This is a genomic window from Variovorax sp. UC74_104 (genome assembly GCF_044055375.1).
Classification (GTDB): domain Bacteria; phylum Pseudomonadota; class Gammaproteobacteria; order Burkholderiales; family Burkholderiaceae_C; genus Variovorax.
In genome coordinates, this window is the sequence record NZ_CP171978.1 from 4,373,191 (window position 1) to 4,823,426 (window position 450,236).

At 67.9% G+C, this 450,236-nt stretch carries 398 protein-coding genes, 1 tRNA gene, 17 pseudogenes and 3 riboswitches (2 of these 419 only partly in view); of the genes and pseudogenes, 192 read left to right on the forward strand and 224 right to left on the reverse strand.

The window, feature by feature from the left end:
- The 5 genes from ACHMXA_RS20540 to cysS form a co-directional block, all read right to left on the reverse strand.
- Positions 1 to 231: the start of an aspartate kinase gene (locus ACHMXA_RS20540; RefSeq protein ID WP_176666689.1), read on the reverse strand. It extends 1,038 nt beyond the left edge of the window; only the first 231 of its 1,269 coding nucleotides appear in the window; its start codon is at positions 229 to 231; its stop codon lies off the left edge, out of view.
- A gap of 55 nt (positions 232 to 286) precedes the next feature.
- Complete coding sequence (gene tilS / locus ACHMXA_RS20545; protein WP_176666690.1) at positions 287 to 1,264, reverse strand: tRNA lysidine(34) synthetase TilS; 978 nt, start codon at positions 1,262 to 1,264, stop codon at positions 287 to 289.
- 14 nt (positions 1,265 to 1,278) lie between these two features.
- Positions 1,279 to 2,262, reverse strand: coding sequence for an acetyl-CoA carboxylase carboxyltransferase subunit alpha (locus tag ACHMXA_RS20550; protein ID WP_176666691.1), 984 nt, complete (start codon positions 2,260 to 2,262; stop codon positions 1,279 to 1,281).
- 155 nt (positions 2,263 to 2,417) lie between these two features.
- Positions 2,418 to 3,068: a DNA-3-methyladenine glycosylase gene (locus tag ACHMXA_RS20555; protein WP_176666692.1), complete on the reverse strand. Its 651-nt coding sequence runs from the start codon at positions 3,066 to 3,068 to the stop codon at positions 2,418 to 2,420.
- A gap of 17 nt (positions 3,069 to 3,085) precedes the next feature.
- Positions 3,086 to 4,462, reverse strand: a complete 1,377-nt coding sequence (gene cysS, locus ACHMXA_RS20560) for a cysteine--tRNA ligase (RefSeq protein ID WP_176666693.1) — start codon at positions 4,460 to 4,462, stop codon at positions 3,086 to 3,088.
- 218 nt (positions 4,463 to 4,680) lie between these two features.
- Between cysS and ACHMXA_RS20565 the strand changes: the two genes are divergently transcribed.
- The 6 genes and pseudogenes from ACHMXA_RS20565 to ACHMXA_RS20590 all read left to right on the forward strand — a co-directional run bounded on the left by ACHMXA_RS20565 (position 4,681) and on the right by ACHMXA_RS20590 (position 8,809).
- On the forward strand, positions 4,681 to 5,271 hold the full coding sequence (locus ACHMXA_RS20565) for a tetratricopeptide repeat protein (RefSeq protein WP_176666694.1): 591 nt from the start codon (positions 4,681 to 4,683) through the stop codon (positions 5,269 to 5,271).
- 90 nt (positions 5,272 to 5,361) lie between these two features.
- Entirely contained in the window at positions 5,362 to 5,955 is a 594-nt protein-coding gene (locus tag ACHMXA_RS20570; protein WP_176666695.1) for a peptidylprolyl isomerase, read from the forward strand.
- Between the two features lie 24 nt (positions 5,956 to 5,979).
- Positions 5,980 to 6,492, forward strand: coding sequence for a peptidylprolyl isomerase (locus ACHMXA_RS20575; protein ID WP_176666696.1), 513 nt, complete (start codon positions 5,980 to 5,982; stop codon positions 6,490 to 6,492).
- A 40-nt stretch (positions 6,493 to 6,532) separates the two neighbouring features.
- A complete protein-coding gene (locus tag ACHMXA_RS20580) occupies positions 6,533 to 7,309 on the forward strand; it encodes a UDP-2,3-diacylglucosamine diphosphatase (RefSeq protein ID WP_176666697.1) in 777 nt (258 codons plus the stop codon).
- Between the two features lie 17 nt (positions 7,310 to 7,326).
- A pseudogene (locus ACHMXA_RS20585) lies at positions 7,327 to 8,119 on the forward strand (zinc-dependent peptidase).
- Positions 8,120 to 8,212: 93 nt separating this feature from the next.
- Complete coding sequence (locus tag ACHMXA_RS20590; protein WP_176666699.1) at positions 8,213 to 8,809, forward strand: hypothetical protein; 597 nt, start codon at positions 8,213 to 8,215, stop codon at positions 8,807 to 8,809.
- 83 nt (positions 8,810 to 8,892) lie between these two features.
- On the opposite strand, the gene ACHMXA_RS20595 is transcribed toward ACHMXA_RS20590, so the two are convergent.
- Entirely contained in the window at positions 8,893 to 11,742 is a 2,850-nt protein-coding gene (locus tag ACHMXA_RS20595) for a DUF349 domain-containing protein (RefSeq protein ID WP_176666700.1), read from the reverse strand.
- A gap of 221 nt (positions 11,743 to 11,963) precedes the next feature.
- Positions 11,964 to 15,785: a DUF748 domain-containing protein gene (locus ACHMXA_RS20600; protein ID WP_176666701.1), complete on the reverse strand. Its 3,822-nt coding sequence runs from the start codon at positions 15,783 to 15,785 to the stop codon at positions 11,964 to 11,966.
- A gap of 670 nt (positions 15,786 to 16,455) precedes the next feature.
- Here ACHMXA_RS20600 and ACHMXA_RS20605 point away from each other — a divergent pair.
- From ACHMXA_RS20605 to nrdR, 3 genes are all read left to right on the forward strand, one after another.
- Positions 16,456 to 17,295: a lytic transglycosylase domain-containing protein gene (locus ACHMXA_RS20605; RefSeq protein WP_176666702.1), complete on the forward strand. Its 840-nt coding sequence runs from the start codon at positions 16,456 to 16,458 to the stop codon at positions 17,293 to 17,295.
- 43 nt (positions 17,296 to 17,338) lie between these two features.
- Positions 17,339 to 17,463, forward strand: a riboswitch (ZMP/ZTP riboswitch).
- A 41-nt stretch (positions 17,464 to 17,504) separates the two neighbouring features.
- A complete protein-coding gene (gene glyA, locus ACHMXA_RS20610; RefSeq protein ID WP_176666703.1) occupies positions 17,505 to 18,749 on the forward strand; it encodes a serine hydroxymethyltransferase in 1,245 nt (414 codons plus the stop codon).
- A gap of 30 nt (positions 18,750 to 18,779) precedes the next feature.
- Entirely contained in the window at positions 18,780 to 19,223 is a 444-nt protein-coding gene (gene nrdR / locus ACHMXA_RS20615) for a transcriptional regulator NrdR (protein WP_007836918.1), read from the forward strand.
- Between the two features lie 28 nt (positions 19,224 to 19,251).
- On the opposite strand, the gene ACHMXA_RS20620 is transcribed toward nrdR, so the two are convergent.
- The 6 genes from ACHMXA_RS20620 to ACHMXA_RS20645 all read right to left on the reverse strand — a co-directional run bounded on the left by ACHMXA_RS20620 (position 19,252) and on the right by ACHMXA_RS20645 (position 24,481).
- Positions 19,252 to 19,713, reverse strand: coding sequence for a type IV pilin protein (locus tag ACHMXA_RS20620; protein WP_176666704.1), 462 nt, complete (start codon positions 19,711 to 19,713; stop codon positions 19,252 to 19,254).
- Between the two features lie 10 nt (positions 19,714 to 19,723).
- On the reverse strand, positions 19,724 to 21,913 hold the full coding sequence (locus tag ACHMXA_RS20625; RefSeq protein WP_395316285.1) for a pilus assembly protein: 2,190 nt from the start codon (positions 21,911 to 21,913) through the stop codon (positions 19,724 to 19,726).
- Between the two features lie 18 nt (positions 21,914 to 21,931).
- Positions 21,932 to 22,549, reverse strand: a complete 618-nt coding sequence (locus tag ACHMXA_RS20630) for a PilX N-terminal domain-containing pilus assembly protein (protein WP_395316286.1) — start codon at positions 22,547 to 22,549, stop codon at positions 21,932 to 21,934.
- Between the two features lie 68 nt (positions 22,550 to 22,617).
- A complete protein-coding gene (locus ACHMXA_RS20635) occupies positions 22,618 to 23,442 on the reverse strand; it encodes a PilW family protein (RefSeq protein ID WP_176666707.1) in 825 nt (274 codons plus the stop codon).
- On the reverse strand, positions 23,439 to 23,987 hold the full coding sequence (gene pilV, locus ACHMXA_RS20640) for a type IV pilus modification protein PilV (RefSeq protein ID WP_176666708.1): 549 nt from the start codon (positions 23,985 to 23,987) through the stop codon (positions 23,439 to 23,441). Before pilV ends, ACHMXA_RS20635 begins: the two co-directional genes overlap by 4 nt.
- The gene (locus tag ACHMXA_RS20645) at positions 23,981 to 24,481 is read right to left on the reverse strand and encodes a GspH/FimT family pseudopilin (RefSeq protein ID WP_176666709.1); all 501 of its coding nucleotides are present in this window, start codon (positions 24,479 to 24,481) and stop codon (positions 23,981 to 23,983) included. The genes pilV and ACHMXA_RS20645 overlap by 7 nt, the downstream gene beginning before the upstream one ends.
- A 205-nt stretch (positions 24,482 to 24,686) precedes the next feature.
- Here ACHMXA_RS20645 and ribD point away from each other — a divergent pair, with 205 nt between their 5' ends.
- From ribD to ACHMXA_RS20700, 11 genes and pseudogenes are all read left to right on the forward strand, one after another.
- Positions 24,687 to 25,808: a bifunctional diaminohydroxyphosphoribosylaminopyrimidine deaminase/5-amino-6-(5-phosphoribosylamino)uracil reductase RibD gene (gene ribD, locus ACHMXA_RS20650; RefSeq protein ID WP_176666710.1), complete on the forward strand. Its 1,122-nt coding sequence runs from the start codon at positions 24,687 to 24,689 to the stop codon at positions 25,806 to 25,808.
- 44 nt (positions 25,809 to 25,852) lie between these two features.
- On the forward strand, positions 25,853 to 26,509 hold the full coding sequence (locus tag ACHMXA_RS20655; protein ID WP_176666711.1) for a riboflavin synthase: 657 nt from the start codon (positions 25,853 to 25,855) through the stop codon (positions 26,507 to 26,509).
- Positions 26,506 to 27,663, forward strand: coding sequence for a bifunctional 3,4-dihydroxy-2-butanone-4-phosphate synthase/GTP cyclohydrolase II (gene ribBA, locus ACHMXA_RS20660; RefSeq protein WP_176666712.1), 1,158 nt, complete (start codon positions 26,506 to 26,508; stop codon positions 27,661 to 27,663). The genes ACHMXA_RS20655 and ribBA overlap by 4 nt, the downstream gene beginning before the upstream one ends.
- A gap of 5 nt (positions 27,664 to 27,668) precedes the next feature.
- On the forward strand, positions 27,669 to 28,136 hold the full coding sequence (ribH, locus tag ACHMXA_RS20665; RefSeq protein ID WP_176666713.1) for a 6,7-dimethyl-8-ribityllumazine synthase: 468 nt from the start codon (positions 27,669 to 27,671) through the stop codon (positions 28,134 to 28,136).
- Positions 28,133 to 28,687 (forward strand): transcription antitermination factor NusB, encoded by a 555-nt coding sequence (gene nusB / locus ACHMXA_RS20670; protein WP_093202799.1) that lies wholly within the window; start codon positions 28,133 to 28,135, stop codon positions 28,685 to 28,687. The genes ribH and nusB overlap by 4 nt, the downstream gene beginning before the upstream one ends.
- Before the next feature lie 52 nt (positions 28,688 to 28,739).
- A complete protein-coding gene (locus tag ACHMXA_RS20675; protein WP_176666714.1) occupies positions 28,740 to 29,936 on the forward strand; it encodes a pyridoxal phosphate-dependent aminotransferase in 1,197 nt (398 codons plus the stop codon).
- Complete coding sequence (locus tag ACHMXA_RS20680; protein WP_176666715.1) at positions 29,933 to 30,391, forward strand: YbgC/FadM family acyl-CoA thioesterase; 459 nt, start codon at positions 29,933 to 29,935, stop codon at positions 30,389 to 30,391. The genes ACHMXA_RS20675 and ACHMXA_RS20680 overlap by 4 nt, the downstream gene beginning before the upstream one ends.
- Complete coding sequence (gene tolQ / locus ACHMXA_RS20685) at positions 30,388 to 31,113, forward strand: protein TolQ (RefSeq protein ID WP_176666716.1); 726 nt, start codon at positions 30,388 to 30,390, stop codon at positions 31,111 to 31,113. The genes ACHMXA_RS20680 and tolQ overlap by 4 nt, the downstream gene beginning before the upstream one ends.
- Positions 31,114 to 31,128: 15 nt before the next feature.
- Positions 31,129 to 31,567, forward strand: a pseudogene (locus tag ACHMXA_RS20690) (ExbD/TolR family protein).
- 3 nt (positions 31,568 to 31,570) lie between these two features.
- Positions 31,571 to 32,488 (forward strand): cell envelope integrity protein TolA, encoded by a 918-nt coding sequence (locus ACHMXA_RS20695; protein ID WP_176666717.1) that lies wholly within the window; start codon positions 31,571 to 31,573, stop codon positions 32,486 to 32,488.
- A gap of 90 nt (positions 32,489 to 32,578) precedes the next feature.
- On the forward strand, positions 32,579 to 34,309 hold the full coding sequence (locus ACHMXA_RS20700; RefSeq protein WP_176666718.1) for a penicillin-binding protein 2: 1,731 nt from the start codon (positions 32,579 to 32,581) through the stop codon (positions 34,307 to 34,309).
- A gap of 22 nt (positions 34,310 to 34,331) precedes the next feature.
- Here the strand turns inward: ACHMXA_RS20700 and ACHMXA_RS20705 are convergent, their stop codons facing one another.
- Positions 34,332 to 34,751, reverse strand: a complete 420-nt coding sequence (locus tag ACHMXA_RS20705) for a YgiW/YdeI family stress tolerance OB fold protein (RefSeq protein ID WP_395316287.1) — start codon at positions 34,749 to 34,751, stop codon at positions 34,332 to 34,334.
- A 104-nt stretch (positions 34,752 to 34,855) separates the two neighbouring features.
- Positions 34,856 to 38,374 carry a DNA polymerase III subunit alpha gene (gene dnaE / locus ACHMXA_RS20710; RefSeq protein ID WP_176666720.1) on the reverse strand — a complete coding sequence of 1,173 codons (3,519 nt, stop codon included), beginning with the start codon at positions 38,372 to 38,374 and terminating at the stop codon, positions 34,856 to 34,858.
- Positions 38,375 to 38,487: 113 nt separating this feature from the next.
- On the opposite strand from dnaE, the gene ACHMXA_RS20715 reads away from it, so the two are divergent.
- From ACHMXA_RS20715 to ACHMXA_RS20735, 5 genes are all read left to right on the forward strand, one after another.
- Positions 38,488 to 39,273 carry a sulfurtransferase gene (locus ACHMXA_RS20715; RefSeq protein ID WP_176666721.1) on the forward strand — a complete coding sequence of 262 codons (786 nt, stop codon included), beginning with the start codon at positions 38,488 to 38,490 and terminating at the stop codon, positions 39,271 to 39,273.
- A 35-nt stretch (positions 39,274 to 39,308) separates the two neighbouring features.
- Positions 39,309 to 40,025, forward strand: coding sequence for a response regulator (locus ACHMXA_RS20720; protein ID WP_176666722.1), 717 nt, complete (start codon positions 39,309 to 39,311; stop codon positions 40,023 to 40,025).
- Entirely contained in the window at positions 39,976 to 41,541 is a 1,566-nt protein-coding gene (locus ACHMXA_RS20725; protein ID WP_176666723.1) for a sensor histidine kinase, read from the forward strand. Before ACHMXA_RS20720 ends, ACHMXA_RS20725 begins: the two co-directional genes overlap by 50 nt.
- Positions 41,542 to 41,709: 168 nt before the next feature.
- Positions 41,710 to 42,240 (forward strand): tripartite tricarboxylate transporter TctB family protein, encoded by a 531-nt coding sequence (locus ACHMXA_RS20730; RefSeq protein WP_176666724.1) that lies wholly within the window; start codon positions 41,710 to 41,712, stop codon positions 42,238 to 42,240.
- Between the two features lie 4 nt (positions 42,241 to 42,244).
- Positions 42,245 to 43,813: a tripartite tricarboxylate transporter permease gene (locus tag ACHMXA_RS20735; protein WP_176666725.1), complete on the forward strand. Its 1,569-nt coding sequence runs from the start codon at positions 42,245 to 42,247 to the stop codon at positions 43,811 to 43,813.
- 29 nt (positions 43,814 to 43,842) lie between these two features.
- Here ACHMXA_RS20735 and ACHMXA_RS20740 read toward each other — a convergent pair whose 3' ends face one another.
- From ACHMXA_RS20740 to ACHMXA_RS20755, 4 genes are all read right to left on the reverse strand, one after another.
- On the reverse strand, positions 43,843 to 44,766 hold the full coding sequence (locus ACHMXA_RS20740) for a pirin family protein (RefSeq protein ID WP_395316288.1): 924 nt from the start codon (positions 44,764 to 44,766) through the stop codon (positions 43,843 to 43,845).
- 135 nt (positions 44,767 to 44,901) lie between these two features.
- Positions 44,902 to 45,453 (reverse strand): flavodoxin family protein, encoded by a 552-nt coding sequence (locus ACHMXA_RS20745; RefSeq protein WP_176666727.1) that lies wholly within the window; start codon positions 45,451 to 45,453, stop codon positions 44,902 to 44,904.
- 52 nt (positions 45,454 to 45,505) lie between these two features.
- Positions 45,506 to 45,925, reverse strand: coding sequence for a DoxX family protein (locus ACHMXA_RS20750; RefSeq protein WP_176666728.1), 420 nt, complete (start codon positions 45,923 to 45,925; stop codon positions 45,506 to 45,508).
- A gap of 85 nt (positions 45,926 to 46,010) precedes the next feature.
- The gene (locus ACHMXA_RS20755) at positions 46,011 to 46,712 is read right to left on the reverse strand and encodes a pirin family protein (protein WP_176666729.1); all 702 of its coding nucleotides are present in this window, start codon (positions 46,710 to 46,712) and stop codon (positions 46,011 to 46,013) included.
- A gap of 160 nt (positions 46,713 to 46,872) precedes the next feature.
- Here ACHMXA_RS20755 and ACHMXA_RS20760 point away from each other — a divergent pair, with 160 nt between their 5' ends.
- From ACHMXA_RS20760 to ACHMXA_RS20795, 8 genes are all read left to right on the forward strand, one after another.
- Positions 46,873 to 47,826 (forward strand): LysR substrate-binding domain-containing protein, encoded by a 954-nt coding sequence (locus tag ACHMXA_RS20760; RefSeq protein ID WP_176666730.1) that lies wholly within the window; start codon positions 46,873 to 46,875, stop codon positions 47,824 to 47,826.
- Positions 47,827 to 47,966: 140 nt separating this feature from the next.
- On the forward strand, positions 47,967 to 49,082 hold the full coding sequence (locus ACHMXA_RS20765) for an NAD(P)/FAD-dependent oxidoreductase (protein ID WP_176666731.1): 1,116 nt from the start codon (positions 47,967 to 47,969) through the stop codon (positions 49,080 to 49,082).
- A gap of 17 nt (positions 49,083 to 49,099) precedes the next feature.
- A complete protein-coding gene (gluQRS, locus tag ACHMXA_RS20770) occupies positions 49,100 to 50,062 on the forward strand; it encodes a tRNA glutamyl-Q(34) synthetase GluQRS (RefSeq protein WP_176666732.1) in 963 nt (320 codons plus the stop codon).
- Complete coding sequence (gene trmB, locus ACHMXA_RS20775) at positions 50,062 to 50,817, forward strand: tRNA (guanosine(46)-N7)-methyltransferase TrmB (RefSeq protein ID WP_176666733.1); 756 nt, start codon at positions 50,062 to 50,064, stop codon at positions 50,815 to 50,817. The genes gluQRS and trmB overlap by 1 nt, the downstream gene beginning before the upstream one ends.
- 70 nt (positions 50,818 to 50,887) lie before the next feature.
- Entirely contained in the window at positions 50,888 to 51,343 is a 456-nt protein-coding gene (locus tag ACHMXA_RS20780) for a helix-turn-helix transcriptional regulator (protein WP_176666734.1), read from the forward strand.
- Between the two features lie 35 nt (positions 51,344 to 51,378).
- A complete protein-coding gene (locus ACHMXA_RS20785; protein ID WP_176666735.1) occupies positions 51,379 to 51,789 on the forward strand; it encodes a VOC family protein in 411 nt (136 codons plus the stop codon).
- 17 nt (positions 51,790 to 51,806) lie between these two features.
- Positions 51,807 to 54,224: an excinuclease ABC subunit UvrA gene (locus ACHMXA_RS20790; protein WP_176666736.1), complete on the forward strand. Its 2,418-nt coding sequence runs from the start codon at positions 51,807 to 51,809 to the stop codon at positions 54,222 to 54,224.
- A gap of 86 nt (positions 54,225 to 54,310) precedes the next feature.
- Positions 54,311 to 55,483: an ABC transporter substrate-binding protein gene (locus tag ACHMXA_RS20795; protein ID WP_395316289.1), complete on the forward strand. Its 1,173-nt coding sequence runs from the start codon at positions 54,311 to 54,313 to the stop codon at positions 55,481 to 55,483.
- A 15-nt stretch (positions 55,484 to 55,498) separates the two neighbouring features.
- Here the strand turns inward: ACHMXA_RS20795 and ACHMXA_RS20800 are convergent, their stop codons facing one another.
- Positions 55,499 to 56,221 carry a Crp/Fnr family transcriptional regulator gene (locus ACHMXA_RS20800; RefSeq protein ID WP_176666738.1) on the reverse strand — a complete coding sequence of 241 codons (723 nt, stop codon included), beginning with the start codon at positions 56,219 to 56,221 and terminating at the stop codon, positions 55,499 to 55,501.
- Positions 56,222 to 56,367: 146 nt separating this feature from the next.
- Here ACHMXA_RS20800 and ACHMXA_RS20805 point away from each other — a divergent pair, with 146 nt between their 5' ends.
- From ACHMXA_RS20805 to bglX, 6 genes and pseudogenes are all read left to right on the forward strand, one after another.
- Positions 56,368 to 56,958 (forward strand): HD domain-containing protein, encoded by a 591-nt coding sequence (locus tag ACHMXA_RS20805; protein ID WP_125952939.1) that lies wholly within the window; start codon positions 56,368 to 56,370, stop codon positions 56,956 to 56,958.
- A gap of 20 nt (positions 56,959 to 56,978) precedes the next feature.
- Positions 56,979 to 57,746, forward strand: coding sequence for a class II aldolase/adducin family protein (locus ACHMXA_RS20810; RefSeq protein ID WP_176666739.1), 768 nt, complete (start codon positions 56,979 to 56,981; stop codon positions 57,744 to 57,746).
- 131 nt (positions 57,747 to 57,877) lie between these two features.
- Positions 57,878 to 58,803, forward strand: a pseudogene (locus ACHMXA_RS20815) (LysR substrate-binding domain-containing protein).
- A gap of 82 nt (positions 58,804 to 58,885) precedes the next feature.
- Positions 58,886 to 60,313, forward strand: a complete 1,428-nt coding sequence (gene tcuA, locus ACHMXA_RS20820) for an FAD-dependent tricarballylate dehydrogenase TcuA (RefSeq protein WP_176666939.1) — start codon at positions 58,886 to 58,888, stop codon at positions 60,311 to 60,313.
- Entirely contained in the window at positions 60,297 to 61,523 is a 1,227-nt protein-coding gene (tcuB, locus tag ACHMXA_RS20825) for a tricarballylate utilization 4Fe-4S protein TcuB (RefSeq protein ID WP_176666741.1), read from the forward strand. Before tcuA ends, tcuB begins: the two co-directional genes overlap by 17 nt.
- A 300-nt stretch (positions 61,524 to 61,823) precedes the next feature.
- Positions 61,824 to 63,962, forward strand: coding sequence for a beta-glucosidase BglX (gene bglX / locus ACHMXA_RS20830; RefSeq protein ID WP_395316290.1), 2,139 nt, complete (start codon positions 61,824 to 61,826; stop codon positions 63,960 to 63,962).
- Between the two features lie 45 nt (positions 63,963 to 64,007).
- Here bglX and ACHMXA_RS20835 read toward each other — a convergent pair whose 3' ends face one another.
- Complete coding sequence (locus tag ACHMXA_RS20835; protein WP_176666743.1) at positions 64,008 to 64,367, reverse strand: hypothetical protein; 360 nt, start codon at positions 64,365 to 64,367, stop codon at positions 64,008 to 64,010.
- A gap of 194 nt (positions 64,368 to 64,561) precedes the next feature.
- On the opposite strand from ACHMXA_RS20835, the gene ACHMXA_RS20840 reads away from it, so the two are divergent.
- Entirely contained in the window at positions 64,562 to 64,855 is a 294-nt protein-coding gene (locus tag ACHMXA_RS20840; RefSeq protein WP_176666744.1) for a hypothetical protein, read from the forward strand.
- Positions 64,852 to 65,202: a VOC family protein gene (locus ACHMXA_RS20845; protein WP_176666745.1), complete on the forward strand. Its 351-nt coding sequence runs from the start codon at positions 64,852 to 64,854 to the stop codon at positions 65,200 to 65,202. The genes ACHMXA_RS20840 and ACHMXA_RS20845 overlap by 4 nt, the downstream gene beginning before the upstream one ends.
- A 21-nt stretch (positions 65,203 to 65,223) precedes the next feature.
- Here ACHMXA_RS20845 and ACHMXA_RS20850 read toward each other — a convergent pair whose 3' ends face one another.
- The gene (locus ACHMXA_RS20850) at positions 65,224 to 66,519 is read right to left on the reverse strand and encodes an aspartate carbamoyltransferase (protein WP_176666746.1); all 1,296 of its coding nucleotides are present in this window, start codon (positions 66,517 to 66,519) and stop codon (positions 65,224 to 65,226) included.
- Positions 66,520 to 66,733: 214 nt separating this feature from the next.
- Here ACHMXA_RS20850 and ACHMXA_RS20855 point away from each other — a divergent pair, with 214 nt between their 5' ends.
- The 4 genes from ACHMXA_RS20855 (at position 66,734) to ACHMXA_RS20870 (ending at position 69,264) form a co-directional block, all read left to right on the forward strand.
- Positions 66,734 to 67,237, forward strand: coding sequence for a MarR family winged helix-turn-helix transcriptional regulator (locus tag ACHMXA_RS20855; RefSeq protein ID WP_176666747.1), 504 nt, complete (start codon positions 66,734 to 66,736; stop codon positions 67,235 to 67,237).
- A gap of 62 nt (positions 67,238 to 67,299) precedes the next feature.
- Positions 67,300 to 67,542: a hypothetical protein gene (locus ACHMXA_RS20860; protein ID WP_395316291.1), complete on the forward strand. Its 243-nt coding sequence runs from the start codon at positions 67,300 to 67,302 to the stop codon at positions 67,540 to 67,542.
- Positions 67,542 to 68,504, forward strand: a complete 963-nt coding sequence (locus ACHMXA_RS20865; protein ID WP_395316292.1) for an MFS transporter — start codon at positions 67,542 to 67,544, stop codon at positions 68,502 to 68,504. The genes ACHMXA_RS20860 and ACHMXA_RS20865 overlap by 1 nt, the downstream gene beginning before the upstream one ends.
- A gap of 58 nt (positions 68,505 to 68,562) precedes the next feature.
- Complete coding sequence (locus ACHMXA_RS20870) at positions 68,563 to 69,264, forward strand: hypothetical protein (RefSeq protein ID WP_218088364.1); 702 nt, start codon at positions 68,563 to 68,565, stop codon at positions 69,262 to 69,264.
- 175 nt (positions 69,265 to 69,439) lie between these two features.
- On the opposite strand, the gene ACHMXA_RS20875 is transcribed toward ACHMXA_RS20870, so the two are convergent.
- The 8 genes from ACHMXA_RS20875 to urtA all read right to left on the reverse strand — a co-directional run bounded on the left by ACHMXA_RS20875 (position 69,440) and on the right by urtA (position 76,827).
- The gene (locus tag ACHMXA_RS20875) at positions 69,440 to 69,790 is read right to left on the reverse strand and encodes an alpha/beta hydrolase (protein WP_176666749.1); all 351 of its coding nucleotides are present in this window, start codon (positions 69,788 to 69,790) and stop codon (positions 69,440 to 69,442) included.
- Between the two features lie 159 nt (positions 69,791 to 69,949).
- Positions 69,950 to 70,291: a zinc ribbon domain-containing protein gene (locus ACHMXA_RS20880; RefSeq protein WP_132751317.1), complete on the reverse strand. Its 342-nt coding sequence runs from the start codon at positions 70,289 to 70,291 to the stop codon at positions 69,950 to 69,952.
- Between the two features lie 14 nt (positions 70,292 to 70,305).
- Complete coding sequence (gene fmdA / locus ACHMXA_RS20885; protein ID WP_176666750.1) at positions 70,306 to 71,538, reverse strand: formamidase; 1,233 nt, start codon at positions 71,536 to 71,538, stop codon at positions 70,306 to 70,308.
- A gap of 39 nt (positions 71,539 to 71,577) precedes the next feature.
- A complete protein-coding gene (gene urtE, locus ACHMXA_RS20890) occupies positions 71,578 to 72,267 on the reverse strand; it encodes an urea ABC transporter ATP-binding subunit UrtE (protein ID WP_093075114.1) in 690 nt (229 codons plus the stop codon).
- 308 nt (positions 72,268 to 72,575) lie between these two features.
- Entirely contained in the window at positions 72,576 to 73,319 is a 744-nt protein-coding gene (gene urtD / locus ACHMXA_RS20895) for an urea ABC transporter ATP-binding protein UrtD (RefSeq protein WP_176666751.1), read from the reverse strand.
- 19 nt (positions 73,320 to 73,338) lie between these two features.
- Entirely contained in the window at positions 73,339 to 74,541 is a 1,203-nt protein-coding gene (gene urtC, locus ACHMXA_RS20900) for an urea ABC transporter permease subunit UrtC (protein ID WP_395316293.1), read from the reverse strand.
- Positions 74,542 to 74,569: 28 nt separating this feature from the next.
- The gene (gene urtB / locus ACHMXA_RS20905; protein ID WP_176666753.1) at positions 74,570 to 75,484 is read right to left on the reverse strand and encodes an urea ABC transporter permease subunit UrtB; all 915 of its coding nucleotides are present in this window, start codon (positions 75,482 to 75,484) and stop codon (positions 74,570 to 74,572) included.
- A gap of 77 nt (positions 75,485 to 75,561) precedes the next feature.
- On the reverse strand, positions 75,562 to 76,827 hold the full coding sequence (gene urtA, locus ACHMXA_RS20910; RefSeq protein ID WP_176666754.1) for an urea ABC transporter substrate-binding protein: 1,266 nt from the start codon (positions 76,825 to 76,827) through the stop codon (positions 75,562 to 75,564).
- A 252-nt stretch (positions 76,828 to 77,079) separates the two neighbouring features.
- On the opposite strand from urtA, the gene ACHMXA_RS20915 reads away from it, so the two are divergent.
- The 3 genes from ACHMXA_RS20915 to ACHMXA_RS20925 all read left to right on the forward strand — a co-directional run bounded on the left by ACHMXA_RS20915 (position 77,080) and on the right by ACHMXA_RS20925 (position 82,216).
- Entirely contained in the window at positions 77,080 to 80,481 is a 3,402-nt protein-coding gene (locus ACHMXA_RS20915) for an ATP-binding protein (protein WP_256099118.1), read from the forward strand.
- Complete coding sequence (locus ACHMXA_RS20920; protein WP_395316294.1) at positions 80,459 to 81,355, forward strand: response regulator; 897 nt, start codon at positions 80,459 to 80,461, stop codon at positions 81,353 to 81,355. Before ACHMXA_RS20915 ends, ACHMXA_RS20920 begins: the two co-directional genes overlap by 23 nt.
- Positions 81,356 to 81,445: 90 nt before the next feature.
- Positions 81,446 to 82,216 carry a TIGR04325 family methyltransferase gene (locus tag ACHMXA_RS20925; protein ID WP_176666757.1) on the forward strand — a complete coding sequence of 257 codons (771 nt, stop codon included), beginning with the start codon at positions 81,446 to 81,448 and terminating at the stop codon, positions 82,214 to 82,216.
- A gap of 13 nt (positions 82,217 to 82,229) precedes the next feature.
- Here the strand turns inward: ACHMXA_RS20925 and ACHMXA_RS20930 are convergent, their stop codons facing one another.
- Positions 82,230 to 82,355 carry a hypothetical protein gene (locus tag ACHMXA_RS20930; protein WP_256099119.1) on the reverse strand — a complete coding sequence of 42 codons (126 nt, stop codon included), beginning with the start codon at positions 82,353 to 82,355 and terminating at the stop codon, positions 82,230 to 82,232.
- 172 nt (positions 82,356 to 82,527) lie between these two features.
- Between ACHMXA_RS20930 and ACHMXA_RS20935 the strand changes: the two genes are divergently transcribed.
- The 4 genes from ACHMXA_RS20935 to ACHMXA_RS20950 all read left to right on the forward strand — a co-directional run bounded on the left by ACHMXA_RS20935 (position 82,528) and on the right by ACHMXA_RS20950 (position 85,485).
- Positions 82,528 to 83,427 carry an SPFH domain-containing protein gene (locus ACHMXA_RS20935; RefSeq protein ID WP_176666758.1) on the forward strand — a complete coding sequence of 300 codons (900 nt, stop codon included), beginning with the start codon at positions 82,528 to 82,530 and terminating at the stop codon, positions 83,425 to 83,427.
- 39 nt (positions 83,428 to 83,466) lie between these two features.
- Positions 83,467 to 83,670, forward strand: a complete 204-nt coding sequence (locus ACHMXA_RS20940; RefSeq protein ID WP_176666759.1) for a hypothetical protein — start codon at positions 83,467 to 83,469, stop codon at positions 83,668 to 83,670.
- A gap of 99 nt (positions 83,671 to 83,769) precedes the next feature.
- Positions 83,770 to 84,621 carry a substrate-binding domain-containing protein gene (locus ACHMXA_RS20945; protein ID WP_395316295.1) on the forward strand — a complete coding sequence of 284 codons (852 nt, stop codon included), beginning with the start codon at positions 83,770 to 83,772 and terminating at the stop codon, positions 84,619 to 84,621.
- Positions 84,622 to 84,738: 117 nt separating this feature from the next.
- Entirely contained in the window at positions 84,739 to 85,485 is a 747-nt protein-coding gene (locus ACHMXA_RS20950; protein WP_395316296.1) for a transporter substrate-binding domain-containing protein, read from the forward strand.
- Positions 85,486 to 85,495: 10 nt separating this feature from the next.
- Here ACHMXA_RS20950 and ACHMXA_RS20955 read toward each other — a convergent pair whose 3' ends face one another.
- The 22 genes and pseudogenes from ACHMXA_RS20955 to alaS form a co-directional block, all read right to left on the reverse strand.
- On the reverse strand, positions 85,496 to 85,909 hold the full coding sequence (locus tag ACHMXA_RS20955) for a hypothetical protein (RefSeq protein WP_176666762.1): 414 nt from the start codon (positions 85,907 to 85,909) through the stop codon (positions 85,496 to 85,498).
- A 73-nt stretch (positions 85,910 to 85,982) separates the two neighbouring features.
- A pseudogene (locus tag ACHMXA_RS20960) lies at positions 85,983 to 88,222 on the reverse strand (M1 family metallopeptidase).
- A gap of 657 nt (positions 88,223 to 88,879) precedes the next feature.
- Positions 88,880 to 90,220: an MFS transporter gene (locus tag ACHMXA_RS20965; RefSeq protein ID WP_176666764.1), complete on the reverse strand. Its 1,341-nt coding sequence runs from the start codon at positions 90,218 to 90,220 to the stop codon at positions 88,880 to 88,882.
- Between the two features lie 36 nt (positions 90,221 to 90,256).
- On the reverse strand, positions 90,257 to 91,363 hold the full coding sequence (locus ACHMXA_RS20970; protein ID WP_176666765.1) for a porin: 1,107 nt from the start codon (positions 91,361 to 91,363) through the stop codon (positions 90,257 to 90,259).
- 44 nt (positions 91,364 to 91,407) lie between these two features.
- Entirely contained in the window at positions 91,408 to 92,376 is a 969-nt protein-coding gene (locus tag ACHMXA_RS20975; RefSeq protein WP_176666766.1) for a PDR/VanB family oxidoreductase, read from the reverse strand.
- Positions 92,377 to 92,392: 16 nt separating this feature from the next.
- Positions 92,393 to 93,440, reverse strand: a pseudogene (locus tag ACHMXA_RS20980) (Rieske 2Fe-2S domain-containing protein).
- A gap of 14 nt (positions 93,441 to 93,454) precedes the next feature.
- A complete protein-coding gene (locus ACHMXA_RS20985) occupies positions 93,455 to 93,679 on the reverse strand; it encodes a recombinase-like helix-turn-helix domain-containing protein (RefSeq protein WP_176666768.1) in 225 nt (74 codons plus the stop codon).
- A gap of 34 nt (positions 93,680 to 93,713) precedes the next feature.
- The gene (locus tag ACHMXA_RS20990; RefSeq protein WP_176666769.1) at positions 93,714 to 94,877 is read right to left on the reverse strand and encodes an FAD-dependent monooxygenase; all 1,164 of its coding nucleotides are present in this window, start codon (positions 94,875 to 94,877) and stop codon (positions 93,714 to 93,716) included.
- 28 nt (positions 94,878 to 94,905) lie between these two features.
- On the reverse strand, positions 94,906 to 95,901 hold the full coding sequence (locus ACHMXA_RS20995; protein WP_395321338.1) for a Bug family tripartite tricarboxylate transporter substrate binding protein: 996 nt from the start codon (positions 95,899 to 95,901) through the stop codon (positions 94,906 to 94,908).
- Between the two features lie 14 nt (positions 95,902 to 95,915).
- Positions 95,916 to 96,887: a VOC family protein gene (locus ACHMXA_RS21000; protein ID WP_176666771.1), complete on the reverse strand. Its 972-nt coding sequence runs from the start codon at positions 96,885 to 96,887 to the stop codon at positions 95,916 to 95,918.
- A 13-nt stretch (positions 96,888 to 96,900) separates the two neighbouring features.
- Positions 96,901 to 98,376 carry an aldehyde dehydrogenase gene (locus tag ACHMXA_RS21005; protein ID WP_176666772.1) on the reverse strand — a complete coding sequence of 492 codons (1,476 nt, stop codon included), beginning with the start codon at positions 98,374 to 98,376 and terminating at the stop codon, positions 96,901 to 96,903.
- Positions 98,377 to 98,390: 14 nt separating this feature from the next.
- Positions 98,391 to 99,188, reverse strand: a complete 798-nt coding sequence (locus ACHMXA_RS21010) for an aspartate dehydrogenase (RefSeq protein ID WP_176666773.1) — start codon at positions 99,186 to 99,188, stop codon at positions 98,391 to 98,393.
- A gap of 14 nt (positions 99,189 to 99,202) precedes the next feature.
- The gene (locus tag ACHMXA_RS21015) at positions 99,203 to 100,903 is read right to left on the reverse strand and encodes a thiamine pyrophosphate-binding protein (RefSeq protein ID WP_126182128.1); all 1,701 of its coding nucleotides are present in this window, start codon (positions 100,901 to 100,903) and stop codon (positions 99,203 to 99,205) included.
- On the reverse strand, positions 100,896 to 101,732 hold the full coding sequence (locus tag ACHMXA_RS21020) for an SDR family oxidoreductase (RefSeq protein ID WP_176666774.1): 837 nt from the start codon (positions 101,730 to 101,732) through the stop codon (positions 100,896 to 100,898). Before ACHMXA_RS21020 ends, ACHMXA_RS21015 begins: the two co-directional genes overlap by 8 nt.
- Before the next feature lie 10 nt (positions 101,733 to 101,742).
- Positions 101,743 to 102,586: pseudogene (locus ACHMXA_RS21025) on the reverse strand (IclR family transcriptional regulator).
- A gap of 40 nt (positions 102,587 to 102,626) precedes the next feature.
- Complete coding sequence (locus ACHMXA_RS21030) at positions 102,627 to 103,484, reverse strand: alpha/beta fold hydrolase (RefSeq protein ID WP_176666776.1); 858 nt, start codon at positions 103,482 to 103,484, stop codon at positions 102,627 to 102,629.
- 112 nt (positions 103,485 to 103,596) lie between these two features.
- Positions 103,597 to 104,145, reverse strand: coding sequence for a cupin domain-containing protein (locus ACHMXA_RS21035; protein WP_019652117.1), 549 nt, complete (start codon positions 104,143 to 104,145; stop codon positions 103,597 to 103,599).
- A 45-nt stretch (positions 104,146 to 104,190) separates the two neighbouring features.
- A complete protein-coding gene (locus tag ACHMXA_RS21040) occupies positions 104,191 to 105,006 on the reverse strand; it encodes an SDR family oxidoreductase (RefSeq protein WP_176666777.1) in 816 nt (271 codons plus the stop codon).
- A 25-nt stretch (positions 105,007 to 105,031) separates the two neighbouring features.
- The gene (locus tag ACHMXA_RS21045; protein ID WP_176666778.1) at positions 105,032 to 106,015 is read right to left on the reverse strand and encodes a tripartite tricarboxylate transporter substrate binding protein; all 984 of its coding nucleotides are present in this window, start codon (positions 106,013 to 106,015) and stop codon (positions 105,032 to 105,034) included.
- 187 nt (positions 106,016 to 106,202) lie between these two features.
- Positions 106,203 to 107,462 (reverse strand): D-amino acid dehydrogenase, encoded by a 1,260-nt coding sequence (locus ACHMXA_RS21050; RefSeq protein WP_176666779.1) that lies wholly within the window; start codon positions 107,460 to 107,462, stop codon positions 106,203 to 106,205.
- Between the two features lie 66 nt (positions 107,463 to 107,528).
- Complete coding sequence (locus tag ACHMXA_RS21055; protein ID WP_176666780.1) at positions 107,529 to 108,545, reverse strand: 2-dehydropantoate 2-reductase; 1,017 nt, start codon at positions 108,543 to 108,545, stop codon at positions 107,529 to 107,531.
- A 35-nt stretch (positions 108,546 to 108,580) separates the two neighbouring features.
- Positions 108,581 to 111,205 carry an alanine--tRNA ligase gene (gene alaS / locus ACHMXA_RS21060; RefSeq protein WP_395316297.1) on the reverse strand — a complete coding sequence of 875 codons (2,625 nt, stop codon included), beginning with the start codon at positions 111,203 to 111,205 and terminating at the stop codon, positions 108,581 to 108,583.
- Between the two features lie 264 nt (positions 111,206 to 111,469).
- On the opposite strand from alaS, the gene ACHMXA_RS21065 reads away from it, so the two are divergent.
- Positions 111,470 to 112,294, forward strand: coding sequence for a ferritin-like domain-containing protein (locus ACHMXA_RS21065; protein ID WP_176666782.1), 825 nt, complete (start codon positions 111,470 to 111,472; stop codon positions 112,292 to 112,294).
- 211 nt (positions 112,295 to 112,505) lie between these two features.
- Positions 112,506 to 112,820: a hypothetical protein gene (locus ACHMXA_RS21070; RefSeq protein WP_395316298.1), complete on the forward strand. Its 315-nt coding sequence runs from the start codon at positions 112,506 to 112,508 to the stop codon at positions 112,818 to 112,820.
- 458 nt (positions 112,821 to 113,278) lie between these two features.
- Here ACHMXA_RS21070 and ACHMXA_RS21075 read toward each other — a convergent pair whose 3' ends face one another.
- A complete protein-coding gene (locus ACHMXA_RS21075; protein ID WP_176666784.1) occupies positions 113,279 to 113,569 on the reverse strand; it encodes a hypothetical protein in 291 nt (96 codons plus the stop codon).
- A gap of 280 nt (positions 113,570 to 113,849) precedes the next feature.
- Positions 113,850 to 114,290, reverse strand: coding sequence for a hypothetical protein (locus ACHMXA_RS21080; RefSeq protein WP_176666785.1), 441 nt, complete (start codon positions 114,288 to 114,290; stop codon positions 113,850 to 113,852).
- A 119-nt stretch (positions 114,291 to 114,409) separates the two neighbouring features.
- Here ACHMXA_RS21080 and ACHMXA_RS21085 point away from each other — a divergent pair, with 119 nt between their 5' ends.
- Positions 114,410 to 114,688 (forward strand): hypothetical protein, encoded by a 279-nt coding sequence (locus ACHMXA_RS21085; protein ID WP_176666786.1) that lies wholly within the window; start codon positions 114,410 to 114,412, stop codon positions 114,686 to 114,688.
- A gap of 33 nt (positions 114,689 to 114,721) precedes the next feature.
- Here the strand turns inward: ACHMXA_RS21085 and ACHMXA_RS21090 are convergent, their stop codons facing one another.
- Complete coding sequence (locus ACHMXA_RS21090; RefSeq protein WP_176666787.1) at positions 114,722 to 114,973, reverse strand: hypothetical protein; 252 nt, start codon at positions 114,971 to 114,973, stop codon at positions 114,722 to 114,724.
- Positions 114,974 to 115,579: 606 nt separating this feature from the next.
- On the opposite strand from ACHMXA_RS21090, the gene ACHMXA_RS21095 reads away from it, so the two are divergent.
- From ACHMXA_RS21095 to ACHMXA_RS21105, 3 genes are all read left to right on the forward strand, one after another.
- Positions 115,580 to 116,197: a hypothetical protein gene (locus ACHMXA_RS21095; protein WP_176666788.1), complete on the forward strand. Its 618-nt coding sequence runs from the start codon at positions 115,580 to 115,582 to the stop codon at positions 116,195 to 116,197.
- A gap of 53 nt (positions 116,198 to 116,250) precedes the next feature.
- Positions 116,251 to 116,324 (forward strand) — tRNA-Gly (locus ACHMXA_RS21100).
- 83 nt (positions 116,325 to 116,407) lie between these two features.
- Positions 116,408 to 116,581, forward strand: coding sequence for a hypothetical protein (locus tag ACHMXA_RS21105; RefSeq protein WP_395316299.1), 174 nt, complete (start codon positions 116,408 to 116,410; stop codon positions 116,579 to 116,581).
- An 11-nt stretch (positions 116,582 to 116,592) separates the two neighbouring features.
- Here the strand turns inward: ACHMXA_RS21105 and ACHMXA_RS21110 are convergent, their stop codons facing one another.
- The 7 genes from ACHMXA_RS21110 to glgB are packed head-to-tail and all read right to left on the reverse strand — an operon-like array spanning position 116,593 to position 133,896.
- Positions 116,593 to 121,770 (reverse strand): malto-oligosyltrehalose synthase, encoded by a 5,178-nt coding sequence (locus ACHMXA_RS21110; RefSeq protein ID WP_395316300.1) that lies wholly within the window; start codon positions 121,768 to 121,770, stop codon positions 116,593 to 116,595.
- Positions 121,760 to 123,640 (reverse strand): malto-oligosyltrehalose trehalohydrolase, encoded by a 1,881-nt coding sequence (gene treZ, locus ACHMXA_RS21115; RefSeq protein WP_218088366.1) that lies wholly within the window; start codon positions 123,638 to 123,640, stop codon positions 121,760 to 121,762. The genes ACHMXA_RS21110 and treZ overlap by 11 nt, the downstream gene beginning before the upstream one ends.
- Positions 123,637 to 125,799, reverse strand: coding sequence for a glycogen debranching protein GlgX (glgX, locus tag ACHMXA_RS21120; protein WP_176666805.1), 2,163 nt, complete (start codon positions 125,797 to 125,799; stop codon positions 123,637 to 123,639). Before glgX ends, treZ begins: the two co-directional genes overlap by 4 nt.
- A gap of 10 nt (positions 125,800 to 125,809) precedes the next feature.
- On the reverse strand, positions 125,810 to 126,559 hold the full coding sequence (locus ACHMXA_RS21125; RefSeq protein WP_176666806.1) for a hypothetical protein: 750 nt from the start codon (positions 126,557 to 126,559) through the stop codon (positions 125,810 to 125,812).
- A 36-nt stretch (positions 126,560 to 126,595) separates the two neighbouring features.
- Positions 126,596 to 129,931 (reverse strand): maltose alpha-D-glucosyltransferase, encoded by a 3,336-nt coding sequence (gene treS / locus ACHMXA_RS21130; protein ID WP_176666807.1) that lies wholly within the window; start codon positions 129,929 to 129,931, stop codon positions 126,596 to 126,598.
- Positions 129,932 to 129,943: 12 nt separating this feature from the next.
- Positions 129,944 to 132,007: an alpha-1,4-glucan--maltose-1-phosphate maltosyltransferase gene (locus tag ACHMXA_RS21135; RefSeq protein WP_176666808.1), complete on the reverse strand. Its 2,064-nt coding sequence runs from the start codon at positions 132,005 to 132,007 to the stop codon at positions 129,944 to 129,946.
- A complete protein-coding gene (gene glgB, locus ACHMXA_RS21140) occupies positions 132,007 to 133,896 on the reverse strand; it encodes a 1,4-alpha-glucan branching protein GlgB (protein WP_176666809.1) in 1,890 nt (629 codons plus the stop codon). Before glgB ends, ACHMXA_RS21135 begins: the two co-directional genes overlap by 1 nt.
- A 239-nt stretch (positions 133,897 to 134,135) precedes the next feature.
- Here glgB and ACHMXA_RS21145 point away from each other — a divergent pair, with 239 nt between their 5' ends.
- From ACHMXA_RS21145 to ACHMXA_RS21155, 3 genes are all read left to right on the forward strand, one after another.
- A complete protein-coding gene (locus tag ACHMXA_RS21145) occupies positions 134,136 to 135,326 on the forward strand; it encodes an amylo-alpha-1,6-glucosidase (RefSeq protein WP_176666810.1) in 1,191 nt (396 codons plus the stop codon).
- Between the two features lie 244 nt (positions 135,327 to 135,570).
- Positions 135,571 to 135,816, forward strand: coding sequence for a hypothetical protein (locus ACHMXA_RS21150; protein WP_176666811.1), 246 nt, complete (start codon positions 135,571 to 135,573; stop codon positions 135,814 to 135,816).
- A 220-nt stretch (positions 135,817 to 136,036) separates the two neighbouring features.
- Positions 136,037 to 136,663 (forward strand): hypothetical protein, encoded by a 627-nt coding sequence (locus ACHMXA_RS21155; protein WP_176666812.1) that lies wholly within the window; start codon positions 136,037 to 136,039, stop codon positions 136,661 to 136,663.
- A 58-nt stretch (positions 136,664 to 136,721) separates the two neighbouring features.
- Here the strand turns inward: ACHMXA_RS21155 and ACHMXA_RS21160 are convergent, their stop codons facing one another.
- Positions 136,722 to 137,630 (reverse strand): LysR family transcriptional regulator, encoded by a 909-nt coding sequence (locus ACHMXA_RS21160; RefSeq protein WP_176666813.1) that lies wholly within the window; start codon positions 137,628 to 137,630, stop codon positions 136,722 to 136,724.
- A gap of 112 nt (positions 137,631 to 137,742) precedes the next feature.
- On the opposite strand from ACHMXA_RS21160, the gene ACHMXA_RS21165 reads away from it, so the two are divergent.
- The 4 genes from ACHMXA_RS21165 to ACHMXA_RS21180 all read left to right on the forward strand — a co-directional run bounded on the left by ACHMXA_RS21165 (position 137,743) and on the right by ACHMXA_RS21180 (position 140,940).
- Positions 137,743 to 139,020 carry an SGNH/GDSL hydrolase family protein gene (locus tag ACHMXA_RS21165; protein WP_176666814.1) on the forward strand — a complete coding sequence of 426 codons (1,278 nt, stop codon included), beginning with the start codon at positions 137,743 to 137,745 and terminating at the stop codon, positions 139,018 to 139,020.
- Positions 139,021 to 139,123: 103 nt separating this feature from the next.
- Positions 139,124 to 139,351: a hypothetical protein gene (locus ACHMXA_RS21170; protein WP_176666815.1), complete on the forward strand. Its 228-nt coding sequence runs from the start codon at positions 139,124 to 139,126 to the stop codon at positions 139,349 to 139,351.
- 21 nt (positions 139,352 to 139,372) lie between these two features.
- On the forward strand, positions 139,373 to 139,894 hold the full coding sequence (locus ACHMXA_RS21175) for a 2'-5' RNA ligase family protein (protein ID WP_176666816.1): 522 nt from the start codon (positions 139,373 to 139,375) through the stop codon (positions 139,892 to 139,894).
- Positions 139,895 to 139,926: 32 nt separating this feature from the next.
- Positions 139,927 to 140,940, forward strand: a complete 1,014-nt coding sequence (locus ACHMXA_RS21180; RefSeq protein ID WP_176666817.1) for a phosphotransferase enzyme family protein — start codon at positions 139,927 to 139,929, stop codon at positions 140,938 to 140,940.
- Positions 140,941 to 140,970: 30 nt separating this feature from the next.
- Here the strand turns inward: ACHMXA_RS21180 and ACHMXA_RS21185 are convergent, their stop codons facing one another.
- From ACHMXA_RS21185 to imuA, 4 genes are all read right to left on the reverse strand, one after another.
- Positions 140,971 to 141,891: a hypothetical protein gene (locus tag ACHMXA_RS21185; RefSeq protein ID WP_176666818.1), complete on the reverse strand. Its 921-nt coding sequence runs from the start codon at positions 141,889 to 141,891 to the stop codon at positions 140,971 to 140,973.
- A gap of 78 nt (positions 141,892 to 141,969) precedes the next feature.
- Positions 141,970 to 145,326: an error-prone DNA polymerase gene (locus ACHMXA_RS21190; RefSeq protein ID WP_176666819.1), complete on the reverse strand. Its 3,357-nt coding sequence runs from the start codon at positions 145,324 to 145,326 to the stop codon at positions 141,970 to 141,972.
- The gene (locus ACHMXA_RS21195) at positions 145,319 to 146,692 is read right to left on the reverse strand and encodes a DNA polymerase Y family protein (protein WP_176666820.1); all 1,374 of its coding nucleotides are present in this window, start codon (positions 146,690 to 146,692) and stop codon (positions 145,319 to 145,321) included. The genes ACHMXA_RS21190 and ACHMXA_RS21195 overlap by 8 nt, the downstream gene beginning before the upstream one ends.
- A complete protein-coding gene (imuA, locus tag ACHMXA_RS21200; RefSeq protein WP_176666821.1) occupies positions 146,661 to 147,467 on the reverse strand; it encodes a translesion DNA synthesis-associated protein ImuA in 807 nt (268 codons plus the stop codon). Before imuA ends, ACHMXA_RS21195 begins: the two co-directional genes overlap by 32 nt.
- A gap of 183 nt (positions 147,468 to 147,650) precedes the next feature.
- Between imuA and ACHMXA_RS21205 the strand changes: the two genes are divergently transcribed.
- Both ACHMXA_RS21205 and ACHMXA_RS21210 read left to right on the forward strand, forming a co-directional pair.
- Positions 147,651 to 148,487 (forward strand): CmcJ/NvfI family oxidoreductase, encoded by an 837-nt coding sequence (locus ACHMXA_RS21205; protein WP_176666822.1) that lies wholly within the window; start codon positions 147,651 to 147,653, stop codon positions 148,485 to 148,487.
- Complete coding sequence (locus ACHMXA_RS21210) at positions 148,484 to 149,092, forward strand: 2-hydroxychromene-2-carboxylate isomerase (RefSeq protein ID WP_395316301.1); 609 nt, start codon at positions 148,484 to 148,486, stop codon at positions 149,090 to 149,092. Before ACHMXA_RS21205 ends, ACHMXA_RS21210 begins: the two co-directional genes overlap by 4 nt.
- On the opposite strand, the gene ACHMXA_RS21215 is transcribed toward ACHMXA_RS21210, so the two are convergent.
- Positions 149,081 to 149,995: a LysR substrate-binding domain-containing protein gene (locus ACHMXA_RS21215; RefSeq protein WP_395316302.1), complete on the reverse strand. Its 915-nt coding sequence runs from the start codon at positions 149,993 to 149,995 to the stop codon at positions 149,081 to 149,083. The two genes, ACHMXA_RS21210 and ACHMXA_RS21215, sit on opposite strands and share 12 nt — an antisense overlap.
- Before the next feature lie 91 nt (positions 149,996 to 150,086).
- Between ACHMXA_RS21215 and ACHMXA_RS21220 the strand changes: the two genes are divergently transcribed.
- Entirely contained in the window at positions 150,087 to 151,025 is a 939-nt protein-coding gene (locus ACHMXA_RS21220; protein WP_395316303.1) for an aldo/keto reductase, read from the forward strand.
- Here the strand turns inward: ACHMXA_RS21220 and ACHMXA_RS21225 are convergent.
- The 8 genes and pseudogenes from ACHMXA_RS21225 to ACHMXA_RS21260 all read right to left on the reverse strand — a co-directional run bounded on the left by ACHMXA_RS21225 (position 151,012) and on the right by ACHMXA_RS21260 (position 159,177).
- A complete protein-coding gene (locus ACHMXA_RS21225) occupies positions 151,012 to 151,974 on the reverse strand; it encodes a Bug family tripartite tricarboxylate transporter substrate binding protein (protein ID WP_395321340.1) in 963 nt (320 codons plus the stop codon). The genes ACHMXA_RS21220 and ACHMXA_RS21225 overlap by 14 nt on opposite strands.
- Before the next feature lie 14 nt (positions 151,975 to 151,988).
- Positions 151,989 to 152,333, reverse strand: coding sequence for a porin (locus ACHMXA_RS21230; RefSeq protein WP_395321342.1), 345 nt, complete (start codon positions 152,331 to 152,333; stop codon positions 151,989 to 151,991).
- 133 nt (positions 152,334 to 152,466) lie between these two features.
- Positions 152,467 to 153,123: pseudogene (locus tag ACHMXA_RS21235) on the reverse strand (porin); the annotation flags it as partial.
- Positions 153,124 to 153,252: 129 nt separating this feature from the next.
- Positions 153,253 to 154,953, reverse strand: coding sequence for a dihydroxy-acid dehydratase (locus ACHMXA_RS21240; RefSeq protein WP_176666826.1), 1,701 nt, complete (start codon positions 154,951 to 154,953; stop codon positions 153,253 to 153,255).
- Positions 154,950 to 155,408, reverse strand: a complete 459-nt coding sequence (locus ACHMXA_RS21245) for an aconitase X swivel domain-containing protein (protein WP_395316304.1) — start codon at positions 155,406 to 155,408, stop codon at positions 154,950 to 154,952. The genes ACHMXA_RS21240 and ACHMXA_RS21245 overlap by 4 nt, the downstream gene beginning before the upstream one ends.
- On the reverse strand, positions 155,405 to 156,700 hold the full coding sequence (locus ACHMXA_RS21250; protein ID WP_395316305.1) for an aconitase X: 1,296 nt from the start codon (positions 156,698 to 156,700) through the stop codon (positions 155,405 to 155,407). The genes ACHMXA_RS21245 and ACHMXA_RS21250 overlap by 4 nt, the downstream gene beginning before the upstream one ends.
- Before the next feature lie 53 nt (positions 156,701 to 156,753).
- Entirely contained in the window at positions 156,754 to 157,611 is an 858-nt protein-coding gene (locus ACHMXA_RS21255; protein ID WP_395316306.1) for an IclR family transcriptional regulator, read from the reverse strand.
- Between the two features lie 105 nt (positions 157,612 to 157,716).
- Complete coding sequence (locus tag ACHMXA_RS21260) at positions 157,717 to 159,177, reverse strand: FAD-dependent oxidoreductase (RefSeq protein WP_395316307.1); 1,461 nt, start codon at positions 159,175 to 159,177, stop codon at positions 157,717 to 157,719.
- 155 nt (positions 159,178 to 159,332) lie between these two features.
- On the opposite strand from ACHMXA_RS21260, the gene ACHMXA_RS21265 reads away from it, so the two are divergent.
- Positions 159,333 to 160,328, forward strand: a complete 996-nt coding sequence (locus ACHMXA_RS21265) for a Bug family tripartite tricarboxylate transporter substrate binding protein (RefSeq protein ID WP_395316308.1) — start codon at positions 159,333 to 159,335, stop codon at positions 160,326 to 160,328.
- Positions 160,329 to 160,333: 5 nt separating this feature from the next.
- Complete coding sequence (locus ACHMXA_RS21270) at positions 160,334 to 161,347, forward strand: Bug family tripartite tricarboxylate transporter substrate binding protein (RefSeq protein WP_395316309.1); 1,014 nt, start codon at positions 160,334 to 160,336, stop codon at positions 161,345 to 161,347.
- 27 nt (positions 161,348 to 161,374) lie between these two features.
- Here ACHMXA_RS21270 and ACHMXA_RS21275 read toward each other — a convergent pair whose 3' ends face one another.
- Entirely contained in the window at positions 161,375 to 162,220 is an 846-nt protein-coding gene (locus tag ACHMXA_RS21275) for an alpha/beta fold hydrolase (protein WP_395316310.1), read from the reverse strand.
- Positions 162,211 to 162,771 carry a cytochrome b gene (locus ACHMXA_RS21280; protein WP_395316311.1) on the reverse strand — a complete coding sequence of 187 codons (561 nt, stop codon included), beginning with the start codon at positions 162,769 to 162,771 and terminating at the stop codon, positions 162,211 to 162,213. The genes ACHMXA_RS21275 and ACHMXA_RS21280 overlap by 10 nt, the downstream gene beginning before the upstream one ends.
- A gap of 146 nt (positions 162,772 to 162,917) precedes the next feature.
- Between ACHMXA_RS21280 and ACHMXA_RS21285 the strand changes: the two genes are divergently transcribed.
- Complete coding sequence (locus ACHMXA_RS21285) at positions 162,918 to 164,375, forward strand: glycosyltransferase (protein WP_395316312.1); 1,458 nt, start codon at positions 162,918 to 162,920, stop codon at positions 164,373 to 164,375.
- A gap of 4 nt (positions 164,376 to 164,379) precedes the next feature.
- Here the strand turns inward: ACHMXA_RS21285 and ACHMXA_RS21290 are convergent.
- Positions 164,380 to 165,206 (reverse strand): annotated as a pseudogene (locus ACHMXA_RS21290) (DODA-type extradiol aromatic ring-opening family dioxygenase).
- A gap of 116 nt (positions 165,207 to 165,322) precedes the next feature.
- Between ACHMXA_RS21290 and ACHMXA_RS21295 the strand changes: the two are divergent.
- Positions 165,323 to 166,282: a LysR family transcriptional regulator gene (locus tag ACHMXA_RS21295; RefSeq protein ID WP_395316313.1), complete on the forward strand. Its 960-nt coding sequence runs from the start codon at positions 165,323 to 165,325 to the stop codon at positions 166,280 to 166,282.
- Positions 166,283 to 166,303: 21 nt separating this feature from the next.
- Positions 166,304 to 168,160, forward strand: coding sequence for an ABC transporter ATP-binding protein (locus tag ACHMXA_RS21300; RefSeq protein ID WP_176666837.1), 1,857 nt, complete (start codon positions 166,304 to 166,306; stop codon positions 168,158 to 168,160).
- 7 nt (positions 168,161 to 168,167) lie between these two features.
- Here the strand turns inward: ACHMXA_RS21300 and ACHMXA_RS21305 are convergent, their stop codons facing one another.
- The gene (locus ACHMXA_RS21305) at positions 168,168 to 168,596 is read right to left on the reverse strand and encodes a VOC family protein (protein ID WP_395316314.1); all 429 of its coding nucleotides are present in this window, start codon (positions 168,594 to 168,596) and stop codon (positions 168,168 to 168,170) included.
- A 69-nt stretch (positions 168,597 to 168,665) separates the two neighbouring features.
- Here ACHMXA_RS21305 and ACHMXA_RS21310 point away from each other — a divergent pair, with 69 nt between their 5' ends.
- The 3 genes from ACHMXA_RS21310 to ACHMXA_RS21320 all read left to right on the forward strand — a co-directional run bounded on the left by ACHMXA_RS21310 (position 168,666) and on the right by ACHMXA_RS21320 (position 172,465).
- On the forward strand, positions 168,666 to 169,271 hold the full coding sequence (locus ACHMXA_RS21310) for a TetR/AcrR family transcriptional regulator (RefSeq protein ID WP_395316315.1): 606 nt from the start codon (positions 168,666 to 168,668) through the stop codon (positions 169,269 to 169,271).
- A gap of 387 nt (positions 169,272 to 169,658) precedes the next feature.
- A complete protein-coding gene (locus tag ACHMXA_RS21315; protein ID WP_395316316.1) occupies positions 169,659 to 171,044 on the forward strand; it encodes a DUF2868 domain-containing protein in 1,386 nt (461 codons plus the stop codon).
- Positions 171,041 to 172,465, forward strand: coding sequence for a GTPase/DUF3482 domain-containing protein (locus tag ACHMXA_RS21320; protein WP_395316317.1), 1,425 nt, complete (start codon positions 171,041 to 171,043; stop codon positions 172,463 to 172,465). The genes ACHMXA_RS21315 and ACHMXA_RS21320 overlap by 4 nt, the downstream gene beginning before the upstream one ends.
- Here ACHMXA_RS21320 and ACHMXA_RS21325 read toward each other — a convergent pair.
- On the reverse strand, positions 172,462 to 173,448 hold the full coding sequence (locus ACHMXA_RS21325) for a sialic acid TRAP transporter substrate-binding protein SiaP (protein ID WP_395316318.1): 987 nt from the start codon (positions 173,446 to 173,448) through the stop codon (positions 172,462 to 172,464). The two genes, ACHMXA_RS21320 and ACHMXA_RS21325, sit on opposite strands and share 4 nt — an antisense overlap.
- Before the next feature lie 166 nt (positions 173,449 to 173,614).
- Between ACHMXA_RS21325 and ACHMXA_RS21330 the strand changes: the two genes are divergently transcribed.
- Genes ACHMXA_RS21330 through ACHMXA_RS21340 form a run of 3 tightly spaced genes read left to right on the forward strand, consistent with a single transcriptional unit; the run spans position 173,615 to position 176,714 of the window.
- Complete coding sequence (locus ACHMXA_RS21330; protein WP_395316319.1) at positions 173,615 to 174,130, forward strand: O-acetyl-ADP-ribose deacetylase; 516 nt, start codon at positions 173,615 to 173,617, stop codon at positions 174,128 to 174,130.
- A gap of 40 nt (positions 174,131 to 174,170) precedes the next feature.
- A complete protein-coding gene (locus ACHMXA_RS21335; RefSeq protein WP_395316320.1) occupies positions 174,171 to 175,925 on the forward strand; it encodes an IlvD/Edd family dehydratase in 1,755 nt (584 codons plus the stop codon).
- Between the two features lie 18 nt (positions 175,926 to 175,943).
- Positions 175,944 to 176,714: a class I SAM-dependent methyltransferase gene (locus ACHMXA_RS21340; protein WP_395316321.1), complete on the forward strand. Its 771-nt coding sequence runs from the start codon at positions 175,944 to 175,946 to the stop codon at positions 176,712 to 176,714.
- A 16-nt stretch (positions 176,715 to 176,730) separates the two neighbouring features.
- Here the strand turns inward: ACHMXA_RS21340 and ACHMXA_RS21345 are convergent, their stop codons facing one another.
- Complete coding sequence (locus ACHMXA_RS21345; protein ID WP_395316322.1) at positions 176,731 to 177,549, reverse strand: SDR family oxidoreductase; 819 nt, start codon at positions 177,547 to 177,549, stop codon at positions 176,731 to 176,733.
- A gap of 75 nt (positions 177,550 to 177,624) precedes the next feature.
- On the opposite strand from ACHMXA_RS21345, the gene ACHMXA_RS21350 reads away from it, so the two are divergent.
- From ACHMXA_RS21350 to ACHMXA_RS21375, 6 genes are all read left to right on the forward strand, one after another.
- Positions 177,625 to 178,575: an AraC family transcriptional regulator gene (locus tag ACHMXA_RS21350; RefSeq protein WP_395316323.1), complete on the forward strand. Its 951-nt coding sequence runs from the start codon at positions 177,625 to 177,627 to the stop codon at positions 178,573 to 178,575.
- A 106-nt stretch (positions 178,576 to 178,681) separates the two neighbouring features.
- Positions 178,682 to 180,124: a glycerophosphodiester phosphodiesterase family protein gene (locus ACHMXA_RS21355; RefSeq protein ID WP_395316324.1), complete on the forward strand. Its 1,443-nt coding sequence runs from the start codon at positions 178,682 to 178,684 to the stop codon at positions 180,122 to 180,124.
- Positions 180,125 to 180,150: 26 nt separating this feature from the next.
- Positions 180,151 to 180,774, forward strand: coding sequence for a hemolysin III family protein (locus ACHMXA_RS21360; protein ID WP_395316325.1), 624 nt, complete (start codon positions 180,151 to 180,153; stop codon positions 180,772 to 180,774).
- Positions 180,775 to 180,810: 36 nt separating this feature from the next.
- Entirely contained in the window at positions 180,811 to 181,728 is a 918-nt protein-coding gene (locus tag ACHMXA_RS21365; RefSeq protein WP_395316326.1) for a bestrophin family protein, read from the forward strand.
- A gap of 33 nt (positions 181,729 to 181,761) precedes the next feature.
- Positions 181,762 to 182,202, forward strand: coding sequence for a hypothetical protein (locus ACHMXA_RS21370; RefSeq protein WP_395316327.1), 441 nt, complete (start codon positions 181,762 to 181,764; stop codon positions 182,200 to 182,202).
- Between the two features lie 58 nt (positions 182,203 to 182,260).
- Positions 182,261 to 183,148: an amidohydrolase family protein gene (locus ACHMXA_RS21375; RefSeq protein WP_176666850.1), complete on the forward strand. Its 888-nt coding sequence runs from the start codon at positions 182,261 to 182,263 to the stop codon at positions 183,146 to 183,148.
- A 15-nt stretch (positions 183,149 to 183,163) separates the two neighbouring features.
- Here ACHMXA_RS21375 and ACHMXA_RS21380 read toward each other — a convergent pair whose 3' ends face one another.
- Positions 183,164 to 183,679, reverse strand: a complete 516-nt coding sequence (locus tag ACHMXA_RS21380) for a serine hydrolase (RefSeq protein ID WP_395321343.1) — start codon at positions 183,677 to 183,679, stop codon at positions 183,164 to 183,166.
- Positions 183,597 to 184,052: pseudogene (locus ACHMXA_RS21385) on the reverse strand (serine hydrolase); the annotation flags it as partial. The gene ACHMXA_RS21380 and the pseudogene ACHMXA_RS21385, both read right to left, overlap by 83 nt.
- A 174-nt stretch (positions 184,053 to 184,226) precedes the next feature.
- Here ACHMXA_RS21385 and ACHMXA_RS21390 point away from each other — a divergent pair.
- From ACHMXA_RS21390 to ACHMXA_RS21420, 7 genes are all read left to right on the forward strand, one after another.
- Entirely contained in the window at positions 184,227 to 184,574 is a 348-nt protein-coding gene (locus ACHMXA_RS21390) for a helix-turn-helix transcriptional regulator (RefSeq protein ID WP_176666852.1), read from the forward strand.
- Positions 184,575 to 184,611: 37 nt separating this feature from the next.
- Positions 184,612 to 185,148 (forward strand): SRPBCC family protein, encoded by a 537-nt coding sequence (locus tag ACHMXA_RS21395; protein ID WP_176666853.1) that lies wholly within the window; start codon positions 184,612 to 184,614, stop codon positions 185,146 to 185,148.
- 252 nt (positions 185,149 to 185,400) lie between these two features.
- Positions 185,401 to 187,491 (forward strand): LamG domain-containing protein, encoded by a 2,091-nt coding sequence (locus ACHMXA_RS21400; protein ID WP_256099122.1) that lies wholly within the window; start codon positions 185,401 to 185,403, stop codon positions 187,489 to 187,491.
- A 73-nt stretch (positions 187,492 to 187,564) separates the two neighbouring features.
- On the forward strand, positions 187,565 to 187,756 hold the full coding sequence (locus ACHMXA_RS21405; RefSeq protein ID WP_176666854.1) for a hypothetical protein: 192 nt from the start codon (positions 187,565 to 187,567) through the stop codon (positions 187,754 to 187,756).
- Between the two features lie 15 nt (positions 187,757 to 187,771).
- The gene (locus ACHMXA_RS21410; RefSeq protein ID WP_371132238.1) at positions 187,772 to 190,003 is read left to right on the forward strand and encodes a phosphocholine-specific phospholipase C; all 2,232 of its coding nucleotides are present in this window, start codon (positions 187,772 to 187,774) and stop codon (positions 190,001 to 190,003) included.
- 157 nt (positions 190,004 to 190,160) lie between these two features.
- Entirely contained in the window at positions 190,161 to 190,937 is a 777-nt protein-coding gene (locus ACHMXA_RS21415) for a DeoR/GlpR family DNA-binding transcription regulator (protein WP_176666855.1), read from the forward strand.
- Between the two features lie 20 nt (positions 190,938 to 190,957).
- Positions 190,958 to 191,983 carry a DUF2272 domain-containing protein gene (locus tag ACHMXA_RS21420; protein ID WP_256099123.1) on the forward strand — a complete coding sequence of 342 codons (1,026 nt, stop codon included), beginning with the start codon at positions 190,958 to 190,960 and terminating at the stop codon, positions 191,981 to 191,983.
- Between the two features lie 13 nt (positions 191,984 to 191,996).
- Here ACHMXA_RS21420 and ACHMXA_RS21425 read toward each other — a convergent pair whose 3' ends face one another.
- Genes ACHMXA_RS21425 through ACHMXA_RS21435 form a run of 3 tightly spaced genes read right to left on the reverse strand, consistent with a single transcriptional unit; the run spans position 191,997 to position 193,241 of the window.
- Positions 191,997 to 192,245: a DUF3297 family protein gene (locus ACHMXA_RS21425; protein ID WP_126021985.1), complete on the reverse strand. Its 249-nt coding sequence runs from the start codon at positions 192,243 to 192,245 to the stop codon at positions 191,997 to 191,999.
- A gap of 44 nt (positions 192,246 to 192,289) precedes the next feature.
- Entirely contained in the window at positions 192,290 to 192,766 is a 477-nt protein-coding gene (locus tag ACHMXA_RS21430; RefSeq protein WP_395316328.1) for a ribonuclease HI family protein, read from the reverse strand.
- A 7-nt stretch (positions 192,767 to 192,773) separates the two neighbouring features.
- Positions 192,774 to 193,241, reverse strand: coding sequence for a hypothetical protein (locus tag ACHMXA_RS21435; protein ID WP_395316329.1), 468 nt, complete (start codon positions 193,239 to 193,241; stop codon positions 192,774 to 192,776).
- Between the two features lie 108 nt (positions 193,242 to 193,349).
- Between ACHMXA_RS21435 and ACHMXA_RS21440 the strand changes: the two genes are divergently transcribed.
- The 8 genes from ACHMXA_RS21440 to ACHMXA_RS21475 all read left to right on the forward strand — a co-directional run bounded on the left by ACHMXA_RS21440 (position 193,350) and on the right by ACHMXA_RS21475 (position 198,420).
- Positions 193,350 to 194,105: a glutamine amidotransferase gene (locus tag ACHMXA_RS21440; RefSeq protein WP_395316330.1), complete on the forward strand. Its 756-nt coding sequence runs from the start codon at positions 193,350 to 193,352 to the stop codon at positions 194,103 to 194,105.
- A 124-nt stretch (positions 194,106 to 194,229) separates the two neighbouring features.
- On the forward strand, positions 194,230 to 194,868 hold the full coding sequence (locus tag ACHMXA_RS21445; protein WP_176666859.1) for a phosphatidylcholine/phosphatidylserine synthase: 639 nt from the start codon (positions 194,230 to 194,232) through the stop codon (positions 194,866 to 194,868).
- Between the two features lie 48 nt (positions 194,869 to 194,916).
- Entirely contained in the window at positions 194,917 to 195,498 is a 582-nt protein-coding gene (locus ACHMXA_RS21450) for a glutathione S-transferase family protein (RefSeq protein WP_176666860.1), read from the forward strand.
- 94 nt (positions 195,499 to 195,592) lie between these two features.
- Positions 195,593 to 195,775, forward strand: a complete 183-nt coding sequence (locus ACHMXA_RS21455; protein ID WP_176666861.1) for a hypothetical protein — start codon at positions 195,593 to 195,595, stop codon at positions 195,773 to 195,775.
- Between the two features lie 27 nt (positions 195,776 to 195,802).
- Positions 195,803 to 196,450 carry a histidine phosphatase family protein gene (locus ACHMXA_RS21460; protein ID WP_176666862.1) on the forward strand — a complete coding sequence of 216 codons (648 nt, stop codon included), beginning with the start codon at positions 195,803 to 195,805 and terminating at the stop codon, positions 196,448 to 196,450.
- A gap of 55 nt (positions 196,451 to 196,505) precedes the next feature.
- Complete coding sequence (locus ACHMXA_RS21465; RefSeq protein ID WP_176666863.1) at positions 196,506 to 197,468, forward strand: DnaJ C-terminal domain-containing protein; 963 nt, start codon at positions 196,506 to 196,508, stop codon at positions 197,466 to 197,468.
- Between the two features lie 2 nt (positions 197,469 to 197,470).
- Positions 197,471 to 197,788 carry a chaperone modulator CbpM gene (locus ACHMXA_RS21470; RefSeq protein ID WP_395316331.1) on the forward strand — a complete coding sequence of 106 codons (318 nt, stop codon included), beginning with the start codon at positions 197,471 to 197,473 and terminating at the stop codon, positions 197,786 to 197,788.
- A 101-nt stretch (positions 197,789 to 197,889) separates the two neighbouring features.
- On the forward strand, positions 197,890 to 198,420 hold the full coding sequence (locus ACHMXA_RS21475) for a MerR family DNA-binding protein (RefSeq protein ID WP_395316332.1): 531 nt from the start codon (positions 197,890 to 197,892) through the stop codon (positions 198,418 to 198,420).
- Here ACHMXA_RS21475 and ACHMXA_RS21480 read toward each other — a convergent pair.
- The gene (locus tag ACHMXA_RS21480) at positions 198,374 to 200,113 is read right to left on the reverse strand and encodes a dipeptidase (protein WP_395316333.1); all 1,740 of its coding nucleotides are present in this window, start codon (positions 200,111 to 200,113) and stop codon (positions 198,374 to 198,376) included. The two genes, ACHMXA_RS21475 and ACHMXA_RS21480, sit on opposite strands and share 47 nt — an antisense overlap.
- 139 nt (positions 200,114 to 200,252) lie before the next feature.
- A complete protein-coding gene (locus ACHMXA_RS21485; protein ID WP_395316334.1) occupies positions 200,253 to 201,992 on the reverse strand; it encodes a dipeptidase in 1,740 nt (579 codons plus the stop codon).
- A 64-nt stretch (positions 201,993 to 202,056) separates the two neighbouring features.
- Between ACHMXA_RS21485 and ACHMXA_RS21490 the strand changes: the two genes are divergently transcribed.
- Positions 202,057 to 202,641, forward strand: a complete 585-nt coding sequence (locus tag ACHMXA_RS21490) for a DNA-3-methyladenine glycosylase I (protein WP_145758728.1) — start codon at positions 202,057 to 202,059, stop codon at positions 202,639 to 202,641.
- 83 nt (positions 202,642 to 202,724) lie between these two features.
- Here the strand turns inward: ACHMXA_RS21490 and ACHMXA_RS21495 are convergent, their stop codons facing one another.
- From ACHMXA_RS21495 to metE, 4 genes are all read right to left on the reverse strand, one after another.
- Positions 202,725 to 203,078, reverse strand: a complete 354-nt coding sequence (locus ACHMXA_RS21495; protein ID WP_126182217.1) for an alpha/beta hydrolase — start codon at positions 203,076 to 203,078, stop codon at positions 202,725 to 202,727.
- Positions 203,079 to 203,369: 291 nt separating this feature from the next.
- The gene (locus ACHMXA_RS21500; RefSeq protein ID WP_395316335.1) at positions 203,370 to 204,338 is read right to left on the reverse strand and encodes a Bug family tripartite tricarboxylate transporter substrate binding protein; all 969 of its coding nucleotides are present in this window, start codon (positions 204,336 to 204,338) and stop codon (positions 203,370 to 203,372) included.
- A gap of 103 nt (positions 204,339 to 204,441) precedes the next feature.
- Positions 204,442 to 205,227 (reverse strand): hypothetical protein, encoded by a 786-nt coding sequence (locus tag ACHMXA_RS21505; RefSeq protein WP_256099125.1) that lies wholly within the window; start codon positions 205,225 to 205,227, stop codon positions 204,442 to 204,444.
- 136 nt (positions 205,228 to 205,363) lie between these two features.
- Positions 205,364 to 207,709, reverse strand: coding sequence for a 5-methyltetrahydropteroyltriglutamate--homocysteine S-methyltransferase (gene metE, locus ACHMXA_RS21510; RefSeq protein ID WP_176666870.1), 2,346 nt, complete (start codon positions 207,707 to 207,709; stop codon positions 205,364 to 205,366).
- A gap of 110 nt (positions 207,710 to 207,819) precedes the next feature.
- On the opposite strand from metE, the gene ACHMXA_RS21515 reads away from it, so the two are divergent.
- The 3 genes from ACHMXA_RS21515 to ACHMXA_RS21525 all read left to right on the forward strand — a co-directional run bounded on the left by ACHMXA_RS21515 (position 207,820) and on the right by ACHMXA_RS21525 (position 209,561).
- Positions 207,820 to 208,746, forward strand: coding sequence for a LysR family transcriptional regulator (locus tag ACHMXA_RS21515; RefSeq protein ID WP_395316336.1), 927 nt, complete (start codon positions 207,820 to 207,822; stop codon positions 208,744 to 208,746).
- Between the two features lie 52 nt (positions 208,747 to 208,798).
- The gene (locus ACHMXA_RS21520) at positions 208,799 to 209,239 is read left to right on the forward strand and encodes a hypothetical protein (RefSeq protein ID WP_176666872.1); all 441 of its coding nucleotides are present in this window, start codon (positions 208,799 to 208,801) and stop codon (positions 209,237 to 209,239) included.
- 157 nt (positions 209,240 to 209,396) lie between these two features.
- Positions 209,397 to 209,561, forward strand: a complete 165-nt coding sequence (locus ACHMXA_RS21525; protein ID WP_176666873.1) for a hypothetical protein — start codon at positions 209,397 to 209,399, stop codon at positions 209,559 to 209,561.
- 24 nt (positions 209,562 to 209,585) lie between these two features.
- Here the strand turns inward: ACHMXA_RS21525 and mmsB are convergent.
- The 4 genes and pseudogenes from mmsB to ACHMXA_RS21545 form a co-directional block, all read right to left on the reverse strand.
- A pseudogene (gene mmsB / locus ACHMXA_RS21530) lies at positions 209,586 to 210,483 on the reverse strand (3-hydroxyisobutyrate dehydrogenase).
- A 39-nt stretch (positions 210,484 to 210,522) separates the two neighbouring features.
- Entirely contained in the window at positions 210,523 to 211,638 is a 1,116-nt protein-coding gene (locus tag ACHMXA_RS21535; RefSeq protein ID WP_395316337.1) for an enoyl-CoA hydratase/isomerase family protein, read from the reverse strand.
- Between the two features lie 28 nt (positions 211,639 to 211,666).
- The gene (locus ACHMXA_RS21540; protein WP_395316338.1) at positions 211,667 to 212,821 is read right to left on the reverse strand and encodes an acyl-CoA dehydrogenase family protein; all 1,155 of its coding nucleotides are present in this window, start codon (positions 212,819 to 212,821) and stop codon (positions 211,667 to 211,669) included.
- 103 nt (positions 212,822 to 212,924) lie between these two features.
- Entirely contained in the window at positions 212,925 to 214,448 is a 1,524-nt protein-coding gene (locus ACHMXA_RS21545) for a CoA-acylating methylmalonate-semialdehyde dehydrogenase (RefSeq protein ID WP_395316339.1), read from the reverse strand.
- A gap of 161 nt (positions 214,449 to 214,609) precedes the next feature.
- Here ACHMXA_RS21545 and ACHMXA_RS21550 point away from each other — a divergent pair, with 161 nt between their 5' ends.
- Together ACHMXA_RS21550 and ACHMXA_RS21555 are read left to right on the forward strand one after the other, a co-directional pair.
- Positions 214,610 to 215,569, forward strand: a complete 960-nt coding sequence (locus ACHMXA_RS21550; RefSeq protein ID WP_395316340.1) for a LysR family transcriptional regulator — start codon at positions 214,610 to 214,612, stop codon at positions 215,567 to 215,569.
- 43 nt (positions 215,570 to 215,612) lie between these two features.
- A complete protein-coding gene (locus tag ACHMXA_RS21555) occupies positions 215,613 to 216,782 on the forward strand; it encodes a pyridoxal phosphate-dependent aminotransferase (RefSeq protein WP_395316341.1) in 1,170 nt (389 codons plus the stop codon).
- Positions 216,783 to 216,785: 3 nt separating this feature from the next.
- Here the strand turns inward: ACHMXA_RS21555 and ACHMXA_RS21560 are convergent, their stop codons facing one another.
- The 3 genes from ACHMXA_RS21560 to ACHMXA_RS21570 form a co-directional block, all read right to left on the reverse strand.
- Complete coding sequence (locus ACHMXA_RS21560; RefSeq protein WP_395316342.1) at positions 216,786 to 217,859, reverse strand: DUF4241 domain-containing protein; 1,074 nt, start codon at positions 217,857 to 217,859, stop codon at positions 216,786 to 216,788.
- Positions 217,860 to 217,933: 74 nt separating this feature from the next.
- Positions 217,934 to 218,572, reverse strand: coding sequence for a 3-oxoacid CoA-transferase subunit B (locus ACHMXA_RS21565; protein ID WP_395316343.1), 639 nt, complete (start codon positions 218,570 to 218,572; stop codon positions 217,934 to 217,936).
- Position 218,573: 1 nt separating this feature from the next.
- Complete coding sequence (locus tag ACHMXA_RS21570) at positions 218,574 to 219,377, reverse strand: CoA transferase subunit A (RefSeq protein ID WP_176666881.1); 804 nt, start codon at positions 219,375 to 219,377, stop codon at positions 218,574 to 218,576.
- 104 nt (positions 219,378 to 219,481) lie between these two features.
- Between ACHMXA_RS21570 and ACHMXA_RS21575 the strand changes: the two genes are divergently transcribed.
- On the forward strand, positions 219,482 to 220,048 hold the full coding sequence (locus ACHMXA_RS21575) for a LuxR C-terminal-related transcriptional regulator (protein ID WP_395316344.1): 567 nt from the start codon (positions 219,482 to 219,484) through the stop codon (positions 220,046 to 220,048).
- Positions 220,049 to 220,218: 170 nt separating this feature from the next.
- Complete coding sequence (locus tag ACHMXA_RS21580; RefSeq protein ID WP_176666883.1) at positions 220,219 to 220,365, forward strand: hypothetical protein; 147 nt, start codon at positions 220,219 to 220,221, stop codon at positions 220,363 to 220,365.
- Between the two features lie 16 nt (positions 220,366 to 220,381).
- On the opposite strand, the gene ACHMXA_RS21585 is transcribed toward ACHMXA_RS21580, so the two are convergent.
- Genes ACHMXA_RS21585 through ACHMXA_RS21600 form a run of 4 tightly spaced genes read right to left on the reverse strand, consistent with a single transcriptional unit; the run spans position 220,382 to position 223,940 of the window.
- Complete coding sequence (locus ACHMXA_RS21585) at positions 220,382 to 221,350, reverse strand: Bug family tripartite tricarboxylate transporter substrate binding protein (RefSeq protein WP_395316345.1); 969 nt, start codon at positions 221,348 to 221,350, stop codon at positions 220,382 to 220,384.
- Between the two features lie 51 nt (positions 221,351 to 221,401).
- A complete protein-coding gene (locus ACHMXA_RS21590) occupies positions 221,402 to 221,782 on the reverse strand; it encodes a VOC family protein (protein WP_395316346.1) in 381 nt (126 codons plus the stop codon).
- Positions 221,779 to 222,768 carry a hydroxymethylglutaryl-CoA lyase gene (locus ACHMXA_RS21595; RefSeq protein ID WP_176666886.1) on the reverse strand — a complete coding sequence of 330 codons (990 nt, stop codon included), beginning with the start codon at positions 222,766 to 222,768 and terminating at the stop codon, positions 221,779 to 221,781. Before ACHMXA_RS21595 ends, ACHMXA_RS21590 begins: the two co-directional genes overlap by 4 nt.
- Positions 222,765 to 223,940 carry a CaiB/BaiF CoA-transferase family protein gene (locus ACHMXA_RS21600; RefSeq protein ID WP_176666887.1) on the reverse strand — a complete coding sequence of 392 codons (1,176 nt, stop codon included), beginning with the start codon at positions 223,938 to 223,940 and terminating at the stop codon, positions 222,765 to 222,767. The genes ACHMXA_RS21595 and ACHMXA_RS21600 overlap by 4 nt, the downstream gene beginning before the upstream one ends.
- Before the next feature lie 131 nt (positions 223,941 to 224,071).
- Here ACHMXA_RS21600 and ACHMXA_RS21605 point away from each other — a divergent pair, with 131 nt between their 5' ends.
- Entirely contained in the window at positions 224,072 to 224,992 is a 921-nt protein-coding gene (locus ACHMXA_RS21605; protein ID WP_176666888.1) for a LysR family transcriptional regulator, read from the forward strand.
- A 12-nt stretch (positions 224,993 to 225,004) separates the two neighbouring features.
- Here the strand turns inward: ACHMXA_RS21605 and ACHMXA_RS21610 are convergent, their stop codons facing one another.
- Together ACHMXA_RS21610 and adh are read right to left on the reverse strand one after the other, a co-directional pair.
- Complete coding sequence (locus ACHMXA_RS21610) at positions 225,005 to 225,403, reverse strand: DUF779 domain-containing protein (RefSeq protein ID WP_395316347.1); 399 nt, start codon at positions 225,401 to 225,403, stop codon at positions 225,005 to 225,007.
- The gene (gene adh, locus ACHMXA_RS21615) at positions 225,403 to 226,923 is read right to left on the reverse strand and encodes an aldehyde dehydrogenase (protein ID WP_176666890.1); all 1,521 of its coding nucleotides are present in this window, start codon (positions 226,921 to 226,923) and stop codon (positions 225,403 to 225,405) included. Before adh ends, ACHMXA_RS21610 begins: the two co-directional genes overlap by 1 nt.
- A 215-nt stretch (positions 226,924 to 227,138) precedes the next feature.
- Here adh and ACHMXA_RS21620 point away from each other — a divergent pair, with 215 nt between their 5' ends.
- The 4 genes from ACHMXA_RS21620 to ACHMXA_RS21635 all read left to right on the forward strand — a co-directional run bounded on the left by ACHMXA_RS21620 (position 227,139) and on the right by ACHMXA_RS21635 (position 232,811).
- On the forward strand, positions 227,139 to 229,028 hold the full coding sequence (locus tag ACHMXA_RS21620) for a sigma-54-dependent Fis family transcriptional regulator (protein ID WP_176666891.1): 1,890 nt from the start codon (positions 227,139 to 227,141) through the stop codon (positions 229,026 to 229,028).
- 123 nt (positions 229,029 to 229,151) lie between these two features.
- Entirely contained in the window at positions 229,152 to 229,997 is an 846-nt protein-coding gene (locus ACHMXA_RS21625; RefSeq protein ID WP_176666892.1) for a class I SAM-dependent methyltransferase, read from the forward strand.
- A 242-nt stretch (positions 229,998 to 230,239) separates the two neighbouring features.
- Positions 230,240 to 231,838: a glucan biosynthesis protein gene (locus ACHMXA_RS21630; protein ID WP_176666893.1), complete on the forward strand. Its 1,599-nt coding sequence runs from the start codon at positions 230,240 to 230,242 to the stop codon at positions 231,836 to 231,838.
- 220 nt (positions 231,839 to 232,058) lie between these two features.
- Complete coding sequence (locus ACHMXA_RS21635; protein ID WP_176666894.1) at positions 232,059 to 232,811, forward strand: SDR family NAD(P)-dependent oxidoreductase; 753 nt, start codon at positions 232,059 to 232,061, stop codon at positions 232,809 to 232,811.
- 3 nt (positions 232,812 to 232,814) lie between these two features.
- Here ACHMXA_RS21635 and ACHMXA_RS21640 read toward each other — a convergent pair whose 3' ends face one another.
- Positions 232,815 to 233,183 (reverse strand): FKBP-type peptidyl-prolyl cis-trans isomerase, encoded by a 369-nt coding sequence (locus tag ACHMXA_RS21640; RefSeq protein ID WP_176666895.1) that lies wholly within the window; start codon positions 233,181 to 233,183, stop codon positions 232,815 to 232,817.
- Between the two features lie 178 nt (positions 233,184 to 233,361).
- On the opposite strand from ACHMXA_RS21640, the gene eat reads away from it, so the two are divergent.
- From eat to ACHMXA_RS21665, 5 genes are all read left to right on the forward strand, one after another.
- Positions 233,362 to 234,789: an ethanolamine permease gene (gene eat / locus ACHMXA_RS21645; protein WP_176666896.1), complete on the forward strand. Its 1,428-nt coding sequence runs from the start codon at positions 233,362 to 233,364 to the stop codon at positions 234,787 to 234,789.
- A 19-nt stretch (positions 234,790 to 234,808) separates the two neighbouring features.
- The gene (locus ACHMXA_RS21650; protein WP_176666897.1) at positions 234,809 to 236,212 is read left to right on the forward strand and encodes an ethanolamine ammonia-lyase subunit EutB; all 1,404 of its coding nucleotides are present in this window, start codon (positions 234,809 to 234,811) and stop codon (positions 236,210 to 236,212) included.
- On the forward strand, positions 236,209 to 237,000 hold the full coding sequence (gene eutC, locus ACHMXA_RS21655; protein WP_176666898.1) for an ethanolamine ammonia-lyase subunit EutC: 792 nt from the start codon (positions 236,209 to 236,211) through the stop codon (positions 236,998 to 237,000). The genes ACHMXA_RS21650 and eutC overlap by 4 nt, the downstream gene beginning before the upstream one ends.
- 115 nt (positions 237,001 to 237,115) lie before the next feature.
- On the forward strand, positions 237,116 to 238,384 hold the full coding sequence (locus tag ACHMXA_RS21660; protein WP_176666899.1) for an HAD family hydrolase: 1,269 nt from the start codon (positions 237,116 to 237,118) through the stop codon (positions 238,382 to 238,384).
- 82 nt (positions 238,385 to 238,466) lie between these two features.
- Positions 238,467 to 239,048: a peroxidase-related enzyme gene (locus ACHMXA_RS21665; protein WP_176666900.1), complete on the forward strand. Its 582-nt coding sequence runs from the start codon at positions 238,467 to 238,469 to the stop codon at positions 239,046 to 239,048.
- Positions 239,049 to 239,060: 12 nt separating this feature from the next.
- On the opposite strand, the gene ACHMXA_RS21670 is transcribed toward ACHMXA_RS21665, so the two are convergent.
- The 3 genes from ACHMXA_RS21670 to ACHMXA_RS21680 are packed head-to-tail and all read right to left on the reverse strand — an operon-like array spanning position 239,061 to position 242,150.
- The gene (locus ACHMXA_RS21670; RefSeq protein WP_395321345.1) at positions 239,061 to 240,809 is read right to left on the reverse strand and encodes a phosphoethanolamine transferase; all 1,749 of its coding nucleotides are present in this window, start codon (positions 240,807 to 240,809) and stop codon (positions 239,061 to 239,063) included.
- Between the two features lie 50 nt (positions 240,810 to 240,859).
- Positions 240,860 to 241,459, reverse strand: a complete 600-nt coding sequence (locus ACHMXA_RS21675; RefSeq protein ID WP_176666902.1) for a phosphatase PAP2 family protein — start codon at positions 241,457 to 241,459, stop codon at positions 240,860 to 240,862.
- A complete protein-coding gene (locus tag ACHMXA_RS21680; protein WP_176666903.1) occupies positions 241,446 to 242,150 on the reverse strand; it encodes a phosphatase PAP2 family protein in 705 nt (234 codons plus the stop codon). The genes ACHMXA_RS21675 and ACHMXA_RS21680 overlap by 14 nt, the downstream gene beginning before the upstream one ends.
- A gap of 142 nt (positions 242,151 to 242,292) precedes the next feature.
- On the opposite strand from ACHMXA_RS21680, the gene ACHMXA_RS21685 reads away from it, so the two are divergent.
- Together ACHMXA_RS21685 and ACHMXA_RS21690 are read left to right on the forward strand one after the other, a co-directional pair.
- Entirely contained in the window at positions 242,293 to 242,967 is a 675-nt protein-coding gene (locus tag ACHMXA_RS21685) for a response regulator transcription factor (RefSeq protein ID WP_176666904.1), read from the forward strand.
- Between the two features lie 58 nt (positions 242,968 to 243,025).
- Entirely contained in the window at positions 243,026 to 244,381 is a 1,356-nt protein-coding gene (locus ACHMXA_RS21690; protein ID WP_176666905.1) for a HAMP domain-containing sensor histidine kinase, read from the forward strand.
- 19 nt (positions 244,382 to 244,400) lie between these two features.
- Here ACHMXA_RS21690 and ACHMXA_RS21695 read toward each other — a convergent pair whose 3' ends face one another.
- Genes ACHMXA_RS21695 through ACHMXA_RS21710 form a run of 4 tightly spaced genes read right to left on the reverse strand, consistent with a single transcriptional unit; the run spans position 244,401 to position 247,217 of the window.
- Positions 244,401 to 245,105: a M949_RS01915 family surface polysaccharide biosynthesis protein gene (locus ACHMXA_RS21695; RefSeq protein WP_176666906.1), complete on the reverse strand. Its 705-nt coding sequence runs from the start codon at positions 245,103 to 245,105 to the stop codon at positions 244,401 to 244,403.
- Entirely contained in the window at positions 245,102 to 245,527 is a 426-nt protein-coding gene (locus tag ACHMXA_RS21700; protein WP_176666907.1) for a thioesterase family protein, read from the reverse strand. The genes ACHMXA_RS21695 and ACHMXA_RS21700 overlap by 4 nt, the downstream gene beginning before the upstream one ends.
- Positions 245,524 to 246,375 carry a DMT family transporter gene (locus ACHMXA_RS21705; protein ID WP_395316348.1) on the reverse strand — a complete coding sequence of 284 codons (852 nt, stop codon included), beginning with the start codon at positions 246,373 to 246,375 and terminating at the stop codon, positions 245,524 to 245,526. The genes ACHMXA_RS21700 and ACHMXA_RS21705 overlap by 4 nt, the downstream gene beginning before the upstream one ends.
- A 59-nt stretch (positions 246,376 to 246,434) precedes the next feature.
- Positions 246,435 to 247,217, reverse strand: a complete 783-nt coding sequence (locus ACHMXA_RS21710; RefSeq protein ID WP_176666908.1) for an SDR family oxidoreductase — start codon at positions 247,215 to 247,217, stop codon at positions 246,435 to 246,437.
- A 143-nt stretch (positions 247,218 to 247,360) separates the two neighbouring features.
- Here ACHMXA_RS21710 and ACHMXA_RS21715 point away from each other — a divergent pair, with 143 nt between their 5' ends.
- Entirely contained in the window at positions 247,361 to 249,058 is a 1,698-nt protein-coding gene (locus ACHMXA_RS21715) for an electron transfer flavoprotein-ubiquinone oxidoreductase (protein ID WP_176666909.1), read from the forward strand.
- Positions 249,059 to 249,121: 63 nt separating this feature from the next.
- Here the strand turns inward: ACHMXA_RS21715 and ACHMXA_RS21720 are convergent, their stop codons facing one another.
- Together ACHMXA_RS21720 and ACHMXA_RS21725 are read right to left on the reverse strand one after the other, a co-directional pair.
- Positions 249,122 to 249,712, reverse strand: a complete 591-nt coding sequence (locus ACHMXA_RS21720) for a hypothetical protein (protein WP_395316349.1) — start codon at positions 249,710 to 249,712, stop codon at positions 249,122 to 249,124.
- Positions 249,712 to 250,191, reverse strand: coding sequence for a hypothetical protein (locus tag ACHMXA_RS21725; protein WP_395316350.1), 480 nt, complete (start codon positions 250,189 to 250,191; stop codon positions 249,712 to 249,714). Before ACHMXA_RS21725 ends, ACHMXA_RS21720 begins: the two co-directional genes overlap by 1 nt.
- Before the next feature lie 131 nt (positions 250,192 to 250,322).
- On the opposite strand from ACHMXA_RS21725, the gene denD reads away from it, so the two are divergent.
- The 4 genes from denD to ACHMXA_RS21745 all read left to right on the forward strand — a co-directional run bounded on the left by denD (position 250,323) and on the right by ACHMXA_RS21745 (position 254,288).
- Entirely contained in the window at positions 250,323 to 251,342 is a 1,020-nt protein-coding gene (gene denD / locus ACHMXA_RS21730; RefSeq protein WP_176666911.1) for a D-erythronate dehydrogenase, read from the forward strand.
- A gap of 44 nt (positions 251,343 to 251,386) precedes the next feature.
- Positions 251,387 to 252,370: a TRAP transporter substrate-binding protein gene (locus ACHMXA_RS21735; RefSeq protein WP_176666912.1), complete on the forward strand. Its 984-nt coding sequence runs from the start codon at positions 251,387 to 251,389 to the stop codon at positions 252,368 to 252,370.
- A 100-nt stretch (positions 252,371 to 252,470) separates the two neighbouring features.
- Positions 252,471 to 252,983, forward strand: coding sequence for a TRAP transporter small permease (locus ACHMXA_RS21740; RefSeq protein ID WP_176666913.1), 513 nt, complete (start codon positions 252,471 to 252,473; stop codon positions 252,981 to 252,983).
- A 12-nt stretch (positions 252,984 to 252,995) separates the two neighbouring features.
- Positions 252,996 to 254,288 carry a TRAP transporter large permease gene (locus ACHMXA_RS21745; protein WP_176666914.1) on the forward strand — a complete coding sequence of 431 codons (1,293 nt, stop codon included), beginning with the start codon at positions 252,996 to 252,998 and terminating at the stop codon, positions 254,286 to 254,288.
- 9 nt (positions 254,289 to 254,297) lie between these two features.
- Here the strand turns inward: ACHMXA_RS21745 and ACHMXA_RS21750 are convergent, their stop codons facing one another.
- Positions 254,298 to 255,080: a helix-turn-helix domain-containing protein gene (locus tag ACHMXA_RS21750; protein WP_176666915.1), complete on the reverse strand. Its 783-nt coding sequence runs from the start codon at positions 255,078 to 255,080 to the stop codon at positions 254,298 to 254,300.
- Positions 255,081 to 255,178: 98 nt separating this feature from the next.
- On the opposite strand from ACHMXA_RS21750, the gene ACHMXA_RS21755 reads away from it, so the two are divergent.
- The 7 genes and pseudogenes from ACHMXA_RS21755 to gcvP all read left to right on the forward strand — a co-directional run bounded on the left by ACHMXA_RS21755 (position 255,179) and on the right by gcvP (position 262,970).
- Positions 255,179 to 256,369 (forward strand): MFS transporter, encoded by a 1,191-nt coding sequence (locus ACHMXA_RS21755; protein ID WP_176666916.1) that lies wholly within the window; start codon positions 255,179 to 255,181, stop codon positions 256,367 to 256,369.
- A gap of 84 nt (positions 256,370 to 256,453) precedes the next feature.
- The gene (locus ACHMXA_RS21760; RefSeq protein WP_176666917.1) at positions 256,454 to 256,933 is read left to right on the forward strand and encodes a DUF4440 domain-containing protein; all 480 of its coding nucleotides are present in this window, start codon (positions 256,454 to 256,456) and stop codon (positions 256,931 to 256,933) included.
- A gap of 100 nt (positions 256,934 to 257,033) precedes the next feature.
- Positions 257,034 to 257,582 carry a hypothetical protein gene (locus tag ACHMXA_RS21765; protein WP_176666918.1) on the forward strand — a complete coding sequence of 183 codons (549 nt, stop codon included), beginning with the start codon at positions 257,034 to 257,036 and terminating at the stop codon, positions 257,580 to 257,582.
- Between the two features lie 49 nt (positions 257,583 to 257,631).
- Positions 257,632 to 258,042 (forward strand): YkvA family protein, encoded by a 411-nt coding sequence (locus ACHMXA_RS21770; RefSeq protein ID WP_395316351.1) that lies wholly within the window; start codon positions 257,632 to 257,634, stop codon positions 258,040 to 258,042.
- Between the two features lie 46 nt (positions 258,043 to 258,088).
- Positions 258,089 to 258,185: riboswitch (glycine riboswitch) on the forward strand.
- A gap of 12 nt (positions 258,186 to 258,197) precedes the next feature.
- Positions 258,198 to 258,309: riboswitch (glycine riboswitch) on the forward strand.
- A gap of 45 nt (positions 258,310 to 258,354) precedes the next feature.
- Entirely contained in the window at positions 258,355 to 259,527 is a 1,173-nt protein-coding gene (gene gcvT / locus ACHMXA_RS21775; RefSeq protein ID WP_176666920.1) for a glycine cleavage system aminomethyltransferase GcvT, read from the forward strand.
- A 53-nt stretch (positions 259,528 to 259,580) separates the two neighbouring features.
- Positions 259,581 to 259,952 (forward strand): glycine cleavage system protein GcvH, encoded by a 372-nt coding sequence (gene gcvH / locus ACHMXA_RS21780; RefSeq protein ID WP_093201071.1) that lies wholly within the window; start codon positions 259,581 to 259,583, stop codon positions 259,950 to 259,952.
- 104 nt (positions 259,953 to 260,056) lie between these two features.
- Positions 260,057 to 262,970: pseudogene (gcvP, locus tag ACHMXA_RS21785) on the forward strand (aminomethyl-transferring glycine dehydrogenase).
- 30 nt (positions 262,971 to 263,000) lie between these two features.
- Here gcvP and ACHMXA_RS21790 read toward each other — a convergent pair.
- The 5 genes from ACHMXA_RS21790 to argC all read right to left on the reverse strand — a co-directional run bounded on the left by ACHMXA_RS21790 (position 263,001) and on the right by argC (position 267,290).
- Positions 263,001 to 263,255, reverse strand: a complete 255-nt coding sequence (locus ACHMXA_RS21790; protein WP_176666922.1) for a hypothetical protein — start codon at positions 263,253 to 263,255, stop codon at positions 263,001 to 263,003.
- A 134-nt stretch (positions 263,256 to 263,389) separates the two neighbouring features.
- Complete coding sequence (locus ACHMXA_RS21795) at positions 263,390 to 264,295, reverse strand: DUF3014 domain-containing protein (RefSeq protein WP_176666923.1); 906 nt, start codon at positions 264,293 to 264,295, stop codon at positions 263,390 to 263,392.
- 132 nt (positions 264,296 to 264,427) lie between these two features.
- A complete protein-coding gene (locus ACHMXA_RS21800) occupies positions 264,428 to 265,099 on the reverse strand; it encodes an alpha/beta hydrolase (protein WP_176666924.1) in 672 nt (223 codons plus the stop codon).
- Positions 265,100 to 265,139: 40 nt separating this feature from the next.
- Complete coding sequence (locus tag ACHMXA_RS21805; protein ID WP_176666925.1) at positions 265,140 to 266,183, reverse strand: nitronate monooxygenase family protein; 1,044 nt, start codon at positions 266,181 to 266,183, stop codon at positions 265,140 to 265,142.
- Positions 266,184 to 266,363: 180 nt separating this feature from the next.
- The gene (gene argC / locus ACHMXA_RS21810; RefSeq protein ID WP_176666926.1) at positions 266,364 to 267,290 is read right to left on the reverse strand and encodes an N-acetyl-gamma-glutamyl-phosphate reductase; all 927 of its coding nucleotides are present in this window, start codon (positions 267,288 to 267,290) and stop codon (positions 266,364 to 266,366) included.
- A gap of 82 nt (positions 267,291 to 267,372) precedes the next feature.
- Between argC and ACHMXA_RS21815 the strand changes: the two genes are divergently transcribed.
- Positions 267,373 to 268,266 carry a LysR family transcriptional regulator gene (locus ACHMXA_RS21815; RefSeq protein ID WP_176666927.1) on the forward strand — a complete coding sequence of 298 codons (894 nt, stop codon included), beginning with the start codon at positions 267,373 to 267,375 and terminating at the stop codon, positions 268,264 to 268,266.
- Positions 268,267 to 268,388: 122 nt separating this feature from the next.
- Here the strand turns inward: ACHMXA_RS21815 and ACHMXA_RS21820 are convergent, their stop codons facing one another.
- A complete protein-coding gene (locus ACHMXA_RS21820) occupies positions 268,389 to 269,690 on the reverse strand; it encodes a UDP-N-acetylglucosamine 1-carboxyvinyltransferase (protein WP_176666928.1) in 1,302 nt (433 codons plus the stop codon).
- 296 nt (positions 269,691 to 269,986) lie between these two features.
- Between ACHMXA_RS21820 and ACHMXA_RS21825 the strand changes: the two genes are divergently transcribed.
- From ACHMXA_RS21825 to ACHMXA_RS21835, 3 genes are all read left to right on the forward strand, one after another.
- Complete coding sequence (locus ACHMXA_RS21825; RefSeq protein ID WP_093306684.1) at positions 269,987 to 270,400, forward strand: GFA family protein; 414 nt, start codon at positions 269,987 to 269,989, stop codon at positions 270,398 to 270,400.
- A gap of 104 nt (positions 270,401 to 270,504) precedes the next feature.
- On the forward strand, positions 270,505 to 271,161 hold the full coding sequence (locus ACHMXA_RS21830) for a hypothetical protein (RefSeq protein WP_176666929.1): 657 nt from the start codon (positions 270,505 to 270,507) through the stop codon (positions 271,159 to 271,161).
- A gap of 26 nt (positions 271,162 to 271,187) precedes the next feature.
- Positions 271,188 to 271,616: a hypothetical protein gene (locus ACHMXA_RS21835; protein WP_176666930.1), complete on the forward strand. Its 429-nt coding sequence runs from the start codon at positions 271,188 to 271,190 to the stop codon at positions 271,614 to 271,616.
- A 53-nt stretch (positions 271,617 to 271,669) separates the two neighbouring features.
- Here the strand turns inward: ACHMXA_RS21835 and ACHMXA_RS21840 are convergent, their stop codons facing one another.
- Positions 271,670 to 272,815: a hypothetical protein gene (locus ACHMXA_RS21840; protein ID WP_176666931.1), complete on the reverse strand. Its 1,146-nt coding sequence runs from the start codon at positions 272,813 to 272,815 to the stop codon at positions 271,670 to 271,672.
- 244 nt (positions 272,816 to 273,059) lie between these two features.
- On the opposite strand from ACHMXA_RS21840, the gene ACHMXA_RS21845 reads away from it, so the two are divergent.
- A complete protein-coding gene (locus ACHMXA_RS21845) occupies positions 273,060 to 273,638 on the forward strand; it encodes a dihydrofolate reductase family protein (RefSeq protein ID WP_176666932.1) in 579 nt (192 codons plus the stop codon).
- Here the strand turns inward: ACHMXA_RS21845 and ACHMXA_RS21850 are convergent.
- Together ACHMXA_RS21850 and ACHMXA_RS21855 are read right to left on the reverse strand one after the other, a co-directional pair.
- Entirely contained in the window at positions 273,635 to 273,988 is a 354-nt protein-coding gene (locus tag ACHMXA_RS21850) for a hypothetical protein (protein ID WP_176666933.1), read from the reverse strand. The genes ACHMXA_RS21845 and ACHMXA_RS21850 overlap by 4 nt on opposite strands.
- A 216-nt stretch (positions 273,989 to 274,204) precedes the next feature.
- A protein-coding gene (locus ACHMXA_RS21855) for an IS3 family transposase (protein WP_371132323.1) occupies positions 274,205 to 275,571 on the reverse strand; the annotation gives its coding sequence in 2 pieces (ribosomal slippage) (positions 274,205 to 275,091 and positions 275,091 to 275,571; 1,368 coding nt in all).
- A gap of 454 nt (positions 275,572 to 276,025) precedes the next feature.
- Between ACHMXA_RS21855 and ACHMXA_RS21860 the strand changes: the two are divergent.
- From ACHMXA_RS21860 to map, 3 genes and pseudogenes are all read left to right on the forward strand, one after another.
- Positions 276,026 to 277,240 (forward strand): annotated as a pseudogene (locus ACHMXA_RS21860) (MFS transporter); the annotation flags it as partial.
- Positions 277,241 to 277,324: 84 nt separating this feature from the next.
- A complete protein-coding gene (locus ACHMXA_RS21865) occupies positions 277,325 to 277,582 on the forward strand; it encodes a ParD-like family protein (protein ID WP_176668334.1) in 258 nt (85 codons plus the stop codon).
- Positions 277,582 to 278,373 (forward strand): type I methionyl aminopeptidase, encoded by a 792-nt coding sequence (gene map, locus ACHMXA_RS21870; RefSeq protein ID WP_395316352.1) that lies wholly within the window; start codon positions 277,582 to 277,584, stop codon positions 278,371 to 278,373. Before ACHMXA_RS21865 ends, map begins: the two co-directional genes overlap by 1 nt.
- Here map and ACHMXA_RS21875 read toward each other — a convergent pair.
- Complete coding sequence (locus tag ACHMXA_RS21875; protein ID WP_395316353.1) at positions 278,358 to 278,798, reverse strand: GFA family protein; 441 nt, start codon at positions 278,796 to 278,798, stop codon at positions 278,358 to 278,360. The two genes, map and ACHMXA_RS21875, sit on opposite strands and share 16 nt — an antisense overlap.
- A gap of 109 nt (positions 278,799 to 278,907) precedes the next feature.
- On the opposite strand from ACHMXA_RS21875, the gene ACHMXA_RS21880 reads away from it, so the two are divergent.
- Positions 278,908 to 279,198, forward strand: a complete 291-nt coding sequence (locus tag ACHMXA_RS21880; RefSeq protein WP_176668331.1) for a DUF1330 domain-containing protein — start codon at positions 278,908 to 278,910, stop codon at positions 279,196 to 279,198.
- A 66-nt stretch (positions 279,199 to 279,264) separates the two neighbouring features.
- Here ACHMXA_RS21880 and ACHMXA_RS21885 read toward each other — a convergent pair whose 3' ends face one another.
- The gene (locus ACHMXA_RS21885) at positions 279,265 to 279,921 is read right to left on the reverse strand and encodes a dihydrofolate reductase family protein (protein WP_395316354.1); all 657 of its coding nucleotides are present in this window, start codon (positions 279,919 to 279,921) and stop codon (positions 279,265 to 279,267) included.
- A gap of 222 nt (positions 279,922 to 280,143) precedes the next feature.
- On the opposite strand from ACHMXA_RS21885, the gene ACHMXA_RS21890 reads away from it, so the two are divergent.
- Both ACHMXA_RS21890 and ACHMXA_RS21895 read left to right on the forward strand, forming a co-directional pair.
- On the forward strand, positions 280,144 to 280,545 hold the full coding sequence (locus ACHMXA_RS21890) for a RidA family protein (RefSeq protein ID WP_176668329.1): 402 nt from the start codon (positions 280,144 to 280,146) through the stop codon (positions 280,543 to 280,545).
- 38 nt (positions 280,546 to 280,583) lie between these two features.
- Entirely contained in the window at positions 280,584 to 280,934 is a 351-nt protein-coding gene (locus ACHMXA_RS21895) for a nuclear transport factor 2 family protein (RefSeq protein ID WP_395316355.1), read from the forward strand.
- Positions 280,935 to 280,977: 43 nt separating this feature from the next.
- Here ACHMXA_RS21895 and ACHMXA_RS21900 read toward each other — a convergent pair whose 3' ends face one another.
- Both ACHMXA_RS21900 and ACHMXA_RS21905 read right to left on the reverse strand, forming a co-directional pair.
- Positions 280,978 to 282,102, reverse strand: coding sequence for a 3-deoxy-7-phosphoheptulonate synthase (locus ACHMXA_RS21900; protein ID WP_395316356.1), 1,125 nt, complete (start codon positions 282,100 to 282,102; stop codon positions 280,978 to 280,980).
- Between the two features lie 97 nt (positions 282,103 to 282,199).
- Positions 282,200 to 282,622 (reverse strand): hypothetical protein, encoded by a 423-nt coding sequence (locus tag ACHMXA_RS21905; protein WP_176668327.1) that lies wholly within the window; start codon positions 282,620 to 282,622, stop codon positions 282,200 to 282,202.
- Positions 282,623 to 282,931: 309 nt separating this feature from the next.
- On the opposite strand from ACHMXA_RS21905, the gene ACHMXA_RS21910 reads away from it, so the two are divergent.
- A complete protein-coding gene (locus tag ACHMXA_RS21910) occupies positions 282,932 to 283,759 on the forward strand; it encodes an HDOD domain-containing protein (RefSeq protein ID WP_176668326.1) in 828 nt (275 codons plus the stop codon).
- Positions 283,760 to 283,783: 24 nt separating this feature from the next.
- On the opposite strand, the gene ACHMXA_RS21915 is transcribed toward ACHMXA_RS21910, so the two are convergent.
- From ACHMXA_RS21915 to ACHMXA_RS21985, 15 genes are all read right to left on the reverse strand, one after another.
- Positions 283,784 to 284,518, reverse strand: a complete 735-nt coding sequence (locus ACHMXA_RS21915) for a tRNA-uridine aminocarboxypropyltransferase (RefSeq protein WP_176668325.1) — start codon at positions 284,516 to 284,518, stop codon at positions 283,784 to 283,786.
- Between the two features lie 46 nt (positions 284,519 to 284,564).
- Complete coding sequence (locus tag ACHMXA_RS21920; protein WP_176668324.1) at positions 284,565 to 285,071, reverse strand: hypothetical protein; 507 nt, start codon at positions 285,069 to 285,071, stop codon at positions 284,565 to 284,567.
- Positions 285,072 to 285,149: 78 nt separating this feature from the next.
- Positions 285,150 to 286,361 (reverse strand): hypothetical protein, encoded by a 1,212-nt coding sequence (locus tag ACHMXA_RS21925; protein ID WP_176668323.1) that lies wholly within the window; start codon positions 286,359 to 286,361, stop codon positions 285,150 to 285,152.
- A gap of 150 nt (positions 286,362 to 286,511) precedes the next feature.
- On the reverse strand, positions 286,512 to 287,723 hold the full coding sequence (locus tag ACHMXA_RS21930; RefSeq protein WP_395316357.1) for a DUF1501 domain-containing protein: 1,212 nt from the start codon (positions 287,721 to 287,723) through the stop codon (positions 286,512 to 286,514).
- Positions 287,724 to 287,887: 164 nt separating this feature from the next.
- Positions 287,888 to 289,438, reverse strand: coding sequence for a DUF1800 domain-containing protein (locus ACHMXA_RS21935; RefSeq protein WP_395321347.1), 1,551 nt, complete (start codon positions 289,436 to 289,438; stop codon positions 287,888 to 287,890).
- Between the two features lie 50 nt (positions 289,439 to 289,488).
- The gene (locus ACHMXA_RS21940; RefSeq protein ID WP_395316358.1) at positions 289,489 to 289,959 is read right to left on the reverse strand and encodes a hypothetical protein; all 471 of its coding nucleotides are present in this window, start codon (positions 289,957 to 289,959) and stop codon (positions 289,489 to 289,491) included.
- Between the two features lie 121 nt (positions 289,960 to 290,080).
- Complete coding sequence (locus ACHMXA_RS21945; protein ID WP_395316359.1) at positions 290,081 to 290,770, reverse strand: DsbA family oxidoreductase; 690 nt, start codon at positions 290,768 to 290,770, stop codon at positions 290,081 to 290,083.
- A 64-nt stretch (positions 290,771 to 290,834) separates the two neighbouring features.
- Positions 290,835 to 292,244 (reverse strand): MFS transporter, encoded by a 1,410-nt coding sequence (locus tag ACHMXA_RS21950; protein ID WP_176668319.1) that lies wholly within the window; start codon positions 292,242 to 292,244, stop codon positions 290,835 to 290,837.
- 82 nt (positions 292,245 to 292,326) lie between these two features.
- Positions 292,327 to 294,204 carry a bifunctional sugar phosphate isomerase/epimerase/4-hydroxyphenylpyruvate dioxygenase family protein gene (locus tag ACHMXA_RS21955; RefSeq protein WP_395316360.1) on the reverse strand — a complete coding sequence of 626 codons (1,878 nt, stop codon included), beginning with the start codon at positions 294,202 to 294,204 and terminating at the stop codon, positions 292,327 to 292,329.
- Between the two features lie 134 nt (positions 294,205 to 294,338).
- Positions 294,339 to 295,103: an alpha/beta fold hydrolase gene (locus ACHMXA_RS21960; protein WP_395316361.1), complete on the reverse strand. Its 765-nt coding sequence runs from the start codon at positions 295,101 to 295,103 to the stop codon at positions 294,339 to 294,341.
- Positions 295,100 to 296,335, reverse strand: a complete 1,236-nt coding sequence (locus tag ACHMXA_RS21965; protein ID WP_395316362.1) for an MFS transporter — start codon at positions 296,333 to 296,335, stop codon at positions 295,100 to 295,102. The genes ACHMXA_RS21960 and ACHMXA_RS21965 overlap by 4 nt, the downstream gene beginning before the upstream one ends.
- On the reverse strand, positions 296,332 to 296,763 hold the full coding sequence (locus ACHMXA_RS21970; protein ID WP_126021869.1) for a carboxymuconolactone decarboxylase family protein: 432 nt from the start codon (positions 296,761 to 296,763) through the stop codon (positions 296,332 to 296,334). Before ACHMXA_RS21970 ends, ACHMXA_RS21965 begins: the two co-directional genes overlap by 4 nt.
- Positions 296,760 to 297,974 (reverse strand): 3-carboxy-cis,cis-muconate cycloisomerase, encoded by a 1,215-nt coding sequence (gene pcaB / locus ACHMXA_RS21975; protein WP_176668315.1) that lies wholly within the window; start codon positions 297,972 to 297,974, stop codon positions 296,760 to 296,762. The genes ACHMXA_RS21970 and pcaB overlap by 4 nt, the downstream gene beginning before the upstream one ends.
- A gap of 22 nt (positions 297,975 to 297,996) precedes the next feature.
- Positions 297,997 to 298,830: a shikimate dehydrogenase gene (locus ACHMXA_RS21980; protein WP_176668314.1), complete on the reverse strand. Its 834-nt coding sequence runs from the start codon at positions 298,828 to 298,830 to the stop codon at positions 297,997 to 297,999.
- A gap of 145 nt (positions 298,831 to 298,975) precedes the next feature.
- Positions 298,976 to 299,899, reverse strand: a complete 924-nt coding sequence (locus ACHMXA_RS21985; protein WP_176668313.1) for a shikimate dehydrogenase — start codon at positions 299,897 to 299,899, stop codon at positions 298,976 to 298,978.
- 199 nt (positions 299,900 to 300,098) lie between these two features.
- Between ACHMXA_RS21985 and ACHMXA_RS21990 the strand changes: the two genes are divergently transcribed.
- The 7 genes from ACHMXA_RS21990 (at position 300,099) to ACHMXA_RS22020 (ending at position 306,232) form a co-directional block, all read left to right on the forward strand.
- Positions 300,099 to 300,893, forward strand: coding sequence for an IclR family transcriptional regulator C-terminal domain-containing protein (locus ACHMXA_RS21990; RefSeq protein ID WP_176668312.1), 795 nt, complete (start codon positions 300,099 to 300,101; stop codon positions 300,891 to 300,893).
- Between the two features lie 7 nt (positions 300,894 to 300,900).
- Positions 300,901 to 301,569 carry a hypothetical protein gene (locus tag ACHMXA_RS21995; protein ID WP_176668311.1) on the forward strand — a complete coding sequence of 223 codons (669 nt, stop codon included), beginning with the start codon at positions 300,901 to 300,903 and terminating at the stop codon, positions 301,567 to 301,569.
- A 75-nt stretch (positions 301,570 to 301,644) separates the two neighbouring features.
- Positions 301,645 to 302,655 (forward strand): tripartite tricarboxylate transporter substrate binding protein, encoded by a 1,011-nt coding sequence (locus ACHMXA_RS22000; protein WP_176668310.1) that lies wholly within the window; start codon positions 301,645 to 301,647, stop codon positions 302,653 to 302,655.
- Between the two features lie 25 nt (positions 302,656 to 302,680).
- Positions 302,681 to 303,346, forward strand: coding sequence for a response regulator (locus ACHMXA_RS22005; RefSeq protein ID WP_176668309.1), 666 nt, complete (start codon positions 302,681 to 302,683; stop codon positions 303,344 to 303,346).
- Positions 303,347 to 304,774 carry a sensor histidine kinase gene (locus ACHMXA_RS22010; protein ID WP_176668308.1) on the forward strand — a complete coding sequence of 476 codons (1,428 nt, stop codon included), beginning with the start codon at positions 303,347 to 303,349 and terminating at the stop codon, positions 304,772 to 304,774.
- 13 nt (positions 304,775 to 304,787) lie between these two features.
- On the forward strand, positions 304,788 to 305,810 hold the full coding sequence (locus tag ACHMXA_RS22015; protein ID WP_176668307.1) for a tripartite tricarboxylate transporter substrate binding protein: 1,023 nt from the start codon (positions 304,788 to 304,790) through the stop codon (positions 305,808 to 305,810).
- Between the two features lie 23 nt (positions 305,811 to 305,833).
- A complete protein-coding gene (locus tag ACHMXA_RS22020; protein ID WP_395316363.1) occupies positions 305,834 to 306,232 on the forward strand; it encodes a DUF6194 family protein in 399 nt (132 codons plus the stop codon).
- Here the strand turns inward: ACHMXA_RS22020 and ACHMXA_RS22025 are convergent.
- From ACHMXA_RS22025 to ACHMXA_RS22100, 16 genes are all read right to left on the reverse strand, one after another.
- Positions 306,229 to 307,455, reverse strand: a complete 1,227-nt coding sequence (locus ACHMXA_RS22025; protein ID WP_176668305.1) for an ROK family transcriptional regulator — start codon at positions 307,453 to 307,455, stop codon at positions 306,229 to 306,231. The two genes, ACHMXA_RS22020 and ACHMXA_RS22025, sit on opposite strands and share 4 nt — an antisense overlap.
- Positions 307,448 to 308,248 (reverse strand): ATP-binding cassette domain-containing protein, encoded by an 801-nt coding sequence (locus ACHMXA_RS22030; RefSeq protein WP_176668304.1) that lies wholly within the window; start codon positions 308,246 to 308,248, stop codon positions 307,448 to 307,450. The genes ACHMXA_RS22025 and ACHMXA_RS22030 overlap by 8 nt, the downstream gene beginning before the upstream one ends.
- The gene (locus ACHMXA_RS22035) at positions 308,248 to 309,207 is read right to left on the reverse strand and encodes an ABC transporter permease (RefSeq protein WP_176668303.1); all 960 of its coding nucleotides are present in this window, start codon (positions 309,205 to 309,207) and stop codon (positions 308,248 to 308,250) included. Before ACHMXA_RS22035 ends, ACHMXA_RS22030 begins: the two co-directional genes overlap by 1 nt.
- A gap of 33 nt (positions 309,208 to 309,240) precedes the next feature.
- On the reverse strand, positions 309,241 to 310,257 hold the full coding sequence (locus ACHMXA_RS22040) for a sugar ABC transporter substrate-binding protein (RefSeq protein ID WP_176668302.1): 1,017 nt from the start codon (positions 310,255 to 310,257) through the stop codon (positions 309,241 to 309,243).
- A gap of 292 nt (positions 310,258 to 310,549) precedes the next feature.
- Complete coding sequence (locus tag ACHMXA_RS22045; RefSeq protein ID WP_395316364.1) at positions 310,550 to 310,933, reverse strand: hypothetical protein; 384 nt, start codon at positions 310,931 to 310,933, stop codon at positions 310,550 to 310,552.
- A gap of 76 nt (positions 310,934 to 311,009) precedes the next feature.
- The gene (locus ACHMXA_RS22050; protein WP_218088478.1) at positions 311,010 to 311,342 is read right to left on the reverse strand and encodes a hypothetical protein; all 333 of its coding nucleotides are present in this window, start codon (positions 311,340 to 311,342) and stop codon (positions 311,010 to 311,012) included.
- Between the two features lie 163 nt (positions 311,343 to 311,505).
- Positions 311,506 to 311,691 carry a hypothetical protein gene (locus tag ACHMXA_RS22055; RefSeq protein WP_176668300.1) on the reverse strand — a complete coding sequence of 62 codons (186 nt, stop codon included), beginning with the start codon at positions 311,689 to 311,691 and terminating at the stop codon, positions 311,506 to 311,508.
- Between the two features lie 176 nt (positions 311,692 to 311,867).
- Positions 311,868 to 312,218 (reverse strand): hypothetical protein, encoded by a 351-nt coding sequence (locus ACHMXA_RS22060; RefSeq protein WP_176668299.1) that lies wholly within the window; start codon positions 312,216 to 312,218, stop codon positions 311,868 to 311,870.
- Positions 312,215 to 316,927 carry an RHS repeat-associated core domain-containing protein gene (locus tag ACHMXA_RS22065; protein ID WP_176668298.1) on the reverse strand — a complete coding sequence of 1,571 codons (4,713 nt, stop codon included), beginning with the start codon at positions 316,925 to 316,927 and terminating at the stop codon, positions 312,215 to 312,217. The genes ACHMXA_RS22060 and ACHMXA_RS22065 overlap by 4 nt, the downstream gene beginning before the upstream one ends.
- A 53-nt stretch (positions 316,928 to 316,980) precedes the next feature.
- A complete protein-coding gene (locus ACHMXA_RS22070; protein WP_176668297.1) occupies positions 316,981 to 317,301 on the reverse strand; it encodes a hypothetical protein in 321 nt (106 codons plus the stop codon).
- Between the two features lie 114 nt (positions 317,302 to 317,415).
- Positions 317,416 to 317,910, reverse strand: a complete 495-nt coding sequence (locus ACHMXA_RS22075; RefSeq protein WP_176668296.1) for a pentapeptide repeat-containing protein — start codon at positions 317,908 to 317,910, stop codon at positions 317,416 to 317,418.
- 26 nt (positions 317,911 to 317,936) lie between these two features.
- Positions 317,937 to 318,191, reverse strand: coding sequence for a hypothetical protein (locus ACHMXA_RS22080; protein ID WP_395316365.1), 255 nt, complete (start codon positions 318,189 to 318,191; stop codon positions 317,937 to 317,939).
- An 80-nt stretch (positions 318,192 to 318,271) separates the two neighbouring features.
- Positions 318,272 to 318,610: a hypothetical protein gene (locus ACHMXA_RS22085; RefSeq protein WP_395316366.1), complete on the reverse strand. Its 339-nt coding sequence runs from the start codon at positions 318,608 to 318,610 to the stop codon at positions 318,272 to 318,274.
- A complete protein-coding gene (locus ACHMXA_RS22090) occupies positions 318,607 to 319,086 on the reverse strand; it encodes a hypothetical protein (RefSeq protein ID WP_395316367.1) in 480 nt (159 codons plus the stop codon). Before ACHMXA_RS22090 ends, ACHMXA_RS22085 begins: the two co-directional genes overlap by 4 nt.
- Positions 319,083 to 323,858 (reverse strand): RHS repeat-associated core domain-containing protein, encoded by a 4,776-nt coding sequence (locus tag ACHMXA_RS22095; RefSeq protein WP_395316368.1) that lies wholly within the window; start codon positions 323,856 to 323,858, stop codon positions 319,083 to 319,085. Before ACHMXA_RS22095 ends, ACHMXA_RS22090 begins: the two co-directional genes overlap by 4 nt.
- Before the next feature lie 67 nt (positions 323,859 to 323,925).
- The gene (locus ACHMXA_RS22100; RefSeq protein WP_395316369.1) at positions 323,926 to 326,940 is read right to left on the reverse strand and encodes a type VI secretion system Vgr family protein; all 3,015 of its coding nucleotides are present in this window, start codon (positions 326,938 to 326,940) and stop codon (positions 323,926 to 323,928) included.
- Between the two features lie 365 nt (positions 326,941 to 327,305).
- On the opposite strand from ACHMXA_RS22100, the pseudogene ACHMXA_RS22105 reads away from it, so the two are divergent.
- Positions 327,306 to 327,722, forward strand: a pseudogene (locus tag ACHMXA_RS22105) (aspartate-alanine antiporter); the annotation flags it as partial.
- Positions 327,723 to 327,745: 23 nt separating this feature from the next.
- On the opposite strand, the gene ACHMXA_RS22110 reads toward ACHMXA_RS22105, so the two are convergent.
- Positions 327,746 to 327,922, reverse strand: a complete 177-nt coding sequence (locus ACHMXA_RS22110) for a hypothetical protein (protein WP_395321424.1) — start codon at positions 327,920 to 327,922, stop codon at positions 327,746 to 327,748.
- A 20-nt stretch (positions 327,923 to 327,942) separates the two neighbouring features.
- Here ACHMXA_RS22110 and ACHMXA_RS22115 point away from each other — a divergent pair, with 20 nt between their 5' ends.
- From ACHMXA_RS22115 to ACHMXA_RS22125, 3 genes are read left to right on the forward strand one after another with little or no spacing between them, the layout of a single operon-like run.
- Positions 327,943 to 328,941: a hypothetical protein gene (locus ACHMXA_RS22115; RefSeq protein ID WP_395321349.1), complete on the forward strand. Its 999-nt coding sequence runs from the start codon at positions 327,943 to 327,945 to the stop codon at positions 328,939 to 328,941.
- Between the two features lie 38 nt (positions 328,942 to 328,979).
- Entirely contained in the window at positions 328,980 to 330,668 is a 1,689-nt protein-coding gene (gene aspT / locus ACHMXA_RS22120; protein ID WP_176668289.1) for an aspartate-alanine antiporter, read from the forward strand.
- 53 nt (positions 330,669 to 330,721) lie between these two features.
- Complete coding sequence (locus tag ACHMXA_RS22125) at positions 330,722 to 332,356, forward strand: bifunctional aspartate transaminase/aspartate 4-decarboxylase (RefSeq protein ID WP_176668288.1); 1,635 nt, start codon at positions 330,722 to 330,724, stop codon at positions 332,354 to 332,356.
- Between the two features lie 44 nt (positions 332,357 to 332,400).
- Here the strand turns inward: ACHMXA_RS22125 and ACHMXA_RS22130 are convergent, their stop codons facing one another.
- The 7 genes from ACHMXA_RS22130 to ACHMXA_RS22160 all read right to left on the reverse strand — a co-directional run bounded on the left by ACHMXA_RS22130 (position 332,401) and on the right by ACHMXA_RS22160 (position 339,706).
- On the reverse strand, positions 332,401 to 334,281 hold the full coding sequence (locus ACHMXA_RS22130; RefSeq protein ID WP_395316370.1) for a LamG-like jellyroll fold domain-containing protein: 1,881 nt from the start codon (positions 334,279 to 334,281) through the stop codon (positions 332,401 to 332,403).
- 416 nt (positions 334,282 to 334,697) lie between these two features.
- Positions 334,698 to 335,876, reverse strand: a complete 1,179-nt coding sequence (locus tag ACHMXA_RS22135) for an MFS transporter (RefSeq protein WP_395316371.1) — start codon at positions 335,874 to 335,876, stop codon at positions 334,698 to 334,700.
- 17 nt (positions 335,877 to 335,893) lie between these two features.
- The gene (gene aroC / locus ACHMXA_RS22140; RefSeq protein WP_176668285.1) at positions 335,894 to 337,012 is read right to left on the reverse strand and encodes a chorismate synthase; all 1,119 of its coding nucleotides are present in this window, start codon (positions 337,010 to 337,012) and stop codon (positions 335,894 to 335,896) included.
- 32 nt (positions 337,013 to 337,044) lie between these two features.
- Positions 337,045 to 337,230: a hypothetical protein gene (locus ACHMXA_RS22145; protein ID WP_176668284.1), complete on the reverse strand. Its 186-nt coding sequence runs from the start codon at positions 337,228 to 337,230 to the stop codon at positions 337,045 to 337,047.
- Between the two features lie 47 nt (positions 337,231 to 337,277).
- Positions 337,278 to 338,852: an MFS transporter gene (locus ACHMXA_RS22150; protein ID WP_176668283.1), complete on the reverse strand. Its 1,575-nt coding sequence runs from the start codon at positions 338,850 to 338,852 to the stop codon at positions 337,278 to 337,280.
- Between the two features lie 33 nt (positions 338,853 to 338,885).
- Positions 338,886 to 339,347, reverse strand: a complete 462-nt coding sequence (locus ACHMXA_RS22155; RefSeq protein WP_176668282.1) for an SRPBCC domain-containing protein — start codon at positions 339,345 to 339,347, stop codon at positions 338,886 to 338,888.
- Entirely contained in the window at positions 339,236 to 339,706 is a 471-nt protein-coding gene (locus tag ACHMXA_RS22160; protein WP_176668281.1) for a helix-turn-helix transcriptional regulator, read from the reverse strand. Before ACHMXA_RS22160 ends, ACHMXA_RS22155 begins: the two co-directional genes overlap by 112 nt.
- A 98-nt stretch (positions 339,707 to 339,804) precedes the next feature.
- On the opposite strand from ACHMXA_RS22160, the gene pip reads away from it, so the two are divergent.
- Positions 339,805 to 340,758 carry a prolyl aminopeptidase gene (gene pip, locus ACHMXA_RS22165; RefSeq protein ID WP_176668280.1) on the forward strand — a complete coding sequence of 318 codons (954 nt, stop codon included), beginning with the start codon at positions 339,805 to 339,807 and terminating at the stop codon, positions 340,756 to 340,758.
- A gap of 79 nt (positions 340,759 to 340,837) precedes the next feature.
- Positions 340,838 to 341,260 carry a cupin domain-containing protein gene (locus tag ACHMXA_RS22170; protein ID WP_093201273.1) on the forward strand — a complete coding sequence of 141 codons (423 nt, stop codon included), beginning with the start codon at positions 340,838 to 340,840 and terminating at the stop codon, positions 341,258 to 341,260.
- Between the two features lies 1 nt (position 341,261).
- Here ACHMXA_RS22170 and ACHMXA_RS22175 read toward each other — a convergent pair whose 3' ends face one another.
- Genes ACHMXA_RS22175 through ACHMXA_RS22195 form a run of 5 tightly spaced genes read right to left on the reverse strand, consistent with a single transcriptional unit; the run spans position 341,262 to position 347,642 of the window.
- Entirely contained in the window at positions 341,262 to 343,151 is a 1,890-nt protein-coding gene (locus tag ACHMXA_RS22175) for a hypothetical protein (RefSeq protein ID WP_395316372.1), read from the reverse strand.
- A complete protein-coding gene (locus ACHMXA_RS22180) occupies positions 343,078 to 344,226 on the reverse strand; it encodes a bpX6 domain-containing protein (protein ID WP_395316373.1) in 1,149 nt (382 codons plus the stop codon). The genes ACHMXA_RS22175 and ACHMXA_RS22180 overlap by 74 nt, the downstream gene beginning before the upstream one ends.
- Complete coding sequence (locus tag ACHMXA_RS22185) at positions 344,210 to 346,072, reverse strand: hypothetical protein (RefSeq protein ID WP_176668278.1); 1,863 nt, start codon at positions 346,070 to 346,072, stop codon at positions 344,210 to 344,212. Before ACHMXA_RS22185 ends, ACHMXA_RS22180 begins: the two co-directional genes overlap by 17 nt.
- Positions 346,069 to 346,515 carry a hypothetical protein gene (locus tag ACHMXA_RS22190; RefSeq protein WP_176668277.1) on the reverse strand — a complete coding sequence of 149 codons (447 nt, stop codon included), beginning with the start codon at positions 346,513 to 346,515 and terminating at the stop codon, positions 346,069 to 346,071. The genes ACHMXA_RS22185 and ACHMXA_RS22190 overlap by 4 nt, the downstream gene beginning before the upstream one ends.
- The gene (locus ACHMXA_RS22195; protein WP_176668276.1) at positions 346,512 to 347,642 is read right to left on the reverse strand and encodes an AAA family ATPase; all 1,131 of its coding nucleotides are present in this window, start codon (positions 347,640 to 347,642) and stop codon (positions 346,512 to 346,514) included. The genes ACHMXA_RS22190 and ACHMXA_RS22195 overlap by 4 nt, the downstream gene beginning before the upstream one ends.
- A 290-nt stretch (positions 347,643 to 347,932) precedes the next feature.
- Here ACHMXA_RS22195 and ACHMXA_RS22200 point away from each other — a divergent pair, with 290 nt between their 5' ends.
- Genes ACHMXA_RS22200 through ACHMXA_RS22210 form a run of 3 tightly spaced genes read left to right on the forward strand, consistent with a single transcriptional unit; the run spans position 347,933 to position 351,931 of the window.
- Positions 347,933 to 350,233, forward strand: a complete 2,301-nt coding sequence (locus tag ACHMXA_RS22200; protein WP_395316374.1) for a TonB-dependent receptor — start codon at positions 347,933 to 347,935, stop codon at positions 350,231 to 350,233.
- 25 nt (positions 350,234 to 350,258) lie between these two features.
- Positions 350,259 to 350,945, forward strand: a complete 687-nt coding sequence (locus ACHMXA_RS22205) for a Fe2+-dependent dioxygenase (protein WP_176668274.1) — start codon at positions 350,259 to 350,261, stop codon at positions 350,943 to 350,945.
- Between the two features lie 53 nt (positions 350,946 to 350,998).
- Positions 350,999 to 351,931 (forward strand): DUF2167 domain-containing protein, encoded by a 933-nt coding sequence (locus ACHMXA_RS22210; protein ID WP_176668273.1) that lies wholly within the window; start codon positions 350,999 to 351,001, stop codon positions 351,929 to 351,931.
- Between the two features lie 12 nt (positions 351,932 to 351,943).
- Here ACHMXA_RS22210 and ACHMXA_RS22215 read toward each other — a convergent pair whose 3' ends face one another.
- Genes ACHMXA_RS22215 through ACHMXA_RS22240 form a run of 6 tightly spaced genes read right to left on the reverse strand, consistent with a single transcriptional unit; the run spans position 351,944 to position 357,277 of the window.
- A complete protein-coding gene (locus tag ACHMXA_RS22215) occupies positions 351,944 to 352,732 on the reverse strand; it encodes an enoyl-CoA hydratase/isomerase family protein (protein WP_176668272.1) in 789 nt (262 codons plus the stop codon).
- 2 nt (positions 352,733 to 352,734) lie between these two features.
- The gene (locus tag ACHMXA_RS22220; protein WP_176668271.1) at positions 352,735 to 353,565 is read right to left on the reverse strand and encodes an SDR family NAD(P)-dependent oxidoreductase; all 831 of its coding nucleotides are present in this window, start codon (positions 353,563 to 353,565) and stop codon (positions 352,735 to 352,737) included.
- 31 nt (positions 353,566 to 353,596) lie between these two features.
- Positions 353,597 to 354,016, reverse strand: coding sequence for a MaoC family dehydratase (locus tag ACHMXA_RS22225; RefSeq protein WP_176668270.1), 420 nt, complete (start codon positions 354,014 to 354,016; stop codon positions 353,597 to 353,599).
- A gap of 14 nt (positions 354,017 to 354,030) precedes the next feature.
- Positions 354,031 to 354,471, reverse strand: a complete 441-nt coding sequence (locus ACHMXA_RS22230) for a MaoC family dehydratase N-terminal domain-containing protein (protein WP_176668269.1) — start codon at positions 354,469 to 354,471, stop codon at positions 354,031 to 354,033.
- Between the two features lie 16 nt (positions 354,472 to 354,487).
- The gene (locus ACHMXA_RS22235) at positions 354,488 to 355,672 is read right to left on the reverse strand and encodes a lipid-transfer protein (RefSeq protein WP_176668268.1); all 1,185 of its coding nucleotides are present in this window, start codon (positions 355,670 to 355,672) and stop codon (positions 354,488 to 354,490) included.
- A gap of 45 nt (positions 355,673 to 355,717) precedes the next feature.
- Positions 355,718 to 357,277, reverse strand: coding sequence for a long-chain-fatty-acid--CoA ligase (locus ACHMXA_RS22240; protein ID WP_176668267.1), 1,560 nt, complete (start codon positions 357,275 to 357,277; stop codon positions 355,718 to 355,720).
- A gap of 110 nt (positions 357,278 to 357,387) precedes the next feature.
- Between ACHMXA_RS22240 and ACHMXA_RS22245 the strand changes: the two genes are divergently transcribed.
- A complete protein-coding gene (locus ACHMXA_RS22245; RefSeq protein WP_176668266.1) occupies positions 357,388 to 358,413 on the forward strand; it encodes an AraC family transcriptional regulator in 1,026 nt (341 codons plus the stop codon).
- A gap of 49 nt (positions 358,414 to 358,462) precedes the next feature.
- The gene (locus tag ACHMXA_RS22250) at positions 358,463 to 359,044 is read left to right on the forward strand and encodes a GbsR/MarR family transcriptional regulator (protein WP_176668265.1); all 582 of its coding nucleotides are present in this window, start codon (positions 358,463 to 358,465) and stop codon (positions 359,042 to 359,044) included.
- A gap of 22 nt (positions 359,045 to 359,066) precedes the next feature.
- Here the strand turns inward: ACHMXA_RS22250 and cydX are convergent, their stop codons facing one another.
- The 10 genes and pseudogenes from cydX to ACHMXA_RS22300 all read right to left on the reverse strand — a co-directional run bounded on the left by cydX (position 359,067) and on the right by ACHMXA_RS22300 (position 371,397).
- Positions 359,067 to 359,216, reverse strand: coding sequence for a cytochrome bd-I oxidase subunit CydX (gene cydX, locus ACHMXA_RS22255; protein ID WP_093201312.1), 150 nt, complete (start codon positions 359,214 to 359,216; stop codon positions 359,067 to 359,069).
- A gap of 15 nt (positions 359,217 to 359,231) precedes the next feature.
- The gene (gene cydB, locus ACHMXA_RS22260; protein WP_176668264.1) at positions 359,232 to 360,386 is read right to left on the reverse strand and encodes a cytochrome d ubiquinol oxidase subunit II; all 1,155 of its coding nucleotides are present in this window, start codon (positions 360,384 to 360,386) and stop codon (positions 359,232 to 359,234) included.
- Positions 360,383 to 362,001, reverse strand: a pseudogene (locus tag ACHMXA_RS22265) (cytochrome ubiquinol oxidase subunit I). Before ACHMXA_RS22265 ends, cydB begins: the two are co-directional and overlap by 4 nt.
- A 51-nt stretch (positions 362,002 to 362,052) precedes the next feature.
- Positions 362,053 to 363,774: a thiol reductant ABC exporter subunit CydC gene (gene cydC / locus ACHMXA_RS22270; protein ID WP_395316375.1), complete on the reverse strand. Its 1,722-nt coding sequence runs from the start codon at positions 363,772 to 363,774 to the stop codon at positions 362,053 to 362,055.
- Complete coding sequence (cydD, locus tag ACHMXA_RS22275; RefSeq protein WP_176668261.1) at positions 363,771 to 365,462, reverse strand: thiol reductant ABC exporter subunit CydD; 1,692 nt, start codon at positions 365,460 to 365,462, stop codon at positions 363,771 to 363,773. Before cydD ends, cydC begins: the two co-directional genes overlap by 4 nt.
- 156 nt (positions 365,463 to 365,618) lie before the next feature.
- The gene (locus ACHMXA_RS22280; protein ID WP_176668348.1) at positions 365,619 to 366,731 is read right to left on the reverse strand and encodes an acyltransferase; all 1,113 of its coding nucleotides are present in this window, start codon (positions 366,729 to 366,731) and stop codon (positions 365,619 to 365,621) included.
- Positions 366,732 to 366,793: 62 nt separating this feature from the next.
- Positions 366,794 to 367,756: a nitronate monooxygenase family protein gene (locus tag ACHMXA_RS22285; protein WP_176668260.1), complete on the reverse strand. Its 963-nt coding sequence runs from the start codon at positions 367,754 to 367,756 to the stop codon at positions 366,794 to 366,796.
- A 79-nt stretch (positions 367,757 to 367,835) separates the two neighbouring features.
- Positions 367,836 to 369,626 carry an acyl-CoA dehydrogenase gene (locus tag ACHMXA_RS22290; RefSeq protein WP_176668259.1) on the reverse strand — a complete coding sequence of 597 codons (1,791 nt, stop codon included), beginning with the start codon at positions 369,624 to 369,626 and terminating at the stop codon, positions 367,836 to 367,838.
- Positions 369,627 to 369,700: 74 nt separating this feature from the next.
- Positions 369,701 to 370,633: an electron transfer flavoprotein subunit alpha/FixB family protein gene (locus tag ACHMXA_RS22295; RefSeq protein WP_176668258.1), complete on the reverse strand. Its 933-nt coding sequence runs from the start codon at positions 370,631 to 370,633 to the stop codon at positions 369,701 to 369,703.
- A 14-nt stretch (positions 370,634 to 370,647) separates the two neighbouring features.
- On the reverse strand, positions 370,648 to 371,397 hold the full coding sequence (locus ACHMXA_RS22300; RefSeq protein WP_145761708.1) for an electron transfer flavoprotein subunit beta/FixA family protein: 750 nt from the start codon (positions 371,395 to 371,397) through the stop codon (positions 370,648 to 370,650).
- A 443-nt stretch (positions 371,398 to 371,840) separates the two neighbouring features.
- Here ACHMXA_RS22300 and ACHMXA_RS22305 point away from each other — a divergent pair, with 443 nt between their 5' ends.
- The 15 genes and pseudogenes from ACHMXA_RS22305 (at position 371,841) to ACHMXA_RS22375 (ending at position 386,966) form a co-directional block, all read left to right on the forward strand.
- Positions 371,841 to 372,599: a class II aldolase/adducin family protein gene (locus tag ACHMXA_RS22305; protein WP_176668257.1), complete on the forward strand. Its 759-nt coding sequence runs from the start codon at positions 371,841 to 371,843 to the stop codon at positions 372,597 to 372,599.
- Between the two features lie 48 nt (positions 372,600 to 372,647).
- Positions 372,648 to 374,210 (forward strand): ABC transporter substrate-binding protein, encoded by a 1,563-nt coding sequence (locus ACHMXA_RS22310; protein ID WP_176668256.1) that lies wholly within the window; start codon positions 372,648 to 372,650, stop codon positions 374,208 to 374,210.
- A 77-nt stretch (positions 374,211 to 374,287) separates the two neighbouring features.
- On the forward strand, positions 374,288 to 375,262 hold the full coding sequence (locus ACHMXA_RS22315) for an ABC transporter permease (RefSeq protein ID WP_019656077.1): 975 nt from the start codon (positions 374,288 to 374,290) through the stop codon (positions 375,260 to 375,262).
- A 15-nt stretch (positions 375,263 to 375,277) separates the two neighbouring features.
- Positions 375,278 to 376,120, forward strand: a complete 843-nt coding sequence (locus tag ACHMXA_RS22320; protein WP_019656076.1) for an ABC transporter permease — start codon at positions 375,278 to 375,280, stop codon at positions 376,118 to 376,120.
- Between the two features lie 2 nt (positions 376,121 to 376,122).
- Positions 376,123 to 377,760: an ABC transporter ATP-binding protein gene (locus ACHMXA_RS22325; protein ID WP_176668347.1), complete on the forward strand. Its 1,638-nt coding sequence runs from the start codon at positions 376,123 to 376,125 to the stop codon at positions 377,758 to 377,760.
- Complete coding sequence (locus ACHMXA_RS22330) at positions 377,757 to 378,659, forward strand: glyoxylate/hydroxypyruvate reductase A (protein ID WP_176668255.1); 903 nt, start codon at positions 377,757 to 377,759, stop codon at positions 378,657 to 378,659. Before ACHMXA_RS22325 ends, ACHMXA_RS22330 begins: the two co-directional genes overlap by 4 nt.
- A gap of 39 nt (positions 378,660 to 378,698) precedes the next feature.
- On the forward strand, positions 378,699 to 380,078 hold the full coding sequence (locus ACHMXA_RS22335) for an aminotransferase (RefSeq protein WP_395316376.1): 1,380 nt from the start codon (positions 378,699 to 378,701) through the stop codon (positions 380,076 to 380,078).
- Positions 380,079 to 380,083: 5 nt separating this feature from the next.
- Positions 380,084 to 381,121, forward strand: coding sequence for a histone deacetylase family protein (locus tag ACHMXA_RS22340; RefSeq protein WP_395321351.1), 1,038 nt, complete (start codon positions 380,084 to 380,086; stop codon positions 381,119 to 381,121).
- 64 nt (positions 381,122 to 381,185) lie between these two features.
- The gene (locus ACHMXA_RS22345; RefSeq protein WP_395316377.1) at positions 381,186 to 382,121 is read left to right on the forward strand and encodes a DMT family transporter; all 936 of its coding nucleotides are present in this window, start codon (positions 381,186 to 381,188) and stop codon (positions 382,119 to 382,121) included.
- Between the two features lie 31 nt (positions 382,122 to 382,152).
- Positions 382,153 to 382,311 (forward strand): annotated as a pseudogene (locus ACHMXA_RS22350) (GntR family transcriptional regulator); the annotation flags it as partial.
- Between the two features lie 91 nt (positions 382,312 to 382,402).
- Positions 382,403 to 382,846: a GntR family transcriptional regulator gene (locus ACHMXA_RS22355; RefSeq protein WP_395316378.1), complete on the forward strand. Its 444-nt coding sequence runs from the start codon at positions 382,403 to 382,405 to the stop codon at positions 382,844 to 382,846.
- Position 382,847: 1 nt separating this feature from the next.
- The gene (locus tag ACHMXA_RS22360; protein ID WP_395316379.1) at positions 382,848 to 383,552 is read left to right on the forward strand and encodes an SDR family NAD(P)-dependent oxidoreductase; all 705 of its coding nucleotides are present in this window, start codon (positions 382,848 to 382,850) and stop codon (positions 383,550 to 383,552) included.
- 9 nt (positions 383,553 to 383,561) lie between these two features.
- A complete protein-coding gene (locus tag ACHMXA_RS22365; protein ID WP_395316380.1) occupies positions 383,562 to 384,590 on the forward strand; it encodes a histone deacetylase family protein in 1,029 nt (342 codons plus the stop codon).
- On the forward strand, positions 384,590 to 385,678 hold the full coding sequence (locus ACHMXA_RS22370; RefSeq protein WP_395316381.1) for a phosphotransferase: 1,089 nt from the start codon (positions 384,590 to 384,592) through the stop codon (positions 385,676 to 385,678). Before ACHMXA_RS22365 ends, ACHMXA_RS22370 begins: the two co-directional genes overlap by 1 nt.
- A gap of 16 nt (positions 385,679 to 385,694) precedes the next feature.
- Positions 385,695 to 386,966, forward strand: coding sequence for an aspartate aminotransferase family protein (locus ACHMXA_RS22375; RefSeq protein WP_395316382.1), 1,272 nt, complete (start codon positions 385,695 to 385,697; stop codon positions 386,964 to 386,966).
- A gap of 15 nt (positions 386,967 to 386,981) precedes the next feature.
- On the opposite strand, the gene ACHMXA_RS22380 is transcribed toward ACHMXA_RS22375, so the two are convergent.
- Both ACHMXA_RS22380 and ACHMXA_RS22385 read right to left on the reverse strand, forming a co-directional pair.
- Positions 386,982 to 388,265, reverse strand: coding sequence for a mechanosensitive ion channel family protein (locus ACHMXA_RS22380; protein WP_395316383.1), 1,284 nt, complete (start codon positions 388,263 to 388,265; stop codon positions 386,982 to 386,984).
- A 45-nt stretch (positions 388,266 to 388,310) separates the two neighbouring features.
- A complete protein-coding gene (locus ACHMXA_RS22385; RefSeq protein WP_395316384.1) occupies positions 388,311 to 389,264 on the reverse strand; it encodes a histone deacetylase family protein in 954 nt (317 codons plus the stop codon).
- A gap of 80 nt (positions 389,265 to 389,344) precedes the next feature.
- Here ACHMXA_RS22385 and ACHMXA_RS22390 point away from each other — a divergent pair, with 80 nt between their 5' ends.
- The 5 genes from ACHMXA_RS22390 to ACHMXA_RS22410 are packed head-to-tail and all read left to right on the forward strand — an operon-like array spanning position 389,345 to position 395,072.
- Positions 389,345 to 390,265, forward strand: coding sequence for a MoxR family ATPase (locus tag ACHMXA_RS22390; RefSeq protein ID WP_176668245.1), 921 nt, complete (start codon positions 389,345 to 389,347; stop codon positions 390,263 to 390,265).
- Positions 390,262 to 391,239: a DUF58 domain-containing protein gene (locus ACHMXA_RS22395; RefSeq protein ID WP_176668244.1), complete on the forward strand. Its 978-nt coding sequence runs from the start codon at positions 390,262 to 390,264 to the stop codon at positions 391,237 to 391,239. The genes ACHMXA_RS22390 and ACHMXA_RS22395 overlap by 4 nt, the downstream gene beginning before the upstream one ends.
- Before the next feature lie 13 nt (positions 391,240 to 391,252).
- Positions 391,253 to 393,277 (forward strand): DUF3488 and transglutaminase-like domain-containing protein, encoded by a 2,025-nt coding sequence (locus ACHMXA_RS22400; protein ID WP_176668243.1) that lies wholly within the window; start codon positions 391,253 to 391,255, stop codon positions 393,275 to 393,277.
- A 53-nt stretch (positions 393,278 to 393,330) separates the two neighbouring features.
- Positions 393,331 to 394,455, forward strand: coding sequence for a lytic murein transglycosylase B (mltB, locus tag ACHMXA_RS22405; RefSeq protein WP_176668242.1), 1,125 nt, complete (start codon positions 393,331 to 393,333; stop codon positions 394,453 to 394,455).
- A complete protein-coding gene (locus tag ACHMXA_RS22410) occupies positions 394,452 to 395,072 on the forward strand; it encodes an N-methyl-D-aspartate receptor NMDAR2C subunit (RefSeq protein WP_176668241.1) in 621 nt (206 codons plus the stop codon). Before mltB ends, ACHMXA_RS22410 begins: the two co-directional genes overlap by 4 nt.
- A gap of 4 nt (positions 395,073 to 395,076) precedes the next feature.
- Here ACHMXA_RS22410 and ACHMXA_RS22415 read toward each other — a convergent pair whose 3' ends face one another.
- The 16 genes and pseudogenes from ACHMXA_RS22415 to glpD form a co-directional block, all read right to left on the reverse strand.
- The gene (locus tag ACHMXA_RS22415; RefSeq protein ID WP_176668240.1) at positions 395,077 to 395,565 is read right to left on the reverse strand and encodes a hypothetical protein; all 489 of its coding nucleotides are present in this window, start codon (positions 395,563 to 395,565) and stop codon (positions 395,077 to 395,079) included.
- Positions 395,562 to 396,632 carry a beta-ketoacyl synthase N-terminal-like domain-containing protein gene (locus tag ACHMXA_RS22420; RefSeq protein ID WP_176668239.1) on the reverse strand — a complete coding sequence of 357 codons (1,071 nt, stop codon included), beginning with the start codon at positions 396,630 to 396,632 and terminating at the stop codon, positions 395,562 to 395,564. The genes ACHMXA_RS22415 and ACHMXA_RS22420 overlap by 4 nt, the downstream gene beginning before the upstream one ends.
- Positions 396,629 to 396,922, reverse strand: a complete 294-nt coding sequence (locus ACHMXA_RS22425) for an acyl carrier protein (protein ID WP_371132288.1) — start codon at positions 396,920 to 396,922, stop codon at positions 396,629 to 396,631. The genes ACHMXA_RS22420 and ACHMXA_RS22425 overlap by 4 nt, the downstream gene beginning before the upstream one ends.
- A complete protein-coding gene (locus tag ACHMXA_RS22430; RefSeq protein WP_176668238.1) occupies positions 396,919 to 398,076 on the reverse strand; it encodes an ABC transporter permease in 1,158 nt (385 codons plus the stop codon). Before ACHMXA_RS22430 ends, ACHMXA_RS22425 begins: the two co-directional genes overlap by 4 nt.
- Before the next feature lie 10 nt (positions 398,077 to 398,086).
- Positions 398,087 to 398,995: an ABC transporter ATP-binding protein gene (locus ACHMXA_RS22435; protein ID WP_176668237.1), complete on the reverse strand. Its 909-nt coding sequence runs from the start codon at positions 398,993 to 398,995 to the stop codon at positions 398,087 to 398,089.
- Complete coding sequence (locus ACHMXA_RS22440; RefSeq protein ID WP_176668236.1) at positions 398,995 to 399,975, reverse strand: BtrH N-terminal domain-containing protein; 981 nt, start codon at positions 399,973 to 399,975, stop codon at positions 398,995 to 398,997. Before ACHMXA_RS22440 ends, ACHMXA_RS22435 begins: the two co-directional genes overlap by 1 nt.
- Positions 399,972 to 400,367 (reverse strand): hypothetical protein, encoded by a 396-nt coding sequence (locus ACHMXA_RS22445; protein ID WP_176668235.1) that lies wholly within the window; start codon positions 400,365 to 400,367, stop codon positions 399,972 to 399,974. The genes ACHMXA_RS22440 and ACHMXA_RS22445 overlap by 4 nt, the downstream gene beginning before the upstream one ends.
- A 2-nt stretch (positions 400,368 to 400,369) precedes the next feature.
- Positions 400,370 to 401,503, reverse strand: coding sequence for a beta-ketoacyl-ACP synthase III (locus ACHMXA_RS22450; RefSeq protein ID WP_176668234.1), 1,134 nt, complete (start codon positions 401,501 to 401,503; stop codon positions 400,370 to 400,372).
- Positions 401,493 to 402,482: a dialkylrecorsinol condensing enzyme gene (locus ACHMXA_RS22455; RefSeq protein ID WP_176668233.1), complete on the reverse strand. Its 990-nt coding sequence runs from the start codon at positions 402,480 to 402,482 to the stop codon at positions 401,493 to 401,495. Before ACHMXA_RS22455 ends, ACHMXA_RS22450 begins: the two co-directional genes overlap by 11 nt.
- Before the next feature lie 213 nt (positions 402,483 to 402,695).
- Positions 402,696 to 404,429 (reverse strand): ABC transporter substrate-binding protein, encoded by a 1,734-nt coding sequence (locus ACHMXA_RS22460; RefSeq protein ID WP_395316385.1) that lies wholly within the window; start codon positions 404,427 to 404,429, stop codon positions 402,696 to 402,698.
- 110 nt (positions 404,430 to 404,539) lie between these two features.
- Positions 404,540 to 404,848 (reverse strand): DUF2160 domain-containing protein, encoded by a 309-nt coding sequence (locus ACHMXA_RS22465; RefSeq protein ID WP_176668231.1) that lies wholly within the window; start codon positions 404,846 to 404,848, stop codon positions 404,540 to 404,542.
- A gap of 12 nt (positions 404,849 to 404,860) precedes the next feature.
- Positions 404,861 to 405,673, reverse strand: coding sequence for a carbohydrate ABC transporter permease (locus ACHMXA_RS22470; protein WP_019656045.1), 813 nt, complete (start codon positions 405,671 to 405,673; stop codon positions 404,861 to 404,863).
- Positions 405,670 to 406,560 (reverse strand): carbohydrate ABC transporter permease, encoded by an 891-nt coding sequence (locus tag ACHMXA_RS22475; protein ID WP_176668230.1) that lies wholly within the window; start codon positions 406,558 to 406,560, stop codon positions 405,670 to 405,672. The genes ACHMXA_RS22470 and ACHMXA_RS22475 overlap by 4 nt, the downstream gene beginning before the upstream one ends.
- A gap of 61 nt (positions 406,561 to 406,621) precedes the next feature.
- Positions 406,622 to 407,691, reverse strand: a pseudogene (locus ACHMXA_RS22480) (ABC transporter ATP-binding protein).
- 2 nt (positions 407,692 to 407,693) lie between these two features.
- Positions 407,694 to 408,767, reverse strand: coding sequence for an ABC transporter ATP-binding protein (locus ACHMXA_RS22485; RefSeq protein WP_176668228.1), 1,074 nt, complete (start codon positions 408,765 to 408,767; stop codon positions 407,694 to 407,696).
- A 37-nt stretch (positions 408,768 to 408,804) separates the two neighbouring features.
- Positions 408,805 to 410,469: a glycerol-3-phosphate dehydrogenase gene (gene glpD / locus ACHMXA_RS22490; RefSeq protein ID WP_395316386.1), complete on the reverse strand. Its 1,665-nt coding sequence runs from the start codon at positions 410,467 to 410,469 to the stop codon at positions 408,805 to 408,807.
- A gap of 122 nt (positions 410,470 to 410,591) precedes the next feature.
- Here glpD and ACHMXA_RS22495 point away from each other — a divergent pair, with 122 nt between their 5' ends.
- The 3 genes from ACHMXA_RS22495 (at position 410,592) to ACHMXA_RS22505 (ending at position 414,617) form a co-directional block, all read left to right on the forward strand.
- A complete protein-coding gene (locus ACHMXA_RS22495) occupies positions 410,592 to 411,362 on the forward strand; it encodes a DeoR/GlpR family DNA-binding transcription regulator (RefSeq protein ID WP_176668226.1) in 771 nt (256 codons plus the stop codon).
- Positions 411,363 to 411,387: 25 nt separating this feature from the next.
- Positions 411,388 to 412,887 carry a glycerol kinase GlpK gene (glpK, locus tag ACHMXA_RS22500; protein WP_395316387.1) on the forward strand — a complete coding sequence of 500 codons (1,500 nt, stop codon included), beginning with the start codon at positions 411,388 to 411,390 and terminating at the stop codon, positions 412,885 to 412,887.
- 92 nt (positions 412,888 to 412,979) lie between these two features.
- Complete coding sequence (locus tag ACHMXA_RS22505) at positions 412,980 to 414,617, forward strand: phosphoethanolamine transferase (RefSeq protein ID WP_176668224.1); 1,638 nt, start codon at positions 412,980 to 412,982, stop codon at positions 414,615 to 414,617.
- 86 nt (positions 414,618 to 414,703) lie between these two features.
- On the opposite strand, the gene ACHMXA_RS22510 is transcribed toward ACHMXA_RS22505, so the two are convergent.
- The 8 genes and pseudogenes from ACHMXA_RS22510 to ACHMXA_RS22545 all read right to left on the reverse strand — a co-directional run bounded on the left by ACHMXA_RS22510 (position 414,704) and on the right by ACHMXA_RS22545 (position 432,924).
- Complete coding sequence (locus ACHMXA_RS22510) at positions 414,704 to 415,336, reverse strand: CC0125/CC1285 family lipoprotein (protein ID WP_395316388.1); 633 nt, start codon at positions 415,334 to 415,336, stop codon at positions 414,704 to 414,706.
- 46 nt (positions 415,337 to 415,382) lie between these two features.
- Entirely contained in the window at positions 415,383 to 417,098 is a 1,716-nt protein-coding gene (locus tag ACHMXA_RS22515; RefSeq protein ID WP_176668222.1) for a ShlB/FhaC/HecB family hemolysin secretion/activation protein, read from the reverse strand.
- A 73-nt stretch (positions 417,099 to 417,171) separates the two neighbouring features.
- A complete protein-coding gene (locus ACHMXA_RS22520) occupies positions 417,172 to 417,735 on the reverse strand; it encodes a hypothetical protein (RefSeq protein ID WP_176668221.1) in 564 nt (187 codons plus the stop codon).
- Positions 417,732 to 426,605, reverse strand: a complete 8,874-nt coding sequence (locus tag ACHMXA_RS22525) for a filamentous hemagglutinin N-terminal domain-containing protein (protein ID WP_395321353.1) — start codon at positions 426,603 to 426,605, stop codon at positions 417,732 to 417,734. The genes ACHMXA_RS22520 and ACHMXA_RS22525 overlap by 4 nt, the downstream gene beginning before the upstream one ends.
- Positions 426,606 to 426,889: 284 nt before the next feature.
- Positions 426,890 to 427,846, reverse strand: a complete 957-nt coding sequence (locus ACHMXA_RS22530; RefSeq protein WP_019656032.1) for an alpha-E domain-containing protein — start codon at positions 427,844 to 427,846, stop codon at positions 426,890 to 426,892.
- Between the two features lie 13 nt (positions 427,847 to 427,859).
- Positions 427,860 to 429,357: pseudogene (locus ACHMXA_RS22535) on the reverse strand (circularly permuted type 2 ATP-grasp protein).
- A gap of 98 nt (positions 429,358 to 429,455) precedes the next feature.
- Complete coding sequence (locus tag ACHMXA_RS22540) at positions 429,456 to 430,316, reverse strand: oxepin-CoA hydrolase, alternative type (protein ID WP_176668218.1); 861 nt, start codon at positions 430,314 to 430,316, stop codon at positions 429,456 to 429,458.
- Positions 430,317 to 430,476: 160 nt separating this feature from the next.
- The gene (locus tag ACHMXA_RS22545) at positions 430,477 to 432,924 is read right to left on the reverse strand and encodes a DNA internalization-related competence protein ComEC/Rec2 (protein WP_176668217.1); all 2,448 of its coding nucleotides are present in this window, start codon (positions 432,922 to 432,924) and stop codon (positions 430,477 to 430,479) included.
- Positions 432,925 to 433,065: 141 nt separating this feature from the next.
- Between ACHMXA_RS22545 and ACHMXA_RS22550 the strand changes: the two genes are divergently transcribed.
- The 6 genes from ACHMXA_RS22550 to ACHMXA_RS22575 all read left to right on the forward strand — a co-directional run bounded on the left by ACHMXA_RS22550 (position 433,066) and on the right by ACHMXA_RS22575 (position 442,427).
- Positions 433,066 to 436,596: a DUF2126 domain-containing protein gene (locus ACHMXA_RS22550; protein WP_176668216.1), complete on the forward strand. Its 3,531-nt coding sequence runs from the start codon at positions 433,066 to 433,068 to the stop codon at positions 436,594 to 436,596.
- 63 nt (positions 436,597 to 436,659) lie between these two features.
- Positions 436,660 to 439,428, forward strand: a complete 2,769-nt coding sequence (locus ACHMXA_RS22555; protein WP_176668215.1) for a circularly permuted type 2 ATP-grasp protein — start codon at positions 436,660 to 436,662, stop codon at positions 439,426 to 439,428.
- Between the two features lie 127 nt (positions 439,429 to 439,555).
- Complete coding sequence (locus tag ACHMXA_RS22560) at positions 439,556 to 440,383, forward strand: basic amino acid ABC transporter substrate-binding protein (RefSeq protein WP_176668214.1); 828 nt, start codon at positions 439,556 to 439,558, stop codon at positions 440,381 to 440,383.
- A gap of 33 nt (positions 440,384 to 440,416) precedes the next feature.
- On the forward strand, positions 440,417 to 441,385 hold the full coding sequence (locus ACHMXA_RS22565) for a transglutaminase family protein (RefSeq protein ID WP_176668213.1): 969 nt from the start codon (positions 440,417 to 440,419) through the stop codon (positions 441,383 to 441,385).
- On the forward strand, positions 441,382 to 441,840 hold the full coding sequence (locus ACHMXA_RS22570) for a RidA family protein (protein ID WP_176668212.1): 459 nt from the start codon (positions 441,382 to 441,384) through the stop codon (positions 441,838 to 441,840). Before ACHMXA_RS22565 ends, ACHMXA_RS22570 begins: the two co-directional genes overlap by 4 nt.
- A gap of 5 nt (positions 441,841 to 441,845) precedes the next feature.
- Entirely contained in the window at positions 441,846 to 442,427 is a 582-nt protein-coding gene (locus ACHMXA_RS22575; protein ID WP_256099221.1) for a nucleotidyltransferase family protein, read from the forward strand.
- Here the strand turns inward: ACHMXA_RS22575 and ACHMXA_RS22580 are convergent.
- Both ACHMXA_RS22580 and ACHMXA_RS22585 read right to left on the reverse strand, forming a co-directional pair.
- Positions 442,399 to 443,397: a hypothetical protein gene (locus ACHMXA_RS22580; RefSeq protein WP_176668211.1), complete on the reverse strand. Its 999-nt coding sequence runs from the start codon at positions 443,395 to 443,397 to the stop codon at positions 442,399 to 442,401. The genes ACHMXA_RS22575 and ACHMXA_RS22580 overlap by 29 nt on opposite strands.
- A complete protein-coding gene (locus tag ACHMXA_RS22585) occupies positions 443,394 to 444,173 on the reverse strand; it encodes a hypothetical protein (RefSeq protein ID WP_371132287.1) in 780 nt (259 codons plus the stop codon). The genes ACHMXA_RS22580 and ACHMXA_RS22585 overlap by 4 nt, the downstream gene beginning before the upstream one ends.
- A 378-nt stretch (positions 444,174 to 444,551) precedes the next feature.
- On the opposite strand from ACHMXA_RS22585, the gene ACHMXA_RS22590 reads away from it, so the two are divergent.
- Complete coding sequence (locus ACHMXA_RS22590; protein WP_395316389.1) at positions 444,552 to 446,288, forward strand: GMC family oxidoreductase; 1,737 nt, start codon at positions 444,552 to 444,554, stop codon at positions 446,286 to 446,288.
- On the opposite strand, the gene ACHMXA_RS22595 is transcribed toward ACHMXA_RS22590, so the two are convergent.
- From ACHMXA_RS22595 to ACHMXA_RS22615, 5 genes are all read right to left on the reverse strand, one after another.
- On the reverse strand, positions 446,188 to 447,213 hold the full coding sequence (locus tag ACHMXA_RS22595) for a LacI family DNA-binding transcriptional regulator (protein ID WP_176668209.1): 1,026 nt from the start codon (positions 447,211 to 447,213) through the stop codon (positions 446,188 to 446,190). The two genes, ACHMXA_RS22590 and ACHMXA_RS22595, sit on opposite strands and share 101 nt — an antisense overlap.
- Positions 447,214 to 447,337: 124 nt before the next feature.
- Positions 447,338 to 448,318 (reverse strand): D-glycerate dehydrogenase, encoded by a 981-nt coding sequence (locus tag ACHMXA_RS22600; RefSeq protein ID WP_176668208.1) that lies wholly within the window; start codon positions 448,316 to 448,318, stop codon positions 447,338 to 447,340.
- A gap of 5 nt (positions 448,319 to 448,323) precedes the next feature.
- Positions 448,324 to 449,277, reverse strand: a complete 954-nt coding sequence (locus ACHMXA_RS22605; protein WP_176668207.1) for a sugar kinase — start codon at positions 449,275 to 449,277, stop codon at positions 448,324 to 448,326.
- 14 nt (positions 449,278 to 449,291) lie between these two features.
- A complete protein-coding gene (locus ACHMXA_RS22610; protein WP_176668206.1) occupies positions 449,292 to 450,035 on the reverse strand; it encodes a sugar phosphate isomerase/epimerase in 744 nt (247 codons plus the stop codon).
- Between the two features lie 11 nt (positions 450,036 to 450,046).
- A protein-coding gene (locus tag ACHMXA_RS22615) for an amino acid ABC transporter ATP-binding protein (protein ID WP_176668205.1) crosses the window boundary here: on the reverse strand, positions 450,047 to 450,236 show its 3' end. Its footprint extends 566 nt past the window's final position; only the last 190 of its 756 coding nucleotides appear in the window; the start codon falls outside the window, past its right edge — the gene reads right to left on this strand; its stop codon occupies positions 450,047 to 450,049.

The following is a 450,236-nucleotide window of genomic DNA, read 5'->3' on the forward strand; positions in this document are numbered from 1 at the left end:
GCCGGTGGAAGCCAGCATGTCGAGCTCGCGGTTGTGGGCCACGCCGGGTTTGCTGGGCGCCAGCTCCTTGGCCAGGCCGAGCAGGCGGTTGGTCTCGCCGCTCATGGCACTCGGAACCACGATCATCTGGTGGCCTGCGCGCGCCCACTTGGCGACACGCTTGGCGACATTCTTGATGCGCTCGGTCGAGCCCATCGACGTACCGCCGTATTTGTGAACGATCAATGCCATGGGTGAAATCAGAGAAAAGAAAAGGGCCGCTGGATAGGCGGCGCCCTGCAAGCGGTCAGAGCGAAGTCTTCGGCGAGGGCGGGGCATTGTACCAATGCAGCAAATCGCCCTTCCGCTCGACGAAACCGGTAGCCACCTTGAGGTGGATGCGATGGCCGCGCGTGGTGCAGGCGCGGACCTGGTCGAGCAGCTGTTCGAGCTGCGCTGCGCTCGGCGCGCAGCCGTGCGATTGCGCCAGCCAATGGCGCAGCACATTGGCCTGCCGGGCACGCGACAGCGCCTGAAGTATGGCGATGCGCGGTGGGCTGCCGACGCCTTCCAGGTCCTGCGCCGCGAGTTCGCTCAGCAGTTGCTGCGCCTGCGCGGCATGGCCCACGCTGCGCGCAAAAGTGGCGCGGAACTGCGGAAAGGCCTGCTCCAGCGCGGGCAGCAGCACGGAGCGGATGCGGTTGCGGGTGTAGCGCGCGTCGTCGTTGGTCGGGTCCTCGATCCAGGGCAGATCGCGCCCGGCCAGCCATTCGCGGATCTCGCCCCCTGGCACCGCGAGCAGCGGCCGGTAGATGTCGAGCCCGTTGCGCTGCGCCAGCGCCGGCATGGCGGCCAGCCCCGGCAGCCCCGCGCCGCGCGACAAGGCGAGAAGCAGCGTCTCGACCTGGTCATCGGCATGGTGCCCCAGCGCCACCGACCGGATCGCCGCCCTCGCCCCGTCGGCACGCGCCATTTCGGCGAATGCCGCGTAACGGGCTCGGCGAGCCGCGTCTTCAGGGCTTTCACCGGACGCATGCCGCGCATCGACGCGATGGACGACCAACGGCACACCCAGGCGCTCGCAGATCGCATGGCAATGCTGCTCGAAGCCATCGGCCGCCGCCTGCAGCCCGTGATGTACATGGAAGGCGACCACCTGCCCTGGCCAGCGCAACACGCAGGCAGCCAGCAAGGCGGTCGAATCGGCGCCGCCGCTGAACCCCACCGCCAGCGGCCAATGCGCCGGCTCGAACGCGGCAATGGCGCGTTCGAAAGTGGAGTTCATGGCGCGCCTGCGGGTTACCTGCCGTTGCTGTCGGCCTTGGTGTCGTTGAAGCGGCCGTAGCTCTGCAGGCGCTCGTAGCGGCGCTCCAGCAGTTCCTTCGGCTTCAGGTCGCTGACCTGGCGGAAGGCGTCGTTGAGGGCGCGCTTGAGGAACGCGGCCATCTGGCGATGGTCGCGGTGCGCGCCGCCCACGGGCTCGTTCACGATCTTGTCGACCAGGCCCAGCGCCTTCAGGCGGTGCGCGGTGATGCCCAGCGCATCGGCCGCTTCCTGCGCCTTCTCGCCGGTCTTCCAGAGGATGGAAGCGCAGCCTTCGGGGCTGATCACCGAATAGATCGAGTACTGCAGCATCAGCAGTTGGTCGCCGACCGAGATGGCCAGCGCGCCGCCGGAGCCGCCCTCGCCGATGATGGTGACGATGATCGGCACCTCGAGCTGCGCCATCTCGAAGATGTTGCGGCCGATGGCTTCCGACTGGCCGCGCTCCTCGGCGTCGATGCCGGGGTATGCGCCGGGGGTATCGACGAAGGTGAAGACCGGCAGCTTGAACTTCTCGGCCGTCTTCATCAGGCGCAGCGCCTTGCGGTAGCCCTCGGGCTTGCTCATGCCGAAGTTGCGCGCGGTGCGCTCTTTCGTGTCGCGGCCCTTCTGGTGGCCGATGACCATGCAAGGCACGCCGTTGAAGCGGGCCAGGCCGCCCACGATCGACAGGTCGTCCGAGAAATGGCGGTCGCCGTGCAGTTCGACGAAATCGGTGAAGATTTCGTTGACGTAGTCCAGCGTGTAGGGGCGCTCCGGATGCCGTGCGATCTTGGTGATCTGCCAGGGCGTCAGGTCGCTGTAGATGTCCTTGGTGAGCTGCTGGCTCTTCTTGCCGAGCTGATCGATTTCTTCAGAGATGTCGACCGCGGATTCGGTCTGCACATAGCGCAATTCTTCGATCTTTGTTTCGAGCTCGGCAATCGGCTGCTCGAAGTCGAGGAAGGTTCGTTTCGCCAACGTCTTCTCCTGTTTTATTTCAATTTGCCAAACACCCGCCTGCCTGCCGCATCCCTTCCAGGAACACCAAGGAACCGGCTTTGCCGGGCCTTAGGTGTTACCCCCTTGAGGGGGTTGGCGAAGCGACACGAAGTGCGCGAAGCCTGGGGGTGTTGCTAATACGTAACTGGAGCGGGATCCAGCGATCGCCAAATATACCAAGTCGCCACGCTGCAATAAGGCGCCCAGGCCACGGCGACGTCGCGGGCATCGCTGCGGCTGACCGGGTCGCCCGAGAAGTAGTTGACGCTGATGCCGTTGAGCAGCCCCAGGTCGTCCACGGGCAGCACGTTCGGGCGCATCAGGTGGAAGATGAGGAACATCTCGGCCGTCCAGCGGCCGATGCCGCGGATGGCCACCAGCTCCTCGATGATCTGCTCGTCGTCCATGTCCTTCCATGCATCGACGTGCACCAGGCCCGAGTCGAAATGCAGGGCCAGGTCGACGAGGTACTCGATCTTGCGTGCCGAAAGCCCAGCCCCGCGCATGTCGTCGACCTTGAGCTTGAGCACGTTGGCCGGCGTCAGCTTGCGCGGCAGCGCGGCGAACTTGTCCCAGACCGACTGCGCGGCCTTCACCGAGATCTGCTGGCCCACGACGCTGCGCGCGAGCGTGGTGAACGCATCGCCGCGCGACTCCAGGCAGGCGTCGCCGAACTTCGGGATCAGCCGCTTCATCACGCGGTCCTTGCGCGAGAGGTGCTTGCACGCCTCCTCCCAGTAGTCCGGCGTGTAGATCTTGACGCTGGGCTTCCTGGGGGCAGGCATGGGGTTCGTGGTTCCGTTCACTGCGCGGCCGCCCAGGTCGTGCCCGTGGGCGAATCCTTGAGCACGATGCCCTGCTCGAGGAGTTCCTGGCGAATGCGGTCGGCTTCGGCGAAGTTCTTCGCGACCTTGGCGGCGGCGCGCGCGTCGATCTTTGCCTGGATGGTGGCTTCGTCGAGCGTGCTGCCGGCCTGCAGGAAGGCCCGCGGGTCGCCCTGCAGGATGCCCAGCGAAGCAGCCAGCGCCTTCAGCAGCCCGGCGGTTTCGGCGGACTTGGTGCGGTTGACCTCGCCGGCCAGCTCGAACAGGACGGCGATGGCTTCGGGCGTGCCGAAGTCCTCGTCCATGGCGGCCTTGAAACGCGCGGCATGGGGCTGGGTCCAGTCGATGGCCACGTCGGCCGGCGCGACCAGGTCGAGCGCGGTGTACAGGCGCTTGAGCGAATTGCGTGCGTCGTCGAGATGCGCGTCGCTGTAGTTGAGCGCGCTGCGGTAATGCGTGCGCACCAGGAAGAAGCGCAGGCTCTCGGCGTCGTACTTCTGCAGCACCTCGCGGATGGTGAAGAAGTTGCCCAGGCTCTTGGACATCTTCTCGTTGTCCACGCGCACGAAGCCGTTGTGCACCCAGAAGCGCGACAGCGGCTTGCCGTTGGCGCCCTCGCTCTGCGCAATCTCGTTCTCGTGGTGCGGGAACTGCAGGTCGGCGCCGCCGCCGTGGATGTCGAAGGTTTCGCCGAGGGTGGCGCAGCTCATGGCCGAGCACTCGATGTGCCAGCCCGGACGGCCGGCGCCATAGGCGCTTTCCCATTTGGCATCGGCGGGCTCGGTCGGCTTTGCGGCCTTCCACAGCACGAAGTCGAGCGGGTCCTGCTTGCCGTCGAGCACCGCGACGCGTTCGCCCGCGTGCAGCTCGTCGAGCGACTTGCCAGAGAGCTTGCCGTAGCCCGGGAACTTGCGCACCGCGTAGTTCACGTCGCCGTTCTCGGAGCGGTAGGCCAGGCCCTTCTGCTCCAGCTTCTCGATGATGCCGAGCATCTGCGGCACGTATTCGGTGGCGCGCGGCTCGATGGTGGGCGGCTCGATGCCGAGCGCGCCGATGTCCTCGTGCATGGCTGCGATCACTTCGTCGGTCAGCTGGCGGATGGTGATGCCGCGCTGCACCGAGCGGGCGATGATCTTGTCGTCGATGTCGGTGATGTTGCGCACGTAGGTCACGTCGTAGTCGCTGGCGCGCAGCCAGCGCTGCACCACGTCGAACGCCATCATCATGCGGGCGTGGCCGATGTGGCAGAAGTCGTAGACCGTCATGCCGCAGACGTACATGCGCACCTTTCCCGGTTGCAATGGGGAGAATTCCTCCAATTCACGCGACAGCGTGTTGTAGATGCGCAGACTCATGAGATTCGGAAAACGTCATTTCGCGCGCGTGCGGCACGGGCGAAAGACGGTGTTTTTCAGGGGTGACTGGGACTGTGTTCGCGAGGGGTTCGACATGGCCCCTCGGTTACAATCGGCTCAAGTATAAACGGCTGCCATCGGGTAGCGTCGGGGTGTTCCCCAAGCCCGCTGCACCGAGTTCGCTTCCCGCATCTCCCCCCAAATTCCGTCGAGGCTTCATGAAGCGCTCCGCCTTCTCCAGATTCTCCATTGCCTTCGCGCTGCTGTTCGGCCTCTGGGGCTCCGCAGTCCATGCGAACGAATACGACGACGTGAACGCGCTGCTGCGCCAGGGCAAGTCGAACGAGGCGCTCGCCAAGGCCGACACCTACATCGCCGGCAAGCCGCGCGATCCGCAGATGCGCTTCCTGCGCGGCGTGATCCTCACCGAGCAGAACAAGCAGGCCGAGGCCATCATCGCCTTCACGCAGCTCACGCAGGACTTCCCCGAGCTTTCCGAGCCCTACAACAACCTGGCCGCGCTGTATGCGTCGCAGAGCAAGTTCGACCAGGCGCGCGCCGCCTTGGAGCAGGCGCTCAAGCTCAACCCGAACTACGCCACGGCGCACGAGAACCTCGGCGACGTGTATGCGCGTCTCGCGGCACAGGAATACGTGCGTGCCCAGCAGTTCGCCAGCACCAACGCCAGCGTCGCGCCCAAGCTCGCGCTGATCCGCCAGATCTTCACGCCGAAGACCGAAGCCGAGGCGGCCGCCCTGCCCGCTGCGCCGGCGGTCATCCGCAAGCCGGTCGGCCGCACCAGCAAGTAAGCAAGTAAGCAGCCGGTCGCCGCCGTACCGGGGCGCCGCGATGGCGCCCACCACGCGACCCCGTTCCCTCATCCGCAAACGGAGCCTCATTTGACGATCAACTCCTTCTCCCGTTTCAGCCGCCGCGGCGCCCTCGTGCTGGCAGCCGCATTCGCGTTCGCCGCCAGCGGCCACGCGCAGTCGGCAACGCCGCGCGTCAAGCTCGCCACCTCGGCGGGCGACATCGTGGTCGAGCTCGACGAGGCCAAGGCGCCCAAGACGGTCGAGAACTTCCTGCAGTACGTCAAGGACAAGCACTACGACGGCACGGTCTTCCACCGCGTGATCGACGGCTTCATGATCCAGGGCGGCGGCTTCACGGCCGACCTGCAGCAAAAGCCCACGCGCGCGCCCATTCCGCTGGAAGCGGGCAACGGCCTGAAGAACGACAAGTACACGATCGCCATGGCCCGCACCGGCGACCCCAATTCGGCGACCTCGCAGTTCTTCATCAACGTGAAGAACAACGACTCGCTCAACGCACCCAACCCCGACGGCTACGGCTACACCGTGTTCGGCAAGGTCGTTGCCGGCACCGACGTGGTCGACAAGATCCGCGCGGTGGCCACCGGCAACAAGGGCGGCATGCAGAACGTGCCGCTCGAGGCCGTCACCATCAAGTCCGCCACCGTGGTGGCGAAGTAATCCCTTTCAAGTAGGAGTCCTCTCATGAGCAACCCCCAAGTCGAACTGCACATCAAGAACCTCGGCGTGATCACGCTCGAACTCGACGCCGCCAAAGCGCCGAAGTCGGTCGAGAACTTCGTCGCGTACGTGAAGAAGGGCCACTACGACAACACGGTGTTCCACCGCGTGATCCCCGGCTTCATGGTGCAAGGCGGCGGCTTCGAGCCCGGCATGAAGCAAAAGCCCACCGACGCCGAGATCCAGAACGAAGCCAACAACGGCCTGAAGAACGACAACTACACCGTGGCCATGGCCCGCACCAGCGCGCCCCACTCGGCCACCGCCCAGTTCTTCATCAACGTGGCCGACAACGGCTTCCTGAACCACACCGCCCCCACGGCTCAAGGCTGGGGCTATGCCGTGTTCGGCAAGGTCACCAAGGGCACCGAGGTGGTCGACAAGATCAAGGCCGTGAAGACCGGCCGCAAGGGCTTCCATGACGACGTGCCCCTCGAGGACGTCGTGATCGAAAAGGCCGTCGTCATCGCTGAATGACCGGCACCCGGCTCGGCTCGGTGGCAGCTGCAACGACGGCATGACTGCGGTGGCGAACCCGGCTTTTGCGGAGCTGGTGGCGCCGCCCGCGTGGCGCACGGTCGACCTCATCTCCGACCTGCACCTGCAGGCCGGCGAGCCCGCCACCTTCGAGGCCTGGCAGGGCTACCTGCAGACCACGCCGGCGGACGCCCTCGTCATCCTCGGCGACCTGTTCGAGGTGTGGGTGGGCGACGATTCGGCCACCCAGCCCGGCTTCGAGGCGCAATGCGCCGAACTCCTGCGCCAGACCGCGCAGCGGCTGCCCGTGTTCTTCATGCACGGCAACCGCGACTTTCTCGTCGGCCCCGCCTTCGCCGCGCAATGCGGCCTCACGCTGCTCGACGACCCGACGGTGCTGGTGCTGCACGGCCGGCGCTGGCTGCTGAGCCACGGCGACATCCTCTGCCTGGAAGACACCGAGTACCTCAAGTTCCGCGCGCAGGTGCGCACGCCCGGATGGCAGGCCGCGTTCCTCGCCCGGCCGCTGGAAGAGCGCCGCGCACTCGCGCGCTCCATGCGCGTGCAGAGCGAAGACCGCAAGCGCAATCCGTCGATGGTCTGGGCCGATGTCGATACGGCCGCGGCACGCGACTGGCTGCATCGTGCCAACGCCCAGGCACTGGTGCACGGCCACACGCATCGTCCGGCCGACCATGACCTTGGCGAGGGCCTGCGCCGCATCGTGCTGAGCGACTGGGATGCCGACGCGCATCCGCCGCGCGCGCAGCTGCTGTGCCTGTCCGCCGCCGGCGCGCAGCGCGTCGACCTGCGCTAGCCGCGCCGCCGCCAGCAATGTTCAAGTGGCTGCGCCGCCTGCGCGCCCTGCCCCCGATCCCCGAAGCCGCCTGGCAGGCCACGCTCAGGCGCTATGCCTTCCTGGGCACACTGCCGGAGGCCGACCGCCAGCGGCTGCGGACGCTCACCGCTGAATTCCTGCGCGACAAGGAGTTCCACGGCGCCAAGGGCTTCACCATCACCAACGAAGTGGCGCTGGCCATCGCGGCGCAGGCCGTGCTGCCGGTGCTGCATCTCAAGGGCGGGCTGAACTGGTACGACGATTTCGTCGGCATCGTCGTGCACCGCTCCGAGGTGGTAGCGCGGCGCAAGGTGATCGACGAAGCCCAGGTGGTGCACGAATACGGCGAGATCGTCGCCGGCGAGGCCATGGACCGACGGCCCCGTCATGCTGAGTTGGGACGACGTGCTGGCCAGCAGCGTCACCAGCGAGCGCGGCTACAACGTCGTCATCCACGAGTTCGCCCACAAGATCGACATGCGCAGCGGCGATGCCAACGGCTGTCCGCCGCTGCCGCCCGGCTTCGCGGGCCAGCGCAGTTCGCGCGCGGCCCGCGCGGCCTGGATGGCCGTGCTGCAGCCCGCCTACGACGACTTCCGCGAGCAGACCATCAAGGCCGAGCGCTTCGGCACCGAGGCGCCGTGGCTCGATGCCTATGGCGCCACCTCGATCAGCGAGTTCTTCGCGGTGGCCTGCGAGGCCTATTTCGTGAACCGACCGAACTTCGCCCGCGACTTCCCCGGCGTGCTCGCGATCTTCGATGAATTCTTTCTGCCTAAACGGCCCTGAGCCCTCGCCAATCCTTGCCCTTCAGCTACCGATTCGATAGCGCCACAACCCTTACCATTGATGGGTTATCAACTCACCAAAAAGGTAAACAACATGAGGGATTGGTTCTATCAGCTGACGGGCAAGGCGTGGATCGCGCTGGTGTTCGGCATCGGCATCCTGGGCTGGGCGGGATATGCGCAGTTCAAGGCGAGCTCGGACACGCACGGCGCGGCCGTCGAGGATCTCGTCGCGAAGAGCGGCACGATCGTCAGCGGCAGCGAGGTCACGGAGACCACCAAGCGCCGCCGCGGTGGCAGCAGCACGCGCCGCTACTTCGTGCTCGACGCCAAGCTGGCCGACGGCAACACGGAGAAATGGCGCGTCGACTACGCGGTGGGCCGCAGCAAGCTCGAGCCGCTGATCGACGAGGCCGTCGAAGTGCGCGTCGATCCTTCGGACAACAACCTGGTCTACGAGGTGAAGCTCAAGGGCAAGCCCGTGGTGTCGCTGGCCGACGTGCAGCAGATCATGGAAGTGAAGGACAAGGCCGCGGCATCGAGCGCCACCGACAAGGGCACGCTGATCGTCGGCGCCATTGCGCTGCTGCTGGGCATCGGCGGGCTCTTCGCCCGACGCAAGATCCGCGACAGCTACCTGGCCGAGCAAGGTGCCGCCGTGCAGACACCGGCCGTCGGCGAAAAGGCCTGAAGGGCTTCGGCATCTGCGCCGACGCGCCAATGAAAAAGGCGCCCTGCGGGGCGCCTTTTTCGTGGCCGAAGCCTTCTCTTCCCTTACTTGCGCAGCAGCGCCTTCAGCGCGTTCTGCAGGCGACGTGCGCTGGCAGCGTCGTGCGCAGCGGCCAGCACCTTGCCGGCGTCCTGGCCCCAGGTCTGGGCAGGCGCCGGGTCGCCGCGCTTCGTCAGCAGCTTGAGCTGCAGGGCGCGGCGTGCTTCGAGCTGTTCGGCGGGCGTCGGCACTTCGGCGGCCATTTCGAGGCGCAGCAGCGCTTCGGCGGCGTCGTTCGCGGCAGCCGAGGGCGCGGAGCCGATGGCTTGCGACCAGCCGCTGCGCACTGCCGGCGTAACCGCGCGGCCCAGTTCCTGGATGCTCGGCAGACGGCTGGCGTCGCGCTGCTCCCAGGCGCCCAGCACCTGGGTCAGGGCTTCGCCATGAGCCTGCGCAGCGAGCTTGCGCAGCGCCAGGTCGGCGCGCTCGAGCGCTTCGCGCTGTGCACGGAAGGCAGCATCGCCCAGGCGCGGGCCACGGTCTTCACGCGGGGGGCGGTCGCCGAAACGGCCGCCGGGCGCGCCACGGTCGCCACCACGAGGGGCTCCACGGTCACCGCGATCGCCGCGATCACCGCCAGGACGACCCGGGCCACCGGCACCGGGACGGCCGCCATCGCGGCGGTCGCCGAAGCGGCCACCGGCACCGCCGCGCGCGGCAGGTGCCGCCTCGGCCTTCTTGCTGCTCGGACGGTCGTCGCCACGCATCGCCACGACGGGCTTGGGCGCGGCCTTCGGCGCTGCCGCCGGTGCTTCGACGGCTGCGACTTCGCCGGCGTCATGCGCTTCGCCATCGGTACGCGCCGAAGCGTCGGCACCGTCGGCCGGCGCCACGAGGTCCGCGGGTGCCGCGCCTGCTTCGTGGGATGTGCCGGGCGAGGCTTCCGCATCACCCGGGCTCGGCGCCTGTTCGGCACTTTCACTGAATTCGGCGGCTGCCTGCCCCGGCGCCACGACTTCGGTCGCGCCGACCGACGGACCATCGGCCTTCGGTGCGGGCGGCGGCACCTCGCCGCGCAGCGCGGCCTCGAGATTGGCAATGGCCGCACGGATCTTCTGCGCATCGCCGCCGGCGTTGGCCGCGTCGAGCGCCTTGGACGCCTCGAGCACATGGCGGTCGTGCGCATTCATCGCAGCCGACGCCTTCTCGCGCTCGGCGGTCTTGCGGTTGAAAGCCTCGTCGATGGGCGCGCGGAATGCGTCCCACAGCTTCTGTTCATGGCGGCGGTCGAGCGGCACGCTCTGCGCCTCGGCCTGCCAGCGCTGCTGCAGCGCCTTGACGGCGTCGATGCGCAGCACCGGCTGGGCGCCGAGCTCGGTCGCCTCGGCGATCATGGCCTGGCGACGTTCGACGCTTGCCTTCTGCGCCGTCTCGAACGGTGCGCGCGCGGCGCCGAAGGCTTCGTTCCACAACGGCTGCAGCTCGGCGAACACCTTCTCGCCCACGTGGCCGGCATCGCGCCAGCGGTCGGCGAACTGGTGCAGCGCGCGGTTGTGCGCCTTCAGGTCGGTGGCACCGGCATGCTCGGCGGCCCAGGCCTTGACCTCCTCGATCAGTGCAACGCGCAGCGCGCGGTGCTCTGCCGCATCGGCGCGGACCTTCTCGAGCCAGGCCTCGACAACCTTGTGGGCTTCGTTGCAGGCTTCATCGAAACGCTTCCAGAGCGCATGGTTGGGCACGCCGCCCTGGTCGGCCTGCTTCCACTGGTCGCGCAGGGCGCGCAGCGTTTCCTGCATCTTGCGCCCGCCGAGGGCCTGGCCTTCGGGGCGCTTGAGCAGGCCTTCGGCCTTGGCGACGAGGTCTTCGCGCACCTTGTCGGCGCTCCAGCGCTGCCAGCCTTCGAGTTCGCCGGCAGCCACCAGCGCGGCATGCACGCGGGCTTCGAGCGGCGCATCGACCAGCTTGCCGTGTTCCTTGAGCACGGCGCGCAGCGCGGCAGCCGCGCCGGCGCTGGCCTTGCCGTGGCCTTCGGCGGTTTCCTGCTCGAGCTTGGCGAGCGCGGCCTGGACGGCGTCCTGAGCGGCGGCGCGCACGGCCGGATCGACCTTGGGCGCGGCCGGGCGGGCGGGAGCAACGGGCTTGGGCGCCACGACCTCGCCGCGCGCGGCGCGCAGTTCGTCGGCCCACACGGGCACGGGCGGCAGCGGTGCCGCTGCATCGGCGGCGGCGGCGACGGCCTGGGCCAGCGCGCTATGGAACGCGTCGGACACCACCAGCAATTGCGACTTCGACGATTCGAGCTGCGGCGCGAACTTGGCGTCGAGGCTGCTCCAGTTGGCATCGCCGACGATCTCGGCGGCCTGCTGCTGCCAGTGCGCCACGTCGGCGCGCAGCGACTCTTCGGCGACCTGGGCGTCCTGCCAGCCCTTGGTGGACAGCACCTCGAAGCGCTGCGCCAGCAGCACGGCGGCTTCGCGGTGCACCTGCGCGCGGTGCTGCAGGTCTTCGATGCCCTTGACGCGCTCCGACAGCTTGAGCTTCAGGCCCGCCAGCGGCTCGCGCGACAGCGGCGCACCGGCCTTGGCGGCGTCGCGCTGCCAGGCGAGCGCATCGGCAATGTTGAGCTTGGACTGGGCGAGCAGCGCTTCCGCCTTCTGCGCCCATTCGGCGGCGATCGCCTCCTGGCCCTTGGCGCGCTTGAGTTCGTCGAGCTTTTCGCGCAGCAGGCGTGCGGCGCCCTTGTCACGACCGCTCAGTTCCTTGAAGACTTCCTGCATCTGCTCGGGCGCCGGGTTGCCCGCGAGCCAGTCGCGGATGCGCGCGGCGCGCTCGCCGGAAGTCGGCGCGGTGAAGGCGCCGCCGGTGAGCGTATCGAGGGCCTGAATGTCGTGTGGCTTGGAAGAAGTAGAGGTCACTGCGCGAAATCGTTGTCTTGGTAGAGAAAGCGAAGGCGCCGGCAAAGGCCGGCGCACATCGACATTTTCACCCACTTGCGGCCGGCCGCAGAAATCCATGCCGAAACGGCGCTGCGCGCGAAGGTAGTGGGTGGTGGAGCCGACGGACTACATATATAGCGAGCCGGAGGAAAAAACCAAGTGGGCGGGTGCGATCGCGCCCCACCCCATTTGGCGTCGGGTTACTTCATGGTCAGGCTGAGTTCGGCGCCCGGCTTCCAGTCGCTGCCGCTGGCACTGGTGCGCACCGCCCCCAGGAAGAGCCGCTCGCTCGGCAGCTTCTTCGAGAGCAGGTAGTCGCGCACCGCCGCGCCGCGCTCGACGGCAAGCTGGCGCATCGACTCCTCGTCGACCGGCACGCTGGCGAACAGCAGCTTTTCCATGTCCTGCAGCGGCAGGTCCTTGGCGAGGCCGACCATGTTGCGCGGCTTGGTGATGTCGGCGCGCTTGTACACGGCGGTCAGCAGCTCGGGGTATTCGGCATCGGTGACGGGCGCAACGTCGGTGCCCGTCTGGCCGCCGCGCACCGCAACGCGGCGCTTCTCGGCATAGGCGAGCTGGCGCACGCGCTGGCGCTGGTAGGCGTCGCGCTCCTTCTCGAGGCTGGAGGTGCCGACCACCGTCATCTGCAGCGTGGGCCGGTCGGTCAGCGCCTTGGCGACCTTGTCCAGGCTTTCCTTGGCGGAAGCGCTGAGCTCCGAACTGCCGGCCTCGAAGGTGATGGCGCTCGATTCGCCGCTGCCGCCACCCAGGCCGCCAGTGAGCAGGCTGAACGGCGCCGTCACGGCCTTCACGACCAGATTGACCACCGCCTTCCAGATCAGCGGGCCGACGCTGAACTGCGGGTCGTTCAGCGAGCCGCTGAGAGGCAGGTCGACATCGATCACGCCGTTGCGGTCGGCCAGCAGCGCCACGGCCAGCTTTACCGGCAGGCTGTTGGTGGAGCCCGCCACCTCGTCGCCGAACTGCAGCTGGTTGAGCACCAGCTTGTTGGTGGCGGTGAGCTGGCCGTCGGGCGCGACCTTGTAGTTGACGTCCATGCTCATCTTGCCGCGCTCGATGCCGTGGCCGGCGTAGCGCACCGAGTACGGCGACAGCGGCGCCAGGTCGAGGTCTCGCATCTTGGCGGTGATGTCGAGCTCGAGCGGCTTGGCCAGCGGATTGAGCTTGCCCGTTATTTCCAGCGCCGCGGTCTGCTGCGCCTTGCCGCGCAACTCGAGGTCGGCCAGCGCGGGCCGGCCGCTCTCGCCCTTCGGCGGATTGGACGAGAAGGAACTGAGCTTGCCGGTCAGCTCGCTCAGGTCGGCCGAATAGTTGGGCTTGACGAACAGGTCGGTGAAATCGATCTTGCCGTTGACCAGGCTCATCGGGCCGAAGTTGATGACCGGCGCCGGGCCCGCATCGGCCGCCGCGGGCGCGGGCGCCGCCGCGGCAACGGCCGCCGGCTTGGACGGTTCGCGCGCTCCGCCGACCATTTCCTCCGCCGACACCGCACGGCCGGCGGACCGCTGCGCCGGCGCCGCCGCCGTGGTGGTGGTCGTTCCGCCCGGCCCCTTGCGGGTGCTGGCCTCGCCGGCTGCCGCGGCGGCCGCATTCGCTTCGGCCTCGCCCTTCTTGGTCAGGCTCAGCAGGTTGAGCCTGCCGGTGGGGTCGACGATCACGCGGGCGAAGAAATCGGTCAGCGTGGTTTCGCGCACGTCCACGTTCGGCGGCGCGTTGGGCGCCATGGTCACCTGCAGGCCGCGCAGGCTCAGGGTCTTCCAGCTCAGCAGCTGGTTGTTGCTGCGGTCGAAGCCCGGCGACTGGGTCAGCGAGACACTGTTGGCGCGGAAGTCGTCGAGCGCGGTGTCCCCGGCCAGCTTGACGCTCATGCCCACCGGCGAAGTGGCGTAGCGCACCGTGCCGCGATAGCTCGCGAAGGCGCGGCGGATGTCGACGTTGAGCGCGTCGGCGTAATAGGCCTTGAAAGCGTGCGCCGGGAAGGACGCGATCTCCACCCTGCCCTCGGCCGCCAGCGGCTTGAGCACGATGTTGCCCTTGTAGTCGAAGCGGCCCGGATCGGAGCGTCCGGAACCGATGCGGCCCGAAACCTCCAGCGGCGAAGTCGTGCTGGTTTCGGGCGCGAGCTTCTGGGCGTGCAGCTTGAAGGCAGTTACTTCCACCGTTACCGGCGTTGCGCCGGCCTTGTCTGAATAAGAGAGCGCGCCGTTGTCGACCGCCAGCGTGCCGACGGTCAGCGCCCAGGGCTTGGTATTGGCGCCAGGCTGCGGCGTTTCGGCGGCGGCGGGCTTGGGCGCTGCGACCTTGGCCTCGGCCTCCTTCGTGCCGCCGCCGGCCGGCGTCTTGAGCCAGCGCTCGAACATCCAGCGCTTCTCGCTGTCGCGCTCCACGCGGATCTTCGGGTTGGTCGCGGTGAACGAGGCTACGTTCAGCGTGTGCTTCGTCATGTCGGCCTCGGCGTCGACCAGCTCGAAGCGTCCGACGCTTGCCAGCGCCGTCTTGCCCTGGGTCAGCGCCAGCCCGTCGGCGGACACCCGGCGCGCCTTGAACTTCAAGTCGGGCTGGGCCCAGGCGATGTCGATCTGGCCGCTGAGCTTGCCGTCGAGCGTGGGCTCCAGGCTCTGCGCCAGATAAGGAGCGGCCAGCGACAGCGGGAGCGCGGCGACCTCGGTCTGCACGTCGGCCACCTTGTCGGTTGCGTTGCCCTTGAACTTGAGCGAGGCGCCGGCAACGGCGGTGCTGCCGCTGAATTCGGCCGGCTTTTCCATCGGCCAGGTGACGCCCGAGACGTCGATGCCGAGGTCGGTCAGGTCGACTGCCGCCGCGGGATTGACGGTTTCGTCGCGCCAGCCGATGCGCCCGCCGTTCAGGGCCACCTTGTCCACCTGCACCTTCAGCGCCGGCTTCGGCGCGGGCTTGCCTGCCGCTGGCGCGCTCGCTGCCGCGGCGGGCGGCGGGGCCACCTTCTCTGCCGCACCAGTCGCCGGGTCGGTCGCGAGCAGGTTGAGCTTGCCGGCCGCGTCGCGAGCCACGGCAAGCTGCGGGTTGGCCAGCGCCACCTCGCTCAGATGGAATACCGACTCCAGCGGACGCACGTCGGCCAGCCCCAGCTTGAGCGACTCGAAGGCCAGCAGGTCGCGACCGCGCGCGTCGGCCACCTTGGTGGTGTGGGCCTCGACCGTGCCGGTGATCTTCAGGCCGGTGGTGGCAGCCTGCTCGAAGCCGATCTTCAAATCGGCGTCGAGGCTGCCCGCCTGCAGCTTCACCGGCAGGCCGCCGGGGATGTAGCCGAGGTACGGCACGAGGTCGAGCCCCTTGAACTGCACGTGGGCGTCGGTTTTGCGGTTGTCGGCGAAAGGCGTGGTGAAGGCAGCCGAGTCGAACTTGCTGCCGTTGAGGGCGAAGGCGAGCTTGGGCTCCGTATTGATGTCGCGCTTGGAATCGAGGTTGCTCAGGAAAGGCACCTTGAGCACGAAGTCGCGCAGCTCGTGCTTGCGCTTGACGGTCTGGTCGTCGAAGTCGACCGAGCCACCATTGATGGCGATGTTGTAGATGGCGAAACGCGCGGGCTTGGCGTTCGGATCGGGCGGCGGGCCGGCCGCGAGCCTGGCCAGGATGTCGTCGATGTCGTACTTGCCGTCCGCCAGGTGCGTGAGCAGGATGGCCGGGCCGTCGAGGGTGACCGCGTCGATCACCGGAGCGAGGCGGAAGATCGACTGCAGTTCGGCGTCGGCATAGATGCGGTTGATGGCCACCTGCGGCTTGCTGCCGTCGGCGGTGGCGATGCGCAGGTCGTTCAGCGCGAGTTCGAGCGTCCAGGGCTTGAAGTCGATCTTGCCGACCGTCACCTGCCGGCCGAGCTTTTCACTGGCGATCTTCTGGATCTGGCTCTTGGCGATCGGCGGTACTGCCAGCCAGGCGATGACCCAGAAGGCCAACAGCGCCAGCAACGCGACGATCCCACGTCGCACCCATTTGTTCTGTTTGATCGAAGCTACGTCCATCGCTGGAGTGTGCCGCAAACATGCGTCGGCGCTAGGTACGCAGAAAGGACGCAGGCCCCGTCCCGGAAGAATTACCGAAGAAAGGTCTTCATCGGGATCTCTCAGATGAAGAAAGCCCGGTGAGTCGACGGAATGTCTCGTCACCGGGCTTGATGGCGGGCACAAAACCCATGCCATCGATTCGCGCGACCGGAAGTCAATGGTTCCCGCCGTGCTGGCAGCAAGAGATTGCCACCGTTGCTCCTCGACCGCTGAACCCTCGGACTTGCACCTCGGGTTTCCCGGGCCTCGGAAGAACGCCTGAAAAGCCAGGCCCGTCCAGATTAGGCGTCGCCCCCTCCGATTGCAAACGTGTTTTACAAAGGGATTTCCCGTAAGCCGAAACACCTCTGTGGGAGCCAACTTTTAAACAATTATTAGCATAATAAAACAAGTTCTTATGCTTGACCGTGTATTTAGCCACGCTAGAATCCGCGCTGCCCTGACCGCCCGACGCGGAGGGGCCACCTGAATCCGCTGCCGAACTCCCCCGGCTTGATCAGGCCGCTGCGCTCCCACCAACCCTTCACTCCATGCGCGGAGCCTGATTCGTACCAATCCAAGCGCCGCTGCCCTCACCCATCGCCTTCCGTGGCGTTGCGACCCGGGTGCCGCACAGAAAGGAAGAGCGATGAACAAGGCGTTTGATGCCACGGCCCGAGGGCTGAGGACCTTCGTGTCCGATGTGGCAGACGGCTTTTTTGAAATCACCCACAACGGGTTCGCACTGGTTGGCCTGGCCATCGTGTTCGCGGCACTCGCCCTGGTGGCGCGGCCCGACCTGCGCAAGACCGGCGAAGAGGAACTGATGGGCTGGCTGCAGTCGCGCAAGCCCGCGCCCGAGGCCACCGACCTCGAGCCGACCGCCATCGAGCGCACCACGGCCGCGAGCCCCGCCGACCTGCCCAAGCAGCAGGCCGCCGTGGCCTACTGGCTGAGCAAGAAGTACCGCGTGGCCGCCGAGCCGCTGAGCGTGCTGGTGGCCGAGGCCTACGGCATCGGCAAGCGCACGAAGATCGACCCCACCCTGATCCTCGCGATCATGGCCGTCGAATCCAGCTTCAACCCCTTCGCCCAGAGCCAGGTCGGCGCGCAGGGCCTGATGCAGGTCATGACCCGCGTGCACGGCGACAAGTATGAAAGCGCGGGCGGCACGCTCACCGCGTTCGACCCGGTCACCAACATGCGCGTCGGCGTCAAGGTGCTGCAGGAATGCATCGCCCGCGCCGGCTCCCTCGAAGGCGGCCTGCGCTACTACGTGGGCGCCGCCAACCTCGAGGACGACGGCGGCTACGCCGCCAAGGTGATGGCCGAACACGAGCGCCTGCTGCAGGTGGCCAACGGCCGCGCGCCCTCGACGGTCACGCCGCCGACCGTGCGTCCGCAACCCATCCCCGTGGCGGTGCCCCCGGCCAAGCGCGAGGAAGGCTCCGAGCCGGCCAAGGTGGCCCTGCTTTCCTCCGTTTCCTGAAGAAGGAACATTGCGGTCCGGGTGGGGGCTACTGAGCTACACTCGGCCGGTACGCGACTGGCGATAGGCGCAGCACCCGCACAAGGTGCCACGCGCTGACGTGGAATACCACTGGGAAGCGTACCGCCTGGTCACGCAGGCGTTCAGCCGTTCGCCTGGGCAGCCCTTGTTTGGTTGAAGAACAAGGACCTCGTCTTCAAAGGACTGCCATGTACCAACGCAATATCCTGGTCGAACAGACCGATCCCGAAATCTGGGCTGCGATTCAAGCCGAAAACGCGCGCCAGGAACACCACATCGAGCTGATCGCCAGCGAGAACTACGCCTCGCCGGCCGTCATGGCCGCCCAGGGCTCGCAGCTCACCAACAAGTACGCCGAAGGCTATCCGGGCAAGCGCTACTACGGCGGTTGCGAACACGTCGACGTGGCCGAGCAGTTGGCCATCGACCGCATCAAGCAGATCTTCGGCGCCGACGCCGCCAACGTGCAGCCGCATTGCGGCGCCTCGGCCAACGAGGCCGTGATGCTCGCCTTCCTCAAGCCCGGCGACACCATCATGGGCATGAGCCTGGCCGAAGGCGGCCACCTGACCCACGGCATGCCGCTGAACATGAGCGGCAAGTGGTTCAACGTGGTGAGCTACGGCCTGGACGCCAACGAAGCCATCGACTACGACGCGATGGAGCGCAAGGCGCATGAGCACATGCCCAAGCTGATCATCGCGGGAGCATCGGCCTACTCGCTGCGCATCGACTTCGAGCGCTTCGCCAAGGTGGCCAAGGACGTCGGCGCGATCTTCATGGTCGACATCGCCCACTACGCCGGCCTCGTGGCCGCGGGCGTGTACCCCAACCCCGTTCCGCACGCCGACGTGGTCACCTCCACCACCCACAAGAGCCTGCGCGGCCCGCGCGGCGGCATCATCCTGATGAAGTCGCAGCACGAGAAGGCCATCAACAGCGCGATCTTCCCGGGCCTGCAAGGCGGCCCGCTGATGCACGTGATCGCCGCCAAGGCCGTCGCATTCAAGGAAGCCATGTCGCCCGAGTTCAAGACCTACCAGCAGCAGGTGGTCAAGAACGCCCAGATCGTGGCCGAGACCCTCACGCAGCGCGGCCTGCGCATCGTGAGCGGACGCACCGAAAGCCACGTGATGCTGGTCGACCTGCGCGCCAAGGGCATCACCGGCAAGGAAGCCGAAGCCGTGCTGGGCAGCGCCCACATGACGATCAACAAGAACGCGATCCCCAACGACCCGGAAAAGCCGATGGTCACCAGCGGCGTGCGCATCGGCACCCCCGCCATGACCACCCGCGGTTTCAAGGACGAAGAGGCCCGCATCACCGCGAACCTGGTAGCCGACGTGCTCGAGAACCCGCGCGATGCGGCGAACATCGATGCCGTGCGCGCCAAGGTTCACGCCCTGACGAGCCGCTTCCCTGTCTACCGCTGATTTCTTCCGGGTCGCAGAAGACGTGGCCGCATGAAATGCCCCTTTTGCGGCCATCTTGAAACGCAGGTCGTCGAGACCCGCGTTTCGGAAGACGCCGACTTCGTCCGCAGGCGCCGCCAGTGCAGCGCCTGCGACAAGCGCTTCACCACCTACGAACGGCCCGACGTCAATTTTCCCGTGGTCGTGAAGAAGGACGGCAGCCGCGCCGACTTCGACTCGACCAAGGTACGCGCCTCCATGATGCTGGCGCTGCGCAAGCGCCCCGTGAGCATCGAACAGATCGACAACGCCCTGCTGCGCATCGAGCAGAAGCTGCTGGCCAGCGGCCTGCGCGAAATCGACTCGACCAAGGTCGGCGAGCTCGTCATGCGCGAACTCAAGAAGCTCGACAAGGTCGCCTACGTGCGCTTCGCCTCGGTGTACCGCAGCTTCGAGGACGTGGACGAGTTCAGGCAGCTGCTGCGCGACATCTGAGCCGCGCCGCCGTCGCCCTTTTCAGCCTTCAGCGGTCCCAGCAAAGCTGCACCAGCGCATCCGAGGCGCTGCCGCGGCCGGCGGCCAGCCTGGCACCCTGCTGGTTCACGGTGAGCGTTCCGCATTCATCGCGCCTCGACGCGCCCTGCGGCACGGCATGCAGGGTGAATGTGTTCGCGGTCCTCGTGCCGTAGCGGATGACATAGCTGGCCGGCCCGGACGGCGGCGACTGGCTCAGCCCCGCCGGCAGCACGACGCCTTCCGGCGGATACCTGCCGTTCGCGGTCAGGTAGCGCTCGGACCACTGCGCCGCCTGCAGCAGTTGCTGCTTGGCATCGGCTCGCTTGGCCCACAGCACATAGCGCGTATAGCTCGGGTAGACGATGGAGGCCAGGATGCCGATCACCGCGATCGCGATCATGACCTCGATCAGCGTGAAGCCACGCGGGCGCGCCCGTTCGCCAGCCCTTGGCCTGGAGTGCCTTTTCATGGTCCGTGCCTCAGTGGGTGGAAATCAAGTTGCGCCAGCCGAAGCGGCGCCCGATGACCGGCCGCTTCGTCGAACTGCAGTCGCCGGCGGCATTGCAGATCACGTCGCTGCCCCTCTCCCCGCTCTGCGGCTCGAAGAAGATGTCATCCCTGCCTGAGCTGTTCCGGAAGCCGGCATAGGCCCCCAGCGCATCGGACGTGCCATACGCGATGCCTTCGGGAGCGGAGCCGCTGAAGAGGTCGATCACCATCGACCACCCGCCGTCTCCCCTGCCGGACGCACAGGCGCCCGGCTTGCCGCCGGCATCTCGAATGGTGGTCGAGAACAAACCCACGCCGCTTCCCAGCACGTCGCCGGGATAGACGATGCGCTCCCCCGCCGTCGGCAGCTTCAGATGCCAGCCACGCCTGGCATCGGAGCCGGAGAAGCTCACGCCGTGGCGCGAGACGGTGCGCAGCCCAATTTCGCCTTCCCGGGTGGAAGCGGCGCCGGCGGTCTGGGCCACGAGGTCGGCCGGTGTCGCGGTGTCCGCGCCGCCGTCGGCCGGGTCCCAGACGCCGTAGAGGTATTGCTCGGCGGTCGAGCCTTCGTCGCCGGAGGCAGGCGGCCTACCCGTGCCGAACACCACCATGTAGCCGCCGCGCGGATGCCCGACGACCACCGGCGCCGCCGTGATCGGCTGGCTGGCGCCGGCCGCGAAGAGCGGCTTGTCGTCGAGGCTGGATGCCATCGCCGCCCGAGCGTTCGGACCGACGGGCCCCAGGGCGGCCTTCCACCTGCTGCTGTCGCTGCCGCCCAGGTCGAACCTCCAGAGGTTGCCGTGCAGGTCTCCCGCATAGACGAGGTCGACATTGCCGTCGCCGTCGCGGTCCACCGGCCGCGGCGCGGACAAGCCGTTGCCGCTGCCGCTCGCCTGCGCGGCGGGCGCGGGAATCCTGAGGACCGACTTGTCGCCGTCCAGATACTGGATCCACAGCAGCGCCTTCTCGCTCCTGCTGCCGTAGCCGTTGCCCAGGATCACGGCCCTGCGCCCGTTGTTCAGCGTCGCCACTTGCAACGCGCGCTTCGAGTAGGCATCGAGCGCCGGCTGCTGGAACTGATGGCCCAGGTCATCGTCGTCGAGCGCGGTCGTGTCGATCAGCACCACGCCGGCTGCGCTGCTCTCGCCGATGCTTTCGGGCCTGGTCACGTCGAGCACGAAGTAGCCTTTGCCGCCCGCCCCCAGCGTCCCTACCAGCAGCGACTTCCAATAGGCCGCCTTCTGAACTTCGGTCATGCCGGCCGACTCCGCCGGTCCCATGTAGATGTCTGCCACGAATGCGCTGCCGTCGACGTAATACCTGTGGACGTAGCCGCCTTCGCTGAGCCGTTGAAGACCTGGCGCTGCCGCCGTACCGTAGAGGCCTTCGGGCACGTAGGCGAACTCCTCCTTGCCGGTTGTCGCGTTGAAAGCGTGCAGCATGCCGTCGTTGGCCCCTACATAGACCATCGGCGTGCGGATGGCGGAGGCGAAGGTCGCATAGCCTCCACGGGTGAAACTGCCGCGGGGCTGGCCGGCAAACCAGACGCTGGAGCCCTCGATGTCGCCGAGCACGTGGGCGCGCCTGCGCAACCCCGGTCCGGCGCCCTCGTTGCTGCGGTCACCACGCAGGAAGTCGAGCACCGCCTGGCCGCGCGCGGTGCTGCCGGCATCGGTGGCGGTGCTTGCCTTGAGAGCCGCCTTCTGCGCTTCGCTCAGATGGTTCCATCTGAACGGCACGCCCAAGCCGGCGGCCGCCGCGCGGGTGGCCGTGGCCGCCGCGGTGCCCGAGAAGCTCAGCACCTTGCGATCGCCGTCGTGCGCGCCGGCCTTTGCCATGCGGGCATCGAGCAGTTCGCTCGCAGACCACTCGGGCGCGCTCGCCAGCTTGCCGCCGGCGCCGAATTTCGTGGCGGTGAGCGTGCCCGACCCGCTCGACGGGTCGTAGCCCGCCTGGTAGACGAGCGTGCCGGTCGACAGCCTGGAGGTGCTTGCCGCGATCGAGGTCCGCCGAGGGCTGGTGTCCGCCAGGCTCCCCGCAAGGATCATCTTCGGCGACGCCGCCCCCGCCGCGGCGTTGCGCGGCATCCGCGCCTGCTGGCATTGCCCCGCATGCGCCGCGACCTGCGCCAATGACAGGCCGCACGCGACGGCGCCTCCCAGGAACTGCTTGATGTTCATATCCCCCTCTCGCGATGCTCAATTGATCTTGTTGACCGGGTCCGGATCGAAGGAAACCTGCAGTTCGACCTTCGTGCCACCCGCCCCACCCGTGCTGCCGCGCGCTCCCGTGGCGACCGCGGTGATCCGGTACAGCGGGTATCGGCTGTTCTCGCGGTCGATGACCTCGATCCAGTACTTCGCGCCAGCCAGCGCCGGATTGCCCGCGTCCGGCGCGCCGGTGAATTGCCCGAAGGATGCGTGCTTGTTCTTGTATGCATCGCGCCCCCAGAACCGGAAGGCCTCGCTGCCGGATGCGGCAGCCACCGAATCGCGCCCGGAGAAATAACAGATGCCCTGCGCGCAACTGTTGGCGCCGTCGTTCAGGTAGGCGCCCACCCAGCCGGTGTCCCGATTGGGGAAGACGCGGTCGTATTCGGCCCTGCGGCAGGGGTGCTCTGCGAGCGCCGAACATGCGACATAGGCCTGGCTCGCAGGATCGAACGCCAGTTGCCGGATGTCACGCTCAGCGTCCAGCAGAGCGGCTTCGGCGGCCTCGAAGGCGCGCTGGTGCTCGCGCTGGTTGCCCGCCACGGATTCGAGCAGCAGCGCCGTGTGCGCGCCTGCGACAACGAGCAGCGCCGAGAGCAGCAGCATGGTCATCACGATGAAGAGCGAAAAGCCCTGCTGCGCCGGGCGTGCGCCAGGAAGCCCACGTGGAAACCTCATGGCGCCCCCAGGTCGTTGCGCAGCGAGAACACCGCGGTATAGACGCGGCGCAGCCTGCCGTCGCTGCTGGCTCGCGGTTTCCCGTCGCAGTCGACATGGCTGCCGCCCGGGTTGTTCCTGGAGGTGCCCGCGAGCTGCAGGCAGACGCGCACCGTGCGCACGCTGGCGAACTCCGCCACCTGGTCGGCCCTCACGTAGCGCACCACCTGCCGGCTCCCGACCCCGGCGCTGACGCCGTACATGACGTCGAAGCGCTCCACACCGTCGATGACCGGCTGCGGCTTCGTGTTGCCACTGCCCTGACACCGGAGCGCACCGTCCGCGACCGAGAACTCGCTGGTGATCAGCCGGGCACTGCCAGGCGCCGCGGGATCGGCTGCATCGTATTTGCCGCCCGAGTTCCGCCCGGGTTCCTGCCCCAGGCAGTCCTTGAAGTGATCGGGATTCGGCGCGTAGCCGATTTTCAGCCGGTCGTTCGCCGAACCGCCCGGCGACTCCACGCCCTTGATCGCGAAGAACGCCGGCTCGCCCGTGAGATTGGTGCTCCTGCCAGGGTCTACATCGAAGTGGTACAGCGGCCCGGTGGCATCGATGGGGGTATAGCCGGCCTGGCGGATCTGCTGTCCCAGCAGCCTGAACGCCAGCGCCGACGACTGGTTGAGCGCGTTGACGTCGTCGCCCGCCATGGCGACGCTGCGCACGCCGAGCATGGTTGCGACGGACGCCAGCACGACCAGCATGCCGATGACCAGCGCGACCAGGAACTCGACCAGCGTGAGGCCGGCCTGCCGCAGCCCTTGAGTGATCACCTGGCGGGTCATGGCTGCAGCACCGCGACGGCGAGTTCCATGCATGCCTTGCCCGCGGGGCAGTTCCAGGCAGGGTCCGGCGTGATCGCGTTGACGGCCGACGGTTCGCTCCATGCAATGTGAATGAACAGCAGCGCGCCCGCCGTCGGCCTGCCCTGCACGTCGGCGACTCCGCCGGGGAGCGCGTCCGCCACCGCGCGCTTCCAGTGCCGCAGATCGTGCGCGGCAAGCTCGGCCGCGCCGCAGTTGGCAGCGGCGCCCACGCATGACGGACCGGATTCGCCCTCGTCCGCCGGCGACCAGTCCGCCACATAGGGGCTGGCCGTTGCCGCGCCCGCCGCAGGATTGGCGCGGATGCGGTCGGCCATGTCGCCAGCCAGGCGCGCGGCGACGTTCTGGTTGCTCGCGCCGACGCTGGCGGCCAGCACGCGGATCTGCACGCCTGCGAGCGCCAGCAGTCCCAGCGAGAGCACCAGGAGCGCCACCAGCGCTTCGATCATCGAAACGCCTGCCTCGCGAACGTGCAGGCCGCGAACGGGCGGGGCTGGCATCAGCATGCGTCGCCTCCCTTCGCCAGACGAACGCGCCCGCCGAGTGCCAGGCACACGGCAACGGCGTTGGACGGGCCGCTGCTGCCCGACGGACGCAGGCGGAAGCTGGCCACGCCCATCGAATGCCCCATGGCGTCGAACGACACGGCGCCGTTCGCGCTCTTTTCGACCACAACCCGGCCGTCCGGGTCTTGCCGCTTCAGGATTTCAGCGGCGTTTCCGCTACCGGCAAGCGTGTCCCAGCCGCAACTCCAGTTCCGCCCCTCGCACCCCTCGCGCTGCCGGATGGTCACGGTTTTTCCGCGCCGGACTGCCTCGGCGCGTGCATGGCTCACGCTGGCCATCAGCACCTTGGCCATGCCTTCGACCCGATACCGTTCGGCGAGCCCGTTGAAAGCGGGCAGCGCCAATCCCAGCATCACGGCCATCAGTACGATGACGGCCATCATTTCGACGAGCGTGAAGCCCCGCTCGAACGCGCAGAATCCGTGTTGGTTCATGCCATGCCGCTCGTCGCCTTGCACACCGTGCCGGACAAGCGTTTCCCCCTGATCTCAATAGGCGCGAATCTTATTTTTCTGGTTCTGTACCAATCGGAATATTCCCGGAATAGCGCGACAAACGGTCAAGACAAATAGATCGGCGGAGAATTGTTTTCGACTGATTTCGAATTGACATTTGCAACGCATTTGAATTGACAAAAGAATGACAAAAGAAAATCCGAATTTCATGATCCAGGCGCTGAATCTGGCGCGCCAGGCCGGCGCGGAAACCGATCCGAATCCTCGAGTGGGCTGCGTGCTGGTGGCACCCGACGGCACGGTGATCGGCCAGGGCCACACCCAGCAGGTCGGCGGGCCGCACGCCGAGGTCATGGCGCTGCGCGATGCAGCGGCGCGGGGCAATTCGGTTGCCGGGGCAACTGCCTGGGTCACGCTGGAGCCCTGCTCCCACCACGGCCGCACCGGCCCGTGCTGCGATGCGCTGGTGGCGGCCGGCGTGGGCCGGGTGGTGGCGGCCATGGCCGACCCCAATCCGCTGGTCGCCGGCCAGGGCTTCGAGCGGCTGCGCGCCGCCGGGGTCGAAGTCGAGGTCGGGCCCGGCGCGGATGAAGCGCGGGAGCTCAACCTCGGCTTCTTCAGTCGCATGATCCGCAAGACGCCGTGGGTGCGGCTCAAGGTCGCGGCCTCGCTCGACGGCAAGACCGGCCTGCGCAACGGCGTGAGCCAGTGGATCACGTCCGAGCTCGCACGCGCGGACGGCCACGCCTGGCGGGCGCGCGCGAGCGCGGTGCTGACCGGCGTGGGCACCGTGATGGAGGACGACCCCAGGCTCGACGTTCGCCTCGTGCAGACCACACGGCAGCCGCGCGTGGTGGTGGTCGACAGCCAGCTCCAGACCCCCCCGGGCGCGAAGCTCTTCATGCCCGGCCGCGCAGTCTGGATCTACGCGGCGGTGCAGGATGAACGGAAAGCCGCCGCCCTCGAGGCGCGCGGCGCCACGGTCACCTGCCTGCCCAATGCGCAGGGCAAGGTCGACCTGGCGGCGATGCTGAAGGATCTTGCCCGCCGCGAGGTCAATGAATTGCACGTCGAGTCCGGCCACAAGCTCAATGGCTCGCTGCTTCGCGAAGGCCTGGTCGATGAATTGCTGGTCTATCTGGCGCCGAAATTGATCGGCGACGGGCTCGATATCGCCTCCGGTATTCACGCCAGCGGCCCGCTGACCGAATTGGCGGGCGCCCTGCCCCTCGAATTCCGAGGTCTCGAGCAGATCGGCCCCGACCTGCGCATCGTCGCCAGGATTGCCGGAAGGGATGCCTTCTAGCCCGCCCGCCGCGTAGCCCCTTCGTTCTCTGCGAAAATGCCGGGATGTTCACCGGAATCATCACCGGCGTGGGGCGCATCGCCGCCATCCACGACCTCGGCACCACCTCCTCCTACGGCAAAAGACTCAGCATCGAGGTGCCTGACGGCTATCTCGACGACGTCGGTCTCGGCGACAGCATCGCGCTCAACGGCGCGTGCATGACAGTCACCACGCTCGCTCCCGAGCGCCAGCAGTTCACCATCGACATCTCGGCCGAATCGCTCGACAAGACCGCGGGCCTGACCGACGAAGGCAGCCGCATCAACCTCGAGAAGGCCCTGCGCGCGAGCGACCGCCTCGGCGGCCACATCGTCTCGGGCCACGTCGACGGCATCGGCAGCGTCAGCAAGTTCGAGCCGGTCGGCGAAAGCTGGGAACTGCGCGTAGTCGCTCCGCCCGAGCTGGCCCGCTTCCTCGCCTACAAGGGTTCGATCACCGTCAACGGCGTGAGCCTCACGGTCAACAGCGTCGAGGACATCGTCGGCGGCGCGGAGATCAGCATCAACCTGATCCCGCACACCGTCGAGAACACTTCGCTGGGCGGCCTGAAGGCCGGCTCGAAGGTCAACCTCGAAATCGACACCGTGGCGCGCTACGTGGAGCGCATGCTCCAGGCGGGCGTGCTCGCACCGACTCCATCCAAGGACATCTCCAAATGAACGCCTCCGTCACGCCGATCGGCGCCGCTTCCCGCGCCGCGCGCGCACCAGCCCCGATCTCCTCGGTCGAAGAGATCGTGGCCGAGCTCGCAGCCGGCCGCATGGTGATCCTGGTCGACGAGGAAGACCGCGAGAACGAAGGCGACATCGTCATCGCGGCCGACCACATCACGCCCGAGGCGATCAACTTCATGGCCCGCCATGCGCGCGGCCTGATCTGCCTGACGCTCTCGCGCGAGATGTGCGAGCGGCTGCAACTGCCGCCGATGGTCCAGCGCAACGGCGCCAAGCACTCCACCGCCTTTACCGTGTCCATCGAGGCGGCCGAGGGCGTGACCACCGGCATCTCCGCTGCCGACCGCGCGCGCACGGTGCAGGCTGCCGTGGCGCCCAACGCCGTGGCCGCCGACCTGGTGCAGCCCGGCCACATCTTCCCGCTGCAGGCGGTGGACGGCGGCGTGCTGATGCGCGCCGGCCATACCGAAGCCGGCTGCGACCTTGCCGCCATGGCCGGCTGCTCGCCCGCCTCGGTGATCTGCGAGGTGATGAACGAAGACGGCACCATGGCCCGCCTGCCCGACCTGCAGGTCTTCGCGGCCGAGCACGGCCTGAAGATCGGCACCATCGCCGCGCTCATCGAGCACCGCAGCCGCGTCGAATCGCTGGTCGAGAAGGTCGGCTGCCGCGAGATCCAGACCGCCTGGGGCAGCTTCACCGCCCACGCCTTCCTCGACAAGCCCAGCCACGGTGTGCACCTCGCGCTGGTGCGCGGCAAGTGGGCGCCCGAAGAGACGGTGTCGGTGCGCGTGCACGAGCCGCTGTCGGTGCTCGACGCGCTCGAGATCAACCGCTCGCTGCACTCCTGGAGCCTGGACGCCAGCCTCTCGCACATCGCGAACGAGGGCAAGGGCGTGGCCGTGCTGCTGAACTGCGGCGAGACCGCCGGCGAGCTGCTCGCGCAGTTCGACGGCACCGCCCGCCCCGCGCAGGCACCCGAGCGCGGCCGCATGGACCTGCGCAGCTACGGCATCGGCGCGCAGATCCTGCGCGAATGCGGCGTGCACAAGATGAACCTGCTGGGCACGCCGCGGCGCATGCCCAGCATGGCAGCGGGCTACGGCCTCGAGATCGCCGGCTACCTCACGAAAGACTGAAGACCATGCAAGGTGCAAACAAGGGAGCGGACGCGAAGCCGCTGAACGGAAAGGGCCTGCGCATCGGCATCGTGCAGGCGCGCTTCAACGCCGATATCACCGACGCGCTGGCCTCGGCCTGCCTCTCGGAGCTAGAGGCGCTGGGCGTGGCCGCCAGCGACATCCACCACCTGCAGGTGCCTGGCGCGCTCGAAGTGCCCGTGGCGCTGCAGGCGCTCGCCGAGCGCGGCGGCTATCACGCGCTGGTGGCGCTGGGCTGCATCATCCGCGGCGAGACCTACCACTTCGAGCTCGTGGCCAACGAGTCGGGCTCCAGCGTGAGCCGCGTTGCCCTCGACTACCGCCTGCCCATCGCCAACGCGATCCTCACCACCGAAAACCTCGAACAGGCCGTCGCCCGCCAGACCGACAAGGGCCGCGACGCTGCCCGCGTGGCTGTCGAAATGGCGCAACTGCTGGCCACCCTTTCATGACCGAAGACCGCTCCAAGTCCCTCAAGGCCCTGAAGGCCGCCGGCGAAAAGCCCAAGCAGTCCCGCGTGGGCCTCACCAGCACCGGCGTGCGCAAGGCCGCGGCCAAGTCGAACCGCACCCGTGCGCGCGAATTCGCGCTGCAGGCGCTCTACCAGCACCTGGTGGGCCGCAACGACCCGACCGACATCGACCACTTCACGCGCGACCTCGCCGGCTTCCACAAGGCCGACGCGCTGCATTACGACGCGCTACTGCACGGCTCCATCGAAGGTGCCGAGCAGCTCGACGCACTGATCCGCCCGCTGCTCGACCGCAAGTTCGAGGAAATCTCGCCCATCGAGCACGCCGTGATGTGGATCGGCGTCTACGAATTCCAGAACTGCCCCGACGTGCCCTGGCGCGTGGTGCTCAACGAGTGCATCGAGCTCGCCAAGGAATTCGGCGGCACCGACGGCCACAAGTACGTGAATGCCGTGCTCAACGGCCTGGCGCCGCAGCTTCGCCCGCTCGAAGTGGAAGCCGACCGGGCTTCCGGAAAAGCAAGGGCATGAGCGGCACCGCTCGGCCGACCGAGGGCGCACGGCGCCGCAGCCTGGGGGTGCGATGAGAATTTCCACGCGCGCGCAGCGCATCGAGCCCTTCTACGTGATGGAAGTGGCCAAGGCGGCCGGCGTGCTCGCCCGCGAGGTCGCCCACACCGACCGGCCGATGATCTTCCTGAACATCGGCGAGCCCGACTTCACCGCCCCGCCGCTGGTCCAGGAAGCCGCCGCCCGCGCGGTGCGTGCCGGCGCCACGCAGTACACGCAGGCCACCGGCCTCGACCATCTTCGCGAACGCATCAGCGCCTGGTACCGCCAGCGCTTCAACGTGGACGTGCCGGCGCGCCGCATCGTCGTCACGGCCGGTGCCTCGGCCGCGCTGCAACTGGCCTGCCTGGCGCTGATCGAATCGGGTGACGAGATCCTGATGCCCGACCCGAGCTATCCGTGCAACCGCCACTTCGTGAGCGCTGCCGAAGGCAAGGCAGTGCTGCTGCCGACCACAGCCGAGGAGCGTTTCCAGCTCACGGCCGCCAAGGTCGAGGCCGCCTGGACCGACAAGACGCGCGGCGTGCTGCTCGCGTCGCCCTCGAATCCGACCGGCACTTCGATCGCGCCCGACGAGCTTCGCCGCATCCACGAGGTGGTGTCGAAGCGCGGCGGCATCACGCTGATCGACGAGATCTACCTGGGCCTCTCCTACGACGATGCCTTCGGGCAGACGGCGCTGGCCATCGACGAGAACGTCATCAGCATCAACAGCTTCAGCAAGTACTTCAACATGACCGGCTGGCGCCTGGGCTGGCTGGTGGTGCCCGAAGTGCTGGTGCCGGTGGTCGAGCGGCTGGCGCAGAACCTGTTCATCTGCGCGAGCACCGTGTCGCAGTACGCGGCGCTCGCCTGCTTCGAGGACGAGAGCATCGCCGAGTACGAACGCCGCCGCGCCGAGTTCAAGGCGCGCCGCGACTGGTTCATTCCGCAGCTCAATGCGCTGGGCCTGAACGTGCCCGTGGTGCCCGACGGCGCCTTCTACGCCTGGGCCGACTGCACCGCCTTCGCCGGGAAGCTCGGCATCTCGGGCAGCTGGGACTTCGCCTTCGAGACCATGAAGCGCGCGCACGTCGCCGTCACGCCGGGGCGCGACTTCGGCACTGCCGAGACGGCGAAGTTCGTCCGCTTCTCCACCGCCAGCTCGATGGCGCACCTGCAGGAGTCCATCGAGCGCCTGCGGGCGATGGCAGAGAACCGGGACCGATGAGCTACGCGTTTCCGATCCGCGTCTACTGGGAAGACACCGACGCCGGCGGCATCGTGTTCTACGCCAACTACCTGAAATTCATGGAACGCGGCCGCACCGAATGGCTGCGCTCGCTGGGCGTGGAACAGCGCAAGCTGCGCGACGAAACCGGCGGCCAGTTCGTGGTGAGCGAGACGCAGCTCAAATACCATCGGCCCTCGCGGCTGGACGACGAGCTGCTCGTGACTGCCGATCTCAAACAATTGGGCACCGCGTCATTGATAATCGGACAGCGCGTGCTATCGAAAACAGAGCAGGAACGAACGGGGGCCTCCGAACCAGTCTTGCTGTGCGAAGGCACGATCCGCATCGGATGGGTGGACGCGGCCACGTTGCGGCCCGCACGCATTCCGAAACAGGTGACGGGAACCCTAGAGCGCTACAGCGGCTCCATGACTCAAACTTTCAAGCCATGAACCAAGACCTTTCCATCATCAATCTCCTGCTCCATGCGAGCTTCGTGGTTCAACTGGTGGTGGCACTGCTGGTGATCGTCTCGATCGCAAGCTGGGCCGCGATCATCCGCAAGTACTTCGCGCTTCGGCGCATGCGCGCCCTCAACGAGGACTTCGAGCGCGAGTTCTGGTCGGGCACCAGCCTCAACGAACTGTTCGCCTCGGCCGCGCAGAACGCCAAGTTCGCCGGCCCCATGGAGCGCATCTTCGCCTCGGGCATGCGCGAGTACCAGAAGCTGCGCGAGCGCCACGTCACCGACGCCGGCACGTTGCTCGACGGCGCCCGCCGCGCAATGCGCGCGAGCTTCCAGCGCGAGCTGGATGCGGCCGAGCAGAACCTCTCGTTCCTGGCGACCGTCGGCTCCGTCTCTCCGTACGTCGGCCTGTTCGGCACGGTCTGGGGCATCATGCACGCCTTCACCGGCCTGGCCGCGCTGGCGCAGGTGACGCTGGCCACCGTGGCCCCCGGCATCGCCGAGGCGCTGGTGGCCACGGCCATCGGCCTCTTCGCCGCCATTCCGGCGGTCGTGGGCTACAACCGCTTCGCCCGCGAGATCGACAAGATCGCCATCGCCCTCGAGACCTACATCGAGGAGTTCTCCAACATCCTGCAGCGCAACCTGTCGGCCAACCCGGCCGCGGGCGGCGGCGCGGGCTCCTCGGTGGCTCCGGCCAACCGCTGAACGGAGGCGCAGCGCATGCCCGCCGTTTCATCCCGGGGCCGTCGGCCGCCGGACGATCAACGAGATCAACATGGTCCCGTTCATCGACGTGATGCTGGTGCTGCTGATCATCTTCATGGTCACCGCGCCGCTCATCACGCCGAGCGTGATCAACCTGCCCTCGGTCGACCGCGCCAGCAAGCAGCCCGACAAGCCGATCGAGATCGTCATCAAGAGCGAAGACGAAGTGCAGATCAAGAAGGACCCGTCCACCGGCACGGGCGGCACCTCGATCCCCATGGCCCAGATCGGCTCGGCCGCCAAGCAGGCCCAGGGCGGCGACGACCAGCGACCGGTGGTCATCAGCGCCGACAAGGCCGTGAAGTACGAGACCGTCGTGAAGGCGATGAACCAGCTCAAGCGCAGCGGCATCGAGCGCGTGGGCCTGTCGGTCACGACCACGGGCGGCAAGTAAGGCATGTCGCTCGCACTGGATCGCCCCGAGTTCGCACCGCCGCCGCAGCGCGGCACCGGGCGTGCACTGGTACTGGCGCTCATTGCCCACGGCCTGCTGATCGCGGCGCTGACCTGGGGCGTGCGCTGGCGCAGCGACGCCGACGAGGGCGCCGTGGACGCGGAGCTGTGGTCGTCCACGGTGCAGCAGGCAGCGCCTCGCCTGCAGGCGCCGCCGGCACCCACCCCGGTTCCCGCGCCGCCGCCGCCCGCTCCTGCGCCGCCGCCTCCTCCGGCTGCGAAGGCGCCCGAGCCCGCCCCTGCGCCCAAGGCCCCCGACATCGCCCTCGAGCGTGAGAAGAAGCTCAAGGAGCAGAAGGAACAGCAGGAGCGCGAGCTCGAACGCCAGCAACAGCAGAAGAAGAAAGAGCTGGAAGCCAGGCAGCGCGCAGAGGACGAGGCCGAGCGCAAAAAGGAACAGCAGAAGAAGCTGGCCGAGCAGAAGAAGCAGCAGGAAGCCGAAGCCAAGCAAGCCGAGCAGAAGAAGGCCGAGGCTGCTGCGAAGCAGGCGGCCGCGGACCGCGCCGCCGCGCTCAAGCGGATGCAGGGTCTCGCGGGCGCCAGCGGCGCCGACGATTCGAAGGGCACGGCGCTGCGCTCCTCGGGCCCGTCGAGCGGTTATGCCGGCCGCATCGCCGCAGCGGTGCGGCCGAACATCACCTTCCCCGATGCCGACACAGTGAACGGCAATCCGGCCGCCGAGTTCGAGGTGAGCCTTGCGCCCGACGGCACCATCGTCGGCGTGAAGCTCAGCAAGTCGAGCGGCCTGCCGGGTTGGGACGACGCTGCCGAACGCGGCCTGCGCAAGACCGACAAGCTGCCGCGCGACACCGACGGGCGCATCTTCCCGTCGCTGATCGTCACGCTGCGGCCCAAGCGCTGATTTCCTTCCTCGCGCGCCTAACGCGCAGCTAAGAAAACGGGGCCCTTCCGGGTGACTTTCACGTCACCCGGAACTCGATAATCAGGGCTCATGACCCCCAACGGCCGCATCCGCTATGGCAGCAGTCCCCTGCTCGCCAGCCCCACTCCCGTGTGGCGCAGCAAGTTCATCGTGGCCAGCGTCGCCTTCGGCTTCCTGCTGCTGGCCGGACGCGCCGCCTACGTCCAGATCTTCGCCAACGACTTCTTCCAGCACCAGGGCGAGGTCCGCTACCAGCGTACGCTGGAGCTGCCGGCCAACCGCGGCCGCATCCTCGACCGCAACGGGCTGATCCTGGCATCTGACATTCCGGCTCCCAGCATCTGGGCCATTCCGGAAGACATCGAGCGCGACGATCCGGCCACGCAGGAAAAGCTCAGGCAGGCCGCGAAGCTTCTCGGCATGCCGCAGAAGGACTTCGACAAGAAGCTGGAGGACGAGGACAAGAGCTTCGTCTGGATCAAGCGCCAGGTCGACGAGCCCATCGCCAGGCAGGTTGCCGCGTTGAACATCAAGGGCGTCTACCTGCGCCGCGACTACCGCCGCCAGTACCCCGAGGGCGAAGCGGCGGCGCATCTGGCGGGCTTCACCAACGTGGAAGACGTGGGCCAGGAAGGCATCGAGCTGGCCTTCGACCACGACCTGGCCGGCAAGGCCGGCTCGCGCCACGTGCTGAAGGACCGGCTGGGCCACATCATCGAGGACACGGAAGACCAGGTGCCGCCCACGCCGGGACACGACATCCAGCTGAGCATCGACGACCAGGTGCAGTTCGTGGCCTACGAGAAGATCCGCGATGCCGTGGTCGCCAACAAGGCGCGCGCCGGCAGCGTGGTGGTGGTCGACGCGCAGACCGGCGAACTGCTGGCCATGGCCAACTATCCGAGCTACGACCCGAACGACCGCCGCAGCCTCACCGGCGAGCAGTTGCGCAACCGCGCCATGACCGACGTGTTCGAGCCCGGCTCGACGATGAAGCCCATCACCGTCGCCACCGCGCTGCAGCTGGGCCGCGTCACGCCCAAGACCATCATCGACACCAACCCCGGGCGCATCACCGTCTCGGGCGCGACCATCCACGACGACGAGAACTTCGGCGTGCTCACAGTCGAGGGCGTGATCCAGAAGTCGAGCAATGTCGGAGCCACCAAGATCTCGCAGCGCATGTCGGCGCAGGAGATGTGGAACTCGCTCACCGCCGTGGGCCTCGGCCAGAAGCCGCAGACGCCCTTCCCCGGCGCGGTCACCGGCAGGCTGCGGCCGTGGAAGTCGTGGCGGCCCATCGAGCAGGCGACCATGTCGTACGGATACGGGCTGTCGGCCTCGCTCTTCCAGATCGCGCACGCGTACACGGCCTTCGCGCACGACGGAGAGGTGATCCCCATCAGCCTGCTGAAGAACCGAGGGGAGGAGCCCGCCGGCGTGCAGGTGTTCTCGCCGCTGGTAGCCAGCGAGGTACGCCAGATGATGCACATGGCCGCCGCGCCCGGCGGCACCGCGCCGCTGGCCCAGACGGTGGGCTACTCGGTGGGCGGCAAGACCGGCACTGCGCACAAGCAGGTGGGCAAGGGCTACGCGAGCAACAAGTACCGCGCCTGGTACACGGGCATGTCGCCCATCGACAAGCCGCGCATCATCGTCGCGGTGATGGTCGACGAGCCCAGCGCCGGCAAGTACTTCGGTGGCCTCGTGGCCGCGCCGGTGTTCAGCCAGGTGGTGCAGCAGACGCTGCGCATCATGAACGTGGTGCCCGACCTCGCCGTGGCGTCGATGGCGCACTGAGGCCGCCAGGCCGGCCCGGGGCTCAGCGCAGCACGGCGAGGCGCTTCACGTCGAGCTCGACCTTGCTGCCGATCAGGTCCTTGTCGAACTCGCCCGTGAGCTCGACGCGCACCTTGTCGTCGATCTTCACGCCCGGCGGGAAATGCTTGGCGTCGATCTCCACCTTGATGCGGCCGGTTTCGTCGGCGAAGGTGTAGTGCTCTCCGCCGTCGTGCGACACGATGAAGCCGCGCAGCGTGGCGTACTGGTCGTCCTTGCCGGTGTCGATCAGCTGCTTGACGCTCATCGCCGGCACGGTGCTCGGGCCGGCGTACGGCGTGCCCGACGCGCCGGCTCCGGCGGCCGGCTGGGTGCTCGGGCCGGTGTACTGGGCCGATGCGGCAAGCGGCAATGCCAGGGGCAACGCCAGTGCCAATGCGATGACGAGAGACTGTTTCTTCATGACGGGATCCTCCTTGTGCCTCTCGACTGAAAGGCTGGAGGCATCGTAGCGAGGGCCTCAAAGAGCCCACGCCCGCCGGGCACTTGTCACCGCGCCGGCAGAAATCAGTCGTAGACGATCAGCGCCTTGCCCGCCTCGGCCTGCGCGGTCCAGCTGGCCAGCGCCGCGTCGGTCGGGAAGAACTTCGCGCGGTCGCCCAGCTGCAGCTCGACCTGCGCACCCGAGCGCGCCATCGAAAGCCGCACCGGCAGCCCCTGGATCAGGTCGCCCACCTCGGTCTGCTCGGTGCGCGGCGGAAAGTCTTTCAAGAGGCGCGCGATGTCGGGCGCCTTGCCGTTGACCGCCACGCGCAGGAACTTGCCGAAGCGGCAGCGCGCCGAGGCCAGGTCCCACACCTGCTGCACCTGGAAGCGCGCCTCGAAGCCGCCGCGCGCGGGCTGCAGCCGGCCGCTGACGATGACGAGCTCGTCGTCCTTCAGCGTGTTGCGGTTGGCGTTGATCAGCGCCTCGTCGGCCGTGGCCTCGATGGAATCGGACTTGTCGTCGAGCTTGAAGATCGCCAGCCGGCCGCGCTGGCCGTTGATGACGCGGAAGTCGCTCACGATGCCGGCAATGACCTGCTGGTCGCGGCTGTCGAGCAGGTCGGCGATCTCGCGCTTGCAGAAGCGCCGCACCTCGTGCGAAACCTCGTCGAACAGGTGGCCCGAGAGATAGAAGCCGATGGCCGTCTTCTCCAGCGTCAGGCGCTCCTTCACGCCCCAGGGCGTGGCGTCGACCAGGTCGGGCTCGGCAGTGGCGGAACCGTGCTCGGAGTCGCCGAAGATGTCGACCTGCGAGGCGTTGGCCGCCGTGGCGTTGGCGAATTCGAAGGCGCGGTCGAGCGAGGCGACCAGCGCCGCGCGGTTCTGCTGGATGGCGTCGAAGGCGCCGGCCTTGATCAGCGCTTCCACCGTGCGCTTGTTGATGCGCTGGCGGTCGATGCGCACGCAGAAGTCGTACAGGCTCTTGAACGGCCCGCCCTCCTCCCGTGCGCGCACCACGGCCTCGACCGCGAGCTGGCCGGTGCCCTTGACGGCGCCCAGGCCGTAGCGGATCACCTTGTTGGTGACCGGCTCGAAGCGGTAGTTGCCGCGGTTCACGTCCGGCGGCTCGAAGGTGATGCCGAAGTTCTTCTGGGCGTCCTCGAACAGCAGCTTGAGCTTGTCCGTGTCGTCCATTTCCACGGTCATGTTGGCGCAGAAGAACTCGGCCGTGTAGTGAACCTTGAGCCAGCCCGTGTGGTACGCCAGCAGCGAGTAGGCGGCGGCGTGCGACTTGTTGAAGCCGTAGCCCGCGAACTTCTCCATCAAGTCGAAGATCTCGTCGGCCTTGTCCTGCTCGATGCCGTGCGTCTTGAGGGCGCCCGCGCGGAATTTCTCGCGGTGCTCGGCCATCTCCTCGAGCTTCTTCTTGCCCATCGCGCGGCGCAGCAGGTCGGCGCCGCCGAGCGAGTAGCCGCCCAGAATCTGCGCCGTCTGCATCACCTGCTCCTGGTAGACCATGATCCCGTAGGTCTCGGAGAGCATCTCGGCCACCGCCGGGTGCGGGTACTCCACCTCTTCGCGGCCGTGCTTTCGCGCCACGAAGCTGGGAATCAGGTCCATCGGGCCCGGGCGGTACAGCGCGTTCAGCGCGATCAGGTCTTCCAGGCGCGTGGGACGCGCGTCCTTCAGCATGCCCTGCATGCCGCGGCTTTCAAACTGGAACACGGCCTCGGTCTTGCCGTCGGAGAAGAGCCGGTAGGTGGCCGCGTCGTTCAGCGGGATGTTCTCGAACGCGAAGTTCTCCTGGCCCTTGTGGCGCTTCATGATGAACTCGCGCGCGATCTCCAGGATTGTGAGCGTCGCCAGGCCCAGGAAGTCGAACTTCACGAGGCCGATGGCCTCCACGTCGTCCTTGTCGTACTGGCTCACGGCCGATTCGCTGCCGGGCTGCTGGTAGAGCGGGCAGAAGTCGGTGAGCTTGCCCGGCGCGATGAGCACGCCGCCGGCGTGCATGCCGATGTTGCGGGTCATGCCTTCGAGCTTCTGCGCGAGCTCGACCAGCATCCTGACTTCTTCTTCCTTCTCGATGCGCTCCGCGAGCTGCGGCTCCATCTCGATGGCGTAGTTGTTCTTGTCGCCCTCGATCTTCTTCTCCGGCGGGTACTGCAGCGTGACCGACATGCCGGGCTTGTTCGGGATCAGCTTGCTGATGCCGTCGCAGAACATGTAGCTCATGTCGAGCACGCGGCCCACGTCGCGGATGGCCGCGCGCGCGGCCATGGTGCCGAAGGTGGCGATCTGGCTCACGGCGTTGCGGCCGTACTTGTCCTTCACGTAGTCGATGACGCGGTCGCGGTTGCCCTGGCAGAAGTCGATGTCGAAGTCGGGCATCGAGACGCGCTCGGGGTTCAGAAAGCGTTCGAACAGCAGCTTGTATTCGAGCGGGTCGAGGTCGGTGATCTTCAGCGCGTAGGCCACGAGCGAGCCGGCGCCCGAGCCCCGGCCCGGGCCCACCGGGCAGCCGTTGTTCTTGGCCCACTGGATGAAGTCGCCCACGATCAGGAAGTAGCCGGGGAACCCCATGTTCAGGATCGTCTTGATCTCGAACTCGAGCCGCTCGACGTATCGCGGGCGCTCGGCGTCGCGCCTGGCTTCGTCGGGGTAGAGGTGCTTCAGGCGCAGCTCCAGGCCCTCGAACGATTCCTGGCGGAAGAAGTCGTCGATGGGCATGCGCACGCCTTCGGCGATGAAGGGCGTCGGGAAGTCCGGCAGCTGCGGCTTGCCCAGCACCAGCGTGAGGTTGCAGCGCTTGGCGATCTCGACCGTGTTGGCCAGCGCGCTGGGCACGTCGGCGAAGAGCGCCTCCATCTCGGCGGTCGACTTGAAATACTGCTCCTCGGTGAAGCGGCGCACCCGACGCGGATTGCCGAGGATCTCGCCTTCGGAGATGCACACGCGCGCCTCGTGCGCCTCGTAGTCCTCGCGGGCGGCGAACTGCACCGGGTGCGTGGCGACCACCGGCAGGTGCAGCCGGGCCGCGAGTTGCACGGCGGCAACCACGTGCGGCTCGTCCTCGGGACGGCCCGCGCGCTGCAGCTCGATGTAGAAGCGGTGCGGGAAGATGCCCGCCAGCTGCAGCGCCAGCTCGGCCGCCCGTTCGCCCTGCCCCTGCAGCAGCGGCTGCCCCAGCGGGCCCGCCTGCGCGCCCGACAGCGCGATCAGCCCGCCCGAAAGCTCCTGCAGCCATTCGAGCTTGCAGGCCGCCTGCGACTGGCCGCGGCCCACGTTCTGCGTCCATGCCCGCGCCAGCAGCTCGGACAGGTTGAGGTAGCCCTCCATGTTCTGCACCAGCAGCACGATGCGGGTGAGCGCGCCGGGCTCCTTGCCCAGTCCGTCCACGAAGGCCTCGGCGCCGATGACGGGCTTGACGCCCTTGCCCCGGCCCTGCTTGTAGAACTTGACGGCCCCGAACAGGTTGTTCAGGTCGGTGATGGCCAGTGCGGGCTGCTTGTCGGCAGCGGCGGCCTTGACGACATCGTCGATTCGATTGGTGCCGTCGACGACGGAAAACTCGGTGTGCAGGCGCAGGTGAACAAACATGCTTCCATTGTAGAAAGCAGCCCCTCCACGATGTGGGTTGGCAATCCCTGAAATTGCCCCGGCAGAGGCCCCGCACCCGGGCGATATTCCGCCGGCACCTAAAATCCCGCCCCGTGCAAGAGATTTTGAATATCGCGGCCTACAAGTTCGTGGCCATCGACGACAGCCCCGCGCTGCGTGAAGACCTGCGTGCCAGCACCCAGGCCCTGGGGCTCATGGGCACCATCCTGGTGGCACCCGAAGGTATCAACATGTTCCTGGCCGGAGCGGCCGACAACGTGCGGGCCTTCCTGGCCCACCTGCGCGCCGACGCCCGCTTCGCCGACCTGGAGGCCAAGGAAAGCTGGTCCGCCACGCAGCCCTTCCGCCGCATGCTGGTGAAGCTCAAGCGCGAGATCATCCGCATGGACCACCCCGCCATCCGCCCCGCCGCCGGCCGCGCGCCCGGCGTGGACGCCGCCACGCTCAAGCGTTGGCTCGACCAGGGCCATGACGACGGGGGCCGCGAGATCGCCCTGCTGGACACCCGCAACGCCTTCGAGGTCGACTACGGCAGCTTCGAGGGCGCCATCGACTGGCGCATCGGCAAGTTCACCGAATTCCCGCCCGCCCTGCGCGCGCACCGCGACGAGTTCAAGGGCAAGACGGTGGTGAGCTTCTGCACCGGCGGCATCCGCTGCGAGAAGGCGGCCATCCTGATGCACGAGGAAGGCGTCGAGAACGTGCTGCAGCTCGAAGGCGGCATCCTCAAGTACTTCGAGGAAGTCGGCGGCGCACACTACAAGGGCGACTGCTTCGTCTTCGACGGCCGCGAGGCCCTGGCGCCCGACCTGAGCGCGCGCTCGGCACGCGCCAGCGCCCGCGCGTCCGAAGACCCCGACCTCGCCATCAAGCAGTAAAGCCTGCAACAACAACGCAGCACGCGACAGGCCCCATGCGCATCCTCCTGGTGGAAGACGAACTGGACATGGCCTCGTGGCTGGTCCGGGCGCTCACGCAGAGCGGCTTCGTGCCCGACCACGCGCCCGACGCGCGCACGGCCGAGGCCTTTATGGCCGGCACCGAATACGACGCCATCGTTCTCGACCTGCGCCTGCCAGACAAGCACGGCCTGAGCGTGCTGGCCGACATGCGGGCCGCCGACGACCGCACGCCGGTGCTGATCCTCACCGCGCAGGGCGCGCTGCAGGACCGGGTGCGCGGCCTGAACCTCGGAGCCGACGACTTCCTCACCAAGCCCTTCGAGCTGGAAGAGCTCGAGGCACGGCTCGCGGCGCTGGTGCGGCGCAGCCGCGGCAAGCAGCACCCGCGCCTGCAGTGCGCCTCTCTCTCCTACGACAGCCAGAGCCGCGCCTTCACGCTGCGCGGCACGCTGCTGTCGCTCACCCCGCGCGAGCAGGCCGCGCTCACCGCCCTGCTGCTGCGCAGCGGCTCGCCGGTGGGCAAGTCGCAGCTCTTCGCCAAGGTGTTCACCAACGACAGCACCGCCGGCCCCGACGCCATCGAGGTGGTGCTGCACCGGCTGCGGCGCAAGCTCGCCGACAGCGACGTGCGCATCGTCACCGTGCGCGGCCTGGGCTACATGCTGGAGAGCATCGCCGATGGATCCACAGCCCCGGCCAGCACCCCACTCCCCGGCGAAGGCGACTGAGGCACAGCAGCCGCGGCGCTTCGGCATCCGCGCGCGCCTGCTCGCGCTGCTGCTGCCCGGCATCGTCGCGCTGCTCGCACTCGACAGCTGGAACGATTACCGCGCGCTGACGGACTCGCTCGTAGTCGCCTACGACCAGAGCCTGCTGGAGCCGGTGCAGGCGCTGGCCAACGGCATCGTGGTGGCCAGCGACGGCAGCGTGCGCGTGCAGGAGCCCTTCTCGATCCAGGCGATGTTCGAGTCCACGCGGCTGCGCTACAAGTACCTGCACGTCGGCGTGCAGCGCATTCCCAAGGGCGAGACGCTCGACGTGAACTCGCCCGAGACCACCCTCATGGGCGTGCCCGCCCTGCCGCGCCCGGCGCAGCGCCCGCCCGACGGCACGCCGGTGTTCTACGACGCGCAGCACGAGGGCCATCCGGTACGCGTGGCCGCGCTGCGGCAGACGGTGTACGACAACGCCCATCCCGGCATCGCCTACAGCGTGCTGATCCAGGCGGCCGAGGGCACCGGCCCGCGCGCCCGGGCACAGGCCGAGACGCTGCGCCAGGAGGTGCTGCGCGACACGCGCATGGTGCTGGTGACCGCGCTGCTGGTGTGGCTGGGCGTGGCGTGGACGCTGCGCCCGCTGGAGCGCCTGCGCCGCTCGCTGCGCGAGCGCCAGCGCGACGACCTCACGCCACTGGACGCCAGCGGCGTGCCGCGCGAGGTGGCGCCGCTGGTGGACGCGGTCAACCACCACATCTCGGGCCACCGGCGCATGGTGGCCGAGCAGTCGCAGTTCCTCGCCGACGCCTCGCACCAGCTGCGCACGCCACTGAGCATCCTGTCGATCCAGGCCGGCTACGCGGTGCGCGAGACCGACCCGGCGCGCATGCGCGAATCGCTGCACGCCATCGTCGCCCAACTCGCGCGCACGCGCCGCCTGAGCGAGCAGTTGCTGGCGCTGGCCCATGCCACCGCCGGAGACGAAGCCGCGCCGGCCGGCGCCGCGGTGGCAGACCTCAACGCCGTCGCGCGCGACGTGGTGCTGCAGTACCTGCCGCTCGCGCGCGAGAACGACCAGGACCTCGGCTGGGTCGATGCGCGCGGCGACATCGGCACGGACGAATCGGCCGACGACGAAGGCGACCCGCCCGTGCTGCCCGTGGCAGCCGACGCGGCCGAGCTGCACGAGGTGCTTTCCAACCTCGTGCACAACGCCATCAAGTACACGCCGCGCGGGGGCAACATCACCGTGACCGTGCGGCGCGACGCCACGCATGCGCTGGCCGAGGTGTGCGACAGCGGACCCGGCATCGCGCCCGAGCGGCGCGAGAGCGTGTTCGAGCGCTTCCATCGCGACAGCTCCACCACCACCGGTCCGGCGCAAGGCGCGGGCCTGGGCCTCGCCATCGCGCGCGGCTACGCGCGGCGCAACGGCGGCGAGATCGAACTCTCGAATGCCGACACGCCCGAGCGTCCCAACGGTGGCGGATTGCGCGCGACGCTGAGGTTGCCGCTGCACGCTTCCTGAACATCGCGCGAGCCCCGCATCGGGATCCGCTTTTTGCAAGGGTTTCACCGGATGGGCCGGTACGTGATTACACGTATTTTGAGGCGCGCAGGGCTGCAAGAGCCTCTCCCGAAAGGGGACTGAAAGCCCCGATTCCTAGACTGCCCTCCTTCAAGACGAAGGAGATTTATGCAGCACCAGCTCGGTGAAGATCCGGCCTCGCACGCGCCCCGGCCCGCTTCGAAATTCAAGAAAGACTACTACGGCGGCGCACTGCTGATCGTCGTCGGGCTGGCAGCCGTGTATGCCGGCGTCGGCTACCGCGTGGGCGAGCTCGCGCACATGGGGCCGGGCTTCTTCCCCGTCGCGCTCGGCGCGCTGCTGGCACTCACCGGCCTGCTCATCGCGGTCTCCGCGCGCGGCGACAAATCCACCGAAGTCGCAAGCGAGGAAGCGGCCTCGCACGGCCACCCGGGCGGCATGCCCGACCTGCGCGGCGGCGTCTGCATCATCCTCGGCATCCTCGCCTTCCTGCTCTTCGGCGAATACGGCGGGCTGCTGCCCGCGACCTTCGCGATCGTGTTCATCTCGGCGCTGGGCGACCGCGACAACACGCTGACCGAGGCGCTGCTGCTCTCGCTCGCGATGTGCTTCATCGCGGTAGTGGTCTTCTGGTGGGCGCTGAAGCTGCAGCTGCCCCTGTTCCAGTGGGGAGGCTGAAGCCATGATCGGTCAATCGCTCCACGACCTCTGGTACGGCTTCGGCGTGGCCTTCCAGGGCTCGAACCTGATGTGGTCCTTCTTCGGCGTGCTGGTGGGCAACCTGATCGGCGTGCTGCCGGGCATGGGCGCGCTGCAGGCCATCTCGATCCTGCTGCCGCTCACCTACGTGATGCATCCGGTGCCTGCCATCCTGATGCTGGCCGGCATCTTCTACGGCTCGCAGTACGGCGGCGCCATCGGCGCCATCCTGATGAACATGCCCTCGCACCCGCCGCATGCGGTGACCTGTCTCGACGGGTACCCGATGACCAAGCAGGGCAAGGGCGGGGTCGCGCTCGGGGTGACGATGATCGCCTCGTTCCTCGCGGCCTCGGTCGGCATCATCGTGATGATCTTCGCCTCGCCGCTCTTGGTGCAGATCGCGTTCAAGTTCGGCCCGACCGAGATCTTCTCGATCATGCTGCTGGGCCTGCTGGCCGGCTCCACCATGTCGCGCGGCTCGCCGCTCAAGGGCGTGGCGATGACGCTCTTCGGCCTGCTGTGCGGCGTGGTCGGCACCGACGTGAACAGTGGCAGCTTCCGCTTCGCCTTCGGGCTGCCCGAGCTGAGCGACGGCCTCGAACTCGTGGCGATCTCGATGGGCCTGTTCGGCGTGGCCGACTTCCTGCTCAACGTGAACCGCATGAAAGCCATCGGCGACACCGGCACCCTCAAGCTCAGCGACATGCGCCCGAGCAAGGAAGAGCTCAAGCGCGCCTTCCCCGCGATGATCCGCGGCACCATCGTCGGCACGGTGTTCGGTGCTATGCCCGGCACGGGCCCGACCATCACCACGTTCATCGCCTACGCGCTGGAGCGAAAGGTGTCGAAGACGCCCAACAGGTTCGGCACCGGCATGATCGAAGGCGTGGCCGGCCCCGAGGCTTCGGCTCACTCGAAGACGCAGGTCGACTTCATTCCGACGATGAGCCTGGGCATTCCCGGCGACGCAGTCATGGCGCTGATCCTCGGTGCGCTGCTGATCCAGGGCATCCAGCCCGGTCCGCAGCTCATCACCGAGCACCCGGACATCTTCTGGGGCCTGATCGCCTCGTTCTGGATCGGCAACGTGATCCTCGTGATCCTGAACGTCCCGATGATCGGCGTGTGGGTGAAGCTCCTGAAGGTGCCCTACAAGTATCTGTTCCCGGCCGCGATGTTCTTCATTGCGACCGGCGTGTACAGCACGCAGAACAGCCTGTTCCAGATCTGGGAGGTGCTGGTGTTCGGCATCGTCGGCGCAGTGCTGATGACGCTGGAGTTCTCGGTCGCGCCGATCCTGCTGGGCTTCGTGCTCGGGCCGATGGTGGAGGAGAACTTCCGCCGCGCCCTGCTGCTGTCGCGCGGCGACATGTCGGTGTTCGTGACGCGGCCGATCAGCGCCACCTTCATCGGCCTGTGCGCGCTGCTGCTGCTGGGCGTTAGCTACTCCGCATGGCGCGGCCGCGGCAGCCGCAAGGCCATGCTCGACCTGCCGAAGGCGCCCGAGGGCGCACCGCCTGCCGAGAGCGTGTCGATCGGCGGCAAGTAACCGGCGCGCCGCCGGGCGGCACAGACGGCTCAGACCGGCGTGGTGCCCGTATCGGGCTCGCGCACGCCGAAGGGCTTGCCGGGCAGCGGGATGAACTCGGTCTCGCCCGGCACATGGCCCATGCGTTGTGCTGCCCAGTCGGCGCCGGCTTCGAGGATGCGCTCGCGGCTGCTGGAGACGAAGTTCCAGGTGATGTAGCGCGGGCCGTCCAGCGGCTCGCCGCCGATCACCACGAGGCGCACGGCGGCGTCGGCCGTAATGGTGCCACCCTGCCCGAGCGGCAGCACGGCCATGGTGTGGACCTCGACCGGCTCGCCGTTCGCCGCGAGGTCGGCATCGACCGCGTAGACGGCCAGCTCGGGCGCCAGCGCGGGCAGCTCGAAGCGCCCGCCTGCCGGCAGCGCGATGTCGAGGTACACGGTCTGCGAAAGCGTCTTCACCGGCGAGCGGGCGCCGAAGGCCTCGCCCACCAGAACGCGCACCGCAGCGCCCTGCTCCGTCAGTTCGGGAATCGCGTCAGCAGGGGTGTGCTCGAAGCTGGGCTCGACCTCTTCGTGCGCCTGCGGCAGCGCGGCCCACAGCTGCAGGCCGTGGTTCACGTAGGTGTCGGCCTTCAGGCGCTCGGGCTTGCGTTCGGAGTGCACGATGCCGCGGCCGGCGGTCATCCAGTTGATGGCGCCGGGCAGGATCTCCTGCACGCTGCCGAGGCTGTCGCGATGCATCATCGCGCCCTTGAAGAGATAGGTGACGGTCGAAAGCCCGATGTGCGGATGCGGGCGCACGTCGTGCTCGGTGCCCGGCTGCTCGGTGGCCGGGCCGAAATGGTCGAAGAACACGAAGGGGCCGACCGAGCGCTGCTGCGCCGCGGGCAGCAGGCGCCTGACCTTGAAGCCGCCTCCGAGGTCCTTGTCGTGCGGCTTGAGCAGTCGGGTTTCGGGGGTGGCGTCGGTCATCGTGTTTCTCCGTGGGTTATGGATCGGCTTCGCTCATGACGGCCCGTTCGCGGGACACCGCAGGACCGGCGGGGTCGGGCCGCAGGTGTCGCCCCCGGCGAAGGGGGCGGGCTGCGCGAAGCCTGGGGGCGAGCTCTAGCCCCGCGATCTTGCCACCGTGGCGATGCGCTCGCCGAAGGCGCGGGCGGTGTCGAAATCGCCCTTGAACATCTCCGCCGGGCTGGCGTCCGAAGGCGACTGCGTCAGCAGGCCGCCGTAGCCGCCCACGTAGTTCAGCGCATCGCGCGTGGCTGCCTTGTTGTTGCTCGGCAGGATGCCCATGCTGACCCAGATGCCGCTGTGCTGCATCGCCAGCGTCCAGAGGTAGTTCAGCGTCGTGACCTTGTCGCCGTTCATGGTGGCGCTGTTGGTGAAGCCGGCGAAGAGCTTGTCCTTCCAGCCCTGCGTGAACCAGACCTTCGACGAGGCGTCGGCGAACTTCTTGAACTGCCAGCTCACGCCGCCCATGTAGGTCGGCGAACCGAAGACGATCGCGTCGGCCGCGGCCAGCAGCTCCCAGCCGCCTTCGGGCAGGTTGCCGTCCGCGTCGATGGCGAGCAGCTGCGCACCCGCGCCATCGGCGACGGCCTGCGCCACGCGTTGGGTGTGGCCGTAGCCGGAATGGAAGACGACGACGATGTTTGCCATTTTTTCTATGCTCCTGAGCAGGTTGATGATGTGTGACAGAAAGGGTGCCGGATCAGCGCTTGTCGATGCTGAAGCGGCCGGGGCCGAAGGCGGCGAGTGCGAGCAGACCGCCGGCGATCGCGATGTTCTTGTTGAAGTTGATCTGCTGCATCATCTTCATCGCATCGGGGGCCGACCAGTACTTGTGGAAGAACAGCGCGGCAGCGACGGTGAAGATCGCCATCGCGATCGCCGTCCAGCGGGTCTTGAAGCCCAGCAGCAGCGCGATGCCCAGGCCCAGTTCCACGACGATCGCGATGACCGCGCCCACTTCGGGCAGCGGCAGGCCGACGGACGTGATGTAGCCGACGGTGCCGCCGAAGCCCATCAGCTTGCCGATGCCGGCCGGGATGAACAGGTAGGCGATCAGGATGCGGCCGATGAGGGCCAGGGTGTCCTGTGCGGGGTTCGGTGCGGTGTTTGCGGTTGCCATGGTTGAAAACTCCTCGGTTGTTGCTTGGATTGAAAAGACACGGGTGAAAAAAGCCGGGCGGCAAGCGCCCGGCAAGGGGAAAAGATCAGGCGGCCAGGTCGAACACCAGCACTTCGGCGTCCTTGCCGCCGGCCAGCGTCACCTGCGATTCGCCTTCGAGCATCGCGGCGTCGCCGCCCACGAGCTTCTGGCCGTTCACTTCGAGCTCGCCGCGCACCAGGTGCACGTAGCTCTTGCGCTTCGGGTCGAGCGAGAGGCTGGCCTTCTCGTCGCCGTCGAAGAGGCCGGCGTACAGGCTTGCGTCGGCATTCACCTGCACCGAGCCTTCGCTGCCTTCGGGCGAGGCCACCAGGCGCAGCTTGCCGCGCTTCTCGTCGTCGCTGAACTTCTTCTGCTCGTAGCCGGGCTCGATGCCTCGCACCTTCGGCAGGATCCAGATCTGCAGGAAGTGCGTGGTCTGGTCGGCCTTGTGGTTGAACTCGCTGTGCATCACGCCGCGGCCCGCGCTCATGCGCTGGACGTCGCCCGGAGGAATGCTCTCCACGTTGCCCATGCTGTCCTTGTGCGCCAGTTCGCCCGAGAGCACGTAGCTGATGATCTCCATGTCCTTGTGGCCGTGGGTGCCGAAGCCGGCGCCCGCCGCCACGCGGTCTTCGTTGATCACGCGCAGGTTGCCGAAGCCCATGTGGGCCGGGTCGTAATAGTTGGCGAAGGAAAAGCTGTGGAAGGAGCGCAGCCAGCCATGGTCGGCATAACCGCGTTCCTGTGATTTACGGACTTGCAACATCGTCTGACTCCTTCTGCCCTGCCCCTGTGGGGTGTGCGGGCCTTCTTCGTATGCCGCGCCGGATGCGCAGCGGATGTGAAGAATTTTGGGACGCGGCCCCCGTCCGAAAGACGCCGCGGTTTGATGGCACCATTCAAATATTTTGATCAATGGAGCCGCCATGCCCAGCCCCAGAGACGTGCTGACCCCCGACGCCCTCGCCATGCTCCAGGCGGTGGCCGCCACCGGCAGCTTCGCCGCCGCCGCCCGCGCCCTGAACCTGGTGCCCAGCGCGCTGAGCTACCGGGTGCGCCAGATCGAGGACGCGCTCGACGTGCTGCTGTTCGACCGCAGCACCCGCCAGGCCCGCATGACCGAGGCCGGCGCCGAGCTGCTGCGCGAAGCCGAGCGGCTGCTGGGCGAGATAGACGCGGTGGCCAACCGCGTGAAGCGCGTGGCCACCGGCTGGGAGGCGATGCTGACCATCTCGGTCGACAGCGTGATCGCGCGCGACCCGCTTCTCGACCTGGCCACCGCCTTCTTCGCGCTGGAACCGCCCACGCGGCTGAAGCTGCGCGACGAAACCCTGCTGGGCACCATCGAGGCACTGACCACCGGCGAGGCCGACCTCGCCATCGGCGCGGTGCTCGATGCCGCGAGCCTGGCCTTCAGCGCCACCGGCATCCGCAGCCGGCTGATCGGCGAGCTGTGCTTCGTCTACGCTGTGGCGCCGCACCACCCGCTGGCGCGCGAAACCCAGCCGTTGACCGACGCCGTGATGCGCCGGTACCGCGCGGTGGCGGCGGCCGATTCGGCGCGCCACGGGCCGAGCATGACGGTGAACCTCGTCGGTGGGCAGGACGTGCTCACCGTGCCGAGCATGCAGGCCAAGATCGCCGCGCAGCTGCACGGCCTGGGAGGCGGCTTCCTGCCGGAGCCGATGGCGCGGCCGTACATCGAGGCCGGGCACCTGGTCGAGCTGCAGACGGAGCGCAAGCCGCCGATGGGATCGATGCACTGCGCCTGGCGCGTGCCAAGCGCCGGCAAGCCGGGACGCGCGCTCGAATGGTGGCTCGCGCAGTTCGAGCACGAAGGCACGCGGCGCGCGCTGCTCGAACGGCATCGAGGCCGCTAGAAAACCGGCGTGGGGCCGACGAGTATTGCCGAGGATCGCGCCGCGCCGCTAAGGGTGTGCCCTCAGGCGGAGCGGCTGCCGGACCGATGTAGAGTGCAGACACATCCATCCGCATTCCATCCAGAAGAAAAGAGCCGTTCATGAGCACTCGCGCAACTGCAAAGAAGCCGGCCAAGGCCGCCGCCGACCGCCACCGAACCCCAGCCGGCCCTGGCCAGCCGCGCCCCTCCCGCCACTTCGCCGTCGTCGGCGCCGGCATCGCCGGGGTGGCCTGTGCGCGAACGCTGGTCCAGGCCGGCCACAAGGTCACGCTGTTCGAGCGCAACGACGCCGCCGGCGGACGCATGGCGAGCGTGGACACCGCCTTCGGCCGCTTCGACAGCGGCGCCCAATATTTCACCGTGCGTGATCCGCGCTTTGCCCTGGCGCTGGAGAACGCCCCTGGCGTGTGCAAGCGCTGGAGCGCCAACCTCGTGCGCGTGCTCGATGCGCACGGCCGCGTGGCCGAGGCTGCGCTGCCTTCCCTCGAGCCGCACTGGGTGGCCCAGCCGGGCATGGATTCGCTGGTAGCCCGCTGGGCGGCGCCGCTGGGCAACAGCCTGGTCACCGGCACGCGCGTCACGAATATCGAGCCCGATGCGCTCGACGCGAAGCGCTGGCAGCTGCGCACCGCCGGTGCCGACGATTCGCAGCATGTGTATTCGGGCTTCGACGCCGTGCTGCTCGCGGTGCCGCCGGCCGGCGCCCGTGCGCTGCTGGGCGAGGGCAAGCTCTCGGCCACACTGGCCCGCAAGATCGAACCCGTGCGCATCGCGCCCTGCTGGACGCTGATGATCGCCTTCCCCCAGGCCAACCAGCCCAATATGTCGCACCTCGGCCCGCAGTGGAACGCGGCGCGCAGCACGCACCATCGCGTGGCCTGGCTGGCGCGCGAGTCGTCCAAGCCCGGGCGCGAGCCCGTCGAGCGCTGGACGCTGCAGGCCAGCGCCACCTGGTCGCAAGAGCATCTGCGCGACGCGCCCTCGCGCGTGGAAGCCAAGCTGCTGCGCGCCTTCGCCGAGATCACCGGCATCCACGCCACGCCGGCCCACGCCCAGGCCATCTGCTGGAACGAAGCCCAGACCCAGGTGCCCGTGGGCACCACCCATCTGTGGGACGCCAAGGCCCGCATCGGCATTGCGGGCGATTGGTGCACCGGCCATCGCGTGGAAGACGCCTTCCTCTCGGGCCTGTCGCTCGCGCTCGACGTGATCTGAGGCAGTCCATCCGGGAGATGAGAGAGACCGGCCGCTTCGCGCCCTCGCCCACCGGCCCGCTTCACGCGGGCTCGCTGGTGGCCGCGCTTGCGAGCTGGCTCGACGTGCGCGCGCGCGGCCCGCAGGCGCGCTGGCTGGTGCGCATCGAGGACGCCGACACCGAGCGCTGCCTGCCCGGCATGGGCGAGCACATCCTCCGGCAGCTGGCCGACTGCGCCCTGCTGCCCGACGAGCCCCCCGTATGGCAGACCCGCCGCACCGACCGCTACGAGGCCGCGCTGGATCGGCTCAAGGCGCGCGGCCTGGCCTACCCCTGCGGCTGCTCGCGCAAGGACATCAACGAAGCGCTCGCGCGGCTCGGCCATCGGCACGAGCGCCACGGCGAACGCGTCTACCCCGGCACCTGCCGCGACGGGCTGCACGGCAAGCCCGCGCGCGCCTGGCGCTTTGCCACCGAGAAATTCGAGACCGACCTGCCACCCACGCCCGGCGTGCCGTGGGAGGAAGACGCCGGCGATGCGGCCGCCAGCGGCGAGCTCTGCTTCATCGACCGCCGCCTCGGCCGCCAGTGCCAGAACGTGAGCCGCGAGGTCGGCGACTTCGTGCTGCGCCGTGCCGACGGCCCCTGGGCCTACCAGCTCGCGGTGGTGGTCGACGATGCGGAACAGGGCGTGACCGACGTGGTGCGCGGCGAGGACCTCACCGACAACACCGCGCGCCAGATCCTGCTGCAGCGCGCGCTGGGCTTTCCCACGCCCAGCTACCTGCACACGCCGCTGGTGCGCGGCGCCGACGGCGACAAGCTCTCGAAGCAGAACGGCGCGACCTCCATCGATACCGGCTCCCCGGCCGCCGCCCTGGCGGCGCTCGACGCGGCCGCGCGGGCGCTGGGCCTGCAGCCCGCCACGGCCCCGGACTGCCCCGCGGCGCTGGCCGGCTGGGTGCCTCAATGGCGCGCTCTCTACAATTCGCGCCCGTGATGAATCTTTCCGATACCGTGTCCAACGACCTCCCACCGGGCCATGACGAGGGTGCCGACGAAGGCGCCGACAAGCCCCATCCGCTGCACCGCCGCCTCAAGAGCTTCGTCAAGCGCGGCGGCCGCACCACCGAGGGCCAGGCGCGCGCCTTCTCCGAACTGGGGCCGCTGTACCTCGTGCCCTACAAGCCCGAGCCGATCGACCTGACCGCCACCTTCGGCGGCCGCGCCGGGCCGACGGTGCTGGAAATCGGCTTCGGCATGGGCGAGGCCACCGCACACATCGCGACGGTGCTGCCCGACACCAACTTCTTCTGCTGCGAAGTGCACGAGCCCGGCGTGGGCGCGCTGCTCAAGCGCATCGGCGAGCAGCAGCTGTCGAACATCCGCATCTGCGCGCACGACGCGGTCGACGTGCTCGACCACATGCTGCAGCCCGGCACGCTGGCCGGCGTGCATGTGTTCTTTCCCGACCCGTGGCACAAGAAGCGCCACAACAAGCGCCGCCTGATCCAGCCCGGGTTCGTGACCAAGCTCGCGCAGCACCTGCGCCCCGGCGGCTACATCCACTGCGCCACCGACTGGCAGCCCTACGCCGAGCAGATGCTCGAGGTGCTTTCAGGCGAGCCGCTGCTGCGCAACACCGCCGAAGGCTACGCGCCCAAGCCCGACTACCGGCCGCTGACCAAGTTCGAGAACCGCGGCATCAAGCTGGGCCACGGCGTGTGGGACCTGGTGTTCGAGCGCAAGGCCTGACGCTTTCGCATCGGCCCACGCGGGCCATGCCGGGTTGAGCCTGCCGCCGCGACATGGCACGATCCCGCGGATGACCAGCAACAAGACCGACGCAGAGCAGCTCCATCTGCGCGACCTCGCCCGGCTGCGCCGGGTTCGCGACCGCATCGACCGCGAATACGCACAGCCCCTGGACGTCGAGGCCCTCGCCTTCGGCGTGCACATGTCGGCCGGCCACCTGAGCCGCCAGTTCAAGCTCGCGTACGGCGAAGCGCCCTATTCCTACCTGATGACCCGGCGCATCGAGCGCGCGATGGCGCTCCTGCGCCGGGGCGACCTGAGCGTCACCGAGGTCTGCTTCGAGGTCGGGTGCTCCTCGCTGGGCACCTTCAGCACGCGCTTCACCGAGCTGGTGGGCATGTCGCCCAGCGCCTACCGGCGCGAGGCCGCGCAGCAGACCGAGGGAATGCCCTCGTGCGTGGCGAAGCAGGTCACGCGACCGATCAGGAATCGAGAAGCGCCGGTGGGGGAGCCGCATCTAGACTGAGCGCTCCTCTACAACAACAGACCGGAGCGATCACGATGAACATCAGCATCCACGCGAGTTTTCTTCCGCACAACGACCCCGAGGCCTCGCTCGCCTTCTACCGCGACCTGCTCGGCTTCGAGGTCCGCAAGGACGTGGGATACGGCGGCATGCGCTGGATCACCGTCGGGCCCAAGGGCCAGCCCGATGTTTCCATCGTGCTCTCGCCGCCGGCCGCCTACCCCGGCATCACCGACGACGAGCGCCGCACCATTGCCGAGATGATGGCCAAGGGCACCTATGCCGCCATCCTGCTGGCCACGCCCGACCTCGAAGGCACCTTCGCGAAGCTGCAGGCCAGCGACACCGAGATCGTCCAGGAGCCGACCGACCAGCCCTACGGCGTTCGCGACTGCGCGGTGCGCGACCCCGCGGGCAGCCTGATCCGCATCCAGCAGCTGGGCTGAGGCGCAGAGGCGAACCGATGAGCACGAAGGCCGCGAAGAAAACCTCCCCCCGAGCAACCGCCAAGGCAGCGCCTTCCGCGCAGCACGCCGCCGACAGCCACGACATGATCCGCGTGCACGGCGCGCGCGAGAACAACCTGAAGGACATCAGCATCGATATCCCGAAGCGCAGGCTGACGGTGTTCACCGGCGTCTCGGGCTCGGGCAAGAGCTCGCTGGTGTTCGGCACCATCGCGGCCGAGTCGCAGCGGCTCATCAACGAGACCTACAGCGCCTTCGTGCAGGGCTTCATGCCCACGCTGGCGCGGCCGGACGTCGACGTGCTCGACGGCCTGACCACCGCGATCATCGTCGACCAGCAGCGCCTGGGCGCCGACCCGCGCTCGACCGTGGGCACGGTCACCGACGCCAACGCGATGCTGCGCATTCTCTTCAGCCGCCTGGGCAAGCCGCACATCGGGCCGCCGGGCGCCTTCGCCTTCAACGTGCCCTCGGTCAGCGCGGCGGGTGCGATCACCGTGGAACGCGGCGCGAAGACGAAGACGGTGAAGGAGAGCTTCAACCGCATCGGCGGCATGTGCCCGCGCTGCGAGGGGCGCGGCGCGGTGACCGACTTCGACCTTGCCGAGCTCTACGACGACGGCAAGTCGCTCAACGAGGGCGCGCTCAAGATTCCCGGCTACAGCATGGAAGGCTGGTACGGGCGCATCTTCCGCGGCTGCGGCTTCTTCGACGCGGACAAGCCGATCCGCAAGTTCACGAAGAACGAGCTGCACGACCTGCTCTACAAGGAGCCGACGAAGATCAAGGTGGACGGCGTCAACCTCACCTTCGCGGGGCTGATACCGACGATCCAGAAGTCATTCCTGTCGAAGGACGTGGAGGCGATGCAGCCGCACGTGCGCGCCTTCGTGGAGCGCGTGGTGACGTTTTCCACCTGCCCCGAATGCGAGGGCACGCGGCTCGCGGCGCCGGCGCGCTCGTCGAAGATCAAGGGCGTCAACATCGCCGACGCCTGCGCGATGCAGATCAGCGACCTCGCCGAGTGGGTGCGCGGCCTGAAGGAGCCCTCGGTGGCGCCTCTGCTGAAGGCGCTGGCGGCGAGCCTCGATTCATTCGTGGAGATCGGGCTGGGCTACCTCTCGCTCGACCGGCCTTCGGGCACGCTGTCGGGCGGCGAGGCGCAGCGCACGAAGATGATCCGCCATCTCGGCTCCTCCCTCACCGACGTGACCTACGTGTTCGACGAGCCCACCACCGGCCTGCATCCGCACGACATCCAGCGCATGAACGAGCTGCTGCTGCGGCTGCGCGACAAGGGCAACACGGTGCTTGTGGTCGAGCACAAGCCGGAGGTCATCGCCATCGCAGACCACGTCGTCGACCTGGGGCCGGGCGCGGGCTCGGCCGGCGGCAGCGTGTGCTTCGAGGGCAGCGTCGAGGGGCTGCGCGGCAGCGGCACGGTCACCGGCCGGCATCTCGACGACCGGGCGACGCTGAAGAAGAAGGTTCGCAAGCCGACCGGCAAGCTTGAGATACGCGGCGCGGCCACGCACAACCTGCGCAAGGTGGACGTCGACATTCCGCTGGGCGTGCTCGCGGTGGTTACCGGCGTGGCGGGCTCGGGCAAGAGCTCGCTGGTGCACGGCTCAATTCCGCCCGGCGCGGGCGTGGTGAGCATCGACCAGGGCGCGATCCGCGGCTCGCGGCGCAGCAACCCGGCCACCTACACCGGGCTGCTAGACCCGATCCGCAACGCCTTCGCCAAGGCCAACGGCGTGAAGCCGGCGCTCTTCAGCGCCAACTCCGAAGGCGCCTGCCCAACCTGCAACGGCGCGGGCGTGATCTACACCGACCTCGCGATGATGGCCGGCGTGGCCACCCCCTGCGAGGAATGCGGCGGCAAGCGCTTCCAGGCCTCGGTGCTGGAGTACCGCTTCGGCGGGCGCGACATCGCCGAGGTGCTGGGGATGCCGGTGGACGAGGCCCTCGCCTTCTTCGGCGAGGGCAAGGCGCGCACGCCGGCCGCGCACGCCATCCTGCAGCGGCTGGCCGACGTGGGGCTGGGCTACCTGCGGCTCGGGCAGCCGCTCACCACGCTCTCGGGCGGCGAGCGGCAGCGGCTCAAGCTGGCCACGCAGATGGCCGAGAAGGGCGACATCTACGTGCTCGACGAGCCCACCGCCGGCCTGCACCTGGCCGACGTGGCGCAGCTGCTGGGCCTGCTCGACCGGCTGGTGGATGCGGGCAAGTCGGTCATCGTGGTCGAGCACCACCAGGCGGTGATGGCGCATGCCGACTGGATCATCGACCTCGGCCCCGGTGCGGGGCACGAGGGCGGGCGGGTCGTCTTCGAGGGCACGCCGGCGGAGCTCGTCGCCAAGCGCCCGACGCTCACAGGCAAGCACCTCGCAGGCTACGTGAAGGGAGACTGATCGAAGCCCCTTCACCTGGTAAGCCCGCCTTTCACCCTGGCCCCGATATTGCTACACTTTTTTACTAATGTGAAAGAAGGTGTCCAATGAACACGTCACGCAGGGAATGGTTGGGCAAGGCAGGCGCCCTGGTGCTCGGAAGCGGCATCGGCATGGCCCACCCCGTCATGGCGCAGACCGCGCGGACGGCGGCCGCGGCCGGCGGGGCGCGCGTCGTGCTGCTGGGGCAATCGGTGCCGCTGACCGGCGGCGCCTCCGAGATCGGCACCGCCTTCGCGGCCGGCAGCCGACTCGCGGTGACCGCGTTCAACGAACGCAATGCGGCCAGCGGCCTGCAGCTGAAGCTGCTGCAGCTCGACGACGGCTATGACGCGGCCCGCGCCACCGCCAATGCGCGCACCCTGCTCACCACCGACAAGGCCGACATGCTCTTCGGCTTCGTCGGCACGGCCAGCAGCGAGGCCGGCGCGAACGTCGCCACGCAGCAGGGCAGCCTGCTGTTCGCGCCCTTCGCGGCCTCCGACACGCTGCGCGGCGCCGAGCATCCCAATGTGTTCCACGTGCGCCCCGGCATGATCGACGAGGCCCTGAAGATCGTGAGGCAGTGCGCCACGGTGGGCCAGACGCGCGTGGCGCTGGTGGGCGACGACGACGCCATGGGCCGCGCCGGGCTCGCGGCCGTGGAGCAGGCCATCACCGAGATCAGGCTCACGCCGCTGGTCGCGACCGCGCTGGTGCCGGCCAACGGCGACAAGCTCGACGCGGCGCTGAAGGAAGTGCAGAAGCAGTCCCCCCAGGCCATCGTGCTGGTGTCGCTCTCGGGCACAACGGCCAACGCCATCCGCAAGCTGCGCAAGAGCGGCTACGCGGGCAGCTTCATGGCCTTCTCCATCGTGGGCATCGACCCGCTGTACGCCACGCTCGGCAAGGACATCGGCGGCATCGTGATCTCGCAGGTGGTGCCTTCGCCGCGCCCCTCGGCCATTCCGATCGTCAAGGAGTACCTCGCGGCCGTCGACAACTCCGACCAGACCGCGTCGTACGAAGGCCTCGAAGGCTTCATCGCGGCCAAGGCCGCCGGCGAGGCGGTGCGCCGCGCGGGCCGCGGCTTCAACACGGCGAGCCTGCTGCGCGTGATGTCGGGCATGACCGACTACGACGTGGGCGGCTTCCGCATCAACCTGCGCCCGGGCCTGCGCGACAGCGTGCGCAACATCGACCTGATCAGCATCTCGGCCGACGGGCGCGTGCTGCGATAGTTCTCGGCGCGCCACCTAACCGGTGCTCACCAGCGCCCGCAGCGCATCGAGCGAGCGCAGCTCGATGCGCCCGTAGCCCAGCGAAAGCACGCCCTCCGCCGCCAGCGCATTGAGCTCCTTCGACAGCGTCTGGCGCGTCACGCCGAGCATCATCGCCAGCGCCTCCTGCGGCAGCTGCAGTTCGTGCCGCAGTTGCACCGACTGCGTGGCGTCGCCGCGCGCCAGCACCAGCAGACGGTGCGCCACGCGCGCGCGCAGGCTGCGCAGGGTGGCGTCCTCCGCGAGGCCGTAGAGCATGCGCACGCGCGACGCCAGCATCGCGGCGATGGCGTTGGAGAACACCACGTCGCGCATCAGCTGCACGAAAGCCGCGGGCGGCACCACCAGCAGGTCGAGCGCCTCCAGCGCGGTGGCGTCGTGCGTGCGCGGCGAGCCGTCGATCAGGGTGATCTCTCCGAACCAGTTGCCCGGCTCCAGCACGGCGAGGATGGCCTCGCGCCCGTCCTGGCGCAGCGACGAGACCTTGATGGTGCCCGCCACCAGCCCGTAGAAGCCGCCGTCCGTAGCGTGGATGGGGTCGCCCTGGCGGAACACCATCGCGCCGCGGCGCACGTGATGCAGCTCGGCCGCGCCCACCAGCGCCTCGCGCTGCGCACGCGGCATGCTCATGAACCACGGGTTGCCTTCCAGCGCGGCGCGGTGCGCGGCGGAAAGGCGCGGCTTCGAAGAGGCGGCCATCAAGAAAGAGGAAATGACAGGGGAATGACGAGGGAACGGGGGTTTACCAGAACCCCGCATTGTCAAATTCTTGACAGTTCATGGTCAAGCGCAGGCATACAGTGGCCAGCTCCCCCACAGGACACAAAAGAACGGAGACTCCGGCGATGAACGCACGCGCAAGTTTCAAGAGCATGCAGGAAAGCACGCGCGAAGACTGGCAGCTGATCGGTGGCGAGTTCATGCAGTTCGCGGGCGGCCTGCCCGCCCGCGTGATCAAGCACCTGCAGATCCTCGAAGGCGACTACGGCGGCTTCCCGGTCGACCGCTACACCCACTCGCTGCAGACCGCCACCCGCGCGCTGCGCGACGGCCGCGACGAGGAATACGTGGTGTGCGCCCTGCTGCACGACATCGGCGACACCCTTGGCAGCTTCAACCACCCCGACATCGCCGCGGCCATCCTCAAGCCCTTCGTGAGCGAAGCCAACCACTGGATGGTGCAGAACCACGGCATCTTCCAGGGCCACTACTTCTTCCACCACATCGGGCTGGACCGCGACATGCGCGACAACTTCAAGGGCCATCCGCATTACGAGCGCACGGCCGAGTTCTGCGCGCTCTACGACAACCCCGCCTTCGACCCCAAGGCCGAGACCCTGCCCATCAGCGAGTTCGAACCCATGCTGCGCCGCGTGATGGCACAGCCGAAGCAGAGCATCTACAAGGCCGCGCTGACCGAGCCCGCGGCCGCCTGAACCAGCCTTAGGAAACACCCATGAACGCCTTCGCACAACCCGAAATCCAGAAGCTCGTCTCCGCCGAGGAGTGGCAGCTGCGCGTCGACCTCGCCGCGTGCTACCGCCTGGTAGCGCTGCACGGCTGGAGCGACCTGGTCTTCACGCACATCAGTGCGCGGATTCCGGGCCCCGAGCATCACTTCCTGATCAACCCCTACGGCCTGATGTTCGACGAGATCACCGCGTCGAGCCTGGTGAAGGTCGACCAGCAGTGCAACAAGGTCATCGACTCGCCCTACCCCGTGAACCCCGCTGGCTTCGTGATTCACAGCGCGGTGCATGCGGCGCGGGAAGACATCCAGTGCGTGCTGCACACCCACACCCGCGCCGGCATTGCCGTGAGCGCGCAGAAGAACGGCGTGCTGCCCATCAGCCAGCAGTCGACCTTCGTGCTGGCCTCGCTGGCGTACCACGACTACGAGGGCGTGGCCTTCCGCGACGACGAGAAGCCGCGCCTGCAGGCCGACATGGGCAACGCCAACTTCCTCATGCTGCGCAACCACGGCCTGCTGACCTGCGGCAAGACCATTGCGGACGCCTTCCTCTCGATGTACACCTTCGAGGCCACCTGCCAGATCCAGATCGCGGCGCAGTCGGGCGGAAGTGAACTCACGCACGTGAATCCGCGCATCGTGGAGGGCGTGGGCCAGGCCATGAAGGTGCAGACCGGCGGCCTGGGCGGGCAGTTCGTCTGGCCGTCGCTCATCCGCAAGCTCGACCGCATCGACGACAGCTACAAGCAGTAAGACCGACCTTCGCCGGTCACGGTTTCCACGGCTGCCAGCGCCTGCGCGACGGGTGTTGGCGGCCATTTTTTTGCCTGGCCGCTGCTGTGAGTGCCGAGTGCGGCACTCCTTGCCGGTGCGATGATCGCCCGATGGAACTCAGGCAACTGCGCTACTTCGTCAAGGTCTGCGAGCTTCGCAGCATGGGCCGCGCCGCGGTCGAACTGGGTGTCGTCACCTCGGCGCTGAGCCAGCAGATCAGCCGGCTCGAAGGCGAGCTCTCCACCCGGCTGCTCAAGCGCAGCGCCAGCGGCGTGGTGCCCACTGATGCCGGCGTGGCCTTCCTGCACCAGGCCCAGCTCGTTCTGCGCCATGCCGACGACGCGGTGCTCGCGGCGCAGCAGGCGCGGCTCTCTGGCCACGTGAGCGTGGGCCTCGCGCCCACCACCGCCACGGTGCTCGGCGTGCCGCTGATGCGCGCCATGCGCGAGCGCTACCCCGATGTGCGGCTGCACCTGGTCGAGGCGCTCTCGGGCCATCTCACGACCATGCTGCAGGCGCGGCAGCTCGACCTGGCCGTGCTGTTCCATACCGACACGCCGCGGCGCTGGAGCGTGACGCCACTGTTGGCCGAGAAGCTCTTCGTGATCGCATCCCCCACGCTGGCCCATCGCCCCACCGGTGCGCGCGTGCGGCTCGCGCAACTGGCCGAGCTGCCTCTCATCCTGCCCACCGGCAGCCACGGCCTGCGCGCCACGCTGACGGCCGCCTTCACGCGGGCACGCATCTCGCCACGCATCGTGGCCGAGGTCGACGGCCTCGCACTGCTGATGGACGCGGTGCGCGCCGGCCATGGCGCGACCATCCAGCCCGGCGCCGCCACCGCGCGGCACGAGCGCGACGATCTGCAGCTCACCCAGATCGCCGACGCGCACGTGGGCCGGCGCAACCTGCTCGTGAGCCTGTCGGACGACGAGCTCTCCCCGCCGCGCTGGCCACCCGCGTGGTGGTGGCCGACACGGCGCGCACCCTGGTGCGCGAGGGCCGCTGGGCAGGCGCCAGTCTTCTCGAAACGTGAACACCCGTTGCCCGAACCGGCCTTTCGCCTGAAGGCCTGCCTGCCTACAGTCTCCTCATCCCAAGGAGACCCACGAGTGAGAGTGATGGACGTACTGGTGGTCGGAGGCGGCAATGCCGCCCTCTGCGCCGCCCTGATGGCGCGCGAGGCAGGCGCCTCGGTGCTGCTGCTCGAAGCCTCGCCCAGAGCATGGCGCGGCGGCAACTCGCAGCACACGCGCAACCTGCGCTGCATGCACGACGCGCCGCAGGACGTGCTGGTCGATGCCTACCCCGAAGAGGAGTACTGGCAGGACCTTCTGAAGGTGACCGGCGGCCTCACCGACGAGCGACTCGCGCGCCTTGTGATCCGCGCCTCGTCGAGCTGCCGCGACTGGATGCGCAGCCACGGCGTGCACTTCCAGCCGCCGCTGTCGGGCGCATTGCACGTCGCGCGCACCAACGCCTTCTTCATGGGCGGCGGCAAGGCGCTGGTGAACGCCTATTTCCGCAGCGCCGAAAGGCTCGGCGTGCAGATCCGCTACGACACGCCCGTGGCCTCGGTCGAGCTCGACGGCGAGCGCTTCGTGGCCGTGCGCACCGAAGCCGGCGAGCGCATCGAAGCGAAGAGCTGCGTGCTGGCCGCCGGCGGCTTCGAGTCGAACCGCGAATGGCTGCGCGAGGCATGGGGACGGAACGAGCGCGGCGAATGGCCTGCCGACAACTTCCTGATCCGCGGCACGCGTTTCAACCAGGGCGTGCTCCTGAAGCACATGATCGAGTCGGGCGCCGACAGCATCGGCGATCCGTCGCAGGGTCACATGGTGGCCATCGACGCGCGCGCGCCGCTGTACGACGGCGGCATCTGCACGCGCATCGACTGCGTGTCGCTGGGCGTGGTGGTCAACCGCGAGGCGAAGCGCTTCTACGACGAGGGCGAGGACTTCTGGCCCAAGCGCTACGCCATCTGGGGCCGGCTGGTGGCACAGCAGCCGGGGCAGATCGCATGGTCGGTCATCGACCAGAAGGCGGTCGGGCGCTTCATGCCGCCGGTGTTTCCCGGCACGCAGGCCGACACGCTCGGCGAGCTCGCGCGCAAGATCGGCCTGGACGAAGCCACCTTCGTGCGCACCGTGGAGGACTACAACGCCGCATGCCGCGTCGGCCGCTTCGACCACACCGCGCTGGACGACTGCCACACCGAGGGCCTCGCGCCCGCCAAGACGCACTGGGCGCGCCCCATCGATACAGCGCCCTTCCATGCCTATCCGCTGCGGCCCGGCATCACCTTCACCTACCTGGGCCTGAAGGTGGACGAGACGGCGGCCGTGCGATTCAGCGGCCGCCCCAGCCCCAACCTGTTCGTGGCCGGCGAAATGATGGCCGGCAACGTGCTCGGCAAGGGCTACACGGCGGGCGTGGGCATGAGCATCGGCACGGCCTTCGGCCGCATCGCAGGCACGCAGGCGGCAAAAGCCGCGCGGGCCTCCACGAAGAACGACAAGGAGGCCGCGCTTGCAGCAGCTCACTGATCTCGTCGCGCGCGCACGGGCGGATGCCGAGGGCACGCCCGCGCAGCGCGTGATTCCCATCGCCCCCGCGCTGCCCCTGACCGCCGGTGAAGGCGAAGTCGCGCGCATCCTGCAGATCTGCAACGCCTGCCGCTACTGCGAGGGCTTCTGCGCCGTGTTCCCGGCCATGACGCGCCGGCTCGACTTCGGCAACAAGGCCGACACGCACTACCTCGCCAACCTCTGCCACAACTGCGGCGCCTGCCTGCACGCCTGCCAGTACGCGCCGCCGCACGAGTTCGCGGTGAATGTGCCGCAGGCCATGGCCCGGGTTCGCATGCAGACCTATCACGACTACGCCTGGCCGCCCGCCATGGGCGCGCTCTACCGCAGAGCCGGCCTCACGGTCGCACTGGCCCTGGCGGGCGGACTCGCCCTCTTCCTGGTGCTGGCCGTGGCGATGTCGGGCTCGCTGCTGCACGGGCCGATGGCGGGCAACTTCTATGCGATCTTTCCGCACAACCTGCTCGCGCTGGTTTTCGGCGCGGTGTTCCTCTTCGTGATGCTCGCGCTCGCGATGGGCGTGCGCCGCTTCTGGCGCGAGGTTTCGCCGGCGAACGATCCTCAGAACGCGCCCGACCTGCCGGGCGTGCGCGGCCCCGCCGGCGCCGAGGCGGCACGCGATGCGCTGCGCCTGAAGTACCTCGACGGCGGTCACGGCGAAGGCTGCAACAACGAGGACGACCGCTTCACCCTGTGGCGCAGGCGCTTCCATCACTTCACCTTCTACGGCTTCATGCTGTGCTTCGCATCGACCTGCGTGGCGACGCTCTATCACTACCTGCTCGGCCTGCACGCCCCCTATGCGTTGACCAGCCTGCCGGTGCTGCTGGGCACCGCCGGCGGCATCGGGCTGCTGATTGGCCCCGCAGGCCTGCTGTGGCTGAACCTGCGGCGCGACCCGGCTCATGGCGACACCGCACAGCGCCCGATGGACCGGGGCTTCATCGCACTGCTGCTGCTCACCAGCCTCACCGGCCTCGCGCTGCTGGCGTGGCGCGACACCCGCTTCATGGCGCTGCTGCTGGCGGTGCACCTGGGCGTGGTGATGGCGCTCTTTCTCACGCTGCCCTATGGCAAGTTCGCGCACGGCATCTTCCGTTCGGCGGCGCTTCTGAAGTTCGCGATCGAGAAGAGGCTGCCGAGCCGATTGCAGCTGGGCGCCGACTGAACGGCGCAGCGAAGGCCGCGGCGCCGATGCGCGCTCGCCTTCGCCGAGCGTCACATCCGGCAACAACCTGCGCGAAGGCCTATCGAAAGGTGCGGCTCCCGATGTCTGCAGAATAGGAGCCCATGCACGTCCGACTCCCGCGCCTTCCGGCGCGCTCTCTCGCCCCCCGCCTGCGCCCTCCTCTCCCTCGCGCTCCTCCTGCCCTCCGCATCGGCCGCCGCCGATGCAACGACCGCTGCACCCCAGCAGCAGCCGCAGCAACAGGACGCCGAGGCCCGCATCGAAGCCCTGATCTCCCGCATGACGGTGCAGGAGAAAGCCGGCCAGCTCAGCCTGTACGGCCCTGCCGACATCGACACGCCCAACAACCCGCAGGCCGGCTGGCGCAACGCCCAGCAGGAGACGGCCGACGTTCGCGCCGGCCGGCTCACGGGCCTTTTCAACAACGCAGGCCTCGAAGGCAAGCGCAGGCTGCAGCAGATTGCGATCAAGGAATCGCGCCTGGGCATTCCGCTGATCTTCGGCGCCGACGTGATCCATGGCTTTCGCACGATGTTCCCGATGCCGCTGGCCGAGGCTTCGAGCTGGGAACCCGCGCTGGCCGAGCGCACCGCACGCGCCGCAGCAGTGGAGGCCACGGCCGACGGTTTCCGCTGGACCTTCGCGCCGATGGTCGACATCGCACGCGACGCGCGCTGGGGCCGGGGCCTCGAAGGCGTGGGCGAAGACGTCTTCCTCGCGAAGCAGTTCGCGGCCGCGCGCGTTCGCGGTTTCCAGGGCGCCGACCTGTCGCGGCCCGACTCGATGCTGGCCACGCCCAAGCACTTCGCGGCCTATGGTGCTGCCGAGGGCGGCCTCGACTACAACGTGAGCGACATCTCCGAGCGCACGCTGCGCGAGGTGTACCTGCCGCCCTTCCGCGCGGCGCTGGACGCGGGCGCGCTGTCGGTGATGAGCGCCTTCAACGAGATCGGCGGCGTGCCCTCCACCGCCAACCCCGCGCTGCTGACAGGCGTGCTGCGCGACGAATGGAAGTTCCGCGGCTTCGTGGTCTCCGATTACACGGCCGACGAGGAACTCGTGGAGCACGGCTACGCCGCCAACCCTCGCGAGGCGGCCAAGCAGGCCTTCATGGCGGGCACCGACGTGAGCATGCAGAGCGGCCTGTACATGCGCTACCTGCCCGATCTCGTCGCCTCGGGCGAGGTGCCGATGTCTCGGCTCGACGAGGCCGTGCGCCGCGTGCTGCGCGTAAAGCAGAAGCTGGGCCTGTTCGACGACCCCATGCGCGGCCTCGACGGCCTGCCTGCCGCCCAGCGCGCCGAGAACCCCGAATTCATCTCACTGGCGCGCGAAAGCGCGCGCCGCTCCATCGTGATGCTGAAGAACGACCGCATGCTGCTGCCACTGCCCAAGGCAGGCACGAAGATCGCGCTGATCGGCCCCTTCGCCGAGGGCACCATCGACCTGATGGGCGCCTGGAGCCTGTTCCCGGGGCAGTCGGCGCCGGTGGGCATCGACCAGGGCCTGCGCAACGCGCTGGGGCCCAACTCGTCGGTGAACGTGGTGCGCGGATCCGGCATCGAATCGGCGCTGCCCGGCGGCATCGACGCCGCGGTGGCCGCCGCGCGCGATGCCGACGTGGTGCTGCTGGCCATCGGCGAAAGCCAGAAGATGTCGGGCGAAGCACGCTCGCGCAGCGACATCGGCCTGCCGCAGGCGCAGCAGGACCTGGCCGAGGCGGTGGCCGCCACCGGCAAGCCCGTGGTCATGCTGCTGAGCAACGGCCGCGCGATGGCGCTCAAGGGCGCGGTGCGCAATGCGCGCGCCATCCTCGTGACCTGGTTCCTCGGCGTGCAGACCGGCAACGCGATCGCCGACGTGGTGTTCGGCGACTTCAATCCCTCGGGCCGGCTGCCCGTGAGCTTTCCGCAGACGGCCGGTCAGGTGCCCTACTACTACGGCCACAAGCGCACCGGGCGCCCCTCGCCGGAGAACGCGCCCGACATGGCCTTCAAGACCCGCTATGTCGACGCGACGAACGAGGCGCTCTATCCCTTCGGCTTCGGCCTCGGCTATGCGCCCGTGCGCTACGACAACGTGGAACTGAGCAGCGAGCGCATGCCGCTGTCGGGCACGCTGCGCGTGCGCGCCACCGTCACCAACACCGGCACGCGCGAGGCGGAGGAAGTGGTGCAGCTCTACGTCGCCGAGCGCGCCGCGAGCGTGACGAGGCCGGTGCGCGAGCTCAAGGGATTCCGCAAGCTGTCCATTGCGCCGGGCGCATCGGAAATCGTCGAGTTCACGCTCACGGCCGATGACCTGTCATTCATCGGCCGCGACATGAAGCCCACCGTGGAGCCCGGCGAGTTCGACCTGTGGGTGGCGCCCTCGGCCGCGAGCGGCATCCGCAAGCGCTTCGTGCTCACGCGGGATTGAGGCCCGCCGGCACCGAGCCCCCTATTCGTTCATCTGTTCGTCCGTCTATTCGCCCATCGCGTGCGCGACCGGCGAACCCGACGGATTCGCCGACGCCACGGGCGGCGCCACCTGCGACTCCATCACCTCGGTCGGATGGATGCCGTTGTTCGCGCGAATCGCTTCGGCCTGCACCTGCGCGCGATCGGCCCCCGACACGCTCGGCGCCGGCTGCGACTCGGCGACCTCGGTCGCATGGACGCCGTTGTTCGCGCGCATGGCCTCGTCAGCCACCGCATCGCGCGACTGCGTCGAGTGCGAGATCTGCGGATAGTCCGGCTCCGCACGTCCGCCCGCGTGCGCAAGCGATGCCAGCACCAGCGTGGGCGCGGCGACGATGCACAGGGCAATGGTTCGAACTCTCATGGCTGTCTCCTTGTGAGTGATGACTATGGATTCACTCTAGGACGCGGTACTTATCGGCCGCTGAGGGACTGCTTAGGTTGGGGTGAGGGTTCGCTTAGGTGTAGATGAGCACGCCTGCCAGCACGATTCGGCGCGATGATCCGAACGCCCGGCCATCCTGCGCATAGAGACAAGAAAGACGTCTTCCAAAGCCCATGTCCAACCACCGCCTGCCCATCGGCCACCAACTGAACCTCGTATCCGACACCCTCGTCGGCAGCTACAGCTTCCACCCCGCCGGCCACGTGAGCGCAACCATCGGCGCGAAGAACGGCCCGCTGGCTGCGCCGGTGTTCAGCTACCGCGTGACCTCCGAAGACTCGGTAGAGATCATTGACTCGAACGGCCGCATCGAGCGATGGGACGGCATCCGCGTCGAAGACGATCTGCTGCATGTCGAGTGCAACGGCCAGCCCCAGACATTCATCATCGGGAAACCCACGCCATGAAAGTCAAACGCCTAGTCGCCAACTTCGCCACGCCCGATCCCACGCGCGCCGCCATCTTCTACAAGGACATCCTCGGCCTCGACCTGCTCATGGACCACGGCTGGATCCAGACCTACGGCTCGCAGGCCGGCATGACGGTGCAGCTGAGCTTCGCATCCGAAGGCGGCTCCGGTACGCCGGTGCCCGAGCTCTCCGTCGAGGTGGACGACGTGAACGAAGCTTTCGAACGCATGAAGGCCGCGGGCTTCGCCATCGAATACGGCCCGGTCGACGAGCCCTGGGGCGTGCGGCGCTTCTACGTGCGCGATCCGTTCGGCAAGCTGGTCAACATCCTCGCCCACAGCTGACGCCACTGAAGGTCCTGGGCGTCAGTCGAGCCCGTGGAAGATGCTGTCGTCCGGCCCGATGTGCGAAGGCGGCGTCCAGGCAGCGTCGCGCATCGAGCGGCTCACCAGCTTGTCCACGCCCAGCAGCGTGGCGAAGATGGCCATGCGCACCGGGATGCCGTTGTCGGTCTGGCGGAAGATGGCCAGGCGGGGATCGTTGTTCAGGTCGACGCTCAGGTCGTGCGAGCCGGAGCGGCTGTCGCGCGGCAGCGGGTGCATCACCACCACGTCTGGCTTGCAGGCCGATTCGACGAGCGCGCGGTTGATCTCGAAGGCGTTGTCGAAGCCTTCCAGCACTTCGTCGTGCGCGAAGCGCTCCTTCTGGATGCGCGTGGCGTAGATGATGTCGGCGCCGGCCAGGCCCTGCGCGGGCGTGGCAGCCGTCTCGACCACGTGGCCGTTGCGGCTGACCGCATCGACGATCTCCGGCGGCATGGCCAGCGAAGGCGGAGAGATCAGCGTGAACTTCAGGCCCTTGTACAGCGCCAGCAGCTTGATGAGCGAATGCACGGTGCGGCCGTACTTCAGGTCGCCGACCATCGCGATGTGCGCGCCGTCGACCAGCTTGCCCAGCCGCGAGAACTCGCGCTGGATGGTGTAGAGGTCGAGCAGCGCCTGGCTCGGGTGCTCGCCCGGGCCATCGCCGCCGTTGATGACGGGCACGTTGGTGGCGCGCGCGAATTCCGCCACCGAGCCCTGCTCGGGGTGCCGCACGACGATGGCGTCGACGTAGCCGCTGATCACGCGGCTGGTGTCGTAGATCGACTCGCCCTTGGCCATCGACGAAAAAGTGAAGCCGGTGGTGTCGCACACCGAGCCGCCCAGCCGGCAGAACGCGGCACCGAAGCTCACGCGGGTGCGCGTGCTGGCCTCGAAGAACAGGTTGGCGAGCACCGCCCCCTCGAGCACGCGGCTCACCTTGCGGCGGCGCGCGATGGGCTGCATCACGTCGGCCAGCTGGAACAGCTCGTCGATGGCGTCGCGGTTGAACTGGCTGACCGACAGCAGGTGATGCGAGCCCCCGACCGCCATCGACTGGCGCAACGCACCGCCATGTGCGCTTTGCGTATATTCATCACGCCGACCGTCGGACGCGAGGATCTCACTCACGAAGCGCCGCGCGACCTCGGGCATGGCCCTGAATTCATTGGACTCGTCGGGCAGCAGCCAGGCGTCGAGTGCCCTTCTTCGGCTGCCGATGCGCTCGGCGAAGGCGTCGCGCGTCATGTTGAGTTGACGCATTGCGTCGCGTAGGAGCACCTGTTGGGGCGTGTTCATGGGCCTCGAATATATACTCAATGCGTATATTTTCAAAGCAAGCGCGACAATAACGAGCCCTAGCCATTCCAACCGGCGAGCGGTGCCGCTTCGCAATGGGAACAATGAACCTTGCTGCTCGTTAATTCGACAGTGCCCACAGGCTTGCTATCCAATCTTTTAATCCTTGCCGATATTTATACAGCCGGCTACATTTCAGCTAAGGATCAATCTAATGTTTGAACTCAAGGACCTGCCCAGTTACGAAACGCTTTCCGCCTTCGGGGAGGCCTATGGCAACCCGGACGTGGGCGGCCTGTACACATGGCTGGTCTGGGCCTCCGCCACCAATGAGATGCTCTCCGAATTTGAAGGCAATCTGGCCCGGCACGGCGGCCTGTCGCAGTCGCAGTTCTTCGTTCTGCTGCTACTCAAACGCAATCCCAGCGGCTTGAGCGTGGGGGCTCTGGCGCAAGGAGTGGCCGTAACCTCCCAAACGATGACTCGCATCATCGACCGCATGGAGGGCGCGGGACTGTGCCAGCGGGCCCCCGATCCGCAAGACCGCCGGGCTTGGCTGATCCGCCTTTCGCCACCGGGCGATAAGTTGCTGGATCAGGCCCTACCCGCGCACTACGCTTGGGTAGCAAATCTAATGCGTCACTTTGATGCTGAGGAACGCCAGATGCTCAACCAACTCATGCACAAGCTCCACGCCGCGGGCCTCGCATCCAAGTAAACAGGCCATCTTCGGTGCATGGCCTTTTTCCTAATCTATATGTAGTTAGCTTCATTTCAGCTATGAACCAAAATAAATTTACTCGCCACGAGCCTTCGACCGGATTGCGGCTGATGTTGACCCTGTGTGCGCTGGCCGTGGTGTCCCAACTCTATGTCCCCTTGCCCATCCTGAGGCAACTGGCCCAGACGCTTCACATGACGCCCGGAATGGCGGCAGCGGTAATGAGCGCGTTCGGCTTCGCCTATGCCGTGGGCTCATCGTGTTCGGCCCACTGTCGGACCGCCTTGGTCGACGCCATGTGATGGCGTGGGGACTTTTTGCACTAGCCCTGGTTTCCGCAGTGATCGGCTGGTCAGACTCCGCATCTCTGCTGGTTGCCGGGCGCGCACTGCAAGGCTTTGCCGCAGCTGCCTTCCCCCCGGTCGTCATCGCATACTTAGCCGAGCGCGGTACGCCGCGCCAGCGTACCTGGGGCGTGGCCTGGATCAGCACAGCTTTTTTGTCCGCTGGCCTGCTGGGGCAGATCTATGGCGGCACAGTGGCGGGCCGCTGGGGTTTTGGCGCCGCCATGCTGCCGCTGGCGCTGGTGTATGCCTGCACTGCAGGAGCCTTGCTCCTGACGGACGCTGATGCAGGCCAAGCCCCCAGCCACCCGTCCTTGCTGGCCGCTTACCGCCCGGTGGGTCGCCTGCTAGCCGATGCGAGCTTGCGGCGTGTCTATGGTCCGGCCTCACTGCTGCTCATGTGCTTCGTGACGTTCTACCTGACACTGGATGCTCATGCCGGCGCCGCGCTGCTCAACCAAGGCATCACCCCCTTGCTATTGCGAGCAGTGGCGCTGCCAGCCTTCCTCGCGCCACTGGCTATCGCCGCGGTAATACCTCGCGTCGGCGCACAGCGCATGGTCATCGCCGGCCTAGGCATGGCCGCGGCGGGGCTGGCCCTGTGCGCTTGGGCCGGCTCTACACATTTGCATGGCCTGCTAGCGGCGAGTGTGCTGTTTGTCGCTGGCGTCGGCATCAGCGTGCCCAGCCTGATTGCGCGTGTGGCCGGGCTGGCTGATCCACCCCTGCGCGGCCTAGCGGTAGCGCTTTACACCTTCGTGCTGTTTGTAGGTGCAAGCCTTGGCCCATGGCTCGCGCAAAGCATCTCGCACTGGCCTTTGGCACGCACGTTGTCGCTGTTGGCGGTACTGCTCACCGTGGCGGCTCTGTACGTCTTCACCGGCCGCAACGCCAGTACACCCTCCATGAGGGCTACGTAACGGGCAACGGCGCCGTACTCCTATTGGAGTTCTCAACCACCTCAACGAGAGATTCCGCATGAAAAGTACTCGTCAATCAGCCACGACACTGATTCTTGCTGCGTGCGTCGCAGGGGCATTGATCGCCAATGCACAAACCCAGCATTCGCCCACACCCTCAGCCGCTTTCCAGAAAGGAACGTCCATGCTCCCGCAGAATGCAGCCTTGTTGTCCGCATTGATTCCCGCCTCCCATCAACTAGCCGGGCACCGTAGCGTAGTCGTAGACGGGGAATCAGCGAGGTTGACACGCTACGAACGCAAGGATGGCCGTAACGCCGGCCTGCAAGGGGAGCACTTCAGCACAGTGGTTGCAGCAGACGGAACGCTCAAGGGTTTCGTCAACATATCAGCGGACCTGGCTGACGGGCCGCTGCCGTCGCGGGAACGAACCGAAGCCATTGCACGGGCCTTTTTGCAAAACCACGCACCGGAGTTGCTGTCGCACATGCAAATCAGTTGGATCGAGCCGCACGACGAAGCCCTACGCGTTCAGCGCAATGACCGCAGTGACACCGTGAAGGTGACGGGCATGAAGGTCAAAGCGGTCAATCTTGCCGATGGCCGCTGGTTCTGGGTCATTGTGGGTCGCGACGAACGTCCGATGGTCTTCGAGCGGGACGTAGTGTGGGTTACCTTCCCCGGACATCGGAAGACGGAGAAATGGCTACACGACAACTGGATCAAGGAGCAGTCGGCAAAGACGGTCAAGCAGCCGTGAGCGAAGCAGCGCGAGACAAGCCCATGCGAAACCCCATCGACTGGGGCATTCATAGAAATATGCCCTTCAGACAAAGCCTGAAGGGCATATTTCAAGCGCTCAATGCAGCCTGTTTACACAGACAGCGGAAGGCCCGTCCTTTTCTGCAACACCCAAACGTGTCGCGTCCGGTTCCTTACAGGCCAGCCTGGCGCGTGAACGACACGCTGGGCTTCTTGTACGCGGCCGGCACTTCGTCGCGGTAGAACGCGCGGCGGTCGAGGCTGGCGAGCGGGTCATGGGCCTTGGCGACGGCTTCGGCCTGGACGGTGGCGCGGTTGGCGGTCGACGTGAAGGTCTGTGCGCCGGCGGCGGAGGCTTCGCTGTATTCGTTGCCGGCGCGAGCGGCGGCAGCGGCTTGCGGGGCGACTTCTGCGCGGCTCACCGAGGAATTCACGACGTGCACGCCGTCATAGGTTTCTGCTTGAGCGCCGGCAGCAGCCAGGAGCGAGAGGGCAGCAGCGGCGAGGATCTTCGAGGCATTCATTTCAATCTCCTTCAGGGCAAACGGTTGGTTGGTGAGGAGAAGTTTGATCCTGAATGACCTCGAAAAACGCTCGCAAAACGAACCGCGGCGTTCACGGGATTGAAACAATCAGGGCCTTGAAAAGATGCCCGCCAATGGGGGCAGCCCCAGCAGGCAGCCTCAGTGGCTGATCATCCAGGGGCGCCTCGACGGGGCAGCCTTCGCGCCGTTGGGCGCGGTCACCGTCGCCCCGCGCTTGCCCGAGCCGCAGCACCCGCAGCCCGCCGGATGCCGCAGCCGCGCGTAGTCGCGAGAACTCACTGGCTCGTGCCGCGCGCGCTCGTTGGTCTCGATGGCGCGGCGCGTGCCCGAGGCCATCAGCGCAAGACGCGGCGCGGCAGACAGCACGCGCGGCGATGCGCTGCCGCAGTCGGGGCATGCGGCCGGCTCGTCGCGCAGGCCCGAAGGCCGCAGCGCCTCGAAGCCGCCGCAATGCCCGCAGGCGTAGTCGTAGGTGGGCATGGGCGGGCCTTTCCTCAACGCAGGTCGGGCGACAGCGGCATGCTCACGCTGCCGTCGATGAACTTCACAGGGCCCGATGCATTCGGGTTGATGTCGAAGTCGAAGATGCCCGTGGGCAGCCACAGCGTGGCGCACGAGTTCGGCACGTCGACCACGCCGCTGATGTGGCCCTGCACCGGAGCCGTGCCCAGGATCGAATAGGCCTGCGCGCCCGAGTAGCCGAACTTCTTCAGGTACTCGATCGCGTTCAGGCAGGCCTGGCGGTAGGCCACGTTCACGTCGAGGTAGTGCTGCTTGCCGCTCTCGTCGACCGAAATGCCTTCGAAGATCAGGTAGTCGTTGTACTGCGGCGTGATGGGGCTGGGCTTGAAGATCGGGTTCTTGATGCCGTACTTGGCCATGCCGCCCTTGATGAGCGTGACCTTCATGTGCACCCAGCCGGCCATCTCGATGGCGCCGCAGAAGGTGATCTCGCCGTCGCCCTGGCTGAAGTGCAGGTCGCCCACGCTCAGGCCCGCGCCGTCGACGTACACCGGGAAGAACACCTTCGAGCCGCGCGACAGGTCCTTGATGTCGCAGTTGCCGCCGTGCTCGCGCGGCGGCACGGTGCGTGCGCCTTCCGCAGCGGCCTTCGCCCTCGCCTCGCCGGTCATCTTGCCCATGTGGGCGGTGCCGGCGAAGGGCGGATTGGCCAGGCCAGGCACGCGCTCAGGGTCGGTGGCGATGAGCGCCTTCTCGCGCTCGTTCCACATGTCGAGCATGGGTTTGTCGGGCAGGCAGCCGATGAGGCCGGGGTGGATCAGGCCCGCGAAGTTCACGCCCGGCACGTGCCGCGAGCTGGTGAACATGCCCTTGAAGTCCCAGATCGATTTCTGCGCCTCGGGGAAATGGTCAGTGAGGAAGCCGCCGCCGTTCTTCTTCGAGAAGAAGCCGTTGAAGCCCCAGAGGCTGTCCTGCTTGGCGCCGATGTCCAGCAGGTCGACCACCAGCAGGTCGCCGGGCTCGGCGCCCTTCACGCCCACGGGGCCGGAGAGGTAGTGCACCGTGCTCAGGTCGATGTCGCGCACGTCGTCCGCGCTGTCGTTGTTCTTGATGAAGCCGCCGGTCCAGTCGAAGGTCTCCAGGATGAAGTCGTCGCCCGGGTTGACCCAGCAGGCCATCGGGATGTCCGGATGCCAGCGGTTGTGGATCATCTCGTTCTCGGTGGGCGGCTTGGTCAGGTCGACCTTGATCAGCGTGTCCGTCATTTGCAGTGGCTCCTGGTTGGGTTGTGTTGAACGGAAGAATCAAACGGAGAGATAGGCCTTGATGTGGTCCACGTCGGTCTTGTCGCGCGCCGTCTCGTGCACGAGGCGCCCGCCCTCGATCACGAAGAGCCGGTCGGCCACGTCCATCGCGAAGCTCAGCACCTGCTCTGACACGACGATGGTGATGCCGCGCAGCTTGCGGATCTCGTTGAGCGCCTTGGCGATGTCCTTGATGATCGAAGGCTGGATACCCTCGGTGGGCTCGTCGAGCAGCAGTACCTTGGGGTCGGTGACGAGGGCTCGCGCAATGGCGAGCTGCTGTTGCTGGCCGCCCGAGAGGTTGCCGCCCTTGCGGCTCTTCATGTCCCACAGCACGGGGAACAGCGCATAGATTTCTTCGGGGATGCGGCGGGTCTTAGAGTTCTCCAGGCCCGTCTGGATGTTCTCTTCCACCGTCAGCGTCGGAAAGATCATCCGGCCCTGCGGTACGTAAGCGATGCCCTTGGCGACACGGCGGAAGCTCTCGTCGCGCGACACGTCCTGGCCTGCCACCTCGATGCGCCCGCTCTTCAGCGGCAGCACGCCCATGAGGCTCTTGAACAGCGTGGTCTTGCCCATGCCGTTGCGGCCCATGATGGCGATGGTTTCGTTGGCATGGCCCTCGAAGGAGATGCCGTGCAGGGCCTCGCTCTGGCCGTAGGCTACGTGCAGGTCTTCGACCTTCAGCATGATGTTGCTCATCTCGTTGGACTCTCTTGGGTTGTGTTCGGGGTGCTTGCACAGGCCATCGGGTACTCCCCTCCGCGAATGTCCCCCGGGCTTTGCCCTCCTCCTTTATTTCGCTGCGGGGAGCACCCGACGCCCTGTGCAAGAGGACACGCCGCTGGTGCACGACTGATCAATGACTGCCCCGTCCAACGCTCACGCCGATGGGGTGCCTTGCGCAGCGAAATAAAGGAGGAGGCCGAAGGCCGGGGGACATTCGCGGAGCAAGGTACCCCGTCGGCGTGAGCTCGCCCTGAAAAACGGCAAGCCATCTAGTGCCCCAGATAAACGTCGATGACCTTGGGATCGGCCTGCACCTTCTCCATCGGCCCTTCGGCGAGGATCTTTCCCTGGTGCATCACCGTGACCTTGTGCGCGATCTGCTTCACGAAGGCCATGTCGTGCTCGATGACGATCACCGCACGGTTCTGGCAGATGCGCTTGAGCAGTTCGGCCGTGAGCTCGCGTTCGCGCGCACTCATGCCGGCGATGGGCTCGTCGAGCATCAGGAGCTCGGGCTCCTGCATCAGCAACATGCCGATTTCCAGCCACTGCTTCTGGCCATGGCTCAGCAGGCCGGCCTCGGTGTCGAGGCGGTCGGCAAGGCCGATCTCCTCGGCGACCGACTGCACCCTGGACTTGACCTCGTCGTCGCACTTGAAGGCCAGCGCGCCGAACACCGAGCGCCCTTTCGGGAACGAAACCTCCAGGTTCTGGAAGACGGAAAGGTTCTCGTAGATCGAGGGCGTCTGGAACTTGCGGCCGATGCCCAGTCGCACGCGCTTGTGCTCGGCCATCTTGGTGAGTTCGGTGTTCCTGAACTTGATGCTGCCGGCGCTGGCGCGCGTCTTGCCGCAGATCAGGTCGAGCAGCGTGGTCTTGCCCGCGCCGTTGGGGCCGATGATCACGCGCAGCTCGTTGCGGTCGATGTACAGCGTCAGGTCGTCGATGGCCTTGAAACCGTCGAAGGAGACGGTGAGGTCTTCCACGGCGAGCGCGAAGTCTGTGTTGCTCATGAGGTGGCTCCGCGTGTGTTCAGGCGCGCTGGCTGCCGATGCCTTCGGGCAGCGTGGGCTCGGTCTCTGCTGCGATTGGCGCTGCAGCAGGGGCGGACGCGGCGGGGGCAACCGGCGGCTTCGCCGCCGCGTCGCGTAGCGCCTGGCGGCGCGACTTCCACCACGGGCGGATCTTTTCTTCCCACACGCCGGCGAGCCCCATCGGGAAGGCCATGGTCACGCCGACGAACAGGCCCGCCATCAGGAACAGCCACAGGTCCGGGAAGCTCTCCGAGAACAGCGTCTTGCCTGCATTCACCAGCAGCGCACCGTATACAGCGCCCACCAGGCTCATGCGGCCGCCCACGGCGCAGAAGATCACCATCTCGATGGAGGGCACGATGCCCACGAAGCTCGGCGACATGAAGCCCACCTGCAGCGCGAACATCGCCCCGCCGATGCCCGAGAGCCCCGCGGCCAGGCAGAAGATGAAGACCTTGAAGTTCGACACGTCGTAGCCGGAGAAGCGCACGCGGTCTTCCTTGTCGCGCATCGCCAGCAGCAGCGTGCCGAGCTTGCTGGTCTGGATCCAGCGGCACAGCACGATGCTGCCCACCAGCAGGCCCACGCAGACGTAGTAGAGGATGTACTTGGCGCTGTCGGTGCGGGTGTCCCAGCCCAGCAGGGTCTTCAGGTCGGTCATGCCGTTCACGCCGCCGGTATAGCCCTGCTGGCCGATGATGAGCACGGTGCAGATCAGCGCCACCGCCTGCGTGATGATCGCGAAGTACACGCCGCCCACTCGCCGCTTGAACATCGCGAAGCTCACGAGCCAGGCCAGCGCCATCGGCGCGAGCACCACCAGCGCAAGGCTCAGCGGCAGGCTCTTGAACGGCAGCCACAGCGTGGGCAGCTCGGTGATCTGGTTCCAGTCCATGAAGTCCGGGATGCCGGGCGTGGTCTGGATCTTGGTCGACACCGGGTCGGAAGCCTCGAGCTTGAGGAACATCGCCATCGCATACCCGCCGATGCCGAAGAAAACGCCCTGCCCCAGGCTCAGCACGCCGCCGTAGCCCCACACCATGACGAGGCCCACGGCCACGAAGGCGTAGGTGAGGTACTTGCCCACGAGATTGAGGCGGAAGATGTCGAGCGACAGCGGCAGCACCACCGCGAGCAGCAGCACCAGCAGCAGCAGGCTGCCGAGCTGGTAGCGCTGGATCGAGGCCTTGATGAAATTCATCGGAACGTTCTCCAGGAAGGAATCGGATTCAGCGGCGCACCTTGACTGCAAAGAGGCCTTGCGGGCGCAGCATCAGGATGAAGACGATCAGCGACAGCGTCAGCACCTTGGCCATCGAGCCGGTCATGAAGAACTCCGAGACCGACTGCGTCTGCGCAATGCCGAAGGCCGAGACCACCGTGCCGAACAGGCTGGCCGCGCCGCCGAAGGTGACGACCAGGAAGGCGTCGACGATGTAGAGCGAGCCCGAGGTCGGCCCGGTCGAGCCGATGGTGGTGAAGGCCGCGCCCGCCACGCCTGCAATGCCGCAACCGATGGCGAAGGTGAGGCGGTCGGTCTTCTTGGTGTCGATGCCGGTAGCGTTGGCCATGGTGCGGTTGGCGACGGTGGCGCGCACCCTCAGGCCCCAGCGGCTCTTGTGCAGCGCAATCAGCACGCCGCCCGTGACCAGCGCGGTGAGCGCCAGCACGAACATGCCGTTGATCGGGATGTCCAGCCCCTCGTGCGGCGTCCAAGAGCCCATGAGCCATTCGGGCAGCGTCGGGCTCACCTCCTTCGGGCCGATGAAGGTGCGGAAGATCTGCTGCAGGCCCAGGCTCACGCCCCAGGTGGCCAGCAGCGTGTCGAGCGGGCGCTTGTAGAGGTGGCGTATCAGCACCCACTCCACGATCCAGCCGACGATGAAGGCGAAGACGAAAGCCAGCGCGATGGCGATCGGGAAGTAGTACGGCATGAACTCGGGCGCGAGGCTCTCGGTGACGCGCGCGGCCAGGTAGATCGAGTAGGCGCCGATGGTCATGAACTCGCCATGCGCCATATTGATCACGCCCATCTGGCCGAAGATGATCGCCAGGCCCAGCCCCATCAGCAGCAGCACCGCGAAGAGGCTCAGCCCCGCGAAGCCCTGCATGAGGCCGATGTTCAGCATGTCCGACAGAGTCATGGCGGGAAGTCCGGAAAGTTGGAGTTACCCCCTCTCCCGCTTGCGGGAGAGGGTTGGGGTGAGGGCCGGCGGCCTGCTTACTGGTAGCCCTTCGGGAACGGATCCGGCTTGATCAGCTCGGCCGACTCCGCCACCACCTTGAAGGTGCCGTCCGCCTGCCCCTGCCCGATGCGCGCCTTGCTCCACAGGTGGTGGTTGGCGTCGAGCTTCACGTAGCCTTCGGGCGCGGTCTTCAGCTCGATACCCGGCGAGCCGGCCACGACCTTGTCGACGTCGAAGCTGCCGGCCTTCTCCACCGCGGCCTTCCACAGCCAGGGGCCGAGATAGCCGGCCTGGGTCACGTCGCCGATGACCGCGTCCTTGCCGTACTTGGCCTTGAAGGCTTCCACGAACTTCTTGTTGTTCGCGTTGTCCAGCGTCTGGAAGTACTTCATCGACGAGTAGAAGCCCGCGAAGTTCTCGCCGCCCACGCCGGTCATCTCGTCCTCGGTGACGGCCAGCGTCAGCAGGAACTGCTTGTCGCCGGTGATGCCCGCGGCCTTCAGCTGCTTGTAGAAGGCCACGTTCGAGCCGCCCACCACGGCCGCGAAGATGCAGTCGGGCTTGGCCACCTTGATCTTGTTGATCAGCGAGTTGAAGTTGGTGTGGCCCAGCGGGTAGTACTCCTCGCCCTTGACCGAGCCCTTCTGGAAGTTCTCGATGTGCTTGCGCGCGATCTTCATCGAGGTGCGCGGCCAGATGTAGTCGGAGCCCACCAGGAAGAAGGTCTTGGCCTTCTTCTCCTTCGCGCCCCAGTCCAGGCCCCAGATGATCTGCTGCGTGGCCTCCTGGCCGGTGTAGATCACGTTCTTGCTCTGCTCCAGGCCTTCGTAGAACGTCGGGTAGTACAGCAGGCCGTTCTCCTTCTCGAACACCGGCAGCACAGCCTTGCGCGAGGCGCTGGTCCAGCAGCCGAAGACGGCCGCGACCTTGTCGTTGACCAGCAGCTTCTTCGACTTCTCTGCGAAGGTGGGCCAGTCGGAGGCGCCGTCTTCCTTGATGACCTTGATCTTGCGGCCCAGGATGCCGCCCATGGCGTTGATCTGGTCGATGGCGAGCTGCTCGGCCTGGATGGAGCCGGTCTCCGAGATGGCCATGGTGCCGGTGGACGAATGCAGCTGGCCCACTGTCACCTCGGTGTCGGTCACGGCGAGCTTCGTCGTGTTGACCTTGGCCGTGGGGAACTGGCCCTGGCCGAAGCTCAGGCCGCTGAGGCCCATCACGGGCAGCGCGGCGGCGCCCTGCAGCAGACGGCGGCGGCGCAATGCCATGGCATCGAGGGAAAGATCGGAATCACGCGACATCAGGAAACTCCAGGCAGGTTGTTGGAAAGGAAGGCCGCGCACCATCGCAGTGCATCGGACGGTGCCCCGAGCACCATGGCTGGAACTTTAGAAATCAGTGGCGTATGCGCGAATACGTCATTCAACGTAGCGGCCAGAGCACGCCGTGCCTGCAGACTCGCGAGCCAGAAACCAGTGCAAGCGCGGCGCAAGCACGCAGGGAGCGCTTCTTGCTGTACCCGCGCCATGCCACCGCCGCCGCGAGAACCCCTCATGCAATCCGTCTCCGGACAGAAGATCTTCCGCATCCGCCGCGACTACAACGCCTGGGTCGCGAACGAGACGCTGGAGGACTACGCGCTGCGCTACACGCCGCGCAGCTTCCGCAAGTGGTCGGAGTTCCGCGTCGCCAACGCGGCCTTCGGGGCCACGTCGTTCCTGGCGCTGGAGGCCATCGGCGGGGCCATCGCACTGAGCTACGGCTTCTCGAACGCACTGTGGGCCATCCTGGTGGTCGGGCTCATCACCTTCCTCACGGGCCTGCCGATCTCGTACTACGCGGCGCGCCACGGTGTGGACATGGACCTGCTCACGCGCGGCGCGGGCTTCGGCTACCTGGGCTCCACGCTCACCTCGCTGATCTACGCGAGCTTCACCTTCATCTTCTTCGCGCTGGAGGCGGCCATCCTCGCGCTGGCGCTGCAGATGTACCTCGACTGGCCGCTGTGGCTGCTGTACATGGTGTCGTCGATCGTCATCATCCCGCTGGTGGCGCGGGGCATCACGCTCATTTCGGGGCTGCAGCTGTGGACGCAGCCGATCTGGATCGTGCTGTTCATCTGCCCCTTCGTCGCGGTGCTGGTGAAGAAGCCCGAGCTCTATGCAGACTTCACCGGCCTCGTGGGCCGCACCTCCGACAGCAGCGGCTTCGACCCGCTGATGTTCGGCGCCGCCGCCACAGTCGCCTTCTCGCTGGTGGTGCAGATCGGCGAGCAGGTCGACTACCTGCGCTTCCTGCCCGAGAAAACCGCTGCCAACCGCGTGCGCTGGTGGACGGCGGTGCTGGTCGCCGGGCCGGGCTGGATCGTTCCGGGCATGCTGAAGATGATGGGCGGCGCATTCCTCGCCTTCCTCGCGCTGCAGCACGAGATACCGGCCAACCACGCGGTCGAGCCCACGCAGATGTACCTCACGGGCTTCTCCTACGTGCTGCGCGATCCGGCCTGGGTGCTGGGCATCACGGTGCTGTTCGTGCTGGTGTCGCAGATGAAGATCAACCTGACGAACGCCTATGCGGGCTCGCTGGCATGGTCGAACTTCTTCGCGCGGCTCACGCACAGCCACCCAGGGCGCGTGGTGTGGCTGGTGTTCAACGTGGCCATCGCGATCCTGCTGATGGCGCTGGGCGTGTTCGCCGCGCTGGAGCACGTGCTGGGCTTCTACAGCAACATCGCCATCGCCTGGGTGGGTGCGCTGGTGGCCGACCTGGTCATCAACAAGCCGCTGGGCTGGAGCCCGCGCACCATCGAGTTCAAGCGCGCGCACCTGTACGACATCAACCCGGTGGGGCTGGTGTCGATGCTGGTGGCGGCGGCGCTGGCCATGCTGGCCTACTCCGGCACGCTGGGGCAATGGGCGAAGGCCTTCTCGCCCTTCATCGCGCTGGCCACCGCCATGGCGCTGTCGCCGCTGCTGGCCTGGCGCACGCGCGGGCGCTACTACCTCGCGCGCAACGACATCGAGCGCTGGACGCCGGGCCAGGGCGTGAAGTGCTCGGTGTGCGACAACAGCTTCGAGTCGGAGGACATGGCGCACTGCCCGGCCTACAGCGCGCCGATCTGCTCGCTGTGCTGCACGCTCGAGTCGCGCTGCCACGACCGCTGCAAGACCGATTCGCGCGCGGCCGAGCAGATGAGCGGCTGGCTGCAGGCGCTGCTGCCGCCTGCCCTGTCGGCACGCCTGAACTTCCGCGTGGCGCACTACCTGCTGGTGGCCACGTCGCTCGTCGCGCTGCTGGCCACCGTGGTGGGCGTGGTGTACGCGCAGGAGGCGCTGGCGGGCACCAGCGACCCGGTCATGGCCACGGCCTTCCTGAAGGTGTTCGCGCTGCTTTCCGTGGTGGCCGCGGTGGCCGCCTGGTGGGTGGTGTTGGGCAGCGAGAGCCGGCAGATGGCGCAGGAGGAATCGAACCGCCACAACAACCTGCTGGCGCTGGAGATCGAGGCGCACCGCCGCACCGACGCCGCGCTGCAGACCGCCAAGGAGGCCGCCGAGGCCGCCAACCAGGCCAAGACCCGCTATGTGGCCGGCATGACGCACGAGCTGCGCACGCCGCTCAACAGCATCCTCGGCTACTCGCAGATCCTGCTGAAGGGCGACTCGGTGAAGCCGCCGCGCGAGGCGGTGCAGACCATCCACCGCAGCGGCGAGCACATGCTGGGCCTGATCGACGGCCTGCTCGACCTCGCGCGCATCGAGGCCGGCCGGCTGCAGTTGGAGCCCGCGCCGCTGGCGCTGCCGGCCTTTCTCGACCAGCTCGTGCACATGGTGCGCCCGCAGGCCGAGAACAAGGGCCTGGCCTTCGTCTACACGCACGCGGGCCGGCTGCCGCCATGGGTGCATGCGGATGCGAAGTGGCTGCGGCAGATCCTCATCAACCTGCTGACGAACGCGGTGCGCTTCACCGACAGCGGCACCGTCACGCTGCACGTGGACGCGCGCCGCGAGGTGCTGCGCTTCGACGTGGCCGACACCGGCATCGGCGTGGCGCCGCAGGACCACCAGCGCATCTTCCTGCCCTTCGAGCGCGGCGCGGCCGGCCGCCGGCGCGGCGAGCCGGGCACGGGGCTGGGCCTGACCATCACCGGCCTGCTCACCTCGCTGATGGGCGGCGAGCTCAAGCTTGCATCGACCTCCTCGCAGGGCAGCACCTTCAGCGTGCGCGTGTACCTGCGCGAGGTGGCCGACCCGGGCCCGCAGGCCGGCAAGGCGGGCGCGCTGCGGCAGCCCGTGTCGGGCTACATCGGCGCGCGCCGCACGCTGCTGGTGGTGGACGACCAGCCGGTTCAGCGCCAGATGCTCGCGGGCATGCTCGCGCCGCTGGGCTTCGAGGTACGCGAGGCCGCGAGCGGCACCGAGTGCCTCGACAGCCTGCGCGAGGAGCTGCCATCGGCCATCCTGCTCGACCTGACGATGGACGACATGGACGGCTGGCAGACCGCCGCCTCGGTGCGCGCCTCGGGCTTCGGCGAGATCCCGATCATCATCGTCTCGGCCAACATGTTCGAGAACCAGGCCGAGCGGCTGCGCGCGGCGGGCTGCCAGGCCTTCGTGGGCAAGCCGGTGATCGAGTCGGAGCTCATCGCCACGCTGGAGCGGCACCTGGGCCTCGAATGGCTCACGGCCGGGGACGCCATGGGCCCAGCCGCGACCGACGAGCCGGAAGCGCAGCCGCGCCCGCGCCAGCTCGCCCTTTCCGAAGACGAACGCGCCGAACTCATGCGCCTGGCGCAGATGGGCCACGTGCGCGGCCTGCACACCACGCTCGACCGGCTGGTGGCCGCATCGCCCGCGGCGGCCTCGACCTGCACCTGGCTGCGCGGCATGGTCACGCGCTTCGAACTCGACAAACTCCGCAACGCACTGTCAGAAGATGCAGACACCCTCGCTCCCTGATTCGCCTTCGGCCGAGCGCCCCGTGGTGCTGGTGGTGGACGACGCCCCCAGCAGCCTGGGCATGCTGTGCGACACGCTCGAGGCCAGCGGCTACACCGTGCTGGTCGCGGCCGACGGCGAGGCCGCGCTGCAGCGGCTCGAACTGGTGGTGCCCGACGCGATCCTGCTCGACGGCCTGATGCCCGGGCTCTCCGGCTTCGAGACCTGCAGGCGCATCAAGGCCGATCCCGCGTGGGCACACATTCCGGTGCTCTTCATGACAGGGCTCTCGGAAACCACGCACGTGGTCGAGGGCTTCGAGTGCGGCGGCGTCGACTACGTGGTGAAGCCCATCCGCGCGCAGGAGGTGCTCGCGCGGCTGCACACGCACGCGCGCAACGCGCGCATCACACGCATGGCCCGCGACGCGGTGGACGTGGCGGGCATGGGCGTGGTCTTCGTCGACACGCGCGGGCGCATCGCGTGGCGCTCGCCGCAGGCCGCGCTGTGGCTGCATGCGCTGGAAGAGCCGGTGGCGCCGGGCCTGCTGCCGGCCTCGCTCGAAGCGGCGCTGGTGCCGGGCGCGGCCATTGCCGTCGGAACGGCCACGGGCATGCGGTTGTCGGTGCGCAACCTGGGCGCGGCTGCGCTGGGGGAGACGATGCTGCTCTTCGCCATCCAGCGCGACGGCCCAGCCGCCCGGCTGGCCGACGCGGCCCTCACGCCGCGCGAGACCGAGGTGCTCTCATGGCTCGCCAAGGGCAAGACGAACCGCGACATCGGCGAGATCCTGGGCACCAGCCCGCGCACGGTGAACAAGCACCTGGAGCACATCTTCGAGAAGCTGGGCGTGGAGACGCGGGCAGCGGCGGCGGCGCTGGCCAGCGGTATGTAACCCGCTTGGGGTAACTGCCCCAACGGCACTGGGCTATAGCGCCCGAAAGCGCCGGTTGCGCCCAGAATGGGCCGGCCACCGGAGAAAGAAATGCTGTCCAGCCTTCTGCAGTTTCCGCCGCGCGAAAGTGCCTACAAGCGCAAGTTCCTGAACAACACCGACGAGAACCTCTTCATGGGCTCGTTCGAGAGCTTCGCCGCGGCCGAGGCCGGAGCGCCTTCCAGCAAGGCCGTGGGCTATGCCAACGCCGACGCGGGCGAGCTCTACAGCCCGCAGATCTACTTCTACGACTACCCCGGCCTCTTCTGGCTGGGCCGCTCGATCGACGCGGGCATGACGCGCGTGTTCGACCTGGGCGGGCACGTCGGCATCAAGTACTACGCCTTCCGCCGCGTGCTGAGCTATCCCTCCACACTGCGGTGGACCGTGTGCGACGTGCCCGGCGTGGTCGAGAGCGGCCGCGCGATGGCCGTGAAGCGCGAGGCGACCGAGCAGTTGAGCTTCACCACGGACTACCGCGACGCGAGCGGCTGCGACGTGCTGTACGTGTCCGGCAGCCTGCAGTACCTGCCGGTGCGCATGGACACGATCCTTTCCGAACTTGCGGTGAAGCCCCGGCGCATCGTGATGAACACCACCGCCGTGCACCCCGAGCGCACGATCTACACGCTCAACAGCATCGGCATCGCGGTGTGCCCCTACCGCATCCAGCACCACGACGAGCTGCTGGCCGATCTCTCGCGCTCGGGCTACCGAAAGCGCGACGTGTGGCGCAACGAGGGCAAGCCCATCGAGGTGCCTTTCGTCGAAGGCGGCGACAAGCCCTACTACGCGGGCTGCTGCTTCGACCTGATCGACTGACCGATCCGGTGGATCAGGGAACGACGGCCGGCAGGTTCCGGTCGGCCGTATGGCGCTGCCCTGGCGTCATCGAGTCGTAGAGCTTCGACAGCGCATCGCTCGCCGCCTGCATGCGGCGCGCACGGTCTTGCGCCTGCATCGCGCGCTGCTGGGCGGGCGGCCGGCGAGGTCCCCACACCGCGTGCCGCGCCGTCTCTACCTTGGCGCCTGCACCCAGCGGCGGAAATCCGGCGCATTCGCCAGGACATCGAAAACCTCTTGACTGGCCTCAAAAAGATATTAGAGTGATATCACTTTCAACGGAGGCAGCGATGCAAGAGAAGACCCCCAACATCAACTCGCGACCGGTCCGCAAGGAGCGCCCTTACCGGTCGATCAACGGCTACGGCGTGTCCGCCGTGGCGCTGCTGCTGATCGCCATCGGCGTCTGGGCGATGGTGCAGCGCCTAATGCCGCTGCCCATGAGCATCCTGCTGATCGTGGTCGGCCTCGTGCTGATCCCTGGCCTCTATATGCTGCAGCCCAACGAGGGCATCATCCTCACGCTCTTCGGCCAGTACCAGGGCACCGACCGCTCCGAGGGCCTGCGCTGGACCAACCCGCTGCAAAGCGGCCAGAAGATCTCGCTGCGCGCGCGCAACCTCAACACGCCGCCGCTGAAGGTGAACGACAAGCGCGGCAACCCGGTGGAGATCGGCGCGGCGGTGATCTGGCGGGTCTACGACACGGCGCAGGCCGTCTTCGAGATCGACGACTACAACAAGTTCGTCGCCATCCAGTCCGAGGCCGCCATCCGCCATCTCGCCACCCTCTACGCCTACGACAGCGGCGACGACCTGCCCAGCGACGAAACCACGCTGCGCGCCGGCCTCGACACCGTGGCCGATGCCCTCCGGGACGACCTGAACCGCCGCTTCGCCAGCGCGGGCGTCGAGGTGCTCGACGCCAAGCTCACGCACCTGGCGTACGCCCCCGAGATCGCACAGGTGATGCTGCGCCGCCAGCAGGCGGTGGCCATCGTGAGCGCGCGGCACCAGATCGTGTCGGGTGCGGTCGGCATGGTCGAGGCGGCGCTCAAGGGCCTGTCGGAGCGCAACCTCGTCGTGCTCGACGACGAGCGCAAGGCCTCGATGGTGTCGAACCTGCTGGTGGTGCTGTGCTCCGACCGCGAGACGCAGCCCGTGGTGAACACCGGTACGCTCTACACCTGAGGCGCGAACCGTACCCGCCCTCCGATCCGTACCCACCCGATGGCCAGTCCCGGCAAGAAAGCCTACCCCCTGCGCATCGATCCGGCCCTGTGGGCCGAGATCGAGCGCCTTGCCGCGCAGGAGCTTCGCAGTGCGAACGCGCAGGTCGAGTTCCTGCTGCGCGAGGGGCTGGCCCGGCGCGGGCGGCTGCCGGCCGCGGATGCAGGCAAGAGCACGCCCGACGAGCCACCGGCGTCTCAGTGATAACCCCGACTTCGCTGAAGGCCGAATGACAGCCCCGGCTTCTACGATGACAGCGGCAAACGGCAACCGCGCCGCAACCTTCTTCCTCCTGGAGACATCGTGACGAAGCCCTTCGAGACCCGCTCTTCCTTCCCCACTTCCATCGGCGCCCTCACCCGCCGCGCCGCGCTTCCGCTGGTCGCGGCCCTCGCGCTCGCAGGCTGCGGCAGCCTCGGCACCAGCAGCAGCAAGCCCGCGGGCGGCGCCGACATCCACGTCATGACCTCCGGCGGCTTCACCGCCGCCTACAACGACCTGCGCCCCGAGTTCGAGCGCAGCACCGGCCGCAGCGTGAAGACAGCCTACGGCGCCTCGATGGGCAACGCCGAAGACTCCATTCCCAGCCGCCTCGCCCGCAACGAGCCCGCCGACGTGGTGATCCTCGCGCGCCCCGCGCTCGACGCGCTGGTGGCCGAGGGCAAGGTGGTGCCGGGCAGCCAGGTCGACCTGGTGCGCTCCGCCATCGGCTTCGCGGTGCGCAAGGGCGCGCCCAAGCCCGACATCAGCACCGTCGACGCGCTCAAGCGCACGCTGATCGCCGCGCCGTCGATCGCCTACTCGGCCAGCGCGAGCGGCACCTACTACGAGACCGAGCTGCTCAAGAAGCTGGGCATCGAGGATCAGGTCAAGCCCAAGAGCAAGCGCATCCTGAGCGAGCGCGTCGGCACGGTGGTGGCGCGCGGCGACGCGGCGCTGGGCCTGCAGCAGGTCAGCGAACTGCTGCCCATCGCCGGCATCGACTACATCGGGCCGCTGCCTGCCGAGGTGCAGCGCGTGACGGTGTTCTCCGCCGGCATCGCCACCGCCTCGAAGCAGCCCGACGCGGCGCGGCAGCTGATCCGCTACCTCAACTCGCCCGCTGCAGCGCCCACCATCGCCAAGACCGGGCTGGAACCGCTGACGGCGCGCTGAGGGCGCAACGTCAGAACCGCTTGGGCCGCTGGGTTGGCTCGGGATCGTGACGCCGGCCTGGTCCCGAGGGGCGCCCCGTAAACTGGCGGCCATCTCCATCCATCGATGCCGAACGCCATGACACAGCAGCCGACGATCACGCCCGCCCTCGTTTCCGCCTTCGCGCCCGGCGGCACGCTGCGCGCCTCGATCAACCTGGGCAACCCGATCCTGGCCAACAGGGACGCGGCCACCGGCGAGCCGGTGGGCGTGTCCATCGACCTGGCCCGCGAGTTCGCGCGGCGCCTGGGCGTGGGCATCGAGCTGGTGGTGTTCGAGAAGGCCGCCGCATCGGTGGACGCGGTGAAGAACGAGAAGGCCGACATCGGCTTCTTCGCCATCGACCCGGCGCGCAGCGAGGGGCTGCTCTTCACCGCGCCCTACGTGCTGATCGAGGGCAGCTACCTCGTGCCCGAAGCCTCTGCTCTCACCGACAACGCACAGGTCGATGCAAAGGACAACCGCATCTCGGTGGGCTCCGGCAGCGCCTACGACCTGTTCCTCACGCGCGAGATCAAGTCAGCCGAAATCGTGCGCCTGCAGGGCGCGGGGCCCGCACTGGCTGCATTGCGCTCCGGCGAGGTCGAGGTGGCGGCCGGCATCCGCCAGCTGCTCGAAGGCGAGGCGCAGCGCGCACCCGGCGTGCGCGTGCTGCCGGGGCGCTTCATGGTGATCCAGCAGGCCATGGGCACGCCCGCGAGCCGCGGCGCCGAGGCGCAGGCGCTGCTCGCGGCCTTCGTCGAGGAGATGAAGGCCAGCGGCTTCGTGGCCGATGCACTGAAGCGCCACCGCATCGAGGGCGCGAGCGTGGCGCCCGCGGCCTGAGCCTTCAGGCTCAGAGCTTGTAAGCCTCCACCGGCCCGCGCGAATAGAACAGGAAGTAGCCGGTCGAGGTCTGGAAGCCGTTCTTCTGCCAACCCGCCGGCACCTTGAAGATGCCGAGCTGCTCGCTCGCCACGCCGACGAAGGCGGTGTTCTCCTTGTCGGTGGTGATGCGGCTCCAGTGCTCGCGCGTCACGGGCTTCAGTGTCATCTTCGGCTCGCTCCATTCGGCCGTGCGAACCTTGTCGCGCATCACGTAGGCGTCGCCCTGCTTCTCGATCTTGATGAGCTCCTTGAGCGCGCCGTTCTGCTTCACGGCGTAGGTGCCGACCAGTTCGGCCTCGGGTGCGCCGCCGCTGTTCGCGCCGCAGGCGGCGAGCAGCAATGCCGACGCGCCTGCGGCCAGCCATTTCAGTGCTGTGTTCATGGTGATCCTTTGTCGAAGTGGCGCGCGCCGCCTTTTTCCCGAAGGCGGCGCGCGCCGGTTCAGGCGATGCCGCTCAGCGCTTCTCGTTGTCGCGCAGCTTCAGGCTGCCCTGGAAGCGCAGCGCGTGCGGGTACGACTCCTTCTCCTCGCCGGTGGCCACCGCCACCATCTTCTGCTCGCTCACCTGCGTCTTCGCGAGCAGCGGCGCCGGCAGGTTCAGCACGCCCTTGATCTGGTCGTACTGCGCCTGCGTGATGCGGCCCACGCCCAGCAGCCGGAACGCATCGCGCTCGATGTTCAGCAAGAGCGGCTTGTTGCCCGCGAAATTCTGCGCCTTGGCCAGCAGCGCGCTCCAGGACTGGGCGCTGTAGTTGCTCACGTAGTAGTCCTGCCCGGTCGGCCCGGCCAGCACCGCGGTGCAACCGGGCAGCTCCACTTGCGTGCTGTTGCCCGACATCACGAAGGTCTTGCGCTGCTCCATCGAGTCGCCGTAGGCCAGCGTCACGGGAATGGTCCACGTCGATGCCGGGTACAGGTTCTGGTTGGGGAAGGCCTCCTGCGTGATGTTCACGTAGGTGCTGTTGCCCGCGCACTGCGCGTCCACCGTGAGCAGCGGAATGCCGGTCTGGCGGATCAGGCTGTCGCCGATCTCGCTCACCTTCTTGCCGTTGCTCGCCTTCTCCAGCGAGCTCCACAGGCGCGAAGGCGTGACGTTGCCGAAGGCGTAGTCCTTCAGGTAGATGCGCAGGCCCTTCTGCATCGCCTCCTCGCCGATGTAGTTCTGGATGGTCTCCAGCACGTGGCTGCCCTTGTTGTAGACGAAGATCGACGGGCTGATGAAGCCGAACGAGCCCGCGTCGTTGAGGTTGCGCTGCACCGGCACGGCCGTGTTCTTCAGGTCGGCGACGATCACGTTGTGCTTGTCGAGCACGTAGTCGGAGAAGCTGTAGTACTCGGGGTGGAACTTGATCGTGGTGCGCCTTTCGAACCAGCGCGCGAACGACTCGTTGAGCCACACGTTGTCCCACCAGTCGAGCGTGACCAGGTCACCGAACCACTGGTGCGCCACCTCGTGCGTCACCACCGTCACCGAGTACAGCGTGGGCGTGTCGCCCGGCTTGGTGAGCACCGAGTCCGCGAACTCGAAGATCGAGCCCCAGTTCTCCATGCCGCCGAAACCGGTGTTGGGCTTGTTGTCGTAGCTGTCGTTGGCCGCGACGGTGTCGAACTTCTTGAACGGCAGCGGAATGCCCGTGTAGTTGTAGTAATAGTCCATCGACACCTTGGTCCACTCCATCGCGAACTTCGCCCAGTCGGAGCGGCCCGGCGGCGTGAACCAGCGCAGCGGCATCTCGCTGCCGTCCAGCGGGTTCTTGAACTTGTCGGCCAGGATGTCGAACTTGCCGCCGCCGAAGAAGGTCAGGTACATCGGCATGGAGGGCGTCTTCTCGAAGGCCACGCGCTGGTAGCCGTCGGGCAGTTTGGTCGCTTCGGTCTGCGCGCCGTTGGACACCGTCTTCCAGTCGCCCGGCACCTCGGCGGAAATTTCGAAGGTATGGCGGAAGGCCGGCTCGTCCCATCCCGGGAACCACTGCCGCGCGTAGTTGGTTTCGCCCTGCGTCACGATGGCATCGCTGCTCACGCCTTCAGGCGTGGAGAGGCCCACCTTGAAGATGCCGGTGGCGGCCGAGCAGAACGGGTTGCGCGCCACCTCGGCGGGCGGGCAGTACTCGGCATCGGAGAACTGGATCTTGCCGTCCACTCCATGTGCAGCAGGTACTTGCCCTTGGCGATCTGGCCGTCGTTCAGGCGCAGCTGCACGAAGTCGCCCAGCGTCTGCGGCGTGGGAATCAGCGGGATCGCCTCCGAGGGATTCGACACCTTGCGCAGCGTGGTGCGGCCCTTCGCGAAATTCAGGTTGTGTGCGGCGACGACGATGGCATCGACCGGCTTGAGCACTTCGATCTCCACATCGCCGCGGCCCACGAAGGTCTTGAGCGCGGCATCGGGTCGGAACCACAGCTTGTAGTTGCTGGGCCAGACGGTGTCGGGCAGCTCCATCGGCTTTGCAGAGCGGTCGACGGCGGCGACCGCATTGTTCGCCGAGTTGGGTACTCCATCGTCCGGCGCCTTGGCGGAGGGATCGGACACGGGAGCGGAAACGACCTGGTCCGAAGGTGCGTTGAGGCCAACGCCTCCACCGCCCAACGAAGAACCACCACTGTCTCCGCCGCCGCCACAAGCCGTGAGAACGGCAAGGGTCACTGCGGTGATGGCAAGATGATTGACCACGGGTGTATTGAATCTTTTCATGATCGCCTCTGAGTACTCTTGGTAAGAAGAAACATGCGCCGGCTTCGCAGCCGCCGGCGGATAGCCGGCGATGCACAAGACGCGCGCGGTGATGAGTGAGATGAACAACGGGGGAATCGGGAAGAAACGGGCAACACAAGGCCCTCCCGGCGAACTCATTCGTTCGTCAGGACCACACAGTCATGCAGGGACACACCGCGCACGAAGCGGCGGTCCCAGGATGCGAGGCGTAAGAGGTTCCATTCCCGGCAATCGCGGGGTGATGGGATGCGGAGGCGGGGCTTGTAGCGCGAAGGCCTTCGTCAGTGCATGCGCATCGTCGGCGCAGCATGCTCCCGCGAAGCGGGAACGGTGCGAACCGTGTTGGCGATGGCAAGACTTGCTGCGGCTCTTGTCGTTGATTTCACGCGCATTCCCTCGTCCATTGATGTCACACAGTTGTAGCTGATGGGCGCTGCGTGCTCAACGAATCGCGGAACTTTTCCTTCTCAAAATGTTCGCGCGCGATAGGCCGAATGGCGTCATGGCACGCGATGCATGCCATGCAATACGAAGATGGTTCAGCCGCCGAAACACCTGCTCACGCAGATGACGGAAATCGGGCCACCGCACTGTGACCCGACCACGACAGTACGAAGGTACAAGCCTTCGAAAAGCCTATGAAAGCTGTGAACCAGAGACTGTGTGCGCACTGCGCGAGCGGTCGCGCAGCCACAGCATGAAGCCGCAGACGAACACGACGACCTGCGTGCCGATCAGCAGCGCGAAGCCCGCGAAGAAGCCCGAGGCCGACGAAGCCGCTGCCGCAGGGCCGGCACCGGCCCCATGCGACATCGCACCGATCACGCCGCCCATCAGCGCGGGCATGAAGCCCGCCACCAGGCTGCCCACGCCGTTGGTCACGCCGAATGCACTGGCCGTGTGCTCAGCGCGCGAGCAGTACTGCACCGTGCTCGGAATGGCCGGGCTCTGCAGGCCCCAGAAGAAGTTGGCCGCCACCAGGCAGCATGCGGCCGCGTAGGGGTCGCGCGCGTTGATGGCCATCAGCACCGACAGCGCCACGCCCACGCTCGCGCCCATGAAGATGAAGGGCACGCGCTCGCGGCCCACCTTGTCGATGAGCACGCCGCCCACGAACACCGCGAGCACGGTGGCGTACTGCGACAGCGAGGCCAGCCAGCCCATCTCGCGCATCGAGAAGCCGCGCGCCTCGCGCAGGTAGGTCGGCAGCCAATTGCTGCTGCCCCAGAGGTAAGCCAGCGCGGCGGAGGTCAGCAGCGTGATGAGGAACAGGTGCCGCGTCTGCAGCGCGCCCTTCACGATGCCGCCCACGCGCGACATCGCCTCGCCGAAGGAAGATGGCTTCACGCCGTCGGCGTGCCCCGGCGGCATGCGCACGAAGGCCAGCACCAGGGGAATGCCCAGCACGATGTTCATGACGCCGAGCACGTGGAAGGAGCTGTCCCACGCGAACTGCGTGAGCAGCCAGCCGACGAGCGGATAGCCGATGGCCAGCCCCAGGCCCGTGCCCATGTTGACGAAGGCATTGGGCTTGCCGTTCTCGTCGCTGCGGAAGTGCGCCTTGATGTACGCGGACGCCAGCGAGAAGAGCGGCCCTTCCGACACGCCCAGCAGCACGCGGGAGGCCAGCAGCAGGCCGTAGCTGTGGAACATCGGCGAGGCCCACGTCACCACGCCCCAGAGGATCAGCCCGTAGACCAGGCTGCGCCGCACGCCGAAGAGCGCCGAGCAGAACGGCGTGAGCACGAAGGCCGACACGCCGTAGCCCAGCATGAAGGCCGTCGCCAGGAAGCCCTGGCTCACGCGGTCGGTCGCCGCGAGGCCCACATGGTTCAGGAACGCCGCGTCCGTGATGAGCACGGCGATGTTGATGCGGTCCACGTAGGAGATCGCGACGATCACGAACAGCGTGATGACGCCGTACCAACGAAAGCTCTTGCTGCTACTGCTGTTGTTGTCGCTGTTGCTGTTCTGCATGACCTGTCCTGCCGGTATGGGGGTGTTGGCGCGCGCCTAGAACATGTGGCGCATGCCGAACTCGGTGCCGCTGGAGGCACGGTTCGGCGCGGTGATCGCGCCCGAGAGGGCCTGCGATGCACCGTTGCTGTTGCTGATGCGCGCGATGGTGGCGTAGAGCGCCGTGCGCTTCGAGAGGTTGTGCACGTAGCCGATGGCGAGCTTCGACGAAGTGGGCTTCAGCAGCGCACCGGCCGGCTCCAGCCGGTAGCGCGCATATGAGGCCTTGATCTCGCCGGGCCCGATGGGCAATTGGAAGCCGACCAGCACGCCCCTGGCATCGGTGCTGCCCTTCGACTCCTTGTACAGCTCGCTCGTGAGCTTGAGGTTCATGAGCGAGGCGTCGAAGGTGTAGGAGGCGCCGAGGTTGGTCACGCGCAGGTCGCCGCTCGCATAGCGCGTGCGGCCGGTGGCCAGCGCGATGTTGAGCCCGCCGCCCTGGTAGCCGAAGCGCGCGCCGGTGTGGTCGCCGTCGTGCCTGTTCGATACCTTCGTGCCCGGCAGCACCGCGTTCGAGTCGTTCTCGCCCATGGCGTACATCACCTGGCCGTAGAAGCCGCCGAGGTCGGCCGGCAGCAGGTAGCCGATGCTGTTCGACGCGCGCGTTCCGGTGGGCGCGACCAGGCCGCCCAGGCCCGAGAAGTAGATCTGGTTGGCGCCGATGCCGCCGCCCGTGCCGAAGGGATCGAAGATGGCGGTGTTCCAGAAGGCCGGCACGTAGTCGCGGCCGAGCCGCACCTCGCCGAAGGGACCCGCGAGGCTCACGGTGGAGCGGCGGTTGAAGCTCAACACTCCTGCTGTTCCGTTGCCGCTGGCCTGGTTGTTCGAGTTCGACGGAAAGCCCTGCGCGCTGTCGTTCTGCAGGCCCATCTCCATCCAGAAGTTGGCCGAGTAGCCGCCACCAAGGTCTTCCGTGCCCCGAAAGCCCAGGCGGCTGAACATGTTGCCGCTGTTGGTCAGCTGCGTCTTGCTGGCCGAACCCGGGCCGCTGCCCTTGGTGTAGGTGACGGCTGCATCGACCACGCCGAAGAGCGTGAGGGAAGATTGGGCCAGCGCTCCGCCAGCCCCGCTGGCCGCAGCCAGCGCGATCAGGTACTTTTTCATTGAGTTGTCTCGGGTAGTTTTCTTCTGTCGGCCGGTGGCCCCGTTCAGATGTCGAGCACCAGCCGCGCGCCCTTGCAGCGCGAGACGCAGATCATCATGGTCTTGTTCGACGCACGTTCGATCTTGGTGAGGATGCCGTCGTGGTGGTCGATCTCGCCTTCGAGCACCGCCGTCTCGCAGGCGCCGCACACGCCTTCCTTGCAGCTGTGGTCGGGGTTGAGGCCGGCGTCGATCAGGCTGTCGAGGATCGACTTGCCCGCCGGCACCTCCACGCTCCTGCCGCTCTTGGCGCACTCCACCACGCAGGCCTGCGAGGCGGCGCCCGCCTCTACCTGCACGGCGGCAAAGCGCTCGATGTGCGCGTTGGCATAGCCCAGCTGCTCGCAGCTCTTCTCGAAGGCATCGAGCATCGGCGTGGGGCCGCAGCAGTAGTAGTGGCTGGAGGCGCCCTTGCCCGCCAGCAGCCCGACCAGATTGGGCGGCGCGCCCTTCTCGTCGTCGAAGTGCCAGGTCAGCTGCACCGACTTCTCTTTCGCGAGCGCCTCTATGGCGTCGCAGAAGGCGGCCTCCTTGCGGGTGCGCGCGCAATAGACGATCTCCACCGGCTTGCCGATGGCCACCAGCCGCTGCAGCATGCACCAGATGGGCGTGACGCCGATGCCGCCTGCCACGAGCACCGAGCGCTCAGCGCCCTCTTCCAGCCTGAAGTTGTTGCGCGGGGCCGAGATGGGCAGCGTCATGCCCACGCGCAGCTGCTGGTGCACGTAGCGCGAGCCGCCGCGGCTCTTGCGGTCGTTGAGCACGCCCACCACGTAGCGCTGGCGGTCGCTCGACGGGTTGCACAGCGAGTAGCTGCGCACCAGCCCGTTGGGCAGGTGCAGGTCGATGTGGGAGCCGGCCTCGAAGGCGGGGAAGTCCACCGCGGGCGTGGCCGGCCGGAACTCGACGCTCACGATGCCGTCGGCCTCGTAGCGCATGGTGTGCACGAGGGCGTTGAGCGTGGGAGAAGACATGGCGATCGCTTCCCCGTCAGGCCGTGGCGGCTTCGCCTGCCTCGGCCAGCTGCGCAACGGCCAGGGTGCGCATGTGGCGGCGCAGGCGGACGATGCCCAGGTCGTGCTGGTACAGGTTCTCGTGCTGGTTGGCGTCGGGCTCCATCTCTTCGAGCATCACGCGGTCCTGCTCCAGCACGTGCCAGTGGCGCGCCTCGAGGCGGTTCTTGTACAGGAAGCGCCAGGTGTCGCGCTGCCAGCCCGGCTGCAGCTTGCGCACGCGCCAGAAGAAGGTGGCCGTCATGCCCTTCACGATGGGCGAGAAGGCGCCGATGATGATGAAGTTGCCGCCGGGGCCGCCGGTCTTCGGATACGGAATTTCGAGGCGCATCCAGTGGATGCCGGTGTCGGCCCACTCGGTCCAGTCGAAGTTGACGTTGCGCTGGCCTTCCTTCTCGAAGACGAAGCCGATGTCGGTCTGGCGGATGCCGAACTTGGCGCTCGAATCGCCCTCGGCCATCGAGTGCGACTGCTTGTGCAGGTAGGTGCCGTGCATCGGGTCCATCACGTTGTCGAGCACGTAGCGGTAGTCGCCCTTCCACTCGGTGTAGCAGAGGAAGCTGCTGTACTCGGCGTCGTCGGTGAGCTGCTCGGGCAGCACCAGCGGCGGCGGCACGTCGACCGGCTCCTTCGAGTTGTAGAGGAACACCGCGCCGGCGCGCTCCTGCACGTGGAAGTGCATCGTGGCCTTCGAGCCCTCGAGCTTGCAGCCGGGGCTGCCGGGCACGCGCGTGACGACGCCATCGTGGCGCACTTCGACGCCGTGGTACGGGCAAGAGAGCCGGTCGCCCAGCACCACGCCCTGAGACAGCGGCGCGCCGCGGTGCGGGCAGCGGTCTTCCAGCGCGTGCAGCACGCCCTCGCCGTCGCGCCACAGCGCGAGCTTGCGGCCGAGGCGGCGCAGGGAGATGGGGTTCTCCTTGATGAAGTGCGAGGGGCAGATGGGGTACCAGAGGTCCTTCAGGCCGATCTTCGAGCAGGTGGTCGACCGGATCAACGGGAACGGGTTGGATGGCGATGGTCATGATGTTCGTTCCTCTCAGGCCGCCAGCGCAGCCATCTCCTTGCGATACAGCTCCTCGGTCCACTGCTGGCCGCCCGGCGTGGCGAGGCCGCTGTCGTTCAGGCGCTGCACCAGGCCCGGTAGGTCGTGGATGCCGTCGGCGAAGGCGCGCTCGATCACGTCGCCCAGCAGGTCTTCGTAGGTGGTCGCGGGGCGCCGGCGCGCCTGGTGCGGTTGCAGGTAGCGGTCTTGGTTTTGCATCGTGAGCCTCCGTGGGGCGGAATGAATTGAAGAATCAGGCGGCGGCCACCATGGCCGGGGTTGCGAGCGGCGCGGCCCAGGCGTCGTAGCCGTAGACCCAGTCGGCGTTGCCGCCTTCGCGCAGCCAGTTGTTGCCGCGCGAGCCGAGCTGAACCTGGCTGGCGCGCTCGATGCGCGCGGTTTCGAAGCCCTGCAGCGCGGCAGGCACGTCGGCCATCGCCACGCCTTCGAGGTGGCGCGACAGCACCACCGCGTCCTCGATGGCCATGCCCGCGCCCTGCGCCATAAAGGGCAGCATCGGGTGCGCGGCATCGCCCAACAGCGCCATGCGGCCCTTGGTCCAGGCGGGCATCGGGTCGCGCTCGTACAGCGCGGTCTTGAGCACCGTGTCGCAGGCGTCGAGCAAGGCGCGCGCCTCGGGGTGGTAGGCCACGTACTGCTCGCGCAGTTCTTCGACGCTGCCGGGCGCGGTCCACGATTCGAGGTGCCAGCTGTCCTGCGGCGTGGTCGCGAAGATGAAGACGTCCTTGCCCCGGTTCAGCGGGAAGGTGACGATCTGGCTCTGCGGATTCGGGCCCCACCACTTGGTGAAGGCGCCGAGGTTGGGCACGCCGGCCACGCGCTCGGCGGGCACCACGGCGCGGTAGGCCACGATGCCGGTGAAGCGCGGGCTTTCGGCACCGAACATCGCGGTGCGCACGCACGAGTGGATGCCGTCGGCGCCGATCAGCACGCCGACACGCGCATCGCTGCCATCCGCGAACGAGAGGCTCACGCCCTTTTCGTCGGCGGCTATCTTCTCGGCCCGCTTGCCGAGCGCGACGCGCTCGATCGGGAACATGTCGGCCAGCGCAGCCAGCAGGTCGGCGCGGTGGATGGTGAGCTGCGGCGCGCCGTAGAGCTGCTCGGCAGTGTCGGCCATCTCCAGGCGCGAAGTCTCCTCGCCGGTGTCGTAGGTGCGGCTGATGCGGTGCGACGGGCGCGCCGCCGTCACGCGGGCCGCCTCGCCCACGCCGAGGCCGTCGAGCGCGCGCACGGCGTTGGGCGTGAGGTTGATGTCGGCGCCGACGCGGGCGAACTGCTTCGCCTGCTCGAACACGATCACGTCGTGCCCCGCGCGCCGCAGCGCGATGGCCGCGACGAGCCCGCCGATGCCCGCGCCGACGATGCCGATGGTGGATTCGCTGGTGGTCTTCATGAGACTGTGCTTTCGTTCCTGCGCCGGCTCACTCGGCAACGATGTTGCGGGCCTTGATGATCTTGGCCCACACGGCCGTCTCGTCGCGGATGTAGGCGGCGAACTCGGCCGGCTTCATGGCCGCGTCGGTCATGCCCTGCGCCTTCAGGCGCTCGCGCACGTCGGGTGTCGAGAGCATCTCGGCCGCGTCCTTGGCGAGCTGCTCGACCACGGCGGGCGGCGTGCCCTTGGGCGCCATCAGGCCGTACCAGGAGGTCACGGTCACGCCCTGGATGCCCTGCTCCGCCAGCGTCGGGATTTCGGGTGCCGCGGCGCTGCGCTTCGCCTCGGTCACGCCCAGCGCGACCAGCTTGCCGTTCTTCAGGAAGGGCAGCGTCGCCGGCAGGTTGCTGAACATCAGCGGCACGGTGCCGCCGAGCACGTCGTTGAGCGCGGGCGCCGTGCCCTTGTAGGGCACGTGCAGCATGTCGATGCCAGCCTGCTGCTTGAAGAGCTCGCCCGCCAGGTGCAGGCCGCTGCCCACGCCGGGCGAGGCATACGACAGCGTGCCGGGCTTGGCCTTGGCCTGCGCCACCAGTTGCTTCGCGTCCTTGATGCCGGAGGCCGGAGATGCCACCAGCACGTTGGGCGCCTTCGCGAGCATGGTGACCGGCACGAAGTCCTTCGCCATGTCGAAGGGGAAGTTGGGCATCAGCGTCGGGTTGATGGTGACGTTGCCCGCCGGGATCACCAGCAGCGTGTGGCCATCGCCCTTGGCGCGCTTGACCTTGTCCATGCCGATGTTGCCGGCCGCGCCCACCTGGTTGTCGACCACGGCCGCCTGGCCGTAGCGCTTGGCCAGGCCGTCGGAGAGCACGCGGGCGAGCGTGTCGACCGGGCCGCCTGGCGGGAACGGCGAGATGATGGTGAAGCGCTCGCTGGAGAGCTGCTTCTGCGCCTCGCTCTGCTGCGCGTGCACGGGCGCGGCGAGCGTGAAGGCAGTGAGTGCGGCGAACAGGACGGAGAAGGAAAGACGTCTTTGCATGAGAGTCGAGGAGTTCATTTCTTTTCGGTCAGGAAGGCGCCCTTGGGGCCTTCCGCGTTCTTCTGGCGGCGCGTGTTGCCATCGAGGCCGCCGTCCACCGCCCATTCGGCAAAGACCGTGGGGCCCGGCTCGAACTCGCGCGGCTGCCAATCGGCGGTGAGCTGGTCTTCGTCGGCGTAGTACTCGATGAGGCCGCCCGCCGGATTCTTGAAGTACCAGAAGTACGCGGACGACACCGGGTGGCGCCCCGGGCCGAGCTGGGTTTCCCAGCCGCATCGCGAGAAGTGCAGCCCGCCGCCGAACACCTCATGGATGTCGCGCACGGTAAAGGCCACGTGGTTCAGCCCACGCTTGCCCGAGGGAATCTGCAGCAGGAACAGGTCGTGGTGGCCGCCTTCGGCCGCACAGCGCATGAAGGCGCCGCGGTTGGGGTAGCTGTCGGAGGCCACGAAGCCGAAGCGATCGGCGTAGAAGGCGCTGGTGGCCTTCACGTCGCTCACGAAGAACACGACGTGGCCGACCTCGATGGGCGTGGCGCGTTCGTAGATGGGCGCCGGCTGATTGACGCGCGGCTTCGCGTTCCAGGTGTTCATGGCGCCGCAATCGACCTGCACCGCGTGCTTGCGGCTGACCTGCAGGCGCACGGCCAGGCCGTTGGGGTCGATGCAGCCGATGCGGCGCGCGCCGTCCACCGTGGCGTCGAAGAAGGCCGGGTCCTGCGCGATGGCTGCGGCGTAGCGGTCGAGGTCGGCATCGCTTTCCACGCCCCACACCACTTCGCGCAGCGTCGGGCCCTCTTCCATCGCGGGCGGCAGGCCCGGCTTGTCCAGCGCGGCGACCACCACCTTGCAGCCGTTCAGGCACTCGAAGACGAGTTCGTCGGCGGCCTCCGACTTCAGGGAAAGGCCCCAGTCCTGGAAGAACCGGCGGCAGGCGGGCAGGTCGTCCGCGCCGTAGGTGATCTGGTCGATGCCAAGTACGCTCATCGTGCGCTCCTCTTCAGTTCGCCCAGGGGAGCGGTTGTTCATTGGTACCCCAGTACATGCTCTTCTGCTCCATGTACTGGAAGATGCCTTCGCGGCCCTTCTCGCGGCCCAGGCCGCTGTCGCGCCAGCCGCCGAAGGGCGTGGACACCGAGAACTGCTTGTAGGTGTTGACCCAGACCGTGCCGGCCTGCACCGCGCGGCCCAGCTTCCAGGCGCGCTTGAAGTCGCGGCTCCACACGCCGGCCGCCAGCGCGTAGACGCTGTCGTTGGCCTGCGCGATCAGCTCTTCCTCGCTGTCGAAGGGCATGGCGACCAGCACCGGGCCGAAGATCTCTTCCTGGCTGATGCGCGCGCCGTTCGTCAGGCCTTCGATGATGGTCGGCTTGTAGAAGTAGCCCCGGTCATAGCCATCGCCGTGCGGGCGTACGCCGCCCGTGCGAATCCTGCCGCCTTCGGAAACGCCAAGATCGACGTAGCGCTCGATGCCCTCTCGGTGCTTCGCGGTGATGAGCGGACCCATCTGCGTGCGCTCCGAGGCCGGGTCGCCCACGCGCAGCGCGTTGGCGCCTTCGGCCAGCCGCGTGAGGAACTCGTCGTAGATGCCGCGCGCCACGAACAGGCGCGACCCCGCGATGCACGACTCGCCCGACGAGCTGAAGATGCCGTAGAGCACGCCGTTCACCGCGTGGTCGATGTCCGCATCGTCCAGCACCATGGTCGGCGACTTGCCGCCGAGCTCCAGCGACACCGGCATCATCTTGTCGGCCGCGATGTGGGCGATGTGCTTGCCGGTGGTGGTGCCGCCGGTGAACGACACGCGCTTGACCAGCGGATGCTTGGTGATCGCGTCGCCGATCACCGAGCCCCTGCCCGGCAGCACGCTGACGATGCCCTTGGGCACGCCGGCCTTCTCGCAGATGCGCGCCAGCTCCAGCGCCATCAGCGGCGTGACCTCGGCGGGCTTCACGACCACCGCGTTGCCGGCGGCCAGCGCGGGCGCCAGCTTCTGCGCCTCGCTGGCAATGGGCGAGTTCCACGGGGTGATGGCCGCGACCACGCCCATGGGCTCGTGCACGCTCATGGTCACGAAGGCGCCGCGCGAGGGCGTGATGGTTTCCTCCAGCGTCTCCAGCGCGGCGGCGAAGAACTGGAAGGTGCCGGCGGCGCTGGCCACGAGGTTGCGGGTCTCGTTGATCGGCTTGCCGTTGTCCAGGCGCTGCTTCTGCGCGAGCGATTCGGCCTCTTCGCGGATCAGCTGCGCCACGCGGTGCAGCACGGCCGCGCGCTCGTGCGGCAGGCGCTGCGCCCAGCCGCTGGTGCGAAAGGCGCGGTCTGCGCCCGCAATGGCTTCCTCGACGTCGGCCAGGCTCGCGGCCCGCAGGCGCGCGATGGGCTCGCCGGTGGCCGGGTACAGGCTTTCGTAGACGTCGCCGCCGCCCAGGCGCCATTCGCCGGCGATGCAGATCGGAAGGAGTTCGGAAGAGATCATGGGAAACGGCGGGTTCAGATGGCGAGCGCGGCCACGCGATTGCGCAGCGCACGCACGGCGCTGTAGACGGTCAGCGCGGATGTCTTGGGGTTGGCCGCCAGCGGCTTGTTGCGCATGGTCAGCTCGAAGCTGCCGAATGCGCCCTCGGCTTCGACCGTGTGCACGTTCTCGGTGGTGGCCGGGTCGGCGATGAGCCGCACCATGGTGCGGTCGAGCCCCAGCCCCGCGAGCGAGACGGTGGCCGCGACGTTGGCGTTCTTCGGATAGAGCAAGGCCGCTTCGCGCGCGCTGCCTTCGAAGATCACGGTTTCATGCGCCAGCGCGCCGAGGTCGCGGCCCTGCTCGGCCGGCGTGCCCTTCCAGGCCTGAGGCGGCTTGCGGCCGGTGTAGCGCACGCTGTCGAGACCGCCGATGCGCGCGGCAGCGAGCGCGTCGATGGCGCCGATGGCGCCGGGAATCAACTGCACCTGAGTGCGGCCGGCAATGGCGGCGGCTTCGAGCTTCTCGGCCAGGCCGGTAGCCGACAGCGCGCCGACCGAGGCGACCACGCAGGGCGTGCCGCGTGCCAGCGCGGGCAGCACGTGCTGCTCGATGGCGGCATGGCCTGCGGTCTCGACCACGAGGTCGATACCGTCGGCGGGCAAGGCGCTGCCCACCTGCGCGTCGGGTGCAGCCTTCTGCGCGGCGGCGATGGCGTCGGCGGGCACGACGACAGCCACCACCTTCAGGGCGGGATCGCCGTGGAGCAGTTCGAGCACCGAGGTGCCGATGGCTCCGCAGCCGACGAGTGCGATCCGCGTGGGCGTTGGCATGGAACGGCCTTCCCTCACTTGCCCACCGTGCCGAGCGCCGGGATCTGCGTGACCGTGTTGGTCGGCGGGCCGGCGAAGGTGGTCTTGAAGCTGCCGATCGAGAGCATGTCGATCTCAAGCAGGAACGGGCCCTCGGCCGCCAGCGCCTCGCCGATGCGGGCGGGCAGCTCGGCCAGGTCCTGCACGCGGGCATGCGGCAGCGCGATCGACTTGCACAGCAGGTCGTAGTCGGGCGTGTGCAGCTCGGCGTAGCACTGGCGGCCGCCGTACTGCGCGTCCTGGATGTTCTTGATGACGCCATAGCTCTTGTCGTTCATGAGCACGATCACCATCGGCGCCTTCTCCTGCACCATGCAGGCCAGCTCGCCCAGGTTCAGAATGAAGCCGCCGTCGCCGGCCAGGCAGAAGGTCTTGCGGCCCGATCCCGTCACTGCCGCGCCGATGGCCGCGCCGATGGCCATCGGCATGCCCTGGCCGATGCCGCCGCCCGTGGCGTGCACGCCGGCGCTCGGTTCGAAGACGCGCAGCTCGCGATTGCCCCAGGTGCTGTTGGAGACGGTAACGTCGCGCACCCAGTTGAAGTTGCGCCCGGCCGCCGACTGGAGCTGGCGCACGAGTTCGGCGTACGGGCCGAGGCCGTCGCGCAGCCCCGCAACCGCCTGGTCGTGCGCGGCGCGCAGGTCGACCAGCAGCTGCGGGTCGGCCTTGTACCTGGCGGCTTCGAGGCGGTCGGCCAGGCCTTCGAGGGCCAGCGCGGAATCGCCGCAGACGAAGGCTTCGGACGCGTAGCAGCGGCCTTCGGCGGCGGCGTCGACGTCGATGCGGTAAAGCGGGCGGGGCAGCTTCAGCTCGTACTTGAGCGTCTCGTTGCCGCGCAGGCGCGAACCGACCACGAGCATCGCGTCGCAGGTCTGGTAGAGGGCCTCGACCGGCTTCTGGATGTTGTAGGCGCCGAGCGAGCCGGCGTCGTCCTCGGGCACCGTGCCGCGGCCCTGAGTCGTCGTGACGACACCGAAGCCGAGTTTCTGCAGGCGCTGGATGGCGGCGCGGGCATGGCGGGCACCGCCGCCGACCCACAGCATCGGGCGCCTTGCAACGGCGAGGCGCGCGGCCAGCGCGTCGAGTGCGGCGGCCGACGGCACGGCGCGCTCGACGGGCAGCGGCGACAGGTCGGCCGGCATCGTGGTCAGCGCCGACTGGATGTCGATCGGGATCTCGACGCTGACCGGGCCGGTCGGCGCCGTCAGCGCGAGCTGCACCGCGCGCTTGAGCGTGCCGAGCACCGTCTCGACGCTGCGCACGCGCAGCGCGGCCTTCGACACGGCCTTGAGCATCGTGAGCTGGTCGGGCGCCTCGTGGATGTACGACATGCCCTTGTCGAGGTACGGCGTCTCGATCTGCCCAGTGATGTGCAGCAGCGGCGCGCCGGCCGTCAGGGCCTCGACCATGCTGCCCGCGATGTTGCCCGCGGCAGGCCCGGTGCTGGTGATGCACACGCCCAGGCTGGCGGTGGATCGCGCGTAGGCGTCGGCCATGTTGCCCGCGCCGGCTTCTCCGCGCGCCGAGATGAAACGCACCGTGCCGCGCTGCGCGAAGGCATCGAGGATCGGCATGTTGTGGATCGAGATCACGCCGAAGGCCGCCTTGACGCCGCACTGTTCGAGAAAGGCGGCGACGACGGCGCCGACGGTGACGGTGTTGTTGGGGTTATGCATGGCGTGACAGGCCTCCGGAAATGTCGATGTGGCTGCCCGTCGTGTACGACGCGAGGGGCGAAGCGAGGAAAAGGATCGCGCGCGCGGCTTCGGTCGGAAGCCCCAGGCGACCCAGCGGGATGTGCTTGTTCTTCGCGAGCTGGCCGCTCCAGGCGGTCCAGTCGAGCGACTTGTCTTCGCGCGCCTCGAAGCGGCGGCGCCACTGGCCCGACTCCACCAGGCCGATCAGGATGCCGTTGACGCGCACGCCCTGCGGCGCGAATTCGGTCGCCATGGAGCGCACGAGGTTCAGCAGGCCGGCGCGCGCGGCCGAGGTGGCGACCATGTGCGGCTCGGGCTGGCGCGCCAGCAGCGAGTTGGCGCAGACGATGGCGGCATCGCCCAGCACCGCACGCTGTGCAGCGAGCTGCGGCAGGAAGGCGCGCGTGGGATTGATGACGGAGAAGAATTTCAGGTTCAGCTCTTCGGTCCAGGCCTCGTCGTCGGTGTTCGCGAAAGTCGAGACCCTGCCCTGCCCCGCGTTGTTGACCAGCATCGAGGCCGGGCCGAGCGCGGCTTCGCTGGCGGCGGCGAAAGCGCGCACCGAGGAGGCTTCGAGCACGTCGCAAGGCTGGGCGAAGAGCTTCGCGTCCGGGAACTGACTGCGCAGGCCGGCCACGGCGCCGTCGAGCCGCTCGGCATTGCGGCCGCACAGCGCGACGGCGGCGCCGCAGCCCAGCAGCAGCTCGACGGTGGCCAGGCCGATGCCCGACGAGCCGCCCGTGACCACGGCCACGCGGCCGGCCAGCGCATCGGCGGCGAAGAAGGAAGGAAGAGCCTGGTCTGTCATGGTTTCAGGGTCATGCGGAGCGCAGCGGCACCACCTTGGCGGTGCGCGCGGGCGAGTAATTGAGCAGGCCGGAGATCTCGTCGGCCGTGCCGCGCACGCGCTGCACCATCTCGTCGATGCGGCTTTCCTCGATGTGGCTGGCGGTGACGGTGGCGCCCAGGGCGGCGACGATGTGGCCGCTGTGGTCGCGCACCGGCGCGGCGATGCTGGAGATGTTCGATTCGAAGAAGCCCTCGCCCAGCACGTAGCCGCGCTGGCGGTCGGCCTGCACCATGTCGAAGAGTTCGTTCACGGTCTTGGGCGTGCTCGGCGAGAAGGTCTTCGAGCTTGTCTTCGGGGTAGAGCGCGCGCAGCTGCGGCAGCGTGAGGTCTTCGAGCAGGATGCGGCCCAGCACCGTGGCATGGGCCGGCAGCCGCGTGCCCACGGTGACCGAGCTAGCGAAGGGCGTGGGCGGCGCGACCTTGGCGACATAGACGATGGAGCGGCCGTCGCGCACCACCAGGTTGCAGGGTGTGCGCAGCTCGTCGCACAGGCGGTTGAGCAGCGGCGTGCCCAGCTGGGTGAGCTCCAGCGAGGCGAGGTATTCGAAGCCCAGGCGCAGCACGGCAAGGCCCAGGCGGTAGTCGCGACCGCCCTCGGTGCGCTCGAGAAAACCCATGTTCTCCAGCGTGGTGAGCAGGCGGAAGACGGTCGAGCGCGGCAGGTCGAAGCGGCGCGCCAGTTCAGGCGCCGAGAGCGTGCGGCTTTCGCGGCTGAACTCGCACAGCACGCGCAGTCCGCGCTCCAGCGCGGGCACGTTGTAGCGGTCGGCGCCCTCTTCCATCGCTTCGTTGCCGTCGTTGTTGTTGGCCATGCCAGTGGTTCCTTCCTCGGATGTCTCTGTGTGGTTGCGGTCAGCCGGCGAGCGATTCGCGCAGCAGCTTGGCGACGGCCTGTGGTTGCTCCACATAGCCGGCGTGGCCCGCATCCTCCACCAATTCGAGCGGCACTCCGCACTGGCGCGCGACTTCTTCGCAGGCCGACGGCGGCGTGACCACGTCGAGCGCGCCGCAGGCCACGCGCACCGGCATGGGCGGCGGCAGGTCGGCCAGAAGGTCGGCGTTGCACAGCAGCTCGACCGCCTGACGGTAGCCGCGGTCGTTCAGCCGGGCCATGTTCCAGCGCACCCACTGGCGGGCGTGCTCGGAGGCCTTGTCGGAAACCAGCCGGGCCGAACGCTTCGCGGCCATGCCTGCGATGCCGAGTTCGTCGAGCGTGGCGAGGCGTTCGGCGCGGACCCTGGCGCGGGCTTCCGCACGAGACGCCGCGCCGTAGCCGATGGCCGGGCTGACCAGCACCAGCCGGTGGACGCGCGCATCGCTGCGCGCGGCCGAGGCGGCGGTGATGGCACCGAGCGAATGGCCGACCAGCACGCACGAATCGATCTCCAGCGCATCGAGCAAGGCGCCCAGGCGCGCCGCGTAATCGGCGGCGGTCGGCGCACGGGCCTCGAGCGGCGTGGAGCTTCCGTAACCGGGCGCATCCCAGGCAATCACGCGGGCCTGCGATGCGAGCAGCGCGGCGGTGTCGATCCACGATGCTGCGCCCGAGCCGATGCCGTGCAGGCACACGATGGCCGCGCCCCGCCCGCACTCGCGCACCGACACCACCGCGCCGCCGCCGACCGCGACATCGCGCGCCGGAAAGCGGGCGTCGAGCCGTGCCAGCTCGGAGGCCGGCAGGAGCGCATCAGGATGGGCAGCGTGGTTCATGGGCTGAGGGTCTTTTTTCGGGAATACCGCGGAACCGGCCTTGCCGGGCCGCAGGTACCGCCCCTGCAAGGGGGCGGCGGCCGCACGGAGTGGGCGGGCCTGGGGGGCGGCCTTATCGCTTGATCTTGGCGAGGGGGTGATCGGCCGGGTACGTCGGCGTCACCGGCTTCTTCGCGCCGAGCATCACGCACATCAGCGCGTCCTCGTCGCCGATGTTGATCTCCTCACGGTACACGCCGGGCGGCACCGAGATCAGGTCGCGGTCGGTCATGATGGTCTCGAAGCGCTCGCCGTCCTTCTCGATCACCACCTTGAGCTTGCCGCGGATCAGGAAGAACACTTCCTCCACGTCGGTGTGCAGGTGCGGCGGGCCTTCGTGGCCGGCGGGGATCACCATGGTCGAGAAGGTGAAGTGCTCGGCAGGCACGGTGTTGACGTCGGCCGCGACGCCGGTGCCGCCGGTGCCCACGTAGCGCATCTGGGCGCGGCGGTACTTGGGGTCGAAGTCGGCCTGGAACTTCAGCGCGTCCCAGTCGTACTTGCGGGTTTCGTAGCGCGCGATGCGGGTGTTCATCCACTCCGCGAGGCTGCTGCCTTCGGGCTGGGCCAGGGTGCTGGTAGCCGCGGGGTTGATCTTCTGCTGTTCGGACAGGTCGCTCATCGGGTTGACTCCTTGGTCGGAAAAATCGGGTGCGTGGGTTGGTTCTCAGTGCATCGCAAAGCCGCCGTTGACGGCCAGCAGCTGGCCAGTCACGAAGCGCGCGAGCCCCGAAAGAAGGAAGACGGTGGCGCCGCACACGTCGGCGGCCTGCTGCTCGCGCGGAATGGCGCGGCCTTCGAGGTACTTCTGGTGGCGCGCCATCGGCACGTATTCGGTGGCTTCCACCAGCGTGAGGCCGGGCGCCACGGCGTTGACGGTGATGTTGTCGCCGCCCCACTCGCGCGCCAGCGAGCGCGTCATGGAAATGACTGCGCCCTTGCTCGACGCATAGGCCAGCAGGTTGGGCGCGCCCCACAGCGCGGTGTCGGAGGCGAGGTTGACGATCGCGCCGCGGCCGCTTTCGGCCAGCGCGGCGCGGCAGGCGCGGCCCATGAGCCAGCTGCCGCGCACGTTGACGTTCATCACGCGATCCCACATGTCGATCTCGAGCTGGTGCGCGTCGCGGCCGCCGGAGTTGGTGATGGCGGCGTTGTTGACGAGCCCGTCGAGGCCGCCGAGCAGGCGGATGGCTTCGTCGGCGCAAGCCACGATGGAACCCGGGTTGGCCAGATCGACGGGCAGCGCGTGGGCGTCGCGGCCCGCTTCGCGCAGCGCCTTCGCCTCGGTCTCGGCCAGCTCACCGAGGATGTCGGCCAGCACCACGCTCGCGCCCGCGGCGGCAATGCACTGCGCGAAGGCGAGGCCCAGCCCGCGCGCGCCGCCGGTCACGAGCACACGGCGGCCGGCCAGCAGGTTGGCGGGCATCTCGGCGAGCAGCGCCTGCAGGCTCGATGGATCGGCGATGGCTTTGAGTTCGGTCATGGAATGAAGCTGGTGGAAACGAAGGTCAGTCGGCCTGGATGCCGAGCTCCTTGATGACCTTGCCGAAGCGCGCGTAGTCGGCGGCATTGGTCTTGCCGAGCACGTCGGCGTCGCCACCCACGGGCGTGGTGCCGAGCACGGCCATGCGCGAGACGATCTCGGGCATCTTCAGGATCTCGTTGAAGTGGGCGTTGAGCGTCTTGACGATCTCGGGCGGCAGGTTGCGCGGGCCCCAGAGGCCGTTCCAGGCGGTCACCTCGACGTCCTTGTAGCCCTGCTCGGCCATCGTCGGCACGCTGGGCGCGAGCGGCGAGCGCTGGGCCGAGGCCACGGCCAGCGGGCGCAGCTTGCCGCCGGCGAGGTACGGCGCCACCGGCCCCAGCGTGACGAAGGTGACCGGCACGTGGCCGCCCAGCACGTCGTTGATGGCGGGCGCCACGCCCTTGTAGGGCACGTGCGCGAGGGTGGCGCCCGAGGCGCGGGCGAACATCTCGCCCAGGATGTGCATCGGCGAGCCGCTGCCCGGGCTGGCGTAGCTCAGCGTCTTGCCGCCCTTGGCCGCGGCCACCGCATCCTTCACCGAGGAGAGGCCGCTGTTGCCGCCGGCCACCAGGAACAGCGGCTGACTGCCCGTCTGCACGATCGGCGTGAAGCCGTTCAGCACGTCGTAGCCCGAGCCGTTGGTCTTGAGCACCAGCTGCGCGATCGAGAAGGTGCTGGGCGCGAGCAGCAGCGTGTAGCCGTCGGGCACGGCCTTCGACACATAGGCGCTGCCGATGATGCCGCTGGCGCCGGGGCGGTTGTCGACCAGCACGGTCTGGCCGACGCGCGCCGACAGCTTCTCCGCGAAGAGGCGCGCCAGCGCGTCCGTGTCGCCGCCGGCCGGATAGGCGACGACCAGCGTGATCTGCTTGGCCGGATAGCTGTCGGCTGCCCAGGCGAGTCCGGAGGCGCAAGCGGCGGCCATGGAAATGGCGGCGGCGATGGCATGGCGGCGAGTGGGTTTCATCGTGTCCGTTCTATCTAGGTTTGTTTCACTAAAGAAACAACGATTTATTAATGGAACGCCACGAAGAATATCGAAGAAGACAACTTCATGACTAAGGGAAAACCCGTATTCGTATCGCAACAAAAACAGGGCGGCCTTTTCGGGCCGCCCTGGCTGGCGTGAGAGAGAACGAGGAGAGAACGAGGCGTCAGCCGCCGTAGCGCGCCACGGTGAGGCCTTCCATGTCGATCTCGGGCGACCTGCCCTCGATCAGGTCGGCCATCACGCGGCCGGTGCCCGCGGCCATGGTCCAGCCGAGCGTGCCGTGGCCGGTGCTCAGCATCAGGTTGGGAACGCGGGTGGCGCCGATCACCGGCGTGCCGTCGGGCGTCATGGGACGCAGGCCGGTCCAGAAGGAAGCCTCGCGCACGTTGCCGCCTCGCGGGAAGAGGTCGGTCACGACGTGTTCGAGCGTGTCACGCCGGCGTTCGTTGAGTCGCAGGTCGAAGCCCGAGAGTTGCGCGGTGCCGCCCACGCGGATGCGGTCACCCAGGCGCGTGACCGCCACCTTGAAGGTCTCGTCCATCACGGTGGATTCGGGCGCGCCGCCCGCATCGGTGATGGGCACGGTGATCGAGAAGCCCTTGACCGGATACACCGGTAGCCGGATGCCCAGCGGCCTGACCAGCGCCGGCGAGTAGCTGCCGAGCGCGACCACATAGCGCTCGGCGGTGAAGCTGCCCGCGTCGGTGTGCACCGCCGTCACGCCCTTGGCCGCGTCGTGCTCGAGTGCCTGGATGTTCACGCCGAACCGGAACTTCACGCCCTCGGCCTCGGCCAGCTTCGCCAGCGCCTGCGTGAACTTGAAGCAGTCGCCGGTCTCGTCGCCCGGCAGCCGCAGGCCGCCGACGAACTTGCCCTTCACCGCCGCGAGCGCCGGCTCGTACTGCACGCAGCCTTCGCGGTCGAGCAATTGGTAGGGCACGCCGGAAGCCTGCAGCACCTCGACGTCCTTCGAGGTGCCGTCGAGCTGCTGCTGCGTGCGAAAGAGCTGCAGCGTGCCCTGCATGCGCTCGTCGTAGGCGATGCCGGTGTCGGCGCGCAGTTCCTTCAGGCAATCGCGGCTGTACTCGGCGAGCCGCACCATGCGGCTCTTGTTGACCTCGTAGCGCGCCTGCGTGCAGTTGCGCAGCATCGAGAGGCCCCAGCGCCACATCGCCGGATCGAGCATCGGCTTGATGACCAGCGGGCTGTGCTGCATCAGCATCCACTTGATCGCCTTGACCGGCACGCCGGGCCCGGCCCAGGGCGCCGAGTAGCCGGGCGACACCTCGCCCGCATTGGCGAAGCTGGTTTCGAGCGCCGGCGCCGGCTGGCGCTCCAGCACCGTCACCTCGTGTCCGGCGCGCGCAAGGTAATACGCGATGGAGGTGCCGATGACACCGCTGCCGAGAATCAGGACCCGCATGAGAACTCCCCCTGTCTCTTGAAAGCCGAATGCTGCAACGGCCCGAGAGTACAGGTTCGGCAGGCGCTACAGACCCAGCGAGTCCTGCAATTGCCGTGCCGTCCAGCGCTTGGGCTGTTGCGGCCAGGCCTCGAGCAGCGCGACCATGCGGGCGTTCCGTGGTGCGCTCAGTCCATGCTCCTGCGCGAGGCGCACCACCTCGCCGCTGAGCGCGTCGATCTCGGTGCGGCGGCCCAGCGCAAGGTCGTCGGCCATGCTGGAGCGCGCCTTGGCGTCGATGCGCAGCATGCGCGCGGCGACGATGCGGAAGATCCAGTCGGGCAGCCGCAACAGGCTGACCAGCCGGTGCGCGGGCACCGCCGCCACCTGCGCCGGCACGATGCCGGCCACGTTGAGGATGCCCAGCGCCTCGTCGATCAGCGACGCGAAGCAGCGGCGGTAGCCGCGCAGCATCAGCTCCTCGCGCAGGGGCAGGCCCGAAAGCGCGTTGACGGGGTTGTTGAGGTTGAGCATCAGCTTGCCCCACTGCACTGGCAGCAGGTCGGCATGCAGGTCGAGCGGCACGCCGGCGCGCTCGAAGACGGGAAGCCAGGGACGCAACGCCGCATCGTCCTCGGCGGCCAGCCGGCCGGGGGTGCCGCGATGGAAGGCCCCCGGGCCGATCTCGGCCACGTTGTAAGGCACCATGCCCGCCAGCACGTTGAGCGACGGGCCGGTCTGGGCGGCCGCGGCGCGGTTGGAAATGCCGTTCTGCAGAGAGATCACCGCGGTACCGGCCGGCAGCGAGAAGGCCAGCTCGCCCGCCGCCTCGGCGGTGGCACCGCTCTTCACGCAAAGCAGCACCAGCGAAGGCTTGGCGCCCGCAGGAACCTGCTCGGCGAGCCGCAGCTTGCCTGCGGGCAGGCTGCGCTTGGCGCCGTCGATGTCGGTGAGCGTCAGGCCATGCTTCGCGAGCTTCTCGAGCACGCGCGGACGGCCGACGAAGGTGACGGGCACGCCCGCGGCCGCGAGGCTGCCGCCGATGAAGCACCCGATGGTGCCCGCCCCCATCACAAGCACTTCACCGGGGGTTGCTTCTGGCATGGGTGGAGTGCTTGTTCCGGGTGTGTGGCTGTCGGTCAGGCGCGTTCGGCGACCCAGGCCTGCACCGACTGCAGCGCGCCCGGAAGGCCTGCCGCGTTGGTGCCGCCGGCCATGGCCATGTCGGCCTTGCCGCCGCCCTTGCCGCCGACCTGCTGGGCCACGAAGTTGACCAGTTCGCCGGCCTTGACCTTGCCCGTGCTGTCGGCGGTGACGCCGGCCGCGATCTGCACTTTCTCGCCGTCGACGGCGGCCAGCACGATGGCGGCGGTCTTGAGCTTGTCCTTGAGCTTGTCCATGGTCTCGCGCAGCGTCTTGGCATCGGCGCCGTCGAGCTTGGCGGCCAGCACCTTGATGCCCTTGACGTCCACCGCCTGCGACACCAGCTCGTCGCCCTGCGACGACGCGAGCTTGCCCTTGAGCGCGCCCACTTCGCGCTCGAGTGCCCTCACCTGATCTAGCACCTGCGAGAGCCGGCCCTGCAGCTCGGCGGCCGGCGACTCGAGCGTGGCGGCCACGCTATGCACGGTCGATTCGAGATCCTGCAGGTAAGACAGCGCATTCGCGCCGGTGACGGCCTCGATGCGGCGCACGCCGGCGGCCACGCCGCCTTCGCTGACGATCTTGAAGAGGCCGATGTCGCCCGTGCGGCCCACGTGGGTGCCGCCGCAGAGTTCACGGCTGGTGCCGATGTCGAGCACGCGCACGGTCTCGCCGTACTTCTCGCCGAACAGCATCATCGCGCCGGTCTTCTGGGCCGATTCCATGTCCATCACGCGGGCGTGCGTCTCGGTGTTGGCGAGGATCTCGGCGTTCACGCGCTTCTCGATCTCCAGGATCTGCTCGTGCGTAACGGGCGCGTTGTGCGCGAAGTCGAAGCGCGTCTTGTCGGCATCGACCAGCGAGCCCTTCTGCTGCACGTGGCCGCCGAGCACTTCGCGCAGGGCCTTGTGCATCAGGTGGGTGACCGAGTGGTTGCGCATGGTGGCGGCGCGGCGCGCGGTGTCGACCGCGGCCTTGACCGTGTCGCCGACCTTCAGCGTGCCCTGGGTCTGGGTGCCGTGGTGGCCGAACACGTCGGCCTTGATCTTCTGCGTGTCTTCGACGCCGAACTGCACGCCTTCGGCCACGAGCACGCCCTGGTCGCCGACCTGGCCGCCGCTTTCCGAATAGAAGGGCGTGGTGTCGAGCACGACGATGCCGCTCTGGCCTTCCTTGAGCTCGTTGACGGCGGAGCCCTCGAAGTACAGCGCTACGACCTTGGCGCTTTCTTCCAGCTTCTCGTAGCCGGTGAAGGTGTTGCCCGCGCCGGCGTATTCGACGTTGCGGTCCATCTTGAACTTGCCTGCAGCGCGGCCCGCGGCCTTCTGCTTTTCCATGGCGGCATTGAAGCCGGCCTCGTCGACGCTCACGCCGCGCTCGCGGCACACGTCGGCCGAGAGGTCGAGCGGGAAGCCGTAGGTGTCGTGCAGTTTGAAGGCCACGTCGCCCGGCAGCACCTTGGCGTCACCGGCCAGCGCCGCGTCGAGGATCTCCATGCCGTTGGCCAGCGTCTCGAAGAAGCGTTCTTCTTCCGCCTTCAGCGTGTCGGTGATGCGCTTCTCGTCGGCCACGAGCTTCGGGTAGGCCTCGCCCATGAGCCTCGCAAGCTCGGGCACCAGCTTGTGGAAGAAGGGCTTCTTCTGGCCCAGCTTGTAGCCATGGCGGATGGCGCGGCGGATGATGCGGCGCTGCACGTAGCCGCGGCCTTCGTTCGACGGGATCACGCCGTCGGCCACCAGGAACGAGGTGGCGCGGATGTGGTCGGCAATCACCTTGAGCGAGTTGTTCGACAGGTCCTGCGTGCCGGTGGCCTGCCCTGCCGCCTTGATGAGCGCCTCGAAGATGTCGATCTCGTAGTTGCTGTGCACGTGCTGCAGGATCGCGGCCAGGCGCTCCAGGCCCATGCCGGTGTCGACGCAGGGTGCGGGCAGCTTGACCACGCTGCCGTCTTCCTGCATGTCGAACTGCATGAACACGTGGTTCCAGATCTCGATGAAGCGGTCGCCGTCTTCCTCGGGGCTGCCCGGGGGGCCGCCGGGGATGTGCGGGCCGTGGTCGTAGAAGATCTCGGAGCACGGGCCGCAGGGGCCGGTGTCGGCCATCATCCAGAAGTTGTCGGACTTGTACTTGCCGCCCTTGTTGTCGCCGATGCGGATCACGCGCTCGGGCGGCAGGCCGATTTCCTTGGTCCAGATGTCGTAGGCCTCGTCGTCCTCGTGGTAGACGGTGGCCAAAAGCTTGTCGGCCGGCAGCTTGTAGACCTGCGTGAGCAGCTCCCAGCCCCAGGTGAGCGATTCGCGCTTGAAGTAGTCGCCGAAGCTCCAGTTGCCCAGCATCTCGAAGAAGGTGTGGTGGCGGGCGGTGTAGCCCACGTTCTCGAGGTCGTTGTGCTTGCCGCCGGCGCGCAGGCAGGCCTGGACGGAGGCCGCGCGGTTGTAGGGGCGCTTGTCGGTGCCGAGGAACACGTCCTTGAACTGCACCATGCCCGAATTGGTGAACATCAGCGTCGGGTCGTTGCCCGGCACGAGCGGGCTCGACGCCACCGCCGTGTGGCCCTTGGAAGCGAAGAAATCGATAAAGGTCTTGCGGATGTCCGCGACCGTGAATGTGGGCTGGCTCATCTTTGGATTCGTCTTCTGCCGTCGAGGGCGGCGCGGCGATGGCGACCCTCATGTCGAACCCACTGCGGCGAACCGGCCTAACTGCTTGATTTGCTTGAACAAACGATTATAGGTTTGGCCATGCGGCCCGCGCCGGCCAAGGGCTGCCGGACGACACCACGATCCGTACTCCACGGCTAATATGTGTCCTGGCGCAAAAAACGAGAACCAACGAGGGGCTGCGCCATCCGTACTTGTACGGACAAAAAAGATCAAGGAGTTCGCATGGCAAGCCAAGATGCCGAAAGGCACTGGACGATCGAAGACCTGGATTTCTCGCGCATCGCGCTCGACAAGGTACGCCCGGACGAGAACCTCTTCTACCTGGTGACCTCCGCCTCCTTCATCGAGAGCGGCTCGGACCTCTACACGCACAACCTGGTCGACTTCTTCCAGGGCGACGACGAGGTCACGGAATGGCTCTCGCAGCATTGGGAACTCGAAGAACTCCAGCACGGCAGGGCCCTGCGTGCCTACGTTCGCCACGTCTGGCCGGAGTTCGACTGGGACACCGCCTACCGGAGCTTCCTGGCGGAATATGCGACCTACTGCAAGGTCGAATTGCTCGCCCCCACCCGCGGCCTCGAGATGACTGCCCGCTGCGTGGTCGAGACCGGCACCGCCACCTATTACCGCGCCATGGCCCGCAGCACCAGCGAGCCCGTGCTGCAGGACCTGGCGACGCGCATCGCGACCGACGAGGTCAACCACTACAAGCACTTCTACCGCTATTACCGCCGCTACCGCGAGCAGGAGAAGCTCAGCCGCCTGCGCGTGATGGGCACCATCGGCCGGCGCACCCTCGAACTCAAGAGCGAGGACGCCGACTGCGCGATCCGCCACGTGGTGCAGACCCGCTCGCCCGAGCGCGCCAGCGACACGGCCTACGTGCAGAAACTGAGCGCCGACATGAACAGCACAATCCGCACCAACCTGAGCCCCGGCACCACCTTGAAGATGCTGATGCGGCCTCTCGAATTGCCGGCGAAGGTGCAGACAGTGATCCAGTACCCGATCAGGCAGTTCATGCAGCACGTGTTCCTGCGCTGACCATTCACCCCTCTTTCGGACGCCAAGCGCCGGGGGCCCGTAGGCGCAAAGCGACAAACCGGAACGCTGATTCCATTTCGCACAACAGGCGCTTGGCTAATATTTGCGGTTACACATTCTTTCTATACAGAGAGACAAGGCCTGAGACCTTCGGACAAGCGCCTTCGCGCTCCTGGCAAGTCGGCTCGCAGCCTTGTTGCACGCGCGCCCGATGTTCGATCACAAAGCAAACCGCGAGCAGCCCTACACGATCCGGCTGGAGGGCGCCAGCCTTTCGATACGGGACCTGATGGAAGTGCGCTTCACCTTCCTGCGGCTGCTCGAGGATCGCATCGGCACCCCGGCGAGACTGCTGAAGTGCCACCGGGCGTGGATGAACCAGCTCGAATCCGGCATCGAATCGATGAGCGACACGCAGATCGCCAACGCCAGGCTCTGGCGCGAAGCCTGGGAACACGCCAGCGGAATCGCGACGCCCCTCCTGAGCCAGCCGCACAGCACCACCTTCCGCTTCGAGCTTTTCTGAGCTCTTGCACCAAGGGCGCCCGGGAGCGACGCAAAAAAAACCCAGCGCAAGGCTGGGTTGAACCTCTTGAGTGCTGTCACGCACAGAGAACTCGCACTTCAAAGCGAGCCCACAAAATCTAGGGCTTCATGCGCCGCCGCCTTGTCGGACGGGACCGACACTTCGAATCGATCTGGCTCGGTGCCACCCCGTGAACGCCGCGGCGACCCATCAAAACTGCCAAATAGTTCACGTTTTAATGAGTGTCCTACGGCGACTGCCTGTTTCCGGCTGACACCGGCTCTCCAGGCGACCACCGACGATAGCGACGCTGTCACGCAACAGGGCCGCATAAAAGAAGAGCTCTCCGTCAGTGCTTGAGCCTGCCCGCCAGGGCAACTCGAAACCCGCTTCGGCGGGTATTTTTTTGGCGAGCCGTCACGCCGGCGACCCGCATTTGCGCCCCGGCACTGCCGCGCTCAGCTTGCCGAACTCAGGCCCGGCTTGCGGCTTCCGTCCAGCGAATACAGCTGGGGCCGATCGTCCGCGGCGCCTTCCGCCACCACACCGTGCGCCGCCGCGCCCTGCGGCTGGCGATAGAGCTCGTTCTCAAGACGCCTGACGCGTTCGGCGTACATGCGGGCGAGCGCGCTGTGATGCTCTGCTGCCGCCTGGTGCTCGATGCGCGCCATCTGCGCCTCCTCGAGGAGGGCCGCCGCGCGCCGGAGATACGCTGTGTGATTCGGGCGAAACAGGAAGTCGAACGTCATTTCACGCTCCTTTCCGCAACGAGCTGCGGTGCGGACCATGTTCCTCCGCGCGCGCCGCCAAGTCTGTCGGAACACGCCTACCCTCGGGCTACCTTTTTCGGTTGATCCGCCCTACCACAAAGCCGTGACAGGTTTTCCCGTTCCGATGGGGACAACGCTGTGGAAAACCGTGTGCCCATCGCCCGGAAGCCTTGCCTGGCGTGGCCTGCAACGCGATGCCCGCGAAAGAGGCAGCACCGGAAAATTTTCTTTCCTCGGACCCCATCGAGGCGCCGCGGCGCTATCCCAGGTCCGAACGCCTGCAGTCGAAGGCGATGCCCGGCTCGATCCCTCGCAGCACCGGCACCTTGCCCATGAAGGCCACCCCCGCGCTGGCCAGGCGCCACTCGCCGGCCTTGAACAGCCTGAAGAGGTTCGTGACTTCGCTGCCCGCCGTCGGAATGGCATTGAACACGTAGACCGGCTCGCCGCCCTGGGTCTCGTCCATGCTCAGCAGCTCGGCCCGCATCTTGCCCATGGTGTCGGCTTCCTTCGTCCTGTGGCGGACGACGTCCATGTTGACGGTGCGAGCGTGTTCGTCGATGGCGATGCGGCGGATCCAGGGAGCGGGCCCCGCATTGCCCGGTGCGGGAACGCAGGAGATCGTTCCGGCGATGGCCGAGCCGGTTGCCGCGGCAGCAAGGAAGGCGGGAAGGATGAATCGGATGGACTTGGCTTTCATGCTCGGCACGGTATGAGGTCGGTCGGCTTTGCGGGGCGGTTCGACTGATGCCGAAACCTGCGCCTCGCCGCCGGCCTATTCTGACGGCACACCGGCCCGGCAGTAAGTAGCATGCCGCCATGTGGAAGCCCGCCCAGCCCATCGTCCTCGCCGGCCTTGCCCTGACAGATCAGGAAGCCTGGTGGTACGAATTCAAGGATGCGTTCCACGAACTTTTCCCCGGCGAACTCGACGAGGAATGGCTCGACGGCCTGACAACGACGCTCTACCAGGTCCACATGGACCGCGACCCGCGCGACGCGGCCGCGGTGGCCTACGCGACGCTCAACTACGAAGTGCCTGGCAACAGGCCCGACGAGCCCTCGACGCCTGCGCCGCGACGCCCGGGACGGCCTTGAACCGTCTTTCTCCGGGCGACGGCACCGTCACCGTCATCGCATCGAGGCCATTTCGCTACCAGAACCATCCATGGGACCGTCCATCGACCCGCTGTTGGCGAACCAGCGAAAAATATGGGAACGGTAGTCGCTGGTCGTCCTCATGTACAGGAACCCGGAAGCCGCGACGCCACGGTCGTCGACAGGAATGCCGGCGTCCCGAAGAGCTGTCAGCTCCGCGTCGGAGGGAATGTCGAGCGGCAGCTTCAAAGTCACCGTGGCTTTGCGATGAGTGGCCTTGGCCATGTATGTTCCTCTGGGCAATCTGAGTCGCCAGTAAATCCCTGCGCCTCGCTGCGCGCAATCCTGCTTTTGTGGGAGGCCGCTGCGCCGGGGAACACATCCGAAGGGGTATCACTTCTGGCTGCGCAGCGATGCGCAGGGCCGGAATCCCGTGTTGTGAGCTTTATCTCCACCCGAACCGACACGCCTGTCCTACATGCCCGACCGAATTCCAGAAGGGGGTTCTGACCACATGTCCGGCAAGAATCTGCCGACCATTCGCACCCGCGAGCAGGACGACCGATGACCATCAGGGAAATTTGCGCACGGCATGGACTCCAGCTCGAAAGAGGAAGCCGGGTGCTATGCGAGGGACGACCCGGCACGATCGTCAGGGCAAGCGGTCCGTTGCTCCGGGTGAAGTTCGATGGGAAGCAGATCAGCAGCCGCTGCGATCCGCTCGATGTGCAGGTGCTCGGGGCGGGTGTCCCGGATATATCGGGTGGTGCGGCTCGGGGTTCTGCGGCTTCGGCGTAGCGAATGAGGCCGCCGGTTCGCGTCAGCGTACAGTGCCGCGAAACCTGAGCATTCGCTCGACGATCACTTCTCAAGCAACCTGCGCGACCGCCGATGGCAATGGACTACCTCGCCGAACTAAGACGTCAAGGCTTCCGCCAGGCGGACGACCAACCGGATCCCGAGGGTCGCGTGCAGTTCGACAGCGACCTGTACCGCGGAACACCGGACGAGATCACGGTGCAGGTGTATGCCGTCGATCAGCAGGCACTGCAACGAGAGATCATCCCGACGCTGGAAGCGGTCCTGCCGCTGATCGACGAGATGGTCGAAGGGCTCGGAGAGATCGATGCCGATCTTGCGCAGATCATCCTGTTCCGCGGCCGACTCGGCCTCCACTACCAGCCGGATCCCGAGGGGCGCGTGCAGTTCGACAGCGACCTGTACCGCGGAACACCGGACGAGATCACGGTGCAGGTGTATGCCGTCGATCAGCAGGCACTGCAACGAGAGATCATCCCGACGCTGGAAGCGGTCCTGCCGTTGATCGACGAGATGGTCGAAGGGCTCGGAGAGATCGATGCCGATCTTGCGCAGATCATCCTGTTCCGCGGCCGACTCGGCCTCCACTTCTGGTCGCGTCGCATCAACAACGAGTTCACGGCTGTATACGCGCGCAGCGACGATCGCTGGGCTTTCCAAGGATTCGGCGAAATCTTTGTCGATGACTAGACGCGCCGGCGGGTCAGCCTGATCGGGAGATCACGCTAGAATCCGCGCCTGCTGCGGGTGTAGTTCAATGGCAGAACGGCAGCTTCCCAAGCTTCATACGAGGGTTCGATTCCCTTCACCCGCTCCAATTCACCGCCGGTGACGCCCCCTGCGGCAACGAGTTACCGCCCCCGCCCTCCTTCTGCATCGACTCGGACGCACAAGCGTCAGATGCCTCGACTGGCGAACCTGCCTGTCCGATCAACGTCGCCGTTCCTCGACGACCTGCCCGATGCCGAACTCTACTTTCTAGACGGCAGGCATTGGCTGCTGGAGACCCACCTCGATGAAGTCGTGGCGTTGATGCGGGACTTCCTCGGACGCAGGCATGCGCGGCCGGGCTGACGACGGACCGTTCACGATTTCGGCTCGCCTGTCTCCCGGGCAGCGGTGGTTTCACAGACCAGTGCGGCCCACGGCATCCGTCGCAACGCGTCGACCAGGCGAACACGCCCCTCCTCCACCGCCAGCGGCTCGCCGGTCAGCAGGTTCTTGAACGCGGCCGCGCCAACGTCCGCGGGAAGCCGCACCGCCGTGCCATTCCACTTCCCGGCAGCGGGCAGAGCCGGCACGACACCATCGTCGTGCGCATCGGAGCGCGCGAGGTCCACGAACAACCGTCCCGCCACGATCACCAGCATCCGGCCTTCACGCCTGCGCGCAAAAGCCACGATGTGCCTCGACAGCGGCCCGTCGACCACCAGCGGCTCGTAGCTGCCTTCGCGAAACAGCTCGGGATGCGCCCGCCGCAGCGACAGCAGCCGCCAGATGAACCAGAGCTTGGCGCGGCCGTCGTGCGGTGCCTCGGCCATCGAGCGCACCTGCTGCGCCAGGCCGTCCTGCCCGGCCATCGCCTTCAACCCGGCCAGGCATTGCTGCCGCAGCGCGTAGTCCACCGGGCGCCGGTTGTCCGGATCGACCAGGCTCAGCTCGATGAATTCGCTGCCCTGGTAGAGATCGGGCACGCCGGGCGAGCCGTACTTCAGTAGCGTGAGGGTGAGGCTGTTCCAGGCGCCGAACCAGGCCAGCCTGTCCGCCAGCTGCTGGATGTCCGCCAGGCATGCACTCTCCTTTGGTTCGGCCAGCAGATCGCGAACGAAGCGCTCGAGCGCGGCCTCGTATTCAGCGTCGGGCCGTGACCACCGCGTGCGCAGCTTGGCTTCCCGGGCGGCCTTCTGCATGTACTGCCAGATGCGATCGCCATAGCCGGGTGCAGTGCCGGCGTCGAGCCCGCCCAGGGGCAAGGTGCCGAGCAGGGTCTGGTACAGCAGGTATTCATCGGTGCGCGATGGCGCCTCGCCGCCCGCCAGCCTCTGGCGCGTGCTGCGGCAAAGGCCATGCCAGCGCGTGAGCGCCAGGGTCCACTCGTTGGGCATTTCCGAGAGCACGTCGATGCGGTTGCGCACGTCCTCCGAGCGCTTGTTGTCGTGCGTGGAGGTCGCCAGCATGGTGTGAGGCCAGCGCCGGGCGCGGTCGGCGCTCGCCGCGTGGAAGGCCTCGACCTCGATGCCGAACAGGTCCGGTTCGCCGCCCACCTCGTTGAGCGAGCTGAGCGGAAAGTAACGGTAGAAGGCCGTGTCCTCCACGCCCTTCGCCGCCACGGGCGCGCTGAACTGCTGGAAGCGCTGCGCGAAGCGGCGCACACGCTCGCGCAGCGCCGGCGGCGCGGAAGCCACGGCCTCTCCGCGCAGCGCGCTTCGCACGAAATCGAAGATCGACCGGTCGGCGTCGCCGCTCTGCCTGGCGGCCTCGTCGACGGCCGTATCGATGAAGCGCCCATCCTGTTGCGATGGCCCTTCGACGATGTAGGTCCGGTACACCGGCATGCACGCGGCGACGTCGGCCAGCGCGTGGCGCAGCGCATTGAGCGTGTAGTCGCGCGTGCCGCGGTCAGCGCCCGCGATGCGCCGCAGCTCGGTCGCCAGCACGTTCAGCTCCGACGCGAGTGCGTTGCGCATCACCTCGCGCCGGCCTGCGCGCGACACCGAGGCGAAGTCCGCGGCATCGCCGGTGAAGCGCTGCCAGGTGTGCACCACGCTCGCCTCGGCCGCGGTGTCGACCAGCACGCCGTTGGCCACGTTCGCGAATCGATAGCCGGTGGTGCCGTGCACATGCCAGCGCTCGGGCACTTCCTCGTGCGCCCCAGCGATCTTCTCCGCCACCACGTACAGGGGCCGTGCGGGCCGCCCCTGCGCGTCGTGCGCGGGCAGTACCAGTCCGGCGCGCCGCGCATAGCCCTCCTGCAGCTTGCGGAAGTAGTCGGCCGGGTCGTAGAGCCCGTCAGGGTGGTCGATGCGCAGGCCGTCCACCACGCCGGACGCGGCGAGATCCAGCGCGAGCGACTGCGTGGCCTCGAACACCTCGTCGCGCTCCATGCGCACGGCCGCGAGATCGTTGATGTCGAAGAAGCGCCGGTAGTTGATCTCGTCCGCCGCCACCCGCCAGTGCGCAAGCCGGTAGGCCTGCAGTTCGATCAGCCGGTGCAGCGCGTCGCGGGCTTCCGGCACGGCCAGGTTCAGCTCCGCCACCGACGACGCGAGCGCCCGCGCCACCGGGGCATGGTGCCCGGCGAGCCGGGCCAGCCGGAGCTTGAGCAGTTCCTTGTCGCGCACGCGTTCGGCCTGCCCCTGCGCGGAAACCGCATCGCGCCGCGGCAGATGGCCGAAAGCCGTAGCCAGGCTCGCCAGCTCCCCCGATGCGGCTGCATCGCCGATCCGCGCGAGCGCCCGTTCGAGCACCACGGGATAGCTCTCGGGCGCCAGCGGAAACCGGTGGTCGTAGTAGCCGATGGCGAAGCTGCCTGTCGCCTCCTCGAAGCGCAGCACCAGCTCGCCGTTCTCCAGCGCCTCGCCGTAGTGCGCGCCGAGCACGGGCAACAGCACCTTGCCGGTCAGCTCGGCGTTGAGCGGCTGCCAGTCGATGTCGAAGTGCTGTGCGAACAGCGACGCGGGCCCGTTCTCCAGCACGTCCATCCACCAGGCGTTGTCGGCGCCGAACACGCCCATATGGTTGGGCACCATGTCCAGCAGCTGGCCGAGGCCGTTGGCCTTCAGCGCAGCGGTGAAGCGCGCGAAGCCTTCCTCGCCGCCAAGCTCGGGGTTGATCTCCCCGTGCGCGACCACGTCGTAGCCGTGCATGCTGCCGGCGCGCGCACGCTGGATGGGCGAGCAGTACACATGGCTCACGCCGAGTTCCGCCAGATACGGCAGCACGCGGATCGCGTCGTCGAAGCCGAAGTCCTTGTGGAACTGCAACCGGTAGGTGGCGCGAGGCACGCGGGTCCGCAGGCCCGGCGACGAGCCCTGCCCCTTCGACTCGGCCCGGCGCGGCCGCTCGGCGCGCAAGGCATCGCCCAATCCGCGCATGAGTTCGCCGCCAGCCAGCGCCGCCACCGGTTCGGGCAGCTTGCGCCGCCAGTTCGGATGCTCGTCCACCGTGCCCGGCATGTTGGCCTGGGCCACGAGGCCCGCCACGTCCTCGAGCTGCACCATCATCAGCGCCGATGGCGCCGCGGCCAGGAAGGCATGCGCCGCCTCGACGATGCGCGCGGACGGCACCGCGAGCCCGGCCGCCTGCGCCACCTCCTCGCGCGACAGCAGGCCCGCCTGCCGCAGGGCCTGCATCAAGGCGATTCGCTCGCGCGCGCGGTCCATCAGCTGCCTGTCGAAGATCGCCGGGTCGGGAAACAGGCCGAGCGCGAGCCGCTCCCGCAGGTCGGAGGCCGTCCACCAGCCCGCGAAGGTCGCGAGGTCGTGCGTGCTGAGCGCAACGAGGGCGGCCGGCGGATAGGCGTCGGGCTGCGTGAAGCCGCCGTCGCCCTGCCTCTCGAAATACAGCAGTCGGTAGGACAGCACGTCGGCCTGCGCCAGCGCGTCGCGCATCGCTTCTTCGACCGTGCCGAGATCCTCGCCCACGACCATGCAACGCTGCCGCTGGCTCTCTATCGCCACGATGGCCAGCATCTCGTCCAGCGCATAGCGGACGTAAGCCCCCTCGCGCGCGCTCCGGCCCTGCGGAATCCAGAACAGCCGCATCAGGCCCATCACGTGATCGATGCGCAACGCGCCCGCGCCATGCATGCAGGCCCGCAGCGTGTCGATGAAGAAACGGTAGCCGTCTGCGCGCAGGCGGTCGGGGCGCAGCGGCGGAAGGCCCCAGCCCTGCCCGGCCGGGTTGAACTCGTCCGGCGGCGCGCCGACGCTGGCACCCTGGGCAAACATCTGCTGCGCGCCCCAGGCATCGGAGCCGGCGCGATCGACCGACACCGCAAGGTCCACGTACAGGCCGACGCCCATGCCGAGCGCATCGCAGCGCGCGGACACACGCGCGAACTGCCGGCTGGCGATCCACTGGAGGTATTGATGGAACTGCACGCGCCGCGCATGGGTGACCGCAAAGGCCGTGACCTCGGCCGAATCCGGATCGCGCCAGGCGGCCGGCCATGCATGCCAGTCCCGTGCGCCGTCTCCAGCGGCAAGAAAGCGCGCCTGCAGCGTCTCGAAGATGGCGTGCTGCCGCAGCGACTCGCCGCGCTCCGCGACGAAGGCCAGGAACTCCCTGCCCGACTCGTCGGGCGCGCCCTCCGGCGGCAGGTGGCGCGCGCAGAAGTCGTCGTAAAGCAATTCGAGCACTTCGAGCTTTGCCGCGGCCACGCCCGCGTAGTCCACCAGCGGCGCGGCGCGCAGCGCGGCAAGGCGCGCCTGGAAGCCGGGCGAACGCACCCTGTCGCGAGCCGGCTCGCAGCCTGCGAAGCCGTCCACCGCTTCCACGTCGATGTAGAGCACGTTGAGGTGCTGGCGCGACGAGGGGCTGTACGGACTCGCATCCGTCGGCGTGCTCGTGAACAGCGCATGCAAGGGGTTCAGGCCGATGATGTCGGCGCCCTGCTCCGACATGCGCACAGCCAGGTCCTCCAGATCGCTGAAATCGCCGATGCCCCAGTTCCGCGGCGAGCTCAAACCGTAGAGCTGCGCCGTCACTCCCCAGACGCGGCCGCCGTCGCGTACGACAGGTGGCCGATAGCAGCGGCCGGGCGAGGCAAGCACCAGGGTCTCGCCGCGCAGGCCCTCGATGCGCAGCCGGTGGTAGCCCATCTCCAGGCCGACCGGCATCTGCAGCACGCGCTCGCACAGGCAGGCACCGTCGATGTCGATGCGGCCGGTCTCGGGCAATGCCTGGGCATCGGCTTCACCCTCCAGTTGCCTGCCGTGTTCGTCGTCGAGCTGCCAGCGGATCCGGCGCATGGACGCCGGCAGGCGCAGCGTCACCGGCCAGGCGGGCTGGCCGGCCAGCACTGCCCGCACCGGCGGCAACGCCTGCGCCCAGCGCGCGCGGCGCGCGGCCTCGAGCGCCTTGCCCGCCGGCACCGTGCCGTCGAGCTGCACGCCGAATTCGCCCAGCAGCGCGACCAGGCTCTCGGCGGACGCCTCGCAATGCTTGCCGAACGCATCGGAGTAGCCGGTCGAAATGCCGAAGTGCGCGCACAGCCTCCCCAGATCGTCCGCGGCGGGGCCGTGGCGTGCTTCATCCGTCATTCAACGCTTCCAGTGTCACGTGCACCGCGCCGCGCGCGAGGCGCAGGGCGCCATCGCTGTGGGTCGCGCCGTCGCTGTAGACCACTTCGCCGGGCGGCGCCACCACATCCTCCACAGGCCGTGCTCCGAAGTGGGCCAGCATATGCAGGCGTGTCGAGCCATCGCCGGCGTTCACCGGCTTCAGCTCCCACTGCACTTGCAGCGTGTCGTTCTCGCACCGGTAACTGCTCGCGCCCTTCGCGCCGCCGAGCCGGGGCACAAGCAGGTGATGGCGCAGATCCAGCAGCTGCTGCACCTCGCTGAGCCGCGAGAAATGCGGACGAGCCCCACGCTCGCGCCAGCGCAGCTTCGAAGCCAGGAAAGTCTCTTCGGCGTTCGGGTCCGGAATGCGCGCGCGGGCAGCCTCGTCGGCGAAGGCCGCGAAGCCGCCGAACTCCGCGCGTCGGCCTTCGGACACCGCCGTCGCCAGTTCGGGCCCGAAGTCGCAGAAATAAAGGAACGGCGAGGAAGCCGCGAACTCGTCGCCCATGAAGAGCATCGGCACATGCGGCGACAGCAGCAGGCAGGCCAGCGCCGCACGCACCAGCACCGGGTCGCCCAGCGCGTGGATGCGCTCGCCGAAGGCCCGGTTGCCGACCTGGTCATGCGTCTGCAGGAAGGAGACGAAGGCCTGCGACGGCAGCCGCGCGCTCGGCTCGCCGCGGCGCTGCCCCTGCCGGAACACCGACGGCTGCCCCTGGTAGATGAAGCCCTCGGCCAGCGCGCAGGCGAAGCGGCGCACCGGGTCGTCGGCATAGTCGGCGTAGTAGCCGTCGCGCTCGCCGGTGGCCAGCACGTGCACCGCGTGGTGCAGGTCGTCGTTCCACTGCGCGGTGCCGATCGAGGGCGAGCCCCGGTCGTCGCGCACCAGCATCGAGGCCCGGTTGTCCTCGTTCTCCAGCACCAGGTGCACATGGCGCCCGCGCGCCGGCCCGGCATCGAGCGCCTCGCGGATCTCGCGCACGATGTGCAGCCGGCTCTGGTCGTGGATGGCATGCACCGCATCCAGGCGCAGGCCGTCGAAGCGGAACTCCTCCACCCAGTAGAGCGCGTTGTGGATGAAGAAGTCGCGCACCGTGCGCGACTCCGGCCCGTCGAAGTTGATCGCCGCGCCCCACGGCGTCTGCCGCCCGGCATTGAAGAACTCGGGGCAGTACGCATGCAGGTAGTTGCCTTCCGGCCCGAAGTGGTTGTAGACCACGTCGAGCAGCACCATCAGCCCGAGCGAATGCGCCGTGTCTATCAGCGCCTTGAGTTCGTCGGGCGTGCCATACGAGGCATCGGGCGCGAACGGCAGCACGCCGTCGTAGCCCCAGTTGCGCCGCCCCGGAAAGTCCGCGAGCGGCATGAGCTCGATGGCGGTGATGCCCAGTTCGGCCAGCTCGGCCAGCCGCTCGCGCGCCGCGCGAAAGCTTCCTTCTTCGGTGAAGGTGCCCACGTGCAGCTCGTAGACCACCGCCTCTTCCCAGGGGCGGCCGCGCCAGGCCCCGTCCGTCCACTGGAAGCGCCGAGGGTCCACGACCTCGCTCGGGCCATGCACGTCCTCGGGGTTGAAGCGCGAAGCGGGATCGGGCACGCGCGTGCCGTCGGGCAGGCGGTAGCGGTAGCGGTCTCCGTGCCCCGCGCCGGGCACGCTCAGGCGATGCCAGCCGCGCCCGTCGCGCGACATCGGCTTCGAGGAGGTTTCGCCGCCGCCGGGCGCATGGTGCGGATGATGTTCGAGCACCACGGTCTCCGCGGAAGGTGCCCAGAGCGCGAAGTCGGTGCCGTCGGCGAGCACCGTCGCGCCGAACGGCATGCGATGCACGTGGGTGTCCGTGTGAGCCGTCATGGCCGCACGTCCGGCCGGCTCAGCACCACGAGCGAGCGGCATTGCAGGGGATATTGGGGCTCCGACCAGACGGGCGCCAGCGTGGCCGCGTCTTCCGTGGTGGCGGGCGGCGAGCTGTTGGCGGTGTCGACCAGCAGCCGCCAGGCGCCGTGCCGCATCGGCGGCAGCGTGAAGGCGATCTCGTCGTGATGGGCGTTGAGCAGCACCAGGAAGTCGTCGTCGTGCTGAACTTCGCCGCGCAGCCCGCGGTCGACGATGCCGCTGCCGGGGATGTACATCGCGATGCAGCGCGCGCTGGGGTCGTTCCAGTCTTCCGGCCGCATCTCTCCACCGTCGGGCTTGAGCCAGTGGACGTCGGTGACGGTCTCGCCTTCGGAAGGCTGTCCCGCGAAGAAGCTGCGGCGCCGGAACGACGGGTGCGCGCGGCGCAGCGCCACCATGCGCTCGACGAAGGCCGTGAGCGCGAGCCGCTCGGGCGTGGAAGTCCAGTCGATCCAGCCGAGTTCGTTGTCCTGGCAGTAGACGTTGTTGTTGCCCTGCTGCGTATGGCCGCGCTCGTCGCCGGCCAGCAGCATGGGCACGCCCTGCGACAGCAGCAGCATCGCCAGCAGGTTGCGCTTCTGGCGCTCGCGCAGCGCCACCACCTCGGGGTCGTCGGTGGGCCCTTCGATGCCGCAGTTCCACGAGATGTTGTGGCTGTTGCCGTCCCGGTTGTCCTCGCCGTTGGCCTCGTTGTGCTTGTCGTTGTAGGAAACCAGGTCGTGCAGCGTGAAGCCGTCGTGCGCGGTGACGAAGTTGATGCTCGCGGTGGGGCGCTTGCCGGACCAGCCATAGAGATCCTCGGAGCCGCTGATGCGCCTGGCCACCTCACCCAGGAGCCCGCCGTCGCCCTTCCAGAAGCCGCGCAGGCCGTCGCGGTACTGGTCGTTCCATTCGGCCCAGCCGAGCGGGAAGTTGCCGACCTGGTAGCCGCCGTGGCCCAGGTCCCAGGGTTCGGCGATCAGCTTCACCCGGTTGAGCGTGGGGTCCTGGCGGATCGCATCGAAGAAGCCGCCGAGGTTTTCCACCTTGCCCGACTCGCGCGCCAGCGCCGAGGCCAGGTCGAAGCGGAAGCCGTCCACGTGCATCTCCTCGGCCCAGTAGCGCAGCGAGTCCATCACCAGCTGCAGCGCATGCGGGTGCTCGAGGTTGACGGTGTTGCCGCAGCCCGTGAAGTCGTCGTAGTAGCGGCGGTTGTCGCCGTTGACGATGTAGTACGAGGCGTTGTCCACCCCGCGCAGCGAGAGCGTGGGGCCGAGCTGGTTGCCCTCGCAGGTGTGGTTGTAGACCACGTCGAGGATCACCTCGATGCCCGCCGAGTGCAGCGTCTTCACCATGGTCTTGAATTCCTTGACCTTGCCCGAGGCGCTGTAGCGCATCTCGGGCGCGAAGAAGGCCAGTGTGTTGTAGCCCCAGTAGTTGCGCAGGCCGCGCTCGGCCAGGTGGCGGTCGTTGAGGAAGCTGTGTACCGGCAGCAGCTCGACCGTGGTCACGCCCAGCCGCTTGAGGTAGTCGACCACCGGGGCGCAGCCGAGTCCGGCGTAGGTGCCGCGCAGCCCGGGCGGCACGTCGGGGTGCGTCATGGTGAAGCCGCGCACGTGCATCTCGTAGATCACCATGTCCTGCCACGGCACCGAGGGACGGCGGTCGTCCCCCCAGGTGAAGGCGGTTTCGAGCACGCGTCCCTTGGGCATCAGCGGCGCGCTGTCCCGGCGGTCGAAGGAAAGGTCTTCGCGCTTGCTTCCGACGGTGTAGCCGTAGAGCGCGTCGCCCCAGCGCAGTTCGCCCACCAGGTCCTTGGCGTAGGGATCGATGAGCAGCTTGTGCGCGTTGAAGCGATGCCCCTCCTCCGGCTTGTAGGGCCCATGCACGCGATAGCCATAGGCCTGCCCGGGGCGCGCCTCGGGCAGGTAGCAGTGCCACACGCCGTCCGTGCGCTCGAGCACCGGGATGCGCTGCAGCTCATGGCGGCCCTGCTCGTCGAAGAGGCAAAGCTCGACCTTGTCGGCGTGCTGCGAGAACAGGGCGAAGTTGACGCCCTCCCCATCCCAGGTGGCGCCGCGCGGATAGGGTCGCCCGGGCCAGACGGCGCTGATCGCCAGGTTGGTCTTTCGAATCATGCGTTGTGTTTCAGTGTGGAGGACGGTCGTTGTCGAAGTGCGGGGGGCGGCTGCCGCCGACGGTGGTCACGCTCGGCGGCGGCTTGGCGCTTCCCGTCTGCCGGGGCCACCAGCGCTCGATCTGGGCCTTCGCCCAGTCCTTGCCGGCCAGGCCGAAGGCCAGGGCCAGGGCGAACACCACGCCCGCCAGGATCACCAGGAAGCTCTCGCGCACGATGTCGCCGCCGACCTTGATCTGGTCCAGCGCGATCAGGATCACGAAGGCCATCACCGCGTACTGCGCGACCTTGCCGAAGAGCACGGCGTCCTGCATCTTCACGCTGCGGAAATAGCTGCTCACCGCCTCGCCCACGAAGCGCGCGAAGTAGGAGCCGAAGGCCAGCACCAGCAGCGCCACAAACACGTTGGGCACGAACCAGACGATGCGCCCCAGCAGGTCGGCGATGTAGCTCAGCCCCATGCCGTTGAAGGCGATGAGCAGCGAGGCCAATATCACCAGCCAGTAGGTCAGGATGCCGAACAGGCTGCTGGTGTCGCCCGCCAGTCCGCCCTGGCGCAGGAAGTTGTCCAGCCCCGCACGCTCGGTCAGCACGTTGAAGTTGATCGCGCGCAGCGCCTTGGTCACCGTGAAGCGGGCCGCCTTGGCGACCAGCCAGCCGACCAGGACCACCACCAGCGCGATCAGCAGGCGCGGAATGAAGGCGCCGACCTGATACAGGATCGCGCGCAGCGGCTCCAGGTGAATGCCGAAGTTTTCCATGATCTGTCTTCCGTTGAAGGTGGCCTCGGCGGTGGGTCAGGCACGGGGCTGCTGGATCAGCGCGAGCACGCCATGCAGCGGAACCTGCGCCCATTCGATGCGGTTCTCGAGCTCGTAGCGCAGCTCGTAGAGGGCCTTGTCGATCTCGAACAGCGCGAGCAGCTCGGCATCGAGCGGCGCGCCGTCCGGCCCTGCCAGCGCGGCGCCGTAGCCGCCCAGGAAGGCTTCGCGCGTTTCCCGCTCCCAGGCGATGGCTGGCGCGGCAAGCCGCTCGGCCTCGTCGGGGCTCTGGGCCACCCGGCGGAGCGCCGACCAGCGGGCGTAGTTGAACGAACGCAGCATGCCCGCCACGTCGCGCAGGGGCGAACTCTTGGTGCGGCGCTCCTCGAAGCTGCGAGCCGGCTCGCCCTCGAAGTCGATGATGACGAAGTCGTTGTCCTTCACCAGCACCTGGCCCAGATGGAAGTCGCCGTGGTAGCGGCTCTTGATGCCGCCGCCCTCCACCGGATGGCGGGCCTCGATGCTGGTGCGCAGCGCATCCTCCGCATCGAGCAGGCTGCGCGCGTCGGCCTGCGCGGCGGCCGGCAGTTGCTCGATACGCTCGCGCAGCAGCGCAAGCGTGGCGGCGGCGTCGTTCGCCGCGTGCGACTTGAAGCCGGCGAAGTCGGCGGGGGCCAGCGGCTCGGGGTCGAAGGCGGGCGATCCGGTGCGCGTGGCGAGCGCGCGGTGCAGTTCCGCGGTGCGCCGGCCCAGCGTGGCCATGAGCGCGAGGAAGCCGCCGTGCACGCTGGACGCATCGGGCACGCCGGGCGCGGTGCCGTCGGTGGTGAGCACGTCGCGCAGGAAGCGCTCCAGGTAGCCGAGCGTGTAGTCCCAGCCATCGCCCTGGTTGGCCACGTAGCCCTGCACCATGGCGAGCGTCATCGTGCGCCCGTCGCTGGTCATGTACTCGAGCGCGCCGAGCACCGGCACGCAATGCGGGTAGCGCGCCACCTCGGTCAGGAAGCGCCCCATCTCCAGTTCGGGGTTGATGCCCTCGCGCACATGGCGGTAGCCCTTGAGGAACAGGGTCTCGTCCAGCGTGAGCGCGGTGTTGCTGCTCGCGCCGCTGGGCCGGCCGACGGGCAGCGCATCGATGTCGACGGCGATCTCCGCGAAGGCGGCGGTCGGCCGGAAGACCAGCTTGCCGCCCAGGGTGGGCAGCTCGGCGCCCGCGGCGATGGTGCGCACCAGTGCGCGGCAGAAGGCCTCGTCGTAGAAGGCGTCGCCCATCAGGCCGACCTGCGCCTGCTGCCGCACCTTGGCCAGCGCGGCCTGCCCCACGCCGGCCATGCGTTCTTCATCGCGTTCTTCCCAGGCCAGCGCGAGCGGCATGAAGTAGGTGGCGCCTCCGGGCGGTCCTTCGAGGTCGAGCAGGGACAGCATCCAGCTCTGGCCGTCCACCTCCCAGACGGCGTGGTCGGCCAGCCGCGCGCGCTGGATGGCCGTTCCCTTGGAGGCGTACCAGCGCTGGATCTCGATGTGCCGCGGCAGCGTCTCCAGCTCGAACTGGTTGCGCATGCGCTCGGCCATGCCGATGCGCCACGGCATCACCCGGTCGCGGAAGAAGCTGGTCCAGCCGTCGAAGAGCACCAGCGTGGGCCGCTCCTGCAAAGCCACGCCCTCCTGGTGCCAGCTGGGCGCGTTGGCCTCGGCGGTGAGCCTGAACCAGTAGAAGCCATAGGAGGCCAACGTGAGCAGGTACGGCAGCTCGCCGATGGGCGGGAACGGCGCGCGGCCGAGCATCTCGATCGGCACGAAGCCCTTGAACTCGGAGAGATCGAGTTCCACCGGCTGCGCGGCGCGCGAGAGGTTGAACACCGCCAGGATGACGTCGCCGTCGTACTCGCTCAGGTAGGCCAGGATCTTGCGGTTGCCCGGCTTCAGGAAGCGGCGCCTGCCGCGGCCGAAGGCATGGCTGGTCTTGCGCACGGCGAGCATGCGCTTGGTCCAGTTCAGCAGCGAGCTCGCGTCGCGCGCCTGCGTCTCGACGTTGAGCGCCTCGTAGCCGAACAGCGGGTCCATGATCGGCTGCAGGTACAGGCGCTGCGGGTCGGCGCGCGAGAAGCCGGCGTTGCGGTCCGGGCTCCACTGCATGGGCGTGCGCACGCCGTTGCGGTCGCCCACGAACACGTTGTCGCCCATGCCGATCTCGTCGCCGTAGTAGATGATGGGCGAGCCCGGCATCGACAGCAGCATGCCGTTCATGAGCTTCACGCGGTCCATGTCGTTCTCCATCAGCGGCGCCAGCCGCCGGCGGATGCCCAGGTTGATGCGCGCGCGCATGTCGGCCGCGTACATGGTGTACATGTAGTCGCGCTCCTTGCTGGTGACCATCTCCAGCGTGAGCTCGTCGTGGTTGCGCAGGAAGATGGCCCACTGGCAGCCCTCGGGAATGTCGGGCGTCTGCGCCATGATCTCGACGATGGGGTGGCGGTCTTCCTGGGCGATGGCCATGTACATGCGCGGCATCAGCGGGAAGTGGTAGGCCATGTGGCACTCGTCGCCGTCGCCGAAGTATTCGCGCACGTCCTCGGGCCACATGTTGGCTTCGGCCAGCAGGAAGCGGTTCTTGTACTCCGCGTCGATGGCCGCGCGCAGCTGCTTGATCACCGCATGCGTCTCGGGAAGGTTCTCGTTGCTGGTGCCGTCGCGCTCCACCAGGTAGGGAATGGCATCGAGCCGGAAGCCGTCCACGCCCATGTCGAGCCAGAAGCGCATCGTCTTGAAGATGGCCTGCAGCACAGCCGGGTTGTCGAAATTCAGGTCGGGCTGGTGGCTGAAGAAGCGGTGCCAGAAGTACTGCTTGGCGACCGGGTCCCAGGTCCAGTTGGAGGCCTCGGTGTCGGTGAAGATGATCCGCGTGCCCTGGTAGATCTGGTCGGTGTCGCTCCACACGTAGAAGTTGCGCTCCGGCGAGCCCGGCGGCGCGAGCCGCGCGGCCTTGAACCACGGGTGTTCGCTGGAGGTGTGATTGATGACCAGCTCCGTGATCACCCGCAGGCCGCGCTTGTGCGCCTCGGCCAGCATCTCGCGGAAGTCGTCCAGCGTGCCGTACTGCGGATGCACGTCCTCGTACTCGGAGATGTCGTAGCCGTCGTCGCGCAGCGGCGAGGGATAGAACGGCATCAGCCAGATGGTGTTGACGCCCAGCTCCTTCACGTAGTCGAGCTTGGCGGTGACGCCCTTGAAGTCGCCCATGCCGTCGTTGTTGGAGTCGAAGAAGGCCTTGACGTTGAGCTGGTAGATCACCGCGTCGCGGTACCACAGCGGATCGTCGCTGTTGTCGATCTCGACGGTTTCGAGCGCGATGTGGGAGACAGGTGCGTTCATGGGCGAGCGACCTCAGAGGAAGTAGTCGAAGTCTCGTTCGTCGCCGTGGCGGCGGCGGACCACGAAGATGTGCGCGGGCACGCTGTGGGGATCGAGCCGGACGTAGTGCCAGTCGCCCTGCCAGATGAATCGCTGGCCGCTGAGCAGGTCGTGCATCTGGAAGCTGGCGCCGGCCGCGACGCCCACGCTGGCGGGCTCCAGCCCGAGCCAGCCCGACTGCGTGTTGTGCGGATCGAGGTTGACCACGGTGACGATCACATTGGAGCCGTCGGGCGACTCCTTGGCATAGGCCAGCAGCTGGTCGTTGTCGATGTGCAGGAAGCGCAGGCTCCTGTCCCAGTGCAGCGCGGGGTTCTCGCGGCGGATGCGGTTCACCCGCGCGATGAAGGGAGCGAGGCTGGCGGGGTCGTCGTGGTTCCAGTGGCGCAGCTGGTATTTCTCGGAATCGAGGTATTCCTCGCTGCCGGGTCCGCGCGGCAGGTGTTCGCACAGTTCGTAGGCCGGCCCATAGATGCCGTAGTTGGCCGCGAGCGTGGCAGCCAGCACAAGCCGCGACATGAACACGGCCGGCTCGCCGGCATGGAACTGCTCATGAAGGATGTCGGGCGTGTTGGGCCAGACGTTGGGGCGGAAATAGTCGATGCCGGGGCCGCTGGAAAGCTCGGTGAAGTACTCCTGCAGCTCCTTCTTCGTGTTGCGCCAGGTGAAGTAGGTGTACGACTGCGAGAAGCCGAGCTTGGCGAGCCGGTGCATCACCTTCGGCCGCGTGAAGGCTTCGGCCAGGAAGATCACGTCGGGATGCGCGCGCTTCACCTCGCCGATGGCCCACTCCCAGAACGGGAAGGCCTTGGTGTGCGGGTTGTCCACCCGGAAGATGCGCACGCCCTCGCCGATCCAGTGGTCGAGCACGCTCTTGAGCTCGGCCCACAGGCCCCGCCAGTCTTCGCACTCGAAGTTGAAGGGATAGATGTCCTGGTACTTCTTGGGCGGGTTCTCGGCGTACTGCACGCTGCCGTCGGGGCGCCAGCGGAACCAGTCGGGATGCGCCTTCACGTAGGGATGGTCTGGCGCGCACTGGAAGGCGATGTCCAGCGCGATCTCCAGGCCATGCGCCGCGGCGCGGTCGAGCAGGCGCCTGAAGTCTTCCGCGCTGCCCAGGGCCGGCAGGATCGACTTGTGCCCGCCCTCCGCCGCGCCGATGGCCCAGGGGCTGCCCACATCGCCGGGGCCTGCTTCCAGCGCGTTGTTGGGGCCCTTGCGCTGTTCGCGCCCGATGGGATGGATGGGCGGAAAGTACAGCACGTCGAAGCCCATGGCGGCGATGGCCGGCAGGCGCGCCTCCACGTCCCTGAAGGTGCCGTGCGCGCCGGGCACGGGGCTGGCCGAACGCGGGAACAGCTCATACCAGGTGCTGAAGCGCGCGCGCTCGCGGTCGGCCACCAGCGGCAGCTCGACCGGATGGCGCACCGCGTGCCGGCGGTCGGGATGGCGCCGCGCGAGCTCGGCGTATTCCTCGTCGAGCGCCAGGGCCTTGAGCGAGACGACGTCGGATGCCGGGCTGGCCGCCACGGCGTCGAGCTCGGTGGCCCACCGCTGCAGGGCGACGCGGTCGGCGCCCTCGGCGCGAGCGGCGGCGGCCGCGATCTCCAGCGCGCCGACCTGCGCGGCGATGCGCACGTCGTCGGGATCGACGCGCCGCGTCATCTCGCTGCGCCACGACTCGAACGGATCCACCCAGGCGACGGCGGTGTAGACGTAGCGCCCCATCGAAGGCGGCGAGAACCTGGCCTCCCACACGTCGTTGCCCAGCGGCTTCATCGGCACTTCGCGAAAGCCGGCCTGGTCGTGCGCGCGCCAGCACAGCTGCACGCGCAGCACGTCGTGCCCGTCGGTGAAGCAATGGGCGCGTACCCGCACCGGCTCACCCACCACGCGCTTCACCGGGAAGCGGCCGCCGTCCACGCAGGGCAACACGGCGTCGATGACCGCGCGGACGGTGCCTGACGCCCCGTTCGCGAACTCCATGTCCGCTCCCGCCGGCGGGGAGGCAGTCTTTGCAGAGAAGATGTTCTTCATCAGGGACAGTGCTCCAGGATCAGCGTGGACAGCGGCGGCAAGGTGATGCACACCGATTGCCTGCGGCCATGGGAACGCACGGGCGCCGCCTCGACGCCGCCGAAGTTGCCCCAGCCCGCTCCACCGAATTCCGACGCATCGGTGTTGATCAGCTCCCGCCAGCGGCCACCGAGCGGCACGCCGAGCAGGTAGTTGGTGCGGGGCACCGGGGTCATGTTGCTCACCGCCAGCAGGGGCGGACTGCCGTCCTCCGCCTTGCGCAGGAAGGCGAACACGCTGGTGTCGGCGTCGTCGGCCGCCACCCACTCGAAGCCCGCGGAAGAGAAATCGACCTGGTGCAGCGCGGGCGCGTCCCTGTAGACCCGGTTGAGCTGCGACACCAGGCGCTGAAGCCCCTGGTGCCCCTCCAGTTCGCAGACCCACCATTCGAGTTCGCCGTCGTGCGTCCATTCGCGCCGCTGGCCGAACTCGCCGCCCATGAAGAGCAGCTTCTTGCCCGGGTGCGCCCACATGAATCCGTAGAGCGCCCGCAGGTTGGCGAACTGCTGCCAGCTGTCGCCGGGCATCTTGTTGAGCAGCGAGCCCTTGCCGTGCACCACCTCGTCGTGCGAAAGCGGCAGCACGAAGTTCTCGTGGAAGGCATACACCAGCGAGAAGGTCAGCTTGTGATGGTGATAGCGGCGATGGACCGGGTCCTCCTTCATGTAGGCCAGCACGTCATGCATCCAGCCCATGTTCCACTTCTCGCCGAAGCCCAGGCCGTCCATGTCGGTGGGCCGAGACACGCGCGGCCACGCGGTCGATTCCTCGGCCACCGTGACCGTGTCGGGGTGCTCGCGGTAGACGGCGCGGTTGAGCGTCCGCAGGAAGTCGATGGCTTCCAGGTTCTCGCGCCCGCCGTGGCGGTTCGGAATCCATTCGCCGTGCCGGCGCGCGTAGTCGAGGTAGAGCATCGACGCGACGGCGTCCACGCGCAGCCCGTCGAGGTGGTACACGTCGAGCCAGAAGAGCCCAGACGACACCAGGAAGCTGCGCACCTCGGAGCGCCCGTAGTTGAAGATGCTGGAGTTCCACTCCGGGTGGAAGCCCTGGCGCGGATCGGCGTGTTCGTAGAGGTGCGTGCCGTCGAAGTACGAGAGCCCGTGCTCGTCGGTCGGGAAGTGCGAAGGCACCCAGTCGAGCAGCACGCCGATGCCCTGCTGGTGCAGGTGGTCGACGAGGTACATGAAGTCCTGCGGCGAGCCGAAGCGTGCGGTGGGCGCGAAGTAGCCGGTGGTCTGGTAGCCCCATGAGCCGTAGAAGGGATGCTCGGTCACGGGCATGAGCTCCACGTGCGTGAACCCCATTTCCTTCACGTAGGCAGCCAGCTGGTGGGCTATTTCGCGGTAGCCGAGAAACCGGCCGTCCTGGCGCCGCCATGAGCCCAGGTGCACCTCGTAGACCGACATGGGAGCGCCGAGCGCGTTGCGCGGGCCGCGCGTGGCCATCCACTCGGCATCGTTCCATTCGTAGGAAAGTTCGCAGACCCGCGAAGCGGTGGCCGGCGGCAGTTCCGCGCTGAAGGCGACCGGATCGGCCTTGTCGACGGTGTAGCCGCCGTGGCGTGAACGGATGCGGTACTTGTAGGCCTGCCCGACCGCGGCGTTGGGAACGTGTCCATGCCATATGCCGGTGCCGTCGGCACTCGGCGCCAGCGCATCGGCGTCGCCGGACCAGTAGTTCCAGTCGCCGATCACCGAGACGGACTCGGCGTTCGGCGCCCACACCGCGAAGTGCGCACCGCCCTCTTTCGCGGGGTGGCATCCCAGCACGTCGTAGAGCCGGGAGTGGGTGCCCTCGCGGAAAAGATAGGCGTCTCGCTCACCATGGAGTGGATGATTCGGCGGCACGGTGCTCCCGTTGAGAAAGAGTTCTCGGAGTCCTCTCTTCAGAGTCCTCTCGTCTGGTGCTCCTCAATTTGCTGGCGTGCGGGGCACCGTGGTTAAGGCCGGCGCCGATTCACCATGTCGGAGAGAAGCCCGTGCGTCCGCCCGAACCGGACGGGAGCGGCGGGCGGGGCCGCGTCGAAATGCCCCACTGTCGAGCGGGCGGTTGATAAAAAGAGAGCGCCACGCCACGATACGAACGCATGACTGACCTGGATGCCCCCACGCTCGACCTGATCGAAACCTGCTCGCAGGCCTCCCTCGCTCTTCTGGAACGCAACCTGACGCCGCACGGCATCCTCGCGGCCTCGCGCACCGAAGCCGCCGAGGCGCGGCGCTACACGCGCATCTTCGGACGCGACGCCGCGATATGCGTGATGGCGATGTGCGGCAGCGGCGTTCCAGCGCTGGAGCAAGGCGCAGTGGCGAGCATCGACTCGCTCGCGGCGCGGCAGGCCGCCAACGGACAGATCCCGAAGTACGTCGACCCCGAAGGCCGCGATGCCGACTTCTGGTACCTGGGCTGCATCGACGCCACCCTGTGGTGGCTGATTGCCGTGGACCATGTGCGCCGTCACGGGCAGGTCGGCTCCTCGCGCTGGAGCGCGGAGGCCGGCCGCGCACTGGACTGGCTGCTGGCACAGGAGCACCAGCACTTCCGGCTGCTGCAGCAGAACGAAGCCAGCGACTGGGCCGACATCATGCCGCGCTCGGGCTACGTGCTCTACACCAATGCGCTCTGGTACGAGGTCAAGCGCCGATACGCGCTGGACCATGCGGAGGCAACGCAGCACCATTTCAACCACCTGTTCAACCCCTTCCAGCGGGACCTGCCCGAATACCACCGCGCGCGGCTGCTGCAGCACTACGCGCGCCGCGGCCGGCGCGACCCCGGGCTGTATCTCAGCTTCGTCAACCTGGCCGTGGTCGGCGACGAGGGAGACGTATTCGGCAACGTGCTGGCCATGCAGAGCGGGCTGGCCGACACGGCCATGGCGCAGCGCATCGTCGACACCATCACGCAGGCGCGAGCCAGCGATCCCTACCCCGTGCGCGTGGTGCTGCACCCGCTGTCGCGCCAGCACCCGCTGTGGCGGGCCTACATGGGCCGCCACCAGCAGAACATCGTGCACCAGTATCACAACGGGGGCATCTGGCCCTTCGTCGGCGGCTTCTGGGTGATGGCGCTGGCCAGGCTGGGCGCACTCGAGATGGCCCGCGCCGAACTCGCGCGGCTGGCGCAGGTCAACGCGCTCGACGACTGGCGCTTCACCGAGTGGTTCCACGGCCGGACGCTGTCGCCCATGGGCATGGCCGGGCAGAGCTGGAATGCCGCGACCTTCCTGCTCGCGCGGCGCGCCCTGCTGGACTGCGAGGCCGCCCGTGGATCCTGATCGGTCCTGATCAGGGCGAGCGTCGGACGCCTGCAGTCGCCGGTGCTCGGCACGTCCGCTCGTAACGAGCCGCACTGCGCCCTCTTCCAATGGGAACTAGGCCATAGGTACCCATCCCCTGTAGGAATACAGCCCGTCTTTCCCCCGCCTAGGGGCTTCGCTCTTGTCGATGGAAACCTTCGACTTCGATACTGTGTGCCGGACCTGCAGTCCGATCGCGGATCATTCGGAAGGAGCGACGGCAATGCCGATGAATTTCCTGAGGCGCATCGAGGACGCCTCGTTTCCCCTGGCCATCCACACCGACGCGGACATCCAGTGCGCCGCGGTCCTGGCGGCTGCCCAACTGGTGGAGGCAAGCCTGCCCGAGCCAGGTACGGGGGCCGGCCAGGGCGGCGTCATCCTGCGCATCACTCCGCTGGGCAGGGCGGAACTGAAAAGGATGCACGCCAAGGACCGGAACAGCGACTGCGAGGCCTGTTCCGATTGAGGGGGTTGCAGAGCCAGCCTTGAAAGCGCAGTGGCAATGCCATGCCCGCGAGGGCAGGCCTGGCCCGCGCGTCTGCCTGCGCCGCCGGCCCGACAGACCGAGGTCGCGAGCCGCCGCGCGGAACGGCCTTCATCCGGCCTCGCTCATCACGTAGCATCCGGCTCCAGTTGCATCGCCAGATGGGTCGCCTGACCTCTCTTCCTTCATCCGGAGCCGGTCCATGAAGCTGCTGTTCGCCCTGTTTCTCTCCGCGCTGCTCTGCGCCTGCGCAAGCACGCCCGGCACCGCGCCGGGCAACACGGGAGGAGCACCGTCGGGCGTCGAGCAGGCGACCGAGCCGGCACCAGCCCCGCCCACTGGCATCCAGTGGCGCTACATCGATTCCAAGTCGTACGAAGCGGTGAGCCCCGGCCTGGGCATCAGCCATCGTTTCGAGAGCAGCGCCGGGTGGGTCGACGTCTACGTCTACGACATGAAGCGCAGCTGGCAGGCAGGCGTCGGCGATCCGCAGTTCGACGAACACTTCAGGAGCACCATTGCCGAGGTGCAGCGCGCCGTCGCGCAGGGCATGTACGCAAGCGCCAGGGTCGGACCCACGCGGGACGTGCGCATCGAAGGACTGACCTTCCGCTCGGTCTCGTTCCGCCTCGTGCGCGCGCGTGACGGCACTCCCTACGACTCGTTCACCTACCTCGCTGTACGCAACGGCAAGCTGCTGAAGTACCGCATCTCCTTCAACACACCCACGCCGGCGAACACGGAGGCGATCGCGCGCGAGTTCATCGAACGCAACCTGCGCACCGGCCCCGAGGTGCCGGCCGGCACGCGCCAGCTGCGCAGCGCCTGACGCCCGGGCCTTGAACCCGCTCCCGCTTCGCCGGAGCGCGCGCTGCCCCTCGACGTTATCAGGCTGCCCGACGCGGCGACGCGCCCGGCAGCTTCGCCACCCTTTCGGCGAGAAAGTCCACCAGCACGCGCACACGCTGCGGCTGGTGGCGGCGCGGCGCATACAGCAGGTGCATCTCCTGCGCGGGACCGGTGTGGCGGCCGAGCACGCGCACCAGCCGGCCCTGTGCGAGCAGGTCGGCCACCATCCAGGTGGGCTGCAGCGAGATGCCGGCGCCGCCGAGCACGGCATCGAGCATCGCCACCGCGTTGTTCACCCGGTAGCGGCTGCGCACGGGCACCGCGACGGGGCCTTCGGGGCCCTGCAGCAGCACGCCGTCATCGCCGGCCCCATAGCGCAGGTAGTCGTGCCCGAGCAGGTCCTGCGGCTTGCGCGGCTTGCCGCGTGCGGCGACGTAGTCCGGCGAGGCGACGAGTACGCGCGGCCACGAGCCCAGGTGGCGGGCGACAAGGTCGGGCGGCAGGGTTCCGCCCACGCGCAGCGAGACGTCGATGCGACCTTCCAGCGGATCGATGAAGCGGTCGTCCAGCACCAGCTCGAGTTCGATGTCGGGATGAAGGCCCAGGAACTCCAGCGCCATCGCGTTGAGGTGGCGCTGCCCCAGCGTCACCGGCGCGCTCATGCGCAGCAGGCCGCGCGGCTGCTGCACGCCTTCGCGCGCGTCGGACACCGCGTCGCCGTATTCCTCCAGCACCCGGCGGGCACGCTCGTGGAAGCGCTGGCCTTCCTCGGTGAGGCTCAGGCCGGCGGCGGTGCGGCGCAGCAGGCGCACGCCAAGGGAACGCTCCAGTCCGGCCACCAGCTTGCTGACGGTCGGCTGCGTGGTGCCGAGCGCGCGGGCCGCGCCAGAGAGGCTGCCCAGCTCCACGCTGTTCACGAAGGCTTCGAGGGCGCGCAGGGTGTCCATGGAGTATTCGAATGTGGAATGGCGTGGATGCCATTCTGCCGTCTACCCATCTTGATGGGCATGAATGAAAGTCGCGGCATCGCTTCGACTTTCATCACCAGGATCCATCCCAATGACCGCATCCACATTCGCCTCGGTACTGCGCCACGGCGCCCTCGCACTCACCCTGGCCGCCACGGCCGCCAGTTCGACGGCCGGCCCTGCCGCCACCTACTGGAGCCCGAGCTGGATGGCCAGCACGCAGCCCATCTGGGGCGGCGATTTCGTGCTGCCCTCGGGCCTGCCCTTCCAGTTCAACAGCCAGACCGTGCGGCAGGTCGCGCGCCTGAGCATCGGCGGCTCGCGGCTGCGCGTGGTGATCAGCAACGAAGGCGGCACGGCACCGCTGTATGTCGGCGCGGCGCGCGTGGCCCGGCATGCGGAAGGCTCCGGCGTCGTCGAGGGCAGCGACCGCGCGCTGCGCTTCGGCGGACAGGCCGATGCCACCGTCCCGCCCGGGGCGCGCCTCGTCAGCGACCCGGTCGACCTTGCCGTACCGGCACTGGGCGAAATTGCGGTGTCGATCTACCTGCCGCGGCCCAGCCAGCCCGCGGGCTTTCACTTCGACGCGCGCCAGACCGCCTACGTCGCCGACGGCGACCTGACCGGCGCGGCCCGCCTGCCCGCGTCGGCCACGCAATGGAGCACCCGCATATTCCTCAGCGGCCTGATCGTCGAGACGCAGCAGCCGCCAACCACCGTCGTCGCCCTCGGCGACTCGATCACCGACGGCAACGGCTCCACGCCCGGCGCCAACACCCGCTGGCCCGATGCGTTGGCCGAGCGGCTGGCCGGCCGGAACGTGGCGGTGCTCAACGCCGGCATCTCCGGCGCCCGCCTGCTGAAGGACGGCATGGGCCGCGCGGGCCTGGAGCGCGCGGGCCGTGACGTGTTCGCCCAGCCGGGCGTGCGCGCCATGATCGTGCTGCTGGGCACCAACGACATCGGCTGGCCCGGCGGCCCCTTCGCGCCCGATGAACCCGCCATGCGCGCCGAGACCGTCATCCAGGGCCTGAAGCAGCTCGCGGAAATGGCCCATGCCCACAACGTGCGCATCGTGGCCGGCACCATTCCGCCGAACGAGCGGGCGCTGGAAGGCACGCCGCTCGAAGGCCACCACTCGCCCGCCAAGGACAAGGTGCGCCAGGCCGTGAACCGGTGGATCCGCGAAGGCGGCGCCTTCGACGCGGTGGCCGACTTCGACGCCCTGCTGCGCGACCCCGCACAGCCCTCGCGGCTGAAGGCTTCGATGGACTCCGGCGACCACCTGCACCCGGGCGATGCCGGTTACAGGGCGATGGCCGCGTCCATCGATCTGGACGCCCTGCTCGGCACTCCCTCGCAGCCCTGAGGAACCTTTTTCTCAAGGGTTTGAGACCTCCTCAAATACTGTACATGCATACAGTATTTCTCTAGAATTCGTCGTCTCCAAGAACAACATCGAGGCGACGCCCATGACCACCGCCAGTCCGCCTGCGCCCACCGCGCAGGTTCTTTTCTTCTCCAGGCTGCACCGGTTGCAGCCATCCCGCACCCGCACAGGCCGAGTCTCGACTTGGCCCTTCAAGGTGGCCCGCGACAAGGACCACGACGACGACGGGTCTGCCCGGGACGATATCCGCGCACACGCTGCGCGCGTCATCCGGACCACGGCCGAGAGCTGGTGGCCGCCGGAATCCTGAAACCACCCCAAGGAGCCCACCATGACCGAGCGCAATCGACTTCTCGTCGGACTCTTCCCCACCACGCAGGTGCAGGCTGAAATCGAAGCGCACCGCAAGGACTGGTTGTGGCCGAAGGGCTGTTCCTTTCCACCCGTGGAACGCATGCATCTGACGCTGCAGTACCTCGATGACCAGCAGGGCCATGCCGAGCAGTGCCTGCGCACGGCGCTCGCCGCGGTGTCGATGCGGCCGCTGCAGCTCACGCTCGACAGCTCCTGCACATGGTCCAACGATGTCTCGGTGGTCCAGCCTTCGGAGCACGAAGGCCTGCGGCGCCTTCAGCACGACATCAGCCGCGCACTGGTGCAAGCCGGCTTTGCTCTGCGGATCGGCGAGCGGGGCTGGACGCCGCACATCACCATCGCGCGGAATTCCATGCACGCCGCGGCTCCCGGCTCGCTCAAACCCATCCGCTGGACCGCGACGGAATTCCGCCTGGTCCGCTCGCACTTCACCTACCCGTTCCGCCACGAGCCGCTGGGCTCCTATCCACTGCACTGAGGCCCGCGCGCATCCGGCGCTACAGTCTGCGGATGCTGACGCCTCCCGACCTGCCGCACGACGCCATCGCACAGCACCTGGCCAGTGCCTACGAACTGCACGGCATCCGCGCCGAGTTCCTGCCTCTCGGCGCCGATGTGAACTCCGCGGTCTTTCGCATCCACGCGAACGACGGCACCACCTACTTCCTCAAGCTGCGCCGTGGTGGCTTCGACCAGGGCGTGGTCGCCGTGCCGGCCTTCCTGCGGCACGAGCGAGGCATCGAAGCGGTGATGGCGCCCTTGCCGACGACCAGTCACCAGTTGAGCGTGCAGGGCCATGGATTCGACTGGGCGCTCTACCCCTTCTTCGACGGAAGCAGCGGCTTCGAACGCACACTGACCGACCGGCAGTGGATCGCGCTCGGCACCGCGCTGGGAGCCATCCATCGCACAGAGCTGTCCGAATCGCTATCGGCCGCCCTTCTCCGCGAACGCTACGACCATCACTCGCGCGAGGGCGTGCGCCGCTACCAGCGGCGCTTCGTCAACGGTGTGAAGGGCGACGGCATCGTCGAACGCTTTCTCGCCTTCTGGGAAGAGCGCGCGGAAGAGATCGACACCGTCGTCTACCGCAGCGAGCAGCTCGCTTCCATCCTGCTCGAACGCCCGCCGCAGCTGATGCCGTGCCACTCCGACCTGCACGCAGGCAACGTGCTGCTCGGTGACAACGACCGCCTTGCCATCGTCGACTGGGACACGCTCATCCTCGCCCCGAAGGAGCGCGACCTGATGTTCATCGGCGGCGGTGTGGGCCACGCCTGGAACCAAGCCCGGGAAGAGGCACTGTTCTACGAGGGCTACGGCCAGCGGGATCTCGACCTGGTCGCCCTCGCCTACTACCGCTACGAGCGCATCGTGAAAGACCTGCTCGAGTATTGCGACCAGATGCTCGACCCCGCGGCCAGCACGCAAGACCGCGAAGAAGGCCTGCGCCAGATGCAGGAACAGTTCCTGCCCGATGACGTCGTCGCCATCGCGCACCGCAGCTACGACGACATCACCTGATCGGGTCCGTGCCGGCGGGGCCAGGCTCCGTCAGATCAGCATGTCCTGCGCCTCGTCCTCGAAGCCCTCGACCGGCCGGGCCTTGGCCAGCGCCAGCCACACCGCGAACGGAATGCGCTCGAAGGCGCGGTGCACGGCCGCGCGCGCCACCACGAGGCGCTCGCCATCCAGCACCATCACGCCGCACTCGGCCGGCACCTCCTCCGGCTTGGCGATGCAGCGCCCCTTAGCATCGTTGCCCAGCACGTACCAGCACTCGCCGCCCAGGTCGAGGTACGCAGCGCGCTTGTCGGGCTTGCGCAGGTCACCCAGCAGGTCGGCGCGGCTCACCTTCACCTCGTGCACGATGGGGTGCGCATAGGCTTCCACGGTGGTATTGCGGATCGAGAACACGTCGGGCCGCGCCATGCACCAGCGCGGCTTGCCGCCCTCTTCCAGCGGCGGCAGGCGGGCCCGCAGGCCCAGGCCGCGCCATGCGATGCGGCCGCCGCGCGTCATCTCGCGCGCCACGCGCTCCACCAGCGCCTCGTGCGGCGACAGCGCCGCGCGGTTGACGGTGAGCGTGGTGGCGATGCGCGCGATGCCGGCGTCGGTCACGCGCAGCGTCTCATGTCCGTGCGCCGTGCGCACGCGCTCCAGGTAGCCGCCCGCGAGCAGTTCGACTTCGATGGTGTCGCAGCACGGCCAGCCGGCCGAGCGGTAGATCTCGCGCAGGCGCCGCGCATGCAGCTTGCCGAAGGGCACGGCCGTCTGCATCGGCGGTGGCGGGTCCACCACGGGCGGCGGAAAGCCGGGGTCGGTCACCGGCGGCTCGCCCGGCGGCGGATCGCCCTCCGGCGGCGGCATGGGCGGCTGCAATGGCGGAGGCAGGGGCACCGGCACGTCGGGCGCGGGTGGCGGTGGGCCGATGGGCATGGCAACGACAGGATCGAGAACGGCTGATTCGGACATGGCAAAAGCAGGTTAGCGAAAAGCGGCGGAAGGCGCGAGGCATGGAACGTTCGGTTGCATCCGGTCTCTTCCCTCGCTTCAGTGAAAGTCCCGGCTCGTGTTGCTCTGCGCGAGCCGGCCCATGAGTGGCGTCAGGTCCTTGAAGCCGGTGGCGATCAGATGCTGCACCTTGCCGCCGCTGTCGTCGTCGCGTTGCCAGGTGCCCTGCACCGCGAGCAGGTGCGACTTGAGCAGCGGCTCGCGCCAGGCCTCGATGACGTGGCTCCAGACGATCACGTTGACGTTGCCGGTCTCGTCCTCCAGCGTGACGAAGATGGTGCCGTTGGCCGTCTGCGGGCGCTGCCGCCCCTTGACGATGCCGCAGGCGCGCGCTGTCTGCCCGCTGGGCAGCGAACGCAGCTCGGCCGCGCTCATGAGCTTCATGCGCGCAAGTCGCGGGCGCAGCAGCGCGAGCGGATGACGCCGCAGCGTGAGCCGCAGCGACGCGTAATCGCCCACGATCTCCTCGCCCTCGGACGCGGCCGGCAGCAGCAGCGCCTGCTCGTTGATCGGCACGCCCCGCAGCAGGGCCGGCGCGCGGCGCTGCGCGGTGGCGTCCCACACCTGCTGGCGCCGGTGGCCCGAGAGCGACATCAGCGCATCGGCCGCGGCCAGCGCGGCCATGTCCTTGCCGTCGAGTTCGGCGCGCAGGGCGAGGTCTTCGGTGCTCGTGAAAGGTGCCTGCGCGCGTGCTTCAAGCAGGCGCTTGACACCGCCTTCACTAAGGCTCGCGATGCGGTTCAGGCCCAGCCGCACCGCGGGCTGGTCCTCCCTGCCCAGGCGCTCGGCATAGCGCTCGTCGGTGCCGGCCGGCATGCGTGGAACATTGGGGTCGCGGGCTTCGAGCGTGGTGTCGAAATCGCTGCGCGTGACGTCGACCGGGCGCACCTCCACGCCATGGCGGCGGGCGTCCTGCACCAGCTGCGAGGGGCTGTAGAAGCCCATCGGCTGCGAATCGAGCAGCGCGGCCAGGAAGCAGGCCGGCTCGTAGTTCTTGAGCCAGCTGCTCACCGTCACCAGCAGCGCGAAGCTGGCGGCGTGGCTTTCGGGAAAGCCGTAATCGCCGAAGCCCATGACCTGCTTGAAGATGGCTTCGGCGAAGGCTTCCTTGTAGCCGTTGTCGACCATGCCGCGCACCAGCTTGTCATGAAATTTTCCGAGGCCGCCCTTGCGCTTCCATGCGGCCATGGCTCTGCGCAGCTGATCTGCTTCGTCGGCTGTGAACCTGGCCGCGATCATGGCGATCTGCATCACCTGCTCCTGGAAGATCGGGATGCCCAGCGTGCGTTCCAGCGCCTCGCGCAGTTCCTCTTTTTCGTAGTGAATCGGCAAGCCCTTGCGCACCCGCTCCCGCTGCTTGAGATACGGATGCACCATGCCGCCCTGTATGGGCCCCGGCCGCACGATGGCGACCTCGATCACCAGGTCTTCGTAGGTGAGCGGCTTCAGGCGCGGCAGCATCGACATCTGAGCGCGGCTCTCGATCTGGAACACGCCGATGGTGTCGGCGTCACAGATCATTTCGAACACCTTCGGATCGTCGCTGGGTATCTGATGCATCTCCAGCGCCGAGTTGCGCCAGCGGTTCATGTGCTCCAGTCCGCGGCGGATCGCGCTGAGCATGCCGAGCGCGAGCACGTCGACCTTGAGCATGCCCATGGCTTCGAGGTCGTCCTTCTCCCACTGGATGACGGAGCGATCCTTCATCGACGCCTTCTCCACCGGCACCAGCCGCGTGAGCTTGGTGTGCGTGAGCACGAAGCCGCCCACATGCTGGCTCAGATGGCGCGGAAAGCCCTTGAGCCGCTGCGTCATCTCGATCCAGTGCATCAGCTTGAGTTCGTCCTCTTCGACACCGACACGAGCAGCAGCCTGCCGCAGCTGCTCGCCGAGCACGGTGTCGTCGAACCAGTAGTGGTCCTTCGCGAATTCGTCGATCAACCGCTCGTCGATGCCGATGGCCTTGCCCACGTCGCGCAATGCGCTGCGGGAGCGGTAGCAGATGACGACGGCGGCGATGGCTGCGCGATGGCGGCCGTACTTCTCGTAGATGTACTGGATGACCTTCTCGCGCTCCTGATGCTCGAAATCGACGTCGATGTCGGGTGGTTCACGGCGCTCGCGGCTGAGGAAGCGCTCGAACAGCAGGTGCCCCTTGGCCGGATCGATCGCCGTGATGCCAAGGCAAAAGCAGACCGCCGAGTTGGCCGACGAGCCACGCCCCTGGCAAAGAATGTTCTTCGAGCGGGCGAAGCGCACGATGTCTTCCACGGTGAGGAAGAACATCTCGTATTTGAGCTCGATGATGATGTCGAGCTCTTTCTGTACCTGTGCCTGTACCTTCTCGGGAATACCGCCTGGATAGCGATTCCGCGCGCCTTCCCACGTCTTTCGCACCAGCGTCTGCGCTGGCGTCTCGTCGTTGCCCAGGTTTTCCAGCGGGTACTTGTAGTTCTCCCGGATCACCTCCGGATCGAACCTGCACCGTTCCATCACCACCAGCGTGTTGTCCAGCATCTGCGAGAGATACAGCTCGGCCAGCCGCACGCGCTGCCGCAGGTGCCGCTCGGCGTTCGACTGCAGTGCAAAGCCGCACTCGGCGACCGTCTTGCCCTCCCGCACGGCTGTCAGAACGTCGTGCAGCGGCTTGCACGAGCGCGCATGCATGTGCACGTCGCCGGCAGCCACCAGCGGCACGCCCGCGTCCTCGCCCGCTTGCATCAGCGTCACGAGCCAGAGGTCGTCGTCGAGTTCGTTGAACAGTTCAACCGCCAGCCAGAGGTTCTCGCCGTACAGCGCCTTGGCAGCCAGCAGGTCTTCGTGCAGCGTGGCCGTATCCATCGCGCCGCCGGGGTTGCGATTCGGTACAAGGAGAACCTGGCAATGCTGCAGCGACGCCACGTCGCTTTCTTCCCAGCTCACGCGGTACTCGCCCTTGGGCAGCTCGGTGTTGCGAGCGGCGGTGATGAACTCGCAGAGGTTGCCCCAGCCCTCGGTGTCGTTCGCGATCACCACGAGCCTGAAGCGCTCGAAGCGGAACTCGCTGCCGAACAGCAGGCGGAAATCGGCGTTGCGCGGGATTGGCAGCTCGTCAGGACAGCTCCTCGCGTAGTCGTCGATCTTTTTCTCCATGTCGCGCAGGCACACATGCGCCCGCACGATGCCGGCCACGGAGCATTCGTCGGTGATGGCCAGCGCCTTGTAGCCGAGCTGGTAGGCCCGGTCCACGATGTCCTCCGGCGTCGAGGCACCGCGCTGGAAGCTGAAGTTGGTCAGGCAGTGCAGCTCCGCGTAGTCGGGCAAGTCGAACGAAGGCGGCTTGCGCAGCGGCACCGGCAGCGCATGCACCTTGGCGGGCTGCCGCCTGCTTTCCTGCTTGCCGCTCAGCTCAGGCATAGAAGCCTTGCAGGTACCAGCGGACCTCGCCGGAAGAAAAACGCGCTGCGGGCCGCTCGCGGAAGATCCACACCAGCCCGGCCTCGGGGCTTTCCGCGACGTAGTAGTCGCGCATCGCGGGCTGGCCGCCTTCTTCCTTGTCGCCCCACCAGCCGGTTTCGACACGCTGCGGGCCGATCAGCCGACTCAGCGGGCCGCGGTAGCAGGGGCGCTCGCCGTCCATTTCTAGCAGCAGCGGCTCGGGCAACAGCCACGGCGGGTAGACGGCGTCGGGCTGCGAGGCCGCTGCGGCAGCCGCCTTCCGGCTCTTGTCGCCGGCCGGCTTCTCCTTGTCCTTTTCCTTCTGCAATGCAGGCCGCCACGCCTGCTTGCGCTCGGGCCGGTGGTCGGCCTGCGCAGACGGCACCACCACCTGCTGCGGACCGAGCCGCACGCTGAGCCGCTCGACCATCTCGTGCAGCCTGTCGCCCTTGCGGTTGTCTTCCGGCAGGAAGCTGGTGCTGGCGCCGGCCCACGGGTCGGTCTCGAGCGTGCGCAGCCTGATCCAGCTCGCGGGCGCGGCCAGCGTGGCGAGGGCCAGCTTTTCGGACAGCAACCGGCGCAGGTGCGCCATGTCCTGCGTGGGTTCTGCCGTGCGCACGGTGAGCTGCTCGTGCGGCGGCAGGTTCACGCCGTTGAAGCGCCGCAGGTCGAGCGTCCATTGCAGCTCCAGCGCACGCACGCCGCGTTGGCGGGCGCGCAGCCAGAGCTGCAGCGAGGTCAGCAGCCGGTTGGCCGACCACATGAGTTCGGGCGCGGTCTCGGCCAGCGCGGGCAGCTCCAGCTTCTGCTCGAACACGTCGGGCAGCGTGAGCCATGAATGGCTTTCGGGGCGAAGGCCCCAGGCGATGTCTAGCGCCTCGCGAAGCCCGGTGCCGAAGCGCCGCGTGAGCCCGCCGCGCGGCAGCGCCGCCACATCGCCCCAGGTGCGGCAACCCAGGCGCGCCAGCAGGTCGAGGTGCTCATGCGCGGCGCTCAGCGTGTCGAGCGGAAGGCCGGCAGGCACGTCCTTCGGGCGCTTCTCGTCGCGCACGAACAGTCGCAGCCGCGCCAATGCGATCAGGCTGGTGGCGCCCTGCGTGCCCAGCATGCGCGCGTCGGGCGCGGGGTTGTCGGCCTGCAGCAGGCGCATGAGCTGCATACGCCCGCCCCAGAGGCGCTCGCAGGCGGAGACTTCGAGCATCAGCGCCTCGTCGAGCCAGGCGACGTGGGGCGTGTACTTCAGGGCCCACCAGCCCAGAGCCTCGGGCGTGGGCATGGTCGCCAGGGCATCGGGCGTGTCTGGCGTGCCGGCTTCAGGCAACCACCGCAAGGCGATCCAGTGCATCCTGGCCTCCTTTCCATGCGTCGATGCGCACCACCGTGGCCGAGGCTGCCGGTTCGCCCGCAGGGGCCACGCCCTGCTGCTGCAGGCGCAGCTTGCGCCGCAGCCGGGCGGCGGCCAGCAGCGCGGCCATGCGCTCGTTGCGGGCAGGCAGCATCACCGGCGCGGCCAGCGGCGGGCCTCGGCGCTTGAGGATGTGCAGTTCGATCTGCGACGCATCGGCTTCGCTGCGATCGGCCCGGATGCGCAGCCGCGCGGGCGATGCCGACAGCGCCACCGACTCGGGCCGGCACACGAAGAGCAGCACCTCGTGCTGCGCGGCCGCCAGCTGCAGCCGCCGCAACTCGCCCACCCGCGCCTGCGGCAGCCAGGCGACGACGGCGGACACGTCGGCGCAGCGCAGCGCCTGCTCACAGGCCCACAGCCGCGCGGCCGGGGCCTCGCTGCGCACCCACATCAGCGCCTCCACCGGCAGCCCCTGCGCCGCGAGCGACGCGCCGCAGGGCTCGTAGGGCGCGCCGATCAGCACCACCGGCCCGCCCCGCGCGGCCACCGCCTGCGCCAGCGCGAGCAGCAGCAGCCGCCAGACATGAGCCTCGGGCGCGGGCAGCAGCAGTTCCGTCATCGCGCCGACCGGCCAGCCGCCGCCCGGCAGCTCGGCGTCGAGCGCAGCATGGCCGGTGGCGACGACCTGAGCGTCGGCCAACCCGAGCTCGTCGGCGTGCCAGACGCCGCGGCCCGCGGCAGCGGAAAAGGAATCGAGGAAAGGAAGGCCCATGGCGATGACTGTTAACTGTATTTTCATACAGTATTTCGCAGCCTACAACAGGAACGCCGCTTTCCCTGTTTTTCTTCTTACCGTCGGCCTTCACATTCCTGAAGCTCATGCGAAGGCGAAAAGAAGTCGTTTGAGCCCGGGGCGCCGCTTCGCTCCAATGGCCCCATCCACAAGGAGCCACGCATGACCACCCAGAGCACCGTCACCGCAGGCCTGAACTACCTCCAGCCCTCCGCCCTGCGCCCCTTCAGCTACACCTTCCAGCCCCCGCCCGACACGCCATGGGAAAGCGGCAGCTACGAGCTGCGCCCCATGCCGATCGCCGACGCGCGCACCGCCGCCACGCCGCCCGACATCGAGCGCGAGGGCTTCGTGCTGCGCGATGCGCCCACGGCCGTGCGCGACTTCCTCGACGACGCGGAGGTCGAGGCCGTCTACCACCGCGAGGTGGCCGAACTGGCGCTGGCCGTCACCGGCGGCGCGCGCGCCTATGTGTTCGACCACCTGGTGCGCCGGCGCGAGGCCGACCGCGCCGCTTTAAGCTTCGGCCGCCGCGCGACCGACGGCCGGGCCGCCGCCAACGGCCGCATCCACAACGACTACACAGAGGAATCGGGCCGCCGAAGACTCGCGCTGGTGCTGACCGACCCCGAAGAGGCCGCAGCCGTGCGGCGCTACTGCATCGTCAATGTCTGGCGCTCGATCAAGGGGCCGGTGCTCGACACGCCGCTGGCCGTGTGCGACGCGCGCTCGGTGATGGCGAAGGACCTGGTCAGCGCAGAGGTGCGCTATCCGCGCCGCACCGGCGAGATCTATCTGGCGACGCATTCGCCCACGCACCGCTGGTCGTACTTCTCCGCGATGGACCGGCACGAGGCGCTGGTCTTCAAGCAGTACGACTCGCAACTCGGCGGCGTCTCGCGCTACACGCCGCACGCGGCCTTCGACCACCCCGAAACGCCCGCCGACGCGCCGCTGCGCGAGAGCATCGAGGCCCGCTGCCTGGTGGTGTTCGAATGAGCGCCGCACTCGAGTTCTGGTTCGACTTCGGCAGCAACTACAGCTACCTGAGCACCATGCGCATCGAAGCCGATGCCGCCGCGCACGGCATCGCCGTCCGCTGGCGGCCCTTCCTGCTGGGGCCGATCTTCCGTTCCTTCGGCTGGGAGTCTTCGCCCTTCGTGCTGCAGAAGGAAAAGGGCGACTACACCTGGAAGGACATGGCCCGCCAGTGCCGCAAGTACGGCCTGCCGTGGCAGCGGCCAACCCACTTTCCGCGCCCGGCCGTGCTGCCGCTTCGCATCGCGCTGGTGGGTGCCTCGCAGCCGTGGATGGGCGAGTTCTGCCGCCGCACCATGTCGATGAATTTCGCCGAGGACCGCGACATCGATTCGCCCCAGGCAATGCACGAGCTGCTGGGCTCGCTCGGCCTGCCGGCGCACCGCGTCATCGAGGAGGCGCTGTCGGACACCAACAAGCTGCGGCTGCGGCAACAGACCGAGACGGCGGCCGAGAAAGGCATCTTCGGCGCGCCCACGTTCTTCGTGGACGACGAGATGTTCTGGGGCAACGACCGGCTCGACGAGGCGATCGCGTTCTGCAAGGCGCAGGCCTCAGCCGACTGACGACCTTCGCGCCTCGTCCACCAGCCATTCGGCGACGTGGCGCACGTCCTCGCGCGGCGATTCCTCCGCCTGGATCAGCCAGTAGGCATGGCCCGAGGGCTGCTCCGGCACCGGCGCGGCGATGCGCACCAGCCGGTTCTCGTCGAGCAGCGGCTGGATCAGCTCCAGCCGCCCCAGCGCCACGCCCTGCCCGGCCAGCGCGGCCTGGATCAGCTGGTCGTACTGGTTGAAGTGCAACACCGCCTGCGGCTTCGCGTCGGCCCAGCCCACCGCCGCGAGCCAGTCCTTCCACTGCAGCCAGGGGTGCTGCGGATCCTCGAAGGCCAGCAGGCACTGGCCGGCCAGCGCCCCGGGCTCGTCGAGCGAGCGCAGCCCGAGCGAGGGGTGCGCGACCGGCGCCACCGTCTCCCCGAAGAGCCGCACCGACCCGGCCGGCGCCAGCGCGGGCGTGGTGTAGCGGATGGCCAGGTCGATGCCGTCGTTGCGCAGGTCGGCCAGCCGGTTGTTGGAGGACACCCGTACGTCCACGCCCGGATGCAGCTTCTGCACCTTGCCCAGCCGCGGCAGCAGCCACAGCCCAGTCATGCCGATGCTCGCGCTGAGCGTCACGGGGCGCTGCTCGCCGGACTGGCGGATGCCGCCCATCACGTCCTGCAGCTGCTGCACGGCGCCGTCGGCGCTGCGAAAGAGCCGCTCGCCCTCGGGCGTGAACGAGATCGAGCGGTGCCCGCGCACCAGCAGCGCGACGCCGAGCTGCGATTCGAGCGCGTGGATCTGCTTGCTGACCGCCGACTGCGTGAGGCACAGGTCCTGCGCAGCGAGCGAGATGCTCATGCGCCGACCCACCGCGACGAAGCCCCGCACCAGGTCCAGCGAGGGCATGCGAAGCAGGGAGAGTGGCATTCCCATGGTGAATATGAGGCAGCGAAAAGGCGGATTGGAGCACAGGGTGAGGCATCGCGCCCGCCGTCGCGCCACCGGATACTGGCCGGCAATGCCGCCCCGGAACGACCTTCCCGCCCTCACCCGCGCCGAACTGCTGCGCCTGGGCCTCGCGCTGTGCGCCGGCGCCGCGCTACCGGCCTTCGCCCAAACCCCGTCCAAGCCCGCCATGAACACCCGCCCCATCCCCTCCACCAAGGAAGCGCTGCCCGTGATCGGTTGCGGCACCTGGATCGGCTTCGACCAGCGCCCCGGCAGCGAGGAATACGCGCGCCTGCCCGGCGTGCTCGACGCCCTGTTCGCGGCCGGCGGTACGTTGATCGACAGCTCGCCGATGTACGGCCGCTCCGAGGAAACCACCGGCGAGCTGCTGGCCGCGTCGAAGCAGCAGGCCAAAGCCTTCCTCGCCACCAAGGTCTGGACCTCGGGCCGCGAGGCCGGCATCGCGCAGATGGAGCAGTCGTTCTCACGTCTGCGCACCCGGCGCATGGACCTGATGCAGGTGCACAACCTCGTCGACTGGCGCACGCACCTCGCCACGCTGCGTGGCTGGAAGGACCAGGGCCGCGTGCGCTATATCGGCGTCACGCACTACACCGCCTCGGCCTATGGCGAGGTCGAGGCGGTGCTGAAGGCAGAGAAGCTCGACTTCCTGCAGATCAACTACTCGCTCGATGCGCGCGAGGCCGAGCAGCGGCTGCTGCCGCTGGCCGCAGAGCGCGGTGTGGCGGTGATCGTCAACATGCCCTTCGGCGGCGGCGGACTGCTGCGCCGGCTGCGCGACAAGCCGCTGCCGCCGTGGGCCGGCGAGATCGGCTGCACCAGCTGGGCGCAGGTGCTGCTGAAGTTCGTGCTGAGCCACCCGGCCGTGACCTGCACGATCCCGGGCACCAGCCGCCGCGAGCACATGGCCGACAACGCGGCGGCCGGCGCGGGCAGCTTTCCCGACGCGGCCTTCTGGCGCCGCGAAGCGGCCGCTATTCGAACTTGACGTTGTGCTCGCGCACCGTGGCGCCGAAAGCGTCGTACTGCGTGCGGAAGAACTCGGCGAACTTCGCGGGGCTCATGCCGTAGCCCTCGAAGCCTTGCTGCACCAGCTGCGCGTGCACCTCGGGGCGCTTCAGCGTGTTCTGAAGTTCCTGCGAGAGCCTGTCGGTGATCGCCTGCGGCAACCCCGGCGGGCCGAAGAAGCCGGCCCAGGGCGTGATGGTGAGCTTGCCCAGCCCGAGCTCGCCGCCCGTAGGCACGTCGGGCAACAGGGCGCTGCGCTGCGGCAGCAGCGTCACCAGCGCGCGGATGCGCCCCTCCTTCACGAAGCCCGGCGCCAGCGTGCCGGTGGTGAACATCATCTGGATCTGCCCGCCCAGCAGATCGGTCATGGCCTGCATGTCGCCCTTGTAGCGCGCGTTGACCACCTTGCGGTCGCCCAGCAGCTGCAGCATCGCGAGCTCCGAGGCGCTGTTGCTCGACGCCGAATTGAGCGCACCGGGCTTCGACGCCACCAGCGCCAGCAGCTCGTTCACGCTCTTCACCGGCAGGCTGGTGGGCACCACCAGGAACATCGAGAACTGCCCGGCCGAGCTGATCGGCGTGAAGGCCTTGAACGGGTCGTAGGGCGGCGTCGGCCGCAGCGTGGGCGCGGCCACCATCGCGGTGTTGGTGCCCATCAGCAGCGTGTAGCCGTCGGGCCTGGCCGACGAGGTGGCCTGCGCGGCGAGCACGCCGTCGGCGCCGGGGCGGTTCTCCACGATCACCTGCTGGCCGAGCTGCTTGGCCAGCCCCTCCGCGATGATGCGCGAGAGCACGTCGGCACCGCCCCCGGCCGCGAAGCCGACGATCAGCTTCAGCGGCTTGTTGGGGAACGCATCGGCGCTCCATGCCGCCGTGCTGGGCAGCGCCGCGGCCGCGAGGGCCGCCAGGGTCAGGGTTCTGCGTTGCATGGGATGCCTCCGCTTCAGAAGAGATGGCGCACGCCGAATTCCCAGCCGGTCGAGCGATGCCCGGCCGCCGGCACCACGCCGCCGCTGACCACGTAGCGCCCCTGCCCGCTGTTCATCAGCCTCGCGTAGGTGCCGTAGAGCGCGGTGCGCTTCGACAGGTTGTGCACGTAACCGATGCCGAACTGCCGCGCGTCGTCGCGGTTGCGCGGCATGCCGTTGGCGTTGCGCAGGCTCTCGTCGCTGCGGTCGTCGAGGTAGGCGTAGCTGATGCGGATGCGCCCGACCTCGAAGGCCGGGATGTGCGCACCGATCTCGGCCGTGTTCTTGCGCACCGTGCCGGCCGCCAGCCTCACCGTCACCTTGTTGTAGAGCGCGAAGAACTTGGCGAAGCCCGCGTCCCGACGAGCCGCCGATGTTGGCGTGCGTGTAGTTGCCGACGGTGGCGGTGGCGTTGAATTTCGAGCGCGTGACCGCCGCCGCCACGTCGAAGGCGCCCGATGCGAAGCCGAAGCGCGCTCCGGCGAAGTTGCCGTCGTGGCGGTTCGCCAGGGTCGAGTCGTTCTCGCCGGTGCCCACCATCGCCATGCCGTAGAAGCCGCCGAGGTTGGGCGGCAGCCAGTAGCTCACGGTGTTGCTGCCGGTGATGGTGGTGGGCAGCGGCCCCGTGCCCACGGCCGCGAAGGTCAGGTTGCCCGCGCGCGCCACGCCGTTGGCGTTGAAGGGGTCGAAGTAGATGCTGTTGTAGTGCGTGGGAATGAAGTCGTGGCCCAGCCGCAGTTCGCCCAGCGTGTCGGACGAGAGGCTCACGAAGGACATGCGGTCGAAGGTGATCGGGCCCGCCGTGCCCGCGCCGCTGGCCTGGTTGTTGGAATTGCTCGGGCGGCCGGTGCCGGTGTCGGGGTTCAGGCTGCCTTCGAGCCAGAAGCCCGCGCGCAGGCCGCCGCCGAGGTCCTCGGTGCCGCGAAAGCCGAGCCGGCTGGTGGAAAGCCCGCCGTTCGACAGCGCCTTCACCGAGCCGCCGCCCGGGCCCGCGCCGTTCGTGTACTGGATGCCGAGGTCCATCACGCCGAACACGGTGACGCTGGATTGCGCCTGTGCCACGCCGGTGCCGGCCAGCCCCAGCGCCGACCACATCAAGATTCTCTTCATGGTTTGCTTGTCTCCTGCTTCTTTTCTTGGGTTGAAAACTCTGTCGAACTAACGAAGGCGCGCAGGGCTGCGCCACCGGGTGCGGACGGGGGTCCGCACCGGTTGGCGAAAGCCGGGGTTGAAAAAGGCCTAGCCCGGGGGCACGGTGCGTTCGGTGCGCACGAGCACCGCGCCCTTGGAAAGCGGACTCACGTTGCGCCGGTACTGCTGCAGCCAGCCGGTGTCATGCATCAGCGGGGGCGCTTGCCAGCCGTCGCGGCGCGCCTGCAGTTCGGCGTCGCTCAGGTCGATGTCGAGGCGGCGCGCGTCGAGGTCGATGGTGATGACGTCGCCGTCGCGCACCAGACCGAGCGGCCCGCCGAGCGCGGCCTCTGGCGACACCTCGGCCACCACGAGGCCCTTGCAGACCAGCCCCGAGAGGTGCCCGTCGGTCAGCAGCGCGACCTGGTCGCCGAGCCCCGCGCCGTCGACGGCGAAGACCACGCGCGATGCGCCACCGCCCATCGCCGGACCGCCGCAGGCACCGGCGCCGCGCATCACGACCACCTGCCCAGGCACGATCTCGCCCTTCTTCAGCGCGGCGATGGCCGCGTCCGAAGTCCAGAAGCACACGGCCGGGCCGGTGAAGCGGCGCACCTTGCGCTCGGCGATGCCGGTCTTGATGAGGCCCGACTCCGGCGCGAGGTTGCCGCGCAGCAGCACGATGGCCGGCAGCGGCGCCACCGGCCGGCCGATGGGGCGGATCACTTCGGCATTGGCCACCTCGGCATCGCGCAGGTTGTCGGCGACCGTGCCGCCGGTGACGGTGCGCACGCCGGTGTCGAGCAGCGGCTCCAGTTGCTTCATCAGCGCGCGGCAGCCGCCGGCCGCCTCGAAGGCTTCGATGGAGTCGTTGCCGATGGGCCGCACGCCGGCCAGCACCGGCGTCTCGGGGCCCAGGCGCTCGAACATGCCGTACACGTCGACGCCGGTCTCGCCCTCGGTCGCCACCGCCTGCAGGTGCTTGGCGGTGTTGAGCGAGCCGCCGATCGACAGCACCGCGCGCACCGCGTTGGCGAAGGCGCCGGGCGTGAGGATGTCGCGGGGCTTCAGGTCGTCCCACACCATCTGCACGATGCGCGTGCCGGCCGCGCGCACGTCGGCCATCATCTTCGGGCTCAGCGCGGCCACCGGCGCGCTGCCGGGCAGCGCCATGCCGAGCGCCTCGCAGACGATGTGCATCGAGTTGGCAGTGCCCAGGCCCGAGCACACGCCGGGGCCGCGGATGGCCTCGCGGCTCATGCCCACCAGTTCCTCAACGGGAAGATTCCCGGTGACGGCATGCATCGCGCCGATGAACACCTCCTCGATGTCCATGTGGTGGCCCTTGTACTCGCCGCTGGGCTGATAGCCGCAGGGCACGAGCAGCGTCGGGATGTTCAGCCGCGCGGCCGCCATGAGCTGGCCCGGCACGGTCTTGTCGCAGGAGGTAAGGCAGACCATGCCGTCGAGCTGCGCGCCTTCGACGGCCACCTCGATGTCGTTGGTGACGAGGTCGCGCGCACCGAGCATGTAGGCGCCGCGTGCACCCGCACCGGTGATGAAGTCGCTGGGCGCGGCGGTGCGGATCTCGAAGGGCACGCCGCCCGCTACGCGGATGGCTTCCTTGATCTCCGCCGCCACGCGGTCGAGGTGGCTGAAGCAGGCGGCCAGCTCCGAGGAGCTGTTGACGATGGCGATCTTGGGTTTCTCGCAGTCCTCCTCCGGAATGCCGAGCGCGCGCCAGTGCGCATTGCGCACCGACCAGAGATAGGAGCCGCGCGGGAAGTTGCTGCGTAGCGGGCGGGTCATGCGGCACCTTCCTGTTTCTTCTTCGTGATCTCGACCACGCCGCGGTCCGCGTCCACGCGCACCCAGTCGCCGGTCTCGATGCATTCGAGCGGGTCGCGCTCGAAGTCCGTCATCGCGGGCGAGTGCGTGACCACGGCGCCCAGCGCCATCTTGGTCGTCATCTCGTTGAACAGGAACGCGGCCGGCGCCGAGTTCATGAGCCGCGTCATGTGGAACATGGCCGACCAGCCCGAGGAGCCCTTGGCCCCCGGGAACACCAGCACCTTGCCCGCGAAGCTCTGCCCGCGCAGCTCGTGCCGCGTCTCGACGACGGTGCCGGTGCGCGGGTCGATGCCGCCCCAGCCCGAGATGCGGTCGCGCGTGACCAGCGCCTCGCCTTCCGCCACGCCGCCCACCACCTTGCGGCCGCGGATGACGATGGTTTGTTGTTGCTCCTTCACTGCTTCGGCGCTCATGCGTAGCCCCCGTTCCAGCGGCCCGTGCAGGCCGCGTCGATGCATTCGGCCGTGCTGCCGAACCAGGCCTGCACGCCGAGGATGGCGGGCAGGTAGTGCGCCTGCTTGGCGGAATCGAGCGCCACTGTCTTCGTGCCCTTGGGCACGGCGCGGCTCATGGCCGAGCAGCTGTCGCCCATGATGATGCCGCCCGCGTCCTCGATGATCTTGGTGTAGCCGTTGCGGTCGGCCAGCGCCTTGATGGCGCGCGGCGTGAAGATCCACAGCTCGCAGTCAGGATGCACCTTGCGCCCTTCGATGAGCTGCGCGGCCTCCCAGATCTGCTCGATCGTGTAGTGCGGGCAGCCCAGCATCACGTACTGCACCTCGGCGTCCCTGGCCGTGATGTTGATCTTCTCGTAGGTGGCGCGGCGCTCGGCCTCGCCATAGCGCAGCACCTCCACCGGCGCCCTGCCGCCGAGCGCCTGCTCGAGCGTGAGCGCCTCGGGCGTGACGCCGGCGATGTGATACATCTCCACGCCGCCCGAGGACGAGGCCGCCGCGCCGAAGTGCTTGAGCCTCGGCAGGTTGGGCACCCGCGAGATGCCGCGCCGGCTGTGCACCACCGGCACCCGCTCCTGCACGTGCTCGCCGATGTAATAGCCGAGCAGGCCCCAGTCCTGCACCGATTCGACTTCGATGTCGAGCTCGACCACGTGCGTGGCGCGGCGGTTCTGGTCGAGGTGGTAGCCCCAGTAGGGAATGCGTCCGGTGAGCATGGCCGCGCCGGTGCTCTCGCGGCCTTCGGTGTTGGTGCGCGCGCCCAGCACCGAATTGCAGTAAACGACCGCCGACGACTCCATCCACGCGCAGTGCTCGCCGCGCGTCGGGATGTTGCCGACCTGGTAGGGCGTGCAGGTGTTCATGATCTGCGCGCCGAGGCCGGCCGCGTGGCGCTCGCTCTTGTTGTAGAACTGGACAATCTCCTCGCTCACGCCCATGCGCTCGGGCTGGCCGGGGTCGAAGCCCAGCTGCAGGTGGCTGGTGAAGACCTTGAACTTGGGGATCTCGACGGTCTCCTGGCTGTCGAGGCTGAATTCGGAGAACACCGCGTCCATGCCGCCGCCCTTTGCGAGCGCGAAGTCGCGCTGGAAGGGTGTGGTCGAAGTGATGGTGGCACAGACGTTGCGCGTCTCGACCAATCGCTCTGCCCCCAATGCCTCGCCGTAGCGCACCAGCAGGTCCATCGCCTTCTGCACGGCCGGGCCGTCGCGGCCGTCGTACATGGCTTTTTCTTCATCGCTCAGGTGCATGACCTGTGTCTCCGTTCTTCTGTGTCGTGGGGAATGGACCCCGGCCGGGACTGCTAGCCCGGCGAGGGTGTGGGTGTCGGGGTCGGCACGTGCCCGCCGATGTCGCGCGCGATGCTCAGCGCGATGTCGTGCAGGCGCGGCGCGAGTTCGTTGCGCAGCCGGTCTTCCGTGAACACGAAGGCGGCGCCGCCGCCGTTGAGCGCCATCACCTCGCCGTCGGGCCCGATGAGGGGCACCGACACCGAATTGATCTCGCGGTGGAACTCGCCGAGGGAAAGGCAGTAGCCCAGCCGCTTCGATTCGCCGATGGCGCGGTTCATGCCGGGCGCGATGCTGTCCCACTCGGGCCCGCGCAGCAGGCGCATCGAGTCGACGAGCTGGTTGCGCTGCGCCTCGGGCAGCGCCGAGAGGTACGCGCGGCCGAGCGCCGAGTTGGCCAGCGGTGCGCGCGAGCCGACGTCGAGACGCGCCGAGAGCATCGACGAGCGCGGGCGGCAGGCCTCGATCAGCACCATCTCCATGCCGTCGCGGATCGCGAGGTAGACCGAAGCCCCCACCTCCTCCGCCATCGCCTGCATGCTGGGCCGTGCGGCGGCGCGCACGTCGAGGCTGCCGAGGAACACGCGCGACAGCGACACCACGCCCGGGCCGAGCATGAAGCGGTCGGGCGCTTGCGCCGGCTTGAGCATGCCCAGCGAGAGCAGCGTGGCGACCAGCCGGTTGACGGTGGCGCGCGGAATGCCGGTCATGCGCGCCAGGTCGGCATGGCCGAGCACGGGCCGGTCTTCGCTGAAGCAGCGCAGCACCGAGATGCCGCGCTCCAGCGCGCTCACGGTGTCGGAGCGCTCGCCGCGCGCGTCGGCCTGCTGTTCGGCCTGGGGGAAAGAGGTGTCGTTCTTTTCGGTGGACATGGAGGAACCCTTCGCAAGACTCTCAGGATCGGGACTACCGAATGTAGAGGCTCGCGGATGGAGGGTTGCCGGGTTCATGGCCGTGCGAGTTCCAGTGCAGGCCCATCAGGCGCCGGCCTCGGCCGTGGCGGGCGAAGCCGCCGCGCCCTGCCCCGTACCGGCCCCGGCGCGCAGATGCACGCCCTGCTCCAGCAGCGCGGACTGCAGCGCACCCACGTCGACGAAGCGCGGCTCGATGCCGCCGCGCGAGGCGAGCGCGGCCGCCACGCCGGCCGCCTGTCCGGTGATCCAGCACTGCGGGATCTCGCGCATGAAGCCGTGCGAGTTGCGGTCGCAGGAGATGTGGCGCCCGCAGGCCAGCAGGCCGTCGAGCTGCTTCGGCACCAGTGCGCCGTAGGGAATGGAGATGTTCGGGAACTTGGGCGAGACGGCAGGCGACATGCCGATCTCGTCGGCCAGCGGCACGCCGTCGGGCCACTGGCTGCGCAGCACCGAGCCCACGCCGACGAGGCGGCGCGCATGGCGCACGCCGATCTGCGGCGCGCTCAGCATCAGGTAGGCGTTCTCGAAACCGGGCGCATGGGCGCGGAAGTAGTCGAGGTGCGCGGCCATGGCGCGGTGCGAGCGCACCTCCACGGCGGTGAGGTCGTCCACGTCGAGCGCCGAGTAGCCCGACTGGCGCGGCCCCATGAAGAGCGCCACGTCGTTGCGCCACGAGACGAAGGGCCGCTCGAACAGGCCGCACTGCTCGCGCCCGCCCGCCATGAAGGCGGTGAAGGCCTCGGGCTGGCCGGCCTTGAACTCGATCCAGCGGTTCATGTCCACGCCGCCGAAGAGCCAGGAGGTGTTCATGCAGTGATGCACGTCGGCCTCCTCGATGTCGTTCACGTACTCGGCGCCGGCGCGGGCGAACAGGTCGCCGTCGCCGGTGGCGTCGACCACTACGTCGGCCATGATGGCCATGCGGCCCTCCTTGCTCTCGAACACCACGCCCTTCACCGCGCCGTCCTGCACGATGGGAATGGCGGCCCACGAGTGGTAGATGAGCTTGACCTTGCGCTCCAGCACGATCTCCTGCGAGAGCAGCTTCAGCCGCTCTGGGTCGATGGTGGGCGACCAGGTGACGACGCCGTGGTAGGCGGCGGTGCGCTGCGACCAGTGGGCGGCCTTGGCCGCGTCCTGCGAGCCCCAGTCATCGCGCGCCGGGCCGGCGATGGCCTCGGCCGGCAGGCGGTCGAACAGCTCTTCGGCAAAGCCGCGGATGACCAGCTTGCCTTCCCAGTCGGTCATGCGGTCGATCCAGATGACCAGGCCGCCGGTCGACAGGCCGCCCAGGTGGTTGTAGCGCTCCAGCAGCGCAACGTCGGCGCCCGCGCGGGCGGCGGCGGCAGCGGCGGCGGTGCCCGAAGGGCCGCCGCCCACCACCAGCACGCCGCAGCGGTGATAGACCGGAATGCTCTTGCCGGGCTCGGCCCAGCTGCCGTGGTCAGGCCGCTTGACGCGGCTGTCGCGGTCGAAGATGTCGGAAGACAGGATGCGCTCGTCGGTACGGACGACAGTTTTCATGGATGCGTTCTCGGCTTGGCTTGTTTCGTCGTATTTTGATTTCACTTTCCATTTTTTGAAAGTTAAAAGTCCAATATTTGGGGTATTCCCTAGTAAATATGGATTTTTATGGATTTCAAGATCAATATTGAAAAAGCATTCCAACGGAGACATCGATGAAGAAACCCCACGGCACCCGCCGTGCCTTCGGCTCGGCCATCGGCGCCGCAGTCCTTCTGGGCCTCGCGCCCATGGCCATGGCGCAGGACTTCCCGGCGCGCGGCAAGCCCATCCGCATCGTCGTGGGCTTCACGCCCGGCGGCGGCACCGACGCGCAGGCGCGCATCGTTGCGCAGAAGCTCGGCGAGGTGCTGGGCACCAGCGTGATCGTCGACAACAAGCCCGGCGCCAGCACCATGCTCGCGGCCAACGAGGTGTCGCGCGCCCTGCCCGACGGCTACACGCTGCTGTACGCGCCCTCTTCCACCATGGCGCAGAACCCGCACACCTTCGCGCAGGTGCCGTACGACCCGTTCAAGGACTTCACCGCCATCTCGATGGGCGGGCGCGGGCCGCTGGTGCTGTCGCTGAGCACCACCGTGCCGGTCAACAACGTGAAGGAGCTGGTGGCCTACGTGAAGTCGCACCCCGGCAAGGTGAGCTACGCCTCGTTCGGCGCGGGCACCTCCTCGCACATCTACGGCGAGGCCTTCGTGAAGAAGACCGGCATCGACGCGGTGCACATTCCGTACAAGGGCGGCTCCGACGCGGCAAAGGACCTGATCGGCGGGCGCGTGCAGTACATGTTCGACTCGGCCTCCTCGGCCATCATCACCGCATCCAGCGGCAAGGTGAAGATCCTCGCGGTGGCATCGAACGCGCGCATCGCGGCGCTGCCCAACGTGCCCACCTTCGCCGAGCAGGGCTACGCCGGGCTCGACCTGCCGAGCTGGCTGGGCTTCTACGGGCCGGCGCGCATGCCGACGCCGGTGGTGGAAAAGCTCAACACGGCGCTAGCCAAGGTGCTGGCGATGCCGCAGGTGCAGGAGTTCTACCGCAGCGGCGGCTACGAGGCGGGCGCGACCACGCCGGCCGAGTTCGCGAGCATCACGCGCTCGACCTACGACAGCTGGGGCGCGATGGTGCAGCAGGTCGGATTGGTCAAACAATGAGCGACATGACGGCTTCTTCTTTTTCCGCTTCGCTGCACCGCAGGCGCTTCGCGGCCTGGCTCGCGCTCGGCGCCGCAAGCCCCTTGCTGCCGGCCCTTGCCGCCGCGCCCTTTCCGGAAAAGGGCCGCACGATCCGCATCGTGCTGGGCCTGGCGGCCGGCGGCGCCTCGGACGCGCAGGCGCGCTTCGTCGCGAACAAGCTCGGCGAGGTGCTGCAGACGCCGGTGATCGTGGAGAACCGGCCGGGCGCGAGCTTCATCCTCGCGACCGAGGAAGTGATCCGCTCCGCGCCCGACGGCTACACCTTCATGTACGCGCCCTCCTCCGTGGTGGCGCAGAACCCGCAGACGCTGGCGCAGGTGCGCTACGACCCGTTCAAGGACCTCACGCCCATCTCGCTCGGCGCGCGCGGCCCGCTGGTGCTGACCGTGCACACGAGCGTGCCGGCGCGCACGGTGCAGGAGCTGGTGGCATACATCAAGGCCAATCCGGGGAAGATGAGCTATGCCTCCTTCGGCACCGGCACCTCCTCGCACATCTACGGCGAGGCCTTCGCGCGGCAGGCCGGGCTGGACGTGGTGCACGTGCCCTACAAGGGCGGCGCCGACGCGGCCAAGGACTTTCTCGCGGGCCGCGTGCAGTACTACTTCGACGCGGCGCCCAACGCCATCCAGAACACGGCCACCGGCAAGGTGCGCATGCTCGCGGTGGCCGCGCCCAAGCGCAGCCCGATGCTGCCCGACGTGCCCACCATGGGCGAACAGGGCGTGAGCGGCGTCGACATGCCCAGCTGGCTGGGCTTCTACGGCCCGGCGCGCATGCCGGCGCCGGTGGTGGAGAAGCTCAATGCCGCGCTGGCGCAGGTACTGGCGATGTCGGCCACGCGCGACTTCTTCCGCCAGGGCGCGTACGAGGCCGAGTCGTCGAGCCCGAAGCAGCTGGCCGACCTGACGCGCGCCACCTATGACCAGTGGGGCGACATCATCCGCAAGCTGGGGCTGGTGAAGCAGCAGCAATAGCGGCCGCAATCACGGCCGCAGCGAGGCTCAGCGGAAAAACTCCAGAAGCCGCGCGTTGACCTCGTCGGCGCGCTCATACTGCGCCCAGTGCCCGGCGCCATCAATCACCACGCCCTCGCGCCCCGGACCTTCGGCGGCAAGCTGCGCCACCAGCGGGCGCGGATCGGCCGTCACGTCGAACTCGCCCCACAGCAGCAGCGTGGGCACACCCATCGTGGCCAGCGCCTGCTGCAGCCCGCCCGACTGCGACACCTCCTTGCTGCGAAAGCGCGTGCCGTGGCAGGAGATGTCGTGGATCTCGAAAGCCAGCGCGTCAATGGCGGCCGGATCGTGCAGCATCAGAGCGGCCAGGTTGTTCAGCAGCGCGGCGCGTTCGGCCTCACGGTCGGGGGCGGCGCGCCAGTTGATCATCTGCGCCGTCATGCGCCGCAGCGTGCCGTGGCCGCCGCTGCCGATCAGCGCAAGCCGGCGGACCGCACCGCGACCGGCGCCGAAGCGCGCGGCCGTCAGCCCGCCGAAGGAGAAGCCGCCGAGGTCGATGACGGTGCCTGCGCCGATGAGCTGGTCGAGCGTGCCGCCGAGCGCGGCGAGCAGCGGCTGCAGCGGGTCTTCGCCGGGTGCCACGCGCGGCGGTGCGTCGGATTCGTTGAAGCCGGGCATGTCGGGCAGCCACAGCGTGCGGCCGGCCGAGAGTGCCTGGGCATTGAGCAGCCAGTGCATCCAGCTGCCGTGGCCGCCGTGCAGCAATACGAGCGGCGGGCGACTGGTGTCCGTGCCGAAGCGGCGCCAGCGCACGCGCACGCCCTCGTGCACCGCGTCGTGATGGGTCGAGAGCGCGTCGATGCGCGCAATGAGGTCGGCGTTCAAGGCCACATCCTCTGCAGTTCGCGTTCGCCGTCGAGGAACTGGTGCTTCAGCGCGGCCAGCACGTGCAGGCCGACGAGCACGTACAGCACGTAGCCGGCCCATTCGTGCACGCCGCCCAGCACGGTGTGCCAGGTTTCCTTCACCGTCGGCTCGATGGCCATGATCCAGCCGATGCGCGGCCATTCGAAGAGGCCGAAGAGCTGCATCGGGTGCGTGGCGGCGTCCTTCCAGGCCGAGTCGTGCATCCAGCCCGACAGCGGCAGCAGGATCATCAGCCCATACAGCGCGCCGTGCGCCAGGTGGGCTGCGAAGCGCTCGAAGGCGCCGTAGGAGCCCGGCATGGCCGGCGGCTTGTGCGTGGCGCGCCAGAGGATGCGCATGATGACCAGGCCCAGCACCGTGATGCCTATGGACTTGTGGGTGTCGACGGCCGGGCGCACCCACTCGTCGGGATAGCGGTCGACCAGCAGGATCAGCGCGATGTTGATGATCATGAGCACCGCGATCAGCCAGTGCAGCGCGATCGCGGTTCGGGTGTAGCGGGTTTGTGCGAGCATGCGGGGAATTTTCGGGCGGGGGCCGACTCAGTCGGAAGCGCGTGCGATTGTCCGGGCATTCCCCGGGCTTTTCGAAACCGCAGGCCGAGTATTTGCGTATCACGAACCACCAATCGACCGACCGACTGCCGCCCGGGCCACTTCCCTTGAACGATCCTCTGCAAAGCGCCTTCCTGGCCGCGTCGCCGCGCCTGTCTCCCCCCGCCACGCCGCTGCGCAGCTGGCTGATCCACGGGGGCGTGCTCGTGCTGTGGGCACTGCTCTTCGCCATGGCGTTCAAGGCGGTCGACGTGGGGGCATGGTCGGTGGGCGTGGCCTACGTGCTGTACGACACGGTGCTGCTGCTCTTCGTCGCGTGGATGACGCTGCCGATCCTGCGGCCTCGGCCGACGCCTTCGCCGGCGGCAGCCGCGCGGCGCAACACCCTGGGCGTGATCGTCGCCTCGCACAACGAGGCCGCCGTGCTGCCGGTAACGCTGGCCGCCCTGCTGGCCCAGAGCGACCTGCCCGACCGCATCGTGATCGCGGACGACGGCTCGAGCGACGGCACGGCCGAACTGCTCACCACCCGCTACGGGCTCGTCGCTCCGGAGCCCGGCGCGCTGAGCGCCCCCAGCACGCTGCATCCCTCGCTGCGCTGGCTGCGGCTGCCGCACGGCGGCAAGGCGGTGGCGCTGAACGCGGCCATCCTGTGCATCGACACCGACATCGTGCTCACGGTCGACGGCGACACCCTGCTCGACGGCCGCGCCATCGGCGCCGTGCGCCGCGCCTTTTCGGAGGAGCCGGAGCTCGTGGCCGCCACCGGCGTCATCACGCCCGTGTGCAGCCGTACGCTGGCCGGCCGCTGCTTCCAGTGGTTCCAGACCTATGAGTACATCCGCAACTTCCTCTCGCGCTATGCGTGGATGCGCGTCAACGGCCTGCTGCTGATCTCGGGCGCCTTCGCGGGCTTTCGCACCGAGGCCGTGCGCGCGGTGGGCGGCTTCGACACCGACTGCCTGGTCGAAGACTACGAGCTCATCCACCGCCTGCACCGCCACGCCCAGGCCCACGGCCTGCCGTGGACCGTGCGCGTGCTCGGCGACGCGCAGGCGCACACCGATGCACCGAGCAGCACCGGCGCCTTCCTGCGCCAGCGCCGCCGCTGGTTCGGCGGTTTCCTGCAGACGCAGTTCTGGTACCGCGCGATGGTCGGCGACCGGCGCTACGGCTGGCTCGGCGTCGCGATGCTGCCGGTCAAGGCGGTCGACACGCTGCAGCCGCTCTATGGCCTGGCCGCATTCGGGCTGCTGCTGGTGTACCTGGTGCGCGGCAACCTCGGCGTGCTGGCGCCGGTGGCCGGCGTGATCGGCGCGAAGATCGTGCTCGACCTCGTCTTCCACCTGTGGTCGGTGCACCTGTACCGGCGCTGGCTGGGCAACGGCGGCGAAGCCAACTTCGTGCAGGCCTTCGCGGCCGCGCTGGTCGAGCCCTTCACCTTCCAGATCCTGAGGCACACGGGCGCGGCCTGGGGCTGGTGGACGTTCCTGACGGGTCGCGGCACCTGGGGCCGGCAGACGCGCGTGGGGCTGGTGGATGCCGACGGCGCGCGCCGCAACTGAAACGTCAGGCGCCGAAGCGGAAGCTCGACACCACCAGTCCGCCCATGAACGCGTCCTCGTGATAGACGCGCTCGCCGGCCTCGCCCTCGGCGGCGCCGACGGCCACCATCAGCGGAATCAGGTGCTCCTCGCGCGGATGCGCCATGCGCGCGGCGGGGGCTGAATCCCACTGCAGCAGTTGCGCGCTGCGCTCGCCGGCCGTGCTCTTCACCACGGCAGCGTCGAGCCAGTCGTCGAAGGCCTTCGACACGCCGTGAGCCTGCGGGCCGAAGTTGCGCAGGTTGTGGTAGCTCAGCCCGCTGCCGACGATCAGCACGTTCTCGTCGCGCAGCGGTGCGATCGCACGGCCCAGCGCGAGGTGTTCGGCAGGGTCGAGGCCGCGGCGCAGCGACAGCTGCACCACCGGCACGTCGGCCCTGGGGTAGATCGCGGCCATCGGCGAGAACATGCCGTGGTCGTAGCCGCGCTGGGGGTCGATCTGCACCGGCAGGCCGGCGGCGGCGATGAGCGACTGCACGCGCTGCGCCAGTTCGGGCGAGCCGGGCGAGTCGTAGCGCACCTCGTAGGTGTGCGGGGGAAGCCGCCGTAGTCGTAGATCATGGGCGGCTTGGGGTTGCCCTGCACCGTGAAGGCGGGCGCCTCCCAGTGCGCCGACACCATCAGGATGGCGGCGGGGGTGCGGCCGATCTGGCGCGGCATGTCGGCCAGCGAGGCTTCGAGCCGGTCGTAGGTCGGGCCCATTTCCTTCTTCATCCAGGGCCAGGGGCCGCCGCCGTGCGAAATGAAGTACGTAGGCAGGCGCGGCGAAACAGCGGTGTTGTCGTGGGTCAAGTCGATGCTCCTTGAAAGCGTTGCATCGACTCTAGACATTTCCCCGTAAGAAATCGACAGGCTACGATGCATCGAATCAGTTCCTGCCAGGAAATCTTCGAGAAGGACGTTCTCTCATGGACCGGATGACCAGCCTGCGGGTGTTCCGCGAAGTCGTGGAAGCGGGCAGCTTCGTGGCGGCGGCCGAGCGGCTTGGCATGTCGCCGCCGATGGCCAGCAAGCATGTCGCGCAGCTGGAGAAGTCGCTGGGCGCGCGGCTGCTGCACCGCTCCAGCCGCCACCTGAGCCTGACCGAGGCCGGCACCGCCTGGTACGAGCAGAGCCGCCGCGCGCTCGACCTGCTCGACGCGGCCGAGGCCGCCATCGGCCAGGCGCACGACACGCCGCGCGGCCAGCTCAAGGTGAGCGCGCCCGTGTGGTGCGCCACGCCGCGCTTCGCCCGCGTGCTGGCCGACTACCGAGAGAAGTACCCCGAAGTGCTGGTCGACATGCACCTGGAGAACCGCAAGGTCGACCTGGCGGCCGACGGCTACGACATCGCGCTGCGCGCCACGCAGGAGCCCTCGCCCGCGCTGATCGCCCGGCCGCTGTGCCGCGTGCCCTTCTTCCTCGCGGGCACGCCGGCCTGCCTGGAGCGCACGGGCGGCATGCCCTCGGTGCCGGCCGATCTCGCACGGGTGGGCGCGATCGTGCCCAGCTACGTGAACCTGGACAACCTCGCGCTCAAGGGGCCGGGCGGGCGGATGTTTCCGCTGCGGCTGGTGCCGGCCATGCGCTCGGACGACACCACGCTCACGCTGCATGCGGTGCGCGCGGACATGGGCATCGCCTACATGCCCACCTGGCTGATCGACGACGACATCGCGCAGGGCCGCCTGGTGCGGCTGCTGCCGGATTTCGAGGCCACGCCCGTGACGCTCTTCGCGGTGTACACCAGCCGGCAGTACATGTCGCCCAAGCTGCGCACTTTCATCGACTTCCTGGGCGAGAGGCTGGGCGACATGGAGCCTGCCGAGCGCCTGCCGAAGAACGCACCTTTTCGGGGCAAGGTCATGCATGCGCGGCTAAAGTCCTGAGCTCTCCGGGAGACTGTGCCCTTGTTCCGCTTCTTCGAAAAACTCCTTCACCCCTACCCCGCCGCAGAACCCGCGCTGCCGCCGCAGGGCTTCCTCGCCTTCCTCTGGGCCTGCACGCACGGCGTGCGGGGCAAGATCGCGGTGATGGCGCTGCTCACCGCCGCCATGTCGATCTTCGAGGCCGCGCTGTTCGCCATCCTCGGGCGCATCGTCGACTGGCTCGCGGGCCAGGAGCCCTCGCGCCTGTGGCAGGACCGCGGCGGCACGCTCATGTGGCTGGCCGCCTTCCTGGTCATCAGCATCGTGGTGGTGGCGCTGCAGACCATCGTGAAGCACCAGACGCTCGCGGTGAACCTCCCGATGCGCCTGCGCTGGAACTTCCACCGGCTGATGCTGGGCCAGAGCATGGCCTTCTACCAGGACGAGTTCGCGGGCCGCATCACGGCCAAGGTCATGCAGACCGCGCTGGCGGTGCGCGACACCGTGTTCGTGCTGGCCGACGTGCTGGTGGCCATGGGCGTGTACGTGGCCACGATGATCATCCTGGTGGGCCTGCTCGACGCGCAGCTGGTCTGGCCCTTCCTGATCTGGCTGGCGCTGTACATCGGCTCGCTGGTGTACTTCGTGCCGCGCCTGGGCAAGGTCGGCAAGGAGCAGGCCGACGCGCGCGCGCTCATGACCGGCCGCGTGACCGACGCCTACACCAACATCGCCACCGTCAAGCTGTTCTCGCACACGCAGCGCGAAGCCGGCTTCGCCCGCGACGCGATGCGCGAATTCATGAAGACGGGCTACGGCCAGATGCGGCTGGTGAGCGCCTTCGAGATCGTCAACCACACACTGAGCATGGGCCTCACGGCCGGCATGGCGGGCGTGGCGCTGTGGCTGTGGTCGCACGGCGCGGTCGGCATCGGCGCGGTGGCGGCGGCCACGGCAATGGCGCTGCGGCTGCAGGGCATGTCGCACTGGATCATGTGGGAGATGACCAGCCTGTTCGAGAACATCGGCACGGTGCAGGACGGCATGAAGACGCTCTCGCGACCGCGCACGGTGGTCGACGCCGCCGACGCGAAGGCGCTCGAGGTGCCGCGCGGCGAGGTGCGCTTCGAGCACGCGAGCTTCCGCTACGCCGACGCGGGCCGCCGCGTCATCGACGACCTGACGCTGACGGTGAAGCCCGGCGAGAAGATCGGCCTGGTCGGCCGCTCGGGCGCGGGCAAGTCGACGCTGGTGAACCTGCTGCTGCGCTTCCACGACCTGGAAAGCGGCCGCATCCTGATCGACGGGCAGGACATCGCGCACGTCACGCAGGACTCGCTGCGCAGCCACATCGGCATGGTCACGCAGGACACGTCGCTCATGCACCGCTCGGTGGCCGACAACGTCGCCTACGGCCGGCCCGACGCGACGAAGGAGCAGATCGAGGCCGCCGCCAGGCGCGCCGAGGCGCACGACTTCATCCAGACGCTGGGCGACGCGAGCGGCCGGCGCGGCTACGAGGCGCACGTGGGCGAGCGCGGCGTGAAGCTCTCGGGCGGCCAGCGCCAGCGCGTGGCCATTGCGCGCGTGATGCTGAAGGACGCGCCGATCCTGCTGCTCGACGAGGCCACCAGCGCGCTCGACTCGGAAGTGGAGGCCGCCATCCAGCAGAGCCTCTACACGCTGATGGAAGGCAAGACCGTGATCGCCATCGCGCACCGGCTCTCGACCATCGCAGCGATGGACCGGCTCATCGTGCTCGACGAAGGCCGCGTGGTGGAAGAAGGCGACCACCGCACGCTGATGGCCCAGGGCGGGCTGTACGCGCGGCTGTGGGCGCACCAGAGCGGCGGCTTCCTGGGCGACAGCCTGGAAGAAGACGAGGCGCTGCGCGCCTGACCGGCCTTCAGGTCGGGAGGGCGCCCGCTTCGTACTGCGCGGCGAATTCACCCGACGGCGGGATCGGCTTGATGACGTCGATCAGCACCCCGTTCGGGTCGCGCGTGATGAAGTGGCGCTGGCCGAAGGCCTCGTCGCGCAGCGGCAGCAGGATCGGCAGGCCGGCGGCCTTCAGCCGGTCGTGCACCGCGTCGGGGTCGTCCACCTCGAAGTTCAGCAGCGTGCCGCTCGCCACCTGCCCGCGCGCGGCGGCCGGAATGGTCTCGTGCCGGCCGTCGAGCACGGCGAGGTTCACCGAGGGCTCGTCCGCCAACTGCAGATGCACGTACCAGTCGCTGGTGAACAGCGGCACGAAGCCGAAGTGCGCCTTGTAGAAATCCGCCGTTCCCGCGACGTCGTGGGTCATGAGAACGGGGTAGTAGCTCGTCACTTTCACAATGATCCTTTCATTTAACATACAGACTGCATGTAAATTGAATATAACTTACCAACAGGCTGCATGTAAATGAGCAAAGCCAGTTCCGAAACGGTCAGGACCAACCGCGAACGCACCGAAACCACGCGCCTCGCGCTGCTCGATGCCGCGCGCGCTCTCTTCGTCGACAAGGGCTACGGCGACACCTCCACGCCGGAGATCGCGGTGGCCGCGGGCATCACGCGCGGCGCGCTCTACCACCACTTCACCGACAAGCGCGACCTGTTCCGCCAGGTGCTGCTGCGCGAGGGCCAGGCCGTGGCGGCCGACATCGAGGCGGCCGCGCCCGAGCAGCTCTCGCCGCGCGAGGCGCTGCTCGAAGGCAGCAAGGCCTACCTGAGCGCGATGACGGCACCGGGCCGCACGCGGCTGCTGCTGATCGACGGCCCCGCGGTGCTGGGCATGGAGGAGATCGTGGCCATGGACAACGCGACTTCGGCCGCATCGCTTCGCGAAGGGCTGGCGCGTGCCGGCGTGGGCAAGGACGAGGTGTCGCTCGATGCCCTCACACAGTTGCTCGCGGCGGCCTTCGACCGGGCCGCGCTGGCCATCGATGCCGGCGCGAACGTGGAAGAAACCCGCGCGGCGATGTTCTGGCTGCTGGAACGCACCCTGGGCCCGGCCAGGAAGCGCTGACGGCCGCCGGGCATGCCGGACAAACCCGGTGCGGTGCTTCACACACGCCTACAGCGCCCGCCGCCCCCTGCCGACAGCGAGGACCCGAAGGAAGCGCAATGCTGAATTCGTCTTCAACACAGCAGAGGAGTCCTCGCGTGAATTCCATCATTTACATCGTCGGTCTGGTCGTGGTCGTCGTCGCCGTGCTCTCGTTCTTCGGCCTCCGCTAGCCCCGCGCGCATCCCCTCAAACGGGGCCGTTCGCGGCCCCGTTCTTCGTCGTGCCTGGTCCCGGCCGCTCGGAACCTGCCGGGCATAATTTGCGCGCCCCTGCGCCGCGCAGGAGCCTCATTGAGCGATCTCCAAGCGATCAGTGAGCGATACGACTGGCTGCGAAGGGACCCTGTTGACCAACACCGCGTTGACCGCGCTGCGCGAACCTGCCTTTCCGGATGCGGTGATCACCGAGGCCATCCGATGGACCGAGCAGAACGGCCCGCTCGACGACGCGCAGGCCCTGCGCCTGGCGGCCTCCCGCACAGCCGATGCCCACCAGCGGATCACCCAGCGCGCATTGCTGCTGGGCGAGCGCATCGGCCTCCAGCCTGAACTCGCACGCGCCCGCCAATGGGCACCCTGGGTGCTGCTCGGGCTCGCGGCGCTGATCGTGATTGCGGGGCTGGGGCTGGCGGGCAACGTGGTCGGCGGCGGCGAGCGCCACATCAACGTGATCGTCGCGCTCGCGAGCCTGCTGGGCCTGCACGCGCTCACGCTGCTGCTGTGGCTGCTGGGCCTGTGGTTGCCGCTGGGCTCCGTCAATACAGCTTCGCTCGGCTGGATCTGGCTGTCGCTCACCGCGCGCGTGGCAGGCGGCAAGCGCGGTCAGGCGCCGGTGCTGGTGCGCGCGGCCACGGGACTGCTGTCGCGCGCGAAGCTGCTGCCCTGGGCCTTCGGCCTGGTGAGCCATGGCATCTGGTCTCTTTCTTTCGCGGTGGTGCTCGCGGCGATGCTGTTCGCGCTCGCGTTCCGCAGCTACACGCTGAGCTGGGAGACGACGATCCTCGATCCGGAATTCTTCGTGCGCGCGGTGCAGGCGCTGGGCTGGGCGCCGGCGAAGCTGGGCTTTCCCGTTCCCGATGCCGCCACGGTGATGGCCGCGGCCCCCGGCGCCGCGGGCCAGCGCACCTGGGCGCTGTGGCTCACAGGCTGCATCGCGGTCTACGGGCTGCTGCCGCGCCTGTTGCTGGTGCTGCTCAGCGCCGCCGTCCTGCGCAGCCGCCGCAAGGCGCTGCAGCCTGAATGGCAGGAGCCCTACTACCGCAAGCTGGCGGCCCGCTTCACCGCGCTCGCGCCGGCAAGCATCGTCGATGCCGACCCGGGCCGCCTGCGCGGCGCCATGCCCGCGAGCCTGCCGGCCTCGCAGCTGCACGACACCCTCTTCGTCATCGGCTTCGAATTGCCGCCGGACATGCCCTGGCCGCCAGCCGGGCTTCCCGCCGAGCTCGCAGCGCACGCGCAGCGCATCGACGGCAGCGCCCCCGCGCGGCGCGCCCTGCTCGACCAGCTGGCCCAGGCCCGCCCGCGCACGGTGCTGGTGATCTGCCATGCCGTGTCGAGCCCCGACCGGGGCACCGAACGCTTCCTGCGCGAAGTGCTGATGCAATGCGGCGAATGCCGCCTCTGGCTGGCCGGCGCCCCCGATGCCGGCGCCACGCGGCGCTGGATCGACTGGCTGCGCGACACCGGCCTCGAACGCATCACCGCCAGCGACCGCCCGGACATCGCGCCATGACCCTGCAGCCACAGCAAGCCATCCGCATCGCCGTCGTCGGCCACACCAACGCCGGCAAGACCTCGCTGCTGCGCACGCTCACGCGGCGCGTCGACTTCGGCGAGGTGTCGCAGCGCCCCGGCACCACCCGCCATGTCGAATCGGTCGATCTCGACGTGAACGGCGAAGCCGCCGTGCGCTTCTTCGACACGCCGGGCCTGGAAGACGCCGTCGCGCTGCGCGAGCACCTCGCTGGCTTCGATGCACAGGCAACGCCGCCGGAACGCATCCGCCGCTTCCTGCAGGGTCCCGAGGCCCACGGGGTGTTCGAGCAGGAGGCCAAGGTGCTGCGCACCATGCTCGACATCGACGCCGCCTTCCTGGTCATCGACGTGCGCGAGCCGGTGCTGCCCAAGTTCCGCGACGAGATCGAGCTGCTCAACTCCTGCGCGCGGCCGGTGCTGCCGGTGCTCAACTTCGTGCGCGACGCCGCCAGCCGCGAGCCGGCGTGGAAAGAGCTGCTCTCGGCCTACGGCCTGCACGTGCAGGTGCGCTTCGATGCGGCTGCGCCCTTCGTCGGCGCCGAGCAGGACCTGTACGGCGACCTCGCCACGCTGCTGCGCGATCGGCGCGAACTGCTGCGCGGCGTGGTCGAGGCGCTGGCTTCCGAAGCGGCCGGGCGCCGGCAGTCGGCATGCACGCGCATCGCCGGCCTGCTGGTCGATGCCGCGGCGGTGCGCCGCACGGTGCCGTCCACCGAGTTCGCCGACGAAGCACGCCGCAAGGCGCTGGTCGCGGCGCTGCAGAAGGCCGTGTTCGACAAGGCCCAGCGCTGCACCGACGACCTGCTCGCGCTCTACGGCTTTCGCCAGGGCGATGCCGACGAGGCGCCGCTGCCGATCATCGAAGGCCGCTGGACGCTGGACTTCTTCAGCCCCGAGGCGATGAAGGACGCCGGCCTGCGCCTGGGCAAGGGCGCGGTCATCGGCGCGGCGGTGGGCGTGGTGGCCGACCTGGCCGTGGCCGGCATCTCGCTGGGCGCGGGCGCGGCGCTCGGCGGAGCCATCGGCGGCGCGGTGTCGCAGGGCCTGGGGCCGCTCGGGCGCAAGCTGGCCAACAAGCTGCGCGACGTGCATGAGCTCACCGTGGAAGACGGCGTGCTGTTCACGCTGGCCGCGTGGCAGCTGAAGCTGACGCAGGCCCTGGAACTGCGCGGGCATGCGGCCACGCAGCGCATCACCGCCGAATCGCCCGAGGACGGCGATGCGCCCACGCGCGCTGCCGCCGCCGCGGTGCGCGCCGCTCAGCCGGCGCGCAACCATCCTGAGTGGGAAGCCGCTGGAATCGCCTCTCGCAGCTTCTGGCGCCCTTCACCGCAGCGCGAGGCCTTGGTGGCGGAGCTGTCGCAGGCGCTGCAGCGCGCCTTCGTCGAAGCGCCCTAGTTCACCAGCGCCTGCAGCCGCGCATAGTCGCCCGGCCGCGCGCCCATCTGCTCGGGCGTGGAGCGCTTGCCGACCCGTTCCAGGAACGGCAGCCGGTTGGCCTGCGTCACGGTCATGCCCTTGTCGCGCAGGAACTTCTCGTCCTCCAGTTCGCCGGCGATCACGCCGACGTTGGTCCACTTGGCGGTTTCCACCAGCACCTTCTCGACCATCGCCTGCTGCTGCGGATTCAGCCTGCCCCACGCCGCCTTGCCGATGACGATGCCCAGCGTGTCGTAGACGTGCGCGGTCAGCAGCACGTACTTCTGCACCTCGTAGAGCTTCTTCGACTTGACGATGTCCAGCGGGTTTTCCTGCGCCTCGACTTCGCTCTTCTTGAGCGAGCCGTACAGGCTCATGAAGGGCAGCGTCACCGGCTTGGCGTCGACCGCGGTGGCGAAGAGCTGGTAGGCCGCGGCGGCGGGCACGTACAGGCGCAGGTCGCGGAAGTCTTCCGGCCTGGCCAGCGGCTTGGCCGAGGTGACCTGGCGCGCGCCGTAGTAGACGGAAGCAACCATGCGGTTGCCGCTCCTCTCGTTGTAGCCCTTCATGAGCTCGGCCAGCAGCGGGCTCGCCAGGTACTTGCGCATGTGGTCGAGGTCCTTGAAGGCGAAGGGATAGCTCGCCAGGCTCAGCGGCGGATAGCCCTCGGCCAGCGTCGCCTGCCCGACATAGGCGATCTGCACCGAGTCGTTCGCCAGCATCAGCGGATAGTCGCCCTCCTGCCCCAGCTTGGAAGAAGGCACCACCTCTATCTTGATCCTGCCTTCGGACTGCTCGGCGATCTTGCGCGCCGCCAGCTCGGCCTGCTGGTGGAAGATGCTCGTGGGCTCGTAGACGTGGCCCCACTTGAACTGCAGCACCTGCGCGTGGGCAGCCACCGCGCCCGCGAACGCCATGCAGAGAAAAACACCGGCGCGGCGCCACGGCAACAAGCTTTTCATCGACTCTCCCTCGGGTTGAGAACAGCCCGCACCCCATGCAAGATCGAAGCCACGCGGCGACGGGTGCCGAGCGAATGCGTCCGGCGCTGGAATCGTAAGTATTTGAAACCTTCTTCGTAATCGGGTTTGCCCGACTCCGGCCAGCACGCCTACGATGCCTCGGCACATGACCCCTACGACCACTCTGCGCGCCATCCACGCCGACATCACGACCCTGCGGGTGGACGCCATCGTCAACGCCGCCAACTCCTCGCTGCTCGGCGGCGGCGGCGTGGACGGCGCTATCCATCGCGCGGCCGGGCCCGAGCTGGTGCATGAATGCCGGCTGCTGGGCGGCTGCAAGACGGGCGATGCGAAGCTCACCAAGGGCTACCGATTGCCCGCCCGCTTCGTCATCCACACCGTCGGGCCCGTATGGCGCGGCGGCGGGTCGGGCGAGCCGGAGCTGCTGGCCTCGTGCTACCGGCGTTCGATGGCGCTCGCGGCGGCGCACGGCGTTCGCAGCATCGCGTTTCCGGGCATCAGCACCGGCATCTACGGCTACCCCGTGGAGCCGGCGGCAAGGCTCGCGGTGAGCACGGTGCGGGAGGCCCTGGCGGATGCCGCATCGCCGGTGGAAGAAGTGGTCTTCTGCTGCTTCTCCGCCAGCGACCTTGCCATCTATGAAGCCGTGATGGCCTGATCCGGCATCAGCCCCTAAAGAAAAACCACCCCCCACACCCATGACCGAATCCAAATTCGAGCCCGACGACAACGACGGCAACGCCAACGCCGGCATGCGCAAGGGCCTCACCAGCTACGGCGACCGCGGCTTCTCGCTCTTCCTGCGCAAGGCCTTCATCAAGGGCGCGGGCTACACCGATGCCGCGCTCGACCGCCCGGTGATCGGCATCGCCAGCACCGGCAGCGCCTACAACCCCTGCCACGGCAACGCACCGCAGCTCGTCGAGGCCGTGAAGCGCGGCGTGATGCTCGCGGGCGGGCTGCCGATGGAGTTTCCGACCATCTCGGTGCACGAGAGCTTCGCCGCGCCGACCAGCATGTACCTGCGCAACCTCATGGCCATGGACACCGAGGAGATGGTGCGCGCGCAGCCCATGGACGCGGTGGTGCTCATCGGCGGCTGCGACAAGACCGTGCCGGCGCAGCTCATGGGCGCGGCGTCGGCGGGGCTGCCGGCCATTCAGCTCATCACCGGATCGATGCTCACCGGCAGCCATCGCGGCGAGCGCGTGGGCGCCTGCACCGACTGCCGGCGCTACTGGGCCCGCTACCGCGCGGGCGAGATCGACGCGGAGGAAACCGCCGACGTCAACAACCAGCTGGTGGCGAGCGTGGGCACCTGCTCGGTCATGGGCACGGCCAGCACCATGGCCTGCATCGCCGAGGCGCTGGGAATGACGGTGCCGGGCGGGGCCTCGCCACCCGCGGTCACGGCCGACCGCATCCGCATCGCCGAGCAGACCGGCGCGCAGGCGGTGCGGATCGCGCGCGAGCGCCTCACCATCGACAAGGTGCTGACCCCGGCCGCCTTCGAGAACGCGATGCGCGTGCTGCTGGCCATCGGCGGCTCGACCAACGGCATCGTCCACCTCGCAGCCATCGCCGGGCGCATGGGCCTGGACATCGACCTGCACGCGCTCGACCGCATGGGCCGCGAGACACCGGTGCTGCTCGACCTGAAGCCCTCGGGCCAGCACTACATGGAAGACTTCCACGCCGCGGGCGGCATGGCCACGCTGCTGCGCGAGCTCAAGCCGCTGCTGAACCTCGACGCCCTCACCGTCACGGGCCGCACGCTGGGCGAGGAGATCGAGGCCGCCGGCCCCGGGTTCGCGCAGGACGTGGTTCGCCCGGTGGCGCAGCCGATCTACCCGCAGGGCGGCATCGCGGTGCTGTGGGGCAACCTGGCGCCGGGCGGCGCGATCATCAAGCAGTCGGCCGCCGACCCGGCGCTGATGGAGCACGAGGGCCGCGCCGTGGTCTTCGAGAACGCCGAGGACCTGGCGCGCCGCATCGACAGCGACGAGCTCGACGTCACGCCGCACGACGTGCTGGTGCTCAAGAACATCGGCCCCGAGGGCGCGCCGGGCATGCCGGAGGCGGGCTACCTGCCGATCCCGCGCAAGCTCGCCCGGGCCGGCGTGAAGGACATGGTGCGCATCTCCGACGGCCGCATGAGCGGCACCGCCTTCGGCACCATCGTGCTGCACGTGACGCCCGAGTCGGCCATCGGCGGGCCGCTGGCGTATGTTCGCAGCGGCGACCGCATCCGGCTCAGCGTGGCGAACCGCGAGATCTCGCTGCTGGTAACCGACGAGGAACTGGCGCGCCGCGCGAAGGAATCGCCGGCGGCGGAGCCGACCGCCGAGCGCGGCTACCGCAAGCTCTTCCTGCAGACCGTGACGCAGGCCGACAAGGGCGTGGACTTCGACTTCCTCCGCGCGCCGGACAACGCGGGCAAGGTGCCACGCTAGCCCCCGCACAATGCGCGGATGACCAACGACTTCTACGACGAACTCGCCCCGCTCTATCACCTGATCTATCCGGACTGGAACGAGAGCATCCGCGTGCAAGGCGACAAGCTCTCGCAGCTCATCGAAGCCGAATGGCCCGGCGGCAGCGTGCATCGCAAGGTGCTCGACGTGTCATGCGGCATCGGCACGCAGACGCTGGGGCTTGCGGCCCTTGGCCACAAGGTGACGGCCTCGGACCTGTCGCCCGAGGAGATCGAGCGCGCGAAACGGGAAGCCGGCCAGCGCGGTCTCGACATCGACTTCTCGGTGTGCGACATGCGCGAGGCGCACACGCATCACGGCAGCGGCTTCGACATCGTGATTTCCTGCGACAACTCCATGCCGCACCTGCAGACCGACGCCGACCTGCTCACCGCCCTGCGCCAGATGACGGCCTGCCTGCGCCCCGGCGGCGGCTGCGTGGTCAGCGTGCGCGACTACGCGAAGGAAGAGCGCGGCAGCAACCTCGTGAAGCACTACGGCGCGCGCGTGGACGGCGACAAGCGCCACGTGCTGTTCCAGGTCTGGGACTTCGACGACGGCGGCAAGGGCGAACACTACGACCTGGGCTTCTTCTTCGTCACGGAAGACCTCGCCACGCACGCGGTGAGCACGCGCGTGATGCGCTCGCGCTACTACGCCATTGCGACGACGAGGCTGTGCGAGCTGATGCAGGAGGCGGGGCTGCAGGACGTGCGGCGCATCGACGGCACCTTCTTCCAGCCGGTGCTGGTGGGCACGCGGCGCTGAGCCTTCTGAGCCAGCCTCACCTCTTCATGCGCAGCATCGACCGCATGCCGGCAAGGAACTGCTCATCGGTGCTGTTCCAGCGTGCATCCGCCAGGTGCGCGCTGTCCGGCCCGGCCGGAAAGCGCAGCCGTTCCGACTCTTCCGTTGCCGCGGCGAAGACGGCCGCCGCCACCTGGTCGGGTGTCGTCACCGCGCCGGCGTTCGCGAACTGCGCCATGAGCTGCCCCGCGTAGGCCTGGTACGGCGGCGGGATCAGGCCGTTCATGCGCTCCATGCCGTTGGCCGTGAAGGCCGTGCCGGGGCCGTAGCCGGGCTCGACGAGCCTGACGCGCACGCCCACCGATTCGAGTTCGAAGAACAGGGCCTCGGTGAAGCCTTCGATGGCGAACTTGCTCGCCGCATAGGGCGCCACCAGCGGCATGCCCGCGAAGCAGACGCTGGAGGTGACGTTGACGATGGTCCCCTCCCCGCGCTCGCGCATCAGCGGAACCATGGCCTGGGTCATTGCCATGACGCCGAAGGTGTTGGTCTCGAACACTTCGCGGATGGTGTCCATCGGCGTGGCCTCGAGGGCCGAGAACAGGCCGATGCCGGCGTTGTTCACCAGCGCGTCGATGCTGCCGAAGGCGGCCATGCCTTCGCCGATGGCCTGCGCGATGCTGTCGGCGTCCGTCACGTCGAGGCGGACCACGCGAAGGCGCGGCGACGGCTCGCCCAGCAGCGCCGGATCGGGCTTGCGCATCGTCGCGACGACGTTCCAGCCCTGTTTCAGGAAGTGCTCTGCCGTGGCCTTGCCGTAGCCCGAGGAGCAGCCGGTGATGAGTGCGGTTTTCAAGTTCGGTTTCCTTTCAAGACCGGGTGATGCTAGGCTGGTTGACAGAGACGATCCATATCGTGCAATCTGCATTTCATGCGTGATCGTCTAAATCCAGATCCACTGGCCTCCATCGTGGCCCTGCTGCGTCCGCGGACCGTGCTGTCCAAGTTCATCAGCGGCGCGGGAAGCTGGGCCGTGCAGTACCCGAACCACGGGCACCCCAGCTTCTGCCTGATGCTCGAGGGCTCCTGCTGGCTGGGCCTGGAGTCGGCGGAACCCTTCCTGATGGAGGCCGGCGACTACGTCCTGCTGCCCGCGACGCCCGGCTTCCGCATGGGCAGCGACCTCGAGGCCATGAAGCGCCCGACCATGCGCGTCGCCGACGCGAACCCGGTGGGAGAAATCCGCCACGGCGCGCAGGAAGACGAGGCGGCGGTCCGGATGCTCGGCGGCTACTTCCTGTTCGATCCGACGAGCGCGCCGCTGCTCGTGGGGCTCCTGCCGGCGGTGGTCCACATCAAGGCCACCGACGCCCAGGCGGCGCGGCTGGCCTGGATCGCACGCGCCATCGACGAGGAGAACACGTCGCCCAGGCCCGGCGGCGACGCCATCCTGCAGCGCCTGGTGGAGATCATGCTGATCGAGGCCTTGCGCTGGCGCCCGGCGCAGGACGACGCGCCGGTCTCCGGCCTGCTCGCCGGCCTCGCGAACGCGCGAATGGCGCAGGCGCTGCGGCTCATCCACGAGGACGTGGCGCGGCGCTGGACCATCGAGGATCTCGCGGGCAAGGTGGGAATGTCGCGCGCCGCGTTTGCCTCGCACTTCATGCGAATCCTCGGCGTGCCGCCGATGGAATACGTGCTGCGATGGCGCATGGCGCTCGCCAAGGACATGCTGTGGCACGACGGCCTTTCGCTCGGCGAGGTCGCGCATGCCATCGGCTATCAATCGGCCAGCGCGTTCAGCGCTGCCTTCAGCCGTTCGGTCGGGCAGTCTCCGAGCTCTTTCGCGCGCACCGGCCGCGCAGGCAGCAGCAGCACCTGAGCGCCCTCTCCCAGGCGCGGCGGCCCTGGCCGGTCACTGTCCCGTCACGGGGCAAACCTAGCATCCGGCCGCCTTCGTTTCTCTTTCAACAACATCCGAAAAGCATATGAAGAAGAGCGTTCCTGCGCCCGCGCCTCGTCCCGTTCTCGCAACCATCGCAGCCATCGGGGGCAGCCTGGTGATCGCTTCCTGCGGTGGCGGCAGCGGAGGAGGCATCTCGCTTCCGGTCCTTCCGCCCACACCGGCACCGACTCCCGCCCCCACGCCGGCGCCCCCCGCCCCCGCGCCGCTGGGCACGCTCGACGGCTCCGTGCCCCTGGTCATCGGCCATCGCGGGCTGCCGGGCCTCTATCCGGAAGAAACGAAGACCGCCTACGAAGCCGCGGCCGACGCCGGCGCCGATTCGCTGGAGACCGACCTGCACCTGACCAAAGACTGCGTGCTCGTCGCACGCCACAACCCCTGGCTGAGCGACAACACCAACATCGCGGAAGTCGCCAAGACCAACACCACCGTCGCCGGCCGCAAGCGCACCGTGCCGGGCGTGCTGGTCGACGTGAAGTACCCGCCCATCGAGGCCAACGGCCCGGCCCAGTACCTGAGCGACCTGACCGACCCGAACGATCCGAAGTCGGTGCTCAAGTCGCTCATCGTCGATGTCGAGGACCACACCAACGACTGGTCCATCACCGACTTCACGATGGACGAACTGCGCCAGTGGATTCGCGGCACCACCTACGACGCGAGGGACCAGCGCCCGACCGACCTCAACGGCAAGCTGCCGATCCTGAGCTTCCAGGAAATCATCGACATCGCGAAGGCCAAGAGCGCCGCCACCGGCCGCACGCTCACCGTGTATCCGGAAACCAAGAACCCGATCTGGAACAACGCCCAGGCCATCGCCAACGGCTGCGGCCCGGCGGGCAGCCATCCGCTGGAAGACGCGCTGCTGAAGGTCATGAACTTCAACGACCTCAACCGCAAGGACGCGCCGATCTTCGTGCAGAGCTTCGAGCCCGAGAGCCTGAAGTACCTGCGCTCGGCCGGCATGAAGGCCCGCGCGGTGCAGCTGGTGGACGGCAACGACATCAACTACCAGACCGGCGAGATGATCTACGTCACGAAGGACGTCTACACCTTCGTCGACGGCCGCCCCTACAGCTGGACGCTGGCGGGCAACCCGAAGTGGTTCGGCGAGATGCTCACGCCCGCGGGCCTGGCCGAGGTCAAGACCTATGCCGACGGCATCGGCCCATGGAAGCCGCAGGTGATGGCCCACACCGTCGTGCCTTTCGTCGCAGGCAAGGGCCTGGCCGACGTGAACACCATCAAGCCCACCAGCCTGATCGCCGATGCGCACAAGGCCGGCCTCTTCGTGCACAGCTACACCTTCCGCAACGAGGCGAAGTACTTGGCGGGCGTCTACAAGGGCGACCCGGCGGCCGAATACCTCGCGTACTTCCGCGCGGGCATCGACGGCGTGTTCTCGGACTTCGCGAACACCGCCTTCGCGGCACGCAAGACCTACCTGAAGGAAACGGGCCGCTGAGGCGCAGGCCGGGCGAGGCGCGAGCGATGTACCCGGGCGAAAGGCTCAACGGCTACAGCCATCTGCTGGGCCTGCTGCTCGCGCTGCCCGCGATGGCGCTGCTGCTGGTGAAGACCGTGCCCACCGGCGACCCCGCGCGCATCGCGGGGGCGCTGGTGTTCTCGCTCTCGGCCGTGGCGCTCTACGCGGCTTCCACCCTCTTCCACAGCACGCGCGGGCGGCTCAAGCGCGTGTGGGAGAGGGCCGACCACTGCGCCATCTACCTGCTGATCGCCGGCACCTACACGCCCTTCGCGCTGGTCACCATGCAAGGCCCGTGGGGCCTGCTGCTGCTGGCCACGATCTGGGGCGTGGCGCTCTTCGGCATCCGGCGCGAGTTGCTGCCGGCGAAGGACGGCATGCCGAAGAAGCCCTCGCTGCCGCTGTACATCGGCCTGGGCTGGCTCGTCGTGCTGGCCGCCGCGCCGCTGGCCGCGCGGCTCGACGCGGAGGGCCTCGCCTGGCTGCTGATCGGCGGAGCCTTCTACACCGTGGGCACGGTGTTCTATCGCAACAGGCAAGGCTTCCGCCACGCGCACGGAGCGTGGCACCTGTTCGTGCTCGCGGGAACGGCGAGCCACTACGTGGCGGTGGGCTGGTTCGTGCTTTAGCTCTCCGCTGCTGGTCGCGGGGATAATCGCCGACCGATGATCGTCCGACCCCGTCCCCACTGGCTGCGCATGCTCTTCGTATGGCGCGGCTCCGTCCTGTCGGACATCGCGCCCCAGCTGCTGTGGACCACCGCCTTCGCGGTGCTGGTGACGGTGCTGCACGGCCGGCTCTTCCAGTGGAAGGTGCCGCTGAATTTCGTGCCCTTCTCGCTCATCGGCCTCACGCTGGCCATCTTCCTGGGCTTTCGCAACAGCACGAGCTATTCGCGCTTCTGGGAAGCCCGCACGCTGTGGGGCACGCTGCTGAACGAAACCCGCGTGCTGGTCCGGCAGGCGCTGACCCTGGCCGAAGCCCCCGCCGAAGCCCGCACGGCCGCGCTGCGCCTCATCGCCTTCGTCCATGCGCTGCGCCACCAGTTGCGTGGCACCGACCCTGCGGCCGACATGGCCCGGCTGCTGCCCGAGGAAGACTGCGCCCGCCTGCGCACCGCGCGCTTCAAGCCGGCGATGCTGCTGCTGATGGTGGGCGAATGGATGCGCGAGCAGCGCAGGCAGGGCCGGCTCGACCCCGCACTGGTGCAGGCCATGGAGCTCCCGCTGGGGCGCCTGACCGAGGCGCTCGGCGGCTGCGAGCGCATCGCGAGCACGCCGATACCGTTCACCTACTCCGTCATCATCCACCGCACCATCTACCTGTATTGCGTGCTGCTGCCCTTCGGGCTGGTGGATGCGATCGGCCCGATGACGCCGGTGGTGGTCGCCTTCATCGCCTACACCTTCTTCGCGCTGGAAGCGCTGGGCGCGGAGATAGAGGAGCCCTTCGGCACGCAGCCCAACGACCTGGCGCTGGACGCGATGTCGCGCACCATCGAGTCGACCCTGCGCGAGATGCTGGGCGAGCCCCAGCCGGCGGCGTCGGCCGGGGCCGGGCCCGCAGGCTTCCTGCAGACCTGAACGGGTCCGTGCGGCGCAGAAATCAGGTAGAGCGTGCCCAGATTCGTCTCTCGCCCCGCCTGCGCCATGCTCCTGTCGATGGCGGGCATGGCCGACCTCCTCGCCGGCTGCGATGGCATCGGCTCTTCCGCTTCGACGCAATCGCCCCAGCCCAGCGCGGAAGAAATCGCAATCCGCACCGCGCCTGCCGAACAGGTGTTCCAGGGCACGCTGGCGGGCCAGGCGGTTTACCTTGTCGTCCACGATTGCGAAGTCCTGCGCGTCCAGCAGACCGCGCAAGGGCGGCTCGAATGGAAGAGCGTGCTGGCTCCGGAGCCCTATCCGTTGCCGACCGCGTGCGAGCGCCAGTCGCTGAGCTTCGATGCGGGGCAGCTCACGGCAAGGCTCGGGCGACGCGCTTTCGGTGCGGGCGGCTGCTGCGCGAGCGGCGGCACCTATCGCTCGGCCGATGGCCTCACTTGGAAGAAGCTCTAGCGTTCGGCATCGCATCGAGGACCGGATAATCCGGCTCCTTTCATCACGAGGGGTACGCATGAAAGCCGCCGCATCCGCCATCGCCATGCTCCTGGCCGCCGGCACCGTGTTCGCCCAGGGAACACCGGCTCCTTACAAGGGCCCCCTCTTCGACACGCACCTGCACTACAACCAGGAAGCCTGGGACGGCAACACCGGCCCCTTCCCGCCCTCCGAGGCGCTTGCGCGCATGCAGCGCAACGACGTGAAGGCGATCATCGCGAACTCGCGCCCCAATGCCGGCACGCAGACGCTCGCGGCGGCACGCGAAACGCGCGCGGCGGGCGTGACGGTGGTGCCCTTCGTGCGCCTCTACCGCAACCGCGACGACTACACCAACTGGTTCCGCGACGAGACCATCTACGAGATGGTGCAGACCGAACTCGCTCGCGGCACCGCCAGCGGCCCCTATCGCGGCCTGGGCGAGTTCCACCTGTACGAGAGCGCCAACGCCAACGGCCCGGTGGCGAAGAAGCTGATCGTGCTGGCGGAAAAGGAAAAGCTGGCAGTGCTCGCTCACGTCGACGACGTGGCGGTCGACCTGCTGATGGCAAATGCGCCTTCGAAGGGACAGTCGCTGCGCCTCATCTGGGCCCACACGGGCATCGGCGGCGCACCGGTGGAGCGGGTGCAGGCGCTGCTGGAGCGCTATCCGCTGCTGATGGGCGAACTCTCCTACCGGCCGGGGCTCACCTGCGAAGGCGGCAGGCTGTGCCCCGAGTGGCGAGCGTTGATCCTCAAGTACCCGGAGCGCTTCATGGTCGGCTCCGACACCTGGGTCAACCAGCGCTGGAGCAGCTACGACGAAACGATGCGCGGCTACCGGACCTGGCTGGGCGACCTGCCCGACGACGTGGCGCGGCGCATCGCATGGGGCAACGCCGCCGGGCTGTTCGGCGTGCGCTGAACGCGCTCGTCGATATCAGGCGGCCAGCGCGGCAGTTGCGATCCGCGTCGCCGATGCAACGACGTCGTTGCGCCCCTTCGCGTCCTTCCGCGGAAAGGTCAGGTACACCGACAGCACGATCGGCGCGCCGACCGGCGGCCACAGCACGCCGACGTCGTTGGTGGTGCCGTACGAGCCCGCGCCGGTCTTGTCGCCCACCTTCCAACCCGCCGGCACGCCCGCCAGGAAACGCTCGGTGTTGGTGGTGTTGCCCAGCAGCCAGGTCTTGAGCTGATCGCGCTGCGCTGCGCCCAGTGCGTCGCCCAGCACGAGGCGCTGGATGCTGTCGGACATCGCGGCCGGCGTGGTGGTGTCGCGCGGATCGCCGGGGATGCTGGTGTTGAGCTCGGGCTCGGCGCGGTCGAGCCTGAAGGTCTGGTCGCCGATGCCGCGCGCGAAGGCAGTGACCGCGGCCGGGCCGCCGAGTTCCTTCAGCAGCAGGTTCGGCCGCGGCGTTGTCGCTGTACTGGATGGTGGCGGCGCACATGGCAGCCACCGTCATGCCGGTGGCGACGTGCTTCTCGGTGATCGGCGAATGGTCGATCAGGTCGCTCCTGCCGTAGCTCAGGTTGCGCGACAGCAGGCTGCCGTCCCTGGCGCTGCGCTCGAGCACCGCAGCGGCCAGCATCAGCTTGAAGGTGCTGCACAGCGGAAAGCGCTCGTGCGCCCTGTGCTGCAGGCGCGCGCCGCTGCCCGTGTTGAAGCCGACCACGCCCAGGCGCCCGCCCGACGTGCGCTCCAGCTCGGCAAGCTGCGCTTCGGCGGAAGACCGGGAGCCCGTGCCCGACCACGCCGTGCAGGCGCCGGCGAGCGGCAGTACGGAGGCGGCGAGCAACAGGGTGCGGCGCTGGACGGGAGATGTCATTTCGTTTTCTCTTTCTTTCTGCGAGTGGATGGAACGGAACGAATCCTAGGAGCGCCTCGTGCCCCGATCCAGTCGGATGCCCGCGTTTCCCGTCCCGGGTGTATCGGGTGTAACGCACATGGTTATTCAACCAAACAGTTGAGCATTTATGGGATCGCATCTATATTCAACCTCATGGTTGAACTAGAACTCGCAGACGATCGGCTCGACGCCGTCTTCCACGCTCTCGCCGACAGCACGCGCCGCACGATGCTGCAGCTGCTGTCGCACGGCGAATGCAGCGTGGGCGAACTGGGTGCGCCTTTCCGCATGTCCTTCGCCGGGGCGTCCAAGCACGTGAAGACGCTGGAGCGCGCGGGCCTGGTGTCGCGCACCGTGCAAGGCCGTGCGCACGTCTGCCGGCTCGAGCCCTCGGCGCTGGCCATGGCGGATGCATGGCTGCGCTACTACGAAGGCTTCTGGAGCAATCGCCTCGATGCGCTGGAGCAGGAGTTGCAGCGCGATTCGCAGACCCGCAAGTGAGCGTTTCTCCCCCATCCAACCCAAGGAGCATCAGCAAATGACGACCAAGCACAGCCTGGGCACCCAGGTCGACGCCACCACCCTGCGCATGGAGCGCATCCTCCCCGCGCCCATCGAGCGCGTATGGGCCTACCTCGCCGACCCCGGCAAGCGCGCCACCTGGCTGGCCGGCGGAGCGCTGCCGCGGGCGCAGGGCGAACTCTTCGAACTGCGCTTCGACCACACCAGCCTCACCGGTGAAGTGGCGCCCGATCGCTTTGCCGAGTGCCGCGAGCCGATCCTGCAGAAGTCGCGGCTCCTGCGCATGGAGCCGCCCAGGCTGCTGGCGATCAGCTGGAACGAAGGAGGTGCGACGCCGTCGGAAGTTACCTTCGAACTCACGCCGCAGGGCGACGCCACGCGGCTCGTGCTCACGCACAGCCGCCTGCCCAATCGCAAGGGCATGCTCAGCGTGGCGAGCGGCTGGCACGCGCATGTCGACGTGCTCATCGAAACCCTGGCGGGCGGCAAGCCGCAGGGCTTCTGGACGAACCTCGTCGCGCTCGGGCAGGAATACGAGGCGCACATCGGCTGAGGCTGCGCGTTCTCGCTCTTTCACCCACTCACCTCTCTTGCATCTCTCTCCACGGGGCCTTCGGGTCCCGTTTTCTTGGCCGTCAACCTTCACGGTCCTGTCAAACCGTTGTCACCCGCGAAGCTCAACATCTGAGGCATTCAGAGCATTTGTGCGTTTTGTTGCAAATGCACCGGTTCACCAGAACGCGGGTGAATGCCCGCGGTCCCTCGCATGGCCGAGGGGCATGCATCTCGAGACTTCGAGGGAAACATGATCAGAGGAAACAACACGCGCGGCGTGTGGGCGGCGGGAAACATCTGCGCGCTGCTGCTTCTAGCCGCCTGCGGCGGTGGCGGTAGCGGTGGTGGCGGCATCGGCTTTGCGCCCATGGGTACATCGTCGCCCGGCGGCGGAGGCAACGGCCCGGCACCGAGCATCAATCAAGGCAAGAGCGGGCCCAAGGCCCTGGTGGTCGAGATCGACGGCCTCACGCACGCGGCGCTTCGCGATGCGATGGCGCAGAACAAGGTGCCGGCCCTGCAGTCGCTGCACCTCTCGCCGGCCTGGACCGGCGGCGCCAACGGCACGCCCAGCGAGCAACGCACCACCGACGGCCCGGGCTGGGCCACGCTGCTGACCGGCACATGGGCGCAGCGCCATGGCGTTCGCTGGGACACCGCCGACCAGCGCGTCGACGTCAAGCTCGCGCCCTCGGTCTTCGCGCTGGCCAGGCAGAACAACAAGGCGGCCGGCTACAAGACGGCATCCGTCACCTCGGGCGCGCTCTACCCGCTGCTGCTCGCGAACGAAGCCGGCGCAGTCGACAGCGCCGTCGACTGCGCGGGTGCCGATGCCTGCGTCACCGACCGCACGGCGCAACTCATCGACTCGGGCTACGACCTGCTGGTGGCGCAGTACGGCGCACCGGCCGCGGCGGCGAGCAACGGGCTCAAGAGCGCCGCCTACCAGCGGGCGATCGCCGACACCTCCGCCGGCCTGGGGCAGCTGCTCGCGCGCGTCGCGCGGCGCACCGCCAACGATCCGAATGAAGACTGGCTGGTGATCCTCACCACCGGCCACGGCCTCGACGCCTTCGGCAGCGCCTCTGGCCTGCAGGACAACGACGGCAAGACCATCTTCATCGCGAGCAACAAGACGCTTGCGGCACAACCCGGCGTCGGCGCTGCCGCTCCCGCAGACACCTCCCTGCTCTCGCTCGCCGCGGCCACCGACATCGCGCCGACCGTGCTGCGTCATCTCGGCGCGCTGCCCGCGGCTGCGGACTACCGCTTCAACGGCCAGGCGCTGCAAGCGTCCACCTGGCTGCGCGGACTCTCGGCGAAGACGGGAGCGGACAAGCGCAGCATCGTGCTGTCGTGGACGCTTGCCGGCACCACCACCGCGCCGGTGCAGGTGCTGCGCGACGGCAAGCTGGTGACCACGCTGCCGGCCGGCACCACCACCTACACCGATCCCATCGCGGCCGACAGCGACGGGGTCTACGGCTACCAGTACACGCTCGCCAGCGGCGAAGCCAGCGTGGCGCTGTATGCGCAGATCGCCTACATCAAGCCCGAGGCGCCCGTGACGCTCGCGCCAACACTGGCGAACGGGCTCGTCGACTACTACCCGCTCGACGCACTGCCGCCCGTGGACGCGAAGAACGCATCCATCCTCGGCCCCTGGGCAGCCGACGCCAACGGCGGCTCGCTGGTCGACGACGGCTTCGTGGCACCCAACAAGGCCAAGGCGCTGCGCGTGGACAGCACCGTGAAGAACGCAAGCGGCACGGCCGGCTATCGCCTGGTGCAGAACAACGACGTCACCACCAACCCGGCCGTCACCGCCTTCACCATCGGCTTCTGGATGCGCACCGACAACAGCTGCAGCCAGGGGGTGAGCAACGGCGGCACGGTGATCGGCAACAAGAACTACACCACCGGCGGCAACGCGGGCCTGGCCATCGGCCTCTTTGGCAGCTGCGAGATCCGCTTCAACGTGGGCACGGGCAGCGCACGCGCCGACAGCAACGGCTACAGCCTCAGCGCGGGCCAATGGGCCTACGTGGCGGTGATCATCGACAAGGCAGCGCTCACGATGCGCGGCTACGTGATGGACCCCGTCAGGGGCACGCAGACGAACAGCACCGTCATCACCTCCGCGCTGGTCGACAAGCTCGGTGGCCTGGGCAACGGCCTTGGCCTCAACGAGGACGGCACCGGCGCCTACTACCAGCGCGAAGCCTCCTCGCCTCGCGGCGCCATGGACTTCAACGACTTCGCGATCTGGAATCGCGCGCTCACGAGCGACGAGCTCAACAGCATCTTCAAGTCGGGCCAGCCGCTGTCGACGCTGCCGTAACTGCCCGATCACCACCCCCGATCCCCCAAGCCCAACAGCCCTCGAGGCCACCACGAATCAAGAGGACCCCTTCATGCAAATCCAAGCTCTCTCCAGCGCGCGCCTCGCGCCCGCGCTCATCCTGGCCTGCGCCCTTTCCGCCTGCGGCGGAGGCGGTGGCGGCGGCGGTGGCTTCTTCGGCGGCACGCCGACGACCCCGACCACGCCCACGACGCCGACGCAGCCAGATACCGGCGCCGCCCCCGTGAAAAGCTGCGCCCCCTGAGCCGAGCCGCACGCCATGTCCAGCCAGAACGACAAGCCCATGACCAACTCCCGTCGCAAATTCCTCACCGGCACGGCCACAACCGGCGCCGCAGCCCTCGCCCTCAGCGCGTTTCCGCCCAGCATCCGCCGCGCGCTGGCCATTCCGGCCAACAACGCCACCGGCACCATCAAGGACGTCGAGCACATCGTCATCCTGATGCAGGAGAACCGTTCGTTCGACCAGTACTTCGGCACGCTGATGGGCGCGCGCGGCTTCGGCGACCGCTTCACCATTCCGCTGCCCAAGGGCCTGAACGTTTGGCAGCAAAGCGATGCCAACGGCAAGGTCATCCTCCCCTACCACCTCGACAGCCGCAAAGGCAACGCGCAGCGCGTGAGCGGCACGCCGCACTCCTGGAACGACGGCCAGAACGCCTGGGACGGCGGACGCGCCTACCAGTGGCCGCGCTACAAGAACAACGCGTCGATGGGCTACTTCAAGGAAGCCGAGGTCACCTTCCAGTTCGCGCTGGCCAACGCCTTCACGCTGTGCGACGGCTACCACTGCAGCATGCACACGGGCACCAACTCGAATCGCATGTTCCACTGGACCGGCACCAACGGCCCCTCGGGCCAGATCGGCACCGGCGTCGCGGGCGTGGCCTCTGTCGTCAACGAGTGGGACGACATCGGCCCCTCGACCAGCGGCTACGAGTGGAAGACCTATCCCGAGCGGCTGCAGGAAGCCAAGGTCAGCTGGTTCATCTACCAGAACATGCCCGACAACTTCACCGACAACCCGCTGGCCGGCTTCAAGCAGTACCGCAAGGCCAACGAGGCCTCGGGCAAGCCCGTGAGCAACGACACCGCGTCGCCCGCCTACGATCCGGCCAGCGACGATGCGGGCAACCCGCTGTACAAGGGCATCGCCAACACCATGCCCGACGGCGGCTTCCTCGAACAGTTCCGCCAGGACATCAAGAACGGCAAGCTGCCGCAGGTGTCGTGGATCATCGCGCCGGCCACCTACTCGGAGCACCCCGGACCGTCGAGCCCGGTGCAGGGCGGCTGGTACATCCAGGAAGTGCTGGACGCCCTCACCGCCGTGCCGGACGTGTGGAGCAAGACCGCGCTGCTCATCAACTTCGACGAGAACGACGGCTACTTCGACCACTATCCCTCGCCGGCCGCGCCCTCGCTCAACCCCGACGGCACGATGGCCGGCAAGACCACGCTGCCCGAGGCCGACCTCGCCGTGGAGCGCTTCACGCACCCGAATCCGCCGGGCACCACCAGCCAGCCGGCACCGGACGGCCGCGTGTACGGCCCCGGCGTGCGCGTGCCGATGTACGTCATCTCGCCCTGGAGCCGCGGCGGCTGGGTCAACTCGCAGGCTTTCGACCACACCTCGGTGCTGCGCTTCATCGAGGCCCGCTTCGGCGTGAAGGAGACGAACATCTCGCCGTTCCGCCGCGCGGTGTGCGGCGACCTCACGAGCGCGTTCAACTTCGCCACGCCCAACAACGAGGCGCTGCCCACGCTGGCCGGCCGTACCACCAGGACCGACGCCGACAAGCTGCGCGCAGACCAGCAGGCGCTCGCACAGGTGGCGCTGCCGCTCGACCCGCAACTGCCCCGCCAGGCCACCGGCTCGCGCCCCTCGCGCGCCCTGCCCTACGAACTGCACGTGAGCGGACGCGCCGACGCCACCACCGGCCAGATGCGGCTGATCTTCAAGAACAGCGGCAAGGCCGCCGCCGTGTTCCACGTCTACGACAAGCTCAACCTCGACCGCCTGCCGCGCCGCTACATGGTCGAGCCCGGCAAGCAGCTCGACGACACCTGGAACCCCGCTGCCGACAACGCCGGCTTCTACGACCTGTGGGTGCTCGGCCCCAACGGCTTCCACCGCCACTTCAAGGGCGACCTCAACAGGCTTCGCGCCGGCGGCGTGCCGAATCCCGAGGTGCGCGTGTGCTACGACGTGACCAACGGCAACGTCTCGGTGGAAATGCTCAACGGCGGTGGCGGCAACTGCAGGTTTACCGTGCGTGCCAAGGCCTATCGCGACGACGGCCCGTGGACCGCCAACGTGGCCGGCGGCGCCAAGGCCGAGCAGGCATGGGTGCTGGCGAGCAGCGGCCAGTGGTACGACTTCGCGGTCACCTGCGACGCCGACCCGGCCTTCTACCGCCGCTTCGCCGGCCGCGTCGAGACCGGCAGGCACTCGGTGAGCGATCCGGCGATGGGCCTGGCCGACCTCTGAGGGCGGCATCGATGTGCGGTCGCGCGGTCAGTCGATCGCGCATCCGCACGAGGTACGCACGGGCACACATAGGCACAATGGCGCGGCTTTCGCGCCTGTCCAGGGCGGCCGTCTCGCGACGCCGCCTTTTTCACTTCTTCCCTCAAGCCGCATTTCCATGCTCCAAGAAGAACGATTCCTGCGCATCCGCAGCCTGCTGGCCACCTTCTCCCGGCTGAGCGTGGAGCGCATCGTGCAGGACCTCGCGGTGTCGCGCGAAACGGTGCGCCGCGACCTGCTCGAACTCGAGGGACTGGGCGAGCTGCGCCGCGTGCACGGCGGCGCCATCTCGATCCGGGCGGAGCCCGAGCCGCCGCTCGCGGTGCGGCTGGTGGCGCGGCAACGCGAGAAGCGCGCCATCGCCAAGGCCGCCGTCGCCCTGCTCCAGCCGGGGCAGACCATCTTCATGGACGCGGGCAGCACCATGTCGATCTGCGCGGAGGAACTCGCCACGCTGAGCGGCATGACCGTCATCACCAATTCGGTGAGCATCGCGCTCAAGCTCGCGGGCGCGGGCGAAGGCCGGCTCACGGGCAACCAGACCATCCTGCTGGGCGGCCAGATCGACGTGAAGACCCAGGCCACCTTCGGCGACACGACGGTCGAGGCCATCCGCCGCTACCGCGCCGACATCGCCCTGCTGTCCCCGGTAGGGCTGCACGCGAAGCACGGCGCCATGAGCTTCGAGCACCACGAGGCCACCGTCGCACGCGCCATGGCCGAGCAGGCGCAGCAGCTGGTGCTGCTGGCCGACCACGCGAAGATCGGCCAGGCCAGCCGCGTGACCTACGCGCGCACGGCGGACGTCGACGTGGTCGTCACCGACGCCAAGGCGCGCGAACTGCCCGGCCTTTCGGGTCTGCGCAAGGCCTGCGAACGAGTGATCCTGGCCTGATGCACCCGCCCCGGAGCCTCATGCCATTGCCCAGCGACAAGCATCCAGGTTCTCCGCGGCAATGGGCGGGGGCGTTCGCCTGCGCCTTGTGTCTGGCGACCACCTCTGGCCCGGCATCGGCCGCGCCGGCCTGCCTCGACACCGCCACGCAGGTTCCGCCGCCCGCGCGCGCCCTCGCCATGGCCACCTTCGCCATGCAGGAGCACGAAGCCTTCGGCGGCCAGGCGATGGATGCCGAAGGCCGCATGACCGAGGCGGGCGACTCCGAAGCCGAGGACACGCGCCGCACCGTGCCCGGCCTCGCGCCCTGGCAGCGGGTGCTGGGCTACTGGAAGGCGGTCGATCCGCGGCTGCCCTCGCAGGTGCGATTCGGCGCATTGCGCCCGGCCGACCGCCATCTGCTGATGCAGGCGCTGAACGAGGCGACGGCCGGGCGGCTGCAAGGCATGGGCGTGGGCCCCGACGAGGGACTGGATTCGGCGGAGCTGCGCGCCGTGCAGGCGGCATTGGCGCGGGTGGCGGTGATCGACACGCCATGGTCTGCAGCCTTCGTCAGCTGGCTGGCACGGCAGGCCGGGCTGACGGAAGAGGAATTCGTGTTCTCCGAAGCGCATGCCGACTACGCGGGAGCCGCGTGGCAGGCGGGCCTCGACGAATCGGCCGGCCGCGGCACGCACTATGCGATGCGGGCCTGCGACCTCACGCGCACGCCGCCGCGCGTCGGCGACCTGGTCTGCCAGGCGCGCGGCACCGGCGCCGAGCTCGACACCTTCGACAAGATCGGCGAGGTGCTGGCCGCGCGCGACACCGGCGGCGAGCCGTTGCCCATGCATTGCGACGTGGTGGTGGCGGTGGATGCCACGGGATTCGACGCCGTGGGCGGCAACGTGCTGCAGTCGGTCACGCGGCGCCGGCTCGATTTCGCGCCAGGCACGCACCGGCTGGACCCGAGCTACCTGCCCGAGGGATGCACGCCAGGCACTCCAGGCTGCATCGATCGCCACATGAGCCGGCAGCCGTGGTCGCTGCTGCTCCAGTGGCGATGAACGCGCTCTCTATTTATTTGTAGTACGCCTCGACGGTGCCCTTGAGCTTGATCAGCAGCGGCTTGCCCTTGCGGTCGAGCGTCTTGCCGGCGGGCACCTTGATCCAGCCTTCGCTGATGCAGTATTCCTCGACGTCGAGGCGGTCCTTGCCGTTGAAGCGGATACCGATGTCGTGCTCGAAAGCGGCGGCCACGTGGTGGGGGCTGCGCGGGTCGATGGAGAGATGGTCGGGAAGAGGTGGGCGGGAAGTGGCTTCTGTCATGGCGCGTGATGATAGGGGCTCGCGCGGGTGCCCCCTTTTGGCATCTACCGGCGCTTGCGGTGCCGGTGGGCCGGCGGCTTGGGGCCAAACCCCAGCGCGGCACGTGCCAGCGCGTCGGCTTCGCCGTTGCGGTGGCGTGGAATCCAGTTCACGCGCGCGTCGTCGAAGCTGCCGAGCAGGGCGCGGGCTTCGTCGAACAGGCCCGCCAGCCGGACGATCGGCGCGACCGGTTCGGATCCGGGCGGGCCGAGCTGTTCGACCAGGATGCTGTTGTCGCTGTAGGCCCGCACCGCCGTCGCGCCGCGTTCGCGCAGGTCCTGCAGCGCGAGCGTCAGCGCCAGCAGTTCGGCTTCGTTGTTGCAGCCCGTGGCGTGCGTGGCCTGCGACAGCGTGTGGCGGCTGCCGTCGGGCGCGGTGATGACCGCGCCGATGCCCATGCGGCCCGGATTGGGCATGGCGCTGCCGTCGCAGTAGACGGTCCACGGCAGGCTGCCGGGGCCCTGCTTTTCTCCCACGCTCATCCGGGCTTCAGCAGTTGTTGCGCTTGATGCCCGCGAGGTTCTGGCAGGGGCGCTGCCCGGGCGGCGGGCCCGGGTCGTGCGCGTGCGGCGGCCGCGGCCTGTGGATAGGCCGCACGCCGTCGTAGTACGGGTCGGGGCTCAGGATGACGACGCCCGGAGGCTCGGCCGCGGCCTGCGGCTGGGCCTCGGCCGGATAGCGCGGAATGATGGCCGGGCCCGAGGGCGGGTTGCTCGCCACCTGGCTGGGCGGAGGAGGAGGCGGGGTGGAGGCCTGGGGCGGCGTAGAGTCGCGGCGCGCGGGATCGGACGGAGGCGATTCGAGGATCGGTACCTGCCGCGATTGCTTGCTGCCCGGCGGACAGGCAACGTTGGTGTACGAAATGGCCCCGCTGGCATCCGTGCAGCGCACCACCTCGGCGGCCTGCGCGCCGAGCGCCGCGGCGAAGATCGCGAGGAAAGCCGTCAGTGTGCGCATCGGATGTCTCTGTGAGAGTTGCGGTCGGGTCGGACGCCCGGGAACAGCCCCGGGGTCGCCCACTTTAGCCGTTGCGGGCCCGTTGCGCACCTGCGGCATGATCGCGGCATGGACACTCAACGACCGCATCCCCTCGTCATCGTCAAGCTCGGAAGCACCTTCGACGCGCTGCGCGCGCGGCAAGGCGACTTCGAGCACTGGATCGCCGACGGGCTCGGGATGCAGGCGCTGCCCCTGCTGGTGGTCGATCCGCGCCGCGGCGACGCCCTGCCCGATCCGGCACTGGTGTCGGGGGTGGTCGTCACCGGCTCGCACGCGATGGTGTCGCACCGCGAGCCCTGGAGCGAGGCCACCGCCGCCTGGCTCGCGCAGGCCGTGGCGCTCGACACGCCGGTGCTGGGCATCTGCTACGGCCACCAGCTGCTCGCGCACGCGCTCGGCGGCGAGGCCGGCGACCACCCGCTGGGCGCGGAGGTCGGCACCGTCACCGTCGCCCTCGACGAGGCAGCCGCCGCCGATCCGCTGCTGAACGGCCTGCCCGCCCGATTCCCGGCCCATGCGGTGCACTGGCAGAGCGCGCTGCGACTGCCCGAAGGCGCCGTGCGGCTGGCCGGCAGCGAGCACGAGCCCATACATGCTTTCCGGGTCGGCGGGCATGCATGGGGCGTGCAGTTCCACCCGGAGTTCGATGCCGACGCCATGCGCGGCTACATCGAGATGCTGGCCGGCGAACTGGCCTCCCAGGGCGCCGACCCCGGCAGCGCTGCGCGAGCGCGTGGTCGATACCGATGCCGCGTCCAGCCTGCTCGGGCGTTTCGCTCGGATCGTGGAGACCCGCCAGGGCGTGGCCTGACCACCCCCTGAAATCTGTCCGACAGGCGGCGCCCGCGCGTCGGACCGCGACTACAGGCTACGCTCGCCGCTTCGGTTATGGTGCGGTCCATTGGCCGTCCACCAGCTTCCCCAGCTCCTCTTTTTCCTTCCTTTCATGACCACCCCTTCCCCCGTGCCGGCCCGCAAGCATTTCTCGATGATCCGGGAGTTCCATCTTGCCGACGCGTTCACGCTCGGCAACGCGGCTTGCGGCGTGGGCGGGGTGTTTCTGGCGATGGCATTCATGGCGAGCCATTCGCTCGCGCAGTTCCTGTGGGCCGCCGCGCTCGCGCCCACGGCCTTCGTCTTCGACGTGCTCGACGGCCGCATCGCGCGCTGGCGCCAGACGCAATCCGCCCTTGGGCGCGAGCTCGATTCGCTGGCCGACGTGATCTCCTTCGGCGTGGCGCCGGCGGCGCTGGGCTTCGCGGCGGGGCTCAACGGCGGCTGGGACTGCGCGATCCTGGTCTATTTCGTCTGCTGCGGCGTGAGCCGGCTGGCGCGCTTCAACGTGACGGCCGAGACGCTTTCGGCCGGCTCCGACAAGGTGAAGTATTTCGAGGGAACGCCCATCCCGACCAGCGTGGTGCTGGTGGGCGTGCTGGCCTATGCCGCGTGGCAGGGCCGCATCGGCGACGGCCTGTGGGGCGGCGCATGGGTCGTCGGGCCGTGGCAGCTGCACCCGCTGGCGCTGCTGTTCGCGCTCTCGGGCACGCTCATGATCAGCAAGACGCTGCGCATTCCCAAGTTCTGACCGACAGATCGCCCATTGAGGCCCATCGAGGCCGCAGGAGACACTCCCATGACCATGAAGCTGTATTTCGACCCGCACAGCCGTTCACAGGTCGCGAAATGGATGCTCGACGAAGCCGGCGTCGACTACGAGATCGTGCCCACCCTCATCAGGGAAAAGGCGCACAAGACGCCCGAGTTCCTGAAGATCAACCCGGCCGGCAAGCTGCCGGCGCTGGTCGACGGCCGAACGCGCATCTTCGAGAACGCGGCCATCTGCATGTACGTGGCGGAGAAGTTTCCCGGCAAGCGGCTGGCGCCGCCCGTGGGTTCGCCCGAGCGGGGCCGCTACCTGTCGCTGATGGTCTATTCGACCTCGCAGCTGGAGCCCGCGATGGGCGACAGCCTGCTGAAGATCCGCAGCAACAACAGCGCGCGCGGCTGGACGAATTTCGAGGCGGCCAAGGACGCGGTCGAGCGCGAGCTTGGCGACGGCCCCTACCTCTTCGGGGCGCAGTTCACGGCGGCCGACGTGATGATCGGCTCCATGTTCATCTGGCACCGCGCATTCGGCGGCCGCTCGAACCGGCCGAAGATCGATGCCTACATCCACCGCCTGCAGGCCCGCCCCAAGGGCATGAAGTTCGGCTGAACGCGGCGCGGCGTGCCGCGCTGGTGACAACGCGCGGCGGAGGCACGCTCTTTAATCGGCTTGCTTGTTCCCACCCAAGAAGAGAGACGCCCGCATGACATCGAAAGACGCCACGCCCTCCCGGTTTCCGCTTACGGACCTTTCGCTGGGCCTGGCCTACGGCAGCGCCTACGACCAGCTGCCGCTCTTCGCTGCCAAACAGTGGCATCCGCTGCCCTACCACCGCGCCGACGTGCAGGCGCAGCGCGTGGGTGCGCCGCTGCAGCTCGCGTACTGATTGATCGATCGATACCGCCTTCCATTCATGTCGACACACACCGCTACCACCGCCCACACCAGACCCGGCGGGCTCGACCAGCTGATCCGCATTGCCGCGGACCAGCCGCTCTCGCCCGACTGCGACCACTTCTACTTCCTGCGCCACGGCCAGACCGGCCGCAATGCGCTGCGCATCTTCCAGGCGGTGGACGAGCCGCTGAGCGAACTCGGCCTGCAGCAGGCCGCGCGCGCCGCCACGCTGCTGGCGGGCGAGCCGATCCGCACCGTGGTGTGCAGCGACGCGCGACGCGCGAACGACACCGCCTATGCGGTGGCCACCGCGCTCAAGCTGGTGCCGGCCGCGCAGGCCACACTGCGCGAGCGCAACTTCGGCGCGCTCATCGGCACTTCGTCCGCCAACATCGACTGGGCCTGCGAGCCCGAAGGCGGCGAGACGCTCTCGCAGTTCATCGCGCGCACGCGCGAAGCCATCGACACCGCCCTGCGGCTGCCGGCCCCGGTGCTGGTGGTGGCGCATGGCGGCACGCTCTACGCACTGGCCGCCCTGCTGGGCGTGCCCGTCGACCTCGGCCTGCTCGGCAACGCCCAGCCCTTGCGTTTCGAGCGCCGCGGCCCCACATGGGCCGTGACGCCGCTGCTGCGGCACGCCGACGGCGACGCGGCCCTGGCCTAGCTGCCAGGGACCTCCCCCACCTCGATGCCGTCCACCCAACGAAGCACCACGCACCATGGAATTCAAGGACTACTACAGCGCACTGGGCATCGACCGCACCGCGTCCGACGACGAGGTTCGCAAGGCCTACCGCAAGCTCGCCCGCAAGTACCACCCCGACGTCAGCACCGAGGCCGATGCCGAACAGCGCATGCGCGACATCAACGAGGCCAAGGACGTGCTGGGCGACAAGGAAAAGCGCGCCGCCTATGACGCGCTGGCCGACCGCGTCGCGCGCGGCGGCAGCCCCGAGGGCGACTTCCAGCCGCCGCCGGGCTGGGACGAGGGCTTCGAGTTCCACCGCGGCCCGCGCCAGGGTCCGGCCGACCATGCCGACTTCAGCGACTTCTTCTCGTCGCTCTTCGGCGAGGCCGAGCGTCGCGGCGCCGCGCGGCAGAACTTCCGCGCGCGCGGCGAAGACCACCATGCGGCCATCGAGATCACGCTGGAAGACGCCCTCAACGGCGCCGAGCGCGAGATCACGCTGCGCGCGCAGACCATCGACGCGCAGGGACACCCGCAGTGGAACAACCGCACGTTGAGCGTGAAGATCCCGCCGGGCGTGCATCCGGGGCAGTTCATCCGCCTTGCAGGACAAGGCATGCCGGGCCACGGCGGCGAGCCGCCGGGCGACCTGTACCTCGAAGTGCGCATCGCCCCGCACAAGCTCTATCGCGTGGAGGAGCGCGACCTGTACATGACGCTGCCCGTCACGCCCACCGAGGCCGCGCTGGGCGCGCAGGTTCAGGTGCCGACGCCGACCGGCGGCGTGGTCGAGGTGACCGTGCCGCGCAACGCGCGCAGCGGCCTGAAGCTGCGCCTGAAGGGCCGCGGGTTCCCTGGCAAGACACCGGGCGACCTCTACCTGCTGCTCGACGTCGCTGTGCCGCCCGCCGACAGCGACGGCGCTCGCAAGGCCTACGAGCAGCTGGCGCAAGCCACCGCATCCTTCAATCCACGCCAGCATCTGGGAGTCTGAGCATGGTGAATTTCACTCTCACGAGCACCACCGCCATCAGCGCGTCGCAGCCGCTCGCGGCGAGCGAACTGGCGCATGCCGTCGGGGCCGACACCGCATGGGTCGTGCAGTTGGTCGAAGTCGGCATCCTGCGCATCGAAACCACGGAGGCTCCGCCCGAGCGGTGGCAGTTCTCGAGCACAGACCTCCAATGCGCGCTCGAGGCGCGCAGGCTGGAGCGCGACTTCGGCGTGAACCTCGACACCGCCGCGCTGATCCTCGACCTGCAGCACGAGGTGCGGCGGCTCAAGGCGGCGCTGCACGCACGCGGGCTGGGCTGATACGCCGCTTTCCCCTTCGGCCTCAGGGGAAAGCGGATCGCCCGCTTGACCTTGACACCGTGCGAAGCCGAAGACTGCGAGCCTCTTCAACAGGAGCTCGCATGAACCCTCGCACCAACGCGGCGCACGGCCGCGCCGTCACGCCCCACGCAGCAACGACCAGGAACTGCGCCCTCGAGGCCGGCCGGCGGCTGGGCATCGAAGAGGTCATCGCCCGCGCAGGCGTGTCCGAAAGACTGCTGCGCCAGTGCGAAGCCCGCGGCCTGCTGCTGGGCGGCTACGGGCACCGGTACACGCACGAGCACGTCGGCGTGCTGCGCTTCGTCCGCAGGGCCTACGCGATGGGCTTCGGCATGAACGACATCGCCAGGCTGCTCGCGCTGCGGCACGACGAACATCGCAGCAGCGCCGAGGTGAAACACATCGCCCTGAAACGGACCGAGGAGCTCGAAGCGCGCATCGAGGAACTGCTGGCGACGAAGCGCGTGCTGGAGCGCCTCGCCGGGCTGTGCCTGGGCGACCACCAGCCCGCCTGCCCCATCCTCGACGAGCTGCTGGAGCTCAGGGGCTTCGCTTCCCAGCCGCCTACTGCATCTGCTTCAGATTGCCGATGCGCACCAGCATCTCGGTGAACATCTGCAGGTCGGCGTCGAGGTCCGGCACTTCCTTGTATTCCTTGGCGTTGTGTCCGGTGTACTTCTTGCCGGGCATGCCGGGGCCGAAGCTGATCGCGTTGGGCATCTGCTTGGCGGTGGTGGCGCCGGCCGCCGACACCGGCTTGGCCTCGAGGCCGGTGGTGTCGCCGTAGATGTTGAGCAGCGTCGTCAGCCACTGCCCGGAGGGGTCGCGCGCCATCCAGTTGCCCTGGTCGTACTTGATCTCGACCGCGGCCTTGTTCGCGGCTGCCCACTCGTTGATCTTCGCGGTGACCTGCGCCTTCAGTTCTTCGGGCGTGCGGCCGCGCGGCATGCGCGTGTTGACCGCCACCACCAGCCGGCCGTCAGCGCCTGTGCGGATCAGGTTGGGAGAGAAGGTCAGCGGCCCCATGAAGTCGTCGCTGTAGCCCAGGCCGATCTTCTCGCCCAGATAGCCCGTGCCGTAGAGCGCGTCGACATACTTCACCGCCTTGAGGAACTGGTTGTCGGCCAGCGTCACGCCGGACTCCAGCAGGAAGAGGCCCAGACGCGGCAGCGGGTTCACGCCATTCTGCGGCTCCGAGCCATGGGCCGAGGTGCCGGTGACCTTGATGTCGATGCTGTCCGCCCCCCGCGTGATGGCGATCGCGAACTTGCCGCCCTGCGGTTCGTACTTCTGCAGGAAGCCCGACTTCGCGGCCTCAAGCTTCGCGAATGCGGCCGCGAGGTCGCCACCCTTGAGCGTGGCGGTCGCGGTCTGCGAGATCGCGTTGACCGCTGCGGCGGCGCCCATGTCGGTGATCGCGGTAACGCCGCCATCGGTCTTCTCCGCAGGGAAGAACACGCTCAGCGAGCCCGCCCCCTTCTCGGCCACCACCGCCGGATAGCCGCTGTCGAGCACGATGTTGTAGGCCGGCAGCGTCACCTTGTTGCGGTAGTACTCCATGGCGTCGCCGCCGGTTTCCTCGGTGGTCTCGATCATCAGGCGCATGGTGCGCTCGATGGGCAGGCCGCTTTCCTTGACCGTCTTCATCGCATAGAGCACTGCCGCGATGGAGCCCTTGTCGTCGATGGTGCCGCGGCCGTAAAGCCGGTCGCCTACGCGAACCATCGTGAACGGGTCGAGCCGGGTGCCGTCGTCGAGCACCCATTCGGAGAGCACCGCCGGCACCACGTCGGAGTGCGTGAGGATGCCGAACTCCTCGCTGCCCTTGCCCTTCAGGCTCACTTCGAAGATGCGGTTGTCGACGTTGCGGTACTCCAGCCCGAAGCTGCGCGCGGTCTTCTCGACCAGCTTGCCGAAGTCGATGATCGCCGGGTTCTCGTGCGGAGGGATCTGCACGTTGCGCGCCGTCGGGATCGCCACCATGGCGCCCAGGCTCGCGATCACGGCCTTCTGGTTGTGCAGGCGGTTGTACAGGCCGAGCAGGCGCGCGATGTTGGTGAGGTCGTCGCCCGCCAGCGGCGCCTTCTTGCGATAGGCCGCCACGGCGGGCTTCAGCGCGGGGTTGGCTTTCTCGGCCTGCGCCAGAAATGCATTGAAGCTCGATGGCGGCTTGCCGCTTTGCCAGCTTGCGGCCAGCCGGTCGAGCTCGGGTTTCTTGATCGTCTCTGCGAAGGCCGGTGCGGTGAGGCCAACTGCCATCAGGCCCATGGTGAGGGCCGGCAACGAGAAGCGAAATTGGGGCATGAAAGCGACTCCCTGTTCACAAAAATGGAAGCCTTCAAAGATACCCGAGCCACGCCTCGCTACAGGCCCTCGCGCGCTACGAAGAAACGTTACGCACGAAGCGAAAAGCGCGGCTTTAAGTTTGCGAACGCCGCATTCGCTACTGCATCTGCTTCAGGTTGCCGATGCGCACCAGCATCTCGGTGAACATCTGCATGTCGGCATCGAGGTCGGGCACTTCCTTGTACTCCTTGGCGTTGTGCGCGGTGTACTTTTTGCCCGGCATCGCGGGGCCGAAATTGATGGCGTTGGGCATCAGCTTCGCGGTGGTGCTCCCGGCCGTCGGCACCGGCTTGGCCTCGAGGCCGGTGGTGTCGCCGAAGATGTTCAGCAGCGTGGAAAGCCATGCACCCTTCGGGTCGCGCGCCATCCAGTTGCCCTGCTCGTAGGCAACTTCGAGCTTCACCTTGTTCGTGTTGGCCCACGCATTGATCTTCTCCGTGACCTGCGCCTTGAGTTCTTCGGGCGTTCGACCGCGAGGCATGCGCGCGTTGACCGTGACTTCGAGCCTGCCGTCGCTGCCCATGCGCACGAGGTTGGGCGAGAAGGTCAGAGGGCCCATGAAGTCGTCGGCGTAGCCCAGTCCCATCTTCTCGCCGAGGTAGCCGGTGCCGTAGAGCGCGTCGATGTACTTGACTGCCTTCAGATAGTGGTTGGACGCAAGCGGCACGTCGGACTCCTGCAGAAAGAGCGCCAGGCGCGGCAGCGGGTTCACGCCCTCCTCGGGCCGCGAGCCGTGGGCGGATAGGCCCGTCACCTTCAGTTCGATGCTGTCGGCGCCGCGTGCAATGTCGATGGCGAACTTGCCGCCCTGCCCTTCGTACTTCTGCAGGAAGGCCGGCTTCGCGGCTTCGAGCTTCGCGAGCGCGGCGCCAAGGTCGCCGCCCTTGAGCGTGGCGGCGGCCGTCTGAGAGATCGCATTGGCCGATGCGGCGCCCGTCATTGCCGTGATCGCTGTCGATGCCGCGTCGGCCGCTTCCGCGGGGAACAGCACCTTCAGCGCGCCCGAGCCCTTCTCGGCCACCACCGCCGGGTACTTGCTGTCGAGCACGATGTTGTAGGCCGGCAGCTGCGTCTTCGTGCGGTAGTACTGCATCGCGTCGCCGCCGGTCTCCTCGGTGGTCTCGATCATCAGCCGGATGCTGCGGTCGATGGGCAGGCCGCTTTCCTTCACGGCCTTCATCGCGTAGAGCACCGCCGCGATGGAGCCCTTGTCGTCGATGGTGCCGCGGCCGTAGAGGAAGTCGCCCACGCGCGTCATCCTGAACGGGTCGAGCCGAGTGCCGTCGTCGAGCACCCATTCGGACAGCACGGCCGGCACCACGTCGGCATGGGTGAGGATGCCGAACTCCTCCGCGCCCCTGCCCTTCAGGCTGACTTCGAAGATTCGGTTGTCGACGTTGCGGTAAGCGAGCCCGAAGTCGCGCGCCATCTTCTCGACCAGCTGGCCGAACTCGATGATCGGCGCACTTTCGTGGGGCGGCACCTGCACGTTGCGCACCGTCGGGATAGCCACCATGGTGCCGATGCTCGCGATCACGGCCTGCTGGTTCTTCAGCCTGTTGTAGAGGCCGAGCAGGCGCGCGACGTTGACGAGATCGTCGCCCGCCAGCGATGCCTTGCTGCCGCGGTATGCATCCACGCTGGCCTGCAGCGCGGGCTGGCTCTTCGCCGCCTGGGCAAGGAAGGCATCGAAGTCGGCGGGCGGCTTGCCGGCCTGCCATGCGGCGGCGAGCTGATCGAGCTGGGGCTTCCTGATCGTTTCGGCATGCGCCAGCGAGCCGAGCGCCAGCGCGAGGCCCAGCGAAAGCGCGGACAATGAAAATCGAGATTGCTGCATCAGGGTCTCCCCCTCATTCTGAAAACATCCCGCGACGATAGCCGAGCGAAGAATCGAAAGAACAATGAGCAACAGCACCGACAAGATCCGCTGCGCCTGGGCCCAGACCGACCCGCTGCTGATGGCCTATCACGACGCCGAATGGGGCGTGCCCGAGCGAGACAGCCGCGCGCTGTGGGAAAAGCTGATGCTCGACGGCTTCCAGGCCGGGCTCTCGTGGCTCACCATCCTGCGCAAGCGCGATGCCTTCCGCAAGGCCTTCAAGGGCTTCGTGCCCGAGAAGATCGCCAGGTTCACCGAGGCCGACGTCGAGCGGCTGATGCAGGATGCCGGCATCGTGCGCTCGCGCTCGAAGATCGAGGCGACCATCGGCAACGCCCGCGCCTACCTCGCGATGCAGGCCAAGGGCGAGGACTTCTCTGAATTCATCTGGGGCATGGCGGGCGGCAAGCCCATCGTGAACCGCACCGGAAGCGTGCCGGTGAAGACGCCGCTGTCGGAAGACATCTCGGCGGCGCTGAAGAAGCGCGGCTTCAAGTTCGTGGGGCCGGTGATCGTCTACGCCTGGATGCAGGCCACCGGCATCGTGGACGACCACGCGCACGATTGCCACCGGCACGGGGCGAAACACAAACCGAAGCCCCAATGAAAAAACCGGACGCTGCTTTCGCAGGTCCGGTCTTTCCCGATGTGTGACTTGTGATTCGATGAAGCGGCTTGCGCCGCGTCGAATTACAGGCCGGCTTGACGCGTGAAGGTCAGGCCCTTGGCTTGCGCGGGGATCACGCTGCCGGCGAAGGTTTCGGGACGCAGGTTCTGGCCAGGAGCGTGTGCAGCGGCGACGGCCTGGCTGCGGACGGTGGCGCGGTCGACCGAAGCGGCCAGAGCGGGGGTGGCGGTCGAAGCGGCGCCTTCGTTGTCGCCGTAGGCGTTGCCGGCACGGGCGGCTGCGGCGGCCTGGGGCGCCACGTCGGCGCGGCTGTAGCCGGAAGTCAGGGGCTGAACGCCTTCGTAGGTTTCTGCGTGAGCGCCAGCAGCGGCGAGCAGGGACAGAGCGGCGGCGGCGAGGATGTTCGAGGTCTTCATTTCAATTCCTTCTTCATTGGGCTTTTGGTGCCGCAAGTGTGCACCACGAAACCTAGGGCAAACCCTATGGAGAATGAATCGCAGTGTTCACGAAATTGAAACAATGACCGGGAACTTTTAGACAACGCTAATCCAAGTGCCCTTTCAGTCGTCGAAAACGCGCGCAGTTTGCATACTTTTCCTCTAGACCGTCAAGCGGAACTTGCCGGCCAGCCCTTGCACTTCGGCAAAAGGTGTTAAGTGCAATGCACGTTGCGTGCCAGCCGACGCACCCGATTCCGGGGCATCGGCTCAGTCTTCCTTCATGCCCGTGGCCTTGACCACGCTGCCGAGCCGCGCGCGCTCCTCGTCGACGAACTTGGCAAAGCTCGCGCGCGTGCCGCCGACGGGCTCGATGCCCATGTCCTTCAGGCGCTTCGCGGTCTCGGGCGACTTCATCGCGGCGTCGACGGCCGCGGCCATCTTGTCCATGATCGCGTCGGGCGTGCCGCGCGGCGCGTGCACGCCGGCCCAGTGGGCGATGCGGATTTCGGGGAAGCCCTCCTCCGCTGCCGTCGGCAGCTCGGGGTAGGCCGAGATGCGCTGCGTCCACGTGCCCGCCAGCGCCTTGAGCTTGCCGCTCTTCGCGTAGGGCAGCACCACGATGCTGGCCTCGGAGGTGGCCTCGACCTGGTTGCCGAGCACCGCGGTGATCGACTCCGAGCCGCTCTTGTAGGGCACCACGTCGAGCTTGCCGCCGTACTTCGTCTGCAGGATGCCCTCGACGAAGTGCGGCGTGCTGCCGGTGCCGGCGGTGGCCCAGTGGAAGCCGTTGGCCGACTTCTTCGAGGCGGCGACGAACTCCTTCAGGTCCTTGTAGGGCGCATTGGCCGGCACCACGATCACCGAGGGCGCCAGACCGATCATGGCCACCGGCACGAGCGCCTCGTCCTTGTACGGCATGCTCTTCTTGATCATGCTGTTCGACACCACGCCGGCCGCGCTCACCAGGAAGGTGTAGCCGTCGGGCGCGCTCTTGGCGACCACGTCGGCACCGAGGACCGCGCCCGCGCCCGGCTTGTTGTCTACGATCACCGGCTGCCCCAGCTGCTTCGATGCGCCTTCTGCCGCCGCGCGCGCCATCAGGTCGTTGGCGCCGCCTGCGGAAAAGGGAACGACCAGCCTGATCGGCTTGGTGGGCCAGGCCTGCGCGGCGGCACCCTGGGCGAGGACGGACACGGCCAGCCCGACGGCGAGCGATGCGATGCGGTTGGAAAGCATGGGAAGTCTCCTGCGTGTTGTGAGTCGTTGTCAGGTACAGCGCCCATTGCACGCTCCTGGGGAGGCTTTGGCCTCGGGATTTGCCCCAGCAGCAGCCTCGGGATCAGGAACGCGGCCAGGCACGTATCAGCGTGCGCAGCGCGACGCCGCCGCTGCCCTTGACCTCGGCGCGGTAGGTGCCCACCAGCGCCTCGCGCTCGGCCGCCGCCTGCGGATCGTTGCGCCATGCCAGCAAAACAGCAACGTCGGCATCGGGCAGCGCGGCGAGCTGCGCCTGCGTCACCTGCCTCTCGAATTCGCGCGCCACGAGCATCAGGTTGCGCGGGCGGGTCGAAGTCACGCCGCGCGACCAGAGCGTGTCGAGGGCCATGTCGAGCGTGCGGTCGGGCAGCGAGCTGAACTGGCCGCCGTTGCCGCGCGCCAGCTGCTTGACGACCGCGCTCATCAGCAACTGGCTGGAGAAATCGATCTCGCGCACGTCGGCCACGGCCATGCGCTCCAGCAGTTCGGCACGTGCAGGGTCGACGGGCTTGGCGCGCTCGCGGTTGAAGAACTCGGCCTTGCCGGCATCGCTCATCGCTGCGTAGTCGGTACGCAGCTTCGCGAAGCGCGCCACGGCTGCGAGCAGCTGCGGGCTGGGTGCCGCGCCGCCGTTACCAGCCGATGCAACTTCCTGCTGGATGGCCGCCACCGACGCGTTGGTGTTGAAGGCGCGGGCCGCTGCCGTGTCCAGGGCCTTGAGCGCCTTGTCGGCGATGGCCTGGTCGTCGGGGTCGAGCAGTTCCCTGGCGCCTCGCGAGACGGCACCGGGCCCGTAGGAAGCCTGGTAGCGCTGCTGCACGCCTTCGAACTGCAGCAGCGCCTCCGCACGGCTTTGCGCCCAGACCATCAAGGGGGCCGGGAGCAAGAGAAGCAACAGGGAGAAACGGAAGAGAAGGAAACGGTTCAGGGAAAGCATGGCGCCATTATTGGCACGCCGGCCCTTCGCTCCCGCTGCCCCCGTCCGCCCCGGTCTCTTGCGTGCGTCAGGCCTGCGCCAGTTCCTCGCGCAGCAGTTTCGCCGCCGCCACCATGTTCGACAGCGCCGCCTCGGTCTCGGGCCAGCCGCGGGTCTTGAGGCCGCAATCGGGGTTGATCCACAGGTTGGCGGGCGGCACCACGTCGGCGGCCTTGCGCATGAGGCGCACGATCTCCTCGACCGAAGGCACGCGTGGCGAATGGATGTCGTACACGCCCGGGCCGATCTCGTTCGGGTAGCGGAAGCCGCCAACGTTGCTATCGCCGCCGAAGCCGCGCAGCAGTTCCATGTCGGAGCGGCTGGTCTCGATGGTGATCACGTCGGCGTCCATCGCCGCGATCTCCGGCAGGATGTCGTTGAACTCGGAATAGCACATGTGCGTGTGGATCTGCGTCTCGTCGCGCACGCCCGAGGCGCTGATGCGGAAGGCGCGCGTGGCCGATTTCAGGTACGCGGGCCATCCGGCACGGCGCAGCGGCAAGCCTTCGCGGATGGCCGGCTCGTCGATCTGGATGATGCCGATGCTCGCGCTCTCCAGATCGACCACCTCGTCGCGGATGGCCCATGCGATCTGCTCGCAGGTGGTGGCACGTGGCTGGTCGTCGCGCACGAAGGACCACTGCAGGATGGTGACGGGGCCGGTCAGCATGCCCTTCATCGGCAGCTTGGTGAGGCTTTGCGCGTAGGCGGTCCATTCGACCGTCATCGGCGCGGGGCGTGCCACGTCGCCGAAGATCACCGGCGGCTTCACGCAGCGCGAGCCGTACGACTGCACCCAGCCGTTGGCGGTGAAGGCGAAGCCGTCGAGCTGCTCGCCGAAGTACTCGACCATGTCGTTGCGCTCGGCCTCGCCATGCACCAGCACGTCGATGCCAAGCTCTTCCTGCTTGCGCACCGCGAGCGCGATCTCGACACGCATCTTCTCGCGGTAGCCGGCCGCGTCGAGTTCGCCGCGCTTGAAGGCGGCGCGTGCGGCGCGGATGTCGCCAGTCTGCGGGAAAGATCCGATGGTGGTGGTCGGCAGCGCGGGCAGCGCGAAGCGCGTGCGCTGCACCAGCTGGCGCATGCCGAAGGACGAGACGCGGCTGTCGTCGCCGGCCACGCTGCGCGCGAGGCGCAGGGCCACGTCGGCGCGGTGCACGCGCGGGCTGCTGCGGCGCGTTTCCACCGCTGCGCGGGCCGCGGCGAGCTCCGCCGCGACGGACGCTTCGTCGCCATCGAGCGCCGCGCGCAGCACGCGCAGCTCGTCGAGCTTCTCCACGGCGAAGGCGAGCCAGGACTTCAGCTCTGCATCGAGTTTCGTCTCCGCCGCCAGGCTGAAAGGCACATGCAGCAGCGAGCACGACGGCGCGATCCACAGCTCCCCCTGGTGCTTCCCGGCCACCTGCCTGAGCTTGGCGAGCGCCGCATCGACGTCGGTGCGCCAGATGTTGCGCCCGTCCACCACGCCGACCGACAGCACCTTGTGCGCCGGCAGCCAGTCGGCCACGCCGGTGAGCTCCTGCGGCGAACGCACCGCGTCGACGTGCAGGCCGGCCACCGGCAGCTGGCAGGCCAGGCGCAGGTTGTCCGACAGCGGCGAGAAATACGTGGCCAGCAGCAGCTTCGGTGCGCTGCGGGCGAGCTGCCAGTAGGCGCGCTCGAAGGCGTTGCGCCATGCATCGGGCAGGTCGAGGCCCAGGATGGGCTCGTCGATCTGAACCCACTCCACGCCCTGCTGCTTCAGCCGCGTGAGCACCTGTTCGTACACGGGCAGGAGCGAATCGAGCAGCGAGAAACGGTCGAAGCCGGCTTCCTTTTCCTTGCCCAGGTACAGGAAGCTCAGCGGCCCCAGCAGCACGGCCTTGACCGCATGGCCGGCCTGCTGCGCCTGCGCCACTTCGTCGAAGAGGCGCGTCGAGCCGAGCCTGAACTGCGTGGCTGCCTTGAACTCAGGCACGAGGTAGTGGTAGTTGGTGTCGAACCACTTCGTCATCTCCAGCGCGAAAGTGCCTTCGGTGCCGTGGTTGCAGCTCTCGTCGTGGACGTGGCCGGCTTCGCTCTCCACGCCGCGCGCCATCTTGAAATAGCGCGAGAGCTCGGGCTCGTCGCCATGGAAGCCGAAGCGCTCGGGCTCGCAGCCAAGCAGCTGGATGTGGTTGGCCACAAGGTCGTAGTAGGCGAAGTCGCCCACCGTCACGAAGTCGAGCCCCGCATCGCGCTGGGCCTGCCACTGGCGCGCGCGCAGTTCCTCGCCGACCGCTTCGAGCGCGGCCCGGTCGATCTCGCCGCGCCAGTGCTTCTCGAGGGCGAACTTGAGTTCCCGGTGCGCGCCCATGCGCGGAAAGCCGAGGGTGTGAATACGGGTAGTCATTTGCAGGTAGTCCGGTCGCTGATCTTGGAAATCTTGTGAGCCAGCGATGGTCGGCGTTTGAGGCATATGATTCAAACGAAACCTTTTGCTCTTTCGATTGAATATTTTTCATGCAGCAATCGATACTTGAAATCCGCCACCTGCGCACGCTCGTCGCGCTGCGCGACACCGGCAGCCTCGTGCGCGCGGCGCAGCTGCTCAACCTCACCCAGTCGGCCCTGTCGCACCAGGTCAAGCTGCTCGAAGACCGCTACGGCGCCCAGCTCTTCGAGCGCAAGTCGGTGCCGCCGCAGTTCAGCACCACTGGCCTGCGGCTGCTGCAACTGGCCGACACCGCCTTGCCGTTGATCGAGGAAGCCGAGCGCGACGTGGCACGGCTCGCGCTGGGGCGCAGCGGCCAATTGCGCATCGTGGTCGAGTGCCACACCTGCTTCGACTGGCTCATGCCGGCCATGGACGCCTTCCGCCAGCGCTGGCCCGAGATCGAGCTCGACATCGTCTCGGGCTTCCACCCCGACCCTATCGCGCTGGTGATGCAGAACCGCGCCGAAGTGGCCATCGTGTCCGAGCAGGACCCCGGCGAAACCGTGGACTACCACGCGCTCTTCCGCTTCGAGATCATGGCGCTGCTCGCCAACGACCATCCGCTGACAGCCAGGCCGTACCTCACGGCGCGGCACTTCGCCGACCAGACGCTCATCACCTACCCGGTGCCCGACGACATGCTCGACATCGTTCGCCAGGTGCTGGCCCCCGCCGGCGTGGAGCCCGCCCACAGGCGCACCACCGAGCTCACGGTCGCGATGCTGCAGCTGGTGGCCAGCGGGCGCGGCGTGGCGACGCTGCCGCTGTGGGCGGTGCAGAACTACCTCGACCGGGGCTATGTCACGGCGCGCCGCGTGGGCAGCAAGGGGCTGACCGGGCGGCTCTACATGGCGTGCGCGCAGGGCACCTCGGCACAGCCCTGGCTCGCCGACTTCGTGCGCGTCACGCGCGAGAGCTGCTTCAAGAGCCTGCCGGGGATCGAGCTGTTGTAGCGGCGCGCGGCAGAATCCCCCGAACACCAACCAGAGGAAAGAGGAAGACCCGATGGCTCTGAAGAAGAAAGGCCGCTACTGGTACGGCGACGGCCCCGAAGACACGCGGGCCGAGATGCAGCGCTACAGCAAGGCCAACGTCTATGCGGCAACGCGCTTCGCCGCATCGGCATGCGGCTGCGGCCACCGCGCGTTCAGGCTCGAAAGCGACGAGGAAGAAGGCGCGGCACGGCGCACCTGCACCGCCTGCGGCAGCGTGCATCTGATGGGCGACAGCGCCGAGTACGCGGACGAGGCAGAGTTCGAGGGCCACGAATGCGTCTGCGGCGAGGAGTCCTTCGAGCTGCTGTCGGGCGTGGCGCTCTACGCCGACAGCAACGACGTGCGCTGGTATTACCTCGGCTGCCGCTGCACCAGCTGCAGCCTGGTCGGCGTCTTCGCCGACTGGAAATGCGAAGGTGGCGACGCGGACGCCTTTCTCGCCGCCGTCTGATCGCGCCGCATCGCCCGACCGGTAGCAGCTACCTTCCGCCAATCCTCTTCAGCGTGGGAGCCAACATGGTGGCGGCCACCACCGTGCGGTCGATGTCGCGGATGGATGCCAATGCAAAGCCGGCCCCGGCCGGCAGACTGCGCTGTACAGTGGGGAAATGACACAACCGCAACCCGACGTAACCGCCAGCGCGCCCGCCGCGGCGGCCTCGCAGGCCGAACTCACCGAAACGCAGGCATTCACCCGCGCCTGGGTTCTGTTCGCCGTGCTACTCGTGGTCGTGCTCGGCCTGCTGTGGCTGCTGCAATCGCGCTACAGCTGAACCGGGTCGATCGACGCAGCGGGCTCAGGAAGCCTTCTGCACCAGCTTCAGCACGCTAGAGAAATCGAGCGCACCATGGCCCGCAAGACTGTGGGCCGCGTACAGGCTGCGCGCCAGCCCGCCCAGCGGCGTGGCGGCACGCACGGCGGTGGCGTTCTCCTGGGCCAGCCCCAGGTCCTTGAGCATCAAGTCGGTGCCGAAGCCGCCGGCGTAGTTCTTCGAGGCGGGTGCGGTCTCCATCACGCCGGGCATCGGGTTGTACTTCTCGAGGGCCCAGTTGCCGCCCGAGCTGCGGCGCATGATCTCCGACAGCACCTTCGGATCGAGCCCGTTGGCCACGCCCAGTGCCAGCGCCTCGGAGGTGCCGATCATCAGGATGCCCAGCAGCATGTTGTTGCAGATCTTCGCGGTCTGCCCCGCGCCGGCCGCGCCGGCATGGAAGATGTTGGCGCCCATCTTCTTCGAGCACCGGGCGTGCGCGCTCCAGGTCCTGCGTCTCGCCGCCGACCATGAAGGTCAGCGTGCCCGCGATGGCGCCGCCCGTGCCGCCGGACACCGGCGCATCGATCATCGCGATGCCCTTCGCAGCCGCCGCCTCGGCCACCTTGCGCGAGGTCGCGGCCGCGATGGTGCTGCTGTCGATCACCAGCGAGCCTGCGCGAATGCTCTCCAGCAGCCCGGGCTTGCCCGCGCCGCCCAGGAACAGGCCTTCGACGTGCGCACTGGCCGGAAGCATGCTGATGACGACCTCGGCATCGGCCACTGCCTCGACTGCCGACCTGGCGATGGGCAGGCCATCGGCGCCGAACTTGGCGCAGGCTTCCTTCGAGAGGTCGAAGGCGGCGAGCGTGTGGCCGGCCTTGAGCAGGTTCATGGCCATCGGGCCACCCATGTTGCCGAGGCCGATGAATGCGATCTTCATTTGTCTTGTCTCCGTTGTTCTGTGCAGGAAAGGTGAAGCTCAGGCCAGCGACGCCAGCTCTGCGGGCATCTCGCCGCGCGGACGCAGGTGGTCTTCGATGAAGGCTGGCGTGATCTCTTCGAGCGTGGCCGGGTTCCAGCGCGGGTTGCGGTCCTTGTCGACCAGAACAGCACGGATGCCTTCGGCGAAGTCCTTGTGCGCGCAGAAACCGAGCGAGGCCCAGTATTCGAGGCGGAACACCTCGGCCAGCGACATGCGCAGAACGCGTTGCCACAGCTCGAAGCTCAGCGCGGCCGAGCTGGGCGCGCCCTTGGCGAAGGTCTTGGCCGCGGTCTGCAGCCATGCGTCGTCGCTTTGCAGCTCGCGCAGGCGCTTCGAGATGTCGAGCAGGTCGTCGCCCGCCATCAGCGCATTGATGGTGTCGTAGTGCTCGCGCACCTTCGATGCCGGCTTCTCGGCGCCCTCGCCCGCCTTGGCGAGGATGCGCGACAGCGTGGCGCGGTCGGCCTTGTCGTCGCCGGCCCATCGGGTGGCGGCGATGGCTTCGAGCACTTCACCCTTGCGCTCCTGCGGCACCAGCACGTCGGCAAGGCCGCAGAAGATGGTGTCGGCCGCGTTGATGTTCGCGGCGGTGAGCGCCAGGAACAGCCCGGTGCGGCCCGGCGTGCGGCGCAGGAACCAGCTGCCGCCCACGTCGGGGTACAGGCCGATGTTGATCTCGGGCATGGCGATGCGGCTTTGCAGCGTCATCACGCGATGCGAAGCACCCGCCAGCAGGCCCACGCCGCCGCCCATCACGATGCCGTGGCCCCAGCACAGGAAGGGCTTGGGGAAGGTGTGGATCAGGTAGTCGAGCTCGTACTCCTCGCGGAAGAAGTCCTCGGCGTAGGTGTTGCGTTCGGGGCCGCAGTCGAGCAGCGTCCGGTAGAGCTGGCGCAGGTCGCCGCCGGCGCAGAAGGCCTTCTCGCCTGCGGCCTGGAGCAGCACGCCAACGATGCCGGCGTCGCTCGCCCACTCGCGCAGCTTGGGCGTGAGCAGCCGCACCATGTCCACGGACAGCGCATTGAGCGAAGCCGGCGCATTGAGCGTGGCCACCGCGAAGCGCTGGCCGCCAGCGGTCTTGATTTCGTCGAAAAGAACTACGGAGTCGGTCATTGTCTTGAGAGGTTCTGGATGCAGGGCTTCAGCGGATGTCGCTGTCCCCTTCCAGCAATTTTCGCGCAACGATCACGCGCATGATCTCGTTCGTGCCTTCGAGGATCTGGTGCACGCGCGTATCGCGCACGAGGCGCTCCAGCGGAAATTCGCCGAGGTAGCCGTAGCCGCCGTGCAGCTGCAGCGCGTCGTTACAGACGTTGAAGCCGGCGTCGGTCGCGAAGCGCTTGGCCATTGCGCAGTAGGTGCTGGCGTCGGCATGGCCGGCGTCGAGCCTGGAGGCCGCGAGCCGCACCATCTGCCGGGCCGCGACAAGTTCGGTCGCCATGTCGGCCAGCTTGAACTGCAGCGCCTGGAAGCTCGCGAGCGGCTTGCCGAACTGCTGGCGCTCGTGCAGGTAGCGGCGCGCGGCGTCGAGCGCGCCCTGCGCCGCGCCCACTGAACAGGTCGCGATGTTGATGCGCCCGCCGTCCAGCCCCTTCATGGCGATGCGGAAGCCCTCGCCCTCCTTGCCCAGCAGGTTCTGCGCGGGAATGCGCACGTTGTCGAAGTTGATGGTGCGCGTGGGCTGGCTGTTCCAGCCCATCTTGTGCTCCTTCTTGCCGTAGCTGATGCCCGGCGCGTCGGCCGGCACCGCGAAGGCCGAGATGCCGCTCGCACCCGCGCCGCCCGTGCGCGCCATCAGCACCAGCACTTCGGTCGAGCCCGCGCCGGAGATGAAGGCCTTGCCGCCGTTGATGACGTACTCGGCGCCCTGCAGTTCGGCGCGCGTCTTGAGCGAGCCGGCATCCGAGCCAGCGCCGGGCTCGGTCAGGCAATAGGAGGCCAGCTTGCGCCCGCTCGTCAGGTCCTCGCCCCATTGCTTCGCCACCTCGTCGGTCGCCCAGGTGCCGAGCATCCACGTCGCCATGTTGTGGATGGTGATGAAGGCAGTGGTCGAAGGGTCGACTGCGGCCATCTCCTCGAATACCAGCGCAGAGTCGAGCCGCGGCAGGCCGAGGCCGCCGATGCGCTCGGGCGCATAGAGGCCGCAGAAGCCCAGCTCGCCAGCCTTGGCGATCGCTTCCCTGGGGAAGATGGCTTGCGCGTCCCACTGCGCCGCATGCGGTGCGAATTCAGCCTGAGCGAAATCGCGCGCCGTCTCGGCGAAGGCGCGCTGCTCCTCGGAAAGTTCAAAGTCCAATTGGTGCCCCACAGCAGATCATTTCTCGAGTCCTCTTTCCGGGGACATCGCGCAGCCGGCCTTGCCGGATCGCAGATGTGGCCCCGGGAGCCTGGGGGCGAGCTTATTTCAGGCTGATGGTCGTGTTCACGCCGTGCGAGACGGTGCTGTCGTCGAACCAGCGCGCCGTCACCGTCTTGGTCTGCGTGTAGAACAGCACGACCTGCTTGCCGTACGGGCCCAGGTCGCCGAGCTTCGAAGCGCGCGAGCCGGTGAACGAGAACATCGGCACGGGCACCGGGATCGGCACGTTGATGCCCACCTGGCCCACGTCGATGTCTTCCTGGAAGCGGCGCGCCGCGGCGCCCGACTGCGTGAAGATCGCCGTGCCGTTGCCGTTGGGGTTGCTGTTGATCAACTCGATGGCCTCGTCGATGTTCTCGGCGTCCGCGACGCACAGCACGGGGCCGAAGATTTCCTGGTCGTAGATCGTCATGCCGGGCTTCACGCCGGTGAAGATCGTCGGGCCGACGAAGTTGCCCTTCTCGTAGCCGGGCACCGTCGGCTTGCGGCCGTCGAGCACCAGCTTCGCGCCGTCGGCTTCGCCGCGCTCGATGAGGCTGTTCACGCGGTCGTAGGCGGCGCACGAGACCAGCGGGCCCACGTCCACGCCCTTGTCGATGCCGGCGCCGACCTTCAGCGTCTTCGCCTTCTCGATCAGCTCGGGCACCCAGTTGCGCGCCTCGCCCACCAGCACCGCCACCGACACCGCCATGCAGCGCTGGCCCGCGGCGCCGAAGCTCGCGCCGGCCAGTGCGTTGAGCGTCTGCTCCTTGTTGGCGTCGGGCATCACGATGGCATGGTTCTTCGCACCCATCATGCATTGCACGCGCTTGCCGGCCAGCGTGGCGCGGTTGTAGACGTGCGTGCCGACCTTGGTGGAGCCGACGAAGCTGATCGCCTTGATGTCCTTGTGGTCGCAGATGCCGTTGACCACGGCCTCGCCGCCATGCACCACGTTCAGCACGCCGGGGGGCACGCCGGCCTCGAGTGCCAGTTCGCACAGGCGCATGGTGACCATCGGGTCCTGCTCGGAGGGCTTGAGCACGAAGGTGTTGCCGGTGACGATGGCCATCGGGAACATCCACAGCGGGATCATGGCCGGGAAGTTGAACGGCGTGATGCCGGCGCACACGCCCAGCGGCTGCAGCAGCGTGTAGGTGTCGACGCCGTTGGCCACGTTGTTGGCCAGTTCGCCCAGCTGCAGGTTGCCGATGTTCGATGCGTGCTCGACCACTTCGAGGCCGCGGAACACGTCGCCTTCGGCATCGGGCAGCGTCTTGCCCTGCTCGGCCGTGAGGATCGCGGCCAGTTCGCCCATGTTCTCGCGGATGAGCTGCTGCAGCTTCAGGAAGATGCGCGCGCGGGCGCCGATGGGCGTCTTGCGCCAGGTCTTGAAGGCTTCCTTGGCGGAAGCGACTGCCGCATCGAGCTCGGCCTGCGTGGCGAAGGGAACGCGCGCCAGCACTTCCTGCGTGGCCGGGTTGACGACGTCGCGCCATTCGGTGGTCTTCGATTCGACCAGCTTGCCGCCGATCAGCAGCTTGACGGTGGCGACCTGGGTCGAGGGCGTGGTGGTGGCGTCCATGGGGTTTGTCTCCTGTGAATCCTGTGAAATCGGTGCCCGGAAGGCCGGGTCGGTCACGCATCCTAGCTTTGCAGATTTGCCATGACAATAGACAAAATTGCGCGACGACTTTGCAAAAATGCAAAGCCTTCCACCCGATTCGACCTGAAGCACGAAAGCACATGGACTGGGACAACCTGCGGTACTTCCTGGAGCTGGCCCGCTCGGGCACGCTGATGAGCGCGGCACGGCGGCTGGAGGTCGACCACACGACGGTGGCGCGGCGGATCCAGGCGCTCGAGAAGGAGGTCGGCGCCCCGCTCTTCTCGCGCGAATCGGGCGGCCACCGGCTCACCGAGGCGGGCCGGCGGCTGCAGCCGCAGGTCGAGGCGATGGAGAGCGCGTTCCAGGCGGTGGAGAGCACGGCGCCGGCTTCGCAGGAAGGCCTTTCGGGGCTGGTGCGCATCGGCGCGACCGAGGGCTTCGGCACGGTGGTGCTGGCGCCGCAGCTCGCATCGTTCGCGGTACGGCACCCGAAGCTCACCATCGACCTGCTCGCGATGCCGCGCCTGGTGCACCTGTCGCGGCGCGAGGCCGACATCGTGATCTCGCTCGAACGCCCGGCGCGCGGGCCGGTGGTGGTCGCCAAGCTCACCGACTACACGCTGCGCCTGTACGCGTCGAAGCAATACCTGTCGGCGCACAAGCCGATCCGCACCCGCGAGGACCTGCGCGGCCACACCTTCATCAGCTACGTGGACGACCTGCTCTTCAGCAAGGAGCTGCAGTATCTCGACGAGCTGCATCGCCCCGACGCCTTCGCGCTGCGCAGCACCAGCGTGCTCGCGCAGCACAGCGCGGTGGCGGCCGGCGCGGGCATCGCGGTGCTGCCGGCCTTCCTCGCCGAGCACGACAGCGCGCTGCGCCCCGTCCTGCCCGGGCAGGCGAACTTCACGCGCACCTTCTGGATGTCGATGCCGGCGGAGACCAAGCACCTCGCGCGCATGCAGGCGGTGTGGAACTTCCTGCGCGAGACGGTGCAAGAGCGCCAATCGGTGTTGCTGCTGCAGCCGCCCGGCGAAGAGAATGAGGCGAGCGGCCCGCCGCAACGTCAGGCCCGCCAGCGCAAGCCAACCCCGTAACGATCAAGCCGATCCCCTTGAAACGGAGACAGGAGATACGCCCATGCCACGCCACCGCCCCGCCCGACTCGAACACATCGCCGGCATCGGCGTCGACCGCATGGGCGCCATCGCCGACGACGCCAGCGGCCCGCCCTTCCTGCGGCTGGAGAACCTCGACGTCGACATCCCGCCCGACCCCGAGGCCGTCGCGCGCACCGTGCAGGCTGCAGCGTTCGACCCGGACAACAGCTACCTGCCCTTCGTCGGCCAGTCGCGGCTGCGCGACGTGGCGGCGCGGCATGTGTCCGCGCTGTCGGGCGTGGCGTACAGCGGCGCGCGCAACTGCGTGATCTCGGCGGGCGGGCTCTCGGGCATCCTCAATGCGCTGCTCGCGACCGTCGAAGTCGGCGACGAGGTGCTGGTGACCGACCCGACCTACGCAGGCCTGCTCAACCGCATCCGCCTCGCGGGCGGCACGCCGAAGTACGTGCCCTTCAGCTTCACGCCCGGCGGCGAATGGAAGCTCGACCGCGAAGCACTGCAGCGGGCAGTCGGCCCGCGCGTGCGCACCATGCTGCTGATGTCGCCCTCGATGCCCTCGGGCGGTTGCTTCGACGAGGAGGACTGGCGCGCCATCGCCGCGCTGTGCGTGCAGCACGACATCACGCTGATCCTCGACACCGCGATGGAGCGCCTGCTGTACGACGGCCGCAAAGTCATCCATCCCGCCGGCCTGCCCGGCATGGCCGAGCGCACGATCACGGTGGGCTCATCGGCCAAGGAACTGCGCATGATCGGCTGGCGCGTGGGCTGGACCGTGGCGCCCGAGAGCTACATGCCCGACCTCGTGGCCGTGTCGCTCGCCAACGTGGTGGTGCCGGTCGGCATCGCGCAGGATGCGGTGGCCACCGCGCTGGAGCAATCGCCCCGCACGCTCGCGCCCTACGTGGCGGAGCTGGAGCGGCGGCGCGACACGGTGCTGGACGAACTCAAGGGCCTGCCGGTGGGGGTGCCGGGCGGCGGCTGGTCGCTGCTGCTGCGCACGGACGATTTCGGCATCGACGGGCAGACGCTGTCGGAGCGCCTGCTCAAGCACCGCGTCTGCGCCACCGCGATGAAGGGCTGGGGCGAGACGCATGGGGCGCAATACCTGCGCTTCGTGTTTTCCAACGAGCCGGTGGAGCGGCTGCGTGGGTTGGGGGACAAGGTTCGGGCGGCGCTTCGCGCCTAGCACTCACGAAAAGAAGCGCTTCCAGAGGCTCTTCTTCTCGGCGGGCTCGGCGGCTGCGGCGGGCTCTGCGCTTTCGAGCAGTTCGATCAACCCCGGCACGCGCGGCTTCTTGAGCCATCGTGCAAAGGCCAGATAGCTTTCCGCCTTGCCTTCAATGCGCAACTGCTCAGGCATGGCGGGACACGGTGCAGTACCCAACAGCACGCGCAAGGCTTCGAGCCGGTTCATGCGGATCGCGCTCGTCAGCGCCGTCTCGCCCAGCGATGGAATGATGTCGTTGGCTCCTGCAAGGCCTCCGTCCAGCACGGACCGGACAACGTCCACGTCGCCCTTGATCGCCGCTGCGCCAAGGGCTTCGAGCGCCGCGAGCCTCTCGGGCGAGAGGCTCGCCAGATAGGCATCGTCGCGCTTGTCGTCCTCGCTGCGCGCATCGCCGCCCTGCATCGTCATGAAGTCGGTCACCAGCGCCACGGGCTCGCCGGCGGCATCGAGCGCCCAGAAGCTCGGATAGCTGCCGTCGCCCCAGCCCGAACTGAAGATCAGCACGTTGTTGGCGCTGCCCTCGCCCAGCGGATAGTGGTCCGCCATGTCCTTGGAGCCCAGTTCCTCGTCGAGCACGTCGTCGTAGTAGCTGCCGTAGTCGGGATTGGCCGAGGTTTCGCGCGCCTCGCGCTCGGCGATGGCGGTCGCGCAGTCGGCGTCCATGAAGCAGCCGACGCCTGCGTCGACCGGGTAGCCGTAGAACTCGTCGTCGCCCAACTCGTCCTGCGACTGGCCATCGAGCAGCGCAGGTTCCCAATGCAGGTCTGCAGGCTGCAGTACGCCGCGATCGCGCAGCCAGAGCACTGCCAGCGCATGCCGGCCTTCATGCTGAAGCACCTCCGCGGAGAAAGCGCCTCGGCCGGAGACGCTGCGCACGAACGGCGGGCGTTCGGGTTGCACCAGCGGATCGCAAGCCACGATGCGGCCGCTCGTGATCTGGAGCGAACCGCAGGACTGCCGCTGCAGGCGCCGCACGCGCAGCGCCTCGTCGTCGAGAAAAATGGTGCGCAGATTTTCGAGGTCGAGGTAAGCCATGCGCCCAGTGTCTCACCCCTCATGACAAAGGGCCGCGAAAGCGGCCCTTGCGTACTGCAGTGTCGATGCCGCCCTTACTGGATCAGCTTCGCGCCCGTCTTCGCCTGCAGCCCATCGAAGGTGACGCCCGGCGCCAGCTCGACCACCTTCAGGCCCTCAGGCACCACGTCCATCACGGCCAGGTCGGTGATGATGCGGTCGACCACGCCCACGCCGGTCAGCGGCAGGGTGCACTTCTCGAGGATCTTCAGATCCTCGGTGCCGTCCTTCTTCTTGGCGACGTGCTCCATCAGCACGATCACGCGCTTCACGCCGGCCACGAGGTCCATGGCGCCGCCCATACCCTTGACCATCTTGCCGGGGATCATCCAGTTGGCGAGGTCGCCCTTGGTGCTGACCTGCATGGCGCCGAGGATCGACAGGTTGATCTTGCCGCCGCGGATCATCGCGAAGCTGTCATGGCTGCCGAAGATGGCCGAGCCCGGCAGCGTGGTCACGGTCTGCTTGCCGGCGTTGATCAGGTCGGCGTCGACCTGGTCTTCAGTGGGGAATGGGCCGATGCCGAGCATGCCGTTCTCGCTTTGCAGCCACACTTCCTTGTCGCCGGTGTGGTTGGCCACCAGCGTCGGGATGCCGATGCCGAGGTTGACGTAGAAGCCGTCCTCGAGTTCCTGGGCGGCGCGGGCCGCCATCTGGTCTTGGGTCCAGGGCATCTCAGGCTCCTTCTTTCTTGTTGACGACCTTGGCAGGCACTTCGCTGCCGGCTGCTGCCGCGGCGGCGATGGCGGTCTGCGCCTCGACCTTGGCGGCCGCGGCATCGACCGATGCGCTCACGGTGCGCTTCTCGATGCGCTTCTCGGGGTTGGCGTTGAGCACGATGCGGTGCACGTAGATGCCCGGCAGGTGGATGTCGTCGGGGGCCAGCTCGCCCACTTCCACGATCTTCTCGACCTCGACGATGCAGATCTTGCCGGCCATGGCGGCGGCCGGGTTGAAGTTGCGCGCCGTGAGGCGGAAGCGCAGGTTGCCCGACTTGTCGGCCACGTCGGCCTTCACCAGCGCCACGTCGGGCACCAGCGAGCGTTCCATCACATAGGTTTCGCCGTCGAATTCGCGCAGTTCCTTGCCTTCGGCGACCTGGGTGCCCACGCCGGTCTTGGTGAAGAAGGCCGGAATGCCCGCGCCGCCGGCGCGCAGCTTCTCGGCCAGCGTGCCCTGGGGCGTGAACTCCAGGGCCAACTCGCCCGCGAGGTACTGGCGCTCGAACTCCTTGTTCTCGCCGACGTAGGACGCGATCATCTTCTTGATCTGGCGCGTCTCCAGCAGCTTGCCGAGACCGAAGCCGTCGACGCCCGCGTTGTTGGAGATGACGGTGAGGTTCTGCACGCCGGAGTCCTTGAGCGCGTCGATCAGCGCTTCCGGAATGCCGCAGAGGCCGAAGCCGCCGACCGCGAGCATCTGCCCGTCGGCGACGATCCCCTTGAGTGCCGCGTCAGCGGTGGGAAAAATCTTGTTCACTCGAGCTCCTCGATGGATGAATGAAAGTGGGTGAGAAAGGGTGGGGAAACCCCTGAACGATACTACCTACTCGCATACGTAGTATTTCGTAATGGAGACCCCCGATGCCCGAGATCGATTACCGGCTGGCGTTTGAACACGCCCCCGTCGGCATGGTGGTGTCGAGCAACCGCACCATCGTGGCGTGCAACCTGCGCGTTTGCGAGATTTTTGGAGCAACGCCCTCCGCGCTGGTCGGGCATTCGTTCAGCATCCTCTACCCCAGCGTGGCCGAGTTCGAGCGCATCGGCAAGCGCATGGAGCCGTTTCTCAACGCCAGCGGGCACTACGCCGACAACCGCATGATGAAGCGGCTGGGCAGCCTGCACGGCGCCATCGCCGACGAGACCTTCTGGTGCCACGTCACCGGCCACGCCATGAACCGCGACGCCCCCCACGAGGCCGGCATCTGGACCTTCGAGGACCTGGGCTCGCGCCGCGCAGTCAAGGCCGAGCTCACGCCGCGCGAGCGCGAGGTGGCGGCGCAGGTGATGCGCGGGCTGACCTCGAAGGAGATCGGCAAGGCGCTGGGCATCAGCCACCGCACCGTCGAACTCCACCGCGCGCGGCTGATGCGCAAGTACTCGGCCGCGACCACGGCGGAGCTGGTTCAGAAGCTGATCGCGGGCTGATCAGCGAGCTCGCCGACTCGTAAGCCCCGGCCGAAGTTCCGCTCGGCGGCCGCCCCATCGTTGCGAAAACGGAAACGCCGTGTCGACGAAACGCCTGTGCCGCAGCGCGCCGCGAGGCCTATCGTGGAGGCCATCCGGGGCAAGAAGCCCGCAACACACAGGAGTCCGAAATGTCCACACCCATCCATTCCGAACGCAGCCTCCTGCTGCAGACCCAGGCCTCGGTCGCCCGCGCCCATGCGCTCGCGGTGCGGCAGCTGCCGGTCGCGATGACGCTGTCCGCGATCATCCTGTCGATCATCAACGTCAGGCTGTAGCTAGCCGCGCCCGGAATCAATCGGGTTTGATGTCCGCCGACTTGATCACCTTCGACCAGGTCGCCAGTTCCTGGTCGACGAATTTCGCGAGCGTCGGCGAGTCCATGTAGGTGGCGAAGGCGCCCTGCTCGTCCACCTTCCTGCGGAAGGCCTCGCTCTCCACGATCTTGCGCAGTTCGGCGCCGAGCCTGTTGACGACTTCCGGCGGCGTCTTCGCAGGCGCGAACACCGCGAACCACGACTCGACCTCGTAGCCCGGCAACCCCGCCTCGGCCGAGGTTGGCACGTCGGGCATCGACGGATGACGCTTGCTGCCCGTGTACGCCAGCGGCCTGATGCGCCCGCCCGCGAAGTGGCCGATGACGGAGGGCGGCGTGGTGATGAACATGTCCACGTTGCCCGAGATCAGGTCGTTGATCGCCGGCCCCGAGCCCTTGTAAGGCACGTGAGTCATCGCCTGCTTCGCCTGCCGCGACAGCAGCTCGCCCGCGATGTGCTGGATCGAGCCGTTGCCCGAGGAGGCATAGAACAGCCCACCCTCCTTCTTCCTGCCGTACTCGATGAGCTCCTTCATCGACTTCACCGGCAGCTTGCCGCTCACCGCGACCACGTGCGGCGCGCGCATCACCATCGCCACCGGCACGAAGTCCTTGGTGGGGCTCCACTTGATGTTCGGGTAGAGCGACGGGTTGCCCACGTGGTAGCCCGAGTACTGCATCAGCAGCGTGTAGCCGTCGGGCGCGGCGCGCGCCACGAACTCAGTGCCGATGTTGCCGCTCGCGCCGGGCTTGTTGTCGACCACGACGGGCTGGCCCAGCGCGCGCTGCAGGGGCTCACCGACGAGGCGCGCCATGATGTCGGTCGAGCCCGCCGGCGCGGTCGGCACGACCATCGTGATCGGTTTCGAGGGCCAGGCGTCGGCAGCGCCCGCAGCCGAAGCGGACAGCGCGAGGCCGACCGCGATCAGGCGGTGGATGGGTTTCATGGTTTGTCTCCGGTGGTTTTGTATTTGCTGGCTGTCTTCGGCGCCTCGCCCTCAGGGCGACAGCTCCGAGATCTCGATCAGGTTGAGATCGGGGTCGCGCACATAGACCGAGCGGATGCGCGAGGTCGCGCCCGTGCGCATCACCGGCCCTTCGAGGATCGGCACGCCCTGCTCGGCAAGACGGGCAATGACTTCGTCGAGCGGCACGCTGGCGATGAAGCACAGGTCCAGCGAGCCGGGCGTGGGCAGCTGCGCCTTGGGCTCGAACTCGTGGCCCTTCACATGCAGGTTGATCTTCTGGTTGCCGAAGCGGAAGGCCTTGCGCCCGGCGCCGAAGCTTTCCAGAGACATGCCCATCACGTCGACGTAGAAGCGGATGCAGGCTTCTTCGTGCGCGGTGGTCAGCACGAGGTGGTCCAGGTGGTCGATCATGGCTGCAGCTCCTTCGGTGCGTGCCCGCGCTCCCGTGCGCGAGCCACGATGTCGTTGAAATCCAGCGGCGGCGCATGCCGCTTCAGCCGATGGCCGGCGCGCGAAACCTGGGCGGGCAGATCGTGCTGCAGCAGCGCCTCCAGCGCCACCGCGGTGCCGATAAGGCCCGCGAGATCCATGCCGGTGTCGTAGCCCATGCACTGCAGCATGTGGACCACGTCCTCGGTCGCCACGTTGCCGGTCGCGCCGGGCGCGTAGGGACAGCCGCCGATGCCGCCGAGCGACATGTCGAGCCGGCGGATGCCGGCCTCCACCGCCGCCACCGTGTTCACCAGCCCCATGCCGCGCGTGTTGTGGAAGTGGGCCGTCCATTGCAGCGCCGGATGACTCGCCATCACCGCTTCGCAGATCTCGCCCACCTGCGTGGGATAGGCCATGCCCGTGGTGTCGCACAGCGTGATGCCCTGCACCTCCAGCGCGGCGAAGCGGTCGATCCAGTCCTGCACGGAAGCCAGCGGCACCTCGCCCTCCATCGGGCAGCCGAACACGCATGAGAGCGACACGTTCACCGGCACGCCAGCCTGCTTCGCCAGCCCGATCACGCCGGCCAGCTGCGCGAACGACTGCTCCCGCGTCATCCGCAGGTTGGCGAGGTTGTGCGTTTCGCTCGCGGACATGACGATGTTGAACTCGTCGATGCGGCTTTCCAGCGCGCGCTCCGCACCGCGCACATTGGGCACCAGCGCTGTGTAGACCACGCCGGGGCGGCGGGCGATGCGATTCATCACCTCCTCGCCGTCGCGCAGCGCGGGAATCGCCTTCGCCGAGGTGAACGACGTGACTTCGATCTTCGCGTAGCCCAGGCCGCTGAGCCGGTCGATCAGCGCGATCTTGTCCTCCGTGGGGATGAAGCGGCTCTCCATCTGGAAGCCGTCGCGCGTGGCGACCTCGTTGATGAAAAGCCGCGTGCCGTTGCCCGCCTTCATGCCGCCACTCCTTCGCTGCGGCGCACGGGCCATCCGCCGCCGCGCAGATCGCCATCGTGCTCGCCCAGCCGCGGCGCGGGGTGCGCAATGCGGCCCGGCGTGGCGCTGAGCTTGGGCACCACGCCCGGCACCTTGAGCGTGGAGCCGTCGGAAGTCGGTGCTTCCACGATCATTCCGCGCGCCAGGTATTGCGGGTCGCTCGCGATGTCGGCCACCGTGTAGATGCGACCGACCGGCACGCCCGCCGCATCGAGCGCGGCCAGCACCTCGTCGCGGCTGCGCTGCAGCGTCCACGCCTCGATGGCGGCGTCGATCTCCTCCACGCGCAGCACGCGGCCGTCGTTATGAAGCAACCCGGGGTCGTTTTCCAGGTCTTCGCGGCCGATGGCGCGCATCAGGCGCCGGAAGATGCTGTCGCCGTTGCCGGCCACCAGCACGTAGTGGCCGTCTGCGCAGCGGTAGGCGTTGGTCGGCGCGATGCCGGGCAGCGCGCTGCCGGCGCGCTCGCGCACGGCTCCGAACGCGTCGTACTCCGGCAGCAGGCTTTCCATCACGTTGAACACCGACTCGTAGAGCGCCACGTCGATGAACTGCCCTTCGCCGCCATGGACGGTGCGGTGGTGCAGCGCAGTCAGCACGCCGATCACGCCATGCAGCGCCGCCAGCGTGTCACCCAGCGACACACCCACGCGCACCGGCACCCGCCCCGGCTCGCCGCTCAGGTAGCGCAGGCCGCCCATCGATTCGCCGAGCACGCCGAAGCCGGGCTTGTCGCGATAGGGCCCTGTCTGCCCGTAGCCCGAGATGCGCAGCATGATGAGACGCGGGTTCAGCGCATGCAGCTCTTCCCAGCCCAGGCCCCAGCCTTCGAGCGTGCCGGGCTTGAAGTTCTCGATCAGCACGTCGGCCTCGACCGCCAGTGCGCGCACGGCCTCCTGACCTTCGGTGCTGCGCAGGTCCAGGCACACCGAGCGCTTGTTGCGCGACTGCACCTCCCACCACGCCGAGGTGCCGTTGTCGCGCAGCAGCCGCCACTTGCGCAGCGGATCGCCGACGCCGGCCGACTCGACCTTGATCACGTCGGCGCCGAACTCCGCCAGCGTCTTGCCGGCGAAGGGTCCGGCGATGAGCTGGCCGAGCTCCAGCACCTTCAGGCCTTCGAGTGCATTCATGTCCGCGTCCGTCTCCTTGGTTGGGCTGGCCCCGACTCTAGGAACGGATCGCGGAATGCGGAATTGCTTTGGCGGCAGCACCTCTTCGCGAAATGCGAAGGGGCGCCCTCGGCTCTCCCTAGAATCCGCCGATGGCCAGCACCATCAATCCCGCGCGTGTCGATTTCGTGACGCTTCGCCTGTTCTGCGCTGTCGCGCAATCCGGCAGCATCACCAAGGGCGCGGAGGCATGCCACCTCGCGCTCTCGGCGGCGAGCAGGCGGCTCTCCGATTTCGAAGCGGCCACCGGATCGAAGCTGCTAGAGCGCAGTTCGCAAGGCATAGCCCTCACGCCCGCGGGCCATGTGGCGATGCAGCATGCGATGCGGCTTTTCCAGGGCTTCGAGCAGTTCAGCAGCGAGCTCGGCGACTACTCGAGCGGCGTGCGCGGCCATGTTCGGCTGTGGGCCAACATGTCGGCGCTGACGGAGTTCCTGCCCACCACGCTCGCGGCCTTCCTCGCGCAGCACCCCGACATCCGCGTCGAGGTCGAGGAGCAGCTCAGCGGCGACATCGTGCGCGCGCTCGTCGACGGGCTGGCAGACGTCGGCGTGTTCGCCGAGAACACCCCTGCCTACGGTCTCGACGTGCAGCCCTTCCAGACCGACGAGCTCGTGGTGCTGTGCGCAAGGCAGCATCCGCTGGCGCGAAGCCGCGTGAAGCAGACGGATTTCAGGAGCTGCCTCGCGCACGAGTTCGTGGGGCTGAACCGCAGCAGCTCGCTGCTCGAACTCACTTCGCGCGCGGCCGAGCAGGCCGGCATCCCGATGCGCCTGCGCGTGCAAGTGCGCAGCTTCGACGCGATGTGCCACATGATCGCCGCCAACCTGGGCATCGGCGTGGTGCCGCTGGCGGCGTGCAAGGCGCAGGTGGAGGCGCTCGACCTGAAGGTCGTGCGGCTCAGGGATGTGTGGGCCACGCGGCGGCTGCTGATGGCGACGAAGACGGGGGCCGACCTGTCCCCTGCTGCGAAGCTGCTGGTGCGACAGCTCCTGCACCCGGCCGGAGCCTGAGACCCCACCCGATCAGGCTCGACGAGTCCGGCTCGCCTCCCCGGCCTCCAGCACCGCCCACTCCTCGTCGGTGAAGAGCCGCGAGCGCGTCAAGAACCGCACGCCCTGCGGCCCCTCCAGCGAGAACATGCCGCCGCGCCCCGGCACCACGTCGATGATCAGCTGCGTGTGCTGCCAATACTCGAACTGCGGCCCGCTGATGTAGAACGGCATGCCGCCGATGTGCCCCAGCAGCCGGTCGTAGTCGCCCACGATGAACTCGCCCAGGGCGTAGCACATTGGCGCGCTGCCGTCGCAGCAGCCGCCCGACTGATGGAACATCAGCGGGCCGTGCCTGGCGGCGAGCCTGTCGATCAGCGCGAGCGCGGCATCGGTCGCGGTGACGCGCAGGACTTCGCCGTTGCCGCTCATCAGAAGAAGCCCAGCTTGTTCTCGCTGTAGCTCACCAGCAGGTTCTTGGTCTGCTGGTAGTGGTCGAGCATCATCTTGTGGTTCTCGCGGCCGATGCCCGACTGCTTGTAGCCGCCGAAGGCCGCGTGCGCCGGATAGTGGTGGTAGCAGTTGGTCCACACTCGGCCGGCCTGGATGCCGCGGCCCATGCGGAAGGCGCGGTTCATGTCGCGGCTCCACACGCCGGCGCCGAGGCCGTAGAGGGTGTCGTTGGCAATCGCCAGCGCCTCTTCCTCGTCCTTGAAGGTGGTGACCGAGACCACCGGGCCGAAGATTTCTTCCTGGAAGATGCGCATCCTGTTGTTGCCCCTGAACACGGTCGGCTTCACGTAGTAGCCGCCGGCGAGGTCGCCTTCGAACTGCTGGCGCTCGCCGCCGATCAGCACCCTCGCGCCCTCCTGCCTGCCGATGTCGAGGTACGACAGGATCTTCTCCAGCTGCTCGCTGGAGGCCTGCGCGCCGATCATGGTGGCCATGTCCAGCGGGCTGCCCTGCTTGATGGCGGCCACGCGCTTGAGTGCGCGCTCCATGAAGCGGTCGTAGATCGACTCCTGGATCAGCGCGCGCGACGGGCAGGTGCAGACCTCGCCCTGGTTCAGCGCGAACATCGCGAAGCCTTCGAGCGCCTTGTCGAAGAAGGCGTCGTCCTTGTCCATCACGTCGGCGAAGAAGATGTTGGGCGACTTGCCGCCCAGCTCCAGCGTGACCGGAATCAGGTTCTGGCTCGCGTACTGCGAGATCAGCCGGCCGGTGGTGGTCTCGCCGGTGAAAGCGATCTTGCCGATGCGGTTGCTCGACGCCAGCGGCTTACCCGCCTCCACGCCGAAGCCGTTGACCACGTTCAGCACGCCCGGCGGCAGCAGGTCGCCGATCACTTCCATCAGCACCAGGATCGACACCGGCGTCTGCTCGGCTGGCTTGATCACCACGCAGTTGCCGGCCGCGAGCGCGGGCGCCAGCTTCCACACCGCCATCAGGATCGGGAAGTTCCACGGAATGATCTGACCGACCACGCCGATGGGCTCATGGAAGTGGTACGCGAAGGTTTCATGGTCGATCTCGCTGATGCCGCCTTCCTGCGAGCGCACGCACGAGGCGAAGTAGCGGAAGTGGTCGATGGCCAGCGGCAGGTCGGCGGCGGTGGTCTCTCGGATGGGCTTGCCGTTGTCCCAGGTCTCGGCCGCCGCGAGGATGGCCAGGTTCTCCTGCATGCGATCGGCGATCCTGTTGAGGATGTTCGCGCGCTCGGTGGTCGAGGTGCGGCCCCAGGCAGTCTTGGCCTTGTGCGCGGCGTCCAGCGCACGTTCGATGTCGGCCGCGGTGGAGCGAGGCACCTCGCAGAAGACCTTGCCGGTGACGGGCGTGATGTTCTCGAAATACTGGTTCTCCGCCGGTGCGACCCATTCGCCGCCGATGTAGTTGCCGTAGCGCTTCTTGAAAGGCACCGCGGTACCGAATTTGCCCGGTTCGAGCATGTCCATGACGTTGTCTCCATGTGCAGAGTGATGGCACCGCGACATGCGGCGGCCGCACGCTCAAGCGCAAGCCGCGTACCCGGCCGGATCGGTAGATTCCCGGAGCGCCGTGCCGGAGGAAGCCGGCCCCGGCAGCGGGTTTTCATTCGCAATCTGCGACATGTTCCGGCGAACATGGCGACTACGATGTCGCACAAGGCGAAACACCATCGGAGACACGCATGAGTGCACAGGCGCAGTTGCCGTCGATCGCAGTGGCACAGGCCCGGGAGCTCTTCTTCGGCCAGGGCGCCGACCCTGCGCCCTGGATCGCGCCGCACATCTCGCGCTCCTGGCAGCGCAGCCGCCCGGTCGACCACCATGCCGTCGACCCCGAGCCGATGGCGCTCGCCCTGCTGAGCGAAAGGCGCGAGCAGGCCGTGCGCCTCTTGAACTGCGCGCAGCCCGAGCTCGACGGCCTGGCCGAGCATGCGATAGGCAACGGCTGCGTGGTGATCCTGTCGGACGCCAGCGGGCTCATCCTCGAGGAGATCGGCAGCCCCGACTTCCTGCCCAAGGCCCAGCGCATTGCGCTGCAGCCGGGCGTGGAATGGTCGGAGCACCATCGGGGCACCAACGCCATCGGCACCGCGCTGGCCGAGCGCGAGGCGCTGATGGTGCTGGGCGGCGAGCACTACCTGGAGCAGAACGGCGGGCTCGGCTGCGCGGCGGCGCCGATCTTCACCGGGCGCGGCGAGCTCGCGGGCGCGCTCGACATCTCGGGTGAAACCGTGCGCGTGAACACGCACGCGCTCGGACTGGTGCGCATGGCGGCGCAGCAGGTCGAGCACCGCATGTTGCTGGCCGAGGCCGGCGGCCACGTGCTGCGCTTCCATGCGCGGCCGGCGCTGATCGGCACGGCGCGCGAGGGGCTGATGGTGATCGAGGGAGGCCGCATCGTCGCGGCCAACCGCGTGGCGCTCGAGCTGTTCGGCCGCTCCTGGAAAGACCTGCTCGACCTGGACGCCGACGACTTCCTCGGCCCGAACTGGCCGCGCATGGAGTACCGGCGCGGCCTGCTCACACTGCCGGGCGGGCGGCAGATCGCGACGGTGATGGAGCGCTCGAGCACGCCGGGCAGCACACGTGCGACGCAGCGGCGCAGCGTGTCATCAGTGCCATCGCAGGGCGCAGCCGAGACCGACGACGTGCAGCCGCTGCTGCACAAGGCCGTGCGGGTGCTCAACGAAGGCGTCTCGGTGCTGGTCAACGGCGAGACCGGCAGCGGCAAGGAGGTGTTCTCGCGCCGGCTGCATGCCGCCAGCCGGCGCAGCGCAGGTCCCTTCGTCGCGGTGGATTGCGCCTCGCTGCCCGAGACGCTGATCGAGTCGGAACTCTTCGGCTACGAGCAAGGCGCCTTCACCGGTGCCAGGCGCAAGGGCATGGCCGGCCGCATCCGCGAAGCCGACGGCGGCGTGCTGTTTCTCGACGAGATCGCGGAGATACCGCTGGCCCTGCAGACCCGCCTGCTGCGCGTGCTGGAGGAACGCGTGGTCACCCCTCTGGGCGGCGGCCAGGGCGTGCCGGTGGACTTCGACCTGGTCTGCGCCACGCACGGCCATCTGCCCTCGCTGGTGGAGGCCGGCCGCTTTCGTGCGGACCTGATGTACCGGGTGGCCGGCTTCACCGTCACGCTGCCGGCGCTGAGGCAGCGCGACGACAGGCATGCGCTGATCTCGCGGCTGTTCCTCGAAGCGGGCGGCGCGGCGAAGCATCTGCAGCTGGAGGCCGACGCGCTGGAAGCCTTGGCTGCATACCGCTGGCCCGGCAATGTGCGCGAACTGCGCAGCACGCTGCGCTCCATCGTGGCGCTGGCCGATGCGGGTGATGCGGTGACGGCGGCCATGCTTCCGCCGCATCTGTTGAGCGGTCACGTGGCACATGCCGGGCAGGCGCCGATGTCGGAACCGCCGCAGGCGGCTCCCCTGCAGGCGATGACGCGCCACGCCCTCGACGAAGCGCTGAAGGCCTGCGACCACGACGTCGCGAAAGCCGCGCGCAGGCTGGGCATTCATCGCAGCACGATCTACCGGCATCTCGCGCGCCAGCGCGGCAAGCCAGCCGCCGACTGACGTCGAACGTACGCGCCCGGGCCCATATCACGCCCGGCACGCACCGCCGACCGCTACCAAAGACTGACTTGCCCCGGGGTGCCGGAGCGGCCAGACTTTGCGCGAAGCGCAGCTTCAGCATTCATGACCACCCGCAAATCCGTCCGCCGCCTGTCCGCCGTTCCCTCCACCCTGCGGATTCCCCTGGCCGCGCGCGCCTCGGGCGACACGATGTTCCCGCAGGTGGCCGTGCGCGACGCATATGCCGCGGGCATCCTCGAACAGATCCGCGACGAGGGCGACCCGCTGCCGGAAGACCGGGCCACCATCTACGGCATCCTCTCGCGCACCCGGCGCTTCCGCAGCCTGGCACAGGACTTCCTCAAGCTGCACCCCGGCGCACGCATCGTGAACATGGGCTGCGGCCTGAGCCACTACTTCCAGTGGCTCGACGACGGCAAGTCGCGCATGACCGATGCCGACCTGCCAGAGGTGCTCGAACTGCGCCGCGAATTGCTTCCCGAGCCCGGCGAGCGCCACGACCTGCGCGAACTCGACCTCACCGCCTCCGATTGGTGGGAGCAACTGGGCCTGCCGGGCAAGCGCGACGCGCAGCCGGTGTTCCTCTTCACCGAAGGCGTGCTGATGTACCTGGAGCCCGAGCAGGTCCAGGCGGTGCTCGCCACCTTCGGCGAGCGCGCCCCTGCGGGCTCGGTGCTGGCCTTCGACGCGATGTGCTGGCTGGCGGTGGGGCGCGGCAGGCAGCATCCGTCGGTGCGCGTGACCGGGGCCGAATTCAAGTGGGGCATCCGCCGCTCGGCCGAACTGACGCAGCCCCATCCGCGCCTGGGCCTCGACGGCACCTACCGGGTGCTCGAAGGCTTCGGCCTGCCCTACACGCTGTTCGCGCCGATGGTCATGCTGTTCTTGGGCGTGCCGCTCTACGCGCTCTACGCGCTGACGGCAACGGACCAAACCGCCGATACATGAAGGCACAATTTTCCGGAGACGGGGCGGATTGCCGGCTTTGTCCGGCCTGCGCTGCGCGGATTGGCTGACGCGGCAAGCCGCCTGGCCGTGCCAAGCTCGGGGGTGTTCCCGGTCATCGAGCGGGGCATCGGGCGGGATGAGGCGGAGAATGCTCTATCGTTCCCGCCTTCCACCCGACCTCGACGGCCTTTTTCTTCCTCTCATCTCCCTCTTCCCCAAGATTCGCAACCCTCAAGAACCACATGCTTGATCGCCGATCCTTCCTTGCCGCCGGTGGTGCCGCTGCCGCACTCGCCGCCCTCGGACTGCCCGAAGAGGCACTGGCCGCCAACGGCCTGCAACTGAGCCAGCCCACCCCCTTCTCCTTCGACGCGCTGGTCGCGCAGGCGAAGGCGCTGGCCGCCAAGCCCTATGCCGCACCCGCGCCGCTGGCACCCGAGGTGCTCGAGCGCATCGACTACGACGCGCACGGCAAGATCAAGTTCGACCCGGCCAACGCCCTCTTCCGCGACGGCCCGGGCGCCTTCCCGGTCACCTTCTTTCATCTGGGGCGCTTCTTCCAGACCCCGGTACGCATGAACGTTCTGGAGAACACCGACGGCGACGCCTTCGCGCGCGAGGTGCTCTACAGCCCCTCCTACTTCTCGATGCCGCCCGACAGCCCCGCGCGCTCGCTGCCGCCCGGCGCAGGCTTCGCCGGCTTCCGCCTTCAGGAAAGCCGCCTGGGCGACCAGGGCAAGCTCGACTGGCAGAAGAACGACTGGGTGGCCTTCCTCGGCGCCTCTTACTTCCGCGCCATCGGCGAGCTCTACCAATACGGCCTCTCGGCGCGCGGCATCGCGCTCGACGTGGCGGTGCCCGACCGGCCCGAGGAGTTCCCGAACTTCACGCGCTTCTACTTCGAGACACCGGCCGCCAGCAACACGACCTCGATGACGGTCTACGCGCTGCTCGAAGGGCCGAGCGTGACGGGCGTGTTCAAGTTCGTCATGCAGCGCACCAAGGCCGTCATCATGGACATCGATGCGCGCCTGTTCATGCGCAAGGACGTGGCCCGCCTGGGACTGGTGCCGCTCACGTCGATGTACTGGTACTCCGAAACCATCAAGCCCACCGCCATCGACTGGCGCCCCGAGGTGCACGACTCCGACGGCCTGGCCATCTGGAACGGCGCGGGCGAGCGCATCTGGCGCCCGCTCAACAACCCGACGCAAACGCGCGCATCGGCCTTCGCCGACACCAGGCCGCGCGGCTTCGGCCTGCTGCAGCGCGACCGCGCCTTCGACCACTACCAGGACGGCGTGAACTACGAGAAGCGCCCGAGCCTGTGGATCGAACCGCTGGGCGACTGGGGCGAGGGTTCGGTGCAACTCATCGAGATCCCGACCGACGACGAGATCCACGACAACATCGTCGCCTTCTGGGTGCCCAAGGCCGACGCGAAGGCCGGCTCCAGCTACAGCCTGCAGTACCGGCTGCACTGGACCGACCAGGAGCCCTTCCCGTCGCCGCTGGCGCGCTGCGTGGCCACGCGCATCGGCCGCGGCGGCCAGCCGGGCCAGCCGAGGCCGCAGGGCGTGCGCAAGTTCATGGTGGAGTTCATCGGCCAGCCGCTGACGACCGTGCCCTTCGGCGTGAAGCCCGAGGTGGTGCTGACGGCGGCAAAGGGCAAGTTCTCGTACGTATTCGCCGAGGCCGTGCCCAACGGCGTGCCGGGCCACTGGCGCGCGCAGTTCGACTTCACGCCCGAAGGCAACGAACCGATCGACATGCGCCTGTACCTGAAGAACGGCGACCAGACGCTCACCGAAACCTGGCTGTACCAGTACCAGCCAAGTTGAAACCAAGCTCGGCGCTCAGGTGCCGGGCGGTCGGAAAGGCCATGGGCAAACACGCCCATGGCCTTTCCGGCCTGCCGCCGGATTTCCGATTCCGAACTCCGGATTGTTGGCGATTCGTGAATAGACAAATCCCGCGCGCCGTCTTGGTCCGCGTGGGGGTCGCGCCCAAACTTCTTCCAACCGACAACGCTGCACTGCGGCAACAACCAAGGAAGTAGTCATGACCCTCAAGCTCGACAACAAGGTCGCCCTCGTCACCGGCGGCACCAGCGGCATCGGCCTGGCCACCGCTCAACGCTTCGTGGCCGAAGGCGCGCACGTGTTCATCACCGGCCGCCGCCAGGCCGAACTCGACGCGGCCGTGAAAACCATCGGCCGCAACGTGACAGGCGTGCTCGGCGACGTGTCGAAGCTCGACGACCTCGACCGGCTCTACGCCACCATCAAGCAGGAAAAAGGCCGCCTCGACGTGCTGTTCGCCAACGCGGGCGGCGGCAGCCTTGTGCCGCTGGGTCAGATTACCGAGGAGCACTTCGACAAGATCTTCGGCACCAATGTCCGCGGCCTGCTCTTCACCGTACAGAAGGCGCTGCCGCTGATGCCCAAGGGCTCATCGATTGTTCTGAACGCCTCCATCACCAGCATCAAGGGCAATCCGGCCTTCAGCGTCTACAGCGCCACCAAGGCGGCTGTGCGGAGCTTTGCACGCAGTTGGACGGTGGACCTGAAGGACGCCGGCATCCGCGTGAACGCCGTGAGCCCCGGCGTGGTGCCGACCCCCGCCCATGAACTGCTGGGCCTCACGCCGGAGCAGGTGCAGGGCTTCATCGAGGGCCAGGCCCAGAACATCCCGCTGGGCCGGGTCGGCACGCCTGACGAAATCGCCAAGGCCGTGGTTTTTCTGGCCTCCGACGACAGTAGCTTCGTGAATGGCATCGAGCTGTTCGTCGACGGCGGCATGGCGCAGATCTGACGATCAGCGCTTCGTGACCGAGATCAGCTCGACCTCGAAGTTGAGCGTGGCGTTCGGCGGGATCACGCCGCCGGCGCCGCGCGAGCCGTATGCGATGGAAGGCGGGCAGGTCAGCTTGGCCTTGCCGCCGGGCTTCATCTTCTGCACGCCTTCGGTCCAGCACGGGATCACGCCGTTGAGCGGGAACTCGGTGGGTTCGCCGCGCTTGTAGGAGCTGTCGAATTCCTTGCCGCTGTCGGGGAAGGTGCCGCGGTAGTGCACCTTGACCACGTCGGTGGCCGCCGGCGATGCACCGGTGCCTTCCTTGAGCGACTGGTAGACCAGGCCGCTGGACGTGGTCACGGGCGCGGACTGCGCGAACGCGGCGGGCATGGCAAGGACGGACACGAGAGCGGCACAGAAAAGAGACTTCACAGAACACCTCGAAGGTTGGGAGACCCCGATTATGGCCAGCGGTCCATACCGGTCTCCTCATGCGCGGCCGCATTGGTGGAACGGCCCTTGCTTTGGCGAATGTGCACTGTCAACATTCACGAAGAGAGGAAGTCGCATGAACTCCACCACCGCCGCCGGCACGGCCGCATCGCCTGCCCCCGCAGGCACAGGCCATCTCAAGAAGGTGCTCGGCCCCGTCCAGCTCTGGGGCATCGCGGTGGGCCTCGTCATATCGGGTGAGTACTTTGGTTGGAGCTACGGCTGGAACACGGCCGGCACGCTGGGCTTCCTGGTCGCCACGGTGCTGGTGGCGACCATGTACACCACCTTCATCTTCAGCTTCACCGAGCTTTCCACCGCCATTCCGCACGCGGGCGGTCCTTTCGCCTACGCGCGCCGCGCCTTCGGGCCCAACGGCGGCTTCGTCGCAGGCTTCGCGACGCTGATCGAATTCGTGTTCGCGCCGCCGGCCATCGCGCTGGCCATCGGCGCATACCTCAACGTGCAGTTCCCGGGCATCAACCCGAAGTGGTTCGCGCTCGGCGCGTACGTGATCTTCATCGGGCTGAACTGGATCGGCGTGGGCATCGCCGCGGCCTTCGAGCTCTTCGTGACGGTGCTGGCCATCGTCGAGCTGTTGGTGTTCATGGGCGTGGTCACGCCGGGCTGGACCATGGCGAACTTCGTGGCCAACGGCTGGGCCGGCGGCAGCGTGCTGAACGGCGCGGCCATCGCGGGCATCTTCGCGTCGATCCCGTTCGCGATCTGGTTCTTCCTGGCCATCGAGGGCGCGGCCATGGCGGCCGAGGAGGCGCGCGACCCGCACCGCACCATTCCCATCGCCTACACAACGGGCATCGTCACGCTGGTAGTGCTGGCCTTCGGCGTGATGATCTTCGCGGGCGGCGTGGGCGACTGGCGCAAGCTCGCCAACATCAACGATCCGCTGCCGCAGGCCATGAAGGCCGTGGTGGGCGAGAGCAGCGGCTGGCTGCACATGCTGGTGTGGATCGGCCTCTTCGGGCTGATCGCATCGTTCCACGGGATCATCATGGGCTACTCGCGCCAGATCTTCGCGCTGGCGCGCGCGGGCTACCTGCCGCGCTACTTCGCCGGCCTGAGCCCGCGCTTCGACACGCCGCACCGCGCGCTGCTGGCCGGCGGCGTGATCGGCGTCATCGCCATCTTCAGCGACGAGTGGGTGCAGTTCGGCGGCCAGACGCTCACGGCAAACATCGTGACCATGGCTGTGCTCGGCGCCATCGTGATGTACCTGATCTCGATGGCCGCGCTCTTCAAGCTGCGCCGCAGCGAGCCGGACCTGCTGCGCACCTACCGCGCGCCCTTCTACCCCGTGTTCCCGGCCATCGCCCTGGGCCTCGGCGTGGTGTGCCTGGGCGCGATGGTGTCGTTCAACGGCATGCTCACGCTGCTGTTCATCGTGCTGATGGCCGCCGCCTACGGCTACTTCCTGCTGACATCGGGGCAGCGCGATGCGGCAGCGCCCGACGAGATGCTGTCTTCCCGGACCACCGGCTCCTGACACCGGGCCCCTCCAGAAGATGCTCTATCGCACCACCATCGCCGGCCAGGTCTTCGCCTTCGATGACCTGCGCCAGGTCATGGCCTTCGCAAGCCCGGCCCGCTCTGGCGACTACCTCGCGGGCATCGGTGCGGCCACCGCACAGCAGCGCATGGCCGCGCGGCACGTGCTGGCCGAAACGCCGCTCAGGCAGTTCCTCACCGAAGCGCTCATTCCCTACGAGAGCGACAACATCACGCGCCTCATCATCGACAGCCACGACGCGCAGGCCTTCGCGCCGGTGTCGCATCTCACGGTGGGCGACTTCCGCAACTGGCTGCTGTCCGACGCGGCCACCACCGCCACGCTCACAGCGCTCGCACCGGGCCTCACGCCGGAGATGGCCGCGGCAGTTTCGAAGCTCATGCGCAACCAGGACCTGGTGTCGGTCGCCAAGAAGTGCAGCGTGGTCACGCGCTTTCGCGACACCATCGGCCTGCCCGGCCATCTCTCGGTGCGCCTACAGCCCAACCACCCGACCGACGACCTGCGCGGCGTGGCCGCCTCCACGCTCGACGGCCTGCTCTATGGCGCGGGCGACGCGGTGATCGGCCTCAACCCCGCCTCCGACAGCATGCCCGTGCTCGGCCGCCTGCTGCACATGCTCGACGAGGTCATCCAGCGCTTCGAGATTCCCACGCAGAGCTGCGTGCTCACGCACGTGACCAACACGCTCAAGCTCGCCGAAGCCGGCGCGCCGGTCGACCTGGTGTTCCAGTCGATCGCGGGCACCGAGAAGGCGAACCTCTCCTTCGGCGTGACGCCCGAGCTGCTCGACGAGGCCTACGCCGCCGCGCTGTCGCTCAAGCGCGGCACCGTGGGCGACAACGTCATGTACTTCGAGACCGGCCAGGGCAGCGCGCTGTCGGCCAACGCCAACTTCGGCGTCGACCAGCAGACCTGCGAGGCGCGCGCCTATGCGCTGGCGCGGCGCTACAAGCCCTTTCTCATCAACACCGTGGTCGGCTTCATCGGGCCGGAGTACCTGTACGACGGCAAACAGATCATCCGCGCCGGGCTGGAAGACCACTTCTGCGGCAAGCTGCTGGGCCTGCCCATCGGCTGCGACGTCTGCTACACCAACCACGCCGAGGCCGACCAGGACGACATGGACACGCTGCTCGTGCTGCTGGGCACGGCGGGCATCAACTTCATCATGGGCATCCCGGGCGCGGACGACGTGATGCTCAACTACCAGAGCACTTCCTTCCACGACGCGCTCTTCCTGCGCGACACGCTGGGCCTCAAGCGCGCGCCCGAATTCGAGGCATGGCTGCAGCGCATGCAGATCACCGACGGGGCCGGCAGGCTGGCGCCGCCCTCGCCCTCTTCCTCCAACCGGCTGCTGGCCGACATGAGCGGGCTGTCCGCACTCGCGTCATGAGCAGCCCCGAATCGCCCGTCACCCTCAACCCGTGGGCGCAATGGCGCTCGGCCACGCCCGCGCGGCTCGCGCTGGGCCGTGCCGGCTCGGGCATGCCCACCGACGAGACGCTGCGCTTCGGCTGGGCCCATGCGATGGCGCGCGACGCGATCCATGCCGCGCTCGACGCGGATGCGCTCGAGGCAGCGCTCGCCGCACAGCACTGGGAAGTGGCCCGCGCGCGCAGCCGCGCCGCGGACCGCACCGAATACCTGCGCCGCCCCGACCTCGGCCGCCAGCTCGACGAGGACTGCGCCACCCGCCTGCTCGGCGAGCGGCGCTACGGCTGCGATGTCTGCGTGGTGATCGGCGACGGGCTCTCCTCGCTGGCTGTCGCGCGCCACGCGGTGCCCCTCCTGGCCGCGCTGCGCGCCCACCTGCCGCCCGACATCCGCTTCGCCCCGGTGGTCATCGCCACGCAGGCGCGCGTGGCGCTGGCCGACGAGGTGGGCGAGCTGTTCGGCGCGGCACTCTCCGTCATGCTGATCGGCGAGCGCCCGGGCCTGAGCTCGCCGGACAGCCTCGGCATCTACCTGACCCACACGCCCAAGCGCGGCCGGCACGACGCCGAGCGCAACTGCATCTCCAACGTGCGCCCCGAAGGCCTGCCCTACGAGGCGGCCGCGTTCAAGCTGGCATGGCTGATGCGAGAGTCCCTGCGCAGGGGCCTGACGGGCGTCGGGCTCAAGGACGAGAGCGACCTCGCGGTGCTCGACGAGCCGGGCCGGCCTCCTTCCATCTCGCGCTGAACGCCGCCGGCAAGGCCGGAACTGTCACAGGCGCTTCGTACGCTCGCGGCTCTCTTTCGCACGACTTCGAATACGACTTTTCGCACACCGCATTCACTCAAAAAGGAAAAACGCAATGCAACGCCGCCTCCTCCTTCTCACGCCGCTGGCCGCGGCACTCGCAGCCACCGGCTGCGCCAGCCTGACGGCCACCAAGGGCCCGGTACTCGCACCCGCCAACTGGGACGCCTTCAACCGCGCGCAGATCGAGGGCCTGATCGCCAGCCTCGGCAAGGGCAGCCCGGGCTATGACGCCGCGAAGCCGCCGTACGTGGTGTTCGACTGGGACAACACCAGCGTCTTCCTCGACATCGAGGAAGCCGCGCTCATCTACCAGCTCGAGAACCTGGTCTTCGGCGCGACGCCCGCGCAGCTCGAGGTGGCGCTGCGCCGGAACATCCCGAAGAAGGACTTCCTGCCCGCGTACAACAACGCGGCCGGCCAGCCGGTGAACATCGACGCCGTGGTGCCCGACATCGTTGCGAGCTACACGTGGCTCTACCAGAACTACAAGGGGCTGAAGGGCGAGCAATCGTTGGCCGTGGTGGCGTTGAGCCCGCACTACGGCGCGTTCACCACCAAGGTGCGCTACCTCTACGAGGCCATCGGCGACACCTTCGACCACGACACGGCCTACCCGTGGGTCACCTACCTCTTCGCCGGCATGACCGAGGCGCAGGTGCGCAAGCTCACGGTCGACACCGTGGCCTGGCAGCTGAAGGAGCCGGTGGCCAAGGTCAAGTGGACTTCGCCCGCCGCGCTGCCGGGACGTGCGGGCGTGGTCTCGGTGAGCTGGAAGAACGGCCTGCGCCTGCAGCCGGAGATGCAGCAGCTCTACGCCGCCTTCCGCAACGCTGGCTTCGACGTGTGGGTGTGCTCGGCCTCCTTCGTCGACGTGATCAAGGAGATCTCGTCGAACCCCGCCTTCGGCTACAACAACCCGCCCGAGCGCGTGCTCGCGATGGAGCTGGAACGCGACGCAAATGGTGTGATCCAGCCCGAGTTCCGCCGCGGCTACGACCAGACGCAGGGCCCGGGCAAGACCAAGAACATCCGGCGCTTCCTGGTCAGCAAGTACGGCTACGGCCCGAGCTTCGTGGCCGGCGACAGCGAAGGCGACCAGAACATGATGGCCGACTTCGCCGACACGAAGAAGGTGCTGATCGTCAACCGCCTGCGCGACCCGAAGACCGACATCGGCAAGTTCTCGGCCATGGCCGTGCAGAACTACGGCAAGGCCGACACGCGCTACCTGCTGCAGGGGCGCGACGACAACACCGGCTCGTGGGTGAGCTCGCAGCTGCACACGCCGCTGGGCGCGACCCAAGGCAAGGCGCTCAAGTAGCAAGAGAACGGGAGCGGCTGCACGGTCTTCGGCGCGGCTTGCCTATGATGGCTCCATCAAGGCAACCCGAACCGGAGACAACATGGCCGCAGAGCGCTACCCCCTCGCCGAACTCAAAGACCTGCCCGAAGACATCCGCACCGCGATCCTCGCCGTGCAAGAGAAAGCCGGCTTCGTGCCCAACGTGTTCCTGGGCCTGGCGCGACGCCCCGCCGAGTGGCGCGCCTTCTTCGCGTACCACGACGCGCTCATGCTCAAGGAGGAAGGCTCGCTCACCAAGGGCGACCGCGAGATGATCGTCACCACCACCAGCGCGGCCAACAAGTGCCTCTACTGCGTGGTGGCGCACGGCGCGCTGCTGCGCATCTACGAGAAGAAACCGCTGGTGGCGGACCAGGTGGCGGTGAACTACCGCAAGGCCGACATCACGCCGCGCCAGCGCGCGATGCTCGACTTCGCGATGAAGGTCTGCGAACGCTCGCACGAGATCGACGAGAGCGACTTCCCCCCGCTGCACGCCCACGGATTCGACGACGAGGACATCTGGGACATCGCCGCCATCACCGCCTTCTTCGGCCTGAGCAACCGGCTGGCCAGCTTCAGCGGCATGCAGCCGAACAGCGAGTTCTTCCTGATGGGGCGGGTGCCTCGCGAAAAGAAGTGAGCTGAGGCTGCTTCAGCCCTTGCCGCGGCAGGAAGCCAGCGCGTCCAGCGCGGGCTTGTAGGTCGGCGTGGTCACGTCCATCACGCCCAGCACCGTGTGGTACAGGTTGTCGTGCGTGAGCGGTGCGTCCAGCCCCGCTTCCATGCACGAGCGCGAGAGCTTGCGCCGCTCGCTCATGCCTTCGCCGAACCAGGTGACCATGGGCACGTGCTTCTGCGCATCGGGCGCGAAGCTGTACGGCACGCCATGCAGGAACAGGCCGAACTCGCCGAGCGATTCGCCGTGGTCGCTGACGTAGAGCATCGCCGGGTCGTACTGCTTCGACTGCGCCTTGAGCCAGTCGATGGTCTGGCCGAGGAAGCGGTCGGTCTGCACGATCGAGTTGTCGTACACGTTCATGAGCTCGGCATGGCCGCAGTCGGCGAGCGCGTTGGTCTTGCACTCGGGCAGGAAGCGCTTCACGTCGGGTGCCGAGCGCTTGTAGTAGGCCGGGCCGTGGCTACCCATCTGGTGCATCACCAGCACCACGCCCTTGGCGCGGCGCTCTGCCGGCAGCGCGGCGATGCGCTCGTCCAGGCCCTTGAGCATCACGTCGTCGAGGCACTCGTCGCCATCGCACAGCGCCTTCTTGGTGGCGGGGTCGAGCCCGGCGAAGGCCGACGCATTGGGAATGCGCTCGCATACGCCCTTGCAGCCGGCCTGGTTGTCGAGCCAGAACACGGCCAGGCCGGCGGCCTGCAGCACGTCGACCAGGGTTTCGTAGTCGTCCTTGCGCGATTCGTAGCCTTCCTTGCCCAGCGGCGAGAACATGCAGGGCACCGAAGCCAGGGTGTTGGTGCCGCAGGAGCGCACCTCGCGGTAGCTCAGCACGCCGCGCTTGGCGAGCTCCGGCGTGGTGTCGCGTGCGTAGCCGTTGAGCGCGAAGTGGTCGGCCCGCGCCGTCTCGCCCACCACCACCACGAAGAGCGGCGGCTTGGTCTGGGCGGCATAGCTCGCGCCCAGCGCCGTTCCGGCGGTGATGGAGACCAGCTTGCCGCTGCGCTTGAAAAGAGGCTTGATGAAGAGCGATCCGGTCGAATAGATCGACGCGATCGGGTTCATCATGTAGCGCAGGTGCACGTTGTTGCGCATCAGCGGCGCCAGCTCGCGGTTCATGGCCACCGCCGTGCCCACGGCCACGGCAACGGACAGCAGCAGCAGCCCCACGTTGCGCGCGAGCTTGGGCAGGAAGCGCATGGGCACGACGCGCACCCGCCAGATCAGCCAGGCCGCCGGCAGCACCACCACCGCCACGTTGAAGGCCATGCGCCAGCTCAGCAGGTCGCGCGCCTCGTTGGGGTCGGTCTGCAGCGCGTTGGCGATCATGGTGGGGTCCATCACCACGCGGTACTCGAGCATGTAGTGCTGCACCACCGCGGCCAGCACCACCACCACGAGCCACAGCGGCTTCATCCAGCGCGACCAGGCCGTGAACGACAGGATGGCCGCCGAGCCGCACAGCGTGAGCAGGCTCATCGACACGACCGTGGACATGTAACTGCTGGGCGCACCACCGATGCGGGCCAGCTCGTTCCACAGCGGCCAGTTCGTGGTCAGTACGAGGTAGAGGCTGAGCCAGAGGACGACCGCGGCGGCCGAGCGCGGACGCTGCAGCCAGAGGTCGAACCGTGTCCACGGGGCGCCGGAGGGGGGGCAACTGTGGTGTTTGGGACTCAGAAGTACCCGCCTGTTGCACGGGAACAGGCGAAATTCGCGAAACAGACATCACGCGAATGTAACTAGCCCGCCTGAAGCGAGGCTGAATTGCCCCTTCAGTCCATGTTCAGACTCGCCGCCCTGCGCAGCCGCAATCTCGCCGAGCGCCGCCGCCGCGCCACCAGGGCGCCCGATGCAGCCTGGCTCAGCGGCCGGCTGACGCCGCGCTCCACCACGATCGCCACCAGCGCGCCGAGCATGGTCGCCGCCATGATGTCGGACGGGAAATGCAGGCCCAGGTACATCCGGCTCCACGCCACCAGGGCCGCCACCACCAGCGCTGCCAGCATGGGCACGCGCGACGGCAGGCACCACAGCGCGAAGGCCGCGGCAAAGGTGCCGGCCGCATGCATGCTCGGGAAGCCCGGCCGCACGCCCTGCGGCACCCACTGGATGCCCAGGCCGTAGAAGGCGGGCCGGGGGATCGGCGCGAGCGTGCGGATCACGGTCACGGCGATCCACGCGGCCAGCACGCTCAGCAGCACGGTGAACAGCGCATAGCGCCAGCGGCGGCTGAACAAGGCGCAGACGCCGATCGCCAGCGTCAGCATGGCCGGCAGCAGATCGGAGCAGAACTCGGCAAAGCCCAGGCTCCACGGCTGCACCGTGGAGCCGGCGTTGATCAGCCCGAAGAGCGCGAAATCAAGGGCCTGCATGCGCGGGAACCGCCCTGCCCGAGGCGCGCGAGCCGAAGCGCGCGACAGCCATCTCGATGACGAAGCCCACCGTCCAGCAGACCCAGGCGGTCCAGAGGGTGTGGCTCATGTAGTGCGCGCCGCGCAGTTGCTGGGCCACGCCCAGCACGAGGCCCGCCGCCATGGCCGTCCACAGCCAGATCGCCGCCGCGCGGGCCGACGCCCGCCGCAGCACGAAATACCCGCCAAGGTAGGCGAAGGCCGCCGAGGCATGGCCGGCCGGGAAGCACCCGCCGGGGCCGCCGTCGCCCACGCCCCACGACCAATGCGACACATAACGCGCCACGCCGCCGAACTCCTGCAGGTCCCAGGGGCAGCTGGTGTGACTCGCGTGCTTGAGGATGCTGACCGCGATCACCGAGCCCAGCACGGTCAGGGCCAGTTGCACGCGGGAGCCGGTGTCGAGCCGGCGCAGCACGCCGAAGGGCCAGCGGATCGCCGCGAACAGCAGGAACACCAGGGCCCAGCTGAGGTTGCGGGCGCCTTCATGCATGACGTGGACCATGAAGGGGTTCTCTCGCAGGGGAAACCCGAGGTGGGAGCCCGCCATGCGCGCCAGCAGCAGGTCGGCGCCGGTCGCGTCCCACGCCATCAATGCAATCAGTGCGGCGAGGGTCAGTATCCCCAGGCGGAGATCGGGAAAGCGTGTCATGAACGAAGGCAGGACTGGAAACCAGCCGCGAGCCTACGTTTGCGGAATGAACCGAGCCTGAAGCAAGATGAACCGAACCTGACTCAAAGGGCCCGTGCAACTGGGTGGCGCTAGACTTCAATTTTTCCTGGAAGGACATGGCGTGCGCATATTGCTGGTCGAAGATGACACTGCGTTGGCAGATGCCGTCTGCAGCTACCTTCTGGCCAAGGCCTTCGTGGTCGACGTGGCGCCGAGCCTGGCCGACGCCCGCGCCGCCCTGCTCTCGGTGCAGTACGCGGCCGTGCTGCTCGACCTGCACCTGGGTGACGGCGACGGCCTTTCCCTGCTGCCGCAGATTCGCGCCCTGCCCGAGCGCCCCATCGTCATCGTGCTGACCGCGCGCGACCAGGTCACCGACCGCATCCGCGGGCTGGACGCCGGCGCCGACGACTACCTCATCAAGCCATACGACCCCGCCGAGCTGCTGGCGCGCCTGCGCGCGGTCGAGCGCCGGCGCAGCTCGAACAGCTCGCCGGTGCTGCAACTGGGCAACCTGGAGATCGACCTGGCGCACGACATGGTGCGCAAGAGCGGCTCTCCGATCACCCTCACCCAGAAGGAGTGGGCGCTGCTGCGCGTGATGGCGACCCGGCCCGAGCGCATACACACGCGCGAGAACCTGGCCGACGCGCTCTACGGCTTCGGCGACGAGGCCGACAGCAACACGCTGGAGGTCTTCATCAGCCGCCTGCGGCGCAAGCTCGGCCGCAGCCACATCCAGACACTGCGCGGGCTCGGCTACCGGCTGTCGTTCTCCACGGACGACGACGAATGAGCGCCGCCCGGCCGCTCGAAGGTGCCCGCGCCGAGGCGCAAGGCGCGGAGGCTGCCCGTTGAATTCCGCAAGCTTTGCCGCCGGACGCAATTCGCTCGCCGGGCGGCTGACCCGCACGCTGATCCTGTGGGTCGGCGGCGTATGGCTTCTGTGCGTGCTCGCGGTGGTCTGGTATGTGGACCGCGAGATCAACCACAACTTCGACAACGAACTCGTCGAGGTCTCGCACCGCATGTTCGCGATGGCCGTGCAGGAGCTTGAGCGGCTGCAGCATTCGGGCACCCAGCAGCCGCGCGAGCCGCTGATCGCGCCCAAGCAGCTGTTCTCGGAAGACGCGGTGATCTACCAGATCGTCGACCCGCACGAGCACGTGCTGCTGCGCTCCGCCGAGGCTCCCGCCGACACCTTCGACGTGCCGCTGGCCTCCGGCTTCGCGAACAACTCGAACTGGCGCATCTACACCGTGCGCCACCCCACGCTGGGCCTGTTCTTCCAGGTGGCCGATCCGCTCGACGAGCGGCGCCACGCGCTCAACCGCACGCTCTTCGGGCTGATCATTCCGCTCGGCGCGGTACTGCCGCTGCTCGCGCTGGTGCTGCGCAACGTGGCGCGCGCCGAGCTGCGGGTGCTGCAGGAAGTTGCCGCCGAGATCGAAAAGCGCAGCGGCGCCGACCTGCGGCCGATCGCGCTGCCCTCCGAGCTGCCCAGGGAGCTGCGCACCGTCGGCGACCACCTCAACCGGCTGCTGGAGCGGCTGTCGCACTCGCTGGACGTGGAACGCGCCCTCGCGGCCAACGCCGCGCACGAGCTGCGCACGCCGCTCGCCGCCGCCCGCCTGCGGCTGCAGACCGCCCTCGACCACGACCTGCGCCGCGATGACGTGCAGGGCGCACTCGATGCGCTGCGCACCCTGAGCCATCGCACCGAAAAGCTGCTGCAGCTCTCGCGCGCGGAATCGGGCGCCTCGCTTGCGCGCAGCCGGGTCGACCTGGTGCAGCTCGCAGGCGCCGTGGCGCAGGACTTCTGGCAGGACCCGCAGAACATCGAGCGCCTGGCGCTCAAGGTGCCGGACATGGGCGCGCCGACTGCCCTCGGCGACGTCGACGCCCTCGCCATTGCGCTGCGCAACCTGGTGGAGAACGCGCTGCGCTACGGCGGCAGCCGCGTCGTCATCGAGGTGATGGATCCCTCCACCCTGGCCGTGCGCGATTCCGGCAAGGGCGTCACCGCGGAACAGCTCGCCACCTTGCGCGGGCGCCACGTGCGCCACAGCTCCGACCGCGCAGGCTACGGGCTGGGCATCTCGATCGTGGGCACCATCGTCGAGAAGCACGGTGCGAAGCTGGAGCTTTCTTCGCCGCCGGAAGGTGCTGCGCAGGGCTTCGAGGCGCGGATCGTTCTGCAGCAGGCCTGACCCGCTCGCCGACCCGGCTTCAGCGCCGGGCGGCTTCCTTCCTCGGCACGAAGCCGTAGGAGTTGTCGAAGCCGAAATGATGGGCGTCGTACATCGCCGCCATCTTCTTCACGAGATGCTGCTGCACGGGCTTCGGCAAGGCGAAGTAGCCGGTGTTGGCGGTGGTTTTGCGGTCGCCGTCCAACTCTCCGGTGATCGCCTGGATCGTCGCCTTGCGGCCCTGGTGGAACGTGACGATCTTGATGCGCCCGGAGTAATCGTCGTCGACGATGCGGCCGGCACCGTCGCGCTCGAAGAAGCGATAGACGAGGACCGGGTCGACCAGCCCGTCACCATCGATGTCGGCGAGCTCGATGAGCTTCGTGCGGAAATTGAGCCCTGCCTCGTACTTGCCCGCGAAGTCGCGGATCGACCACTCGGGCGTCAGGCTGGCGCCGTCGGCACCGACCTTGTAGAGCGCGGCCTGGATGGCCGAGGAAAGCTTCTCTTCAGCGAACGACAGGTCCTGCTTCTCGCCGAGCAGCAGAACGTGGCTGCCGGCCTTGTCGGAATAGCAATAGCACTTGAAAACCGGGAGTTCGAAGCCGGTCTTCTTCAGCGTGTCCGCGCTCAGGTACGAAGCGCCGGGAACGCACTCGACCGTGCTCTTTGCGGGCGATCTCTGTGCGTGGCCTGCGGCAGCGAGCGATGCTAGCAAGGCCGCTGCCAGAAGCGCCCTTCTCATTCGGCACTCACCAGCGCGCGCAGCCAGTCGGGCAAGGTCAGCGCCTTCTGCTTGGGAAAGTCGACCCAGATCGTGGTTGCGCCGCCGGCCGCGCAGATCACGTCGGGCTCTTCCTCACGGGCCATCGTGGCCCAGCTCTCGAAGGTGGTGCGGCCCGGGTCGCTCACGTACATCTTGAGCAGCACGTTGCCGGGGTACTCGATCTGACGGTAGAAGTTGCAGAAGGCGTTGACGATCACCATGCCCTCGCCGTTGGGCTGCGGCTCGAAGCCGATGGAGTGCATCCAGTCGATGCGCGCCGTCTCTAGGTAGCGGAAGTAGGTGCCGTTGTTGAGGTGGCCCATGGCGTCCATGTCGCCCCAGCGGATGGGAATGGACGTTTCGTACACCAGCTTCTTCTTTTCGGGAATTTCGATTCTCATCGGTGCGCCTTGATGGATGCGAGGATGCCCAGCACGAACAGCGCCGCCGCGGCCCACTCGGTGGCCTGCGGCCAGCGGCCGTCCCAGACGAAGGAATAGAGCAGCGCGAACAGCGTCTCGCTGACGATCAGCTGCCCGCAGAGGCTGGCCGACAGCCGCTGGCTGGCGATGTTCCAGAGAATGGTCGCGAGCCAAGAAGAGCCGAAGCCGCTGGCCAGCGCGATCCAGACGAAGAGCATGCCGTCGGGCTGAGCCTTCAGCGTGGCCGCGTCGCTGCCCGCGACGAGCCAAAGCAGCAAGGCGCCAAGGCCGGTCGCCACGCCCAGCCAGTTGGCCCAGTCGGTCGCGTTGAGCTCCGTGTGGCGCTGCAGCCAGGCGGCGTTGAGCAGGCCGTACACCGTCCAGCTCACCATCGATGCGACTGCCAGCGCGATGCCCCAGCCGAAGCGGCTGCCGGTCTCCGAGCCAGTGCCGTGCTGCGCCGACCATGCGCCGTAGATCATCAGCGCGATGCCCGCTCCGGTGAGCAGCAGGCCCGGCAGCAGCGCACTCATGCGCAGGCCGGCGGGACGGCCGAGCAGCATCATCCAGACGGGGATCGTGCCGATGATGAGGCTGGGCACCTCCGTGCCCGCCGCCTGGATGCCGAAGGCCAGAAGCAGGTAGTAGCCGCTGAAGCCCAGCACGCTGAGCCCCAGCGCCGCGAGCGCCTGCCGCCCATTCGGCCAGCGCGATGCGGCAGGCCGCGCGAACACCGCGAGCCCCGAGACGGCGCCGAACACCAGGAAGCGCGCGGCGGTGATGTCGACCATGCCGAAGTGGCCCACCATGCGCGGCGCCACGAACACCAGCCCCCACAGCGCACCCGCCCCCAGGCCGGCGGCAATGCCGATCCAGGCCCGCGGGCTCAGAGCGCGAACCCGTCGTCGGCCGCGATGACGGCGCCGTTCACGAAGTGGCTCTGGCCGCTGGCCAGCAGCACGATCAGGCCGTCCAGGTCCTCGGGCTTGCCTACGCGCTTGCGCGGCAGCATGTTGACCAGCTTGGCGCCGCCTTCGGTGTTCCAGTGCTCCTCGTTGAGCTCGGTGGTGATGTAGCCCGGGCACAGCGCGTTCACGTTGATGCCGAAGCGGCCCCATTCGAGCGCCATGGCCTTGGTCATCTGCACCACTGCCGCCTTGCTCATGCAGTAGGTGCCAATCTGCGGCATGACCTTCAGCGCCGCGGCCGATGCGATGTTGATGATGCGCCCGCCGATGTAGGTGCCCGGCGCCGTGCCGCGGGCGCGCGCCAGCATGCGCTTGCCGACTTCCTGCGCCACGAAGAAGGAGCCCTTCACGTTGGTGTCGAAGATGTAGTCGTAGTCGTCGGGCGTGACGTCCTGCAGGCGCTGGGTGGTGCTCACGCCCGAGTTGTTGACGAGGATGTCGATGGGGCCCACCTCGGTCTCGGCGCGCGCCACGGCCGCCTTGATGCTGCCGATGTCGGTCACGTCGAGCTCGACCACGTGGGCGTCGTGGCCCTCGCCTTCGATGCGCGCGCGCAGTTCCTTGAGCTTCTCGACGCGGCGGCTCGCGAGCACCACGGCGGCGCCGGCGCGCGCCAGCGTTTTGGCGAACTGGGCGCCGAGCCCGCTGGAGGCGCCGGTGACGAAGGCCACGCGGCCGGAGAGATCGATGCTGTAAGCCATGAACTGGATCCTGTGGAGTCGCGCAGGTGACGCGGGGAAGCCCCGCTCGCGGGCGACAGGGAGCATGCCTGGACGCCGCATAAAATGCCCCGCAGTCCTGGGCTGCCACCGCGCCCCGAAAAATCATTATCGATCCAACCCACATGACGCACGACGAAATCCTCGCCCAGTTCGGCCCTCGCGAAGCCATGGAATACGACGTGGTCGTGGTCGGCGGCGGCCCCGCCGGCCTGTCGACCGCGATCCGGCTCAAGCAACTGGCCGCGCAGCAGGAAAAGGAGATTTCGGTCGTGGTGCTCGAGAAGGGCTCGGAGCCCGGCGCGCACATCCTCTCGGGCGCCATCATGGACCCGCGCGCGCTCAACGAACTGCTGCCCGACTGGAAAGAACTCGGCGCGCCGCTGAACCAGCCGGTCACCGACGACGCGATGGTGTTCCTGGGCGAGAAGTCGGGCCTGCGCACCCCCAACCTCTTCCTGCCGGCCTGCTTCCAGAACCACGGCAACTACATCATCAGCCTCGGCGCCTTCACCAAGTGGCTGGCCCAGCAGGCGGAGAACCTGGGCGTGGAGATCTTCCCGGGCTTCCCCGCCGCCGAGGTTCTCTACAACGAAGACGGCTCCGTGCGTGGCGTGGCCACCGGCAATATGGGCGTCGGCAAGGACGGCGAGCCCACCGAGAACTTCCAGCTCGGCATGGAGCTGCTGGGCAAGTACACCGTGTTCGCCGAAGGCGCACGCGGCCACCTCGGCCGCCAGCTCATCGCCAAGTACAAGCTCGACGCCGGCAAGGACCCGCAGACCTACGGCCTCGGCGTGAAGGAAGTGTGGGAGATCGATCCCAAGCGCCACCAGCCCGGCTTTGTGCTGCACACCGCCGGCTGGCCGATGAAGAGCGACACCTACGGCGGCGCCTTCCTCTATCACATGGAGGACAACAAGGTCACCATGGGCTTCATCACGGGCCTGGACTACAGCAACCCCTACCTGAGCCCCTTCGAGGAAATGCAGCGCTGGAAGCTGCACCCCAACATCCGCTGGTACCTGGAGGGCGACGAGTCCAAGGGCATCAAGCCCGCCAAGCGCATCGGCTACGGCGCGCGCGCCATCACGGCCGGCGGCCTGATGTCGCTGCCCAAGACCGTGTTCCCGGGCGGCGCGCTGGTCGGCTGCGAGGCCGGCTACCTCAACGTGAGCCGCATCAAGGGCAGCCATGCCGCCATCAAGACCGGCATGCTGTGCGCCGAAGCCGCCTTCGACGCGGTCATGGCCGGCCGCCAGCACGACGAACTCGCCGCATACCCGGCCGCCTTCGAGAAGAGCTGGCTGCACACCGAACTGAACAAGGCCCGCAACTTCAAGGCCTGGTTCAAGAAGGGCCTGGGTATCGCCACCTTCATGAACGGCGTCGAGCAATGGCTGCTCAAGGGCCATATTCCTTGGACGCTGCGCCGCAACAAGGCCGACCACCTGTACCTGAAGCCCGCTGCCGAGTGCAAGCCCATCGTCTACCCCAAGCCCGACGGCAAGCTCACCTTCGACCGCCTCTCCAGCGTGTTCATCAGCAACACCAACCATGAAGAGCAGCAGCCGGCCCACCTGACGCTCAAGGACGCGACAGTGCCCGTGAACGTCAACCTCGCCAAGTTCGCGGGCCCCGAGAGCCGCTACTGCCCCGCTGGCGTGTACGAGTTCGTCGGCACCGAGGACGGCAAGCAGCGCCTGCAGATCAACGCGCAGAACTGCGTGCACTGCAAGACCTGCGACATCAAGGACCCGACGCAGAACATCGTGTGGGTCACGCCCGAAGGCGGTGGCGGGCCGAACTACGTGGGGATGTAAGGCCCCCGGCCGCTTCTTCCCGCTCGAGGCCCTCTTCGGAGGGCTTTTTCTTTGCCTGCCGCCTCAGGCAAGGTACGAGGCAACCTCCTCGGGCGTGAGCATCCGCACGAGCGACACACGCGACTTCTGCTCCGAATGGAGCACGCGGTCGAACCCGTTCCAGCTGCGGCTGGGCTTGTCCTGCGTGTCCAGCGCCACGAGCACCAGCCGGCCCTGCCTGCGCGCGTTCTCGCGCAGCGAACCTTCGCCCCATGACCACGCCATGGGATCGACCAGCTCGCCGTTCCTGAAGGCGTGGGCCTGCAGCCACAGGTACTCGGCGCAGTCGGTGTCGCGGCTTGCGTTCGCGCCCGACTCGCGCGCGGGCGGCTGGATGCCGAGGGCCTTGGCGTGCTTGCGCATCAGCTTCTGCAGAAGCGAGAACGCGTGGAAGTTGTTGTTGATGGCGTGGGCCTTCACCACCATGCCGGTGCCGGAGGCCGGGAGCACCACCACCAGTTCGTCCTCGTAGGCCAGTTCGGCGGCACCCTGCAGGAAGTGCAGACCGTCGATCGGCAGCGAATCGTTGACAGCCAACGCATCGACGCGCGCCACCAGTTCGCCGTCGGCCAGCAGGGCGCGATGGTTGCGCACGTCGCGCATGAGCATGGTCATCAGCGGAAGCACCAGCAGGCCGGCTGCGGCCTGCCGTGCCTCGACCTCGAAACGTTCCTGCGCCGACAGCGCACCGAGCGCGGCATTGGCCGCCTGCCATTCGGCGAGATCGTCGGGATCCGCGTCATCGTCGTCCTCCTGCGGCTGCGTCGCGCAGAAGGGCTCAGAGAGACGAGCAGGCCGGACATGATCTCCAGCGCCGCGCCGAAGAGCAGATGCGGATCGGCGCCCTCCTCCACGAGTGCGCCGCAGAACAGGGCCAGCAGCGCGGCCCGATGAGGATGCAGAACGGGCAACTCGGCAGCGGCGAGTTGCAGCACGTCGTTCTTCTCTGGGCTTTTCATCACCGAGACGTAGAAATCCATCACCTCCTTGCGCGAGAAGAACGAGGACTTGGTTTCGAGATCGGCCTCGCGCAGCACGGGCTGCCGCAGCGTGGCGAGGAAGTCGGGAGGAAGTGTCGTGGTCATGGGCGGCATAAGCGGCATAGGCGGCATGGGCGGCTCGAATCGGGCCGGAAGCTATCCGGGGCAACTTGTGGGCTCTTGGCGGCGGTTCGCTTGCGATTTGCTTATTCTCCAGGCTCACCAGGAAACAGGAGAGAGACTTCATGCAGATCGTCATCACCGGCGGCGCCGGCTTTCTCGGCGCGCGCCTCGCACGCACGCTGCTCGCGCAAGGCAGCCTTTCACTGGCCGGCGCCGCAGCCCGCCCCATCGAGCGCATCACGCTGGTCGACCGCGCCGCTCCGCCGGCGGACCTGGCAGCCGACGGCCGCATCGAGGCCATCACCGGCGACCTCAACGACCAGCTCTCGGCGCAGGCCGATGCCACGCCCTGGCGCGAGGCCGACGCCATCTTCCACCTGGCCGCAGCAGTGAGCGGCGAATGCGAGGCCGACTTCGACCTCGGCATGCGCAGCAACTTCGCCGCCACGCATGCGCTGCTCGAACGGGTTCGCGCTCTCGGCACGAAGCCGGTGCTGGTCTTCGCCAGCTCGCTCGCGGTGTTCGGCGATTCGCCCGAGCAGCCGCTGCCGAAGGTGATCGAAGACCACACGCTGCCCACGCCGCAGACCAGCTACGGCATCCAGAAATTCATAGGTGAACAGCTGGTGGCCGACTTCACGCGCAAGGGTTTCGTGCGCGGGCGCAGCGTGCGGCTCATGACGGTGAGCGTGCGGCCGGGCAAGCCCAACGGCGCGGCCTCGGGCTTCTTCAGCGGAATGATCCGCGAGCCGCTGGCGGGGCTGCGCGCGGCCTGCCCGGTGCCCGACGAGACGCCTGTGGCCGTTGCGTCACCGGCGCGCACTGTCGAAGGCATCATCCGCGCCGCCGAGGCGACCGACGCGCAATGGGGCCCGCGCACCGCGCTGAACCTGCCCTCGCTGCCGACCACGGTGGGCGAGATGGCCGCGGCGCTGGAGCGCGTGGCCGGCAAGGCCGCCACCGCCCTGCTCGACCGCACGCCCGACCCGACGATCATGCGGATCGTGAAGACCTGGCCCGGCCACATCGAAACCGCACGGGCGAAGGCGCTGGGCCTGACCGCCGACGACAGTTTCGAGGCGGTCATCCGCGAGTACGTCCGTGAAAATCCCGACGCGGTGAAGCTCCCCGGTGTTGCATAGTCCGGTGCGCCTGACGCGCACCTGACCCCAACCCCGGAGACATCATGAAACTCGGCCACATCGCCGCCGCCTGCCTTTCGCTCGCCCTGGGCACCCTCGCCGCTTCCGCCTTCGCCCAGGCCCCCACCGTTCTCAAGATCGGCTACGCGACTTCCAAGGAGTCGCACTACGGCGTGGGCTCCACGGTGTTCTGCGAAGAGATCGAGAAGGGCACGCAAGGCCGCTACAAGTGCCAGCACTTCGCCAACTCGGCGCTGGGCGGCGAGCGCGAGCAGATCGAGGCCATCCAGCTGGGCACGCAGGACCTGGTCAACACCTCGACCGGCCCGGTGGGCAACTTCGTACCCGAGGTGAAGATTGTTGACATTCCGTTCCTCTTTCGCGACTACGACCATGCGCGCAAGGTGATGGACGGCCCGATCGGCCAGGACATCCTGACCAAGTTCCCGAGCAAGGGCATCATCGCGCTGGCCTGGACGGAGAACGGCTTTCGCCACATGACGAACAGCAAGCGCGACATCGTCAAGCCCACCGACGCGGCCGGCCTGAAGATGCGCACCATGGAAAACAAGGTGCACATGGACGGCTACCGCACCTTCGGCATCCTGCCCACGCCGATGGCCTTCCCCGAGCTCTTCGGCGCGCTGCAGCAGGGCACGGTCGACGGGCAGGAGAACCCCATTCCGGTGATCCTGGCCTCGAAGTTCTCGCAGGTGCAGAAGCACCTCTCGCTCACGGGCCACGTGTACTCGCCGGCGCTCCTGCTGCTGTCGCCGAAGGTGTGGAACAAGCTCTCGGACGCCGACAAGAAGGTGTTCACCGAAGCCGCGAAGAAGGCCGCCATTGCCCAGCGCAAGAAGGTGAACGACGACGAGAACAACGGCATCGCCCAGCTCGAGAAAGACGGCATGAAGGTCACGCGCACGGTCGACGGCGCCGCCTTCCGCGAGGCGCTGAAGCCGGCGTACGTGAGCTACGCCAAGGAATTCGGCGCGGACAACATCAAGAAGATCACGGACGTCAAGTAACGCCCGCTCCGCCGGTCTTCCGGCAACGCGCCCGGTCCGCCACAGTGCGCCGGGCGCTTCGTTTTTTCTTCTCTCCCGAAACAACAGAGAACAACTCAAAGTGCAAGCCTTCGAGCGCTACTTTCTCGCCGCCAACCGCTGGGCGCTGATTCTTCTGCTGGCCGCCATGTCGGTCATCATCTTCACCAACGTCGTGCTGCGCTACACCACCAGCCAATCGCTCGAATGGGCCGAGGAGGTGTCGCGCCACATGATGATCTGGCTCACTTTCCTGGGCGCCGGCCCGGTGCTGCGCTACGGCGGGCACATCGCGGTCGAGAACCTTCAGGACGCGCTGCCCCGCTCCGCCGCGGTGGCGCTGCGCATCGTGGTGGCCGGGCTGCTCTTCGCCTTCTTCGGCTTCATGGTGTGGTACGGCTGGCTCTACATGCAGCGCACGATGTTCCAGCTCACGGCCGTCACGCAGATTCCGTTCGCCTACATCTACAGCGCGATGCTGTTCGGCGGCGTGCTGCTCGTCGTGCACTGGCTGCTGGTGGTGCGCGGCTACGTGCTGAACCGCGAGTTCGCGTCCGACGCGCACTTCGACGCCAACGCCTCGGCGTCGCTGTAAGGAGGAACGACCATGGATGCCAGCATCGTTCTGATCGTCTCCGCCTGCATTTTCCTGGCCATCGGCGTGCCCGTGGCCTTCGCGCTGGGCTTGTCCACCGTCACCACGCTGATCCTCGCGGAAAACTATCCGCTGATGGTGCTGCTGAAGGAAACCTTCACCGGCATCGACAGCTTTCCGCTGATGGCGGTGCCCTTCTTCATCCTGGCGGCCGAGCTAATGAGCGGCGGCTCGCTCACCGAGGTGCTGCTGCGCTTCGCGGGCCAATTCGTGGGCCACCGGCGCGGCGGGCTCGGCTACACCAACGTGGTGTCGCTGACCTTCTTCTCGGGCATCTCGGGCTCGGCGCTGGCCGACGCGGCGGGGCCGGGGTCGATGCTCATCAGGATGATGGACAAGGCCGGCTACGACCGCTCGTACGCGGCGGCGCTCACCGCCTCGACCGCGATCGTGGGGCCGATCATCCCGCCCTCGATCATCATGATCATCTACGCGCTGCAGGACGAGACGGTCTCGGTCGGCACGCTGTTCGCGGCGGGCATCCTCCCGGGCATCCTGATCGCGGTGGCGATGTGCCTGGTGAACTACCACGTCTCGAAGAAGCGCAACTACAAGGGCGATGGGCAGACGCCGCCGCTGCGCGAGATCCTGGTGACGACGTGGAAGGCGATTCCCGCGATCCTGCTGCCGGTGGTCATCCTGGGCGGCATGCGCGCGGGCTGGTTCACGCCCACAGAAGCCTCGGTGGTGGCGGTGTTCTACGCGCTGGTGTGCGGCAAGTTCGTCTACCGCACGCTCGAATGGAAGGCGCTGCCGGACATTCTTTCGCGCTCCGCCCTGCTCTCGGCCTCGGTGCTGATCATCATCGGCCTGTCGGCGTCGTTCGCGTGGGTCCTGACCATCGAGGGCATTCCGCAGCAGATGGCCGAGTGGCTGATCGGCATGAACCTCTCGCCGTGGATGTTCCTGATCATCGTCAACATCTTCCTGCTGCTCTTCGGCATCTTCATCGAGCCGCTGCCGGGCGTGATGGTGCTGGCGCCGATCCTCGCGCCGGTGGCGGTGAAGCTGGGCGTGGACCCGGTGCACTTCGCGATGATCGTGATCTTCAACCTCACGCTCGGCATGATCACGCCGCCGGTGGGCGGGCTGCTCTTCGTGACATGCAACGTGTCGAAGGTGCCGATGACGGCGCTGGTGAAGGAGCTGGTGCCCTTCCTGTGGGCACACGGCGCGGTACTGCTGATTTTGACTTTCGTGCCGGCGCTGAGCACCTGGCTGCCGCACACGCTAGGGTTCAAGTAGCGAAGCCGTTCATCCGGGCCGGTGCAGGTACTGGCTCGGCGGCACGCCCAAGGTGCGCCGGAACATCGCGGTGAAGGCGCTCGGGCTCTCGTAGCCGTGGGCCAGCGCCACCTCCAGGATCGACGCGCCCGCTGCCAGCCGGGGCAGGCTCAGCAGCAGCCTCGCCTGCCGGCACCACGCACCGAAGTTCATGCCCGTCTCGCGCTGGAACAGGCGCGCGAGCGTGCGGGTGTTCATGTGCAGGCGCTGCGCCCAGTCGTCCAGCGCGGCGGGCAGCGAAGGATCGCGCACCAGTTCCTCGCACAGCGCGGCCAGCCGGGCGTGGCGTGGCATCGGCACGTGCAGCGAAAGCGCGGGTGCGGCCTCGATCTCGTCGAGGATCAGCTCCATCACGCGCTCGTCGCGGCCGCCCGGCGCGTAGTCCAGCGGCAGCGACACGGCCGTGACGATCAGCTCCCGCAGCAGCGCGCCGACGTGGATCACGCGGCACTCGCTGCCCAGGTCGGCACGTGTGCCGGGCTCGACGAACACGGTGCGCATGCGCACCTCGCCGGCCATGCGGATCTCGTGCTCCATGCCGCCGGGCACCCACACGCCGCGACCGGTCGGCACCACCCAGCTTCCGGCCGCCGCGCTCACCAGCATCACGCCCGAGATCGCGTGGATGAGCTGCCCGCGCCGGTGCGTGTGCGGCGGAATGAAGGCGTCGCCGGCAGGGTCGGTCGCGAGCACCGCGACGGCGCGCGGGGTCGATTCGCCCTGCTCCGGGCGGAGGTTGATCGCTTTGTCCATTTCTCGACGATGCTTGCCAATTCGTAGCAGGAACATCTTCTCACGGCTTCCTACGATGCTTTTTTCCACTCCTACAGCAAACGAAAGAAGCATCCGTCATGAACAAGCGCCGACTCGGGCTGCTCACCGGCACCCATGCCGTCAACGACCTCTACCAGGGCCTCGTGCCCGCCCTGCTGCCCTTCATGGTGCTGGAGCGCGGCTATAGCTACACGGCAGTCAGCGGCCTGATGCTGGCGGCCACGGGTCTGTCGAGCGTGGTGCAGCCGCTGTTCGGCCTGTACGCCGACCGGCATCCGCGCAGCTGGCTGGTGCCCACGGGCTTCCTGGTGGCCGCGCTGGGCGTGGTGCTGGCGGGGCTGAGCCAGAGCTACCTGCTGACCTGGATCGCGATGGCGCTGTGCGGCCTGGGCATCGCGGCCTACCACCCGCCGGCCACGGTGGCTGCGCGCGCGGCTGGCGGCGGCTCGCAGAAAGCGATGAGCGTGTTCTCGGTGGGCGGCACCATCGGCGCCTCGTTCGCGCCGGTGCTGGCGGCCACGGCCGTGGGCGGCGGCAGCCTGTCGCGCAGCTACCTGCTGGGCGCGCCGGCGCTGGCGATGGGCGTGGTGTGGTTCGTCGTGAGCGCGCGGCGCGGTGCGGCCTCGGGCAGCGCGGCCGCGGCGGCACGCAAGGCCGGCGACCACCTGATGAAGCCGCACAACGACTGGCACGCCTTCGGGCTGCTGGTGGCAACCATCGTGGGCTGGTCGATTCCGTACGTCACGGTGATGTCGATGCTGTCGCTGCGCATCACGCGCGACCTGCACGGCTCGGCCTTCCAGGGCGCGGCGGCGCTTACCGCGTTCACGGCGGCGGGCGCGGTCGGCACGCTGCTCGGTGGGTGGCTGGGCGATCGCATCGGGCGCATGGGCACGATCCGCGCGGGCTACCTCTTCGCGCTGCCCTCGCTCGCGGGCATCGTGCTCGCGCCGAGCGCCGGCTGGGCGCTGGCCTGCACCGGGCTCTTCGGCCTGTGCATGTTCCTGCCCTTCGCGGCACAGGTGACGCTCGCGCAGGACTACCTTCCGCGCAACCCGGCCACCGCCAGCGGCATCGCGCTGGGGCTGGCGCTGTCGGTGGGCGGGCTGGTGTCGCCGCTCTTCGGCATGCTGTCGGACGCGCGCGGCCTCGGCGTGACGCTGACGGCGGTGCTCTGCGTGCTGTGCGCCGCGGCGGTGATGGCGCTGCGCCTGCGCAACCGGACGCCGCAGGCCTTGCCGGCCGAAGCCGAGGGGGCTGCCGCCTGAACACGGGTTCCCCGGGGGGCCAGTCGGCTTCACGCATGTTCGCTGCCAGAATCGGGCGAGAACCGACAAGGAGGGGACTGCGCCATGAATCGATTCCGGAGTTGCCTGATGGGAGGCGCCATGGGCGGCGCATTGCTGGCACCGGCCGCCTTCGGCGCCCCGCCCGCGGCGCCGGCCACACAGGCAGCCCCCGCACCGGTGGCGCCCGCGCCGGCAGATCCCGCCGCCGGCATCCGCGAAGTCGAAGCCGCCGTGCGCGCCTGGGCAGCAGCCTGGTCCGCTCGGGACGTGGCGCGCTACCTGGCGGCCTACGCACCCGACTTCGCCCCGCCGCGCGGCCAGGACCGCAAGGCCTGGGAGGCCGACCGCCGCGCGCGCATCGAGGACAAGGCCGTCATCAACGTGGGCATCGAAAGCCTCGTCATCAGTGTCCAGGGGCAATCGGCCAGCGCCACCTTCGAGCAGACCTACAGCGCCGACAAATTCCGCGAGAAAGGCCGCAAGACGCTGGAGCTGCAGCGCGTTGGCAACCGCTGGCTCATACGCAAGGAAAGCGCCGGCTGAAGGGCCGCCACGCAATTGCCCCTGTAAGGCGAACGGTTCATGGAGATGTCACTACTTGCAACGATGCTGCAGCCTTCGTTTCCCCAAAGCTGTGGCTGCCATGTTTCCCACCAAGACCGACAAGGCGCGCAACGAACTCCAGGGCGGACAGCGCACGCTCACCCAGCGCGAACGCGCCCTGCTGCTGATGGCCGACGGCCGGCGCTCCCTGACCGACTTCAGTCCCCTCTTCCCCAACCGCGACGAAGCCGAGCGGACGATCCAGGCGCTGATCGACAAGGGCTACCTGCAGGGCACGAAGGCCGCGGCGGCGGAAGCCGAGCCCCCCGCGCAGCCCGCGCCCTCGCCCATTCCCGCCGCCGAGCCGATCCAGGTCGCCACCTCCGCCGACACCTTCGACGGCAAGCGTTCGCTGGCGACAACGCGCATGTTCCTCTTCGACATCTGCGAGCGCATGTTCGTGCGCCGCGACCCGAAGTTCGCGCTGCAGATGCGCGACGCCCTGCGCGAGGCGCGCGACCGCGAGGCCATGCTGACCATCGCCGCGCTGATGCTCACCGAGATCGAGAAGACCGCCGGCGTGGAGCGCGCCGAGTCGCTGCGAGAGCGCATCGACCGGCTGCTGCCGCCGGCCGAAGTGATTCACTGAGGACCTCGATGGGGGCGGCCGTCGCCCCAGCCTGTGACACCATCGCCGGGTGAATTCCCCGCCTCCCGTCTCCACCTCGTTGTCCGCACGCCTTCGCGGCTGGGCCAGGCGCCTCAAGCGCGATGGCGTCACGCTCTGGTTCGCCTGCCGGCACGCCGCCACGCCGTGGTACGCCAAGGCGCTCGGCATGTTCGTGGTGGCCTATGCGCTCAGCCCGATCGACCTGATTCCCGACTTCGTTCCAGTGCTCGGCTACGTCGACGACGTGCTGCTGCTGCCGGGGCTGATCTGGCTCACGATCCGGCTGATTCCGGCGCCGGTGCTCGCCGAATGCCGCGAGCGGGCCGATGCCTGGATGCAAAGCTCGGGCTCCAGGCCGACCAGCCGCTGGGGCGCCGCACTGGTCGTGGCCGTGTGGATCGCCGCGGTCGCGGGGGCGTGGTACCTGTGGGCACGTTGAGGGCGGCAGGACAAATCCGCCGGCCGGGCTGCCCGATCAACTACACTCGCCCGGGTCAGGAGAGAGCCCCGCAAGCCGGGGCCGCCGAAGGCGCAGGGGGCTATTTCCCCCGAACGCTCAGGCAAAAGGACTGACGAGGCGCCGGTGAAAACCGGCGTTTCCTTGCTGGAGAGAGGCCGCCGCCACCAACCGAGGCAGCGGCCCACCGAAGGAGCAAACCCCGATCGTGGGGCGAATCTCTCAGGTAAAGCGGACAGCAGGGGTGGCCCATGGCTTGCGTCATGGATTTCGACTGCCCCTTTGGAGTGCCCCGTGGCCGCTTCCTCCGCATCCGCTACCGAACTTCTCAAGACGCCGCTGTACGACCTCCACCTGGAGTTGGGCGCCCGCATGGTGCCCTTCGCCGGCTATTCGATGCCGGTCCAGTACCCCGCCGGCCTGATGGCCGAACACAAGCACACGCGCGACGCAGCCGGCCTGTTCGACATCTCACACATGGGCCAGCTGCGCCTGGTCGGCCCCGACGCCGCTGCCGCCTTCGAGACCCTGATGCCCGTCGACGTGATCGACCTGCCCGCCGGCAAGCAGCGCTACGGCCTGCTGCTGAACGACGAGGGCGGCATCCTCGACGACCTGATGTTCTTCAACGAGGGCAACGGCTCGATCTTCGTGATCGTCAACGGCGCCTGCAAGGTGGCCGACATCGCCCACATCCAGCAGAAGATCGGCTCGCGCTGCGAGGTGCGCCCCCTGCCCGACCACGCGCTGCTCGCGCTGCAGGGCCCGCAGGCCGCGGCCACGCTGGCGCGGCTGTCGCCCGGCATCGAGCGCTTCGTGTTCATGACCGGCGGCTCGGTGCAGATCGGCGGCATCCCGGCCTTCGTCACCCGCAGCGGCTACACCGGCGAAGACGGCTTCGAGATCTCGGTGGCCGCATCCGACGCCGAACGCCTCGCCCGCCTGCTGCTGGCCCAGCCCGAGGTCAAGCCCATCGGCCTGGGCGCGCGCAATTCGCTGCGGCTCGAAGCGGGCCTTTGCCTCTACGGCAACGACATCGACACCACCACCACGCCCGTCGAGGCCTCGCTCAACTGGGCGATGCAGAAGGTGCGCCGTACCGGTGGCGCGCGCGAAGGCGGCTTTCCGGGCGCCGCGAAGATCCTCGCGCAGCTCGCCGCAGCCACCGCAGGCGCGGCCGGCCACACCGACCACGACACGCTGAAGCGCAAGCGCGTGGGCCTCGTGGCGCTGGAGCGCATTCCGGTGCGCGACGGCACGGTGCTGCAGTCCTTCGAAGGCCAGGACATCGGCCTCGTCACCAGCGGCCTGCTCGGCCCCACGGCCGACCGCTGCATCGCCATGGGCTACGTGGCCACCGCCTTCGCCGAGCCCGGCACGCGCGTGCAGGCCATCGTGCGCGGCAAGCCGGTGCCGATGGAAGTGTCGACCATGCCCTTCGTGCCCACCCGCTACTACCGCGGCTGACCGGCTAGGCTCTGCACCCCCGATCCATTTTTTCCACGAGGAGTTTTTCCACCATGAGCATCAAGTACACCAAGGACCACGAATGGGTGTCGGCCGAAGGCGACGCGGCCACCGTCGGCATCACCGTGCACGCGCAGGACGCGCTGGGCGACGTGGTGTTCGTCGACCTGCCCGAAGTCGGCAAGACCTTCGCCCAGGGCGAAGTCGCCGGTGTCGTCGAATCGGTGAAGGCCGCCGCCGACGTGTTCATGCCCGTCTCGGGCGAGATCACCGAAGTGAACGAAGCGCTGCGCGCCGACCCGTCGCTGGCCAACAGCGACCCGCTGGCCGCCGGCTGGTTCTTCAAGGTCAAGCTGAGCGATCCGGCGCAGCTCGACGCGCTGCTGGACGCGGCCAGCTACGACAAGTTCGCCGCCGAATCCTGATGCGCTGCTGAAAGCCGGCGACCGGGTACGGGTGACGCGAGGATTTCTCGTCATCCGGATCCGGCTCCCGCTCCCGTATTCCTCTCTTGCCCCATCCCATCGCCATGTCAAGCCACGCCCTCCCCCCCCTGCAAGAACTCGAGAACGCCGAAGAATTCATTGCCCGCCACATCGGCATCGATGCGGCGGACGAGGCGCGCATGCTGCCGGCGATCGGGTCGGAAACGCGCGCGGAGCTCATCGACGGCATCGTGCCCGCGGCCATCCGCCGCTCGAAGCCCATGCGCCTGCCCGCGCCGGTGACCGAAGCCGACGCGCTGGCCGAGCTGAAGGCGATGGCGTCGAAGAACAAGGTGTTCCGCAACTTCATCGGCCAGGGCTATTACGGCAACCACACGCCGGGCGTGATCCTGCGCAACATCCTCGAAGAATCCCGCCTGGTACACCGCCTACACGCCCTACCAGGCCGAGATCTCGCAGGGCCGCATGGAAGCCCTGCTCAATTTCCAGACGATGGTGTGCGACCTCACGGGCATGGCCATCGCCAATGCATCGATGCTCGACGAAGCCACGGCCGCCGCCGAGGCCATGACGCTCGCCAAGCGCAGCGTGAAGAGCAAGAGCAACGTGTTCCTGGTGTCGGGCGACTGCCACCCGCAGACCATCGAAGTGATCAAGACGCGCGCCGCGCCGCTGGGCATCGAGGTCAAGGTGAGCACCGTGTCGGAAACACTGCCGCACCTGATGGTGAGCGGCGCCTTCTTCGGCGTGCTCGCGCAATACCCCGCCACCACCGGCCACGTGCACGACCTGCGCCCGCTCGCGGGCCATGCGCACCAGTGCGACGCGGCCTTCATCGTCGCGGCCGACCTGCTGGCGTTGACGCTGCTCGCGCCTCCGGGCGAATGGGGCGCCGACATCGTCTGCGGCACCACGCAGCGCTTCGGCATGCCGCTTTGCAACGGCGGCCCGCACGCCGCCTACCTGGCCTGCCGCGACGAGTTCAAGCGCTCGCTGCCGGGCCGCCTTGTGGGCGTGAGCGTCGACACGCACGGCCAGCCGGCCTACCGCCTCGCGCTGCAGACGCGCGAGCAGCACATCCGCCGCGAGAAAGCCACTTCCAACATCTGTACCGCGCAGGTGCTGCCGGCCGTGGTGGCCAGCATGTACGCCGTGTACCACGGGCCCGACGGCCTCACCCGCATCGCGCAGCGCGTGGCCGCGCTCACCGCCGTGCTGGCCAAGGGCCTCGCGCAGATGGGCCGCGAGCCGGTGAACGCCACCGCCTTCGACTCGCTGACCATCCGCACCGGCGAAGACACGCAGGCGATCATCGAGCGCGCACTGGCCGCCGGCGTCAACCTGCGCCAGCGCCTGCAGCAGCACCTGGGCATCTCGCTGGACGAGACCAGCACGCGCGCCGACGTCGAAACGCTGTGGGCCCTGTTCGCGCCCGCCGGCACGCAGGCGCCGCGCTTCGACGACCTCTCGGGCAGCACCGTGCCGCTGATCCCCGAAGACCTGCGCCGCACCAGCGCATTCCTCACGCACCCGGTGTTCAACACCCACAAGAGCGAGACGGCGATGCTGCGCTACATCCGCAGCCTGTCGGACAAGGATCTGGCGCTCGACCGCAGCATGATCCCGCTGGGCAGCTGCACCATGAAGCTCAACGCGACCAGCGAGATGATCCCCATCACCTGGCCCGAGTTCGCCAACATCCACCCCTTCGCGCCGGCCGACCAGCTGCAGGGCTACGCCCAGCTCGACGCCCAGCTGCGCGCCTGGCTGTGCGAGGCGACCGGCTACGCGGGCATCAGCCTGCAGCCCAATGCGGGCTCGCAGGGCGAGTACGCGGGCCTGCTGGCCATCAAGTCCTTCCATGAGGCCAAGGGCCAGGGCCATCGCAACATCTGCTTGATCCCCTCTTCCGCGCACGGCACCAACCCGGCCAGCGCGCAGATGGTGGGCCTGCAGGTGGTGGTGACGGCCTGCGACGCGCAGGGCAACGTCGACATCGACGACCTCAAGCGCGCCTGCGAGAAGCACAGCGCCAACTTGGCCGCGGTGATGATCACCTACCCCAGCACCCACGGCGTGTTCGAGACCCGCGTGAAGGAGCTGTGCGAGCTGGTGCATGCGCACGGCGGTCGCGTGTACGTGGACGGCGCCAACATGAACGCGCTGGTCGGCGTGGCCGCGCCGGGCGAGTTCGGCGGCGACGTGAGCCACCTGAACCTGCACAAGACCTTCTGCATCCCGCACGGCGGCGGCGGGCCGGGCGTCGGCCCCGTCTGCGTGGTCGAAGACCTCGTGCCCTACCTGCCGGGCCATGCCACGGCCGGCGTACCTTCCAACGGCGTGGGCGCGGTGTCGGCCGCGCCGCTGGGCAATGCGGCGGTGCTGCCGATCAGCTGGATGTACTGCCGCATGATGGGCGCCAAGGGCCTGCAGGCCGCGACGGAGACGGCCATCCTGAGCGCCAACTACATCAGCGCGCGCCTGAAGGACCACTACCCCACGCTGTACGCCAGCCCCAACGGACACGTCGCGCACGAGTGCATCCTGGACCTGCGCCCTCTGAAGGACACCAGCGGCGTCACCGCCGAGGACGTGGCCAAGCGCCTGATCGACTACGGCTTCCACGCGCCCACGCTGAGCTTCCCCGTGCCCGGCACGCTGATGGTGGAACCCACCGAGAGCGAGCCGCTGGCCGAGCTCGACCGATTCATCGACGCGATGATCGCCATCCGCGGCGAGATCCGCCGCATCGAGGAAGGCGTCTGGCCGAAGGAAGACAACCCGCTCAAGCACGCGCCGCACACGGCCGCGAGCCTGCTGGGCAGCGAGTGGAGCCACCCGTACTCGCGCGAACTCGGCGCCTTCCCGCTGGCCGCGCTCAAGAACGCCAAGTACTGGCCGCCCGTTGGCCGCGTCGACAACGTCTACGGCGACCGCAACCTGTTCTGCAGCTGCGTGCCGGTGAGCGAGTACAGCGAGGAAGCCGAAGAGGCCTGAACGGGAAGGAGGCCGCGAAGGCGCGACCTTCTACGGTGAGGGTTCGCGGCGGTAGGCCGCCCACTTCACCGTCAGGATGTCAGCGGCGATCTTCGCGGCGTTGACGCCCGCATAGGCTTCGGACGGGTCGAACTGGAAGGCCTCCCGGTACCGGTTGATCTGCGCGTAGTCCGGGTCGATGGTCATCGGGCCCATCAGCTCGGCGGGGTCGGTGCCCGCCGGAAGCGCGAGGAATTTCTCCGAGTCGGTGGCACTCTGGTAGAGGTCGACGCTCATCAGATTCATACGGTTGTCCTCCGGAGCTTGGTTTCGGCAACCAAGCCTCCGCGACAACCGCGGGGCATGCAATCGGTGTGCGCCTACACGGCGCGCCGGAAGAACGCCCGCAGCCTCAGGGCCAGTGTCGGGGCTGCTGTCAGTCAGGGCTGCTTCTTCTTCACCACGTCCCCCGTGGCGATCTGCTCGCGGAAGGCGCGCATGCTGGCCTTCACCTTGCGCTCGTTCTCCAGCCCCATGCGCACCATGATCTTCTGCCCCGCGGACATTGCTTCCAGTTGCGGATCGGCGTACTCGTAGCGCACCCACGGTCGCTGGGACGGGACGTCGCCCTTCACCTCGACCAGCCGCACCTGCACCGGACCGGCGGGCTCGGGCGCCTGCAGCAGGTGGTCGATCACGGCGACGAGCCTGTCGTTGAAGTAGCGCCCCGGGTAGCCCAGTTCTTCATACGCATGCTGGAAGAGCGGATAGAGCCGGGCATAGGCCTTGGCCGCCTTCGCCGGATCGACGGACCCGGCAAACAGCACCATGGCGTTGTAGCGCGCCGCGTTGTTGGCGGCAATGACCTGCTTGTCGCCCTGCCCCGAGGTGATGAAGCGCTGCTTGGTCTGCTGCACCGGCCATGCGCTCGCTGGCGCCTGCTCGCGCGCGAGGTTGTCGACCGTTGCCACGAAGCGGCGCACGATGCCGTCGAACTGCAGGAAGTCGGCCACGTTCTTGCTGCCGAACAGGTCGACCAGGGCCTTCATCACGCGCGTGTCGGCGTCGGTGGCGTTCGCGAGCCCCGCGTCGGGCACCGCGATCCCGTCCATCGGGTTTCGCGGTTCCAGGGATTGGGGTGCGGGCGCGGGTGCCGGCGGGGGTGGCGCTCCGTCGTTCGGCGCCGCGGCCACCGGCGTGGCTTCGGGGGCCTGCTGCTGCTGGTACCAGCGCCAGCCGAAGAACGCGGCCGCGAGCAGCACGAGCACGGCGACGACGATGCTTCCTATGGGCGTTTCGCGGCGAGGCCTGAACTCGGGGGTGTCGTGGGTGTCGCTGTCTTGCATGAGGGCGTTTCCTTGTGCGGTGATGTCGTCAGGAAGGCGAGCAGCTGGCTATGGTGCACCAGATCAGGTCGCAGCCGGACCACGTCGTCGTAACGCCCTGTGACGCAGCGGTCACGCGGAAGTTCAGTCAGCTCATTCCGGCGCGCTCAGCGACTGCAGCCACGCCAGCGTGGCCTGCAGCTCCGCCGGGCGGATCTCGTGCGCGCCCGGAAAGTCCGTGCCCGACAGCGCCAGCGGCAGCGTGCGCGCCAGCTCACGCGTGGCCTGTGCGGCGCTCGGCGGAATCACGTTGTCGGCGCTGCCATGGCTCACCCACAGCGCCTTGCCCTCGAAAGCCTCGGGCGGCGCGATGTGCGGCACCACCTGCGGCAGCAGCCGGCTGTGCCACACCAATGCGGCACGCACGCTTTCAGGCTTGGTCAGCAGCAGCGACAACGCCATGATGCCGCCCTGGCTGAAGCCGCCGACCACGATGCGCTGCGCCGGCACGCCGAGCTGCTGCGAGGCCGAGGCGATCATCTCGCCCACGAGGAAGCGGCTTTCGCGCTCCTGCTCTTCGTCGATGCGGCGCTCGCCGCCGGGCAGCACGTCGAACTCGAACCACGCGTACGAGTCGGGCGACAGCACGTACGGCGCGCGCAGGCTCAGCACGTGGAACTGAGGAGGCAGCATGCGCGCCAGGCCGAACAGGTCCTGCTCGTTGCTGCCCACGCCGTGCATCAGCACCAGCAGCCACGGCTCGCGGACATCGGGTTGTGCGCCTTGCGCGAGGAACTTCAAGGGCAAATGCAGTTGCTGGGTCATTGGCCTTCTTCTTTCTTTCGTTCGTTCTTTTCTTTTTTGTTCAGCGAAACCCTCGCGCCAGTTCGCGCGTGAGTTCGGCTGCAGGAATCTCGCGGCAGCCGGTCGCGTTCTGCCCCGACCACAGCGGGGAGAAATCGCCGCTGCCCTGTGCCTCGGCCTTGGCGCGCAGCGGCGCGATGGCGGAGGTGGCCAGCGGAAACTCCGGCGCCGCCGCGCCGATGGGACCGAGATCGCGCATCACGCGGTTCACGATGCCGCGCGCCGGCCGGCCGGTGAAGAGGTTGGTGAGCGCCGTGTGCCTCGCGGCCTTGCCCTTGAGCGCCGCGCGATGGATCGCGCTGGTGGTCGCCTCGGGCGTCAGCATGTAGGCCGTGCCGATCTGCACGCCCGCCGCGCCCATCGCCATGGCCGCGGCCACGCCGTTCGCATCCGCGATGCCGCCGGCCGCGATCACCGGCACCTTGACCGCATGCACGAGCTGCGGCAGCAGCGCGAAGGTGCCCAGCTGCCGCGTCAGGTCGTGCGACAGGAAGTGGCCGCGATGCCCGCCGGCCTCCAGCCCTTGCGCGATGACGGCGTCCACGCCGCGCGCCTCGAGCCACTGCGCCTCTTCCACCGTGGTGGCCGAGGCCAGCACCTTCGCGCCCCAGCCGTGCACCCGCGCCATCAGCGCCTCGGGCGGCAACCCGAAATGAAAGCTGACCACCGGCGGCTTGAACTCCGCCAGCAGGTCGGCCACCTCGGCACTGAACGGGTTGCGGCCCGGGCCGGCGGGAATGCCCGCCGCATCGATGCCGTACTCGGCGTAGTACGGCGCCAGCGCGGCGCGCCAGGTCGCCTCGCGCTCAGGGCTGGGCTCGGGCGGCGTATGGCAGAAGAAGTTGACGTTGTAGGGCTTGCCGGTGCCCGCGCGGATGGCGGCGATTTCGCTGCGCAGGGCATCGGTGCTCAGCATCGCTGCCGGAAGCGAACCGAGCCCGCCTGCGTTGCTGACCGCGATGGCCATCGCGCTGCCCTGGATGCCGGCCATCGGGGCCTGGATGAGGGGGATTTCCGTGCCGAGGAGTTGTTGCAGCGTGGTCATTCGGAGGCGCTCCTTTTGTCGAATGCCGGTGATTCTCCGGCCAAGCCGGAGGTCGCCGCGGCAACAGGGTCATCGCCCCGCGTCACCGATCGCCCGGAGAGCCTCGCGTGGGGGACCGTTCAGACCGTGCAGCGATCCGGACACGGCGCGGCGCCGGCAGCTGCCGTCGATATCGAGCCGCTACACCGTCAGCATCTCGGCGGCCATCAATCGCAGGTTCTGCACAGCCGCCCCCGCGGCGCCTTTGCCCAGGTTGTCCAGAACCGCGCCCAGCACGATCTGACCTGTGCGTTCATTCCACGCAACGGCCAGACTCAGATCGTTCGAGCCGTTGTGGACCTGCGGGTCCAGCTCTGTCATCGGAATGGCAGACGACATCGGCAGCACGTGAACGTGCGCCGCATCGCGGTATCGCTGCGCAAGGCATTCGTGGATGCGCGTACCCGAGACATCGGATGGAAGCATTCGCGCGTGCAATCCGATGGTGAGCACGATGCCCTGCCGGTAGCTGCCATAGGCCGGCACGAAGATGGGGCGCTCCGTCAGGCCGGCGTAGGTCTCTATTTCCGGCACATGCTTGTGCTCGAGTGCAAGGCCGTAAACCTTCAAGGAATGCGCTCCAGTCCCGGCCTCGTGCGCTTCCGCCCCCGCCCTGCCCTGACCGGAATAGCCCGAGACGGCATGAATGACAAGCGGATAGTCAGCAGGCAGGAGGCCGGCATCCCTCAACGGCCGCAGCAGGGCAACCGCAGCAGTGGGATAGCAGCCCGGATTCGTGACCCGTGCTGCCGAGGCAATGCGTTTGCCTTGCCGTGCATCGAGTTCGGGCAGGCCGTAGACCCAGCCCGGGCTGGTGCGGTGAGCCGAACTGGCGTCGATCACGCGCACCGAGGGGTTCTCGATCATCGCCACCGCGTCGCGCGCCGCTGCATCGGGCAGGCAAAGGATGGCGATGTCGCACTCGTTGAGAGCGGCCCGTCGGGCGGCCGCGTCCTTGCGCAGGTTTGCCGGCAATGTGCGGATGCGAAATTCCCCACCCCGGAGCCGGTTCTGCAGGTCAAGGCCGGTGGTGCCCTGATCGCCGTCGATGAAGATGCTGAGGTTCATGGAGCGCGATCGTAGGCATCCGGCCTCGATGGCTCCAGCTAAATATATGGAACCCAGGATTAAGAAAAGTTAAATTTGCGCCATGCGAGAACTGAGCCTCGATCATCTGCGCACCCTTGTCGCCATTGCCGACCTTGGCTCCCTGGCCAACGCCGCGCGCGCCCTTCACCTGGCGGCCCCCACGGTCACCGTCCAGATCGCTGAACTGGAGTCGCGCCTGGGCGGCCAGTTGCTCGTTCGTGGACGGGGGCCCGCGCAGGCAACCGCCCTGGGAGAACGGTTCATTGCGCGTGCCCGCAGGCTGCTCGCCGACGCGGACGAAGCAGTGGAGGACGTCAAACGCCAACTCGCGGGCCAAACGGGCCGCGTGCGGGTGGGTGCCTCGACAGGTGCCATTGCGCACCTGCTGCCGCCCGCGCTTGGACGCCTCGCCCGCAACCATCCCGGCATCGACGTGAACGTGCAGGTGCTGACCTCCAATGAAAGCATGACCCGGCTCGCCGCAGGCAGCCTGGACCTGGCGGTCGTGGCGCTGCCGCAGGCGCCCGTGCGGGGCGTCCATGTCACGCCCCTGCGGCGCGAGGCGGTGGTTGCCTTCCTGCCGGCGGAGTGGAAGGCACCGAGGCGGCTGACTCCACAGTGGCTGGCCCAGCAGCCGTTGATCATGAACGACTCCTCCACGCGTCTCTACAGGCTTACCGCGGAGTGGTTCTCCGCGGCCGGCGTCCATTGCCGGCCACGCATCGAGCTCAACTACAACGACGCGATCAGGACACTGGTCGCCGCGGGCTATGGAGCGGCGCTGCTGCCGGAGGAATCGCACGAGAGCGCGCGCGACCCTCGCATCACCGTGCGTCCGCTCAGCCCGGCTCTTTGGCGGCAACTCGGCCTCGCGGTCAGCGACCGGGGGGCCAGCGGACCGACGCGTTTCGTCATGAACGCCTTGCTGCCTGAAAAGAGCTCCGCTGGCGGCTGAGTCGGATGCCCGATGTGCCGGCCCGCCGCGGCACAACCCGCCCCGGGCCGCCCGTTCATGGATTTCCGGCAAAGGCTGCCCGGGTTTTTCGGGACGAGCTGGATGCCCTCTCGCCTTCGTCCTTACTCTTCGCTCGTCCACTCCACGCGCACACCCAGGCTGCGCAGGTTCTCAACGAAGCGCGGATGCGCGCGGCGGATCGGCGCCGCGTTGCGGATCTCCGAGCGGCCCTCGATGCTCGCCGCCACCATGAAGAGCGCTATCGCCACGCGGATGATGTAGGGGCTCTCGACCACCGCGGGCGTCAACGGATTGCCGCCGAAGGTGATGAGCCGGTGCGGGTCGGACGAGAACACGTGCGCGCCGAACTTCGAGAGCTCGCCCGTCCAGCCCAGCGCGCCGTCGTACACCTTGTTCCAGAACATCGCGTTGCCCTCGGCGCGCACGCCCAGCGCAATGAAGATCGGCAGCAGGTCCACCGGAAAGTAGGGCCACGGCGCCGCCTCCACCTTGGTGAGCACATTGCTCGTGAAAGGCGTCTGCACCTTCAGCGGACCGCTGCGCACGGCGCGCGACCAGCCGTCCTCGTGCACGATCTGCACGCCGAACTTCGCGAAGGTGCGGTCCAGCAGCGGAAAGTTTTCCGGCGCGCTGTTGCGCACGACCACGTCGCCGCCCGTGATGGCGCCCAGCGCCAGGAAGGTGGTGATCTCGTGGAAGTCCTCGTCGAAACGGAACTCGCCGCCCTTGAGCGTGCCGCCGCCGTGCACCGTGAGCCGCGAGGTGCCGATGCCCTCGATGCGCACGCCGATCATGGCCATGAAGCGGCAGAACTCCTGCACGTGCGGCTCCGAGGCCGCATTGGTCAGCGTCGAGGTGCCGTCGGTGGCCGCAGCGCACAGCACGAAGTTCTCGGTGGTCGTGACCGAGGCGTAGTCCAGCCAGTGGTCGGTGGGCGTGAGCCTGCTCTTGCTGCGAACCAGCAGCGAGCCCTCGGTGCGCTCCACCTCGCCGCCGAAGCGCTGGAACACCTCCACGTGCGGATCGATCTCGCGCACGCCCAGCGTGCAGCCCTTGACGTTGTCCTCCAGCCGCGCCACGCCGAAGCGCGCCAACAGCGGCGGCACCAGCATGATCGACGAGCGCATCTCCTCCGGCAGCCGGTGGCGCGAAGCGTCGAAGGCCGTCTCGCGGTGGTGCAGCTCGAGCGTGCCCGTCTCGTGGTCCATGCGCACGTCGCTGCCCAGGGTGCGGAAGATGTCGAGGATCTTGCGCACGTCGGTGATGTCGGGCACGCCATGCAGGCGCAGCGGCTCCCAGGTGAGCAAGGTGGCGCAGAGCACCGGCAGCACGGCGTTCTTGTTGGCGGAGGGGGTGACGCGGCCACGCAGCGGCGTACCGCCGTGCACGATGAGGTTGGACATGGAGGAAGGCGAGAGGAAACGGGGGCGCGGGAGCGGTGGAGAAAAGGTCCGGAAACAGTCCGAAACCGGAAGCGACGACTTTACCGTCTGGAAGCGGCACGAAAGGCGCCGAAGTTGTAAGAACTTCAAAGCAGAAGCCGCTGAAATAACAATTCTTTCGCGTTACATGCGGATGATTTACGGGCCGACTCGCGACGAACTTGTTACTCCCCCGTCCTGCCGCTGCCCGAATAGATTGGTTGCCTCCGCCAGCCACCCAGCCCCGCTGGCAAGCCAACCTCGAAAGGACAAGACAAATGAGCCACGCTTACACCGGCGGCTGCGCCTGCGGCGCCATCCGCTACGAAATTCCGGCCGAGCCGATCTTCCAGAACCATTGCCAGTGCCTGGACTGCCAGCACAAGAGCGGCACCGGCCACGGCTCGTACCTCAGCTTCCCGCGCGGCGGCACGAAGCAGACCGGCCAGGCCACGCTGTGGGACATGGTCGGCGACAGCGGCAACGTCAAGACCCGCGCCTTCTGCCCCACCTGCGGCTCGCCCGTGTACATGACCTATGCGGCAATGCCCGACGTCATCACCGTGCATGCGGCGAGCCTCGATGACCCCAGCCGGTTCAAGCCGCAGGCGGTCACGTATGGCGTGCGCGGGCATGCGTGGGATTTTCTGGATCCGGAGCTGGTCAAGTTCGACAAGATGCCCACAGCCTGAGGCGAGGGACAAGGAAGGCGCGATCCGCTTGCACTCGGGCTGCGCCAGCTCCATGACTTTGTGCACTTATCGCGGCGCGAAGGCCACTTCGACAATGCGTCGCCATGTCGTCGAACCCGCCTTCGCCATCGTCCGTCTACCCACGCATCAGGACCGCTGATTTCCTCCAGTCGGTCCAGCCCAGGCTCGACGAGATCGAGGCATTGGGCGGCGATCGCGAGGCGCAGACGCCCGTGGCCTATCCCTTCGCCGGCGACAGCGGCCTGCTGGTGACCTATGCGTTCGACACGCCGACCCAGTTCATCACCTTGACGAACGAAGGCATGGCGAGTCTGGGGCTGACCCCGGAGGAGCTGCATGTCCGGGCGGTCGACAACATGCTCGCGAAAGTGCTGCCCCAGCTCGGCACGCAGGACCTGGTGCTCTACAAGGCCCTGGTGTCCGGCGGCGACTTCGAGGTCTGCATGCTGCTTGTGCCGGGCCTTTGGCAGGAGTTGACCAACGACTTCCAGGGTGAACTGCTCACGGTGGTCCCGAGCCGCAACGTCATCTACTTCATGGACAGCAAGGCCAGCTTCGAGGCTTCGGGCGAGACGATCGGCCCCGGGCAGATCCTGGGGCTGATGTGCGCTGCGGCCGGAAAGATCAGGGCCGAAGCCGGCCCGCACGGCTTGTCTGAGAAGGTGCTGGCCCTCACCCCGGACGGCTGGCATGTGCGCGGCAGCTTCGCGGATCCTGCTTCATCGCTGAGCAACGACTGAGACATGCGGAAGAAGACGGAGCCCCCATGCGCCTGATCCAGCACAAGAACCATTCCCGACCGGAGGAACTCATCGCTATGCATCCGGACAGGGCGCCGTCGAGGCGCGCATGCCTGGGCGCACTGTCGCTGACGATGCTGCTTGCAGGTATCGCCGGGTGTGCATCTTCAAGAGGTACCTCGAACGACGATGCATCCGTGGCGAATCGTCCCCGGCGCGACGAGTGGAACGAGAGGGAGGAGCGCGAAAAGTGGCAGGAGGAAAAGCGCAGGGACGACGAATACAAGAGCCGGCGCGAGAGCAGTCAGCGAGAGAAGGAGCAGCAGATGCAAGCGTTCAAGGAGCAGATGAAAAAAGACGCGAAGGAGCAGCGGCGCATCGAAGCCGACCCTAGGGAGAGGGCCGCCAGGGATCTGAAGAACGAATTCCAGCGCAAGTACGGCCCTCTGCGCTGAGGCCGCCCGCTGTCTGCTTCCAAGGCATCGAGCCGGGGCGAGTCCGACTCTCGTCAGCCTGCCTCGCTCGCCTCTTCCTTCGCGGGCCACAGCTGGATTTCCGAGGCCTCCACAAAACCGTAGCCCTTGCGGACGGCCAGAAGCGCAGGTTCGAGAATCATCTGGTAGTCGGACGCGAATGCCTCGATGTCGTCGCCGCCGGGGTCTTCGTCCCAGGCGAAGATGAGCGCGCGGCGGTGCTTCTGCAGCAGCTCGACCAGCAGCCCTGTCTTCTCGGGCGGCACGTAGCCGCCGAGCGAGTAGTTGAAATGGATGGTGGTCCGCATCTTCTCCTGAAGCATCGGGAAGTCACGGAGCAGATCGGCGAACAGTGCGGCGGGCGTCTCGAAGACGTGCGATACGTCCACGCCGATGCGTTCGAACAATGCGGTCGGCCAGACCCGCCCCCGGCTCTGCCAGCTCGGCAGCACCTGCGCCGCGAGGTTGACGATCTCGTAGGAGATCGAGCCCACGAGTTCGCTCGCCGGTTCGGGCCACATGAAGCCTTCGGCCTCGATCTCGGTCGTGGTGTCTTCCCGGCATTCCCAGATGTGCCGCCACTGCTCGAGGCGGCGGCGCATCCGGTCCCGCAAGGCATCGGGAGTCATCGCCTCGTCCGGGGCGCCCTCTTCGGGCGGCAGGTGCGCGGCCAGCGGATAGAAGCCATCGAGCACGGCGAGAGCCTCGGGTCTGGCATCGGGCCGGACGAGATGGCGCCGCGCGTCGAGCTTCGCGAGCATGCGCAACGCCACCGCATCGACGGCCGACTTGCCGGCGGCGATGTCGCAAGCTTCGTAGGCCGCCAGCTCGCGCAGGGCCTCCTCGGCGTCGTCGGCTTCGATGTAATAGGGACGCCCCCAATGCGCCTGGTACGCGTCGAAGCCGGGAATGCCGGTGCCGCCGAGCGGCTGTGAGAACGACGCCCCGGGCGGCACGCCGGCGCGCTCGCGCACTGCCTTCTCCTGGCCGGCGTAGATGGCGCGCTGCAGGTTCACGAGGCGCTTGCACCAGGCGCCTGCATGGTGGGCCACGAGTTGCCGGCGGGCTGCGTCGCGCACGACGTCATCCAGCCCATCCGTGGTGGCTCCGCGCACGTACGGAACAAGGCGCTCCCGGATGAGGCGCACATCCACGGCAAGGTTGCTGACGTCATAACCCATTGCTTCTTCCCTTTCGTTGTCGAGCTTCGCGTCCGCGGATGGCATCCGCGGCACCGGCGCGCGATTCTGGAAGAAAAGGCACTCCCTGCCATCTGACGAAAGTCATTCATCTCATCCGGCTGCCGCGGATGATCGTCTTGTCGGATCAACAGAAAGTTGCAATAAGAAATGGAGTTGCGCGAATACCGGGGACAGTTCAGCATCCCCGGCACTCCCACCCCAACAACCAGACACGGAGACCCGAATGAGAAAGCTCAAGATCATGGAGCACATATCGCTGGACGGCGTGATCCAGCCGTCCGGCGAAGACGGCTTTCCCTACGCCGACTGGACCGCGCCCTATCGGACCCCGGCCGGGCGGGACGAAGTCCTTGCCGCGCACGGCGCGCGCTTCGACCTGCTGCTGGGCCGGCGCACCTACGACATGTGGTCGGACTACTGGCCGAAGGCGCCTGGCGGTCCGATGGCCGATGGCCTCAATGCGGCAACCAAGCATGTCGTCACCCATCGTCCGGAAAGCCTCGCGTGGGGGCCGTCCGTGGCCGTCGGGCCCGACCTAGTCGAAGGCGTGCGGCGCATCAAGTCGCAGGCCGGATCGGACCTCGTTCTCTGGGGCAGTTCCACGCTGACCTCGACGCTGCTCGAACACGGGCTCGCGGACGAAGTCGTGCTGATCGTCTATCCGGTTCTCGTGGGTACGGGCAAGCGCTTCTTCGCCGAGGGAACGCCGGGACGCGCCTTCGAATTCGTCGGCACGAAGACGACGCCGTCCGGGCTGCTGATCAATACCTACAGCTTCGCCGGCCCGTTGAAGGCGGGCTAGCCCGCCAGTGCCTCGCACTGGACTTCGATCCGGGCGTGAAGCAGGCCGAGCGTCGCGGACAGCAGCCGCTGCAGCGAATCGCGCTGGCTCGCTTCGAAGAGCGGGGCGGGGTCTGCATCGGACGCGGCGGCGTCGCGCCGGTCTTCGTCCCAGCCGAGCAGCTGGACCAGCGTTTGCGCGCCTTGCACGATGTCGCGGGCGTCGTTCAGGAATTCGGCCTGGCTCCGACCGGAGGAATCGAGCCGGTCGCCCTGCACCCATTCGAAGGGCTTGAACTGGGCCGAGGGGCGATACGAAGCGCTGGCGGCACGGGTGCTCGTGCCGGCGTCATTTGAAGAAGCATTGGCCATGTGTGGGCCTCCCAAGGATGTCGATTTGCAGAAACCGACGCTCTCGCTTCCAAACGAGGGCGGCAGCTCGAACGGGTTGGAAGACCGGGACATCCTTGCGGAAACCGGCAGGGCGCGAGCCCTCCCGTCCGAGCCGCCAAAAGTTGGCGCGCGAACGAAAAAGCCGCAGACCATGTGCGGTAGTGAACTGACCCCAAGAAGTTGGACAGTTAGAAGCTAATGGCACAAGGCCTGAGTTCGGTACTGTACTGGGCTCAGGCCTTTGAGTTTGAGCTTGATGCGGTGGTGGTTGTAGTAGTGAATGTAGCGGTGCAGGCCGCGCTGGAGCTCTTCGACACTGGCGAACTCGTTGAGGTAGAAGAACTCGGCTTTCAGCGTGGCGAAGAAGCTCTCCATCGCAGCGTTGTCCAGGCAGTTGCCCCTGCGTGACATGCTTTGGGTCAAGCCCCAGGTGCTGAGTTGGCGTCGATAGGCGGGCATCTGGTAATGCCAGCCCTGGTCGGAGTGCAGCAGCGGGGCTGCTGCCTGGCCTGCCAGCTTGGACAGCGCCTTCTTGAGCATGTTGCCAACCAGCGGGAAGACAGGGCGCCTTTGCATCTCGTAGGCCACGATCTCCCCGTTGTACAGGTCCATGACGGGCGACAGGTACAGCTTGCTGCCATCGACATTGAACTCAGTCACGTCAGTCACCCATTTCTCGTTCGGCCGCTCGGCCTGGAACTGGCGATCAAGAAGATTCGGCGCCGGCGCGTAAGCGACTGCTCCTCGATAGGCGCGGTACTTCTTGGGACGAACCAGCGATTTCAGGCCCAGACCCTGCATCAGACGCTGCACCGTCTTGTGATTGACCGCCCGGCCTGCCCGGCAAAGCTCGGCGGTGATGCGTCGATAGCCGTAGCAGCCCTTGTGGCGCTCGTAGATGGCCCGGATGTGTGACTTCAGGCTGGCGTACTTGTCGCCTGCCTCCAAGACCTTCGCCTGGTAGTAGAACGTGCTGCGCGACAGCCCCGCCGTCTTCAGCAGCATTGGCAACGGGTAATGCGGCCTCAGCTCGATGACGGCTTGCGCTTTGTCCGCGCAGCTTGCCGCCTGGCCCGAACCAAGGCCTCCAATTTTTTTAGATACGCCACCTCCGCGCGCAGGTATTCGTTCTCCTTGCGCAGCGTCTCCAGGTCGTGCGCATCGTCGGCCTGCGGCGGCTGTAGCTGGGGTGGCTTGGGCTTGGGAGTCTTCATCTCTCGGGTTTTCGGCTTCAATGCATCGAGACCGCCTTCATGGTAGCGCCGCTGCCATGCGCTGATGACCCCTGTTCCGCCGCGGATGTCGAACAGCACAACCGCCTGGCGAGCTGACAACTCTTCGTGCCGCATGCGCTGCAACACCATCAGCTTGAACTGTGCGTTGTAGCGGACGCGCTTCTTGCACAGCAGCCCCTGCGATCCATGCTGCCGGTAGCTCTCCACCCACTTCCTGACCGTCCCGTGATCCAGGTCGTGGCGCTGCGCCACCGCCACGTAGCTTTGGTTGCCTGCCTCGTAGTCTTGCACTACCGCCAGCTTGAACTTCTCGTCGTACTTCGCCATGAAAAACACCCCAAGGATTGGATCGGTGTCCAACTTTTGGGGTGCAGTTCACCTGCGGCGGCTTTCGTCGCAGGATGTCAGCGGGCTTCCAAACCCGGCCCCGCTCATCACGAGGCGGAGGGCAATGTAAGCGGTGCCGATGGCGAGCGTCAAGGTTGGCCCCACAGCGCGCATTCCAAAGCGCCTTTTGGCCTGATACGATGCCCGTCCCCGGGAAAACAGCCTCCCGGGCTGCAAAGCAAGACGGTCTCCCGTCCAAGCGCTGGTGACTCACAACGGAGTTTTCCGTGGACACCGCCTTGCCCTGCGCCCCACCCGCATCTTTCGCATCTTTCGCACCCGTCCAGCTGCCCCATAGGCAGCCCCGGCTCAGCGGGAAACGCCCCGATCGACTGCAGCCTTCCCACGCCGCAGCATGAGCACCTCTTCCATGCCCCGCTCGCGCTCCGGCCTCATGCGCCTGCTGCCCTCCGGGGTCGATCCGGGCGCCCTGCCCCTGCTCATCGCGCGAGGGCTTCGCGCCTTCGCCGACGGCTACATGGCCGTGCTGCTGCCGGCGTACCTGCTGTCGATCGGGCTCGGAACGCTGGAAGTCGGCATCGTCAGTACGGCAACGATGCTGGGCTCGGCGCTCGCGACGCTCGCGGTCGGTGCCTGGGGCTATCGCTTCGCGGCGGGGCGGCTGCTTCGCGGCGCGGCCCTGCTGATGGCCGCGACCGGCATCGGCTTCGCGGGACTCTCCTCGTTCTGGCCTTTGCTGGTCGTGGCGCTGGTCGGCACGCTCAACCCCAGCTCGGGCGACGTCAGCGTGTTCCTTCCCCTGGAGCACGCCCGGCTGGCCGGCGCGGCGCAGGGCCATGCGCGGACCGCGCTCTTCGCCCGCTACAGCCTGCTCGGCGCCTTGTGCGCAGCGCTGGGTGCGCTGGCCGCGGCGGTGCCGGACTGGCTGGTGCGGCACACCGGGTTCGATCGGCTCGACGCGCTGCGCGGGATGTTCGCGGTCTATGCCGCGATCGGGCTGGCCGTCTTCTGGCTCTACCGGAACCTGCCCGCGCATTCGGGCACCGGCAGCGCCGACAGCCTGCCGGTTGCGCCCGCGCCTCTCGGGCCCTCGCGCCGCGTGGTGATGCGACTGGCGGCGCTCTTCAGCGTCGACGCCTTCGCGGGCGGGCTCACGGTCAATGCGCTGATGTCGCTGTGGCTGCTGGAGCGGTTCGGCTTCTCGCTGACCCAGGCCGGCGTGTTCTTCTTCTGGACCGGTCTGCTGGGCGCGGCATCGCAGCTGGCGGCACCCGTGGTTGCGCAGCGCATCGGGCTGCTCAACACCATGGTCTTCACGCACCTGCCGGCCAACGTCTGCCTGGTGCTCGCCGCGCTGGCGCCGAGCCTGCCGGTGGCGCTGGGCCTGCTAATGATCCGCAGCTCGCTGTCTTCGATGGACGTGCCCACGCGAACGGCCTACGTGATGGCGGTGGTGACGCCGGCCGAACGCAGCGCGGCCGCGAGCTTCACCGCCGTCCCGCGAAGCCTGGCCGCGGCCATCAGCCCGACGATCAGCGGCGCGCTGTTCGCGGCGGGATGGATCTCGCTGCCGCTCATCGCGTGCGGGCTGCTGAAGATCAGCTACGACCTCGCGCTCTGGCGCGCCATGCGGCGGGATCGGCTGGAGGGGACTAGCCGCGCAATACCTCACGATGGCGCTGGAACATACGAAACATATATACTTCGCATACGTTTCATACAAGGCCAGCCGATGGGCATCGTCAAGATCTCCGACCTCATGCACGAAAACCTGCGCGTGGCAGGCAACGCCCTGGGCAGGTCCATCAACGGCCAGGCCGAGCACTGGATGCGCGTCGGCATGCTGGCCGAACTGCACCCGGAGCTGGATCACCGGGAAATCTGCCAGCTGCTGATACAGGCCGAACTCTCGGGTGGCCTGGACATCGTCGCCGCGGCCACGGCCGAGCCTGCGAAAGCCCGGTCGTCTTCTTCTGCAGGAAAACGCTGATGGCACGCGGCATCGTCATCAAGTCGGCCGAGCAGATCGAAATGGCGCGGCGCGCCGGCAGGCTGGCCGCGGAGGTGCTGGGCATGATCGAGCCCCACGTCGTGCCCGGCGTGAGCACCGAAGAGCTCGACCGGATCTGCAACGACTACATCGTGAACGTGCAGGGCACCGTTCCGGCCAACGTGGGGTACCTGGGGTATCCCAAGACCATCCTCACCTCCGTCAACGAGGTTGTGTGCCACGGCATTCCCTCGCCCGGCAAGATTTTGAAGAAGGGCGACATCGTCAACATCGACGTCGCCGTCATCAAGGACGGCTGGTTCGGCGACACCAGCCGCATGTTCTTCGTGGGAGAGCCTAGCCAGCTGGCCCGGCGCCTGGTGGAGACCACGTACGAGGCCATGCTGGCCGGCATCCGCGAGGTCAGGCCCGGCGCGACTCTCGGCGATGTGGGCCATGCCATCCAGTCGGTCGCCCACCGCGAGCATTTCAGCGTGGTGCGCGAATACTGCGGGCACGGCATCGGGCAGGTCTACCACGAGGATCTGCAGGTGCTGCACTTCGGGCGCCGCGGCGAAGGGCTCAGGCTGGTGCCGGGGATGATCTTCACCATCGAGCCGATGCTCAACGCCGGCAGGAGCGAGACCCGGCAGCTGTCCGACGGATGGACGGTGGTCACGAAGGACCGCTCGCTGTCCGCCCAGTGGGAACACATGGTGGCCGTGACGCCCGAGGGCTACGAGGTGCTCACGCCATGGCCCGGGGGCACGGGGAGTTACCCGTCGGTCTGATCGCGAGGCCTGGTGCCCTGGCCGGCACCGGGAGGCAGCGTCTCGTATCGAGGCAGCGAGTCCGTGATTTCGAACCACGGCGCCTTCGACCCGACGAACACGTGGCACAGCGGCCTGACCTGCGGGTCATCGTCGAGCACGCCGAGTGCCACGCCGTAGACAGCGGGCTTCACGTCGAACTTGCTGATGAGGCTGGAGCCGCACACCGAGCAGAACCCGCGGAATTCGCCGGGTGACGACTCGTAGAAGCGGACCAGTTCTTCGCCCCTGCTCCAGCGGAACTCCTTCGCCAGCACCTTGGCCCGCGCGCGGAAGGCGGTGCCATGCGCCTTCCGGCACATCGCGCAATGGCAGTAGAGCGGGTCTTTCAGCGCGCCGTCGATCTCGAACGCCACGCCTTGGCAGAGACAGCTTCCTCTGAGCATCTATCGGACTCCTTCAGACAGTTCGGGCATGGGGCTTTCTACTCATGGCCCTGATGCGCTCACGGTGTCCGCTTTATATTGCTCGCCCAACAACCGGAGTGAAACCCCCATGGCAAAAGCCTATTGGATCAGCGCATACCGAGCCATCAAGGACGCCGACAAGCTCGCGGCCTACGCAAAGCTGGCGGCACCCGCCATCACTGCCGGCGGCGGTCGCTTCCTGGCACGCGGCCTGCCGGCCAAGGTCTACGAGCACGGCCTTGCCGAGCGCACCACGCTGATCGAGTTCGACAGCGTCGAGCAAGCCACGACCGTGCACGACAGCCCCGCGTACCAGGCGGCGCTTGCGGCCCTGGGAGATGGCGCGGAGCGGGATATGCGGATCGTCGAAGGGGCCTGAACGGGCTGATGACCGCCTGCTGACCGCCAGATAGCCGCGAGGAGGCCGCTCAGGCCAGCCCTGCCGTCAGGCCGCCTTGCGCCGCAGGAACACGTGCGTGGCGCGCTCGCCCGCCACCTGCCGTTCGCAGCTGTAGCCCAGCGCCGGCAGATCCAGGCCCGCGAACAGTGGTTCGCCCTTGCCCAGCAGCACCGGCCGCACGGCCAGGTGCAGTTCGTCGATCAGGCCGGCCTTCAGGTATTCGCGCACGGTGGCCGCGCCGCCACCCAGGCGCACATCGCGGCCACCCGCGGCGGCACGTGCCTGCGCCAGCGCATCGTGGATGCCGCCGGTGACGAAGTGGAAGGTCGTGCCGCCTTTCATGGCCAGCGGTGCGCGGGCGTGGTGGGTCAGCACGAAGACCGGCACGTGGTACGGGGGCTCGTCGCCCCACCAGCCTTTCCAGCTCTCGTCGGGCCAGGGGCCGCGCACCGGCCCGAACATGTTGCGCCCGAGGATCCAGGCGCCCATCTCGGCGAAGCCCTGCTCGGCCATCTCGTTGTCGACGCCGGTCTCGCCGTTGGTCTCACCCGTCTTCTGCATCTGCTGCCAGACGCGCGTGGGAAAGAACCAGTTCATGAGTTCGGGGCCGCGAACGCCCAGCGGGTGCTCCAGGCTCTGGTCGGGGCCGGCTGCGAAACCGTCGAGCGAAACGCCGAAGCTGCGCACGAGCAATCGGGTCATGGGGTTTGTCTCCTGCAGGAAGCGGGGCTGCAGTTTAGACCTTGCGGGTTCGGTCCCCGCCAATCGGCTTGCGACTGCCTGATCGATTGTTTGGGCTCGCCAAATTGTGATTGCCGGCATTGCCTGTTTATCGGCGCACATCCGATCACTAGAGTACAGATCACGCAGAAGGAAAACCGCCTTCGCCAATCAATCGACCAACCAACCGATCAAAGGACTGCCATGACCCGCCCCGAATTCTTTGTCACCCCCGGCTACGGGCCCGCCCTGCACGAGGCGCTGCACTACTCGCAAGCCGTGAAGATCGGCGACCGTGTCGAGATCTCAGGCCAGGGCGGCTGGAACGACGAGATGCAATTTCCCGAATCGATCGAGGAAGAGATCGCCCAGGCGTTCCGCAACGTCGAGAAGACACTGGCGACCGCCGGCGCGCACTGGGGCCATGTCGTGCATGTGAACACGTATCACGTCGGAGGATTTCCTCCCGAGGTGAACCGGACCATCGCGCGGTTGTACCGCCAGTACATGCCGGACCATGCGCCCATCTGGACCGAGGTGGGCGTCGCTGAACTGGCGGCGCCGGCGATGCGGTTCGAGATGCGCGTCACGGCCGTGATCCACTGATCGCCCTCCTGGGCTCCACGCACAAAGGAGACACCGTAATGCCCGAAGACAACAAGACAGTCCTCGCGAACGCCAACGCCGCGATCATGAAGGGCGACTTCGAAGGGTTCCTGAAGTCCTGCACCGAAGACACCGTCTGGAACTTCGTGGGCGACACGATCCTGCGGGGCAAGCAGGCCGTTCGCGAATGGATGGCCGTCGCGTACAAGGAGCCGCCCCGCTTCCAGGTCCACCAGATGATCGGCGACGGCGACTTCGTTGCGGCGCTCGGCGAGATCACCCTGCCCGACCAGGAGGGCAACGCGCAGCCTCATGCGTACTGCGACGTCTGGCGGTTCCGCGACGGCAAGATGGCCGAGCTGCGGGCTTTCGTCGTGCTCGCCCGGTAGAGAGCGTCCGCGATGGCGCAGCGCGCCATCGATCGCAGCTTCGTCAGACCTTCGACAACTTCCGCCGCGCCTTCACCGCCGAGGCCAGGCCCTCCAGCACCGGCACCGTCTGCGAAAAGCCGATGCAGGCATCGGTGATCGAAACGCCGTGCTTGAGCGCGACGCCGGGCTTCAGGTCCTGCCGCCCTTCTTCCAGGTGGCTTTCGATCATGATGCCGGTGATGCGGCTTTCGCCGCCCGCGATCTGCGCCGCCACGTCCTCGGCGACCACGATCTGCCGCTGGTGCTGCTTGCTGCTGTTGCCGTGCGAGACGTCGATCATCACCTGGGGCCGCAGGCCGCTAGCCGCCAGGGTGTCGCAGCAGGCGGCGACGTCCGCGGCCGAGTAGTTGGGCGCCTTGCCGCCGCGCAGGATCACGTGGCAGTCGTCGTTGCCGCGGGTCTCGAAGATCGCGGCCATGCCCATCTTGGTCATGCCCATGAAGGCATGCGGCGCGCGGGCCGCAAGAATGGCGTCGGCCGCGACCTTGATGCTGCCGTCGGTACCGTTCTTGAAGCCCACCGGGCAGCTCAGGCCCGACGCCAGCTGCCGGTGGCTCTGGCTCTCGGTGGTGCGCGCGCCGATGGCGCCCCAGGCGATCAGGTCGGCAATGAACTGCGGGCTCAGCAGGTCGAGGAACTCGGTGCCGGTCGGCAGGCCCAGGGTGGTCAGCTCCAGCAGCAGGCGCCGCGCGCGCTCCAGGCCTTCGTTGATCGCGAAGCTGCCGTCCAGGTGCGGGTCGTTGATGTAGCCCTTCCAGCCGACGGTGGTGCGCGGCTTCTCGAAGTAGGCGCGCATGACGATGAGCAGGTCGTCCTGCAGGGAGTCGGCCACCTTCTTCAGGCGCTGCGCGTACTCGATGGCCTGGTCGTGGTCATGGATGGAGCATGGGCCGACCACCACGACCAGCCGGTCGTCGCGGCCGTGCAGCACGTCGGCAATGGCGGCGCGGCTGCCCTCGACCAGCGCCAGCGTGTTGTCGCGGACGGGCACGCGCTCCTGCAGCAGCGCCGGGGTGATGAGCGGACGGACGGCGCCGATGCGCACGTCGTCGATGCGGGTGGTGTCGAGGGTGCTGTCGCGGGAGCCGATTTCGGCGTCGTGGAGGGGGTCGTCGAGGCGGGACATGGTCGTGGCTGTGTTCGGAATTGAGGGCTGCCCCCGATTGTCCTATCGACTCCGCCCCGCCCCGCCCCGCCCGCGCCGGGCCGGCTCGGGCTCAGGCTCACTTCCCCACCGCGATGAGGCACCAGACGATGGCCACCAGCTGGGCGATGTTGATGAGGATCGCGATGACGTGCGTCCTGCGGAACCCCGGTATCGCATCCATGTAGTTCGACTGGATCTGCGCGCCGAGCGCGTCCATCTTCGGGATGACCTTCTTGCGCAGCACGACCGAGATCGCGGCCAGCACGGCGGCCCCGGCCGCGATCCACAGGCGGCCGGCGGTGGCGAAGCTGAGCGCGGTGGCCGACGCGGTGACGAATGCCGCCACGTAGTAGATGTTGAAGAAGCCCCGCACGAAGCGGGCGTCGAGCGGCGTGTCGTGCTTCAGCACCAGGAGCGGGATGGAGCCCATGATGAAGTACGCCGTCGTGACGAGAAGCGCCACCGTGAAGAACAAGGCGGCAAACATGGCTGCAGACATCTTGACTTCCTCCATACGGTGGGAGAGCCCGGCAGGCGGCGATGGTGCCACATCGGCAGGCGCGCTCATAGGCTCACGGCCAGGCAGGCGGCGCCCGGCACGAGGCGTGGCGGGCGCCGAGTCAGGGTATACCCGCAACGGACTTGCAGGGCGACGGCATCGAGGCCGACGCCGAACGCCTGCAGGAGGGCTTCCGGGCCCACCGGAATCCGTAGAAATTGCGTTTTCGTGTCTGTTCGGGCGTTTGCCTGGGGGTGTGCTGGAGGACAATTGTTTGCATACATAGGCCAGACAACAAAACCCAGCGCCATGACACTCGACGAACTCTTTGCCAATGACAAGTCGCTTCCCACCGTGCCGAGGGTGGTCTCCGATCTGATGGAGATGCTGCGCGACGACGAGGTGTCCTTCGCAGCCATCGCCAACCGGATCGAGCTCGACCAGGTGCTCGCGGCCAAGGTGCTGCAGATGGTCAATTCGCCGCTCTTCGGGCTGCGGCGCAAGATTTCTTCGATACAGGGCGCGATCCTGATGCTGGGGCTCTCCGCCATCCGCTCGATGGTCGTGAGCTCGGGTCTGGCGGGCGCCTTCAGGAAGGTGGACGGCGTCGGCCTGCCCGCCTTCTGGGCGCACAGCCTGCGCGTGGCTTCGGTCTCGCGGTACCTGGCTTCCAAGACGCGGCACGTCGACCCCAACCTGGCATTCACCGCGGGCAGCATGCACGCCATCGGCTACCTGATCATGGCGCAGGCAATGCCCGCCCGCATTGCGGCCCTGAACGCCACCCACCCCTTCGAGGCACTGGGACGCGCGCAGCTCGAGCTCGTCGAGTTCGGCTATCACTACGGCGACGTGAGCGCCTCCCTGGCCCAGCGCTGGGGCTTCGCGCCCGACCTGGTCGGGGCGCTCTCCAGCTTCGTGAGCCCGGCCGACCCGGAGCATCCCGATGTGCTCGGCGGCATCCTGCACCTGGCCGTGTGGCGCGTCGCGCTGGAGCGCCAGGGCGTGGACCTGGGCAACATCGGCGGCTTCTGGCCGAGCCAGTCGGCAATGGCGGTCGGCATCACCGAGGACATCGTCCAGGAAATGCCGGCGCCGCGCGAACTCGCGGCCGATCTCGAATCGATGATCGCCTGAGGGCGCTCCCCTCCCGTCAGGCAGTCAAGCGGCCAGCAGGCCGGCCACCTCGCGCAGCCTCTGGTGGGCTGCGCCGTCCCACACGACCGGCTGCTGGTTCTTCGCGCGCAGGTAGTGGTGCGTGAACACCGTCAGATAGGCCTCCAGCGTCTGCTCGGCGACATGCTCGCCCGCCAGGTTCATGCACATCGCCGCCACCTCGCTGGTGCAGAAATGGTCGTCGCGGCCGGAATTGCGCAGCTTGTACTGGGTGATCTGCTGCGGCTGCAGGCTCAGCACCGGCAGCCGGTCGAGGTAGGGGCTCCTGCGGAACATCTTGCGTGCCTCGGCCCATGTCGCGTCGAACAGGATGAAGAGCGGGCGCTTCCCGGCAGCGCCGGGCGACTGAACTACCTCGACCACCCGCTCGGGCGCCGCGTACTGCCCCGGGAACACCACGTAGGGCTGCCACTGCGGGTCGCTCAAGAGCGCCAGCAGCGCCGGATCGGTCTCGGTGCGGGCCCAGCCGAAGGCGAAGGTGTCGGCCACCACGTCGGCGACCAGCCAGCCGGTGTTGGTGGGCTTGAGCGGCTCGATGTCGGCCATGATCAGGCACACCCCGGCGCGCGTGGCGATCGAGGGACGCAGCGCGCACATGCAATGGCTGGGCACCAGGCGGCAGCCCGCGCAGCGCTCGCGCTTGAAGCCGCCACGGGCAAGAAAGGGCTTGGCGCTTCGTGCCAGGCGGGCGGCGCGAAGAAGGGAAACAGCGTGAGGCATGCGGGGATTCTCGGCGGTGTCGCCGCCGGCCCTGCACGCCTTGCAATCAGGCGGCAGCATCCCGGTCGATGCCGGCGACCAGTTCCCGAAGCCACGCCCGGTGAGCGCCGAAGCTTCCCGACTGCTCCTCGGCCGCTTCTCTCGCCGTCAGGTGCCGCTCCAGAAAGCGAAAGCCGACCAGCCCGGCGGCTTCACGCAGCACCTCGTCGGCCAGATCGCATTCGTAGAGAAAGTCGAAGCGGGTCGCCCAGAAACCCTGCTCTGTACCGGCGAGCCGCTCGAATCCGGAGGGGTCTTCGATGCTGAACTCGATGAACTCCAGGCCGCCCTCCGTCTCACGGAGGCCGCAGACGCTGCTGCCGTGGTCCCACAGCGGAACCAGGGTGGCCCCCTCGGGCGCACGGGCGCCGTGGTAGATGTAATAAGGCGGCCCCAGGCAGGAGCCCCGGAACGCCTCGTGGAGGCACTGGCCGGCAGCCAGCTGCATCAAGGGGGTGGACATGCCGAGCCGCTGCAGCTCGGACATTCGCAAGTGTTCGCCGATCACGGACATGTTTCGATCTTGTCTCCTCAGCCCGGATCATGGCTTACGTGATGCAAGACAGCTCAGGGTGCCGTTATCGCGCGTCCGTCACGCCAGGTCCCAGATCTTGTTGCTAGCTGCAGCATCCAGTTTTTCCTGGATGTCTTCACACATATAGCAGGCCGAAACCCCCAGTTCGTTTGCACCATCAAGACGCCCGATAACGAAGATGCCCCGCGTTGCGTGAGCCGGATCACGTATTGCAGCGCTGATGAAAACCTTCTCGCCGTTGCTTTGCACGATCTTGTCCGTCAGGACCGCACCCGGATGCAGCGCCCGGTCCCGATAGGCGTTTTCGTAGTTGTCCACGAGGTAGTTGAGCAATCTGGGGTTCTGCGAGACAACGCCTGAAATCAGGAATTGAACCCGCTTTGCGGGGATCAGGCCGGTGCCGTCGAACATCGCCTGCAGCACGTTTCTTTCGCGCAGCGACACACTGTCGGCAAAGAATGCGCTCATCTGCCCCCAGGTCAAGGCAATGTTCAGCTCCCCCCACCACCAGGCGGACTCCCTGGGAAGCTCCGATTCGACACCCGCGTAGCAGACGTGTTTTAGGAAGTGGTACTTCAGATTCAGCTGGGGGGAGTCATGGTCACCCGGCCCCCAGCGCACAAACCCCGCGAAGGCGGAGTTGGGGCCGTGCAAACCGTGGAGCGTTCGAAGACTTGGAAAGGCTGCGGGCGTGATGCCCGAGAAACGGTTCGCATCGGCAAGTCCCCGAGAAGCATTCACGGCCTGGGCAAGCTGCCCCAATGTCGACAGATTGGTCACGATGGTTGCGCCGGGCACGTTCGCAAAGGCGATCAGAGTACTCACCACGGCGTTGGCTCTTCGCGATGCCGCGAACTGCTGGATGCCCTGCTGCTGTGGCACCAGCACGTTTCCCCACGATTGACGCAGCGGCGCAGTCGGCGGCACGTTGTTTGCCGTCATTGCTGCAAAAGGCAGGCGAAGCCAGTCCAGCACGGTCTCGGCCTCGTCGATGAGCGTCCGCACCGCTGCCACGGTCGCTCCCGCATTGAGGTAGTCGAGAAGCCTCTTGGCCTCGCTGAAACGAGGCTGCGAAAAAGCGCCCGGTGCCACCGGACCAGGAGCGAGGATGGAAACGATCGCGTTCACGCGAGCCACGCTCCCGTTCACGGCCGTGACAGTCGCGTCCCGATAGTTGGCACAGATATTGACCAAGCGCACATCGGCGATCGCCACGTGGACGCCAAGCGATCGAAGAAGCAAATGCGCGCTCACCGCTGAGATCGGCATGCGGGGGTTCCTCCTGGCAGATCGGATGAGGGACAAGACCTGCATCCGGCGCGGTCGAACTATCACGCCACGCGATTTATGTGTTTCATTGTTGTCGCGCGAGTTCGCCTCCACCATCGCCGAAACTGGGTATGTGCAATCCGATCGACATCAGACCAGCCCGAGATCCTTCGGCGCCACGCCATCGAACACCCGCCCCAGCTGCGCCGGCGACAACCCGTACATCCGCTGGAACAGCCCGCCGAACACGGCGCGGTACTCGTTGAGCACCGGGTAGTCGCGGTTCTGGAACAGCGTCGCCTGCGTCAGCGCCTGCTGCTCGCCCACCACGCGCCCGCCGGCTTGCGCCGAGAGGCCGCCGCCGAGCACCCAGTAGACGGTGCCGTGGCCGTGGTCGGTGCCGCGGTTGCCGTTCTCGCGGAAGGTGCGGCCGAACTCGCTGATGACGACCACGACGGTCTGTCGCCAGGCGTCGTCGCCCATCTCCTGCGCGAAGCCGGCGACGCCGCGTCCCAGTTCTTCAAAACGGTTGGCGAGGTAGCCGGTGGCGCCGCCCTGTCCTACATGGGTGTCCCAGCCGCCGACATCGACGAAGCCGAGGTCGAAGCGGTCGCGCATCAAGAGCGCCATGCGGCGCGCCACCAGCTCGAAGCCCTTGGCGGACATGGCGTTGCGGCTGGCGGCGTCCATCTCGGCCTGCACCGCGCGCATGACCTCGTCGCGCACCTGGAAGCCCTCGGCCACCGGCTGTGCCAGCGTGGTGTTGCGGTACATGGCGGCGATGACCTGGCTCTGCCGCGCGTCGATGCCGGAGCGTGCGTTACCGGCCAGCGCCATGTTGGCGGCCTTGGCGTTGCCGCGCATCGAGATCGGCAGCTGGTCGGTGAAGGCGATGGGCGACACGTCGGTGACGGGCCCCGCGCCGAGCACGCCGGCCAGCCGGTTGAGGAAGCCCGAGCGATAGTCGCGGCGCTTGTCGAGGGCCTGGCCGAGCTCGATGGAGTCCTGCGTCTCGAAGTGGCTGCGCGTGAGGTCGTCGGTGCCGGCGAAGGCGATGAAGGATGCCTGCTTCTGCTGGAACATCGGCATCACGCTCTGCGCCAGCGCGGGGTGCAGGCCCCAGTTGCCGTCCAGCGGCAGCGCGCCGTTGGGCGTGCCGGGCCGCGCGATGGCGATGTTGGGGCGCGAGGCGTAATAGAAGTCGCTGCTCGTGGGCACGAGCAGGTTGCTGCAGTCGTACGCGCCGCGAAGGAACACGACCAGCAGCTTGGCCCCTTCGGCGGAAGGCGCGGCCATCACCTTGGCAGCAGCACTCGCGAACGGTGCGGCGGCCGCGAGCTTCAGGATTTCTCTGCGTTGCATGACGGTTGTCCTTTCTTATTTCTTTCTTCCTGCCTTGCTCCTTCCCCCTTTGGGGGAAGGTTGGGATGGGGGCACGCGGCGATTCGACCGGAGCGACTGATTGAACGCCGCTTGCCCCCACCCCTGCCCTCCCCCAGCGGGGGAGGGAGAAATACCGAATACCTTCAGCGCCGCATCAGCTCGGGCGAGGCCAGCAGGAAGGTGTTCCATTCCTGCGGGTTCTTCGCCTGCGCCAGCGCCTCGCGCGTGTCCGCGCTCATGCCGACCTGCATCGTGCGCACCGCGCGCGAATCGGCCAGGGGCGGGAACGCGGGCTTCTCCAGCGGCGCCTTGTCGTCCGCACGGAACAGCACCGCGCCGTTCGCACCGATGGCGCGCGCGATCTCGAAGCGCGTGTTCATCTGGCCAGCGCTGGCCCAGGCGGCCTCGTTGAGTGGATAGCCGTCGGGCGTCTCGTGCCCATACAGCTGTTCGCCCATGCGATTGATCCAGTTGAGCATCGGATTGACGTTGGTGACCACGCGGTCGTCGTAGGCGAGCCGGACGCCGGCCATCACGTAGTGCACCGGATCGCGGAACTTGCGGCCCAGCGACGCCGAGAACTCGGGCGATTCGAACAGCGCCTTCAGCGTGACGGCGATGTCGCCATCGCTGCGCGTGAAGGCCGCCGCCATTCGGTCGACCAGCGCCTGCGGCGGATCGTCGGCGACGAAGTACACGGCCAGCTTGCGCGAGACGAAGCGCGCTGTGGCCGGAGCGCGAGCGAGGCGGTCGAGCGCCTCGTCGGCCTCGGCCAGACCGCGGCTCTGGATGGGTTGGCCCAGCAGCGTCTTCGGCCCGTAGTCGTGGCGGTTCGGGTTGAACTCGAAAAGCCCCTTGCGCACGTAGTCGGCACGCAGGTTGGGCCGCACGTTCGGCGGCGGCGCGTCGAGCGGCTGGTTGGTCACGCCCACGCCGGTGAGCACGCGCGCGAGTTCCTGCACGTCGCCCTGCGTATAGCCACTGCCCACGCCCAGCGTGTGGAGCTCCATCAGCTCTCGCGCGTAGTTCTCGTTGATGCGGTTGGCGGCGTTCTGCGCGTTGTCGAGGTAGCGCAGCATCGCCGGGTGGTGCACCGTGGCGCCAAGCAGGTCGCGGAACCTGCCGAGCGCGTGCGGGCGGATGGCGTTCTCCTCGTAGTCGCCCACCATCGCGCGGATGTTGTCCTTGCGCAGGTTGACGTTGAAGTGGTTCATCCAGAACCACGTCATCTGCTCCTGCAGCTGGTTGGGCGAATAGAGCGCGCGCAGCACGAAGCGCTGCTGCGCCTCGCGCACCAGCGTGTTGAGGTGCTGCTGGTATTCCTGCCGCGCGGCCTTCTTCTGGTCTTCGTCAGGCAGCGCGTCGGCCGCCTTGCGTTGCGCTTCCAGGCCGGTGACGAGTTGGTCGAGCGGCACGCGCGAGATCTCCATCGCGTCGATCTGCGCCTGCGCGGCCGGCGGCAGCAACGCTGAGCGCGGGTTGAGCTGGTCGCGCATCCACAGCGAGAGGCCGCGCTTTGCAAGCTGCGCATCGCTGCTCGCGTTGGCGCCCCAGCTCACGCGGTCGAGCCAGCGCAGGCGCGTGGCCTCATCCACCTGCTGCGAGGGCAGCGACACCGAAACCATGGGCCGATGGTCCCCCGGCGCGCTCGCGCAGGCCGCAAGCAGCGCCAGCGCGCAGGCGCCGAGCGCCATCGACGCGCGCCGCGTGGAGAAGAACGGCGAAGCGGTGGCCGTCACGGCCCTCACTCCCTGCGCAGGTCGTGGCGGCGCACGTCGCCGATGGCGTGTTGCGCGGTGGCAAGCGCAAGGTCTACGTGCGCGAGGCCGCGCTGCTGATACGGCCGCGAGCGCGGGTCGTCCTCTTCGCGCGCCACGTCGGAGCGCACCTTGCGCAGCAGATCGGCCGCGGCGTGCAGGCGGCCTTCCGGCGGCAGCCATGCATCGGTGGGCTCGCGCCACTCGACGGGCTTGCCGTCGAGCCATGCGGCGTGCTGCAGGTCGCCGATGGCGGCGTGGATCTCGTCGATCACCACCTGCTCGTCGCGCGAGACCTGTCCGTCCTCGGGACGGCGGTGCTCCACTTTCCATGCCGCGGTGCGCAGGTCGGACAAGGCGTGGAGATAGAACGGGTGCCTGCCGTATTCGTCCGCCAGTGCCGGCAGCGAAGCCGCAGCCATGAGGGCGAGTGCGGCGGTTAGGCTTTTCTTCTTCATCTTCGGGGCTCCTGTGTGACAGTGATTGAGAACCGCCTCCTCAACCACCGGAGCCCGCTTCGGGTTGACGTTCTTTACCGTCGTAACGCTGGGCAAAGCTGGCGCCTAAGCGCCAGCTAAGTCAGGCTGTGGCAAGGCTCGAAGGAGCAGCACCGGCGATCTGGCGCAGGGCTCGTTCGAACACTTCGACGGGCTGGCCGCCCGAGATCAGATGCCTGTCGTTGATGATGATCGCGGGCACCGAGTGGATGCCGGCATCGGTGTACATGCGCTCGCGTTCGCGGGTTTCCTGTGCGAACTCGTCGCTGTCCAGGATCTGCCGGGCGCGGGCTTCATCGAGCCCCGCTTCGGTGGCGGCGCGCACCAGCACCTCGTGGTCGGAAGGATTCTGGCTGTCGGTGAAATAGGCCTTCAGCAGCAGCTTCTTGAGCGCCGCCTGCTTAGCGGGGCTTTCCAGCTCGGCCCAGTGGAGCAGCCGGTGGGCATCGAAGGTGTTGTAGACGCGCGGACGGCCTTCGGGGCTGAATTCGAAGCCGACGGCGGCACCGCGCTGGCGGATCATTTCGCGCGACTGGGCCTGCTGCTCGCGCGTGGAGCCGTACTTCTGGTTGAGGTGCTCGAAGGTGTCCTGTCCTTCGGGCGGCATCTGCGGGTTCAGCTCGAAGGGCTGGAAGTGCAGGTCCGCTGTGATCTCCGGCGCCACCTTCCCGAGCGCCGCCTCGAGCGAACTCAGGCCGATGGCGCACCAGGGACAGGACACGTCGGAGACGAAGTCGATCTTGAGGCGGGAGGGGGAAGATGTGGAGGTCATGGCGCCATTCTTCCCGGCGCCACAACCCTTGGCAGGCGAAAGGTCTTCGCCTGCCGCAGGGACCTCAGGCCGCGGCCCGGGCTACGCGCGTTTCCTGCATCGTCTGCTCGCGCAGGCGGTCGTATTCCTGCTTGTCGACCGGCACCGCGTTCGGGTTGCCCAGGTCGCGCATGTGGACGCGGTAGGTTTCGCGGGCGCTGAACGCGGCCAGGGCAGCCAGCACCGTCACCGCGAAGGTGATGGCACCCACGGTGAACCACACGTTGGTCGAACCGGGAGGCGCGACGGCGGCGAACAGGGCCGGCAGCAGCGCGGTGAAGGTGGTGCCGATGTTCTGCGAGATGGCCATGGCCGAGACGCGGTTTCGGGTGCGGAACAGCTCCGGATAGAAGCTCGGGAAGGTCGCGTTGTAGCCCTGGTACACGATGCCCCACATCAGCAGCGACATGACGATGGCCAGCGGCACGTTGCGGATGCTGATGGCGTACAGGTACACGAACGACAGCAGGCCCGAGACCAGCGCGCCGACGATGATCGGCGGGCGGCGGCCGATGCGGTCCGACAGGTTGCCCACGAACGGGATGACGATCACGGCCAGGATGTTGCCGAGCACCGGGATCCACAGGTACACGTCCTTCTGGAAGCCGATGCCGTAGGCGGCCTGCACGGCGTAGGCCGCGCCGAACACGGTGGCCACCACCGGAATGACGTTCATCAGCGCCATGCACACCACGCGCAGCATGTCGGCCCAGCTGTCGGTGAAGGCCTGGACGATCGGCGCCTTGGCCGTTTCACCCTTCTTGTCGACTTCGGCGAAGGCCGGCGTCTCGTCCACCTCGCGGCGGATGATGTAGCCCGCCACGATCACCAGGAAGCTCAGCAGGAACGGAATGCGCCAGCCCCAGGAGTTGAACGCGTCCTCGGGCATGTAGTGCGCCAGCGGCAGGAACACGGCGGCCGCCAGGATCTGGCCGGCCTGCACGCCCTGCAGCGTGAAGCTCGCGAAGAAGCCGCGTCGGCCGAACGGAGCGTGCTCCAGGATCATCGAGCTCGCGCCCGAGATCTCGCCCGCCACCGCGAAGCCCTGCACCAGGCGCAGCAGCACCAGCAGCACCGGTGCCAGCAGGCCGACCTGGTCGTAGGTCGGCAGCAGGCCGACGGCCACGGTCGAGAAGCCCATCAGGAACATGCAAAGCACCAGCACCTGCTTGCGCCCGTGCGTGTCGCCCCAGTGGCCGAGCACGAAGGCGCCGATGGGGCGTGCCACGTAGCCCACGCCGTAGGTCGCGAGCGAGGCGACGATGGCCGTCGTCGGGTCGCCCTTGGGGAAGAAGATCTGCGGAAAGATCAGCGCCGCGGCGGTGGCGTAGATGAAGAAGTCGTAGTACTCCAGCGCCGAGCCGATCCAGCCGCTTGCCGCGGCCTTTCTCGACTGGTGCCTGCCTTGCGGCTCACGGGCTGTGTTGCTTGCCATGTGTTGTCTCCAGTGGTGACGTGAAAAAAATCAGCTCTCTGTCGGTCGAAAGAAACGATCTGCCGGTGCGCCTGCGGCCCTGTCAGTCCTGCGCCTGCGACGCCATGCGCGCCGGTGCGTTGAGGGCGCCGTAGGCGTCGTAGCCGCCCACGCGCTGCGCGACCTCGAAGAACAGTCCGCCCTCGAAGCTCTCGGTGTAGATGTGCAGGTAGTCGCCGGCCGGCGAGCGGTCGAACAGCACGCCCGACTCGCGCATGCGCGAAAGCAGCGCGGGGTCGATGTCGATGCGGGTGGCCAGGTCGTCGTAGTAGTTGTCGGAGATGGGCACGAAGCGCGTGCCGTTGGCGCGCAGCTTCGCGGCCGTCTCGAAGATGTCGGTGCAGCTCAGCGCGATGTGGTGCACCGCGCCGCCGCCGGTCACGCTCAGCGTGCGTGCGGTGCGGGTGCGCTGGCTCAGCGACACGTTGAGCACCAGGCGCAGGCTGCGGTCGGCGTTGGCGACGCCGCGGCTGCGGATCAGCCCGAACGGGTCGGCCAGCTCCAGGCTCTCGCCGGGCTCCAGGCCGAGCACGGCGCGCGTGAACAGCACCCAGGTGTCGAGCTGGTCGAGCGCGAGGCCCAGCGCGACGTGGTCGATGCGCTGCAGGCCCGCGTCGTTGGCGCCCGCGCCCTCGTCTTCGAGGATGAAGTCGGTCTCGTACAGGCCGTTGGCGCCCAGCATCTCGGGCACGAAGTGGATCAGGTTGCCGCCCGGCGCCACGATGGCCGGCACGCGCAGCTCGTTGGGGCCGACCGGGCTGTCGTGCCGCTGCGAGCGCATGGCGGTGGCGCGGCCCACCGCGGCCAGCGGCTCGTCGCAGCGCACGCCCAGCGCGCACACCGAGGTGCCGTGCGCCTCGAAGCGCTGGCGCGCGAAGGAGTCGGGCTGCGCGTTGACGATCAGGTTGATGTCGCCCTGGCGATACAGCGTCACCGCCTTGGAGCGGTGCCTTCCGATGCGGCGGAAGCCCAGCTGGCCGACCAGCGTTGCCAGCGTCGCGGCTGAAGCCTCGTCGGCGGCGAACTCGATGAACGACAGGCCCGATAGCGCCGGCACCGGCGGCGGGTCGAACAGCGTCACCTGCTGCGGCGCTGCGGGCTTGGCGAGGCGCTGGCGCGCTTCGCTCTCCAGATACAAGAGCGAGCGCATCGCATCCACGGCGGTGCGGCGGTTCGGCGTCTCGCGGAAGATGTCGTTGAAGATCTCCAGCGACAGCGGCCCGGTGTAGCCGGCGCGCAGCACCTGCTCGAAGAAGCCGATCACGTCGAAGTCGCCCTGCCCCGGGAACGAGCGGTGGTGGCGCGCCCACTGGATCACGTCCATCGACAGCAGCGGCGCGTCGGCCATCTGCAGGAAGAAGATCTTGTCGCCCGGAATGGCGGCGATGCCGGCCGGGTCGTCCTTCAGCGAGAGCGTGTGGAAGCTGTCGAGGATCAGGCCCAGGTGCGAGTGGTTCGCCTGCTTGACGATCTCCCAGGCCTGGCCGTACAGCGAAGTGTGGCGGCCCCAGGCCAGCGCCTCGAAGCCCACGCGCAGGTTGCGGCGCGCGGCGCGCTCGGCCAGTTCGTGCAGCTGGGCGGCTGCCAGCGCCGGGTCGTTGACGGACAGCGGCGAGGTGTTGGAGCAGCACAGCATCGTCGGTGCGCCCATGGCCTGCATCAGGTCGAACTTGCGCTCTGCGCGCTCCAGGCTGCGGCGGAACTGCGCCTCGGGCATGCCTTCGAAGTCGCGAAACGGCTGGTACAGGTCGATGCTCAGGCCCAGGTCGCCGGCGATGCGGCCGAGCTCGGCGGCCGTGCCCTTGAAGTTGATGAAGTCGGCCTCGAACAGCTCGATGCCATCGAAACCGGCGTCGGCGACGGCTTCGAGCTTCTGGCGGAGCGTGCCGCTGAGCGAGACGGTGGCGATGGAGCGATGCATGGGGGTGGACTTTAGGAACACCCGGGCCCCATCACAATCTATTCAGGCCCCTTTTGATCGATGATCGATCACTCTCAACCGTTATTCGCACGAAATACGGGATACACCTAGGCCGCGTACCCCGCAATCGCCGCTCAGAGGCTGCGCCAGAAATCGATCAGCAGCTGCGCGAATTCCGCCGGCCGCTCGACGGCGCTCAGGTGCGCGGCGTCGATGGTCTCCAGCCGGGCATGCGGAATGGCCGCGGCCATGGCCTGCGACATCGCCATTGGCGTGGCTTCGTCCTGCAGTCCGCCGACGACCAGCGTGGGCACCGCGATGCGGTGGTTGCTCTCGCGGAAGTCGATGGCCGCGACGGCGTTGCAGCTCTCGATGTAGCCCTGCGCGTCGGTGCGCACCAGCACGTCGTGCAGCTTCTTCGCGGCTTCGGCACCCTCGGCCGTGGCGGCCCACGCGGGCGTGAGCCAGCGCGACACCGCCCCGGGCGCGATGGCGGCAACGCCCTTGGCGCCGACGGTCTCGACGCGCGTGCGCCAGGGTGCCTGGTCGGGGTAGTGCGCGGCCGAATTGGCGATCACGATCGTCTTCAGCAGCTCGGGGTGGCGCACCGCCAGCGCCTGCGCTGTCATGCCACCCATCGACAGGCCGACGAAGTGCACCGGCTCGCCGCCAGCCTCGCGCCGAATGAGCTCGGCAGCGTCCTGTGCGAGCGTCTCGACGCGCAGTTCGCCGGGCAGCACCTCCGAGGCGCCGTGGTTGCGATGGTCGTAGCGCAGCACCGTGTGGCCGCGCGCCAGGTGCGCGGCCACGCCGTCCCACATGCTCAGGTCGCAGCCGAGCGCATGGCTGAGCACGACGATGGGGCCGTTGCCCTCGCGAACGACATTCAAACGGGTCATGGTGTGGTTTCCTTTTTCGAGTGTTGCAGACGCGGCAGCCAGAAGAACGCGATCGCCACCAGCACGCCGCCGGCCAGCAGCATGGGCAGGACCATCGGCCAGGCGCCGTTGGAGTAATCGGCATCGACGAAACGCGCGGCGAGCTGCCCTGCGCAGAACGCGACCATCATCATGCCGAAGCCGGACCACGACACGGCCCGGCCCGCCAGGTGCGGCAGATCGCCCACCGCGCCGGCCTGCCCGCAGGGCTGGTGGATGCCGTGGCCCAGGCAGTAGACGGCGTGGCCGAACAGCAGCGGCACCGCGCTCAGCGGCATCAGCCAGCAGCCCAGCGCCTGGATGGTGGCGCCGGCCAGGCTCAGCGACGCGCCGAGCTTCACGGTGCGCACAGGGCCGTAGCGCCGAAGCAGGCTGCGGCACATGGTGGTGCTGAAGATGTAGACCAGCGAGCCGCCGGCCGGGATCCAGCCGTACCAGGCGGGCGACCAGCCCAGATAGCCGATGTAGACCATCGGCGAAAGCAGCAGGAAGCAGAACAAGCCGCCGTAGGTGGTGGCCGCGACCGAGGCCCAGGCGCGGAACGAGCGGCACGCGAACACGGCGCGCGTGCTGCCGCGCGGCGCGGACGACTCGCCCTCGCCCAGGGGCCGGCGCGTTTCGCCGAACGAGCGCCAGCACAGCGCGAACAGCACCGCGGCATAGGCCGCCATCGCCGCCATCACCCAGCGCCAGCCGGCGCCTTGCACCAGCCACGCGCCCAGCAGCGGCGCCATCAGCCCGACCATGCCCAGACCCGTGAGCCCGCGCGCCATCACGTGCGGGCCTTCGTGCGCCGGGTAGAGGTCGCGCACAGCGGCGCGCGCGCACACCAGGATGGCCGCCATCGAGAAGCCCTGCAGCGCGCGCCACCCCGCGAGCAGCGCCACGCTGTCGGCGAAGGCACCGCCCAGCGCGGCGAGCGTGTAGCAGCCCAGCCCCGCCAGCAGCACCGGCCTGCGTCCGAAGCGGTCGGCCAGCGGCCCGCACAGCAGCTGCGCAAAGCCGAAGGCCAGCACGAACAGCGTGAGGCTGGTGCTGGCCGAGCCGAGCTCCTTCGCGATGGCGGGGAGCGCAGGAAGATAGCTGTCGGTGGCCACCGGCTGCGCCGCGAGCAGCAGCGGCAGGAGCAGCGCGAAGGTGACGTCGAAGCGGCCCTTCTTCCGGCCCTTCTTTGGAGCAGGCGGCGCGGTCACTGCGCCAGCGGCGGCAGCAGGCCCTTCTCGCGCAGGATGCCCGTTGCGATGCCGAAGGCGTGGTTGGCCACGGGCACGCCGCAGTAGATGGCGGCCATCATGATCACTTCCTTGATCTCGTCCGGCGTGAGACGCGACTCGGGCGGGCCGTCGAGCGCGGCGCGCACGTGCATCGCGAATTCTTCGTACGCGTGGATGCCCAGCATCATCGACAGCACCATGAAGCGGCGCGTCTTGTCGCCCAGCGCGGGGCGGCCCCAGATGTCGTTCCACGCATGGCGCGTGATGAGTTCCTGGAACTCGGCGTTGAAGCCGTTGCGGTTGGCCAGCGACTTGTCGACCCAGGCATCGCCGAGCACACGGCGGCGGTTGACGAGGCCGGCTTCATAGGCGCCGGGTTCCACGGGCGGGTTTTCGGGGGTGGTCATTGGGAGAGTTCCTTGTGTGCGTCGAGCCGGGCCTGCAGCGCCTTCACTTCGGCGAGCGCGGTCTGTCCGGCTTCGTGGGCGAGCGCGGGGGCGAACCATTCGTCCGCCGCGTCGCGCGGGAGTTCGGCGCGCAGCCGATCGATGTTGGCGCGCATGCGTGCGGCATCGACCTGCAGGCCGGGCAGTGCGCCGGCCATCGCGCGAACGCTGCCGTGCGCCGACATCAGGAGCTGCGGCCATTCGCCCAGCTCCGCCTGCCAGGCGCCGAGTGCGCGTTCGTGCTGCTGCGGCATGGCGCCGAGCAACGCGGCCACGCGCTGCGGCGCGCGGTGCGCGGCGGCAATGGCCACCATCGAGGCCACCGGGTTGCGCTTGTGCGGCATGGCCGACGATCCGCCGCGGCCCGGTTCGCTGGGCTCGGTGACTTCGCTGACTTCGTACTGGCCGAGTAGCGAGATGTCGACCGCGATCTTGCCCAGGCTGCCGGTCATGAGGCCCAGTTCGCAGCCGAGCGCGACCCATTCGTCGCGCTGGGTGTGCCAGGTCGCGCCGGGGTCGCCCAGGCCGAGTTCCTTGGCCATGCGCTTGCGCACGGCCGCGCCCTGCCCCTTCATCTGCGCCAGCGTGCCGATGGCACCGCCCAGCTGCAGCTGCAGCGCGTGCTTCGCGGCATCGCGCAGACGGATGCGGCTGCGCACCAGCGGCGCGGCCCAGCCGGCGCACTTGAAGCCGAAGCTGGTGACCGAGGCCGGCTGCATCAGCGTGCGCGCGAGCATCGGGGTCTCGGCGTGCGTCACGGCCAGGCGCAGCAGCGCGTCGGCGGCCTTGGCGAGGTCGGCCTCGACGAGCGCGACAGCCTCGCGCGTGACCAGCGCCATCGCGCTGTCGATCACGTCCTGGCTGGTGCTGCCGAAATGCACGAAGGACGCGGCCTCGGCGTTGAAGAGGCCCACGGCCTCGCGCAGCGCCTTCACCAGCGGGATCGCGACGCTGCCAGCGCGGCCGCTCTCGCGCACGATCTTGGCGACGTCGAACAGCTCGACCTTGCAGCTGCTGACGATCGAGTTCGCGGCGCTCTCGGGGATCAGCCCCTCGGCCGCCTGCGCGCGCGCCAGCGCGGCCTCGAAGCGCAGCATGGCGTCGACGAAGGCGCGGTCGCTGAAGGCGCCCAGCGTTTCGGATGTGGAGAGGAAGCCTTCGAAAATGCTCATCGGGCGAGCCTTCCTTTCTTGTTCAGTATTTCAGTTGCGCCACGGCGCGCAGTTCCTCGGGCGAGGCAGTGCCGAAGCCGAAGAACTCCAGGTACGCCGGAATCATCTCGAACAGCATGTCGGTGCCCACCTGCACCTGGCAGCCCTTGGCCTTGGCGGCCTGCAGCAGCGGCGTGTATTCGGTCTTCATGACCACCTCGCCGACGAAGGTGGAAGGGTCGATGCGGTCCACGTCGAAGGGCAGCGGATCGCCCTCCTTCATGCCCAGCGGCGTGGCGTTGACCACCACGTCGTAGCCGGCCGGGTCCTTCGAGCCGGTGGCCACCTTCATCTGCGGATAGTGCTCGCGCAGGCGCGCTGCCAGCGCATCGGCCGAGGCCTCGTTCATGTCGAACAGCATCAGCTCGGCGGCACCCGCCGCGGCAATGGACGCCGCGATGGGCGAGCCCACGCCGCCCGCGCCCGACACCAGCACCCGCGTGCCCTTGAAGAGCCGCCCCTTGCGCTCCACGCCGCGCACGAAGCCGGCGCCGTCGAACTGGTCGCCCAGCAGCGTGCCGTCGGGGCGCTTGAGGATGGCGTTGCAGGCACCGGCCACGCGCGCGGTGGGCGTCACCTCGTCGACCAGCGACATCGTCGTCACCTTGTGCGGCATGGTCACCAGAGCGCCGCGGATGTTGCTGAACTTGAAGATCTGCGGCAGCGACACCGCATAGTCCTCGGGCTTCACGCCCATGGGCACGACCACGGCGTCGATGCCGTGCTTGTCGAACCAGGGGTTGTAGATCATCGGGGCCTTGAAGGCCTCCGTGGGAAAGCCGATGTGGGCGATGAGGGTGGATTTGCCGGAAATCATTGGTGAATCAATCTGTGCAATCAAAGGTCGATGAAGGTTTCTTCCAGGAATGCCGCGGAACCGGCTTTGCCGGGCCGCAGGCATTGCCCCCTGCAAGGGGGTTGGCGAAGCGACACGAAGTGCGCGAAGCCTGGGGGTGAGCCATTTACGCCACGCTCGGCGAGTGGTAGCGCAAGGGCTGCGCGATCTCGGCGTGCATCGCCGGCGGATAGATGATTTCTCGCAGGAAGCCGGCGTCGGCCGTCATCGCATCCGCCGCGTCCATGTGGCCGAAGTAGCGGAAGTAGTGCGGCATCTGCTGGATCAGCATCTCGAAGCCGGCCTGCGCATTGAGCCCGCGCGCGCGGGCGGCGCGCACCAGCGGCGTGGGCTGGTTGCGCAGCAGGATGTCGAAGAGCGCGGCGTGGCTGTCCATGCGCGTCACGTCGACAGGCAAGGCGTCGTCGTCGCTCAGCCCGAGTTGGGTGGCATTGATGACGAGGTCGAAGCCCTCGGGCGCATTGCTTTCAGCCGCCACCACGTTCGCGTCGAAGAAGGCATCGAGCTTGGCCGCCACGCCGGCCGCCTTGCCCGCGGCCTTGTCGTACATGGCGATGTGCGCCGCGCCGTTCACCGTGCCACCCTCGGCCAGCGCGACGCCGATGGCAGCGGCGCTCACGCCCGCGCCCAAAATCAGCACGCGCTTGCCGCGGAAGGGAATGTTGTAGTGGTCGAGCGCGCCGATCAGGCCCTCGCCGTCGAAGAGATCGCCCTCGAGCTGGTCGCCCTCGGTGCGGCGCACCACGTTGACCGAGCCCGCCACGCGGCCGAAGAGGCCGCAGCCTTCGAGCAGGTCGACCACCAGCGGCTTGTGCGGGGGCGCGATCACCATGCCGCGCACGTTGCGCGCGAGGAAGGCCGACTTGAAGAACACCGCGAAGTCGCGCACCGGCACCTGCATGGGCAGCAGCACCGCGTCGATGCCGAAGCGCTCGAAGGCCGCATTGAACATGCGCGGCAGCCGCACGTTGCGAACCGGGTCACCGGGGATCAGGTAGGCCTGGGTGCTGCCGCTGATGGAATGGCTCATGTGCGTGCTTCCGTTCGTCAATCGCTCTTTTGGAGGGCGGATGGCGAGCTTTATAGTCCCTCCAGCCAACCCATGCAGCCTTTGGGGCATCAAAACGTGCGACTATCGATCTTTAGAATTCAATGATCGATCAATTCAAGGGTTTTCACCTGCACCAATTGCAAACTCGAACCCTTCTGCGCAGATCACACTTCCGCCCATGAGCAAGGACAGCAATCACGACTCGGCGCCGCCTCCCGGCCTGGACAAGCGCGACTGGATCGCCGGCCTCGAGCGCGGCGTGAGCATCATCGAAGCCTTCGACGACGCCAACCCGCGCCTCACCGCCAGCCAGGCCGGCCAGCGCACCAACATGACCCGCACCGCCGCGCGGCGCTACCTGCTGACCCTGCAGCACATGGGCTACGTCGCCAGCGACGGCAAGCTGTTCTGGCTCACGCCGCGCGTGCTGCGCCTGGGCCAGTCGTACCTCGAATCGGCCCGCCTGCCCCGCGTGGTGCAGCCCTTCCTGCAGCGGGTGGCCGCCGGCACCAACGAGATCGCCTACCTCAGCGTGATGGACGGCGACGAGGTGGTCTACATCGCCCGCAACGGCCCCAACCGCAGCATGAGCACCGGCTACGTGCTCGGCGCGCGCGTGCCGGCGCAGGTCACCGCCTCCGGCATGCTGATGCTGGCCCTGCGCAGCGACGCCGAGCTCGACGAGTGGCTCACCACGCGCAAGCTAACAGTCTTCACCTCGCACACCATCGCGAGCATGGAGCGGATGAAGCTCGAACTTGCCCGCATCCGCGCCCAGGGCTGGGCGCTTTCCGAACAGCAGCTCGACCTGAACTCGCGCGGCATCGCGGTGCCGCTGCGCGACCGGCACGGCACGCTGGTGGGAGCGCTGAACATCACGATGCCGATGGGGCACGAGAGCTCGGAGGATGCGGTGACGCGGGTGCTTCCGGTGCTCCGGGAGACGGCGCAGGCGATGCGGAACCTGATCTGACGCCGCCGTGACCGCCAACACGCCCGGGGCATCGAGCCAGACCGCATTGCCCGACTGGGCGGCGCAATCGGAGCCCGTGGAGGGCGTGCGCATCGACATCGCATTCATCGTCGAGCCCACCTTCTATTACGGCCCGCCCTCGAACATCGCGGCGGCGCAATGGGAGCAGCTGCGCGAGCCGCTGTACCAGCCGGCCATTCCGGGCGCGGCGCAGGGCTTCGTGCTGTCGGCCGATTGCATCGGCCACGAGGACGAACTCTGCCGCCACTACCGCGACCTGCTGGCCAAGGCCGCGCGGCACGGAAAGGACCCAGCCGACGGCCCCCACTTCTGGAACAGGCCCGTAGTCCATGCACCCGGCCGCTTCCTGCTGAGCTTCCCGTGGCACGACCGCTTCAGCGAGGGTCGGGCCTTCATCGAATCGCTCGCCACGGGCACGCCCGGCGAGGTCTTCTCCGACTACGAGCAGGGCTGGTTCTTCGACCTGCGGCTGCACGACGGCACGCTCTACCTGCGAGACGACGACCCCGACGAAGGCACGACCTTCCACAACCTGCGCTTCGCCTACGAGCCGGTGCGCGCGCAGGTCGGGACGGTGCTGGCGCGCGTGGAGCGCCTGATCACCCGGCTCGCGGGCGAACTGGGCCGGGATTACTGGACCGGCGGCACTGACTGACTGATTGACAGCATTCCGACAGCATCCCCCGGGCACGATGCACGCTTTCAATCCAAAAAGCGCTGGAGACAACCCATGTCCGACCTCTTTTCCCCCGACGACACCCGCCTGAGCCGCCGCGGCCTGCTCCAGGCCGGCGGCGCAGCAGCCCTCGGCGGCCTGCTGCCCTCGATGGCTTTCGCCGAAGACGCGTGGCCCAGCAAGTCGATCCGCTTCGTGGTGCCTTTCGCACCGGGCGGCAGCTCGGAGATCGTCGCGCGCTCGACCGCCGCGGAGCTCTCGCGCACCATCGGCCAGAGCGTGTTCGTCGACAACAAGCCGGGCGCGGCCGGCAACATCGCGATGGGCGAGGTGGCGCGCGCTACCGACCAGCACACGATCATCCTGGGCCACATCGGCACGCTGGCGGTCAACCCGTACATCTTCGCCAAGCTGCCCTACGACGCGAACAAGGACTTCAAGCCGGTGAGCCTGCTGGCCAAGGTGCCCAGCCTGTACGTGGTGCACCCCGACGTGCCGGCGAAGAACCTCAAGGAATTCATCGCCTACGCCAAGTCGAAGCCGGGCAAGCTCAGCTACGGCTCGGCGGGCAACGGCAGCGCGGGCCACCTTGCCTTCGAGTACCTGAAGATGACGGCCGACGTGTTCATGCTGCACGTGCCCTACCGCGGCACCGGCCCGATGGTGACCGACCTGCTCTCGGGCCGGCTCGACGCATCGGCCATCGGCGCGGCGGCGGTGCTGCAGTTCATCAAGGCGGGCAAGGTGCGCTGCATCGCGACCGGCTCGGCCAAGCGCCTGCCGCAGCTGCCCGACGTGCCGACCGTGGCCGAACAGGGCTTCCCCGGCTTCGAGATGACGCAGTGGTACGGCATGCTCGCGCCCGCCAGCATCACGCCGCCGCAGCTCGCCAAGCTTTCGGCCGAGACGATGAAGGCCGTGAAGTCGCCCGACTCGATGCAGCGGCTGACCAACGACGCGGCCGAAGCCATCGGCGGCACGCCGGAGCAGTTCGCGCAGTTCATCGCCTCGGAACAGGCACGCTGGCAGAAGGTCATCGCAAGGGCAAACATCAAGCCGGACTGAGTCCCGTCGGCTCTAGCATCGGGCCATGCGCATTCTCCTGGCCGAAGACGAACACACCCTGGGCACCTGGCTTTGCAAGGCGCTGGAGCACGCGGGCATCCAGGTCGAATGGGTGGATGACGGGCGGCTGGCCGACCGCGCCCTGCAGCAACGCGACCACGACGCGCTGGTGCTCGACCTCGGCCTGCCCGGGCTCGACGGGCATACGGTGTTGCAGCGGCTGCGCGAGCGCGACCAGCGGTTGCCGGCGCTGATCCTCACGGCGCGCGATTCGCTCAACGAGCGCGTGGCCTCGCTCAATGCGGGCGCCGACGACTTCCTCGCCAAGCCCTTCGCGCTGGCCGAACTCGAGGCGCGGCTTCATGCGCTGGTGCGCCGTGCGCGCGGCGTGGAGCATCCGCGCCAGGCCTGCGGCCCGCTGGTGTACGACGGGGCGCGCCGGCACTTCACGCTGAACGGGGAGGCGCTGGCGCTTTCGCCGCGCGAGCTGGCGGTGCTGCGCGTGCTGGTGCAGCGCAGCGGCGAGCCGCTGTCGAAGCAGCAGATCCTGGAGCGCGTGTTCTCCGACGACGAGGAAGTGCACCCCGAGGCGGTGGAAGTCTTCGTCTACCGGCTGCGCAAGCGGCTGGACGGCAGCGGCGTGCGCATCGTCACGCTGCGCGGGCTGGGCTATGTGCTGGAAGCCGACTGAATGAGCGTGGTGGCCAACGTGGCGCACCGCCTGCGGCGCGCGAGCCTGTGGCAACGGCTGGCGCTTCTGCTCTTCCCCGCCCTGCTGGTGGTGACCGCGCTCGAGCTGTGGATGACACGGCACGACGCGCTGGCCGCCGCCAACGCAGCCTACGACCGCTCGCTGCTGGGCGCGCTCAAGTCCATCGACGCCAACATCTCGACCGCGTCGGGCGGGCTCTCCGTCGAGCTGCCTTACACGATGTTCGAGTTCTTCGAGCTCACGGCGAGCGGGCAGGTGTTCTTCCGCGTCTCGACCTCCGACGGGCTGGTCGAACTCGGCAGCGCGGACCTGCCCGCTCCGCCCGCCGAGCTGAAGATGGGCGTGCCGGCCTTCTACGACGCCACCTACTTCGGCGAGGCCGTGCGGCTTGCGGCCTACCGGCGCGACCTCGACCGGGCACCGGCCGGCAGCACCGGGCACAGCGTGCTGATCCAGGTCGGTGAAAGCACGCGCTCGCGACAGGAGTTCAGCGCGCGCTTCGTGCGCAGCGCGGCGCTGCGCGACGGGCTGGTGCTGGCGATGCTGCTGTGCGGCACCGCCCTGGCGCTCGCGGCGGCGCTGCGGCCGCTCTCGCGGCTGGCGCGCGAGGTCGGCGCGCGCACCAGCGACGACCTCACGCGCATCGCCGAGACCGACCTGCCCGCCGAGGTGCGGCCGCTGGTGGCGGCGGTCAACCAGCAGATGTCGCGCACGCAGGAGCTGGTCTCGCAACAACGGCAGTTTCTCGACGACGCCTCGCACCAGCTGCGCACGCACCTGACCACGCTGCAGATGCAGGCCGACTACGCGCGGCGCGAGGAAGACCCGGCGCAGGTGCAGGTGGCGCTCGACGCGCTCGGCACCGAGATCGGCCGCGCCACGCGCAGCGCGCAGCAGTTGCTGGCGCTGGGCCGCAGCGACACGGTGCCGGTGGAGCCGGCCGAGTTCGATCTTGCGGCGCTGCTGCGCGAAGTGGCCGTCGACCTGCTGCCGCTGGCGCGCGCAAAACGCATCGATCTCGGCATCCATTCGCCCGCGCCCGAATTCACGGCCGTGGCGGACCGAGCGCTGATGCGCGAGGCGCTGGGCAACCTGGTGAGCAACGCGATCGCCTACACGCCTGCTGAAGGCACGATCACGCTCTTCGCCGCCGGCGACGCGGCGGGCTGGAGCCTCAACGTGGAAGACAACGGGCCCGGCATCGACGAGGAGGAACGCGCCGCGCTGGGCCAGCGCTTCCGCCGGGGCGCGCGTGCCGGCAAGGGCGGATTCGGGCTCGGCCTGGCCATCGCGCGCTCCATCGCGCAGCGGCACCGGGGCGAGCTGCGGCTCGAAGCGCGCGAGGCCGGGCCGGGGCTGCATGCGATCATCTGGTGGCCGCGTACTCCCGCCCCGGCCGCCGCCTGACAAGTCCGCTGCCATGCCTCCCACCTCTGCCACTTCCAACCGACGCCAAGTATTGCGCGCACTGTGCGCGCTGCTCGCGCCGTCGCTCGGCAAGCGCGCGATGGCCGCCGGAGACCCCTCTGAGGAAGCCGCCGACTGCGTGATCCCCGCCAAGGCCGGCGGCGGCTTCGCGCTGACCTGCGCCCTGGCGCGCGACGCGCTGCAGGCCGTGCGGCCGGCGCGCCCGCCGCTCACGCAGCGCTACCTGCCGGGTGGCATCGGCGCCGTGGCCTTCGACCGCATCGCCACAGGCAAGCTCGGCGGGCCGGGCACGCTGGTGGCGTTCTCCAGCGGCTCGCTGCTCAACCTCGCGCAGGGCCGCTTCGGGCCTCATCCGCCTTCGGCCGTGCGCTGGATCGCCACGCTGGGCACCGACTACGGCGTGATCGCCGTGCACCGCGACTCGCCCTTCAAGCGCCTGCAGGACCTGGTCGCCGCGCTGCGGCAGGACCCGTCGCGCATCGCCTTCGGCGCGGGCGGCACCGTGGGCAGCCAGGACTGGGTGAAGGCGGCGCTGCTGGTGCGCGCCGCCGGGCGCGACCACAAGGCGATGCGCTTCGTCTCCTTTGAGGGAGGCGGCGACGCATTGGGCGCGCTGCAGGGCCGGCATGTCGACGCGTTTCCGGGCGACGCTGCCGAGGCGATGCAGGCCATCGCGGGCGGAGCCGCGGTGCGGCTGCTCGCCGTGCTGTCGGAGAACCGCCTGGGCGGCGCCCTCACCGGCGTGCCGACCGCGCGCGAGCAAGGCGTGGACCTGGTCTGGCCCACGGTGCGCGGCCTCTACCTGAGCGCGGACGTGCCCGATGCAGCCGTGCGCGCCTGGACCAACGCGTTCCGCGAGGCGAGCGCCGCGCCCGGCTATGCCGCGCTGCGCGAGCAGCACGGGCTCTACCCTTTCGCCCTCACCGGCCCCGCGCTCGACGACTACGTGCAAGCACAGCTCAAGGCCTACCGGCGGCTGGCGGACGAACTGGGGCTGCGGCGCTGGCCCTCGTGACGAATGCAGGCAAGATCGCGCCCATGACCGAAGACGCGATCACCCAACACATCATCGACATGCTGGCCGGCGGCCATTTCCAGATTGCCGACGACAACGCCTTCTTCTTCCACGACGGCGACGACAAGTTCCCTTTCGCGACCATCGTGACGAAGGACAACGAGTTCGACAAAGCCTCGAAGCTGGAACGCCCTGGCGTGTTCCGGCTGAACCTGGGCGTGGGCAAGGAGACCTTCCGCGCGCTCTTCGGCGAACAGGCGGCCGCGCCCGACTACAGCGCGCTCGACAAGCTGATGCCGCATCCGCTGTACGCGAAGATGTACTGGGTCTGCGTGATCAACCCGAGCGCGAAGACCTTCGAGACGGTCAAGCCGCTGATCGCCGAGGCACTGAGCCTTGCGCGATCACGCCGTACAACCTAGGCCGCCTTCAGGAACACGTCGTGATCCGGCGCGAAGTTCGCGTGCAGCGGCAGCATCGCGCCACCCAGCGCGCAGGCCTGCGCACCGGCCTTGCCGCCATGCAGCTGCGGCTGCCAGAGGCCTTCCCAGTTGCAGTGGTCGAGCGCGTCGCGGGTCTGGTCGAGCAGCGCCTGCAGCAGCGGACGTGACATGGAGCCGTCCACCACCACGTCGGACAGGTCGAGCATGGCGGTGCCGCACACGATGGCATGCGCCAGCGCCTGCGATGCGGTGGCCAGCCAGGCCGTCGTGGTCTGCGCGAAAGGCGGCTGCAGCGCGCGGTCGTCGTAGGCCGCCATGGGGTCGAGGCCCTCGGCCGACAGGCGCTGTTCGAGTTCCCACAGCGACGCCTGCGCGACCAGCTGCGGCGGCAGCGCCCCGCGGGTGCCCGGCGGCTGCATCGGCAGCGAAGCCAACGCGCCCGCATTGCCGTGCGCGCCGGTTTGCAGGTGCGAGTCGATGACCAGCCCGCCGCCCACGAAGGTGTCGACGAAGATGTAGAGAAAGCTCTTCAGGTCGTGCCCCCGCCCGCCCACCAGCTCGGCCACGCAGGCGGCCACGGTGTCGCGCGCGAAGCTCACCGGCACGTCGGTGCGCGCGCGCACCTCGGCGGCCAGGTCCATGTTGTTCCACAAGTCCGATTGCGCCTTCGACAGCCCCAGCGTGCGATGCCAGCCACCGAGCAAAAACGGCGCGGCCAGCCCCACACCCACGTTGCGCGCGGCAAGCGGCCCCAGCCCGTCGCGCAGCCGGTGGATGTGCTGCGCGATGGCAGGCAGCAGCTCTTCCGCATCGGGAAAGTCGTAGCCGATGGCGTGGCGCTCGCGCACCTGCGCGGCGAAGTCGATCAGCAGCCACTCGGCGCCGCGCCGACCCACCTTGATGCCGATGGCGAAGGCGCCGTCGGGGTTGAGCGCCAGCGGCACCGATGGCTGGCCGATGCGTCCGCGCACGCGGCTTTGCTTGACGATGAGCCCGTCTTCCTCCAGCCGCGCCGTGATGAGCCCGATGGTCTGGGCGCTGAGCCCGGTCAGCCGGGCCAGGTCGGCCTTGGGCAGGCTGCCGTGAACGCGCAGTGCCTGCAGCACCGTGCGCTCGTTGAACTGGCGCATGCCGACCTGGTTGGAGCCGCGGGGCCGCAGCAGGTCGGGCGCGCGCGCAGCCGGTGCGTGCGCATCAGGCATGCGCCTCCGCGGGCAGCTGGTCGGCCGTCATCGCGCCGGTCATCACCGCGACCGTGTCGCTCATGCTGATCTTCTTCGGATCGAGCACGGCAGCGCGGCGGCCCAGGCGCGCCACGTGGATGCGGTCGGCCACCTCGAACACATGCGGCATGTTGTGGCTGATGAGCACCACGGGCAGGCCTCGGTCGCGCACGCGGCGGATCAGCTCCAGCACCATGTTGCCCTCCTTCACGCCGAGCGCTGCGGTGGGCTCGTCCATGATGACCACGTGCCGCGCGAAGGCCGCGCTGCGCGCCACCGCCACGCACTGGCGCTGGCCGCCCGAGAGCGTCTCGACCGCCTGCGTCATCGACTGGATGCCGACCTTCAGGTCGGCCATGCGCGCGGTGCTTTCGCTCAGCATCTTCTTCTTGTCGAGCATGCGCAGCACATTGCCCATGAAGCCTGGCCGGCGCAGTTCGCGGCCGAGGAACAGGTTCTCGTAGATGGTCATGGCTGGGGCCACGGCCAGGTCCTGGTAGACCGTCTCGATGCCCGCGCGGCGCGCCTCCAGCGGATTGCGGAAGTGCACCGGCTTGCCGTCGAGCAGGATCTGCCCCTCGTCGGGCACGATCGCGCCCGACAGCGCCTTGATGAGCGAGGACTTGCCCGCGCCGTTGTCGCCGATCACCGCGAGGATCTCTCCTTCGCGCAGCTCGAAGTCGACGCCGGCCAGCGCCGTGACCTGGCCGTAGCGCTTCACCAGGCCCTTGGCCTGCATCACGATCTTGCGGGTGTTTGCAGTGGTGGTCATCAACGAGCTCCCCTGCGCGACAGTTGGTCGGCCGCCACCGCAAGAATCACGAGAATGCCCGTCACCAGCACCTGATAGATCGACGACACGCCCATCAGCGTGAGCCCGTTGCGGAACACGCCCACGATCAGCACGCCGATCAGCGAACCCAGCACGATGCCGCGGCCGCCGAAGAGGCTGGTGCCGCCGAGCACCACGGCCGTGATGGCGTCGAGGTTCTCGGTCTGGCCCGCGTTCGGGTCGCCCACGCCGGTGCGCGCCACCGACAGCAGCGAGGCGATGCCGTAGAGCACGCCCGCCATCACGTACACGCCCAGCAGCACGCGCTGGGTGGGGATGCCCACGAGGCGCGTGGCCTCGGCGTTGTTGCCCACGGCGTAGACGTGGCGCCCCGCCGCCGTCTCGCGCAGCACGAACCACGCGAGGAAATAGAGCACCACCATCAGCACCGAACCCCACGCCACCTCGGCGCCGCCGATGGTGAAGGTGGTGCCCAGGCCCGTGAGGCCGCCGGGCAGGTCGGTGATGGTCTGCGACGACGAGTACAGCTGCGTGATCGCGAAGGCGATGTTCAGCGTACCCAGCGTCACGATGAAGGGCGGCAGCTTGATGCGCGTGACCAGCAGGCCATTGAGCAGGCCGAACAGCGTCGTCACCCCGATGCCGCAGAGGATGGCCACCGGCGCCGGCAGGCCGAGCTCGGTGGCGAACTTGCTCATGATGATGCCGCCCAGCGCCATCACCATGCCGCACGACAGGTCGATGCCCGCCGTGAGGATCACCAGCGTCTGGCCGATGGCGATGACGCCGACCACCATCACCTGCTGCAGGATCAGCGAGAGATTGCCGCCCGTGAGAAAGCGGTCGGACTGGGTCGCGAAGAAGATGCATGCGCCCAGAAGAGCCAGCCACGGCCCGAGGGCGCCCCACGGAATGTGGTGCGTTGGAGACTTAGCCATGGCTTCTCTTTTTTCTTGCCTCGGAGTCCCGGATTACTTCTTGCCCCAGCACAGCTCGGCACCCGTCTTGGTGTCCTTGCTGTCGACGCCCGCCACGCTCTTGCCCGCGATCAGCGTCACGCCGGTGTCGACGTAGCCCGAGGCCTTCTTGCCCGTCTTGGCGTATTCGACGCCCGCGGCCACGCCCATGGCGGCCATCTTCAGGGGGTACTGCTGCGAGGTCGCGGCGATGACGCCGGCAGCCGTGTCCTTGATGCCCTGGCAGCCGCCGTCGACCGACACGATCATCACGCCCTTCTCCTTGCCGGCGCGCTTGAGTGCGTTGTACGCACCGGCGGCGGCGGGCTCGTTGATGGTGTAGACCAGGTTCACGTCGGGCGCCTTCTGCAGGCAGTTCTCCATCACCGTCTGCGCCTTGGCCTGGTCGCCGTAGCTGTCGGCCATGCAGAGGATCTCGGGCGCCTTCGACAGCTCGTTCGACTTCGCGTCGTTGGCCGGCAGGCCGAAGCCCTTCATGAAGCCGTTGTGGCGCTGAGCGCCCACGGGGTGACCCGGCAGCAGGTCGAGCGCGACGATCTTCGCCGGCTTGCCCGCCATCGCGGCCTTGGCGTATTCGCCGATCAGCACGCCGGCGGTGTAGTTGTTGGTTGCGAAGAGCGCGTCGGTCGCATCCGGCGGATCGGCCGGGCTGTCGAGCGCGATCACCATCACGCCCTTGTCGCGCGCCTTCTTGATCGCAGGAACGATGGCCTTGGCATCGCTCGGCGTGATGAGGATGGTCTTGGCGCCGGCGGCGATCATGTTCTCCATTGCCGTGATCTGCCCGGCGTTGTCGCCATCGGCCTTGCCCGCGCCGGACAGCAGCTTGGCGCCCTGCTTCTTGGCCTCCTCTTGTGCGCCTTCCTTCATCTTGACGAAGAAGGGGTTGGTTTCGGTCTTGGTCACGAGGCCGATGACGGGCTGGTCGGCGGCGAAGGCAGCGGTCGACGCAGTGACTGCGGCGAGCGACAGTGCCGCCAGGGCGAGGACGGAGCGGGGGCTGGTGTGCATGGGTTGTCTCCTTGGGCGGGCGGTTGGTTTGCGCCTGCGGTTTTGGATCCGGATCGCGTGAGGGGAAGCGGGGCGTCCGGGCGCAAGGGGACTATCGGGTAGTCGAGGGACTAAATCAAGGTGATTTAGTTATCGGAAACCCGGAGACAGCGGGGGTAGAGGTGTCGAAGCCTGTGGCTCGGACTGCAGCTAGGTGAACGGGTTTTGCGCAGGGGGACGTCTGTCGTGCGCGCAATCCTGAAGGGTAGATCCGCGCAGCGTTCGATTGACCTCTCAAGCTGGAGGCAAGGAGTCACCCTACCGAGGGGAGCTTTCCGAAGAACACCTGCGTATCGTATTTTCGACCCGCCCTCGAAAAACTCCAGAATTCGGAAGGAAAGAAATAGCCTCTTCCCAGAAAATCTCTCAACTGATGGACCGCATACTCCAGAGCATCGGGACTCATATCCAAGAGCAAATAATTCCTCTTGATTTCGAGGCGATCGAACACACTAAATCGCACCTCGATTACCGCCTCTTCAGAGTGGCCTCGAAACGATTGAAGACAATTCACGTGCTCGACATTCTTTGCTCCGCTCAACAACTCAGAAAGTTTCGAGTGAAGTGCAGCAGCACCCTTCTCATCGAAATCAATCGTTAATTCATTTTTGCTCAGCGGGCCAAAGTAAAAAACCATCAAGTACGGCCTCAAGCGTCAGCATTGCCATTTGGAGCATAAAACTCCGATTAATTTCATCAAGATTCAGAGATACTCACTTACCATTACTTCCCGGCCTCCAAAATTGCAATCCTTCCAAAGCGCGCTCGATGTCCGTCAGGTCATCTTCGCCCCGCGTTTCATCGAACACTCTGGTCAAAGTGGAACGAATCCCTGCGAGCCGCTTCGTCACCTCTCCCTCATCAATAAACCTGGTTGTTTCGGCGTTGTATTCTGATTTTCTACCAGGAAGTTCGGGCGCGTAATACGCACCAATTTTATGCAGAGAAATCAGCATGTATTCAACCTCCCGAAGAACATCCAGTAGCTCTTCCCCATCAATTCGCAACCCCTTATTGTTCTTCATAATTTGAGCTTTGCTGGACAATTTTGAAATTCCTGTCAAGCGAAGTCGTGAAGACGGTGCGCCAAGCACTCGCACTTGATTCAGGTTGACACACTTGCCATGGCGCCGTTCTCGAAATGCATGTGCTCCTGCGCTGCAGTCGAAAAATTCCCGATGAAGTCCGGCGTCGAATCTCTTTCCGCCTTCAGTTTGAAATTTTCGCTTTCAATCGACCACTCATAGACCGAAACCCCCACAGGTACTTGGTCAAAGTGCCGGTCAATTTGTAATTCCCTATCCAATCCAGCGCATCTGGCTTGGCCACAAAAATGGCCGATGGAAATCTTGCTTTCAGCCCGCTAAAAACCCAGACTTCTTTGACTTCACTCATCAAGAATTACCTCCATATTCAATATAGATAAAAACCAATCACCCCCACATCAAGAAAAATTTTAAACGCAATGGATCAATCAGATCCAACACCGCCATACGATCTTCATTTTTATTCCAATGCGACTGGAATAATTTCTTTCCACGCTTGGAACAATCAAAATTTCCCTACAAACTTTAGCGCCGAGTTTTATTCAGTCGATTGCATATCATTGGAATCACGAAATTAAAGTCAGCCTCCATTTCAGCCAAAACCACCGAAAGGGTTCCTTCAAACTGCCAGACCGACTCCGAATCTCCTCCTTCCTGATTCATCAATTCAACTGAAATTTCAAAACATTCGCCTCTTTGTTCAGCGGAAACAATCAAATCAATTTCGTAAGGATAAAAACTTATGAATCCATAAGGACTCGAAGAATTTCGATTCAATCCCGAGTTGGATTTTTCAATTTCAATTTTCTGTCGCACCACCCCATCAATTTCTTTCAAGTACTTTGACAAAAAATCAAAAAAAATATCGATCGTCATTTTTTGCCTCGAGATCTAACGCTTTCCAGCAACCCGTCTGTATATGAATTCGAAGCCCCAGTGCCTCGCGTAGCGGCCCATTTTTTCAGTTTTTCATTAGTTGGATCACCCTGCGGTCGGATGGTGACATGTCCATCGGCTTTGTCATGTATTACGTCCAACCCACAACTGCAAGCATGAGCAACATCAATTTCTACATACTTCCCGGAGCCCAATCCTTCAATGCCGACATTGGCAGAAAGGCCAGGTAGCCGGGAGTCTTTGGGTGTGTCGTCAACTCCTGGACGTGGCGTAAGACTGTCAGCAGTTCCCGAAGCCCCTCTAAACACGCTTCCGCTTGTGAGTTTTTTCGGCTGGAAACCGCTCAAACCGTGTGGGTCTATCCAACTTATCGCGCTAGGGGCGTACGCGTATACGTTTAGTCCCCCATGAATACCTATCGGATCACGGGAGATGTATCTACCGTTCACAGGGTCGTAATACCGATAGCGGTTGTAATGCAACCCCGTCTCTTCATCCCAATACTGCCCCTGAAACCGAATCGGATTCCTGAACCCCGCCCTTCTCCCAGCCTCGCTGATCGCCTCCCGCGCCTCTCCCCACGCTTTGTACTGTGCCGACCACGCAATGCTCCCCTCATGGTCTGTCAGCTCCTGCGGCGTGCCCAAGTGGTCGCACTGGCAGAACGCCATCTCCTTCCGGTCGAACGCCCGCGGCACGTGCCTCTGCTCGCCGTTCCACAGCGGGTCCTGCTCGATGTCGTAGACGCCTCCGTTGGCCTCCATCAGCGCCTTCGCATCCGTCGTCTCACTCAGCGCCATCGCGCTTGCCCGACGCACCTGCACCAGCGGCACGAACGAGTTCGGCTCGTGGATGTAGTGCACGCTCCAGCCGTGCTCGCCGCCCTCCTCGATCGCTGAGCTGCTCTGCGTGCTCTCGAATGCGAGCACGTCGCCGTCCCAGCCGAACAGCGTCGTGATGTCGCCCGAACTCTTGGATAGACGCCGCCCCAGTGCGTCATAACTGAAGCTGGTGGTGATGCCGCTTTGGTCGGTCGCCGCCGTCATGCGGTTGAAGCCGTCCCATGCGAAGACGGTGCGCCAGCCGTTGCGTACGCGCTCGGTCATGTTGCCGCGTTCGTCGTAGCGGTAGCTGGTGCCGGCGTAGTTCTTCAGCAGGTTGTCCAGCAGCTTGCCGGCCGGGTGCCTCAGTGGCTCGTTGGCCGGGGGCGGGTCGACGATGTTGCCTGCGGGGTCGAAGGCGAAGGTCTCACGCCCGAGGCGGCTGTTGGCCTCGAGCAGGCGGCCCACGGGGTCGTAGCGATAGTTCAGGCTGCCTCGGCGGCTGTCGCCGATGGTCACCAGTTGGCCAGCCTTGTCGTAGGTGTAGCGGCGCTGGATGCCGGTGGTCGATTCGATGGCGCCTGGCCTGGTACGGGAGATGTGCTGTTCGAGCAGCCGGCCCGCCGGGTCGTACTTCTGCCGCTGGCTCAGTCCGTTGCCCTGCTCACGTGCGATCTCCCGATGCAGGTCGTCCCGCTCGAAGCCCAGGATGTCCTGACCGTCGATCATCAGGCCGTGCACATGGCCAGAGCCATAGGTCAGCCACTGGGTGACATGCCCGTCGGGCCGCACGGTGGCGATGCGATGGTTGAGTTCGTCGTAGCGGTGTTGCCAGACTGCCGTGCGCCTGCGCTTCAGGTAGTGGTGATGCTCGCGGGTCAGGTTGCCGGCTGGGTCGTAGAACCACTGCAGGCGCGCATCGCTATTCGTCGCCTCCAGCAGGCGGCCGTTGCGGTCGTATGCGAAGCGTTCGGACTGCCCGCCGGCGCGGCGTTCGCTCAGGCGGCCGAGTGGATCGAATTCGAGTTCGGTGCGGTGGCCCGCCTCGATCACTTCGGCGAGCACGCCCGTGGTTTCTTCGTGGACGTACTGCGTGGTCTTGCGGTCGAAGCCGGTTTCTTCGAGCAGTCGGCCCACGGGGTCGTAGCGGAAGTCGTAGCGGCTGCCGTTCTCGTTGTGCAGTTCGGTCAGGCGGCCCAGCAGATCCCAGTGGTACCTCAGCGAACGGCCTGCGGCGTCGGTGCGGCCGGCGATCAGGCCGGCGCGCGTGTAGCTGTAGCGCGTGGCGCGCCCCAGCGCGTCGGTGTGCACGAGCAGCCGGCCTTCGGCGTCGTGCTCGAAGTGTTCGCTCGTCCTGTCGGGCTGTTCGATCTCTTCCAGCTGGCCGGCTGCATAGCGGTAGCTGGTGGCGTTGCCGGCGGCATCGGTGGCCTTGACCAGGCGGCCGCGATCGTCGTATTCCCAGCGGCTGGTCTTTGCGGAACAGTCGGTGTAGCTCAGCAACTGGCCGGACGGGGAATAGGCGAGCGCCTTGACGCCGCCCTTCGCATCGGTGATGCGCACCGGCCTGCCGGCCTTGTCGTAGGCGTACTCGGTCTTGTGCCCCAGCGGATCGATCTCTTCCGTGAGATGCCCCTGCGCGTCGTAGTCGCGCTTCCACACGCCGCCCTCCGCATCGCGGATACCCGTGAGCCGGTGCAGCCTGTCGTACTCGTAGTGCACCCGGCTGCCGTCGGCGCGGGTGTGCGTCTGCAGGTTGCCGTCGGCGTCATACGTGTAGTCGTCGGTCGTGCCGTCTGTGTGCACGTGGCGGGTGATGTTCTTGGCGTCATCGCGGAAGAACCACTCCTGCAGCCCGTCCGGATGGATGATGCGGTAGGTGTAGCCCTGGATGTCGTAGTAGTGCCAGGTCTCACCGCCCAGGGCATCGGTCACGTAGGTCAGGCGGATGTTGCGGTCCCACTCCAGCTTCAGCGCAAAGCTGCCGTCGTCGGACCACTCGCGCACGGCCTTGGCGTCGGGGCCCGTGCCGTCGTACTCCAGGTTCATGCCCCGGCCGGTGCGGTCGGTATAGCGGGTCACGAGGTGGTGGCTGTAGGTGTAGCTCCAGCTTGCGCCGTCTTCGTCCTGGGCAGAGACAAGGTCGCGCTCTGCATCGTGGGTGTAGGCGGCCAGTTGGCGCACGACCTGGCCGTCCTTCAACTCCCACAGCGACTGGATGAGACCCGTCTGCGCATCGGGCTTCGTGCCCATGTGCGCCATGACGGCTTCGCCGTGCTTGCTGATGACGTCGCTGAGCACGCGCTCGCCCGTTGCCGCGATCACGTGGTCATAGCGCAGGCCGATGGCCATGCCGTCCTTGGCCTGCTGCGCGACAAGCCGGAAGTGGGGCTGCCTGCTGTCGATGTACTCGTAGATCTCGCGCCACTCGCTCTGTTCGCCCTCGGGCAGGGGTTTGCCGAAGTCCAGCGCCAGCAGGCTCTCGCTCAGGCGAGAAACGCGGACTTCCTCGATCGGGTCGAAATAGGCCTCGCCCACGGCCAGCGTCGGATAGGCATGGCTGCGGCCATCGGCGGCGTGGTAGACGAGGCTGGGCTGGCCCTGGCGTGCGCCGCGCGTGGGCGTGGTGATATCCACGCGCATGCTGTAGGGGGTGATCCAGCGGGCGCCGAAGCTGCCGCGGTCGAAGGCATCAAGGTCGCTGGCGTAGGTGCGGGCCCATTCGATCGGCAGCGGCGCTGCGAGAACGAAGTCGGTGTGGGTGAAGCTCTCGTTGCCTGTACTCAGGCTGATGGATGCACCCTTGCGCGCCGGTGCGGGGCAGTTCTTGCAGCCTCCGGTTCCCTGAGCATCGGCCTGCTTGGAGATGTGACCGAGCGGAGTGCCCGGATTTTCTTTCTCCGCCTTGGCCCCCGCGTGCGGCGACACGATCGCGGCACGCTGGCCCTTCTTCTTCAGTAGCGCATCCCGCAGCTTGTACAGCAGCCACATGATGCTGGCCTGCGCCTCCCTGTCCGCCAGCCTCGACAGCTGCTCCCTCAGCTCCTGCTTGAAGTCCAGCATCTGCGTGATCACGCTGTTGACCTGGCTGGCAACGCCATCGGGCAGTTGGTTCGCCGCCGCCTTCGCCACGTAGTTCGCCGATTGCTTCGAGTAGCGAACCGCCGCTCCCCACATCCGGCTCCACGTGCTCTGCGTCTTCGGGTCGTGCACCTTCGTCTCTGCCGCTGCAGGCGTGCCCACCGTGAACAGGTCCTTCTGGCCCAGAACGCGGCGCATCACATCCACCAGGTTGTCGATGATCTTGTCTGCAAGATCCGCGCAGCTCTTCAGGATGCCGTCGAGCTTGGCGATAGCCCCGTCGATGAACTTGTCCAGCTCGCCCATGATCGTGGCGTTCAGGTGGCCCACCAGCGTGGTAACGATCGCTTCTCCGAGGTTGGAAGCTGCAGTCGTCAGTTGCTGCCTCACCAGGTGCAGCGTGGGCCGCAGGCTCATGCGCGCTGCCGCCATGCTCGGCGGAACGGGGATCAGCCCGATCAGGTTGATGCCCAGGCTCACCCAGTTCAGGAACGCGTCGACACTGTCCTTGGCCTTCTTCTCGACGATGTTGATGATGTCCAGGAACACATCCACCAGCGCCATGATGTTGCCAACGATCGGGATGCTGCCAAGCACCATCGTCAGGCGCTCCAGCGTCACGTAGCCTCCGCTGAACGAGCGCAGCCAGTCGTCCACTGCCTTGCTTGCCGCGGCGACGTCTTCCTTCACGATCGTGTTCAGCGGCGCCACCGCCGTCTGCGGTTCGCGCTCGGTCGGCTTCTGGCCTTGCTGGCCTTGCTGTTGCGAGCCTTCTGTTCCTGCCATCTTCTCTCCCTGCCTCTAGCTGATGCTCTGACGATGCTTTGAATCCGTGCTCCTCAGGGCCGGATCACGCAGTCCTTCATCGTGAGAAACGCCGACCCCATCGCGAAGCCGACCTCGCAGCTCGCGGTGAACTTCGCACCGCTGCGCATCTCGCCCATCTTCTGGCTCTGCGCGTCGTCCGCGGGTGTCAGGCGCGCCAGCTCCTGGTTGCCGCGCACATCGGCAGCGCGGGTCAGCGACGTACCGCCGAAGGAATCGGATGCCTCGACAACCACCGCCGAGAACTGCACGCGCTTGCCGTACTCCGGCATGCCGAGCGCACGGCGGCCCTGCTTCTCGTAGCTCTGGTGCAGCTTGGTCAGCGTGGTTTTCATTTCGGCTTGTGCGGCACACAGGGAAGCAGCGCCGAGGAAAGCAGCGGCGACGAATACGGTCTTGATGTTTTTCATGAACATGGAATCGATGAAGTGATATGTGCCGGTCAAGGCTCAGTTGATGTTCGCGCCCTGGAACTCGAGCTGCTCGAAGGTGCTGCCCGTGAAGTCCACGCTGCGTCCCTGCAGCCCCTGCGCATGCACCACGGTGCCGCTGCAGTCCAGCACGCCGACGTCGTTCCAGCTGCCGCCTGCGAAGCTGATGTCGTCCCACTGGCACTGCCTGAAGGTGCTGCTTCCGATGCTCGCGCTGTCGAAGTTAGCGCGCGTGAAGCTGCAGTTGATGAACGTGCAGCCGGTGATCGAGATGCTGCTGAAGTCGCACTGGGTAAAGCTGCAGCCCGTGAACTGGCAACCGCTCCAGCCCGCCTGCTTGAAGCTGGTGGCCGTGAAGCTCGTGCCTGCGAAAGTCGTTGCAGCGAACTGTGCAAGGCCCAGGTCGAGCCCGGCGTAGGCAAAGCTGTCGGCCTGGCCGACGAGCCCGGCGGGAGCACCGCCTGTGCCTTTGCGCCACATGTCGTGGGCGAGGATGATGATTTGGGAAGACACTCGATGCCCCTCGGTTCGCCGTCTCTTCAGCGAGACAGATGCTTCTGAAGGACTCGGCCGCTGAACTTGTCGATCAGCAGTTGCGGCTCCGCCAGGCCCGGCAGGGCACCGCGATGACCCTGTGGCTTGTTCGACGCCTTCCATGCAACCCGGTAGCCGTCGGATGCGTCGGACAGCACGAGCTTGTAGTTTTCGAACAGCAGGCCTGAAGACTTCCCATCCTCCCAGGCCACTGCAATTGCCTGTGCTACCAGGCCATCGACTTCGATGATTTCTTTCATTCTTTTCTCCCTTGCAAAATCGAAAGCCGCGTACTCAGTCGGTCGCGGCATCTTTTGAAACAGTCCCAGCGTCGGGACCACTACCTGCTTCCTTGCTCCCGCAAGATCTCTCCTGTTGTCCTCGATGCGATGTACAGGATCGACCGCCCCAACCTGCTGGCGTTGCCGAGTCCCTTCTGTCCGGGCAGCAGCTTGGCCGAGAAGGCGATGCCGATGGTGTCGACTCCGTCTTCGCCCTCGCCGTTCTCTTTTCGCCTCTCGGCAATGCAGACGTCGAAGTTGTTCAGGTCTTGCGCGGCCTTCTCGAACAGCCTGAAAGCGTTCCCCAATGCGATCACCATCGGGGTGCTGAGCACCAGCCGATCCGGCGACTCGATCTCGAAGAGCGGCGTGACCGAACCATCGAGGCCGCCGCTCACGGGCGCGAGCCCCGGGCCTTCGCGCGGGCCGCCTCGATTTCCTTGAGCAGATCGCCCGCCTCCGCATTGCCGTTCTTCGACGATTCCGCCGCCCAATGCGCGGCTTCGGCGAGGTCCTTGCCGCTCATGTAGAGGTCGTAAGCCAGGTTGTGCTGCGCGACGACGTGCCCGGCCTTGGCCGCGATCGTCAGCCAGCGGGTGCGCTGAGCCTCGTCAGAAGACGCGAAGGTGTAGTACAGCGAGAGACGGAACGCGGCCTCGGCGTCGCCGGCCTCGGCCTTCGTGACCAGTTCGGCTCGTTGCACATCTGTCAGTGAATATGACTGGGCACCCGAGATGGGCGAAGAAGAAGAGGCCGGTGCGGCGTCGGGCTTGTCCATGGCTTGGTTCTCCGTTGCGTAAGAGACTGGGAGGTTCAGAAGAAGAGGAAGAAGCACTGCCAGCTTCGCGCCGAACCTGAGATCGATGTTCTTCATGACTTGGGGTTGAAGGTATGCCAGACGCCGGGATCTGCGGTGTCCATGGTGCCGTCGGCCTTCCGGCCGGCAGGCTTGTAGGCGCCGTGGGGCCAGATCCACAGGAGCTTGTCGGGCGCCACGACAGGCGCATTGAGCTCGTTGGCCAGTTTCTGGGCGTAGGGGTCGGTGCCCTTGCCGGTCTCGCACGACATCAGTTGCACCTTCTGGCCTTCCGTATAGGACGGGTGCGCCTTGATCCGCTCTGCCATCTGTGCAGGCGTGATGCCCTTGAGCGCGGTGTCGGTCATGATGCTCGGGTTGCCGTGGGAGCCGACCGTGAACGTACCGGGCGGGCTCGGGATGTTGTCGGCCGACTGCCGGATCGCCTCGTTGTGCGGGAACAGGTTGATGTCGACCAGCCCCAGCGGATCGATGCCGCGCACGGGGTTGCCGCCGACGTAGGCATACAGGTTGAGGCCGCCTGCCAGCCCCAGCGGGTCGGGAGAGACATACCGGCCGCTTGCCGGATCGTAGTAGCGGTAGCGGTTGTAGTGCAGCCCCGTTTCGGCGTCGAAGTACTGCCCCTGGAAGCGGATAGGGTTCACGATGCCGGCACGCCGTCCCGCCTCGCTGATGACCTCGCGCGCCTCGCCCCAGGCCTTGTACTGGGCCGACCAGCCGACGCGGCCCTCGTGATCGGTCAGGTCCCGCGGCGTGCCGAGGTGGTCGCACTGATAGAAGGCGATCTCATCCGCTTCGAAGCTGCGCTGCCCCGGCTGGAGTTCGCCGTTCCACAGCGGGTCCTGCTCGATGTCGTAGGCGCCACCGTTGGCGGCCATGAGCTCACGCATGTCGGGCGTCCTGCCCGGCACGATCGCATGCGCCTGGCGCAGTTGAACCAGCGGAGCGAAGGAGCGTGGCTCATGAACGTAGTGCACGCTCCAGCCGCGTCCCTCGTCTTCCTGCTCTGCGGCGAGGCTCTGCGTGCTCTCGAAGGCAAGCGTGTCGCCATCCCAACCGAACCTGGTGATGCTGTCTCGCGAACGCTTGGAAATGCGGCGCCCCATCGGGTCGTAGGCGAACGAGGTTGGCGTGCCGTCTTCGTCCGTGGCAGAACTCAGGCGCCCGAAGCCGTCCCACGCGAAGGTGGTCGACCGGCCGTTGCACACGCGCTCGACCATGTGGCCGTGCTCGTCGTACCGATAGCGGACGCCGGCATAAGCCCTGAGCAGGTTGTCGAGCAAGGGAGCGACGGGAGCCCGGCTTGCGCCGGCCTCGTCGTGGGGCTCGACGATGTTGCCCGCCGGATCGAAGGCGAAGGTCTCGCGCCCGAACCGGCTGTTGGCCTCGACGAGACGGCCGACGGGGTCGTAGCGGTAGTCGAGGTTGCCATGATGGCTGTCGCCGATGGCGACCAGCTGCCCCGCCTTGTCGTAGCCGTAGGTGCGCTGCAGCTGCAGCGCACCGGGTGCGCTGGCCTGGCCCGGCACGACCTGCTGTTCCAGCCGCCGCCCTGCGTTGTCGTAGCGCAGCTTCTGGGTCAGGCCGTTGCGCTGCTCGCGCAGCACTTCGCGATGGAGGTCGTCGCGCTCGAAGCCGAGGATGTCGTGTCCATCGAGCAGCAGGCCGTGGACGTGGCCCGAACCGTAGGTGAGCCACTGGGTCGTATGGCCATCGGGGCGGATCGTGGCGACGCGCTTGTTGAGCGCGTCGTAGCGGTGCTGCCATATCGCCGTGCGTCCGGCCTGCAGGTCGTGCTGATGCTCGCGTGTCAGGTTGCCGGCCGGGTCGTAGAACCATTGCAGGCGCGCGTCGTTGTTGGATGCCTCGACCATCCGCCCGTTGCGGTCGAAGGCGAAGCGCTCGACCTGGCCGCCGGCGGACCGCTCGGTCATCCTGCCCATCGCATCGGCCTGCAGCTGCACCACCCGCCCGCCCGCTGCCACCTCGACGAGCCGGCCGGTGCTTTCTTCGTAGCGGTACCGCGTCGTCCGACGCGCGAAGTCGGACTTCTCCAGCAGTCGTCCTGCCGGGTCGTAGCGCAGGCTATGGCGGCTGCCGTTCTCGTTGTGCAATTCGACGAGACGGCCCAGCAGATCCCACTGGTACCTGAGCGAATTCCCCTCGGCATCTGTGCGGCCGGCGATGAGCCCTGCGCGGTTGTAGCTGTAGTGCGTGCGCCGCCCGAGCCCGTCGACGTGCGCGAGCATGCGTCCCTCGGGGTCGTGCAGTTTCTGCTCGCGCGTGCCGTCGGGGAGGACGATCTCGTGGAGCGGGCCCGGCACGCTGCCTTGGGCACGCAGCACCGCGTCTTCCTGCGGAAGGCTGTAGAGATGGCGCGTGACGTTGCCCGCAGGATCGACAGCCGTGGCGAGCCGGCCGCGATCGTCGTATGTCCAGCGGCTGGTCTTGCCTGAGCAATCCGTGAGGCTCGCGAGCCGGCCGCGAGGCGTGTAGCTCATCAGCTTCGTGCCGCCCTTCGCGTCGGTGATCCGCACGGGCCTGCCGGCCTTGTCGTAGGCGTATTCGGTCTTGTGCCCCAGCGGATCGATCTCTTCCGTGAGGTGGCCCTGCGCGTCGTAGTCGCGCTTCCACACGCCACCCTCCGCATCGCGGATGCCCGTGAGCCGATTCAGCCTGTCGTACTCGTAGTGCACCCGGCTGCCATCCGCACGGGTGTGCGTCTGCAGGTTGCCGTCGGCGTCATACGTGTAGTCGTCGGTCGTGCCGTCGGTGTGCACGTGGCGGGTGATGTTCTTGGCGTCATCCCGGAAGAACCACTCCTGCAGCCCGTCCGGATGGATGATGCGGTAGGTGTAGCCCTGGATGTCGTAGTAGTGCCAGGTCTCACCGCCCAGCGCATCGGTCACGTAGGTCAGGCGGATGTTGCGGTCCCACTCCAGCTTCAGCGCAAAGCTGCCGTCGTCGGACCATTCGCGCACGGCCTTGGCGTCAGGGCCGGTGCCGTCGTACTCGAGGTTCATGCCCCGGCCGGTGCGGTCGGTGTAGCGGGTCACGAGGTGGTGGCTGTAGGTGTAACTCCAGCTTGCGCCGTCTTCGTCCTGCGCGGCGACGAGGTCGCGCTCGCCGTCGTGCGTATAGCCGGCCAACTGGCGCACGACCTGGCCGTCTTTGAGCTCCCACAGCGACTGGATGAGCCCGGTCTGCGCATCGGGCTTGGTGCCCACGTGCGCCATGACGGCTTCGCCATGTTTGCTGACGATGTCGCTGAGTACGCGCTCGCCCGTTGCCGCAATGACGTGGTCGTAGCGCAGGCCGATCGCCATGCCATCCTTGGCCTGCTGCGCCACGAGCCTGAAGTGCGGCTGCCTGCTGTCGACGTACTCGTAGATCTCGCGCCACTCGCTCTGTTCGCCTTCGGGCAACGGCTTGCCGAAGTCCAGCGCCAGCAGGCTCTCGCTCAGGCGAGAGACGCGGACTTCCTCGATCGAGTCGAAGTAGGCCTGGCCCACGGCCAGCACCGGATAGGCGTGGCTGCGGCCATCGGCGGCGTGGTGGACGAGGCTGGGCTGGCCCTGGCGTGCGCCTCGCGCGGGCGTGGTGACGTCCACGCGCATGCTGTAGGGGGTGATCCAGCGCGCACCGAGGCTGCCGCGGTCGAAGGCGTCGAGGTCGCTGGCGTAGGTGCGCGCCCATTCGATCGGCAGCGGCGCTGCGAGAACGAAGTCGGTGTGGGTGAAGCTCTCATCCCCGAGAGCGAGACTGATGGAGCCGCCCTTGCGCAGCGGCGCCGGGCCATTCTTGATGCTGCACCCTCGCCCGTTCGCAGGCGCCTGCTTGCTGATGTGGCCCAGCTGGTCACCGGGCTTGTCCTTCTGGGCAACCGCCCCCGACTGCGGCGGCACGATCGCGGCCCTCTTGCCCTTCTTCTTCAACAACGCGTCCCGCAGCTTGTGCAGCAGCCACATGATGCTGGCCTGCGCTTCCTTGTCTGCGAGCCGCGACAGCTGCCCCCGCAGGAGACGCTTGAAATCCAGCATCTGCGTGATCACGCCGTTGACCCGGCCTGCAACGCCATCCGGCAACTGGCTCGCTGCCGCCTTCGCCACGTAGTTCGCCGATTGCTTCGAATAGCGAACCGCCGCGCCCCACATCCGGCTCCACGTGCTTTGCGTCTTCGGGTCGTGCACCTTGGTTTCCGCCGCCGCGGGGGTGCCCACCGTGAACAGATCCTTCTGCCCCAGCACCCGCCGCAGTATGTCGACCAGGTTGTCGATGATCTTGTCCGCAAGATCGGCGCAGCTCTTGAGGATGCCGTCGAGCTTGGCGATCGCCCCATCGATGAACTTGTCCAGCTCGCCCATGATGGTGGCATTCAGGTGGCCCACCAATATGGTCACGATGGCCTCGCCCAGGTTCGACGCCGCCGTCTTCAGCTCCTGCTTCACGAGGTGAAGCGTCGGCCTCAGGCTCATCCGCGCTGCCGCCATGCTCGGCGGTATCGGGATCAGCCCGATCAGGTTGATGCCCAGGCTCACCCAGTTCAGGAACGCGTCGACGCCGTCTTTCGCTTTCTTTTCGACGATGTTGATGATGTCCAGGAACACATCCACCAGCGCCATGATGTTGCCGACGATCGGAATGCTGCCCAGCACCATCGTCAGGCGCTCCAGCGTCACGTAGCCGCCGCTGAACGAGCGAAGCCAGTCGTCCACCGCCTTGCTCGCAGCGGCGACGTCTTCCTTCACGATCGTGTTCAGCGGTGCCACCGCCGTCTGCGGTTCGCGCTCCGCCGCCTGCGGCTTCGCGCCTGCTTCCTGTTCTGCCATCTTTTCTTCTTGTTCTCTTCGAGCTCGTGCTTCGTATTGGTGAAGTGAATGCGGCGGGCCGCGCGGCTCAGCCCGCGAAGCCAGGCGTTCGGCCTGTGGCCGCGGGATTGGCTGCAGCAGTTGCAACGCCCTGCTTCATGCCGCCGGAAGCCATGCCGCTCATCACGCCGGTGATCGGCACGCCCATCGGCCCGAGCTTGGCCCCCGCTGCCTGTATCGCCATGCCGGTCGCGGCCTGGCTCGCCTGGCCCAGCAGCGCCTTGGCGCCGCCCTGCTGGATGGCCTGGGCTGCCCCCACGGCCTGCTGCGCAATGCCGGCCGCCTGGGTGACCTGGTTCAGCGCACTCGCCGCCTTGCTGCCCATGCCCGCCACTCCCGCGAGGGCGCCTGCGGCACCGCCTGCCGAGCCGGTCAGCCCGGCGGCGTTGCCCATGAGGCCGGAGATGCCCGAGATGCCTGAAATGCCGGACACGCCGCCGCCTGCTCCATCAGCCGCTGCGCCCGTCGCACCTTTGGCCTTCCAGTCTTCGGGAGTCCCGTAGTAGCTGCCCTCCTCCCAGGGGTCGCGAGGGTCCTTGCCGAACGTGACCTTGGCGGTGCCGATGGGCAGGCCCGACACGGTCGCGAAGCCGTTGCGGTCGAAGGTGCCGGCGTGCGTACCGCCCTGCGAATCGACCACCGTGAAGTCGCCCTGCGCCACGCCCTGGCGCTTTTCACCGGTCGACTTGATGTACTGGTGGTACAGGTCGAGCTGTCCCTTGGGCACCTGCGGTGGATTGGGCAGCGCAGGCTTGCCTTCGCTGGCGGGCCCGACGAGGCTGTGCACCGACGCATGTTCGCGCCAGGTGCCGGAAGTGCCGTGCTCGATCCCGCCGGAGCTCCAGCGGCTGTAGCTCGAGCCGCCGTTGATCACCACCTCTTCCTTCGCGTGGATGGTGATCTTGTTGGCCGTCTGCGTGATGTTGAGCTTGGCCAGCACGTTCACGCTGTCCTTCAGCGCCTTGATGTCGATGTCGGCTCCGGCCGCCACGAGCCGCATGCCGGCCTTGGAGGCGAACATGCGGATCGCGTTCTGCACGCTCACCAGCAGGCTCTTGCCCGCGCTCAGGCTCGTGTGGCCGCCGCTGGTGAGCGCGCTGTGCTCGTTGCTCACGATGTGCGTCGAGCCCTGCGCCACGGTCTGCAGCCCCTTGGCGCTGGCCAGGGTCATGTGCGCTTCCTGGAACTCGGGGAACTCGCCCTGCTCGCGGTTGCCGCCCTGCCCCTTGATGGCGTCGTTCTGCTCCTTGAGGCTCGCGGTGACTTCGTCCTGGTCGCCAGGCTCGTGGGCCTGGGCACCCTGCGCCACGCCGCTGAGGCCCTCGTGCAGGTCGCGCGCCTGCGTGAGACGGCCCACCGTCTCGCTCATGTCGGTGATGTGCGCCTGGGCATTCGGGCGCGCCTCGGTGGTCACCAGCAGCCCCTTGCCCGAGCGCAAAACGCCATGGCCGTCGGTACGCAGCTCGAACCCCTGACCCCGCGGCTCCTTGCGCCCCGCCGTGTCCTCGATGCGCCCGATGTGCCCCACGCTCAGCTGGCTGGCCTGGTGGTCGCTGCGCAGTTGCGCCTGGATCTTGCCCTGCGTATCGTCCAGCACCATGTGGTTGCCGCGCCCGCCTCCGAGCTCGCGGCTCCTGATGCCCGACAGGTGCTTCTGGCCCGGCAGCTCCCACGACGGCATGGTGTCGGCGTTGTGCACGCAGCCGGTGACGATGGGGTAGTCGGGGTCGCCGTTCAGGAAGTCGACGATCACCTCCATGCCGATGCGCGGCACGCTGGTCATGCCGAAGGTGGCGCCTGCCCACGCGGTGGACACGCGCACCCAGCAACTGGAGTGCTCGTTCTCCTGGCCGAGACGGTCCCAGTGGAACTGCACCTTGATGCGCCCGTACTTGTCGGTCCAGACCTCCTCGCCCGACGGGCCCACCACCATGGCGGTCTGCGGGCCGCGCGTGCGCGGCTTGGTCGTGGCGCGCGGCGGGCGCCAGGCGTAGCTGGTGGGCTGCGCCTCGAATGCGAAGCGCTGCACCGAGCCTTCGGTGCCTTCCACGCCCTCGCTGGCCTGCAGGTTCTCCTGCAGGTGGTAGCTCACGCCCACGAGCAGGTATTGCTGGTTCTGGTCGGCATTGGGGTGGCCGGTGAGACGCAGGGTGTGGCCGGTGGCCAGCTCGCGCAGGTTGGAGCGGCCGGTGACGCGGCTGCGCTGGCTGAGCTGTTCTTCGTTGCGGATGCGTGCATAGGCCTCGCCGTCGCCATGCTGCACGAAGCCGCCGGGCCATTCGTAGTTCTCGTAGGCGTCGTGGTCGTGCCCGGGCGGCATCTGCCTCAGGTGCGAGAGTTCGGCCTTGGGCTTCTCGAAGTCGTAGTCGTCGTTGTAGTGGTGGCCCGAGCGCACTTCCTCTGCGATCTCCCAGGCGTAGATGCGCTCGCGCTGGCCCATGCCGGATTTCTCCAGCGGGTGGTAGCGCACTTCCTCGCCGCCGGGCAGCGGGCTGTGGGAATGGGCGATGTCGTCGGCGAAGACGAGCACGTGCTGGCTGGCCTCGTGCCTGAAGTGGTAGTAGATGCCTTCGAGTTCGCACAGGCGCGAGACGAAGTCGAAGTCGCTCTCGTGGTACTGCACGCAGTAGTCCCACACGCGGTAGTCGCCGCGCGTGAGCTTCTTCTCGATGGGGTGGCCGTAGCGGCCGAGCACTTCCATCACGATGTCGGGCACGCTCTTGCCCTGGAAGATGCGGAAGTCGCTGCGCCGCGTGGCCAGCCACAGCCATGGCCGCAGGCGCATCCGGTAGAAGGAATGCCGCGCATCCTCCTGCTGCAGCCCGAAGCGCGTGACGATGCCGCCCAGGTAGCGCACCCCGCCTTCGGTCTCCACCGTCACGGTGGAAGCCTTGCCCAGCAGGGTCTTGGGGTCCACGCCGTTGCTGGTGCCCAGCAGTTCGACGTCGAAGGCGTACAGCTGGCTCAGTGCCTCGCGGCCTACGAGTTGGCGGAACTGCAACGCCTCGCCTGCCGGCGTCTGGATCGTGACTCGCCGCGTCATTGGGCTGCCACGGCCGATTTATACGACCAATTACCTAAAAAGAATTTCGACAATACGAATATCGTTTTAAACATGAGTTTCACACTCACCTCCCAGCACACAATTTCACAATTATTTTAAATGTTGATTTATCGTAAGAGCCAATGCGAGAAATAGACGGCTCCTCAAATCAGCATAAAGTCTGCGCGTTGCGCCCACCGGCATACGCCCCCATCGAAACGGGGGTTGCGTGAATTACGCCCGCCTCAATTGCCGGGCCAATAAGGCCGCCCCTCTTCGACCGGTTCGCCCGTGACAAGGACCAGGCCGTGCTTCACGATCTGGTTGCAATTCTTAAAAGCCAGCCCGAGATCGCGCTATTCCTGGTGCTCGCCATCGGCTACGCGATCGGCCAGATCCGCTTCGGCCCGATCCAGCTCGGGGGCATCTGCGGCACGTTGATCGCCGCGCTGGTCGTCGGGCAACTCGGCATCCATCTCGACGACGGCGTGAAGAACGTGTTCTTCATGCTTTTCATCTTCGCGCTCGGCTATGCGGGCGGCCCCCAGTTCTTCGCGAACCTCGATGCCAAGGGGCTGCGGCTGGGGCTGCTCTGCCTGGTCGAAGTGGTTGCGGTGCTGGCGCTGGTGCTCGGCGCCACCATCTTCCTCTCGCTCGACCAGGGCACCGCCGCCGGCCTCATGGCCGGCGCGGCAACCGAATCGGCGGTGGTGGGCACCGCGACCGACGCCATCTCCAAGCTAGCGCTGCCGCTGTCCGACATCCGGCAGCTGCAGGCCAACGTGGTCACGGCCTACTCCATCACCTACGTGTTCGGGCTGATCGCGATCGTGGTGGCCACCAGCCAGGTCTTTCCGCTGCTGCTGCGGGTGGACCTGCGCGCCGAAGCCGACCGGCTCTGGAAAGAGATGGGCGGCGGAGGCGACGAGCCCGACGCGGCTTCGGCCACGCCCGAGATGATCGGGCGCGTGTTCCTCGTCACCGTCGGCCGCGGCCGGCACGATGGGCGAGCTGGCGGCCATCTTCGAAGGCCACGCCAGCATCGAGCAGGTCGTGCGGCGCGGGCAGAACCTGGCGGTGGAGCCCACGCTCAGGCTGCAGGCCTTCGACGAGGTGCTCGCCATCGGGCGCCGCAGCGTGCTGGTGAACGTGGCCGAGCTGCTTGGCCGCGAGTTCGCCAACACCACGGCCTTCGATGCGGTGGTCGAGACCACCGAGGTGGTGGTCGGCCGGCGCGAATGGTTCGGGCGCGAACTGCACGAGCTCGGGGCGCCGCTTCCGCCGGGCGTGCAGATCGTCGGCCTCGAGCGCGACGGCAACGCGATGCCGCTGCTGCACGACGTGAAGCTGCAGCGCGGCGACGTGCTCAAGCTCTACGGCCCGGTGCTCGAAGTGGCGCGGGCGGTGCCGCTCATCGGCGACCGCGTCGTCGAATCCACGCACAGCAACATCAGCTACGCGGCCATGGGCATCCTGCTGGGCGTGTTCATCGGAGGCTTCAGCGTCAAGCTGGGCGGCATTCCGTTCTCGCTGGGCACGGGCGGCGGCGCGCTGCTCACGGGGCTGATCTTCGGCTGGTACCAGTCGAAGAACCCGCATCGCCTGAGCGTGCCACCCGAAGCCCTGGCACTGATGAAGGACCTGGGCCTGGCCACCTTCATCGCCTGCGTCGGCCTCGCTTCCGGGCCGCAGGCGCTGGCGCTCGTCAAGAAATTCGGCATCGCGCTGCCGCTGGTGGGCGTGGCCGTCGCTGTGGTGCCGGCGTGCATCTCGCTCTTCGTCGGCCACCGGCTGCTCAAGCTCGATGCACCCGTTCTGCTGGGCGCCATCGCAGGCCAGCAGTGCAGCACGCCGGCGCTCAGCGCCGTGCAGAACGCCGCCGGCAACGCAACGCCGCTGCTGGGCTACACGATCACCTACGCGATTTCGAACGTGGTGCTGCCGCTGATGGGCCCGCTCATCGTGGCACTGGCCGGACTGGTGGCGCACGCGGCGAAATGAGCTTGAGCAACGTCAAGAACCCGAAAGGAACCCGACCCATGGAATGGCTGCACGAACTCTTCAAGAAGTCGCCCGAAATGGCGCTATTTCTCTCGCTGGCCGTCGGCTACTGGATCGGCAAGATCAAGTTCGGCAAGTTCCAGCTCGGCGGCGTGGCCGGCTCGCTGCTGGTGGCGGTGCTGGTGAGCCAGGTCGGCGTGCAGGTCGACAACGGCGTGAAGGCGGTGCTCTTCGCCCTCTTCATCTACGCGGTGGGCTTCGAGAGCGGGCCGCAGTTCTTCAGTTCGCTCGGCAGGCAATCGGTGAAGGAGATCATCCTGGCCGCGGTGATGGCGGCCACGGGCCTCGCCACCGTGGTGGTGATGGCCAGGCTCTGCGAACTCGACAAGGGCCTTGCAGCGGGCGTGGCCGCGGGCGGCCTCACGCAGTCGGCCATCATCGGCACGGCGGGAGACGCCATCGGCAAGCTCGGGCTCGATGCCGCCGAAACCGCGCGGCTGCAGGCCAACGTGGCCATCGGCTATGCGGTGACCTACGTGTTTGGCTCCTTCGGCGCGATCATCGTGTGCGTCAACATCCTGCCCAAGTTCATGGGCCGCACCATCCGCGACGACGCCATCGCGGCCGAGACCGCGCAGCAGGCCGGCGTGAAGGTGCTGGGCCCCGACCAGGAGGAAGCCGCCCCCTCGCTGGTGGGCCGCATCTACGAACTCACGGCCGAGCCGAAGCGCACCGTCGCCGACATCGAGAACGCCAACCCGGCCACGACCATCACCATCGAGCGCGTGAAGCGCGACGGCAAGTTCGTCGAAGTGAGCCCCGAGCTCGTGCTGCACAAGGGCGACATCGTGCTGGCCGTCGGCCGGCGCGACGCGGTGGTGGCCAGCGCGCCGCTGCTGGGCAAGGAGGTCTACGCGGTCGACGGCATGGAGCTCACCATGCACAAGCGCGAGATCGTGCTGACCAACAAGGATTTCGACCGGAAGACGGTCGACGAGATCCGCAAGGCCACCGCCGGCGGCGTGCGCCACGGCATCTTCGTGGTGCAGCTGAGCCGCATGGGCAAGGTGCTGCCGATGAAGCCCGATACCGTGGTGCAGACCGGCGACCTTGTGTCGATCTTTGGCTCCGAACAGGACGTGAAGCGTGTGGCCGCCATCGTCGGCGACGTGATCGTGCCGAGCGCGAAAACCGACTTCGTCTACCTCGGGGCCGGCCTCGTCGTGGGGCTGCTGGTCGGCTTGCTGAGCGTGAAGATCGGCAGCATCCCGCTGACGCTGGGCGCGGGCGGCGGCGCGCTGCTGTCGGGCCTGCTCTTCGGCTGGTACCGCGCGAAGCGCCAGACCTTCGGCGCCCTGCCCCCGAGCGCGGTGCAACTGCTGAAGGATCTGGGCCTCGCGGGCTTCGTCGTGGTGGTGGGGCTGTCGTCGGGCCTGCAGGCCGTGCAGACCATCAAGCAGCTGGGCCTGACCATCTTCGGCGTGGGCGTGGTCGTGACCATCGTGCCGATGCTGCTGACCATGCTCTTCGGCCGCTACGTGCTGCGCTACGGCAACACGGCCGTCTTCGCCGGTGCGCTGAGCGGCTCCCGCAGCGCCAACCCGGCCTTCGGCGAGGTGCTGGACAAGGCCGAGAACTCGATTCCCACCGTGCCCTTCGCCATCACCTATGCGCTGGCGAACGTGTTTCTCACGCTGCTCGGGCCGCTGATCGTCGCGCTCGTTTGAATGCGACGGCCTGCCTTCCTTCTTTTTCTCATCCCTTCAAACAGGAGCATCCAATGGATTTCAGCGACGTGAAAAAACTCGGCGGCTTGAGCCCCTTCGAACTGAAGGATGCCCTCATCCAGGTGGCCCGGCAGAGCGACCGGCTGATGCTGAACGCAGGGCGCGGCAATCCGAACTTCCTGGCGACCACGCCGCGCCATGGCTTCTTCCAGTTCGGCCTCTTCGCGATGACCGAGAGCGAGCGCTCCTACATCTACATGGACGGCGTGGGCGGCTTTCCGCAGCGCGAGGGTATCGAGGCGCGCTTCGAGATTTTCACCAAGGCACACGAGGGCGAACCCGGCGTGCGCTTCATCGAGGCGGCCGTGTCGTACGTGCGCGACCAGCTGGGCCTGTCGGCCGGCGACTTCATCTACGAGATGTGCGAGGCCATCCTCGGCTGCAACTACCCGGTGCCTGACCGCATGCTGCGCCTGAGCGAGATCATCGTGGGCAAGTACATCCACCAGGAGATGATCGGCACGCATCCCTTCGTGGGCAACTTCGACATGTACGCGGTGGAAGGCGGCACGGCCGCCATGACCTACCTGTTCAACAGCCTGCGCGAGAACCTGCTGCTACAAGCGGGCGACACCATCGCGCTGGGCATGCCGATCTTCACGCCGTACATCGAGATTCCGCACCTGAACGACTACCAGCTCATCGAGGCGCTGATCGACGCGCCTTCGGAGAACGGCTGGCAGTTCACGAAGAAAGAGCTGCAGAAGCTGCTCGATCCGAAGGTCAAGGCCTTCTTCCTGTGCAATCCGAGCAACCCGCCCTCGGTGAAGATCAGCGACGAGGTGCTGGGCTACATCGCGGACATCGTGAAGCAGCGGCCGGACCTCATCATCCTCACCGACGACGTGTACGGCACCTTCGCCGACGACTTCCGCTCGCTCTTCGCGATCTGCCCGCACAACACGATCCTGGTGTATTCGTTCTCCAAGTATTTCGGTGCGACCGGCTGGCGCATGGGCGTGGTGGCCACGCACGAGGACAACATCATCGACCGCAGGATCGCGCAATTGCCCGAGGCGCAGCTGAAGGAACTCGATGCGCGCTACAGCTCGATCACCACCGAGCCGCGCAAGCTGAAGTTCATCGACCGGCTGGTGGCCGACAGCCGCACCGTGGCGCTGAACCACACGGCCGGCCTCTCGACGCCCGTGCAGGCGCAGATGGTGATGTTCTCGCTGTTCTGTCTGATGGACGAGCCCGAGGCGTACAAGAAGTCGATGAAGCGCATCGTCCTGCGCCGCAAGGAAGCGCTGTACCGCGAGCTTGGCCTGCCGCTGGAGCTCGACCCCAATTCGGTGAGCTACTACCACCTGCTCGACCTTCAGGAGATCGCCACGCAGATGCATGGCGAGCGCTTCGGCAAATGGATCGTGACGAAGCTGCAGCCGAACGAGGCTCTCTTTCGCATCGCGGAGGAGACCAGCATCGTGCTGCTGCCGGGACGCGGCTTCGGCGGCAAGCATGCGTCGGGGCGCGTGTCGCTGGCGAACCTCAACGAATACGACTACGCGAACATCGGGCGGTCGCTGCGGAAACTGGCTTCGGAGTACTTTGCGATTTTCGAGAAGGAGAACGGCAAGGGTGCAGCGAAGGCAGTGAAGGCGGGAAAGACCGGCAAGAAAAAATAGGCAGCCGGCCTTCCCGCATCGCGGTCAGAGGGAGGGCCGAAGCTTCAGGCGGGCTTGCGTGCCGTGAGCCACTGAGCCGGGGTCAGCGCTGCCGCCACGACTCGGATCTCGCCGATGTTGCCGAAGAAACCGTCGGCACGAGCGCCGTCCCACGACCCACCGCCAACGACCCACGGTGCAGTGGCCGAGAGCGTGGCCAAGCCAGGAATGGCCGAGGCGTTGCGCAGCACCGGCGCACCTTCGACATACATCGTGGTGTCGTGCGACACCGAGTCGTTCACGATGGCAATGTGCACCCAGCGGTCGGCGATGACTTCGCCCGACCAGTTGGCCTTGGGCGCGCGGGTTCCAGCCGGGCTCGGGGTCACCTCCCACTGCACTTCGCGCAGGCTCGATATGGCGAACAGCATCGGCGGCGACTCCGGATCGCCGCCCGAGAAGCCCGCCAGATCGCCGCGCTTGCCATCACGCGTCATGATGTTCATCCAGGCTTGGTTGGCGCTGGTCCAGCTCTTGTCGATCTTGATAAAGGCTTCGATCGTGTAGCCGTTCTCCAGCGTCTGCGCATTGATCGACGCCGTCGTCTCGGTGAGGAAGTAGCTCAGGCGCGGCGTGTTCTTGTTGGTGTTCAGGAAACGCACGGAGCCCGGCGCGGCCGAGAGGTAGTGGCGGTCGTCGGTCCAAACGATGTCGCCATCGGTCGCCCCGACCACGCCGCCCTGATTGAGCGCATCACGGTGCAGCGGGTTGTTGCCCGTGACATCGGCGATGACAGTGCCGGGCAGCACCGGCTGGTTAGCCGTACCCCCGAAGAAGCGCCAGTGCGCCAGCGTATTCGCCACCTTGGGGTAGTCATCCGAATTCGTTGCGGGTCGCTGCACGGTCGTCGCCGGTTCCTTGTAGTTGGCAAGGATCATCGAACGGGCCTTGTCGACCAGCGAGCCCTCGATAGTGGCGCTGCCGGTACCGAAGCTCTTGTTGAAGCCCGAGAAGCGCTGGGCGAAGTCCATGTCGATGGTGAAGGCTTCGTTCGGCGTGGTGAGCACCGCCTGGTCGAAGCTATTGAGCGTGGCCGCCGGCTTCTGCGGAACCCAGGGCGAGAACGACAGCACCTTGATCTTCTTGTTGGTCAGGTCGAATTCGTAGAGGCGCATCAGGCCGTTGCCGCCCTGGTAGGCCATCTGGTAGTCGACCACCATCTCCTCGACCTTGTGGCCGAAGTCGTTGATCTTCGTGAGATGCGCAGCGCCGTGGTGATGGCCGTTGAGCGTCATGAAGATCTGGTCGTTGTCGCGGATCAGCTTGTCCCACAGCATCTTGCCGTAGTCGGTTTCGAGCGGGCTGGTGCCGTCGGGAGCGATATTGAGCAACTGGTGGTTCACCAAGATTACGGGCAGCGTCGGGTTCTTCGCGATCACCTGGCGTGCCCATGCAATGCCGGCGTCGGAGATGCGCCACGACAGCGACAGCACCATGAACTTCTGGCCCTGAGCTTCGAACACGTGGTACTCGTGGAAACCGCTGGTATCGCGCGCACCGAAGGTTGCCTGCTTCTTCGCGCGCTCGGTGCCGAACCACTGGATGTAGGGCTCGTTGGCGGGAGTGCGGTCCTTGTCGGTGCCGCCCGAGGGATCGACGCTGTAGTCGATGTCCCGCAGCACGTCGTGGTTGCCGGCGAGCACGCTGTAGGGCAGCTTCGCGTCCTCGAGGATCTTCATGGCGGCATCGGCCACCTTCCACTGGTCGGGCTTGCCGACCTGATCGACCACGTCGCCGAGGTGGATGGTGAACGGGATGTTCAGGCCCTTGGCGTTGTCGGCGATCCACTTGGTCTGCGCGGCGAAGGGCGCGCTGCCGAAGCGCTTGTTGTACTGGTCGCTCTCGGCTGCCGTGGCGTAGCGGGCGTAGAACTGGGTGTCGGGCATCACGGCGATCGAGAAGCTCGAAGATCTTGGCGACCGCCGCCGGCGGAGCTGGCGTTGCGGCCGGCGCGGGCGCCGGAGCCGGAGCCGGAGCCGCAGCTGGAAGCGGGAGAACAGGCGTGCCGCCACCACCGCCGCCGCCGCATGCCGCGAGCAAGGCCCCGCTGCCGCCGACCGTAAGAAGCGAGGCGCCGAGCTTGAGCACCTGGCGGCGCGGTGCCGTGTTGCTGCTGTTGTTGTCGTTGTTCTGTTCGGCAGCGTTCGATTGGACAGGCGAAGAGATGCGCGGCGCATTCGCGCCGCGCGATTCGTCGGAAACGGACATGAGAAATTAGGAGAAAAGGTTACGGAGCGCGCAGCGTAAAAATCCGAGGTGACGTGAGCATGTAAGGCCCATGACACTTTGTCGGGAGGTCAGCTCAGACCCTTGCCGCGCGCTCCATCCGATCCAGCTTCACCACCCGCCACGCACACAGGCTGCCGAGCACCGCCAACAAGGTGGCAGCCGTAAACATCGTGCGATAGCCGAAGGCCTGCGCAACAGCACCGCCAAGCAAGACGCCCAGCACTCCCCCGAAGCCGTAGCCGATGACGGTGAACAGCGCCTGCCCTCGCCCGCGCAGATGACCGGGGAATCGCCGCGACACCACCGCGATGCAGGTCGTGTGATGCGCCGCGAAGCTCAGCGCATGCAGCCACTGCGCCAGGACGAGGGCCGCGATCCAGCTGCCCAGCCCGGCCGTCAGCCCAAGCCGCGCGACGGCGGCGACGCTGCACACCAGCATCCAGCGCGGCATCGTCATCAGGCCGATGAGCCTGCCCTGCAGGAAGAACCAAACGATCTCCGCCACCACCGACAGGGCCCACAACAGGCCGATGGTGCTCTTGCCGTAGCCGATCGAATCGAGGTAGAGCGAGAAGAAGGCGTACACCGAGAAGTGCGACATCACCTGGAAGAACAGCGCAGCGAAGAACCACTGCACGGCCGGATTGCGCAGCACCGGCCCGATGGGCTCCTTCACCGCGTCATGCGCGGCGGGCGGCTCGCGCACGTCGGGCAGCTTCATCGTCGCGATCAGCACGATGGCCAGCGTGCCGCCCGCCCATGCCGGAAAGTGCTTCATGCCGAAGCGGTCGAACCACTCGCCCGCCACGAACACGGTGAGCAGGAAACCGGCCGAGCCGCACAGCCGGATGCGCCCGTAGCGCCCCCAGTCGCCGGCAACCAGCTGCGCCACGGCGGCTTCGGTGAGCGACATCATCGAACTGGTGTGCGTGAACATCACCAGCAGCACCAGCGCGAGCCACCATGCGCCGCCGTTCCACCACAGCCCGAAGGAACTCGCCAGCGCCACCGCCGCGCTGAAGCGCAGCAGCTTCACGCGCTGCCCCGTGTGGTCGCTGAGCGCACCCCAGGCATAGGGCGCGAACACGCGCGTGATCGACTGCACCGAAGCCAGCAGGCTGATGGTGAAGATCGGCAGCCCCAGGTCCTTCAGCCAGAGCGGCAGGTAGGGGTTGAAGAAACCGATGTGCGCGAAATAGCTGGCCGAAAGGCCAGCGAACGCCAGCAGGTGGCCGCGTCTGGCGGCGGCCACTGGTGGCGGCTCGGACACTAGAGGAAAGACGCCTGCGGCGAAGCGGCTTCCGTCTTGCTGCCCAGGGCCCCTTGGGGCACGTCGCCGCACTGCGCACGGTTGCGCAGCACGTGCTCGATCACCACCAGCGCCAGCATGGCCTCGGCAATGGGCGTCGCGCGGATGCCCACGCACGGGTCGTGGCGGCCCTTGGTGACGACCTCGACGGGGTTGTTGTGGATGTCGATGGACTGGCGCGGGCTGATGATCGAGCTGGTGGGCTTGATCGCGATGCTCACTTCGAGGTCTTGCCCCGAGCTGATGCCGCCCAGGATGCCGCCCGCGTTGTTGGTGACGAAGCCGGTGGGCGTGATCGAGTCGCCGTGCGTGGTGCCGCGCTGGGTGACGCTGTCGAAGCCGGCGCCGATCTCCACCGCCTTCACCGCGTTGATGCCCATCATGGCGTAGGCGATCTCGGCGTCGAGCTTGTCGAAGAGCGGCTCGCCCAGGCCCACGGGCACGTTCGTCGCGGTGACGCGAAGTCGCGCGCCGCACGAGTCGCCGGCCTTGCGCAGGCGGTCCATGTAGTCCTCCAGCGCGCTCACGTCGGCGATGGGGGCGAAGAAGGGGTTGTTGGGCACGTGGTCCCAGCTCTCGAAGGGAATGGCGATCTCGCCGATCTGCGTCATGCAGCCGCGAAACACCATGCCGTACTTCTCGGCCAGCCATTTCTTGGCGACCGCGCCGGCGGCCACCATGGGCGCGGTCAGCCGCGCCGAAGAGCGCCCGCCGCCGCGCGGGTCGCGGATGCCGTATTTCTTGAAGTAGGTGAAGTCGGCGTGGCCCGGGCGGAACTGCTGGGCGATCTGCCCGTAGTCCTTGCTGCGCTGGTCGGTGTTCTGGATCAGCAGCGCGATGGGCGTGCCGGTGGTCTTGCCTTCGTATACGCCCGAAAGGATCTGCACCGCGTCGGGCTCGTTGCGCTGGGTGACGTGGCGACTGGTGCCTGGGCGGCGGCGGTCCAGGTCGCCTTGGATGTCGGCCTCGCTGAGTTCCATGCCCGGGGGGCAGCCGTCGATGACGCAGCCGATGGCCGGGCCATGCGACTCGCCGAAATTGGTGACCGCGAAGAGATTTCCGAAGGTGTTGCCGCTCATGGCGGGGATTATCCCAACAAAGCGGCCGCCCCTCAGTCGGTCGTGTTTTCGAGGCGCTTGGACAGGGCCGCCACCTGCAGCTCGATGGAGAACAGCCGCTCGTTCAGCACCGCCGTCTGCAGCCGGATCGCCTCGATGATGGCCCTGGTCTGCGGGTCGCTGGTGTTGTCGCAGAGTTCGGCCAGGTCATGCAGCTTCTTGCGCAGTTCGTTGCTCATGGAAGGCTCCGGTGGTCGCGTCGTGGGAGCCCCAGTATGGGGTCTCGTCAACGCTCCGGCAATGCGGCGGCACCCGGGGCATCCCCAGGGTGCGCCTGCCCGGCACTGCCCGCGCCGCGCAGCCGGATCGCCACCAGCCCCGCCACGAACAGCAGCACCGCCGCGCTGACTCCGGCCGTGAGCCGAATGCCGCGCAGCAGGGCAACCCGGCCCGCGTCGAGCAACTCGGCGCCTGCGCTCCCGCCGATCTGCCCGGCCAGCGCGACCGCCCCGCCCAGCGTGCTGCGGGCGGCCTCCACCTCGGACGCGCCCACCAGGCCCGCGGGCGCTGCATCAGCCATGGCATTGCGATAGATGGCGGCCCCGATGGCGCCGAGGATCGCGATGCCCAGCGCCCCGCCGAATTCCGAGCTGGTCTCGGAGATCGCCGAGGCCACGCCCGCGCGCTCCGGCGGCGCGCTGCCCACGACCAGGTCGGTCGCCAGCGTGAAAACCGGTGCCAGCCCGAGCGAGGAGATGACCGCGCTGCCCACCATCCAGGCCAGCCCGTCCTGCGCGGGCAGCACCACCAGCATGCCGAAACCCAGCGCCGCCACCGCCAGCCCGCCGCCCATCACGAAGGCCGGGCGCATGCGCCGCACCAGCGCCGGAACGACCATGGAGCCGACGATGAAAGCCCCCGCCCCGGGCATGCTCCACAGACCGGCATGCAGCGGCGACAGCCCCAGAACCAGCTGCAGGTACTGGGCGTTGTAGAGGAAGATGCCGAACATCACGAAGCAGGCCAGCATGTAGGCGCCGAGCGAGACGGTGAAGGCCGGCAGGCGGAACAGGCCCAGGTCGATCATCGGGTCGGCCAGCCGTTTCTGCCGGCGCACGAACACCCAGCCCAGGGCCAGGCCCAGCGAGATCGACAGCGCCGGCACCAGGTGCGGCCCGTGCTCCGCGATCTGCTTCACGCCGTAGATCACCGGCAGCACCGCGCCCAGAGAGAGCGCCACGCTGGCCAGGTCGAGCCGGGCCGCATCGGGGTCGCGGTATTCGGGCAGCAGCAGCGGTCCGAGCACCAGCAGCAGCACCATCACCGGCACGCCGATCAGGAACACCGAGCCCCACGGAAAGAACTGCAGCAGCACGCCGCCCAGCACCGGGCCGATGACGGCGCCGGCCGAATAGCTCGAGATCCACACGCCGATGGCGACGGTGCGCTGCCCCGGGTCGAGGAACATGTTGCGGATCAGCGAGAGCGTGGACGGTGCCAGCGTCGCGCCCGCCACGCCGAGCAGCGCCCGCGTCGCGATGAGCATGTTGGCGCTGGTCGAGAACGCCGCGAGCACCGAGGCGGTGCCGAACGCCGCCGCGCCGATCAGCAGCAGGCGACGCCGGCCGATGCGGTCGCCCAGCGTTCCCATGGTGACCAGCAGTCCGGCCACGAAGAAGCCGTAGATATCGACGATCCACAGCAGCTGCGAGGCCGTGGGCTTGAGCTCCTCGCTGATCGACGGGATCGCGAGGTTGAGCACCGTGAGATCCATCGAATAGAGCATGCAGGGCAGCGCTATGACGGCCAGGCCGGTCCATTCGCGCATCGTGGCGCGAGCCGGTGGCGAGGTGTTCTTCATTCGTTCTTCGTTCGTCCTTTTGTTGTCGGCGGTTCAGGCGGCAAGGCTCAGCCAGGTCTGCAGCTTGACGAGCGCGCCGGTCCAGCCGTGCTCGTGGGCGTCGCGCGCGGCTTCGTCGAAGAACTGCTCGTGAAGCAGCACCAGCTCGCAGCCCTCGGCATCGGGCTCGATGCTCAGGGTGACGCGCGACTCGCGCTCCGGCGTGCTGCGCCAGGCCCAGCTGAAGACCAGCTTGCGGTTCGGAACGATCTCGAGATACGTGCCGCTCACGTCGTGCGTCTCGCCGTCATCGGCCAGCATGGCCACGCGGAAGCGGCCGCCCACGCGCAGGTCGACCTCGGCGATCGGCACCGAGACGATTTCCTCGGGCCCGAACCAGAGCTTCAGCGCCTGCGGGTCGGTCCACGCGCGCCAGACCTTGTCGGGCGAGACGCGGAAGTGCCGCCTGAGGGTGAGCGAGGGACGCCCGGTACCTCGGGCGGAAGGGTTTTCCATTCGGTCTCCTCCTGGTGATAGAGAAAGCGCGCCAATGCATCGAGGCGCCCGGTCCAGAATTTCTCGTACCGCGACAGCCACACGGCGGCCTCCTGCATGGGCCGGGGCGACAGCTCGCAGCGCACGATGCGGCCCTCCTTCGTGCGGGAGATCAGGCCCGCGTCTTCCAGCACGCGCAGGTGCTTCATGAAGCCGGTGAGGGACATGTCGTGCGGCCCGGCCAACTCGGTCACGCTGAGGCTGCGTTCGCCCAGGGCTTCGAGCACGGCGCGCCGGGTGGAATCGGAGAGCGCGGCGAAGACTGCGTCGAGGGCATCGGCGTCGGCTTCGGCTTCGGGTTGGGCAGTTGACTGAACCATGTGGTTGAGTATCTGGAAGGCCCCGGCACTCGTCAAGCCGATATTTCCCGCCATGCGACGATGCGGGATCCGTCACGATCAGACAGAGGAAGCACCCGATGACCGAACTGCGCCAGCCCTATCCCCCGATCGAGCCCTACGAAAGCGGCATGCTCGACGTGGGCGACGGCCACCAGATCTACTACGAGCGCTGCGGCACGCCCGGCGCGAAGCCGGCCGTGTTCCTGCACGGCGGCCCCGGCGGCGGCATCTCGCCGGAGCACCGCCGGCTGTTCGATCCCGCGCGCTACGACCTGACGCTGTTCGACCAGCGCGGCTGCGGCCGATCGCTGCCGCATGCCGGCCTGGAAGCCAACACGACCTGGCACCTGGTCGCCGACATCGAGCGCCTGCGCGAGCGTGCCGGCGTCGACAAGTGGCTGGTGTTCGGCGGCTCGTGGGGCTCCACGCTCGCCCTCGCCTACGCACAGAAGCACCCCGAGCACGTGAGCGAACTGGTGCTTCGCGGCATCTATACCGTGACCCGTGCGGAGCTGCAGTGGTACTACCAGTTCGGCGTGTCGGAGATGTTCCCCGACAAGTGGGAGAAGTTCCAGGCGCCCATTCCCGAGGCCGAGCGCGGCGACATGATCGCCGCCTACCGCAAGCAGCTCACCGGAGACGACCCGGTGGCGCGCATCGAGGCGGCACGCGCTTGGAGCGTGTGGGAGGCCGAGACCATTACGCTGCTGCCGAGCCCGTCGATTGCACAGGCGCACGCCGAAGATCATTTCGCACTGGCCTTCGCGCGGCTGGAGAACCACTACTTCGTGCACGACGCCTGGCTCGAGCAGGGCCAGCTGCTGCGCGACGCGCACCGGCTGCACGGCATTCCCGGCGTGATCGTGCACGGCCGCTACGACATGCCCTGCCCCGCGCGCTACGCCTGGGCGCTGCACAAGGCCTGGCCCGAGGCGGAGTTTCACCTGATCGAGGGCGCGGGGCATGCCTACTCGGAGCCCGGCATCCTCGACCGGCTGCTGCGCGCGACCGACGGCTTCGCGAGCCGCTGAATCGCTCGCCGCCGGCCCGGCCCGGGAACGCTTTATGCGTGCTGCACTGCAACACCAACCACCTGCGAAGGAGCGCCCCATGCTGGACCGTACCGCCACCCAGTTCTCCCATGTGAAGCCCGGCGACACCGAGTTCGTATCGGGTGGTTTGCGTGACTTTTTCCTCTACCGCGACCTGGGCGTGGCAGAAGCCACCAACGGCAAGGTGATCGCGCATCTGGTCAAGGCCAACATGGCACCGGAAACGGGCACCGGCTGGCACCGCCATGAGGCGGACTTCCAGATCGTGATCATGGTCAAGGGCTGGGCCCGCTTCATGTACGAGGACAAGGAAACCCTGGTCGAGGCCGGCGACGTGGTGCACCAGCGCCCGGGTATCCGGCACTTCCTGTTCGACTACTCGCCGGACATGGAGTACCTGGAGATCGTCTCGCCGGCGGATTTCAAGAGTGTCGACGTGGAGCCGGTGTGCGAGGTGCCGGCGCCTACGCCCTGGAAGTGACTCAGCGGATGGCGAAGCTCGCCGCCGTGCTGCGCTCGGTGTCGAGGTGCAGCACGCGACCCTGATCGTCGAAGAGCAGCCAGCCGTTCGGTACAGCACGCGCACGAACTGCGGCCTCCACGGGCCAGGAAATCGATGCCTTGACGCTGCCGCCGCGCAGTTGGCGCACCGACACGTCGTGCGTCGGCCCTGGCAGGCGCAGCAGCATCCAGTCGCTGTCGATCCATGACTGCAATCCGCTGGGATCCGGGACGGGCAGGCTGGCCCGACCATTCATTCCGTTCAGGCCCTCCCAGCTCAGCTCGAACAGCCCGTCATCCCGAGGCTCGCCGCGCAGGCTCACGACCCCCAGTTGCGGATGCAGAAGCCGCAGCGACACCGAACTGCCCGCAACCGCAAGAGGCTCGCGGCTCAGCAGGCGGCGCTGCGGGCATTGATAGCGCCACAGGCACGGCCCCAGAACGTCGTCCTCGACGATGAACTGTTCGATGGTCCGCGTGGCCGACAGCGCCGCCACGACACCCGGCAGGTCGCTTACCTGCCAGAGCACGTCCTGCAGCGACTTGCCGGTGTCGATCACCTGGACGCGCCGCCCGCGTGCCACGGTCCAGCCGATGCCGTCGAACTCGCTGGCGAAGTGTTCGATGTCGCTCAGTCCGAGGTCGCTGATTTCCCGCTGCACCAGGTCGACCCGGCTCACCCGCCACAAGCCGTCTCGGGAGGCCAGCGCGAGCACGACCTGCGCGCTGTGGGCCGCCACCAGCCGGTAGGCCGGCACGGCAAAGCGGGCCAGAACCCGACCCGCCGGGTCGACTATCAGCGCGCCAGCCTCGCCGATCGCGACGAGGTAGCGCCCCTCGTCGAGCAGCACGACATCGAGCACCGCATGCGCACCCGCGGCAGGCGCTTCGAACGCCAGCACTGCGGATTTCCGGGCCAGCGGGCTAGCTTCAGCGCCCGGCAGTTCGCCTCCTGGAAGATCGGCTTGCAGAAGCGTGTCGGCGCTCAGCCGCACCAGCGACAGCAACGACTTCCTGTCCAGCCGACCGCGCCCCTGGGACTGGTCGGCCAGCAGCGCGGGCATCAGCACAGCCACCAGTCCGCGCGAGGCCTCGGTGTGTTCCGATACGGCGGTCAGCGCGGCAGCCAGCGCGGCGCGCTCGCCGTGCAGCAGCGGATCGTCACGCAGCGATTGCAGCCGGGCCGTGCAGGCCTGCAGGGTGTCGGGCAGCAGCAATGCGCGCTGCACGAGCGCACGAGCCGCCAGATGCCCCCCCGCTGCCTCGGCGGCCAGCAACCATGCGGCAGCCTGCTCGCGCAGCGCAACCACCGGCCAGACGGCATCGACTGCCTTCAGCCACTCGCCCTGCTGCGCCAGCGCCTGGCCCCATTCCTCGCGCAGGCGGTTGGCCGCGTCGGGCCAGCGTTCCTGCATCTGCACGACGGCGTTGCCGAACGCGTTGTCGCGCCGCGCAACGGCGAGCGCGCGGCGCCAATCGCCTGACAGGCACAGCAGGCGGACAATGACGGGCGGCGGCCAGTCCCACGCGAGCGCCAGTTCGGCGGCCTGCGAGTGGCGCTGATGCTTTTCGAGATAGTCGAGCGCCTCCTGGCGCACCTGCAGCAACTCCGCCAGCACGAATACGGCTTCGTCGATACGGCCTTCGCGATCCAGCTTCTCGTAGGTCTTGCGGTAAAGCTGGCGCAGGTGGGTCTCGAACTCGTTGCCGAAGTCGATGCTGGTCGTCTGCCCCAGCGACCCGCTCAGCGAGAGGTCGCTGCGCGGGCCCAGCGGGCCAAAGGCTTGTCCGAGCGACTCAGCGCCGCCGCCGAGCGGAATCGCGTGGCGCAGCGCCTGCTTGAGGTCGCCGTCGTCGAACATCTTGAGCATGCGATTCAGGTAGGCAGCCTGCTGGCGGCCCAGCAGCCGGGATAACCGCGAGGTAATCGCAAGGCGAGCCGCCCAATCCCGCCAGCGGGAGCGACTCGGCCGCGCGGTGCCGCGTTGCTTGATGAGCGGCTTCGTTGGCGTTGCGACCGGCTTCGGCACAGGTCTCGGTCGCCCGCCCCCCCATTGCACGCCTCGGGTCTCGCGCGTTCAGGACACGCCCCCACCACGCAAGCACCGCCACCAGTCCGAACACGATCAGCGACAGCCACAAGCCGGATGCATCGACCTGCGAACTCGCCACATGGGTTCTCGCCGGCGTTCCGGGCAGCGATGTGGTCGGCGAGCCTTCCAGTCCATGGAACAGTGCCCGCGCGAAGAACAACGCTGCCGCGATACCGACCAACCAAGCCACTGCGCGCATCGAGATGCCGGAGCCACCGTCGCGACGATGATGGCCGCTACCCAGGCTCGTGCCTCGCCCGGTGTCGACCTGCCTCAACGCTTGCTCCCGCCGCGCGCGCTCGGCCATCGCCTGAAGGAACTCTGTCTGCGCAGCGCTGGCAGGCGGCACGGCATCGCCGAGCACCTCGCGCAGCGTGCGCCCATCGGCATCGAGCACGACGGGCTCGGGCAGGATCTCGCGGCAATCGAAGGTATCGAGCAAGACCGGATTGGGGGCCAGCCAGAGCGATGGATCGAGCAGTTCCGCTTCCGCGAGCCGCAGAGCCTGCACCTCGCCGCCATGCACCAGCCAGACATCGACCGGCGGCAATACAGCGCGCTCGGCGGGATCGAGTTCCGCCGAGCACAGCGCCTGTCCTTCCCTGCGCAGTGGCCAGCCGATGACCTCGTCGCAGTCCAGCGACACCGGTGCCGCGAAGCGCAACAGATCACCCTCGGCGAAACGGAACGCCTGGGCACCGGCATGCCAGGCCTCGACGATGCGGCGGGCGCGCTCGGCCGTGCCGAACCAGCCCGACGGAAACCAGAGCCCGGCCACCGGCTGCCGCCCCTTGAGCAAAGGATGGCGCACCTGCGCAGCGGGCATCGCAAGGAATTCAGGCAGGCTTGGCATCGCTGCTCGCTCCTTCGCCATGCATCACTGCGCGCAGCGCCCGCTGAGGCACGGCGTAGACGATGATTTTCTTGTGCACCGTCAGCATGACGGCCACGCCGGTGCAGGCCGACACGCTGATCCGCTCGATGCGCTCGGGCGCCTTGTAGATCGTTTCGGTGCCGGCCTGCGTGTGCAGGTCCAACCCGTCCAGCGATGGCGACAGGCTCAACAGCGCATAGCGGTTGTGCGCGGCATCGTCGATCAGCGCCTCGGCGCGCGGCGCTCGTATTTCGAAGATCTTCCACTTCTGTGGGCACCGATTGCCCTGCCGACCGGTGGAATCCGGATCGGGCTGATGAATGCGCCAGACATCATGAGGCCCGGTCGCAACGCGCAGGGCCAAGCCACCGACGCCGTGCCGCCACTGCCAGCTGTTGGCAAACAGCACCCGGGGTTCGCGGATGCCGGTGGCAATCACCTGAACCGACGCCGGCCCGTCCGTCGCGCCCAGGCGTCGCAGCACAAGCTGGTTGTCATGGATGGCTGCGTAGACCACGCCGAGTTCGGACCATTGCAGCATGCCCACGACCTTGCGCTCGACCAGCGTCGGCGCACCGCCTTCGGGGTTCGGATTGACACCCTGCACCGCATTCCACATCACGAGCCTGCCGTCGCGGTCGATCATGCAGACGCGCTGATGCAGCGTGTCGTGCAGCCATGCGGCGGGCAGCCAGACCGCCAAACCCGGCGGCGCACGGAACTCATCGACCTCGGGAGCGACGAAGTTGCCCAGTCCAGGCACCTGCCAGAAGTACATCGAACGCTCGTAGCTCAGCAACGCCCCCGTACGCTTGCCCAGAAGCAGGACCGCCAACGGCACCAGCATCTGGCTCCAGTACTGGTACTTGGGCTTGGCCGTCTTGCGCTGCCCGTCGGAAGGCACCGCAAATACCAACATCCCCGGCTCGTCGAGCAATTGCACAGCCACGTGCGTGCCGGACGGAGAGATGACTGGCGGGCGCTGCAACGAAATACGGCCACGGTGACGCCGATGCAGAGTGGCCAGCGCCCTCTGCGTGAATTCGCCGCGCAGCAGCGCAACGCCGGCCTTGACTGACGGCAGCGGCAACTGGGCGCGCCGCAATCCGCCGCTGTCGCTCAGCGAAACCTCGAGCACGTCGCCCAGCACCGCACGCTGCAGGCACACGCGGTGGCTGGTCCAGCGTTCGTCGGTGGGTTGCTCCGCCGGCGCGGCGCCGACAAGCCAACTCTCGCCCGGCACTCGATCCAGCCCGGCAAGCACTTCGCGCCAGGCTTCCACATGTGCAGAGGTGCCGACCTCGAAGTCGCGCGCCTTGAGCAGCGAACGCAGTTGCTTCACGTTGTCCGCACCGTCCAGGCCGCCCGGCAGTTGCAGGACGCCCCACTGGAACACGCCGCCGATCTGCGCCGCCCGCCGCGCCAGCAGCATCCAGAGCGCAAGCTGACCCAAGCGCGGCGCACCGAACTGCCGCGGCCCGGCGTCGAAGATCGCGACGATGCTTTTCTCGGCCTCGCGGGCCATCGGGCGCGGCGCCAGGAACAGATGCTCGCTGGAAGCCGCGCGGCGCAGGAACTCATCGGGCAGTTCGTCGGCCAGCAGCCATTCTGTGGCCAGCAAGCGCTCGTAGGGCCCGCGGCGGCGCAGGTCGCCCAGCCCATCGGGCTCCGGCACGCCTCCGCGCATCTGGCCGCGAAACCGGCCCAGCAGCGGCTGCATCCGCTGCGCCAACGCGCCGATCTCGACGGCCATCTCGGGTGAGAACCAAGCGAGCCAGGAGCTCCAGGGCTTCAAGGCGTCCGGAAGTTCGGTGATCGTGCTCATGCGCGGGTGCCGTCCCAAAGTGCGGAAATGCGCACGAGCAACGCAGCTGACAGCGGCAGCAGCCGGTCGAGCGGCAGCACGAGCGCCGGCCGGGGCCACAAGAGCAACGGTTGCCGCGTCGGGTGCTCGCGCAACAGGCTCCGGGCGATCAGGTCCAGCGGCAGGTCGGGCGTTTCCAGCGTGGGCAGCCACAGGCCTGGGGCATCGGGAGTCGGCCCGGCATAGGCGATGCCATCGACCCAAGGCAGGACATCGGCAGCCCCCGTCACCATCAACAGCTCGGGTGCGGCCATGGCGGACAGCCCGGATTGCTGCTCCGGCGAGAGTTGTGACAGCCTCCCATGCAATGCACGCGCCGCCGCGCCCCACGCCACCGCGGCTCGTGCCGGCAAAGGCTCGGCGCGCTGACGCCAGTGCCATTCGATGGGCACCATGGCGCTCATGCGGCGGTGGCCAGGCGGTCGACGAGTTGGGCGCGCAGCGCGGTCAGGGACTCCGGCAGCAGTTCGCTGCTGAAATTGGCGTCGATCTCGCGCAGCACGCTTTCGGCTTGCGAGCGTGCCACCCCAGGTTCGGCATCCAGGCAGGCGCGCGCGGTTTCGGCCAACCGCACGGCTCGCGACAGCGGCTGCAAGGTTGCCTCTTCCACCGCGCTCAACAGATGGGGGTGCATGGCGTTGGCGAAAGCATCGCGCAGCACGTCGCGAGCGCTCTGCTGAGCCTCCTGCGTAGGAAGCACGTAAAGCAGGGGCCAGAGATCGGCCTCCGTCGTGTGAAGCCGGCCGGCCAGGACGGCGGCGGCAGCCAGCAGCCGCTGCGACTTGACGATGCGCCGGTCCGACAACTGCACGCCGGCCTGCCGCAGCTTGCGGATGGCATTGGCCAAGGCAGGCTGCACGCCGCCGAGGTCAACCTGCCTGAGCTGCCGGCAGAGCACGTCGAGATCGGCCAGCGCACTGCCAGCGGCCACCGGCGCATGGTCCGATTGCCAGCCACCGCTCAGCATGGCTTCTAGCTGGTGATCGGGCAACGGCTCGATGAACACGTGCAGCAGAAAACGGTCTCCGAATGCCGCCAGGCCTTCGTCGTCGGGCAACGCGTTGGCCGCACCCACGCAGACGCGCAACGGGCAATGCAGCTGGGTGTGGCCGCGCCGGAACCGGCGCTCGTTGAGCACCCCGAGGAGCGTGTTGAGAATGGCGGTCGAGCCCAGAAACACCTCGTCGAGGAAGGCCACGTCGGCCTCGGGCAGCATGCCGCTCACGTCGGTCTCGACCGTGCCGGCGCGCAGCTTGTTCAGGTCCACCGGACCGAAAAGCTCGGACGGCTCGGTAAAGCGCCCCAACAGGTACTCGAAGTACCGGCCACCCAGGCTCTGCGCCACCCGCCGCACCACAGCACTTTTCGCAGTGCCGGGCGGCCCGACCACCAGCAGGTGCTCCTGGGCCACGGCGGAAAGGACGATCAGCTCCGCCAGCTGCTCACGGCCGATGAGCCCCGTGGTGGCTGCGCGGATCGCCTGGCGCACGTTTTCGGCGGAAGTCTGGAGCGAAGTAGTGGTCGTCGTCATCGAAGAAAGCTGTTTGCGGAACGTCGGCCGACAGTGTGCCGCAGCGCCGTTACAAGGTGGCACAGATACGAGGCATCCACAACGGCTTTGCGCGACCGAAGTCGCAGGTCGATCGGTTCTCCATGCGCGTTGCAACCACTCCAAAACCTGTCTTCCACCTGACCTACAAGGTAAAGACGGCAAGCTGTCTCCTCGGCCAGACACCGCGCAGACGCAAGCCACAAACGAGAGTCATTCGCAGTCAGAATCCCGGCCGGTGCGCTTTTGCCTGCACCTTCCGAGATTCCACGATGACCAGCACCTCCCTTCCCTCGCGTCGCCGCACGCCGGTCGCACTTGCCCTGATCGGCCTGTGCGCCGCTCCCCTTCCCGCCGCCTTCGCCCAGCAACAACCGCAGCAGCCACAACAGGAACAAGCTGCCCGGCCCTCCCCGGCCCCGGGTACCTCCGTCCCAGGCACGCTGCGCGAAGTCCAGGTCCAGGGCACGCAGGACAAGGACAGCTTCGGCGCCAACGCCTCGTCGCTGAGCCGCCTGCCGGCCGACCTGCGCGATGCGCCGCAGTCCATCACGGTGATCAACCAGGCGGTGATGCAGTCGCAGGGTGCGACCTCGCTGGCGAGTGCGTTGCGCAACGTGCCGGGCCTGACGATCGGCGGTGCCGAGGGCGGGCAAATCGGCACCAACATCAACCTCAACGGCTTCTCGGCGCGCACCGATATCTACCTCGACGGCGCCCGCGACCGCGCGCAGTACTACCGCGACACCTTCGCGCTCGAATCGGTCGAGGTGCTGATGGGCCCGTCTTCGATGCTGTTCGGGCGCGGCTCCACCGGCGGCGTGATCAACCAGGTCACGAAGAAGCCTTCGCTCACGCCCGCGGGCGAAGTGTCGGTGTCGGCGAGCACCACCGGCCTCGTGCGCTCGACCATCGACGTCAACCGCCCGATGTCCGACACCTCGGCCTTCCGCATCGCGGCCATGGGCCAGCAGGGCGACGCCAGCACGCGCGAGCAGACGAAGCTGAAGGACTTCGGCCTCGACGCCTCGCTGAAGTTCGGCATCAACACGCCCACGCAGGTCACGCTCTCGGCGCTGGTGCAACACAACCGCGACCAGCCCGACTACGGCCTGCCACCGCTGAACGGCCGTCCGGCAAAGGTCGACCGCGACACGGCCTACGGCTTCAGCGACGACCGCACGATCTCCGACATCCAGGCCTTCAGCGCGGTGGTGCAGCACAAGCTCACGCCCGACACCTCGATCCGCAACCAGACGCAATACAACGATGTGACCACCGATGCGCGCGAGACCGCGCCGCAGAGCATCGGCACGCTGTCGGCCAAGGGCGTGTTCACGCCGTTTTCCACCGGCACCACGGCCGCGCCGGGGGCCGCGTTCTCGACGCTGCCGCTGAGCAGCCTCTGGGTGCGCCAGCAGAGCCATGACCGCAGGATCCGCGACAAGTCGCTGTTCAACCTGACCGAGTTCAACACGAAGTTCGCCACCGGCTCCGTCAAGCACACGCTGCTCGCAGGCCTGGAACTGGGCCACGACACCTACGCCAACCAGGCCTACTACCGCAACGGCAGCTGCGCGGGCGTGGCGCTGAACCCGGCCGGCGGCACCAGCGGCTACGCGACATGCTCGCCGCTGCTCGCGCCCTACCAGGGCGACACGCCAGCCACGGCGCCTTCGCTGCCCGGCAACCTGGCCACCGCGCACGCGACCACCGTGGCCGGCTATGTGAACGACACCATCGAGCTGACCCCGCAGTGGAAACTGGTGGCCGGCGTGCGGCAGGACCACTACAGCGCACGCATCTACAACACCGTCCCGACCGCGACCACGCTCGCCACCGAGAGCCAGACGGTCGACTTCACCAGCGTGCGCGCCGGCGCGATCTGGCAGCCAACGCCAGAGCAGTCGTACTACGTGTCGTACAGCACCTCGTTCAACCCCTCGCTCGAGCAGCTCGTGGCCACCACCGGCGCCACGCAGCCGCTGCCGCCGCAGAAGAACAAGGCCTACGAGCTCGGCGGCAAGTGGGACTTCAACGACGGCAACCTCTCGCTGACCGCCGCGGCCTTCCAGATCACGCAGACGAATGCGCGCTCGCAGAACAGCGACGGCACCTACAGCGCGACCGGCACCGTGCGCGTGAACGGCGCGCGCGCAGGCGTCGCAGGCCGTGTCACCGACAAGCTGCAGCTGTTCGGCGCCTACACGCACCTGGACGCGACCATCGTCGACGGCATCGCTCCCGGCACGCTCGGCAAGGTGCCCGCCAACACGCCGAAGGACGCGGCCAGCCTGTGGGCGACCTACGCGATCACACCCGAGTGGGAGATCGGCGGCGGCACCACCTACAGCGCGAAGCGATTCGCCAACAACACGGACCTAGTGCAGGTCGGCGGCTATGTGCGGCTGGACGCGATGCTCGCTTACCATCAGCCGAAGTACGACATCCGGCTGAACCTGTTCAACCTGGCCAACCGGCGCTACTACGACGCGCTGATCCCCTCGGACGGCGGCCGCGCGGTGCCGGGCTCGGGCCGTGCCGCCACGCTGTCGTTCACCTACCGGCTCTGAGCTTCAGAGGAGCACTCGACACAACATGCTGGTCTGCATTCCCGGCATCCTCGACCGCGAGGCGCTCGCGGCAATCCGCTCGCGCCTGGAAGCCGCGGGCGACGCATGGGTCGACGGCCGCGTCACCGCGGGCCACCAGGGCGCGCCGGTCAAGCTCAACCAGCAGATCGACGAAGGCTCGCAGGTCGCGTTCGAATGCCAGTCCATCGTGGCGAGCGCGCTGGAGCGCCACCCCACCTTCATCAGCGCCGCGCTGCCCAACCTGCTGTACCCGCCGATGTTCAACCGCTACGGCGAGGGCATGCGCTTCGGCCTGCACGTGGACGGCGGCGTGCGCATCGACCCGCGCACCGGCCGCAAGCTGCGCACCGATCTCTCGGCCACCATCTTCCTGTCGGAGGCCGACAGCTACGACGGCGGCGAGCTGCAGATGGAAGACACGCACGGCATGCAGACGGTGAAGCTCTCGGCCGGCGACATGGTGCTCTACCCCGCCACCAGCCTGCATCAGGTCACGCCCATCACGCGCGGCGTGCGGCTCGCATGCTTCTTCTGGGTGCAGAGCCTCGTGCGCGACGCCGGCGACCGCGCGCTCCTGTTCGACATGGACAACGCGATCCAGCGCCTCAACCAGAGCGGCGCCGACGAATCGGCGCGCCGCACGCTCACGGGCACGTATCACAACCTTCTGAGGAAGTGGAGCGAAACCTGAGTTCTTTAAACTCCCCGGGCTCACCAGACTGATAACAACCGAGGAGAGAGAACTTGCGTATTCAAACCGCCCGCCTGACGGCCGGTGTGCTGCTCGCGTGCGCCGCTTTCGTGGCGCAAACCAGCCAAGCCGCATCGCCGACCACCACCCCGTCCACTCCATCAACTCAAGCCTCGACCGCCAGTTCGCTCGAGGCCGAACAGGATGCCGCGTTCAAGGCCGCCAAGGCCGTGCAGAAGGTCGGCCCCGTCGACATCACGCTGCGCGACCAGGCCCACCTCCACCTGCCCGCCGGCTACGTGTGGGTGCCGACGCCCGCCGCCGCGCAGCTCATGCGCAGCATGGGCAACCGCACCGACGACACCTTCGTCGGCGCGATCTTCCCCGCCGACGATGCCGACTGGATGGCGGTGGTGAAGTTCGTGAAAGAGGGCTACATCAAGGACGACGACGCCAAGGACTGGAACGCCGACGACCTGCTCAAGAGCCTGAAGGAAGGCACCGAGGCCGCCAACGAGGAACGCTCCAAGCGCGGCATTCCTTCGATCGAGGTGACGGGCTGGGCGCAGAAGCCGCAGTACGACGCCTCCTCGCACCGCCTCGTGTGGTCGGCGCTGTCGCAGCGCAAAGGCAGCACCGACGGCAACCAGGGCGTCAACTACAACACCTACGCGCTGGGCCGCGAGGGCTACCTGAGCCTGAACCTCATCACCAACGCGAAGGACCTGGACAAGTTCAAGCCCGACGCGAGCAAGCTGCTCGGCGCGATCCAGTACGACGACGGAAAGAAGTACGCCGACTTCAACTCGTCCACCGACAAGGTCGCCGCCTATGGCCTGGCCGCGCTGGTGGCCGGCGCGGCGGTGAAGAAGCTGGGCCTGTTCGCGATCGTCGCGGCCTTCCTGGCCAAGTTCGCGAAGGTGGCCGTGGTGGCAGGCGGCGCGGCGCTCTGGGGCATCGCGAAGCTGTTCAAGCGCAACGGCTGACGGCCGTGGCGTTCAGGCTCCCTTGAACCTGGGCGCGCGCTTTTCCACGAAGGCAGCCACGCCCTCCCGCGCATCGGCGCTGCCCGCACGCTCGCGCAGCAGCCTGTGTTCCAGCGCCAGGTGCTGCTCGAAGGGCCGGCCGGGCGCGCCGGCGCAGAGCTCCTTGATGCCGGCGAAGGATGCGCTCGCACCATGCGCGAGCCGAGCCACCAACGCTTCGGCGGCGGCTGCGAGTTCATCGTCCGGGTGCAGCGCATCGACCGCACCCCACGCAAGGCAGCGCTGGCTGTCGATGGCATCGCTGAGCATCAGCAGCTGCTGCGCGCGCACCGGCCCCACGCGGCGCGCGAGGAAGTACGAGGCACCCGCATCCGGCGAGAGCCCGATGGCCGCATAGCCCGTCCGCAGCTTCATCGATTCGGCGGCGAGCACGAAGTCGCCGCACAGCGCCAGCCCCACGCCTGCGCCGCCGACGGATCCGTTCACCGCGACGACCAGGGGCGCGGGGTTGTTCGACAGTCGCAGCAGCGCAGGGTGCAAACGGTCCAGGATCTCATCGACCAGCGCCGGCAGCGCTTCGCCGGCCGCCATGAACTCGTCGATGTCGCCGCCGGCGCAGAACACACGGCCTTCTCCGGTCAGCAGGATGACGCGCGGCTTGCCCGCCAGCACGTCGTCGATGGCCCGCACCAGCGCGTGGCCGCTGCGAACCCCGATCGCGTTGGCGCGCTCCGGCCGCTTCAGCACGATGCGGCCGATGCCCTCCTCCACGCCCCAGGCGATGCCTTCGGCGGTTTCCATGCTCAGATGCCCGTCAGGCCGCCGCTGCACATCAGCGTCTGGCCGCTCACGTAGTCCGACTCGGGCGCGCACAGCAGGTACACGGCGCCAGCCGCCTCCTCGGGCGTGCCGCCGCGTCCCAGTGGAATCGACTGCTCCATCATCGCCAGCAGCCCCGGGTTGATGCCGACCTTGATCTCGCGGCCCTCGATGTTCGCGGTGGACGCCTCGGCGGTGCTCGCGGTGAGCCGCGTCTGGATGAAGCCGAAGGCCACGCAGTTGACCGTCACGTTCATGCGGCCCCACTCCTTGGCCAGCGTCTGCGTGAGGCCGACGATGCCCGCCTTGCCCGCCGCGTAGTTCGCCTGCCCCGCGTTGCCGAAGAGCCCCGCCACCGACGAGATGTTGACCACCTTGCGCACCACGCGCCGGCCCGCCTCGGTCTCGGCCTTCGACAGCGCGCGGATCACCGGCTGCGCCGCGCGCAGGATGCGGAACGGCGCGGTCAGGTGCACGTCGATCATGGCGTACCACTGCTCGTCGGTCATCTTCTGCACCACGCTGTCCCAGGTGTAGCCGGCGTTGTTGACGATGATGTCGAGCCCCTTGAACTCGCTCACCGCCGTGCCGACGAAGCGCTCGGCGAAATCGGGTGCCGCCACGCTGCCGGCGCATGCCACCGCCTGGCCGCCGGCCGCACGGATTTCCTGCACCGTCTCTTCCGCCGGCTGCGCGTCGAGATCGTTGACGACGATGCGCGCGCCTTCCGAGGCCAGCTTGAGCGCGATGGCCCGGCCGATGCCGCGGCCGGAACCGGTGATGAGGGCGACCTTGCCGTCGAGCTTGGGTGTCATGTCCGAGTTCTTTCCTTGTTGGTGTGAGTTCTCAACGCAGCGCGACCAGCGCCTCGCCGGCGATGCGCGTCTGCCCGTATTGATTGGCGCTGTGCACCTCCACGCGCACGCAGCGCTCGCCTTCGTGCTCCAGCTTCTCGATCACGCGGCCGCTGCAGCGCACCGCGTGCCCCAGGTGCGTGATGCCCTGAAAGCGGACGTCGAAGCGCCTCAGCTGCGACTGCGGCGCCCACTGCGTGAGCAGCCGGCCCAGCCAGGCCATGCCCAGCATGCCCTGCGCGAACACGTCGGGCATGCCCGACCTGCGGGCGAAGTCGGTGTCGATATGGATGGGGTTGTGGTCGCCCGAGGCGCCCGCGAACAGCGCGAGCGTGGTGCGGTTCACGGGCGCCAGCTGCAGCGCGGGCAGCTCGTCGCCGACGTTCACGGCGTCGTAGGTCGGTGCATTCATCGGTTCGGGTTCCTTCAGTGGCGGCAGACGATCACCGCGCGCAGCTCGGCGACCAGCTCGTCGCGCTGGTTGATGGCGCGCGATGTCTTGACGACGAATTCGAGCGCGCCGTTCTTCTTGTCGTAGATGTCGGTGATGGTGGAGCGCACCGTCACGGTGTCGCCCACGCAGGCGGGCTTGTGGTAGCTGAAGCCCTGCTCGCCGTGCAGCAGCTTCGACAGCGGAATGCCCAGGTCGGCCAGCAGACGGTCCGACGCGCCCGAGTCCAGCTCGGCCGCGAACAGGAAGGTCGGCGGCGCGGGCAGGTCGGGGTAGCCGGCATCGCGCGCGGCGGCGGCATCGGTGTAGACGGGGTCGGTCTCGCCGATGGCCTTGGCGAAGAACTGCAGCCGGCTGCGCTCGATGGGCAGCACCGAGGGCGGCAGCTCGTGGCCGATCCATTTCCTGTCGATCATCTGGCGGCCCTTTCCCTCAAACCCGCTCGTAGAGCGTGACCACGCAGGCGCCGCCCAGCCCCAGGTTGTGCTGCAGCGCAAGCCGCGCGCCTTGCACCTGCCGCTTCTCGGCCGTGCCGCGAAGCTGCTGGACCAGTTCCGTGCACTGCGCCAGCCCCGTGGCACCCAGCGGGTGCCCCTTCGACAGCAGCCCGCCCGACGGATTGGTGACGACCTTGCCGCCGTAGGTGTTGTCGCCATCAACCACGAACTTCTCCGCACCGCCCACCGGGCACAGGCCCAGCGCCTCGTAGCTGATGAGTTCGTTGTGCGCGAAGCAGTCGTGCAGCTCGACCACGTCGACGTCCTGCGGGCCGACGCCGGCCGCGTCGTACACCTTCTGCGCGGCTTCCTGCGCCATGCTGAAGCCGACCACCTCGCGCATGTCGCGGCTCTCGAAGGTGATGGGGCGGTCGGTGGTCATGGCCTGCGCCTTGATGCGCACGCTGCGGTCCAGGCCATGGCGCTCGGCGAAACGGGGAGAACAGACGATGGCCGCCGCCGCGCCGCAGGTGGGCGGGCAGGCCATGAGCCGCGTCATCACGCCGGGCCACATGACGGGCGCGGCCATCACTTCGTCTTCGGTGACGACGGTGCGGAACAGCGCCACGGGGTTGTTCGCCGCGTGGCGGCTGGCCTTGGCGCGGATCTTCGCGAAGGTCGACATCTGCGTGCCGTACTGCTGCATGTGCGCAAGCCCCGCACCGCCGAAGTAGCGCAGCGCGAGCGGCACCTGCTCGTTGCCGACCAACTCGTCGGTGATGTTCTCGAAGTGGTCGAAGGGGCTGGGCCGGTCGTTGAACACCGCGCCGAGCGCGCCGGGGCTCATGTGCTCGAAACCCAGCGCCAGCACGCAGTCGGCCGCGCCGCTAGCCACGGCCTGGCGCGCGAGGAAGAGCGCGGTCGAGCCGGTCGAGCAGTTGTTGTTGACGTTGACGACCGGGATGCCGGTCATGCCCACCTCGTACAGCGCGCGCTGGCCGGCGGTGGAGTCGCCGTAGACGTAACCCACGTAGGCCTGCTGCACCAGCTCGTAGCCGATGCCGGCGTCCTTCAGCGCGGTGTTGGTGGCCTGAGCGGCCATCTGGGGATAGGGCTGGTTCGCGCCCGGCTTGGTGAAGGGGATCATGCCGACCCCGACCACGTGAACGTCTTGGCTCATGAAAGGCTCCTTGTCTGGAAGTTCGAAGAAAGAAATTGAATTGACTCAGGCCACGCTGCGCTGCCGGCCCTGCCAGAAGGGCTCGCGCAGCTTGGTCTTCAGCACCTTGCCGGCGCCCGACAGCGGCAGCGCATCGACGATGGCCACGCTGCGCGGGCACTTGTAGCTGGCGATCAGCGTCTTGCAGTGGGCGATCAGATCCTGCGGCTGCACGCCCTGCCCCGGCTTGAGCACCAGCACGGCATGCACCGCCTCGCCCCACTCGTCGCTCGGAATGCCGATGACCGCGCAGGCGGCCACCGCGGGATGCTGGTTGATGGCGTTCTCGACCTCGGCCGAATAGACGTTCTCGCCGCCGCTGATGATCATGTCCTTCATGCGGTCCACCACGAAGATGAAGCCGTCGTCGTCCATGTAGGCGCCGTCGCCGGTGTGCATCCAGCCGTCGCGCAGCGCGGCAGCCGTCTGCTCGGGCTTGTTCCAGTAGCCCTGCATCACGTTGGGCCCGCGCACCACCACCTCGCCGACGGTGCCGCGCGGCACTTCGTTGTCGTCCGCATCGACCACGCGCACTTCCATGCACACGCTGGCGCGGCCGGCCGCACGCAGCTTGCCGCGCTTGCGCCCCTCGGCCGTGTGGAAGTAGGCAGGGTTGAGCGTGGCGATGGGCGACAGCTCCGTCATGCCGTAGGCCTGCACGAAGCCCACACCCGGGAAAGCCTCCATCGCGCGGTTGAGCACGGCTTCGGAGATCGGCGACGCGCCGTAGGTGATGTTCTGCAGGCTGCTCAGGTCGCGCGGCTGCCGCATGGCGGGGTGGTCCACCAGCATCTGGATCATGGTGGGCACCAGCAGTAGGCTGGTCACGCGGTCGCGCTCGATGGTGTCGAGCACGCCCTCGGGCGTGAACATGGGGATGATGGCGTGCGTGTTGCCTGTGAACCAGTGCGGCGTGGCCAGGCCCATGTCGGCCAGGTGGAACATGGGGGCGGCGTGCAGGTAGCAGCCGTCGGCCGGTGCCAGCCCTTCGGCCTGCGCCGCGAGCGCCGAGCTGCAGATGTTGGTGTGGCTGAGCATCACGCCCTTGGGAAAGCCCGTGGTGCCGCCGGTGTAGAAGATGCCGGCCAGGTCCTCGCCGCGGCGCACGGCGTCGGGCACCGGGGCCGCGGCGTCGATCAGGCCCTCGTAGCTGCGCATGCCGGCGGGCACGGGGCCATCGCCGCAGTAGACGACCTCGCGCAGGCTCTTCGACTGGCCCCGCATCTGCTCGACCACCGCGCGGAAGGTCTCGTCGACCAGCAGGACGCCGGAGCCGGAGTCTTCCAGCGAGTACAGGATCTCGGCAGGCGACCAGCGGATGTTGCAGGGGTTGAGCACGCCGCCGCCCCAGGGCACGGCCATCTGGTACTCCAGGTAGCGGTCGGAGTTGAGCGACAGCATGGCCACGCGGTCGCCCGCGCCCATGCCCAGCCGCTGCAGCGCGCCGGCCAGGCGCGCGACGCGGTCGGCAAAGTCGCGGAATGTCCGTGCGCGGCCGGCGAAACGCACGGCGATGGCATCGGGGCGCTGCTGCACGGCCCGGTGAAGGCCCTGGGTCAGGTACATGGGTTTGTCTCCGTCTCGTTCTTGTGCAGGCGCATGGTAGAAATCCGGCCGCCGCCCGGCGATTGCACTTCGCTTCGATCGCATGGCAGAAAAGGTCAATCGACACAGACATGCTTCAGCCGCACGTCACCATCCCGGTCGCCTTCGTCCTCGGCATGCTGTCGGGCATCCGCGCGCGGCCGGGCGAGGCGCTGGTGGACGTCGACAAGGCGCTGGAGGACGCGGGCATCGCCCCGGCGCTGCTCGACGAAGCCGCCGCCCGCATCACCGCCGAGCAGTACGTGGCCCTCTTCGCGCTGCTGATGGAGCGCATGGACGACGAGGCGCTGGGCTTTCTCACGCGGCGCCTGCGCTGCGGCAGCTTCGCGCTGATGACGCGCTCCACGCTGGGCGCGCGCACCTTCGAGGTGGCGATGCGCCGCGTGGCCCGCACCTTCGACCTGCTGCAGGACGATCTCTCGCTGGTGCTGCTGCACGACGGCCCGCTCGCCGGCTTCGGGCTTCGGCTGAACATCCAGCCGCCCATGCACCAGAACTTCCTGCATGAGCTGATGCTGCGGGTGTACTGGCGGCTCTTCGCATGGCTGCACGGCGGCCGGCTGGCGGCCCGGCGCTTCGACTTCGGTTTCGAGCCGCCGCCCTATGCCGACGGCTACGCGAAGGTGTTCCCGGGCCCGCTGCAGTTCGAGCAGCCGCTGTCGGCCGTGTGGTTCGACGCCAGCGCGCTGGACACGCCGGTGCATCGCGACGCGCAGGAGATCCAGGCCTTCCTGGCGGCCTCTCCGGCCAACGTGATCCTGCCCCGCCTCGCCGAACAGGCGGTGAGCGCAAAGGTGCGCGCGGTGCTGCAGCAGCACCGCCCGGCGTGGGCCGACCTCGCGACCACCGCGGGCGTGCTGCACATGTCCGTCAGCACGTTGCAGCGGCACCTGGCGACCGAGGGCACATCCTTCCAGGCGTTGAAGGACCAACTGCGGCGCGACCTCGCCATCGTGCGGCTCAACACCAGCACCGTGCCGCTCGCGGCGCTGGCCGAGGAACTGGGCTTTGCCGACAGCGCGGCCTTCCAGCGCGCCTTCAAGGCCTGGACCGGCGGCGCGCCTGGCTCGTACAGGCGGCGCCAGCAGGCTGATTGAGTTTTCAGGACTTTCCGGAATTACAGCCATCCGCGCGACAATCCGGCGCATGGCCAACTCTTCCGATCTCCCGCCCCTCAACCGCCAGTTCGTCGCCCACTTCGGCGAGATGGGCAGCAAGTGGGGCATCAACCGCACAGTCGGGCAGATCTACGCACTGATCTTTCTCTCGGAGCGCGCACTCAACGCCGACGAGATCGCCGAGCTGCTCGAGTTCTCGCGCTCCAACGTCAGCATGGGCCTGAAGGAACTGCAGGCCTGGCGGCTGGTGCACCTGCGGCACCACCCCGGCGACCGGCGCGAATACTTCGAGGCGCCTTCCGATGTATGGGAAATCTTCCGCGTGCTGGCCGAGGAGCGCCGCCGCCGCGAGATCGAACCCACGCTCTCCATGCTGCGCAACGCCCTGCTCGAATCGCCCACGAGCGACGCCGAGCGCCACGCGCAGGAGCGCATGCGCGAGATGCACGACCTGATCGACCGGCTGATGAAATGGTTCGACGACGTGCAGCGGCTCGCACCCGAGACAGCCATGAAGCTCATGGGCATGGGCGCAACCGTGACGAAGGTGCTGACGCTGAAGGACCGCATCACCGGCGGCGCGGCGTCGAAGAAGAAGGCTGCCGAGTAGATCGGGCAGCCCTCCTCCGGGGCTACAGCCGTTCCTGCCCCGATGACGGCTCGGGCGTCCCGAGCTTGGCCTTGCGAACGGCCTCGTCGTCCATGAGTTCGTACCACATGGCGTTGAGCACGGCGAATGCGGCTGCCAGCGGCAGGCCGAGGATCCAGGCGAAGTACCACATCTTTCTTTCCTCCTTTCAGTAGGCGTGTCCGCTCTCGTCGCGGATCGCCTGTTCGTCGACCTTGCCCCACAGCACGCGGTAGACCCAGCTCGTGTAGGCCACGATCAGCGGAATGAAGACGGCCGTGACCACCAGCATGATGAACAGGGTGAGGTGGCTCGACGACGAGTCCCACACCGTGAGGCTGGCGCGCGGGTCGATGGACGATGGCAGGATGAACGGGAACATCGAGGCACCCACGCTGAGGATGATGCCGGCGATGCCCAGCGCAGCCGTCAGCAGAGCGAGTACCGGGCGGCGCAGCGCGAGCCCGAGCAGCGCACCGAGCGCGCCGACGAAGCCGGCCACGGGCGCAGCAAGCGTCCACGGATGCGCCGCATAGTTGGCGGTCCACGCGCCTGCGTGCAGCTCGACGGTCTTCAGCAGCGGGTTCGACGGCCCTGTCGCATCGATCGCGCTGCTGATGCGGAAGCCGCCGATGCTCGTCGCCAGCAGCACGCCGGCCAATGCGTAGAGCGCGACGGTAAGCACGGCGGCGACCATGCCGTAGCTGCGCGCACGCTCGGCCACCGGCCCGGCGGTCTTCAGCAGCAGCCATGCGGCGCCGTGCATCACCAGCATGGCGACCGACACCAGGCCGCACAGGACGGCGAACGGATTCAGCAGGCCGAAGAAGCCGCCGTCGTAGAAGATGTGCATGTCGGGGTTGAAGCGGAACGGCACGCCCTGCAGCACGTTGCCCACGGCCACGCCGCAGATCAGCGCGGGCACGAAGCCGCTGAAGAACAGCACCCAGTCCCAGCGCGCGCGCCATTGCGGCGACTCGCGCTTGCTGCGGAACTTGAAAGCCACGGGCCGCAGGATCAGCGCCGTGAGGATCACGAACATCGCCAGGTAGAAGCCCGAGAACGACACGGCATAGAGCTGCGGCCAGGCCGCGAAGACCGCGCCGCCGCCCAGGATCAGCCACACCTGGTTGCCCTCCCACACCGGGCCCACGCTGTTGATGACGACGCGGCGCTCCACGTCGTTGCGCGCCGCGAAGGGCAGCAACATGCCGCTACCCAGGTCGAAGCCGTCGGTCACGGCGAAGCCCACCAGCAGCACGCCGATCAGCAGCCACCAGATGAAGCGCAGGGTGTCGTAGTCGAGGAGTGTGTGGAGGATCATGCTGCGCTCCCGGTGGAAGGCGAAGGAATGGCCGCGCCCGCGTGGGCCGGCGGAATGTGCGAGAGCGTGTCGCCCTCGTCGGGCGCGTGCTCGGCCTGGGGCCCCTTGCGGATGGCCTTGAGCATCAGCTTCATCTCGATGACCAGCAGCGTCGTGTAGATCGCGATGAAGCCCGCGAGCGTCAGCAGCAGCGTCTTCGCGCCGAGGTTCGACACGGCCACCGCGGTCGGCAGCACGCCCTCGATCACCCACGGCTGACGGCCGAACTCGGCCACCAGCCAACCCGACTCGATGGCGATCCACGGCAGCGGAATCGCGAACACGGCGAGCTTCAGCAGCCACCGGTGGCTGTCGAGCCTGCGGCGCGCGGAGAGCACGAAGAAAGTGCCGGTCAGAAGGATCAGCAGCATGCCGATGCCCACCATCACGCGGAACAGCCAGAACAGCGGCGCCACCTGCGGCACGGTGTCCCACGCGGCCTTGGCGATCTGCTCGTCGGTGGCCTGGCGCGGATCGTCCACGTAGCGCTTGAGCAGCAGCGCGTAGCCCATGTTGATGCCGTTGTCCTCGAAGTCGCCGCGCACGCCCTGCGTCACCTTGTCGGGGCCGCCGGCCTCGCGGATCTTCTGCAGCGCGTCGTAGGCCTTCAGGCCTTCGCGGATACGGGCCTCGGCGCGCTTCACGAGTTCGTCGATGCCCGGCATCACGGTGTCGAGCGAGCGCGTGCCGATCAGGCCCATCACGCCGGGTATGTGGATGGCGTAGTGCGTCTCGCGCGCCTCCTGGTCGGGGAAGCCGACCACCGTGAAAGCGGCGGGCGCGGGCTGCGTCTCCCACATGGCCTCGATGGCGGCCAGCTTCATCTTCTGGTGCTCGCCCGAGAGATAGCCGCTCTCGTCACCGAGCACCGCCACCGACAGCGCAGCGGCCAGGCCGAACGAGGCCGCGACCGTCATCGAGCGCTTGGCCAGTTCGAGGTGGCGCCCCTTGAGCACGTACCACGCAGACACGCCGAGCACGAACACCGCGGCGCACACATAGCCCGCCGACACGGTGTGGACGAACTTGGCCTGAGCGACCGGGTTGGTCAGCACTGCCGCGAAGTCGGTCACCTCCATGCGCATGGTCTGCGGATTGAAGGCCGCGCCTACCGGGTTCTGCATCCAGCCGTTCGCGATGAGGATCCACAGCGCCGAGAAGTTGGAGCCGATGGCCACCGCCCAGGTCGAGATCAGGTGGCCCACCTTGGAGAGCTTGTCCCAGCCGAAGAAGAACAGACCGACGAAGGTGGCCTCCATGAAGAAGGCCATCAGCCCCTCGATGGCCAGCGGCGCGCCGAAGATGTCGCCGACGTAGTGGCTGTAGTAGCTCCAGTTCATGCCGAACTGGAACTCCATCACGATGCCCGTGGCAACGCCCATCGCGAAGTTGATGCCGAAGAGCACGCCCAGAACTTCGTCATGTCGCGCCAGATCACGCGGCCGGTCATGACGTAGACCGTCTCCATGATGGCGATGATGATCGAGAGTCCGAGCGTCAACGGCACGAACAGGAAGTGGTACAGCGCCGTGACGGCGAACTGCAGACGCGATAGCGCGACGATGTCTAAGTCCATGATGGGGTTCTTCCTTCTTTCCTTGTGTTCCCTGTTGACTGGCTTTCCGGTTCAGTCGGGCCGCAGGCTGCGCAGCGCGGCGTCGAAGGCTTCGCTGCCGCGCCGCAGGTCGGCGACGACACGGCCCTGCTTCATGCACAAGAGGCGGTCGGCAAGCCCGGCCTCGCGGCGCAGATGCGTGGCGATCAGCAGGGTCCGGCCTCCCGCGTGTTGTGCGAGCCGCTGCAGCACGTCGTGCGCGACGGCGGCATCGAGCGCCTCGGTAGGTTCGTCCAGCAGCCAGAGCGGCACGGGGCGCAGCAGCAGGCGCGCAAGCGCGAGGCGGCGCGACTGCCCGCCCGAAAGGCCCAGGCCGCCTTCGCCGAGCCGGGTGTCGAGGCCCAAGGTGAGTGCGCGCACGTCGCCTTCGAGCCCCGCGGCGTGCAGCGCGGCGTGCAGTTGCTCGTCGGTGGCTTCCGGGGCTGCCAGGCGCAGGTTGTCGCGCAGGCTGTCCTGGAAGAGTTCGGTGCGCTGGGTGAGCAGGCAGGCTGGCTGCGAGTGCACCGTGCCGGAGCGCGGCGTGATCTCGCCGGCAATGGCGGCAAGCAGCGTCGACTTGCCCGCGCCGCTCGCACCGATCAGCGCGACCCGCTCGCCCGCGTTCAGGGTCAGCGACAGGTCGCGCAAGACTGGCATGCGGCTGCCGTCGTGGATCACCGTGATGCCATCGAGCTGCAGCGCGGTTGCCCCATCGGACGCGTCCATCGCCGGGGTGGGCTCGTCCGCGGCCGGCGCCATGCGCGGAGCAAGGCGCCGCACCGCCAGCCATGTGCGGCCCGCGTCGAGCGCGCCACGGCGCAGGGCCGCGAAGGGCTCCGTCGCCGTGAGCGCCACCAGCAGCGCCAGTGCAGCCGCCGGAGCGCCGATGACGCCCTCGCCCACCAGCAAGCCGACCGCCAGCAGCACGCCGACGAGAGTCAAGGAGCCTGCGCTGCCATAGGCGATGCCGGCGGCAGCTTCGAGCTTGTTCAGCGCGAGGTCGGCCTTGGCGAGGTGCATGTCGGCGTTCATCACCGCGTCGCGTTGTGCGTCGATTCGGCCTGCCATCACCAGGTCGGTCTGGCCCGCGACCAGATCGACCGCGCGCGCCCGCAGCGCCTCGATGGCATGCGCGCGCCGAACCGCAGGCCGGCGTGCGCGCCGCGCGACGATGAACGCGATGCCCCAGCCGGCGATCACGAGCCAGAGCATCAGCACGAGGCCCATGGCCACGTGCATGAAGCCGAGCACCGTGCCGGCGAGCAATGCGGCGCCCAATGCGGCGGCGGCCGGCACGAGCAGGCGGAGGTAGAGCGACTCCAGCGCGTCGATGTCGGAGGTCAGGCGGAACAGCAGGCGCGCCGGTCGCTTCAGCAAGGCGCGCGCGGCCTCGGCCTGCGCCCAGCCACGGAACAGGCGTACGCGCAGTGCGGCGAGCACGGAGAAGGTCGCGTCATGAGTCACCAGCCGCTCGCCGTAGCGCGACGCCGTGCGGCCGAGCGCGAGCAAGCGGATGCCGGCGGACGGCATGAACACGTCGAAGGTGAAGGCCGTTGCAGCATGCAGGCCAGCCAATGCCGTGGCGGTGATGAACCAGCCGGAGAGGCCCAGCAGCGCCATTCCCGCCAGCACCGTGATCGCGGCGAGCAGGCCACCGAGCAGCAGCGGGCGTGGCTGTTCCGCGAGGAAGGGGCACAGGACCAGGCGCAGGTCGCGCCAGTTCGCGGCGGCGCGTGGAACCGGCGTCTTGCTCATGCGGCCTTCTCCATTGCGTCTGTGCGGCCGAGGCTCACGGTGCGGTCCATGCGCGAAGCGAGGACGGGGTCGTGCGTCGCGACGACGAGGGTCTTGCCTTGCGCGAGCTTCAGGAGCGCATCGACGACCCGCTCGGCGGTCTCGGTGTCGAGGTGCGCCGTGGGTTCGTCCACCAGCAGCAAGTCGGCTTGCGGATGCACAGCGATGCGGGCCAGCGCGAGCCGCACGGCCTCTCCGCCGGACAGCCCGCCGCCGCCTTCGCCCAGCGACGTGGAGGGATGCGCCTGCGCCACGGCCTCGAGCGACGCGACGCGCACTGCCTCATCGACCTGCAGGGTGTTCACACCCGCGCGTCCCAGCGCCAGGTTGGATTCGACCGAGCCCGCGAAGACGTGCGGCGCCTGCCCCATCCAGCCCATGCGCTGCCGCAGCGACGCCACCGTGTGTTCCGTGAGCGCCACGCCGCCGATGGAGATCTCGCCGCGCGTCGCAGGCACGAGCCCCGCCAGCAGGGACAGCAAGGCGGTCTTGCCGCTGCCGCTGGCGCCCGTCAGCGCGACGTGTTCGCCGGGGGCGATGCGAAGCTCGATGCCATCGAACACTTCCTGCCGCTCGCCGGGCCAGGAGAAATGGAGGTTGTGGATGGAGACTGCCGGCGGGCCGCCTTGGACGCCCGTCGCGGCGCGCGTCAGAGAGGCGCTGGCGCCGGGCAGAGGCAATTCGTTGCGCTGCAGTCTGTCGAGCGCTTCCAGCGCAGCCTCACCGGCGGCCCGGTCGTGCCAGACCGCCGACAGCTCGCGCAGCGGCTCGAAGAAAGCCGGCGCCAGCAGCAGCACGAAAAGGCCCTCGCCCAGGCTCAGCGTGCGCCCCCAGGCACCGAAGCCGATCGAGCCCAGCAGGTGGAAGCCGATGTAGACGGCGACCAGCGCCACGCCCAGCGCCGAGAACAGCTCCAGCACGGCCGATGAGAGAAACGCGATGCGCAGCACGGCCATCGTCCTGCGGCGCAGGGACTGGGCCGCATCGCCCAGGCGGCTTGCGGTGATTTCCACCGCGCCGAGCGCGCGCAGCGTCGCCAGTCCGCGAAGCCGATCGAGCAGGAAGGCGTTCATGCCGCCGAGTTCCACCATCTGCGCTTCGCTCGCGGCCTTGGCGCGCCAGCCGACGATGGCCATGAAGAGCGGAATGAGCGGTGCCGCCACCAGCAGCACCAGCGCAGCCACCCACGAGAACGCGGCCACTGCGCAGAGGATGAACACAGGCACAACCGTCGCACGCCAGCGCGCCGGCTGGTAGCGCACGAGGTACGGAACTAGCGCCTCGGCCTGCTCTGCGAGTACGTTGGCCGCGAGCCCGGAGGGGGCCCGGCTGCGGTCGAGCGGGGAGTCGCCGGCGAGCGCCGCCGCCGTTTGCGCACGCAGCGCAGTGAGCTGCGCCCGGGCGCGAGCGAAGGTCCGCCGCGCCCCCCAGGCCTCGCAGCCCGCGCGCAGCAGTCCGAGCAGCAGGATCACGCCTGCTGGCCAGATCACGGCCGCGAAACCCCGGCCCGAGGCCAATCCCTGCACCGCGATCGCCAGCAACGCCGCCTGCGGCAGCCAGAAGAGCGCGGCAGCACCCTGCACCACCCCGCCGGCGTCCGGCGACGCGAAAGCCCGCAGCGGCGATCGGGATGGCGAGTGCTTGGTCATTCCTAAATTTCGTGAATTTTCAGTATTTACTGAAATTTCCACAATCATACCGGAGATGGGAGCAACTGACGAGCCCGCAGACTGCACGCTGCGGTGCCCGAAGGCAACCGGTTCAGGAAGATTTGGGCGGTGCGCCTGCGCCGGCGCGCCCGTCCTTTAATGAGAAACGACTATTCCACTGACCAGCAGCGCGGCGAACAGCGTGAACACCGCCCGCCAGGAAGCCGGGCGCGCCTCCACCCAGCGGTAGAGCAGTGCCGCCGCGACCACCGAAAGACCGAAGGTCGCGACGAGGCCGCAAGCATCGAACCACGAGCCGTGCGGCCCCGCATTCGCAACCGCCGCGTTCATGGCGAGCAGCACCGGGAAGTGGATGAGAAAGAGCGAATACGACATGCGCCCCAGCCGCACCAGAGGCATGGCGGCCGCCGGCCAGTGCTTCGGCGACAGCCAGTTCCGCCGTTGCGCAACGGCGATCAGCAGCGCCGTGACCAGCGCCGTCGCGATGCGGCTGCGCCAGTCGATGGCCAGCGCGCCCGCTCCTATCAGCGCCAGCAATGCGATTCCGCTCTGCCAGACGCTGAACCGCGTCGCGCGTCCGATCCAGAACACCAGCATGCCCAGCCCGTAGGTGCCGAAGAAATAGAAGGCCGTGTCGTCCAGCCCCGCATTGCGGTTGAAGAGCACGAGCGAAGCCACCGCCAGTCCGAAGACCAGCGCCACCGGCAGCCATCGCGCCCGCAGGCCCTGCGGCACGGCACCACCCGCGCGCTGCAGCATCGACGGCAGCCCGACCAGCGCCAGGGCCAGCGCGAACAGCTGGAAGTCGATGGCCACGTACCAGACGCCCGTGGAAAGCGACTCGTAGCCCAGCAGGTCCTGCAGCAGCAAGCCGTGGGCAACCAGTTGACCGAAGGTCGGCGACGCCGGTACCACTTCTTCGTCGAGCCACGGCCGCACGACGGCAGCGACGATCACGCACACCGTGAGCGCGGCGAGGTACGGCATCACGAGCCGTCCATAGCGCTGCAGAATGCGCGCCACCGGCCGCTCCACGCGCAGCGTTCCATCGGGCGCGAGGCTGGCGGCCGCCAGGAAGCCGGCGATCACCAGGAACACCTGCACCGCCAGCCGGCCCTCATCGGCCAGCCAGGCGAAGAAATCGGGCGCGAGCGCGTACGCGCCGGCCGGCATCGGACCGTAGCGCGAGAGATGGTGCCCCACGATCACGGCGCACGCGATGCCCTTTGCCGCATCGAGCAGCGGCATGCGCCCCGCGGAAGACGACGGCGCCGCGCGCGTGGCAGGCGCGGCGCCGTTGGTCAAGGCAGTCACAGCGCGAGCCGCTGCCTTGCCTCCTGGTATTCGCGCTTGAGCTTCTCGATGAATGCGCCGGCGGTGGCCACTTCGGTGACCGCGCCGATGCCCTGGCCCGAGCCCCAGATGTCCTTCCAGGCCTTGGCCTTGCTGCCTTCGCCGCCGCCGAAGTTCATGGTCTTCACATCACCTTCGGGCAGGTTGTTCGGGTCCATGCCCGCCTTGACGATGCTGGGTGCCAGGTAGTTGCCGTGCACACCGGTGAAGAGGCTCGAATAGACGATGTCGTCCGAGGTGCCGTCGACGATGGCCTGCTTGTAGTCGTCGCTCGCACGCGCTTCCTCGGTGGCGATGAAGGCCGTGCCGATGTAGGCGAAGTCGGCGCCCATGGCCTGCGCAGCCAGCACCGCGCCGCCGGTGGCGATGGAGCCCGACAGCGCGATCGGGCCGTCGAACCACTGGCGGATTTCCTGCACCAGCGCGAACGGGCTCTTCACGCCCGCATGGCCGCCGGCACCGGCCGCCACGGCGATGATGCCGTCGGCGCCCTTCTCGATCGCTTTCTGCGCGAACTTGTTGTTGATGATGTCGTGCAGCGTCACGCCGCCGTAGCTGTGCACCGCGTCGTTCACGTCGGTGCGCGCGCCCAGCGAGGTGATGACGATCGGCACCTTGTATTTCACGACCATCTCCATGTCGTGCTCGAGCCGGTCATTGCTCTTGTGCACGATCTGGTTGATGGCGAAGGGTGCCGCGGGCTTGTCGGGGTTGGCCTTGTTGTAGGCCGCCAGTTCCTCGGTGATCTCGGCGAGCCAGTCTTCCAGCTGCGCGGCGGGGCGCGCGTTGAGCGCCGGCATCGAGCCGACCACGCCCGCCTTGCATTGCGCGATCACGAGCTTGGGGTTGCTGATGATGAACAGCGGCGAGCCGATGATCGGCAGCGGCAGGTTCGCCAGTACGGGGGGCAGCTTGGACATGTCGTCTCCGGAAATGGATTGGTTTTATAAGAGAGAGAAGCCGCCATCGCCCGTCAGATGGGCGACAGCAGCAAGTGCATCAGAAAGCCTCGAGCGCCAGCGCCGTCACGCTCTCGGCACCGTCGACGATGCTGTCGCGGATGCCCAGCACCTTGTTGAGGATGTGCTCGGCGTAGAAGCGCGCGGTGGCGATCTTCGCCAGCATGAAGTCGGTGTCGAAGCTGCGCGAGGCGAGGTCCTGCGCAATGATCAGCGAGCGCGCGAGCTGCCAGCCGGCCACGAGGTTGCCCGCGAGCATCAGGTAGGGCACGCTGCCCGCGAACACCGCGTTGGGCGAGGCCTTGGTCTGGCCCGCCACGAAATCGACCACCTCGACGAAGGCCTCGCGCGCGGCCTTCAGGCGCTTGAGCACGGCCGCCGCAGCGGGGTTGTCGAGCTTGGCCAGCTCGGCCTCGGTCTTCTCGATCTGCGCGGCGATCGCCTTCGCCGTCTGGCCACCGTCGCGCGCCGTCTTGCGGCCCACGAGGTCGTTGGCCTGAATGGCGGTGGTGCCTTCGTAGATCGTCAGGATCTTGGCATCGCGGTAGTACTGCGCCGCGCCGGTCTCCTCGATGAAGCCCATGCCGCCGTGCACCTGCACGCCCAGCGAGGCCACTTCGAGGCTCATCTCGGTGCTGTAGCCCTTCACCAGCGGCACCATGAATTCGTAGAAGGCCTGGTTCTGCTTGCGCGCGTCGGCGTCAGGGTGATGGTGCGCGGCGTCGTAGGCGGCAGCCGCCACGCTGGACATCGCGCGGCAGCCTTCGGTGTAGGCGCGCATCGTCATCAGCATGCGCTTGACGTCGGGGTGATGGATGATCGGCGCGCTGGTGTTGATGGAGCCGTCCACCGGGCGGCTCTGCACGCGCTCCTTCGCGTAGGCCACGGCGTGCTGGTAAGCGCGCTCGGCGATCGCGATGCCCTGCATGCCCACCGCGTAGCGGGCCGAGTTCATCATGATGAACATGTACTCGAGGCCGCGGTTTTCCTGGCCCACGAGATATCCGATGGCACCGCCGTGGTCGCCATATTGCAGAACGGCCGTGGGCGATGCCTTGATGCCCATCTTGTGCTCGATGCTCACGCAGTGCACGTCGTTGCGCTCGCCGAGCGAGCCGTCCTTGTTCACCAGGAACTTCGGCACGACGAACAGGCTGATGCCCTTCACGCCTTCTGGCGCGCCGGCCACGCGGGCGAGCACCAGGTGCACGATGTTCTCCGCCATGTCGTGCTCGCCGTAGGTGATGAAGATCTTGGTGCCGAACACCTTGTAAGTGCCGTCGGGCTGCGGCTCGGCGCGGCTGCGCACCATGGCGAGGTCGCTGCCGGCCTGCGGCTCGGTGAGGTTCATCGTGCCGGTCCACTGGCCGCTCACGAGCTTCTCGAGGTAGGTTGCCTTGAGTTCGTCGGAGCCGGCCGTGAGCAGCGCCTCGATGGCGCCGTCGCTCAGCAGCGGGCACAACGCGAAGCTCATGTTGGCCGAGTTGAGCATCTCGCCGCAGGCCGCGCCGATGGTCTTGGGCAGGCCCTGGCCGCCGAAATCCGCCGGATGCTGCAGGCCCTGCCACCCGCCCGCCACGTACTGCGCGAAGGCTTCCTTGAAGCCCGGCGTGGTGGTGACCGCGCCATCCTTGAACGACGAGGGATTGCGGTCGCCCGCCACGTTCAGCGGCGCGATCACGTCCTGGTTGAAGCGCGCGCATTCTTCGAGCACGGCCTGTGCGGTTTCGAGGCCGGCATCCTCGAAGCCCGGCAGCTTCGCGATCTCGCCGATGTTGGCCAGGTGTTCGATGTCGAACAGCATGTCCTTGATGGGGGCGGTGTAGCTCATTTCATGTCTCCAGATATAGCGGATACGAAAAGGGCATCGCGAACGATGCCCTCTGGCTCAGTGCAGCGATGCGATCAGAGCGCCTTCACCAGTTCCGGCACGGCCGTGAACAGGTCGGCCACGAGGCCGTAGTCGGCCACCGAGAAGATCGGCGCTTCTTCGTCCTTGTTGATCGCCACGATCACCTTGGAGTCCTTCATGCCGGCCAGATGCTGGATCGCGCCCGAGATGCCCGCTGCGATGTACAGCTGCGGCGCGACGATCTTGCCCGTCTGGCCCACCTGCCAGTCGTTGGGGGCGTAGCCCGCGTCGACGGCTGCACGGCTGGCGCCGAGGCCAGCGTTGAGCTTGTCGGCCAGGGGGGCCATCACCTCGGTGAACTTCTCGGCGCTGCCCAGGGCACGGCCGCCGGAGACGATGATCTTGGCAGCCGTCAGTTCGGGACGCTCGCTCTTGGTGACTTCACGGCCCACGAAGCTGCTCTTGCCGCTGTCTGCCACGCCTTCCGCCGATTCGACGGCTGCGCTGCCACCGGTGGCTGCTGCGGCATCGAAACCGGTCGTGCGAACGGTGATCACCTTGGTCGCGTCGCTGCTCTGCACGGTGGCGATGGCGTTGCCGGCGTAGATCGGACGCTCGAAGGTGTCTGCGCTCACCACGGCCGTGATGTCGCTGATCTGCGCCACGTCCAGCTTGGCGGCCACGCGCGGAGCGACGTTCTTGCCGTTGGCGGTCGAGGGGAACAGGATGTGGCTGTAGCTGCCGGCGATGGCGAGCACCTGGGCAGCGACGTTCTCGGCGAGGTTTTCAGCGAGGCTGGGGCTGTCGGCTGCGATGACCTTGGAGACACCGGCGATCTGGGCGGCTGCCTTGGCTGCTTCTGCTGCATTGGCGCCAGCCACGAGCACGTGGACGTCGCCGCCGCAGGCCAGGGCTGCGGTCACGGTGTTGAGGGTGGCCGGCTTGATGCTGGCGTGGTCGTGTTCGGCAATGACGAGTGCGGTCATGTTCGTTTTCTTCCTCAGATCACTTTGGCTTCGTTCTTCAGCTTGTCCACCAGGGTGGCGACGTCCGGCACCTTGATGCCGGCACCACGCTTCGGCGGCTCCGCGACCTTCAGGGTCTTCAGGCGGGGCTTCACGTCCACGCCCAGGTCTTCAGGCTTGACCGTGTCGAGCTGCTTCTTCTTGGCCTTCATGATGTTCGGCAGCGTCACATAGCGCGGCTCGTTCAGGCGCAGGTCGGTGGTGATGACCGCGGGCAGCGTGAGCGCCACGGTCTCCAGGCCGCCGTCGACTTCGCGGGTCACCGTGGCCTTGTCGCCAGCAACTTCGACCTTCGAGGCAAAGGTGGCCTGGGGAAGATCGGCCAGCGCAGCCAGCATCTGGCCCGTCTGGTTGGCGTCGTCGTCGATGGCCTGCTTGCCGAGGATGATGAGCGAGGGCTGTTCCTTGTCGACCAGCGCCTTCAGCAGCTTGGCCACGGCCAGAGGCTGCAGTTCTTCGGCGGTTTCCACCAGGATGCCGCGGTCGGCGCCGATGGCCATGGCGGTGCGCAGGGTTTCCTGGCTCTTGGCGTCGCCGCACGAAACAGCGATGACTTCGGTGACCACGCCCTTTTCCTTCAGCCGCACGGCTTCTTCAACGGCGATCTCGTCGAAGGGGTTCATGCTCATCTTGACGTTGGCAATGTCCACTCCGGTGCCGTCGCTCTTCACGCGCACCTTCACGTTGTAATCGACGACCCGTTTGACAGGCACAAGAACCTTCATTGACTTGACTCCATTGGATTGCAAAAAAAGGGGGCTTCGAGGGCAAACCGGTCATTCTAGGGCGCGACCTTTGCCGCCTCTCCATTCTTCCCGCCGGCGCTGGCGCCATAAAAAAGAACGATCGTGCTTTTTCGTGATTATAAGGCAGCGTCGGAGCACTGAGCCTTTCGGCCGACAAGATATTTGTAATGCGCTGGCGCGGACGCATCCGTGCCAGCGGCGCTGCACGGCTTGCACGCAAATCGATAGCCGCGCCCGCTCGCGGTGCACGCGAGGCCGGCTGAGGCGCCATCTGCCGCCAATTTCCGGGTTTTCGCCGATATCTGAGCTGGCACGCAACCTGCAAGATGAATACTGTCGACAGCTGACAGTCGATCTTCGGAGATTCAATGGAAACAGCAGAACGAAGCATCCCGGACGTACGCGGCAGCGCCCGCCCTCCCATGACGCCAGCGGAGCGCCAGCTCCGGCAGGACCTGGCAGCCGCCTACCGGCTCGTCGCCCTCTATGGGATGGACGACAGCATCTATACCCACATCTCCGCCCGCGTGCCCGGCACCACGGACCAGTTCCTGATCAACCCCTTCGGCATGCTGTTTCGCGACATCACGGCGTCCTCGCTCGTGAAGATCGACCTGGACGGCAACATCGTCGAGCCCTCCGAGTACGACGTGAACCCGGCCGGCTTCACGATCCACAGCGCCGTGCATGCCGCGCGCCATGACGCGGTCTGCGTGCTGCACACCCATACCGTCGCCAGCGTCGCCGTGTCTTCGCTGGCCGGCGGGCTGCAGCCGTGCAACCAGTGGGCGCTGCAGTTTCACAACCGCGTGACGTATCACGAGTTCGAAGGGATCGCGCTCAACCATGAGGAGCGCGAGCGCCTGGTCGCCGACCTGGGCCCGACTTCCCGCGCACTGATCCTGCGCAACCACGGCCTGATCACGCTGGGCCGCAGCGTGGCCGAGGCCTTCATCCTGATGCACAACCTGGAGCGCGCCTGCCGCGTGCAGGTCGCCATCCAGGGCACCGGCCAGGCCGTGCACCCGGTGCCCGAGGAAGTCTGCGAGCTGACCGCGCGCCAGTACGAAAGCGGCGACACCAACCGCCTGGCCTCCGCGCCCAACGACCCCTATGCGCGCGAATGGCGCGCGCTCCTTCAGCGCCTGGCCCCGCCCAGCCCGGCCTCGTTCCGCGACTGAGATTCACCCGTTCTTCACTGCCCTACCCACTTCGAAAGGTCCGCTCCGATGAAACGCCGCAACCTGATCCAAGCCGGCTCCGCCGCCCTAGGCCTGTCCATCGCCGGGGTGCCCCTGCACAGCCTGGCGCAAGGCAAGAAGGGTGTCGTCAACGTGCTGGTCCAGCCCGAGCCGCCCGGCCTGATGATGGGCATCGTGCAGAACGGTCCCACGCAGCTGATCGCCGGCAACATCTACGAAGGCCTGCTGCGCTACAACGAGAAGCTCGAGCCGCAGCCGCAGCTCGCCACCTCCTGGACCGTGAGCGCGGACAGCAAGACCTACGTCTTCAAGCTCAAGCCCAACGTCAAGTGGCACGACGGCAAGCCCTTCTCGGCCGACGACGTGGTGTTCTCGTGCGACGTGTTCCTGCGCAAGACGCATGCGCGCTTCCGCGCAAGCCTGGCGCAGGTGGAATCGATCAAGGCGCTCGACCCGCTCACCGTGGAGTTCAAGCTCAAGCAGCCCTTCGGCCCCTTCATGGGCATCTTCGAGAACGGCACCATGCCGATGGTGCCCAAGCACATCTACGAAGGCACCGACTTCGCGACCAACCCCGCCAACGCCACGCCTATCGGCACGGGCCCGCTCAAGTTCAAGGAATGGGTCAAGGGCTCCTACATCAACCTCGTGGCCAACGAGAACTACCACCAGCCCGGCGTCGTGGGCGTGGAGAGCGTGTATTTCCACGTGATCCCCGACGCGGCAGCGCGCGCCGCGGCTTTCGAGTCGGGCAAGGTCGACATCGCACCGGGCGGCACGGTGGAGTACTTCGACGTGGGCCGGCTGGCCAAGCTGCCGGGCGCGGCCGTCACCACCAAGGGCTGGGAGTTCTTCGCGCCGCACAGCTGGCTGTGGATGAACAACCGCACGGCGCCCATGAACAACGTGAAGTTCCGCCAGGCCGTGTGGACCGCCATCGACCGCGAAGCCATGGCCAAGGTCGCCTGGTACGGCTACGCCAAGCCGGCCACGGGCCCCTTCAACAGCCACATCGCCTACGCCAGCGACGACGTCGCCAAGTACCCGCGCGACCTCGCCAAGGCCAAGAAGCTGCTGTCCGAGTCGGGCTACAAGGGCGAGACGCTGCGCCTGCTGCCGCTGCCCTATGGCGAATCCTGGCAGCGCCAGGCCGAGATCGTGCGCCAGAACCTCACGCAGGCCGGCATCAAGATCGAGATGCTCGCCACCGACGTGGCCGGCTGGAACCAGCGCAACAGCGAGTGGGACTTCGACCTGGCCTTCACCTACGTCTACCAGTACGGCGACCCGGCGCTCGGCGTGGGTCGCAACTACACCAGCGACAACATCGCCAAGGGCTCGCCCTTCAACAACGTGGCGGGCTACAGCAACCCCAAGGTCGACGAGCTGTTCGCCGCCGGCGCGCGCGAGAGCGACCCCGCCAAGCGCCGTGCGATCTACCTGGAAGTGCAGAAGCTGCTGGTCGACGAGGTGCCCGTGGCCTGGCTGCACGAGATCAACTTCCCGACGCTGTACCGCACCAAGATCCAGAACGTGGTGTCCTCCGGCATCGGCCTGAACGACAGCCTGGGCCGCGTGAAGCTGGCCTGACCTCCCTCCCCGGCATGCGGCGCCGGGCCATGCCGACCTGATGGGCCGGGCCACCGCATGCCCGAATCGAGCTTGCCATGAAACGACTGCAGTTCATGTCCGTGCGTCTGCTGCAGGGCCTGATGGCCCTGCTGGTGATCGCCACCGTCAACTTCCTGCTGGTTCGCGCGGCGCCGGGCGATCCGGTGTCCGTCATGGCCGGCGAGGCCGGCGCGTCCGACGCGCAGTTCGTGGCCCAGCTGCGCCAGCAGTTCGGCCTCGACCAGCCGCTGCCCGTGCAGCTCGGCAACTACCTGGGCCACGTGCTCAAGCTCGACCTGGGCTTCTCCTACCGCCAGCAGCAGCCGGTGGTCGACCTGATCCTGCAGCGCCTGCCAGCCACGCTGCTGCTGACGGGCACGGCCTTCGGGCTCTCGCTGCTGTTCGGCATCGTGCTGGGGGCGCTGGCCAGCCGCAACGCGGGCAAATGGCAGGACAGCCTCATCACCGTGGTCGCGCTGGTCTTCTACGCCACGCCGCTGTACTGGCTGGCGATGATGGCGGTGCTGCTCTTCACGGTGCAGCTCGACCTGCTGCCCGCATTCGGCTTCTTCACCGTGGGCGCGGACCTCACGGGCATCGACAAGGCGCTCGACATCGCCAAGCACCTGATCCTGCCTTCGCTCACGCTGGCGCTGTTCTACATGGCGGTCTATGCGCGCATGACACGCGCCTCCATGCTCGAAGTCGCGCAGATGGACTTCGTGAAGACCGCGCGCGCCAAGGGCGTGGCGCCCGGGCGCATCCAGCGCAAGCACATCCTGCGCAACGCGCTGCTGCCAGTGGTCACGCTCGCGGGCATCCAGGCCGGCGGAATGATCGGCGGCGCCGTGCTCACCGAGACGGTGTTCGCCTGGCCCGGCATCGGCCGACTCATGTTCGACGCGCTGCTGCAGCGCGACTACAACCTGCTGCTCGGCTGCTTCCTGTTCACCGCGGCCATGGCCGTGCTGTTCAACCTGATCACCGACTTCGTCTACACGCTCGTCGATCCCCGCATCGAGCTGAGCTGAGCCAAGGAGCCCCTCATGAAAAGCAAATTCTGGCGGCGCTTCAGCCGCAACAAGGGCGCGGTCTTCGGCCTGATCGTGCTGATGCTGGTGGCGCTGGTCACGGCCCTCGGGCCCTTCGTCGCGCAGAACAACCCTTGGGACATGGTCGGCACGCCCTTCGCGGCGCCCATGGCCGAACAGGGCCTGCTGCTGGGCACCGACACCATGGGCCGCGACATCCTTTCGGGCATCGTGACCGGCGCGCGCGTGTCGCTGCTGATCGGCGTGGTCTCCACCGTGGTCTCGCTGCTGATCGGCGTGAGCATCGGCGCCGTCTCGGGCTACTTCGGCGGCTGGATCGACGCCACGCTGATGCGCTTCACCGAGCTGTTCCAGGCCATCCCGAGCTTCGCGCTGGCCATCGTGCTGGTGGCCATCTTCCAGCCCTCGGTGCAGTCGATCGTCACGGCCATCGCGATCGTGTCGTGGCCGCCGGTGGCACGGCTGGTGCGCAGCGAGTTCCTCACGCTGCGCCAGCGCGACTTCGTGGCGGCAGCCCAGCTGGCGGGCCAGTCCACGCCGCGCATCATCCTCACGCAGATCCTGCCCAATGCCGCCTCGCCCATCGTGGTGATGGCCTCGCTGATGGTGGCCACGGCCATCCTGCTGGAGTCCAGCCTGAGCTTCCTGGGCCTGGGCGACCCGAACCAGATGAGCTGGGGCTACATGGTCGGCTCGGCGCGCACGGTGCTGCGCCAGGCGTGGTGGATGGCGGTGTTCCCGGGCGTGGCCATCCTGCTTACGGTGCTGGCGCTGAACCTGGTGGGCGAAGGCCTGAACGACGGCCTCAATGCGCGCGCCGACGGGAGGGGCAAATGAAGATGGAAAAGCTCGTTCTTCCCGTGCTCGACGTCCAGGGCCTGGACATCCGCCTGCCCCAGGGCGCAGACCGCGAACTGGCGGTGCGGGGCGCTTCGCTGCAGCTGCTGCCGGGCCAGACGCTGTGCGTGGTCGGCGAATCGGGCTCCGGCAAATCGATGATCGCCAACGCCATCATGGGCCTGCTGCCGCGGCCGCACGTGGAGCCCGTGGCGGGCCGCATCCTCTTCGACGGACAGGACCTGCTGCAGCTCGACGAGACGCAGCTTCGCACCCTGCGCGGCCGGCGCATCGGCATGGTGTTCCAGGAGCCGATGACGGCGCTGAACCCGGTCATGCGCATCGGCGAGCAGATCGCCGAGGTGTTCGACGCCCACGTGAAGCTGTCGGCCGCGCAGAAGCGCCAGCGCATCCTCGCGGCGCTCGCCGACGTCGGCCTGCCCGAGCCCGAGGTGCTGATCGACAGCTATCCGTTCCGCCTGTCCGGCGGGCAGCGCCAGCGCGTGATGATCGCCTGCGCGCTGGTGCTGGAGCCGGCCCTGCTGATCTGCGACGAACCCACCACCGCGCTGGACGTGACCACGCAGGCGCAGATCCTGAAGCTCATCCGCGAGCTGCAGCAGCGCAAGGGCACGGCGGTGCTGTTCATCACGCACGACTTCGGCGTGGTCTCCGAGATCGCCGACCAGGTGGTCGTGATGCAGACCGGCGAGGTGGTCGAAGCCGGCCCGGCCGCCGCGGTGCTGGCCCGGCCGCAGCATGCCTACACGCGCAAGCTCATCGCGGCCATTCCGAACGGCCAGGTGCGCGCGCCTTCCGAGCAGCGCCCCATCGAGCACGTGCTGCAGGTGCAGGAGCTGCGCAAGACCTACGTGACCGGCGGCGGCCTGTTCAGCAAGGGCCGGCGCGTGGAGGCGGCCAAGGGCCTGTCGTTCGAGCTGCGCCGCGGCGAGACGCTGGGGCTGGTCGGAGAGTCCGGCTCGGGCAAGTCGACCGTGGGCCGCTGCATCGTGGGCCTCGCGCCCTTCGATAACGGCCGCGTGCTGTTCAAGGGCCGCACGCTGCAGTCGGGCGCGCAGTTCCGGGCGCAGTCGCAGGGCAAGATACAGATGGTGTTCCAGGACCCGTATGCCTCGCTGAACCCGCGCCACCGCATCGGCCCGGCCATTGCGGCCGGCCCCATCGCCCAGGGCGTGCCCAAGGCACAGGCCATGGCCCGCGCGATGGAGCTGCTGGAGCTGGTGGGCCTCAAGCCCGACGCGGCGGAGCGCTTTCCGCACGAGTTCTCCGGCGGCCAGCGCCAGCGCATCGGCATCGCGCGTGCTCTGGCCATGGAGCCGCAGCTGCTGGTGGCCGACGAGCCCGTTTCCGCGCTCGACGTGTCGGTGCAGGCCCAGGTGCTGAAGCTCTTCGCCGAGGTGCGCGAGCGCTTCCAGCTGGCCATGGTGTTCATCACGCACGACCTGCGCGTGGCCGGCGAGATGTGCGACCACATCGCCGTGATGCAGCGCGGCGAGATCGTCGAATACGGCGAGACCGCCAGGGTGCTGGCGAACCCGCAGCATGCGTACACGCGCACGCTGATCGAGGCGCAGCCAAGGCTCTCGGCGGCGGCCGCGGAACAGGCGGTGGTTGCATGACGCTGAACATCGCACTGGTCTCGGACCAGATCGCCATGGACTACCTTCGGCCCGCCTTCCGCGAACGCTTTCCGCAGGCGCGGCTGCACCGCATCGACACCGAGGTGCAGGAGCTGGACGCGCTCGGCGAGATCGACGCCGTGGTCTGCTGGTCGCCGCCGCCGGGGCTGCTCGCGCGCATGCCGCGCCTGCGGCTGGTGCAGTCGGTGGGCGCGGGCACCGACCACATCACGCGCGATGCGTCACTGCCCGACGTGCCGGTGCGCCGCATCGTCGACCCGGACATGGCCGACGGCATGAACGCCTATGTGGCGTGGGCCGTGGTGCACGGCCAGCGCCACATGGGCTCCTACCTTGAAAGCCAGCGCCGCGCGGCCTGGGAGGAAGCGCCCATCGAGCCACCCCGGCACCACCGCGTCGGCATCGCGGGCCTGGGCGTGCTGGGCCAGTCGGTCGCACGCGCGCTGCTCGCCATCGGCTACCGGGTGCGCGGCTGGAGCCGCAGCCCCAAGAGCGATCTGCCCGAGGGCATCGAGGCCTTCCACGGCGACGCGGCACGCGCCGAGTTCCTCGCCGGCTGCGACACCCTGGTCTGCCTGCTGCCGCTGACCGACGACACGCGCGGCATCCTCGACGCGTCGCTGTTCTCGCAACTGCCGCGCGGCGCGCGCCTCGTCAACGCCGGGCGCGGCGCCCACCTCGTGCAGGAAGACCTGCTCGCGGCGCTGGAGAGCGGCCAGATCGCATCGGCCGTGCTGGACGCCTTCATCGAGGAGCCGCTGCCGGCGGCCCACCCCTTCTGGAGCCATCCGCGCATCATCGTCACGCCACACATCGCCACGCGCACCCGGCCCGAGGCCATCGCGCGGCAGACCCACGACAACCTGGCGAGCCTGTAGCCGCCTTATTCCAGCGCCCGACATTCAAAGAGGACACCCATGGCAGAACCCCTCGGCACCGGCGACAAGGACGTCGCCACCCACCTGCATTCGTACACCAACCTGGCGGCGCTGCCGCAGACGCCGCCGCTGGTCATCGTCGAAGGCGACGGCATCCACGTCGTCGACGAGCAGGGCAGGCGCTACCTGGAGGCCATGTCGGGCCTGTGGTGCGCCTCGCTGGGCTTCTCCAACAAGCGCCTGGCCGGGGCCGGCGCGAAAGCACTGAACACCCTGCCCTACTACCACACCTTCAACCAGCGCACGAACGTGGCGGTGGCCGACCTGGCCGAGCGGCTGCTGGCGCTCGCGCCATCACCCATGGCGCGCGTGTTCTTCGCCAACTCGGGCTCCGAGGCCAACGACAGCGCGGTGAAGATGGTCTGGTACTACCACAACGCCATCGGCCAGCCGCAGCGCAAGAAGATCATCGCGCGGCGCAACGCCTACCACGGCGTGACCGTGGCCGCCGCCAGCATGGGCGGGCTCGAAGGCAACCACCGCGACTTCGACCTGCCCATTGCCACCGCGCCCGCGCGCTTCCTGCACGTGGACTGCCCGCACCACTACCGCTACGCCGAACCCGGCGAGACGGAGCAGGACTTCTCCAGCCGCCTCGCACAACAGCTTGAGCAGACCATCCTGGCCGAAGGGCCCGAGACCGTGGCCGCCTTCATCGCCGAGCCGGTGATGGGCGCGGGCGGCGTGCTGGTGCCGCCGGCCGGCTACTTCGAGAAGGTGCAGGCCGTGCTGCGCAAGTACGGCGTGCTCATGATCGCCGACGAGGTGATCTGCGGCTTCGGCCGCACGGGCAACATGTTCGGTTCCACGACCTTCGGCATCGAGCCCGACATCCTGAGCTGCGCCAAGGCGCTGTCCTCGGGCTACGTGCCGATCTCGGCCGTCATGGTCAACGAGAAGGTGCACAGCGCCATCGCCGCCAACAGCGGCAAGCTCGGCAGCTTCGGCCACGGCTATACCTACTCGGGCCACCCGGTCGCCTGCGCGGTGGCGCTGGAGACGCTGAAGGTCTACGAGGACGAGCGCATCCTCGACCACGTGCGCGAGCTCGCCCCCGCCTTCCAGGCCGGGCTGCGCGCCTTCGCCGAACGGTCCTGGGTGGGCAACGTGCGCGGCGTGGGCCTGATCGGCGCCATCGAGCTCATGGCCGACAAGGCCGCGCGCACGCCCTTCGCCACCGACCGCAAGGCCGGCTACCGCTTCGCGGCGCTGGCGTTGGAAGAAGGCCTGATCGTGCGCGCCATGGGCGACAGCATCGGCCTGTGCCCGCCGCTGATCATCACGCGGGCCGAGCTGGACGACCTGTTCGCGCGCCTGGGCCGCGCCATGGACCGCTTCGACCAGGAAACGAAGGCCTGATGAGCATGCAGGCCTTCTTCAGCGACGACCAGCTGCTGCACGACCCGCAGCAGTTCATGCGGCTGGGCCGCATCTGCAAGCCCGCCGACCTGCCCACGCGCGCCGAGGCGCTGATGGGCACGCTCGCCGCGCGCGGCATCGCGGTCGACGCACCGCCCGAGGCCGGCCGCGCCGCGCTGGAACTGGTGCACAGCGTCGACTACCTGGACTTCCTGGAGAGCGCCTACGCGCGCTGGCAGAAGCTCGGCGGCCCGGGCCTGGAGCCCGGCATCGAGGTGCTGCCCAACCTTTCGCCGCACGGCGCGCGATCCGGGCCCTGCCCCTCGCCGTCGGTGGTGGCGCAGACCGGCTGGTACATCGGCGACCTGGCCTGCCCGATCGGTCCGCACACCTGGCGCTCGGTGTTGCGCTCGGCCCATGCGGCGCAGGCCGCGGCCGAAACGGTGCTCGAAGGCGGCGGCATCGCCTATGCGCTGTGCAGGCCCTCGGGCCATCATGCCCAGCATGCGCGCGCGGGAGGTTTCTGCTACGTGAACAACAGCGCCGTCGCGGCCGCCACGCTGCGCCGGCGCCATGCGCGCGTGGCCGTGCTCGACATCGACGCCCACCACGGCGACGGCACGCAGCAGATCTTCTACGAGCGCGGCGACGTGCTGACGGTCTCCACGCACGCCGATCCGTCCGGCTACTACCCCTGGTACACGGGCTACTCGCACGAGCGCGGCACCGGCGAGGGCGAGGGCTGCAACCTGAACCTGCCGCTGGCGCACGGCAGCGGCAACGCCGAGTTCGCGCAGGCGCTGGACCGGGCCACCGCCGCCATCGAGCGCTTCCAGCCGCAGGCGCTGGTGCTGCCGCTGGGCTTCGACACCTACAAGGACGACCCGATCAGCGTGCTCAAGTTCGACATGGAGGCCTTCCGCCTCGCAGGCGAGCGCGTGCGCGCACTGGGCCTGCCCACGGTCGTGGTGCAGGAAGGCGGCTACATGGTCGAGGCCATCGGTGCCGCGCTCGACGCGTTCCTGGAAGGGCTTCGCGCATGACCGTCTCGGCGACGGCCTGCCGCGGTGCCGGTGCGGTGACGGAAGCGACACGGTCGCAGCCGGCATGAGCACCGCACGCGCCTCCGTCTCCCTTGCACGCGACGAGCGCGGCGAGAACAGCGCGGCCCGGGGCATCGCGCTCTTCCTCTGCGCGCTGGTGCTGTTCGCGGCGTACGACGCCTTCGCCAAGCAGATGGTGGCCACGCATGCGCCGGCCGTCGTCAACCTGGGCCGCTACAGCGCGATCGGCGTCATCGCGCTGGTGCTGCTGCTGCGCCACGGCGACCTGCGCCTGTGGCGCCAGCCGCACCAGTTGCTGCTGTCCGCGCGAAGCGTTGCGCTGGCCGTCGTGGCCACCTGCTTCATGACGGCGCTCGTCACCATGCCGCTGGCGGAGGCCACGGCCATCTACTTCACCGCCCCGCTCATCATGGTCGCGCTCTCGCCCTGGCTGCTCAAGGAGCGCGTGGGCCGCGCGCAGTGGACTGCCGTGCTGCTGGGCTTCGTCGGCATGCTGTGCATCGTGCGGCCGGGCGGCAGCCTGCCGCTGGCGGGCACGCTGCTGATGGCTGTGTCGGCCGTCTGCTATGCGCTCTTCCAGGTGCTCACGCGGCGGCTCTCGGGGCTGGTGCCGGCGCCCGTGCAGTTCGCGCACATGGCGCTGGCCTGCCTGGTCGTCACGAACCTGCCCGTGCTGTTCATGCCGCACGTCACGCTGCCGCCCTGGCCGGAGATGGCGCTCCTGGTCGCCGGCGGCGCCGTCAGCGGCAGCGCGCAGCTTTTGCTGCTGGCTGCGTTCCGCCGTGTCGGCGCGGCCACGCTGGCGCCCCTGAACTACGTGCAGCTGCTGCTGGCGGTGCTGATCAGCACGCTGTGGTTCCAGCGCCCGCCCGATGGGCCGGCACTGGCCGGCATGGCGCTGATCGCCGTGGCGGGCGTCTACCTGGCCCGTTCGGGCGGCAGCCGGCGCGGGGCGAGCGGCATGAAGGGGCCGGCATGATACGGACAAGAGACCGAGACAAGGAATTCCGATGACCACCAGCCGGCCCGAAGCCGCCACCCCTCCCGCCTTCTCGTCGATCCAGGTGCCCGACCTGGTCGGCGTGGTAGAGGCGCAATTGCAGCAAGCCATCCTGTCGGGCCGCATCGCGCCCGGCGAACGCATCGTCGAAGCCGAGCTGGCCCGGCAGATGGGCGTGAGCCGCGCGCCGGTGCGCGAGGCCGCCCGCCGGCTCGAAGAGCCTGGGGCTGCTGATCTCGCGCCCGCGCCACGGCTTCGCGGTGCGCACGGTTTCGCCCAAGCAGGTCAACGACCTGTACGAGGTGCGCATCCAGCTCGAGCTGCTGGGCGCGTCGCTGGCCTGCACGCACGCCACCGACGCCGAACTGGCCCAGCTCGACGCGCGCGTGGACGACATGGTGGAGCGCGCCGAGACGCTCTCTTCGCCCGAGCGGGTGGCGCTCGACCTGGACTTCCACTTCGCGATCAGCGCGCTGTCGGGCAACCACTACCTGCACCGGCTGTTCGACAACATGCAGACCGAGGTGCGCATGTTCCTCGCTCTCAGCGAGGACAGCTACGGAGACCTGAAGGCACTGGCCGAGACGCACAGGCCCATCGCCAAGGCAATGATGGCGCGCGACGTCGGTGCCGTCGAGCACGCGCTGCGCTACCACCTCGAGACCGCCAAGGACCACGTGCGCGGCCTCTTCACCAAAACCTGAGATGAGCCCGCTGCCCCGCGTCGCCATGGTCAGCGGAGGCAACCGCGGCATCGGCCTGGCCATCGTGCGCGAACTGCTCGCGCACGGCTGGCGCGTGAGCGTGGGCACGCGCAGCGCCACCGATGCCTTCGACGGCCACGACCCCGCGCGGGTGCGCGCCTATCGCTTCGACGCCGAGGACGGGCGCAGCGAGACCGACTGGGTGGCCGCGACCGTGCGCGACTTCGGCGTCATCGACGCGCTGGTGCACAACGCCGGCATCCTCAGCACGCGCTCGGTCATCGATGCGGACGACGCGGAGGTCGACCGGCTGCTGGAAGTCAACGTGAAGTCGCCGCTGCGGCTCACGCGCAAGGCCTGGGCGCACCTGCTCGCCGCGGACGAGGGCAAGGTGCTGGTGATGGCCTCGCTCGCGGCCAAGCGTGTGCGCACGGCCGATGCCTCGCTCTACGCGCTGAGCAAGGCGGCGGTGCTTTCGCTGGCACACGGCATCCGGCACTGCGGCGCCGAGTCGCGCGTGCGCTGCACCGCCCTGTGCCCCGGCTTCGTCGCCACCGACATGGCGGCCGCCCTGCCGCCCGAGCAGCAGCGGCAGGCCACGCGCCCCGAGGATGTCGCCCGCATCGCGCGGACGGTGCTCGAACTGCCGGCCTCGGCCAGCGTCGCCGAGATTCCCATCAGCTGGACCGTCGAACCCCAATATTGAAAGCCCGACATGAAAGTCATCTACAGCGACCAGCACACCGGCCACGATCCGCAGCAGTTCATCGTGCGCGGGCGCATGAAGCGCAGCAACGAGCAGCCCGAACGGGGCACCCTGCTGCTGAACGCCGCACGCGCGCAGGGCCACGACATCGTCGCGCCCGAAGACCACGGCCCGGGCCCGCGCGCCGCCATCCACACGCCGCAGTACCTGCGCTTCCTGGAGACCGCCTGGGAGCGCTGGCAGCAGCTCGAGGGCGCTTCGGAGGAAGTCATGCCCAACGTGCATCCGTTCCCGGGCCAGCCCTTCACCTACCCCGACAGCCTGGTCGGCCAGGCCGGCTACCACATGGGCGACATGGCCTGCGCCATCGGCCGCCACACCTGGCACGCCGCGACGTGGTCGGCCCACGTGGCCACGCATGCCGCGCAGCTCGTGCTGGACGGCGAACGCGCGGCCTACGCGCTGTGCCGGCCGCCCGGCCACCACGCCTATGCCGACCGCGCCAACGGCTTCACCTACCTCAACAATGCGGCCATCGCGGCGCAGCACCTGCGCCAGAAGTACGACCGCGTGGCCATCCTCGACATCGACGTGCACCACGGCAACGGCACGCAGGGCATCTTCTGGCGCCGCAAGGACGTGCTGACGATCTCGCTGCACGGCGACCCGCATTTCTGCACGCCCTTCTTCACGGGCCATGCGCACGAGACCGGCGAAGGCGAAGGCCTGGGCTACAACCTGAACCTGCCGCTGGCGCGCGGCACGCAGGACGAGGGCTTCCTCGCCGCGCTGGCGACCGCGCACGCGACCATCCGCGCCTTCGCGCCCGGCGCGCTGGTCGTGGCCCTGGGCCTGGACGCGCACGAGAACGACCCCTACCAGGCGCTGGCCGTGAGCACGGCGGGTTTCGGCCGCATCCTCGGCGAGATCGCGCGCCTGGGGCTGCCCACGGTGCTGGTGCAGGAAGGCGGCTACCTGTCGGAGGACCTGGGCCGCAACCTCGCCAGCGCGCTCGGCGGTTTCGAGAAGGCGGCGTGATGACGCAAGCGCTCGACGACGCCATCAAGGCGGCCCTGCCCGAGGCGGCGGTGCTGACCTCGCCGCCCGCCCCCGTCGCGACGGACTGGGCGGCGGACCTGCTGCAGCGCCTGTACGGCAAGCGCGGCCGCCTCAAGCCGCTCACCGGCGAGCGCGACGCCAACTTCCTGCTGGAGCCGGAAGACGGCGGCGCGCGCTGCATGCTCAAGCTCTCGCATCCCGACGAAGACCCGCTGGTCGCCGACTTCCAGACACAGGCCCTGCTGCACCTCGCACGCACGGACCCCGGCCTTCCGGTGCAGCGCCTGCTGCCGGACCGCCACGGCGCAGCCTCGGTGCAGATCGAGGACGCCGAGGGCCGCACGCGCGTGGCGCGCCTCTTCAGCTACCTCGAAGGCCTGCCGATGCCGCAGGCGCCGCGCTCGGCGGCGCAGCGCACCTGCGTCGCCCGCATGCTCGCGCGGCTGGACCTGGCGCTGGCCGGCTTCGAACACCCCGCCGGTGCCCGCGAACTGCCCTGGGACATCCAGCGCGCCGACCGCGTGCGCGCGCTGCTGGTGCACGTGGCCGACCCCGCCCGCCGCGCGCTGGCCGAGGCCGCGCTCGACGGCTTCGCGCAGCGCACCAAGCCCAGGCTGGTCGCGCTTCGCCGCCAGCCCATCCACAACGACTTCAACCTCTACAACCTGCTGGTCGATCCGGACGAGCCGGCGCGCGTGGCGGGCATCCTCGACTTCGGCGACATGGTGCATGCGCCGCTCGTGGACGACCTGGCCGTCGCGGCCTCGTACCACATCGACGAACAGGGCGACGCGCTCGCCACCGTCGCGCGCTTCGCGGCCGACTACCACGCCGTCTCGCCGCTGACCGATGGCGAGACCCATGCGCTGCTCGACCTCGTGCGCGCGCGGCTGGCGATGGTGGTCGCCATCAGCGGCTGGCGCGCGGCGCGCCAGCCCGACAACGCCCCTTACCTCATGCGCAACAACGCCGTCTCCTGGGCGCGGCTGCAGGCCTGCGCCACGCTGACGCCGGAACAGGTGCAGGACGCCATCCGCATCGCCTGCCGCGCCGCTGAAACCGCGTAACCCACGGAACCCATCCATGACTGAGAAACCCACCGCCGAACTGCTCGAACGCCGCGCCCGCCTGCTCGGGCCGGCCTACCGGCTCTTCTACGACGAGCCCTTCCACCCCGTGCGCGGCGAAGGCGTCTGGCTCTACGACGCCGCCGGCACGCCCTGGCTCGACGCCTACAACAACGTGGTGCCGCTGGGCCACGCGCGGCCCGAGGTGGTCGAGGCCATCGCACGACAGGCGTCGGTGCTCAACACGCACACGCGCTATCTGCACGAAGGCATCCTCGACTACGCGGAGCGGCTGCTCGCCACCATGCCGCCCGAACTCGGCCACGCCACCTTCACCTGCACCGGCAGCGAGGCCAACGACCTGGCCATGCGAATCGCCACGGCGCACACGGGCGGCACCGGCCTCATCGTCACCCGCTTCGCCTACCACGGCGTGACCTCGGCCATCGCCTGCGCCTCACCCTCGCTGGGACAGTACGTGCGCCTGGGCGAGCACGTGCGGCTGGTGGATGCGCCCGCGGGCGAAGATGCCGAGACGGGCAAGCGCTTCGCCGACGGCGTGCGCGCGGCCATCGCCGACCTGAAGGCGCACGGCATCGCGCCCGCCGCGTTGCTCGTGGACACGGTGTTCTCCAGCGACGGCGTGTTCACCGCGCCGGCCGGATTCCTGCGCGAGGCGGTGGAAGCGATCCATGCGGCGGGCGGCGTCTTCATCGCCGACGAGGTACAGCCCGGCTTCGGCCGCACCGGCGAGGCCTTCTGGGGCTTCCTGCGCCACGGCGTGGTGCCCGACATGGTGACCATGGGCAAGCCCATGGGCAACGGCCACCCCGTCGCGGGCCTGGCGGTGCGTCCCGAGGTCATGAAAGCCTTCGGCCAAGCCAGCCGCTACTTCAACACCTTCGGCGGCAACCCCGTCTCGATGGCCGCGGCCTCCGCCGTGCTCGACGTGATCCAGCACAACGGCCTGCAGGACAACGCACTGCAGATCGGCAACTACCTGCGCGAGCGCCTGGCCGCGCTCAGCCAGCGCCATGCACTGGTCGGCGAGGCGCGCGGCGCGGGCCTCTTCATCGGCCTCGAACTCGTGGCCGACCGCACTACGCGCGCGCCGGCCACTGCGCAGGCGGCCAAGGTGGTCAACGGCCTGCGGCAGCGGCAGGTGCTGCTGAGCGCGACCGGGCCGCAGGGCAACGTGCTCAAGATCAGGCCGCCGCTGGTGTTCACGCGCGAGCATGCCGACCTGCTGGTCGAGCGGCTGGACGAGGTGCTCGGCACGCTGGAATAACGCGCCGCGCGGGAACTATTTTTCCGCGGCCTCGCCCACAGGAGCCGCTCCGGCCGGCAGCGACTCCACCCGCACCACCCGCTGCGGATAAGGAATATCGATCCCCGCCCCGCGCAACCCGTCGAGGATCGCGATGTTGATCGCCGAGCGCAGGTTGTCCTTGCCCTTGTCGGGGTCGGCCACCCAGAAGTTGAGTGTGAACTCCAGCCCGTCGGGCGCGAAGTTCATGAGGAAGGCGACCGGGGCCGGGTCGGTCATCACGCGCGGCTGGGCCTTGGCGGCCTCGCAGAGGATGGACTGCACCTGCGCCACGTCGCTGTCGTAGCCGACCACGATGGTGGTCGTGATGTTGAACTTGCGATCCGCCAGCGAGAGGTTTTCGACCCGGCTGGTGATGAGCGATTCGTTCGGCACGATGGCCTCGCGCCCGTTGCCCGCGCGGATGAGCGTGTAGCGGGTCTTGATGTCGGTGATGCGGCCCTCGAAGGTGTCGACCTTGACGTTGTCTCCGATGCGGATCGAGCGCTCCAGCAGGATCACGAAGCCGCTCACGTAGTTGGCCGCCAGCTTCTGCAGGCCGAAGCCCAGGCCCACGCCGAGCGCGCCGCCCAGCACCGAGAGCGCCGTCAGGTCCACCCCCACCGCCGAGAGCGCGAACAGCAGGCCCACCAGCAGCAGGAAAGCGCGCACCGCGTTCGATGCGACCTTGCGCATCGACAGGTCGGTAACGGCCTCGCGCAGGATGCGCTTCTCGATGGTGCTGGAGATCCACAGCGAGATCATCAGCACCACGCCCGCCGACAGCACGCCCTGGAAGATGGTCTGCAGGCTCACCCGCGTCTTGCCGAAGGCCAGCGTGATGTCGTCGAGCTCGGCCAGCACCGGCGGCAGCAGCCCGACGATCCAGAGCACCGCCGCGATCCAGGCCAGCCACGAGATCGTGCGCTCGATCAGCCTGACGAGATTGGAGGCCGGGAACACCGCCCGCAGCACCCGCGCGAACAGCCGGATGACCGCCAGCGACAGGAACACCGGCACCGCGATGCGCAGCACCAGCACGGTCTGGAAGTCGATCACCACGCGTCGCGCGAGATCGGTGAAGACAAGGGCCAGCAGCGGGAACAGCAGCCCGTCGAAGGTGCTCTCGCCGAACCAGATCGAGTCCTTGGGCTGGTCGCGGCCGAACCATTTGCAGATGGCCCAGGCCAGCGCCACGCAGGCCACCAGCGCGACCAGTTCGATGCCCAGGCCGCGCGCGTCGACCTGGTTCAGCCGTTGGAGGAAATCGTTGAAGTTCATCTATCGGAAAAGGACATCGGCGCCGGCCGTGTCCGCTGGGTCACATCACAGGGAAGCCAGCACGCGGATGTGGGCTTCCACGCTGCGCGCCAGTGCATCGAGGTTGTAGCCGCCTTCGAGCATCGAGACGATACGGCCCTTGGCATGGCGCTTCGCCACATCGTGTATGCGCCCGGTGATCCAGGCGAAGTCGTTCTCGTTGAGGCCGAGCTGGCCCAGGTCGTCCTCGCGGTGCGCGTCGAAGCCGGCGCTCACGAAGATCATCTGCGGCCTGAACTCCTCCAGCCGCGGCATCCAGGTGGCCTCGATCATCTCGCGCACGTCCATGCCCCGGGTGTACGCCGGGATCGGCAGGTTGAGCATGTTCGGCGCCGGATGGTTGGTGCCGCTGTAGGGGTAGAACGGATGCTGGAAGAAGCCCACCATCAGCACGCGCGGGTCGTTGGAAAGAATGTCTTCGGTGCCGTTGCCGTGGTGCACATCGAAATCGACGATGGCCACCCGCTCGATGCCGTGCACCTCGATGGCGTGCCGCGCGGCGATGGCCACGTTGTTGAAGAAACAGAAGCCCATCGCCTGCTCCCGGCAGGCGTGGTGGCCGGGCGGGCGCACCGAGCAGAAGGCGTTTTCCAGGTCGCCGGCGATCACCGCGTCGGTGGCGGCAATCGCGGCGCCGGCGGCGCGGCGCGCAGCCAGCAGGGTGTAGCGGGTGAGCGTGGTGTCGGGGTCGACCTGCGCGTGGTCGGGGCCGCCGGCGGGCTCGTCGGCCACCAGGCGCTGGTGCAGCGACTCCAGGTACTCGACGTGCTCCGTGCTGTGCGCCCGGGTGAGCTGCTCCAGCGTGGCCAGCGGCACCTCGCGGTGCTCCAGCGCGTCGCCCACGCCGGTGAGCAGCAGGCGGTCCTCGATGGCATCGAGCCGGCCGGGGCACTCGGGATGCCCTCCGCCCATGTCGTGCTTCCAGAAGTCCCGGTGTGTGAAGTAGCCTGTCTTGCCCATGTGTCTCTATCGCCACGTCTAGACCTCACGCGGCATGGGGCCGGCAGGTCTTACGGTATCGTTTGCATATGGATACAAATATGGACGTTGCCGCAAAGCTAGCCACTTTGTTAACCCAGCTTAACACGGTGATCGTGGGCAAAGAGGCCCAGGTTCGAGACTGCGTGGCCTGCCTGCTGGCCGGCGGCCACCTGCTGATCGAGGACGTGCCGGGCGTGGGCAAGACCACGCTCGCCCACGCGCTCTCGCACACCTTCGGGCTGCAGTTCTCGCGGGTGCAGTTCACCGCCGACCTGATGCCGGGCGACCTCTCGGGCGTGGCGATCTACGACCGGGGCCAGCAGGCCTTCACCTTCCACCCCGGACCGATCTTCGCGCAGGTGCTGCTGGCCGACGAGATCAACCGCGCCAGCCCCAAGACCCAGAGCGCGCTGCTGGAGGCCATGGAAGAGAAGCAGGTCACCGTGGAAGGCGAGACCCGCCCCCTGCCCTCGCCCTTCTTCGTGATCGCCACCCAGAACCCGCAGGACCAGCTCGGCACCTTCGCCCTGCCCGAATCGCAGCTCGACCGCTTCCTGATGCGCATCTCGCTCGGCTACCCCGACCGCGCCGCCGAGCGCCAATTGCTGGCGGGCATCGACCGCCGCGAGATGCTCGCCACCCTGCCCGCGATGCTGACCGCCGGCGAGCTGACCGCGCTGCAGCAGCGCGTGCAGCAGGTGCACGCGGCCGATCCGCTGCTGAACTACGTGCAGGACCTGATCGCCGCCACCCGCTCCGGCCGATGGTTCCTGCAAGGGCTCTCGCCGCGCGCCGGCATCGCGGTGCTGCGCGCCGCCAAGGCTCAGGCGCTGCTGGCCAACCGCAACTACGTCGCGCCCGACGACGTGCAGGCCGTGCTGCCGCAGACCATCGCGCACCGCCTCACGCCCGTGGGCGATGCGGGCCGAGGCGCGGTCGAGCAGGTGCGCGCCATGATCGCCGCGGTGCCGCTGCCGTGAACCCTGTGGGCGTCCTGCGCTCGCGCATCGACGGCTGGTTCCTGTCGCGCCGGGCGCCGTCCGACACGCTGGAGCTCACCCAGCGCAACGTCTACATCCTGCCCACGCGGGCCGGCTGGACGCTGGGCGCGACGCTGCTGGTGCTGCTGATCGCGTCGATCAACTACCAGCTCAACCTGGGCTACCTGCTGACCTTCCTGCTCGCCGGCAGCGTGGCCGTGGGCATGCATGTGTGCCACGGCACGCTGCGCGGGCTGGCGATGCACATGGTGCAGCCCGAGGCGCACTACGCGGGCGCGGCAGCCGTCTTCCGCGTGGTGCTGCACAACACCCGGCGCAGCGTGCGCTACGGTATCGGCATGGCCGTGCGCGGCAGCGGCCAATGGGCCTGGACCGACGTGCCGGCCGAAGGAACCTCCACCGTGGAGATCGCCTTCCAGCCCGAGCGGCGCGGGCTGCACCCGGTGCCGCCGCTCACGGCCGAGACGCGCTTTCCGCTCGGCACCTTCCGCGTGTGGACGGTCTGGCGGCCGGCCGCGCAGATGCTGGTCTATCCCGCGCCCGAGACGCACCCGCCACCGTTGCCGCCGGGTGAGCCGCTTTCCGGGCCAGCCGCGCTGACCGCGTCGATGCGCGCCCACAACGCCGGCGAATACGACGGCGTGCGCGCCTACCGCCGCGGCGATCCGCTCAAGCTCGTGGTCTGGAAGAAGGCCGCGCGCGCGCAGGCAACGGGCTCGGAAGACCTCGTCAGCCGCGACACCCAGCAGACCCAGCGCGAGGAGCTCTGGCTCGACGCGCAGGCCACCGGCCTCGCCGACACCGAAGGCCGCCTCTCGCGGCTGTGCGCCTGGGTGCTGATGGCCGACAGGCTGGGCGTCGACTACGGCCTGCGGGTGGCCGGCCGCGTCGTGAAGCCGTCGCAAGGCGAGGCCCACCGCCGGGCCTGCCTCGAGGCCCTGGCACTGTGCTGAACGGGAGCGCCGCATGAACCGAGTGATGCGCGAACTCGCCGCCCTGCCCCGCGACGCGCGGGACACGCTTTTCCTTCTCTGCGTGATCGGCCTGATCCTGCTGCCGCAGATCGAGAACCTGCCGTGGTGGTGCTCGTCCCTCACCGCGATGGTGCTGCTGTGGCGCGCCTCGCTGGCCGTGCAGGCGCGGCCGCTTCCGAGCCGCTGGTGGCGCCTCGGCCTGCTGGCGCTGATCCTGGCCGCCACCTACGCCACCCACCGCACGCTGCTGGGCCGCGACGCAGGCGTCACGCTGATCGTGAGCCTGCTCGCGCTCAAGACGCTGGAGCTGCGCGCGCGTCGCGACGCCTTCGTCATCTTCTTCCTGGGCTTCTTCGCGATGCTCACGAACTTCTTCTACTCGCAGTCGCTGCTGACGGCCTTCACCATGCTGCTGGCGCTGCTGGGCCTGCTGACGGCGCTGGTCAACGCGCACATGCCGGTGGGCCGGCCGCCGCTGATGCAGGCCGCGCGCACCGCGGGTTGGATGGCGCTGGCGGGCGCGCCGATCATGCTCGCCCTGTTCCTGCTGTTCCCGCGCTTCGCGCCGCTGTGGGGCACGCCCAGCGATGCGATGGTGGGGCGCAGCGGCCTGTCGAACACCATGCGCGTGGGCACCATCGCCGAACTGGCACTCGACGACCGCATCGCGGCGCGCATCAAGTTCGAGGAAGGCCGCACGCCGACACAGAGCCAGATGTACTTCCGCGGACCGGTGCTGGCGCAGTTCGACGGCCGCGAGTGGACCGCGCTGCCATCGTGGGCACGCGGCTCGCAGTGGGCGTCCAACCTGCGCGTGAGCGGCTCGCCTGTGCGCTACGAAGTCACGCTCGAAGCCAGCAACCGCCCCTGGCTGCTGACGCTCGACGTCGCGCAGAGGCCGCCGGAGGTGCCGGGCTTCGAGGTCAGTGGCACGCCCGACCTGCAGTGGTTCGCCAGCCGCCCCATCAACGACTTGGTGCGCTACAGCGCCGAAAGCTACACGCAGTTCCAGAGCGGCCCGCTCAGGCGCACCGGCGGCCAGCTGCAGGCCTACCTCGCGCTGCCGCCGGGCACCAACCCGCGCACCGCCGCGCTCGCCGCCGAGATGCGCGCCGACCCCGCGCTGGCCCAGGCCGACACGCAGGCCTTCGTGCAGGCCGCCCTGCGCCGCCTGCGCACCGGCGGCTACACCTACACGCTGGAGCCGGGCGTCTACGGCAACGACACCGCCGACGAGTTCTGGTTCGACCGCAAGGAAGGCTTCTGCGAGCACATCGCCTCGGCCTTCGTGGTGCTGATGCGCAACCTGGGCGTTCCGTCGCGCATCGTCACCGGCTACCAGGGCGGCGAGCTCAACAGCGTCGACAACTACTGGATCGTGCGCCAGAGCGATGCCCACGCCTGGGCCGAGGTCTGGCAGGAAGGCACCGGCTGGATGCGTGTGGACCCCACCGGCTCCGTCGCGCCGGGGCGCATCGGCCAGTTCCAGCGCCTGACCCCGCAGCCCGGACTGCTCGCCGGCGCCATCGGCTCGATGAGCCCCACCCTCGCGCAGAACCTGCGCGCCGTGTGGGAGGCGGTGAACAACGGCTGGAACCAGTGGGTGCTCAACTACACGCAGAGTCGGCAGCTCAACCTGCTGAAGAACATCGGCTTCGATGCCCCCAGCCTGGAAGACCTGGGCTATGTGCTGCTCTACCTGCTGGTGGCCGCGAGCCTGGCCGGTGCCGGATGGACGCTGTGGGAGCGCAGCCGGCACGACCCGTGGCTGCGCCTGCTGGGCCAGGCCCGCGCACGGCTGGCCAAGGCCGGCCTGAAGCTGCCCGACACCGCGCCGCCCCGCCAGATGGCGCAGGCCGCCGACGCGCGCTTCGGCCCGGCCGCGCAATCGGTGCGCGACTGGCTGCTCAAGCTCGAGGCGCAGCGCTATGCGCCGGCCACGCCGGATTCGCTTTCCACCCTGCGCGCGGAGTTCCGCCGCCTGGCGTGGCCCGGTGCCGATCGGGCAAGGGGCTGAAACCACATGTGTCGCTGAAGAGGGGCCGCGCGGGCGGACGGCACAATCGGCCCATGCGATTCCTTCTTCCCAAGCCTTCGCGCACCGCCACGGCGGCTGCAGCCCTCCTCGCCGCCTGCAGCCTCGCATGGTCCACGGGGGCCCTGGCCCAGAAGTCTCCCAACGGCCGCAGCGCCGCGGCCAGCCCGGTTCGCGGCAGCACGTCCTACGCCACGCGCGACGACGCGATGCAGTTCGCCGACGACGTCGCCGAGCGCCGCGGCCTCGACCGCGAATGGGTGCGCGCCACCATCGGCAGCGCGCGCTTCCTGCCCAACGTGCCGCGGCTGATGCTGCCGGGACCGGTGGGCACGGTGAAGAACTGGCAGACCTACCGCGGCCGCTTCATCGACCCGGTGCGCATTGCCGCCGGTGTGCGCTTCTGGCGCGCCAACGCCGACACGCTGGCACGCGCCGAGCAGGTGTACGGCGTGCCGCCGGAAATCATCGTCGGCATCATCGGCGTGGAAACCATCTACGGCCGCAATATGGGCAACTTCCGCGTGATCGACGCGCTGGCCACGCTCTCCTTCGACTTTCCCGATGCGCATCCGCGCGCGGCCGACCGCCGCGCCTTCTTTCGCGGCGAGCTCGAAAGCTTCCTGAGCACCGAGAGCCGCACCGCCGAAGACCCGCTCGTGCCGCTGGGCAGCTATGCCGGCGCCATGGGCATGCCGCAGTTCATGCCCAGCAGCATCGCCAAGTACGCGGTCGACTTCGACGGCGACAGCCGCATCGACCTCGTCAACAACCCGGCCGACGTGATCGGATCGGTCGCCAACTACTTCAAGTCCTTCGGCTGGCAGCCGGGCGTTCCGGCCATCTATCCCGTGCACTTCGAGGAGGCGCGGCTGCAGAAGGCGATGCTGCTGGCGCCCGACATCCTGCCGACCTTCAGCGCAGACAGCTTCGTGGCCGCCGGCGCGGTGCCCGAGGGCGACGGCATCAACCACAAGGGCCTGTTCGCGCTGGTCGAGCTGCAGAACGGCCTGGACATGCCGCCGACCTACGTGGCCGGCACGCGCAACTTCTACGTGATCACCCGCTACAACTGGAGCAGCTACTACGCCATGTCCGTGCTCGACCTGGGGCAGGAGGTCAAGGCGGCGATGGAACAGCAGCAACAGGCGGCCAAGTGACACCCGCGGCGCTGCTGGCGAACTGGAACGGCGCGTGGGGCGCGCTGGGCGTCGCCTCGCCCGGCAACGCGCTGTGCGACGAACTCCAGCGCCGCTACGCCGAGCCGCAGCGGCACTACCACACGATGCAGCACCTGGGCGAATGCCTTGCGTGGTTCGAGCGAGAGAAAGCGCTGGCCGAACGCCCGGGTGAAGTCGCGCTCGCGCTGTGGTTCCACGATGCGATCTACGACGTGCATGCGCACGACAACGAGGCTCGCAGCGCGGACTGGGCACGCCAGTCGCTGCTCGAAGCGGGTGTCGATGCCGCAGCGGCGGATCGGGTCCACGCACTCGTCATGGCCACGCGCCACGACGCCGTGCCCCAGGGCCGCGATGCCGAACTGCTGATCGACATCGACCTGTCGATCCTCGGCGCCGAGCGCGAGCGCTTCGACGAATACGAGCGGCAGGTGCAGGCCGAATACGCCTTCGTTCCCGACGAGGTGCGCCTGCCACGCCGGCGCGCGATCCTGCAGCGCTTCCTGGATCGCGAAGCGATCTACGCCACGCCGCGCATGCATGCGCAGCTGGAGGCGCGGGCGCGCGCGAACCTGCAGCGCTCCATCTCGGGCTGAGGCTTCAGGCCGGCACCAGCCGCCACCACTCCGAGCGCGCAGGCTTTGCGTCGCGCTCTTCCTCCACGATGCCGAACAGCAGCCCCTCGCGCGAAGCGCCGAGCTTCGCGAGCTGCAGCACGCGCTCCGGTTCGCGGCACAGCGCGAAGCTGGCGTCGCCCTGCCAATCCAGGCAGCGGCCGACCTCCGCCAGCATCAGCGCCGGCTGGCTCTGCATGAAGGTGAAGGGCATCGGCAGCCCGGCATCGAGCTGGGCCAGCCCCGCGTGCGTGGCGCCCCACGCGCCGCGCTGGCTGGAGACGCGGATGCGCGCAGCGGCCGGCAGCGCGGCTTCGCCGGCGGCGTCGAGGCAGCAGCGCGCGCCGTACATCGCCAGCTCGGTCCACACGCCCACGCGACGCGGCCGGCGGCCTATGCGACTCGCCAGATCGTCGCGCCACCCCTCGGGCGGCGGGTGCGCGACGAAGTGGGCCACCGTGCACCAGGCGGTCATGGGCCCGTGTCCTTCAACACCAGCGAAGCATGCCCGCCGCCGAAGCCCGCGAAGTTCAGCAGGATGTTGCGCAGCCTTCGCGGCGCCTCCTCGCACAGCGCGATGCCAAGCGAGGCATCGAGCGGGTAGCCCACCGCAGGCCACGCGCCGCCTTCGATGCAGCCGAGCAGCAAGGCCAGCTCCGCCGCTCCCGACGCGCCGAGCGTATGGCCCAGCATCGACTTGAGCGACACCAGCGGCGGCATCGGATCGAACACCTGCTTCAGCGCCTCCGCCTCGATGGCGTCGTTCACCGGGCTGCCGGCGGCCTGCACCTTGACGAGGTCGATGTCGCCCGGCCGCAGGCCGCCCTGCGCCAGCGCGTTGCGGCACATCGCGTGCACGGCCGTGGCCTCGGTGCCAGAGGGATTGCGGCCGTCGACCACGTTGGCGCCGCCCGCGACCTGCCAGCGCGAAGGCCGCGACGACAGCCGCAGCGCGGCCACCGCCTCGCCAAGCACCAGCCCGTTGCGCCCTTCGCCGAAGGGCCGGGCGCTGTCGGGCGACAGCAGCTGCATTGCACCGAAGCCAGCCACCGTGAAGCGGTTGCACATCTCGGCGCCGATCACCAGGGCTTGATCGGCATCGCCGGCACGGATCAGGTCGCAGGCCGCCAGCACGGCGTTCAGGGACGAGGTGCAGGCCGAGGACACGGTGAATACGGGCCCTCGCCAGTCGATCGCGCCGGCCACGACGCTGGCGAAGTCCTGCAGGTCGCCGCCGAGGCGCAGGTCCTGCTTCTCGTGCTCCATGAAACCGATGTCGAGCGAGGAGGAAGCGACGAAGAGCGGCGCGATTCGCGCGCCCCAGTCGCCCGTCTGCGCCGCCACGCCGCGCACGGTGTCGCGCAGGCGCTGCGTCCAGTCGCCCTCCTTCGGCGCCAGCGCGTGGACCGGCCAGCGGAAGCCTCCAGCCACGTCCACCGTCACGGGCGGCACGCCGCCGCGGCGCAGCGACGCGAGCGCGGACGGCATGTCCTCGCCCAGCACGCAGGCCAGGCCGGTGCCGGCGAGGTGGACAGGGTTCATGCCTTGCCAGCTTGACCAGCTTGACCAGCTTGCGAAAGGTGCTCCGCGAGGTGGGCGATGGAGGTCAGCGCCCGGCGCGTTTCCTTGCTGTCGGGCATGCGCACGCCGAAGCGCTGCTGGATCGTCATCGACACTTGCAGGGCATCGAGCGAGTCGAGGTCGAGCCGGGCCTCGGGGCCGAACAGAGGCTCGTCGTCGCCCAGGCCGCCGGGCGGCTCGCCCTTCTCTACGGCTTCGAGCACCATGGCCTTGAGGCTGGCGATGAATTCGGGGGTGACGGTGATGCTCACGATGCGCGCCTGCGGAAAAGAAGAACGGCCACGACGAACATCAGCGCCGCGAACGCGACCAGCCGGCCGACCTGCGGCAGGGTGTCGGCCACGCCGCCGCCGCGCAGCAGCACGGTGAGCAAGGCCTCAAGCCCCCAGTTCATCGGAGAAACCTCGACCAGCCGCTGCATGAAGCCCGGCATGACGAACTTGGGCACCATGATGCCGCCTGCCGCCGCCATCAGCACATTGACCATCGGCCCCAGGGTCGCGGCCTGTGCATGGCTTCGCACCACGCAGGCCAGCGCCAGCGACAGGCTCACGGCCGCCATGCTCACCGCGGCCAGCGACAGCAGCAAGGCGCCCCAGTGAATGCCCGCGAGCGACAGCGCATCGCCGCCGATCAGCGGCATGAACCAGATGCCCGCCGCCAGCATCAGCACCGCCTGCAGCGCGTTCACGCCCAGGTACGGCAGCGCCTTCGACGCCAGCAGCATGCCGCGCGACACGCCCAGGCTCTGCAGCCGGCCGAGCGCGCCCGAGCTGCGCTCCTGCACGAACAGGCTGGAGAGCGAGGCCACCACGAAGAACATGCCGAACACCAGCCAGGCCGGCACGTTCTGCTGCACCGAGGTGGGTCGAGGCCCGGCGGTGGAGAAACGTTCGGCGTGCACCATCGCCTGGATCGACGCATCCGGCGCCGGCCCCGCCGTGCCCGGTACCGCCAGCGCGAGGCGCGCCTTGAGCTCGCCCGACGCGCCGATCAGCTCGGCGCGCAGCGCATTGAAAAGGTTGGCGTCGATGCCCGGCTCGGTCAGCAGCCGGATGCGCGCCTCGGTCGAGAGCGCGGCCGACTCAAGCTCTTCGGAAAGCCCGGGCTCCATCACGATCACGTACTTCAGCGAGCCGTTGCGCAGCCGCTCCTGCCAGTCGGTGCCCAGCGGCTGCGGCGCGCCGTGGCCGCGCTGCCAGAGCTGCTTGAGCCATTGCGCGGGCGTCGCGGTGTCGCGCATGTCGATCGCGTAGCTCAGCTCGGCCAGCGGCGGGCGGTAGATGTCCTTCAGCGTGAGCGACATCAGCACGATGAAGACCATCGGCATCAGGAACAGCGCGGCCAGGCCGTGCATGTCGCGCGTGAGGGCTATCAGCTCTTTCTTGATGAGCGCGAGGAGCATGGGCGTCCGTTCAGTCGCGCAGCGAGCGGTGGGTGAGCGCCATGAAGAGCTGCTCCAGGTCATGGCGGCCGAACTCGGCGTGGCGCACCTCGATGCCCTCGGCTTCCAGCGCGGCCAGCACCGGTGCCGGGCCGCTGCCGGGGTTCAGGTGGATGCGCCAGTGCACGCCCCCCTGCTCCACCGTGCCGAAGCGCGAGAGCATGCCGGCATCGAGCCCGTCGGTCGCCAGCGTGAGCAGCATCGCGCTCTTCGACAGAAGCTCATCGAGCGAACCTTCGCGCAGCACATGGCCGCGGTCGAGGATCGCCACGCGGTCGGCGATCGCCTCGATCTCCTCCATGTAGTGCGAGGCGTAGATCACCGCCGCGCCCTGCTGCGCGAGGCTCTTGATGGCGTCGAGGATGAAGGCGCGCGATTGCGGATCGACGCCCACCGTGGGCTCGTCGAACAGCATCAGCTCGGGCTCGGGCAGCAGTGCGATGGCCAGGTTGAGCCGGCGCTTGAGGCCGCCCGAAAGCCGCTCGGCCCGCACGGCAGCGAACTGCTCCAGCTGCGCGAACTGCGTGCAGGCCTCGATGCGCTGCTTCTTACGTTCGCCCGAAAGGCCGCCGGCCGCCGCGAATACGGCCAGGTTCTCGGCCACGGTCAGCATCGGATAGAACGCGTGCTCCTGCGGCGCGACCGCGATGCGCGTGGGCGCCTTGGCCCGCACTTCCTTCAGCGGCTGGCCGTCGATGCGGATCTCGCCCGACTGCACGGCCAGCGCACCGGACAGGTGCGAGATCAGCGTGGTCTTGCCCGCGCCGTTCGGCCCCAGCAGACCCAGCACGCTGCCTTTGGGCACGGCGAGCGATACGTCGGCCAACGCGGGCGCGTCGGCGTGCGGGTAGCGGTAGCCGAGCCGGCGCAGCTCCAGCATCAGGCGACGGCGGCCTTCAGGTCGCGGAAGAAGCTTTCCTCTTGCTCGGCCTGCTCGCGCAGTTTCGCGGCCAGCGCGGCCGGATCGACCGCCTCGCGCCCCTTCACCATGCGTGCCGCCTTCAGCGCGAAGGCGCGCCAGCCGTCGCCGATGGCGATGAGCCGTTCCGACATCTGCTGCAGCTGCGGCTTGTCGAGCAGCTGCGCCGCCTCCTGCAGGAAGCCCGCATAGATGAAGCGGAAGCCCGCCCCGCCCGTGCCGATTTCTTCCTGCATGCGCACTAGGTGGCCGATGAAGTCGACGCTGCGCGGATCGGCCGGCGACAGCTTCTGCATGCGCGCGGCCAGCGTGCGCATGCCGCGCACGCCGACGATGGGAATGGGCGCGAGCATGGTGCGCACCGTCTTGCGGATCGCCTTGACCACCGAGGCCGCATCCACCGCCTTGCGCTCGATGGCCTGCGGGTAGTACATGAGGCCCTTGGGCGCCAGCACGCCCTTGGCGAAGCGGGCGCGCGCAAGGTCGCCGCTCGGGCAGCGCACGGGCTCCTCGAACACCGGGTCGCTGATGAGGTAGTCGTCGCCGTCCTTGCCGTACACCAGCAGGTTGTGCGCGTTGAAGTGGAAGCGCATGTTCGGCGGAAAGTACGGCAGCCAGTACACCGAGGTCTGCAGGCCCACGAGCTTGCCCTCGGCCAGCAGTGCGTCGAGCCGCTTCTGCCCGGCCTCGGCGCTGCCGAAGGTCTCGAAGCGGAAGCGCGCGGCCATCGGCGCCAGCAGGCCCTTGATGATGGCCTTGGGTGGCATGCGGTACGAAATGAGCGGCAGGCCCGACAGCTTGATGAACGGCAGGTACGCGAACGAAAGAGCCGACGACAGCCCCAGCGCCATGCTCTCGCTCATCGGCGCGCCGTGGTGGCGCATGAGGCTGGAGATGACGCCGCTTTCGCAATGCGCCGCCTGTTGATGCTGGAAGTTCACGGCAGCCCCTGCAAGGTGGAAACGGGCAGGCCCAGCGCCTCGCCATAGCGAGCGAGCTGCGCCGGCGAAAGCGCGGCGAAGTGGCGCGGCTGCAGGTGGCGGCGCACGCGCCACTGCCAGAAGCCGCTGGTCTGCGAAAGCAGCGCCACGTCCATGCGGCGCTCGTACATCCAGTATTCGAGCGGCGAGGCCAGCCCCGCCTTCACGCGTTCCCTGGCTTCACGGGCCTGCTCGACCAGCACGTCGACCGCGTGGCTGGTGACGATCTCTTCCGCCTCCCAGCCGCGCGAGGTGGTGGTGACCACACGGCCCTGCGCGTCACGGGCGTACATCAGCTTCGAATGACCGTCGAGGGTCGCGTTGCCCTCCTGCGGTACTGCATCCAGATCCATGGCTACACAGCCTCCATGTGGATGAAGCCGCTCGAGAAGCGGCCGCTCTCGGGCACGAACATCAGCAGCTTCTGGCCGGGCTCGATGCGCCCCGATCGGAACAGCTCGTCGAGCATGATGTAAGGCGAGGCCGAACCCGTGTTGCCCTTGGTCGCGAGATTGCTGAACCAGCGCTCGCGCGGAATCGGAAAGCCCAGTTCCTCGAGGGCCCGGCTCACCGGCTCCACGAAGTATTGCGATGAGAGATGCGGCAGGAACCAGTCGACGTCCGCCGGCTTCAGCCCGCGCCGCTCGATGACTTCCGCAAGCGGCTCGGCCAACGTGGCGCGCACGATGTTCTCGTTGAGCAGGCGCACGTCCTGCTTCACGGCGAAGGTGGATTCGCTGCGCCACTCGTCGGGCGACTTGCGCGCCCAGCCATCGAGGCCGCCCTCGGCGTTCTTCTCGGCGCCAGCGTACATGCAGGCCGGCAGCTCGTGCGCGGCCGAGGACAGGTCGATCCAGTCGATGCGCAGCGACAGCGGCCCGCGCGGCGCGTTCTCCAGCAGCACGGCACCGGCGCCATCGGAGAGCATCCAGCGCAGGAAGTCCTTCTCGAAGGCAAGTTCCGGCCGTGCCTCCAGCGCCTCGACCTTGTGCTCCAACTCGGCCTCGAAGCGCGAGCCGCGCATCACGGCCGATGCCAGCTCGGAGCCGGTGGCCACCGCGCGCCGCGCGTCGCCTGCGCGCACCGAGAGCCACGCGTGCTTCAGCGCCGCAGCCCCTGCCAGGCAAATGCCGGCGCAAGCCACCACTTCGAGCCGCGGCCAGCCGAGCTCGCCGTGCACCATCACCGCGTGGTTGGGCATGAGCTGGTCGGGCAGCGAGGTGCCGGTGACGAGGCAGTCGACCTGCCCCACGTCGCCCAGCGCGCGGATGGCGCTGGCCGTGAGCTGCGCGTTGGTCATCGCCAGCTTGCCGGTGGCGCGGTCGATGGCGTAGTGGCGCGACTGGATGCCGTTGCTGCGAAGGATCAGCCGCCGCGCACGGGAGGCCTTGCCGCCGATGCGACCGAGGACGTCTTCGATGTCTTCATTGCTGACCGGAGAAAAGGGCAGGAAAGCGGCAGTACGGGTCAGGAAGACATCAGTCGTCATAGAGAGGGGTGCGGTCCGTGGCTGAGCCCGACGGGCACTCGAATTTGGCCGTCATTCTAGTCAGCCACCCCCTGAACAGAGGTCGCAGAAGCGCCTGCAGGCTCAGGCTCACGGGCACTACCGTGATGATCAGTACCAGCAGGAACAGCACGTACAGCAGCAGCAGCGGCTTGCGCTGCCAAGCGCCGGGCCCGCCCGCAGCCATGATGAGCTTGCCCCAGAGATAGAAGCTGCGGGTGCCGGCCTTCTCGCTGATGAGCAGCCTGGCATTGGCCTGCACCGCGCCGAGGCCGGAAAGCAGCGGCTGCGTGCCGCGCTCCAGGTCCTGGTGAAGCGCGTCGCGCAGGGCGCGGCCGAAACGGGCCGTACCCGCGATCTGCTCGGTACTGAGCCCGGCATCGGGCATGCCCCAGAAGCCGCGCTTGCGGCCCCAGATCAGCCAGGCAGGGGTGGTGAAGAAGGTGGCGAGCGTGGGGCCGGGGTCGGTGAGCACCACGTTGTCGATCAGCCGCGCGCCCACGTCGTCGAGCATGCCCTTGAGCTTTTCCTGCGCCAGCAGCCACATGTTGCGGCAGGCGATGACGGTGACCACCGGCTTGCCCTTGAGCAGCCGCGCCGCCACCGGATGCTTGAGGAAGGCCGCCACCGGCTGCGAAGGCGCCAGGAACCACACCTGGTAGGGCAGCACGACGAGGTCGAAGTCTTCGTCGCCCGTGAGCGAGAGCGGCGCCAGCGGCTGCGGCTTCATGTGGGCCGACTCGGGAAAGGCGTCGAAGAAGGTCAGGAAGGGCCAGGGAAAGGGATACGGCTTCAGCGGCCGCAGCACTTCCTCGTGCACCTGGATGGTCGGGTCCGCCTTCAGCGGCGCGACGATCCTGTCGGCGACCTCGTCGAGCTGGCCGGACTGCGAATAGCGCAGGACCAGGACGCGCTTGACGCTCGAAGGCGCGTGGGAAGGGCTGGAAAGACTGGAATTCACTGGCTAGGGCATTTCGGGGGCCGTCGAATGTAAGCGAACCGCCCTGCAAACGCATCTGCCAATGGTCATGGCGTCGCGGCAATCAGACGCTCGAAGCGGTCAAATTGCGCTCGAACGGACGGCAATGCGAAAAAACGAGCAAAAAAGGGCCGCGCCTCGCGGCACGGCCCTGTCTGCCGGCTGTTGCTGCCGGATGAGGAAGTCGCCGGGCGCTCAGCGCACCTTGCCTTCCTTCCAGGCGCTCAGCAGCTTGTTGTAGTCGATGGTCTCGCCCTTGGGCTTCTCGTTGGCCAGCTTCTTCCACGGCGCGTGGTCGTCGCTCAGGTACTTGGCCGGGTCGCCCTTCGGATTGAGCTTGGGCGCGCACTTGGCCATGCCGGCGCGTTCCAGGCGGGCCATCACGTTGTCCATCTCGTCGGCCAGGTTGTCCATGGCCTTCTGCGGCGTCTTCTCGCCCGTCACGGCCTCTGCCACGTTCTTCCACCACAGCTGGGCCAGCTTGGGGTAGTCGGGCACGTTGGTGCCGGTCGGGGTCCAGGCCACGCGCGCGGGGCTGCGGTAGAACTCGATCAGGCCGCCGTACTTGTTGGCGTTCTGGGTGAAGTAGTCAGAGCGGATGTCGCTGTCGCGGATGAAGGTCAGGCCGGTGATCGACTTCTTCAGCGAGGTGGTCTTGGCGGTGATGAACTGCGCGTAGAGCCATGCGGCGGCCGTCTTGTTGGCGTCGTGGCCCTTGAAGAAGGTCCACGAGCCCACGTCCTGGTAGCCGTTCTGCATGCCCTGCTTCCAGTACGGGCCGTTCGGGCCGGGGGCCATGCGCCACTTGGGCGAGCCGTCGTCGTTCACCACGGGCAGGCCCTTCTTGGTCATGTCGGCGGTGAAGGCGGTGTACCAGAAGATCTGCTGGGCGATCTGGCCCTGCGCGGGCACCGGGCCGGATTCGCCGAAGGTCATGCCCATGGCTTCCTTGGGCGCGTACTTCTTCATCCAGTCGATGTACTTGGTCAGCGCGTAGACGGCGGCCGGCGAGTTGGTCGCGCCGCCGCGGGCGACCGATGCGCCGGTGGGCGTGCACTTGTCGGCCGCGACGCGGATGCCCCACTCATCGATCGGCATGCCGTTGGGAATGCCCTTGTCGGCCGCGCCGGCCATCGACAGCCATGCGTCGGTGAAGCGCCAGCCCAGCGACGGGTCTTTCTTGCCGTAGTCCATGTGGCCGTAGATCGGCTTGCCGTCGATGGTCTTCACGTCGGTGCTGAAGAACTCGGCGATATCTTCGTAGGCGCTCCAGTTCAGCGGCACGCCCAGGTCGTAGCCGTACTTGGCCTTGAACTTGTCCTGCAGGTCCTTGCGCGCGAACAGGTCGGCGCGGAACCAGTACAGGTTGGCGAACTGCTGGTCGGGCAGCTGGTAGAGCTGGCCGTCAGGCGCGGTGGTGAAGCTGGTGCCGATGAAGTCCTTCAGGTCGAGGCCGGGGTTGGTGAACTCCTTGCCGGCGCCGCCCATGTACTCGGTCAGCGACATGATCTTGCCGTAGCGGTAGTGCGTGCCGATCAGGTCGGAGTCGGACACCCAGCCGTCGTAGATCGACTTGCCCGACTGCATCGAGGTCTGCAGCTTCTCGACGACGTCGCCTTCCTGGATCAGGTCGTGCTTGACCTTGATGCCGGTGATTTCCTCGAAGGCCTTGGCCAGCGTCTTCGATTCGTACTCGTGGGTGGTCAGGGTCTCGGAGACGACGGAAATCTCCTTCACGCCCTTGGCCTGCAGTTTCTTGGCTGCCTCGATGAACCACTTCATCTCGTCCATCTGCTTGTCCTTGGACAAGGTCGATGGCTGGAACTCGCTGTCGATCCACTTCTTGGCTTCGGCCTCGCCGGCCGTTGCCGCACCATGCGCGGCGAACATCGCCGCCGCAAGTGCCAATGCCGTGTAGCGCATCTTCATGGAACTGTCTCCTCGGTTGTTGCTTCCCCGGTGTTGTGTCCGATCACGGCTCCGGGGAGGCGGAGAGCCGGAACGCTTTTGGAATCAGGAAAGAAGCGGAACGGCGCCCCTCAGCCCTTGCGCATGATGAGCGCCAGCAGGCCCATCGACAGCACGAAGCTGATCCACACAGAGGGCTCGGCCTCGAGGCTGAACCACTCCTGGAACTTGCCCGCCAGGCCCACGAAGACCAGGTTCACGTAGGCCGCCGACAGCAGCCCGATGAAGAGCCTGTCGCCGCGCGTGGTGGCCATCGGCAGCCAGCCGCGCCGCAGCGTGGTGGGCGACTTGAATTCCCAGATCGTCATGCCGACCAGCATCAGCGCGATGCAGACGAAGAACACGGCCACCGGAGTGGTCCAGACCATCCAATCGAACATTTCCGTGCCTCCTCAAACACGACCCATCGCGAAACCCTTCGCGATGTAGTGACGCACGAACCAGATCACGATGGCGCCCGGCACGATGGTGAGCACGCCGGCCGCGGCCAGCGTCGCCCAGTCCATGCCCGACGCGCTCACGGTGCGCGTCATGGTCGCCACGATGGGCTTGGCGTTCACGCTGGTGAGCGTGCGCGCCAGCAGCAGCTCGACCCAGCTGAACATGAAGCAGAAGAACGCCGCCACGCCCACGCCGGCCTTGATGAGCGGCAGGAAGATCGTGAGGAAGAAGCGCGGGAAGGAGTAGCCGTCGATGTAGGCCGTTTCGTCGATCTCGCGCGGGATGCCGCTCATGAAGCCTTCCAGGATCCACACCGCCAGCGGCACGTTGAACAACAGGTGCGCGAGCGCCACGCCCAGGTGCGTGTCCATCAGGCCGACCGTGCTGTAGAGCTGGAAGAACGGCAGCAGGAACACCGCGGGCGGCGTCATGCGGTTGGTCAGCAGCCAGAAGAAGACGTGCTTGTCGCCCAGGAACGAATAGCGCGAGAAGGCGTAGGCCGCCGGCAGCGCCACGGTGAGCGAGATCACCGTGTTGATCGCCACGTAGATCAGGCTGTTGATGTAGCCCGAGTACCACGACTCGTCGGTGAAGATGCGCGCGTAGTTCGCCCAGGTGAGCTGCTGCGGGAAGAACGAGAAGCTCGACAGGATCTCCTCGTTCGTCTTGAAGCTCATGTTGATCATCCAGTAGATGGGCAACAGCGCGAACAGGATGTACAGCACCAGGAAGATGCTGCGCTTGTGAAATCTCTTCTCGTTCATTTCTCCACCTCCGCTTCCTGCGTGCCGACCCGCTGCATCCAGTTGTAGAGCACGAAGCACAGCAACAGGATGATGAGGAAATAGATCAGCGAGAACGCCGCCGCCGGACCCAGGTCGAACTGGCCCACGGCCTTCTGCGTGAGGTACTGGCTCAGGAAGGTGGTGGCGTTGCCCGGCCCGCCGCCCGTCAAGACGAAGGGCTCGGTGTAGATCATGAAGCTGTCCATGAAGCGCAGCAGCACAGCGATCATGAGCACGCCGCGCATCTTGGGCAGCTGGATGTAGCGGAACACCGCGAACTTGCTCGCGCCGTCGATGCGCGCGGCCTGGTAGTAGGCGTCGGGAATGGAGCGCAGGCCCGCGTAGCACAGCAGCGCCACCAGCGGCGTCCAGTGCCACACGTCCATCACCAGCACGGTGAGCCACGCGTCGGTGGCGCTGCCGGTGTAGTTGTAGTCGATGCCCAGCTTCTGCAGCGCGTGGCCCAGCAGGCCGATGTCGGCGCGGCCGTAAATCTGCCAGATGGTGCCCACCACGTTCCACGGGATCAGCAGCGACAGCGCAACCACCACCAGCACGGCGGAAGACTTCCAGCCCTTGGCCGGCATCGACAGCGCCAGGCCGATGCCCAGCGGAATCTCCACCAGCAGCACCGACAGCGAGAAGCCCAGCTGGCGCCACAGCGCCTGGTGCAGCTCGTCGTCGCGCATCACCGCTGCGAACCATTCGGTGCCCACGAACACGCGGCGCTCGGGCGAGATGATGTCCTGCACCGAGTAGTTGACCACCGTCATGAGCGGCACGATGGCCGAGAAGGCCACGCAGATCAGCACCGGCAGCACGAGCCACCAGGCCTTCTGGTTGATCGGTTTGTTGGCTGCGTTCACTTAAGTACCTCCGTGCTTCGCACTTCGGTGCGAGCTTGTTTGGGGCGGCCCGGCACTGCGCTCATGCCACCAGTTCCTCATCCTTGTAATAGCAGGTGTGGGTGTCGAGCACCCGCACCCACACCGTGTCCCCCACCGCCGGCGGGCGGTCGTCCGAATGCAGCCGCACCTTCAGCAGGCTGCCGCCGGCCTCCACCGTCAGCATCACGTGCGTGCCCACGTCCTGCACCTGCTTAGCCACGGCAGGCACGGCGCCGGCCGCGCCCGCGTTCGACAGGCGCAGGTACTCGGGGCGGATGCCGATCTTCAGCGGCCCCTGCGGCAGTTCGCGCGTGGGCACCAGCGGCGTTCCGGCCACTTCGATGGTGCCGTTGCCGCTTTGCGCCGACAGGAAGTTCATGCCCGGCGAGCCGATGAAATGCCCGACGAAGGTGTGGGCCGGCCGCTCGAAGAGCGCGTCGGCGCTGCCCACCTGCACGGCCTTGCCGCGCGTCATCACCACCACCTCTTCCGCGAAGGTGAGCGCCTCGACCTGATCGTGCGTCACGTAGATCAGCGTGAGCTTCAGCTCGCGGTGGATCTGCTTGAGCTTGCGGCGCAGCTGCCACTTCAGGTGCGGATCGATCACGGTGAGCGGCTCGTCGAACAGCACCGCCGACACGTCGCTGCGCACCAGCCCACGGCCGAGCGAGATCTTCTGCTTGGCGTCGGCCGCGAGGCCCGCGGCGCGCTGGTTGAGCTGCCCGCTCATGTCGAGCATCTCGGCGATCTCGCCCACGCGCTTCTTGATCTGGTCGGCCGGCATCTTGCGGTTGCGCAAGGGGAACGCGAGGTTCTCGGCCACGGTCATGGTGTCGTAGATCACCGGGAACTGGAACACCTGCGCGATGTTGCGTTCCTGCGGCGTGGCGCGCGTCACGTCGCGGCCGTCGAAGGTCACGGTGCCCTGCGAAGGCACGAGCAGGCCCGAGATGATGTTCAGCATGGTCGTCTTGCCGCAGCCCGAAGGGCCGAGCAAGGCGTAGGCGCCGCCGTCGCGGAAACCATCTTCAGCGGGAGCAGCGCGTAGTCGCTGTCCTGCGTGGGGTTCGGGCGGTAGGCGTGGGCGAGGTCGAGGTCGATGCGTGCCATGGCTAGTCTCCTTTGCGCCACGCGGGCGCCAGCGCCAGCTTTTCACCGGCATCGAACACATAGGCTTGCGACGCGCTGAAGTACAGCGTGAGCGAGGCACCCAGTTCGAAGCGGTGCACGCCGGTGAGCTGCGCCACCAGTTCGCCGACTGCGGTTTCGACGTGCACGAAGGTGTCGGAGCCCGAGATCTCGGCCAGCTCCACCTTGCCGGGCAAGGCAATGTCGCCCTCGCCCGCATCGACGTTCAATGCGCTCGCGCGAAGTCCGACCGTGACGGGGCCTGCGACGCTTTCGGGCACGGCCAGCGCCAGCGCGGGGCCACCGGCCAGTTGCACCTTGCCTGCGGTCGCAGTGCCGGCCAGCAGGTTCATCGGCGGATCGCTGAAGGCGCGCGCCACGCGCAGCGACTGCGGCGCGTGGAACACCTCGGCCGTGGGGCCGTACTGCAGCAGCTCGCCGGCATCCATCACCGCGGTGTACCCGCCCAGCAGCAGTGCTTCACCAGGCTCGGTGGTCGCGTAGATCACGGTCGAATCGCCGGTGGCGAAGAGCTGCGTGAGCTCCTCGCGCAGGCCTTCGCGCAGCTTGTAGTCGAGGTTGACCAGCGGCTCGTCGAGCAGCATCAGCGGCGCGTTCTTGGCGAGCGCGCGCGCCAGCGCCACGCGCTGCTGCTGGCCGCCCGAGAGCTCTTGCGGATAACGATCGAGGAACATGCCGATGTGCAGCTTGTCGGCCAGCGCCTTCACCCGCGCGTCGATGTTCGACTCGCCGCGCAGCTTGAGCGGCGAGGCGATGTTGTCCGCCACCTTGAGCGACGGATAGTTGATGAACTGCTGGTAGACCATCGCGACGTTGCGCTCGCGCACCGGCATGCCGGTCACGTCCTTGCCGTCGACCAGCACCTTGCCGGTGGTGGGCGTATCGAGCCCCGCCATCAGCCGCATCAGGCTGGTCTTGCCCGCCTGCGTGGCGCCCAGGAGCACGGTGACCGCGCCGCTTTTGGGCGCGATGCTCTGCTCGTAGAGCCATGTCTGCGCACCCACCTTCTTGGTGACGCGCTCGAGTGTCAATTGCATTGGCGCTCTTCCTCTTCTCTTCCCTTGTGTGTCCGGCCTAGTTGCCGCCGGCGCGGACTTGTTGCGGCTGTTGCTGCAGCCAGCGCGCGACCTGCTCGCGCTGCTCGGGCGTGTAGTGCAGGCCCAGCTTGGAGCGGCGCCAGAGCACGTCTTCGGCGCTCATGGCCCACTCGTTGTCCTGCAGGAAGCGCAGTTCGCGCTCGAACAGGCCAGGCGCCACTTCGGTACCCAGGTCGGCCAGGGACTTCGCGTCGCCGAGCAACTGCCCGATGCGCGCGCCGTAGGCCCGCGCCAGGCGCCGCGTCAGCTGGCCCTGGAGCCAGGGGTACCTGGCCTGCACGGCCGAGACGAAGCGCTCGAAGTCGTCGTCGGGCCGTTTCGCGGCGCCGATCCAGTCCGACAGGTCGCCGCCCGCGAGGAAGGCGCCGTCGGTCCATGCCGGGCGTTGCGCGCCCGACTGGCCCAGCATGCGCCCCACTTCGTCGGCCGCGTCCTCCGCCAGCTTGCGGAAGGTGGTGATCTTGCCGCCCCACACCGACAGCAGCGGCGCGGCCTCGGTATTCGACTCGAGCAGGTAGTCGCGCGTGACGGCGGAGGGGTCGCCCGAATCGTCGTCCAGCAGCGGGCGCACGCCCGAGTAGGTCCAGACCACGTCGGAAGGCGCGATGGGCTTCTCGAAGTAGCGGCTGGCCTGGGTGCAGAGGTAGTCGATCTCTTCCTGCGCGATGCGCGCGGCGCCGGGGTCGTCGCCGGTGAGCTCGATGTCGGTGGTGCCGATCAGCGTGAACTCGTCCTGGTAGGGAATGGCGAAGATGATCCGCTTGTCGGGGTTCTGGAAGATGTAGGCGTGGTCGTGCTCGAACAGGCGCGGCACCACGATGTGGCTGCCCTTCACCAGGCGCAGGCTCTTGGTGGCCAGGGTCTCGCCCCTGGCCGATTGCGCCACGCCGCGCAGGAAGGATTCGGCCCAGGGCCCCGCGGCATTGACCACCGCGCGGGCGCGCAGCGTGCGCTTGTTGCCGTCGGCGTCCAGCAGCGTGGCAGTCCAGCCGTCGGCGTCGCGCTTCGCGTTCACGCAGCGCGTGCGGGTCAGCACCTCGGCGCCGCGCGCCTGGGCGTCGAGCGCGTTCAGCACCACCAGGCGGGCGTCGTCCACCCAGCCGTCGGAATAGATGAAGCCGCGCTTGTACTGCGCCTTCAGCGGCTTGCCGGCCGCATGCGCGCGCAGGTCGACGCTGCGCGAGCCCGGCAGCACCTCGCGGCGGGCGAGGTGGTCGTACATGAACAGGCCGATTCGGATCATCCAGGCCGGACGCATCGACGGGTCGTGCGGCATCACGAAGCGCAGCGGCCACATGATGTGCGGCGCGCTCTTGAGCAGCACCTCGCGCTCCTGCAGCGCCTTGCGCACCAGCGAGAACTCGTAGTACTCGAGGTAGCGCAGGCCGCCGTGGATCAGCTTGGTGGAGGAAGAAGAGGTGTGCGAGGCGAGATCGTCCTTTTCGCACAGCACCACGCGCCAGCCGCGGCCCGCGAGGTCGCGTGCGATGCCGCAGCCGTTGATGCCGCCACCGACGATCAGCACGTCGCAATCGGTGGCTGGCGCGGGCGAACCGGAAGAAAAAGCGCTCACAGGAATTGGGTCCGTTGAAGCGTGACTTTGGTCACTGACGGCGGCCATTGTATTTTCGAGTTTTTTCATTTGGATTCCTTTTGGCGCGATTTTCCTACGAGTTTTCCCTTAGTCCGATTCGTTTTTGTTCGCTTTAAAGTGGCGCGCCGAGTACTCTCGGCCTCAGTCTTCCTGCACTCCAAGACGCCTCCGTGAACTCCAATCCCCGCCAGATCAACCTCCTGGACACCGTGCGCGCGCGCGGTTCCGTCACCGTCGAGCAACTCGCCGACATGCTCGGCGTGACCCTGCAGACCGTGCGGCGCGACGTGCAGCGGCTGGCCGACGCGGGGCTGCTCACCCGGTTCCACGGCGGCGTGCGCGTGCCCAGCTCGACCACGGAGAACATCGGCTACCAGCAGCGCGAGACGCTGCACGCCGAAGGCAAGGCGCGCATCGCGCGCCGCGTGGCGCAGCTGGTGCCCAACGACTGCTCGCTGATCCTGAACATCGGCACCACCACCGAGGCCATCGCCAAGGCGCTGCTGCGCCACACCGGCCTGCGCGTGATCACCAACAACCTGAACGTGGCCACCATCCTCAGCGGCAACACCTCGTGCGAGGTGATCGTGGCGGGCGGCTCGGTGCGCCCGCGCGACCGCGCCATCGTGGGCGAGGCCACCATCGATTTCATCCGCCAGTTCAAGGTCGACATCGCCCTCATCGGCGTGTCGAGCATCGAGGCCGATGGCTCGCTGCGCGACTTCGACCTGCGCGAGGTGAAGGTGGCGCAAACCATCATCGCGCAGGCGCGCGAGGTGTGGCTGGCCGCCGACGCCAGCAAGTTCAACCGGCCGGCGATGATCCAGCTGGGCACCCTCTCGCAGATCGACCGGCTCTTCACCGACGCCGAGCCGCCCGCGCCCTTCAGCGACCTGCTGAACGCCGCCCAGGTGCGCCTGGAGATCGCGCGCGAGAACTGAAGACGAACAGAAGGAACAAGAACGAATGACGACCACCTACCTGCTCGCCCTGGACCAGGGCACCTCCAGCTCGCGCAGCATCGTGTTCGACCGCGAAGGCCACATCGTCGCCATCGCGCAGAAGGAGCTGACGCAGATCTACCCGCAGCCCGGCTGGGTCGAGCACGACCCGATGGAAATCTGGCGCAGCCAGCTCGCCACCGCGCGCGAGGTGCTCGCGAAGGCGAAGCTGCAACCTGCCGACATCCACGCCATCGGCATCACCAACCAGCGCGAGACCACCGTGCTGTGGAACCGCAGGACGGGCCAGCCGGTGCACCACGCCATCGTCTGGCAGGACCGCCGCGCCGAGCCGCTGTGCGCGCAGCTGCGCGAAGAAGGCATGACGGACACCATCCGCGAGAAGACCGGCCTCGTCATCGACGCCTACTTCTCCGGCACCAAGCTGCGCTGGCTGCTCGACAACGTGCCCGGCGCGCGCGAACAGGCCGCGCGTGGCGAGCTCGCCTTCGGCACCGTCGACAGCTGGCTCATGTGGCAGCTCACCGGCGGCAAGGTGCACGTGACCGACGTGAGCAACGCCTCGCGCACCATGCTCTTCAACGTGCACGCCAACGAGTGGGACACCGACCTGTTGAAGGCGCTCGACATTCCCGCCTCGCTGATGCCGAAGGTGCAGCCCTCGAGCTCGCATTTCGCGGATACCGACGCGGCGCTGCTGGGCCACGCACTGCCCATCGGCGGCGTGGCCGGCGACCAGCAGAGCGCCCTCTTCGGCCAGGCCTGCTTCGAAGCCGGCATGGCCAAGAACACCTACGGCACCGGCTGCTTCCTGCTGATGCACACCGGCGGCGAGTTCCAGCCCTCGCACAACGGCCTGCTCGTGACCAGCGCGGCGCAGACCGATGCGAAGCCGCAGTACGCCATGGAAGGCAGCGTGTTCGTCGGCGGCGCCGTGGTGCAGTGGCTGCGCGACGGCCTCAAGGCCATCAAGGGCAGCGCCGAGGTGCAGTCGCTCGCCGAGAGCGTGCCCGACGCGGGCGGCGTGATGATGGTGCCGGCCTTCACCGGCCTCGGCGCGCCCTACTGGGACGCCGACGCGCGCGGCACGATCACCGGCCTCACGCGCGGAACCACCGTGGCGCACATCGCGCGCGCCGCGCTGGAGAGCATCGCCTACCAGAGCGCCGCGTTGCTGCAGGCCATGAGCCGCGACGCGGTGGCCGCCGGCGGCAAGCCCGTGGCCGAACTGCGCGTGGACGGCGGCGCGAGCGTGAACGACCTGCTGATGCAGTTCCAGGCCGACCTGCTGGGCATTCCGGTGGTGCGGCCCGAAGTCATCGAGACCACAGCACTGGGCGCCGCGTACCTCGCGGGCCTTTCGACCGGCGTCTACACCGACGCGCGGCAGCTGTCGAAGCTGTGGAAGATCGAACGTCGCTTCATGCCGACCATGGGCCGCGCCCAGGCCGAGGAATCGATGGCGCGCTGGGAACGCGCCGTGCGCCAGGCCACGGCGACCTGATTCCAAAGCCCCCGCCACCGTCGGGGCACTGAGGTCGGCAGCACGAGCCCGGGGGCAGAATTCGCCCGCTTCCGATCTGTTGCGCTGCCTGCTTGACCACTTCAACCAACGAAATCTCCCCGTCGCGCAACGCGCTGCTCGCCTGCGGCGTGGTCGGAGCCACGCTCCTGGCCCTCATCGCGCTGGGCCACGACGGCCGCCGCATTGCGCAACTCGCGGTGCTCGCCCTGCCGATGGTGCTGTGGCTCGCATGGCCCTTGCGCAGCGCCCGCATGCGGCACGTGCGCACCGCGCTCGTGTGGCTCTGGGCGATGGGCTTCGCGATCGACGGCGCGGTGCGCGCCTACCTGCTCGACACCTACCAGGCCGCACCAGACGGCACGATGGTGCTCGGCGCCGCGGCCAACACCAACGCACGCGAAGGCGCCGAATACCTGTGGATGCACTGGCGCTCTGCCGCCGTGTGGGGTGCGGTGCTGGTGGTGGCGGGCGTGCTCGTGGGCATGTTCGCGCGGCGCGGTGCCGCGGCGGGCGCGGCGCCGTCGGCTCGGCCTTCGCGATGGATGGTGGCCCTCGTCGCGCTGCTGCTCCTGCTCTCTTGCGTGGCCTATGCCAGCAAGCCCTGGCGCAGGCTGCATCCGGCGATCTTCTGGACCCAGTGGGTCGATTCCCTCCATGCGCTGCGCTCCGCCTGGGCCGACCAGCAGAAGCAGCGCGACCGCCTGATGGCGCAGGCCAAGGCCATCGCGCCCGCCATGACGCAGTCGGGCCCCTCCACCGTGGTGCTGGTCATCACCGACAGCATCAACCGCGACAACATGGCCCTCTACGGCTACGGCCGCCCGACCACGCCGCGCCTGCTCGCGCACAAGGCCCAGACCGGCGACCAGATGGCGGTGCTGAAGAACGCATGGTCGGTGGACGCCAGCACCCTGCCCGCGCTGCGCAACATGTTCCACTTCGGCCTGCCCGACGCAGAGAACCCGCCGCACGTGCTGGCACTCGCACGCGCCGCCGGCTACAAGGTCTGGTGGATCAGCAACCACGACGACCTCGCCATCGAACAGCAGCACGCACGCCTCGCCGACGTGGTCGACATGGTCAACCGCACCCCCGGCCGTGCCAGCGCGTCGCTGGACGGCGAGATCCTCGACTGCGTGCAGGAAGCAATGGCGGACACCAGCACCGATCGCAAGCTCATCGTCGTCCACCTGATGGGCGCGCACCCGCACTACAGCCTGCGCTTTCCCGCGAACGCCAACCCTTTCGACGACAACGTCGATGCGGTGGAGAACGGCCTGGTGAAGGACGGCCGCTCGGCCTGGGTGCGGCGCTTCAGGCAGGAATACGACGCGGCGCTGCTGTATCACGACTTCGTGGTGTCGGAGCTGCTGCAGCAGACGCGCGCTCCCGGTAAGCCGGGCGAGTACCGCGCGTGGATGTATCTGTCGGACCACGGACAGGAGGTCGGCCACGTGAGCGACCGCGCGGGACATAGTCCGTCGACCGCATCGGGCTACCGCATTCCCGCCGTGGTGTGGCGCAACCGGCAGCCGCTGCCGCGGGATGCGGCGCTGCAGCCGTTTCGGGCGGACTGGGCGGGGTGGACCCTGATGGACCTGCTCAATGTCCGGTGGAATGGGCAGAAGCCGGAGCGGGATGTGCTGGGGGATGCCTATCGGTGGGAGGCGCCGGGGATTCCAGTGGCTGTTGAGTCGTTCTCGCGCTAGGTCTTGACGGTCGAACGACTGCAGGCGAACTCATCTTGCGATCAAGGTTCAAAAGGCCGAGGAAGATTGCGACGCGCGAGTCATCTTCACCGACATCTCCGCATGTTTGATCCGCGGCCCAGGCGACTGAGTACTTCTTCGGTGACGAATGTCTGCGCATCCATGTTCTTGGGATCGGATCGCAACTCGACGAGTATCGAGCGCACCGGCTGCGCAGGCCCCGGGCCACTGGACGGGATGTAGATGAACAAGGGTGCCTGGCTCTTCACCATCGTCGGCGCCGGCGGCGCCCGGAACATGGGCACCGCACCTGCGGTTCGCTGCATGTGGGGGTCATGGGCTGCAACGATCTGGTCGCCTTCGCGCTGCGGATACGGCGCCACCTGACTGACTTCAACATCAGCCAACGGGCTCATCTGCCCAAAAACATCGTCGCCTGCAAGAACCGTGGTGTCGACCGAGCCTTCGACGATCTTGAACGCTGGCGCGCCAGCCTCTTTCGCGATCTGCGCGGTGCGATAGAGCACGAACGCATCGGCCCATCGCAAGGGCGTGCGTGACGAACCCGTGAAGCGCACCCGATACAGCTGGTCGGATAACTTGCTGCTTGCATAGCCGAAGTTGTTTCCTCCTGCCCCGGCCTCCCGGTATTGCGTTGGAGCGACACAGGCAGTCAATGCAACTGCTGCGACCAGCGTTGCAACCATCTTCGTGGACATGAGTTTTCTCCCTGAATACTGAGCAGTTGATCTGTTGCGATGTGATTCAGAAGCTTGCATTGAGATTGAAGCCCAGCGTGACCTTAGCAGTGCGATAGCCCTCTGGCTTGCTGATCGGCGCGCCAACGAAGAAGTCGTAGCTCAGCTTGCTCCACTGGCCGCGCATGCCGATGACGGCCCCGGCCAGGCTGCGGCCGAGCAGGTCGACCGTCGAGCGGCCACCCACGTGGCCATAGTCGGCACCGACGTACAACTCCGCCCCGCTTTGACCCACGGCCCATCCGATGTCGTTTCGGATGAGCCAGCCGCGCTCGCCCATCAGGCTCGTCTCGCCATCGAAGCCACGCACCGTATAGCGTCCGCCGATGGCGAAACGATCCTGAGGCGTCAGCGGCGTGCGGTTCCATTGGGCGCGGATCAGGCCGGAGTAGCGCATCTTCTGCTCGCCGAGCTTGAACGGCGCGTTGAGGCTGATGTCGGCGGTGTAGAGCTTCAGCCGCGAGGTGCCTTCGCCGAACTCCTCTTCCGGCGCGGTGCGCGAGCCGAAGCCGCCGGTGCCGCGCTTGTAGGCCAGCGTGCCTTCGAGCGTCGCCTCACCGATGTACTCCTTGTGATTGAGGCTGAGCTCCCAGCCACCGACCACGCGGTGCTGGACCTCGACCTCGGTGTCGTCGACGAAGTTGCGCGACTCGCGGCGCCAGCCCTTGATTGCCACGGTGGTCTTTCGGCTCTGGTCGCGGTAGACGAGGCGCGAGAGCTTGACCTCGGCGTTGTTGGTCTTGCCGGCGTAGACGTAATCCTGGTTCAGGCCGGCCACGCTCTGGTGGTACTGACTGTTCGAGGCCGTGAGGCCCAGCAGCCAGTAGCCATAAGGCAGTGAGTAGTGGACGGTCTGGCCTTCGGTGCCCTTGGCCGGGTCGCCGAAGACGTGGTTGTTGATGTTGTGGTTGGCGCTAACGTAGAACAGGTCGTTCAGGCCGAAGGGGTTGTCCAGGGACAGGGTTGCGCCGGCCTGATAGCGGCCGGTGGCTTCGGTGCCGCTGTCGTCTAGGCTGAGGGTGACTCGCCACTTCTTTGATTGAACGTACTTGACGACGAGGTCGCTGTCGCCGGGCTTGGCGTTGGGGGCTGTTGAAGGCTCGATCTGGATGTCGGCTTCGGCGGTGGGGGCGCGCTTGAGGTTCTCTAGGCCTTGTTCGATGTCGCGCAGGTTCAGGAGATCACCTGGGCGCGCGGGAACGGCCGTGGCCAGCAAGGCGGAACTGCCGAGCAGCGTGGATGAAGAATCGGACGTCGTCCGAATCGCCGCGATACGGCCTGGCACCAACGAGAGGGTCAGCGTGCGGGTCGACAAGTCTTGCGGCGCGGCTAATACACGGGTGGTGACGAAGCCGCGTGCGATGACAGCTTGCTGCGCACGAGCGAGCACGACGTTGACGCCGGCCGTGCCGAGGCATCGGCCGACCGGAGAATCGTTGCCTTCGGGGCCAGACAGATCAGCAACGGCCCACTGGAAGGGTTCGGACTGCTCGCCGACCAGCAACACACGGTTAATGCGGAAGCACGGGGACTCGGATTCGGGGATGCGCTGCGCGGGCACTGGCGGTGCAGCTTGTGGACGCTGATCGACGGTGCGCTCATTCTGCTCACGCAAAGCGCGTTCGCGTTCTTGCTGGCGTTGCTGCTCGACAAAGGGCTGTGGTGTGCTCGGCACTTGGGCTTGCACAGATAGATGACTGCCCAGCAGCGCTGCGGCCAGCACAGCGTGCGAATTTACTTGCAAAATTTCCCCCTGTTTATTTTCTAATTCACCTCCTTACGCAATCCAGAAGGTTTCAATATATAGGATGGCGCCTAAAGAATGAATCGACGCCAACCTCTCCAATATCTACGGCTTCCGCATCTGGCAGTCGATCAGCTAGTTGCAATGAAAATGAGAAATCACCCAGATCAGAGTTGCCCGGAAACCCACCAAGAAACCAGTTGAATTCTCCAGAGTGAAAAATATCTTTATCGCTCATCGCGGCAGCCACTCCGAGGGCTGTTGACAACTGCAGCAAGGTTGTCGCCGAGTTTTTCATTCTAATATCGGGAACCGAAACCACTGGAGGCCGCTCTTGTTCTTCGGAAAAGAAATAGCTTGAGTCCATTATTGACAAATTTATAGACTGTTTTAAAAAAGAATTTTCCCAAACCCCGTACCAGACTCCAGCCTTGTCGCGAAAAAAATCCTCATCAACGGCCCACCTGTATTTTCCATCGCCCAACTCATTATGAACGGAGATCGCAATGGAGGTGCCAGAGTATCCACTTAATTTTTTGAAGTACGCGGCAATGCAATGGGAGATTTTCGAAATTTCGATCTCACGAAATGGATAAATATTCAAGGAGGTGCTCATTGCTTTTTCCAGGTACTTGGCAAACCTGCACTGGCGGCTGCCTTGCCATTAGAGTCAAGTGTAATGGTTACAAATCCATCGCTGGTATTGACGATGATCTGATTTACAGAACCTCTCGACAACAAGGTGGTAGCCTTTGTTCCATTTTGAGTGAAATCAATCATGGACTGGGAGTTCAGCAAGGGGGCATCCACCGCCACAGTAATTCCATTCATGTTGTATTTAAGGCCAGTATCCACCGTACTACCAACCTGGGTAAGCACGGCATTGGGACTTCCCAATCGACCTGCGCCTCCTTTCAGGCTTACTGGGACCTTGCTGCCGTCAGCAAGAATCAAAGTGCCATCGATTGCTGGATAGTCTGTCCCGGTGTGAACGATCCCATTTATGGATTCGCCAGGAATGGTTGCACGAACACCTTCCCATCCAGAGCCATTGGCAGCCGTTGTCCAAAGCGAGGCTTGTGCGAGCTCGCTCGCACTCATATTCCCTCGGACAATGGTAGGTGCGGAAGGCGTGCCATTCCCTCCATTGAGTGCGGGTCGACCAATTGATCCGATTTGTGGCGGTTCGGTGCTAACCACAGGATTGGTCGGCCCTTTTATCGTAGTACCTGTTGGTACGAATTCGCCCGTTACAGGGTCGATGTTGCCAATGACGGCGCCATTTCCACCGGAGCCCCGCGAGAATCCTGGTGGAAGATCATCGACGACACCGGTGGTCGTTGGTGTCGTTGGTGTCGTTGGTGCCTTGACTGTCGTGGTGGTGGGCGCTCTCAGGCTGGCAATCTTCGACACCCCTGCCGCTGTGACGGCGCCAGTCGCCATCAAGATTCCCACGCGCTTTGCCCGTTCCTTGATGGCCTGATCGACCGCTCCATCGCAGGCAGAAGCCGACATCCCGACGCAGTACTCTTGCCTGAAAACCGCGACCTCCTGTGCCTGCTGAACATCCGTGCCAAACAAGCTCTGCGCGCCCTTTACGGAGCTGTAGTCGTTGACGTTGTTCTGCCGCCCCTGGAGCACCCTGGAAATATCCCCATATCCCACAGGGATCGCGGCATCCACTTCGGCAGCGGTTGCTGCCTTCGATTCGAGCGCTTTCACACAGGCCGCATCGCCCGCAGCGATGCACTTTTGCACCGCGTCGATGTTTGCGCTCGAAAGCCCCAGGTACTTCTGTGTAATGGCCCGCATATCGCTCTCAGAGCAACCGCCAGGCTTGTTCGCGCACTCAGCAAAATCACCCTTCATGGCTAGCACTTGGCCATGCATCAGGAAGTTGTTCTCGGCCGAGTTGGCGCCCGCAGCCGCTGCGATATAGATCGAGCTTGGGCTACCGCCTACCAACGCTCCAACGACGCTGCTCATCACTGTTGCCGCCTGGAGCGTCTGCTCGGCCAGCCTGGGATCGCCCGTGGGATTGAATGCGGTGGCCGTCAGTTCGCCCACGACTGCACCGATGGCCCCTGCCGCACATCCGTCACCGCTGCTGCCACCAGCACCTGCTGAAGCTCGGCCAGCGCCCACCAAACAGCCAAGAATGGCGTGCGCGACCTGCTGACCATACACATTCAGGGTGTCGTTGACCCGCAAATTCCCAATCTCGTTGGCTCCTTGCGCCGCGACGGTGTTCAGAAGCGCAGTCGCGATGGCGGTACCTAGTTCGTTCTCCAAGCTCGTGCCGTTGATTGCACTGCGCACCACCGCGCTTGCTGTGCCATTGATTAACTGGCGCTGCAACTGGTCGGTGAAGAGCGCCTTGCCATTCGTTGCCGTCCGGAGGTTGTCCGGCAGTACACCCTCGACGCTCAATCCTTCGATGGCACCGGCCGTAACCATGGCAGTGAGGATGTTCTTGACGCTCTGGCTGCTGCCCAGCTCCTTGAAGACCTTGCCGAGGTCGCCGTCGTTGTTGACGAAGGAGACCGTCGCCTGGCTTGCAATCGCGGTGATACCGGCCTGCATCGCTGCCGAAGCAATGGTGGTCGTCGTTGCCGACAGTCCCATTGCCCCTGCGATGCCGGTCCCGGTGGTCGTGGCTGTACCGGCGGTCCCGACTGCTGCGGAGCCGGCTCCTGCGGTCGCCACCCCCACCACCACACTCACGATAGCTGCCGCCACAGGCCCCATGCTGGTTTGGCTCTGGGCCCACTTCTTGTGTTCCTCCTGCACCCGCTGCCACTCGATGCTGTTGGCAAGAGCCGGATCGGAAGTGAGCTGATTCACCCATGCCATGCCGGGCTGCTTGGCCAGTTCGGAAAGACTGGCGTTCTGCCCCAGTTGCGCCGTCACCCCGCCACCGGCCTTGATGCTCGTGTTCAGTGCATTGAACAGGTTGTACTGGCTGGTCTCGTCCGTGTGGCCCGCGCTCTTGGCCGAGACCCAGGCGCCATCGCCATCGGTTTCCGAGCCGCTGAAGGCGCTGGTCGTCTTCTGGGTGAGCAAATTGAGCTTGCCGCCCGCGTCGATGTTCAGGTTGTCCGCATTTGCTTCGATGGCGCTGAGCGTCATGTCGCCACCGCTCTTGAGCTGGACGTCCTTGCCCGTGAGCGTGGTGCGCGCGAGTGTGGTCTCCTGGCTGTCGGCGTTCGAGCTGGAATGACTCAGGCCATCTTTCTGCGCATCCGTCGTGGAGGCTGAAGCCGAGTTCTCCCCCGCGATCAAGCTGAGCTTGTCGCCTGCGCTCAAACTCAGCGTCCCGCCAGCGCTCAGGTTTCCTGCCACCGCCGTGAGATTGCGTCCGGCGCCGATACCCACATTGCCCGCGCCACTGATCGTGGTTCCGACTACCTTGCTTGTCTCATCCTTGCGCGTGTTGTCGGAACTCCAGCGAATGTCATCCGTGCGACTGGTCGTCACGGTACCCAGATTCACGTCACGCCCCGCAACGATCGTTGCATCTCCCGCGCTCTTGATCTCGGCGCCGATCAGATTGGCGTCGCGCACCGCTACAACGTTGAGACTTCCCCCCGGGTTCGTGACGTACAGCCCCGCCACCCGGTCCAGCGTCGTGGCGCTGAGGTTCACACCGCTGTCGGCGCTCGAACGCGCCAGCGGCCCCGTGTCGCTCTTCGAATCGCGGGTGGTCGTCACGACGTTGATGTCGCGCCCCGCGATGGCTGTCAGGCTCTTGCTCGCATCGATCTGCGCGCCGATGACATTGATATCGGTCCTGGCGGACACCGTGACATCCTCGCCGGTGATACGCCCCGCGAGGTTGTTGATGTTTTCCGCCGAAAGTGAGACCGCGTGACGGCCTGCAATCGTGCCTCCCGAGTTCGTCAGATCGCCCGAGAAGCGCATATCCACACTGCCGCCTGAGAGCACCGCGCCGGAACCATCGATGTCCCCCGGCTTCACGCGCACATAGACCTGCGGCACCAGCACGCGCTGCGTGCTGCCGTCGGGCAAGGTCACCGTCTGCTCGACCAGCCAGACGATGTCGCTCGTGAGCTGCGCCATCTGCGCGGCCGTCAGCGCCACGCCCACGCGCAGTCCGTACTGCTGCGCGAATGCGGCCCCGGCGTTCATGAGGGCCGCGTACTGGGCGTCGTCGCTGGTGAACCCATCCAGGTAGCGGTAGCCGGTCAACTGAGCAACTTGCTCGCGGATCAGGCGCTCCTCGTAGAAGCCGTCGCCTAGCCGCTTGAGAGTGGTGCTCGGATCGAGTCCGAGGTTGTTGAGCAGGTAGTCGCTGGACAGCCAGTTGCGGTAGTTGGCGAACCGGGGATCGGTTTCGATCAGGTAGCGGCTCGACGGATCGGCCAGCGTCCTGAACAGGCTCGCACTGGGGACCGAGACGTTCGGTACGCTGGTGCGAACGATCGTGGCGCCGGAGGTGCCCGTCGTGTTGCCAGGGCCACTGTTCGCCGGCACCTGAATGATGGGGTTGACGATGGCGCTGCCAGCAACACCGCCAGCCGCTTGGGGACCCGTTCCGGTCTGCCCCACCGACAAGGCCCCCGTACCCGGCTTGCTCACGGCAACCGCGACATTGCCCTCCTGGCGAGCTGCGGCCAGCGTGACCGTGGAGTTGGTCGTCAGGTTGTATGGCGCGATCTGGTCGACGCGCACATCGTCGCCGGAGTGTGCTTCAACGTAGCTGTGCGAAACCGTGCCGGTCTGCACGGTGGGGGCGTCGACGGTCAGCCCCTTGTTGACGATGGTGCCGCCCGCGACCGTCAGCGCGCCGCCGGCCAGGATCTGGCTCATGTCGTTGACGCCGCTGCCCACCGCGATGTTCATCGCGCCGCCCGCGATGATCTTGCCCGGCGCGGAGCTTTGCAGGACCGGCGTGGACGTGGTGACGGTGTAGACGTAGGCGTCGTAGGTCGACGCCATGCGTCCGGGCTCGTACTCGGTGCCGGTGAGCGCGACATACCCGGCGATGGTGTGGATGAATTTCAGCGTGGCCTTGTCCAGCGCGGCGTGGGCCTGGCGGTAGTCCTGCCACTGGTCGTACTCGGCCTGGGTGACCGGGTGGTCGAAGGGAATCCACTGGTCGTGGTTGGTTTCATCGCGGACCATGACGCCAGCCTGGCCCACGGTCATGTCCGGATACTTCCGGCCAATGAAATCCATGGGGAGATCGACGCCGGGCGCCGTGACGCCGAAAGTCGCCCAGATCGGGTCGGTGCGCGAGTACCAGGCGCCCGCCACGTTGGTAGTGTCGCAGGCGGTGCCTTCGCCGCCGCCGCACGTCTGATAGCTCCGGTCCTGGCTGCTGGCCGGGCTCTGCATGTAGTAGGCGCGGAACTGGGCCAGCGGGTAGTCCGGCGAAGGCACCAGCAATCGCGCATAGGGATTGCTGCCAGCCGTCAGGGGATTTGCTGCGCTCGCGGCGGTCCATGCGTTCCAGCCGGTGTCGGGGAACTGCTGGAGGCCCCCGAAGCTGATGAGCACATCTTCGGCCTTATAGCGCGTGCCGCTGCCCGGGAGGGTGTACTCAACGACCTGCTTGCTCTCGCCCGGCTGCAGGGTCCAGGTGACACCGCCGTTGGTATTGTCGAGCGTGGTGGTCTTGATGGCGACGTCGCCGGTAGCCTCGATGGTCGCGGCACGGTTGTTGACGCTGGTTGCCGTCCCGGTGGCACGGCCGAGCGCATCAAGGCTGCGACCGATGGAAAGCTTGCCGTCGCTGAAGATGAGGGCGCCGTCCTCGTTGTTGAGAGTGCCTACGCCGATGTCCAAACGCACTCGCGCGGCAATGGTGGCGGCGCTGGTAGTGGCCCCCGAGGGACCATTGACGGTCTCGGCCCGATTGTTGAGCGTGTCGACCGCAATGGAGACCTGATCGCCGTAGATGCGGCCCGTGCCGATGTTCTTGAGCGTACTGGCATCTATGCGGGTCACGATGCCGTCGATCACACCCCGGTTGGTCACGGTGCCGTTGGCACTCAGGCGAGTAGTGGTGCCCTGGATGTCGCCTGTCGCGGCGTTGTCGATGTTGGCCGCCGACAGCGACAGACCCCTACCCGCGGCGATCCGGCCGCTGTTAGAGATGTTTGCACTGGTGGTGACGCTCAGATCACGGTTGGCGATGGTCTCGCTGCCAAGCTCAAACGCAGTGTCCTTTGTCAGGCTGAGGCGCATATCGCTACGGGAGAGCAACTTGCCGGTGTTGGAGAGTGACGCCGCATCCACACTGAGAGTCTTGCCAGCGAGCATGGTGCCGCCGGAGTTGGACACGTTCAGCGTCTTCGTGACGAGATTTACGGCATTGGGATCGACGACGCTGACGGTATCGCCTGCAGAGATCAGGCCACCGGTACCGTTCTCCACCAGAGCCGTACTCGTCAGAATGGTGTTCACATCGGCGCGGACAGCGCCGGTCGTGTTCTTGACAGTCGCTGCCGTAATGGCAACGTTCTGACCTTCAATGCCTTGGTCGACACCGGAGGTGGCAGTGTTGTCGAGGCTTGCGGCGCGCACCGTGGTCTTGGCGCCCGACCGTATCAGACCGCCCGTGTTCTGGAGGTCGCCGGCGCCTGCATCAATCAGAAGGTCACTCGCTGCCAGCGTCTGGCCTGCGCGGTTGTCGTAGGTGGCCCCGTGGGTGTCGATGGAAAGCGTCGATTGACTCAGCACCACCCCTGCATCGCTGTTGACGAACTTGCCGTTGACGAATTCTCCGGTGTTGGCGCTCAGCGCATTCTTCGAGCCGATGAGGCCGGCCGTGTTATTGACGTCACCGGTCTTCAGCGTGATGGTGTCGCCGCTGACGATGCCGCCCAGGCCCTTCGCGTAGCCTGCGGCATTCGTATTGCCCAATGCGCCGCCATGCGTGTCGATGGCCATCGCGCCGCCTGACTGGATCAGACCCGCATCATTCGAGATCGCGCCGGAACTCACGTCAGCCGTGCCGCTTGCGTTCAGAGTGCCTCGCGTGTTCACTACCGCACCGCCGTGCGTGTCGACGGCAAGACTGCTACCACTGGCTTTGCCGTCCGTGTTGGTCAGGCCGCCGTTCCCAAGCACGACTGCGCCAGAAGCCAGCAGACTGCCTGAGGTGTTGTCAGTCGCACCGGTGGTCGTGACGTGAAGGTCTCCTGACACCGCGGCAATCGTTCCGGATGCGTTGTTCAAGCTCGCGGCATTGACAAGGGTGCCACTGTTGGAGCCCAGTGTGCCTCCGATGTTCGACAACGCACTGGCTGCCGCGATGCTCAACGTGCCGGGAGTTGTGACCGTCGCACTGTTGGTATTGACATCGCCCTGTATGGATGTGATGACCACGTTGCCACCGTTGGTCTTGCTGGCCGACAGATCGACACTTGCACCCTGGAGCGTCGCATTGCCTGCGGCAAGATGGGTGCCCTTGGCAACCAGCGCACCGGTGGAGGCAACGCGCAGATCGCCAGCACTGCCCAGCGTGCCGTCGCCCTTGATGCCGGCACCGAGCACGCTCGATTTGCTGCTCTGCATGCTCGCGGCCGTGATCGTTGCGTGGCGAGCGGATGTGATGTTGCCGTCATTGACGAGCGTGCCGGCGACGGCCACGCTGACATCGTTCTCGCCGCGCAACGTGCCGGCGTTCATGAATATTCCCGCCTGGACTCCCAGGTCGGTGGCCGCTTTGATCGAACCACCGCCGCCATTGACAAGTTGGCCTGTCGACGTGATCCGCACGCCGGCCTGGGCCGATTGAATGCTGCCCTTTGTGTTTTCCAGCGAGCCGGTGTGGAGCGTCAGGCCTTGATTGGAGGCCAGGGTGCCGGACGTATTGACGGTGGCGCCGGTGACGCTGGCTGCAAGCGCCCCTGCAGCCGAAACGTTGCCGCGCAGGTTGTTGACCGAACCGCCGATGGTGAAGTTTGCATTGCTGTCGCTGGTCAGCACGCCGTCCTGGTTGTTCAGGTCGCCGGAGGTGGTGATGTCCAAGCTGCCGGTGCGCAGCGTTCCCGACGAGTTGTCGAAACTGCCGAGATTGGCCAAGAAGGCCCCGGACACATTGATGGTCCCGCCCCGGTTGGAAAAGGTGGGCTGGCTGAGTGCCAGACTCGCCACGCTCAGGGTTCCGCCATTGTTCAGCAGATTCGCCGTCTGCAGCGTGATCGGGCCGCCTGCGTAGAGCTTGCCGCCGTCGTTGCGGAACGCGCCCGCAGCGTTGATGATGCCCGGTTCGATCGGCGTTGCGGCAGGCGCTGACGCGCCGCCAGGGGCCGTTCCGCCCGTCGACGTCGTAGTGCCTGTCGAGCCGCTTGATCCCGTGCCCGCGGCGGTGCCTGCGCCAGAGTTGCCGCCGTCACTGTTGCCCGTTGCTGGAGTCGATGTAGGCGGAGGCGGCGGCTCGCTGCCGATCCACCCACCCTGTGTGTTGCTGATCGTCGGTGCCGAGAGCGACAACGACGTCATGCCGGTCTGGCGGATCGTGCCCTGGTTCACGATATCGCTGCCAGTGCTGGCAAGCTGCACGCTCCGGCCTTCGAGCGTGCCGGTGTTCTCCAGGCGGCCGGAGGCGGTGACGATGAGGCTGCCGGCGCTCGCGCCGATGTTCCCGGCGTTGCGTACACCCAGGCCTTGCTCTGTACCCACGAGCACGATCTTTCCGGCGTACATGCCGCCGAGCGCGGCCACGTCGAGTGCGAAGGTCGGTGCGGCGCCGGTGCCCGCCGTAGGCGTGACCTGCGTATGGTCGGCGTTGATCTGGTTCGCGCCAGTCACAACCTTGAGGTCCGTGGCATAGATCGCCGCGTTGGCCTGCACTGCACGCGCAAGGATGGCCGCGTAGTCGGTCTTGCTGGCATCGAGGCCCGCGCCGTCGATAGTGATGGTTCCGCCACGAACCAGGAAACTGTCGAGGCCGCCGACGGCGTTGAACTGCGGCGTACCAGTAGTGAGCGTGGCACGGCTGGCATTGATGAAGCCACCGCCGTCGACGCTGATGCCCGCCGGGTTCGCGATGATCACTTCCGCGCGCTGGCCGCCCACTTCGATGTAACCGCGAAGCTGGCTGGGCGTTCCGCCGTTGACCTCGTTGAGGATGATGCGCGCCGGGCCCGTGGCCAGATTTGGGTTGCCCTGAACGAACCCACCCAGCTGGGTCTGCACGTTCACCCGGCTGTTGTTCAGGATGGCGCCGTTCGAACCGACGCTGAACTGGTTGTAGACGTTGCGCGAGACACCCGCGGCGGAAGGCGTCTGGATGTTGACCAGCGGCACGCCATTGGGTGCTGTCAGCACGGTCGGGCGAAGGTTACCGGGGACGTTCGGGGCACCGACGATCTGGGCGTGTGCGGCTCCTGCGATCAGCACGCCTGCGAGGGCGGCAGCACCTGCGGCGGTCGTCGCCCTGCTAGCGCCTTTCCCAGTGCTGGCGGCCGTTTCCTGGACCACCATGCGCATCCCTCTGGCCGCGTTGAAGACCACGCGGTGCAAGTGCCGATTCATCGCTTTTACGCTCCCTCACAGTTGTCATGCCGCAGCTTCATTTGTGACCAAATGAAAACTGAGGAGCGCGATTATGGGAGCGCGGCGCTTGCTTACAAGGTATTAATTCACGCTTTTAAACGTCTGAAAACATTCAATTCCGGCAAGTTAATTCTTATTGTTTACTTTTGGCCTTGCTGATTTAGTTGCGTCAACAATTGTCAAAAGTTGGCGCTGAGCGGAGCGGGTGTCATCTCCCGCAAGGGAGATGACGCTTTCGCATTTCAATGCGCCGGAACCAGAAAATCCTGGCTGATCCGCACCCCCAACTCATTCACCCGATCAAGGAATTGCGTGAGATACGCATGCAGCCCCGTCGCCAGAATTTCGTCGACGCGCGCATATTGCAGATCGGCCAGGAGCTTTCCGGCACGGCGCTGCGTTTCAGCGCTCTGCTCGTTCTGAACCTTCGCCAGGTTGTTGACCACCTCGACCAAGCTCGCATGCAGCGAGCGCGGCATGTCGGCGCGAAGAATGAGCAGTTCCGCCACGCGCTCCGGCTTGATCACGTCGCGGTACACCTTGCGGTAGACCTCGAAGGCCGAGACGCTGCGCAGGATCGCGCTCCAGTGGTAGAAGTCGTATTCCTGATCTTCCTCGGTGGCGGCGCCGAAGAACTCGCTGTTGAGCGCGTGGAACTTCACGTCGACCAGGCGCGCGGTGTTGTCGGCGCGTTCGAGGAAGGTGCCCAGGCGCGAGAAGTAGAAGGCCTCGTCCTGCAGCATGGTGCCCAGCGTGACGCCGCGCGACAGGTGCGAGCGGAACTTGACCCACTCGAAGAACTGGCCTGGGTCGCGCTCGAAGTCGCCCGAGCGCAGCATGCGATTGACTTCAAGCCAGGTGGTGTTCTGCGTTTCCCAGGCTTCGGTGGTGAGCGCGCCGCGCACGGCGCGTGCGTTCTCGCGGGCGGCCTTGAGGCAGGAGACGATGGACGAGGCGTTGCTCTCGTCCTTGACCATGAACTCCATCACCTCCTTGGGCGCGATCTGGTCGTACTTCTGGTTGTACCAGGGCAGCAGTTCGCTGATGGAGAGCACGCCCTGCCAGCCGTACTTGGCGACTTCGGCGGACTGCGGCAGCAGCGAGGTCTGGTAGTTGACGTCCAGCATGCGCGCGGTGTTCTCCGCGCGCTCGGTGTAGCGGGACATCCAGTAGAGATGGTCGGCGGTACGTGACAGCATCTTTCTTGTCCTTCTACGATTGGCTTTGCGACTGCTCTGCCGCGGCCTTGGGCTTGGGTGTGCGATCGGCTTCGAGGATCCAGGTGTCCTTGGTGCCGCCGCCCTGCGACGAATTGACCACCAGCGAGCCTTCCTTGAGCGCCACGCGCGTGAGGCCGCCGGGCACCATCTGCACTTCGCTGCCCGAGAGCACGAAGGGGCGCAGGTCGATGTGGCGCGGCGCGATGCCGGCGTCGACGAAGGTGGGCGAGGTCGACAGGCTCAGCGTGGGCTGGGCGATGTAGCCGTCGGGCTTGGCGATCACGGCCTTCTTGAAGTCCTCGATCTCGGCCTGCGTGGCGGCGGGGCCGATCAGCATGCCGTAGCCGCCGGCGCCGTGTACTTCCTTGACGACCAGGTCCTTCATGTTGTCGAGCGTGTACTGCAGCTCGTCCTTGTTTTCGGCACATGTAGGTGGGCACGTTCTTCAGGATCGGCTGCTCGCCGAGGTAGAACTCCACCATCTTCGGCACGTAGGGGTAGATCGACTTGTCGTCGGCCACGCCCGTGCCCACCGCATTGCAGATGACGACGTTGCCGTCGCGGTAGGCGCGCATCAGGCCTGCGCAGCCCAGCGTCGAGGTGGGGCGGAACACCTCGGGGTCGAGGAAGTCGTCGTCCACGCGGCGGTAGATGACGTCCACGCGCCTCGGCCCGCGCGTGGTGCGCATGTAGACGAAGTTGTCCTTCACGAACAGGTCCTGCCCCTCGACCAGCTCCACGCCCATTTGCTGGGCGAGGAAGGCGTGCTCGAAGTAGGCGCTGTTGTACATGCCCGGCGTGAGCACCACCACCGTGGGCTCGGCCGTGGCCGGCGGCGCGCTGGCGCGAAGCGTTTCGAGCAGCAGGTCGGGGTAATGCGCGACCGGCGCGATGCGGTTCTGGTTGAAGAGCTCGGGGAAGAGCCGCATCATCATCTTGCGGTTCTCGAGCATGTAGCTCACGCCGCTGGGCACACGCAGGTTGTCTTCGAGCACGTAGTACTCGCCGTTGCCCGAGGCATCGGGGGCGCGCACGATGTCGATGCCCGAGATGTTCGAGTAGACGTTGTGCGGCACGTTCACGCCCATCATCTCGGGGCGGAACTGGGCGTTGTTCAGGATCTGCTCGGCCGGGATGATGCCGGCCTTGATGATTTCCTGGTCGTGGTAGACATCGTGAAGGAAGCGGTTGAGCGCCGTCACGCGCTGCACCAGTCCTTTTTCCATGCTCGCCCACTCGTGGGCGGGAATGATTCGAGGCAGCAGGTCGAACGGTATGAGCCGCTCGGTGCCGGAGCCGTCCTCGTCCTTGGCGCCGTACACCGCGAAGGTGATGCCGACCCGGCGGAAGATCATTTCCGCCTCTTCACGCCGCGAACGCATCACCTCACCGGGTTGCTTCGCGAGCCATTGGTCGTAGCGCTTGTAGTGCTGTCGGATCGCAGCTCCAGCGTAGGGAAGCTGCTCGTACATCTCGTCGAATTTGTGCATGGAACGACCAATCTCCTTGAACTCATAGCTTAGCAAGTTCAGGGCCAGTAGAACCCCTGATGCCGAGGCCGGAGACGGGCCGGATGATCTTTCCGCGCTCAGGCGGCGGTGCCCTCCTCGCCCCCGGCCTCGCTCGCCTCCTGCTTCTTGCGGGGCGAGAGGAATTCCTTGATGCGCTCGCCGCTCTCGTCGCTGTAGAGGCTGGCCAGGAAGGACTCGCGTTCGGCCTCCAGCTGCTCGCGCCGGCTGCGCCCGCGCGCCGAATACACGAGCTGCTTGATGCGCGCCTGCACCTCGAACGGGCCTCGCGCTAGCTGCTGCGCCCAGGCGAGGGCTGCGGCGCAGGCTTCCCCGTGCGGCACCACCTTGTTGACCACGCCCAGCTCGTGCAGCCGCCCGGCGGTGCAGGGCGTGCCGTCGAGCAGCATTTCCAGCGCGACCTGCGGCGGCAGCGCACGGGCCAGCGAATCGGTGCCGCCGCCGTCGGGCGAGAGGCCGACGTTGATGTACGACATCGCGAACTTCGCATCTTCGGCGGCCACGATGAGGTCGCAGGCCAGGCACAGCGAGAAGCCGCCGCCCATCGCCGCCCCCTCGACCGCGGCGATCACGGGCTGCGGCGCCTCCTCGATCGCCATGAGCCATTCGTGCAGCGCGTCGATGTGGCCGCGCTGCTCGGCGGCCGGCAGCTTTCGCTGGCGGGCCAGCCGCCGCAGGTCGCCGCCGCCGCTGAAGTGATCGCCCTCCCCCCGCAGCACGATGGCGCGCACCGTGCGGAAGCCCGCGGTGGCGCGTATCGCCTTGGCTGCGGTCCGGTAGACCGAGGGATTGATGGCGTTGCGCGCCTCGGGGTTGCTCAGCGTCAGGATGAGCACCGGACCTTCGCGGTGCATTTCGAGCCGCGCGCCCGACGCAGGCGCGGCGCTCGCGCTGGTGATGGCCGGAACCGCTGTCGTCATGAAACGCACCCTGCGGTCACGCCACACCGCGAACGTGGACGGTTGTACATGTTGCCCCCTTGTTGCCGAGTTGTAGTCAAGCAGTACAACGCAGGATTGATCAGCGTGGATTCATGAAAATGAATACCTTTAAGCTACTTTTGACAATTAATTCACAGTTTCAGGGGTCCGGAAGCTCCAAAGGGGGCAGGCGGTGCTGCCAATACCGGGCGCGGCGCTCGCGCTCGCAGGCCACGTCGGCGGGGCTCAGGCTGCTCCAGTGCGCGGCGCCGCAGCGGGTGTTCTCGATCAGCCGCACGCCCCGTTCGAGGTAGCGCTCGACCACTTCCCGGGCCGGATGGCCGAAGCGGTTGCGGTACCCCGCCTGCACGAGCGCGATGCGCGGCCGGACCTGGTCGAGGAAGGCTTCGCCCGAGGAAGTCTTGCTGCCATGGTGCGGCGCCAGCAGCACGTCGGCGCGCAGCAGTTGCGGCGTGCGCAGGACGAGCGCCGTTTCCTGCAGCCGCTCGATGTCACCGGCGAGCAGCGCAGCCGCGCGTCCGTTGTCGATGCGCAGCACGCACGAGACGGCGTTGGGTTTGGTGAAGCTCCTGTAGTCGCTCTCGAACGGATGCAGCACCTCGAAGCGCACGCCGTCCCAGGTCCACGACTGCCCAGCCTCGCATCGCCTTGCCGCGCGCGTCGCCTGCAGCGGATGCGCCGCCTCGATGGAACTCAGCAGTTCGGCCCCGGGCTGCATCGCGAGCACGGCGGGCGCGCCGCCGATGTGGTCGGCATCGCGATGACTCACCACCAGCGTATCGAGCCGCTCGCCATAGGCCCGCAGCAGCGGCACCAGCACGCGATGGCCCGCGTCGCTCTCGAGGCTGTAGCGCGGGCCGGCGTCGTAGAGCAGGCTGTGCGTGGCAGTGCGCACGAGCACGGCGTTGCCCTGGCCGATGTCGGCGGCGAGCAGCTCGAACTCACCCACCGCAGGCCGCGGTGCCTGCCACAGCAGCACCGGCAGGAGCAGAGGAACGCCGAGGCTGCGCAGCGACCATGGCAGCCGCATCGCCAGCAACACGCCGCCGCCCACGCCGCAGCCGGCCATCCAAAGCGGAGGCGCCGCCATCGACAGCGTGGCATGCGGCAGGCCGGCCAGCCATTGCAGCAGGAGCGCCAGCGCATGCACGGCCCAGCCCGCCACGTCCCACAACGGCGGCACCGCCACGCCGAGCATCGCCAGCGGCGTGATCACGAGCGTCACCCAGGGAATCGCCACCGCATTGGCCACCAGCCCGATCAGCGACACCTGCTGGAACAGCAGCAGGCTCAGCGGCGTGATCGCGAGCGTGATGGTCCATTGCTCGCGGAAGAGGCGCAGCAGCCGAGCGGCCGCGCCTGCCTGCCGCTCACCCGGCATTCCGGCATCGGTCGCGAAAAGCACGCCCACCGCCACGAAGCTCAGCCAGAAGCCGGCCTGCATCAGCGCCCAAGGATCGAGCGCGACCACCACGGCGGCGGTCAGCAGCCACACGTTCGGCCAGGGCCAGCGCCGCCCGGTGAGGCGCAGCAGCGCGACCGTAGCCAGCATCCACACCGTGCGCTGCGACGGCACGCCCCAGCCGCTGAAAAGCGCATAGAGCGCAGCCAGCAGCACGCCGCCGACCAGCGCCGCCTGCTGCGCGGGCAGCCGCAGCATCAGCCGGGCGCTGCGGCGCCAGAGCAGGCCGACCCCATGCGCGGCGAGCCAGGCGAACATCGTGACGTGCAGGCCCGAGATCGACATCAGGTGCGCCACGCCCGTGGCACGGAACACATCCCAGCCCGCGCGGTCGATCGCGTTCTGGTCGCCGGTGACGAGGGCCGCGATCACGCCGGCGCGGGCGCGGTCGGGCACGCGCTCGAAGATGGCGTCGCGCACGGCCTCGCGAGCCCGCTCGATGGGGTGCCGCCAGGTGGAGCCCACCAGCACCGGCGCCACGTCGCGCGTGCCGCTGCGTACATGGCCGCTGGCATGCAGGCCCTGCTCCCACATCCAGAGTTCGCCGTCGAAGCCATGCGGGTTGCGGTTGCCGTGGGGCGCCTTCAGCCGCACCGTCAGGCTCCAGCGCTCGCCCGCGTGCAGCGAGGCGACGTCGGTGGCGACCCGGGATGAGCGGCTCCAGAGGCTGGAGCCCTCGGCATACCAGCCAAGCGCGATGCGATCGGGCACGGCGGGCAGGCCCTGCGTGCCGGCATCGGCCCATCGGGCGGACTCGACATCCAGCGTGAAGCGCGTGCCGGCCTCGTTGCGCTGGGGCATCTCCGCAACGACACCCGTGACGCGCAGGTCGCGCCCTTCGATCTCGGGGGCCAGCGCACCTTCGGCATAGGCTACGGCACGCCATCCCGCGAGCCCCGAGCCGGCCATCGCCCCGCATGCCAGGGCGATCGACAGGAGCAACCTGCCCGGCGGCAGCCGCCACCACATGCCGGCCGTTGCGGCACATAGCAAACCGGCATAAACCCATGCCGGCCACAGCATCGGCTGCTGCAGTTGCAAGGCCGCTCCCAGCAGCGAACCGCCCAGCGCCGCGAACGCGCCGGCGGCGCCCACGGCCCGGCGAGACGCGCGATTCCGCGTCATCGGACAACTCCCGAAACCATGATGCAAACCCTCCCCAGACTCACGCTCAGTGGCGCGTTAATTGCTAAGCATCTCGGCTAGTATGCGTCTCACCAGAGACATCTTCTCGATGCAATCTGCCAGTACTGCACACAAAAACGCATGTCCATTCACGCCGCTCTCCACCACGTCACCCATTACAAGTACGACCGCCTGGTGCAGCTGGGCCCGCAGGTCGTGCGCTTGCGGCCCGCGCCGCATTGCCGCAGCAACGTCATCTCGTATTCGCTTCGGGTCGAGCCGGCCGAGCACTTCGTCAACTGGATGCAGGACCCGTTCGCCAACTACCAGGCGCGGCTCGTGTTTCCCGAAAAAACGCGCGAGTTCAAGGTCACCGTCGACCTCGTGGTCGAGATGGCGGTCTACAACCCCTTCGACTTCTTCCTCGAGCCACAGGCCGAGAACTTCCCCTTCAAGTACAAGCCCTCGCAGGCCGAGGAACTGGCGCCCTATCTCGTGGCCGATCCGGTCACGCCGCTGCTGCAGGCCTACCTCGACAAGATCGACCGCAAGGAACAGCGCACCATCGACTTCCTGGTCGGCATCAACCAGCAGGTCCAGAAGGACGTCAACTACCTGATCCGCATGGAGCCCGGCGTGCAGACGCCGGAAGAAACGCTCACCAACGGCAGCGGCTCCTGCCGCGACTCGGGCTGGCTGCTGGTGCAGCTGCTGCGCCACTGCGGGCTGGCCGCGCGCTTCGTCTCGGGCTATCTGATCCAGCTCACGCCCGACGTGAAGGCGCTCGACGGCCCCAGCGGCACCACGGTCGACTTCACCGACCTGCACGCCTGGTGCGAGGTGTTCCTGCCCGGCGCGGGATGGATCGGCCTCGATGCCACCTCGGGCCTGCTGGCTGGCGAGGGCCACATCCCGCTGGCCTGCACGCCAACGCCTTCGAGCGCCGCCCCCATCGAGGGCGGCGTGGACGAATCCGAGGTCGAGTTCGGCCACGAGATGACGGTCACGCGCATCTACGAGTCGCCGCGCGTCACCAAGCCCTACACCGAAGACCAGTGGGCCGACGTGCTGGCGCTGGGCGATGCGGTCGACGCGCGCCTGAAGGCCGGCGACGTGCGCCTGACCATGGGCGGCGAGCCCACCTACGTGGCCACCACCGACCGCGACGCGCCCGAATGGAACACCGACGCCCTCGGCCCCACCAAACGCGGCTACGCCACCGAGCTCGTGCACAAGCTGCGCGCCGAATACGGCAAGGGCGGCTTCCTGCACTTCGGCCAGGGCAAGTGGTATCCGGGCGAACAGCTGCCGCGCTGGGCGCTGTCGATCTTCTGGCGCGCCGACGGCCAGCCGCTGTGGCACGACCCCGACCTGTTCGCCGACGAGCGCTTTCCCACGCACTACACGAGCGAGGACGCGCGCCGCTTCACGAACCTGCTCGCGCACAAGCTCGGCCTGACCGAGCGCTACATCCAGCCGGGCTACGAGGACATCTACTACTACCTCTGGCGCGAACGCCGCCTGCCCGTCAACGTCGACCCCTTCGACTCGAAGCTCGACGACGAGCTGGAGCGCGTGCGCCTGCGTCGCGTGTTCACGCAGAAGCTCGACGCGGTGATCGGCTACATGCTGCCCATCGAGCCCGGCAATGCGAACGGTGATGCTCCCGCCCTCTCGGGCCCGGCCTGGAAGACCGGCCCCTGGTTCCTGCGCGACGACAGGCTCTATCTCATTCCGGGCGACTCGCCCATGGGCTACCGCCTGCCGCTCGACTCGCAGCCGTGGGCCAGCAAGGGCGACTATCCCTACCTGATCGAACGCGATCCCACCGCGCCGCGCGGTGCGCTGCCTAGCTCGGCCGACTACCGCGCGCGCTACGCCGTTGGCGTGGGCGGCACGGGTGAAGCGGGCGGCGGCGTCGGAGCCGACCTCGGTTCCGTGCCCTATGCCTTCGGCACGCCGCCGGTCGTGCCCTCCGCGCTGCGCATGCAGACGCCGGGCGCCGCGAGCGACGGTGAAGGCGACGCCGCGGACGACAACGACACAGCCGATTCCACCGCCACCCGCCAGCCCCGGCGCGGCGAATCGGCCCACTGGATCACCCGCACCGCGCTGTGCGTCGAAGTGCGCGATCCGCGACGCGCCAACGGCCCTGCCGCCGAGAAGAAGGGCAATGCCTCGGGCGTGCTCTACGTCTTCATGCCGCCGCTCGCGCGCCTGGAGGACTACCTCGACCTCGTCGCGGCCGTGGAAGCCACAGCGCGCGACCTGGGCGTGCGCATCGTGATGGAAGGCTATCCGCCGCCGCGCGACCCGCGCCTGAAGATGCTGGCCGTCACGCCCGACCCGGGCGTGATCGAAGTCAACATCCACCCGGCCCACAACTGGAAGGAACTGGTCGACCACACCGAGTTCCTCTACAACGCCGCCTTCGAAACCCGCCTGTCGGCCGAGAAGTTCATGACCGACGGCCGCCACACCGGCACCGGCGGCGGCAACCACTTCGTGCTGGGCGGCGCCACGCCGGCCGACAGCCCCTTCCTGCGCCGGCCCGAGCTGCTGGCCAGCCTGCTGCTGTACTGGCACAACCACCCGTCGCTGAGCTATCTGTTCTCGGGCATGTTCATCGGCCCGACGAGCCAGGCCCCGCGCGTGGACGAGGCGCGCAACGACCAGGTCTACGAGCTGGAGATCGCGCTCAAGGAAATCGCCAAGAATCGCGAGATCTACGGCCAGAACATGCCCGCATGGCTGGTCGACCGCACGCTGCGCAACATCCTGATCGACGTGTCGGGCAACACGCACCGCAGCGAGTTCTGCATCGACAAGCTGTATTCGCCCGACTCCAGCACCGGCCGCCTCGGCCTGCTGGAACTGCGCGCGTTCGAAATGCCGCCGCATGCGCGCATGAGCGTCGCCCAGCAGCTGCTCATTCGCGCGCTGGTCGCCCGCTTCTGGGACGAGCCCTACAAGGCACCCGTCACCCGCTGGGGCACCGAGCTGCACGACCGCTTCCTGCTGCCGACCTTCGTGAAGATGGACTTCGACGACGTCATCAGCGAGATGCGCCAGGCCGGCTTCGCTTTCGACGCCGACTGGTTCGCGCCGCACTTCGAGTTCCGCTTCCCGCTGGTGGGCCAGATGCAGGCCATGGGCGTCGAGCTCTCGCTGCGCAATGCGCTCGAACCCTGGCACGTGATGGGCGAGGAAGGCTCGGCCGGCGGCACGGTGCGCTATGTCGATTCGTCGCTGGAACGCATCGAGGTGCGCGTGACCGGGCTGAACGAAAGCCGCCACGTCGTCACCGTCAACGGCAAGGTGCTGCCGCTGCAGCCCACCGGCGTGACCGGCGAATTCGTGGCCGGCGTGCGCTACAAGGCCTGGAACCCGCCTTCGGCGCTGCACCCGAGCATCAAGGCGCATGCGCCGCTGACCTTCGACCTGGTCGACACCTGGATGAAGCGCTCGCTGGGCGGCTGCCAGTACTTCGTCGCCCACCCGGGCGGACGCAACTACGAGACCTTCCCGGTCAATGCCTACGAGGCCGAAAGCCGCCGCCATTCGCGCTTCACCCGCACCGGCCACACCCCCGGCCTGCTGCGCACGCCGCCGGCGACCATCGAGCTGCCGGGCAGCCGCGAATTCCCGTTCACGCTCGATCTGCGGCGCTGAGGGGACATCCGTCACACTGCCCGAACGGCCACCCCGTGACGGCAGTGTGACAATTCACCCCCTGTGGAACCTTTGAACGAATCCCTGTTCGACGCCCAGGCACTGGAATTTCCGGCGGCCCTGGCGTCGGCGCTCGCCCCGCCTGCCCTGCCCGGCCATTTCGACGAACTGCGCGGGCGGGCCACGCCGGCGGTGCCCGTCCGACCGGCGCCCGGGCCTTCGGCGGCTCCGGCCCCGGCCGCCCCGCAGCTCTACGATGCGGCGGCTGGGCAATCGCAGTCCCAGGGCTCTTCCCAACCCTCTTCTCAGGCGTCCTCCCAAGCTGCGTCCCAGTGGCAATCCCAGGCACAGACGCAGGCCCCCGCCGGCGAGCAGCCCTCGCTCACCCCCGCCTGGAACGCCTTCTTCGAACAACTCGGCCCGGGCGGCTTCAACGACCTGCCCCGGCGCGCGGCCAGCCTGGAGCGGCAGATTCGCGACAACGGCGTCACCTACAACGTGTACGCCGACGCCAACGGCCCGCAGCGGCCCTGGTCGCTCGACCTGTTCCCGCTGATCGTCTCGCCCGAGAGCTGGAGCCAGATCGAGGCCGGCGTGCTGCAGCGCGTGCGCGTGCTCGACCGCGTGATGGCCGACGCCTACGGGCCGCAGCAGCTGCTGGCCGAGGGTCTGATCCCCCCGGCGCTGGTGCGCGGCCATCCCGGCTACCTGCGCGCGCTGCACGGCGTGAAGCCGCCGGGCGACACCTGGCTGCACATCGCCGCCTTCGACCTCGCGCGCGGCCCTGACGGCAACTGGTGGGTCGTCTCGCAGCGCACCCAGGCGCCTTCGGGCCTGGGCTACCTGCTGGAGAACCGCCTCGCCATCACGCGGCAGTTTCCGCAGGCCTTCGAGGCGCTGCACGTGCAGCGCCTGGCCGCCACCTACAGCGCCATGATGGAAGGCCTGCAGCGCATGTGCCCGGCCGGCGTACCGCCGCACATCGCGCTGCTCACACCCGGCCCGTACAACGAGACCTACTTCGAGCACGCCTACCTCGCGCGCTACCTGGGCATCACGCTGGTCGAGGGCAGCGACCTCACGGTGCGCGACCAGCGGCTCTACCTGAAGACGCTGCAGGGCCTGCGCCCGGTGCACGGCCTCATCAAGCGGCTGGACGACCAGTTCCTCGACCCGCTGGAGCTGCGCCCCGACTCCACGCTCGGCGTTCCCGGCCTGCTGCAGGCGATCCGCGCGGGCAACGTGCTGGTGGCCAACATGCCGGGTTCGGCGTTTCTCGAGTCGCCCGCGCTGCTGGGCTTCCTGCCGGGGCTGGCACGCCGGCTGATCGACGAGAAGCTCATGCTGCCCGCCCTGCCCACCTGGTGGTGCGGCGAGCGCGCCGCGCTCGAGTCGGTGCTGCCGCAGCTCGGCGACTGCGCCATCAAGCCCACCTACCCCGGATTCGATGGCCGCGCGAGCTTCGACGCGGTGCTCGGCAGCCAGCTCGGCCGGCGCGAGCTCGACGAATGGGCCGGCCGCATCGTGCGCGAGGGCGACGTCCACACCGTGCAGGGCTACATGGCGCTGTCGCAGATGCCCACCTGGGCCAACGACATGGGCCCCGGCCACATCGCGCCGCGCGCGGTGATGCTGCGCGTGTTCGCGGTGAGCGACGGCGCGCAGTCGTGGCGCGTGCTGCCCGGCGGGCTGGCGCGGCTCACCGAGCCCGATGCGCAGTTCGCGTCGATGCAGCGCGGCGGCAGCAGCGCCGACGTGTGGGTGCAGACGCACGGCGAGGTCGACCGCACCACGCTGCTGCAGCCGCACAGCACGCCGGCATCGCTCGCGCGGCACCGCGCGCCGGTCACCAGCCGCGCTGCGGAAAACATGTTCTGGCTCGGCCGCTACACCGAGCGTGCCGAGAACGCCGTGCGCCTCGCCCGCCTCACGCTGAGCCTGCTGGGCAGCGAAGACCAGTCCTCGCGCCCGCTGCTCGAATGGCTGCACCGCATGGCGCTGCGCAATGCGCTGGTGCCGGCCGGCGTGCCGAGCGCGCCGCAGTCGCGCCGCGTGTTCGAGCGCGCGCTCATCGCCGAGCTGGGCGACGTGGCCCGCGGCGGCAGCGTGGGCTTCAGCCTGCGCTGCATCCGGCAGGCCGCAGCCGCCGTGCGCGAGCGCCTGTCGCAGGACACCTGGAACCAGATCGAGCGCACCGAGGCCGACTTCCTGCGCCGCTGCGCCGAGCAGGCCGACGAAGGCAGCTTCGCCGCCAGCGCCGCGCTGCGCGCCCTCGAATCCGCCAGCAACGCGCTCGCCGCCATGACCGGCGCCCAGACCGACCGCATGACGCGCGACGACGCCTGGCGGCTCTTGTCCATCGGCCGCCACATCGAGCGGCTGGGTTTCCTCGCGAACGCGCTGGAGGCCGGCTTCGACAACGGCGCGGTGCACGAGGTGAGCGGCTTCGAGGCCATGGTGGCACTCTTCGACAGCACCATCACCTTCCACGCCCGCTACCAGCAGCGCCGCGACGTCGCCACCATGGTCGACCTGCTGGTGCTCGACGCCGAGAACCCGCGATCGCTGGCCTGGGTCACGCAGACCCTGCGCGGGCGCATCGCGCGGCTGGCCGGCAGCGCGCCGGGCAAGCTGACCGCTCTTTCGTACGAGCTGCCCGACCCTGCAAGCTGGACGCTCGAGCACCTTTGCGCCGCCGGGCCCGACACCGACTACCCGGAGCTGATGAAGCTGCTCGCCGGCTGCGAGACCGCGGCCTACCACGTGTCCGACGCCATCGGCACGCGCTACTTCACGCTGACCTCGGAGTCGCTGCGCTCGGTCGGAGCCTGAACAGGTACTCCCCCATGCTTCGCGCACTTCGTGTCGCTACGCACACCCCCTCGCCGGGGGCAACGCCTGCGGCCCGGCACAGCCGGTTCCGCGGCGTTCCACGATAAGTTCAAGGAGAACCACCGCCATGCCCCGCCATATCACCATCGACCGCCGCCTGGCGCTCACCGCCGCGAGCGTCTTCGCGGCCCTGGCCATCGCCGGCTGCGGCAAGCAGGAGCCCGCATCGGCACCGGCCGTTTCTGCGGCACCGCCGGCGCCCGCCGCCGCGCGCGTGCTCGTGGTGGGCACCGACGCCGCCTACACGCCCTTCGAATCGCAGAACGACAAGGGCGAGATCGTGGGCTTCGACATCGACGTGGTGAAGGCGGTCGCTCAGAAGGCCGGCTTCGAGGTGAAGTTCGTCAACACGCCGTGGGAAGGCATCTTCAATTCGCTCGACCAGGGCGACCGCGACCTGCTGGTGTCGGCCATCACCATCACCGACGAGCGCCGCCAGACGATGGACTTCTCGCAGCCCTACTTCGACGCGCGCCAGCTCATCGCCGTGCGCAACGACGCGCCCATCAAGAGCTTCGAGGACCTCAAGCCCCTGAAGGTCGGCGTGCAGAACGGCACCACCGGCGACGAGGTGGTCGGCAAGCTGCTGGGCAAGTCGAGCACCGCCATCAAGCGCTTCGAGTCGACGCCGCTGGCGCTCAAGGAACTGGAAGCCGGCGGCGTGCAGGCCGTGGTGGCCGACAACGGCGTGGTGGTGCACTACCTCGCCAACAACACCGCCGGCGGCTTCAAGACGGTGAGCGACACCAGCTTCCCGGTCGAGAAGTACGGCATTGCCGTGAAGCGGGGCAACGCCGAACTGCTCGCGAAGATCAACCAGGGCCTGGAGGCGATCCGCGCCGACGGCACCTACGCGAAGATCTACGCCTCGTACTTCGGCTCCGAGTCGAAGTAGGCGGACGACGCAAGCCACCCGAGGGCACCGGCCATGCTGCTGCACGTCACACACGAAACCCGCTACGAATACTCGCCGCCTGTCGAGACGGCGCAGCACCTCGCGCACCTGAAGCCGCTGGCCACCGGTTCGCAGAAGCTCGTGAGCCACAAGCTCTCCATCGAGCCAGCGCCCGCGCAGCGCAGCGAGCAGGCCGACCTGTACGGCAACACGCGCGCGTTCTTCGCGCTGGAGGCCACGCACGACAAGCTGGTGGTCACGGCCGAGAGCGTGGTCGAGACCTCGCAGCCGGGGCTCTCGCCCGCCGTGGCGCGCGACCTGCCGTGGGAGGCCGTGCGCGAGCGCTTCCGCTTCCGCAAGGACGCCACCTTCGACGCGGCGTCGGAGTTCGTCTTCCCCTCGCCCTACGTGCCGCGCCACGACGACTTCGTGGCCTACGCGCGCGCCAGCTTCATTCCCGGCCGCCCGACCTTCGAGGTGGCGATGGACCTCACCGAGCGCATCTACGAAGACTTCGCCTACGACGCCGACAGCACCGAGATCAACACCCCCGCCGTCGAGGCCCTCGCGCAGCGCAAGGGCGTGTGCCAGGACTTCGCCCACATCATGATCGCGTGCTTCCGCACCATGGGCCTGCCCGCGCGCTACGTGAGCGGCTACCTGCTGACGCAGCCGCCGCCCGGCCAGCCCCGGCTGGTGGGCGCCGACGCCTCGCACGCGTGGGTGTCGGTGTACCTGCCCGGCGAGGACGACGGCACCGGCGGCAGCCCCGGCGACTGGGTCGACTTCGACCCCACCAACGGCCGCCAGCCCGGCGAGGACTACGTCACGCTGGCCATCGGCCGCGACTACTCCGACGTCTCGCCGATGCGCGGCGTACTCCATGGCGGCGCAAGGCACACGCTGAGCGTCGGCGTGACCGTGCAGCCGGTGGGGGAAGTGGTCGATGGCCTGCCGCAAACACAGACACAATCGCCTTCCCAAGACAAGGAGTCCCAATGAGCGTCTACGACAAACTTTCCAGCCTCGGCATCACCCTTCCGCCCGTCGCAGCCCCCGCCGCCGCGTACGTGCCCTTCGTGCAGACCGGCAACCTCGTGTTCCTGTCGGGCCACATCGCCAAGAAGGACGGCAAGGTCTGGACCGGCCAGCTCGGCGCCGACATCGGCACCGAAGAAGGCAAGCAGGCCGCCCGCGCCATCGCCATCGACCTGCTGGGCACGCTGCACGCGGCCGTGGGCGACCTGAACAAGGTCAAGCGCATCGTCAAGGTGATGAGCCTGGTGAACTCGGTCGGCACCTTCACCGAACAGCACCTGGTGACCAACGGCGCGAGCGAATTCTTCGCCGAAGTCTTCGGTCCCGAGAAGGGCGCGCATGCCCGCAGCGCCTTCGGCGTGGCGCAGATTCCGATGGGCGCGTGCGTGGAGATCGAGCTGATCGCCGAGATCGGCTGACCGCATTGGCGCCGACGCCCGACAACCTCATCGCGCAGGCGATGCAGGACCCCGTCAACGCGGCGCTGGCAGACCGCCTTCCCCGCCTCGGGCTGCAGCAGGGCTTCCTCACGGCCGGCTGCATCTTCCAGGCCGCCTGGAACCACACCGCTGGCCGCCCGCCGGGCTGGGGCGTGAAGGACTACGACGTCTTCTACTTCGATGACAGCGACCTGTCGTGGGAAGCCGAAGACGCCGTCATCCGCCGCGTGCGCGAAGCCACCGTCGACCTCGGCGCGGCCATCGAGGTCAAGAACCAGGCCCGCGTGCATCTCTGGTACGAACAGCGCTTCAAGGCGCCCTACCCGCGCCTGCGCTCCGCGCGAGAAGGCATCGACCGATACCTCATCGCCTGCACCCGCGTGGGCCTCGACCTGGCCGACGGCTCGCTCTACGCGCCCGACGGGCTCGGCGACCTGGCCGCCGGCATCCTGCGCATGAACCCGCTGCTGCCGATGCCGGAGATGTTTCGCGTGAAGGCGCTCGACTACCAGGCCCGCTGGCCGTGGCTGCGCATCGTCACTTGCGCTTCCAGCTCGACACCGTGATGAACACGCCGGTTTCCTTCGCGTCGCGCAGCCTGACGGTGTAGCGGCCCACGCCGTCGGTGCCGCTGAGCACGGCTTCGCCGTTGTCGGCCTCCACGGTCGCTCCCGCAGCCAGTTCGCGGTAGGTGGCGAGCAGATCGTCGAAGGGCGCGTAGCTGCGCAGCGTCACCTCGGCATCGGGCCAGCGTGCGCCCTTGAGCCGGGCGTTCTCGCGATCGGTGTACATCGGCAAGCCGGCCAGCCCCTTGGGCATCACGACCTTGCCGGCGCTGGCCGTGCTGTTCACTTCCGCCGCCTGCACCAGCAACGGCTTCAGCGAAGCCGGAAAGCCCGCCGGCAACTGCGCATCGCGCCAACCCGGCGCCGTCGGCTGGCCCGCGATGTATTCGACGCTCGCGATCTTCTGCGCGGCCGCGGCTTCCGCGGGATCGTCGCTCTGCGCCATGAGCGCGTGGTACGAAGGCAGCGTCCTGGCCCACGCGATCAGCGGTTCGGCATCCGATGGCTTGGCGTCGGCGGGGTGGAAGATCGTCAGCACGGCCTGCGGGTCGGGGTTGCACACCTTGGGCTCGTCGCGCCTGGTGGACTCGCGGCAGTGGCCGTTGACCAGCCCCAGCGCCAGCAGGCGGCCTTCGCCGTCGAGCAGCAGCGCCGAGCGCTCTTCGCCGTGGCCTTCGCCGCTCACCGACGCGATCACCGTGCGCCCGTCGGGCCATACGGTGCGCGTGACGTCGAAGCGCGAGCGCATGCCGTCCAGCACTTGCGCCGCAATGAGCCTGTCGCCATCGGTGTAGCTGCCGCGCGCATAGCCGACCATCGCGATCACGGCGCTGCGGATCTTCGGCTGCTCGCTGAGCTTCAGGCGGGGCGGAGGCAGTTCGGTCGTGACAGGTGCCGCATGCGCCGGCATGCCGAGCGCGCAGGCGAGCAGCAGCACCGCCAAAGTCTTTCCTGGAATCAGCGCGCTCATTCGGCAATCTCGATTTCGATGTTGGTGATGGCCGGCATGTCGCGCGGCGGCTTTGCGTTGACGGAGAAGGCGATGCCGTTGCGGCTGCCGAGCACGTAGCCCGAAGCGCCGTCCATTTCCGACTCGATGCCGTCGAGCGGCGGCGACAACTGCTTGTAGAACGCGAGCACCTGCGCAACGCTGTCGACGGTCTGCAGGCGCAGCACGCGCCTGGCCTTCTTGTCGCTCAGCGCATCCTGGCCGGTGCGATAGATCACCGCCCTCGGGTACAGCGGCACCTGCGCAGCGAAGCCCTTCGGGCGCACCACGGGCAAGGCCTTGGTGTGGGCCGCGTCCATCGTCGTGTATTCGGTCTTCTCGAACTTCTCTTCCTCGCCGGAGTCCAGGTCTTCGTTCGGGACCGTGCGGCTCCATTCGAGCAGCGGCTGTGCCTGCGCGCGATCGATGCCGGGGCGCAGGAAGATCGAGAGCACGGCATGCTGGTCGTCGCGGCAGCCTTTTGTCGAGGAGCCCACGCCGCACTCGCGATGCGCCAGCGCAGCAGCGAGCACGTCGCCGCTGCGGTCATCCACCAGCAGGGCCGCGCGCTCGCCGCCGCCGTTGGGCAGGCGGTAGGACGACAGCACGCGCCGACCGCCGGCCACTGCCTGCTGCCGGCGATGGCGCGACGATGCCAGCCCCGCGATCAGCTGCTCGGCCAGCAGGCCTTCAGGCCAGTAGTAGGAGCCGGAGGCCAGGCCGGCGAAGGCGGTCACGGCGCGGTCGAGCGCAGGCACCCGCGCTGCCTCCGGCGCCCGCTCGGACTCGGGGACGAGCACGAGCTGGGGCGCGGAGGATGCGGCGCAGGCAGAGGTGACGCAGGAAACGGAAAGAGCCAGGAAAACAGAAGAAAGAGCAAGTCGGAATCTGAAAGGCATCAAGGGGGAAAAGTAGAAAGGGGAGCGTTGCGCTCCGGGCGGGCTGCGTACAGCCGCGAGGGGAAATGCGCGGACGATTCTAGAAGGCGTTCGAAGGGCCGCACGACTGCACTGCGACAACTCGCTCTCCAGGAACAGGAAGGCGCCCGCTCACTGCCCACGCCCCCGGAGATGCGGTTATAAAGCCGCACGCCCGGCAAAGACCGGGACCCGAGACAACACAGAGGAAGACACATCATGGAGTTCGACTACGTGATCGTGGGCGGCGGCTCCGGCGGCGCCACGCTGGCCGGGCGGCTCAGCGAAGACCCTGCCGTGCATGTCTGCCTGGTCGAGGCCGGCGGCGACGGGCGCGGCATCCTGGTGCGGGCACCGGCCGGCGCGGCGGCCATGATCTCGGGGCGGCCGCGCATCAACAACTACGCCTACCAGACCGTGCCGCAGCCCGGCCTGAACGGGCGCCGCGGCTACCAGCCGCGCGGGCGCTGCCTGGGCGGTTCCAGCGCCATCAACGCCATGCTCTACGTGCGCGGCCATCCCGACGACTACGACGACTGGGAGCGCGCAGGCTGCACCGGCTGGTCCTTCGACGACGTGCTGCCCTTCTTCAAACGGGCCGAGGGCAACCAGCGCGGCGAGAGCGCGATGCACGGCGCCGGCGGCCCGCTGCAGGTGGCCGACCAGCAGTCGCCGCACGAGATCGGCGAAGCCTTCGTGCGCGCGGCCATGGAATGCGGCATTCCGCGCAACGACGACTTCAACGACGGCGTGCGCCAGGAAGGCGCCGGCCTCTACCAGGTCACGCAGTTCCACGGCGGCACGAAGAACGGCGAGCGCTGCTCCGCGGCGGCTGCCTACCTGCACCCGGTGATGAACGCGCGCTCCAACCTCACGGTGATGACCGGCGTACAGGCCCAGCGCGTGCTGCTCGACGAGCGTCGCGCCACCGGCGTCGAGATACGCCGCGACGGCGAAACCGACACCCTCTTCGCGCGCCGCGAAGTGGTGCTGTGCGGCGGCGCCTTCAACTCGCCGCAGCTGCTGATGCTGTCGGGCATCGGCGATCCGGAAGAGCTGGTGCGGCACGGCATCGCGGTGCGCCATGCGCTGCCGGGCGTGGGACGCAACCTGCAGGACCACGTCGACTTCATCCTCTCCTATCGCACGCAGGAGAAGGGCCTGCCCGGGCTCGGCCCGATGGGGCTGCTGAACTTCGCGAAGGCAATTCCCGAATGGAGGCGCAGCGGCAAGGGCCTGATCGCCACGCCCTACGCCGAGGCCGGCGCCTTCATCAGGACATCGCCCGAACTCGACAAGCCCGACCTGCAGCTGCACTTCGTGATCGCGCTGGTCGACGATCACGCGCGCAAGCTGCACGGCGGCTTCGGCTTCTCATGCCATGCCTGCGTGCTGCGCCCCAAGGGACGCGGCGACGTGCGGCTGAACGACGCCGATCCGGCAACGCCGCCGCGCATCGATCCGAAGTTCCTCTCGCACGAGGACGACGTCGCGCGGCTGCTCGCAGGCGTGAAGAAGATGCGCGAGATCCTGCGCGCGCCGGCATTGCAGAAATACCGGCAGGCCGAGCTCTACACGGCCGGCGCGAACACCGACGAGGAGCTGCTCTCGCACATCCGCTCGCGCGCCGACACCATCTACCACCCCGTGGGCACCTGCAAGATGGGCACCGACGCGATGGCAGTGGTCGATGCGAAGCTGCGCGTGCATGGCATTGCCAACCTGCGCGTGGTCGATGCATCGGTCATGCCGACGCTGATCGGCGGCAACACCAATGCGCCGACGATCATGATCGCGGAGCGTGCCGCCGAATGGATGCGCGGACCGCTGACCTTCGACCGCGCCGAGCTCGACGCTAGACGGCCCGCGACGAGCCACGCACCACCAGTTCTCCAGGCAGCAGCAGCTGGCGCGCAGGCGCATCCAGCCCCCGCAGCCGTTCGATCAGGCATGTAGCGGCCGCGCGGCCGATGGCATCGGTGGGCTGTGCCACGGTGCTCAGGCCGGGCCCGATGAGCGAGGCCCATTCGGGATCGTCGAAGCCCACGAAGCCGAGATCGGTGCCGAACTGCCAGCCCAGCCGCGCCATCGCCTGCGCGATGCGCAGCGTAACCACCGCATTGCCCGCGACCACCGCCGCACGGCGGCCGCGCTTGGCGCGCTGGCGCAGGGCGCGCAGGGCCTCGTCGAGCGCGTCGGTCTCGCCTTCCACGCTCTCGAACACCTCGCCCGCCACGCGCGGCTCGTGCGCGGCCACGCAGGCGCCGAAGGCGGCCGTGCGCTCGCGCCGCGAGCTCACGCCCTTCTGCGGCTCGGTGATGTAGAGCAGCTCGCGATAGCCGCCTTCGACCAGATGGCCGCAGGTGGCGGCCATCGCGGAATCGTTGTCGAGCGAGACGAAGTCGGTGTGCATGCCCGCGTGGCGCCGGTCCACCAGCACCGCCGGCTTGCCGTGCAGCGTGACTGCGTCGACCACGTTGCTGCCGCGCCCCAGCGTGTTGAGGATGAAGCCGTCGACCTGGTAGCCCGCCAGCGCGTCGATGGCCTCGCGCTCGCGTTCGCTCTCGTTGCCGAGGTTGAACAGCATCACGAGGTAGCCGGCGTCCTGGCAGGCCTTCTCGGCGCCGCGCAGCACCGCGACGGAATAGGGGTTGGTGATGTCGGCCACGATCAGGCCGACCAGCCGCGAACGGCCATGGCTCAGCGCCTGCGCCATGGGGCTGGGCGAATAGCCGAGCTTGGCGATGGCGACTTCGACGCGCGCGGCGATGTCGGGGCTCAGCAGGCGCTCGCGGTGGTTGAGAAAGCGAGAGACAGTGGCCTTGGAGACGCCGGCGGCCTCGGCGACGTCGGCGATGGTGGCGCGGCCGGTGGGTTTCATGGTCTTGCCCCTTCCCCCTCTGGGGGAAGGTTGGGATGGGGGCAAGCAGGGCGCCCAATGGTTGCGCCGCTTGCCCCCACCCCTGCCCTCCCCCAGCGGGGGAGGGAGAAACAGCCGGCGAAGGTCATGCGCTCGCCGTGTCGTACGGCGCCGTCGGCTTCTCGCCCGCCAGCACCTGCAGCAGGTTCGTCGTCGCCAGTTCGGCCATCGCGTGCCGCGTCTCGTGCGTGGCCGAGCCGATGTGGGGCAGCGGCGTCACGCGCGGATGCGTGCGCAGCGGCGAATCGGCAGGCAGCGGTTCCTTCGCGAACACGTCGAGGCCGGCGGCGCGCAGCGTGCCGTGGTCCAGCGCATTCAGCAGCGCCTCTTCGTTCACCGTGGCGCCGCGGCCGCCGTTGATGAAGGCTGCGCCGGGCTTCATACGCGCGAAGAAGGCGGCGTCGATCATGCCGCGTGTGGCATCGGTCAGCGGCAGCATCGCGAGCACGATGTCGGAGCGCGCCAGCAGGTCGTCCAGCGGCGTATGCGTGGCGCGGCCCTGCAGCTCGGGCGCCTGCGTTGCCAGATCGACCGGCCGGCGCGAGTGGTACAGCACCGGCATGCCGAAGCCCAGCGCCGCACGGCGCGCCACGGCCTGGCCGATGCGGCCGAAGCCGAGGATGCCCAGCGTCTTGCCGTGCACGTCGGTGCCGAAGAGTTCCTCGCCGATGTTCTTGGTCCAGCGACCCTCGCGCACCATGGTCGAAAGCTCGACCACGCGGCGCTGCGTGGCCATGAGGATCGCGAACACCGTGTCGGCCACCGTCTCGGTGAGCACGTCGGGCGTGTGGCACAGCACGATGCCGCGCTTGTGCAGTTCGGCCAGCGGGTAGTTGTCGACACCGACCGACACGCTGGAAATCACTTCGAGCTGCGGCGCGCCGTCGAGCAGCGCGGCATCGACCGGGTGGCTCGATCCGATGAGCCCGTGCGCGGAACGCAGCGCGGCGGCGAAGGCCTCGGGCTCCTTGCGCGGATCGGCCACGACCACGTGATGCACGGCCTGCAGGCGAGCCAGTTGGTCTTCGGGCAAGGGCCGGAAGACAAGCACGTTCTTCTTCGTCATGGTCGTCAAAGCCCCGCTTCTTCGAGTTGCGCCCGCGTCGGCAGGCCCTCGGTGTCGCCCAGCACCTGCACGGCGCGCGCCCCGATCCATGCGCCGCGGCGCACGGCGTCGGGCACGCTGCGGCCTTCGAGCAATGCGCTCACCACGCCGGCCGCGAAGCCGTCGCCGGCGCCCACGGTGTCGATCACTTCCTTCACCGGGAAGCCGTCGACGCGGCCGGTGCCGGCCACGTCGCTGTCGTAGTAGGCACCCTCGGCGCCGAGCTTGACCACCACCAGCTTGGCGCCGCGCTCGCGGTAGAACTTCGCCACGTCTTCCGGCTTGCTGTGGCCGGTGAGCAGCAGGCCTTCTTCGATGCCGGGCAAGACCCAGTCGGCGCGCGAGGCGAGTTCGTTGACCCAGTGGCGCATGGTCTCGGTGGACGACCACAGCGTGGGGCGCAGGTTGGTGTCGAAGGAGATGGTGCGGCCGGCGGCGCGCATCACGTCCATGCTCTTGAGCGCGGCCTGCAGGCTGGTGTCGGAGATGGCGGCGAACACGCCGGTGGCGTGCAGGTGGCGCGCCGAGCGCAGCCATGCTTCGTCGACGTCGGCCGGGCCCATGTGGCTCGCGGCCGAGCCCTTGCGGTGGTATTCGATCGGCGGGTCGCTGCCGTCGGTGACGCGGCCCTTGAACTGGAAGCCGGTGCGCTGCGTCGCGTCGGTGATCACGTGCGAGCAGTCGATGCCCTCGGCGCGCATCGCGGCCAGCAGCGCGCGGCCCATGGAGTCGGTGCCGAGCCGGCTGGCCCAGCCCACCTTCAGGCCCAGGCGCGAGAGGCCGATGGCCACGTTGGTCTCGGCGCCGGCGGTGCGCTTGTGGAAGGACTGCGCTTCCTCCAGCGGCCCGGGCCGGTCGGCCACCAGCAGCAGCATGGCCTCGCCGAAGAGCGCGACGTCGAAGGCGGTGGGTTCTGTCATGTTTTTATTCGTCTCTATGCGCGTGCGGCGCGGATGAAGTCGATCTGTGCGCGGGTAACGGCCAGCAGGTCGTCGCCCACCAGAGGGTATTCGATGGCGTGCGGCACGTCGGCCGGCAGCGCGCGCAACACCGAGCGCCACGGCGCGACCGAATCGCCCAGCGGCACCGCCACCCACTTGTGCGGCAGGCGCTGCGCACCCTTGCAATGCACGTAGCGCACGCGATGGCCCAGCGCCTGCGCGGCCAGCAGAGGGCATTCGCCGAGCCAGTGCCAGTTGCCCATGTCGAAGGTCATGCCCAGCGTCAGGCCGGCGCGGTCGGCCGCGTCGAAGAAGGCCTGCAGCGCCGGCAGCGTGCCGGCGCGCACGGTCTGGTCGTTCTCGATCAGGAGCTCGACGCGGGTTTCGGCCAGCTCCACCTTCAGGCCCCACAGCGAGCCGTGAGACGAGGGCCGGAAGTCGCCGATGGACATCTTGAGCCGCTTCGCGCCCACGCGCGTGGCGGCGGCGATGCCGCGCTTGAGCGCGGCGCTGTCGAGCCAGCCGCCCTCGGCCCACAAGCCCTCGGGGCTGGAGTAGACCGAAGCCAGACCGTTGAGCGCAGGCAGCTCCGCATCGGCGTCGCGCAGCATCTCGCCGCGCACTTCCACCGAGTCGGCGCCCGCCGCGCGAGAGAGCTGCGAGCACCAGAGCTGGCCGTGCCGCCCCACCTCGGCCGCGCCGAAGGACGAAAGGGAAACGAGAACCTCGAAGGACATCAGTGGGCAGGTCAGTGGTTTTGGTGCGAACTCAGTATCTGGCCGAGGAACTGGCGCGTGCGCTCGTCCTTCGGGTTGCCGAAGAACTCCTGCGGCGGCGCCTGCTCGACGATCTTTCCTTCGGCCATGAAGATCACGCGGTCGGCCACGCTGCGGGCGAAGCCCATTTCGTGCGTCACGCACAGCATGGTCATGCCGTCT

Bases quoted from the DNA above. Each gene is read 5' to 3' on its own strand.
- tilS (WP_176666690.1), bottom strand. From the start codon at position 1,264: ATGAACTCCACTTTCGAACGCGCCATTGCCGCGTTCGAGCCGGCGCAT.
- ACHMXA_RS20555 (WP_176666692.1), bottom strand. From the start codon at position 3,068: ATGCCTGCCCCCAGGAAGCCCAGCGTCAAGATCTACACGCCGGACTAC.
- cysS (WP_176666693.1), bottom strand. From the start codon at position 4,462: ATGAGTCTGCGCATCTACAACACGCTGTCGCGTGAATTGGAGGAATTC.
- ACHMXA_RS20565 (WP_176666694.1), top strand. From the start codon at position 4,681: ATGAAGCGCTCCGCCTTCTCCAGATTCTCCATTGCCTTCGCGCTGCTG.
- ACHMXA_RS20575 (WP_176666696.1), top strand. From the start codon at position 5,980: ATGAGCAACCCCCAAGTCGAACTGCACATCAAGAACCTCGGCGTGATC.
- ACHMXA_RS20580 (WP_176666697.1), top strand. From the start codon at position 6,533: ATGACTGCGGTGGCGAACCCGGCTTTTGCGGAGCTGGTGGCGCCGCCC.
- ACHMXA_RS20590 (WP_176666699.1), top strand. From the start codon at position 8,213: ATGAGGGATTGGTTCTATCAGCTGACGGGCAAGGCGTGGATCGCGCTG.
- ACHMXA_RS20600 (WP_176666701.1), bottom strand. From the start codon at position 15,785: ATGGACGTAGCTTCGATCAAACAGAACAAATGGGTGCGACGTGGGATC.
- ACHMXA_RS20605 (WP_176666702.1), top strand. From the start codon at position 16,456: ATGAACAAGGCGTTTGATGCCACGGCCCGAGGGCTGAGGACCTTCGTG.
- glyA (WP_176666703.1), top strand. From the start codon at position 17,505: ATGTACCAACGCAATATCCTGGTCGAACAGACCGATCCCGAAATCTGG.
- nrdR (WP_007836918.1), top strand. From the start codon at position 18,780: ATGAAATGCCCCTTTTGCGGCCATCTTGAAACGCAGGTCGTCGAGACC.
- ACHMXA_RS20620 (WP_176666704.1), bottom strand. From the start codon at position 19,713: ATGAAAAGGCACTCCAGGCCAAGGGCTGGCGAACGGGCGCGCCCGCGT.
- ACHMXA_RS20625 (WP_395316285.1), bottom strand. From the start codon at position 21,913: ATGAACATCAAGCAGTTCCTGGGAGGCGCCGTCGCGTGCGGCCTGTCA.
- ACHMXA_RS20630 (WP_395316286.1), bottom strand. From the start codon at position 22,549: ATGCTGCTGCTCTCGGCGCTGCTCGTTGTCGCAGGCGCGCACACGGCG.
- ACHMXA_RS20635 (WP_176666707.1), bottom strand. From the start codon at position 23,442: ATGACCCGCCAGGTGATCACTCAAGGGCTGCGGCAGGCCGGCCTCACG.
- pilV (WP_176666708.1), bottom strand. From the start codon at position 23,987: ATGCTGATGCCAGCCCCGCCCGTTCGCGGCCTGCACGTTCGCGAGGCA.
- ACHMXA_RS20645 (WP_176666709.1), bottom strand. From the start codon at position 24,481: ATGAACCAACACGGATTCTGCGCGTTCGAGCGGGGCTTCACGCTCGTC.
- ribD (WP_176666710.1), top strand. From the start codon at position 24,687: ATGACAAAAGAAAATCCGAATTTCATGATCCAGGCGCTGAATCTGGCG.
- ACHMXA_RS20655 (WP_176666711.1), top strand. From the start codon at position 25,853: ATGTTCACCGGAATCATCACCGGCGTGGGGCGCATCGCCGCCATCCAC.
- ribBA (WP_176666712.1), top strand. From the start codon at position 26,506: ATGAACGCCTCCGTCACGCCGATCGGCGCCGCTTCCCGCGCCGCGCGC.
- ribH (WP_176666713.1), top strand. From the start codon at position 27,669: ATGCAAGGTGCAAACAAGGGAGCGGACGCGAAGCCGCTGAACGGAAAG.
- nusB (WP_093202799.1), top strand. From the start codon at position 28,133: ATGACCGAAGACCGCTCCAAGTCCCTCAAGGCCCTGAAGGCCGCCGGC.
- ACHMXA_RS20675 (WP_176666714.1), top strand. From the start codon at position 28,740: ATGAGAATTTCCACGCGCGCGCAGCGCATCGAGCCCTTCTACGTGATG.
- ACHMXA_RS20680 (WP_176666715.1), top strand. From the start codon at position 29,933: ATGAGCTACGCGTTTCCGATCCGCGTCTACTGGGAAGACACCGACGCC.
- tolQ (WP_176666716.1), top strand. From the start codon at position 30,388: ATGAACCAAGACCTTTCCATCATCAATCTCCTGCTCCATGCGAGCTTC.
- ACHMXA_RS20695 (WP_176666717.1), top strand. From the start codon at position 31,571: ATGTCGCTCGCACTGGATCGCCCCGAGTTCGCACCGCCGCCGCAGCGC.
- ACHMXA_RS20700 (WP_176666718.1), top strand. From the start codon at position 32,579: ATGACCCCCAACGGCCGCATCCGCTATGGCAGCAGTCCCCTGCTCGCC.
- ACHMXA_RS20705 (WP_395316287.1), bottom strand. From the start codon at position 34,751: ATGAAGAAACAGTCTCTCGTCATCGCATTGGCACTGGCGTTGCCCCTG.
- dnaE (WP_176666720.1), bottom strand. From the start codon at position 38,374: ATGTTTGTTCACCTGCGCCTGCACACCGAGTTTTCCGTCGTCGACGGC.
- ACHMXA_RS20720 (WP_176666722.1), top strand. From the start codon at position 39,309: ATGCGCATCCTCCTGGTGGAAGACGAACTGGACATGGCCTCGTGGCTG.
- ACHMXA_RS20725 (WP_176666723.1), top strand. From the start codon at position 39,976: ATGGATCCACAGCCCCGGCCAGCACCCCACTCCCCGGCGAAGGCGACT.
- ACHMXA_RS20730 (WP_176666724.1), top strand. From the start codon at position 41,710: ATGCAGCACCAGCTCGGTGAAGATCCGGCCTCGCACGCGCCCCGGCCC.
- ACHMXA_RS20735 (WP_176666725.1), top strand. From the start codon at position 42,245: ATGATCGGTCAATCGCTCCACGACCTCTGGTACGGCTTCGGCGTGGCC.
- ACHMXA_RS20740 (WP_395316288.1), bottom strand. From the start codon at position 44,766: ATGACCGACGCCACCCCCGAAACCCGACTGCTCAAGCCGCACGACAAG.
- ACHMXA_RS20745 (WP_176666727.1), bottom strand. From the start codon at position 45,453: ATGGCAAACATCGTCGTCGTCTTCCATTCCGGCTACGGCCACACCCAA.
- ACHMXA_RS20750 (WP_176666728.1), bottom strand. From the start codon at position 45,925: ATGGCAACCGCAAACACCGCACCGAACCCCGCACAGGACACCCTGGCC.
- ACHMXA_RS20755 (WP_176666729.1), bottom strand. From the start codon at position 46,712: ATGTTGCAAGTCCGTAAATCACAGGAACGCGGTTATGCCGACCATGGC.
- ACHMXA_RS20760 (WP_176666730.1), top strand. From the start codon at position 46,873: ATGCCCAGCCCCAGAGACGTGCTGACCCCCGACGCCCTCGCCATGCTC.
- ACHMXA_RS20765 (WP_176666731.1), top strand. From the start codon at position 47,967: ATGAGCACTCGCGCAACTGCAAAGAAGCCGGCCAAGGCCGCCGCCGAC.
- gluQRS (WP_176666732.1), top strand. From the start codon at position 49,100: ATGAGAGAGACCGGCCGCTTCGCGCCCTCGCCCACCGGCCCGCTTCAC.
- trmB (WP_176666733.1), top strand. From the start codon at position 50,062: ATGAATCTTTCCGATACCGTGTCCAACGACCTCCCACCGGGCCATGAC.
- ACHMXA_RS20780 (WP_176666734.1), top strand. From the start codon at position 50,888: ATGACCAGCAACAAGACCGACGCAGAGCAGCTCCATCTGCGCGACCTC.
- ACHMXA_RS20785 (WP_176666735.1), top strand. From the start codon at position 51,379: ATGAACATCAGCATCCACGCGAGTTTTCTTCCGCACAACGACCCCGAG.
- ACHMXA_RS20790 (WP_176666736.1), top strand. From the start codon at position 51,807: ATGAGCACGAAGGCCGCGAAGAAAACCTCCCCCCGAGCAACCGCCAAG.
- ACHMXA_RS20795 (WP_395316289.1), top strand. From the start codon at position 54,311: ATGAACACGTCACGCAGGGAATGGTTGGGCAAGGCAGGCGCCCTGGTG.
- ACHMXA_RS20800 (WP_176666738.1), bottom strand. From the start codon at position 56,221: ATGGCCGCCTCTTCGAAGCCGCGCCTTTCCGCCGCGCACCGCGCCGCG.
- ACHMXA_RS20805 (WP_125952939.1), top strand. From the start codon at position 56,368: ATGAACGCACGCGCAAGTTTCAAGAGCATGCAGGAAAGCACGCGCGAA.
- ACHMXA_RS20810 (WP_176666739.1), top strand. From the start codon at position 56,979: ATGAACGCCTTCGCACAACCCGAAATCCAGAAGCTCGTCTCCGCCGAG.
- bglX (WP_395316290.1), top strand. From the start codon at position 61,824: ATGACGGTGCAGGAGAAAGCCGGCCAGCTCAGCCTGTACGGCCCTGCC.
- ACHMXA_RS20835 (WP_176666743.1), bottom strand. From the start codon at position 64,367: ATGAGAGTTCGAACCATTGCCCTGTGCATCGTCGCCGCGCCCACGCTG.
- ACHMXA_RS20840 (WP_176666744.1), top strand. From the start codon at position 64,562: ATGTCCAACCACCGCCTGCCCATCGGCCACCAACTGAACCTCGTATCC.
- ACHMXA_RS20845 (WP_176666745.1), top strand. From the start codon at position 64,852: ATGAAAGTCAAACGCCTAGTCGCCAACTTCGCCACGCCCGATCCCACG.
- ACHMXA_RS20850 (WP_176666746.1), bottom strand. From the start codon at position 66,519: ATGAACACGCCCCAACAGGTGCTCCTACGCGACGCAATGCGTCAACTC.
- ACHMXA_RS20855 (WP_176666747.1), top strand. From the start codon at position 66,734: ATGTTTGAACTCAAGGACCTGCCCAGTTACGAAACGCTTTCCGCCTTC.
- ACHMXA_RS20860 (WP_395316291.1), top strand. From the start codon at position 67,300: ATGAACCAAAATAAATTTACTCGCCACGAGCCTTCGACCGGATTGCGG.
- ACHMXA_RS20865 (WP_395316292.1), top strand. From the start codon at position 67,542: ATGGCGTGGGGACTTTTTGCACTAGCCCTGGTTTCCGCAGTGATCGGC.
- ACHMXA_RS20870 (WP_218088364.1), top strand. From the start codon at position 68,563: ATGAAAAGTACTCGTCAATCAGCCACGACACTGATTCTTGCTGCGTGC.
- ACHMXA_RS20875 (WP_176666749.1), bottom strand. From the start codon at position 69,790: ATGAATGCCTCGAAGATCCTCGCCGCTGCTGCCCTCTCGCTCCTGGCT.
- ACHMXA_RS20880 (WP_132751317.1), bottom strand. From the start codon at position 70,291: ATGCCCACCTACGACTACGCCTGCGGGCATTGCGGCGGCTTCGAGGCG.
- fmdA (WP_176666750.1), bottom strand. From the start codon at position 71,538: ATGACGGACACGCTGATCAAGGTCGACCTGACCAAGCCGCCCACCGAG.
- urtE (WP_093075114.1), bottom strand. From the start codon at position 72,267: ATGCTGAAGGTCGAAGACCTGCACGTAGCCTACGGCCAGAGCGAGGCC.
- urtD (WP_176666751.1), bottom strand. From the start codon at position 73,319: ATGAGCAACACAGACTTCGCGCTCGCCGTGGAAGACCTCACCGTCTCC.
- urtC (WP_395316293.1), bottom strand. From the start codon at position 74,541: ATGAATTTCATCAAGGCCTCGATCCAGCGCTACCAGCTCGGCAGCCTG.
- urtB (WP_176666753.1), bottom strand. From the start codon at position 75,484: ATGACTCTGTCGGACATGCTGAACATCGGCCTCATGCAGGGCTTCGCG.
- urtA (WP_176666754.1), bottom strand. From the start codon at position 76,827: ATGTCGCGTGATTCCGATCTTTCCCTCGATGCCATGGCATTGCGCCGC.
- ACHMXA_RS20915 (WP_256099118.1), top strand. From the start codon at position 77,080: ATGCAATCCGTCTCCGGACAGAAGATCTTCCGCATCCGCCGCGACTAC.
- ACHMXA_RS20920 (WP_395316294.1), top strand. From the start codon at position 80,459: ATGCAGACACCCTCGCTCCCTGATTCGCCTTCGGCCGAGCGCCCCGTG.
- ACHMXA_RS20925 (WP_176666757.1), top strand. From the start codon at position 81,446: ATGCTGTCCAGCCTTCTGCAGTTTCCGCCGCGCGAAAGTGCCTACAAG.
- ACHMXA_RS20930 (WP_256099119.1), bottom strand. From the start codon at position 82,355: ATGCAGGCGCAAGACCGTGCGCGCCGCATGCAGGCGGCGAGCGATGCG.
- ACHMXA_RS20935 (WP_176666758.1), top strand. From the start codon at position 82,528: ATGCAAGAGAAGACCCCCAACATCAACTCGCGACCGGTCCGCAAGGAG.
- ACHMXA_RS20940 (WP_176666759.1), top strand. From the start codon at position 83,467: ATGGCCAGTCCCGGCAAGAAAGCCTACCCCCTGCGCATCGATCCGGCC.
- ACHMXA_RS20950 (WP_395316296.1), top strand. From the start codon at position 84,739: ATGACACAGCAGCCGACGATCACGCCCGCCCTCGTTTCCGCCTTCGCG.
- ACHMXA_RS20955 (WP_176666762.1), bottom strand. From the start codon at position 85,909: ATGAACACAGCACTGAAATGGCTGGCCGCAGGCGCGTCGGCATTGCTG.
- ACHMXA_RS20965 (WP_176666764.1), bottom strand. From the start codon at position 90,220: ATGCAGAACAGCAACAGCGACAACAACAGCAGTAGCAGCAAGAGCTTT.
- ACHMXA_RS20970 (WP_176666765.1), bottom strand. From the start codon at position 91,363: ATGAAAAAGTACCTGATCGCGCTGGCTGCGGCCAGCGGGGCTGGCGGA.
- ACHMXA_RS20975 (WP_176666766.1), bottom strand. From the start codon at position 92,376: ATGTCTTCTCCCACGCTCAACGCCCTCGTGCACACCATGCGCTACGAG.
- ACHMXA_RS20985 (WP_176666768.1), bottom strand. From the start codon at position 93,679: ATGCAAAACCAAGACCGCTACCTGCAACCGCACCAGGCGCGCCGGCGC.
- ACHMXA_RS20990 (WP_176666769.1), bottom strand. From the start codon at position 94,877: ATGAAGACCACCAGCGAATCCACCATCGGCATCGTCGGCGCGGGCATC.
- ACHMXA_RS20995 (WP_395321338.1), bottom strand. From the start codon at position 95,901: ATGCAAAGACGTCTTTCCTTCTCCGTCCTGTTCGCCGCACTCACTGCC.
- ACHMXA_RS21000 (WP_176666771.1), bottom strand. From the start codon at position 96,887: ATGAGCGTACTTGGCATCGACCAGATCACCTACGGCGCGGACGACCTG.
- ACHMXA_RS21005 (WP_176666772.1), bottom strand. From the start codon at position 98,376: ATGATCTCTTCCGAACTCCTTCCGATCTGCATCGCCGGCGAATGGCGC.
- ACHMXA_RS21010 (WP_176666773.1), bottom strand. From the start codon at position 99,188: ATGCCAACGCCCACGCGGATCGCACTCGTCGGCTGCGGAGCCATCGGC.
- ACHMXA_RS21015 (WP_126182128.1), bottom strand. From the start codon at position 100,903: ATGCATAACCCCAACAACACCGTCACCGTCGGCGCCGTCGTCGCCGCC.
- ACHMXA_RS21020 (WP_176666774.1), bottom strand. From the start codon at position 101,732: ATGACAGACCAGGCTCTTCCTTCCTTCTTCGCCGCCGATGCGCTGGCC.
- ACHMXA_RS21030 (WP_176666776.1), bottom strand. From the start codon at position 103,484: ATGAACCACGCTGCCCATCCTGATGCGCTCCTGCCGGCCTCCGAGCTG.
- ACHMXA_RS21035 (WP_019652117.1), bottom strand. From the start codon at position 104,145: ATGAGCGACCTGTCCGAACAGCAGAAGATCAACCCCGCGGCTACCAGC.
- ACHMXA_RS21040 (WP_176666777.1), bottom strand. From the start codon at position 105,006: ATGACCGAACTCAAAGCCATCGCCGATCCATCGAGCCTGCAGGCGCTG.
- ACHMXA_RS21045 (WP_176666778.1), bottom strand. From the start codon at position 106,015: ATGAAACCCACTCGCCGCCATGCCATCGCCGCCGCCATTTCCATGGCC.
- ACHMXA_RS21050 (WP_176666779.1), bottom strand. From the start codon at position 107,462: ATGCGGGTCCTGATTCTCGGCAGCGGTGTCATCGGCACCTCCATCGCG.
- ACHMXA_RS21055 (WP_176666780.1), bottom strand. From the start codon at position 108,545: ATGCCAGAAGCAACCCCCGGTGAAGTGCTTGTGATGGGGGCGGGCACC.
- alaS (WP_395316297.1), bottom strand. From the start codon at position 111,205: ATGAGCCAGCCCACATTCACGGTCGCGGACATCCGCAAGACCTTTATC.
- ACHMXA_RS21065 (WP_176666782.1), top strand. From the start codon at position 111,470: ATGGCAAGCCAAGATGCCGAAAGGCACTGGACGATCGAAGACCTGGAT.
- ACHMXA_RS21070 (WP_395316298.1), top strand. From the start codon at position 112,506: ATGTTCGATCACAAAGCAAACCGCGAGCAGCCCTACACGATCCGGCTG.
- ACHMXA_RS21075 (WP_176666784.1), bottom strand. From the start codon at position 113,569: ATGACGTTCGACTTCCTGTTTCGCCCGAATCACACAGCGTATCTCCGG.
- ACHMXA_RS21080 (WP_176666785.1), bottom strand. From the start codon at position 114,290: ATGAAAGCCAAGTCCATCCGATTCATCCTTCCCGCCTTCCTTGCTGCC.
- ACHMXA_RS21085 (WP_176666786.1), top strand. From the start codon at position 114,410: ATGTGGAAGCCCGCCCAGCCCATCGTCCTCGCCGGCCTTGCCCTGACA.
- ACHMXA_RS21090 (WP_176666787.1), bottom strand. From the start codon at position 114,973: ATGGCCAAGGCCACTCATCGCAAAGCCACGGTGACTTTGAAGCTGCCG.
- ACHMXA_RS21095 (WP_176666788.1), top strand. From the start codon at position 115,580: ATGGCAATGGACTACCTCGCCGAACTAAGACGTCAAGGCTTCCGCCAG.
- ACHMXA_RS21105 (WP_395316299.1), top strand. From the start codon at position 116,408: ATGCCTCGACTGGCGAACCTGCCTGTCCGATCAACGTCGCCGTTCCTC.
- ACHMXA_RS21110 (WP_395316300.1), bottom strand. From the start codon at position 121,770: ATGACGGATGAAGCACGCCACGGCCCCGCCGCGGACGATCTGGGGAGG.
- treZ (WP_218088366.1), bottom strand. From the start codon at position 123,640: ATGACGGCTCACACGGACACCCACGTGCATCGCATGCCGTTCGGCGCG.
- glgX (WP_176666805.1), bottom strand. From the start codon at position 125,799: ATGATTCGAAAGACCAACCTGGCGATCAGCGCCGTCTGGCCCGGGCGA.
- ACHMXA_RS21125 (WP_176666806.1), bottom strand. From the start codon at position 126,559: ATGGAAAACTTCGGCATTCACCTGGAGCCGCTGCGCGCGATCCTGTAT.
- treS (WP_176666807.1), bottom strand. From the start codon at position 129,931: ATGAACGCACCTGTCTCCCACATCGCGCTCGAAACCGTCGAGATCGAC.
- ACHMXA_RS21135 (WP_176666808.1), bottom strand. From the start codon at position 132,007: ATGAAGAACATCTTCTCTGCAAAGACTGCCTCCCCGCCGGCGGGAGCG.
- ACHMXA_RS21145 (WP_176666810.1), top strand. From the start codon at position 134,136: ATGACTGACCTGGATGCCCCCACGCTCGACCTGATCGAAACCTGCTCG.
- ACHMXA_RS21150 (WP_176666811.1), top strand. From the start codon at position 135,571: ATGCCGATGAATTTCCTGAGGCGCATCGAGGACGCCTCGTTTCCCCTG.
- ACHMXA_RS21155 (WP_176666812.1), top strand. From the start codon at position 136,037: ATGAAGCTGCTGTTCGCCCTGTTTCTCTCCGCGCTGCTCTGCGCCTGC.
- ACHMXA_RS21160 (WP_176666813.1), bottom strand. From the start codon at position 137,630: ATGGACACCCTGCGCGCCCTCGAAGCCTTCGTGAACAGCGTGGAGCTG.
- ACHMXA_RS21165 (WP_176666814.1), top strand. From the start codon at position 137,743: ATGACCGCATCCACATTCGCCTCGGTACTGCGCCACGGCGCCCTCGCA.
- ACHMXA_RS21170 (WP_176666815.1), top strand. From the start codon at position 139,124: ATGACCACCGCCAGTCCGCCTGCGCCCACCGCGCAGGTTCTTTTCTTC.
- ACHMXA_RS21175 (WP_176666816.1), top strand. From the start codon at position 139,373: ATGACCGAGCGCAATCGACTTCTCGTCGGACTCTTCCCCACCACGCAG.
- ACHMXA_RS21180 (WP_176666817.1), top strand. From the start codon at position 139,927: ATGCTGACGCCTCCCGACCTGCCGCACGACGCCATCGCACAGCACCTG.
- ACHMXA_RS21185 (WP_176666818.1), bottom strand. From the start codon at position 141,891: ATGTCCGAATCAGCCGTTCTCGATCCTGTCGTTGCCATGCCCATCGGC.
- ACHMXA_RS21190 (WP_176666819.1), bottom strand. From the start codon at position 145,326: ATGCCTGAGCTGAGCGGCAAGCAGGAAAGCAGGCGGCAGCCCGCCAAG.
- ACHMXA_RS21195 (WP_176666820.1), bottom strand. From the start codon at position 146,692: ATGCACTGGATCGCCTTGCGGTGGTTGCCTGAAGCCGGCACGCCAGAC.
- imuA (WP_176666821.1), bottom strand. From the start codon at position 147,467: ATGGGCCTTCCTTTCCTCGATTCCTTTTCCGCTGCCGCGGGCCGCGGC.
- ACHMXA_RS21205 (WP_176666822.1), top strand. From the start codon at position 147,651: ATGACCACCCAGAGCACCGTCACCGCAGGCCTGAACTACCTCCAGCCC.
- ACHMXA_RS21210 (WP_395316301.1), top strand. From the start codon at position 148,484: ATGAGCGCCGCACTCGAGTTCTGGTTCGACTTCGGCAGCAACTACAGC.
- ACHMXA_RS21215 (WP_395316302.1), bottom strand. From the start codon at position 149,995: ATGCCACTCTCCCTGCTTCGCATGCCCTCGCTGGACCTGGTGCGGGGC.
- ACHMXA_RS21220 (WP_395316303.1), top strand. From the start codon at position 150,087: ATGCCGCCCCGGAACGACCTTCCCGCCCTCACCCGCGCCGAACTGCTG.
- ACHMXA_RS21225 (WP_395321340.1), bottom strand. From the start codon at position 151,974: ATGCAACGCAGAACCCTGACCCTGGCGGCCCTCGCGGCCGCGGCGCTG.
- ACHMXA_RS21240 (WP_176666826.1), bottom strand. From the start codon at position 154,953: ATGACCCGCCCGCTACGCAGCAACTTCCCGCGCGGCTCCTATCTCTGG.
- ACHMXA_RS21245 (WP_395316304.1), bottom strand. From the start codon at position 155,408: ATGAGCGCCGAAGCAGTGAAGGAGCAACAACAAACCATCGTCATCCGC.
- ACHMXA_RS21250 (WP_395316305.1), bottom strand. From the start codon at position 156,700: ATGCACCTGAGCGATGAAGAAAAAGCCATGTACGACGGCCGCGACGGC.
- ACHMXA_RS21255 (WP_395316306.1), bottom strand. From the start codon at position 157,611: ATGTCCACCGAAAAGAACGACACCTCTTTCCCCCAGGCCGAACAGCAG.
- ACHMXA_RS21260 (WP_395316307.1), bottom strand. From the start codon at position 159,177: ATGAAAACTGTCGTCCGTACCGACGAGCGCATCCTGTCTTCCGACATC.
- ACHMXA_RS21265 (WP_395316308.1), top strand. From the start codon at position 159,333: ATGAAGAAACCCCACGGCACCCGCCGTGCCTTCGGCTCGGCCATCGGC.
- ACHMXA_RS21270 (WP_395316309.1), top strand. From the start codon at position 160,334: ATGACGGCTTCTTCTTTTTCCGCTTCGCTGCACCGCAGGCGCTTCGCG.
- ACHMXA_RS21280 (WP_395316311.1), bottom strand. From the start codon at position 162,771: ATGCTCGCACAAACCCGCTACACCCGAACCGCGATCGCGCTGCACTGG.
- ACHMXA_RS21295 (WP_395316313.1), top strand. From the start codon at position 165,323: ATGGACCGGATGACCAGCCTGCGGGTGTTCCGCGAAGTCGTGGAAGCG.
- ACHMXA_RS21310 (WP_395316315.1), top strand. From the start codon at position 168,666: ATGAGCAAAGCCAGTTCCGAAACGGTCAGGACCAACCGCGAACGCACC.
- ACHMXA_RS21320 (WP_395316317.1), top strand. From the start codon at position 171,041: ATGACCCTGCAGCCACAGCAAGCCATCCGCATCGCCGTCGTCGGCCAC.
- ACHMXA_RS21325 (WP_395316318.1), bottom strand. From the start codon at position 173,448: ATGAAAAGCTTGTTGCCGTGGCGCCGCGCCGGTGTTTTTCTCTGCATG.
- ACHMXA_RS21330 (WP_395316319.1), top strand. From the start codon at position 173,615: ATGACCCCTACGACCACTCTGCGCGCCATCCACGCCGACATCACGACC.
- ACHMXA_RS21335 (WP_395316320.1), top strand. From the start codon at position 174,171: ATGACCGAATCCAAATTCGAGCCCGACGACAACGACGGCAACGCCAAC.
- ACHMXA_RS21340 (WP_395316321.1), top strand. From the start codon at position 175,944: ATGACCAACGACTTCTACGACGAACTCGCCCCGCTCTATCACCTGATC.
- ACHMXA_RS21350 (WP_395316323.1), top strand. From the start codon at position 177,625: ATGCGTGATCGTCTAAATCCAGATCCACTGGCCTCCATCGTGGCCCTG.
- ACHMXA_RS21355 (WP_395316324.1), top strand. From the start codon at position 178,682: ATGAAGAAGAGCGTTCCTGCGCCCGCGCCTCGTCCCGTTCTCGCAACC.
- ACHMXA_RS21360 (WP_395316325.1), top strand. From the start codon at position 180,151: ATGTACCCGGGCGAAAGGCTCAACGGCTACAGCCATCTGCTGGGCCTG.
- ACHMXA_RS21365 (WP_395316326.1), top strand. From the start codon at position 180,811: ATGATCGTCCGACCCCGTCCCCACTGGCTGCGCATGCTCTTCGTATGG.
- ACHMXA_RS21375 (WP_176666850.1), top strand. From the start codon at position 182,261: ATGAAAGCCGCCGCATCCGCCATCGCCATGCTCCTGGCCGCCGGCACC.
- ACHMXA_RS21390 (WP_176666852.1), top strand. From the start codon at position 184,227: ATGGTTGAACTAGAACTCGCAGACGATCGGCTCGACGCCGTCTTCCAC.
- ACHMXA_RS21395 (WP_176666853.1), top strand. From the start codon at position 184,612: ATGACGACCAAGCACAGCCTGGGCACCCAGGTCGACGCCACCACCCTG.
- ACHMXA_RS21400 (WP_256099122.1), top strand. From the start codon at position 185,401: ATGATCAGAGGAAACAACACGCGCGGCGTGTGGGCGGCGGGAAACATC.
- ACHMXA_RS21405 (WP_176666854.1), top strand. From the start codon at position 187,565: ATGCAAATCCAAGCTCTCTCCAGCGCGCGCCTCGCGCCCGCGCTCATC.
- ACHMXA_RS21410 (WP_371132238.1), top strand. From the start codon at position 187,772: ATGTCCAGCCAGAACGACAAGCCCATGACCAACTCCCGTCGCAAATTC.
- ACHMXA_RS21415 (WP_176666855.1), top strand. From the start codon at position 190,161: ATGCTCCAAGAAGAACGATTCCTGCGCATCCGCAGCCTGCTGGCCACC.
- ACHMXA_RS21420 (WP_256099123.1), top strand. From the start codon at position 190,958: ATGCCATTGCCCAGCGACAAGCATCCAGGTTCTCCGCGGCAATGGGCG.
- ACHMXA_RS21425 (WP_126021985.1), bottom strand. From the start codon at position 192,245: ATGACAGAAGCCACTTCCCGCCCACCTCTTCCCGACCATCTCTCCATC.
- ACHMXA_RS21430 (WP_395316328.1), bottom strand. From the start codon at position 192,766: ATGAGCGTGGGAGAAAAGCAGGGCCCCGGCAGCCTGCCGTGGACCGTC.
- ACHMXA_RS21435 (WP_395316329.1), bottom strand. From the start codon at position 193,241: ATGCGCACACTGACGGCTTTCCTCGCGATCTTCGCCGCGGCGCTCGGC.
- ACHMXA_RS21440 (WP_395316330.1), top strand. From the start codon at position 193,350: ATGGACACTCAACGACCGCATCCCCTCGTCATCGTCAAGCTCGGAAGC.
- ACHMXA_RS21445 (WP_176666859.1), top strand. From the start codon at position 194,230: ATGACCACCCCTTCCCCCGTGCCGGCCCGCAAGCATTTCTCGATGATC.
- ACHMXA_RS21450 (WP_176666860.1), top strand. From the start codon at position 194,917: ATGACCATGAAGCTGTATTTCGACCCGCACAGCCGTTCACAGGTCGCG.
- ACHMXA_RS21455 (WP_176666861.1), top strand. From the start codon at position 195,593: ATGACATCGAAAGACGCCACGCCCTCCCGGTTTCCGCTTACGGACCTT.
- ACHMXA_RS21460 (WP_176666862.1), top strand. From the start codon at position 195,803: ATGTCGACACACACCGCTACCACCGCCCACACCAGACCCGGCGGGCTC.
- ACHMXA_RS21465 (WP_176666863.1), top strand. From the start codon at position 196,506: ATGGAATTCAAGGACTACTACAGCGCACTGGGCATCGACCGCACCGCG.
- ACHMXA_RS21470 (WP_395316331.1), top strand. From the start codon at position 197,471: ATGGTGAATTTCACTCTCACGAGCACCACCGCCATCAGCGCGTCGCAG.
- ACHMXA_RS21475 (WP_395316332.1), top strand. From the start codon at position 197,890: ATGAACCCTCGCACCAACGCGGCGCACGGCCGCGCCGTCACGCCCCAC.
- ACHMXA_RS21480 (WP_395316333.1), bottom strand. From the start codon at position 200,113: ATGCCCCAATTTCGCTTCTCGTTGCCGGCCCTCACCATGGGCCTGATG.
- ACHMXA_RS21485 (WP_395316334.1), bottom strand. From the start codon at position 201,992: ATGCAGCAATCTCGATTTTCATTGTCCGCGCTTTCGCTGGGCCTCGCG.
- ACHMXA_RS21490 (WP_145758728.1), top strand. From the start codon at position 202,057: ATGAGCAACAGCACCGACAAGATCCGCTGCGCCTGGGCCCAGACCGAC.
- ACHMXA_RS21495 (WP_126182217.1), bottom strand. From the start codon at position 203,078: ATGAAGACCTCGAACATCCTCGCCGCCGCCGCTCTGTCCCTGCTCGCC.
- ACHMXA_RS21500 (WP_395316335.1), bottom strand. From the start codon at position 204,338: ATGCTTTCCAACCGCATCGCATCGCTCGCCGTCGGGCTGGCCGTGTCC.
- ACHMXA_RS21505 (WP_256099125.1), bottom strand. From the start codon at position 205,227: ATGGTCTGGGCGCAAAGCCGTGCGGAGGCGCTGCTGCAGTTCGAAGGC.
- metE (WP_176666870.1), bottom strand. From the start codon at position 207,709: ATGACTACCCGTATTCACACCCTCGGCTTTCCGCGCATGGGCGCGCAC.
- ACHMXA_RS21515 (WP_395316336.1), top strand. From the start codon at position 207,820: ATGCAGCAATCGATACTTGAAATCCGCCACCTGCGCACGCTCGTCGCG.
- ACHMXA_RS21520 (WP_176666872.1), top strand. From the start codon at position 208,799: ATGGCTCTGAAGAAGAAAGGCCGCTACTGGTACGGCGACGGCCCCGAA.
- ACHMXA_RS21525 (WP_176666873.1), top strand. From the start codon at position 209,397: ATGACACAACCGCAACCCGACGTAACCGCCAGCGCGCCCGCCGCGGCG.
- ACHMXA_RS21535 (WP_395316337.1), bottom strand. From the start codon at position 211,638: ATGACCGACTCCGTAGTTCTTTTCGACGAAATCAAGACCGCTGGCGGC.
- ACHMXA_RS21545 (WP_395316339.1), bottom strand. From the start codon at position 214,448: ATGGACGCCACCACCACGCCCTCGACCCAGGTCGCCACCGTCAAGCTG.
- ACHMXA_RS21550 (WP_395316340.1), top strand. From the start codon at position 214,610: ATGGACTGGGACAACCTGCGGTACTTCCTGGAGCTGGCCCGCTCGGGC.
- ACHMXA_RS21555 (WP_395316341.1), top strand. From the start codon at position 215,613: ATGCCACGCCACCGCCCCGCCCGACTCGAACACATCGCCGGCATCGGC.
- ACHMXA_RS21560 (WP_395316342.1), bottom strand. From the start codon at position 217,859: ATGGCTTACCTCGACCTCGAAAATCTGCGCACCATTTTTCTCGACGAC.
- ACHMXA_RS21565 (WP_395316343.1), bottom strand. From the start codon at position 218,572: ATGCCCTGGACCCAAGACCAGATGGCGGCCCGCGCCGCCCAGGAACTC.
- ACHMXA_RS21575 (WP_395316344.1), top strand. From the start codon at position 219,482: ATGCCCGAGATCGATTACCGGCTGGCGTTTGAACACGCCCCCGTCGGC.
- ACHMXA_RS21580 (WP_176666883.1), top strand. From the start codon at position 220,219: ATGTCCACACCCATCCATTCCGAACGCAGCCTCCTGCTGCAGACCCAG.
- ACHMXA_RS21585 (WP_395316345.1), bottom strand. From the start codon at position 221,350: ATGAAACCCATCCACCGCCTGATCGCGGTCGGCCTCGCGCTGTCCGCT.
- ACHMXA_RS21590 (WP_395316346.1), bottom strand. From the start codon at position 221,782: ATGATCGACCACCTGGACCACCTCGTGCTGACCACCGCGCACGAAGAA.
- ACHMXA_RS21595 (WP_176666886.1), bottom strand. From the start codon at position 222,768: ATGAAGGCGGGCAACGGCACGCGGCTTTTCATCAACGAGGTCGCCACG.
- ACHMXA_RS21600 (WP_176666887.1), bottom strand. From the start codon at position 223,940: ATGAATGCACTCGAAGGCCTGAAGGTGCTGGAGCTCGGCCAGCTCATC.
- ACHMXA_RS21605 (WP_176666888.1), top strand. From the start codon at position 224,072: ATGGCCAGCACCATCAATCCCGCGCGTGTCGATTTCGTGACGCTTCGC.
- ACHMXA_RS21610 (WP_395316347.1), bottom strand. From the start codon at position 225,403: ATGAGCGGCAACGGCGAAGTCCTGCGCGTCACCGCGACCGATGCCGCG.
- adh (WP_176666890.1), bottom strand. From the start codon at position 226,923: ATGGACATGCTCGAACCGGGCAAATTCGGTACCGCGGTGCCTTTCAAG.
- ACHMXA_RS21620 (WP_176666891.1), top strand. From the start codon at position 227,139: ATGAGTGCACAGGCGCAGTTGCCGTCGATCGCAGTGGCACAGGCCCGG.
- ACHMXA_RS21625 (WP_176666892.1), top strand. From the start codon at position 229,152: ATGACCACCCGCAAATCCGTCCGCCGCCTGTCCGCCGTTCCCTCCACC.
- ACHMXA_RS21630 (WP_176666893.1), top strand. From the start codon at position 230,240: ATGCTTGATCGCCGATCCTTCCTTGCCGCCGGTGGTGCCGCTGCCGCA.
- ACHMXA_RS21635 (WP_176666894.1), top strand. From the start codon at position 232,059: ATGACCCTCAAGCTCGACAACAAGGTCGCCCTCGTCACCGGCGGCACC.
- ACHMXA_RS21640 (WP_176666895.1), bottom strand. From the start codon at position 233,183: ATGCCCGCCGCGTTCGCGCAGTCCGCGCCCGTGACCACGTCCAGCGGC.
- eat (WP_176666896.1), top strand. From the start codon at position 233,362: ATGAACTCCACCACCGCCGCCGGCACGGCCGCATCGCCTGCCCCCGCA.
- ACHMXA_RS21650 (WP_176666897.1), top strand. From the start codon at position 234,809: ATGCTCTATCGCACCACCATCGCCGGCCAGGTCTTCGCCTTCGATGAC.
- eutC (WP_176666898.1), top strand. From the start codon at position 236,209: ATGAGCAGCCCCGAATCGCCCGTCACCCTCAACCCGTGGGCGCAATGG.
- ACHMXA_RS21660 (WP_176666899.1), top strand. From the start codon at position 237,116: ATGCAACGCCGCCTCCTCCTTCTCACGCCGCTGGCCGCGGCACTCGCA.
- ACHMXA_RS21665 (WP_176666900.1), top strand. From the start codon at position 238,467: ATGGCCGCAGAGCGCTACCCCCTCGCCGAACTCAAAGACCTGCCCGAA.
- ACHMXA_RS21675 (WP_176666902.1), bottom strand. From the start codon at position 241,459: ATGCAGGCCCTTGATTTCGCGCTCTTCGGGCTGATCAACGCCGGCTCC.
- ACHMXA_RS21680 (WP_176666903.1), bottom strand. From the start codon at position 242,150: ATGACACGCTTTCCCGATCTCCGCCTGGGGATACTGACCCTCGCCGCA.
- ACHMXA_RS21695 (WP_176666906.1), bottom strand. From the start codon at position 245,105: ATGAGAAGGGCGCTTCTGGCAGCGGCCTTGCTAGCATCGCTCGCTGCC.
- ACHMXA_RS21700 (WP_176666907.1), bottom strand. From the start codon at position 245,527: ATGAGAATCGAAATTCCCGAAAAGAAGAAGCTGGTGTACGAAACGTCC.
- ACHMXA_RS21710 (WP_176666908.1), bottom strand. From the start codon at position 247,217: ATGGCTTACAGCATCGATCTCTCCGGCCGCGTGGCCTTCGTCACCGGC.
- ACHMXA_RS21715 (WP_176666909.1), top strand. From the start codon at position 247,361: ATGACGCACGACGAAATCCTCGCCCAGTTCGGCCCTCGCGAAGCCATG.
- ACHMXA_RS21720 (WP_395316349.1), bottom strand. From the start codon at position 249,712: ATGACCATGCTCATGCGCGACGTGCGCAACCATCGCGCCCTGCTGGCC.
- ACHMXA_RS21725 (WP_395316350.1), bottom strand. From the start codon at position 250,191: ATGCCGCCCATGACCACGACACTTCCTCCCGACTTCCTCGCCACGCTG.
- denD (WP_176666911.1), top strand. From the start codon at position 250,323: ATGCAGATCGTCATCACCGGCGGCGCCGGCTTTCTCGGCGCGCGCCTC.
- ACHMXA_RS21735 (WP_176666912.1), top strand. From the start codon at position 251,387: ATGAAACTCGGCCACATCGCCGCCGCCTGCCTTTCGCTCGCCCTGGGC.
- ACHMXA_RS21745 (WP_176666914.1), top strand. From the start codon at position 252,996: ATGGATGCCAGCATCGTTCTGATCGTCTCCGCCTGCATTTTCCTGGCC.
- ACHMXA_RS21750 (WP_176666915.1), bottom strand. From the start codon at position 255,080: ATGGACAAAGCGATCAACCTCCGCCCGGAGCAGGGCGAATCGACCCCG.
- ACHMXA_RS21755 (WP_176666916.1), top strand. From the start codon at position 255,179: ATGAACAAGCGCCGACTCGGGCTGCTCACCGGCACCCATGCCGTCAAC.
- ACHMXA_RS21760 (WP_176666917.1), top strand. From the start codon at position 256,454: ATGAATCGATTCCGGAGTTGCCTGATGGGAGGCGCCATGGGCGGCGCA.
- ACHMXA_RS21765 (WP_176666918.1), top strand. From the start codon at position 257,034: ATGTTTCCCACCAAGACCGACAAGGCGCGCAACGAACTCCAGGGCGGA.
- gcvH (WP_093201071.1), top strand. From the start codon at position 259,581: ATGAGCATCAAGTACACCAAGGACCACGAATGGGTGTCGGCCGAAGGC.
- ACHMXA_RS21790 (WP_176666922.1), bottom strand. From the start codon at position 263,255: ATGAATCTGATGAGCGTCGACCTCTACCAGAGTGCCACCGACTCGGAG.
- ACHMXA_RS21795 (WP_176666923.1), bottom strand. From the start codon at position 264,295: ATGCAAGACAGCGACACCCACGACACCCCCGAGTTCAGGCCTCGCCGC.
- ACHMXA_RS21800 (WP_176666924.1), bottom strand. From the start codon at position 265,099: ATGACCCAGCAACTGCATTTGCCCTTGAAGTTCCTCGCGCAAGGCGCA.
- ACHMXA_RS21805 (WP_176666925.1), bottom strand. From the start codon at position 266,183: ATGACCACGCTGCAACAACTCCTCGGCACGGAAATCCCCCTCATCCAG.
- argC (WP_176666926.1), bottom strand. From the start codon at position 267,290: ATGAACCTCAGCATCTTCATCGACGGCGATCAGGGCACCACCGGCCTT.
- ACHMXA_RS21815 (WP_176666927.1), top strand. From the start codon at position 267,373: ATGCGAGAACTGAGCCTCGATCATCTGCGCACCCTTGTCGCCATTGCC.
- ACHMXA_RS21820 (WP_176666928.1), bottom strand. From the start codon at position 269,690: ATGTCCAACCTCATCGTGCACGGCGGTACGCCGCTGCGTGGCCGCGTC.
- ACHMXA_RS21825 (WP_093306684.1), top strand. From the start codon at position 269,987: ATGAGCCACGCTTACACCGGCGGCTGCGCCTGCGGCGCCATCCGCTAC.
- ACHMXA_RS21830 (WP_176666929.1), top strand. From the start codon at position 270,505: ATGTCGTCGAACCCGCCTTCGCCATCGTCCGTCTACCCACGCATCAGG.
- ACHMXA_RS21835 (WP_176666930.1), top strand. From the start codon at position 271,188: ATGCGCCTGATCCAGCACAAGAACCATTCCCGACCGGAGGAACTCATC.
- ACHMXA_RS21840 (WP_176666931.1), bottom strand. From the start codon at position 272,815: ATGGGTTATGACGTCAGCAACCTTGCCGTGGATGTGCGCCTCATCCGG.
- ACHMXA_RS21845 (WP_176666932.1), top strand. From the start codon at position 273,060: ATGAGAAAGCTCAAGATCATGGAGCACATATCGCTGGACGGCGTGATC.
- ACHMXA_RS21850 (WP_176666933.1), bottom strand. From the start codon at position 273,988: ATGGCCAATGCTTCTTCAAATGACGCCGGCACGAGCACCCGTGCCGCC.
- ACHMXA_RS21865 (WP_176668334.1), top strand. From the start codon at position 277,325: ATGGGCATCGTCAAGATCTCCGACCTCATGCACGAAAACCTGCGCGTG.
- map (WP_395316352.1), top strand. From the start codon at position 277,582: ATGGCACGCGGCATCGTCATCAAGTCGGCCGAGCAGATCGAAATGGCG.
- ACHMXA_RS21875 (WP_395316353.1), bottom strand. From the start codon at position 278,798: ATGCTCAGAGGAAGCTGTCTCTGCCAAGGCGTGGCGTTCGAGATCGAC.
- ACHMXA_RS21880 (WP_176668331.1), top strand. From the start codon at position 278,908: ATGGCAAAAGCCTATTGGATCAGCGCATACCGAGCCATCAAGGACGCC.
- ACHMXA_RS21885 (WP_395316354.1), bottom strand. From the start codon at position 279,921: ATGACCCGATTGCTCGTGCGCAGCTTCGGCGTTTCGCTCGACGGTTTC.
- ACHMXA_RS21890 (WP_176668329.1), top strand. From the start codon at position 280,144: ATGACCCGCCCCGAATTCTTTGTCACCCCCGGCTACGGGCCCGCCCTG.
- ACHMXA_RS21895 (WP_395316355.1), top strand. From the start codon at position 280,584: ATGCCCGAAGACAACAAGACAGTCCTCGCGAACGCCAACGCCGCGATC.
- ACHMXA_RS21900 (WP_395316356.1), bottom strand. From the start codon at position 282,102: ATGTCCCGCCTCGACGACCCCCTCCACGACGCCGAAATCGGCTCCCGC.
- ACHMXA_RS21905 (WP_176668327.1), bottom strand. From the start codon at position 282,622: ATGTCTGCAGCCATGTTTGCCGCCTTGTTCTTCACGGTGGCGCTTCTC.
- ACHMXA_RS21910 (WP_176668326.1), top strand. From the start codon at position 282,932: ATGACACTCGACGAACTCTTTGCCAATGACAAGTCGCTTCCCACCGTG.
- ACHMXA_RS21915 (WP_176668325.1), bottom strand. From the start codon at position 284,518: ATGCCTCACGCTGTTTCCCTTCTTCGCGCCGCCCGCCTGGCACGAAGC.
- ACHMXA_RS21920 (WP_176668324.1), bottom strand. From the start codon at position 285,071: ATGTCCGTGATCGGCGAACACTTGCGAATGTCCGAGCTGCAGCGGCTC.
- ACHMXA_RS21925 (WP_176668323.1), bottom strand. From the start codon at position 286,361: ATGCCGATCTCAGCGGTGAGCGCGCATTTGCTTCTTCGATCGCTTGGC.
- ACHMXA_RS21930 (WP_395316357.1), bottom strand. From the start codon at position 287,723: ATGCAACGCAGAGAAATCCTGAAGCTCGCGGCCGCCGCACCGTTCGCG.
- ACHMXA_RS21935 (WP_395321347.1), bottom strand. From the start codon at position 289,438: ATGGCGCTCGGCGCCTGCGCGCTGGCGCTGCTTGCGGCCTGCGCGAGC.
- ACHMXA_RS21940 (WP_395316358.1), bottom strand. From the start codon at position 289,959: ATGAAGAAGAAAAGCCTAACCGCCGCACTCGCCCTCATGGCTGCGGCT.
- ACHMXA_RS21945 (WP_395316359.1), bottom strand. From the start codon at position 290,770: ATGACCTCCACATCTTCCCCCTCCCGCCTCAAGATCGACTTCGTCTCC.
- ACHMXA_RS21950 (WP_176668319.1), bottom strand. From the start codon at position 292,244: ATGGCAAGCAACACAGCCCGTGAGCCGCAAGGCAGGCACCAGTCGAGA.
- ACHMXA_RS21955 (WP_395316360.1), bottom strand. From the start codon at position 294,204: ATGCATCGCTCCATCGCCACCGTCTCGCTCAGCGGCACGCTCCGCCAG.
- ACHMXA_RS21960 (WP_395316361.1), bottom strand. From the start codon at position 295,103: ATGACCCGTTTGAATGTCGTTCGCGAGGGCAACGGCCCCATCGTCGTG.
- ACHMXA_RS21970 (WP_126021869.1), bottom strand. From the start codon at position 296,763: ATGACCACCCCCGAAAACCCGCCCGTGGAACCCGGCGCCTATGAAGCC.
- pcaB (WP_176668315.1), bottom strand. From the start codon at position 297,974: ATGAGCATTTTCGAAGGCTTCCTCTCCACATCCGAAACGCTGGGCGCC.
- ACHMXA_RS21980 (WP_176668314.1), bottom strand. From the start codon at position 298,830: ATGATTTCCGGCAAATCCACCCTCATCGCCCACATCGGCTTTCCCACG.
- ACHMXA_RS21985 (WP_176668313.1), bottom strand. From the start codon at position 299,899: ATGAGCCATTCCATCAGCGGCAGCACCCAGGCCTACCTGATCCCCGGT.
- ACHMXA_RS21990 (WP_176668312.1), top strand. From the start codon at position 300,099: ATGAGCAAGGACAGCAATCACGACTCGGCGCCGCCTCCCGGCCTGGAC.
- ACHMXA_RS22000 (WP_176668310.1), top strand. From the start codon at position 301,645: ATGTCCGACCTCTTTTCCCCCGACGACACCCGCCTGAGCCGCCGCGGC.
- ACHMXA_RS22005 (WP_176668309.1), top strand. From the start codon at position 302,681: ATGCGCATTCTCCTGGCCGAAGACGAACACACCCTGGGCACCTGGCTT.
- ACHMXA_RS22010 (WP_176668308.1), top strand. From the start codon at position 303,347: ATGAGCGTGGTGGCCAACGTGGCGCACCGCCTGCGGCGCGCGAGCCTG.
- ACHMXA_RS22015 (WP_176668307.1), top strand. From the start codon at position 304,788: ATGCCTCCCACCTCTGCCACTTCCAACCGACGCCAAGTATTGCGCGCA.
- ACHMXA_RS22020 (WP_395316363.1), top strand. From the start codon at position 305,834: ATGACCGAAGACGCGATCACCCAACACATCATCGACATGCTGGCCGGC.
- ACHMXA_RS22025 (WP_176668305.1), bottom strand. From the start codon at position 307,455: ATGCCTGATGCGCACGCACCGGCTGCGCGCGCGCCCGACCTGCTGCGG.
- ACHMXA_RS22030 (WP_176668304.1), bottom strand. From the start codon at position 308,248: ATGACCACCACTGCAAACACCCGCAAGATCGTGATGCAGGCCAAGGGC.
- ACHMXA_RS22035 (WP_176668303.1), bottom strand. From the start codon at position 309,207: ATGGCTAAGTCTCCAACGCACCACATTCCGTGGGGCGCCCTCGGGCCG.
- ACHMXA_RS22040 (WP_176668302.1), bottom strand. From the start codon at position 310,257: ATGCACACCAGCCCCCGCTCCGTCCTCGCCCTGGCGGCACTGTCGCTC.
- ACHMXA_RS22045 (WP_395316364.1), bottom strand. From the start codon at position 310,933: ATGGTTTTTTACTTTGGCCCGCTGAGCAAAAATGAATTAACGATTGAT.
- ACHMXA_RS22055 (WP_176668300.1), bottom strand. From the start codon at position 311,691: ATGAGTGAAGTCAAAGAAGTCTGGGTTTTTAGCGGGCTGAAAGCAAGA.
- ACHMXA_RS22060 (WP_176668299.1), bottom strand. From the start codon at position 312,218: ATGACGATCGATATTTTTTTTGATTTTTTGTCAAAGTACTTGAAAGAA.
- ACHMXA_RS22065 (WP_176668298.1), bottom strand. From the start codon at position 316,927: ATGGCAGGAACAGAAGGCTCGCAACAGCAAGGCCAGCAAGGCCAGAAG.
- ACHMXA_RS22070 (WP_176668297.1), bottom strand. From the start codon at position 317,301: ATGAAAACCACGCTGACCAAGCTGCACCAGAGCTACGAGAAGCAGGGC.
- ACHMXA_RS22080 (WP_395316365.1), bottom strand. From the start codon at position 318,191: ATGAAAGAAATCATCGAAGTCGATGGCCTGGTAGCACAGGCAATTGCA.
- ACHMXA_RS22090 (WP_395316367.1), bottom strand. From the start codon at position 319,086: ATGAAGAACATCGATCTCAGGTTCGGCGCGAAGCTGGCAGTGCTTCTT.
- ACHMXA_RS22095 (WP_395316368.1), bottom strand. From the start codon at position 323,858: ATGGCAGAACAGGAAGCAGGCGCGAAGCCGCAGGCGGCGGAGCGCGAA.
- ACHMXA_RS22100 (WP_395316369.1), bottom strand. From the start codon at position 326,940: ATGACGCGGCGAGTCACGATCCAGACGCCGGCAGGCGAGGCGTTGCAG.
- ACHMXA_RS22115 (WP_395321349.1), top strand. From the start codon at position 327,943: ATGGGCGAGCTGGCGGCCATCTTCGAAGGCCACGCCAGCATCGAGCAG.
- aspT (WP_176668289.1), top strand. From the start codon at position 328,980: ATGGAATGGCTGCACGAACTCTTCAAGAAGTCGCCCGAAATGGCGCTA.
- ACHMXA_RS22125 (WP_176668288.1), top strand. From the start codon at position 330,722: ATGGATTTCAGCGACGTGAAAAAACTCGGCGGCTTGAGCCCCTTCGAA.
- ACHMXA_RS22130 (WP_395316370.1), bottom strand. From the start codon at position 334,281: ATGCCCGACACCCAGTTCTACGCCCGCTACGCCACGGCAGCCGAGAGC.
- aroC (WP_176668285.1), bottom strand. From the start codon at position 337,012: ATGAGCGGCAACACCTTCGGAAATCTCTTCGCGGTCACCAATTTCGGC.
- ACHMXA_RS22145 (WP_176668284.1), bottom strand. From the start codon at position 337,230: ATGAGCAACGAACTGCGCAAGAAGCTGCATGACCTGGCCGAACTCTGC.
- ACHMXA_RS22150 (WP_176668283.1), bottom strand. From the start codon at position 338,852: ATGAAGAACACCTCGCCACCGGCTCGCGCCACGATGCGCGAATGGACC.
- ACHMXA_RS22155 (WP_176668282.1), bottom strand. From the start codon at position 339,347: ATGGAAAACCCTTCCGCCCGAGGTACCGGGCGTCCCTCGCTCACCCTC.
- ACHMXA_RS22160 (WP_176668281.1), bottom strand. From the start codon at position 339,706: ATGGTTCAGTCAACTGCCCAACCCGAAGCCGAAGCCGACGCCGATGCC.
- pip (WP_176668280.1), top strand. From the start codon at position 339,805: ATGACCGAACTGCGCCAGCCCTATCCCCCGATCGAGCCCTACGAAAGC.
- ACHMXA_RS22170 (WP_093201273.1), top strand. From the start codon at position 340,838: ATGCTGGACCGTACCGCCACCCAGTTCTCCCATGTGAAGCCCGGCGAC.
- ACHMXA_RS22175 (WP_395316372.1), bottom strand. From the start codon at position 343,151: ATGCTCAAGATGTTCGACGACGGCGACCTCAAGCAGGCGCTGCGCCAC.
- ACHMXA_RS22180 (WP_395316373.1), bottom strand. From the start codon at position 344,226: ATGCCAAGCCTGCCTGAATTCCTTGCGATGCCCGCTGCGCAGGTGCGC.
- ACHMXA_RS22185 (WP_176668278.1), bottom strand. From the start codon at position 346,072: ATGAGCACGATCACCGAACTTCCGGACGCCTTGAAGCCCTGGAGCTCC.
- ACHMXA_RS22190 (WP_176668277.1), bottom strand. From the start codon at position 346,515: ATGAGCGCCATGGTGCCCATCGAATGGCACTGGCGTCAGCGCGCCGAG.
- ACHMXA_RS22195 (WP_176668276.1), bottom strand. From the start codon at position 347,642: ATGACGACGACCACTACTTCGCTCCAGACTTCCGCCGAAAACGTGCGC.
- ACHMXA_RS22200 (WP_395316374.1), top strand. From the start codon at position 347,933: ATGACCAGCACCTCCCTTCCCTCGCGTCGCCGCACGCCGGTCGCACTT.
- ACHMXA_RS22205 (WP_176668274.1), top strand. From the start codon at position 350,259: ATGCTGGTCTGCATTCCCGGCATCCTCGACCGCGAGGCGCTCGCGGCA.
- ACHMXA_RS22215 (WP_176668272.1), bottom strand. From the start codon at position 352,732: ATGGAAACCGCCGAAGGCATCGCCTGGGGCGTGGAGGAGGGCATCGGC.
- ACHMXA_RS22220 (WP_176668271.1), bottom strand. From the start codon at position 353,565: ATGACACCCAAGCTCGACGGCAAGGTCGCCCTCATCACCGGTTCCGGC.
- ACHMXA_RS22225 (WP_176668270.1), bottom strand. From the start codon at position 354,016: ATGAATGCACCGACCTACGACGCCGTGAACGTCGGCGACGAGCTGCCC.
- ACHMXA_RS22230 (WP_176668269.1), bottom strand. From the start codon at position 354,471: ATGATCGACAGGAAATGGATCGGCCACGAGCTGCCGCCCTCGGTGCTG.
- ACHMXA_RS22235 (WP_176668268.1), bottom strand. From the start codon at position 355,672: ATGAGCCAAGACGTTCACGTGGTCGGGGTCGGCATGATCCCCTTCACC.
- ACHMXA_RS22240 (WP_176668267.1), bottom strand. From the start codon at position 357,277: ATGTACCTGACCCAGGGCCTTCACCGGGCCGTGCAGCAGCGCCCCGAT.
- ACHMXA_RS22245 (WP_176668266.1), top strand. From the start codon at position 357,388: ATGCTTCAGCCGCACGTCACCATCCCGGTCGCCTTCGTCCTCGGCATG.
- ACHMXA_RS22250 (WP_176668265.1), top strand. From the start codon at position 358,463: ATGGCCAACTCTTCCGATCTCCCGCCCCTCAACCGCCAGTTCGTCGCC.
- cydX (WP_093201312.1), bottom strand. From the start codon at position 359,216: ATGTGGTACTTCGCCTGGATCCTCGGCCTGCCGCTGGCAGCCGCATTC.
- cydB (WP_176668264.1), bottom strand. From the start codon at position 360,386: ATGATCCTCCACACACTCCTCGACTACGACACCCTGCGCTTCATCTGG.
- cydC (WP_395316375.1), bottom strand. From the start codon at position 363,774: ATGAGCAAGACGCCGGTTCCACGCGCCGCCGCGAACTGGCGCGACCTG.
- cydD (WP_176668261.1), bottom strand. From the start codon at position 365,462: ATGACCAAGCACTCGCCATCCCGATCGCCGCTGCGGGCTTTCGCGTCG.
- ACHMXA_RS22280 (WP_176668348.1), bottom strand. From the start codon at position 366,731: ATGCCGCTGCTCGATGCGGCAAAGGGCATCGCGTGCGCCGTGATCGTG.
- ACHMXA_RS22285 (WP_176668260.1), bottom strand. From the start codon at position 367,756: ATGTCCAAGCTGCCCCCCGTACTGGCGAACCTGCCGCTGCCGATCATC.
- ACHMXA_RS22290 (WP_176668259.1), bottom strand. From the start codon at position 369,626: ATGAGCTACACCGCCCCCATCAAGGACATGCTGTTCGACATCGAACAC.
- ACHMXA_RS22295 (WP_176668258.1), bottom strand. From the start codon at position 370,633: ATGACCGCACTCGTCATTGCCGAACACGACCACGCCAGCATCAAGCCG.
- ACHMXA_RS22300 (WP_145761708.1), bottom strand. From the start codon at position 371,397: ATGAAGGTTCTTGTGCCTGTCAAACGGGTCGTCGATTACAACGTGAAG.
- ACHMXA_RS22305 (WP_176668257.1), top strand. From the start codon at position 371,841: ATGACGCCAGCGGAGCGCCAGCTCCGGCAGGACCTGGCAGCCGCCTAC.
- ACHMXA_RS22310 (WP_176668256.1), top strand. From the start codon at position 372,648: ATGAAACGCCGCAACCTGATCCAAGCCGGCTCCGCCGCCCTAGGCCTG.
- ACHMXA_RS22315 (WP_019656077.1), top strand. From the start codon at position 374,288: ATGAAACGACTGCAGTTCATGTCCGTGCGTCTGCTGCAGGGCCTGATG.
- ACHMXA_RS22320 (WP_019656076.1), top strand. From the start codon at position 375,278: ATGAAAAGCAAATTCTGGCGGCGCTTCAGCCGCAACAAGGGCGCGGTC.
- ACHMXA_RS22325 (WP_176668347.1), top strand. From the start codon at position 376,123: ATGGAAAAGCTCGTTCTTCCCGTGCTCGACGTCCAGGGCCTGGACATC.
- ACHMXA_RS22330 (WP_176668255.1), top strand. From the start codon at position 377,757: ATGACGCTGAACATCGCACTGGTCTCGGACCAGATCGCCATGGACTAC.
- ACHMXA_RS22335 (WP_395316376.1), top strand. From the start codon at position 378,699: ATGGCAGAACCCCTCGGCACCGGCGACAAGGACGTCGCCACCCACCTG.
- ACHMXA_RS22340 (WP_395321351.1), top strand. From the start codon at position 380,084: ATGCAGGCCTTCTTCAGCGACGACCAGCTGCTGCACGACCCGCAGCAG.
- ACHMXA_RS22345 (WP_395316377.1), top strand. From the start codon at position 381,186: ATGAGCACCGCACGCGCCTCCGTCTCCCTTGCACGCGACGAGCGCGGC.
- ACHMXA_RS22360 (WP_395316379.1), top strand. From the start codon at position 382,848: ATGAGCCCGCTGCCCCGCGTCGCCATGGTCAGCGGAGGCAACCGCGGC.
- ACHMXA_RS22365 (WP_395316380.1), top strand. From the start codon at position 383,562: ATGAAAGTCATCTACAGCGACCAGCACACCGGCCACGATCCGCAGCAG.
- ACHMXA_RS22370 (WP_395316381.1), top strand. From the start codon at position 384,590: ATGACGCAAGCGCTCGACGACGCCATCAAGGCGGCCCTGCCCGAGGCG.
- ACHMXA_RS22375 (WP_395316382.1), top strand. From the start codon at position 385,695: ATGACTGAGAAACCCACCGCCGAACTGCTCGAACGCCGCGCCCGCCTG.
- ACHMXA_RS22380 (WP_395316383.1), bottom strand. From the start codon at position 388,265: ATGAACTTCAACGATTTCCTCCAACGGCTGAACCAGGTCGACGCGCGC.
- ACHMXA_RS22385 (WP_395316384.1), bottom strand. From the start codon at position 389,264: ATGGGCAAGACAGGCTACTTCACACACCGGGACTTCTGGAAGCACGAC.
- ACHMXA_RS22390 (WP_176668245.1), top strand. From the start codon at position 389,345: ATGGACGTTGCCGCAAAGCTAGCCACTTTGTTAACCCAGCTTAACACG.
- ACHMXA_RS22400 (WP_176668243.1), top strand. From the start codon at position 391,253: ATGAACCGAGTGATGCGCGAACTCGCCGCCCTGCCCCGCGACGCGCGG.
- mltB (WP_176668242.1), top strand. From the start codon at position 393,331: ATGCGATTCCTTCTTCCCAAGCCTTCGCGCACCGCCACGGCGGCTGCA.
- ACHMXA_RS22415 (WP_176668240.1), bottom strand. From the start codon at position 395,565: ATGACCGCCTGGTGCACGGTGGCCCACTTCGTCGCGCACCCGCCGCCC.
- ACHMXA_RS22420 (WP_176668239.1), bottom strand. From the start codon at position 396,632: ATGAACCCTGTCCACCTCGCCGGCACCGGCCTGGCCTGCGTGCTGGGC.
- ACHMXA_RS22430 (WP_176668238.1), bottom strand. From the start codon at position 398,076: ATGCTCCTCGCGCTCATCAAGAAAGAGCTGATAGCCCTCACGCGCGAC.
- ACHMXA_RS22435 (WP_176668237.1), bottom strand. From the start codon at position 398,995: ATGCTGGAGCTGCGCCGGCTCGGCTACCGCTACCCGCACGCCGACGCG.
- ACHMXA_RS22445 (WP_176668235.1), bottom strand. From the start codon at position 400,367: ATGGATCTGGATGCAGTACCGCAGGAGGGCAACGCGACCCTCGACGGT.
- ACHMXA_RS22450 (WP_176668234.1), bottom strand. From the start codon at position 401,503: ATGACGACTGATGTCTTCCTGACCCGTACTGCCGCTTTCCTGCCCTTT.
- ACHMXA_RS22460 (WP_395316385.1), bottom strand. From the start codon at position 404,429: ATGAAGATGCGCTACACGGCATTGGCACTTGCGGCGGCGATGTTCGCC.
- ACHMXA_RS22465 (WP_176668231.1), bottom strand. From the start codon at position 404,848: ATGTTCGATTGGATGGTCTGGACCACTCCGGTGGCCGTGTTCTTCGTC.
- ACHMXA_RS22470 (WP_019656045.1), bottom strand. From the start codon at position 405,673: ATGAACGAGAAGAGATTTCACAAGCGCAGCATCTTCCTGGTGCTGTAC.
- ACHMXA_RS22485 (WP_176668228.1), bottom strand. From the start codon at position 408,767: ATGCAATTGACACTCGAGCGCGTCACCAAGAAGGTGGGTGCGCAGACA.
- glpD (WP_395316386.1), bottom strand. From the start codon at position 410,469: ATGAAAAAACTCGAAAATACAATGGCCGCCGTCAGTGACCAAAGTCAC.
- glpK (WP_395316387.1), top strand. From the start codon at position 411,388: ATGACGACCACCTACCTGCTCGCCCTGGACCAGGGCACCTCCAGCTCG.
- ACHMXA_RS22510 (WP_395316388.1), bottom strand. From the start codon at position 415,336: ATGTCCACGAAGATGGTTGCAACGCTGGTCGCAGCAGTTGCATTGACT.
- ACHMXA_RS22520 (WP_176668221.1), bottom strand. From the start codon at position 417,735: ATGAGCACCTCCTTGAATATTTATCCATTTCGTGAGATCGAAATTTCG.
- ACHMXA_RS22530 (WP_019656032.1), bottom strand. From the start codon at position 427,846: ATGCTGTCACGTACCGCCGACCATCTCTACTGGATGTCCCGCTACACC.
- ACHMXA_RS22540 (WP_176668218.1), bottom strand. From the start codon at position 430,316: ATGACGACAGCGGTTCCGGCCATCACCAGCGCGAGCGCCGCGCCTGCG.
- ACHMXA_RS22545 (WP_176668217.1), bottom strand. From the start codon at position 432,924: ATGACGCGGAATCGCGCGTCTCGCCGGGCCGTGGGCGCCGCCGGCGCG.
- ACHMXA_RS22550 (WP_176668216.1), top strand. From the start codon at position 433,066: ATGTCCATTCACGCCGCTCTCCACCACGTCACCCATTACAAGTACGAC.
- ACHMXA_RS22560 (WP_176668214.1), top strand. From the start codon at position 439,556: ATGCCCCGCCATATCACCATCGACCGCCGCCTGGCGCTCACCGCCGCG.
- ACHMXA_RS22565 (WP_176668213.1), top strand. From the start codon at position 440,417: ATGCTGCTGCACGTCACACACGAAACCCGCTACGAATACTCGCCGCCT.
- ACHMXA_RS22570 (WP_176668212.1), top strand. From the start codon at position 441,382: ATGAGCGTCTACGACAAACTTTCCAGCCTCGGCATCACCCTTCCGCCC.
- ACHMXA_RS22580 (WP_176668211.1), bottom strand. From the start codon at position 443,397: ATGAGCGCGCTGATTCCAGGAAAGACTTTGGCGGTGCTGCTGCTCGCC.
- ACHMXA_RS22590 (WP_395316389.1), top strand. From the start codon at position 444,552: ATGGAGTTCGACTACGTGATCGTGGGCGGCGGCTCCGGCGGCGCCACG.
- ACHMXA_RS22595 (WP_176668209.1), bottom strand. From the start codon at position 447,213: ATGAAACCCACCGGCCGCGCCACCATCGCCGACGTCGCCGAGGCCGCC.
- ACHMXA_RS22600 (WP_176668208.1), bottom strand. From the start codon at position 448,318: ATGACGAAGAAGAACGTGCTTGTCTTCCGGCCCTTGCCCGAAGACCAA.
- ACHMXA_RS22605 (WP_176668207.1), bottom strand. From the start codon at position 449,277: ATGACAGAACCCACCGCCTTCGACGTCGCGCTCTTCGGCGAGGCCATG.
- ACHMXA_RS22610 (WP_176668206.1), bottom strand. From the start codon at position 450,035: ATGTCCTTCGAGGTTCTCGTTTCCCTTTCGTCCTTCGGCGCGGCCGAG.